At 37.8% G+C, this 461,373-nt stretch carries 454 protein-coding genes, 3 tRNA genes, 11 pseudogenes, 1 riboswitch and 1 other annotated feature (2 of these 470 only partly in view); of the genes and pseudogenes, 225 read left to right on the forward strand and 243 right to left on the reverse strand.

Features of this window, described 5'->3' with window-relative positions; all coding sequences use genetic code 11:
- The 8 genes from ANA_RS00725 to ANA_RS00760 all read right to left on the reverse strand — a co-directional run.
- Positions 1-1,067 carry the 5' portion of a glycosyltransferase family 61 protein gene (locus ANA_RS00725; protein ID WP_015078123.1) on the reverse strand. The gene continues 226 nt to the left of window position 1, outside the view, so the window shows 1,067 of its 1,293 coding nt (coding positions 1-1,067); its start codon is at positions 1,065-1,067; its stop codon lies off the left edge, out of view.
- A gap of 110 nt (positions 1,068-1,177) precedes the next feature.
- Positions 1,178-1,714, reverse strand: coding sequence for a D-glycero-beta-D-manno-heptose 1,7-bisphosphate 7-phosphatase (gmhB, locus tag ANA_RS00730; RefSeq protein ID WP_015078124.1), 537 nt, complete (start codon positions 1,712-1,714; stop codon positions 1,178-1,180).
- A gap of 94 nt (positions 1,715-1,808) precedes the next feature.
- Positions 1,809-3,713 carry a transketolase C-terminal domain-containing protein gene (locus tag ANA_RS00735; protein ID WP_041457491.1) on the reverse strand — a complete coding sequence of 635 codons (1,905 nt, stop codon included), beginning with the start codon at positions 3,711-3,713 and terminating at the stop codon, positions 1,809-1,811.
- Between the two features lie 284 nt (positions 3,714-3,997).
- A complete protein-coding gene (locus ANA_RS00740) occupies positions 3,998-4,741 on the reverse strand; it encodes an HAD-IIB family hydrolase (RefSeq protein WP_015078126.1) in 744 nt (247 codons plus the stop codon).
- A gap of 7 nt (positions 4,742-4,748) precedes the next feature.
- Entirely contained in the window at positions 4,749-6,212 is a 1,464-nt protein-coding gene (locus ANA_RS00745) for a glycoside hydrolase family 13 protein (RefSeq protein ID WP_015078127.1), read from the reverse strand.
- A 42-nt stretch (positions 6,213-6,254) separates the two neighbouring features.
- Positions 6,255-6,974, reverse strand: coding sequence for a glycosyltransferase domain-containing protein (locus tag ANA_RS00750; protein ID WP_015078128.1), 720 nt, complete (start codon positions 6,972-6,974; stop codon positions 6,255-6,257).
- A gap of 279 nt (positions 6,975-7,253) precedes the next feature.
- Positions 7,254-8,045, reverse strand: a complete 792-nt coding sequence (locus ANA_RS00755) for a hypothetical protein (protein ID WP_015078129.1) — start codon at positions 8,043-8,045, stop codon at positions 7,254-7,256.
- A gap of 5 nt (positions 8,046-8,050) precedes the next feature.
- A complete protein-coding gene (locus ANA_RS00760; protein WP_041457494.1) occupies positions 8,051-8,806 on the reverse strand; it encodes a sucrose-phosphate phosphatase in 756 nt (251 codons plus the stop codon).
- 573 nt (positions 8,807-9,379) lie between these two features.
- Between ANA_RS00760 and ANA_RS00765 the strand changes: the two genes are divergently transcribed.
- From ANA_RS00765 to ANA_RS00785, 5 genes are all read left to right on the forward strand, one after another.
- Complete coding sequence (locus ANA_RS00765; protein ID WP_015078131.1) at positions 9,380-10,027, forward strand: SIS domain-containing protein; 648 nt, start codon at positions 9,380-9,382, stop codon at positions 10,025-10,027.
- A gap of 225 nt (positions 10,028-10,252) precedes the next feature.
- Positions 10,253-11,803: a PfkB family carbohydrate kinase gene (locus tag ANA_RS00770; RefSeq protein WP_015078132.1), complete on the forward strand. Its 1,551-nt coding sequence runs from the start codon at positions 10,253-10,255 to the stop codon at positions 11,801-11,803.
- A 22-nt stretch (positions 11,804-11,825) separates the two neighbouring features.
- Positions 11,826-12,824, forward strand: coding sequence for an NAD-dependent epimerase/dehydratase family protein (locus ANA_RS00775; RefSeq protein ID WP_015078133.1), 999 nt, complete (start codon positions 11,826-11,828; stop codon positions 12,822-12,824).
- 121 nt (positions 12,825-12,945) lie between these two features.
- Entirely contained in the window at positions 12,946-13,182 is a 237-nt protein-coding gene (locus tag ANA_RS00780) for a hypothetical protein (protein ID WP_015078134.1), read from the forward strand.
- A gap of 62 nt (positions 13,183-13,244) precedes the next feature.
- Positions 13,245-13,607 (forward strand): DUF2281 domain-containing protein, encoded by a 363-nt coding sequence (locus ANA_RS00785; RefSeq protein WP_235081910.1) that lies wholly within the window; start codon positions 13,245-13,247, stop codon positions 13,605-13,607.
- Between the two features lie 213 nt (positions 13,608-13,820).
- Here the strand turns inward: ANA_RS00785 and ANA_RS00795 are convergent, their stop codons facing one another.
- The 4 genes from ANA_RS00795 to ANA_RS28060 form a co-directional block, all read right to left on the reverse strand.
- Positions 13,821-14,687: a protein kinase gene (locus ANA_RS00795; RefSeq protein WP_015078136.1), complete on the reverse strand. Its 867-nt coding sequence runs from the start codon at positions 14,685-14,687 to the stop codon at positions 13,821-13,823.
- A 5-nt stretch (positions 14,688-14,692) separates the two neighbouring features.
- Positions 14,693-15,112, reverse strand: a complete 420-nt coding sequence (locus ANA_RS00800) for an NUDIX hydrolase (RefSeq protein WP_015078137.1) — start codon at positions 15,110-15,112, stop codon at positions 14,693-14,695.
- A 360-nt stretch (positions 15,113-15,472) separates the two neighbouring features.
- Positions 15,473-16,837, reverse strand: a complete 1,365-nt coding sequence (gene gntT / locus ANA_RS00805) for a guanitoxin biosynthesis MATE family efflux transporter GntT (RefSeq protein WP_015078138.1) — start codon at positions 16,835-16,837, stop codon at positions 15,473-15,475.
- 214 nt (positions 16,838-17,051) lie between these two features.
- On the reverse strand, positions 17,052-17,177 hold the full coding sequence (locus tag ANA_RS28060; protein WP_256369513.1) for a hypothetical protein: 126 nt from the start codon (positions 17,175-17,177) through the stop codon (positions 17,052-17,054).
- Positions 17,178-17,883: 706 nt separating this feature from the next.
- Between ANA_RS28060 and ANA_RS00810 the strand changes: the two genes are divergently transcribed.
- The 4 genes from ANA_RS00810 (at position 17,884) to ANA_RS00825 (ending at position 22,679) form a co-directional block, all read left to right on the forward strand.
- Positions 17,884-19,080, forward strand: coding sequence for a 1-deoxy-D-xylulose-5-phosphate reductoisomerase (locus tag ANA_RS00810; protein ID WP_015078139.1), 1,197 nt, complete (start codon positions 17,884-17,886; stop codon positions 19,078-19,080).
- A 176-nt stretch (positions 19,081-19,256) separates the two neighbouring features.
- Entirely contained in the window at positions 19,257-19,844 is a 588-nt protein-coding gene (locus tag ANA_RS00815; RefSeq protein ID WP_015078140.1) for a biotin transporter BioY, read from the forward strand.
- Between the two features lie 97 nt (positions 19,845-19,941).
- Complete coding sequence (gene lspA, locus ANA_RS00820) at positions 19,942-20,403, forward strand: signal peptidase II (RefSeq protein WP_015078141.1); 462 nt, start codon at positions 19,942-19,944, stop codon at positions 20,401-20,403.
- Positions 20,404-20,411: 8 nt separating this feature from the next.
- On the forward strand, positions 20,412-22,679 hold the full coding sequence (locus tag ANA_RS00825; protein ID WP_015078142.1) for a transglycosylase domain-containing protein: 2,268 nt from the start codon (positions 20,412-20,414) through the stop codon (positions 22,677-22,679).
- Positions 22,680-22,868: 189 nt separating this feature from the next.
- Here ANA_RS00825 and ANA_RS00830 read toward each other — a convergent pair whose 3' ends face one another.
- The 3 genes from ANA_RS00830 to ANA_RS00840 form a co-directional block, all read right to left on the reverse strand.
- Positions 22,869-24,272 (reverse strand): DUF4335 domain-containing protein, encoded by a 1,404-nt coding sequence (locus ANA_RS00830; protein ID WP_015078143.1) that lies wholly within the window; start codon positions 24,270-24,272, stop codon positions 22,869-22,871.
- A gap of 126 nt (positions 24,273-24,398) precedes the next feature.
- Complete coding sequence (iscB, locus tag ANA_RS00835; RefSeq protein ID WP_015078144.1) at positions 24,399-25,673, reverse strand: RNA-guided endonuclease IscB; 1,275 nt, start codon at positions 25,671-25,673, stop codon at positions 24,399-24,401.
- Positions 25,674-26,007: 334 nt separating this feature from the next.
- Positions 26,008-26,634, reverse strand: coding sequence for a DUF3038 domain-containing protein (locus ANA_RS00840; RefSeq protein ID WP_015078145.1), 627 nt, complete (start codon positions 26,632-26,634; stop codon positions 26,008-26,010).
- Positions 26,635-26,886: 252 nt separating this feature from the next.
- Here ANA_RS00840 and ANA_RS00845 point away from each other — a divergent pair, with 252 nt between their 5' ends.
- The 3 genes from ANA_RS00845 (at position 26,887) to ANA_RS00855 (ending at position 28,836) form a co-directional block, all read left to right on the forward strand.
- Positions 26,887-27,405, forward strand: coding sequence for an adenine phosphoribosyltransferase (locus tag ANA_RS00845; RefSeq protein ID WP_015078147.1), 519 nt, complete (start codon positions 26,887-26,889; stop codon positions 27,403-27,405).
- A 37-nt stretch (positions 27,406-27,442) separates the two neighbouring features.
- Positions 27,443-28,489, forward strand: a complete 1,047-nt coding sequence (locus ANA_RS00850) for an ABC transporter permease (RefSeq protein ID WP_015078148.1) — start codon at positions 27,443-27,445, stop codon at positions 28,487-28,489.
- 74 nt (positions 28,490-28,563) lie between these two features.
- Positions 28,564-28,836 carry a hypothetical protein gene (locus ANA_RS00855; protein ID WP_015078149.1) on the forward strand — a complete coding sequence of 91 codons (273 nt, stop codon included), beginning with the start codon at positions 28,564-28,566 and terminating at the stop codon, positions 28,834-28,836.
- Between the two features lie 251 nt (positions 28,837-29,087).
- On the opposite strand, the gene ANA_RS00860 is transcribed toward ANA_RS00855, so the two are convergent.
- Positions 29,088-30,680, reverse strand: a complete 1,593-nt coding sequence (locus ANA_RS00860) for a S8 family serine peptidase (RefSeq protein WP_015078150.1) — start codon at positions 30,678-30,680, stop codon at positions 29,088-29,090.
- A 117-nt stretch (positions 30,681-30,797) separates the two neighbouring features.
- Here ANA_RS00860 and rpe point away from each other — a divergent pair, with 117 nt between their 5' ends.
- Complete coding sequence (rpe, locus tag ANA_RS00865; RefSeq protein WP_015078151.1) at positions 30,798-31,505, forward strand: ribulose-phosphate 3-epimerase; 708 nt, start codon at positions 30,798-30,800, stop codon at positions 31,503-31,505.
- 741 nt (positions 31,506-32,246) lie between these two features.
- Here rpe and ANA_RS27240 read toward each other — a convergent pair.
- The 4 genes from ANA_RS27240 to ANA_RS00880 form a co-directional block, all read right to left on the reverse strand.
- Positions 32,247-32,426 (reverse strand): hypothetical protein, encoded by a 180-nt coding sequence (locus ANA_RS27240; protein ID WP_015078152.1) that lies wholly within the window; start codon positions 32,424-32,426, stop codon positions 32,247-32,249.
- Positions 32,427-32,512: 86 nt separating this feature from the next.
- Positions 32,513-32,641 (reverse strand): hypothetical protein, encoded by a 129-nt coding sequence (locus ANA_RS28065; protein ID WP_015078153.1) that lies wholly within the window; start codon positions 32,639-32,641, stop codon positions 32,513-32,515.
- 20 nt (positions 32,642-32,661) lie between these two features.
- Positions 32,662-33,150 carry a hypothetical protein gene (locus ANA_RS27245; protein WP_051155159.1) on the reverse strand — a complete coding sequence of 163 codons (489 nt, stop codon included), beginning with the start codon at positions 33,148-33,150 and terminating at the stop codon, positions 32,662-32,664.
- 357 nt (positions 33,151-33,507) lie between these two features.
- Positions 33,508-33,792: a hypothetical protein gene (locus tag ANA_RS00880; protein WP_015078155.1), complete on the reverse strand. Its 285-nt coding sequence runs from the start codon at positions 33,790-33,792 to the stop codon at positions 33,508-33,510.
- A gap of 278 nt (positions 33,793-34,070) precedes the next feature.
- Between ANA_RS00880 and ANA_RS00885 the strand changes: the two genes are divergently transcribed.
- Complete coding sequence (locus ANA_RS00885; RefSeq protein ID WP_015078156.1) at positions 34,071-34,292, forward strand: hypothetical protein; 222 nt, start codon at positions 34,071-34,073, stop codon at positions 34,290-34,292.
- Positions 34,293-34,399: 107 nt separating this feature from the next.
- On the opposite strand, the gene ANA_RS00890 is transcribed toward ANA_RS00885, so the two are convergent.
- From ANA_RS00890 to aroA, 4 genes are all read right to left on the reverse strand, one after another.
- On the reverse strand, positions 34,400-34,636 hold the full coding sequence (locus tag ANA_RS00890; RefSeq protein ID WP_235081918.1) for a YgiT-type zinc finger protein: 237 nt from the start codon (positions 34,634-34,636) through the stop codon (positions 34,400-34,402).
- A complete protein-coding gene (locus tag ANA_RS00895) occupies positions 34,633-34,944 on the reverse strand; it encodes a DUF4258 domain-containing protein (RefSeq protein WP_015078158.1) in 312 nt (103 codons plus the stop codon). The genes ANA_RS00890 and ANA_RS00895 overlap by 4 nt, the downstream gene beginning before the upstream one ends.
- Before the next feature lie 39 nt (positions 34,945-34,983).
- Positions 34,984-35,346 (reverse strand): hypothetical protein, encoded by a 363-nt coding sequence (locus ANA_RS00900; protein ID WP_015078159.1) that lies wholly within the window; start codon positions 35,344-35,346, stop codon positions 34,984-34,986.
- A gap of 67 nt (positions 35,347-35,413) precedes the next feature.
- A complete protein-coding gene (aroA, locus tag ANA_RS00905; RefSeq protein ID WP_015078160.1) occupies positions 35,414-36,763 on the reverse strand; it encodes a 3-phosphoshikimate 1-carboxyvinyltransferase in 1,350 nt (449 codons plus the stop codon).
- Positions 36,764-37,102: 339 nt separating this feature from the next.
- Between aroA and ANA_RS00910 the strand changes: the two genes are divergently transcribed.
- Positions 37,103-37,615, forward strand: coding sequence for a hypothetical protein (locus ANA_RS00910; protein ID WP_015078161.1), 513 nt, complete (start codon positions 37,103-37,105; stop codon positions 37,613-37,615).
- A 143-nt stretch (positions 37,616-37,758) separates the two neighbouring features.
- Here ANA_RS00910 and ANA_RS00915 read toward each other — a convergent pair whose 3' ends face one another.
- Positions 37,759-38,334, reverse strand: coding sequence for a thioredoxin family protein (locus ANA_RS00915; protein WP_015078162.1), 576 nt, complete (start codon positions 38,332-38,334; stop codon positions 37,759-37,761).
- A gap of 243 nt (positions 38,335-38,577) precedes the next feature.
- Here ANA_RS00915 and ANA_RS00920 point away from each other — a divergent pair, with 243 nt between their 5' ends.
- Together ANA_RS00920 and ANA_RS00925 are read left to right on the forward strand one after the other, a co-directional pair.
- On the forward strand, positions 38,578-40,191 hold the full coding sequence (locus ANA_RS00920) for an ABC transporter substrate-binding protein (protein ID WP_015078163.1): 1,614 nt from the start codon (positions 38,578-38,580) through the stop codon (positions 40,189-40,191).
- A 208-nt stretch (positions 40,192-40,399) separates the two neighbouring features.
- Entirely contained in the window at positions 40,400-41,425 is a 1,026-nt protein-coding gene (locus tag ANA_RS00925) for an ABC transporter permease (RefSeq protein WP_015078164.1), read from the forward strand.
- A gap of 96 nt (positions 41,426-41,521) precedes the next feature.
- Here the strand turns inward: ANA_RS00925 and ANA_RS00930 are convergent, their stop codons facing one another.
- The gene (locus ANA_RS00930) at positions 41,522-42,637 is read right to left on the reverse strand and encodes an ABC transporter permease (protein WP_015078165.1); all 1,116 of its coding nucleotides are present in this window, start codon (positions 42,635-42,637) and stop codon (positions 41,522-41,524) included.
- Positions 42,638-42,722: 85 nt separating this feature from the next.
- Between ANA_RS00930 and ANA_RS00935 the strand changes: the two genes are divergently transcribed.
- The 3 genes from ANA_RS00935 to ANA_RS00945 all read left to right on the forward strand — a co-directional run bounded on the left by ANA_RS00935 (position 42,723) and on the right by ANA_RS00945 (position 45,603).
- Positions 42,723-43,889 (forward strand): aminotransferase class V-fold PLP-dependent enzyme, encoded by a 1,167-nt coding sequence (locus tag ANA_RS00935; RefSeq protein ID WP_015078166.1) that lies wholly within the window; start codon positions 42,723-42,725, stop codon positions 43,887-43,889.
- Positions 43,890-44,029: 140 nt separating this feature from the next.
- Positions 44,030-45,103 carry a hypothetical protein gene (locus ANA_RS00940; RefSeq protein ID WP_015078167.1) on the forward strand — a complete coding sequence of 358 codons (1,074 nt, stop codon included), beginning with the start codon at positions 44,030-44,032 and terminating at the stop codon, positions 45,101-45,103.
- Between the two features lie 86 nt (positions 45,104-45,189).
- Positions 45,190-45,603, forward strand: coding sequence for a secondary thiamine-phosphate synthase enzyme YjbQ (locus ANA_RS00945; RefSeq protein WP_015078168.1), 414 nt, complete (start codon positions 45,190-45,192; stop codon positions 45,601-45,603).
- A gap of 47 nt (positions 45,604-45,650) precedes the next feature.
- Here ANA_RS00945 and rppA read toward each other — a convergent pair whose 3' ends face one another.
- The gene (rppA, locus tag ANA_RS00950; RefSeq protein ID WP_015078169.1) at positions 45,651-46,343 is read right to left on the reverse strand and encodes a two-component system response regulator RppA; all 693 of its coding nucleotides are present in this window, start codon (positions 46,341-46,343) and stop codon (positions 45,651-45,653) included.
- Positions 46,344-46,418: 75 nt separating this feature from the next.
- Between rppA and hisG the strand changes: the two genes are divergently transcribed.
- Positions 46,419-47,063: an ATP phosphoribosyltransferase gene (gene hisG / locus ANA_RS00955; RefSeq protein WP_015078170.1), complete on the forward strand. Its 645-nt coding sequence runs from the start codon at positions 46,419-46,421 to the stop codon at positions 47,061-47,063.
- Positions 47,064-47,110: 47 nt separating this feature from the next.
- Here hisG and ANA_RS00960 read toward each other — a convergent pair whose 3' ends face one another.
- Positions 47,111-48,478, reverse strand: a complete 1,368-nt coding sequence (locus ANA_RS00960) for a cytochrome c biogenesis protein (protein ID WP_015078171.1) — start codon at positions 48,476-48,478, stop codon at positions 47,111-47,113.
- 3 nt (positions 48,479-48,481) lie between these two features.
- Positions 48,482-49,222, reverse strand: coding sequence for a cytochrome c biogenesis protein CcdA (locus ANA_RS00965; protein ID WP_015078172.1), 741 nt, complete (start codon positions 49,220-49,222; stop codon positions 48,482-48,484).
- A gap of 239 nt (positions 49,223-49,461) precedes the next feature.
- Between ANA_RS00965 and ANA_RS00970 the strand changes: the two genes are divergently transcribed.
- Positions 49,462-49,869 carry an NUDIX hydrolase gene (locus ANA_RS00970; protein WP_015078173.1) on the forward strand — a complete coding sequence of 136 codons (408 nt, stop codon included), beginning with the start codon at positions 49,462-49,464 and terminating at the stop codon, positions 49,867-49,869.
- 56 nt (positions 49,870-49,925) lie between these two features.
- Here the strand turns inward: ANA_RS00970 and ANA_RS00975 are convergent, their stop codons facing one another.
- Together ANA_RS00975 and psaK are read right to left on the reverse strand one after the other, a co-directional pair.
- Positions 49,926-50,420 carry an ureidoglycolate lyase gene (locus ANA_RS00975; RefSeq protein ID WP_015078174.1) on the reverse strand — a complete coding sequence of 165 codons (495 nt, stop codon included), beginning with the start codon at positions 50,418-50,420 and terminating at the stop codon, positions 49,926-49,928.
- Positions 50,421-51,211: 791 nt separating this feature from the next.
- Positions 51,212-51,472 carry a photosystem I reaction center subunit PsaK gene (gene psaK / locus ANA_RS00980; RefSeq protein WP_015078175.1) on the reverse strand — a complete coding sequence of 87 codons (261 nt, stop codon included), beginning with the start codon at positions 51,470-51,472 and terminating at the stop codon, positions 51,212-51,214.
- A gap of 227 nt (positions 51,473-51,699) precedes the next feature.
- On the opposite strand from psaK, the gene ANA_RS00985 reads away from it, so the two are divergent.
- Entirely contained in the window at positions 51,700-52,128 is a 429-nt protein-coding gene (locus tag ANA_RS00985) for a SufE family protein (protein WP_015078176.1), read from the forward strand.
- Positions 52,129-52,303: 175 nt separating this feature from the next.
- Here ANA_RS00985 and ANA_RS00990 read toward each other — a convergent pair whose 3' ends face one another.
- Both ANA_RS00990 and ANA_RS00995 read right to left on the reverse strand, forming a co-directional pair.
- Positions 52,304-52,624, reverse strand: a complete 321-nt coding sequence (locus tag ANA_RS00990) for a DUF2973 domain-containing protein (RefSeq protein ID WP_015078177.1) — start codon at positions 52,622-52,624, stop codon at positions 52,304-52,306.
- Positions 52,625-52,870: 246 nt separating this feature from the next.
- The gene (locus ANA_RS00995; RefSeq protein ID WP_015078178.1) at positions 52,871-53,185 is read right to left on the reverse strand and encodes a DUF2605 domain-containing protein; all 315 of its coding nucleotides are present in this window, start codon (positions 53,183-53,185) and stop codon (positions 52,871-52,873) included.
- Positions 53,186-53,343: 158 nt separating this feature from the next.
- On the opposite strand from ANA_RS00995, the gene ANA_RS01000 reads away from it, so the two are divergent.
- From ANA_RS01000 to ANA_RS01015, 4 genes are all read left to right on the forward strand, one after another.
- Positions 53,344-53,643, forward strand: a complete 300-nt coding sequence (locus ANA_RS01000) for a hypothetical protein (RefSeq protein WP_041457501.1) — start codon at positions 53,344-53,346, stop codon at positions 53,641-53,643.
- 91 nt (positions 53,644-53,734) lie between these two features.
- On the forward strand, positions 53,735-55,555 hold the full coding sequence (gene thrS / locus ANA_RS01005) for a threonine--tRNA ligase (protein WP_015078179.1): 1,821 nt from the start codon (positions 53,735-53,737) through the stop codon (positions 55,553-55,555).
- A 223-nt stretch (positions 55,556-55,778) separates the two neighbouring features.
- On the forward strand, positions 55,779-56,012 hold the full coding sequence (locus ANA_RS01010) for a hypothetical protein (protein ID WP_200863834.1): 234 nt from the start codon (positions 55,779-55,781) through the stop codon (positions 56,010-56,012).
- 2 nt (positions 56,013-56,014) lie between these two features.
- Positions 56,015-56,284, forward strand: a complete 270-nt coding sequence (locus tag ANA_RS01015) for a type II toxin-antitoxin system RelE family toxin (RefSeq protein ID WP_015078181.1) — start codon at positions 56,015-56,017, stop codon at positions 56,282-56,284.
- Between the two features lie 239 nt (positions 56,285-56,523).
- On the opposite strand, the gene ANA_RS01020 is transcribed toward ANA_RS01015, so the two are convergent.
- On the reverse strand, positions 56,524-58,116 hold the full coding sequence (locus ANA_RS01020) for an NACHT domain-containing protein (protein ID WP_015078182.1): 1,593 nt from the start codon (positions 58,114-58,116) through the stop codon (positions 56,524-56,526).
- Between the two features lie 167 nt (positions 58,117-58,283).
- Between ANA_RS01020 and ANA_RS28070 the strand changes: the two genes are divergently transcribed.
- From ANA_RS28070 to ANA_RS26905, 3 genes are all read left to right on the forward strand, one after another.
- A complete protein-coding gene (locus tag ANA_RS28070) occupies positions 58,284-58,409 on the forward strand; it encodes a hypothetical protein (protein ID WP_256369521.1) in 126 nt (41 codons plus the stop codon).
- Between the two features lie 91 nt (positions 58,410-58,500).
- Entirely contained in the window at positions 58,501-59,412 is a 912-nt protein-coding gene (locus ANA_RS26900; protein WP_083881402.1) for an IS1634 family transposase, read from the forward strand.
- Positions 59,413-59,760: 348 nt separating this feature from the next.
- On the forward strand, positions 59,761-60,141 hold the full coding sequence (locus ANA_RS26905; protein WP_200863835.1) for an IS1634 family transposase: 381 nt from the start codon (positions 59,761-59,763) through the stop codon (positions 60,139-60,141).
- Positions 60,142-60,538: 397 nt separating this feature from the next.
- On the opposite strand, the gene ANA_RS01035 is transcribed toward ANA_RS26905, so the two are convergent.
- The 7 genes and pseudogenes from ANA_RS01035 to ANA_RS01060 all read right to left on the reverse strand — a co-directional run bounded on the left by ANA_RS01035 (position 60,539) and on the right by ANA_RS01060 (position 67,596).
- Positions 60,539-61,168, reverse strand: a complete 630-nt coding sequence (locus ANA_RS01035) for a ribonuclease D (protein ID WP_015078183.1) — start codon at positions 61,166-61,168, stop codon at positions 60,539-60,541.
- 383 nt (positions 61,169-61,551) lie between these two features.
- Complete coding sequence (locus ANA_RS01040; protein ID WP_015078184.1) at positions 61,552-62,115, reverse strand: CAP domain-containing protein; 564 nt, start codon at positions 62,113-62,115, stop codon at positions 61,552-61,554.
- A gap of 356 nt (positions 62,116-62,471) precedes the next feature.
- On the reverse strand, positions 62,472-63,710 hold the full coding sequence (trpB, locus tag ANA_RS01045; protein ID WP_041457506.1) for a tryptophan synthase subunit beta: 1,239 nt from the start codon (positions 63,708-63,710) through the stop codon (positions 62,472-62,474).
- Between the two features lie 229 nt (positions 63,711-63,939).
- Positions 63,940-64,080, reverse strand: a pseudogene (locus ANA_RS23915) (DUF2887 domain-containing protein); the annotation flags it as partial.
- Between the two features lie 67 nt (positions 64,081-64,147).
- Positions 64,148-65,332, reverse strand: a complete 1,185-nt coding sequence (locus ANA_RS01050; RefSeq protein ID WP_015078186.1) for an McrC family protein — start codon at positions 65,330-65,332, stop codon at positions 64,148-64,150.
- Positions 65,329-67,086, reverse strand: a complete 1,758-nt coding sequence (locus ANA_RS23380) for an McrB family protein (protein WP_015078187.1) — start codon at positions 67,084-67,086, stop codon at positions 65,329-65,331. Before ANA_RS23380 ends, ANA_RS01050 begins: the two co-directional genes overlap by 4 nt.
- A 72-nt stretch (positions 67,087-67,158) precedes the next feature.
- The gene (locus tag ANA_RS01060) at positions 67,159-67,596 is read right to left on the reverse strand and encodes a GxxExxY protein (protein ID WP_015078188.1); all 438 of its coding nucleotides are present in this window, start codon (positions 67,594-67,596) and stop codon (positions 67,159-67,161) included.
- Positions 67,597-67,704: 108 nt separating this feature from the next.
- Here ANA_RS01060 and ANA_RS01065 point away from each other — a divergent pair, with 108 nt between their 5' ends.
- The 3 genes from ANA_RS01065 to ANA_RS01075 all read left to right on the forward strand — a co-directional run bounded on the left by ANA_RS01065 (position 67,705) and on the right by ANA_RS01075 (position 69,294).
- The gene (locus ANA_RS01065) at positions 67,705-68,055 is read left to right on the forward strand and encodes a translation initiation factor (RefSeq protein WP_015078189.1); all 351 of its coding nucleotides are present in this window, start codon (positions 67,705-67,707) and stop codon (positions 68,053-68,055) included.
- A 132-nt stretch (positions 68,056-68,187) separates the two neighbouring features.
- Positions 68,188-68,838: a methyltransferase family protein gene (locus ANA_RS01070; protein ID WP_015078190.1), complete on the forward strand. Its 651-nt coding sequence runs from the start codon at positions 68,188-68,190 to the stop codon at positions 68,836-68,838.
- A gap of 66 nt (positions 68,839-68,904) precedes the next feature.
- The gene (locus ANA_RS01075) at positions 68,905-69,294 is read left to right on the forward strand and encodes a hypothetical protein (RefSeq protein WP_015078191.1); all 390 of its coding nucleotides are present in this window, start codon (positions 68,905-68,907) and stop codon (positions 69,292-69,294) included.
- A 192-nt stretch (positions 69,295-69,486) separates the two neighbouring features.
- Here the strand turns inward: ANA_RS01075 and glgP are convergent, their stop codons facing one another.
- Entirely contained in the window at positions 69,487-72,051 is a 2,565-nt protein-coding gene (gene glgP / locus ANA_RS01080) for an alpha-glucan family phosphorylase (RefSeq protein WP_015078192.1), read from the reverse strand.
- A gap of 508 nt (positions 72,052-72,559) precedes the next feature.
- Between glgP and ANA_RS01085 the strand changes: the two genes are divergently transcribed.
- The 6 genes from ANA_RS01085 (at position 72,560) to ANA_RS01105 (ending at position 78,533) form a co-directional block, all read left to right on the forward strand.
- On the forward strand, positions 72,560-73,159 hold the full coding sequence (locus ANA_RS01085; protein ID WP_015078193.1) for a hypothetical protein: 600 nt from the start codon (positions 72,560-72,562) through the stop codon (positions 73,157-73,159).
- A 175-nt stretch (positions 73,160-73,334) separates the two neighbouring features.
- Positions 73,335-73,439: a DUF4351 domain-containing protein gene (locus ANA_RS23920; protein WP_235081921.1), complete on the forward strand. Its 105-nt coding sequence runs from the start codon at positions 73,335-73,337 to the stop codon at positions 73,437-73,439.
- A 99-nt stretch (positions 73,440-73,538) separates the two neighbouring features.
- The gene (locus tag ANA_RS01090; RefSeq protein WP_015078194.1) at positions 73,539-74,486 is read left to right on the forward strand and encodes a DUF4351 domain-containing protein; all 948 of its coding nucleotides are present in this window, start codon (positions 73,539-73,541) and stop codon (positions 74,484-74,486) included.
- A gap of 425 nt (positions 74,487-74,911) precedes the next feature.
- Positions 74,912-75,451, forward strand: a complete 540-nt coding sequence (locus ANA_RS01095; protein WP_148279004.1) for a hypothetical protein — start codon at positions 74,912-74,914, stop codon at positions 75,449-75,451.
- Between the two features lie 476 nt (positions 75,452-75,927).
- Positions 75,928-76,044 (forward strand): photosystem II reaction center protein I, encoded by a 117-nt coding sequence (locus ANA_RS23925; protein ID WP_083881405.1) that lies wholly within the window; start codon positions 75,928-75,930, stop codon positions 76,042-76,044.
- A gap of 98 nt (positions 76,045-76,142) precedes the next feature.
- Complete coding sequence (locus ANA_RS01105; protein WP_015078197.1) at positions 76,143-78,533, forward strand: DUF3769 domain-containing protein; 2,391 nt, start codon at positions 76,143-76,145, stop codon at positions 78,531-78,533.
- Positions 78,534-78,626: 93 nt separating this feature from the next.
- On the opposite strand, the gene ANA_RS01110 is transcribed toward ANA_RS01105, so the two are convergent.
- Positions 78,627-80,159, reverse strand: a complete 1,533-nt coding sequence (locus ANA_RS01110) for a SagB/ThcOx family dehydrogenase (protein ID WP_015078198.1) — start codon at positions 80,157-80,159, stop codon at positions 78,627-78,629.
- Between the two features lie 160 nt (positions 80,160-80,319).
- Between ANA_RS01110 and ANA_RS01115 the strand changes: the two genes are divergently transcribed.
- Together ANA_RS01115 and ANA_RS01120 are read left to right on the forward strand one after the other, a co-directional pair.
- Positions 80,320-81,159, forward strand: a complete 840-nt coding sequence (locus ANA_RS01115; protein ID WP_015078199.1) for an alpha/beta fold hydrolase — start codon at positions 80,320-80,322, stop codon at positions 81,157-81,159.
- Between the two features lie 137 nt (positions 81,160-81,296).
- The gene (locus ANA_RS01120; protein ID WP_015078200.1) at positions 81,297-83,003 is read left to right on the forward strand and encodes a serine/threonine-protein kinase; all 1,707 of its coding nucleotides are present in this window, start codon (positions 81,297-81,299) and stop codon (positions 83,001-83,003) included.
- Positions 83,004-83,258: 255 nt separating this feature from the next.
- On the opposite strand, the gene ANA_RS01125 is transcribed toward ANA_RS01120, so the two are convergent.
- The 5 genes from ANA_RS01125 to ANA_RS01145 form a co-directional block, all read right to left on the reverse strand.
- On the reverse strand, positions 83,259-84,047 hold the full coding sequence (locus tag ANA_RS01125) for an ABC transporter permease (RefSeq protein WP_015078201.1): 789 nt from the start codon (positions 84,045-84,047) through the stop codon (positions 83,259-83,261).
- Between the two features lie 5 nt (positions 84,048-84,052).
- Positions 84,053-85,036: an ABC transporter ATP-binding protein gene (locus tag ANA_RS01130; RefSeq protein ID WP_015078202.1), complete on the reverse strand. Its 984-nt coding sequence runs from the start codon at positions 85,034-85,036 to the stop codon at positions 84,053-84,055.
- A 48-nt stretch (positions 85,037-85,084) separates the two neighbouring features.
- A complete protein-coding gene (locus ANA_RS01135; protein ID WP_015078203.1) occupies positions 85,085-88,615 on the reverse strand; it encodes an AAA-like domain-containing protein in 3,531 nt (1,176 codons plus the stop codon).
- A gap of 14 nt (positions 88,616-88,629) precedes the next feature.
- Complete coding sequence (locus ANA_RS01140) at positions 88,630-90,264, reverse strand: AAA-like domain-containing protein (protein WP_015078204.1); 1,635 nt, start codon at positions 90,262-90,264, stop codon at positions 88,630-88,632.
- A gap of 338 nt (positions 90,265-90,602) precedes the next feature.
- Positions 90,603-91,667 carry a mannose-1-phosphate guanylyltransferase gene (locus ANA_RS01145; RefSeq protein ID WP_015078205.1) on the reverse strand — a complete coding sequence of 355 codons (1,065 nt, stop codon included), beginning with the start codon at positions 91,665-91,667 and terminating at the stop codon, positions 90,603-90,605.
- 426 nt (positions 91,668-92,093) lie between these two features.
- Between ANA_RS01145 and ANA_RS01150 the strand changes: the two genes are divergently transcribed.
- On the forward strand, positions 92,094-93,599 hold the full coding sequence (locus tag ANA_RS01150; RefSeq protein ID WP_041457517.1) for an LCP family protein: 1,506 nt from the start codon (positions 92,094-92,096) through the stop codon (positions 93,597-93,599).
- A gap of 95 nt (positions 93,600-93,694) precedes the next feature.
- Entirely contained in the window at positions 93,695-94,201 is a 507-nt protein-coding gene (locus tag ANA_RS01155; protein ID WP_015078207.1) for a pentapeptide repeat-containing protein, read from the forward strand.
- Here ANA_RS01155 and ANA_RS23930 read toward each other — a convergent pair.
- Positions 94,127-94,381: a hypothetical protein gene (locus ANA_RS23930; RefSeq protein ID WP_083881406.1), complete on the reverse strand. Its 255-nt coding sequence runs from the start codon at positions 94,379-94,381 to the stop codon at positions 94,127-94,129. The genes ANA_RS01155 and ANA_RS23930 overlap by 75 nt on opposite strands.
- Before the next feature lie 31 nt (positions 94,382-94,412).
- Between ANA_RS23930 and murJ the strand changes: the two genes are divergently transcribed.
- Together murJ and mgtE are read left to right on the forward strand one after the other, a co-directional pair.
- Positions 94,413-96,017: a murein biosynthesis integral membrane protein MurJ gene (gene murJ, locus ANA_RS01160; protein ID WP_015078208.1), complete on the forward strand. Its 1,605-nt coding sequence runs from the start codon at positions 94,413-94,415 to the stop codon at positions 96,015-96,017.
- Between the two features lie 384 nt (positions 96,018-96,401).
- Positions 96,402-97,751, forward strand: a complete 1,350-nt coding sequence (mgtE, locus tag ANA_RS01165) for a magnesium transporter (protein WP_015078209.1) — start codon at positions 96,402-96,404, stop codon at positions 97,749-97,751.
- Between the two features lie 68 nt (positions 97,752-97,819).
- Here the strand turns inward: mgtE and ANA_RS26910 are convergent, their stop codons facing one another.
- Entirely contained in the window at positions 97,820-98,050 is a 231-nt protein-coding gene (locus tag ANA_RS26910; RefSeq protein WP_200863836.1) for a hypothetical protein, read from the reverse strand.
- On the opposite strand from ANA_RS26910, the gene ANA_RS01175 reads away from it, so the two are divergent.
- The 5 genes from ANA_RS01175 to ANA_RS01195 all read left to right on the forward strand — a co-directional run bounded on the left by ANA_RS01175 (position 98,024) and on the right by ANA_RS01195 (position 104,196).
- Complete coding sequence (locus tag ANA_RS01175; protein WP_015078210.1) at positions 98,024-99,016, forward strand: aspartate carbamoyltransferase catalytic subunit; 993 nt, start codon at positions 98,024-98,026, stop codon at positions 99,014-99,016. The two genes, ANA_RS26910 and ANA_RS01175, sit on opposite strands and share 27 nt — an antisense overlap.
- A gap of 577 nt (positions 99,017-99,593) precedes the next feature.
- Positions 99,594-100,499, forward strand: a complete 906-nt coding sequence (locus tag ANA_RS01180; RefSeq protein WP_015078211.1) for a hypothetical protein — start codon at positions 99,594-99,596, stop codon at positions 100,497-100,499.
- An 80-nt stretch (positions 100,500-100,579) separates the two neighbouring features.
- On the forward strand, positions 100,580-101,572 hold the full coding sequence (locus ANA_RS01185) for a pentapeptide repeat-containing protein (RefSeq protein ID WP_015078212.1): 993 nt from the start codon (positions 100,580-100,582) through the stop codon (positions 101,570-101,572).
- A gap of 103 nt (positions 101,573-101,675) precedes the next feature.
- Entirely contained in the window at positions 101,676-102,461 is a 786-nt protein-coding gene (locus ANA_RS01190; RefSeq protein WP_015078213.1) for a hypothetical protein, read from the forward strand.
- 187 nt (positions 102,462-102,648) lie between these two features.
- Entirely contained in the window at positions 102,649-104,196 is a 1,548-nt protein-coding gene (locus ANA_RS01195; protein ID WP_015078214.1) for a bifunctional ADP-dependent NAD(P)H-hydrate dehydratase/NAD(P)H-hydrate epimerase, read from the forward strand.
- Between the two features lie 65 nt (positions 104,197-104,261).
- Here ANA_RS01195 and rplL read toward each other — a convergent pair whose 3' ends face one another.
- Together rplL and rplJ are read right to left on the reverse strand one after the other, a co-directional pair.
- A complete protein-coding gene (gene rplL / locus ANA_RS01200) occupies positions 104,262-104,648 on the reverse strand; it encodes a 50S ribosomal protein L7/L12 (protein WP_015078215.1) in 387 nt (128 codons plus the stop codon).
- 59 nt (positions 104,649-104,707) lie between these two features.
- Entirely contained in the window at positions 104,708-105,277 is a 570-nt protein-coding gene (gene rplJ, locus ANA_RS01205; protein ID WP_015078216.1) for a 50S ribosomal protein L10, read from the reverse strand.
- A gap of 16 nt (positions 105,278-105,293) precedes the next feature.
- Here rplJ and ANA_RS25510 point away from each other — a divergent pair, with 16 nt between their 5' ends.
- Positions 105,294-105,533, forward strand: coding sequence for a hypothetical protein (locus ANA_RS25510; protein WP_083881407.1), 240 nt, complete (start codon positions 105,294-105,296; stop codon positions 105,531-105,533).
- Positions 105,452-105,619: a sequence feature (ribosomal protein L10 leader region), on the reverse strand. Its footprint overlaps the gene before it by 82 nt.
- A gap of 54 nt (positions 105,620-105,673) precedes the next feature.
- Here the strand turns inward: ANA_RS25510 and rplA are convergent.
- The 6 genes from rplA to rplS form a co-directional block, all read right to left on the reverse strand.
- Complete coding sequence (gene rplA, locus ANA_RS01210; protein WP_015078217.1) at positions 105,674-106,390, reverse strand: 50S ribosomal protein L1; 717 nt, start codon at positions 106,388-106,390, stop codon at positions 105,674-105,676.
- Between the two features lie 150 nt (positions 106,391-106,540).
- Complete coding sequence (gene rplK / locus ANA_RS01215) at positions 106,541-106,966, reverse strand: 50S ribosomal protein L11 (RefSeq protein ID WP_015078218.1); 426 nt, start codon at positions 106,964-106,966, stop codon at positions 106,541-106,543.
- Positions 106,967-106,972: 6 nt separating this feature from the next.
- A complete protein-coding gene (gene nusG, locus ANA_RS01220) occupies positions 106,973-107,605 on the reverse strand; it encodes a transcription termination/antitermination protein NusG (RefSeq protein ID WP_015078219.1) in 633 nt (210 codons plus the stop codon).
- Complete coding sequence (secE, locus tag ANA_RS01225) at positions 107,605-107,826, reverse strand: preprotein translocase subunit SecE (RefSeq protein WP_015078220.1); 222 nt, start codon at positions 107,824-107,826, stop codon at positions 107,605-107,607. The genes nusG and secE overlap by 1 nt, the downstream gene beginning before the upstream one ends.
- 184 nt (positions 107,827-108,010) lie before the next feature.
- Positions 108,011-108,083, reverse strand: a tRNA-Trp gene (locus ANA_RS01230).
- Positions 108,084-108,233: 150 nt separating this feature from the next.
- Positions 108,234-108,596 (reverse strand): 50S ribosomal protein L19, encoded by a 363-nt coding sequence (gene rplS / locus ANA_RS01235; protein ID WP_015078221.1) that lies wholly within the window; start codon positions 108,594-108,596, stop codon positions 108,234-108,236.
- 92 nt (positions 108,597-108,688) lie between these two features.
- Between rplS and ANA_RS26360 the strand changes: the two genes are divergently transcribed.
- Positions 108,689-108,829 carry a hypothetical protein gene (locus tag ANA_RS26360; RefSeq protein ID WP_158310493.1) on the forward strand — a complete coding sequence of 47 codons (141 nt, stop codon included), beginning with the start codon at positions 108,689-108,691 and terminating at the stop codon, positions 108,827-108,829.
- 177 nt (positions 108,830-109,006) lie between these two features.
- Positions 109,007-110,743 carry a GTPase HflX gene (gene hflX, locus ANA_RS01240; RefSeq protein ID WP_015078222.1) on the forward strand — a complete coding sequence of 579 codons (1,737 nt, stop codon included), beginning with the start codon at positions 109,007-109,009 and terminating at the stop codon, positions 110,741-110,743.
- Positions 110,744-110,815: 72 nt separating this feature from the next.
- Here the strand turns inward: hflX and ANA_RS01245 are convergent, their stop codons facing one another.
- From ANA_RS01245 to ANA_RS01285, 9 genes are all read right to left on the reverse strand, one after another.
- The gene (locus ANA_RS01245) at positions 110,816-111,031 is read right to left on the reverse strand and encodes a hypothetical protein (RefSeq protein ID WP_015078223.1); all 216 of its coding nucleotides are present in this window, start codon (positions 111,029-111,031) and stop codon (positions 110,816-110,818) included.
- Between the two features lie 135 nt (positions 111,032-111,166).
- A complete protein-coding gene (locus tag ANA_RS01250) occupies positions 111,167-111,511 on the reverse strand; it encodes a type II toxin-antitoxin system PemK/MazF family toxin (protein ID WP_015078224.1) in 345 nt (114 codons plus the stop codon).
- Positions 111,504-111,854 carry a hypothetical protein gene (locus tag ANA_RS27250; RefSeq protein WP_015078225.1) on the reverse strand — a complete coding sequence of 117 codons (351 nt, stop codon included), beginning with the start codon at positions 111,852-111,854 and terminating at the stop codon, positions 111,504-111,506. The genes ANA_RS01250 and ANA_RS27250 overlap by 8 nt, the downstream gene beginning before the upstream one ends.
- 27 nt (positions 111,855-111,881) lie before the next feature.
- Positions 111,882-112,118 carry a translationally controlled tumor protein gene (locus ANA_RS01260; protein WP_015078226.1) on the reverse strand — a complete coding sequence of 79 codons (237 nt, stop codon included), beginning with the start codon at positions 112,116-112,118 and terminating at the stop codon, positions 111,882-111,884.
- A gap of 83 nt (positions 112,119-112,201) precedes the next feature.
- Positions 112,202-113,101, reverse strand: a complete 900-nt coding sequence (locus ANA_RS01265; protein ID WP_015078227.1) for a hypothetical protein — start codon at positions 113,099-113,101, stop codon at positions 112,202-112,204.
- A gap of 6 nt (positions 113,102-113,107) precedes the next feature.
- Positions 113,108-113,287 carry a PCP reductase family protein gene (locus tag ANA_RS01270; RefSeq protein ID WP_015078228.1) on the reverse strand — a complete coding sequence of 60 codons (180 nt, stop codon included), beginning with the start codon at positions 113,285-113,287 and terminating at the stop codon, positions 113,108-113,110.
- Between the two features lie 101 nt (positions 113,288-113,388).
- Complete coding sequence (gene thiC, locus ANA_RS01275; RefSeq protein WP_015078229.1) at positions 113,389-114,762, reverse strand: phosphomethylpyrimidine synthase; 1,374 nt, start codon at positions 114,760-114,762, stop codon at positions 113,389-113,391.
- A gap of 7 nt (positions 114,763-114,769) precedes the next feature.
- Positions 114,770-114,866: riboswitch (TPP riboswitch) on the reverse strand.
- Positions 114,867-115,093: 227 nt separating this feature from the next.
- Positions 115,094-115,567 carry a DUF2726 domain-containing protein gene (locus ANA_RS01280; protein ID WP_015078230.1) on the reverse strand — a complete coding sequence of 158 codons (474 nt, stop codon included), beginning with the start codon at positions 115,565-115,567 and terminating at the stop codon, positions 115,094-115,096.
- Positions 115,567-116,316, reverse strand: coding sequence for a hypothetical protein (locus ANA_RS01285; protein WP_015078231.1), 750 nt, complete (start codon positions 116,314-116,316; stop codon positions 115,567-115,569). The genes ANA_RS01280 and ANA_RS01285 overlap by 1 nt, the downstream gene beginning before the upstream one ends.
- Before the next feature lie 244 nt (positions 116,317-116,560).
- Between ANA_RS01285 and ANA_RS01290 the strand changes: the two genes are divergently transcribed.
- The 4 genes from ANA_RS01290 (at position 116,561) to pth (ending at position 118,770) form a co-directional block, all read left to right on the forward strand.
- Positions 116,561-116,986 carry a GxxExxY protein gene (locus tag ANA_RS01290; RefSeq protein WP_015078232.1) on the forward strand — a complete coding sequence of 142 codons (426 nt, stop codon included), beginning with the start codon at positions 116,561-116,563 and terminating at the stop codon, positions 116,984-116,986.
- 379 nt (positions 116,987-117,365) lie between these two features.
- Complete coding sequence (psbH, locus tag ANA_RS01295; RefSeq protein ID WP_015078233.1) at positions 117,366-117,569, forward strand: photosystem II reaction center phosphoprotein PsbH; 204 nt, start codon at positions 117,366-117,368, stop codon at positions 117,567-117,569.
- Positions 117,570-117,871: 302 nt separating this feature from the next.
- Positions 117,872-118,132 carry a TatA/E family twin arginine-targeting protein translocase gene (locus ANA_RS01300; protein ID WP_015078234.1) on the forward strand — a complete coding sequence of 87 codons (261 nt, stop codon included), beginning with the start codon at positions 117,872-117,874 and terminating at the stop codon, positions 118,130-118,132.
- On the forward strand, positions 118,129-118,770 hold the full coding sequence (gene pth, locus ANA_RS01305; RefSeq protein ID WP_015078235.1) for an aminoacyl-tRNA hydrolase: 642 nt from the start codon (positions 118,129-118,131) through the stop codon (positions 118,768-118,770). The genes ANA_RS01300 and pth overlap by 4 nt, the downstream gene beginning before the upstream one ends.
- Positions 118,771-118,851: 81 nt before the next feature.
- Here pth and trmB read toward each other — a convergent pair whose 3' ends face one another.
- Entirely contained in the window at positions 118,852-119,487 is a 636-nt protein-coding gene (gene trmB, locus ANA_RS01310) for a tRNA (guanosine(46)-N7)-methyltransferase TrmB (RefSeq protein ID WP_015078236.1), read from the reverse strand.
- 151 nt (positions 119,488-119,638) lie between these two features.
- Between trmB and ANA_RS01315 the strand changes: the two genes are divergently transcribed.
- The gene (locus ANA_RS01315) at positions 119,639-120,739 is read left to right on the forward strand and encodes a metallophosphoesterase family protein (protein ID WP_015078237.1); all 1,101 of its coding nucleotides are present in this window, start codon (positions 119,639-119,641) and stop codon (positions 120,737-120,739) included.
- Between the two features lie 76 nt (positions 120,740-120,815).
- On the opposite strand, the gene ANA_RS01320 is transcribed toward ANA_RS01315, so the two are convergent.
- Entirely contained in the window at positions 120,816-122,039 is a 1,224-nt protein-coding gene (locus ANA_RS01320) for an FIST signal transduction protein (RefSeq protein WP_015078238.1), read from the reverse strand.
- Positions 122,040-122,181: 142 nt separating this feature from the next.
- On the opposite strand from ANA_RS01320, the gene ANA_RS01325 reads away from it, so the two are divergent.
- From ANA_RS01325 to ANA_RS01330, 3 genes are all read left to right on the forward strand, one after another.
- Positions 122,182-124,098 carry a site-specific DNA-methyltransferase gene (locus tag ANA_RS01325; protein ID WP_015078239.1) on the forward strand — a complete coding sequence of 639 codons (1,917 nt, stop codon included), beginning with the start codon at positions 122,182-122,184 and terminating at the stop codon, positions 124,096-124,098.
- 182 nt (positions 124,099-124,280) lie between these two features.
- Positions 124,281-124,427, forward strand: a complete 147-nt coding sequence (locus ANA_RS28430; protein ID WP_371260396.1) for a restriction endonuclease — start codon at positions 124,281-124,283, stop codon at positions 124,425-124,427.
- Between the two features lie 531 nt (positions 124,428-124,958).
- Positions 124,959-125,861 (forward strand): cation diffusion facilitator family transporter, encoded by a 903-nt coding sequence (locus ANA_RS01330; RefSeq protein WP_015078240.1) that lies wholly within the window; start codon positions 124,959-124,961, stop codon positions 125,859-125,861.
- 17 nt (positions 125,862-125,878) lie between these two features.
- Here ANA_RS01330 and ANA_RS01335 read toward each other — a convergent pair whose 3' ends face one another.
- The 8 genes from ANA_RS01335 to ANA_RS01365 all read right to left on the reverse strand — a co-directional run bounded on the left by ANA_RS01335 (position 125,879) and on the right by ANA_RS01365 (position 131,494).
- The gene (locus tag ANA_RS01335) at positions 125,879-126,139 is read right to left on the reverse strand and encodes a chlororespiratory reduction protein 7 (protein WP_015078241.1); all 261 of its coding nucleotides are present in this window, start codon (positions 126,137-126,139) and stop codon (positions 125,879-125,881) included.
- 2 nt (positions 126,140-126,141) lie between these two features.
- A complete protein-coding gene (locus tag ANA_RS25515; protein WP_148279006.1) occupies positions 126,142-126,303 on the reverse strand; it encodes an alpha/beta hydrolase in 162 nt (53 codons plus the stop codon).
- 32 nt (positions 126,304-126,335) lie between these two features.
- Positions 126,336-126,479, reverse strand: coding sequence for a hypothetical protein (locus ANA_RS27255; protein ID WP_235081922.1), 144 nt, complete (start codon positions 126,477-126,479; stop codon positions 126,336-126,338).
- 11 nt (positions 126,480-126,490) lie between these two features.
- Positions 126,491-127,696 carry a histidine kinase gene (locus ANA_RS01340; protein ID WP_015078242.1) on the reverse strand — a complete coding sequence of 402 codons (1,206 nt, stop codon included), beginning with the start codon at positions 127,694-127,696 and terminating at the stop codon, positions 126,491-126,493.
- 636 nt (positions 127,697-128,332) lie between these two features.
- Positions 128,333-130,153 (reverse strand): AAA-like domain-containing protein, encoded by a 1,821-nt coding sequence (locus ANA_RS23385; RefSeq protein WP_015078244.1) that lies wholly within the window; start codon positions 130,151-130,153, stop codon positions 128,333-128,335.
- Between the two features lie 317 nt (positions 130,154-130,470).
- Positions 130,471-130,788: a type II toxin-antitoxin system RelE/ParE family toxin gene (locus ANA_RS01355; protein ID WP_015078245.1), complete on the reverse strand. Its 318-nt coding sequence runs from the start codon at positions 130,786-130,788 to the stop codon at positions 130,471-130,473.
- A complete protein-coding gene (locus tag ANA_RS01360; protein WP_015078246.1) occupies positions 130,785-131,051 on the reverse strand; it encodes a hypothetical protein in 267 nt (88 codons plus the stop codon). The genes ANA_RS01355 and ANA_RS01360 overlap by 4 nt, the downstream gene beginning before the upstream one ends.
- A gap of 212 nt (positions 131,052-131,263) precedes the next feature.
- Positions 131,264-131,494, reverse strand: coding sequence for an addiction module protein (locus ANA_RS01365; protein WP_015078247.1), 231 nt, complete (start codon positions 131,492-131,494; stop codon positions 131,264-131,266).
- A gap of 139 nt (positions 131,495-131,633) precedes the next feature.
- On the opposite strand from ANA_RS01365, the gene ANA_RS01370 reads away from it, so the two are divergent.
- Both ANA_RS01370 and ANA_RS01375 read left to right on the forward strand, forming a co-directional pair.
- Positions 131,634-131,927: a hypothetical protein gene (locus ANA_RS01370; RefSeq protein ID WP_015078248.1), complete on the forward strand. Its 294-nt coding sequence runs from the start codon at positions 131,634-131,636 to the stop codon at positions 131,925-131,927.
- Positions 131,924-132,226 (forward strand): type II toxin-antitoxin system RelE/ParE family toxin, encoded by a 303-nt coding sequence (locus ANA_RS01375; RefSeq protein WP_015078249.1) that lies wholly within the window; start codon positions 131,924-131,926, stop codon positions 132,224-132,226. The genes ANA_RS01370 and ANA_RS01375 overlap by 4 nt, the downstream gene beginning before the upstream one ends.
- Positions 132,227-132,340: 114 nt before the next feature.
- Here the strand turns inward: ANA_RS01375 and ANA_RS01380 are convergent, their stop codons facing one another.
- A complete protein-coding gene (locus ANA_RS01380) occupies positions 132,341-134,755 on the reverse strand; it encodes an AAA-like domain-containing protein (RefSeq protein WP_015078250.1) in 2,415 nt (804 codons plus the stop codon).
- A 193-nt stretch (positions 134,756-134,948) separates the two neighbouring features.
- Between ANA_RS01380 and ANA_RS01385 the strand changes: the two genes are divergently transcribed.
- Positions 134,949-136,277, forward strand: coding sequence for an S-layer homology domain-containing protein (locus ANA_RS01385; RefSeq protein WP_015078251.1), 1,329 nt, complete (start codon positions 134,949-134,951; stop codon positions 136,275-136,277).
- A gap of 71 nt (positions 136,278-136,348) precedes the next feature.
- Here ANA_RS01385 and ANA_RS01390 read toward each other — a convergent pair whose 3' ends face one another.
- Positions 136,349-137,083, reverse strand: coding sequence for a peptidoglycan-binding protein (locus ANA_RS01390; RefSeq protein ID WP_015078252.1), 735 nt, complete (start codon positions 137,081-137,083; stop codon positions 136,349-136,351).
- A gap of 435 nt (positions 137,084-137,518) precedes the next feature.
- Between ANA_RS01390 and ANA_RS01395 the strand changes: the two genes are divergently transcribed.
- The 3 genes from ANA_RS01395 to moaA all read left to right on the forward strand — a co-directional run bounded on the left by ANA_RS01395 (position 137,519) and on the right by moaA (position 140,731).
- Positions 137,519-138,937 carry a hypothetical protein gene (locus ANA_RS01395; RefSeq protein WP_015078253.1) on the forward strand — a complete coding sequence of 473 codons (1,419 nt, stop codon included), beginning with the start codon at positions 137,519-137,521 and terminating at the stop codon, positions 138,935-138,937.
- Positions 138,938-139,160: 223 nt separating this feature from the next.
- Positions 139,161-139,457 carry a hypothetical protein gene (locus ANA_RS01400; RefSeq protein WP_015078254.1) on the forward strand — a complete coding sequence of 99 codons (297 nt, stop codon included), beginning with the start codon at positions 139,161-139,163 and terminating at the stop codon, positions 139,455-139,457.
- A gap of 287 nt (positions 139,458-139,744) precedes the next feature.
- Positions 139,745-140,731: a GTP 3',8-cyclase MoaA gene (gene moaA, locus ANA_RS01405; protein ID WP_041458184.1), complete on the forward strand. Its 987-nt coding sequence runs from the start codon at positions 139,745-139,747 to the stop codon at positions 140,729-140,731.
- Between the two features lie 67 nt (positions 140,732-140,798).
- Here the strand turns inward: moaA and rpsD are convergent, their stop codons facing one another.
- The gene (gene rpsD, locus ANA_RS01410) at positions 140,799-141,407 is read right to left on the reverse strand and encodes a 30S ribosomal protein S4 (RefSeq protein WP_015078256.1); all 609 of its coding nucleotides are present in this window, start codon (positions 141,405-141,407) and stop codon (positions 140,799-140,801) included.
- A gap of 264 nt (positions 141,408-141,671) precedes the next feature.
- On the opposite strand from rpsD, the gene ANA_RS01415 reads away from it, so the two are divergent.
- Positions 141,672-142,223 carry a hypothetical protein gene (locus tag ANA_RS01415; RefSeq protein ID WP_015078257.1) on the forward strand — a complete coding sequence of 184 codons (552 nt, stop codon included), beginning with the start codon at positions 141,672-141,674 and terminating at the stop codon, positions 142,221-142,223.
- 96 nt (positions 142,224-142,319) lie between these two features.
- Here the strand turns inward: ANA_RS01415 and hetR are convergent, their stop codons facing one another.
- The 3 genes from hetR to ANA_RS01430 form a co-directional block, all read right to left on the reverse strand.
- Positions 142,320-143,219, reverse strand: coding sequence for a heterocyst differentiation master regulator HetR (hetR, locus tag ANA_RS01420; RefSeq protein WP_015078258.1), 900 nt, complete (start codon positions 143,217-143,219; stop codon positions 142,320-142,322).
- A 673-nt stretch (positions 143,220-143,892) separates the two neighbouring features.
- Positions 143,893-146,148: an EamA family transporter gene (locus ANA_RS01425; protein ID WP_015078259.1), complete on the reverse strand. Its 2,256-nt coding sequence runs from the start codon at positions 146,146-146,148 to the stop codon at positions 143,893-143,895.
- A gap of 375 nt (positions 146,149-146,523) precedes the next feature.
- Entirely contained in the window at positions 146,524-147,768 is a 1,245-nt protein-coding gene (locus ANA_RS01430) for an inorganic phosphate transporter (RefSeq protein ID WP_041458185.1), read from the reverse strand.
- Between the two features lie 129 nt (positions 147,769-147,897).
- Between ANA_RS01430 and ANA_RS01435 the strand changes: the two genes are divergently transcribed.
- Entirely contained in the window at positions 147,898-148,959 is a 1,062-nt protein-coding gene (locus ANA_RS01435; protein ID WP_015078261.1) for a class I SAM-dependent methyltransferase, read from the forward strand.
- Between the two features lie 516 nt (positions 148,960-149,475).
- On the opposite strand, the gene patX is transcribed toward ANA_RS01435, so the two are convergent.
- Both patX and ANA_RS01445 read right to left on the reverse strand, forming a co-directional pair.
- On the reverse strand, positions 149,476-149,712 hold the full coding sequence (gene patX / locus ANA_RS01440) for a heterocyst-inhibiting protein PatX (RefSeq protein ID WP_015078262.1): 237 nt from the start codon (positions 149,710-149,712) through the stop codon (positions 149,476-149,478).
- Between the two features lie 107 nt (positions 149,713-149,819).
- On the reverse strand, positions 149,820-151,562 hold the full coding sequence (locus ANA_RS01445; protein ID WP_015078263.1) for an FAD-dependent oxidoreductase: 1,743 nt from the start codon (positions 151,560-151,562) through the stop codon (positions 149,820-149,822).
- A 118-nt stretch (positions 151,563-151,680) separates the two neighbouring features.
- On the opposite strand from ANA_RS01445, the gene ANA_RS01450 reads away from it, so the two are divergent.
- A complete protein-coding gene (locus tag ANA_RS01450) occupies positions 151,681-153,003 on the forward strand; it encodes a serine/threonine-protein kinase (protein WP_015078264.1) in 1,323 nt (440 codons plus the stop codon).
- A 101-nt stretch (positions 153,004-153,104) separates the two neighbouring features.
- Positions 153,105-153,629: a COP23 domain-containing protein gene (locus ANA_RS01455; protein WP_015078265.1), complete on the forward strand. Its 525-nt coding sequence runs from the start codon at positions 153,105-153,107 to the stop codon at positions 153,627-153,629.
- A 430-nt stretch (positions 153,630-154,059) separates the two neighbouring features.
- Here the strand turns inward: ANA_RS01455 and ANA_RS01460 are convergent, their stop codons facing one another.
- From ANA_RS01460 to ANA_RS01475, 4 genes are all read right to left on the reverse strand, one after another.
- On the reverse strand, positions 154,060-154,437 hold the full coding sequence (locus ANA_RS01460; protein WP_041457529.1) for a hypothetical protein: 378 nt from the start codon (positions 154,435-154,437) through the stop codon (positions 154,060-154,062).
- Between the two features lie 102 nt (positions 154,438-154,539).
- Complete coding sequence (locus ANA_RS01465) at positions 154,540-155,067, reverse strand: hypothetical protein (RefSeq protein WP_015078267.1); 528 nt, start codon at positions 155,065-155,067, stop codon at positions 154,540-154,542.
- A gap of 109 nt (positions 155,068-155,176) precedes the next feature.
- Positions 155,177-155,476, reverse strand: a complete 300-nt coding sequence (locus ANA_RS01470; RefSeq protein ID WP_015078268.1) for a hypothetical protein — start codon at positions 155,474-155,476, stop codon at positions 155,177-155,179.
- Positions 155,477-155,565: 89 nt separating this feature from the next.
- Positions 155,566-155,922 carry a hypothetical protein gene (locus ANA_RS01475; RefSeq protein WP_015078269.1) on the reverse strand — a complete coding sequence of 119 codons (357 nt, stop codon included), beginning with the start codon at positions 155,920-155,922 and terminating at the stop codon, positions 155,566-155,568.
- 369 nt (positions 155,923-156,291) lie between these two features.
- On the opposite strand from ANA_RS01475, the gene ANA_RS01480 reads away from it, so the two are divergent.
- Complete coding sequence (locus ANA_RS01480; protein WP_027405009.1) at positions 156,292-157,251, forward strand: hypothetical protein; 960 nt, start codon at positions 156,292-156,294, stop codon at positions 157,249-157,251.
- A 126-nt stretch (positions 157,252-157,377) separates the two neighbouring features.
- On the opposite strand, the gene ANA_RS01485 is transcribed toward ANA_RS01480, so the two are convergent.
- The 3 genes from ANA_RS01485 to ANA_RS01495 all read right to left on the reverse strand — a co-directional run bounded on the left by ANA_RS01485 (position 157,378) and on the right by ANA_RS01495 (position 158,773).
- Positions 157,378-157,719 carry a hypothetical protein gene (locus ANA_RS01485; RefSeq protein WP_041457533.1) on the reverse strand — a complete coding sequence of 114 codons (342 nt, stop codon included), beginning with the start codon at positions 157,717-157,719 and terminating at the stop codon, positions 157,378-157,380.
- Positions 157,720-157,852: 133 nt separating this feature from the next.
- On the reverse strand, positions 157,853-158,239 hold the full coding sequence (locus tag ANA_RS01490) for a hypothetical protein (RefSeq protein WP_015078272.1): 387 nt from the start codon (positions 158,237-158,239) through the stop codon (positions 157,853-157,855).
- A 309-nt stretch (positions 158,240-158,548) separates the two neighbouring features.
- Positions 158,549-158,773: a hypothetical protein gene (locus ANA_RS01495; protein ID WP_148279008.1), complete on the reverse strand. Its 225-nt coding sequence runs from the start codon at positions 158,771-158,773 to the stop codon at positions 158,549-158,551.
- Between the two features lie 228 nt (positions 158,774-159,001).
- On the opposite strand from ANA_RS01495, the gene ANA_RS01500 reads away from it, so the two are divergent.
- The 9 genes and pseudogenes from ANA_RS01500 to ANA_RS01535 all read left to right on the forward strand — a co-directional run bounded on the left by ANA_RS01500 (position 159,002) and on the right by ANA_RS01535 (position 165,570).
- On the forward strand, positions 159,002-160,216 hold the full coding sequence (locus ANA_RS01500; RefSeq protein WP_015078274.1) for a hypothetical protein: 1,215 nt from the start codon (positions 159,002-159,004) through the stop codon (positions 160,214-160,216).
- An 84-nt stretch (positions 160,217-160,300) separates the two neighbouring features.
- Positions 160,301-161,641 carry an IS4-like element ISAsp3 family transposase gene (locus ANA_RS01505; RefSeq protein WP_015078275.1) on the forward strand — a complete coding sequence of 447 codons (1,341 nt, stop codon included), beginning with the start codon at positions 160,301-160,303 and terminating at the stop codon, positions 161,639-161,641.
- A gap of 148 nt (positions 161,642-161,789) precedes the next feature.
- On the forward strand, positions 161,790-163,835 hold the full coding sequence (locus ANA_RS01510; protein WP_015078276.1) for a tetratricopeptide repeat-containing S1 family peptidase: 2,046 nt from the start codon (positions 161,790-161,792) through the stop codon (positions 163,833-163,835).
- A gap of 116 nt (positions 163,836-163,951) precedes the next feature.
- Positions 163,952-164,101 carry a hypothetical protein gene (locus ANA_RS26365; RefSeq protein ID WP_158310494.1) on the forward strand — a complete coding sequence of 50 codons (150 nt, stop codon included), beginning with the start codon at positions 163,952-163,954 and terminating at the stop codon, positions 164,099-164,101.
- 11 nt (positions 164,102-164,112) lie between these two features.
- Positions 164,113-164,529, forward strand: a pseudogene (locus ANA_RS01515) (XisH family protein).
- Positions 164,517-164,870, forward strand: a complete 354-nt coding sequence (locus tag ANA_RS01520; RefSeq protein ID WP_015078277.1) for a XisI protein — start codon at positions 164,517-164,519, stop codon at positions 164,868-164,870. The pseudogene ANA_RS01515 and the gene ANA_RS01520 overlap by 13 nt, the downstream one beginning before the upstream one ends.
- An 87-nt stretch (positions 164,871-164,957) precedes the next feature.
- On the forward strand, positions 164,958-165,167 hold the full coding sequence (locus ANA_RS01525) for a type II toxin-antitoxin system HicB family antitoxin (protein WP_015078278.1): 210 nt from the start codon (positions 164,958-164,960) through the stop codon (positions 165,165-165,167).
- The gene (locus ANA_RS01530; RefSeq protein ID WP_015078279.1) at positions 165,160-165,387 is read left to right on the forward strand and encodes a type II toxin-antitoxin system HicA family toxin; all 228 of its coding nucleotides are present in this window, start codon (positions 165,160-165,162) and stop codon (positions 165,385-165,387) included. Before ANA_RS01525 ends, ANA_RS01530 begins: the two co-directional genes overlap by 8 nt.
- Positions 165,388-165,417: 30 nt before the next feature.
- Positions 165,418-165,570: a hypothetical protein gene (locus ANA_RS01535; protein ID WP_235081923.1), complete on the forward strand. Its 153-nt coding sequence runs from the start codon at positions 165,418-165,420 to the stop codon at positions 165,568-165,570.
- A 137-nt stretch (positions 165,571-165,707) separates the two neighbouring features.
- Here the strand turns inward: ANA_RS01535 and ANA_RS01540 are convergent, their stop codons facing one another.
- The 3 genes from ANA_RS01540 to ANA_RS01550 all read right to left on the reverse strand — a co-directional run bounded on the left by ANA_RS01540 (position 165,708) and on the right by ANA_RS01550 (position 169,606).
- On the reverse strand, positions 165,708-166,040 hold the full coding sequence (locus ANA_RS01540) for a HepT-like ribonuclease domain-containing protein (RefSeq protein WP_015078280.1): 333 nt from the start codon (positions 166,038-166,040) through the stop codon (positions 165,708-165,710).
- Complete coding sequence (locus tag ANA_RS01545; protein WP_015078281.1) at positions 166,037-166,327, reverse strand: nucleotidyltransferase family protein; 291 nt, start codon at positions 166,325-166,327, stop codon at positions 166,037-166,039. The genes ANA_RS01540 and ANA_RS01545 overlap by 4 nt, the downstream gene beginning before the upstream one ends.
- Positions 166,328-166,450: 123 nt before the next feature.
- A complete protein-coding gene (locus tag ANA_RS01550) occupies positions 166,451-169,606 on the reverse strand; it encodes an alpha-mannosidase (RefSeq protein ID WP_015078282.1) in 3,156 nt (1,051 codons plus the stop codon).
- A 100-nt stretch (positions 169,607-169,706) separates the two neighbouring features.
- Here ANA_RS01550 and ANA_RS01555 point away from each other — a divergent pair, with 100 nt between their 5' ends.
- Complete coding sequence (locus ANA_RS01555) at positions 169,707-171,011, forward strand: hypothetical protein (protein ID WP_015078283.1); 1,305 nt, start codon at positions 169,707-169,709, stop codon at positions 171,009-171,011.
- Between the two features lie 67 nt (positions 171,012-171,078).
- On the opposite strand, the gene xth is transcribed toward ANA_RS01555, so the two are convergent.
- Positions 171,079-171,861 (reverse strand): exodeoxyribonuclease III, encoded by a 783-nt coding sequence (xth, locus tag ANA_RS01560; protein ID WP_015078284.1) that lies wholly within the window; start codon positions 171,859-171,861, stop codon positions 171,079-171,081.
- A 375-nt stretch (positions 171,862-172,236) separates the two neighbouring features.
- Here xth and ANA_RS01565 point away from each other — a divergent pair, with 375 nt between their 5' ends.
- From ANA_RS01565 to ANA_RS01580, 4 genes are all read left to right on the forward strand, one after another.
- On the forward strand, positions 172,237-172,434 hold the full coding sequence (locus ANA_RS01565) for a hypothetical protein (RefSeq protein WP_015078285.1): 198 nt from the start codon (positions 172,237-172,239) through the stop codon (positions 172,432-172,434).
- Between the two features lie 173 nt (positions 172,435-172,607).
- The gene (locus ANA_RS01570; protein WP_015078286.1) at positions 172,608-173,630 is read left to right on the forward strand and encodes a zinc-dependent alcohol dehydrogenase; all 1,023 of its coding nucleotides are present in this window, start codon (positions 172,608-172,610) and stop codon (positions 173,628-173,630) included.
- Between the two features lie 187 nt (positions 173,631-173,817).
- A complete protein-coding gene (locus ANA_RS01575) occupies positions 173,818-174,015 on the forward strand; it encodes a hypothetical protein (protein WP_015078287.1) in 198 nt (65 codons plus the stop codon).
- An 86-nt stretch (positions 174,016-174,101) separates the two neighbouring features.
- Positions 174,102-174,944, forward strand: coding sequence for a DUF4351 domain-containing protein (locus ANA_RS01580; protein WP_015078288.1), 843 nt, complete (start codon positions 174,102-174,104; stop codon positions 174,942-174,944).
- A gap of 63 nt (positions 174,945-175,007) precedes the next feature.
- On the opposite strand, the gene ANA_RS01585 is transcribed toward ANA_RS01580, so the two are convergent.
- Positions 175,008-175,508, reverse strand: a complete 501-nt coding sequence (locus ANA_RS01585) for an acyl-CoA thioesterase (protein ID WP_015078289.1) — start codon at positions 175,506-175,508, stop codon at positions 175,008-175,010.
- 159 nt (positions 175,509-175,667) lie between these two features.
- Here ANA_RS01585 and ANA_RS01590 point away from each other — a divergent pair, with 159 nt between their 5' ends.
- Complete coding sequence (locus ANA_RS01590) at positions 175,668-177,140, forward strand: leucyl aminopeptidase (RefSeq protein WP_015078290.1); 1,473 nt, start codon at positions 175,668-175,670, stop codon at positions 177,138-177,140.
- An 80-nt stretch (positions 177,141-177,220) separates the two neighbouring features.
- Here ANA_RS01590 and gntT (ANA_RS01595) read toward each other — a convergent pair whose 3' ends face one another.
- Positions 177,221-178,582 (reverse strand): guanitoxin biosynthesis MATE family efflux transporter GntT, encoded by a 1,362-nt coding sequence (gene gntT / locus ANA_RS01595; RefSeq protein WP_015078291.1) that lies wholly within the window; start codon positions 178,580-178,582, stop codon positions 177,221-177,223.
- Positions 178,583-178,898: 316 nt separating this feature from the next.
- Here gntT (ANA_RS01595) and plsX point away from each other — a divergent pair, with 316 nt between their 5' ends.
- The 9 genes and pseudogenes from plsX to ANA_RS25525 all read left to right on the forward strand — a co-directional run.
- Positions 178,899-179,924 carry a phosphate acyltransferase PlsX gene (gene plsX, locus ANA_RS01600; RefSeq protein WP_015078292.1) on the forward strand — a complete coding sequence of 342 codons (1,026 nt, stop codon included), beginning with the start codon at positions 178,899-178,901 and terminating at the stop codon, positions 179,922-179,924.
- Positions 179,925-180,143: 219 nt separating this feature from the next.
- Positions 180,144-181,145 carry a beta-ketoacyl-ACP synthase III gene (locus ANA_RS01605; protein ID WP_015078293.1) on the forward strand — a complete coding sequence of 334 codons (1,002 nt, stop codon included), beginning with the start codon at positions 180,144-180,146 and terminating at the stop codon, positions 181,143-181,145.
- A 166-nt stretch (positions 181,146-181,311) separates the two neighbouring features.
- Complete coding sequence (fabD, locus tag ANA_RS01610) at positions 181,312-182,193, forward strand: ACP S-malonyltransferase (RefSeq protein ID WP_015078294.1); 882 nt, start codon at positions 181,312-181,314, stop codon at positions 182,191-182,193.
- Between the two features lie 608 nt (positions 182,194-182,801).
- On the forward strand, positions 182,802-183,668 hold the full coding sequence (locus tag ANA_RS01615; RefSeq protein ID WP_256369491.1) for an acyl-CoA desaturase: 867 nt from the start codon (positions 182,802-182,804) through the stop codon (positions 183,666-183,668).
- A 120-nt stretch (positions 183,669-183,788) separates the two neighbouring features.
- Positions 183,789-184,478, forward strand: coding sequence for a PspA/IM30 family protein (locus ANA_RS01620; RefSeq protein ID WP_235081924.1), 690 nt, complete (start codon positions 183,789-183,791; stop codon positions 184,476-184,478).
- A gap of 10 nt (positions 184,479-184,488) precedes the next feature.
- Positions 184,489-185,388 carry a phosphate ABC transporter substrate-binding protein gene (locus ANA_RS01625; RefSeq protein WP_015078297.1) on the forward strand — a complete coding sequence of 300 codons (900 nt, stop codon included), beginning with the start codon at positions 184,489-184,491 and terminating at the stop codon, positions 185,386-185,388.
- 101 nt (positions 185,389-185,489) lie between these two features.
- Positions 185,490-186,128: a lysophospholipid acyltransferase family protein gene (locus ANA_RS01630; protein ID WP_041458187.1), complete on the forward strand. Its 639-nt coding sequence runs from the start codon at positions 185,490-185,492 to the stop codon at positions 186,126-186,128.
- Positions 186,129-186,377: 249 nt separating this feature from the next.
- Positions 186,378-187,331: a DNA cytosine methyltransferase gene (locus ANA_RS01635; RefSeq protein ID WP_015078299.1), complete on the forward strand. Its 954-nt coding sequence runs from the start codon at positions 186,378-186,380 to the stop codon at positions 187,329-187,331.
- 36 nt (positions 187,332-187,367) lie between these two features.
- A pseudogene (locus ANA_RS25525) lies at positions 187,368-187,490 on the forward strand (1-acyl-sn-glycerol-3-phosphate acyltransferase); the annotation flags it as partial.
- A 107-nt stretch (positions 187,491-187,597) separates the two neighbouring features.
- On the opposite strand, the gene ANA_RS25530 reads toward ANA_RS25525, so the two are convergent.
- Complete coding sequence (locus ANA_RS25530; RefSeq protein ID WP_148279009.1) at positions 187,598-187,798, reverse strand: hypothetical protein; 201 nt, start codon at positions 187,796-187,798, stop codon at positions 187,598-187,600.
- 197 nt (positions 187,799-187,995) lie between these two features.
- On the opposite strand from ANA_RS25530, the gene ANA_RS01640 reads away from it, so the two are divergent.
- Positions 187,996-188,292 carry a DUF2288 domain-containing protein gene (locus ANA_RS01640; RefSeq protein WP_015078300.1) on the forward strand — a complete coding sequence of 99 codons (297 nt, stop codon included), beginning with the start codon at positions 187,996-187,998 and terminating at the stop codon, positions 188,290-188,292.
- A gap of 50 nt (positions 188,293-188,342) precedes the next feature.
- Here ANA_RS01640 and mnmE read toward each other — a convergent pair whose 3' ends face one another.
- Positions 188,343-189,737: a tRNA uridine-5-carboxymethylaminomethyl(34) synthesis GTPase MnmE gene (gene mnmE, locus ANA_RS01645; protein ID WP_015078301.1), complete on the reverse strand. Its 1,395-nt coding sequence runs from the start codon at positions 189,735-189,737 to the stop codon at positions 188,343-188,345.
- A gap of 133 nt (positions 189,738-189,870) precedes the next feature.
- On the opposite strand from mnmE, the gene ANA_RS01650 reads away from it, so the two are divergent.
- Positions 189,871-190,071, forward strand: coding sequence for a hypothetical protein (locus ANA_RS01650; RefSeq protein WP_015078302.1), 201 nt, complete (start codon positions 189,871-189,873; stop codon positions 190,069-190,071).
- Positions 190,072-190,384: 313 nt separating this feature from the next.
- Here the strand turns inward: ANA_RS01650 and ANA_RS01655 are convergent, their stop codons facing one another.
- The 10 genes from ANA_RS01655 to ANA_RS26370 form a co-directional block, all read right to left on the reverse strand.
- Positions 190,385-190,825 carry an ATP-binding protein gene (locus ANA_RS01655; RefSeq protein ID WP_015078303.1) on the reverse strand — a complete coding sequence of 147 codons (441 nt, stop codon included), beginning with the start codon at positions 190,823-190,825 and terminating at the stop codon, positions 190,385-190,387.
- A 3-nt stretch (positions 190,826-190,828) separates the two neighbouring features.
- Positions 190,829-192,481 (reverse strand): SpoIIE family protein phosphatase, encoded by a 1,653-nt coding sequence (locus tag ANA_RS01660; protein ID WP_015078304.1) that lies wholly within the window; start codon positions 192,479-192,481, stop codon positions 190,829-190,831.
- Positions 192,482-192,535: 54 nt separating this feature from the next.
- Positions 192,536-193,216, reverse strand: a complete 681-nt coding sequence (locus ANA_RS01665; RefSeq protein ID WP_015078305.1) for a response regulator — start codon at positions 193,214-193,216, stop codon at positions 192,536-192,538.
- A gap of 99 nt (positions 193,217-193,315) precedes the next feature.
- Positions 193,316-194,431 (reverse strand): LptF/LptG family permease, encoded by a 1,116-nt coding sequence (locus ANA_RS01670; protein WP_041457537.1) that lies wholly within the window; start codon positions 194,429-194,431, stop codon positions 193,316-193,318.
- 105 nt (positions 194,432-194,536) lie between these two features.
- Positions 194,537-195,265: an LPS export ABC transporter ATP-binding protein gene (gene lptB, locus ANA_RS01675; RefSeq protein ID WP_015078307.1), complete on the reverse strand. Its 729-nt coding sequence runs from the start codon at positions 195,263-195,265 to the stop codon at positions 194,537-194,539.
- A 27-nt stretch (positions 195,266-195,292) separates the two neighbouring features.
- The gene (locus ANA_RS01680; RefSeq protein WP_041457539.1) at positions 195,293-195,787 is read right to left on the reverse strand and encodes an LptA/OstA family protein; all 495 of its coding nucleotides are present in this window, start codon (positions 195,785-195,787) and stop codon (positions 195,293-195,295) included.
- Positions 195,788-196,231: 444 nt separating this feature from the next.
- On the reverse strand, positions 196,232-196,624 hold the full coding sequence (locus ANA_RS01685) for a DUF309 domain-containing protein (protein ID WP_015078309.1): 393 nt from the start codon (positions 196,622-196,624) through the stop codon (positions 196,232-196,234).
- Entirely contained in the window at positions 196,621-196,986 is a 366-nt protein-coding gene (locus tag ANA_RS01690; protein WP_015078310.1) for a ferredoxin thioredoxin reductase catalytic beta subunit, read from the reverse strand. The genes ANA_RS01685 and ANA_RS01690 overlap by 4 nt, the downstream gene beginning before the upstream one ends.
- Positions 196,987-197,036: 50 nt before the next feature.
- Entirely contained in the window at positions 197,037-198,212 is a 1,176-nt protein-coding gene (locus ANA_RS01695; protein WP_015078311.1) for a DUF58 domain-containing protein, read from the reverse strand.
- Between the two features lie 14 nt (positions 198,213-198,226).
- The gene (locus ANA_RS26370; RefSeq protein ID WP_015078312.1) at positions 198,227-198,403 is read right to left on the reverse strand and encodes a hypothetical protein; all 177 of its coding nucleotides are present in this window, start codon (positions 198,401-198,403) and stop codon (positions 198,227-198,229) included.
- A gap of 300 nt (positions 198,404-198,703) precedes the next feature.
- Between ANA_RS26370 and mtnA the strand changes: the two genes are divergently transcribed.
- The 5 genes from mtnA to ANA_RS01720 all read left to right on the forward strand — a co-directional run bounded on the left by mtnA (position 198,704) and on the right by ANA_RS01720 (position 206,246).
- A complete protein-coding gene (gene mtnA, locus ANA_RS01700) occupies positions 198,704-199,741 on the forward strand; it encodes an S-methyl-5-thioribose-1-phosphate isomerase (protein ID WP_015078313.1) in 1,038 nt (345 codons plus the stop codon).
- A gap of 207 nt (positions 199,742-199,948) precedes the next feature.
- Positions 199,949-200,689: a helix-turn-helix domain-containing protein gene (locus tag ANA_RS01705; RefSeq protein WP_015078314.1), complete on the forward strand. Its 741-nt coding sequence runs from the start codon at positions 199,949-199,951 to the stop codon at positions 200,687-200,689.
- Entirely contained in the window at positions 200,622-203,276 is a 2,655-nt protein-coding gene (locus tag ANA_RS01710) for a peptidase domain-containing ABC transporter (protein ID WP_148279010.1), read from the forward strand. Before ANA_RS01705 ends, ANA_RS01710 begins: the two co-directional genes overlap by 68 nt.
- Positions 203,277-203,548: 272 nt before the next feature.
- Positions 203,549-205,051, forward strand: a complete 1,503-nt coding sequence (locus tag ANA_RS01715) for an HlyD family efflux transporter periplasmic adaptor subunit (protein ID WP_015078316.1) — start codon at positions 203,549-203,551, stop codon at positions 205,049-205,051.
- 457 nt (positions 205,052-205,508) lie between these two features.
- Positions 205,509-206,246, forward strand: coding sequence for a peptidylprolyl isomerase (locus tag ANA_RS01720; RefSeq protein ID WP_015078317.1), 738 nt, complete (start codon positions 205,509-205,511; stop codon positions 206,244-206,246).
- 175 nt (positions 206,247-206,421) lie between these two features.
- On the opposite strand, the gene ANA_RS26375 is transcribed toward ANA_RS01720, so the two are convergent.
- The 10 genes and pseudogenes from ANA_RS26375 to ANA_RS01765 form a co-directional block, all read right to left on the reverse strand.
- Entirely contained in the window at positions 206,422-206,595 is a 174-nt protein-coding gene (locus tag ANA_RS26375) for a hypothetical protein (protein ID WP_158310495.1), read from the reverse strand.
- A 62-nt stretch (positions 206,596-206,657) separates the two neighbouring features.
- Positions 206,658-206,846, reverse strand: a complete 189-nt coding sequence (locus tag ANA_RS01725) for a hypothetical protein (protein WP_015078319.1) — start codon at positions 206,844-206,846, stop codon at positions 206,658-206,660.
- Positions 206,847-207,604: 758 nt separating this feature from the next.
- A pseudogene (locus ANA_RS01730) lies at positions 207,605-208,009 on the reverse strand (DUF4351 domain-containing protein); the annotation flags it as partial.
- Positions 208,010-208,311: 302 nt separating this feature from the next.
- On the reverse strand, positions 208,312-208,515 hold the full coding sequence (locus tag ANA_RS01735; protein WP_015078322.1) for a hypothetical protein: 204 nt from the start codon (positions 208,513-208,515) through the stop codon (positions 208,312-208,314).
- A gap of 16 nt (positions 208,516-208,531) precedes the next feature.
- Positions 208,532-209,791: a nif11-class peptide radical SAM maturase 3 gene (locus tag ANA_RS01740; protein ID WP_015078323.1), complete on the reverse strand. Its 1,260-nt coding sequence runs from the start codon at positions 209,789-209,791 to the stop codon at positions 208,532-208,534.
- 101 nt (positions 209,792-209,892) lie between these two features.
- Positions 209,893-210,240: a Nif11-like leader peptide family natural product precursor gene (locus tag ANA_RS01745; RefSeq protein WP_015078324.1), complete on the reverse strand. Its 348-nt coding sequence runs from the start codon at positions 210,238-210,240 to the stop codon at positions 209,893-209,895.
- Positions 210,241-210,399: 159 nt separating this feature from the next.
- Positions 210,400-210,834 carry a hypothetical protein gene (locus ANA_RS01750; protein ID WP_015078325.1) on the reverse strand — a complete coding sequence of 145 codons (435 nt, stop codon included), beginning with the start codon at positions 210,832-210,834 and terminating at the stop codon, positions 210,400-210,402.
- Positions 210,835-210,873: 39 nt separating this feature from the next.
- Positions 210,874-211,110, reverse strand: coding sequence for a hypothetical protein (locus ANA_RS01755; RefSeq protein ID WP_148279011.1), 237 nt, complete (start codon positions 211,108-211,110; stop codon positions 210,874-210,876).
- Between the two features lie 421 nt (positions 211,111-211,531).
- Positions 211,532-212,491 carry a DUF4351 domain-containing protein gene (locus ANA_RS01760; protein WP_015078328.1) on the reverse strand — a complete coding sequence of 320 codons (960 nt, stop codon included), beginning with the start codon at positions 212,489-212,491 and terminating at the stop codon, positions 211,532-211,534.
- A gap of 384 nt (positions 212,492-212,875) precedes the next feature.
- Positions 212,876-213,862, reverse strand: coding sequence for an ATP-grasp domain-containing protein (locus ANA_RS01765; protein ID WP_015078329.1), 987 nt, complete (start codon positions 213,860-213,862; stop codon positions 212,876-212,878).
- A 278-nt stretch (positions 213,863-214,140) separates the two neighbouring features.
- On the opposite strand from ANA_RS01765, the gene ANA_RS01770 reads away from it, so the two are divergent.
- Positions 214,141-214,398 carry a hypothetical protein gene (locus tag ANA_RS01770; RefSeq protein WP_015078330.1) on the forward strand — a complete coding sequence of 86 codons (258 nt, stop codon included), beginning with the start codon at positions 214,141-214,143 and terminating at the stop codon, positions 214,396-214,398.
- Between the two features lie 143 nt (positions 214,399-214,541).
- Here the strand turns inward: ANA_RS01770 and ANA_RS01775 are convergent, their stop codons facing one another.
- Positions 214,542-216,668: a M3 family metallopeptidase gene (locus ANA_RS01775; protein WP_015078331.1), complete on the reverse strand. Its 2,127-nt coding sequence runs from the start codon at positions 216,666-216,668 to the stop codon at positions 214,542-214,544.
- Between the two features lie 681 nt (positions 216,669-217,349).
- Between ANA_RS01775 and ANA_RS01780 the strand changes: the two genes are divergently transcribed.
- On the forward strand, positions 217,350-217,727 hold the full coding sequence (locus tag ANA_RS01780) for a DUF1823 family protein (protein WP_015078332.1): 378 nt from the start codon (positions 217,350-217,352) through the stop codon (positions 217,725-217,727).
- 312 nt (positions 217,728-218,039) lie between these two features.
- Complete coding sequence (locus tag ANA_RS01785; RefSeq protein WP_015078333.1) at positions 218,040-219,083, forward strand: 3-deoxy-7-phosphoheptulonate synthase; 1,044 nt, start codon at positions 218,040-218,042, stop codon at positions 219,081-219,083.
- Between the two features lie 472 nt (positions 219,084-219,555).
- On the opposite strand, the gene ANA_RS01790 is transcribed toward ANA_RS01785, so the two are convergent.
- Together ANA_RS01790 and ANA_RS01795 are read right to left on the reverse strand one after the other, a co-directional pair.
- Positions 219,556-219,629: transfer RNA gene (locus ANA_RS01790), tRNA-Arg, on the reverse strand.
- 33 nt (positions 219,630-219,662) lie between these two features.
- On the reverse strand, positions 219,663-220,760 hold the full coding sequence (locus ANA_RS01795) for a tocopherol cyclase family protein (protein WP_015078334.1): 1,098 nt from the start codon (positions 220,758-220,760) through the stop codon (positions 219,663-219,665).
- A gap of 681 nt (positions 220,761-221,441) precedes the next feature.
- Here ANA_RS01795 and ANA_RS01800 point away from each other — a divergent pair.
- The 13 genes and pseudogenes from ANA_RS01800 to ANA_RS25535 form a co-directional block, all read left to right on the forward strand.
- Complete coding sequence (locus ANA_RS01800) at positions 221,442-222,866, forward strand: sugar transferase (protein ID WP_041457541.1); 1,425 nt, start codon at positions 221,442-221,444, stop codon at positions 222,864-222,866.
- A complete protein-coding gene (gene galE, locus ANA_RS01805; protein ID WP_015078337.1) occupies positions 222,863-223,840 on the forward strand; it encodes a UDP-glucose 4-epimerase GalE in 978 nt (325 codons plus the stop codon). The genes ANA_RS01800 and galE overlap by 4 nt, the downstream gene beginning before the upstream one ends.
- A 258-nt stretch (positions 223,841-224,098) precedes the next feature.
- On the forward strand, positions 224,099-226,288 hold the full coding sequence (locus ANA_RS01810) for a GumC family protein (RefSeq protein WP_015078338.1): 2,190 nt from the start codon (positions 224,099-224,101) through the stop codon (positions 226,286-226,288).
- Positions 226,289-226,716: 428 nt separating this feature from the next.
- Complete coding sequence (locus tag ANA_RS01815) at positions 226,717-227,277, forward strand: Uma2 family endonuclease (RefSeq protein ID WP_015078339.1); 561 nt, start codon at positions 226,717-226,719, stop codon at positions 227,275-227,277.
- Between the two features lie 296 nt (positions 227,278-227,573).
- Complete coding sequence (locus ANA_RS01820) at positions 227,574-229,037, forward strand: lipopolysaccharide biosynthesis protein (protein WP_015078340.1); 1,464 nt, start codon at positions 227,574-227,576, stop codon at positions 229,035-229,037.
- Positions 229,038-229,106: 69 nt separating this feature from the next.
- Positions 229,107-229,895: a class I SAM-dependent methyltransferase gene (locus ANA_RS01825; RefSeq protein WP_158310496.1), complete on the forward strand. Its 789-nt coding sequence runs from the start codon at positions 229,107-229,109 to the stop codon at positions 229,893-229,895.
- Positions 229,896-230,043: 148 nt separating this feature from the next.
- On the forward strand, positions 230,044-230,991 hold the full coding sequence (locus ANA_RS23390) for a glycosyltransferase family 2 protein (protein ID WP_015078342.1): 948 nt from the start codon (positions 230,044-230,046) through the stop codon (positions 230,989-230,991).
- Positions 230,988-231,935, forward strand: coding sequence for a glycosyltransferase family 2 protein (locus ANA_RS01835; protein ID WP_015078343.1), 948 nt, complete (start codon positions 230,988-230,990; stop codon positions 231,933-231,935). The genes ANA_RS23390 and ANA_RS01835 overlap by 4 nt, the downstream gene beginning before the upstream one ends.
- Before the next feature lie 12 nt (positions 231,936-231,947).
- Positions 231,948-233,291: a hypothetical protein gene (locus tag ANA_RS01840; protein ID WP_015078344.1), complete on the forward strand. Its 1,344-nt coding sequence runs from the start codon at positions 231,948-231,950 to the stop codon at positions 233,289-233,291.
- Positions 233,292-233,602: 311 nt separating this feature from the next.
- The gene (locus ANA_RS01850; RefSeq protein WP_015078345.1) at positions 233,603-234,760 is read left to right on the forward strand and encodes a glycosyltransferase family 4 protein; all 1,158 of its coding nucleotides are present in this window, start codon (positions 233,603-233,605) and stop codon (positions 234,758-234,760) included.
- On the forward strand, positions 234,757-235,938 hold the full coding sequence (locus ANA_RS01855) for a glycosyltransferase (protein WP_015078346.1): 1,182 nt from the start codon (positions 234,757-234,759) through the stop codon (positions 235,936-235,938). The genes ANA_RS01850 and ANA_RS01855 overlap by 4 nt, the downstream gene beginning before the upstream one ends.
- Positions 235,939-235,949: 11 nt before the next feature.
- Positions 235,950-236,531 (forward strand): annotated as a pseudogene (locus ANA_RS01860) (ISKra4 family transposase); the annotation flags it as partial.
- A gap of 124 nt (positions 236,532-236,655) precedes the next feature.
- Positions 236,656-236,805 (forward strand): annotated as a pseudogene (locus ANA_RS25535) (GDP-mannose 4,6-dehydratase); the annotation flags it as partial.
- Between the two features lie 64 nt (positions 236,806-236,869).
- On the opposite strand, the gene ANA_RS27260 reads toward ANA_RS25535, so the two are convergent.
- The 4 genes from ANA_RS27260 to rpsF all read right to left on the reverse strand — a co-directional run bounded on the left by ANA_RS27260 (position 236,870) and on the right by rpsF (position 240,095).
- Complete coding sequence (locus ANA_RS27260) at positions 236,870-237,358, reverse strand: hypothetical protein (RefSeq protein ID WP_015078348.1); 489 nt, start codon at positions 237,356-237,358, stop codon at positions 236,870-236,872.
- Positions 237,355-238,464, reverse strand: a complete 1,110-nt coding sequence (locus ANA_RS01870) for an AAA family ATPase (protein ID WP_015078349.1) — start codon at positions 238,462-238,464, stop codon at positions 237,355-237,357. Before ANA_RS01870 ends, ANA_RS27260 begins: the two co-directional genes overlap by 4 nt.
- Positions 238,465-238,848: 384 nt before the next feature.
- Positions 238,849-239,409, reverse strand: coding sequence for an Npun_F5560 family protein (locus tag ANA_RS01875; protein WP_015078350.1), 561 nt, complete (start codon positions 239,407-239,409; stop codon positions 238,849-238,851).
- A gap of 362 nt (positions 239,410-239,771) precedes the next feature.
- Positions 239,772-240,095 carry a 30S ribosomal protein S6 gene (gene rpsF, locus ANA_RS01880; protein WP_015078351.1) on the reverse strand — a complete coding sequence of 108 codons (324 nt, stop codon included), beginning with the start codon at positions 240,093-240,095 and terminating at the stop codon, positions 239,772-239,774.
- Between the two features lie 289 nt (positions 240,096-240,384).
- On the opposite strand from rpsF, the gene ANA_RS01885 reads away from it, so the two are divergent.
- On the forward strand, positions 240,385-241,158 hold the full coding sequence (locus ANA_RS01885; protein WP_015078352.1) for a fumarylacetoacetate hydrolase family protein: 774 nt from the start codon (positions 240,385-240,387) through the stop codon (positions 241,156-241,158).
- Between the two features lie 3 nt (positions 241,159-241,161).
- Here the strand turns inward: ANA_RS01885 and ANA_RS01890 are convergent, their stop codons facing one another.
- Both ANA_RS01890 and ANA_RS01895 read right to left on the reverse strand, forming a co-directional pair.
- Entirely contained in the window at positions 241,162-241,638 is a 477-nt protein-coding gene (locus tag ANA_RS01890; RefSeq protein WP_015078353.1) for a Tic20 family protein, read from the reverse strand.
- Between the two features lie 463 nt (positions 241,639-242,101).
- Complete coding sequence (locus tag ANA_RS01895; RefSeq protein ID WP_015078354.1) at positions 242,102-242,299, reverse strand: hypothetical protein; 198 nt, start codon at positions 242,297-242,299, stop codon at positions 242,102-242,104.
- Between the two features lie 352 nt (positions 242,300-242,651).
- On the opposite strand from ANA_RS01895, the gene glyA reads away from it, so the two are divergent.
- Positions 242,652-243,935, forward strand: coding sequence for a serine hydroxymethyltransferase (gene glyA, locus ANA_RS01900; protein WP_015078355.1), 1,284 nt, complete (start codon positions 242,652-242,654; stop codon positions 243,933-243,935).
- A gap of 224 nt (positions 243,936-244,159) precedes the next feature.
- Here the strand turns inward: glyA and ANA_RS01905 are convergent, their stop codons facing one another.
- The gene (locus ANA_RS01905) at positions 244,160-245,692 is read right to left on the reverse strand and encodes a YifB family Mg chelatase-like AAA ATPase (protein ID WP_015078356.1); all 1,533 of its coding nucleotides are present in this window, start codon (positions 245,690-245,692) and stop codon (positions 244,160-244,162) included.
- A gap of 120 nt (positions 245,693-245,812) precedes the next feature.
- On the opposite strand from ANA_RS01905, the gene ANA_RS01910 reads away from it, so the two are divergent.
- Both ANA_RS01910 and ANA_RS01915 read left to right on the forward strand, forming a co-directional pair.
- Entirely contained in the window at positions 245,813-246,418 is a 606-nt protein-coding gene (locus ANA_RS01910) for a Uma2 family endonuclease (RefSeq protein WP_015078357.1), read from the forward strand.
- 40 nt (positions 246,419-246,458) lie between these two features.
- Positions 246,459-247,022 carry a Uma2 family endonuclease gene (locus tag ANA_RS01915; RefSeq protein ID WP_015078358.1) on the forward strand — a complete coding sequence of 188 codons (564 nt, stop codon included), beginning with the start codon at positions 246,459-246,461 and terminating at the stop codon, positions 247,020-247,022.
- A gap of 64 nt (positions 247,023-247,086) precedes the next feature.
- Here ANA_RS01915 and ANA_RS01920 read toward each other — a convergent pair whose 3' ends face one another.
- The gene (locus tag ANA_RS01920; protein WP_015078359.1) at positions 247,087-247,968 is read right to left on the reverse strand and encodes a hypothetical protein; all 882 of its coding nucleotides are present in this window, start codon (positions 247,966-247,968) and stop codon (positions 247,087-247,089) included.
- Positions 247,969-248,064: 96 nt separating this feature from the next.
- Here ANA_RS01920 and ANA_RS01925 point away from each other — a divergent pair, with 96 nt between their 5' ends.
- Positions 248,065-248,415, forward strand: coding sequence for a histidine triad nucleotide-binding protein (locus tag ANA_RS01925; protein ID WP_015078360.1), 351 nt, complete (start codon positions 248,065-248,067; stop codon positions 248,413-248,415).
- Between the two features lie 223 nt (positions 248,416-248,638).
- Complete coding sequence (psbA, locus tag ANA_RS01930) at positions 248,639-249,721, forward strand: photosystem II q(b) protein (protein ID WP_015078361.1); 1,083 nt, start codon at positions 248,639-248,641, stop codon at positions 249,719-249,721.
- A 54-nt stretch (positions 249,722-249,775) separates the two neighbouring features.
- On the opposite strand, the gene ANA_RS01935 is transcribed toward psbA, so the two are convergent.
- Positions 249,776-250,222 (reverse strand): SRPBCC family protein, encoded by a 447-nt coding sequence (locus ANA_RS01935; protein WP_015078362.1) that lies wholly within the window; start codon positions 250,220-250,222, stop codon positions 249,776-249,778.
- A 345-nt stretch (positions 250,223-250,567) separates the two neighbouring features.
- Here ANA_RS01935 and ANA_RS01940 point away from each other — a divergent pair, with 345 nt between their 5' ends.
- From ANA_RS01940 to ANA_RS01950, 3 genes are all read left to right on the forward strand, one after another.
- A complete protein-coding gene (locus ANA_RS01940; protein WP_015078363.1) occupies positions 250,568-250,900 on the forward strand; it encodes an RNA recognition motif domain-containing protein in 333 nt (110 codons plus the stop codon).
- A gap of 198 nt (positions 250,901-251,098) precedes the next feature.
- Positions 251,099-252,013 (forward strand): 3'-5' exonuclease, encoded by a 915-nt coding sequence (locus ANA_RS01945; protein WP_015078364.1) that lies wholly within the window; start codon positions 251,099-251,101, stop codon positions 252,011-252,013.
- Positions 252,014-252,318: 305 nt separating this feature from the next.
- Positions 252,319-253,161, forward strand: coding sequence for a tetratricopeptide repeat protein (locus ANA_RS01950; RefSeq protein WP_015078365.1), 843 nt, complete (start codon positions 252,319-252,321; stop codon positions 253,159-253,161).
- 220 nt (positions 253,162-253,381) lie between these two features.
- On the opposite strand, the gene ANA_RS01955 is transcribed toward ANA_RS01950, so the two are convergent.
- Both ANA_RS01955 and ANA_RS01960 read right to left on the reverse strand, forming a co-directional pair.
- Entirely contained in the window at positions 253,382-254,176 is a 795-nt protein-coding gene (locus ANA_RS01955) for an Rpn family recombination-promoting nuclease/putative transposase (protein ID WP_015078366.1), read from the reverse strand.
- 94 nt (positions 254,177-254,270) lie between these two features.
- On the reverse strand, positions 254,271-255,638 hold the full coding sequence (locus ANA_RS01960) for a hypothetical protein (protein WP_015078367.1): 1,368 nt from the start codon (positions 255,636-255,638) through the stop codon (positions 254,271-254,273).
- A gap of 399 nt (positions 255,639-256,037) precedes the next feature.
- On the opposite strand from ANA_RS01960, the gene ANA_RS01965 reads away from it, so the two are divergent.
- Positions 256,038-257,546, forward strand: a complete 1,509-nt coding sequence (locus ANA_RS01965; RefSeq protein WP_015078368.1) for a UbiD family decarboxylase — start codon at positions 256,038-256,040, stop codon at positions 257,544-257,546.
- Positions 257,547-257,719: 173 nt separating this feature from the next.
- Here the strand turns inward: ANA_RS01965 and petE are convergent, their stop codons facing one another.
- Together petE and ANA_RS01975 are read right to left on the reverse strand one after the other, a co-directional pair.
- On the reverse strand, positions 257,720-258,139 hold the full coding sequence (gene petE / locus ANA_RS01970; RefSeq protein ID WP_015078369.1) for a plastocyanin: 420 nt from the start codon (positions 258,137-258,139) through the stop codon (positions 257,720-257,722).
- A gap of 300 nt (positions 258,140-258,439) precedes the next feature.
- The gene (locus tag ANA_RS01975) at positions 258,440-259,033 is read right to left on the reverse strand and encodes a thylakoid membrane photosystem I accumulation factor (protein WP_015078370.1); all 594 of its coding nucleotides are present in this window, start codon (positions 259,031-259,033) and stop codon (positions 258,440-258,442) included.
- A 312-nt stretch (positions 259,034-259,345) separates the two neighbouring features.
- Between ANA_RS01975 and ANA_RS01980 the strand changes: the two genes are divergently transcribed.
- A complete protein-coding gene (locus tag ANA_RS01980) occupies positions 259,346-260,689 on the forward strand; it encodes a Mur ligase family protein (protein WP_015078371.1) in 1,344 nt (447 codons plus the stop codon).
- Here ANA_RS01980 and ANA_RS23970 read toward each other — a convergent pair.
- Complete coding sequence (locus ANA_RS23970; protein ID WP_083881412.1) at positions 260,583-260,801, reverse strand: hypothetical protein; 219 nt, start codon at positions 260,799-260,801, stop codon at positions 260,583-260,585. The genes ANA_RS01980 and ANA_RS23970 overlap by 107 nt on opposite strands.
- A 3-nt stretch (positions 260,802-260,804) precedes the next feature.
- On the opposite strand from ANA_RS23970, the gene ANA_RS01985 reads away from it, so the two are divergent.
- From ANA_RS01985 to ANA_RS26380, 3 genes are all read left to right on the forward strand, one after another.
- A complete protein-coding gene (locus ANA_RS01985; protein WP_015078372.1) occupies positions 260,805-261,077 on the forward strand; it encodes a hypothetical protein in 273 nt (90 codons plus the stop codon).
- 106 nt (positions 261,078-261,183) lie between these two features.
- Positions 261,184-262,182 carry a metal ABC transporter solute-binding protein, Zn/Mn family gene (locus ANA_RS01990; RefSeq protein ID WP_015078373.1) on the forward strand — a complete coding sequence of 333 codons (999 nt, stop codon included), beginning with the start codon at positions 261,184-261,186 and terminating at the stop codon, positions 262,180-262,182.
- A gap of 289 nt (positions 262,183-262,471) precedes the next feature.
- On the forward strand, positions 262,472-262,633 hold the full coding sequence (locus tag ANA_RS26380) for a hypothetical protein (protein WP_158310497.1): 162 nt from the start codon (positions 262,472-262,474) through the stop codon (positions 262,631-262,633).
- Between the two features lie 302 nt (positions 262,634-262,935).
- On the opposite strand, the gene ANA_RS01995 is transcribed toward ANA_RS26380, so the two are convergent.
- Positions 262,936-264,378 (reverse strand): phosphoglucomutase/phosphomannomutase family protein, encoded by a 1,443-nt coding sequence (locus ANA_RS01995; protein WP_015078374.1) that lies wholly within the window; start codon positions 264,376-264,378, stop codon positions 262,936-262,938.
- A 122-nt stretch (positions 264,379-264,500) separates the two neighbouring features.
- Here ANA_RS01995 and ANA_RS23975 point away from each other — a divergent pair, with 122 nt between their 5' ends.
- Positions 264,501-264,662: a hypothetical protein gene (locus ANA_RS23975; protein ID WP_235081926.1), complete on the forward strand. Its 162-nt coding sequence runs from the start codon at positions 264,501-264,503 to the stop codon at positions 264,660-264,662.
- On the opposite strand, the gene purN is transcribed toward ANA_RS23975, so the two are convergent.
- The 4 genes from purN to fraC all read right to left on the reverse strand — a co-directional run bounded on the left by purN (position 264,624) and on the right by fraC (position 267,750).
- Positions 264,624-265,274 (reverse strand): phosphoribosylglycinamide formyltransferase, encoded by a 651-nt coding sequence (gene purN / locus ANA_RS02000; protein WP_015078375.1) that lies wholly within the window; start codon positions 265,272-265,274, stop codon positions 264,624-264,626. The two genes, ANA_RS23975 and purN, sit on opposite strands and share 39 nt — an antisense overlap.
- A gap of 83 nt (positions 265,275-265,357) precedes the next feature.
- A complete protein-coding gene (locus ANA_RS02005; RefSeq protein ID WP_015078376.1) occupies positions 265,358-266,137 on the reverse strand; it encodes an ABC transporter permease in 780 nt (259 codons plus the stop codon).
- 20 nt (positions 266,138-266,157) lie between these two features.
- On the reverse strand, positions 266,158-267,168 hold the full coding sequence (gene fraD / locus ANA_RS02010) for a septal junction protein FraD (RefSeq protein ID WP_015078377.1): 1,011 nt from the start codon (positions 267,166-267,168) through the stop codon (positions 266,158-266,160).
- A gap of 36 nt (positions 267,169-267,204) precedes the next feature.
- The gene (gene fraC, locus ANA_RS02015) at positions 267,205-267,750 is read right to left on the reverse strand and encodes a filament integrity protein FraC (protein ID WP_015078378.1); all 546 of its coding nucleotides are present in this window, start codon (positions 267,748-267,750) and stop codon (positions 267,205-267,207) included.
- Between the two features lie 274 nt (positions 267,751-268,024).
- Between fraC and ANA_RS02020 the strand changes: the two genes are divergently transcribed.
- Positions 268,025-269,161 (forward strand): cob(I)yrinic acid a,c-diamide adenosyltransferase, encoded by a 1,137-nt coding sequence (locus ANA_RS02020; protein ID WP_015078379.1) that lies wholly within the window; start codon positions 268,025-268,027, stop codon positions 269,159-269,161.
- 89 nt (positions 269,162-269,250) lie between these two features.
- Here the strand turns inward: ANA_RS02020 and ANA_RS02025 are convergent, their stop codons facing one another.
- The 5 genes from ANA_RS02025 to der form a co-directional block, all read right to left on the reverse strand.
- Positions 269,251-270,087: a DUF4351 domain-containing protein gene (locus tag ANA_RS02025; protein WP_015078380.1), complete on the reverse strand. Its 837-nt coding sequence runs from the start codon at positions 270,085-270,087 to the stop codon at positions 269,251-269,253.
- Positions 270,088-270,273: 186 nt separating this feature from the next.
- Positions 270,274-271,005, reverse strand: a complete 732-nt coding sequence (locus ANA_RS02030) for a hypothetical protein (RefSeq protein WP_158310498.1) — start codon at positions 271,003-271,005, stop codon at positions 270,274-270,276.
- Positions 271,006-271,113: 108 nt separating this feature from the next.
- Positions 271,114-271,830, reverse strand: coding sequence for a Uma2 family endonuclease (locus ANA_RS02035; RefSeq protein ID WP_015078382.1), 717 nt, complete (start codon positions 271,828-271,830; stop codon positions 271,114-271,116).
- A 246-nt stretch (positions 271,831-272,076) separates the two neighbouring features.
- Positions 272,077-273,006 (reverse strand): energy-coupling factor transporter transmembrane component T family protein, encoded by a 930-nt coding sequence (locus ANA_RS02040; RefSeq protein WP_015078383.1) that lies wholly within the window; start codon positions 273,004-273,006, stop codon positions 272,077-272,079.
- A gap of 429 nt (positions 273,007-273,435) precedes the next feature.
- Complete coding sequence (gene der / locus ANA_RS02050) at positions 273,436-274,800, reverse strand: ribosome biogenesis GTPase Der (protein ID WP_015078384.1); 1,365 nt, start codon at positions 274,798-274,800, stop codon at positions 273,436-273,438.
- 450 nt (positions 274,801-275,250) lie between these two features.
- Between der and ANA_RS02055 the strand changes: the two genes are divergently transcribed.
- The 3 genes from ANA_RS02055 (at position 275,251) to ANA_RS25545 (ending at position 276,428) form a co-directional block, all read left to right on the forward strand.
- Positions 275,251-275,871: a hypothetical protein gene (locus tag ANA_RS02055; protein ID WP_015078385.1), complete on the forward strand. Its 621-nt coding sequence runs from the start codon at positions 275,251-275,253 to the stop codon at positions 275,869-275,871.
- Between the two features lie 80 nt (positions 275,872-275,951).
- A complete protein-coding gene (locus tag ANA_RS26810; RefSeq protein WP_041457552.1) occupies positions 275,952-276,131 on the forward strand; it encodes a hypothetical protein in 180 nt (59 codons plus the stop codon).
- 102 nt (positions 276,132-276,233) lie between these two features.
- Positions 276,234-276,428, forward strand: coding sequence for a hypothetical protein (locus ANA_RS25545; RefSeq protein WP_148279012.1), 195 nt, complete (start codon positions 276,234-276,236; stop codon positions 276,426-276,428).
- Here ANA_RS25545 and ANA_RS02065 read toward each other — a convergent pair.
- Positions 276,375-277,118, reverse strand: a complete 744-nt coding sequence (locus ANA_RS02065) for a response regulator transcription factor (RefSeq protein WP_015078386.1) — start codon at positions 277,116-277,118, stop codon at positions 276,375-276,377. The genes ANA_RS25545 and ANA_RS02065 overlap by 54 nt on opposite strands.
- A 219-nt stretch (positions 277,119-277,337) precedes the next feature.
- Between ANA_RS02065 and ANA_RS02070 the strand changes: the two genes are divergently transcribed.
- Both ANA_RS02070 and hetI read left to right on the forward strand, forming a co-directional pair.
- On the forward strand, positions 277,338-278,411 hold the full coding sequence (locus ANA_RS02070) for a YheT family hydrolase (RefSeq protein WP_015078387.1): 1,074 nt from the start codon (positions 277,338-277,340) through the stop codon (positions 278,409-278,411).
- A 12-nt stretch (positions 278,412-278,423) separates the two neighbouring features.
- Positions 278,424-279,140: a 4'-phosphopantetheinyl transferase HetI gene (gene hetI, locus ANA_RS02075; protein WP_015078388.1), complete on the forward strand. Its 717-nt coding sequence runs from the start codon at positions 278,424-278,426 to the stop codon at positions 279,138-279,140.
- An 80-nt stretch (positions 279,141-279,220) separates the two neighbouring features.
- On the opposite strand, the gene ANA_RS02080 is transcribed toward hetI, so the two are convergent.
- Entirely contained in the window at positions 279,221-279,442 is a 222-nt protein-coding gene (locus ANA_RS02080) for a ferredoxin-thioredoxin reductase variable chain (protein WP_015078389.1), read from the reverse strand.
- A gap of 298 nt (positions 279,443-279,740) precedes the next feature.
- Positions 279,741-281,669: a protein phosphatase 2C domain-containing protein gene (locus tag ANA_RS02085; RefSeq protein ID WP_015078390.1), complete on the reverse strand. Its 1,929-nt coding sequence runs from the start codon at positions 281,667-281,669 to the stop codon at positions 279,741-279,743.
- Positions 281,670-281,894: 225 nt separating this feature from the next.
- Here ANA_RS02085 and ANA_RS27265 point away from each other — a divergent pair.
- Positions 281,895-281,996 (forward strand): annotated as a pseudogene (locus ANA_RS27265) (NfeD family protein); the annotation flags it as partial.
- On the opposite strand, the gene ANA_RS02090 reads toward ANA_RS27265, so the two are convergent.
- Positions 281,983-282,420, reverse strand: a complete 438-nt coding sequence (locus tag ANA_RS02090; protein WP_015078391.1) for a Fur family transcriptional regulator — start codon at positions 282,418-282,420, stop codon at positions 281,983-281,985. The pseudogene ANA_RS27265 and the gene ANA_RS02090 overlap by 14 nt on opposite strands.
- A 126-nt stretch (positions 282,421-282,546) precedes the next feature.
- Between ANA_RS02090 and purS the strand changes: the two genes are divergently transcribed.
- Positions 282,547-282,825, forward strand: a complete 279-nt coding sequence (gene purS / locus ANA_RS02095) for a phosphoribosylformylglycinamidine synthase subunit PurS (protein WP_041457555.1) — start codon at positions 282,547-282,549, stop codon at positions 282,823-282,825.
- On the opposite strand, the gene ANA_RS28075 is transcribed toward purS, so the two are convergent.
- Positions 282,805-282,930, reverse strand: a complete 126-nt coding sequence (locus ANA_RS28075) for a hypothetical protein (RefSeq protein ID WP_256370264.1) — start codon at positions 282,928-282,930, stop codon at positions 282,805-282,807. The genes purS and ANA_RS28075 overlap by 21 nt on opposite strands.
- A 169-nt stretch (positions 282,931-283,099) precedes the next feature.
- Between ANA_RS28075 and purQ the strand changes: the two genes are divergently transcribed.
- Entirely contained in the window at positions 283,100-283,771 is a 672-nt protein-coding gene (gene purQ / locus ANA_RS02100; RefSeq protein WP_015078393.1) for a phosphoribosylformylglycinamidine synthase subunit PurQ, read from the forward strand.
- 93 nt (positions 283,772-283,864) lie between these two features.
- Here purQ and ANA_RS02105 read toward each other — a convergent pair whose 3' ends face one another.
- From ANA_RS02105 to ANA_RS02120, 4 genes are read right to left on the reverse strand one after another with little or no spacing between them, the layout of a single operon-like run.
- Positions 283,865-284,290, reverse strand: a complete 426-nt coding sequence (locus ANA_RS02105; RefSeq protein ID WP_015078394.1) for a helix-turn-helix domain-containing protein — start codon at positions 284,288-284,290, stop codon at positions 283,865-283,867.
- Positions 284,250-284,552, reverse strand: coding sequence for a type II toxin-antitoxin system HigB family toxin (locus ANA_RS02110; protein ID WP_015078395.1), 303 nt, complete (start codon positions 284,550-284,552; stop codon positions 284,250-284,252). Before ANA_RS02110 ends, ANA_RS02105 begins: the two co-directional genes overlap by 41 nt.
- A 9-nt stretch (positions 284,553-284,561) precedes the next feature.
- Entirely contained in the window at positions 284,562-285,017 is a 456-nt protein-coding gene (locus ANA_RS02115; protein ID WP_015078396.1) for a hypothetical protein, read from the reverse strand.
- Complete coding sequence (locus tag ANA_RS02120; RefSeq protein ID WP_015078397.1) at positions 285,014-285,340, reverse strand: hypothetical protein; 327 nt, start codon at positions 285,338-285,340, stop codon at positions 285,014-285,016. The genes ANA_RS02115 and ANA_RS02120 overlap by 4 nt, the downstream gene beginning before the upstream one ends.
- 175 nt (positions 285,341-285,515) lie before the next feature.
- Here ANA_RS02120 and ANA_RS23395 point away from each other — a divergent pair, with 175 nt between their 5' ends.
- Positions 285,516-285,821, forward strand: a complete 306-nt coding sequence (locus ANA_RS23395) for a hypothetical protein (protein ID WP_015078398.1) — start codon at positions 285,516-285,518, stop codon at positions 285,819-285,821.
- 152 nt (positions 285,822-285,973) lie between these two features.
- On the opposite strand, the gene ANA_RS23985 is transcribed toward ANA_RS23395, so the two are convergent.
- Entirely contained in the window at positions 285,974-286,105 is a 132-nt protein-coding gene (locus ANA_RS23985) for a WG repeat-containing protein (RefSeq protein WP_083881413.1), read from the reverse strand.
- Positions 286,106-286,230: 125 nt separating this feature from the next.
- The gene (locus ANA_RS02130; protein WP_015078400.1) at positions 286,231-287,631 is read right to left on the reverse strand and encodes a TldD/PmbA family protein; all 1,401 of its coding nucleotides are present in this window, start codon (positions 287,629-287,631) and stop codon (positions 286,231-286,233) included.
- Between the two features lie 692 nt (positions 287,632-288,323).
- On the opposite strand from ANA_RS02130, the gene ANA_RS02135 reads away from it, so the two are divergent.
- From ANA_RS02135 to ANA_RS02150, 4 genes are all read left to right on the forward strand, one after another.
- Positions 288,324-288,587 (forward strand): hypothetical protein, encoded by a 264-nt coding sequence (locus tag ANA_RS02135; RefSeq protein ID WP_015078401.1) that lies wholly within the window; start codon positions 288,324-288,326, stop codon positions 288,585-288,587.
- A gap of 140 nt (positions 288,588-288,727) precedes the next feature.
- Positions 288,728-288,985 carry a hypothetical protein gene (locus ANA_RS02140; protein ID WP_015078402.1) on the forward strand — a complete coding sequence of 86 codons (258 nt, stop codon included), beginning with the start codon at positions 288,728-288,730 and terminating at the stop codon, positions 288,983-288,985.
- Positions 288,986-289,103: 118 nt separating this feature from the next.
- A complete protein-coding gene (locus ANA_RS02145) occupies positions 289,104-289,412 on the forward strand; it encodes a DUF3181 family protein (protein WP_015078403.1) in 309 nt (102 codons plus the stop codon).
- A gap of 57 nt (positions 289,413-289,469) precedes the next feature.
- Entirely contained in the window at positions 289,470-289,694 is a 225-nt protein-coding gene (locus ANA_RS02150) for a hypothetical protein (RefSeq protein WP_015078404.1), read from the forward strand.
- Between the two features lie 53 nt (positions 289,695-289,747).
- On the opposite strand, the gene ANA_RS02155 is transcribed toward ANA_RS02150, so the two are convergent.
- The 5 genes from ANA_RS02155 to ANA_RS23990 form a co-directional block, all read right to left on the reverse strand.
- Positions 289,748-290,206 carry an ABA4-like family protein gene (locus tag ANA_RS02155; RefSeq protein ID WP_015078405.1) on the reverse strand — a complete coding sequence of 153 codons (459 nt, stop codon included), beginning with the start codon at positions 290,204-290,206 and terminating at the stop codon, positions 289,748-289,750.
- Position 290,207: 1 nt separating this feature from the next.
- Positions 290,208-291,257 carry a cobalamin biosynthesis protein CobW gene (cobW, locus tag ANA_RS02160; protein ID WP_015078406.1) on the reverse strand — a complete coding sequence of 350 codons (1,050 nt, stop codon included), beginning with the start codon at positions 291,255-291,257 and terminating at the stop codon, positions 290,208-290,210.
- Positions 291,258-291,376: 119 nt separating this feature from the next.
- Entirely contained in the window at positions 291,377-291,820 is a 444-nt protein-coding gene (locus tag ANA_RS02165; RefSeq protein ID WP_015078407.1) for a type II toxin-antitoxin system VapC family toxin, read from the reverse strand.
- Positions 291,813-292,067, reverse strand: coding sequence for a hypothetical protein (locus tag ANA_RS02170; RefSeq protein WP_015078408.1), 255 nt, complete (start codon positions 292,065-292,067; stop codon positions 291,813-291,815). Before ANA_RS02170 ends, ANA_RS02165 begins: the two co-directional genes overlap by 8 nt.
- A 170-nt stretch (positions 292,068-292,237) precedes the next feature.
- Positions 292,238-292,444 carry a DUF559 domain-containing protein gene (locus tag ANA_RS23990; protein ID WP_083881492.1) on the reverse strand — a complete coding sequence of 69 codons (207 nt, stop codon included), beginning with the start codon at positions 292,442-292,444 and terminating at the stop codon, positions 292,238-292,240.
- On the opposite strand from ANA_RS23990, the gene ANA_RS26385 reads away from it, so the two are divergent.
- Entirely contained in the window at positions 292,443-292,592 is a 150-nt protein-coding gene (locus ANA_RS26385; protein ID WP_158310499.1) for a hypothetical protein, read from the forward strand. The genes ANA_RS23990 and ANA_RS26385 overlap by 2 nt on opposite strands.
- A 223-nt stretch (positions 292,593-292,815) precedes the next feature.
- Here the strand turns inward: ANA_RS26385 and ANA_RS02175 are convergent, their stop codons facing one another.
- The 3 genes and pseudogenes from ANA_RS02175 to queC all read right to left on the reverse strand — a co-directional run bounded on the left by ANA_RS02175 (position 292,816) and on the right by queC (position 294,089).
- Positions 292,816-293,217 carry a type II toxin-antitoxin system HicB family antitoxin gene (locus ANA_RS02175; RefSeq protein WP_015078410.1) on the reverse strand — a complete coding sequence of 134 codons (402 nt, stop codon included), beginning with the start codon at positions 293,215-293,217 and terminating at the stop codon, positions 292,816-292,818.
- Between the two features lies 1 nt (position 293,218).
- Positions 293,219-293,347, reverse strand: a pseudogene (locus ANA_RS27270) (type II toxin-antitoxin system HicA family toxin); the annotation flags it as partial.
- Positions 293,348-293,405: 58 nt separating this feature from the next.
- Positions 293,406-294,089, reverse strand: a complete 684-nt coding sequence (gene queC / locus ANA_RS02180) for a 7-cyano-7-deazaguanine synthase QueC (RefSeq protein ID WP_015078411.1) — start codon at positions 294,087-294,089, stop codon at positions 293,406-293,408.
- Positions 294,090-294,665: 576 nt separating this feature from the next.
- On the opposite strand from queC, the gene ANA_RS02185 reads away from it, so the two are divergent.
- The 8 genes from ANA_RS02185 (at position 294,666) to ANA_RS02220 (ending at position 304,714) form a co-directional block, all read left to right on the forward strand.
- Positions 294,666-295,748, forward strand: a complete 1,083-nt coding sequence (locus ANA_RS02185; protein ID WP_041457566.1) for a Gfo/Idh/MocA family protein — start codon at positions 294,666-294,668, stop codon at positions 295,746-295,748.
- A gap of 363 nt (positions 295,749-296,111) precedes the next feature.
- Entirely contained in the window at positions 296,112-297,263 is a 1,152-nt protein-coding gene (locus tag ANA_RS02190; protein WP_015078413.1) for a ParM/StbA family protein, read from the forward strand.
- Positions 297,264-297,268: 5 nt separating this feature from the next.
- On the forward strand, positions 297,269-297,730 hold the full coding sequence (locus tag ANA_RS02195; protein ID WP_015078414.1) for a hypothetical protein: 462 nt from the start codon (positions 297,269-297,271) through the stop codon (positions 297,728-297,730).
- A 761-nt stretch (positions 297,731-298,491) separates the two neighbouring features.
- A complete protein-coding gene (locus ANA_RS02200) occupies positions 298,492-299,823 on the forward strand; it encodes a folate/biopterin family MFS transporter (RefSeq protein ID WP_015078415.1) in 1,332 nt (443 codons plus the stop codon).
- A gap of 23 nt (positions 299,824-299,846) precedes the next feature.
- Positions 299,847-301,328 (forward strand): carotenoid oxygenase family protein, encoded by a 1,482-nt coding sequence (locus tag ANA_RS02205; protein WP_015078416.1) that lies wholly within the window; start codon positions 299,847-299,849, stop codon positions 301,326-301,328.
- 183 nt (positions 301,329-301,511) lie between these two features.
- Positions 301,512-302,801, forward strand: coding sequence for a Glu/Leu/Phe/Val family dehydrogenase (locus ANA_RS02210; protein ID WP_015078417.1), 1,290 nt, complete (start codon positions 301,512-301,514; stop codon positions 302,799-302,801).
- A 120-nt stretch (positions 302,802-302,921) separates the two neighbouring features.
- Positions 302,922-304,025: an AAA family ATPase gene (locus ANA_RS02215; RefSeq protein WP_015078418.1), complete on the forward strand. Its 1,104-nt coding sequence runs from the start codon at positions 302,922-302,924 to the stop codon at positions 304,023-304,025.
- Positions 304,025-304,714: a DUF4276 family protein gene (locus ANA_RS02220; protein ID WP_015078419.1), complete on the forward strand. Its 690-nt coding sequence runs from the start codon at positions 304,025-304,027 to the stop codon at positions 304,712-304,714. The genes ANA_RS02215 and ANA_RS02220 overlap by 1 nt, the downstream gene beginning before the upstream one ends.
- 186 nt (positions 304,715-304,900) lie before the next feature.
- Here ANA_RS02220 and ANA_RS02225 read toward each other — a convergent pair whose 3' ends face one another.
- Positions 304,901-306,151, reverse strand: a complete 1,251-nt coding sequence (locus ANA_RS02225; protein WP_015078420.1) for a hypothetical protein — start codon at positions 306,149-306,151, stop codon at positions 304,901-304,903.
- A gap of 881 nt (positions 306,152-307,032) precedes the next feature.
- Between ANA_RS02225 and fmt the strand changes: the two genes are divergently transcribed.
- Positions 307,033-308,034, forward strand: coding sequence for a methionyl-tRNA formyltransferase (gene fmt / locus ANA_RS02230; protein WP_015078421.1), 1,002 nt, complete (start codon positions 307,033-307,035; stop codon positions 308,032-308,034).
- A 7-nt stretch (positions 308,035-308,041) separates the two neighbouring features.
- On the opposite strand, the gene ANA_RS27275 is transcribed toward fmt, so the two are convergent.
- From ANA_RS27275 to ANA_RS02235, 4 genes are read right to left on the reverse strand one after another with little or no spacing between them, the layout of a single operon-like run.
- A complete protein-coding gene (locus ANA_RS27275) occupies positions 308,042-308,209 on the reverse strand; it encodes a hypothetical protein (RefSeq protein WP_235081928.1) in 168 nt (55 codons plus the stop codon).
- Positions 308,154-308,297 carry a hypothetical protein gene (locus ANA_RS27280; RefSeq protein WP_235081929.1) on the reverse strand — a complete coding sequence of 48 codons (144 nt, stop codon included), beginning with the start codon at positions 308,295-308,297 and terminating at the stop codon, positions 308,154-308,156. The genes ANA_RS27275 and ANA_RS27280 overlap by 56 nt, the downstream gene beginning before the upstream one ends.
- Positions 308,242-308,379, reverse strand: a complete 138-nt coding sequence (locus ANA_RS27285; RefSeq protein ID WP_168654134.1) for a hypothetical protein — start codon at positions 308,377-308,379, stop codon at positions 308,242-308,244. The genes ANA_RS27280 and ANA_RS27285 overlap by 56 nt, the downstream gene beginning before the upstream one ends.
- Positions 308,369-308,719 (reverse strand): DUF6464 family protein, encoded by a 351-nt coding sequence (locus tag ANA_RS02235; protein WP_015078422.1) that lies wholly within the window; start codon positions 308,717-308,719, stop codon positions 308,369-308,371. Before ANA_RS02235 ends, ANA_RS27285 begins: the two co-directional genes overlap by 11 nt.
- Before the next feature lie 205 nt (positions 308,720-308,924).
- Here ANA_RS02235 and ANA_RS02240 point away from each other — a divergent pair, with 205 nt between their 5' ends.
- Both ANA_RS02240 and ANA_RS02245 read left to right on the forward strand, forming a co-directional pair.
- Positions 308,925-309,809 (forward strand): ABC transporter permease, encoded by an 885-nt coding sequence (locus ANA_RS02240; protein ID WP_015078423.1) that lies wholly within the window; start codon positions 308,925-308,927, stop codon positions 309,807-309,809.
- 21 nt (positions 309,810-309,830) lie between these two features.
- A complete protein-coding gene (locus ANA_RS02245) occupies positions 309,831-310,235 on the forward strand; it encodes a hypothetical protein (RefSeq protein ID WP_015078424.1) in 405 nt (134 codons plus the stop codon).
- Between the two features lie 175 nt (positions 310,236-310,410).
- Here ANA_RS02245 and ANA_RS02250 read toward each other — a convergent pair whose 3' ends face one another.
- Positions 310,411-310,848 carry a peroxiredoxin gene (locus ANA_RS02250; protein WP_015078425.1) on the reverse strand — a complete coding sequence of 146 codons (438 nt, stop codon included), beginning with the start codon at positions 310,846-310,848 and terminating at the stop codon, positions 310,411-310,413.
- A 148-nt stretch (positions 310,849-310,996) separates the two neighbouring features.
- Between ANA_RS02250 and ANA_RS02255 the strand changes: the two genes are divergently transcribed.
- The 4 genes from ANA_RS02255 (at position 310,997) to ANA_RS02275 (ending at position 316,868) form a co-directional block, all read left to right on the forward strand.
- Complete coding sequence (locus ANA_RS02255) at positions 310,997-311,401, forward strand: Npun_F0494 family protein (RefSeq protein ID WP_015078426.1); 405 nt, start codon at positions 310,997-310,999, stop codon at positions 311,399-311,401.
- 196 nt (positions 311,402-311,597) lie between these two features.
- Positions 311,598-313,070, forward strand: a complete 1,473-nt coding sequence (gene cobQ, locus ANA_RS02260; RefSeq protein WP_015078427.1) for a cobyric acid synthase CobQ — start codon at positions 311,598-311,600, stop codon at positions 313,068-313,070.
- Between the two features lie 632 nt (positions 313,071-313,702).
- The gene (locus tag ANA_RS27290; protein ID WP_015078428.1) at positions 313,703-314,689 is read left to right on the forward strand and encodes a pentapeptide repeat-containing protein; all 987 of its coding nucleotides are present in this window, start codon (positions 313,703-313,705) and stop codon (positions 314,687-314,689) included.
- Between the two features lie 106 nt (positions 314,690-314,795).
- Positions 314,796-316,868, forward strand: a complete 2,073-nt coding sequence (locus ANA_RS02275; protein ID WP_015078429.1) for a tryptophan-rich domain-containing protein — start codon at positions 314,796-314,798, stop codon at positions 316,866-316,868.
- 584 nt (positions 316,869-317,452) lie between these two features.
- On the opposite strand, the gene ftsH2 is transcribed toward ANA_RS02275, so the two are convergent.
- Positions 317,453-319,339, reverse strand: coding sequence for an ATP-dependent zinc metalloprotease FtsH2 (gene ftsH2, locus ANA_RS02280; protein ID WP_041457570.1), 1,887 nt, complete (start codon positions 319,337-319,339; stop codon positions 317,453-317,455).
- A gap of 467 nt (positions 319,340-319,806) precedes the next feature.
- On the opposite strand from ftsH2, the gene ANA_RS02285 reads away from it, so the two are divergent.
- On the forward strand, positions 319,807-320,025 hold the full coding sequence (locus tag ANA_RS02285) for a type II toxin-antitoxin system HicB family antitoxin (protein ID WP_015078431.1): 219 nt from the start codon (positions 319,807-319,809) through the stop codon (positions 320,023-320,025).
- Positions 320,026-320,388: 363 nt separating this feature from the next.
- On the opposite strand, the gene ANA_RS02290 is transcribed toward ANA_RS02285, so the two are convergent.
- The 7 genes from ANA_RS02290 to ANA_RS02320 form a co-directional block, all read right to left on the reverse strand.
- Positions 320,389-320,901 (reverse strand): hypothetical protein, encoded by a 513-nt coding sequence (locus ANA_RS02290; RefSeq protein ID WP_015078432.1) that lies wholly within the window; start codon positions 320,899-320,901, stop codon positions 320,389-320,391.
- A 654-nt stretch (positions 320,902-321,555) separates the two neighbouring features.
- A complete protein-coding gene (locus ANA_RS02295; protein ID WP_015078433.1) occupies positions 321,556-322,155 on the reverse strand; it encodes a Uma2 family endonuclease in 600 nt (199 codons plus the stop codon).
- 600 nt (positions 322,156-322,755) lie between these two features.
- Positions 322,756-323,238: a hypothetical protein gene (locus ANA_RS02300; protein ID WP_015078435.1), complete on the reverse strand. Its 483-nt coding sequence runs from the start codon at positions 323,236-323,238 to the stop codon at positions 322,756-322,758.
- 139 nt (positions 323,239-323,377) lie between these two features.
- Positions 323,378-324,823, reverse strand: coding sequence for a glutamate--tRNA ligase (gene gltX / locus ANA_RS02305; RefSeq protein ID WP_015078436.1), 1,446 nt, complete (start codon positions 324,821-324,823; stop codon positions 323,378-323,380).
- A gap of 98 nt (positions 324,824-324,921) precedes the next feature.
- Positions 324,922-324,995 (reverse strand) — tRNA-Asp (locus ANA_RS02310).
- Between the two features lie 225 nt (positions 324,996-325,220).
- Positions 325,221-326,402, reverse strand: a complete 1,182-nt coding sequence (locus tag ANA_RS02315) for an esterase-like activity of phytase family protein (RefSeq protein WP_015078437.1) — start codon at positions 326,400-326,402, stop codon at positions 325,221-325,223.
- Positions 326,403-326,424: 22 nt separating this feature from the next.
- Positions 326,425-327,885: a TM0106 family RecB-like putative nuclease gene (locus tag ANA_RS02320; protein ID WP_015078438.1), complete on the reverse strand. Its 1,461-nt coding sequence runs from the start codon at positions 327,883-327,885 to the stop codon at positions 326,425-326,427.
- 607 nt (positions 327,886-328,492) lie between these two features.
- On the opposite strand from ANA_RS02320, the gene acsF reads away from it, so the two are divergent.
- Positions 328,493-329,569, forward strand: coding sequence for a magnesium-protoporphyrin IX monomethyl ester (oxidative) cyclase (acsF, locus tag ANA_RS02325; protein WP_015078439.1), 1,077 nt, complete (start codon positions 328,493-328,495; stop codon positions 329,567-329,569).
- Between the two features lie 371 nt (positions 329,570-329,940).
- Here acsF and ANA_RS02335 read toward each other — a convergent pair whose 3' ends face one another.
- From ANA_RS02335 to ANA_RS02345, 3 genes are all read right to left on the reverse strand, one after another.
- Complete coding sequence (locus ANA_RS02335) at positions 329,941-330,519, reverse strand: TIGR04376 family protein (protein ID WP_015078441.1); 579 nt, start codon at positions 330,517-330,519, stop codon at positions 329,941-329,943.
- 108 nt (positions 330,520-330,627) lie between these two features.
- Positions 330,628-330,843, reverse strand: a complete 216-nt coding sequence (locus ANA_RS02340; RefSeq protein ID WP_015078442.1) for a hypothetical protein — start codon at positions 330,841-330,843, stop codon at positions 330,628-330,630.
- An 8-nt stretch (positions 330,844-330,851) separates the two neighbouring features.
- Entirely contained in the window at positions 330,852-331,688 is an 837-nt protein-coding gene (locus ANA_RS02345; protein WP_041458202.1) for a D-alanyl-D-alanine carboxypeptidase family protein, read from the reverse strand.
- 235 nt (positions 331,689-331,923) lie between these two features.
- On the opposite strand from ANA_RS02345, the gene ANA_RS02350 reads away from it, so the two are divergent.
- Together ANA_RS02350 and ANA_RS02355 are read left to right on the forward strand one after the other, a co-directional pair.
- The gene (locus tag ANA_RS02350; RefSeq protein ID WP_015078444.1) at positions 331,924-332,757 is read left to right on the forward strand and encodes a carbohydrate ABC transporter permease; all 834 of its coding nucleotides are present in this window, start codon (positions 331,924-331,926) and stop codon (positions 332,755-332,757) included.
- Between the two features lie 110 nt (positions 332,758-332,867).
- Positions 332,868-334,205 (forward strand): lipid-A-disaccharide synthase-related protein, encoded by a 1,338-nt coding sequence (locus tag ANA_RS02355; RefSeq protein WP_015078445.1) that lies wholly within the window; start codon positions 332,868-332,870, stop codon positions 334,203-334,205.
- On the opposite strand, the gene ANA_RS02360 is transcribed toward ANA_RS02355, so the two are convergent.
- Complete coding sequence (locus ANA_RS02360; protein WP_015078446.1) at positions 334,182-334,904, reverse strand: response regulator transcription factor; 723 nt, start codon at positions 334,902-334,904, stop codon at positions 334,182-334,184. The two genes, ANA_RS02355 and ANA_RS02360, sit on opposite strands and share 24 nt — an antisense overlap.
- Positions 334,905-336,265: 1,361 nt before the next feature.
- On the opposite strand from ANA_RS02360, the gene ANA_RS02365 reads away from it, so the two are divergent.
- From ANA_RS02365 to ANA_RS02380, 4 genes and pseudogenes are all read left to right on the forward strand, one after another.
- Positions 336,266-337,573: an ATP-binding response regulator gene (locus ANA_RS02365; RefSeq protein WP_015078447.1), complete on the forward strand. Its 1,308-nt coding sequence runs from the start codon at positions 336,266-336,268 to the stop codon at positions 337,571-337,573.
- An 18-nt stretch (positions 337,574-337,591) separates the two neighbouring features.
- Positions 337,592-338,446, forward strand: a pseudogene (locus ANA_RS02370) (response regulator); the annotation flags it as partial.
- An 8-nt stretch (positions 338,447-338,454) separates the two neighbouring features.
- Positions 338,455-339,498, forward strand: coding sequence for an aromatic amino acid transport family protein (locus ANA_RS02375; RefSeq protein ID WP_015078449.1), 1,044 nt, complete (start codon positions 338,455-338,457; stop codon positions 339,496-339,498).
- A 680-nt stretch (positions 339,499-340,178) separates the two neighbouring features.
- Positions 340,179-340,745 carry a Uma2 family endonuclease gene (locus tag ANA_RS02380; protein WP_015078450.1) on the forward strand — a complete coding sequence of 189 codons (567 nt, stop codon included), beginning with the start codon at positions 340,179-340,181 and terminating at the stop codon, positions 340,743-340,745.
- Positions 340,746-340,863: 118 nt separating this feature from the next.
- Here ANA_RS02380 and ANA_RS02385 read toward each other — a convergent pair whose 3' ends face one another.
- On the reverse strand, positions 340,864-341,136 hold the full coding sequence (locus tag ANA_RS02385; protein WP_041457575.1) for a TRADD-N-associated membrane domain-containing protein: 273 nt from the start codon (positions 341,134-341,136) through the stop codon (positions 340,864-340,866).
- 115 nt (positions 341,137-341,251) lie between these two features.
- Between ANA_RS02385 and ANA_RS02390 the strand changes: the two genes are divergently transcribed.
- The 3 genes from ANA_RS02390 (at position 341,252) to ANA_RS27300 (ending at position 346,379) form a co-directional block, all read left to right on the forward strand.
- The gene (locus ANA_RS02390; protein WP_015078451.1) at positions 341,252-342,472 is read left to right on the forward strand and encodes a hypothetical protein; all 1,221 of its coding nucleotides are present in this window, start codon (positions 341,252-341,254) and stop codon (positions 342,470-342,472) included.
- Positions 342,463-343,434 (forward strand): AAA family ATPase, encoded by a 972-nt coding sequence (locus ANA_RS02395; protein ID WP_015078452.1) that lies wholly within the window; start codon positions 342,463-342,465, stop codon positions 343,432-343,434. Before ANA_RS02390 ends, ANA_RS02395 begins: the two co-directional genes overlap by 10 nt.
- A 257-nt stretch (positions 343,435-343,691) precedes the next feature.
- Positions 343,692-346,379, forward strand: a complete 2,688-nt coding sequence (locus ANA_RS27300) for a VWA domain-containing protein (protein WP_015078453.1) — start codon at positions 343,692-343,694, stop codon at positions 346,377-346,379.
- Between the two features lie 841 nt (positions 346,380-347,220).
- Here ANA_RS27300 and ANA_RS02405 read toward each other — a convergent pair.
- The 4 genes from ANA_RS02405 to fdxB form a co-directional block, all read right to left on the reverse strand.
- On the reverse strand, positions 347,221-347,817 hold the full coding sequence (locus ANA_RS02405) for a cytochrome c oxidase subunit 3 (RefSeq protein ID WP_015078454.1): 597 nt from the start codon (positions 347,815-347,817) through the stop codon (positions 347,221-347,223).
- Positions 347,818-347,996: 179 nt separating this feature from the next.
- A complete protein-coding gene (gene ctaD / locus ANA_RS02410) occupies positions 347,997-349,670 on the reverse strand; it encodes a cytochrome c oxidase subunit I (protein WP_015078455.1) in 1,674 nt (557 codons plus the stop codon).
- A gap of 49 nt (positions 349,671-349,719) precedes the next feature.
- A complete protein-coding gene (coxB, locus tag ANA_RS02415) occupies positions 349,720-350,655 on the reverse strand; it encodes a cytochrome c oxidase subunit II (protein WP_015078456.1) in 936 nt (311 codons plus the stop codon).
- 431 nt (positions 350,656-351,086) lie between these two features.
- Positions 351,087-351,380, reverse strand: coding sequence for a ferredoxin III, nif-specific (gene fdxB / locus ANA_RS02420; protein ID WP_015078457.1), 294 nt, complete (start codon positions 351,378-351,380; stop codon positions 351,087-351,089).
- A gap of 821 nt (positions 351,381-352,201) precedes the next feature.
- On the opposite strand from fdxB, the gene ANA_RS02425 reads away from it, so the two are divergent.
- Positions 352,202-353,788 (forward strand): helix-turn-helix domain-containing protein, encoded by a 1,587-nt coding sequence (locus ANA_RS02425; protein ID WP_015078458.1) that lies wholly within the window; start codon positions 352,202-352,204, stop codon positions 353,786-353,788.
- A 314-nt stretch (positions 353,789-354,102) separates the two neighbouring features.
- The gene (locus ANA_RS02430) at positions 354,103-354,831 is read left to right on the forward strand and encodes a hypothetical protein (RefSeq protein WP_015078459.1); all 729 of its coding nucleotides are present in this window, start codon (positions 354,103-354,105) and stop codon (positions 354,829-354,831) included.
- 101 nt (positions 354,832-354,932) lie between these two features.
- On the opposite strand, the gene ANA_RS27305 is transcribed toward ANA_RS02430, so the two are convergent.
- Positions 354,933-355,103: a hypothetical protein gene (locus tag ANA_RS27305; RefSeq protein ID WP_235081931.1), complete on the reverse strand. Its 171-nt coding sequence runs from the start codon at positions 355,101-355,103 to the stop codon at positions 354,933-354,935.
- Entirely contained in the window at positions 355,048-355,191 is a 144-nt protein-coding gene (locus tag ANA_RS27310; RefSeq protein ID WP_235081933.1) for a hypothetical protein, read from the reverse strand. The genes ANA_RS27305 and ANA_RS27310 overlap by 56 nt, the downstream gene beginning before the upstream one ends.
- An 85-nt stretch (positions 355,192-355,276) precedes the next feature.
- Here ANA_RS27310 and proB point away from each other — a divergent pair, with 85 nt between their 5' ends.
- From proB to ANA_RS02445, 3 genes are all read left to right on the forward strand, one after another.
- The gene (gene proB, locus ANA_RS02435) at positions 355,277-356,386 is read left to right on the forward strand and encodes a glutamate 5-kinase (protein WP_015078460.1); all 1,110 of its coding nucleotides are present in this window, start codon (positions 355,277-355,279) and stop codon (positions 356,384-356,386) included.
- Positions 356,387-356,488: 102 nt separating this feature from the next.
- Positions 356,489-357,676: an FtsW/RodA/SpoVE family cell cycle protein gene (locus tag ANA_RS02440; RefSeq protein ID WP_041457580.1), complete on the forward strand. Its 1,188-nt coding sequence runs from the start codon at positions 356,489-356,491 to the stop codon at positions 357,674-357,676.
- A 348-nt stretch (positions 357,677-358,024) separates the two neighbouring features.
- Positions 358,025-359,041 carry a sulfate/molybdate ABC transporter ATP-binding protein gene (locus ANA_RS02445; RefSeq protein ID WP_015078462.1) on the forward strand — a complete coding sequence of 339 codons (1,017 nt, stop codon included), beginning with the start codon at positions 358,025-358,027 and terminating at the stop codon, positions 359,039-359,041.
- 78 nt (positions 359,042-359,119) lie between these two features.
- Here ANA_RS02445 and ANA_RS02450 read toward each other — a convergent pair whose 3' ends face one another.
- From ANA_RS02450 to gatA, 3 genes are all read right to left on the reverse strand, one after another.
- Entirely contained in the window at positions 359,120-360,115 is a 996-nt protein-coding gene (locus ANA_RS02450) for a protochlorophyllide reductase (protein WP_015078463.1), read from the reverse strand.
- A 211-nt stretch (positions 360,116-360,326) separates the two neighbouring features.
- Positions 360,327-361,331 (reverse strand): hypothetical protein, encoded by a 1,005-nt coding sequence (locus tag ANA_RS02455; protein ID WP_015078464.1) that lies wholly within the window; start codon positions 361,329-361,331, stop codon positions 360,327-360,329.
- Between the two features lie 109 nt (positions 361,332-361,440).
- Positions 361,441-362,901 (reverse strand): Asp-tRNA(Asn)/Glu-tRNA(Gln) amidotransferase subunit GatA, encoded by a 1,461-nt coding sequence (gene gatA, locus ANA_RS02460; RefSeq protein ID WP_015078465.1) that lies wholly within the window; start codon positions 362,899-362,901, stop codon positions 361,441-361,443.
- A 208-nt stretch (positions 362,902-363,109) separates the two neighbouring features.
- Here gatA and ANA_RS02465 point away from each other — a divergent pair, with 208 nt between their 5' ends.
- The 6 genes from ANA_RS02465 (at position 363,110) to ANA_RS02490 (ending at position 366,275) form a co-directional block, all read left to right on the forward strand.
- Positions 363,110-363,526 (forward strand): XisH family protein, encoded by a 417-nt coding sequence (locus tag ANA_RS02465; protein WP_041457582.1) that lies wholly within the window; start codon positions 363,110-363,112, stop codon positions 363,524-363,526.
- Positions 363,514-363,849: a XisI protein gene (locus tag ANA_RS02470; protein WP_015078467.1), complete on the forward strand. Its 336-nt coding sequence runs from the start codon at positions 363,514-363,516 to the stop codon at positions 363,847-363,849. Before ANA_RS02465 ends, ANA_RS02470 begins: the two co-directional genes overlap by 13 nt.
- A gap of 72 nt (positions 363,850-363,921) precedes the next feature.
- Positions 363,922-364,107: a hypothetical protein gene (locus ANA_RS02475; protein WP_041457583.1), complete on the forward strand. Its 186-nt coding sequence runs from the start codon at positions 363,922-363,924 to the stop codon at positions 364,105-364,107.
- Between the two features lie 121 nt (positions 364,108-364,228).
- The gene (locus tag ANA_RS02480) at positions 364,229-364,474 is read left to right on the forward strand and encodes a type II toxin-antitoxin system HicB family antitoxin (RefSeq protein WP_015078469.1); all 246 of its coding nucleotides are present in this window, start codon (positions 364,229-364,231) and stop codon (positions 364,472-364,474) included.
- Positions 364,471-364,683, forward strand: coding sequence for a type II toxin-antitoxin system HicA family toxin (locus ANA_RS02485; protein ID WP_015078470.1), 213 nt, complete (start codon positions 364,471-364,473; stop codon positions 364,681-364,683). The genes ANA_RS02480 and ANA_RS02485 overlap by 4 nt, the downstream gene beginning before the upstream one ends.
- A 230-nt stretch (positions 364,684-364,913) precedes the next feature.
- A complete protein-coding gene (locus ANA_RS02490; RefSeq protein ID WP_015078472.1) occupies positions 364,914-366,275 on the forward strand; it encodes a trans-splicing intein-formed DNA polymerase III subunit alpha C-terminal partner DnaE-C in 1,362 nt (453 codons plus the stop codon).
- Positions 366,276-366,724: 449 nt separating this feature from the next.
- Here the strand turns inward: ANA_RS02490 and ANA_RS02495 are convergent, their stop codons facing one another.
- The 4 genes from ANA_RS02495 to ANA_RS02510 all read right to left on the reverse strand — a co-directional run bounded on the left by ANA_RS02495 (position 366,725) and on the right by ANA_RS02510 (position 373,649).
- Positions 366,725-368,320 carry an HlyD family efflux transporter periplasmic adaptor subunit gene (locus ANA_RS02495; protein ID WP_015078473.1) on the reverse strand — a complete coding sequence of 532 codons (1,596 nt, stop codon included), beginning with the start codon at positions 368,318-368,320 and terminating at the stop codon, positions 366,725-366,727.
- A 140-nt stretch (positions 368,321-368,460) separates the two neighbouring features.
- Complete coding sequence (locus ANA_RS02500) at positions 368,461-371,454, reverse strand: peptidase domain-containing ABC transporter (RefSeq protein WP_015078474.1); 2,994 nt, start codon at positions 371,452-371,454, stop codon at positions 368,461-368,463.
- Between the two features lie 56 nt (positions 371,455-371,510).
- Complete coding sequence (locus ANA_RS02505; RefSeq protein WP_015078475.1) at positions 371,511-372,242, reverse strand: peptidylprolyl isomerase; 732 nt, start codon at positions 372,240-372,242, stop codon at positions 371,511-371,513.
- A gap of 639 nt (positions 372,243-372,881) precedes the next feature.
- On the reverse strand, positions 372,882-373,649 hold the full coding sequence (locus ANA_RS02510) for a COP23 domain-containing protein (protein WP_015078476.1): 768 nt from the start codon (positions 373,647-373,649) through the stop codon (positions 372,882-372,884).
- A gap of 746 nt (positions 373,650-374,395) precedes the next feature.
- On the opposite strand from ANA_RS02510, the gene ANA_RS02515 reads away from it, so the two are divergent.
- A complete protein-coding gene (locus tag ANA_RS02515) occupies positions 374,396-375,211 on the forward strand; it encodes a type 1 glutamine amidotransferase (RefSeq protein WP_015078477.1) in 816 nt (271 codons plus the stop codon).
- Between the two features lie 163 nt (positions 375,212-375,374).
- Positions 375,375-375,938, forward strand: a complete 564-nt coding sequence (locus ANA_RS02520; protein ID WP_015078478.1) for a GAF domain-containing protein — start codon at positions 375,375-375,377, stop codon at positions 375,936-375,938.
- A gap of 27 nt (positions 375,939-375,965) precedes the next feature.
- Here ANA_RS02520 and topA read toward each other — a convergent pair whose 3' ends face one another.
- The 3 genes from topA to ANA_RS02535 form a co-directional block, all read right to left on the reverse strand.
- The gene (topA, locus tag ANA_RS02525) at positions 375,966-378,152 is read right to left on the reverse strand and encodes a type I DNA topoisomerase (protein ID WP_015078479.1); all 2,187 of its coding nucleotides are present in this window, start codon (positions 378,150-378,152) and stop codon (positions 375,966-375,968) included.
- An 87-nt stretch (positions 378,153-378,239) separates the two neighbouring features.
- Positions 378,240-378,731, reverse strand: coding sequence for a DUF29 family protein (locus ANA_RS02530; protein ID WP_041457586.1), 492 nt, complete (start codon positions 378,729-378,731; stop codon positions 378,240-378,242).
- A gap of 181 nt (positions 378,732-378,912) precedes the next feature.
- A complete protein-coding gene (locus ANA_RS02535) occupies positions 378,913-382,209 on the reverse strand; it encodes an Eco57I restriction-modification methylase domain-containing protein (RefSeq protein ID WP_015078481.1) in 3,297 nt (1,098 codons plus the stop codon).
- A gap of 277 nt (positions 382,210-382,486) precedes the next feature.
- Here ANA_RS02535 and ANA_RS02540 point away from each other — a divergent pair, with 277 nt between their 5' ends.
- The 3 genes from ANA_RS02540 to ANA_RS02550 all read left to right on the forward strand — a co-directional run bounded on the left by ANA_RS02540 (position 382,487) and on the right by ANA_RS02550 (position 385,625).
- Positions 382,487-383,050, forward strand: a complete 564-nt coding sequence (locus ANA_RS02540; protein ID WP_041457588.1) for a Uma2 family endonuclease — start codon at positions 382,487-382,489, stop codon at positions 383,048-383,050.
- Positions 383,051-383,111: 61 nt separating this feature from the next.
- Positions 383,112-384,347 (forward strand): class I SAM-dependent methyltransferase, encoded by a 1,236-nt coding sequence (locus ANA_RS02545; RefSeq protein WP_015078483.1) that lies wholly within the window; start codon positions 383,112-383,114, stop codon positions 384,345-384,347.
- A gap of 399 nt (positions 384,348-384,746) precedes the next feature.
- Positions 384,747-385,625: an NAD(P)-dependent oxidoreductase gene (locus ANA_RS02550; RefSeq protein WP_015078484.1), complete on the forward strand. Its 879-nt coding sequence runs from the start codon at positions 384,747-384,749 to the stop codon at positions 385,623-385,625.
- Between the two features lie 47 nt (positions 385,626-385,672).
- On the opposite strand, the gene ANA_RS02555 is transcribed toward ANA_RS02550, so the two are convergent.
- Entirely contained in the window at positions 385,673-386,200 is a 528-nt protein-coding gene (locus ANA_RS02555) for a single-stranded DNA-binding protein (protein WP_015078485.1), read from the reverse strand.
- Positions 386,201-386,923: 723 nt separating this feature from the next.
- On the opposite strand from ANA_RS02555, the gene ANA_RS02560 reads away from it, so the two are divergent.
- Entirely contained in the window at positions 386,924-387,355 is a 432-nt protein-coding gene (locus tag ANA_RS02560; RefSeq protein ID WP_015078486.1) for a DUF6932 family protein, read from the forward strand.
- A 148-nt stretch (positions 387,356-387,503) separates the two neighbouring features.
- A complete protein-coding gene (locus tag ANA_RS02565) occupies positions 387,504-387,941 on the forward strand; it encodes a helix-turn-helix transcriptional regulator (RefSeq protein WP_015078487.1) in 438 nt (145 codons plus the stop codon).
- A gap of 7 nt (positions 387,942-387,948) precedes the next feature.
- On the opposite strand, the gene ANA_RS02570 is transcribed toward ANA_RS02565, so the two are convergent.
- The 5 genes from ANA_RS02570 to ANA_RS02590 form a co-directional block, all read right to left on the reverse strand.
- Positions 387,949-388,698 (reverse strand): DevA family ABC transporter ATP-binding protein, encoded by a 750-nt coding sequence (locus tag ANA_RS02570; protein ID WP_015078488.1) that lies wholly within the window; start codon positions 388,696-388,698, stop codon positions 387,949-387,951.
- A 38-nt stretch (positions 388,699-388,736) separates the two neighbouring features.
- Positions 388,737-389,918, reverse strand: a complete 1,182-nt coding sequence (gene devC, locus ANA_RS02575) for an ABC transporter permease DevC (RefSeq protein ID WP_015078489.1) — start codon at positions 389,916-389,918, stop codon at positions 388,737-388,739.
- 32 nt (positions 389,919-389,950) lie between these two features.
- Complete coding sequence (locus tag ANA_RS02580; RefSeq protein WP_015078490.1) at positions 389,951-391,240, reverse strand: ABC exporter membrane fusion protein; 1,290 nt, start codon at positions 391,238-391,240, stop codon at positions 389,951-389,953.
- Positions 391,241-391,286: 46 nt separating this feature from the next.
- Positions 391,287-391,880 carry a TetR/AcrR family transcriptional regulator gene (locus tag ANA_RS02585; protein WP_015078491.1) on the reverse strand — a complete coding sequence of 198 codons (594 nt, stop codon included), beginning with the start codon at positions 391,878-391,880 and terminating at the stop codon, positions 391,287-391,289.
- Positions 391,881-391,999: 119 nt separating this feature from the next.
- Positions 392,000-393,619, reverse strand: a complete 1,620-nt coding sequence (locus ANA_RS02590; protein ID WP_015078492.1) for an RluA family pseudouridine synthase — start codon at positions 393,617-393,619, stop codon at positions 392,000-392,002.
- A gap of 96 nt (positions 393,620-393,715) precedes the next feature.
- Here ANA_RS02590 and ANA_RS02595 point away from each other — a divergent pair, with 96 nt between their 5' ends.
- On the forward strand, positions 393,716-393,910 hold the full coding sequence (locus tag ANA_RS02595) for a hypothetical protein (RefSeq protein ID WP_041457591.1): 195 nt from the start codon (positions 393,716-393,718) through the stop codon (positions 393,908-393,910).
- A gap of 334 nt (positions 393,911-394,244) precedes the next feature.
- Here the strand turns inward: ANA_RS02595 and ANA_RS02605 are convergent, their stop codons facing one another.
- Positions 394,245-394,433 (reverse strand): hypothetical protein, encoded by a 189-nt coding sequence (locus ANA_RS02605; RefSeq protein ID WP_015078494.1) that lies wholly within the window; start codon positions 394,431-394,433, stop codon positions 394,245-394,247.
- Positions 394,434-394,928: 495 nt separating this feature from the next.
- Between ANA_RS02605 and ANA_RS02610 the strand changes: the two genes are divergently transcribed.
- Complete coding sequence (locus ANA_RS02610; protein WP_015078495.1) at positions 394,929-395,831, forward strand: DUF4351 domain-containing protein; 903 nt, start codon at positions 394,929-394,931, stop codon at positions 395,829-395,831.
- 56 nt (positions 395,832-395,887) lie between these two features.
- Here the strand turns inward: ANA_RS02610 and ANA_RS02615 are convergent, their stop codons facing one another.
- Together ANA_RS02615 and ANA_RS02620 are read right to left on the reverse strand one after the other, a co-directional pair.
- The gene (locus tag ANA_RS02615; RefSeq protein WP_015078496.1) at positions 395,888-397,039 is read right to left on the reverse strand and encodes an alanine--glyoxylate aminotransferase family protein; all 1,152 of its coding nucleotides are present in this window, start codon (positions 397,037-397,039) and stop codon (positions 395,888-395,890) included.
- Positions 397,040-397,209: 170 nt separating this feature from the next.
- Positions 397,210-398,493: an NB-ARC domain-containing protein gene (locus ANA_RS02620; RefSeq protein WP_015078497.1), complete on the reverse strand. Its 1,284-nt coding sequence runs from the start codon at positions 398,491-398,493 to the stop codon at positions 397,210-397,212.
- 403 nt (positions 398,494-398,896) lie between these two features.
- Here ANA_RS02620 and ANA_RS02625 point away from each other — a divergent pair, with 403 nt between their 5' ends.
- The 4 genes from ANA_RS02625 (at position 398,897) to ANA_RS02640 (ending at position 401,511) form a co-directional block, all read left to right on the forward strand.
- The gene (locus tag ANA_RS02625) at positions 398,897-399,145 is read left to right on the forward strand and encodes a hypothetical protein (RefSeq protein WP_015078498.1); all 249 of its coding nucleotides are present in this window, start codon (positions 398,897-398,899) and stop codon (positions 399,143-399,145) included.
- Positions 399,146-399,290: 145 nt separating this feature from the next.
- On the forward strand, positions 399,291-399,815 hold the full coding sequence (locus ANA_RS02630; RefSeq protein ID WP_015078499.1) for an N-acetylmuramoyl-L-alanine amidase family protein: 525 nt from the start codon (positions 399,291-399,293) through the stop codon (positions 399,813-399,815).
- A gap of 426 nt (positions 399,816-400,241) precedes the next feature.
- Positions 400,242-400,946, forward strand: a complete 705-nt coding sequence (locus ANA_RS02635; RefSeq protein WP_015078500.1) for a peptidoglycan-binding protein — start codon at positions 400,242-400,244, stop codon at positions 400,944-400,946.
- A 76-nt stretch (positions 400,947-401,022) separates the two neighbouring features.
- Positions 401,023-401,511: a hypothetical protein gene (locus ANA_RS02640; protein ID WP_015078501.1), complete on the forward strand. Its 489-nt coding sequence runs from the start codon at positions 401,023-401,025 to the stop codon at positions 401,509-401,511.
- Here the strand turns inward: ANA_RS02640 and ANA_RS02645 are convergent.
- The 5 genes from ANA_RS02645 to cruF all read right to left on the reverse strand — a co-directional run bounded on the left by ANA_RS02645 (position 401,492) and on the right by cruF (position 405,132).
- Positions 401,492-401,863: an HNH endonuclease gene (locus ANA_RS02645; RefSeq protein ID WP_015078502.1), complete on the reverse strand. Its 372-nt coding sequence runs from the start codon at positions 401,861-401,863 to the stop codon at positions 401,492-401,494. The two genes, ANA_RS02640 and ANA_RS02645, sit on opposite strands and share 20 nt — an antisense overlap.
- A gap of 9 nt (positions 401,864-401,872) precedes the next feature.
- On the reverse strand, positions 401,873-402,130 hold the full coding sequence (locus tag ANA_RS02650) for a hypothetical protein (protein WP_015078503.1): 258 nt from the start codon (positions 402,128-402,130) through the stop codon (positions 401,873-401,875).
- Positions 402,131-402,306: 176 nt separating this feature from the next.
- A complete protein-coding gene (locus tag ANA_RS02655; protein WP_015078504.1) occupies positions 402,307-402,540 on the reverse strand; it encodes a hypothetical protein in 234 nt (77 codons plus the stop codon).
- Positions 402,541-402,682: 142 nt separating this feature from the next.
- Positions 402,683-403,852 carry a 2'-O-glycosyltransferase CruG gene (cruG, locus tag ANA_RS02660; protein WP_015078505.1) on the reverse strand — a complete coding sequence of 390 codons (1,170 nt, stop codon included), beginning with the start codon at positions 403,850-403,852 and terminating at the stop codon, positions 402,683-402,685.
- A gap of 371 nt (positions 403,853-404,223) precedes the next feature.
- Positions 404,224-405,132, reverse strand: coding sequence for a gamma-carotene 1'-hydroxylase CruF (cruF, locus tag ANA_RS02665; RefSeq protein WP_015078506.1), 909 nt, complete (start codon positions 405,130-405,132; stop codon positions 404,224-404,226).
- Positions 405,133-405,410: 278 nt separating this feature from the next.
- Here cruF and ANA_RS02670 point away from each other — a divergent pair, with 278 nt between their 5' ends.
- On the forward strand, positions 405,411-405,836 hold the full coding sequence (locus ANA_RS02670) for a hypothetical protein (protein ID WP_015078507.1): 426 nt from the start codon (positions 405,411-405,413) through the stop codon (positions 405,834-405,836).
- 56 nt (positions 405,837-405,892) lie between these two features.
- On the opposite strand, the gene rpmA is transcribed toward ANA_RS02670, so the two are convergent.
- Both rpmA and rplU read right to left on the reverse strand, forming a co-directional pair.
- Positions 405,893-406,177: a 50S ribosomal protein L27 gene (rpmA, locus tag ANA_RS02675; RefSeq protein ID WP_015078508.1), complete on the reverse strand. Its 285-nt coding sequence runs from the start codon at positions 406,175-406,177 to the stop codon at positions 405,893-405,895.
- A gap of 138 nt (positions 406,178-406,315) precedes the next feature.
- Positions 406,316-406,735 carry a 50S ribosomal protein L21 gene (gene rplU / locus ANA_RS02680; RefSeq protein WP_015078509.1) on the reverse strand — a complete coding sequence of 140 codons (420 nt, stop codon included), beginning with the start codon at positions 406,733-406,735 and terminating at the stop codon, positions 406,316-406,318.
- 470 nt (positions 406,736-407,205) lie between these two features.
- Between rplU and ANA_RS02685 the strand changes: the two genes are divergently transcribed.
- The 4 genes from ANA_RS02685 to ANA_RS26925 all read left to right on the forward strand — a co-directional run bounded on the left by ANA_RS02685 (position 407,206) and on the right by ANA_RS26925 (position 410,562).
- Positions 407,206-408,294 carry a nucleotidyltransferase domain-containing protein gene (locus tag ANA_RS02685; RefSeq protein WP_015078510.1) on the forward strand — a complete coding sequence of 363 codons (1,089 nt, stop codon included), beginning with the start codon at positions 407,206-407,208 and terminating at the stop codon, positions 408,292-408,294.
- 419 nt (positions 408,295-408,713) lie between these two features.
- Positions 408,714-409,847, forward strand: a complete 1,134-nt coding sequence (locus tag ANA_RS02690; RefSeq protein ID WP_051155161.1) for a tetratricopeptide repeat protein — start codon at positions 408,714-408,716, stop codon at positions 409,845-409,847.
- Positions 409,848-409,940: 93 nt separating this feature from the next.
- Entirely contained in the window at positions 409,941-410,210 is a 270-nt protein-coding gene (locus ANA_RS02695) for a colicin E5-related ribonuclease (protein WP_015078512.1), read from the forward strand.
- A gap of 64 nt (positions 410,211-410,274) precedes the next feature.
- Positions 410,275-410,562, forward strand: coding sequence for a hypothetical protein (locus ANA_RS26925; RefSeq protein ID WP_015078513.1), 288 nt, complete (start codon positions 410,275-410,277; stop codon positions 410,560-410,562).
- 170 nt (positions 410,563-410,732) lie between these two features.
- On the opposite strand, the gene ANA_RS02705 is transcribed toward ANA_RS26925, so the two are convergent.
- Together ANA_RS02705 and ANA_RS02710 are read right to left on the reverse strand one after the other, a co-directional pair.
- The gene (locus tag ANA_RS02705) at positions 410,733-411,194 is read right to left on the reverse strand and encodes an anti-sigma factor family protein (RefSeq protein WP_015078514.1); all 462 of its coding nucleotides are present in this window, start codon (positions 411,192-411,194) and stop codon (positions 410,733-410,735) included.
- A gap of 116 nt (positions 411,195-411,310) precedes the next feature.
- Positions 411,311-411,967, reverse strand: a complete 657-nt coding sequence (locus ANA_RS02710; RefSeq protein WP_015078515.1) for a sigma-70 family RNA polymerase sigma factor — start codon at positions 411,965-411,967, stop codon at positions 411,311-411,313.
- A gap of 335 nt (positions 411,968-412,302) precedes the next feature.
- Between ANA_RS02710 and ANA_RS02715 the strand changes: the two genes are divergently transcribed.
- Positions 412,303-413,004: a L,D-transpeptidase gene (locus ANA_RS02715; protein ID WP_015078516.1), complete on the forward strand. Its 702-nt coding sequence runs from the start codon at positions 412,303-412,305 to the stop codon at positions 413,002-413,004.
- Between the two features lie 41 nt (positions 413,005-413,045).
- Here the strand turns inward: ANA_RS02715 and ANA_RS02720 are convergent, their stop codons facing one another.
- The 5 genes from ANA_RS02720 to ANA_RS02740 all read right to left on the reverse strand — a co-directional run bounded on the left by ANA_RS02720 (position 413,046) and on the right by ANA_RS02740 (position 418,106).
- Positions 413,046-413,582 carry a late competence development ComFB family protein gene (locus tag ANA_RS02720; RefSeq protein ID WP_015078517.1) on the reverse strand — a complete coding sequence of 179 codons (537 nt, stop codon included), beginning with the start codon at positions 413,580-413,582 and terminating at the stop codon, positions 413,046-413,048.
- A 304-nt stretch (positions 413,583-413,886) separates the two neighbouring features.
- The gene (locus ANA_RS02725; RefSeq protein ID WP_041457595.1) at positions 413,887-414,795 is read right to left on the reverse strand and encodes a M23 family metallopeptidase; all 909 of its coding nucleotides are present in this window, start codon (positions 414,793-414,795) and stop codon (positions 413,887-413,889) included.
- 265 nt (positions 414,796-415,060) lie between these two features.
- Entirely contained in the window at positions 415,061-416,752 is a 1,692-nt protein-coding gene (locus tag ANA_RS02730; RefSeq protein ID WP_015078519.1) for an NAD+ synthase, read from the reverse strand.
- A 47-nt stretch (positions 416,753-416,799) separates the two neighbouring features.
- Positions 416,800-417,546 carry an NUDIX hydrolase gene (locus ANA_RS02735; RefSeq protein WP_015078520.1) on the reverse strand — a complete coding sequence of 249 codons (747 nt, stop codon included), beginning with the start codon at positions 417,544-417,546 and terminating at the stop codon, positions 416,800-416,802.
- The gene (locus tag ANA_RS02740; RefSeq protein WP_015078521.1) at positions 417,516-418,106 is read right to left on the reverse strand and encodes a nicotinate-nucleotide adenylyltransferase; all 591 of its coding nucleotides are present in this window, start codon (positions 418,104-418,106) and stop codon (positions 417,516-417,518) included. The genes ANA_RS02735 and ANA_RS02740 overlap by 31 nt, the downstream gene beginning before the upstream one ends.
- Positions 418,107-418,690: 584 nt before the next feature.
- Between ANA_RS02740 and ANA_RS02745 the strand changes: the two genes are divergently transcribed.
- Both ANA_RS02745 and ANA_RS02750 read left to right on the forward strand, forming a co-directional pair.
- A complete protein-coding gene (locus ANA_RS02745; protein WP_015078522.1) occupies positions 418,691-418,978 on the forward strand; it encodes a hypothetical protein in 288 nt (95 codons plus the stop codon).
- Between the two features lie 2 nt (positions 418,979-418,980).
- On the forward strand, positions 418,981-419,397 hold the full coding sequence (locus ANA_RS02750; protein ID WP_015078523.1) for a type II toxin-antitoxin system VapC family toxin: 417 nt from the start codon (positions 418,981-418,983) through the stop codon (positions 419,395-419,397).
- A gap of 55 nt (positions 419,398-419,452) precedes the next feature.
- On the opposite strand, the gene ANA_RS02755 is transcribed toward ANA_RS02750, so the two are convergent.
- The 3 genes from ANA_RS02755 to ANA_RS02765 all read right to left on the reverse strand — a co-directional run bounded on the left by ANA_RS02755 (position 419,453) and on the right by ANA_RS02765 (position 423,337).
- A complete protein-coding gene (locus ANA_RS02755; protein WP_015078524.1) occupies positions 419,453-420,862 on the reverse strand; it encodes an aspartate ammonia-lyase in 1,410 nt (469 codons plus the stop codon).
- A gap of 129 nt (positions 420,863-420,991) precedes the next feature.
- The gene (ftsH, locus tag ANA_RS02760) at positions 420,992-422,905 is read right to left on the reverse strand and encodes an ATP-dependent zinc metalloprotease FtsH (RefSeq protein ID WP_015078525.1); all 1,914 of its coding nucleotides are present in this window, start codon (positions 422,903-422,905) and stop codon (positions 420,992-420,994) included.
- 216 nt (positions 422,906-423,121) lie between these two features.
- Positions 423,122-423,337: a hypothetical protein gene (locus tag ANA_RS02765; RefSeq protein ID WP_015078526.1), complete on the reverse strand. Its 216-nt coding sequence runs from the start codon at positions 423,335-423,337 to the stop codon at positions 423,122-423,124.
- 66 nt (positions 423,338-423,403) lie between these two features.
- Between ANA_RS02765 and ANA_RS02770 the strand changes: the two genes are divergently transcribed.
- Both ANA_RS02770 and aroC read left to right on the forward strand, forming a co-directional pair.
- Positions 423,404-424,768 carry an RNA-guided endonuclease InsQ/TnpB family protein gene (locus ANA_RS02770; protein WP_015078527.1) on the forward strand — a complete coding sequence of 455 codons (1,365 nt, stop codon included), beginning with the start codon at positions 423,404-423,406 and terminating at the stop codon, positions 424,766-424,768.
- 149 nt (positions 424,769-424,917) lie between these two features.
- Positions 424,918-426,006 carry a chorismate synthase gene (gene aroC / locus ANA_RS02775; protein WP_015078528.1) on the forward strand — a complete coding sequence of 363 codons (1,089 nt, stop codon included), beginning with the start codon at positions 424,918-424,920 and terminating at the stop codon, positions 426,004-426,006.
- A gap of 145 nt (positions 426,007-426,151) precedes the next feature.
- On the opposite strand, the gene prmC is transcribed toward aroC, so the two are convergent.
- The 3 genes from prmC to ANA_RS02790 all read right to left on the reverse strand — a co-directional run bounded on the left by prmC (position 426,152) and on the right by ANA_RS02790 (position 431,797).
- Positions 426,152-427,054, reverse strand: a complete 903-nt coding sequence (gene prmC / locus ANA_RS02780; protein WP_015078529.1) for a peptide chain release factor N(5)-glutamine methyltransferase — start codon at positions 427,052-427,054, stop codon at positions 426,152-426,154.
- Between the two features lie 9 nt (positions 427,055-427,063).
- Positions 427,064-427,864, reverse strand: a complete 801-nt coding sequence (locus tag ANA_RS02785) for a Tic22 family protein (RefSeq protein WP_015078530.1) — start codon at positions 427,862-427,864, stop codon at positions 427,064-427,066.
- A gap of 432 nt (positions 427,865-428,296) precedes the next feature.
- Positions 428,297-431,797, reverse strand: coding sequence for a hypothetical protein (locus ANA_RS02790; RefSeq protein WP_015078531.1), 3,501 nt, complete (start codon positions 431,795-431,797; stop codon positions 428,297-428,299).
- Between the two features lie 309 nt (positions 431,798-432,106).
- On the opposite strand from ANA_RS02790, the pseudogene ANA_RS02795 reads away from it, so the two are divergent.
- The 3 genes and pseudogenes from ANA_RS02795 to cobT form a co-directional block, all read left to right on the forward strand.
- A pseudogene (locus ANA_RS02795) lies at positions 432,107-432,358 on the forward strand (helix-turn-helix domain-containing protein); the annotation flags it as partial.
- Between the two features lie 158 nt (positions 432,359-432,516).
- Entirely contained in the window at positions 432,517-433,227 is a 711-nt protein-coding gene (locus tag ANA_RS02800; protein WP_041457600.1) for a DUF2232 domain-containing protein, read from the forward strand.
- A gap of 139 nt (positions 433,228-433,366) precedes the next feature.
- The gene (cobT, locus tag ANA_RS02805; protein ID WP_015078534.1) at positions 433,367-434,467 is read left to right on the forward strand and encodes a nicotinate mononucleotide-dependent phosphoribosyltransferase CobT; all 1,101 of its coding nucleotides are present in this window, start codon (positions 433,367-433,369) and stop codon (positions 434,465-434,467) included.
- Here cobT and ANA_RS02810 read toward each other — a convergent pair.
- Positions 434,464-434,811 (reverse strand): hypothetical protein, encoded by a 348-nt coding sequence (locus ANA_RS02810; protein ID WP_015078535.1) that lies wholly within the window; start codon positions 434,809-434,811, stop codon positions 434,464-434,466. The two genes, cobT and ANA_RS02810, sit on opposite strands and share 4 nt — an antisense overlap.
- A 241-nt stretch (positions 434,812-435,052) precedes the next feature.
- Here ANA_RS02810 and ANA_RS02815 point away from each other — a divergent pair, with 241 nt between their 5' ends.
- The 4 genes from ANA_RS02815 to ANA_RS02835 all read left to right on the forward strand — a co-directional run bounded on the left by ANA_RS02815 (position 435,053) and on the right by ANA_RS02835 (position 438,216).
- Positions 435,053-435,268: a hypothetical protein gene (locus tag ANA_RS02815; RefSeq protein WP_041457601.1), complete on the forward strand. Its 216-nt coding sequence runs from the start codon at positions 435,053-435,055 to the stop codon at positions 435,266-435,268.
- Between the two features lie 557 nt (positions 435,269-435,825).
- Complete coding sequence (locus ANA_RS02825) at positions 435,826-437,034, forward strand: NupC/NupG family nucleoside CNT transporter (protein ID WP_015078537.1); 1,209 nt, start codon at positions 435,826-435,828, stop codon at positions 437,032-437,034.
- Positions 437,035-437,096: 62 nt separating this feature from the next.
- A complete protein-coding gene (locus ANA_RS02830; protein WP_015078538.1) occupies positions 437,097-437,837 on the forward strand; it encodes a phytochelatin synthase family protein in 741 nt (246 codons plus the stop codon).
- A 151-nt stretch (positions 437,838-437,988) separates the two neighbouring features.
- Positions 437,989-438,216, forward strand: a complete 228-nt coding sequence (locus tag ANA_RS02835; protein ID WP_015078539.1) for a hypothetical protein — start codon at positions 437,989-437,991, stop codon at positions 438,214-438,216.
- Here the strand turns inward: ANA_RS02835 and ANA_RS02840 are convergent.
- The gene (locus tag ANA_RS02840; protein ID WP_015078540.1) at positions 438,211-439,371 is read right to left on the reverse strand and encodes an AI-2E family transporter; all 1,161 of its coding nucleotides are present in this window, start codon (positions 439,369-439,371) and stop codon (positions 438,211-438,213) included. The two genes, ANA_RS02835 and ANA_RS02840, sit on opposite strands and share 6 nt — an antisense overlap.
- Before the next feature lie 181 nt (positions 439,372-439,552).
- On the opposite strand from ANA_RS02840, the gene ANA_RS02845 reads away from it, so the two are divergent.
- Both ANA_RS02845 and ANA_RS02850 read left to right on the forward strand, forming a co-directional pair.
- Complete coding sequence (locus ANA_RS02845) at positions 439,553-439,915, forward strand: hypothetical protein (RefSeq protein ID WP_015078541.1); 363 nt, start codon at positions 439,553-439,555, stop codon at positions 439,913-439,915.
- Between the two features lie 250 nt (positions 439,916-440,165).
- The gene (locus ANA_RS02850; protein ID WP_015078542.1) at positions 440,166-441,590 is read left to right on the forward strand and encodes an LCP family protein; all 1,425 of its coding nucleotides are present in this window, start codon (positions 440,166-440,168) and stop codon (positions 441,588-441,590) included.
- A 147-nt stretch (positions 441,591-441,737) separates the two neighbouring features.
- On the opposite strand, the gene ANA_RS02855 is transcribed toward ANA_RS02850, so the two are convergent.
- The 4 genes and pseudogenes from ANA_RS02855 to ANA_RS02870 form a co-directional block, all read right to left on the reverse strand.
- The gene (locus ANA_RS02855) at positions 441,738-442,868 is read right to left on the reverse strand and encodes an extracellular solute-binding protein (protein WP_015078543.1); all 1,131 of its coding nucleotides are present in this window, start codon (positions 442,866-442,868) and stop codon (positions 441,738-441,740) included.
- A 315-nt stretch (positions 442,869-443,183) separates the two neighbouring features.
- On the reverse strand, positions 443,184-444,866 hold the full coding sequence (locus ANA_RS02860) for a serine/threonine-protein kinase (RefSeq protein WP_015078544.1): 1,683 nt from the start codon (positions 444,864-444,866) through the stop codon (positions 443,184-443,186).
- 204 nt (positions 444,867-445,070) lie between these two features.
- On the reverse strand, positions 445,071-447,452 hold the full coding sequence (locus tag ANA_RS23405) for a 7TM-DISM domain-containing protein (protein ID WP_015078545.1): 2,382 nt from the start codon (positions 447,450-447,452) through the stop codon (positions 445,071-445,073).
- Positions 447,453-447,466: 14 nt separating this feature from the next.
- Positions 447,467-449,072, reverse strand: a pseudogene (locus tag ANA_RS02870) (peptide ligase PGM1-related protein).
- A 283-nt stretch (positions 449,073-449,355) separates the two neighbouring features.
- On the opposite strand from ANA_RS02870, the gene ANA_RS02875 reads away from it, so the two are divergent.
- Together ANA_RS02875 and ANA_RS02880 are read left to right on the forward strand one after the other, a co-directional pair.
- Entirely contained in the window at positions 449,356-449,613 is a 258-nt protein-coding gene (locus ANA_RS02875) for a hypothetical protein (protein WP_015078546.1), read from the forward strand.
- Positions 449,614-449,948: 335 nt separating this feature from the next.
- The gene (locus ANA_RS02880) at positions 449,949-451,436 is read left to right on the forward strand and encodes a site-2 protease family protein (protein WP_015078547.1); all 1,488 of its coding nucleotides are present in this window, start codon (positions 449,949-449,951) and stop codon (positions 451,434-451,436) included.
- Positions 451,437-451,565: 129 nt separating this feature from the next.
- Here the strand turns inward: ANA_RS02880 and ANA_RS02885 are convergent, their stop codons facing one another.
- The 3 genes from ANA_RS02885 to ANA_RS02895 form a co-directional block, all read right to left on the reverse strand.
- Positions 451,566-452,783 (reverse strand): glycoside hydrolase family 10 protein, encoded by a 1,218-nt coding sequence (locus tag ANA_RS02885; protein WP_015078548.1) that lies wholly within the window; start codon positions 452,781-452,783, stop codon positions 451,566-451,568.
- A gap of 112 nt (positions 452,784-452,895) precedes the next feature.
- Positions 452,896-453,849 (reverse strand): DUF6414 family protein, encoded by a 954-nt coding sequence (locus ANA_RS02890; RefSeq protein ID WP_015078549.1) that lies wholly within the window; start codon positions 453,847-453,849, stop codon positions 452,896-452,898.
- The gene (locus tag ANA_RS02895; RefSeq protein WP_041457607.1) at positions 453,803-454,036 is read right to left on the reverse strand and encodes a hypothetical protein; all 234 of its coding nucleotides are present in this window, start codon (positions 454,034-454,036) and stop codon (positions 453,803-453,805) included. The genes ANA_RS02890 and ANA_RS02895 overlap by 47 nt, the downstream gene beginning before the upstream one ends.
- A gap of 303 nt (positions 454,037-454,339) precedes the next feature.
- On the opposite strand from ANA_RS02895, the gene ANA_RS02900 reads away from it, so the two are divergent.
- Entirely contained in the window at positions 454,340-454,600 is a 261-nt protein-coding gene (locus ANA_RS02900) for a type II toxin-antitoxin system Phd/YefM family antitoxin (protein WP_015078550.1), read from the forward strand.
- A gap of 10 nt (positions 454,601-454,610) precedes the next feature.
- Here the strand turns inward: ANA_RS02900 and coaBC are convergent, their stop codons facing one another.
- The 3 genes from coaBC to ANA_RS02915 form a co-directional block, all read right to left on the reverse strand.
- Positions 454,611-455,822, reverse strand: a complete 1,212-nt coding sequence (gene coaBC / locus ANA_RS02905; protein ID WP_015078551.1) for a bifunctional phosphopantothenoylcysteine decarboxylase/phosphopantothenate--cysteine ligase CoaBC — start codon at positions 455,820-455,822, stop codon at positions 454,611-454,613.
- A gap of 79 nt (positions 455,823-455,901) precedes the next feature.
- The gene (locus tag ANA_RS02910) at positions 455,902-456,114 is read right to left on the reverse strand and encodes a protein IsiD (RefSeq protein ID WP_015078552.1); all 213 of its coding nucleotides are present in this window, start codon (positions 456,112-456,114) and stop codon (positions 455,902-455,904) included.
- A gap of 139 nt (positions 456,115-456,253) precedes the next feature.
- Positions 456,254-456,886, reverse strand: a complete 633-nt coding sequence (locus ANA_RS02915) for an alpha/beta hydrolase (protein ID WP_015078553.1) — start codon at positions 456,884-456,886, stop codon at positions 456,254-456,256.
- A gap of 183 nt (positions 456,887-457,069) precedes the next feature.
- On the opposite strand from ANA_RS02915, the gene purH reads away from it, so the two are divergent.
- The 3 genes from purH (at position 457,070) to ANA_RS24025 (ending at position 459,093) form a co-directional block, all read left to right on the forward strand.
- Entirely contained in the window at positions 457,070-458,593 is a 1,524-nt protein-coding gene (gene purH / locus ANA_RS02920; protein WP_015078554.1) for a bifunctional phosphoribosylaminoimidazolecarboxamide formyltransferase/IMP cyclohydrolase, read from the forward strand.
- Positions 458,594-458,729: 136 nt separating this feature from the next.
- Positions 458,730-458,906, forward strand: coding sequence for a hypothetical protein (locus tag ANA_RS27315; RefSeq protein WP_235081934.1), 177 nt, complete (start codon positions 458,730-458,732; stop codon positions 458,904-458,906).
- Positions 458,893-459,093, forward strand: a complete 201-nt coding sequence (locus ANA_RS24025) for a hypothetical protein (RefSeq protein WP_083881414.1) — start codon at positions 458,893-458,895, stop codon at positions 459,091-459,093. The genes ANA_RS27315 and ANA_RS24025 overlap by 14 nt, the downstream gene beginning before the upstream one ends.
- 578 nt (positions 459,094-459,671) lie before the next feature.
- Here the strand turns inward: ANA_RS24025 and ANA_RS02925 are convergent.
- Positions 459,672-460,052 carry a hypothetical protein gene (locus tag ANA_RS02925; protein ID WP_015078555.1) on the reverse strand — a complete coding sequence of 127 codons (381 nt, stop codon included), beginning with the start codon at positions 460,050-460,052 and terminating at the stop codon, positions 459,672-459,674.
- Between the two features lie 870 nt (positions 460,053-460,922).
- Between ANA_RS02925 and ANA_RS02930 the strand changes: the two genes are divergently transcribed.
- Positions 460,923-461,373: the 5' portion of a YbjN domain-containing protein gene (locus ANA_RS02930; RefSeq protein ID WP_015078557.1), read on the forward strand. The gene runs 29 nt beyond the window's last position; only the first 451 of its 480 coding nucleotides appear in the window; its start codon is at positions 460,923-460,925; its stop codon lies off the right edge, out of view.

Raw genomic sequence — 461,373 nt, forward strand, 5'->3', positions numbered from 1 at the left:
AATTTAGCTTGAGCAAACAATTTTACTTGGTCAGCAAAATCTAAATCTTCTATAACATAAGGTACAAAATCCATTTTATCGAGAGTATTGCTTACTTCTTCTTCATTCAAAATGCGGCGAGCATTTGCTTTTTTACGAGAAATAAAAATATTGGGACTCAAAACCAGATTTGGATTTGCATAAGTATCTACGTTACTAAGAATACGTTCTCTTACCCAATGACAAGCTTTGATAGAAATACGTCCTCCTTCACGTCTTTTAGAGCAAATAACTAATTCATTAACTTTAGCTCTATATCCATTCCATTGGATATAATTTTCTAGACCATAACCCATCAATTCTAAAGAGCGAATTTTCCAACTAGGAATATCTTTATCAATTATTAAGACTGGTTTTTTACCTGTTTTTTGAGAATAATATTCAAGGACTTCTAATCTAGTTAAAGCCTCATAAATCCAATGAGCGTATAAATGACTCCAATAATTAACAAATGAACAAGCTAAATCAAAATGTTCTATATTAGCTATAGGGGTAATATATTGAGAATTGAAACCAGCCTTCATTGTAGAAATAGTAGTGTGTTCTAAGACATCTACTCTATCTAAAACTGTTTCTAAAATAATATTCTTATCCTCAGTAAAACCAATCCCATAAATTCCCAATAACTCAACGTTTTTAACAACCACAGCAAAAGGATTAGTAAATTCAAAGCTACCTTCTTTTTCTCTAAATGCTGCGGGAATTTCTTGATAACTTATAGCTGGTTCAATTTGAATAATTTCATCATATTTTAACTGATAAAGATTATTCTCTGCTTGACATTGCTGGAGTAAATCTACTCTAGTAATTAAATTGCTGTGTAGATAGTTAAATAAAATTGAATAAATCAATTTGAGAATAGGTAATTGTTCATATTCCGCTTCTAACTTAGGAATATTATTCTCCATTTTATCTTTCTCCATCTCCTCAGTCATCGTGATGAGATTTTCGTCAATGTATCTCAATAAAATAGGATATATGAGTTTAAATATTAGCAATTCTTGAACATAACGCCAAACTTTATTCATCTGCTTGTAAATCTCTTTGTTTTGTATGGGACAGCAAAATAATTTGCTGGTTTTTTAGTAAAAGTTTAGTAAAATTTAATGAATATTTAATAAACATATTCTCAAATTCATTAAATAAAAAACTTTAGTGCTTCCAGGTTATCCAACCGAGCAGAAACTTGTAATTCTTTAGGAATAAAAATTTCTGGACTGAGTAAATAAAATTTACCGATTCCTGCGGCTTTAGCAGCTTGCATATCCGATATTCTATCACCAATTAGGATTGAGCTTTGCAAGTCTATAGGATATTTCTGACAAGCTTGTTCAATCATTCCTGGTAACGGTTTACGACATCGGCAGTTTTGACGGTAATTAGATATAGTTGATTGGGGATGATGTGGGCAGTAAAACACATCCAGTATTGTTATATCTTGGTTATTAAATTGCTCATACATCCAGACAGTAAGACTTAAAAAATCTTGTTCAGAATAGTAACCACGAGCAATACCTGATTGATTTGTGATCACAATTAGCTTATAACCTAAATCTTGTAGTAGACGACAAGTAGCAAAAATGCCATCATTAAATTCAAACTGCTCACATCTAAAAACATAGTGATGATCAATATTAATTACTCCATCTCGATCAAGAAAAGCCACTTTGATCACTGGTAATTATTCTCCTTTAGATTCAGATCCCCGACTTCTGATATCATCTGATAATTTATGGTGATGATCACAGAAGAATTCGGGGATTTTTTTCTTATTTTAACATTTCCTCAACTTTGTTCATGATGCCAATAGTATCAATACCTTGATGGGGGAGTTGTTCCCAAATTCCGCTACAACCTTCTTGATGAGTTCCCATATAGGCATATTTGGGAGAAAACCCTCTTTCTAGTAACCATGAACCAAAACGGATACCTAAACCTGTACGCCGATTTAAGGATTCAACTACTAAAACAAAGGGTGTTGAACCAATTTTTGCCATGATTTCTTCATCTACTAGATTCAATGTGGATTTATTGATTAAACCGACATTAATTCCCTGTTTTTTCAGGATTTCTACTACTTCTAAGGCGCGGTAAAGTACCTCTCCAAAGCTAACGATATAGCCGGCTGTTCCTTCTCGTATTACGTCATCTTTTCCAGGAATAAATGTATAACCATCTGCAAATAAAGGTTTACTATTTGTATCCAGAATATCGGGTACTGGGGAACGGCTAGAAAAGAGAAATCTTAACCCTGGTTGATCAAATACAGTTTCCACACAAGCTTTCATTTGATGTCCGTCGGCGGGATAATAGAGACGGGTTTGATAAGCGTCTTCTAAACCGTTATCGGCAAACATATTATTTAACCCAAAATGGCAGGTGTTATCTCCTAATTCATCTATCCCACTATGGGAAAATTGACAAAGAACGTTGGATTTATTAAGCCGTGCCATTGTAATTTCAGAAATACACATTTCCAAAAAGGCACTATAAGTGCTGAAAATGCCTTGTTTTCCTGCTTCCATGCCAAATCCTGCCGCCGCAGAGAAGTTTCCTCTTTCCATGATGCCGCCATGATAGAAAATCTCTGGATAGGCTTGACTAATTTTATTGATACCACAGGATTCTCCTAAATCACTGTCAATACACATTACCTTTTCTCGCCGTTCTGTGGGTGTCATTTGACTGAGAAGAGAGACAACGGTAGCATCAAAAATATGGCGTGTTTTGCTGCTAGAACCCGTAAAAGAGTAGGTATGTGTGAGGGGAATAACTTTTTTGAGGTAATTGACGGCTGATGTATGTCCGCGAGTTTCTAAATAGGCGATCGCTAACTCTGGTGATAGGGCATCATGTCCTAAAGGTGTGCCTTCTACTCCAACAATACCGGGAGTCATAGGACGTTTATTAATTACTGCTACTGGTCCATTAATAGTGACAGCTTGACAGAGACGAGTATATAAATCATCTAAATCTTCCCCTGCTCCAGTTAATACAGTTAATCCATGTCCAGCTAAAGTTTGACCGACGTTATAACCCTTGAGATAATCTGTTGGATATCCGCTACAGGTGGAATTGTTATCATCAATAATTAATTTGATATTGAGATTTTTAGCCACAGCTAAACGGGCGGCTTCGGCATTATTTCCTTCTTGCTGTGAACCATCTGAACCCAAACAGAATACTACTTGATGAGGATGTGCGATCGCTACTCCATTCACATAAGCCCAGAGGTGTCCTAATCTTCCCGAACTAAATTTTACGCCAGGAGTGCGTCCTCGTTCTGGATGTGCAAGTAGTAATGAATAGGCTTCTCGATAATGCAGCAGATTTTCTGCATCAAGATCACCCTGTAAAGTTGCCATTAAATATTGTGTAGCAACGCGGTGTCCTGCTTCATCAAAGAAAATTGGCACAAATTTATCTGCTACTCCCCGAAAGAAAGCATCTAAAATCATCACTTCGGGAACTGTATCATAAGCTCCTCCTGTATGACCGCCCACACCTTTGGCTGCTGCTACAGCGGTAAAAAAAACAATAGTATCTCGACAAAGTTGAATATTAGCTTTCAGAATTTCTCTTTGTTCATTAGTCAAAGTTGAATTAGTCGGGTCTAACTTCAAAGACTTGTAAACATCCAAATCAATAGGAAAGCGAAGAGTTGTTAAAGTCATTTTTTTGTTCCTTTTGATTGTTGAAATTATATCTAGGGTAGGCATTGTACAAACAATACCTTGTCCACATTGAAAAAAGCCTTGATTCGTAGATGGGTTGCGCTGTCGTTTAAGCCAACAAAGCATAAAATGGCTAAGGTATTGATATAGGAATCCGGTTTGATTCTTGAATTTTCCTGCGTAGGAGGGCAAGAGGATTCCAGAATATTAAGGTGTACCGAGTTTTGTATGGCTACGCCACGCAAGCCATCAAAAATCAAATAGGAGTCCTATATATTTGACATTTAATCCTTGCCGTAAAATTTCAAACCATCCCAAATACCCATCACACCAGGATAAGGACTATGGTAAACATTATCCATTGTCTGAATTTTATCAACTAAGTTGGGATGAGAATTTCCCACAGCAATTCCCTTTAATCCTGTTTCAAATAGGGATAAATCATTGAGAGTATCTCCACAAGCTATGGTTTCATCTGCATTAAACTTTATTTCCTCCAAAAATTTCAAGAGAGTTGGTCCTTTAGAAACTCCTTTGGGCATGACATCAAAATAAAAATAGATATTATTATAAGATGAGATAATGCAATCAAATCCGGCATTGATTACTTTTTGGATGGTGTTAGGTTGCAATTTTTCAGAATCATAATAGTAAGATACACGATACTTAGGATTGACTGCCTGTAGTTTTAATCCTGGTTCATTTGCTAATAGGGTTTTAATTTTTTCGTTAGCATTATTCCATTGTTTAATTATCCAATATTGTACAGGATAAATTGGCTCAAATGTTTCACCATGTACAATAGTTGTTCCCACATCACCAATGATATAGTCAGGTTTAGGAATATGAGGATTTTCTATTAATAAGTTGCTGATCCAGTCCAGTTCTCTGCCGGTGACATATACTAAAAGTAGGCGATCGCGTTGTTTTTCAATATATTGATAAAATTCAGATTGTTGTTGTTGAGAACCACCTAAAAAAGTGCCGTCTAAATCAGTTGCTAAAAGTAGTGATTGTTGATATTTCATGACTTAATTAACCAATAATTAATCCGCTACGGGGTGGAAGTTTAAAGTTAATAAATTCGGCTTCTTTAGTCCAGTTTTCTTGACTGGAATGATATGTAAATAATGTTTGTTTGAGTTGATTTTGCCATGATGGTTGAATACTCGCCATTGCTATTTCATTACCAGCATTTACCGCAATTAATAAAATTTCTGTTTCTAACCTTCTAGCGAAAATATAAACTTGTCCTTGAGCGGACAAGGTATGATATTCACCTATTCTTAATGCTGGATGAGAAAGACGGAGTTTAATTAATTGACGATGATATTCAAGAATATCTTGATCCCACTGTTTTTTATCAGGAAATCCTTTACGACATTCTGGATCATAACCACCGTTTAAACCGACTTCATCGCCGTAATATATGCAAGGTGCGCCAGGAAAAGTAAATAATAGTAACGTTGCTAAATATAAACTGGGGCGATCGCCTCCAGCTACATCAATTAACCTAGCTGTATCATGATTATTAATACCATTAAGTTGAGTTAATTGAATTTCCCAAGGATAAAGTTGCAGTAATTGATTAATTTCCTCCCCATATTTAGCCGCATCCGCAGGTGGTGGTGGTGCATATTCAGCAAAATGACCTTTTACCTGGCGATCGCCGACAATAAAGGCAGTGGTAGCATTAAGAAAGGGTAAACTTGACACGCCATCAAATTGTGTGCCATCTAACCACTCAGTTGCATTCATAGGAATTTCTCCCACAATATAGGCTTCAGGATTAATTGCTTTGATTCTTTCCCGAAATTCTTGCCAAAATCCAGGAGTTTTGATGTAATCTGCCGAATCTAAACGCCAACCATCTGCACCACGTTTAATCCAATATTCACCTATACGCATAATATATTCGCGCACTCCTAAATTATTAGTGTTAAATTCGGGTAAAGCACGAAGATCACACCATGAAGCATAATTAGCAGGACGAGAATTATCATAAGGTGAGATAGGCCAACCTGTAATTTTAAACCAATCTAACCAAGGAGAATTTTGTCCATTTTCGAGAATATCATTGAAAAAATAAAAGCCTCTACTAGCATGATTAAAAGTTCCATCTAAGATAAGTTTAATCTTACGATGATGAGCTTCTTTAAGGAGATTGGTAAATGCTTCTTCACCGCCTAATAAGGGATCAATTTGATAATAATCAAGAGTATGATAACGATGATTACTGGCAGATGTAAAAATAGGATTAAGGTAAATTGCATTAATACCTAAATCTTGTAAATAATCTAGTTTTTCAATTATTCCCCAAAGATTTCCGCCTTTATAACCATGAAATGTAGGAGTAGTATTCCAGTCTTCTAAGGGTATATTAAGTAACCACTTTTGTTCAGTGGGAATACTTCGAGAAAAGCGATCAGGAAATATTTGATAAAAAACGGCGTTTTTAACCCAATCAGGTGTATTAATCTTCGTATAGAAACTTGTCATGATCTCTGAAACATTAACCTCATCATTGTTGTTGATTATTCTTTACCGCGATACAACATCACCCAGATCTTCTGCCAACCTGAGCAGAACATTATAATACTTTTTAGAGTATGGTATGTGAATTATTGCAGGATATGTGCCAGTTAATTTGTTTAAGACAAATCCATTGTGTATGTCATACAGTTCTGGTAAAATTTCCCATTCCCCTGCTGTACACCAAAAAATATCACAGCAATAATCTAAGGTTACTGTTTCAGGATTTTCAAAACAGTATTTTCCATACAATCTTTGATCACTACCGTTTTCATGAAAATTCGGATAAGAAAGAATATTATCAATCATCTCACAGACATATTTTTTGTATCCCATGAAAGTCCCTGCGTTCAGATATTTATAATCATAGGGAACTTTAATGCTATCGTAAAAATCTTTGTATTCTTCGTACTGATGAGAGTACCATTTCTCTGCTGCAAATAATATCTTATAACCACCTTGAATAAATTTTTCATATATACTGTTAGCATTCTGTACATACAGAACATCAAAAGCATCAGTAACAAGAACTATTGTGTCATCTTTCACATCCTTTAGTTCCTTCAAAATCAAAGGAAGTCTTAGAGAATTGGCTGACCATTCGAGACCTTCACCTAGCACCTTAACGTCTATATTTTGTTTTTTAGCAGATCTCAAAAAGAGTTGTACCTTAGAAAAAGACACAGAGTTACAACAAGTATAAAATGCGATATTTGGGCTTTTCTTCATTTTGTGACAACCTTACCTCTTACAAAAAAATATTGTGGTTTGCTGATTATAGCTTAGAGGGTGTTTGAAAAGTCTTAATTCATACTAATCCTGGCGACTAGAAGTCGCGGTTCATCTTGCACACAGACAAAACCCACGGAGGTGGGTTTGAAACCCTCGATTTTTCATTAGTCCACGCAGGTGGACTTTGCTTGTGTAGTAGTGAATTATATTCGCCCAAAACTTTTCAAACATCCTCTTACATTCCTCGTGTTTTACCAATGAGGAATGAGAATTTAATTATGGAGAAGAATATCGGTTAATCATTTCTCCTTTATTTTGTAACAATTTATCAATCAATTGTTCAAATAGTTTATCTGTCACCATGATGCCTTTATGAGATTGATTTCTAAAAGATAAACACAAGTTAGCCGCATAAATAGGAGATTTCAAGGCTTTTGTATATAACTCGATAATCTCAGTTTTATCTTCTACAATTGCGTGCATTAGAATAGGACTAAAAAGCCCCATATTTGGAAAAAGAGGTAATTCCATAATCTCATAAAGTCTGCTTAAAAATTTCGTACTAACTGCTAATCTGGATAACCTTCCGGTCTGATTTTTCAAGATTGATTTAGTCGCATATATATAAAAGTCCAAAAAACTATTTTTTTGAGTAAAATAAACTAAGGAATTAGTGACTTTTTCAGTACAAAATAAAGTTCCCTCGCCCAAATTTTGATCATCTTCTGTATCCAACCAAACTTCACGACAAACTAAATATTCTTCTGTCGTTTCAATGTTTAAATTATCGGGATCAAAAACTACTACATCAGCATCCATCCAAATAGTTTGCTCATATCCCTGTTCTAAAAATTTTTTCGCTATTTCTAATCTAGCTAAATCAGCAATAACGTTAATTTTACCTTGAGATTTATCTATATACCAATCGGGAACATAGTCAAAAAAGTTGTCTACTCTTCGGTAGTCAAAGCCTTTTAATTCTGCCCAATCTTTGACTGTTTGCATACAAGTTTCCAGCCAATTTGGTGTTTCATTTCCCCGATAGGATTGATAAACAATGGTTTTCATATCAATTATTCTCTGTAAAATTCAAAATATTTTAATCCTTCTAAAATGCCATTTGCAAAGTGACTTTTTGCCAGATAGCGATTCCCTGGTGGGGAATTTTCATGCCAATCTAATATTTTTGGTTGGGCATTACCAACGATAATAGCGGGACAAAGCATATTTTCAAACATAGATAGATCATTACCTGAATCTCCGCAAATAAGAGTTTGTTCATTAGTAAAACCTAACCGTTGTTGCAGAAAAAGAGCAGATGCAGCTTTATTTGCTAATGCTGGTAAGATATCTAAAAATGCACCCCCAAAGTTATCTATCATTTGTACTGCTAAACCATGATTTTGCCAAATAGCTTTTAATCGCGGAAGTGTTACTGATAATCCTTTAGTATTAGTATAATAACTAACCTTAAAGTCCGTTTGTTCTAAGGGAGATTGGGGGACTAGGCAAGGAAATCGGCTGGTTATTTCTATTACTTGTTCTCTATCCCAACCCAGGGAGATTTTGTTTTTCCACTCAGAATCGGGGGTTTCACTGCCTGGGTAGTAAATTTCTGTACCCGTTGCCAGGACGAGTATATCAGGTTCTAAGAGTTCTTTTTGAGCGATCAGTTGTTGATAGAGCGGGAGAGATCGCCCTGTGGTGTAACAGATAACTGTACCGTCAATACGGCGCTGTTTACTTAACCACTGATTTAATTTCTCTAAAGCTAGATCATCACCAACTAAAGTCTGATCTAAATCAGTCACAAATAAAAATTTTGCCACCTTTATTATTGTTATTAATATTTTAAACTGTACATTTAAGTAGGTGAAGACAATAAAACCAAACTGTGTAAAGAAACGTAAAATCGCCCAAAATCTCTTTACTCTTGCCTTTTGCCTTGCTATAACGACAATTTTCAACGCCAATCTACTTATTTAAAATTTACTCGTTGATTATACAAAAATATTACTACTTTATTGCTTTCTTAATATTCTTTAAAGATTTTCTGAAAATAATGTTAATTGGCATTAATTGAGTAAGTCATAAAAATTTATTCTTTAGATATTCTTTATATTTTCTTTAGATTTCAAAAATAGAAAAAATAGTATACATAAACAATACCTTTTCCAAATTAGAAAAAGTCTTGATTCGTAGGTTGGGTTGTGGAGCGTTAGCATTGCGAAGCAATAGAATGAAACCCAACAAATCGGTTGCGCTGTCGCTTAACCCAACCTTGTATCTTAGAGATATGTGAGAAGAAGTGGTACACCGTCCCAACCTGGGTCAGAAAAGACCGCTTTGTAGCAAGGCTCAGGTATACATAAAACAATGACATTAATTACTTGATAGTGTTTATGAATAAAGTACAGCAGCGACTTCATCCATTTTCTAATGATTACTTCCAGCAACTATCTACCCTGGGTGAGAAATTTCAAGTCACAGATCATCAAGGTAAATCTTTTGCTAATTCAGCAGGAATTGATATGGCTGCGGCTTTAGTAGAAAAGCAAAATCAGCAGTGTCGAAAAGTGATATTTATCGGTAATGGAGGAAGTGCAGCCGTAGCTAGTCATCAGGCTATTGACTACTGGCGTAATGGTAATATTCCCGCGATTTGCTTTAACGATGGTGCTTTGGTGACCTGTATTAGTAATGACTTTGGCTACGAACAAGTTTTTAGCAAACCCATTTCTACATTTGCTCAGTCTGGAGATGTTTTGTTTGCAATTAGTAGTTCTGGACAATCACAAAATATTCTTGCTGGTGTTTACCAAGCACTAAAAATGAATTGTCATGTGATTACACTTTCAGCCTTTCAACCTAACAACCCCTTACGTCAACTTGGACATCTAAATTTTTATGTTCCCACGATGTCCTATGGTTTTGCAGAAATCATGCACTTATGTATTTGTCACTGCATTATTGATGGCTTGGTAGAAGGTGCTTTACCTAGTGCAAATGTGAATAACTATCTCAGTTTAAATGAACTAAAAGTATCCTAAAATATTCATCCCATTTATACATAGAAGAAATTCTATCTGTGGTAAACAACAAGATTTAATGATTGCATATTAAATATATGTGACAAGAACTAGAATTGTAGACCTCTTTCTTCAAAAATTGTCAGATATCTAAACCTAGAATCATCAAGTAAATAATGATGTTCTAGTTCTGAATTGTTCGATTTTTCTGTGAACTTTTGTACCAAGATTAGCAATGAAATAAAGATGCAATTAGAAATATATAGAGAAAAAATTATTGACTTTGAAACTTGTGCAGAAGTATTCACTGTCTACCATCAAAAAGGACGGAAAATCGTTCTCTGTAATGGGGTATTTGACTTACTACATCCCGGACACATTGCTCATTTACAAGCGGCTAAAGCAATGGGAGACTTATTAGTAATTTCCCTAACTGCTACTCCTTATATTAACCGAGGACCAGGAAGACCAATATTTTCTGATGAGTTGCGTGTTAATTCTATAGCTGCTTTAGCTTGTGTTGATTATGTAATTTTAACTCCCGCCGTCACAGCTTTGGAAGTAATTGAGAAAGTGCGTCCTCATATTTACTGCAAGGGAGATGAATATGCGGAAACAGAGAAAGATGTAACCCACAATATTGATAAAGAAATCGCTCAAGTAAGAGCTTACGGAGGTGACATTCGCTATACTCAAGAAATTACTTTTAGCTCTACACGACTGATTAATAATTATCTTGATGTTATCCCTCCAGAATTAAAACGTTATGCCAATGATTTTAGTCAACAATATGCTTTTGAGGATATTAGAAATGCGATAGAAGCAATGCAGGATCTCAATGTTTTGGTGTTGGGGGATATTATTATTGATGAGTTTGTTCACTGTACAGTTCAGGGATTAACCTCAAAAGGAAGAGCGCCATCAACCCGCTTTGTGAAAAAAGAACAACATTTGGGGGGAGTTTTTGCGATCGCTAACCATCTCAGTAGTTTTGCCAAATCTGTCACCCTAGCTAGTACCATTGGTGATGAACCAGATGTACATCATTTGATTGCTAATCATGTTGATGGTACGCTGCATCTTAATTTACATTGTGTAGAAAAATATTCTACAGTAACAAAGTGTCGTTATATTGAACAACAAGGGAAAACCAAGGGTTATACCCAATTATTTGCGATTAATTCCATAGACGAAGAAGGACTAGCACCCCAAGAACGAGAAAAACTTTTAGATGCTTGGGAAAAACTGTTAAAAAACTGCGATTTAGTGGTTTTGGCGGATTATGGTCATGGATTAATTGATGCTGAAGCAATTGAATTAATTCAATCACAAGCACCATTTTTAGCCTTAAACTGTCAAACTAATAGTGCTAATTACGGTTATAACCTAATTAGTAAATATAAGCGAGCCGATACATTTTGTGTAGATGAACAGGAAATTCGTCTGGCATTTTCTAATCGTTATGGTAATCGAGAAGAGTTACTAAAACGGTTGCAATATCATTTAGGGGCGCAACAAGGTTGGTTAACTTTAGGATCTGCTGGTTCTTTGGGAATTAATACTCATGGAGAGATGGAAATTACTCCGGCCATGACACAACAAGTCAAAGATACCACCGGGGCTGGAGATGCCTTTTTTGCCCTAGCCAGTTTGAGTGCTAAGTTAGATTTGCCTGTGCAGTTAGGATCATTTTTAGGAAATTTGGCCGGAGCGATCGCTGCCAATGTTTTAGGAAATGAAAAGCCTGTAGACAAGGGACGCTTATTAAAGTTTGCTAAAACAATTTCCACATTTTAAAAGATAATTAAGGAGTAAATCAATGAATCCAATTCAACAAGTTTTAGTGACCGGTGGTGCTGGTTATGTAGGAGCTATTTTAGTTCCTAAACTTCTGCAAGCTGGATATGGAGTTAAGGTAATAGACTTGTATCTTTATGGCAAAGATGTATTAAATGCCGTTAAAGATCATCCTCATTTAGAAGAGATTGAAGGCGATATCCGCGATCGCCAACTTCTAGAAAAAATCATGCCAGGATGTGATGCTGTCATTCATTTAGCTTGTATTTCCAACGATCCCAGCTTTGAATTAGATCCAGACTTAGGCCGTTCGATTAATTATGATGCCTTTTTTGACTTAGTAGACGTTGCCAAAGATGCCGGAGTGAAGCGGTTTATTTATGCTTCTTCCTCCAGTGTTTACGGCATCAAAGAAATAGAAAATGTCACAGAAGACTTACCCTTAATGCCTTTAACAGACTATTCTCGTTATAAGGCTTTATGCGAAGAAGTCTTATTGAGTAAACGAGAACCAGGTTTTGTTACCTTAGTTTTGCGTCCTGCTACAGTCTGCGGTTATTCCCCCCGTCAGCGACTAGATTTAGTGGTGAATATTCTCACTAACCACGCAATTAATAATGGTAAAATTACAGTTTTTGGTGGTCAGCAAAAACGTCCCAATATCCATATTGAAGATATGACCGATCTGTATCTAAAATCTCTACAATGGTCAGATGAAGCGATTGACGGTAAAATATTTAACGCTGGCTATGAAAATCATACCTTGATGGAAATTGCCGAGATGACCCGTCAAGTAGTGGGAGAATCTGTAGAAATTATGACTACACCCACCGACGATCTGCGTTCATACCATATTTCTTCAGAAAAAATTAAGCAAGAACTGGGATTTGTCCCTGCACATACTATAAAGGAAGCGATCGAAGATTTAGCTTCAGCATTTAAAGCTAATCAGATTCCCAATTCTCTCACAGATACTCGTTACTATAACGTGAAAGTAATGAAAGAAATTAATTTCCGGTAAAACTTACCCCAAACAATCATCTGTAGGGAGGGAACAGGCCGTTTAACCCTACAGATAATGTGTAACGTTAAGGTTGGGAAAAGACCTGTTTTTAAGTATAAATCCTTCTACAAGAGATCGTATGTTAGCGATCAATGTAGAACCCGGTGTTGTCGCTTTTTATGAAGGAGAAAATACCTTTGATGAAGTACATAGAGGATTAATTGAAGAAGGATTTTGGCTATTAAGTCTCAACTTACAGAACCATTCTCGAATTAAGCAAAGCACCCGAAAAGCACTCTCTGATAAATTTGATCAGCAGCAGATTCCACCCATTCAATTTGATCAATTACCAGGGAGTCCTATAGTAGTGTGTTAATTCTGAATCCCTTATCCCATAAGACTTCATGCACAAAATGTGTCGCATATTTTTATGAGAAAGTGCCTGGAACAGATGCTTTCGGTGTAAACTACGGTAACACCAATAATTTCCCAGGAAATCGCTCCAAAACACACAAAATTAACATACTAGCTATGAACCCTATTTTGCAACAAATTCAACACCATGCTGCCGCTCTACCGATATCATCGCAAGCGGAGTTACTGAATTATGCTGTTTACTTAGAACAAAAAGCACGAGAAAAAACGCCTATCACTTCAAACCAAGCAAGGCGCGAAGGTTTGGCGCAAGCATTGACGCAGGCGGTGGCGTTAAATCCTTTTGCAGAAATTGCTGATCCAGTTGTTTGGCAGCGTGAACAACGTCAAGATCGCAATTTATTCGGGAGAGACAATGCTGATTGATAGCAATTTAATTATTTACGCCACTCAGCCGCCATATACGCAGTTGCGTAGCTGGTTGGTGAATTATGCCACGCATTATTCTGCGATTAGGGAACACCAAAAAATAAATTACCCAATTTTGTGGGATGGTCATCCTGCCCGTCCTTGATGATTAGCGGGCAATTCGTCCCGCACCACAAGAAATTTTTGGGTATTTTTTTAATTGGAAGTCCCTTAATCAGCTTCAGTAAACATCGCAATCAAGCGATTCGCTGGTTTAGCCATTGCCACATACAAACTTTTTGGTAAAGACCATTGATTACCGGGCTTATTGGGGTCAAGATAAAACTTGCATAAACCTTCAATAAATTGTTTCATTTTGGAGATTTCATAACCCCATGCTTTTAATGATGGTAAAACTTCCGTTTCTACTATTGTTAATAATTCATCTCGTTTGCTAGTTACTCTCATGGCATTAAAAATAGTCCATGCCATTTCTAATGCTTCCAGAGTACCATCATTACCTCCTTGATAAAACCATTCAATATCAAAATCAATCATTCGCACATTTCCCTGGGTATCAATCATTTCATTCCCAGTCCAGCGATCAGCATAAATAATTCCCTGTCTGTGAGCTAAATTCATTTCTTGTAGAACCTTCGGCAAAAATTTGACTTCTCCAGTTTCTAGAAATTCCAACAAAGTTTTCCCTGTTACATATTCAATCAGCATCCAATCTTGATCTGCATGGATTAATTTAGGAACTGGTAAGCCGACAGCTAATGCCCGTTTGATAAAATCAACTTCATCTCCAATATTTCTGAGTTTAAAAGAACCGCCATTTTGGATAAAGCCAGTGGCTTCATACATATACTGCATATAAGCATCACCAGCTTCAGTGGAAATATCCCGTCTGGCACGAAAAACGCAGCGATCTGTGGCTGTTGTAATCAATAAGATATGATTAAATAATCCTTCTGATTGGGGTTTTTCTATTGTTGCTGTTTTACCTCCAGGTAAATAAGCTAAAGCACTTTCCAATCCCTGAGCGATATTTGTTGGTAGTGTATTCTTTAAATTTTCTGCAATTGAATTTTTCATTAGCTTTAACCAATACTTAATTTTAAACTAATTGCTAAGAAATCAAAAAACTCAGCCAGAATTTGATCATAGTGAGAGGCAAATTCAAGCTGATTAATTTCCTCTCGACTAAAATAGGCTAATTTTTGTCCTTCGTGTAGGGTTATTTGAGAAATATCTAAATCCAGCCGAGTCCAAAAAATGTGTTCATCACATTCTTGCCAAAAATAAGACTTAAAGAATTTAATTTCGCCTAATTCCAGTTCCATTTCTTCAACTAATTCTCGGCGAATAGCTGCTTCTGCAGATTCATTTTTCTCTATATATCCTCCCAGGAATGCCCAAGTGTTAGGAAAAGGAATAGAGCTTTTATTATCTCGAAGTACAAGTAAAACTTGCTGCTGACTGTTGAGAATAATTATGTCAGCCCCTGGCGCTTCTCTCATTTTAACTCTAATTTAATAAACTTTAATTATTATATGATCAAGAACTAAAATTAGAAAAATAATCTTTATTCTTTAATGTTTTCATCAAAGGTCAAAAAGAAGGACAGCAAGTGGTAATTAACTCACTAATACCAAATTAAGATGAAACTGCATAGAATAAGATTTCAAGAATAATTGACCGCAGATAAACGCAGATGTAACCGCGTTAGCGGCTTCCCGTAGCTTGCGTGGCGTTCGCGGTAGCGTGCCGGAGGCATCAGCCATAGGGTATGCAGATAAATACGGATGAATTAATGGATTTCATGATTCTGTGCAGCCTTACATAAAATTGGTATAACTCACTTCCCTCTTTAAGCCGATTTAATTTTCAACAGTTGTCAGAGAAACTGCATTAACTTCAGTATCACTACTCAAAGATTTTGGTAAATACACTAGCATTGTCACCATTTTGGCAAACATAAATAATATAATGGATAGCCACAAAAGATAGTTGTTGTGAAAATACCAAGCTGCTATAGCTGATGGGATAAATCCCAAAGTAGCAGAGATCAAACTGACATTACGAACAATTTTCCCTTCTGCTAATCCTAAGAAATATCCTTCCAGCATTGAGGCAACAGAATTGAATATAAGTATGAAGCATAAACACCAAATATAGGTATCAATATGTTCAGTAATTTCCGTATGGTTGGTTAATATGCCAAAGACAGCCTGGGGAAAGAAAACACAAATTGTAGCTACAGTGAGTCCTATCAATAAGCTGCTGGCAACTGAAACTTTCAGCAAGGGTAACAATTTCTCTTTTGAATCTTTACCTTTCAAGTTTCCGCTTAAGGTTTCGGTAGCAAATCCCATTCCGTTAGTTAAGTAAACATTTAGATGTGTTATCTGTCCTAATAAAGAATTTTGGGTAAAGAGTATCGTTCCCATCATGGCACTCAGATTACTAAAAATAGTAAAGACAGACATCTCACTTATAGTTCTAATCAAGATATCTCTATTGAGAGCCAACATAGTTTTCAACTCTGAAAAATCCATGATTTGTGGGCTAACTGCGCGGATTTCTTGCCACTGAACTTTCCGACTAGCTAAGAGGATGCCGATAAACAACATTAAGTATTGGCTAGATGCTTGAGATACTCCAGCCCCTACACTATTCCAACCCCATTGAATAATAAATAAGTAGTTTAAAATTATATTGGCTGCATTGCCAATAACTGAAAGTACCACAACCTTACTATTCTCCTCTCGTCCCAGTAACCAACCAATGAGAACGAAGTTCAGTAAAACAGCAGGCGCTCCCCAAATGCGAGCATTGAAATAGTCAATGCCGGCAGCTTTAACATCAATATCAGCACTCAAGAGCGAAAAACCTACCTCTCGCAAAGGATACTGCAAAATTAACAGTACGATACCTAATCCCAAGGCGATTAAGCCATTGCGTAGTCCCACTAGCAGTGCAGCCTCTTGATCATCTGCTCCCACAGCTTGAGCGGTTAACCCAGTGGTTCCCATACGTAAGAACTCAAGAATCAAATAGACGAGGTTAAACAAGATATTAGCTATGCAAACCCCTGCTAAGGCATCAATTTCTTGCAGATGACCCAAAAAAGCTACACTGATTAAACCCGCTAGAGGAATCATCAGGTTTGAAAGAATATTAGCGATCGCAAGACGGTAGAAACGAGGGAGAAAGTCATACTGTTCTGTTCGTGTTAAGTTCATGAGTTAATTCAGTATTTAGCTTACTGGTTGGATTTTAGACCGAGTTGAGTCGAGATATAGACGAATTTGTTACCCGCTTGAGTTCCTCGATTCTTAAGTCCTCATCAGCAGTAGAATTGTCAACAAAGGTATTTTCTTGCCCATAATTAACACTTAGGAGTGCAGGTTCTGGTATTTCAGTATCCGGTATTAAATTATCAACAGAGCCACTTATCTACCCATTATTACTACCTTGAAGCAGTGGTTCTCCTGAAACTGGATCTAGCTGTGTGCCATTCCCAACAAACGCGCTCTGTAACGCGTTGTTAACAACTTCCTCTGCTGGTTCTGGTGTTACCATAGCTGGTGTGCCATCCTCAACAGAATCTATTTGCCCCCCGTTATTGCCATTTGGGGTTGATGTTTCTGGTAAAACAGGGGATTGTTAATCGCCAAAAGCCTGAAACGACGGATTTTCGTTCATGCACATCATGGTTAATTTGTACAGTGCGTAAGTCCTAGTAACAATCTTTTTCCCCATAAATCTGGTTTTCCATAAATCTGGTTAGTTGGGTTTCTGGTTTCATATCTAGCATACTGGAAATTGGTGTAGGAAAATCTATTTGGTATAAAGCTAGTTCCCATTCAAACTAACTTTTTGAGCATTCAAACTAAATAGACTGTTGAGGAACTGTAAGATCCACCAATTTGATAGCCTCTACAATTTCCCTGACAGGAGGACAAGATAGCTAGAAGGTAGATAAGGCAAGCTCCATAGCTCTTTGCCCTTTGATGTAATCCTTCAAACGATAGCGGCTAAATCGCATTAGTTCTTCTATACTTTTTTGGAACATTTGATGTACCCCACGTCAAAAATCTCAACTTACTGATGGGGATGTAGAAACCCCATCTTCAACGAAGTAAGATGGGGTAGTTTATGTAATGTTACGCATTTATGGCCAAAATAGCAAAAGTTTTGATTGGAGTTAATTGATTGTCGGAATTGCTCTTATCAACGAGTCCCAAGCCATTTATAGTTGAAATTATCTGTTAATGCTTAAAAAATTGTGAAAGCTATTACTTTACTGGGTTCTACTGGCTCAATTGGGACGCAAACCTTAGATATCGTCTCTGAACACCCCGATAAATTCCGCATCGTTGGATTGTCCGCTGGACGGAATGTGGAGCTATTCGCGGCGCAAATTCGCCAGTTTCGTCCCCAAATTGCCGCCATTTCTGCTGCTGAAAAGTTACCGGAACTCAAAGAAGCCATTAAAGACTTAAATCCTCAGCCCATTTTACTGGCTGGGGAAGCGGGAGTCATAGAAGTTGCTCGTTATGGCGATTCTCAAACAGTAGTTACTGGTATTGTTGGTTGTGCTGGCTTATTACCGACCATTGCAGCTATTGAAGCGGGGAAAGATATTGCTTTAGCCAATAAAGAAACTATCATTGCTGGCGCTCCTGTGGTGTTACCTTTGGTGAAAAAACACGGGGTGAAACTATTACCAGCAGATTCCGAACATTCTGCTATTTTTCAATGTTTGCAAGGTGTTCCTAAAGATGGTTTACGGAAAATATTACTTACTGCTTCCGGTGGTGCTTTTCGAGATTGGCCTGTGGAAAAGTTACCAGAGGTAAAGGTTGCTGATGCTATTAAACATCCTAACTGGTCAATGGGGCGAAAAATCACGGTAGATTCGGCAACTTTGATGAATAAGGGTTTAGAAGTAATTGAAGCTCATTATTTATTTGGAGTAGATTACGATAACATCGAAATTGTCATTCATCCTCAAAGTATTATTCACTCGTTAATAGAATTACAAGATACGTCTGTTTTAGCTCAACTTGGTTGGCCAGATATGCGTTTACCTTTGCTTTATGCTTTATCTTGGCCGGAGCGAATTTACACTAATTGGGAAAGATTGAATTTAGTTAAATCTGGTGATTTAACTTTCCGTGAACCAGATCATCACAAATATCCTTGTATGGGTTTGGCTTATGCTGCGGGTAAGGCTGGTGGTTCTATGCCGGCGGTGTTGAATGCGGCTAATGAACAAGCTGTGGCGTTATTTTTAGAAGAGAAAATTCACTATTTGGATATTGCTCGCTGTATTGAATTTGTCTGCGATCGCCATCAAAATGATAACACACAAAATCCCTCTTTAGATGACATTTTAAATGCTGATAAATGGGCTAGACAAGAAGTTTTCACAGCTATGAAAAAGGTAGCAACTCAACCACAGATAATTTCTGTTGGTTAAAAGTTAGCATAATCCTACACTGTACCGAATAGGATTAGTGTAGGATTATATTTTATCTATTTTCTTGGGTTACTCTAGAGATACACCTTATTGTTTATCAAAAAAATGCCAATATAGTTTTGTAGTTGTAATTTTTAGCTTTTCGTCTACCGTTAATTAACCCTTGCACCTAATAAATGTTTGCTGCGTCAAATCAACTGCTATGGTCTATGATAGGCTTGCTCCTCACAATGGGTGGTACTTTTCTAGAAGCCTATGGTATTACCGCACCTTGGAACTGGAGTCAGCACGGAATTGGGACCTTTTCATTAGGTGTCAGCTATCAAATTGGTGCAGTGCTGTTAGTAGGCTGTTTAGGAGGTCAAAATGCTGGTGCGCTCTCGCAAATTGCCTATTTAGTCATGGGATTAACCTTACTGCCAGTATTTGCCGAAGGCGGCGGTATCGGTTATGTTAAGCTATCTCAGTTTGGCTATTTGTTGGGTTTTATTCCCGGAGCTTGGATTTGTGGTTATTTAGCCTTTAAAGCTAGACCTCGGCTAGAAACTCTGGCTTTTAGTTGTTTTTGTGGCTTATTCACTGTTCACATCTGCGGTATTGCTTATTTAATTATTAGTTATATTCTGCCTTGGAAAGGAACAGAAAATTTATCCCTAATTCAAGCTATCCTCAAATACTCCTGCTTTGCACTACCAGGGCAACTAGTAGTTGTTTGTGCTGTCACCATAGTAGCTTATCTGCTACGACATATAATGTTTTATTAGTCATTGGCCATTGGTCATTGGTCATTGGTTATTGGTCATTGGTCAGTAGCAAAGAAGAACAACTGACAACTAACAAAGAACAACTGACAAATTTATTATGCGGATAAAAAATCGCTTCTTCTGGATTGCTGCTTTGATAGCATTTTTATTAGACCAATTGACAAAATACTGGGTAGTGCAAACCTTTAACCCAGGACAAACACTGCCCTTACTCCGGGGGATATTTCATTTCACTTATGTTACTAATACAGGTGCAGCTTTTAGTTTATTAAGTGGCAAGGTAGAGTGGTTACGGTGGCTATCTTTAGGTGTAAGTTTAGTATTAATGACCATTGCATTATCGGGACCATTGTTAAGTTTTTGGGAGCAATTGGGTTATGGTTTGATTTTAGGAGGAGCAATGGGCAATGGTATTGATAGATTTGCCTTAGGGTACGTCGTTGATTTTCTCGATTTTCGATTAATTAATTTTGCCGTATTTAATTTGGCTGATTCTTTTATTAGTATTGGCATTGTCTGTCTGTTAATTGCTTCATGGCAACAAACACCAAGTAATTAAAATTTTTTATGAGTTCCCCCCAACCTCCTCAAAAACCAACAACTCTACTTGGTCAAGTGACTCAAGCAGTAAGTACTATTCAAGCTAGAGTAAGTTCTTCCATAAAGCTCAAACCCAACGCTAAAGTACCAAAACTGTTAGTACATGATGCCGGGGCAAATACAAGGGAAGAACATAATCTGTTAGGCGATCGCCATATTCTCGGACGTAGTTCTAAATCTTGTGATTTCGTCGTCCGTAACCAAGTTGTCAGCGCAATTCACCTCTCACTCTCGCGGGATTCCACCCAAAACACTCCCGCTTTCACGATCAAGGATGAAAACTCCACCAACGGTATTTATCTGGGGAAAAGGCGGATAAATGCTCTAGAACTGCGTCATGGTGATGTTATTACCTTGGGACCCCCTGAACTAGCTGCTTCTGTGAGTGTGCAATACATAGACCCACCAGATTGGTATGTGAAAGCTGCTACTTGGACAGCCTATGGGATCGGTGGTGTTACAGTTTTGATTGCCTTGTCCATAGGTGTAGAATGGATGAAATTTTCTGTCAGACCCTTACCTACAGCGACTAAAGCCCCTGTGGTTGTTTATGCCCGTGATGGCTCAACCCCACTGCGTGAGCCGCGAAATATCGCTCACACAGACCTGAAAAAAATATCTGACTTTGGACCATATTTGGCCTCTGCTGTTGTAGCTTCCGAGGACAGTCGTTATTATTGGCACTTTGGGGTAGATCCCTTGGGTGTGTTGCGAGCCGTACTGATTAACAGTCGTAGCGGCGATGTCCAACAGGGAGCAAGTACAGTTACCCAGCAAGTAGCTCGGAGTTTATTCCGTGAATATGTAGGTAGTCAAGACTCTTTAGGACGGAAAGTAAAAGAAGCTGTCGTCTCCCTCAAGTTAGAAACTTTTTACAGTAAAGATGATATTTTACTAACTTACTTAAATCGAGTCTTTTTAGGCGCAGATACTTCCGGTTTTGAAGATGCAGCTAAATATTATTTCAACAAATCAGCCAAAGAATTAACTCTGGCCGAAGCAGCAACCTTAGTAGGGATTTTACCTGCTCCCAATGCCTTTGATTTTTGTGGCAGTGGTCCGCGGAAACTCGGAGCAGCCGATTATCGGAATCGAGTCATTAAGCGACTGCTGGAAATGGGTAAAATCACCCAAGAAGAAGCCAACCGCGCCCGTCGTTCTACCGTCCAAATTAGCCCTAAAGTTTGTGAAAGACAAGCCAAAACCATTGCGCCCTATTTTTATGATTACGTCTTTCAAGAACTGACATTAAGACTAGGTCCGGCAGCAGCAAGAGAAGGTAACTATATCATTGAAACCCAACTTGATCCAGCTATCCAAGCCAAAGCGGAAACAGAGTTAAAAAATTCCATCACCAAAGACGGCTCGAATTTTGGTTTTTCCCAAGGGGGAATGGTGACTCTCAACGCGAAAACTGGGGGTATTGTCGCGATGGTAGGAGGGACTGATTACAGAAAAAGCCAGTTCAATCGCTCTGTGCAAGCCCAACGTCAGCCAGGTTCTACGTTTAAAATTTTTGCTTACACTGCGGCCATGGAAAAAGGGATTTCCCCATATAGAAGTTATTCTTGTAGTCCTTTAACTTGGCAAGGTTTTACTTATAGACCCTGCCGGTCTGGCGCTGGTGGTAGTTTAGATATAGCAACTGGCTTGGCACTTTCAGAAAACCCCATTGCTTTGCGGGTAGCAAAAGAAATTGGCTTGAATAAAGTAGTAGATATGGCGCAGCGGTTGGGTGTGAAATCTGATCTGGAGGCAGTTCCAGGCTTGATATTAGGTCAAAGTGTCGTTAATGTTTTAGAAATGACCGGGGCATTTGGAGCAATTAGCAATCGTGGAGTGTGGAATCCTCCTCATGCTATTAGTAAAATTCGAGACAGTAGTGATTGTAAGGATCTTAAAGATCTACAAACCTGTCGGGTAATTTACTCTTTCGATACCGATCCAAATGGTAACAAACGAGTTATCAAAAAAGAAGTTGCCAATCAAATGACTACTTTGATGCGGGGAGTAATTACTAATGGTACAGGTCGTAGCGCCGCTATTGGTTTAGGGGAAGCAGGTAAAACCGGGACAACGAATAATAATGTTGATCTCTGGTTCATTGGTTTTATTCCCAGTCGTCAACTTGTCACCGGCATTTGGCTAGGAAATGATAATAATTCCCCTACATCTGGCAGCAGCGCCCAAGCGGCACAACTTTGGGGTAATTATATGGGGAAAATTACTAAATAATTAAAAATTAATAATTAAAAACTAAAAAATTGGATTCTTATTTTTTAATTTTTAATTTTGCATTTTTAATTACTTATATCCCTTCCAAGGTTTGACTATATGGGGAAAATTACTAAATAATTAAAAATTAATAATTAAAAATTAAAAAATTGGATTCTTATTTTTTAATTTTTAATTTTGCATTTTTAATTACTTATATCCCTTCCAAGGTTTGACTTCTAATTCACCTTTAGGGGTAAAGACTACTCGAAAATGAGCTAGTGCTTCTTTATTGTCGGGTGCAGCTACATTTGAGCCATAAACTGATTGGAACATCTGGGGTAAAGGTGTCTCCCGGAAGTAGTCAAAAGCAACTTGGTTGAGTGGTTCATAGTCAGCAATCACACCTTCTTTATTCACCGCTACTCGATATTTCAAGTTGCTGGCAAAGGTGGGAGTCACACTCCAATTTTGACGAATTGTACTATACAGCTTTTGATTTAGATCTGTGATTTTACTGGTGTCAGTAATTTTTTTGCCAGTTACTTCTGGTGTTTTGGCGTATCCTAGCCAGGGACTAATTTCTAAAAACCTTTTTTGGGTAAATACGACTTTGAATTGAGCAATAGGTTCATTCGGGACGCGATTAGCAGGATTATGGAGCAGTTTAGGTAGTGGTGTTTTATCTATTGCGTCACTAGCTTTCTGATTGACTGCTTTATAACCAACGATACTACCATCGGCGGCGACACCTAAACGATAGACTAAATCCTCTGGCAATTCTGAGCGATTTACCCAAGCTGGATGAATTTGGTTATAAACTTGGCGATTTAATGCCCGTAATTGAGATGGATCTTTTATTTCTGGAACTGTCTTTAAAAGTGTTTCTAAATCTTGAACTGCGGTAGGGGTTGCTGATGTTGTGGGTGTAGTTGTGGGTGTAGTTGTAGGGGTTACTGCTACTGTGGGCGTGGGAATAGAAGTGCTGGACTCAACCTCTGGGTTGACTTGAGGTGGACTGACTTGAGGTGCAGGAATTAAGCTAAAAGCCAATGCAGCTACGGCTAGACTGGATACGCCCATGGTAGCCGGGATTGCCTGTTTGAGTAAGGTTTGATTTGAACCACTATAACTGCGATTAACTGGGTGTAGTTCTAGGGATAATTCTGGTAAAGTCTGGCTGTCAGCAAAAAACTGATCTACGGCTTCAACTAAATCAAATAATTGGACTGTGTTCAGGACAATTTGAATGGGTTGTCCTTCGCTGGTGTTTCCCCCCATGTCTCCTGTGATTTCAGTGTGAACAGTTAATCTGTGGCTGTTGCTGTTAATTTTTTGTAATTCAACTAACTCTGAATTATGATTCTGAACTTGAGGGTTGGGGATATTGCTTAAAACTTCTTGGGCGTAGGCGCTGACTGCTCTAACTAAGCTTTCAAAAAATTCCCTGCCACCAACAATGGGTTGAGTATAACTAGATATATAGCATTCTGCATTCACTAATATAGATAGTTGGGGACGCAGTTCTTGAAAGTTAGCAGTCTGTGTCATGTCACTTAACCCCTCTAGGAGCAGGGTACAATTAGGCAAACTATATTTACGTTGGATATTCATAAAACCTCGTGGGAAGTGGGAAACTCAGTCCCTTTAGGGACCAGAGGGATAGTATGGCTAACGCCACGCTACGCTATCGACATGGCTCACCAGCCGCGACTCAAGGGATTTTAATCCCCGTCAATCTTAAAATGCGTAATCATAGCCATCTTTGCGGTGAATGATTTTGCAGTATTTATAACTAATACCCTGAACTAATTTTGATGCAGAAATATTGAAAGAACCTGTTGCTCTAACTGCAACACGACCAATATATTTACCGATTTTCTTCCCAGTAGTAACAATTGCTTTCACAATATCACCGGTCTGAAAACCTTTGACAAATTTAATTCTCGGCACATATCGAGATGGAAAACCAAACTTGTCAGTCCGACACATTTGACGAGTTCCATGCCCTGTTGCTTTGATTAGCAAAGGCTTGTTCGTTAAAATTTCCAATTCTCCAATTTGTCCAACACAAGCAGCATCTAGCCAATGAGTTTTAGGAAAGTTTAATCTAGTTCGGTTGAACTTAGTTTGACCACCAGAACCAGTGAAAACGGGTAAACCAGTTTCTTGAAGTCGGCTAAACAATGCCCAACGGGTAGAGTTCACAGCCGCCGCATCTTTTAAAGGTCGTTTTGCTTGTGCCAGAATACATTTGAGAAGATCCGGTTTCTTAGCCAGGAAGTCTTTAATATCCTGAGTGCCTTTTTTGATATTGCACTTCTCGCAAGCAAGACAAAGATTAGAAATCCGATTAGTGCCACCTCTGGCTTGAGGATGAATATGCTCAACTTGCAAGGGAACATTCTCAATCCCACAGTAAGCACATTTTCTCTGCCATTTCTCAAGTAGATACTCACGGACTTCGTACCCGGACAAAGTGCCTTGCTGATATTCAATACCTGATATTTCTGGATTGTCTATTTGTTGCAAGTCAAACCTGACAAGCTCTTGAGATATCCTTGTGATGGGAATAAACTTAATGAGTTTGTTAACCCAAGTTAAGGTAGTCTCAACTCGATGCTGCAAACTTGGAGCTAACCAATTTTCTGTCCTGGTTCTATTCAAAAATCTGGCTTGACGATAGCGAGTATGGCGGTTTCGTCTCCCCCTGCGGAGTGAGCGACGGGATTCTAGGGACGCTTTAATTGCACTTCCTCGATGAGAAAGTTCTGCACCAAAAATGATTTTTTCTCCCTGAACCAATGCTATGCCCGTAGTTTTGGAACCAGGATCTATTTTGAGTTCTATTGCTTGGTTAACAATATCTGAGCATGACTTGTTTAAGATGATAGTAAAGGGGTACATCCTAAATAAAGCAGCTTTTCCAGAATCTAATAATTTCCTTGCTACCGAGGGATGACAAGGGCTTAAAGGTTGTTTGTTTGTGTCGAGAACTAATGCGTAATTTGACATTTCTGCCTCTCTGATTGCTCAGGTGATGTTCGCTTTGACCTTGTTATCTGAGCTTTTTAGGCTTGCAACACTGTTTCAGTGACTTTAAAACTGTTTAATTACAAACGACAGAGCGGAAAACTAGTGAAGCAGCGCGGTCTTGGGGGTTTCCCCCATGAGCGACTGCTGAACCCCGAAGGGGCGTCGCATTCTCCGGTGTCTTGACTCAAATAACGGCTACCCTACCCTACGGGACGCTTCGCGAACGACTACGCTCAGGGTGGTCTGGTCAGTACAGCTTGCTTGATTACTCTTACAAGCTCAGTGGCTTTAGCCCTGAGTTACTGACTTCTATTTATTCTACCTCACCGTCAAAAAGAGAAATCCAGTACCGTTGCATTCCCGCTGTACCTGTACAAAATAGTAATTTTCCTAATAAGTCTATAGCTAGTTCATCTAATTTTTCATTAGAAGTTAATGCTAGGACACCGGAACGACGGGAATTCATCCGACTTTTAAAATGCGCTCTAAACCTTTCTAGGTAATTAGCTAATCTTAAATTTTGTTCTGGGGGAATCTGCTTCTCAGCCAATTGTTGATATATGGTTAGTAGTTGGCGGATCACAACTGTTAAGCGTCGAGAAATGTAGCAGGCAATAACTACTAACGCTTTGGCTTCTAAAATATCTAAAGGCCGGCGACTATGCGCTCTCCGCATGGGGTTAGATGCTCGCATCCGCCATAAGTTTACCCGATTTTTGATGATCCCTTGGAGGTCTAATTCTTCAGCAAAGGACAAAATGGCTTCAGAACCGCCTATTTCTAAGGCTTCAATGGCTAGTAACATCAAATCTATTTGCAATCTAGTTCTGGCTGGACATACCTGACCAGCGATCGCTGGATCTGGTAAAGTATCCAAAATCATGGGCATTCCCTGAGCTTTTGGGATGTTTAAAGATGTGACACTAGCAGAGACGTTCATTCTATCAAATACCTTATACGTTTCCAATAAACTGATTTACTTATCCGTCCACCGCTAATTGCTGGCGCGATATGGCAGTTCAATTATATACATTACTTAGTTTTTCTACCCAAATATTTGCATATACATTAAATTTTCAAATTCTTGGTGATCGTCAATGACATTATAGGGTAGGATTTGGCAGAGATTAGGAAAATTTTCGCTTCTTGCCCTTTGTTTCTTCATTGACCACTAACTACTTACGTAAATAATATGGATTTAAAATCTCTGATTCGTGATATACCGGATTTTCCTAAGCCGGGAATTTTATTTCGAGATGTCACTACTCTATTAAGCGACCCGGACGGATTGCGTTATACTATTGATTTTTTAGCACAAAAATGTTCTGAAATTGAACTTCAAGTAGATTATATTATTGGTATGGAGTCAAGAGGGTTCATTTTTGGTGCGCCTGTTGCTTATAAATTAGGTGCTGGTTTTATTCCTGTTCGGAAAAAAGGGAAATTACCGGCAGCGGTTCACTCAATTGAATATCAACTAGAGTATGGTACAGATACATTAGAAGTACATCAGGATGCTTTAGTGCCAGGTAGCAAAGTTTTAATTGTGGATGATTTGATTGCTACTGGTGGCACTGCCAGTGCAACAGCTAAGTTGGTACAAAAGATTGACTGTGAACTGATAGGGTTTGGGTTTATCATCGAACTAATGGATTTGCAAGGACGGAAACATTTACCTGATGTCCCTATTATCTCACTGGTTCAATATTAGAAAACATAATTGACAACTGACTAATGACTAATGACTAATGACAAATACAAAAATTTCCTTGGATATAAGTCGAGACTGGCTAATTAGGCGAGTTACGGATGAAACTTTTATTTATGTGATAAAACGGCTTTTACAGGCGCTATTGACGATTTTTTTAGCGTCTGCTTTGTCATTTTTTATTATGAAGTTGTCTCCGGGAGATTATGTAGATACCCTGCGGCAAAATCCGAAAATTTCACCAGAACGGATTGAAGAAATTAGGCGACAATTTGGTTTAGATAAATCTTGGCCACAACAGTTTGGATTTTGGTTAAAGCAAATTTTGACAAGGGGTGATTTTGGTACAAGTTTTGTTTATCAACGTTCTGTATCATCGCTGCTATGGGAACGAGTTCCAGCCACGTTGTTATTAGCGATCGCTTCTTTAATTATCACATGGGCGATCGCCATTCCTTTAGGTATTCTCGCTGCTGTGAAACAAAATCGCCGAACTGACCAAGTTTTACAGATAGTCAGTTATGCTGGTCAAGGTATTCCCAGTTTTATTACTGTCTTATTTCTACTATTCTTTGCTCAACTGACTACTCCACTTTTTCCGGTGGGTAATATGACCAGTATTAATCATGCAGACCTGACATGGTTAGGTAAAATTCTCGATATCGCTTGGCATTCAGTTTTACCACTAATTGCTTTAAGTATTACCAGTTTTGCGGGTTTGCAACGAATTATGCGTGGTCAATTATTGGATGTTTTACGCCAAGATTATATTCAAACTGCTCGCGCTAAAGGACTTCCAGAAAATCGGGTGATTTATGTTCATGCTTTGCGAAATGCTATTAATCCGTTAATTACTTTATTGGGTTTTGAATTAGCAGGTTTGTTAGGTGGTGCATTTATTACGGAGAATTTCTTTAACTGGCCGGGTTTAGGAAAGTTAACTTTACAAGCTGTTTTAGCTAAAGACCAATATTTGGTAATGGCGAGTTTAGTAATGAGTGCAGTATTATTGATTATTGGTAATTTAATTGCTGACTTAATTTTAAAAGCAGCAGATCCTCGAATTAAGTTAGAAGATTTGAATTAGTTAGTTGTCAGTGGTCAGTTGTTAGTGGTCAGTGGTCAGTGGTCAGTTGTTAGTTGTCAGTTGTTAGTTGTCAAATGGTTTATTATATTATTCGTTCAAGAACAGATGGTAAATATCTCACAGCCCGTGTTGATGATGCTACATCAGGATATTTATTATTATTTAAAGAAGATTTCGAGGCTTTGAGTTATCTCAATACTCATGCTGCTGATTTAGCCAGCCGGTTGACTGTAGAATCTCTTGCTAGTTCCCAAATAGGTAGTTTGATCAAACGTTGGAGTTTTGCTGGTGTAGGCATTGTTAATGATCCTTTATTACCAGAAGTTGAGTTTTTACAGCATATTTAAAGCATAAAAGATTTGGATTTAATGTAGGGGTAGCGCCCCCGTGCCTACCCCGGTATTTGGGGCAACCACAGGGGGTTGGCCCCCTACAAAATTAATTGGTTTAGGGATTTTTAAAATGTTCAATTAATTTTGCCCGACTACTTACAGCGGTTTCCGCTCTTATGAGGTACAAAGTTGAATCATGAAACTCTTGTAGTGCGGGCATCTTGCCCGCTAGATATGTACCTCATAACACCGGGAAGTGCTGTATATCACTTTTCACTTACAGTCCACCAGGCCAAAGCATAAGGTTGAGTAGATTCATTTACCTGCTTCTTAAATTGCACCCGAATTTTATAATTCCCACTAGTAGGAACTGGACAAAAAATATGTTCCACACTATCAACCTCACTCACAGAATCACAAACCACAACTTCATTATTTTTCCCATTTTCCTTAACTAAATAAACATCAAGATTATTTAATCCTTTATCTATAAATGTTTCCCCTATATCATATTCCTGATTATTATTTTTATCATTTAACTCCACCAAACGATCCCAAATTAAAGTAATAGCCACAAAACTATTTTGTTTCAAACCTTTTTGTAGAGCATATTCCCTAGAAGAATTAGCATTAACAATACCATAATCCCAACCAATAGGCGGAACAGTTGCATTAGGTTTCCATTCACCACCATTCAATTGTTGATAAGCTCGAAAGGCATTTAAATGACCTGCTCCCATTTGAGCATCTAGGGGAATTTTAGGATTTTTATAAGCGTCCGTTGCTAACCAATCTTGATTTTGTTTATCAATTAAAGTCCTCGTCATTCCCAACCGTAAACCATCACCACTGTCCTTTATTTTGTCCGCCGAATTGAGTAATATTGCTTTCATGACTTGATGACGACGAGCATCAATAGTCCAATTTTGTTGTTTAGTTCGTAATTGTCTATCCACAAATTCCTGTAATAATGCCACCGTAGCCGTAACTTGTGGGGCGGCAAAACTCGTACCTGTAGATTTATTTAACTTACCATCAGGATTAATTAAAGGAATATTAGTCCCAGGAGCAACTATATTAATTGCACTTCTCCCCCCAATATTAAATTCTTTCCCAGCTAAACGATTTTCTATACCTTGATTAATACTAGCCAAATTAGAAACGTGAACTTTATTAAAAATTCCCTCGCGTTCTGAGGAAAAAGCCACATTAATTGCGTTAAAATTATCTGTAGGAATGGGAATCCCGCCTTTGCCTTGATTGCCAGCAATTGAATATACAACATCATGAACCCGGCTAGACCAGTCAATACATAATGTTAGTAAAGCATTACCATCTAACATAGCTTCTGGTCGGGGATCACGTTCCAGAGGTTCACCAAAACTAAAATTAATCGCCCGCACATCACCACCGTTTTGTAATGCAATGTGTTGTGCTGATAAACACTCCTCCGGTTGACCGATTTTTTTTGTAGATCCGACAGCAGAAGAATATAGTCGAGCGTTTGGTGCGACACCAGGAAAAGCCTTATCTTGACTTACCATCACACCAGAAACATTATAGGCATGAGGATCAACACCAACATTTGATTTAGCCGGGACATTGCGTGAAAACACTGCAAATGGAGATACAGCCCGATTTTTAGATACGGCTTTATCCCAGCCAAACATCCCCGGACGACCAATTTCCACTTGACCAATAGCAATTTTCCGCCCAGTCAAATTATAAGGAGCTTGATGTAGTTTCAGCGCATTAATACCGTTAGCACCTAAAAAATTGCCAACCTTGACACCTGCAAAGACTGGTAAAGTCAAGCCAGAAAAACCTAAACTCCAAAAAAGTATCCAATTTTTGTGCATATTTTGAGGGAAGAGGGGGAAGTTTTCTGAAAAATTTGAGTTTTGAATTAATTTTTAATAATTTCTCCATATTTTGTTACGATACTTACAGACGAAGACGCTTAAAACCCACTAGCCATGACCCAAAATTCATCTCAAAAGCCTATAGTTATCGCTCCTTCTATCCTATCAGCAGATTTTAGCCGTCTGGGTGACGATATTCGCGCCGTAGACAAAGCGGGAGCAGATTGGATTCACGTTGATGTAATGGACGGACGTTTTGTTCCTAATATTACAATAGGTCCTCTGATTGTGGAGGCGATTCGTCCAGTTACCACCAAACCGCTGGATGTCCACTTGATGATTGTGGAACCAGAAAAGTATGTAGAAGGTTTTGCTAAAGCTGGCGCTGACATTATTTCCGTACACGCAGAACATAACGCTTCCCCTCACTTACACCGTACTCTGGGACAAATCAGAGAACTCGGTAAAAAAGCTGGAGTTGTCCTTAATCCGGGTACACCTTTGGAGTTAATTGAATATGTCCTAGAATTGTGCGATTTGGTGCTAATTATGAGCGTTAACCCCGGTTTTGGTGGTCAAAGCTTTATTCCTAGCGTAGTTCCTAAAATCCGCAAGTTGCGTCAAATGTGCGATGAACGCGGTTTAGATCCTTGGATTGAAGTTGACGGGGGACTAAAGGCTAATAATACTTGGCAAGTTTTGGAAGCTGGAGCTAATGCTATTGTAGCGGGTTCGGCTGTATTCAATGCTCCTGATTATGCTGAGGCAATTACCAATATCCGTAACAGTAAGCGTCCGAGTCCAGAATTAGCTGCTGTTTAATTTAATACTTGTGATTAAGTAAGACTCAGATCCCCGACTTCTTTGAGAAGTCGGGGATCTATTTTATTACAGCAAGCCCTAAATAAACCTAATTCATCTCCTTTACCACATTTTACTCCCTGATAAAACTTCGACATCCCTGGCTTAAATCCCACATTCCGCACCCACAACTGTCACACCTCAAGGAAACGGATGTATTTAGTACATAAGAACTAACTGCTGAGAGAATTTGTTGAAGCTAAATAGGAATGATTACTATTAAGTTAGAGATACAGTTAAATATTTACGACTAAGTATGAAATTATTGGTTCTGAGGTTATTTTGATAGAAAACTTAGTTAAAAATCATTGAAAGGTTTATCCTCAATTACGATGAAAAAACTCAAAAAATGTGTTGACTCAACAGAAAAATGAGAAAATACAAAACAGATACTTTTGTGGAGTTTCTGTTGTCATGTTTAATGTAAGTAGGTTGGCATTAAAAATTGTCGTTATGACAAGGGAACAGGGAACAGGGAACAGAGAAGAGGTTTTGGGAGATTTTACTTTTCGTTACATATTACTCTTCGAGAAGCCGCTTCGCGTCTACGGTTTTTTTCCGTTCACCTACTTAGACTAACAATAAAATTATATTATATTTTTTGCCAGAAACCACCCTTATTCTTTATTGCTTCTTATTGAGAATATATTTGAACCAACTTTCCTATCTAAAATTTATTTTTTTATAGATAAATGTATTTTTTTACTCCTTTTTCATCAATTTACCTCCGTAATCACCGTTTGTGACAGTCAAGGGTGCGGAATGTGGGTTAAATCCTTGGTTTTTAAGAATTTGTATTAATAACAACAATATTTCTAGTGTCAAATACTGCTGTTCACTCAAATGCTTTCGGAAAATTGTTTGATATGATTGTGGTAACATTTTTTGCTTTGGGGGCTTCCTTATCCCTATTTTTTTACCCCCTTATTTTCTCAAATTATTGCCATATCTCATCTTCAACCGCTTTGTCACCCGTTAAGATTAATTAATTCAGTATGATAACTAATACTTTTAGGCATTGTCTCGACTCCTGTAATGATTTTTGCCCCCATTTTATTGAGTTGTTGCGCCATGACGGTAATGCGATCGCTCTCCATCTGATGCTAACATTTTCGTATTAACAACAAGTTCTCACATATTCATGAAAAACAGGAGATAATTTAAACAAAATTCTATCTTCTTTTATTTTCGTGATTAAATACCGTTGTTGTAAGGATTGTAAACCATTATTAAAATCAACTGAGGATAAATTTAAACTTTGTCTTAATTCTTCTCTGGAAATAGGGTTTTCAAATTTACTTAGTTCTAATACTATTTCTTGTTCTTGGGGTGATAGGTGGTGAAATGTCTCTTGAAAATGAGACTGCATTTGATTGGTAATATGTAAAGTATTTTCAGCTAAAAAATCAGCAACTTGATCATCATAATTTTTATTGATTAGGATACTAATACTTTTTAAATAAATTAAATTACCTTCATATAATTTGATTAATTTTAACCAACTATCCTTATTTTTTAATCCGGTATTTTTGAGAATTTCTGGATTATCTAAACCTGATAATTCTAAAGATTTAATAGGATATAGTTCTTCATCTAAACATTCCATTTCTGGACATTGTTCTTGACTAATTAATAAGAGTTGGTCCTTGTCGTCCTATTCAAGAACAACAATTTAGACAAATTAATGATGGTAATGGTTATTATCGTTTTGAACTAAAAGCCACACCTCCTAGTGGAGTCAAACAGTGTTTTGACATAGATGGTACTAAAATCGGTATTAAGTAAGTCGGCCCAATAAAATCGATATATGTTTAGTTTTGTAAAAACCGTGAAACACCCTATTTATAAGGTATTCGTTAATTTATATTTCGTTACATAGATTGATTCTTTAACGCCGACCTACTTATTCCTAATGCTAATATGGCTAGAGTTGGTCCTTGTCGTTCTATTCAAGAACAACAATTTAAAATGAATCCACAATAAAACCCTGTCTTTGTAGGTTGGGTTGAGGAAACGAAACCCAACATTCAGAATCTATAGTTAAAGGAGTATCTTTTAAACATCCTGATGTTTCTTCAAAAAAATTAGCAGGCCAACCTTTTCCCTTTTGTTTATTGTCCTGTTGAAAATTATCACTAGGTTTTAAAATAATAGTAATGGTTAAATCAGTATTAATAATATTTACAGGAATATCTAAATGTAATATTCCATCTTGACCAACATGAGAATTTAAGGTTATTGTTTCCATAGCATTTAATTACATGGAGTCATTTTCACTAAGATATATCTAAATTATACATCAGATATTTAAAATTGCCAAATTAAACAAATACCGCAAACATTGGCTTATCATTTCACAATTTATTTGATAATTTCTGCTAAACTAAACAAAAATAGTTGTACAATAGACATCTCCGAAAATGAATGTAGAGACGTTCTATAGAACGTCTCTACAAGGGTTTCAAACCACGCACATTTAATTACCGGAGATGCCTAATTACAATAGTTTTATACTAAAAAACAAATATGCAACAACTAATCATTCAAATTGCTGATAAAGAAAAAGCACAGATGCTATTAAAACTTATTTCTGCTTTAGATTTTGTTAACTCTGTAGAAGTAATAGAAGATAACACAAATATATCTGATGATGAGCAAGATTTTTTTTCTTTGGCAGGAATCTGGGAAAATAGAAATATTACTACTGAGTCCATTCGTCAAGAAGCATGGAGACAAGAAACGAAATGATTTTATTTCTCCTTTAGCCAATCTAGCTTCATAATTTTCTAAATTAGAAAGATAATCATTGAAATCAGATTCAGTTTCATATGATACAAGAATATTCAAGTTATCAGTTAAGCAGAAAAAGCAAAAACATCAATCTCAATTTTTCTCTGAGATTTTTGATTACTATTCAACATTAAACGAATATTTTCAGCAGTTTCACTACTAAAGGTTATTTCTCCACAACGAGAACAAACCTTAGCTGGAATACCCTCCACTAAAATTAGTTTACCTTCGATTTCAAAAGTTTCATTAACTAATTCTTCAGTAAATTTATCTGAACCACAAATATGACAACTTTCCATCATAACCTCCTTTGGGAATAATCAATCCATTCAGTTTGATCAGGCTCATATAAAGTAATAATAGTTAAAATATCAGATTCTCGTCTTGATACCTGTAAATGTAAAGGACGATTATTAATTGTCAATCCTAAAATTAAACAGCTAGGAGAGTATTTATCATCTGGATAATCTTCAATAATAATTGCATTATCTCCTGTTTCCATTATTTCCGCGCGACTGATATTTCTTTCAACTAAACGTTTTAGTCCATGACGAGTAAATTCAAAATTTCCTGACTTAAGTTGTTCACGAATTTCATCTATAGATTTCATTAGTTATGGCGCGATCTGCTACAAGATGATAAAATTGATTCATTGACTCCATTGTTGTGCTAAGGATGCGGTTCTAGCAGTAGCAGCATTGAGTTCAAGATTAACAAGGTTATCTAACTCAATTTGTATTTCTGACGGAAGTTTCTGTTCTTGATCTCGTGCTATTCTCCAGATAGTCATTAGTTCGGATAAACGTTCTTGTTGATCTCTAGTGAAGAATTGATCAGGATGAAAGTTATCAATAATTAATAATGCCCGAAATTCAACTTCACCTAACTGTGTAGTCAAAGCATCTAAAGCTTGACCGGCAGTTTTGCCAACAGACTGTTTATCTCCAGCAATAGCACGATAAGACCTTTCACCACTGGCATTTGATATAGGTAAAATGGCAACTGTAGTCATAATGCTGATTAAGAATATTTGTTGTTTATCAATTATACCCCAGTCCTCTATTCCCTGTCCCTAAAAACTATTGACAAATTTCCCGTAATGTGCTTGTGAAATTGGGATAAGAAATAGCAGCAGCTTCAGCGCGGTGAATGGTGGTTGTACCGGTGGCGTTAAGGGCTGCGATCGCTAAACTCATGGCAATGCGATGATCTGTATGGCTATCTACTGCCGCACCGACTAAGGGAGTACCGCCGGTGATTTCCATCCCGTCGGGTAATTCGGTGATTTTTGCCCCCATTTTATTGAGTTGTTGTGCCATCACGGTAATGCGATCGCTCTCTTTGACCCTTAACTCCTCCGCATCTCTTATAATTGTTGTCCCCTCAGCAAAAGCCGCTGCAACTGCCAAAATGGGAATTTCATCAATTAACCTGGGAATAATATCACCAGCGATGGTACAGCTTTTTAAACCACCGGAACGGACGCGAATATCAGCCACAGGTTCTCCCGCTACTTCCCGTTGATTCTCTAGTTGAATATCTGCCCCCATGAGTTCTAAGGCTTCTAAAATGCCAGTACGGGTGGGATTCACACCGACATTTTCGACTACCAAATCTGAACCGGGAACGATCGCCCCAGCCACTAACCAAAAAGCCGCTGAACTGATATCACCAGGGACAATTACAGTTTGTCCGTAGAGTTTCGCCCCACCCGTAATTGTGACGCTATTGCGGTCTGGATCTATACTTAATTCTGCTCCATAAGCCCTTAACATTCGTTCACTGTGATCCCGTGATAAAGCGGGTTCAGTAACGGTGGTTTGTCCTTGGGTGTTTAAACCCGCGAGGAGAATGCAGGATTTAACTTGAGCCGAAGCAATGGGAGAATGATAATGAATGGGTTTTAGAGCCTGTCCTTGAATGGCTAGAGGTGCTAAAGTGTTGCCTTTGCGTCCCCAAATTTGCGCTCCCATTTGTTGCAGTGGTTTGACGACACGGGACATGGGACGCGATCGCAAAGAACTATCACCAGTCACCGTGAAAAATCGCCCTGGATGGGATGCTAACAATCCCAACATCAACCGCATCGTTGTCCCAGAATTACCCGCATCCAAGACGTTTATAGGCTCTTGAAAATTGCCTAAACCGATGCCTTTGACTTTGACTAATTCTGTGTTTAAGTCGGAAATTTCCGCACCTAAAGCCCGAAAACAAGCCGCAGTGCTACGGGGGTCTTCACCTAACAGCAGTCCTTGAATTTGAGTTTCACCTTCAGCGATCGCACCCAACATCAAAGCGCGATGAGAAATAGACTTATCTCCAGGAATTCGGATACGTCCCTGCAAAGACAATCCAGAGGCAGGGCGCTGAATAATTAAGTGATCAGAAGAGTTTGCTTGAGTTTCTAAATTAATAACAATAGCTGACATTAGGATACAATGACTTTTGAATAGAATAAAAGCTAAACAGCGACTTGTTTATCACTATTCACTTCCAATTTAGTATCCTACCGCTTTTTGGCAACTATAATCCTTCTTTCGGTAGATAGCAGGTGACAGGTAATACCATATTGAGTGGTTTAGATTAACAAATCAAAATATTTGCTAACGATGAAGCAGGTTTTACTATTTATTAGATATCTTGCTTAAATGTCTTGTGTTTTGTTGCTTTCACCAAAAACGTCAGCCGTAACGTTAAATAACAGGCAAAACTGGCAATTTAGAAAATCGCTCAACTTTTATTCTTTATTTGTAACCCCTCACACTCTCATGCTAACTCACCACCGCAAACCCGTATGTTTATCAATGATTTCCACGGACTTACCGATTTGGTCTGTGGTTGACACTGCTGGAACTTTAATCCAAAAGAATACAGATAAATTTCATTTACTATTAACTGCACCACCTCTGATTAGTTGTGAGGTAGGCAGTTATTTAAATCCAGAAGATACAATTTACCCAACTAAAAACAATTTTTCTCCTCCTAGCAGTCCCAGAATTTTATGGCTGGAAATTTCATCTCGGCGGTTAATTATGACAATGCAAGGTAATGCACAAGTCAGTTACCGCCACTTTTGGGAATTAGGTGTTTATGGCATTAGTCGTTTCTGGTTGCCAAATGAATCATTACAACCCCATCAACCTATCCGTTTGCGTAATTTTACCAAAAGTTTTACTCTTAGCGGGCATCCTTTTCCAGAGAATCTCCGTTTAGAATACGAATTGTGGACAGGAAAAATCCAATTAGGGTGTTATATTCTCAATTTGGAAATTCAGCATTAAAGGGAACAGGGAACAGGTAAGAGTTTTACCAATTACCAATTACCAATCACCAATCACCAATTACCAATCACCAATTACCAATCACCAATTACCAATTACCAATCACCAATTACCAATCACCAATCACCAATTACCAATTACCCTTAATAACTAGGATCATTACCTGATTTCCATTTGATATTGCAACCAATACTGGGCTTTTGTTCACTTATTACAGGTTGATTATTTAAGACTGCGGTAATAGCTGCTCTTAGATCTTTACCTGTAACAGGTTGATTATTACTAGGACGACTATCATCTAATTGTCCACGATAAACGAGTTTTCTATCGCTATCAAATAAAAAGAAATCTGGTGTACAAGCTGCTGTATATGCTTTTGCCGTTTCTTGGGTTTCGTCGTAACAGAAGGTAAAATCAAACCCCAGTTCTATAGCCATGTCTTTTAATGATTCTGGGGCATCATTGGGATAATTTTTAGCATCATTAGCACTAATGGCAATAATCCCTAAGTCACTATTATTGTAATCTTGATCTAATCTGGCTAATTCTTGTTGAATATGCTTAACAAATGGGCAGTGACGACAAATAAACATGATTAACAATGCTTTTTTATCGGCAAAATTATCAAGAGAAATTATTTTTCCAGATACTACTTCTGGTAGATGAAAATCTGGTGCTTTCGTGCCTAGAGGCAACATTGTGGAAGCTGTTAAAACCATAATTTTTTTAAATGTTTTGATCAGGGTTTTTTCTAATAATAGAATAATCCATCTTGATTTAGGAAAATTACCCAATTCAAATACATAACTTATTAAAAAATTTGAGTATATTATGAGTTATGTAATTAAGTTATGGGAAAAAGATCAATATTCCCTCTTCCCTGCTATAATGACTGACCGTTGATTGAAAATATTTTAATAATGATCACTTGGTGTTCCTTGCTAATTAAACAATGGGGTAGGATGACAAAACTCCTATCTTTGTTCTGTCTTTGTCTATTATTGGTTGTTAGTTGTACTCCTAAACAGCAAACAAATGCACCACAGCCTAATGCTATAAATGCTCCTGCGGGTGATGGTCGGATTACCGTAGGGACAACGGAAAAGCCAAGAACTCTTGATCCTGCTGATGCGTATGAATTGGGATCTTTGAGTTTAGTATTTAATATGAGCGATCGCCTGTACACTTACGAACCAGGTAGTACAGAAATTAAACCACAATTGGCCACAGCATTACCAAAAGTGAGTGCAGATGGTTTAACTTATACTATTCCTATTCGCCAAGGAGTAGTATTTCATGATGATACTCCCTTCAATGCCAAAGCAATGGAGTTTAGTCTGCAACGCTTTATCGAAAACAAAGGTAAACCATCCTTCCTACTTTCCGATACCGTAGCTTCAATTAAAGCCACAGGAGAGTATGAGTTAACAATTAAACTGAAGAAACCCTTTGCAGCTTTTCCTTCATTGTTAGCATTTTCTGGAGTCTGTGCGGTTTCACCAAAATCCTATGAAATTGGGGCGGGAAAATTTAAACCAAATATTTTTGTAGGAACTGGTGCTTATAAATTAGCCAAATATGGAACTGATTCCTTAAAGTTTGATGTATTTGATAAATATTGGGGAACAAAACCAGAAAACAAAGGTGTCAATGTCCAAATTCAAACCAGTCCAGTCAACTTATTTAATGCCTTTAAAACTGGTGCGATAGATGTGGCTTATCTATCCTTACAACCAGATCAAATTCAGAGTTTAGAAGCAAGTGCAAAAAAGGGAGATTGGCAAGCTATATCTGCTCAAGGTAGTGTAGTTACTTATCTGACTTTAAATCGCAATCAAAAACCTTTAGATCAAGTAGAGGTAAGACAAGCGATCGCATCATTAATTGATCGTAAATTATTAAATGATCGGGTATTATTATCACAGGCTGATCCGCTTTACAGCATGATTCCCACCACCTTCAATGTTTCCCAGCCATTGTTTCAAGATAAATATGGTGATGGTAAATTTGCAGAAGCCAAAAAATCCTTAGTCGCTGCTGGTTTCTCCCAAGAAAATCCAGCAAAAGTGCAAATTTGGTATCCTGCAAGTTCAATGACGCGCAGTTTAGTTGCACAAACCTTAAAATCCCTCGCTGATACTAAAATGGATGGTATTTTGCAATTTGAAGTTAAAACCGTAGAAGGTGCAACTTTCTATAAAGAAATTTCCAAAGGTTTATATCCCAGCACCTTAACTAATTGGTATCCAGACTTTTTAGATCCAGACAACTACGTGCAGCCATTTTTAGCCTGTGAACAAGGTTCAGTTGCTAAAGGTTGCGAAACAGGTGGTAGTCAAACTCAGGGGTCATTTTATTATAGTGAAGCTATGAATAAACTCATAGATCAACAACGCAAAGAACAAAATCCTGAAGCCCGGAAAAAAATATTTGCCGACATTCAAACCCAAGTATTAACTGATGTTCCCTACATCCCTTTATGGCAAAGCAAAGATTTTGTATTTGCTCAAAAAGGCGTAGCCAATGTCAATCTTGATCCTACCCAAAACCTAATTTACAAAACAATTAAAAAGTAGGTATTGGTAATTCCTTCCAGACTCCGGTTCTTCCTCGTTCCCAGACTCCGGCTGGGAATGCCATTCTCTCGTTCCCAGACTCCGGCTGGGAATGCCATTTAGAGGCTCTGCCTCTTGTTAATTAGATGAGGCAGAGCCTCAAGGCTGCATTCCTTGTCAGAGACAAGGAACGAGGTTTTTGTGAATTTTAAATTTTTAATTAATAAATATGTCTCGTTCTAAAGCATTACAGTATTACATTTTTTCCCGGTTGCTATTTGCACCATTGCAACTATTCACTATTATCACCATTGTTTTTCTTTTACTTAGAGCTACGCCAGGAGATCCCGCAGATGCTATTTTAGGAGGAAGAGCGCCAGAAAGTGCGAAAGAAGAATTAAGAAAACAACTTGGTTTGGACTTACCAATTTGGTTACAATATCTCAATTATTTAGGTAAATTACTGCAATTTGATTTAGGAACTTCTTTAACCAGTCGCGGGCAAAATGTAGGTGAAATAATTGGTCAATATTTTCCAGCAACCGTAGAATTAGCATTTGCGAGTATGGCTGTGGCGCTGATTGTTGGCGTTTTAGTGGGAACTATTTCCGCTTCTCGTCCGGGAACTGCTTTTGATATTGGGGGGCGGTTATTCGGGATTATTACCTATGCACTACCGATGTTTTGGGCAGGTATGTTATTACAATTAGTTTTCTCAGTTCAATTGGGTTGGTTTCCTAATTCTAATCGGTTTCCTCCTAATCTTCCTGCACCTACAAATATTACTGGTTTATATACAATTGATAGTTTATTAAGTGGGAATTTAAGTCAATTTTTTACAGCTTTACATCATTTAGCTTTACCAAGTTTAACTTTGGGAATTTTGCTGAGTGGAATTTTTGAGCGCATTGTCAGGGTTAATTTAAAACAAACCTTAAAGGCTGATTATGTAGAAGCGGCTAGAGCGCGGGGAATTTCTGAAAATAAGATTTTAGTTTCCCATGCTTTAAAGAATGCCTTAATTCCTGTAATTACAGTATTAGGATTAACATTTGCTTCCTTATTAGGTGGAGCAATTTTAACAGAGGTGACATTTTCCTGGCCAGGGTTAGCAAATCGTTTATATCAAGCTATTTCCGACCGCGATTATCCTACAGTTCAGGGGGTGTTAGTATTTTTCGGGGCAATTGTTGTGAGTGCGAGTATTTTGATTGATATTCTTAATGCTTATGTAGATCCGAGAATTAGATATTAGTTATGTAGGTTGGGTTGACGCAAGGAAACCCAACATTATTAAACATAAATTATTAAAACATTTGTTGGGTTGCGCTGTCGCTTAACCCACTCATAATCATCTTTGCACACTACGAGGATCAAGAGCATCACGCAAACCATCACCTAAGACGTTGAAAGACAAAACGGTGATAATAATTAGAATTGCTGGTGGTAGAATTAGCCAAGGTTGTAACACTAAAATAGAAGCATTACTAGCTAAAGAAAGCATATTTCCCCAAGAAGGATCTGGTTGTTGAATACCTAAACCAATTAAACTTAATACTGCTTCTGCTCCAATAAAACTAGGAATTGTTAAAGTAGCAGAAATAATAATGTAAGTTGCAGTTTGTGGTAAAACATGACGAACAATAATATAAATAGGATTACCACCCATTACCTTTGCTGCTTGCACAAATTCGAGTTCTTTGATTGATAATACCTGTCCGCGAATTATCCTCGCTAAACCTGCCCAACTAATTACAGAAGTAATCAAAATAATTAGTAAAAATCGCTGAGTGCTGGTTAATTTTGGACTCAAAATACTTGATAATGCTACTAATAAATAAATACTCGGAAAGGTCATCAAGACTTCTGCTAAACGCATGATGATACTATCAATTATTCCGCCAAAATAGCCGGAAATACCACCAATAAGCAATGCCAATGGATAGGTAATGATAATCCCGAAAATACCAATAAACATACTAATTCGACCACCATGTAACAAGCGACTAAATTGGTCACGTCCTTGTTCATCTGTTCCCAAAATATTCAATTTTGCGTCACCAATAACGCCAAACAAATGCCAATTTAAAGAAATACCCGGAATAATTGTGACTTCCTGCCATTTTGGAGGTAGGGAAATACTCAAATTAAATAATTGATATTTTGTCCCAGTCACAAATAATCGTAATGGTGAAGGTTTTGTCTGATCTATAATTATTTTTCTTTCCCCAGTTTCTAAGTTAGTATCGCCTTGTGTTGTAGGATATACGTGGGGTCCAATAAACTGCCCTGATTGAGATACCCAATGAATCTGAGTCGGTGGGAGTAGTGAACCATTGGTTTGTGAATCATAAGGGTTATAAGGAGCGATGAAATCAGCACCAATTACTGCTAAATACAAAGAGAAGAGGACAATTGCCCCAGTTCGTGCTAGAGGGTTTTTGTTGAGTCGTTGCCACCAATTCATAGTTTTTGATGTAAAAGTTAATGTTGATTAATTGTTGATAAAAGTATATATCAATAGATTAGATCAAAAACCGCAAACCTATTTTATGAATAACCTACATCATCATCGCTCACAATTTCCCGCTTTAAGTAATAAGCTTTATTTTAACTACGGAGGACAGGGTCCAATGCCTCAAGGGGCTATGGATGCTATTAGCCAATCTCAGGCACATATTCAAAGTATAGGTCCTTTTGGGAGTGATGCTTATGCTTGGATCGCACCGCAAATACAAGCCAGTCGGGAAGCTATTGCATCTACATTAAATGTACCAAGTAACACAATTACTCTCACAGGTAATGTCACGATAGGTTGTAATATTGCGATGTGGGGGATTGATTGGCACGCAGGTGATCATCTGCTTCTTTCCGACTGCGAACACCCTGGAGTAATTGCTACAGCCCAGGAAATTGCCCGCAGGTTTGGAGTAGAAGTTACCACTTGTCCCTTAATGGCTACTTTAAATGAAGGTGATCCTATCAGTATTATTGCTGAAAATCTCCGTCCCAAAACTCGCTTAGTAGTTTTAAGTCATGTTTTGTGGAATACTGGTCAAGTTTTACCTATTGATAAGATTGTCGAAGTATGCAGAAGTAATAATTCGCTGTTATTGATAGATGCGGCTCAATCAGTGGGTGTGATTCCTTTAGATTTAACTGCTTTGGGTGTAGATTTTTATGCCTTTACTGGTCACAAATGGTTATGTGGTCCTGCGGGTGTGGGTGGTTTATATGTGCGTCCTGAAACGAGGGAAAGTTTGCACCCTACCTTTATTGGTTTGAGTGGGATAATTACTAATAATCAAGCCCAACCGACGGGTTGGCAACCAGATGGACGCAGATATGAAGTATCCACTTTACCAACTTCATTATATGTGGGTTTAAAGCAAGCAATTACAATTCATGAACAATGGGGAACAGCACAGGAACGATATGAGCAAATTTGCCAAAATAGTAATTATCTCTGGCAAAAATTAAACTCTTTACCCAATGTCAAATGTTTAAAAAATTCACCTCCAGAAAGTGGATTGGTTTCTTTTCAAGTAACTAATCAACCTAGTTTTAAATTGGTGCAATCTCTAGAGTCTGAAAATATCTTAACACGAACAATTGCCAATCCTAATTGCATTCGGGTGAGTGTTCATTATCTAACTTTAGAGTCGGAAATTGACCAATTAATAGCAGCAATATCAAGTAGGTTGGGTTGTGAAACGTGAACGTATCCCTGCGGGACACTGCGTGAACGCGGAGTAATAGCTTTGGGGAAAACCCAACAAAACAAATGATTTTTAATGTTGGGTTTTCTTGCATCAACCTAACCTACACGAATACTTTTTAACCTTTTTCTTTTGAAATCATGGAACGACCAATTATATATATAGCAATTACCAATCACGGTTTTGGTCATGCTACCCGCACAGCTTCCATAGCTAACACTATCCAAAAGTTATGTCCTGAAGCGTTATTAATTCTAGTTACTACTGCACCTCGCTGGTTACTAGAATCTTATATAGAAGGTGATTTCATTTTACGTCCACGGGCGTTTGATTTAGGTGTTGTTCAAGTTGATAGTTTGACAATGGATAAATCAGCAACTTTGGAAAAACTACGAGAAATTAAAAAAAATCACAAATCCTTAATTGCTTCAGAAGTTAATTTTATTCGTCAAAATCGCGTTAATCTCATTTTGGCAGATATTCCTTTTCTCGCTGCCGGATTTGCTGAAGCTACAAATATCCCCTGTTGGATGATTAGTAATTTTGGTTGGGATTTTATCTATCGAGATTGGGGAGGAGAATTTACGGAAATGGCTGATTGGATTAGTGATTGGTATGGAAAATGCGACCTTTTATTTCGTCTTCCTTTCCATGAACCTATGTCAGCATTTACTAATATTACAGATGTAGGCTTAACTGGTGGTTCTCCCCATTTTTCTATTGATAAATTACGCACCAATTGGGGAATAAACACACCTCCAGAAAAAACAATTTTACTAACATTTGGGGGTTTAGGTTTACAAGCAATTCCCTATACAAATATCAACAAATTTTCCGATTGGCAATTTATTACTTTTGATGCTTCAGCCCCAGATTTACCTAACTTAATTAAAGTTACAAATCGTCAATACCGTCCTGTAGATTTTATGCCAATTTGTGGCAGAATTATTTCTAAACCTGGTTATGGGACATTTTCAGAAGCCACCCTTTTAGATGTACCAGTGGTAACTATACCTCGTGATGATTTTGCCGAAGCTGCTTTTATGTTAGCAGGAATTACTAATTACAATCATCATCAAATTCTCACAGTACCGGAATTTTTTCAAGGAGATTGGGATTTTCTTTATCAGTCACCCCAACCACCGAAGCAAACTAAAATCATTGATAAAAATGGCAATGAAACAATAGCTAAAGCTGTGATAGATTATTTGTAAGTATTCAGATCCCCTACTTCTACCATTGATTCATTATTTATTGATATCATTGAAAAATTAGTCGGGGATATTACACCATGAGGATTATGATCCACTACCAAAAACTATTAAGAGTTTCCACCCATGGAAAATCATTTCACAATATTACCGCCAAAATTGAAGCTATTGTTGCTGAATCTGGTATAGAAACTGGGCTTTGTAGTTTATTTTTACGTCACACCTCAGCTAGTTTAGTAATTCAAGAAAATGCTGATCCTGATGTATTAGTTGATTTAGCTAATTTCATGGCCAAAATAGTCCCAGAAGGAAACCATTACATTCATGATGCTGAAGGACCAGACGATATGCCAGGACATATCCGTACAGTTTTAACCCATACCTCCGAACAAATTCCCATTAATCGTGGTCATTTGGTATTAGGAACATGGCAAGGAATCTATGTTTGGGAACATCGTCAACAGAATAATGTGAGAGAGTTAGTAGTTCATATTTCTGGATAGATTTAGTATATCAATCAGAATTAAATTGTGATCATTTATGTCCTGGTTTATTCAATTCCAGTCGAACCAAAACGATAACCTTTACCATAAACAGTATGAATCATTGGTGTTTTACCCACTCCTTCTACCTTGCGACGCAACAGACGAATTAAAGCCGCAATCACATTACTATTAGGTTGTTCCTCATTTTGCCATAAATGCTGCAAAATTTGACCATGCGTCAGTAATTTTCCAGCATTTTCCATGAAGTATTGTAACAACTGACTTTCTTTTTGAGAGAGTTCTATGATTCTCCCATGACGATAAGCTATTTGATTTTCTATATCAAGTTCCAAATCGGCTACAACTAGCTTTCCTGTGGTGCTACTATAAGATTCTGTACCAGTACGACGTAACAAAGCCCGGACTCTTGCCAGTAATTCCCGCAATTCAAAAGGTTTGACTAAATAATCATCAGCGCCCGCGTCCAAACCTTGTACACGGTCATCCAGGGTATCTTTTGCCGTGAGAAATAGTACAGGAGTTGTTTTACCTTGACGGCGTAATTCCTGACAAATATCTAACCCTGTTTTTCCCGGTAACATCCAATCTAAAATCAGTAAATCATAACTGCCTATTTCTGCCAAATTACTGCCACTTGTCCCATCATAAGTAGCATCAACACTATAACCTTCACGGGTCAAGAGACGACTTAAAGGGTCAGTTAGCTCAACTTCATCATCAACTAATAAAATTTTCATTCTGTTGCTAATGGCAATATAGATATATTCTCAATATAGTGAACTGCAAACACATTAAGAATACCAAAAAAAAGAATGTTAACTGTTGCAATACCAAAAGGGGGACTACTTGAACCTAGTCTCCGCATATTACAATCTGTAGGATTAGATTTTAGTGCTTTCTTAGAATCAGGAAACCGCCAATTACAAATTACTGATGCTAGTGGACAAGCGAAAGCCTTATTAGTGCGAGCGCAAGATGTGCCTGTTTATGTAGAATATGGTCAAGCACAATTGGGAATTGTCGGCTACGATGTTCTCAGAGAAAAACAGCCCCAAGTTGCCCAATTAGTGGATTTGAAATTTGGATATTGTCGAATGTCTGTAGCTGTAAAAGCGGCTAGTTCCTACAAATCCCCGTTAGATTTACCGGCCCATGGTCGAGTTGCTTCTAAATATGTAAATTGTGCGCGAGAATATTTCCAAGGTTTGGATTTACCGATAGAAATTGTCCCTTTGTATGGTTCTGTGGAATTAGGTCCAATTACGGGAATGTCAGAAGCAATTGTTGATATAGTTTCGACGGGAAAGACTTTAAAGGAAAATGGTTTAATTGAGATTGCGACTTTGTATGAAAGTACAGCCCGGTTAATTGTTCACCCTTTAAGTTATCGGTTAAATACAGGTAATTTAGATAAATTAATTGCACAAATGCGGTCAGAAATGCTCACCACAGCTTAATTAAATCTTAGATACCCGACTTCTTAGAGAAGTCGGGTATCTTAATTTTAGGGCTTTTTGACGGCACTAAGTTGGTCTAAAATTTCCAAAACTTCTTGTTCAAATGCAACTTGAGCGCGGTTAGTTTTTCCACCAATATATAAAGTTTCGCCTGTTTGTAAAGCCCAAATTTGAGAATGGGAAAAATAACTCATCACCACACCTAACATTAATAAAGCAAAACCAGTATAAACAATAGGAATACCAGGATCAAATTTGATTTGTAAACCCGTGCTACCCATGACATCAAAAATTTGCAAATTTACCCCATTTACAGGGATAGACATTCCTGCCCGCACAGTATTAATTAATTTACCTTGAGCATCATAAATTAATACCATGCCTTGCAAATCTTTGGCTAATAGGGAAACACCTTCACTTAAATCTGGTTTAGTCGGAATCCAAGTTCCCCAAAGTCTACCCTTACCTTTGGTGTCTAATTGTGCCATTGGTAATTGGAAAATTGGGCTTTTATTTAATCTCACCCGAACGCTGGAAATTCCCCAATCTGTTTGATAGAAAACCACACCATGATAACGCAGCGGTTTGTTAACATAAATCTTCTCATGGTTAACTTCTTTGCCCTCATTATTCAGCACAGACATATCTGAATAAAATTGGTCAATTCCTCCCGTCGGTGTGTAATCAATCCAAAAGCGATTGACACGCACAGACCAATCTTTCAACACATCTTGAGAAGACCAAGCGCCAGCATCAACAATATTTTTTACCTGGAATGTATCGCCACTAGAAATCATTTCTTGAGCCATAAATCCCGTCATTGCTCCCCAAATTCCCCCCAGCAAAATAGCGACAATCCCAATGTGGACAATAATTGGTCCAAATTTACCAATTATACCTTTGCGGGCATAAAGAATATCATCTTTTTCCTGAAAAATCCGATAACTTTTTTGCTGCAAAATTGGCGTAATTGATGGCAAAGAAACACCCTCCAATTCAGCACTTAAAGCTAATTTTGTGAAGTTGCGAGGTTCTTCGTAATATTTCCACTTTTGAGCAGCTTTGAGGGCTGGTAATTGACGAGTAAAAGTACAAGCCGTTAAACTAGTTCCAAATAAAACTAATAAACTCAAAAACCACCAAGTTCTATATACATGATCTAACCCAACTACTTGAATAACTTTCCAAGAAAGGAAACCAAATAAAGCAGGATGTTCTGGATAATTAGATTGGTAAAAATCAGGCAATTGCCCCTGTTCGATTACCGTACCACTCACACTAAATAAGGCAATAATTAACAATAGAATAATTGCCAAACGTAAATCAGTTAATACAGGCAAAACTTCCCGACGGATAAAACGCCCCGGTATTAACCACCAACTTAATTCTGTGGATGTTGTCTGATCTGAAGTCATTGCTTAGAAACTACCAATAGGAATCCGAGAAAGTAAAGAAAAAACACCAAAGCCTACTAATAATACACCGCTAATAGGATTTATCCAACCAGACCAACGGCGCAATTCTAATAGTTTTTTAATGGCAGCAGTAAACGTACCTGCTAAAATTAATGGAGTTACATATCCGGCTGTATAAGCAAGTAGTAAAACCGCACCTAAAACTAAATCTTGAGTATTAGCAACCCAACCTAATAGACTAGCTAAAACTGGTGTGCTACAGGGGGAAGCAACTAACCCAAATGTTAAGCCGATAGAGTATGAACGGACTCCGGGAGGTAAGTCTTGAGAAATCCAATTTGTTTCATTCAAAGAAGGAAATTGGATGGGTAATGCTTCTAATAAGTTCAGTCCCATAATAATAGCGATAATACTGACAATAATTGGTAAACCAATTCCTATCTGTCCATAGACTTTACCAACTAAACCTGCGACGATGCCCATTCCTGCTAATGTAGTTGCTAATCCCAACGCAAACCAAGTTGATTGGGCTGCTGCTTGTAAGCGAGTTTTAGCTTCATAACCGCCAATATAGCCAATGGTAATGGGCAGCATAGACAGCATACAGGGCGTAAGGCTGGTCAGCAAGCCAGCCGCAAAAATAATGGCAATGCTGACGAAACTCAGGTGGGTGAGTTGGTTCGCAACAAGGGTGTTGGCAAATTGCTCAAGTTGATAAATTTGGGTTTCTAGAGTTTCTAGCATGAGGATATTTAAGTAGAAAATGCTTACTCTGCTTGAATTTTAACGTATTTTGGATCATGAAATCATAAAAGTAAGTACCGTGAGGTAAATCATACTCCGGATTTTTCAGGAAAGTTGTTGAATTTATAGTTAAGATTACTCAAAATCAGATTAATGATTTTGAAAGTTGCCTTAGTGGCACATTATTAACAAATACACATTGGAAATCAAAAATACTCATTCAGAAGGAATCTACCACCATGACTCGCAAAATCAACAAAGTTTTTCAACAATCTGGAGTTATTCCCTATCGAATCAACGATGGAAAAGTTGAAGTTTTATTAATTACTACTCGTAGCCGTCAAGGTTGGGTAATTCCTAAAGGGGGACTTTGTAAAGGTATGAGTCCCCATGATTCAGCAGCGAAGGAGGCATGGGAAGAAGCCGGAGTTGTCGGTAGAGTCACAACTGAAGAGTTAGGTAATTATAAATATCGAAAACGGGGGAATACCTATCAAGTAAATTTATTTTTATTACCTGTGGAAACAGTATTAGAAGATTGGCCAGAAGCTACCGCAAGGGAAAGAAAATGGTTAGAAGTTAACCAAGCTGCTGAATTAGTCAAGGAAACTTCACTAAAAAGAATTATTCAAACTTCATGGATATAGACACATATCCAAAATATCCAGATCCCTGACTTGTTTAAGAAGTCGGGGATCTTATTTTAAATCATCTCAAAGGCTAAATTATGACTTTTGAGAAAATTATGAGTGAAATGATCTACCACATTTGTATCACTCAATTCTAAATTGTAAAAATCTACAAAATCATGATCAAAATATGGGCCTGCGTGCCAAGTTCCCATATCTAATTTAATAAAACAATTTCCGGGAATCCGAAAAGCTGCAAGTTCTGATAACCCAGGTGCATTCGTATCATTATTAGCTGGACAAACTGCCATTAACCAGTCTTTACTATCCAATGAACCTAAACATTGAGTACATTTGACATGACGAGTAATTTGGTGAAATTTCCGTCCGTTTTTCTGCAACCGCATAATATAAAAATGAGGAATACCATTTTGTAAATTTAACTGGGCATCTTCTTGATCAAAATTTTTCCCATCTTTACTTGCATATATTACCTGTCCATAAGGTTGAAAATTTTCTGGTGTAATCAATTGAGATGGTAATTCTTGTATTTTTGATAATGTACTCATAAGATCACGCGGTAAGCGGGAAACTCAGTCCCTTTAGGGCTGGGTTACTGACAACTTCTTTATTTGATGGTTTACATACAATCTAACAACGCCTGTTTAAAGTTTGTCCACTTAAACCGGCTAAATCAAATGCTTTAGACAAACCATAATCGCCTATTTTAACTCCTGCCTAGGCAAAGTTAATTTCTATAGCTTGACACTCCCCGGTCTAAACCCGCATTTCTCACAAACAATGCGATTCCTACGGAGCGCTTCGCTATCGCAATCTATATAATCTTTATAGAGAGACGGTTTCGGGCATTTTTCATGGGGTTGATTTTTGATGCAGTGTGAAAACCCAGAATCCAGATTTTATAAGGGTTTGAGGATTTTGGTGAGAAATCCGGGTAAAGACGCGGAGATTCTATAGAGAGTTTCAGTCTATATCCCTCAGTTATCCCAGTTTCAGGCAGGGTTCCTTAAATATTTGGGTTCTTGCCCTGATTTCGTTTGCCCTGGCGGGCGAAATCATATCTGACAAGCGTAACTTTGCGAGAGTCCCTCGGTAGCTTTTTATGTCTTTAGTGACAATTTGATTCTATCACGAATATGGATGAAAATTTGAAATAATTTCAAATTTTCAAATTAACGTCAATGCAGGATAAAGGAAAGCCTCTAGCCTTCATCCCTTGTCTAAAGCCCAAATGTGGCTTCCTGAGTCAGCCACATTTTCAAGGGTTTTCGGCGTTCTTCCTTATAAAAAAAGGGAGAAGAAAAATAAATTCCTCTCCCTAATTTTTAATCAGTAAAATTTAGATTTTACCAATACTGTGTAGCCCTAAAATGATACCTGCTCCTAAAATATGCCCAAAGGAAGTAGTTGCTAGTACCGCAGGTAAACCAAAACCACCGAAAAATTGAGGTGCTGGTAATTCTGGTTTAGCATGAGGATGCTCAATCGTAAATTTGCCTACAGCAATAGCGAAAATATTGGCAACAATCATAATTATGCTAATATTAGGACTCCATTCTAGAGATGCGGTAGCTGTAGCTAGTAAGCTTGAAGTCAACATCTAATTTACTCCTGATATTTGCGGATGCTTGTCAATATCATCTAAATATTGATTAATAAAAATCTATATCATTGCTTACTTTGTAGCAAATTTTAACATTTGTTTTCATTTGACAATATGAACAAGTGCTATACTTAATAGCAATTTTTGATATTTGTTGTGATCCAAATGGTATCTAGAAGGGCTGGTAATTGCTAAGATAAGAGTAATTATTTCCTGGATTGATCATGTCCTCAACTCTTGATTCCTTACCACCTGCACTAAATAAAATTGTCCACCGCTTTCAACGCGCTACAGAACCAAAACGACGCTATGAGCAGTTAATTTGGTATGCTCAAAAGCTACAAGAGTTTCCTGAATCTGGTAAACTCCCAGAAAATAAAGTTCCCGGTTGTGTTTCTCAAGTGTATGTTACGGCATCATTAGAAGACGGTAAAGTCATATTTCAGGGTGATTCTGATTCCCAATTAACTAAGGGCTTATTAGCATTATTAATAGAAGGATTAAATGGATCAACACCTACAGAAATAATCCAACTTACTCCTGATTTTATTCAAGAAACTGGCTTAAATGTAAGTTTGACACCTTCCCGCGCTAATGGGTTTTACAATATTTTCAAAACAATGCAAAAAAAAGCTTTGGAATCTAAATTATAAAATTAGGAATTGGAGACTCGACAACTTTTTTAAGTTTGAGATTATTCTTTCTGCTTTTTGAATTCCTGACTCCGCTGAACCACATTGGCTAGGCAACCACAGGGGTTGCCCCTACAATTATAGAGGTTTAGTATTACCAAACCTCTATATAGTTCAAAATTTTGCAAATTATCAATTATGCTCCTTCTGAGCGATCAATTTTCTGACTAGGAGAGGATTCATAAAGAGCATCTAACTGTTCCCGTGCATCTTCAACATTAATTGAACGCATGACCAACAGCGGTTCTTTAATCATATTACCTGCACTATCTAACAATTCAGGATGGGGGACATACTGCCTTCTAGCTGCATAATAACCAAAGCCACCTGGTGATGATTGGTTATTAGAATAAGTTCGTTCTCTGTCAAAACTGAACATGATCAGATTGCGAATTAAATTACCAACAGCCATAAATGCCAAAACGGTGAAAGCTAAAATATAAAGTAGGTGTAGCATTGAATTTTCCTCCAGAACAGCAAAGGGTAAAAATGTTATCTATGTAAAACCTAAAACTCCGCAAATAAATAATTTACGGTAGGAAAGAATGTAAGATTCTTTACTTATGTGCTTATGTTATATGGTGCAATCCTTATATTGATATTAAGGTAACACGAGGCACATTATTTTTTTATGAAAAGAATGTTAAGAATTGTCTAATATTTTTACAATTTCCACTGGATTCAGATTTTGCCAACAGGTTGATTATTCCTTTGACTGACCTAAACGCATTCCCACACTCCAACATTCTGTAACTAATTGATGCCAAGGCATTACCGTTGCCATATCAAGTCCGACTTGTTGATCAGTTGCCTTAAACAACATTCTTGCCGTTTTGAGTTCATTTTGTGCATTTTTAACTCGTTTTAGTAAGTCAAATTGCTCTTGTTCACTCATGAATTGGATTTTCTCATTTTCCAGAATTTGACGATATCGCTCAAACCAATCTTGAAAATCCTCTAACAGCGGTTCTAAGACTGATTTTAGTAAATCAGCGTTTGGTAGATTTGAGTCCCCCATATATGAGAATCATATTTCTTAATTGTCTATTTATATTAACGTTATTTACGATCCTTAACAATCAGTTCATAACTTTTTACATAAAAAAACTTAAAAAATATGTAACTTGGTATCTGAAGCATGATTATATAAATTTGGCAATAGTTTTGTAAAGCTCCTTGGGAGTAAACCTGGATACCTCTAAAGGAAGAAGTCAGGAGTCACCGAGTCAGGAGTCACCGAGTCAGGAGTCAGGAGTCAGGAGTCAGGAGTCAGGAGTCAGGAGGAAAGAAGAAAGAAGAAAGAAGAAAGAAGAAAGAAGAAAGAAGAAAGAAGAAAGAAGAAAGAAGAAAGAAGAAAGAAGAAAGAAGAAAATTTTTCTATTCCCTGTTCCCTGTTCCCTGTTCTCTGACAACTCGATTGAATTTAATTTTGTCTTGTATGGCTTTTACCAGCAGCCTGTAGTTGGGCTAAATTAGGAAAAACCATAGCCAGTGGACTATTATTTATTTTGTAAAGATATTTTTCGTCAACTCTATTTTTAACACTTCGTCAAAAGTTTAATAGCCAATGTCCCCAAATCAAGAAACCCAACCAGTCGAAAAAATCTATTTACCCCGAACCAGCGAATCAGAAACACTAAAAAAGATTCGTCACACAGCTTCCCATATCATGGCTATGGCAGTACAAAAGCTGTTTCCCAAGGTGCAAGTCACAATTGGTCCTTGGATTGAAAATGGGTTTTATTATGACTTTGATAGTCCAGAACCCTTTAGCGATAAGGATTTAAAGACCATTCAAAAAGAAATGGTGAAGATTATTAATCGCAAATTACCATTAATTCGGGAAGAAGTCAGCCGCGAAGAAGCACAAAGCCGCATTGAAGCCATTAACGAACCCTATAAACTGGAAATTCTCGGAGATATCAAACAAGAACCCATCACAATTTACCATTTGGGAGAGCAATGGTGGGATTTGTGCGCTGGACCTCACCTCGAAAATACCAGCGAAATTAATCCCAAAGCTATAGAATTAGAAAGCGTTGCTGGTGCTTATTGGCGCGGAGATGAAAACAAAGCTCAATTACAGCGTATTTATGCCACAGCTTGGGAAACTCCCGAACAATTAGCAGAGTATAAACGCCGCAAAGAAGAAGCCCTGCGCCGTGATCATCGTAAACTGGGTAAAGAACTCGGATTATTTATCTTTTCCGATTTAGTCGGACCTGGTTTACCTTTGTGGACTCCCAAAGGGACTTTGTTAAGAACGATTTTAGAAGACTTCCTCAAAAAAGAACAATTAAAACGGGGTTATTTACCTGTAGTTACTCCCCATATTGCCAGAGTTGATTTATTTAAAACATCAGGACACTGGCAGAAATACAAGGAAGATATGTTTCCTTTAATGGCTGAAGATGAGGAAGCAAGAGCCATAGAACAGGGTTTTGTCCTCAAACCGATGAACTGCCCCTTCCACATCCAAATATACAAGAGTGAATTGCGCTCTTATCGGGAATTACCGATGCGCTTGGCAGAATTTGGTACAGTTTACCGTTATGAACAGTCGGGAGAATTGGGTGGTTTAACCAGGGTACGCGGTTTTACCGTTGATGATTCTCATTTGTTTGTCACTCCCGAACAGCTAGACAGTGAATTTCTCAATGTTGTAGATTTGATTTTGAGCGTTTTCAAAAGTCTGCAATTGAAGAATTTTAAAGCTAGATTGAGTTTCCGTGACCCAGCTAGTGATAAGTATATCGGTTCTGATGAAGCTTGGGATAAAGCGGAGGGGGCAATTCGTCGCGCTGTGCAACAATTGGGAATGGAGCATTTTGAAGGAATTGGGGAAGCGGCTTTTTATGGACCCAAGCTGGATTTTATCTTCAGTGATGCTTTAGAACGGGAATGGCAATTGGGAACTGTGCAGGTAGATTATAATTTACCAGAACGGTTTGATTTAGAATATGTGGCGGAAGATGGTTCGCGTCAACGTCCGGTAATGCTTCACCGCGCGCCCTTTGGTTCTTTGGAACGATTAATTGGAATTTTAATTGAAGAGTACGCGGGTGATTTTCCTCTGTGGTTAGCACCTGTACAAATCAGGTTATTACCTGTCGGTGATCTTCAGTTAGATTTTACCAAAGAGGTGGCTGCTAAGATGGTGGCGTTGGGTATTAGGGCAGAAGTGGATACCAGTGGCGATCGCTTGAGTAAGTTGATTCGCAACGCGGAAAAGGATAAAATCCCTGTCATGGCCGTGGTTGGTGCGAAGGAAGTCGAAACCAACAGTTTGAGTATTCGTACCCGCGCTTCTGGGGAGTTGGGAGTCATAATTCTAGATGAGGTTGTGGATAAAATCACAGAAGCAATTACTAACTTTAGTAACTTCTAAAAAAGTAGGGGTTTAGCAATGCTCATAGTGTCAACTTAACGTAAAACGGGCGGTTAGAAACCGCGTCTACACAGGCAAAACCACCTGCGTGGGTTTCAATCCTTGATTTTTCCTTAGTCCGCCCAGGCGGACTTTGTTTGTGTAGCCGTGAATTCCATTCGCCGGGGCTTAAGTTGACACCATTAAGCAATGCTAAACCCCTATATACGTTGCCATATCATGAATGTTGGAGTCACAAATGTTAAATCTTGAATATCTGACTAACGAAGAGGGTAATAAAATTGCAGTAGTCATTCCTATTGATATTTGGAGAAAATTACTACCTACAGAGGATACTTCTTTAGATGAACTAACTGAAGCAATAGAAGATTATTGTCTGAACAAAGCGATGGATGAATCTATGAATACACCATTGCTAGATCGTAATCAAGCCTTAGCTTATCTTGAGGAAGAATAATTTTGAAAGTACAATATCGTCAGACTTTTCTGAAAGATTTAAAACAATTGAAAAGTTCAGAATCATACCAACGCATCTACGAGCTTGCATTTACCACTTTAGAAAACATCAATTCTTTAGACGAGATTCTTGATATTAAAGCTATGAAAGGCTACCCTAATCGGTATCGGATACGTATTGGTAATTATCGTCTGGGAATAGAAGTTAACGGAGATTTGATAGAAGTAATGCGTGTTTTACATCGTCGGGAATTTTATCGCTATTTTCCTTAGAAATTGGTAGTAGCTTAAATTGAAAATGTATATCTTTGGTTGATTGAGAGTAAACAAATAAATTCTCCATCCTGTTAATCCTTTAATCCTGGATATCCTGATTCAGACAAAAAAATCTAGCTGGAAATTGCTAATCTGTTTTCTAAACAAACATTTACCGATAGGGTTGGATTTCTACAATGGGTAACAGTAAAGTATCTTCTATATACTGGCGCACATCACGGCTAACATAACAATCACTATTTTGCTAATAAACAGACTTCCCGCCAGCGTTTTTCAGTAAAATGGCTAGCCAGGCTTTGCAAAGCATTATCTGATGATTGTTGGACTAATACAAATTCTCTAGCTGTGAAATATTCATGAAATGTTAAATGGGAAAAAGAGTAAATACCTTTTGCCCTTTCTACTAATAAACCATGTTGAGCTTCAATTGATTTAATAATTTTTTCACTATCTAGCTGCAATTTTTCTGTATTTGTGCTTGCATCAGGCAAGTTACTAATATAGTCTGTAATGTAATATTCAGCTAATTTCTGTTTAAAAAAGTAGTTACTTTGGTCAAAAGTGGTTAAAGCAATTTTGCTTAATAAATCTTCTTTCCTCTGTACAGATAGCTTTTTGTAAACTTCGTCACGTTTAATACCCCGCTTGGTATCCCATTTTTTGAGTAGTGCATCTAAGCCTTCTTTATATAATTCAGAACGATTCGCAGGAAAATCCCCGGCTTCTTCAAATACTAAACAGAGTAAAGTTAGTAACAAGGGATTTGATGCTAGTTGCTTAATGGGGTAATTTTCTCTTAGACGTTGAATAAATTTGTCTGGCTTAACAGGTTTATTTTTAAACCAATTGGTCGCAAAATTATTAATTTGTTTATCATTGAACTCAGCAACTTCTACCTCTGTAAATTTCTCAAATGTGTATTCTCGTGCTGCAATGCGGCAAGTCATAACAAATCTATTTTGCGGAAAACGCTGTGCAAAATGCTGAATTTCTTTTAAAATACGCTTACTATCTTCTTCTCTGACTTCATCTAAACCATCCAGAAGAATTAGCAGTCTACCCTGCTGTAATAATGTCTCTGCTTCATTTTGAGAAGTAAAAAATTGATTACAAGTATCAAAAATGATAAAGTTTACTAAACTGTTTTGATAATTATCTTCTGCAAAGTCTTTGAGGGTAATAAACCTAGGTACAAGATGAGCAAGAAATTCACCTGCTATACATTGAATAGCTAAATACTTCAAAAATGTAGTTTTACCTGCTCCTGGCTTTCCCAAAATCATTAGCTTAGAATATTTCTGCACTACTTGTAGTCCAGGTACTCTCTCTATTTTAATTGCCTCCAATCCAAAGCGGTCAAAATCCTCTTGTGTATACTGTTGTGATAATTTTTCTAATTCCTCTATTGTTAATCGCTGCATTCCCGTGATGTTTTCCAAGATATTGACGCTAGTGTAGATTTCATTCAAGCCAATGGGCTGTGTCATATCTAGCACCCGCATTGTGCCGCAGCGTTCTTGAATGAGGGGTTTTATCTTTGCGCGTACTTCTTGGACGAGGTTATCTATATCAATGCTGTTTTCTTGCTTCGCTTCCGTTTCTGGTTCGTTGACTTGAGTAACTACCTCTTCCCAGTCCAGTTCTAAATAGTCGCAAATTTTGACAAAGATATTACGGTCAACAGGTTTCCCTGTAAAGAATTTACCAACTGGTTGACGAGTTACTCCCAATTCTTCAGCTAATGCCTTTTGAGTCAAGGAAAAGCGGATTAAAGCCTTTTTGGCTTTTTGGATACCTTTAGGAGAACAGGATAGAGAACGACCATTCATAGAAACTTTAAGCGCAGCAATTTTACTGATTTTAACCTGTCAAACAAGAAATTAATGCAATGTCATACACAAGTCACTCATAACTCAAGCATTGCTACAACCTGATTTCAAACACTCACCTGTCAATGTAGAGATGTAGTCAATGATTTGGGAATCGGTAAAGTTTTATGGATACTATTTTAATTATTGTATTAACCGCTTTATTAACTTGGGCTATCGAAAAATCTGCTGATGCGTTTCTAGTTCTGATTATCAAGTGGATAAAACCTGATGATAAAAACGAAGACAACTAGATTTTGATGTTTAAAGTAAGGTAACGTGAAGTGAAGTGGAGTAGGGGTTTAGCAATGCTAAACCCTTTCTTTTGGATATCTACTTGTGGTTATGAGTTGTGAAAATCATAGAGATAGAGATATAGTAAAATCAAGTTATATCTTTAGTCAAACAATAGGTATAACTCGTCAAAAAAAGCGTCAATTAGTAGAAAGTGTGAATAAAGCTTATGCAGATGATTCAGATGAATCAGAAAATATAATCTTAGAAAAAATGCGTCAACATCAAGGAAAATTGTATCAAGACCATTATATTTATTCCCCTGATTTTTTTCAAGATAAACCCATAGAACATTTAATAAAAGAAGGAATAAAAGCATCAGATTTAAATGATGATAAGATAGGTAGAGTAATGGACAAGCTCTACAAATATGGATTAACAAAAATATTCCTAATCATTGCCTTAGAAGTAGTCAAGAAATTTGGGATAGAAACTAAATATTCCCATTTAGATTCAAGCTCATTACATTTACATGGAGAGTATAAAAATTGCCTAAATAATGGAGAAAAAGAACAAGGAATAAACAAAGAAAATCCGATTAATATCACACAGGGCTATTCCCGTGACCACCGCCCAGACTTAAAACAATGTATATTAGATTTAATAGTAAGTAGTGATGGAGATATACCTTTATTTTTTAGAGGAGCATCAGGAAACGAATCAGATAAAGCCGTATTTGCTCATATCTTAGTAGAGTATTCCAAACAAATAGATTTTGACAGTATAATGGTCGCTGACAGTGCTTTATACAGTGAAAGTAATTTAAAATTAATGGTGAATATGAACTGGATAAGTCGAGTTCCATTATCCATTAAAAAAGCTAAAAACTTGCTAAAAGCACCGATAAGCAAAGAACTGAAACCAAGTGATATCAAAGGATATAGCTATCAAGAAGAGAAAGTATTTTACGGGGGAATAGAGCAAAGATGGCTTCGCCGTGAGCGTCAGCCGAACGGTTATTAATTGAAAGCACAGACAGAAAAAAAGCAGATTTAAAGAAATTAACCAAAAAAATCTCAGAAGAGTTTCTGAAAACTAATAAACAGCTAGTTAAGTTAGAAAAAGAAGATTTTTGTTCAAAATCTTTAGCAGAATTAAAAATTAAAGACCTGACGGCAAAATTAAAATATCATCAAATATCGGACATAGAAATTACCGAAAGATTAAATAAAGGACAAACAGTAGTTTATCAAATCAAAGGTAAATTAATAGAAAATCAGGAGTTAATCAAAAAACATGAAAATTCTTGTGGTCGATTTATTTTATTCTTCGAATATTTTAGACACAACCCAATTAAAACCTACAGAAATATTGAGAATATATAAAGAACAGCAATCAACAGAGCGAGGATTTAGATTTATCAAAGACCCGTTATTTTTTGCCGATAGTCTTTTTGTGAAGAATCCAGAAAGAGTAGAGACAATGATGATGTTAATGGCATTGTGCCTTTTGGTTTATAATCTGGGACAAAGACAATTACGAATCGCATTAAAAACACAAAAAGCTACTGTTAAAAATCAACTAAATAAACCCACAGAATCTCCCACATTAAGGTGGATATTTCAATGTTTCCAAGGGATTCACTTTCTTATTATACAAGGAGTCCATAGAATTCTTAATTTAACTGAGTCACATTGTCGCATCTTACAATTCCTACCTCATGCTTGTCAAAAATATTATTTATTATGTTAGTTGCCGAATCTATAATTCCCGATTCAACACTTCTGTGTTTGCATAACTGATTGAAAAATTCAAATTAAACTGTCTTACTAGCTTTTTAAACATAATAAAAAAGCTTGATTTTTCGTGCGTATAATTTATTTATTAGTGGCTGCTTAGTTTTTAAAAATTCTAGTTTTTCATTACTCGTAAATGTAGTTTTTGTATACTACTTTTTGAAGTGCGGAATGTGGGTTTGAGTATTCGTACCCGCGCTTCTGGGGAGTTGGGAGTCATAATTGTAGATGAGGTTGTGGATAAAATCACAGAAGCAATTACTAATTTTAGTAAATTCTAAGTAAATAATAGGCTGGGTAAATCCCAGCCCAAAAGTAAATTAACTCAAAATCAAATTATAAATTCAGATATTTCAATGTTCAAATAAGTCCTTGAATTGTAATAAATCTAAACTAACAATTGTTGATAAAACTTGAAAACATTCTTGGGCAACTTGCCAACGTTCTTCCCGTTGTAACATAGCCGTGAGCTTTTCTCGGACACTTAACAAATAACGGACATCATTAGCCGCATAACTTAATTGTGCATCAGATAAATTACTAGCATTACCCCAATCAGAACATTGGGAACTTTTATCTAACTCCACCTTTTCTAATTCTAAAACCACATCTTTTAGTCCGTGACGATTTGTATAAGTCCGGGCTAACTTACTAGCAATTTTAGTACAAAAAATCGGTTGCACAACAATATCTAAATTCTGCCGTAAAGTGGCAACATCAAACCTAGCAAAGTGAAAAACTTTAACAATATGGGTTGCTTCCATGAGAATTTGCAAATTTGGTGCTACTGTTTGTCCCCTAGAAATCCGAATAGCAGTAACTTGTCCTTCTGGGTTACAGAGTTGAATCAGACACAAGCGATCGCGCTGAGGTAAAAGTCCCATTGTTTCCGTATCAACAGCGATAGCTGGGGATTTTAAATACTCAGAAAGAGTTGCATCATTTAAATCGCCATCGCCAACTTGAAAATCTGGTAATGTCATGAACTGATCAAATATAAATTATCTTCATTTTGCCAGACAACAGGACTCTCGCTAAGAGGTTGTTTGAAAAGTATTATATGAAACCCATAATCTCCAAAAACCTAACCCCCCTTCCCCCCTTCCCTACAAGGGAATGGGGTTTTTAAAGCCTCTCCCCTGGTAGGGGAGAGGTTTGGAGAGGGGTCTGTTTCCACATTAAAAACTTTTAAAACATCCTCTTAGAAAGGGGGACTTTGAGAAATTTAGCCCCCCTTTTCAAGGGGGGTTGGGGGGATCTAGATAAGTTCTGATACTTTTCAAACATCCTCTAACGCCTCATTAAAAATGCTAAATTAAAAATTGAAAAATTAATTTATGCCCCTTCATCACAAAGGGCATAATTCTTAATTTTGTCCGCTGGTATTAGTGTTTAAAAATATTTGCGTTAAATAAACTTCTCCTTGTTCATTAGCAGCCACACCAACCCCAGTTAAATTATATTTACCCTGAAGATTTTTCAGATGACCAGGGCTTTTTAACCAGCCAGAAACCGCCTCATTGGCAGGGTTACTATATCCCGTATTATAAGCTACATTTTCAGCCGCACTACTGTATTTAAGAGGAATAGTCATTACCCGCTGTTCAAATCCTTGATGACTAAAAGGAACTTTACCACTAGCCATATTTTGACTGTGAATTCTGGCTTGCTGACTGATCTTTCCGTTTAAATTTAATTTTTTTAGCCCCCGTTTCGCCCGATATTGATTAATTTGAGTAAAAACAGCTAGTTCTAAATTAGTAGTTTGAACAGTAAGATTAGATATTTTTGCTTGACTTGTCACAAGTGATGAATGCTGATATCGGCCAGTTTGTTTAGCAGAACTATTATCTGGATTCGCAGCAGTCATATAGCCACTAGCAAGGACAAGCGTACTTAAAGCAATGCCAAAAGCAGTTTGTCGTAACATAGAGGTTTAAGTTAAGTAATGTATGGATTTATTGAATATATACCCTATCTTCTGATTATCAGAATACTTACCAGGATACTATTTGCTAATTATGAACTAAAAGATCATCAAATTTTCACAATTTAAATCAGTCTAGATATAGCAGCTTCCAGCATTCAGGAGTAAACCCCTTTGGATATAAGCCTCTCTAAAATTAGAATCTTACTCAAGTGCATACCGCTATAGTACCCCTGACTATCAAACTGGTAGATGTTATTTACACTACATTATTAATCAAAATGATTACTAATAAACAGTATCCAATGATAGATGTCATGGATACTATTTATTAGCAAGCCAGTGTTTTTTACAAGAATTTAGTGAATTAGGAACTTAGCGGCTGTTTGTACATCCTTGTCACCTCGTCCAGAACAGTTAATGATCACCTTGGGGCTACCAGCAAGTTGAGGACAGAGAGTTTCTAGGTAAGCGATCGCATGAGAAGTTTCCAAAGCTGGTATAATTCCCTCTAACTTCGATAGTCGTTGGAATGCGTCCAAAGCCTCAGCGTCCGTCACACTGTAATATTCAGCCCGGCCAATATCTTTCATATAACTGTGTTCAGGTCCCACACCAGGATAATCTAAACCAGCACTAATGGAATGGGGTTCAATAACTTGACCATCATCATCTTGTAAAAGATAACTCATAGAACCATGCAATACACCAACCTGGCCTTTTGTGAGAGTGGCCGCGTGTTTGCCAGTATTCACACCTTCACCAGCAGCTTCTACTCCAATTAACCGCACAGATGGTTCTTTGACAAATTCGTGAAATAGTCCCATAGCATTAGAACCACCACCCACACAAGCCACCAGGATATCAGGTAAACGTCCCCATTTTTCCAGAGCTTGAACGCGAGTTTCTTCACCAATCACCGCGTGAAAATCCCGAACCATCATCGGATAAGGATGGGGACCAGCCACAGAACCGAGGATGTAATGGGTAGTTTCTACATTCGTTACCCAGTCCCGGATGGCTTCAGAAGTGGCATCTTTCAGCGTTCCCGTACCCGCAGACACTGGACGAACTTCCGCACCCATCAGCCGCATTCTGAAGACGTTTAAAGATTGGCGTTCCATGTCGTGAACACCCATGTAAATAATACATTCCAAACCAAACCGAGCGCAAACCGTGGCTGTAGCTACGCCATGTTGTCCTGCACCGGTTTCGGCAATAATCCGCTTTTTACCCATGCGTTTAGCTAATAACACCTGACCGAGAGCATTATTAATTTTATGTGCGCCAGTATGATTTAAATCTTCCCGCTTTAAGTAAATTTGCGCCCCTGTACCATCAGGACGAGCATAATTAGCGGTAAGGCGTTCGGCAAAGTATAAAGGTGTAGCTCGTCCTACATAATCTTTTAATAAACCTTGTAATTCGGCTTGAAAACCAGGTTCATTGCGATATTGCTGATAAGCTGCTTCTAGTTCAGCTAACGCCGGCATAAGAGTTTCTGGAACGTACTTACCACCAAAGCGGCCAAAACGTCCTAGAATATCGGGGACTGAAGCAGTTTGTGAGAAATTCGGAGAGAGGGGTGTAGTAGTCACGGATTGGGTAAAATAAGAGAACAAAGTTAATTTTAATTCTAGACCTGTTGAGGGTGCCGATAAAGAGCATTATTCTCTCGTTCCCAGTCTCCAGACTGGGAATGCCATCTTAGAGGTTCTACCTCCTATAATAGAGGCAGAGCCTCTCAACTGCATTCCCACGCAGAGCATGGGAACGAGAGAATTCCCTTATTCCTGAGATTGCTCTTTTTGTAAAGCCTGAATTTGCTTCTAAACGAAAAGCTAGTTGTTTGACTTCACGAGATGTGAATTCATACGTACCCGCTTCTGTGGGAGGTTGGTTAATTAATTCAAAGAAGATGCTAGGAAATGCTTGAAATAAGCTATAGAAGATTGTATCTGTTTTCACGGTAATTGAGTAATTTAATCTAATTTTGGAAAACGAACCGCAGAGGCGCAGAGGACGCAGAGAGAATTTAAGAAAATAGTTTTGTTAAAAATTTATTTCCTGCATCTTCAATTTTATCATCAAGAGAAAAGGTGAGGTTACGAACTCTGATTTTTCCAAGATATTTATCAAGGGAATGATTTAATTCTGTTGGATAGACTAATACTGTTTCTGGACAATCTTTAGAAACTGCATAAGTTACTACTTGGGCTATATCTTTAGGAGAAGAATATTCGGGGTTTTTATATTTAGTATCGAGAATGTATTTAGGTGTTAAATCTGTTGTGTTATATAAAATTAAGTCAGTTTTAAAATATATTTTTTCTCCTATATTGATTCTCTCTTGAGTTTTTAAAGTGAAATTCTGGGGTAAATTTTTCTTTAACCATTCTGCAACAAACATTTCATAAAGATTTGCCATATTTATTAAAAAAGGTAAAGTTGTATTTTTACCCTTTTCATGATTTGGGCTAGTGTTATCTAAAAAGAATCGGCAAAATTGATGTAGAAGATGATAATCTTCATTTAAACGGTGATAAATTCTATCAATACAATCTTCTGAATTATAAGGTTGTAAAGATACCATTCCTTGCATTGCATGATAAGCTTTTCTCACTATCAATGATACTTTTTCTGTACAAAAACCGCTATGTCCAATATGAAAAAGCGTCCAAAATAAAATTTGATTATCTATAATATCAGCAGTGTGTTCTTGATATGCACATTGTAATTTTACATTCCAAGGTTTTTTAATTATTTGCTGTACATTTAATCTTCCGCGTACATAAGCCAATTGCTCAGTTTTGGGTACATAAGTCCGATATAATCCTTTACGACATCTTTCTATAATTTTATCTGCTAAAACATAAGCTAGATGATTGTAAAAATCTTCTATAGATTCACAATTCATTAACCCTTCAAATTTAAAAATCTCTAAATTATACGTATATTCCAACATTCCAAATAAATTCTTAATTGGTACTTTAGGATTGATTTTCAAAGCTACATCAGAATTTAAAGGAATATAACCTACATATCCTTGAGCCGTTATTTTCCATTGATAACGAGTTTTAGGACTGGGAAATTCTACATTTACTTTGCTGTTGTATTTCTCATATAAGATAATTCCAACCTCTTCAGGAATTTCCTCACGAGAAAAAGATTGAGTTTGATATTCGGTTATTTCCAGAATTTTAAAATTTGCTGGGTTCATATTGTTATCTGTTTCTCGATTTTATCCCAGCGAAACTCATCTACTTTTTCTAGGTTATTAAAAAAGTATTCTTCTAAATAAGGCTCAATTTCCATCTTCCAAATATCTTCTATATCTTCTCGTAGGTTAGGAGTCAAAAAGAAAGAAATACCAATTTCATAGTTTTTATCATTAATCGCTTGATTTAATTGTTTTAAAATATTAATTAAATCCATAACTGCAAAATTTGTATTGAGGTGATATTTGATTAACACATCATAATTAGGACGCAGTTCAATAAATGCAAAACGACGACGTAAAGCATGATCTATTTGAGCAATAGACCTATCTGCTGTATTCATTGTGCCAATAATACGGACATTTTCAGGAATACGAAATCTATTACCACCAGCGAGGGGAATTTCTTGATTACGGTATTCTAGCAAATACATTAATTCACCAAAAACCTGTGCTAAATTAGCGCGGTTGATTTCATCAATAATGAGAACACAAATATCTTGAAATGACTCGGCTTTTTTACAAAATTCTAAAAATCTACCGGGAACAAGTGGATATGTTAATTTACCATCTTCACTTTGAGGACGAATACCTTGAATAAAGTCTTCATAGGAATATGCTGGATGAAATTGGACTAATTCAGAGAAACCGTCACCTTCACTGATTAGATGTTTTGCGAGTTTTTCAGCTATGAAGGTTTTACCTGTTCCGGGTGAACCATAGAATATGGCTTGTTTTTTACGATTAGTTGCGCGTATCCAACGTTCTATGGTTGTCTCTTCAAAACAGATTTCTTCGCTACATTGATTTATATTATATTTTTTGTTTAATTTAGGATAAGAGAAATATTCAGCTAGTTTCCTGGCAGCAATTAGAACTTCTTCTTTAAGTTCATCTTTTATTTGATAGGACATATTATTTTTCTGACGAAATACTAGATTATAATCTTTATTTTCATCATCCCAATATTCAGAATGATGAAATTCAGATTCATCTATAAATTGATCTATTATTAATGTTTCTAATTGATACAATTTTCTATATTCCTTTTGATTTTTATAGTATAATTCATATATTTCTTCTAATTCATTAAGTCTCTTAATATCTTGTTGTTTTTCAAAAGCTTTTTCCGTTTTAAATCTATCAAAACTATATTCATAATCATCATATTCATTATCATCCGTATATTCCTCATTATTAAACTTCTGATTTAGAAGTAAATATTCAAAATTTGTAAATTCATATTCATAATTATCTATCAATAATTCATATATTTGTTCACGAAATTTTCTAACCAAAAAAATTAATGTTATATTATCATGACGAAAATCTTCAAAAAACTCATATATATTTTTATAATTTCCATAAGAGCTATAGTCAATATCTAAATTGTAATTTTTATTATATATAAAATTTAATATTTCATGTTGATTACTGATATTCAAATTAATTGATTTTAATATTTCATAAATCATTGCAAAAACTGATGGGTATCTTCTCTCAAATAACCATTCCCAATCATTATCCCAATCATTAAATCTAAATTGAAGGCAAAAACTAAGAATGGCTATAAATCTGAATAATACTTCGCATAATTCAATTTTATTTGAATAAGTTGCCATACCATGATCAATAATAACAGACCATACCTCCCAAATCAGTTCTAAAAATTGCCATTCATGATTTGTGTATATAGATGTTATGAGTCTAACTGTATATGATATATCACCCCAAGCAATAATTTGTTTTTTATTCATGCTAATTCTAGTGTCAAATTTTTGATAACAAACCACGAAGGCACGAAGAACACGAAGGAAGAGAAAGAAGAGTTAAGAGGAAAGAATAATGCGTTTAATGCCTTCTTTGAGGACGGGGACATTAAAATTGATGAGAAGACCAAGGGGACAATTAGTCATTTTTAAATAAGAAATAACTTGCGCTTCATGAATAGGGGCTAACTTTTCCACAGCCTTCAATTCAACAACTAGGGAATCACCAACCAGAAAATCCAATTCCCCCTCACCCATGGGATAACCTTTGTATTTTACTGCTACTAAATGTTTAGGTTTATAAGGTATCCCCCGCAAACGAAACTCCAAACCCAAAGCCTCTTGATATACCCTCTCCAAAAACCCCGCACCCAACATCCTATGCACCTCAATACCCGCCCCAATCACAGCATAAGCCAACCTCTCCACCTCATCACCCAACCTTCTCATCCTTCCTTCTTCCTCTTCCTTCGTGAACTTCGCTCCTTCGTGGTTCATTTCCTCTTACCTTCTTACACTCTATCATGTAGCAATTATATATCCAATTACCCCCGCTTAGGCTAAAATTGTTTACAATGAAAATCTATTTTTCCTGCATTAAATATTATGGCTAATCCCAAATCTGACAAAGGCTTTGTCTACCAAGAATTTGGTAACGGTAGTTCACCCGCACTGGAACGCGCTGTAGAACGGGGAATCCAAGACTTACCCCCCAATCAGCAAAATGTAAGAATCCAAGCTACTCGCGCTGGACGCAAAGGTAAAACTGTCACGGTTATTACTGGGTTTCAAACCAAACCTGAAACCTTAGCTACTTTATTAAAACAGTTAAAAGCCCAATGCGGTACAGGTGGAACTGTGAAAGATAACGAAATTGAAGTTCAGGGAGAACACAAACAGAAGATTTTAGAGATTTTGGTAAAATTGGGTTACAAAGCTAAAATCAGCGGTGGTTAAAATTATATTTTGGGTATTGTTCACGCAGTGTGGATAATTGCGAAGAAGTAATGATGTCAGAGAGGTAGATAAAACTGGACTATCTCTCTATCTCTTTCCCTAATTTTCAGCCCTTTAAAGAAAAATCAGGACATGAAAATCAAGTATCCTATTAATTTTCACAAAGGTCTAACATTCCTTATCATTTTAGGACTCATGGTTTTATACCATAATTTTACTATTGGAGCTTGGGTTTATCTTTCCCTGCATGGTACTTATGGTTTTCTTTGGTTACTAAAAGATCGCATATTTCCAGATAAGCAATGGGAGCAAGAAATTCCTGCTTCTCAAGGAATTCTTACCTTTGTTCTCCTTTGTTTGTACTGGGTAGCACCATTCATTCTCATTAGTAGTGGTACTGTTCCTCCTTTACCATTAGTCGCTGTTGCTATTTCTTTGAATATTGCGGGAGTGTTTTTACATTTTGCTAGTGATGCTCAAAAATACTATACACTCAAGTACAAAACTGGATTAATTACAGAAGGTTTTTTTGCTAAATGTCGTAATCCTAATTATTTAGGAGAAGTGTTGATTTATTTGGCTTTTTCTCTATTAACTCAACATTGGCTACCTTTCGTGATTCAGGGGTTATTTATAGCCATGATATTTGTTCCCAATATGCGGAAAAAAGATCAATCTTTATCTCGATATCCTGAGTTTGCGGAATACAAAGAAAATTCTGGCTTGTTCTTCCCTAAGTTGTTTAATTCCAGAAGTTCCCAGAAAGAAGAAACTACTGCATAACGTCAATAATTTCGCTCACGACTAAACACACAACCAGATCATATTAGGTTTACAAAGAAGAGAATTATGAACTACAAAGCTATCATTTTATCGGCAATTTTGGGAATTTCTACCCCTGCAATTATTGATATGGCTATTCCTAGTCAAGCAATGGCTGTACAAAAGTTTAATTATCCAGCCGGTGAATTTAGTGATAAAGAGTGGAAAGTGACTTTATCTTTTGACAATAATGTTTATTACTATAATGGCGAAAATCTCAAGAGTAATAATAACATTAACTTATCTGGTGCTGTTGCTTCCGGTACTAAACAACGTCAAGTTTATACTTGGAATAATAATGGCATGAAATACCAAGTTACCTGGAAACCAAGTGATCCGAATTTTATTCGTGTTCAAGTAACTCAACCTAATGGTAAATTGATTTTGAATCGGTTACTTAAAGCTGTTAAAAAGTAGAGATTTTTGATTACAGCAGTTTTCGGCGATTTAAACCACACTCTGATTACTTTCTTCCTTTGCGCCTTTCCTACTTTGCGCCTCTGCGCGAAACAAAAACTGTAGTTCATTGATCTGAAAATCGCTGTAAATATTACCCGAATTTAACAATTGTTGTAGAGACGTTTCATATAACGTCTCTACATTATTTGCTTATTCAGCCCAAGCGATTAATCTGGGTTCATAAGGACTAGAAAGGTATTGATTTCGAGGTAAGACACGCAAAGATAAACCTTGCAAACCAGAAGTGGTGTAGGTGATATTTGCGGTATAAACACTTGAATTATCTGTATCCTGTCCTTGGTAATCCATTACCACAGGTACAGCATTGACAATATCACCATTGGCATCAATAGAACCTTGATATAGCTCTACTTGCACATCATCATTACTCAAAGTTGCTAAATCTACCTTAGCTTTGACCGCTACAGTTTGATTAACTTCAATGTCTGATGCTGCGGATACGTCAATATCCTTGATTTTGATACTAAACCAGTGTTCACCTAATTTTGCTCTCCAAGCCGCTAATTCCTTAGCGGGAGCATAATTATCAACGGTGAGGGTATGATAGCGATCGCTCGCCGGGAAATAGGCTCTCATTGCATATTCTCTCACCATCCGGGCTGTATTAAAGAAAGGACAATTCAAGCGAATCGCATCTTTCATTTTTGCCACCCAAGGACGAGGTAAGCCATCACCATCACGATGATCATAGAATAGGGGAATAACTTCCTTCTCTAACAACTCATAGAGAGCGTTAGCTTCTATCTCATCTTGATAATTAGGATCATCATAGTTTTCACCATGTCCTATCGCCCAACCGGTGCGAACATAGTCCGCTTCATCCCACCAACCATCAAGAACACTCAAATTGGGTAAGCCATTCATAGCGGCTTTCATACCACTTGTCCCCGAAGCTTCTCTAGGACGACGGGGAGTATTTAACCAGATATCACAACCTGCTACCATTAAGCGGGCGATGTGAATATCGTAGTTAGGCACAAACACCACTTGTTTTTCTAAATGGTGTTCGCGGATAAAGTGGTTAATATCCCGAATTAATTCCTTACCAGGGATATCTTTGGGGTGGGCTTTCCCCGCAATCACAAACTGCACTTTGCGGTGTTTGTTAGCAAGTAGAATCTGCTTAATTCGTTCCAAATCACGCATCCATAAAGTAGCGCGTTTGTAGGTAGCAAAGCGACGGGCAAAGCCAATAGTGAGAACGTTAGGATCAAGCACTTCCTGGGCTTGGGCAATATCCGAAGCTGAAGCACCGCGATCGCGCAAATGTTTAACTAAATGTTCTCGAACATACAATACCATATCCAAACGGCAGCGTTCGTGATTCCGCCATAACTCTTCATCAGGAATTGCATCCATGCGTTCCCACAATTGGTTATCCGGTGGCGCTGATGACCAATTTGGACCAAGATAGCGATCGTATAGCTCTTGCGTAGATTTACTTACACAACTGCGGGCATGGACACCGTTAGTAATGGCAGCAATTGGTACGTCTTCCACTGGAACTTTTTGCCACAAACCTTGGAACATTTGCCGGGAAACAACACCGTGCAATTGTGCCACACCATTGGAGAACGTCGCCATTTTCAGGGCTAATACCGCCATACTGAAGGGACTGGACAAATCACCAGTATTTTCTCGTCCCAAGCCTAAAAATTGCTCTTTCGGTAAACCAAAGATATCTGCATAGTAACCCAGATAATGCAAGATCTTGTCGGGGGCAAATAAGTCAATCCCTGCGGGGACTGGAGTATGCGTAGTGAAGATATTACTAGAAGATACTACTTGTCTAGCTTCTCTGTAATTCAGTCCTTTTTCTTGAATGAGAGTGCGAATACGTTCTAAAGCAGAGAAGGCCGCATGACCTTCATTCATGTGGTAAGCAGTGACTTCATACCCCAAGGCTTTCAGCATTTGCACACCACCTATGCCCAGCATAATTTCTTGGTGGATACGCATATCTATATCACCACCATACAACTGATCGGTGATATCGTGGTCATAAGCCTTGTTAGGCTCAATATTAGTATCGAGCATATACAGGGCTACTGTCCCTACCTGGACACGCCACACCCGCGCATATACCTTGCGTCCAGGATAATCTACCGCAATCCGTAGTTCTGTACCATCGGGATTCCGTTCCAAATGCAAGGGCATATTATAGAAATCATTGATGAGGTAGCGTTCTTGCTGCCAACCATCAGCATTAAGATACTGGGCAAAGTAGCCTTGTTGATATAATAAGCCCACACCCACCAAAGGTAATCCTAAATCACTCGCAGATTTAAGGTGATCTCCTGCGAGTACACCCAAACCACCTGAATATACAGGTAAGCAATCTACTAACCCAAATTCAGCAGAAAAATAGGCGTAACATTCCTTCTGATGCTGATTTCTTTGTTTTTTATACCAAGTGTATTCCTGCAAATAATCTTCTAACTGCCGCGCTGCTCTGTCTACTTGCGCTAAAAAGCCTTCATCTTCAACAACTTCTAATAGTCGGCTTTGACTAATAGTTCCCAGCATCAATACTGGATTATGGTGGGTAGATTCCCATAAATCAGGATCTAAACGACGAAATAGGTCTTTGCTCTCTACATTCCAATCAAAATGGAGATTATACGCCAGTTTTCGTAAAGGTTCTAGTCTGGACGGTAGTGAAGGAGAAACGTTAAAGGTGCGAATTGGCTGCATGATATACTAAATAATTTACTAAACAATACCCCGATAACTGCCATAAAGTTATTGTTGACTGTTTTTACCTAATCTTGCCAACTCTTTATACTCTGTTTATGATGTTTTCATGACTTTGTTAAGAATTGAAAACTTTTTGATTTTTTCCGGCGATAATAGGTATTTGGGGGTTGACAATTGATTTTAAATTTGTTATCATGAATTTGATAAGGAAGAACTATCTTAAAATTACATTCAATAGACATAGACCGAGTTTAAAAATGCTTGACATCAAACCCTTGTAGTAGAGACGTTCCATGGAACGTCTCTACTTTTTTGGAGATGTCTATTGAATTGTGCAGAACCGCTTACCATCACGGAGGCGGTTGTTTTTTTTGGCATAAACAGACGAGATATGGGAGTTTTTGTGAAACTATGTTAAACCTTTGTAAAAAAAAAGACAAAGACTGTATCTATATTATACTGAGGCATAGCTTAAATTAAAACACGGATACAAGGATTTATCCTCATGAAACTATCTCAGATTTTGCCATTAGTTATTGTTGGTGGTGCTTTAGCCACTAGCCTTGTCGCATGGGAAAAGCCAGCACAAGCAATCCAAGTATTCAATTTCAGTTTTGACAATACTGTTGGTCCAGTTAATGGGACTGTATCAGGTACATTAGATTTGCCAAATGGTAATGGAACATTTGCGGCTACGTCTGTTAAAATAAATTCAGCCCCTGCTGCACTAGGATATACTCAACCTGTAGATGTGTTATCTTATTTTCCGTTTCCATCTTTGAATTCCTTTACAGTATTTAATGACACGATTACGTCAAGCAACTTTCTAGCGTATAATACCGCAGAGATGTTGGCTCTCAATGTCGTGCCAGGTAGTTTGGGTTCACTTTTATCTCCGGTTGGTACAGGTCAGGCGTTTTCAGGAGTAGTAGACATATACTCTACAACTCTCACATACACCCCCGCTACCCCCGTACCCTTTGACACAACACCGGGTGCTATGTTATCTACCATCCCTGTCTTAGCTTTAATGTACCGATGGAAACAATCCAGAAGTAGAATAGCATTAAGAACCACTGAAAAGCCTGCTGTAACAGTCTCATAAACTTTTTAACCTCCTTCTTTGCTGTTTTCCATACCTAACAGTTCAAGAAAACGGCAGAGAAAAATTAGTCTCATAGCAAAGGTATTTGTAGGGTGCCTTAGGCAAAGCCGTAACGCACCATTAATCAAGTTCAGGGTGCGTTACGCTGTCGGTAACGCACCCTATTTATCTATATTTGGTTCAAAAATTACCTGTTGAACAACTGGAGGAATTAGGAGAAGCCTTGTTAGATTTTACTTCAGTTACAGATTTACAAACTTGGTTACAATTTACTAATTAATATCACTTTATTTAGTTTAGGCGATCGCATTTCTAGTAGCGATCGCCATTACCCCAAAAATGTTAAATTAATATCTATGTATTAGCAAAAATCGAATAAATGACGAGATTTATACATGACCAATTCGCCAAAGATTATTTAGAAGAACTACTAAAACCTTATGGAAAAGTAGAAGCACCCAGTCATGTATCTGGAGAAGTACGAGAAATAGATGTATTATTTACACCATTTCTTGAACAAAAAGCGGATATAGCATCATTAGGGTTATTAGGTAAACTAGCCACCACACTAGCCATATTTGAACCATTTCGCAACCCAGCCTCAACAGAAGAAATATGTGATTGTCTATTAAAATCATTAGAAGTTAGAGGTGCATTAAAACGAGAAGCAAAACGTAATGCAACCAAAATAGCACAAAGTAATTTTCCTAAATTATGGATTCTCACACCCACAGCGTCTAAGAAACTGCTATCAGGATTTCATGGTACATTGGAATCAGATTCTTTACCAGGAATATACTATTTACCAGAGTCTTTCCGCGCAGCAATTATTGTCATTCATCAATTACCACCTATTCCAGAAACATTGTGGTTAAGACTTTTGGGCAGAGGAACGGTGCAAAAACGAGCAATTGATGAATTAGCAGCCTTACCATCAAATCAGCCTTATGTGAAAATCACATTAGAATTACTTTACAACCTGCAACAGAACTTGAGAATAAATCAAAGTCCAGAAATAGAAACAGAAGATAGGGAGTTGATTATGAGATTAGCACCACTTTACCAACAAGAGCGAGAACTCGCTAGACAAGAAGGACTACAAGAAGGACTACAACGAGGAGAACAACGAGGAGAACAACGAGGACTACAACAAGGAGAACAACTTCTGATTATCCGTCAGTTAAATCGCCGCATTGGTACAATGGACTCATCATTGATTCAACAAGTCCAAAAATTACCTGTCGAACAACTGGAGGAATTAGGAGAAGCCTTGTTAGATTTTACCTCAGTTACAGATTTACAAACTTGGTTACAATCTGTTAGCTAATCTTTTTCAAAAGACCGTTGATGATGTTTTCATGACTTTATGAAGAATTGAAAACTTTTTGATTTTTCCCGCCGAAAATTGGGATTAGGGGCTTGACAATTGATTTTGAATTTGTTATCATAGACTTGATAAGGAAGAACTATCTTCAAATTCTATTTAATAGACATAGGCCGAGTTTAAAGATGCTTGACATAAGACCCTTGTAGTAGAGACGTTCCATGGAACGTCTCTACTTTTTTGGGGATGTCCATTGAATTGTGCAGAACCGCTTACCATCATGGAGGCGGTTGTTTTTTGGCATAAACAGACGAGATATGAGAGTTTTCGATAAAATCTTGTAAAAGTTTGTAAAAAAAAAGACAATAACACCATTGCTACTATACTGAGATATAGGTCAAATTCAAACATGAATACAAAGATATATCATGATGAAACTATCTCAGATTCTGCCATTAGTTGTTGTTGGTGGTGCTTTAGCCACTAGCCTTGTCGCATGGGAAAAGCCAGCACAAGCTATCACATTTAATTGGGACGCATCGGGTTTAAATGTAAGCGGAAGTGGTCAAATTGAACTTGGAGATACAGCTGATCAGAATGGTTTCTACACAATTACTAACATATGGGGTATTATCAACTTCAATGATGGTTCTGCTGGACAAATTATAGGATTAACAGACCCAGTCCCAAAGATAAAACTCAATCCACCAGTCTTCCCTCCTATTAACTTTCAATACCAAAAAACACCAGTAGGCGATTTCCCAGATCCAAATAAATATGAAAATTACGCTTTTAATGAGCCCTTCACTGTAACCCCCGTACCATTCGACATCAGTCCAGGTGCTATATTACCCACCATCCCCATCTTAGCTTTAATGTACCTATGGAAACAATCGAGGAATAGAATGGCGTTAAAAACCATTAATAATCCTGATGTAACAGTTTCGACATATAGACAAGTAGGTTAACACAATAAAACCAAACTCTGTCAAGAAAAGTAGGCGTTGCTGAAACCAGGTATGAATTTAGGTGTAGAGACGAGAATCCCTACATGAGGAACGTCTCTACAAGGGTTTTGAAATCATCAAAAATCATTTTCATACCTCAAATCAGCAACGCCGAAAAGTAAAATGGTTGAAAACTTCTTCACCCTTGCAAGAGTGCTATAACGACAATTTTTAACACCAACCTACTTATTGTTATCAACCATTTTAATTTGTCGGTTGGGTTGAGGTACGAAACCCAACACAGTCCATAAGTATATTACATTTAATGTTGAGGTACGAAAACCAACACAGTCCATAAGTATATTACATTTAATATTGGGGTTTCACTTCGTTCTACCCAACCTGCGAGACTGCTGTTCTCTATTCTCTCGCCAAAGGTACAAGATATAGGTAAGATAAATTAGTTGCTATTTACCAAACCCCTGGGAGTTAGTTCTATGTTGAGTTTAAAAATCGCTGTTTATATTGTGGTCGGCTTCTTTGTCAGCCTTTTCATATTCGGGTTTTTGTCCAATGACCCAGCCCGCAACCCTGGCCGTCGGGACGCAGAATAAATATCCAACAAATCACCCCTAGTGGCTGGAAGGTAGAAAGAGGCTAATATGTAATTCAACCTTCCGGCTATTTTTTGCTTTTTGGTCAGCTTGAAAATATGTTTCATCCAGTATTGTCGCCTCAGCTACCTCCAAGTCTTGAATCTTTAAAACCTGTTGATCATCTCGCTTCTGCTACTGTTGTCAAGATTAAAACTGATAGACGAAAACTGATAATTGTCGGTAAAAATCAGGATAATAAGTATCAATTAAATATCAGCCTAGTCAAGAAAGATGTTGTTACGAAAGCTTCTTCATCTTCACCAGAAAACTTAGCGCCCCAGTCTTTACCCACCTATCCTCAAGTCAACGGTGAAGTTAGTCATAAAAATCAATTATTTCTTGATAAATCGGTAGTTTTAGCAGCCACACCAATTCCCCCAACTGAGTCCGGTAATGTGAATTTACAGGAATCTGGAGGAAAATTTGATCTGTCTGTTGGTGACAAGAAACCTGCGGCTGCACCAGTCCAAAATCTGATTGAATTCAAGCTGAGAAATCCCGAAAATCGAGAGTCAACACCGACTACTGTGGAATTTCCGCCGTCACCCCAACTCCCACAAGTAGAGAAGATTCCCGCGGGGAAAGGCAGAGTTGTGGAGGTAATTGCCGATCGCCAGGAGTATGATGAGCAAAGGCGAATTGTCACGGCTGATGGTAATGTCGTGGTCAGATTTGATGGAGCAGTGATTGATGCCGATAGTTTGCACATCAATTTGGATAATTTGATTGCGGTGGGGGAAGGTAATGTAGCTTTGACTAGAGGTAATCAGGTACTGCAAGGAAAACGTTTTACTTATAATTTTATTCAAGATAATGGGGAGTTGGAAAACGGTAAAGGTGAACTTTATATCCCCACCACAGGTACAGATTTTGCTTTTTCACCGTCGCTTCCTACAGATATTACAGCGGGTGGTGTACCTAGCCAGCCTTTAAGTAATCGGATTCGCGCTAATCAACCTATAGCGGGTGTAAATAGTCCTGGAGGAATACAATTTAATGCTAGTGGTCAGTCAGATGTGCGAAATGTACCTGCACAAGAATCTGGAGGTGTTGTCAAGCGGTTACGTTTTGAAGCCCAACGGATTGAATTTTATCCGCGAGGTTTTCAAGCGCAAGATGTCAGAATTACGAATGATCCTTTTTCACCACCGGAACTAGAAGTTAGGGCGGAACAGGTGACGGTGACGCGAGAAGCACCTTTAATAGACCGGATTGTTACCCAGCGTCAACAGTTGGTTTTTGATCAAAAAGTTGTTATCCCTATTCCTGTGAATCGTCGAACTATAGATCGACGACCACGCCAAGTAAATCCTACTATTGTCTCTCCTGGTTTTGATAATGGTAAACGGGGTGGTGTGTATGTAGAACGCAGTTTTGAACCGATTAATACTGATCAAAAACGCTGGACTATTATCCCCCAGTTCTATGTGCAAAGGGCGTTTAAAGATAGTGGGAATGTGGCCAGTTTATTTGGTGTCAAGAGCAAGCTGAATGCTGTTTTTGGTCCCAAAACTATTCTGGAAGGTACGGGAGAGTTAACTAGTTTTGATTTCGATCAGGTGGAAAATAGTTTACGCGGGAGTTTGCGGTTACGCCAAATATTGGGTAATGTCAATCCTTATACATTGAGTTTAGAATCTAGTTACCGCGATCGCTTGTATAATGGTAGTCTTGGCTATCAAACTGTACAAAGTAGTATCGGTGGAATTATCTCTTCTCCCGTTATTCCTTTAGGCAAAAGCGGCATCAATCTTAGCTATCAAGGTGGCGCTCAATATATAGATGCAAACACGGATCGTCAAGATTTACTCTCCCCAGTGCGGAAAAATGATCGGATTTCGCTGAGTCGTTTACAAGGAAGTGTGGCTTTGAGTGGTGGTATCAATTTGTGGCAAGGGAAACCATTGGCAGCTACAGCGACTGAGGGACTAAAATATACATCTAATCCTGTTGTACCGTATTTGCAAGCGATCGCAGGTATCACGGGAACTACTAGCTATTATGGTAGCAGCGATAACCAAAGCACTTTAACTGGGACTATGGGTTTAGTGGGACAGATTGGGAATTTTTCTCGCCCTTACTTAGATTATACCGCCTTTAATCTCACCTATTCCCAGGGAACTAACAGCGGTTTATCACCTTTTCTCTTTGACCGTTTAGTTGATAATAAAGTCCTGAATGCGGGTCTTTCTCAGCAACTTTATGGACCGTTCCGGCTAGGTTTGCAAACATCCATTAACCTCGATACAGGTAAAGCTACTAGCACTGATTATATTATGGAATATAGCCGTCGCACCTATGGTATTAGCCTGCGTTACAATCCTGTTCTCCAGTTAGGTGGCTTTAGTATTCGTATTAGTGACTTTAATTGGACAGGTGGTACAGATCCATTTTCTAATGGAGAAGTTAAACCCGTTGTTGGTGGTGTAGTCCGTCAGGATAATTGAAAATCAGGAGTTATGAGTCCATCATTTTTATCTTGACAAACTACTAGATCAACTAGATCCCCGACTTCTCCAAGAAGTCGGGGATCTAAACTCCTATCTAGGTTTTCCTAATGTCGTAATGTAGATAACTGCTTCATCCGTAGGGATACCCAATACTTCATTTACTTGGTCATCAAAAAAGCCAGCGATACCACTCACACCTAAGTTCAGACGAATAGCTGCTAAATTCAGCCTTTGTCCGAAAATACCTGCATCTAGGTGTAAATAACGGTAAACACGATCTCCATATTGAGCGATCGCATTTTTTAAATCAGCAGTATGAAATAATACTGCCCCTGCATCTCTCCCTAATTCCTGTTCCAAACAGAGAAAATATAACTCCCGACGGCAATTTTTAAAGCGAATTTGCCGTAATTCTTGGGCTTTAGGTGCGTAATAATAACAGCCTGGATCTAATCCTTGCACTCCAGAAACAACAACAAATGTTTCTATTAAATTCAAGTCAAAATAATCAGGTTGGGGATCTAAATTTTGGTCAATGTAATTTTGTGGTTGATAAGTAAAATCAAGTAAAGCTTTCAGTTCATCAAAACTCAAATCATCACCAGTATAAGCACGAGTAGAACGGCGTTTATAGATAGTATTTGATAATTCTGATAAATTTTCTCCCCAAAAAATTGGTGTAGTTCGAGTCGAAAATTTTTCACAAAAAGGAAAATTGTATTTGTCTTCTAAAGATTTTTCTGATTGCACAGTTGGTAAATTTAACTTACCACCGTTACTAGCTGGAATTTGGGTGTTTAAATGAAAATATTTCAGTAGTTCACCATCAGGAATAGATGGATAATTAGTTGCAGTTGTAGAGGGTAAAGCCGTGCGTCCTAATGGTAAATTTTGGCTCACATCTAACAAATCTGCCAAAGCTAAAATAGCAGTTGTTCCTTCTTGTTCATGATCAATATAAAGTAATTCATTAACAGCTTCATCAGCAAAACCGCCAATTAAATGAGAGCGATAATCGGCAATATTACAAGCTAATTGAATATTACTTAAAAGATGCCCAGTGTCGAGAAAAATTCGCCGATAAGCCCTGTCTTCATAACGCCAAGCGGAACGATAAAAGACCGCAGTGGTAATAATAGCTAATTGGGTATTTTCTAGGGAAGGATGCCAAAAACAAGCTGCTTGTAAAGTTTGCCAAACATCACTTTCCCAAAAGTGCATTAAAGAATGAGTTCGACATTGATAATTATAAAGTCCTGGTGGTAATAATGGCGTACCGCGAGAAACTAAATATACTTCAGCCGGATATAACCCTCCCGCACTGGGCGCAGAACGTAAGTATACTGTATTACCCAAAGAAGGCATTTTTGCCGTGAGTCCATAACTGTGAAATAATAGTTGAGAAAGCCGCCACCACCATTTGGTATCTTGTTTATTAGCAACAGTTGCCGCTGTTTCTTGCAGATAGGGTTTGAGGTCTATATCAGAGCCAATTTTGTACTCTTTGAACGGTACTGGTTGTTTATTCCAGTCTAAATTACGACCTTTACCAGCCAGGGTTTCTGGGTGGTACTTAGTCCGGTCGTGATAGTGTTGGGAAATGGATTGTTCTATTTCTGGCATAGTAATTTTAATATCCTTGTAGTCCTACTCTTGATTTTGACATTTATTAGTTCCATTAATTCGTGCTAATCAGTACAATCATCAAAATTAAAAATTAACCCCAAAAAAGTTATTTTTCTGTTAGAATCCCGAATCACCTATCCTGGAGAAGATTGACCAAATGATGCCTGTACGTCAAACTTTATCAACATCTGATATTCAACTTTCTTATTTAGAATGGAGTCAAGGTCAAGAACCATTACTGTTATTACATGGTATGGCTGATCATGCTTTGGTTTGGTCTAGTTTGGGAGATTATTTAGCAGCAGATTATCATATAGTTGCGCCAGATATGCGTGGTCATGGTGAAAGTAGTAAGCCAGAACAAGATTATACCTTTGCCAGTGCAATTTCCGATCTAGAAGCATTAATGGATAAACTAGGATGGTCTGCGGCTCATATTGTCAGTCATTCCTGGACAGGAAAATTAGCCGCTATTTGGGCTAGAGAGAACCCAGCTAGGTTAAAAAGTATCACATTAGTAGATCCCATTTTCATCTGGAAAATGCCTAGTTTCCTAAAAATCACATTTCCCCTGTTGTATCGTGTTTTACCCTTTCTGAAAAGCATGGGACCATTTGCAAGTTACGAGGAAGCTGAACAAAAAATTAAACAACTCAGTCAATATCAAAATTGGAGTTCTTTGCAACAGCAAGTTTTTCAAGCCGCAATTGAAGAAAAACCCAACGGTACTTGGGGTAGCAAATTTACCATAGCAGCCCGTGATGGCATTTTCGACGCAGTCATGGAAATACCAGGTTTTATTCACCCAGTTGACACACCTGCCCTCTTTATACAACCAGAAAAAGGTGTAAACCGCCAAAATTGGCAAATTCAACCTTACAAAACCAACCTTAAAAACTTAAATTTGTGTCAAGTTCCCGGAAATCATTGGCCATTTCTAACCAACCCCACAGAATTTAATCAAACAGTTGCCACTTTTTTAGCAGCACAAACATGAGATAATTTCTAACTTTCACCAATCACCAATTACCAATTACCAATTACCAATCACCAATCACCAATTACCAATCACCAATCACCAATCACCAATTACCAATCACCAATTACCAATCACCAATCACCAATCACCAAATTATGAGCCTTTGCATTAATCCAGTTTGTTCTCAACCTAATCATCCAGATAATGACGAAAACCGTTTTTGTCAAAGTTGTGGTTCTCAATTGGAATTGATAGGACGTTATCGAGTATTACGTTTATTAAGTGATAAAACTGGATTTGGCAAAATTTACGAAGCCTATCAACAAGACACCCCAAAAATCCTCAAAGTTCTCAAAGAAGAATTAACAAATGATAGTAAAGCCTTAGCACTATTTCAACAAGAAGCCAAGGTTTTACAACAACTAAATCATCCTGGTATTCCGCAAACAGAAGGTTATTTTCCCTATCAAACCAGAAATAATCTCATATTGCATTGTCTGGTGATGGAAAAAATTGTAGGACCTAATTTAGAACAATGGTTAAAACAACAACAAAACCGCCCCATTTCTGAAGCCCAAGCCATAGTCTGGTTAAAACAATTATTAGAAATTTTAGATTTAGTTCATAACCAACAATATTTACATAGAGATATTAAACCATCAAATATCATGATTCGTCCAGATGGACAATTAGTATTAATTGACTTTGGTACAGCCAGAGAAATTACCAGAACCTATTTAGCAAATAGTGGAGGAATGACAGCAATTTCATCATCAGGTTATAGTCCTCCAGAACAAATGCGAGGACAATCCATACCTTCATCAGATTTCTTTGCTTTAGGACGGACATTTGTATTTTTATTAACGGGATTTCCCCCCGAACAATTATATGATCCTCATTTAGATATCTTACAATGGCGACAGCATGGGAATCATGTTTCTCCATTATTATTAGACTTCATTGATTGGTTAATATCAACAGAAGTCACTAAACGTCCTAGCAATGCTGAAGAGATTTCTAGAAGATTAGCAGCAATTGAACATCAACTTACAGAAAATACATCCGCAACTGTGAATATTGGCGGGTTAGGAAAAACAGAAATAATTAATAAACCAACTACTAATAATACCGTTATTCCTCCACAAAGACAACCCGAAAAATTACCATTATTATCCTGGTTTGCAGCTTTAATAGTTTCCTTATTACTACTTTGGTGGGTATCATTAGCATTTAGAAATACTAAATTTGCGGCTTTACCTCCTGACTATGGACAAGCACCAGTTAAACAAGGCAAAGTTGATTATTTTCCCTATGAAGAAGGGAAAGATAGTCAAGGGAGAGTTGCAGAATTTAATATTGCGGTTTTATCAGTAGAATATAAATGGCAATTAGGCAGCACTTACCAAATTAAATATAATGATCAAACTATTACCCTTGATTCCTTAAAATCTAATTTAGAACAAGAAGGAATCCAGAAAATTATGGAAAATCCCAGCGAGATTATTTCTGTGGGAACAGCTTCTTGTGAAGGTAATATTACCGCCGAACAAAGTCGCGCTTTAGAACGTTCTCAACAAATTCAATTATTAGGAAAAAAGATATTTAGTAGTACACCCAGTGTTAAAGGTTATCGGTTATTAAATTTGGGACAATTTCAGAGAAAAGATTGTCAAGCCAACCAAGACTCAACAGCCTATCAACGCAGTATTATTATTATTGGGGTGAAAAAACAAGCCCAAGGGGTAATATTAGATGAAGCTTTAAGAGATAGATTAGAGAAAAAACCATTTGCTGATTTTAAATTAGAGGATTATTCTCTGGGTTCACCAGATAAATTTAAAACCATACCCAGTAATTTATAGTAGTTCCCGGTGTTATGAGGTACATATCTAGCGGGCAAGATGCCCGCACTACAAGAGTTTCATGATTCAACTTTGTACCTCATAAGAGCGGAAACCGCTGTAAAGCCTCTCCCCTACGAGGGGAGAGGTTTGGAGAGGGGTCTGTTTACACATTAAAAACTTTTAAAACATCCTTTAACAGCAAATACTTTTGATCAATTACGTGAACTTATCCAAAATATTTATGCTGCTGAAATACATTAAATTATGAATTATTTAAGCCCCCATACCTGAATACTGTTTTAAACCCCTCCGCCATAAAAAACGATTAGCGCCTAAAAATAGGAGAAACCAACCGGCAATTGATAAAAATCCTCTGGTTAAATCTACAGGTAGTCCTACCAAAATACTCGCTGGAAAATTAATCATGTAGGGAAAAGGTGTCCACATAACTATGTTTCTGACGTTTTCTGGAAAAACATCCAAAGGTGCTATCAAACCTGATAAAAATACAAAAAACAACAACCATAGATTTTCTAAAGCTGCGGCTTTTTCTGTCCAAAATGCAAATATAGCAAAGGTATATTGAATTATAAATCTTAAAGCAAAAGCCATAATTGCTGCTAGAATAAATAGCAATAAATTAGTTATACTAGGCAACCAAAAAGCTTGGGGATAGAGAACAAAAAAGAATATTGATAAAAACAATACAAAAGGCATTCGAGCGACTCTTTCACCAAGATGATTCGCAACATGATGCCAAACTGGATCTATAGGTTGTAATAATTTGGGGGAAAGTTTACCTTCTAAAACTTCTTTTTCAAAATCATAAATTACCCAAACAACACTAATTTGTCTAGCCAGAAAAACTGCAAAAAAGTATCGAGCAAAATCAACAGATTTAAAAGCAAATTTACCACTGTCAGCAGCTTGTATCCAAATACCCATCATAATAATTGGTAAAGAACCAGCTAAAACCCAGAATATTAATTCTGACCTATATTCCAGCATCTTCGCATAATTTACTGACAGCAAAGTTAAAGCTTTTTTAACAATTTTTTTCATAGTTATCAATGGTTAAATCCTTTTTGAAAAACTCTACCAATTACTTCTTCTACTGGTGGTTCTGTGACTGTTAAATCTACCACTTCCAAATCGGCTAAAATTTGGGAAACAGTGCGAGTCATGGCTGCTTGTGGCACAATAAATCTAACTGCTCTTCCTTCTAGCATTTGTACATCACCATAGGGCATAAGTTGTTCTAGTGATAATGGTTGAACTAACTCTACATAAATTTCTCGATAAGGGGCAAAACTTGCTAATAACCCATCTAATCTACCATCATACATTAATTTTCCTTCGTGAATTAATAACACCCGTTCACACAAAGCTGTAATATCAGCCATGTAATGACTCGTTAATAATATGGTTGCTTGATATAGCTGATTATATTCTTTTAAAAAGTTACGTACCCCTGCTTGAGCATTAACATCTAATCCTAAAGTTGGTTCATCTAAAAATAAAACTTGGGGACGGTGTAAAAGTGCTGCTAATAGTTCAGCCTTCATTCTTTCACCTAATGATAATTTTCGCACGGGTTGAGTTAATTTACCTGCTAAAGCCAGCATTTCTGTTAATTCCCCAACTCGACGCTGAAATTCTTTGTCAGAAATATTATAAACAGCAGCGTTAATTCTCAGAGAATCTAGGGCTGGTAAATCCCAAATTAATTGCTGTTTTTGTCCCATCACTAAAGTGATTTTTTGTAAAAATGCTTCTTGACGATTAAAGGGAATAAATCCACCAACTTTAACTGTACCTTGAGAGGGATGAATTAATCCTGTGAGCATTTTTAAGGTTGTAGTTTTACCTGCGCCATTGGGTCCCAAAAAACCGACAATTTCCCCAGGCTCAATGCTAAAAGAAACATCCTGAACAGCGTTAATATTGCGATAAGTCCGGCGAAAAAAGTGGCTAATTGTTCCCCCTATCCCTGGATCTTTAATCGCTACTGGATAGGATTTACTCAGGTTTTCTGCAATGATAATTGACATAAAAAATTTATTTCCTTCTGCCTGATAACGTTGATTTTCTCCCCTCTACTAATGATCGCACAAATGACGAGTAGAAAGCTTGTCCCCAGAAGAATTATTTTCTTCTGAATTTTCTAGTTCCTGATTATTTTGTAAATAATCTTTTACCCAGTTACAAGCATAATCTAATTCATTCGTGGCAAAGATTTGGGGTAAATTCCAGATAATGGCAGTGCGATCGCGGCTGGCGGAAACTAAGGTTTTACCATCGGCACTAAAGGTTAAGGAAGAGACAGCCCCAAGATGTCTAAACAGTGTAATTATTGGTTTTCCCTCCAGATTCACGAGGTGAATCGCATTCTCCCCATCTCCACTGCCAGCGGCAATTGTTTTGCCATCTGGGCTAAATGTCACCGTGTGGAACGTAAATTTTGAATTTACTAAGGTTCTTAAAAATTTGCCGTCACGTTGCCATAACTTGATGGTGCGATCATCGGAAATGGATGCTATCAACTGTCCATCTGGACTAAAGGTGGCATCAAAAACCGCCAGATTATGTCTTTGCAAAGTCTTTAAAAGTTTACCCTCTCGACTCCACAGGCGGATGGTTTTATCATAACTGCCAGTTGCCAATACTTGACCATCGGGACTAAACTCGACACTATTAATTGGCTCGCTGTGTGCTTTAATAGTTTTGTACAAGCGGAAACTAAACGGTTTTTTGTCATCTCGTTGCCAAAGCCACAGGGCTTGATCATAACCAACTGAAGCGAGAATTTTACTATCTGGACTAAGTGCTATATCTAGAATTACCCCAGTATGACCTGGAAGGGTATCTATCAGAGTGCCATCAATTTTCCAAATTTTGATCGTTTTATCCGTACTCCCAATTGCTAAATACTGACTATTAGGACTAAAAACAACGGAGGTTACTCCATTTCCATCCGCTTGAAGACTTCGGAATAATGTGCCATCAGATTTCCAAAGATTGATCATAGAATCCCAACCTGTGGTAGCGATAATTTTACCATTGGGACTAATGGCAACTTTTGCCAGATTCGATTGGTGATATCTTAAAACTGTGACTAGGGGATTTTGCAACTGCCAAAGTTTAACGCTATTATCCATACTGGCTGTGGCCAGAATTTTACTGTCAGGACTCCAAGCGATCGCCCAAACACCTTCTTTATGTCCTGACAGGGTAGCCAAATCCTTACCATCAAGACTATAAAGTTTTACCACTTTATCCCAACTGGCAGCAGCAAGGGTTTTATTGTCGGGACTAAATGCCATTGCGATGATTGAATATTCTGCTTCAATGTTTTTGAGTTTTTTGCCATCGAGACTCCAAAGCTCAATTTTTTTATTATTACCACCTGTAGCCAGCAATTTACCATCAGCAGAAATTGCCAAACCACGCACAGCATCTTGACCATGATTGAAATTAACTAACTTTTTGCCATCAAGACTCCAAAGAGTTGCTTTCCCATCAAAACTACCAGTCACTAATTTCTGACCATCGGGGGTAAACAAAACTTTAGAAATAGCAGATTCATGGGCTTTAATCATCCTGAATTTTTTGTCTGCTAACTGCCATATTCCCAAAGTACCGTTATTCATCCCAATTGTTAGTAGTCGTCCATCAGGACTAAAAGCTATACTTTTAACTTCTTCACCAACAGTGATAGTTGCTAATTTCTGGCCATTTAATGACCAGAGTTTGATAGTTTTATCAGCACTACCGGAGGCAATTATTTTCTCAGTAGGACTAAAAGCAACTGTCCAAACGGTGGAATTATGACCTTTAAATTTGCGGATTAATTTGCCATTTTGTTGCCATAACCAAACTTCATTCTGACTAGCAAGCGCTACCATCTGGCTATCAGGACTCCAAGCTAAATCCCAAACTAAACCAAGATTATGACCTGATAAGCGATTCCGTTCTTGCGCTCCATAACTAGCTTGACGGACAACATTATCAGTTAGGTGATCCAGTTCAGGATTATTAATATTTAATTTTTTTAATTTTCTTTTTGCTTTAATAGCATCCCTTACTGCTTCTAATTCTTGATGGGATTTAAAGTTCCCATTAGAAGAGGATATCAGGGCTTTAATTTCACTAATTTTTGCTAATCTTTCACTTTGAAGAGATTGACGATATAACCAGAAAGATATCCCCCCTAAGCTGACAGCAGTTAACAAAGCTGTACTAATTACTCCCAAGATGAGTTTTTGCAACCGAGCATTTTTTTGTTGTTCAAGCAGTTGAATTTCCATATTTTTGGATTTTTCTGCTACTAAAACAAGCTGTTGTTCTCGTCGTTCTAATTCTGCACTTTTAGCTAAAAATTGATTATCTAAATTTGTTAGACTTTTATCCCAAGCCCAAGCTTGAGCATCCGCTAATGCTTGTCCTCTTAGTAAGCGAGATTCATCAGCTTGTTGGGAAGTTACCCACGCATCAAAAGTCTGCGAGTAGGGACGTAAATTAGCTAATTGTTTTTCTACCCAATCTAAGTTAAATACTTCGGCATAAATACGGTTTTTAACAATTAATAATCCTACTTGTTTAACTACTAAACCTGATAGCAATAATTCTACTTGTTCTCGACTATCATCACTTTTTACTTCTACACCTTGCAAAATTTGCTGATAAATTCCTAATAATCTACTTACAAGCTGTTGATTATAAAGTAATCGATCTCGAATAGTTCTTAAATGTTCTGGTTCGTCTTGAGATTCCCAATTTTTAATAATATATTCATTGACAACATTATCTAACCAAAACTCTTCATAACCTTTAGCGAAATCTAGGTAATCACCACTTACTTGAAAATTAGTGATGAGATTACATAACTTTTGGGTTAAAAAAGGCTGCCCTCCTGTCCAATCTAAAATTTGTTTCATGACTGGGTACGGATTAGGTATGACTAACTCTAATCCTCTAATTAAAGAATCCACTTCTGCTATTTTAAATCCTTTTAAATCAATGGCTTGACCAATATTAAAAGGTGTTCTTTTCGCATCTTGAATTAAATCTGATGGAGTCGCAACTCCAAAAATTGCAAATGTCAACCGCTGATATTCTGGATCTATGGCTCTTTGATTATAGCAGTATCTAATTAATGCAAAAAAATCATCTACGGGAAAATCCAAACTGAGGATACTATCAATTTCATCTATAAAAATAATTAGCCTTTCTTCTGGAAATTGGGTTAATAATTCCGCAATAAACTGACTTAATTTATGGACTAAAGAAATATCATCTCCTGTTTGCCACCATGATTTTAAATTGAATTTTCCTAAAAGTTTAAATCCTCTACATAAATCGGCGATTATGCCCTTATACCATTGACTTGCAGTGATATTTTCACTACCAATATTCGTTATATCAATTGATGTACATTTAAATCCTTCTTGTTCTAAATGATGTTTAGTTCTCACTAACAGAGACGATTTACCCATTTGACGACAGTTAAGAACATAACAAAATTCACTCTTTTTTAAAGCGTTATATATTTCTATATCTGTTTGTCTTTCTACGTAACTAGGGGCATTATTTATGAGACTACCACCGACTTGATATGGATAAGTATTCATATTAGTGATATTTATTATTCATCATAGCCAAATTTAAATTTAGAACTCAAAATACTGCGATCGCGCCCTAATTTCTTAGCTTGATACATTGCTTGATCAGCCGCTTCAAAAAATTCTCTTAAAGAAAAATCTCCTGAAGGAATGATACAGGCAATTCCTAAGCTTATGGTTAAGCTAATCATGTTTGTTAATTGATTTTTTTTGGTTAATTCAGGAATTTTAATTCTCAATGATTTTACTGTTTCTCTGATTTCTTCAGCAATGAATATAGCTGCTTCTGCGTCAACTTGTGGCAAAATTAATACAAATTCTTCACCACCATAACGAGCAACTAAATGATCTGGATTTTTAATTACTGAATTAATTGCTTGAGCAATTTTATGTAAACAATTATCACCACTCTGATGTCCATAGGTGTCATTATGAAATTTAAAGTTATCCAAATCTGCTAATATTAAAGATAGAGGTTCTTGGATGTATGTCATTCTTTCCCATTCTATTTCCAAAGTTTCATCAAAACATTTACGATTAGCAACTTGAGTTAGTTTATCAATATTAACTAACAATTGCAATTTTTCATTTTCTTTTTTTAATTTATCCCACGGAATAGCATTACTTTCTATTAGTAAACTTTTTTGAAAAAATAAACGATACAGTTCGCAAAAAGGTTCATAATTATAGCCACTTAATTTAATTAACCCTAAACTATCTAATTTATAAACCAAATTGTCCGACAAAAATATATTGTTACCTGTAGAATTCACAACTTGATTATATGCTTGAGACAATTCTGCATCTTGTAGCAATATATTGAGTAAATTTCTTAAATATCCGCTGTAAATATATTTACCCTTTGTACAATTATCTAATAGTTCTGGTAAAGAAATTTTCTGCTGGTAGAGATCATATAAAGCCTGATGAATTAAATATGGCTGTCCTCCCACCCAATACATTAAGTTTTTCACAGCTTGACTATCACACCAATCCAATTCATACCGTCTAGCTAATTCTGTTACTTGCTCGACTGTAAATTCTGGTAATTTCAATGACAAACCAACATTAAAGGGAGATTGATTGATATTTAAAGGGATATAAACTTCAGTGGAGTGGAATAATACTAACCGAACCTTTTGCCAAATCGGAGTTTGTTGAGCTTGTTCATGCCAATTGCGGAGGAGAAGTAGAAAATCTTGGGCAATTTGTTGATATTGAAAAGCATAATCTACTTCATTCAAAATTAAAACCAATGGACTTTTAATTTGCTCTAATAAATAACTCTCGAAATAAATTGAAGCACTAACTTTACTACCAATTTCCTCATCCCAATAATCATCCAAATCCGATGCAAGTGACAACTGCCGAGCCACATTCATACAAAACCAGCGTAAAAAATTATTCAGGCTCAAAAAAGTTTGTCTATCTACTAGTTTAAAGTCTATAGTAACTACGGAATATTCATGTATTTGAGCTTGGTGAATTAGCTGTAACATTAAAGAACTTTTGCCCATGTGCCGAGGTGCTTTAATCCGAATTAAACTCCCTGGTTTGAGTAATTCTGCGTAAGCATCGCTTTCAATGGGAGTGCGTTCAATATAAAAGCAGGAATTGAATGGTAGTGGATCCCCTGGTAAAGTAATATTTTTCTTCATTCACTTGAGGGCAAAATATTTTGTTTCTGATCAGAAATAATAAAGTTTGATTGCGATCCCCAAAAAAAGAGGCTCAAATCTCTTAATTAACATATACTGTCACCAAATACTATCAAAAGTCTAGTTAAGTAGGTGAACGGAAAAAAACCGTAGACGCGAAGCGGCTTCTCGAAGAGTAATATGTAACGAAAAGTAAAGTTGTCCAAACCCTCTTCACTCTTGCCTCTGGTTACTGAGCGAAGTCGAAGTATTGCCTCAAGCCATAACGACAATTTTTAACGCCAACCTACTTATAATGAGTGACAGGACTTTGAGCCATCTACCAAGGGTTTTAACTTTTACAATAGGCCAGTAAAGCGGCTATCGGTTTGCAGAATTTTGAGGATCTGCTTAATTTCTTGGGTACGGTCTTTTTTAACTACTAGGGTAACATTGCGATCGCGCACAATTACCACATCTTCTAAACCAATAGTCACAATTACATCATCAGGATTGGAGGCATAAACGATTGCTCCTTGGGTATCTAAGCCCACATGAGTAGCAAGTTCTACATTAGGATTATCGGACTGCTTCAGTAAACGTTCAATAGCATTCCAATCACCCAGATCATCCCAACCAAATGCTACAGGCAAAACATAAGCTAGACTGGTTTTTTCCATCAGCGCGTAATCTATACTTTTCTTAGGTAACTGGGGATAAATATCAGGGCCATGTTGTTCTAAAGGTTTAATAATTTCTGGTGCATGGGTGCGTAATTCTTCTAGAACCACACCGGCTCGAAAAACGAACATACCACTATTCCAGCTAAACCGTCCCGTTGATAAAAAAGTTTCTGCCGTTTCTCGGTCGGGCTTTTCAGTAAATCTGTGAACATGATAGGCTGGCAAGTTATTAAAGCTACCTATTTTTTCACCTTGTTCAATATAACCATAGCCAGTTGAGGGGAAATTAGGTTTAATCCCCAAAGTCACAATTGCTGCTTTCTTAGCTGCCAAATCCATCGCAGCGGCTAAAGTTTCGGCAAATATCTCCTGGTCAGCAATCCAGTGGTCAGCCGGAAAAAAGCCAATAATAGCGTCTTCCCCGTAACGCTTTTTAATTTCTAAACTTGTCCAAGCAACAGCAGCAGCAGTGTCTCGACCCTCTGATTCAATGAGTAAATTTGCAACAGGCAAATCGGGAAGTTGTTCTCTGACCCCTTGAGCAATGGGACTAGACGTAATTACCCACAAGTTTTCCCAACCCCCAGCCAGAGTTAACAATCGATCAGCAGTTGCTTGTAGTAAGCTTCTAGAGCTACCATCAAGGCTTAAAAATTGTTTAGGTCGGTCTAGTCGGCTCAAAGGCCAAAAACGCTCACCTTTACCACCAGCCAGAATCACAGGAAAAAATAAATTATTCATGTTGGCATATACAGATAATTCAGAACAATATACAGCAGAGAACAGACAACAGGGAACACTTCGACAAGCTCAGTGCATCGCAGGCAACAGGGAACTGCTTTGAAAGTCTTTTGGTCTATGGCTTGTCCCCTAAATTTTGTCCCGGATAGCATTAGTCAGCTATTGGCTAACATTCACTGAAGCCTTATTTAGCTAAAATCTGCTTTAAGTCTACATTTATTGACGTTTGGATCATCTTCACTGATGAATTTTGGTGGTCAATTATGTTTCAATTATTACCTATTAAAACTATGAGGACAGCAACACCCAACAAAATCTCAGATTAGCTTTTCACAAAATCTCAAATTTGCGTAGTCAGTTTCATCTCGCAATATTTGTAGCTTGTATTAACATAACTTTAAGGAGTGGTTGAGTGGGGAGAAAATTGTGATTAAACAAGTTCAATGGTCAGAAAATCAGGTAGCACCTCAACAAGTACCAACCTCAGAACCGGAGGTGTTACAGCCACCAGTTCAATGGTCAGAAAATCAGGTAACACCTCAACAAGTACCAACCTCAGAACCGGAGGTGAAACCAAAACAATCAATTAACTCTTCTCGTCACGTCGTTGAATCCGTGGGAGCTATTCCCAACGAACTCTATGACCGCTTAGGTTTATCCGTCCCCCGCTGGTTACTGTGGGTATTAACCATTGTTTTAGGGGTAATTTTATCTGGATTACTAGCATCAAGTTTGGCACTATGGACTCCTCTATGGAGTAATCTCGACCAAGCGAAAGATGATGAATTCGGTGCGAATAAACAAGACCAAATCAAAGTACCGGGAGATTTATGGACTAAGCTTTCTCAGTACAAACTATCAAAACCCATGAACATTTTAATTATGGGTATTGAACCGGTTCCAGGGACTGTAGATGGTTCACCGGAAAGTTTTGCTGGTAAAAGCGATACCATGATGTTGGTGCGGCTAAATCCCAGTGATAAATCCATTCGCTTGCTGTCAATTCCCAGAGGGACAATGATAGCGATTCCCGAACAGGGATTAACTAAGGTATCTGAAGCTAACGCCAAAGGTGGTCCAGTTTTAGCCGCAAGAGTAGTTAGTCGGAGTTTAAATAATGCTCCCATAGATCGGTATATCCGCATTTCTACTAGCGGATTTCGGGAATTAGTTGAACAGTTGGGTGGAGTAGATGTATTTGTCCCCCAAACTATGAATTATCAAGATCAGGCTGGTGGCTTTGCCGTAAATTTAATCAGCGGTTGGCAAAGTCTCAATGGTGAACAAGCAGAACAGTTTGCCCGCTTTCGTGAAGAAGGTATGGGGGATTTACCAAGAGTCCAACGACAACAAGCACTGATAACTGCTTTAATGCAACGTCTCAACAGTCCCACTGTTTTACCCAGGTTGCCCCAATTAACTCGCTTAATGCGGAAGTATTTTGATACCAACCTCAAAATGGAAGAAATGATGGCATTGGCAAATTTTTCCGTCAATGTAGAACGGGATCATTTCCAAATGGCAATGTTACCTGGTACTTTTAGTAAACTCAGTCAAGACCCCAATAGCTATTGGTTAAATATGACTGGCCAACAAAGCTTATTAAATGATTTTGTTGGGGTAAATGTAACTGGGATTAAATCAGATACCAGACCCGTTTCTATCCAAAGAATTGCCGTTCAAAATACGACTAATCAACCCCAGCTAACGGAAAAGGTCATTACCTATCTTAAACAGAAAGGTTTTACTAATGTTTACCCAGTTCCAGACTGGCCAGATAGCCAACGTCAAACTCAGATTATTGTCCAAAAAGGCAACCGACAACCAGGAATTGACTTGCGACAAGTTTTAGGTTTAGGACAAATTGAAGTTTCCGGAAATGGTGATTTGGAATCTGACCTCACAATTCGCATTGGTAAAGATTGGAAATAGTTATTAGTCAGTGGTCAGTGGTCAGTGGTCAGTAGTCTAGAAAAAACGACTGACAACGAACAACTGACGACTGACAACCAACAATTAACAAATTTATGAACAAGATTTTGTTGAGATTTTTAAGTTTGATATTCATTTTTATTTTGGTGGGATTTTCGGTAATTATGAATCCCGAACCAGTTTTTGCTCAAGTTAATACCATTAATTACAATAATGCTAATTTAGAAAATCGGGACTTTTCTCATACTAATTTAGTTGGCGGAACTTTTGTCGCAGCCGAAATGCGGGGAACAAATTTTCAAGATGCAAATTTAACTAACGCCATTTTTACTAAAGGCGTTTTATTAAAAGCCAATTTAGAAAGTGCAAATTTAACGGGCGCTTTAGTTGATCGTGTTACCTTCGATAGTGCTAATCTAAGAAATGCCATTTTCGCAGAAGCAACTTTAACCCGCAGCCGTTTTTATGATGCTGATATCACTGGTGCTGATTTCACTGACGCATTAATTGACCGTTATCAAGTATCCTTACTCTGTCAAAGGGCTGATGGTGTGAATCCGGTAACTGGTATTTCTACCCGCGATAGTTTGGGTTGTAAATAGAAAATTGACAACTGACAACTGTACGGGCGAAGCATTTGCAGAACTATTTTTGGCAATGACCGATAATTTATCTTCCAAATGCTTCGCCCCTACTAACAACTGTACGGGCGAAGCATTTGCAGAACTATTTTTGGCAATGACCGATAATTTATCTTCCAAATGCTTCGCCCCTACTGACAACTGACAACTGACAACTGACCATTAAATATTCGTGACACAACAAGATCAAAAACCCTCTCGTTCCTTTGCTGGTATTGCTGGTATTGTTGCCGCAGCAACTTTAATTAGTAAAGTGTTTGGTTTAATTAGGCAGCAAATAATTGCGGCTGCTTTTGGTGTAGGTGCGGCAGCTACAGCTTATAGTTATGCCTACATTATTCCCGGTTTTCTTTTAATCCTACTTGGTGGTGTAAATGGACCTTTACATAGTGCCATTGTCAGTGTTTTAGCTAAACACAAAAAGGAGGAAGCTGCACCTATTGTAGAAACAATCACAACTCTAGTGGGTGGGTTGTTGATACTGGTGACATTTGCCCAGATTTTTTGTGCTGAGTATATTGTTGATTTAGTTGGTCATGGCTTAGAAGCAACTACAAGAGCGATCGCTATCCGTCAAATCCAAATTATGGCCCCTTTAGCCTTATTTGCTGGCTTAATTGGCATTGGATTTGGGACTTTAAATGCAGCTAATCAATATTGGTTACTATCTATTAGTCCTTTATTATCTAGTATTACTGTTATTATTGGTATTGCTATTTTAGCAGGACAATATGGTAAAGAAATTATTAATCCTGAATATGCTTTAATCGGTGGCATGGTATTAGCTTGGGGAACTTTGGCAGGAGGAATTCTGCAATGGTTAGTCCAGTCAATAGTGCAATGGCGCTTAGGATTAGGGAAATTACGCCTGAGATTTGATTTTAAATCTCCCGGTGTGCAAGAAGTAATTAAAATCATGACTCCAGCGACAATATCATCAGGAATGATGCCAATTAATGTCGCTACTGACCTTTATTTTGCTAGTCCTATTGTTGGTGCAGCCGCAGGTTTTAACTATGCTAATCTTTTAGTCCAAACTCCCTTGGGAATTATTTCTAATATTATTTTACTGCCTTTATTACCAACATTTGCTAAACTTTCTCACCCAGATAATTGGGGAGAACTAAAATTACGCATTCGGCAAGGACTTTTACTGACTGCCGTTACCATGTTACCTTTAGGGGCTTTGATGGTATCTCTATCTGTGCCAATTGTCCAGATAGTTTATCAACGGGGAGCATTTAAACAAGAAGCAACTCAGTTAGTATCTTCGCTATTAATTGCCTATGGAATCGGAATGTTTGTCTATTTAGGGCGTGATGTTTTGGTGAGGGTATTTTATGCTTTAGGTGATGGACAAACACCTTTTAAAATTAGTATATTTAATATTGTTCTCAATGCTGTATTAGATTTAATATTAGTTGAACGTTTTGGTGCGCCTGGATTAGTTTTAGCTACAGTTGGAGTTAATTGTAGTTCCATGTTGATGTTATTATTTTTGCTCAATCGCAAACTTAATGGCTTACCTTGGCAAGAATGGTGTGTACCAATTTTGGGTTTAACAGTTGGGAGTATTATATCGGGTTTAGCCAGTTTTGGAACTTTAATGACTTCTCAACAAATACTAGGTAAACAGGATTTAATTAGTTTACTCATAGAATTATCCATATCTGCTTTCGTGGGAATTGGTGTATTTGCGATAATTGCTTCTAGAATGAATATTCCCGAAGTGAATACTTTTGTAATGAAGATGCAACAAAAGTTTTTGAAGAAATAAGGAACTAGCAATCAAAAAAATATCCCAATCTGTATTATAGATGTAGGGGTTTAGCATTGCTAAAACCTTACTTATTTGCTACTCCCTAAATCAAACCCTAATCCACTCCCCAATTATTGGATAATTTATTTTTTGGGAGTTTTTATCCATAATTTGCTGTTACTACTTGTACAAGTGACAACTTATGCTTAAAATGTCACTTAGCATCTATCGTAAAGCTGAGTTTTGGGCTAAACTCATTTAGCGGTGCTATTTTTAGTTCCCACGTTGATATTTAATTTTACAAGAGGTTATGGACAAAAGTCCAACAGATGGCAGTATTACCCTCCTCTAAGCTGGTGAGGCAGTCTCCCAGCGCGGGGGAGACATTAGGAGATTTCTATTATGCTTACACAGGAAATTCGTAATTCCTTGGATATTGCTGACTTAAATCAGCTTAAATGTGATTTGAATTGTTTACAGCCGGTAGATGTGGGCGAGTATATCACCCAATTGCCCGAAAAACAAAGGGCGATCGCTTTTCGGTTACTCAACAAAGATCAAGCCATAGATGTCTTTGAATATTTACCCACAGAAGTACAGGAAGACCTGATTAACTCCCTCCACGATGCCCAGGTAGTAGACCTTGTTGAAGAAATGAGTCCTGATGAACGGGCATATTTATTTGATGAACTACCAGCAGGAGTAGTCAAACGCTTATTACAACAACTCAGTCCCGAACAAAGACAAGCCACAGCTACGATTCTTGGCTATCCAGAAGGGACTGCGGGGCGGGTAATGACAACGGAATATGTTCGCTTGCGACGAGGTTTAACTGTTGGTGAAGCCCTCAGTAAAATCCGCTTGCAAGATCAAGATAAGGAAACAATTTACTATGCCTATGTCACTGATGATAATCGCAAATTAGTTAGTGTTGTTTCTTTGCGTCAGCTATTATTTACCTTTCCCGATGTTTTAATTAAAGATATTGCCAGCGCCCACGTTGTTAAAGTCAGAACAGAAACCTCCCAGGAAGAAGTCGCCCGGATTATGCAGCGGTACGACTTAATCGCTATGCCTGTGGTTGATAGAGAAGATAGATTAGTCGGTATTATTACGATTGATGATGTCGTTGATATTTTAGAAGAAGAAGCTACAGAAGATATTCAAAAATTAGCAGGGGTCAGTGGTGATGAAGAGGCCTTATCTCCCGCACAAGTCACGATTCGGAAACGGTTGCCTTGGTTATTGGGGATTATGGGATTGTATATTGGTGCTGCCAGTGCGATCGCTCCTTTTCAAGAAGTTATCGCCGCTGTACCTGTCCTCGCCGTGATTATGCCCATATTTTCTAACACAGGTGGCACTGTAGGTATCCAAGCTCTGACTGTCACCATTCGCGGTTTAGGTGTAGGGGAAGTCACACCCGCAGATACGGGAAAAATTCTCCGCAAAGAACTTTTAGCCGGTTTAGGAACAGCCGTAGCTTTAGGGCTGACAATGGTGGCCCTTTCCCTGATTTGGGCTAAACCCCAAGAAAGATGGGTAGCTTTAATAGCCGGGGTAGTTATGGCCACTAATACAATGGTGGCTGTTACTTTAGGAACTTTGTTACCAATGGGTTTGAAGCATTTAAAACTAGATCCAGCTTTAATGAGTGGTCCATTAGTGACAACAATGCTAGATACCATCGGTTTTTTAACTTTCCTCAGTATAATATCTGTTGCTTTAAAGGTGTTTCATTTACAATCTTGAAACTGCTGGATAAACCGAAAACTTCAATAAATTAAGGGTTTTCAGTTTAGAAAGGTGAATTAGGTGCATCACTTTCCCAACTTTGAGACTTTTCTTACTTCCTTCTTCCTTCTTCCTTCTTCCTTCTTCCTTCTTCCTTCTTCCTTCTTCCTTCTTCCTTCTTTCTGACTCCTGACTCCTGACTCTTGACTCCTGACTCCTGACTCCTGACTCCTGACTCCTGACTCCTGACTCCTGACTCCTGACTCCTGACTCCTGACTCCTCTACTTATATGCCTACTACTTGGAATCGTCATCATATTCTCACACTTGCTGACTTCACAACGGCTGAATATAACGCCGTGTTACAAACTGCGGCTTCTTTTCAAGAGGTACTATCCCGACGGACAAAGAAAGTCCCCACTTTACAGGGACAGGTAGTAGCAAATTTATTTTTTGAACCTTCTACCCGCACGCGCAGTAGTTTTGAAATTGCGGCAAAAAGACTTAGTGCGGATACCCTCAACTTTGCCGCAGCTACATCTTCTATGACCAAAGGTGAAACAATTCTTGACACAGCAAAAACCTATTTGGCAATGGGAACTGATATTATGGTAGTCCGCCATAAGGATGCAGGAGTTCCGCAAGCGATCGCGCAAGAAATGGATCGTTTAGGTGTAAAAGTTAGCGTCCTCAATGCCGGTGATGGACAACATGAACATCCATCTCAAGGATTATTAGATCTATTTACAATTTGTAGTTTAATTGACCCTGCACAACCCAAAATTGAATCATTACAAGGTAAAAAAATTGCTATTGTTGGCGATATTTTACACTCTCGTGTAGCCCGTTCTAATATTTGGAGTTTAATCGCTAGTGGTGCAGAAGTACATCTGTCCGCACCTCCCACATTGTTACCTAAATTCTTTGCAGAATACTTAGGATGTACAGAAAACTCTAACCGATTATTTACCCATTGGCAATTAGAACCAGCTTTGGAAAATGCTGATTTTGTCATGACTTTGCGCTTACAAAAAGAACGCATGACCGCCCATTTATTCCCTAGTTTAAGAGAATATCATCAACTATTTGGCATTACTCGTGCTAAGTTAAAACTATGTAAACCTCAAGTTAAAGTATTGCATCCAGGTCCAGTAAATCGGGGTGTGGAAATTAGTTCTGATTTAATGGATGATCCTGAATTCAGCTTAATTCAATCTCAGGTAACTAGCGGTGTAGCAGTGCGGATGGCACTTTTATATTTTATCGGTAGTGGTAGGGCTTAATTAATAATCATGCAATTGCTATAGCATTATTAAATGTAGTAATTAGTTGCAAAGCATCCGCTCAAATAGAAGTAAAAAGCGAGGGTTTTAAACTGTTCGGCGATTTCTACCCATAACTAGCCTTATGTTACGGAACGTCCATATAATTAACTTAGTCAAGCAACGGAGTTAATTATATGGAAAACCAAGAAGTGACTATTTCAATAGGTGATACTGCTAAATAGCTTGGTGTGTCAGTAAAAACTGTTCGTAGATGAACTGATGCTGGTAAATTGCGATTTGAACGCAGTCCGTGCGGGCATACTTCGACAAGCTCAGTACAAGTCTTGCCCGCGTGAGCGAGACGCTCACACTACAGTCCATCATTTTTATCTTGACAGACTACTAGTTCAGCTATAATCTATTACTATTACTTAATACCTTGTCCAAATTAGAAAAATCCTTGATTTGTAGGTTGGGTTGAAGCATGAAACCCAACAAATGCGTTGGGTTGCGCTGTCGCTTAACCCAACCTACAAGAAATGGACAAGGTATTGATTACTACTATTGGATACCTGTACAGGAGATATACTGAATAATGGCTCTATCTAGTCTTAATGAAGTAGCAAAATATTTAGAACAGCATGAAAACTCACAACAAATTAAAAAATTAATATTCTTCGCTTGTAAAAATGAGTGGGAAAATAATCAAGATACGCTAAATAGATTTAAATTACCAGAATTAATCCAAGAATTATCTAGTTTAAATCCCACGATAGATTGCTTAACTTCGAGTTTATCTATTGCCGTCGGAAATCTTAGCAAACCAAAACAATACTCCATGATTGCCAGTATCATCATCAAAGAAATACAAAAATTATATCTAACCCCTGATCAAGAGACAGAATTAATATTTAAGCAACCTCATCAAGAACAAGAAACAGGATTAATATTAAATCAACCTAGTCAAAATATTCCTAAATTTTATAGTTCTGAAAAAAAATCATCAACTCCTCCAGCAAAAACTCCAAGCAGTTCAAAAAAATCTCAATATAATCAATTTGATTTACGACAAAATCTTATGAGATTTAGTAACCCATTGAGGATTAAAATAATTTTATTTTCTGCACTTTATAATAAATTTACCTTTAATGAACAAGACTGGTTGAGACTAAAATCCGAAGAACTTGATAGTTTATTGCGGAAATTATTTAATTCTTGTGCAACTATTGGAGAACTTGAATCTAAAATAAACAATACTGTGATCTCTTTAGGTACACCAGATAAAAATAATCAAGCATCTGGTGTAATCATCAGAGTTATGCGTGGTTTATATGGTGATATACCAGCCAAAACCAATTCAGATAAACTCCCTAACAGTTATCCATCTGCAAAAACTAAACCACCTGCTAATCCTAATTATCAACCTGCTCCAACTCAAGTTAATGATTTCTATGATGACGATGATAATAATACCTGTCAAATTACAGTACCGCCTACTTGAGATATACTTAATAATAAATAATTCAGACTATTTTTGATTTTGGAAAGAAAAATTTCTAACAACAATTGAGAGAAAAAATTATGGATGCGAAAGAACTTCTGAGACGATATGCAAATGGAGAAACAAATTTTAGCAACGCCAAATTAAATGGAGTAAATTTATTTGATGCAGATTTAATTGGCATAGGTTTAGATCAGGCAAATTTGTCTAATGCTATCCTAACTTTTAGCTATCTAAATCAGGCTCTTCTCAATAATGCGAATCTGAGTTTTACAAATCTCCGCGGTGCAAACCTAACCCAAGCAAAGTTGCAAAATGCCAACTTGCATGACGCTGATTTGCATGGTGCAACTTTGCAAGGTGCTGATCTGCGTAATGCCAACTTAACTTTAGCACATCTGTTAGATGCTAACTTAATGAGTTCCGACTTGCGTGGTGCTAACCTCACAGGTGCTAACCTCACAGGTGCTTGCCTCCGGGGTGCTAACCTGCGAGAAGAAAAAAGAACCTATTCTGCTTGTCTCCGGGGTGCTAACCTGCATAAAGTTGACTTACGGGGTGCTAATTTAACTGGTGCAGACTTAGCTAAGGCCAATCTGAGTGGAGCTAATTTAAGTGAGACTATGCTGCGTGGTGTGGATTTGAGTGGTGCTAATCTGAGTGGAGCAATTTTAGAAAATGCTACTTTAACTGAGACTAATTTACAGGGTGCTAATTTGAATGGTGCAAACCTCATAAATGCTAAACTGTCAAAATCAAATTTGACTGAAGCTGAATTAATAGGTGCTAACTTACATGATGCAATGATGTTCCAGGCTACACTGATTAAAGCCAAGCTGAACCGAGCCAACCTCAGTTTTGCTAGACTGAGCAAAGTTAATTTGAGTCGAGCTAATCTGTGTGAGGCTGATCTAACTGAAGCAGAATTAGTAGATGCTTGTCTTGCTATGACAGACTTTACCGATGCTAACTTAACCAAAGTAAATCTATTTAGAGCAGAAATTAGTACGACAAATCTCACAGGTGCAAATTTGTTTGAAGCGGTAATGCCCGACGGCACAATTGGCTACTAAAAATCAGGAAATTTATTAGTAATTTCGTCATTTCAATGCTCCCTTAAATTATTTTATCCCATTGGAATTAAACCAAATATCTTTGCAAAAACTGGTAACAAATATGCCTACTTTAAGAGTAAATTGTTTTACCTCTTTACCCATATTTTCCTTGCTGATAAGTGGAAGTTGGGTGTTCGTATGTGAATATAGTCCAGTTCAGGCTCAAACATCTAATAATATGCCAATATTCGCACAAGCAACATTGCCATATCTCCAGGAAATAGCCATTAACCAGCAGCCATTACCGCAGTTACAACCAGAAAAATTCTATCAATCTCAAGGGACACAATATAGTCAATATAACCAAAACTTTGACCGATATTTTGTTTATGTTGATAGCAATAATTATGAAATTTTGCAGCGAGTTCGGCAAATTGAACCTAATGCCTATATTCGCAATTACAAGGGACGTAAGGTGATCCAATCTGGCGTTTTCAATGGACAATCTAATGCTCAAAAACGGGTAAGAGAATTGGAATTTAATGGGATTTCTGGCGCGAAAATCGTTAATTCGGAAAATATAGAATTAACACCTAATTATTCGGTTCAACCAGTAATGTCTTATAATGCTCCCGGATATAATGATCAGAACTATCCAAATAACTATCAACAGGAAAAAAGAAATTCCTATTATGTAGTTATTCCTGGTAATGCTAATAGTTTACATTCTTTAGGTACAGAAATTCGCCAAAAAGTTAGCATCAATATTAATGTATTTAGGAGAACTCAACCACTAGGAACGCATATAGCTGTAGGACCATTTAGCGATCGCTTAGAAGCAGAACAATGGAACAGCTATTTGAAAAATTCAGGTTACGGCAATGCTAGAGTTTATTACGGAAAATAAGGTAATGGGTAATGGGTAATTGGTAATTGGTAATTGGTAATTGGTAATTGGTGAAAATATTTGTCTTTCAACTGACAACTAACAACTGTACGGGCGAAGCATTTGGAGAACTATTTTTGGCAATGACCGATAATTTATCTTCCAAATGCTTCGCCCCTACTAACAACTGACAACTAACAACTGACTAATGACTAAAGAACAATTTGTTGTTACCGCAGCCCAAATGCGGGATATTGAAGCCAGGATATTTACTGCCGGAATGCCTGTAGCAGCTTTAATGGAAAAGGTAGCGGGATTAATTTCCCACCGCTTACAGGCTATTATTTCCCCAGGGCAATGTGTAGGAATTTTAGTTGGTCCCGGTCATAATGGAGGAGATGGTTTAGTAGTAGCTCGTGAATTGCATTTTCGCGGTTATCAAGTTTGGATTTATCAACCTTTTTCCAAATTAAAAGAATTAACTTCCCAACATTTTCAATATGCACAAAATTTAGGAATTCCCTGTTATCAAGAAATTGCTGAATTACCAAGTTATGATTTTTTAATTGATGGTTTATTTGGGTTTGGGTTAGAAAGGAAAATTACTGATTCTATTGCTACTGCAATTAATTATTTTAATAGCAAAAATCAACCCATTATTAGTATTGATATTCCTTCGGGTTTACATACAGATACAGGAGAAGTTTTAGGAACAGCTATTCAGGCAAATTATACATTTTGCTTAGGTTTATGGAAACAAGGTTTATTACAAGAACAAGCATTACCTTATATTGGTAAAGCCGAATTAATTGACTTTGATATTCCCTTAGCAGATATTCATGCTGTTATCGGTAATATTCCCCAAATCAAACGCATTACTAAAACAACAGCATTATCAACCTTACCTTTACCTCGTCCTCTCATTACCCATAAATACAAACAAGGACATTTATTATTAATTTGTGGTTCTCAACGTTATGTCGGTGGAGCAATTTTAACAGGTTTAGGTGCGCGAGCTTCTGGTATAGGAATGTTATCAATCGCTGTCCCCGAATCTCTAAAAATGTTGTTAGTTTCCCATTTACCAGAAGCGTTAATTATTGGTTGTCCTGAAACGAAAACCGGAACAATTGCTAATTTACCATTAGTAGGGTGTGTTAGCGACAGCGTAACGCACCTTATAGATTTAAATTCATTTACCACAATTGCTTGCGGGCCGGGTTTAACTAAAGATAATATTTCTATTATTCCCGAAATAATTAAATGTGAATGTCCTCTAATTCTCGATGCTGATGCTTTAAATATTCTGGCACAATTAGGAACTATTCCCACATTGAAATCACGAAAATCAGCCACTGTAATTACACCCCACACGGGAGAATTTAAGCGTTTATTTCCCCATATTGATTACACAAATAGAATCAAAGCCGTACAAACAGCAGCACAAGAAAGTGGGGCTGTAGTCCTGCTAAAAGGGGCAAGAACAGCTATATCTAATTCTCAAGGTAGTAGTGTTTGGATAAATCCCGAAAGTACCCCAGCCCTAGCCCGTGGAGGCAGCGGTGATGTATTAACTGGGTTATTGGGTGGACTATTAGCGCAAATTATGAATAAAGAAATTTTTATAGAAGATATAGTCGCAACTGCGGCTTGGTGGCATTCCCAAGCAGGAATTTTAGCAGCACAAGCAAGAACAGAATTAGGAGTTGATGCTTTTACACTGACACAATATTTACTTCCGGTTTTAAAGCGATGATAATGGGGACTGGGGACTGGGTAAAAATTCTTCCCAATCACCAATCACCAATCACCAAATAACAATTACTTAACTGTTACCTTACCACCAGCTTCTTCAATCCGCTTCTTGATATCTTCAGCGGCTTCCTTAGTTACAGCTTCTTTAACTGCTTTAGGAGCGGCTTCTACCAAGTCCTTAGCTTCTTTCAGACCTAGACCTGTGATTTCACGAACGATCTTCAAGACAGCAATCTTCTTATCGGCAGGTACAGAATCCAAAATTGCATCAAATTCGGTCTTCTCTTCTACTACTTCAGCAACAGCACCGGGAGCAGCCATCATCATCATGCCACCACCAGTAGGAGCAGCACTAACACCAAAAGCTTCTTCAATTTGCTTAACTAATTCAGAAGCTTCTAATAAGGTCAAAGATTTCAATTGGTCTAAAATTTGTTCGGTTGCAGCAGACATGGATATAACTCCTAAAGAATTTTTGATTTGTTAGTTTTTTAGTTGTGAGTTGTCAGTGATTAATCTTCACTAACTACCGCTAACTCAGCAGCACTTTCAGAACTATCGCTATTTTCTTTTTCAGCGACAGCTTGCAAAGCGCGAGCCAAAGAACTGGGAACTTCGTTGATACCAACAGCCAGCTTGGTAGCCACACCATTGATAGCTCCAGCAATTTGAGCCATGAGTTGTTCCTTAGATGGCAAGTCTCCTAGAGCCTTGACATCAGCTTCACTCAGGACACGACCTTCCATGACACCACCACGAATTTCTGTTTTCTTGGTGGCTTTTTGGAATGCTTGGTAAGCTTTGATCGCAGATAAATCTTCTTTAACTAGCAGAAATGCCGAAGAACCGTTAAGTAATTCTGACATTGGCTGCCATTGTTCCTGATCCTTAATAGCAATGCCCATAAAGGTGTTTTTTGTCACCTTACAGATAGCACCACTAGGACGGAGTTGCCGACGCAAATCTGTGATTTCAGCAACTGTCAGCCCCTGATAATCAATTACCAGTGCTAAAGTTGATTCACTCAAAGAAACTTTAAGATCAGCAACTATTTCTTTTTTGTTTTCTAACGTTCTTCCCATACTTGTCTCACCTCCAATGTCAGTTGTCAGTGGTCAGTTGTTAGTTGTCGGTTGTCAGTTGTCAGTAGGGGCGAAGCATTTGCAAGATAAATTATCGGTCATTGCCAAAAATAGTTCTCCAAATGCTTCGCCCGTACAGTTGTCAGTTGTTAGTTGTCACCTTTTTGCTGACACACGGAAAAAACTTAACCCCAGCTATCTTAGCCAGGGTTTCAAAGTAGTATTTTTAAGGCCGCAGTTATCAAACTTTTCTTGATTAAACTTCAGGCGGTTAAAATTACAACCTCGGCAGGGTATTAAGCTATTAGCACCTGCTGTCTCCGGCTTTGCTTATTTAATTTTGGTCATTGGTAATTTCTGATTATCTTCATCTACTACCAATTACCCATTACCAAATTATGCAGCGTCAGTTATTTTTAACTCTCGTAAAGCACTAATGTCAATAGCAATTGACGGACCCATTGTCGAGGATATATACACTGACCGCCAATAACGACCCTTAGCGCCCGAAGGACGGTTACGGTCAATTGACTCTTGTAATGCCTTGAGATTGATTAATAAATCTTCAGGTGAAAAAGCAGTCTTACCAAACATAACATGGACAATCCCAGTTCGATCAGCCCGATATTCTAATTTACCAGCTTTGAATTCAGCGATCGCACTAGCAACATCAAATGTCACTGTTCCACCTTTAGGTGAGGGCATCAAACCCCGTGGACCTAGTAATTTACCCAGCTTTGCTACCTGTGGCATCACATCTGGTGTAGCAATCAGCTTGTCAAAGTCCATCATGCCTTTCTGAATATCTTCAATGAGTTCTTCAGAACCAGCTATATCAGCACCAGCATTAGTTGCTTCTGTGACTTTTTCCCCTCTGGCGATAACTGCTACCCGAATTATCTGTCCTGTGCCTTTAGGTAGTGCTACCGTTGTCCGCAACTGTTGGTCTGTATATTTAGGATCAATTCCTAAACGAATATGAGCTTCAGCAGCCTCAGCAAATTTAGCGGTTGCTGTTTCTTTTAACAGAGCTAATGCTTCTAAGGGTGTATAATCCCGATCTTCTACTTTTTCTAGCAACGCCTGTAAGCGGCGTGATACTTTTTTTGCCATTTTTTTCTCCTGGGGTAATCTCGAAGTCGTGCTTCTCCCCCGATATGATTTTGTTATTAGTCAGTTGTCAGTTGTCAGTTGTTATTTTTTTATCTACTGTCACCTGTCACCGTTTCGCTGACGCTCACGGCGAAGCCTGTTCTCTGTCACCTAATCTGTGATTGTTACGCCCATGTTTTTAGCAGTTCCTTCCACGATATTCATGGCTGCATCAATATCATTGGCGTTGAGATCAGGAAGCTTGGTTTGAGCAATTTCACGTAATTGCGTTCTGCTAATGCTACCAACTTTAGTTTTGTTGGGTTCACTTGAGCCTCTTTCAATCTTCGCTGCCTTGCGAATCAAAACTGATGCTGGTGGAGTTTTGAGTACAAATGTAAAACTTCTATCTTCATAAACAGAAATTTCTACAGGTATCACCATTCCAGCTTGGTCTGCTGTTTTGGCGTTGTACTCCTTGCAGAACATCATGATGTTAACACCATGTTGACCCAATGCAGGACCAACTGGCGGTGCTGGGTTGGCTTTCCCAGCATTCAGGGCCAATTTAATGACCGCTACTACTTTCTTCGCCATTTGTATTTAGCTCTGTTTTTTAACCTGATTAAATTCCAATTCTACTGGTGTATCTCGTCCAAAGATAGAAAGCAGAGCTTTTAGTTTACTCCGTTCTGGGGAAACTTCAATCACCTCGCCTTCAAAATCCTTAAATGGACCAGAAAGCACAACTATCTTATCACCTGTAGCCATATCAATTATGACTACTGGCTCTTGTTCCAAGGCTTGTTTGAATATGCGTTCAACTTCCGAAGGATTCAGGGGAACTGGCTTAACGTGACCACGGCCTCTACCGCTACCACGCTTCTGCTCTGCGCCCACAAAGTTAATCACGTGGGAGGTGTTTCTTACCACCTGCCATGTATCATCACTCATCGCCATTCGGACTAGCACATAACCAGGGAAAACCTTTTCTTCTGAAGGTAGACGTTTACCGTCCTTACGGATTTTCACCGTTGGGGTGTGGGGAATTTCCACCTGGACGATTCTATCAGCGACATCAAAAGTTTGGATACGTTGCTCTAAATTTGTCTTTACCCGTTTCTCACAGCCAGAGGCTACTTGCACTGCATACCAGCGGACTTCTTTGATCCCTGTTAAGAGTGTGTCATCTGACTGCAACTCGGAGTTGCGTGGTTCGTCTGTTGCAGAAGTCATCAGAACACCTGTTTTGCTGCCCAAGCGAACAATCCATCTACCAAATATATCAAAGAGGCGGAGAGTGTAACCATTAATAGTACAGCGGCTGATTCACTCACCAACTGTTTCCGACTGGGCCAAATTACTTTCTCAAGTTCTTCCTTTGTTCCTTGGAAAAAATTGTTTAAGTTAAACCCATTTTCGGTTTCTGGCATTTCTGCTTCATTTTTTTTGGCCACAGTCGTTATCCCCCCGTTTCTTAAATAGCCTAACCTTGTGATTTTTTTCAAGGTTTATAGCTTCGGCCTAAATTAACTGGCAACAGTCAAGCTATATTTCAAAAAAATTATACCCGAAATAATTGACGTTTTCTGCTGTTTTGGCAGTGGCGTTATTGCTTCGGGCAGTATTTTTCTTTTTTAGCGCGCCCTGGAGGACTTGAACCCCCGACATCAGGTTTTGGAGACCTGCGTTCTACCAACTGAACTAAGAGCGCACAAGCTTTTCTTGTTACAGTCATTGCGCTGAACTTTTTTTATTCTAACGCAATTTCGCTTCTGATTGTAACTTATTTTTTTTCTTTTGGCAAGTTAGCGGCAGATGCCGCTTGCAGACTGGGTTTTGTCTATTAATTCACCATTGGGAATTATAGAGGGCGGTCGAATCTTTGTTTAATGCGGGTTGCCTTACCGACGAGGGCGCGTAGATAATATAATTTAGCACGTCTAACCTTACCACGACGCAATACTTTAATGCTTTCAACCAGGGGAGAATGAAGCAAAAATACTCGTTCTACACCCACACCTTGGAAAACTTTACGAACTGTGATAGTTTCGTTGATGCCGCCATTGCGTCTAGCTATAACTACACCTTCGTAAGGTTGCACACGGAATTTAGTGCCTTCCTGAATTTTGATTCCTACCTTAACTGTGTCACCGACATAGATATCGGGTAAGTCAGATTTCATTTGCTCCGCTTCAATTGAGCGGATAATCTCTTGGGCGTTCATTACTTTTTATGTTTTTTGAAAAAACTCACAATCGTTAATTATAAATCTATAGTTGCCAAAGAGTCCAGCTATTTATTGGAGGAGTCAGGAGTATGGCTAACGCCACGCTTCGCTATCAGGAGTCAGGAGTTCAGGAGTCAGGAGTCAGGAGTCAGGAAGAAGAAAGAAGAAAGAAGAAAGAAGAAAGAAGAAAGAAGAAAGAAGAAAGAAGAAAATTACCTAATGACAACTAACAACTGACAACTGTACGGGCGAAGCATTTGGAGAACTATTTTTGGCAATGACCGATAATTTATCTTCCAAATGCTTCGCCCCTACTAACAACTGACAACTGACAACTGACCAATTGCTGTTGTAAAATAGACAGTGTCAGGATTCAGGGGGAACCAGGTAACTGGTCATAAACGCCTATAGAGACTATCTTTGGTAATGTTCAAGGTTTGAAGTCCAGCCAGCTAAAACAACTCCAGCGGCTGTACCACCAGCGGATATCAGGCGATCGCATTACGACTACTGATTTTGCTCAACGGCTGGCAGCCATTAGTACGGAAATTAATCAACCTATTTGTACTTATATCAATCGTCGTGGACAAGTAATTCGGGTTGGTGTAGGTACTCCGCGTCAAACGCAAATTCCGCCCTTAGAACTACCTCGCTATGGTGCAGAGCGTCTGAGCGGTATTCGTTGTTTATCTACCAATCTCAAGTCAGAACAACCGAGTGAGTCAGCCTTAACAGCCATGGCTTTACAAAGATTGGATGCTTTAGTAGTTTTTAATATTACTGGAGGAGGATTTACCAAGCGTGGCGGTGGTTCAACTGGATACGTAAAAGAAGCTTATCTGGCGCATCTGGTAGCTAATAACAGACAATTGGTTGTGACTCAATCCGCTGGTATCAGTATCGGAGATGCTGGTACATATTCCCACATCTCACCACCTCTAAGTTTAGATGCTTTGGCTGACCAGGATTTTCTGGACTTAGTGGCAAGTTTAGAAGAGGAATTTAGTCGGGAGTATGTAGCGCAAGAGGTAGACGCTGATCATGATCGGGTGGTAATTGTGGGGGTATTAACAGAAAATATCACGCCGCAACAATTCCAAGACATCATAGTGGAATTGACCCGATTAGTGGATACGGCTGGAGGTGTTGTTTTACAAACCTTACAACAAAAGCGATCGCGTATTCATCCCCAAACAGTGATTGGTGAAGGTAAAGTCCAAGAAGTGGCGATCGCTGTGCAAACTCTAGGTGCTAATTTGGTAGTATTTGATCGGGATCTTTCCCGTTCCCAAGTTCGCAATTTAGAAGCACAAATTGGTGTTAGGGTAGTTGACCGCACCGAAGTAATTTTAGATATTTTTGCCCAACGCGCTCAATCTGGTGCAGGTAAATTACAGGTGGAACTGGCACAGTTAGGGTATATGCTGCCACGACTCACGGGCAAGGGTGAGGGTATGTCCAGATTGGGCGGTGGTATTGGCACAAGGGGTCCCGGTGAAACCAAGCTAGAAACAGAACGCCGGGCTATTCAAAAGCGGATTTCTCGACTGCAACACGAAGTTAATCAATTACAAGCTCATCGTTGTCGGTTACGTCAACGACGACAACATCGAGAAGTTCCCTCAGTGGCTTTGGTGGGTTATACCAACGCTGGTAAATCCACTTTACTCAACGCCCTCACCAATTCGGAAGTATACACGGCTGACCAACTGTTTGCTACCCTTGACCCGACCACACGGCGATTAATAATTCCTCATGCAGAAACGGGCGCACCCCAGGAAACTTTGATGACGGATACTGTAGGGTTTATCCATGAGTTACCTGCATCTTTAATGGATGCTTTTCGGGCAACGTTGGAGGAGGTAACAGAAGCGGATGCTTTACTGCATTTAGTAGATTTATCTCATCCTGCTTGGTTGAATCACATTCGCGCAGTTCGGGATATACTCGCGCAAATGCCGATTACACCGGGTCCGGCGTTAGTGGCTTTTAATAAAATTGATCAAGTTAGTAGTGAAACACTGGCTTTGGCTAGAGAGGAGTTTCCTTTAGCAGTGTTTATTTCTGCTAGTCAGCGGTTAGGACTGGAAACTCTGCGTCAGCGTCTATCTCTATTGATTCAGTACGCTGTTGGTGATGATTGATAGTTTTTAGATCCCCGACTTCTTTCTCGTTCCCATACTCTGTATGGGAATGAATTTTAGAAGGCTCTGCTTTCAATGATAGCAGAGGCAATGCCAAGTTCCAGCATAATGTAGTAAATCACCTGCTTTTTTACCTCGCTTGATGGGGGAAATACGACGTAATGGGCGTTGATTTACGGTGCTTTTTTCCTGAATAGAGTCGAGAAAATCACTAACTAAGGAAAGCTGTTCTGGTGGTAGTTGGGATATCTGTTGTTCAATCTTTTGATGTAGTTCTAAATAAGTCATTTGTGCCTCGTTTTCATAGGAAGAATGGGGATGATTTTATTTTATCTCTTTATTTTACAGCGATTCCTTCGGTGCGCTTCGCTATCGCACTCCCAAAAATCACACAAGCACTAAATTATCAATTTGCTGCACAGACTACTCATCATCATCTTGAACATTTTCTTCGTCAAATCCCAGCCAAAATAGTAGAACCTGTTCTAATTTCAGCATTTGTTCTGGTGTTATGTTTCCCAATTTGCGTAAAAGCTTTGCATGAGGAATTGTGATGATATTTTGTACATCAAATACTCCTTCCCGAAGAAAATTTGTTTTGACTTGTACCTCAAATCTTGAACTGCGTGAACTTGTTGTGTGTGGAACAAGAGTAACTAATGCACGATCTTGATCTAGTACAGGAATACTGATTACTAAACATGGTCTAACTTTTGCCACATAACCTAAATCTACTAGCCAAACTTCACTACGTTTAGGACTACTCATAGGTCGCTTCTTCCTCATCTAAATCAAGAAAAAGTCCCTCAGCATTCATGACTAAATCTTCATCAGATAAGGGCGAAAAATCTAAATCAACTGTCCGCTTTAAAATCTCTAATACCAAATCTAACCGTTCTGAGTCTGTCAAGCGGTCGAATGTATTCAGAAGTTCTTGTACTAAAGCAGTCATAGCTTTTTTCCTATATATAGAAATATCATAACATGGGCTTGATATGACTATCTCCAAAATTACACTATAAGCGATACCTTCGGTGCGCTTCGCTATCGCTCTCTCCAAAATCACACCACAAGCGATACCTTCGGTCAGCTTCGCTATCGCATTTATCATGAAGTGACTCGATATACACTATCAGGACTAACGAAAAGCTTTTAGGAGAGTATTCACAACAGGCTTATACTCAGTCACGTACTCAGTCACGTCTTCACCTTCAGCACTCTTGTTACCTCCGAAGAGGCTATCATCAAATTTTTGATCACTGAGTTCTTCATATTTCCCATCAACAACCCAAACAAAACCATCATCTTCAATTTTGGCTGAGTAGTCATCTGAAAATACCTTCTTTCCCGTAAAAATACAGTTGAAAATATACATAGGCTTCGGTTTTTTATCTAGGTTTTCGGTGAATTTGGCTCATTATATCACACATTCCGCAGATATACAGCCATACCTTAAATTTATTGATCCTGTAATCTTTGCAACAATTCCTCACGGGATAAATTACCCAAAGAAAGAAGTAACTGAGTGCGTTCAGAAATAGGAAATTTAGCAATCTTTGCCACCACACCAGATAACTCAGCATCCAAACTACCAAAACGCCCTTCCAGAAGAGAAGTTATCAACAAAAGTTGTCCTTCCTGTTTTCCTTCTTGCTTCCAGTCTTCTATTTGTTGTAAATAAGCCGGTGATAAGTTCATAATTACTTCCTCTTCTTCCCTACTTAAATTATCTCTCAATTCTAAATTCTTGCGCCAGTCCGCTAAAATTTCTAACAAATTCTCTCGAAAAGGGTGATTTTCTGGTAACTCAGTTAACTCCTCAACTGCTCTTTTTTGTGTTCCTCCTTTCCCCAAAACTCTCAACCATAAAGTATCCTCATTTTCTGGTAATTGATGAATCACAACTATTGCTGTTTTCAGAATATTCGGCAGAAAATAAACACCTTTAACCCAATCTTCTACAATTTCAGTTGCACCTAAACCGGTAATCATCCGAGATGAAAAAGTTGGTGTTAAAATCCATAAAATCGGTAAATCTGATTCAGCAATATTTCTATTTTCGCGTTTTGCCTTCCTAACTACATCACCATGAACGGCATATAATTTAAGTAAACAACTGCGAATTTCTATTTCTGATGGTGGATTGCGAAAAGGCTCAAATAAACATTGAGTTTTAGCCATCTTCCCTAATAAACCTAAAGGGAGATTTTCCTGAGTTTGATCAGAAAATGGTTCAAACCAAACATCAATTTCTTGAACTTCACTTTTAACCTTTTCGCTTTTTTTAATCGTTCCTAGAGGTGTTAATAATTCCTCCAGATATTCCTTAGCGAATTGATCATGAGATTGTCGAGTCATTATATGTTAGCCAAATTTTTTATTAAATTGTTGCTTAACCTGTTCATAAATTTCAAGAGTAATTAGAGATATACTATTCTCTTGAGCATAGGTTTCAATCTTTTTGCGAGCAAACGGACGGACAAAGAAAGGAATTTCTTTGAGCTTAACTTCAGCTTCAGCAGTCCATTTAATTTGTTCACTCATAGATTTTTAGGAGTTTAATTTCAATATAAAGATTTGGATTGATGTACTAGGTTTTAGATCCCCGACTTCTTGAAGAAGTCGGGGATCTTGTTGTTCACTAATTAACCTTGCGCTACAGGTTCTTTAGCCAAAAACTTCTCCAATTCAGTCAAAGCATCAGCATCAACCTTAGTCTGCATAGGACAGAACTTAGGCCCACACATAGAACAAAACTCAGCAGTTTTATAGATATCTGCTGGTAAAGTTTCGTCGTGATATTCCTTCGCTCTTTCGGGGTCTAAAGATAACTCAAATTGACGATTCCAGTCGAAATTATAGCGAGCTTTAGAAAGTTCATCATCTCTATCTCTAGCACCTGGCCGATGTCTAGCAATATCCGCAGCATGAGCCGCAATTTTATACGCAATTAAGCCATTCCGCACATCTTCCGCATCAGGTAAACCTAAATGTTCTTTAGGTGTCACATAACACAACATCGCTGTACCGTACCAGCCCGCCATAGCTGCCCCAATAGCTGAGGTAATATGGTCATAACCAGGAGCAATATCAGTCACCAAAGGACCAAGAACATAGAAAGGTGCTTCCGAACACTCTTCCATTTGTTTGCGGACATTGAACTCAATTTGATCCATGGGAACGTGACCTGGACCTTCTACCATCACCTGCACATCATGTTCCCAAGCTTTGCGGGTGAGATTTCCTAGAGTTTTCAGTTCTGCCAACTGGGCTTCATCGGACGCATCATGGGTACATCCTGGGCGCAGGGAGTCGCCTAAACTGAAAGAAACATCATATCTTTTGAAAATCTCAATGATGTCGTTGAAATGGGTATACAGGGGGTTTTGTTTGTGGTGATGCAACATCCACCGCGCCAAAATTCCGCCACCGCGAGAGACAATACCTGTGAGACGGTTTCTGACTAAAGGTAAATGTTCAATCAAAATCCCCGCGTGGATGGTTTGATAGTCTACCCCTTGCTGGGCGTGTTTTTCGATGATGTGGAGAAAATCGTCAGCGGTGAGATTTTCGATAGTGCCGTGAACGCTTTCTAAAGCTTGGTAAACTGGAACTGTACCAATGGGAACAGGTGAAGCATTGATAATTGCGGTACGAATTTCATCTAAATTACCGCCACCTGTGGACAAATCCATCACAGTATCAGCACCGTATTTTACCGCCAGGTTGAGTTTATCAACTTCTTCCTGCAAGTTAGAAGAGTTGGGAGAAGCACCGATATTGGCGTTAACTTTACAACTAGAAGCGATACCAATGGCCATCGGTTCTAAGTTAGTATGATTAATATTCGCAGGGATAATCATCCGTCCCCGTGCCACTTCGGCGCGGATAAGTTCAGCAGGCAGCTTTTCCCGCTTCGCTACATAATCCATTTCTTCAGTAATCACACCCTGACGGGCGTAGTGCATTTGCGATACGTTAGCTTGTCCACGTCGCTTGGCTACCCATTCTGTCCGCATATTACAATCCTCAAATAAACAGCTTCCCTCCGCTGGTATTATCCAGACTCAGGTGTTAAGGGTTTGATCTCAGCTTGGTTTCCCAAGCACCCCTAGCATGGTGTAGATTGTAGCATTTTGGTGATGATTGGAGGGAGGGGGATGATAAATTGTGAAGATATGGGGAAAGGAGGATTTGTAGTTGGTTACACAAACCGCCTAGGGTTAAAACCCCAGGCTAATAGCGAAAGTCCGTTAAAACGGACTCATATCTTTTCTTTTTTCAGTCGTCTTGAGACGACTTTTATTATTAGCCTTGCACTTCAGTGCTAGGTGGGTAAGTTAGCAATTACTATGCTATAGCTAGAAGGTTAGAAAAATTAGATGGTTCGCAATAGTTTCTAATTAAGGCTTTGGCATTTTCGCGTTTTTCGCCTGTGAATAAATTAAATATTACTTCTTCCTGTTGAGAGTAAAGATGTAATAATCCAAAGTCTTTAATTCTTGAATAAATTAGGGGAACTCCTGCTAAGGTTAGTAAATGTAATTTTTTATTATCACGCTCTCTTGCCTCATGAGAATCATGATATGTAGATTGAAATTCTACAACTAAACAAGGTTTATAGTCTTTGTTTGTGATCAGAGCGTCTACACTGGAGCTAAAGAAGAAGTTTCTGAGTTTAATATCAAGGCTGCTACCTAATTCACAAAATTGGCATAAGCTTACCTGTGTATGAATTTTATAATTCTTATCTATGCAGGTTTGCAGAAACTCTAGCATTCTTTCTTCGTAAGGATTAACCAGTCGTTTGGGTTTTACAGACATTAGTTTTTCTCCATTAAGATCTTTACAAAGTGGTTAATAAATTCTTCTAATACTTCAATAGAAGTGATACATACCTGCGTCATATAAGGGAAAAGTTTATCTTCATAGAGAATTAGGTAACTACTACTTTCTCCCAAGGATTTGAGGTTAAATTCTTCTGATTCCATTGATATTGTTTCCCCAAAAGGTTCACCATTTAGATCAGTAATATCAGGATAAATAACATAAGGATTTAAACTAAAATTTCCTCTTACTTCACCATTTAAAATATTTGGATAATGAGATTGCATTACTTCCAAAAATATATCTTCTTTACTAGGCAAGATCCAAAATCTACCTAAAATATGTGTTGTAAAAACATAATCATTGCCCAAATCATCTGCTGGCACATTATATTCAGTAAAACAAGTAAGCTCCAAAATTTCTGATTTTAAAACATCTTGAGAAATTGAAATACATAAACCTTCCTTACGTTGCGATAAAACTAATTGATAACGTTTAGCACCTTTACCAGGATTTTTTAGTCGATAACCTATATATTGGGATGTTCTATTTTCATCAAACTTCTCATAAAAACCCAGTTTAGTCAGCATACTGATAGCTAAAGATAACAAATCTTCCCCACCTTCAATTACCTGAATATTAGTTGAAACCAAGCGAGGAACGCCGTTTTCAACCTCAAAGCGTTGGATGACATCGTAGATAATTTTTGACATTGCTTTTTTCCAAAAATCTTCTTTAAGGTTCATGGAAATATCTTAACCCCTATTTTCTAAAATTACAAGAGTCTTGGCTAAGATTTTTGGATTTCATGAAAAAGGCTAATTTTCCGGCTTTTTCTTCAGAACACAGTACACATTTCTTATTAGAGTGTAAGAAGAAGTTATAATGAATACGAACCACTCCAGGCACAGAGGACACGGAGGTAAGAGGTTTGGTAGAGGTGATAATTGGGTTAATTTGGTAATTAGTTGTTTTTGCAAGGATTATGTGATGAAAACGAACCGCAGAGGCGCAGAGGACGCAGAGGGAAGAGAGTTAGGAGAGGAGATGAGTTGGCTTACAGGGGAGGTTATTGGGGCTGCTATTGAGGTACACCGGGTTTTAGGTCCTGGGTTTTTGGAGGAAGTGTATAAGGAAGCACTGGTTGTTGAATTTATGATTCGGGGTATACATCATGAGGTTGAAAAGTCAATAAGCTTGACATATAAAGGACATGATGTAGGTAGAGGTAGATTAGATTTTTTAGTTGCAGACTGTTTAGTTGTAGAATTAAAAGCTGTGCAAACCCTAGCCCCCATTCACGAAGCTCAACTTCTCTCCTACCTCAAAATAACCAAGCGCACTTTAGGACTCCTCATCAACTTTAACGTTCCCCTCCTCAAAGACGGTATCAAACGCATAGCCCTCTCTCTCTAACTCTTCCCTCTGTGTACTCTGCGCCTCTGCGGTTCGTTAATTCCTCCATAACCGCATCAACACACCGAAAATCATGTATTTTTGTAAATGTGGCAAAAACCTCCAGCAATATCGCTAAACAAAGATCACAAACTGCGATAATTTAAGAACAGCTTTTGGATTCATCCATGTACCGTGAGACAACCGGGAACTTATCCACCACTGGATAAAAGCTTGGGTAATTATTCGTGACAAAGACATGAGTAAATGCGAACTGTTAAACCTGTGATTAGGTCAATCGAAAATAGGTAAGTTTAAACCAAGAATCCCCAGCCTGTAAAGGTTTGGGAATGTCTGAAAAAATTTAAAAAAGCTTTGGTAACTAATTCTTAGGTGAACTATGGCACAACGGACTAAGTTAGGAGATATTCTCAGACCCTTAAATGCTGAGTATGGTAAAGTGTCTCCAGGTTGGGGAACAACACCTTTAATGGGTGTGTTTATGGGTTTATTTTTGGTATTTCTGCTAATTATCCTGCAAGTTTATAACAAGTCTCTGTTAATTCAGGACGTGCTTGTTGATTGGCGCAGTTTAGGCGGCTAATGGCTATCCAGTCATCAAGCTGATAATTAGCATCTATCCTAATACTATTCGGTTAAGGAAATGTAGGTTGGGTTGAGCGACAGCAAAACCCAACATGATCGAGAATTTTGTTGGGTAACATACGTCAACCCAACCTACGATATAACGACTTTTTACCCTTAACCGAGCAGTATAAAACTTTACCTGGCTTGTCCCAGTTTTTTCATTATTCAAAAAAAATGCCTAAAAATAGCGATAAAATTAATCTAGATCCCAAAGCTATAAGGTAGTTGTGGCGGTTTTTCCGTATACAGGAGACAAGAATGAATATATTTGGTATCGGCTTACCAGAAATGGGTGTCATTATGGTAGTTGCATTATTAATCTTTGGACCGAAGAAGTTACCAGAAATTGGGCGCAGTTTGGGGAAAACGATTCGCAGTTTTCAAGAGGCCTCTAATGAATTTCAAAGCGAGTTCAAAAAAGAATCTGAACAATTAAAAGAAACTGTGCAAACAACCGCTGAATTAGAGCATAAACACATTGAAGCTGGAAAGACCCAGTCAGAAAACGTACAAGGATGAAAGATGAAGAAGTAAAACCAACGGCTGTGGTGATTCCCCAGCTAATTGTCGGACTGGGAAATCCAGAGCCTAAATATGACCAAACTCGTCATAATATTGGCTTTGCAGCTATAGATACCCTAGCTCGGGCTTGGCAAATTTCTCTAGCTGAAAATCGCAAGTTTCAAGGAGAATTTGGCGAAGGGAATGCAGCAGGTAAGGGGAAAATTCGCTTACTCAAACCCTTAACCTATATGAATCTTTCAGGACAAGCTATTCAAGCCGTAACCAATTGGTACAAAATACCGCCTGAATCAATCTTAATCATTTATGATGATCTAGATTTACCCTTGGGCAAAACTCGTCTGCGGTTGTCTGGATCTGCGGGTGGACATAATGGCATGAAAAGTATTATTTCTCATCTGAATACCCAAAATTTTCCTAGATTAAGAATTGGTATAGGTAAACCAAAGAACGCAATAGATGGGGATAATTCTCATACTGTTTCTCATGTTTTAGGGCGATTTTCTGCCACTGAGAATAAAGTCATGTCTCAAGTTTTAAACTTTGTCGTTGAGTGTGTTGAATTTAGTTTCAAACAGGGAATAGAAAAGTCCATGAATCTTTGCAATCAGTCATTGACACAAGACGGCACCTGACCCAGCTACAGCGAATGTCTGTTAGAGATGCGCCCCATTCCCGCTGACAAAATTCGGCATCGTTTCCCCCAGGATCTCGGATTATAGTTTTCTAAATAAAGCCCGATAAACTGGTTCACCTTTGTTTTGAGTGGCTATTTCCCGTTCTGTGGGGACAGGAAGGGGGTTTTCGGTTAACCATGTTGTTGTTCCTAGCTTTTCAAATGCAGGATGTTCATCAAAGCGATCGCACATTTCTACTGCTACAAATTCTATATCAGATTGCAGGAAAACAATACCACCAACTGTTAAATATTTTGCTAATTCTGTGACTAATTCTGGTTGCACTACCCGACGTTTTGCATGGCGATTTTTAAACCAAGGATCAGGAAATTGAATTGTAACTTTTTGCAACCTTCCTACAGGTAATGTTGATAATAAGGAAACTAGGGAATTATTCACATTTGCAAACAGATAATGCAAATTTGTTAATTCCATTTCGTCGCGGATTCTATTTGCTTCTACTACTAGCGGTTCTCGAATTTCTAAACCTAAAAAATTCCAATTTGGTTCTACCTGTGCCATTTTGAGGACAAATCTACCTCTAGCACAACCGATATCTAAATGTAGAGGTAGGTTTTGTTGGATATAAATCTTTTCCCATTCTGGAGAAGCGGCTGGGGTTTGGAACTTACTCGCAAGGGGGTTAACGTGCTGACGAACTCGAACAGGTGACAAAATTTACTCTCCTTAAAAAAAACAACAATTCTAAACAAATGTATATAAATATTATTAAGTCTAAATATTCCTACACAGGTATACACAGTGAGGGTTATACTTTAAGAATAAGAATTTTTGCAACTTTATTTTTAACATTTTCTTAAAATCAATGAAACTCAATTTTCGTTTTGCTATAGTTAGCGACTTACACATTGCGCTTCCTGAAACCATCTGGGATCATCCTAGTCGCTTTCATTTGGTGGAAGTGAGTATTCCAGCTTTTGATAGTGTATTAGCACATTTAACCCAATTAGATTTAGATTTTTTGTTGATCCCTGGAGACTTAACCCAACATGGTGAACCAGCAAATCACAATTGGTTACAAAACAGGCTATCTCAATTACCTTTTCCATCTTATGTGATTCCTGGTAATCATGATCTCCCTGTTTTAATGGCTAATGAACAATCAATTGGCTTTGCAGATTTTCCCTATTATTACCAACAATTTGGTTATGAAAATCCTCAACAACATTATTACAATCGGCAGATATTCCCAGGAGTGAGGTTAATCGGTCTTAATTCTAACTCATTTAATGATCAAGGTGAGCAAATAGGACGGTTAGATAGTCAACAATTCCAGTGGTTAGAACGGGAATTAGCAAGCATTAAAGATGAATTGGTTTTAGTAATGATCCATCACAATGTGGTTGAACATTTACCTAATCAATCAAATCATCCGATGGCAAATCGTTATATGCTGGAAAATGCAGCAGAACTGCGGACATTATTACAACGCTATGGAGTTAAGTTAGTATTTACAGGACATTTGCACGTTCAAGATATTGCTTATGCAGAAGGAATATATGATATTACCACGGGTTCTTTAGTCAGCTATCCTCATCCTTATCGAGTATTAGAATTTAACCGCGATGAATTGGGTAACGAATCCTTACAAGTTGTTTCTCATCGTGTGGAATCAGTGCCAGATTTTCCCAATTTACAAACATTATCACGGCAATGGATGGGCGATCGCTCTTATCCTTTTGTCCTCAAATTATTGACTTTACCACCTTTAAGTTTACCACTAGCACAGGCACAAATCCTAGCTCCCGGTTTACGGGATTTTTGGGCAACTATTGCCGATGGTGATGCTATGTTAGAATATCCACATTTTCCTATTCATGTCCGTCGTTATATCGAAGAATATAGTGCGGTTAATGATGGGAATACAGCTTTAATTGATAATCATAGTACGCTTTTAATTGGGTAAATTGTCTGAATCAGGATTTACAGGATTTAAGGATTTACAGGATGTAATTTTCTTATTTCTCGGCTATATTTAACCATTAGCTGTTATCACTGATTAAAGAACGACAAATAGCAAATACAGAAGTATAGCCATGCAAGAAAGTTCTGCCGCTGACTGGACCGATTTCACCACCGCAGAAAAAGCCACCCATTGGTAAATCATGGAGGTATCGGCTAAATAGTTGAGAATCAAAATTAGGTTTGCCATAAAGTCCTGTTCCTCGTCCTAAACAGGTGAACATTAAAGCGCCTACGGGAGATGGTTCGCTGGCATTTTGACTTTGATATTCTTGCAGTAAAATTTCTAAATCTTGGGCTGATGCTTCGGCATCTCTCAGATGAAATTGTAACCTTTGTCCGGCACGAATGCGATCGCCAATTGCGATCGCCCCAGCATTAGGATCTACTCCTAAAATATTGCGAATTAAAAAATCCCCTGAATGTAAATTTAGACGAAATTCATCCATTGCTAAACCTACAAATAAAGAATGTTGTGCTAAAGTTCGATCTTCTTCACTTAAACTACTAATTAAATTTCGCAATACCACCAATGGGACTTTTTCATCTAACTCAACAATAATATTCCGTTTCGCTTTGGTGACTTGCAACGGTTCACCAATGGGACGACATCCTTGGGCAACAATGGTATCTAAGACGATATTGCCACTTAAAGCGATGCCTACCGTACCTTCCCGATACAATTTATCATTACAAAATAAGCCCACACGACCATTCATAAAGCCGCTGCTGGCCTGTCCTCCCACCACCACAGAACCTGGATAAGCAAAATCTAACCCCTGCAACAAATCATTCGTTCCTGAAGCAAAGGGACTAGACAAGAGAATAAATTGAGGGACTACGGAAGGTGGCACACCTAGCAAATCAATCCAAGCCATGGGGGAACTATCGGAATCTGGCAATTCTTCGGCGACAATATGAAAAGGTCGGATTTCGACACCGGGAAGATGGGCTAAAGTCAGACTCAGGGCTGGTTCTGCTTCTATTTCTTCGGTTTCTCCTGCCTGTTTCTTGCCAATTACACCCCCAGCACTACAACCAATTAATACAGGTACAGAAAGCTTTTCCGCCAATAAAGGCAAAAGTCGGGAATACTCACTCATAAAGGCAGAAGAAATGAATACCAGCCCTAAATGTGCTGGTGCTGTTAAAGATGCCACCGCTTGTTCTACGACATCGTTAATAGCCGCTTCTAAGGAAGGACGGGTTGATAAGGCATTTGTCCACTGCATTTGATCTGCCATGAGTTTTCGGCTTATTTCTGTGTTGAGGTTAGTTGATTATTTTAACTAAGTTTGGTGATTGGTGATTGTTGACTTTCTGTTAAAATGTATTAAAGAATCTAGTTTCTTAGTAAAATTTGCAACATAAAAATACACACAGTCAATGAACAAAAGAGATATAGATAAAGTAGAAATAACTTCTGGTGATATCAAGGCTGAACAACTTGAGCAGCTTAAAGCCATTTTTCCAGAAGTGTTTACAGAAGGTGAGATAGATTTTGATAAGTTAAAGGCAACTTTAGTAAAGGCAACTTTAGGAAAAAATACAGATGATCGGCCAGAACGTTACTCTTTTACTTGGGCTGGTAAGCGTGAAGCTATTCAGATGTTACAAACACCAAGTAAAGCTACATTAAAACCAGATAGAAATGAATCAGTAGATTTTGATAATACTCAAAATTTGTTTATTGAAGGTGATAATTTAGAAGTTTTAAAGTTACTTCGCAAGTCCTATTCTGGACAAGTAAAGATGATTTATATTGACCCTCCCTACAATACGGGAAATGATTTTATTTATCCAGATAATTATACAGATCCTCTTGATAACTATTTAGAATTAACAGGCCAAAAAGATAGTGAAGGTAATTTACAAACGAGCAATCCTGAAACCAGTGGACGTTATCATTCTGCTTGGTTGTCTATGATGTATCCCCGTCTTTTTTTAGCACGGCAATTGTTAAGAGAAGATGGGGTAATTTTCGTAAGTATTGATGATCACGAAGTTCATAATTTGCGGTTGTTGATGAATGAAGTTTTTGGAGAAGAAAATTTTGTTGCTTGCGTGTGTTGGCAAAAAAAATATGCTCCAGCTAATGATACTGTTGATTTTTCAGCTACCCATGATTTTATATTAGTTTATAGTAAGCAGAGACAGTTTTTAGATAGTGGTAAAGCAATAGCACTTATTGGCAGAATGGAGAGAACAGAAGAACAAAATAAACTATACAAAAATCCAGATAATGATCCGCGAGGTTTATGGAAAGCTTCAGACTATTTATGTAATAAATCGGCTGAACAAAGACCCAATCTTTACTATCCAATAATTCATCCCAAAACAGCAGAAGAAATTTGGCCTAGTCGAACTGCGGTTTGGCGCTATAGCAAAGCTAGACACCAGCAAAATGTTCAAGATAATCGAGTCTGGTGGGGATTAAATCAGGAAAATAAAGTACCTGCATACAAAAGGTTTTTATCTGAAGTAGGTGGAATAATATCAGATACTTGGTGGCAACATAAAGATGTTGGACATAATGATGAAGCCAAAAAACAGATTAAATCTCTCTTTCCAGAAGCATCTCAATCTTTTGATACGCCAAAACCAACGCGGTTAATCAAACGTATAGTTGAATTATCTACAAATACAGATTCAACTGATATTATTCTTGATTTTTTTGCAGGTTCTGCTACCACAGCCCAGGCAGTATTAGAATTGAATCATGAAGATACGGGTGATCGTCGGTTTATTCTAGTTCAGTTACCACAAAAAACAGATAATCCACAGTTTCCTACAATTGTTGATCTTAGTAAAGAGCGTATTCGTCGCAGTATTCAGAAAATAAAAAATTCCGACAATGGTAAACTCCCATTGCAAAATCGGGAAACTCCAGAAGATTTAGGTTTTAAGGTTTTAAAATTATCTAAATCGAATTATCGTCAATCGGAAGAATTACCATCAGATACAGAACCGGAAGCATATATAGAACAATTAGAACTATTTAATGATCCTTTAGTTGATGGCTGGAAACCAGAAAATGTAAGATATGAAGTCATGCTCAAACAAGGTTATAGCTTGACATCTCGCATTGAGGAAGTTACAGAAATTGAATCTGCTACTATCTACAAAATAACTGACGAAGATAAAAGACAGCATTTTTATATTAGTCTTGATAATCAGTTTCACTTTGAAACAGCGAGAACGTTAAAATTAACTAAAAACGATTTATTAATTTGCCTTGACATGGCCATAGATGACACTACAGCAGCTAATTTAGTCCTACAATGTAGACTAAAAACTATTTAAAAGAGGTAGCAGATGGAATTTAGATTTGATGCTAATCAAGAATATCAAACTGATGCTATTGAAGCCGTTACTAATTTATTAGAAGGTCAACCCCGCATAGAATTAGACAATATGTAGCAACATTACAACAAGAAATTGAAGATGAGTATGGTAAAGAAGGTGTAGGGAAACCACTTCTTTACCTGATTCGTGAAACAAAAGGTACAACAAATTTAGATGAATTGCGACCTGATGAAAAACGTAAAATTATCTGTGGTGAAAAGCATTTTCATCAAGCATTAGGAGTAGATTACCGAGTGGTAACTAGCGTTAATGAGATTACGATCTAAATAAACCGGAAATGCAGGGCGATTATGAGGTAAAATTAGAAGAAATGGTTTGAAGGCAGAGCCTTATAGAATTCATTCCCATACAGAGTATGGGAACGAGAAAAACGTCTGAACTATGATTTGTAGGATTATTTTGATGAAAATGAGGGATTCATCATAAAAATCATCAAAATCACAAAAATCATAGTTTAGACATTAATTCTCGCGCTGCTTGGGGTGAAAAACTAACAGAAATAGAACCTTCTACCAGATTTGGTGTAAGAGGTGCAGAAGACATAACCTACTTATTAATAATTATTCGTAATTATTCACATTACCATATCCAGATCCCCGACTTCTCAAAGAAGTGGGGGATCTTTTGTTCCTTTTTGTTCAATAAAGAGATAAATTCTTAATAAGCAGTTTTTGACATATTTCCTGTATATTTATTCCTAGAAATAAATACCTATTGTTGTACAGTAATAGTTAAAGAAAACAAATTCTCTAGTCTTTTTTTCCACAAATCACACAAGATTAACAAAAGATTAATATATGATTTACGATAACCGCACGGAAGTAAGAAAAGTTTTAATTATTACCCTACTGCTTAACGTATTTGTCATGGGCTTAAAAGTCCTTGTGGGTCATTGGACAGGTTCTTTAAGTTTGCTGGCTGATGCTTTACATAGTGTGACTGATAGTGCCAATAATGTCTTAGGCTTAGTTGCTATTAAGTTTTCTTCACCATTGCCAGATCGGGAGCATCCTTATGGGCATAATAAATTTGAAGCACTAGGCGCTTTGGGGATAGCTGCATTTTTAGGAATAGCTTGTTTTGAAATTGTCCAAGGTGCATTAGAAAGAATCCTCAAAGGTGGCGAACCTGTAAAAGTATCACCTCCAGAATTGTGGTTATTACTGATTGTGTTAGGAATAAATATTTTTGTCGCCTTTTATGAACGGAATGTGGGAAAAAGAGTAGGTAGTTCCATTTTAATCGCTGATGCTACCCATACCATGAGTGATGTTTGGGTGACAATCTCCGTTATTGGTGGTTTAATTGGTGTGTGGCTGGGTTATCAGTGGTTAGATGTAGCACTAGCTTTCCCAGTAGCTTTACTGGTATTTTGGAGTGGTTGGTCAGTTCTAACCGAGAATTTGCCCTGGCTTGTGGATCAAATGGCCATAGCCCCGGAAACTATTCATACAATTGCAGTTTCTGTCCCCGGTGTAATTAACTGTCATGATATCGCTTCCCGCGGTGTCATTGGTCGTCAAGTGTTTATAGAAATGCACTTAATTGTTGATGCACCAGATGTAGAAACGGCTCACAATATCACAGAGGAAGTTGAAAAACAACTAGAACAACGTTTTCATCCCGTCAGGATTTTAATTCATGTTGAGCCACCTGCATATCAATCTGAGCGCATCACCTTTGAAGCCGAACAAACCTAATTTGGTAGCAAATAATTTTATTTTTCCAACCGCACCGCATACCACTGTAAATATTCTCCAGGCCCCACATCTAAATTACAACTTGTATCCAGCAAGTATTGTGCTTGTTCGCTAACAGACTCAAATTTTTGCACATCCAATGGTAAATCCGCGAATGCAATTTGTGATAAAGTTTTTTCCAGCTTGATTAATAATTCCGCCACTGTCAGAAATTGTTCTGGTTGATTTGTTTCCAAAACAACAAAATCGTCCTGCTGATACATTAATTGATTTGGCATTTTTAGTAATTAGTAATTTGGTAATTGGTAATTGGTAATTGGTAATTGGTAATTGGTAATTGGTAATTGGTAATTGGTAATTGGTAATTGGTGATAGTTTTACCACTGACAACTGACAACTGACAACTGACAACTGACAACTGACAACTGTACGGGCGAAGCATTTGGAGAACTATTTTTGGCAATGACCGATAATTTATCTTCCAAATGCTTCGCCCCTACTGACAACGAACAACGGACAACGGACAACGGACAACTGACAACGAACAACGGACAACGGACAACGGACAACTGACAACGAACAACTGACAACGAACAACGAACAACGAACAACTGACAACTGACAACTGACTAAGATGGATATACTGGCATTGTAAAATGAAACCATGCACCACCGTGGGGAGATGAATCTACCCAAATTTGACCGTAATGGGCGCGGATAATGCGTTGACATAAACAAAGACCAATTCCATATCCATCTGTACTTTGATCACGTTGGAGACGGAAAAGATTCTCAAAAATGCGATCGCGGTTTTCTTCGGGAATACCAGGGCCTGTATCACCAATCGTAAATTGCACTTTTTGGCTAGTGCGATGGAGTCCCGCTACAGTAATTATGCCACCAGCAGGTGTATATTTGATGGCGTTATCTAAAAGATTAACCAGGACTTGCCGAATGCGTTCAGGATCAGCATATACATAGGGTAAATCTTGGGGAATATCTGTTTCTACCGTTTGAGATTTAGCAATATAGCGATCGCTCAATTCCTCTAATACCTGTAAACAAATTTCCCCTAATTGTAACTTTTGTGGTACGATTGGCAATTCTGTATCGTCACCCCGCCCAGCTTGTAACAAATCAGCAATCATCCGATCAATGATCTTGGTTTGCGTCCGAGCCTGTTTTAATAAATGTATAGCCAAACCAGATTTCAGCCGTTGAAATCCCCCTGTATCTGGATTGTAATTAGATTGAAGAGTTTCAATAGCGATCGCCGCAGCCGTGAGAGGATTACGGAGATCATGTGCTAAAATCGCAATTACTCGGTCTTTAAATAGTAGCTGTTCTTGCAGTCTCTCCTTTTCCTGCTTCAGACGAAAAATTTCATCCCCTAGTTGAATTGCCTCGGCCGAAGTAGCAACAGAATGAATGGTAGATTTAGGCGAAATCACCTGACTCTTTTCATCCAAACATTCCTGTTTATCTGCCTGTAATTTCAAAAAAGTGCCAACAGCGTGTTGCCAACGCGGCCACCAAATTTTTAATTGGGGAATAATATTAGTACCAGCAATAGTTTGTTGAGGTTCGGGATGAATCTTAACTAGAGCAGGGGTTGCTACTAACTTAAAATGTTCCGCTAAATAGGGTTGTTGTCCAACATCAATAATTTGTAGTTCAAAACTATACCCAGCCTCTAATTCTTTTAAATAAACCCGAATTTGCTGCACTTCTTGACGAGACTGAGGCCGTCCATCAACAAATAGCAATAACTGGAGAGGAGCTTCAGCATAAATAGGCTGATCCTGGGAAACTTGCATGACATCTTGTTTCAGCACTGGTAACAACCTGGGGACGCTTTACATAGAGTAAAATGGACTAACGTTGCTTAATGGCCGTTGTTTTTCTAATTTAATATCTATTTTAGATTCTTCCTACTCCAATTCGATCTAGGTTTTTGGGTGGAAACGGATTTTTTCGGAATTTTGCTGCCATTTGCTCTTACTTTTACAGCTACTAGGCTTCTAGTCAGGAATTGTTGAACCTATCGTCACCTCCTTTAGCAATTATTTACAGAACCCAAAAAATAGCCCTAGTAGTTTGTCAAGATAAAAATGATGGACTGTAGTGTGAGCGTCTCGCTCACGCGGGGAAGATGCTCTAGTGTGAAAGCATTAAATCATCTCTAAGCCGTCCATCAATTCTTACAAACAGCCGCAGAGTTGCCTTATTCCCAGCTTACCACTTCAAACCATTGGCGAAAACTTTCTATCAATTCCTCAAAACCTATAGTCGCCGCTTTTGGCGTTGCAAAGCAATATTTTATTAACCACAAAAAGTATAAATTTAGACTATATTATCATTTACGTAACTGGCACATTGGTAGGGTGCGTCAGACCGCATAAATCCTGCAAATAAACAAATTATTGATATCTGACGCACCCTACAGTTGTATTGCATCCAACCGATAACCGCTATAGACGTTCTTGAAAATAAAGCCGATATAAATCACAAAGACATTGTACTTCATTTCCTTTAAATTCGATTAACCCCAAACTGCGTAATTTTAAAGCTTGCGTAGAATCTATTTGAATAGGAATATCACTATTAATTACTTGCTGCATTGCTGTTTTTAATAAGTCATCTTTTTCTAATTCTGAAAGATAGAAATTTAAAAACTTGCCATAAGGACTTTGATTAGTGGGGGCAATTTCCAGAAATTTTGATAAAGTGAAATTACCCTTAGCAATTTCACCAAGTGCAGTTGTTAATAAATAAGGATGACCATCAATCATTTCTTTTAATTGGTTTATTTCTGTATCTGAAAAACTTAAACTGTATTGTTTAACTAATTCCTTTATTTGTGTAGTGTTAAATTCCCCGATTTCCACAGATAAACCCACATTAAAAGGAGATTGATTAAGATTTATAGAAGTATCAACTTCTTGAGAATGGGCAATTACTAACCGTAAATTTTGCCAAATTTCTTCTGTTTTTGCCTTTTCGTGCCAAGCTCTTAATAAAGCAGAAAATTGTTGAGTAATTTCAGGATAAGGGAAAATTTCATCAATATTATCTAAACCTAATACTAAGGGACTATCAATAGCTGGTAAAATATATTTTTTTAAATAATTAGTGCAGTTATCTTGATTACCAAGACGACTACTCCAAGATTTCTCTACTTGGTCTTCTATTCCTAACTCTAAACTCAGAATTGCACAAAACCGCTGTAAAAAAGTTTTGAGGTCAGTCAGATTTTCCTGACTCCATAAATTAATAGAAACTGTCCGATATCCTTTTTGTTTAATATGATGGAAAATACGACTTATCAAATATGTTTTACCCATTTTGCGCGGAGATTTAATGCGGATTAATGCCCCTGGTTGTACAATATTTTGATAACAGTTATTTTCAATTTCTGGACGTTGGATATAAAAAGAAGAAATATTTATTGGATTATTTTCTGGTGGTTTAGGAATAGTTAACAACTGTTCTTTAATAAACCGACTCACACCTTTATAAACTAAATTATCCGGTGATTTTGGTTTAGTGATAGAAATATGATCATCATCTGTTGCGGTAGGTTGCACATCTTTAATGCCTGGATTAGCACTATCCGGGTCTACAACTAAAACTATTTTAGTCGGTTTTGTTTCATAATAAACTTTTGTAGTAATTGCCATTGCATCAACATTTTGCCGATACCATTCATTCAGTTGACGCAATTGAGGAAGATGGGATTTTAGTTCATCAACACTAACAGTAGTTCGTGCAAGAGTACCAATATTATTAATTAAATTAGCTAAATGAGATCCAGTATGAGGAGTGGATAAAAAAACAATACCTTTAGTTTGTTCAATAACTGATTGTCTATTAAAAGTTTGAGCATTTCTTAGCATTTCTTTGACTAATAAACCACCCATACTATGAGTAACAAATATAATTGGATATTTGCCAATATCATTAATTGTTAAATATTCTAATAAATTACTAGCACGGTCAAAAAGTGGCATTGTTGCACCTTTCCATTCAAAGGGTGCAGCATTATAACCAAAAGACCAAATTCCTAAATCTGGTCGTTCTTGTGCTAACCACATTAACCAGAAGTTATCATCATTTGCTAATTCTTGAGGATGCCAAGTTGACCTTGCGTGACCACCTAAACCGTGAACAAAAATTATATCTCCCTTGCGTTGGAGGTTTTCACATCCTGAGATTTTGATTAAACCTGTGATTTCTGTGGGTTTCGGTTGTGGGGTTTTACCGAATAATTTACCAAGAAAGCTGAAAACCATACTAATAAAGACAATTAGTTTATCAGTAATGAATTATATCTTACTTTTGGTATAAAACAAACAAAACCCAAGATTTTATCTACCATCCTTGCTAAGAGGTTGTTTGAAAAGTATTATATGAAACCCATAATTTCCAAAAACCTAACCCCCCTTCCCCCCTTCCCTACAAGGGAATGGGGTTTTTAAAGCCTCTCCCCTGGTAGGGGAGAGGTTTGGAGAGAGGTCTGTTTCCACATTAAAAACTTTTAAAACATCCTTGCTAAGGGATACTTCGTAAGTTTACTCACATATTCCCCAAAAGTGATCGTTGACAACAATCACTCAGATTCCTCACCTCGATAAGATTGGCGACTGTGGCGAACATGAAGAATTGCGACAACATCTTCCATGACTACAAACAAAACTCGATATTTTCTTTTTTTTCCGATCCATATTTGCCGAACCTCACAACCAATAACTTTGGATTCTGGTGCTTTGCTACAGCGATTAGGAAAGTTTTGTAATGATGCGATAGTATCTTGAAATTCATAGTACCAATTATTTGCCATTTCAGGACTCAGATTATCGCACATCCAACGATAGGAAGTTTCTATTTCTTGAAAGGCTGTAGGTTGAATAATAACTTGATAATTCATGAGCGAGGAGGAATGTTAAATTTGTCTTTTAGGGTTGCCAATGCCTCCTCGACAGGAATTCCTTGACCTTGCTCAAACTCATCTAGTCCTTTACGAATACCTACTATTGCTTCAAGGTAATCAATTCGCTCTAAGAGTTCTTGATATATGCTTGAGGGATGTTTTGAATCTGTTTTCAGTGATTGCAAAAAACTAAATAAATCCTCTAGGATTTCATTGGGGGTGTTGTCAATTTCTTGTAAGAGCAATTCTTTGATAGTCATTACTGTTAATCGCCAAATTTACATTTCTATTAGCTATTCTAAATCATTCATGAGAAATTGAACAAGCTCTCTACATTCTCTAGAAACGATATCTTCGGTTAGATTCGCTTATGCAGCATTGATAAAATTTTGTGCTAGTTCAATGTTATTTTCTGCATAAAATTTGACGGCTTCTGAGTATTCTGTTAAAGCCGCAGGATGAAAGTTATATTTCATTTTTCTAAAATTCGCCTGACTTGAGTTAAAGCTAATTCTCCAGGAATTAACTCAACGGTATGATTACGAATTTCATCCCGGCGTTTTTTCGCTTCTATATTCCATAGATTTTGGGTGTTTTCATCAATATCAGATTCTAGACTTTCCATGAGTCTTTCTACTAAAAATACTCTGGTAGCATTGGGTAAAGATAAGGCTTCTTGAATTAATTCTTCGACTGATAGCATAATGATTGATTCCAGTAAAAGGTAGCTGTCATCTAATGCCACGACCAAAGCGCGACTTCATACTAGGATACCGTTGTCATATTAGCACGAAATTGTGCTATAATTTTACTAGCTACCTAATTCTTAACATTATTGCCTTATGAACCAACCCATTCCTACAATTAATACACGACTGCTTGACTCTCTTTCTCAAATTATCCTTGCACTTTCTCAAGAAGAATATCAAATCTTAGTAGAAAAAATTCAACACTCTCGACTAACTGAACACCAGAAAACACAAAATATTGAATCCTTAAAACAGGATATAGCCGCAGGTATTCAACAACTCCAAAACGGTGAATACACAGAATACGATGAAAATAATTTATCTACTCTCATAACTTCAATTAAAGAACGAGGTCGGGAACGTTTACAAGGAGAAATATCTGAATGAATCACTTTCGGATTTCAAAACTAGCAGAAAAAGATTTAGAAGATATTTGGATTTATCTCGGTCAACAAAATGAAATATTAGCAGACCAAAAAATCGCACAAATTTTTGATAAATTTCCGATGTTAGCTCAATTTCCTAATATGGGAACGAAAAGAGACGAACTACAAACAGGAATTCGTAGTTTTCCTGTTAAGCCATATATTATATTCTATACTCAAGATTCTGCAAGTTTAGAAATTGTCAGAATTTTTCATCAATCTAGAGACATAAAAAATCAATTTTCAGAGCATGATATATAGGAATCGTACCTAACTCCATCATCTTTTCACTTTTGACTGAGACCTGACTTGGACGGTAAATACCTGCTATACAAATCTTAACAATGATCTGAAAGTCTCTGAAAGCCTTATCTGCTACAAGTAATCAACAAAAAATAAAAAAGTCACATAAAAGTCATTCAAGATATTTGAGCTATTCATAGATTCCCCACCACTATGCCACCACGGTATCGTACCATATAGCCTAAATGTATCTAAATCTTTCATTTCTAACCACCCTAATTCTTCATATTTTCTATAATGCGTCTTGTCTGTCCAACCTAATTTATCGGCAAAATTATGCCATGTTTCGCCAATTATAAATTCATCCCATTTCAATTCTTCCTCCTCGCAATCATAATCTAAAGAATTGCGTGTTTCCAGATATATTCTTCTTTGAACACTATAACCAAAATGCCCTTGAGAGTTCTTTACCCAGAGGTAATCTAATTGTTTTAAATCATTACAGTTAAAATTTTTAATATCGTTTAATTCTAAATAACCTTCTTTTTCTCTTTTAGCTAAAACAAGAATAAATTGCCAATTTTTCTGATCTGCTTCTTGCCATCTTTTCTCCTGCATTAAGTAATCTAGTTCGTTTAATAGATGTTTCTTTAATAATTCATAATAACCTGTATTTGAGTTATTTAATTCTTTTAGTTTAAAACAAAGATTAGCAACTATATCAACATTTACATTGTAGAGGATATTTAGGTCTAATTTAAACAAATCAATATCGAATCTTATATGGTATTTTAAAATCTCATATTTTTCTAATGCTATTTTATAGTAATCTGAGGATTTATTTTGATCTTCTTCTAGATTACCTTTAATATAATAAATATAAATTAAAGTAGCCAAATAGCTGGATTCATTGTGATTAAGTTTATTTTCTTTTGGTAATTTTTCAAAACTTTTATCAAAATCTTCTTTGAGTTTTTTGTATTTTTGTTCTTGACTTGAGAATTTATCTTGTGAATTATCTAATAAGTATTGATACCCTAAAACTATACAACCATTTAACACAGCACTTTTCATGTTTTGATTTTTAATTTTTTCTTGTAACACTAACCCAGCAACATTTAAAAATTGATTAGCTTCATTTACTTTATTATCTTGTTGAAGTTGAGAAGCAACTGCTGCTAACTCTCTGATTTTAGCAATTTCTTTCCTGACTATCTCTAACTGTCTATCTGCTTCTTGTTTAGCTTCAGCTTCAATTTTTATCGCTTTTTCTTCTTGTTCCTGGGTACGACTAGCTGCTAAAAATTCCTTATCTTCAAAACCTAAACTTTTATCCTTTACCCAAACTTCTGCTTCTGCTAAAGCTTCCCCTCGCAATAATCGAGATTTATCCTGTTTACCTGATAACAACCACTGTCGAAAATTCTCTGCATAAGGACGTAAACTAGCTAAAGTTTTTTCAATCCATAAACCATCAAAAATCGTCTGATAAATCTGATTATAAACTTTTAATTTACCATTCTTTTTAACAACAATTCCCGCTAACTGTAAATCACTTTGTTCAATACTATTATCAGTATCAATTCCTTGTGAATGCCAAATTTGTTGATATAAATCTAATAAATACGCTGCCTTATTTTCATCTCTTTTTAATATTCTATCTCGAATGGTTCTAAAATGTTCGGGTTCATCTTGAGCTTCCCAATTTTTAATTACTCTATTTTTAACTAAATTTTCCACAAAACTAGCTTCTTCTCCCGTCGGAATTTCATCTTTAGATTCACAAATAAAATTACAAACTTTCTGAGTTAAAAATGGCTGTCCTCCCGTCCAATCTAAAATCACTTTGAGTACAGTTTCAGGATTTTTAGTTTGGTGAGAAAATCCATCTATTAAAGGTAAGGCTTCTGTAAATTCAAAACCTGTTAATTCAATTCCCTTACCAATATTAAAAGGAGTCCGTTTTTTATCTTGAATTAATTCTGATGGTGTAGCAACTCCCAACAATACAAAGGTAATACGGTTATATTCAGAATTGTCAACTCTTTGATTAAAAAAGGCACGAATTAAAGCAAAGAAATCATCAACAGGAAAATCTAAACTGAGAATACTATCAATTTCATCAATAAAAATTACTATTTGTGTAGAAACTAATTTTAAGACTTTATCAATAAACTTACCAAAAACCTGCACGTTAGAAAGTCGTTTATTTTCTTCCCATAAAGCATCTAAATCAAATTTATTCTCTAACTTTAAACTTTCAGAAATATTATTAATAATGCCATTATACCATTGTTCAGAATTTAGCCCTGATGTGCCAATAGCAGTTAAATCAATAGCCACACAAGCAATTTCTTCAAGCTGTAATCTTTGCATAGTGCGAACTCGCAAACTTGATTTACCCATTTGTCGAGAGTTCAACACAAAACAAAACTCTCCCGCTTTCACGGCTTGATATAAATCCTCATCAGCTTTGCGTGTGACGTAGGTGGGTGCATTTGGAGGAAGACTACCACCAAATTGATATTGATAATTTTGGAAAGTCATGGTTTTATAATCAATGGATAATAGTAGAGATATTAGGCTAAAAACGCATCCCTTCTTCCAGCGAGAGAAAAAGAAACCAAAAACAGTCGGTTTTAACCGACTTGAACTGTAAGACAGGGAATTTACTCCCTGGCTGACTACCAAGCCCCAAAAATGCTAGTGTAGAAGGTGAAAATCAATTTGTGATTTCTTTGTGTTTTCCCGTAACTACCCCGCTGTATTCCTGAGTTTTGCTGTTTTACTATCCTTAACAGCCTGTGCTAACAGTCAATCTGCTAAAAACCTAGAACAATCATTAGCGGCTGACCCTCAGTTGCAAAATAATCCTGTTCCTTTTGGCAAACCTCAGAGTCAGCAAGTAACACCCAACCCCAACACATCAACAATTAAATTACCGGCTGATTTTCCCGCAGATATACCCATTTATCCCAACGCCAAACTAGAGGAAGTTACACCAGCTAATTCGGAAAATAAAATATCAATTCGGTGGCAAAGTGGAGATCCTAGTAATATAATCACCAGCTTTTACCGCCAGCAATTTCAGGCTAAAAACTGGCAAATTGTCCAACAGCCTCAAGATGATGTAGATGGGACTTTTTCCGCCAAACGCAATGATCTACTCATCAATGTCACAATTAAACCACAAACAGTTACCAAAGCTGAACCCAATCAACCGCAAACTGCTACTAAATTAGTAATTGAATATTCATCTAATTCTAAGGACACATCAACTAACCCAGTTATACCATCAGATAATTCTGAATTTATCGGTCCAGTATTACCTAATAGCAATAATAGCAACGTAGTCACTCAGCCAACCCTACAGCCAACCACCCAACCGGAAACCTTAACAACTCAGGAATTCAGTGATATTCAGAAAGCACCACCCGAATGGCGATCGCACATTCAAGATTTAGCTACATTAGGTATTTTATCCATTGAACCGAAAACAACCGAATTTCTTCCTGATAAAATTATCACCCGTCGGGAATATGCCCGCTGGTTAGTTGCAGCTAATAATGCCATGTATGCGAATAATCCAGCCAAACAAATTCGGTTAGCATCCTCCAGCACTCAACCAGCTTTTAGAGACATCTTAACCAAAGATCCCGATTTTCCAGTCATTCAAGGATTAGCCGAAGCAGGTTTAATTCCCAGTGCTTTGTCTGGAGATGCCACAGCCGTTTTATTTCGTCCTGATGCACCCTTGACGCGAGAACAATTAATTTTATGGAAAGTTCCTTTAGATACTCGCCAAGCCTTACCCGCAGCCAGTTTGGAAGCCGTTAAACAAACTTGGGGTTTTCAAGATGCAGGTGGTATTGAACCGAAAGCATTAAAAGCAGTTTTGGCTGATTTCCAGAACGCTGAACAATCAAATATTCGCCGAGTTTTTGGCTATACAACCTTATTTCAACCCAAAAAACCTGTAACTCGTGCTGAAGCTAGTGCAGCTTTATGGTATTTCGGTACTCAAGGTGAGGGAATATCAGCAACGGAAGCTTTAAAATTAAGAAGTTGAATTTTATTTTAGATCAAATAAACATTCGACAGGCCGAATAGCCTGTCATATTTACTTGCTAATTCTTGACTTTACTTTTCGGGTTTAGTCGTTGGTGTGGCTGTTGGTTTAGTCGTTGGTGTGGCCGTTGGTTTAACTGTAGGTGTAGCCGTTGGTTTAACTGTTGGTTTAACTGTTGGTTTAGCCGTTGGTTTAACTGTTGGTGTGGCTGTTGGTTTAGCCGTTGGTTTAGCCGTTGGTTTAGCCGTTGGTTTAGCCGTTGGTTTAGCCGTTGGTTTAGCCGTTGGTTTAGCCGTTGGTTTAGCCGTTGGTGTAGCTGTTGGTGTTGGTTTATCAATGATGTTCTTAACTTCTTCATTTAGTTTTTGGCGAAGTCGTAAATCAGCAATCCCAGTTTCTGAGAGTTGATGTTTTTTCTGATACTCCTTTACCAACTCTTCTAACTGGGGACTGTAGAATTGATCACGGGGAAGTAGAGTTTTTGGTTTAAGTACAGTATTCAAATTAGCTTGCAGAATTTCGACGATCTTCGCGGCTTGATCTTGGGTTTTGGGGCCTACTTTCCCGTCCACCTTTAACTTGTAGCCTGTTTGAAATTGATTGATAGCCTTTTTAGTTTCCTCATCAGTCAGAGGATCTTTGGTAACTTTAACGTTATAACCCAACCCCCGTAACACAGATCGGAATTCGTCCGGCGTATAGTTGCGCTGACGGGCTGCAAAAGCTATGTCTGAAGCTACAACACTAGCTACTACCATACAGGTTAAAGCTATAGTTACTCTAGATTTGTCGAAACTACACCACATCATAAAAACTCCTTGGGATTAAATCCTTGATATTAAGAGACTAACAGGTAATTTTGAAGTTTTTTTAACCTACCTTTGGGGGTTAAAGTCCCCTGCTTCTACAAGCAGCGGGTTTTGCGTCGGGGTAAAATCCCCGTTGCAAAACGTAATTCTAAATTCTAAATTCTAAATTCTGCATTCTTTTAACCTCTGGCTTCATAATTAATGATTAATTCTGATTAATTTGACTTTGATTGATTATTAATGGGTATAAGAAAAATTACTACTCGACATCTGCTAATAGTCTCAATTCTGAAAAATCTGTGTTGCTACTTGTTTATACCAACATACTTTAATTTTAGCAATATTTAGTGACTCCTCAACCTACCTAAAACTGGGTTTCAAACTGATGCTACTGTATTTCATAAACCCACAATTTACCACATATAAGAAACCATGAGTAAATTAAAAAATTACCAGCGAAAAAACCTATGGTTTGAAAGAGTAATGGCAATTACCGCCACTGCTAACTTAGTATTAGTTTTCTTTGATTTAAGTTACGTACCTTGGCGAGATTTTTACTTCCGCAGACTTCCTGAACTAACTCGCTTATACGATTCAATTAAAGGTATTGAACCTCATCGTGATACAAAAAAATATTTAGAAGCAGTAGCTAGATTGGAAGTACAGGTAACTCAAACAGGCTTAATCTCACCGCAAGTCAAAGCCAAATTAGCAGACCTTCGTTTTCTCAGCAAAGAAATGATTGAAACTAATCCTTTTGCCGGTGCGGGGAAAAGTGGAACTCTAGAAAAAATCAAAAACCGAATGCGGGAACGCGTCAGTAAAGAATCTGCAAAAGGTGCATTTAATACTTTTTGGAGTCAAGAGTATTTATCTAAACATGGTTGGAATCAGGAAATAGACTTTTTCAACCAGAAAATTCGTCCGGGAATTGCCAAAAACTATTATCGTAAAATTGGTGAAAATGGGGAATTCTTGAATAATTTTTGGATAATTGATTTACCATTTGTCGTTTTATTTGCTATAGAATTATTAGGACGTACTTTCTTCATCAAACGTAGATATAGTCATTTAAGTTGGTTAGAAGCAATTCTCTGGCGGTGGTATGATCTATTATTACTAATACCAATTTGGCAATGGTTACGAGTCATCCCAGTAACCATAAGACTAGATCAAGCCAAATTAGTTGATTTTTATGTAATTAGACGGCAAATTCATCAAGGTATTCTTGCCAATTTTGCCGAAGAAATTACAGAAATTGTTGTAGTTCAAGTAATTAATCAATTTCAAGGTTCAATTCAACGAGGTGAAATTACTCGTTGGTTATTAGAATCAGAAAATGTGCGTTCTTACATAGATATTAATAATATCAATGAAGTCGAAGCAATTACTGGATTGTTAATTAAAACTCTTGTTAATCAAGTATTACCAAAAATCCAACCAGAAGTAAATGCCATTTTGTGCCATAGTATTGAAATCGCTTGTCAGCAATTACCAGGCTATAGTAATATCCGCATCATACCAGGATTAGGTAAAGCCCAAACACAAATTAGTGAACAACTAGCTACCCAAATCACTAATAATATCTATGCTGCTTTAGCTAGTACCATCAAAGATCCTGTCGCGGCAAAACTTTCCACTCAGCTAATAGAAAAATTTACAACTTCATTCACTTCAGAAATTCAGAAAAAACAAGTTCTGGTAGAAATTCAAAGTTTGTTAAATGACTTTTTAGAAGAAGTTAAAATTAACTACATTCAACGTTTATCCCAAGAGGATATAGATAAAATTTTGGAAGAAACTAGAAAAATGCGAACGGAATCATCCAGCAGTTTATCTATTCGTCAATAAAACATTAGCCAATAGATAGATGAAAATTATCAGAATTTTTGCCAACCTGGAATCAATAGGCATCCCAAAGCATTTCTGATAGCTTGCGTGGCGTAGCCATACAATATTAAGTGTAGGGTGGGCATTGCCCACTAAAACCTGTCTAGATTGGTGTTTTCCACCCTAGGTATATTTCAAAAATCAAATAGGATTCCTATAGACATAGTTATCATTTATTAAAACCATGAATAAAATCATAGATGGGGATATTAATCAGATTGATATCAAATTATTTTTGGAAGAGATAATTCCCGCACAAGCAGAAACTTTATGTGGTGGTTATTGTCAATCATCACAGGATGATCGAGATGCGTACATGAATGATATTGCTGAGATTATCAATAATGCCAAAAAACAAACTCAAGGTGTAGATGATAAACGCAGTAATCAGAAGATTAATACCATAGATAAGTCCAAAAAAACTTACCTAAATGGAATAGAGATACCCCGCAAAGGAAAAACCGTAGTTATATCTTTTTGAAGTTAAAGTTAGGGTATCCCCTCAATCCCCCCGCTGCGGGGGGAAGAAAAGGATAAACTTTTGATATTGGAGGGGGTTGGGCTTGGGGTTCTTGTACCTCATAACACCGCAAAGTGCTGTAAAGCTTACAATCCTCAGATTTCTCAAGATATCCTAACAAATTCCTAAAATGCTTGTGCAATTTGCCTTTTAAATTTTGAGTTTTGTATCTCTTCCGGCAATCATAGGCTCTATAATAAAATGGTTTAATCTGTCACCTCTTCCCTAATATGACAACCAGCGCAACTATAAACAAAGTGGACTACCTCCGCATCAGTTTAATTGATCGCTGCAACTTTCGTTGTCAATACTGTATGCCAGAAGGCGCAGAACTGGACTATATTGTCAAACAGCAATTATTAACTGATGAAGAACTGCTTACCCTCATTCAAGAAGTATTTATCCCCGTCGGATTTACCCGCTTTCGCTTAACCGGTGGAGAACCTTTACTCCGTCCCCATATAGTTGATTTAGTCGCCAAAATTGCTCATCTTCCCCAAACCGAAGATTTATCAATGACTACAAACGGGTTTTTACTCGCTCCTATTGCCCAAAATCTCTATAATGCAGGTTTACGAAGAATTAATATTAGCTTAGATTCTCTAGATCCACATATATTTGCAGAAATTATCGGTAATCATGGACGTGGACGCTGGCAACAAGTATGGCAAGGTATTCAAATCGCGTATAATGTGGGATTTGACCCATTAAAATTAAATGTAGTCGTCATTCCCGGCGTTAATGACCATGAAATTTTAGATTTAGCAGCTTTAACCATTGATAAACAATGGCACGTCCGATTTATTGAATTTATGCCCATTGGCAACGGAGACTTATTTAGCGATCGCGGTTGGGTATCTTCCGCCGATTTACGTCAATCCATCCGTGGGCGTTGGGGCTTGACAGAATCCCAAGTTCGTGGTAATGGACCGGCTGATGTATTTCAAATTCCTGGGGCTAAAGGCACAATAGGATTTATTAGCCAAATGTCAGAATGTTTTTGCGATCGCTGTAACCGGATGCGTCTGAGCGCCGATGGTTGGCTACGTCCCTGCTTATTAAACGAAACAGGTCAAATTGATTTAAAAACCGCCTTACGTGCTGGTATTAGCACCACCGATTTACAAGCACAAGTCAGACAAATATTAAATATCAAATCAGAAATAAACTTTAAGCAACGCGACCCTGGTACTGTCGGCACGTACACCCGTACCATGTCGCAGATTGGCGGTTAGTCATTAGTCAGTTGTTCGTTGTTTAATAACCACTAACTACTGACCACTGACTACTGACTACTGACTACTACGCTTGACGTGAGTAGTATTCCACCACAAGTAGTTCATTAACTTGTAGAGCTACCCATTCCCGTTCAATCACACTATTGACCTTACCAGACAACTTAGTTTTATCAAACTCTAGATGACTAGGAAGGTTAGCTAAACCGGGATATTGCAAGTTAGCTTCCACCAACTTCTTAGAAGCTTCTCTGTTTCTCACAGCGACTTCTTCACCAGGACGGCACTGATAGCTGGCAATATCTACTGGTTTGCCATTAACAGTGACATGACCGTGATTTACCAATTGACGGGCGGCTGGAATTGTGGGAGCCATACCCATGCGGAAAACCGTATTATCCAGGCGCATTTCTAACAATTGCAGCAACACCTGTCCAGTAGAACCAGCAACTCGTCTGGCTTTACGAACATAACGGAGCATTTGTTTTTCAGTTAAACCGTAGTTCATGCGGAGCTTTTGCTTTTCCTCTAAACGGATAGCATACTCAGAGCGCTTCTTACGGTTTTGACCATGTTGTCCGGGGGGATAAGCACGTCTAGCACTCTTCCGAGTTAAGCCTGGTAATTCGCCTAAACGACGGACAATTCTGAGGCGGGGTCCTCTATATCGGGACATGAGTTTCCTTAATTTAATCCTTCTAAAATTTTATTCAGACCTACCATTATGGCATAGTTCCCAAAAGCATAGACATTTTATAGCTAAATTGCCTTTTATTTACCGCTAATATTCACAAGAAATCAATCCGTTGAATTCACCAATTTTCGGTGGATTTCTGGGGAAAAGCACCGACATTCCTGGATGGTAGAAGATTGGGACTAAGTTCTACGGTAGCATAACCTTGGTGGAATCGAAAACGGTTATCTTAAAAAGCGAAAAAAAATGAGTAACTTTGGGAACAAACAAACCAATTATTTCTTCAGAGGATTTACAGCATCATTGATAACTATAGGTGGATTACTAGCCAGTAGTTTACCTACTATGGCTGTTACCGATTCCTACGAAAATGACTATCGGGTTTGTGCTGCTCAACTTTTGAGCGTGGGTATCACAGCTAAACCGGCATCTCAAAGTTGTGCCGCTACACTCCAACCACGAGAGTTATCCTCATGTGTAGCAAAAATTCATAAGCTTACACAAATCACACCTGTGGATGCCCTTTCTTCCTGTCGTCAGGCTCGTATTCCACAGGATCTAGCAACCTGTGTAGTTAGCATTAGTAAAAGTTATCAGGGTTCAGAAAATTCAGCTACTTTAACATCCTGTGGTCGCAGTTTGTTACCAGTAACCTTTGCTGATTGTGTAGTTGGTTTACGTCGAGAAATTGATTTAAGTCCTACTCAAGCATTAAATACTTGTATTGATGCCAGTGAAGGATCTAGCGGTTTCGGCGCGGTGTCTACAAAGCCATTGGGTTCTAACTCCCAGCAATAGACTTTCGCTTTAGCCCCTCAACTCCCATGAGTAAATAGATTCATAACGGTAGGGCTGGTAAGTATGCCACCCTACCCAACATAAAAATTTTGTTTTCTATTCATCTTTATTACCAACAACCATTTGTAAGATCATCGGTATTCCGCCTTCTTGGTGATATTTATCTCCCCAAGAACGAATGATTTCGTCTAGTTCCTCCATTGCTGGCTCAATCCAATCCGGCGGAATATCCAGTTCTTCCACAGCCCGCATCGTGTTTGGTTTACGCTCTGCCCAATATTTCATCATCCGGAAATACCGAGCCGTATCCTCTACCATTGTGTACGTGCGCTCTTGATCATCGGCTGGAGCATAGAACGGACGAGTGAGAGCATAAAAGGGCATTCCCCAGGGACAATCAATGCGTGTTACCGTTCCTGAATACAATAGCCGACGCTTGATGTGTTCCGCTAATGCTTCACTCAATGGCATCTGATGATTAGCAGGTAATTCTTCCTGCGATCGCTTATGGAGAAAGTCAATTAACTCCATAAATTCAAATGAGGTAACTAACTTGGCATCAGGAAGATTGTCTGGCAGCTTTTGCTCAATTTGTTTTTTCTCTTCACCGGTCAAATTCGTACCGGGGACGCGGGATCTTCCCGGTATCCAAGGATATTTTTCCATCCAGACATAGGGAAGTTGAATCAGATAGCGCGGTTCTTGGGAACCCAGCATTTTGAGAAGTTTGCCTTCAGTTAAAGCCAGTCTTACTTCTTCAACAATGATTTTCACTCGTTTCGGCTCAAGGTGGTGCAAATGCCCAGTCATTCTCAGGTTTTGCCCCTGCTCTAGATAGGTCATGTAAATTGCACACTTGGCTGCTGTTGCGGCTGCATCTAGAAATGCTCCATGCCTGTGGCCACTTGTCCGCATGGCACTGAAGGCAAGATAAAGCATGATCTGATCCATCGCACTAGGTCCAAGACGCTTGATCAGATCGATGTCGTTGGTCATATTCTACAGACGGATAAATGGCTTGTTTACAGGTGTGATATTCAAATCAAACTACGAATTATACACCCAGTTGGATACAAATATTTTTAATCTAAACCTAAAATTACTGTTTGACTCGGGAATTTTTAGGTGATAAATGTTGGGGGTGTAAATTGGTAGTTTCTCTCGTCAGACTAACTAACCCCCTCCCCTGGTATGACTCGAAGACTTTAGATACTCAGGGTGTTGGGATACAGGGGTATAGAGTAAGCAGGAGGAACGGCAGATGATTTGCATTTTGTATCTATCAAACCATTATAACTGCCTATTTCTGAAATATCTAGATATTTTTCTAAGAATTTTTCTGGAAATTTATTGCGGAGAAGTTTTAATACCACTTATGGCTGGTTAAAAGAATGCAGAATTTAGAATTTAGAATTTAGAATTACGTTTTGCAACGGGGATTTTACCCCGACGCAAAACCCGCTGCTTGTAGAAGCAGGGGACTTTAACCCCCAAAGGTAAGTTAAAAAAATTTTACTGATAAAAATCCAGACAACTGAAAGTCACGACTCCCCCTACCTCCCCCACTCCCCTACCTCCCCCACTCCCCTACCTCCCCCACTCCCCTACCTCCCCCACTCCCCTACCTCCCCCACTCCCCTACCTCCCCCACTCCCCCTACCTCCCCCACTCATTCACTAGGTTGTAGCTGATTAGGTGTTTTTTTCAAGCTAATACTTGCTGCACCTACCGTAACCAAGATAACTCCGATCACTTGGGCAATATTTAGGGATTCTTGTAGCATTACCCCAGCAAAAATTACGGTTAAAATTGGGACTGTAGCTCCAATTAAAGAGGATACAGGAGTGCCTAGGTTACGAATGCCAAAATTATTGAATAAGTAACCGCACAAAGTCAAGACACCTAATATAAAAGCACTTAACACCAATTCCAGGATATTCGATGAGCTAATTGCTAAACCTAAATTACTGGGTAAAGGGATGATTAAGCAAATAAAACTTAATAACAACATGGTAGTGAAGTTAATTGAAGTCAAAGATACTGGATGTAGTTTGAGTTTAGTAGCGCATATTCTCGTCAGAATAACATAAATTGCAAATGCTATCCCGGACAGAATGGCCGTGGTGCTTCCTAGTGAGGTATTATTCACCCCTACAGACTGACTGCCTAAAACTAATAATTCACCACAAAAAATTGCTGCCATTGCCCCTGTTACCATTAAACTGGGACGTTCCTGAAATAGAACCCAGGATAGGAAGACACTCATAACTGGATAGATAAAGAAGAGGGCGATCGCTATTCCTGTTGTGACTTCACCGATAGCAATGTAAATAAATACCTGGGATAAAAATAATAAACAACCGCTAATTACTGACAAAAACAAGGACTGTTTAGTTTTGTTCTGAACAGGGGTTGCATTTGCCCGTAATGAAGCAAATAAATTTTCTAGCTCTTGCCAAATAGGAGGATGTAATATCGGCGATAAAAGTAACATTAATGGTACAACCACTAATAAACGTAGCATCAAAATTAAGAAAATATTCCCCAATGTGGGAAAGATTAACTGTTGGGTTGGCAATCCGCCCAAGGGGTTAGAAGCTGTAAAGAAAATTGCTTTAATTGCTACATTATAAAGAGACGAAACCACTGTAGACAAACAGATCAAGAGGAAACCTATTTGCAACTGTGACCAGTTGGGAGAGGTGCGGGATCTTTGTTGTCTAGGAGTTTCTGGTTGTCTAGGAGTTGCTGGTTGCTGAGGAGTTGCTGGTTGTTTAGGCGTTGTTTTTTGTTTAGATGTTGTTTCGCGCCTTAATTTTGGTGTTGGCGGTCGTCCTGTTGATAAATTAGGAGTTAAAACAGAAACTGGTTCAGGTTTTGTCTCTCCTAATGTTGGTGCTGTTAATACTTTAGAAGTCAAAACAGCACTAAGTTCAGAGTTTTTGTCTTCCAGTGATGTATCTGGATTTACGAAAGAACTGAGTTCAGGGCTTTGATTTTCCGGTATTGCTGGTAAATCTGGATTTACGAAAGAACTGAGTTCAGGGCTTTGATTTTCTGGTATTGCTGGTAAATCTGGATTTACGAAAGAACTGGGTTCGGGGCTTTTCTCTGTTGGTGAAGATAATATAACCGCATTGGCTGCTGATGTAGAATCACCCTGTGGGGATTGGTGAGGAATTAAAGTAACTGGTTCGACAATGATTTTTTGTGAGGATTTTTCCCCATTTCCATTTTGATGAGTTATGGCTTCACCACGCAGACTATCAGCTAGTTGTAAAACTGTGGGTGGGCCCCCTGTTATTACCTTGAGAGAGTTTGCATCTCGATTTTTTTCTACTTCACTGCGGAGACGATTTACAAATTCTGCTAATATTGCTTCCCCTTGCTGTTGTTGGCTATACATCCGTGACAACTGTTGGGAAAGATCACCTTGATAGTTTTTGAGTTCTTGTAATAGGGAATTAAAGGCAATAGTGACGTTATCATCCAGACTGTCTAGCATATTAGTGACATTCTGTCCGATTTCATTAACTGTATTATTATTTATTTGAGCATTTTGCAACGTGACTAGATCAGAGGGATTATATTCTACGGCTTGAGTAGCTAAAGTTTTTAGTGAGGATTGTAATTGGGAAGATATGTGTTTGGCTAAAACTTCTGCTAATTGACGGATTAATACTTGCTGTTCCGTAATTTGCCGTGATTGTTGTAACTGTTCTTTTTCCTCAATTAACTTTTGAATATCGGTAGATAGTCTGGTTTTTTCAATTTCTAAGCGTTTTACGTCTTCCTGTAACGACCTCAATAGATTTTGTTGAAGATTTTCTAAATCCTCAACTACATCCCATAGGGCATTTTCTGCGGCTCTGGATAGCTCACCTCTAATGCGTGGGTTTTCTGGTCGCTTCTCAAATCGCCCCATCAGTTTCTAGCCTCTAACACCTTGATGATTAAGTTGCTGCCCCGGATACCAGACCAACATCTGTATTAAGTTTCCTTGAGAAAAGACAGGAAACTGAACAATTTCACTGAACTTATAAATTTAATTAACTTATTACAAGATTATTATCTATCATTTTTTTCAGGAATGATAGTGATGAAAGTCTTACAAATGAATACCTAACTACAAGCATCAAATCAGTGCGGAATACCTATTGATTGATAGTTGCCATTGATTTTGCCTTTGGAACGAGGGGTCAGCCTATGGCCTTAACATAAGTCTTGTTGTTCTCGAAGAGCAAAAAGCTGTTAACTGGGTAGGAAGCCTATACTTACCCGCAAGGGAAGTGTAGGTAGTTCACTGCCAGAAAATTGCCATGAGGGTAAAAATAGTGGCACTCAGGGCGGCACTGATGGGGACTGTAATTAACCAGGCCGCAGCGATATTTTGGATAGTAGCAAATTTTATTGATTTAATGTTCTGTACCAGTCCAATACCCACAACTCCACCGACAAGGGCGTGGGAGGTGGAAACGGGTAAACCTAAGCGGGAAGCTATTAAGATGGTGATGGCTGTGGCCAGTTCGGCACAAAATCCGTTACTAGGTTCTAAGGAAATAATATTTTCGCCGATGGTAGCGATAACTTTTTTACCCCAAACTGCTAAACCTGCGACAATCCCCATCGCACCGAGAACTAGAATCCAGAGGGGAATGGTGAGTTGATCACTGGGGACTTTACCTTGTTGATTAATGTAGGAAATTACTGCTAGGGGGGCGATCGCATTACCAACATCATTAGAACCATGAGCAAAGGCCACGAAACAAGCACTCAAAACTTGAAATTTCGCAAATAAACCTTGAATTTTATTGTCAATTTGACTATTTGCCAATTGTCGCCAACTGATCAAAGTCAGGGACAATACGGCGATTCCCCCTGTAAATAGGGTAATGTCGTGAGCAGGAATATTAAATTTTCCCTCTGTGAGTAAGAACTGGCTCAGAGGTTGAGTGATTGTCGGAAGAACGATAATTCCAAATACACTCAATAGCAATGTACTTAACCAGGGAATCCATTCCTGTAACTGGGATAGGGGCTGGGGTTGGTTAAAAATCCAATGTTGAATCAGACTATAAAACCCAGCGGCGATCGCGCCACTAATTATTGGTGTTAAAATCCAGCCAATGGTAATTAAACCAATGGATGACCAATCTATTGCTTCTATTCCTAAAGCTACCCAACTAAAGCCAGCGATCGCTCCCACAATGGCATGAGACGAAGACACAGGTAAACCCCTAGCTGTAGCAATTTGTAGCCAGATCCCAGCCGTTAGCAGTACCGCTATCATTCCCATCACTAAAGTTTGTGGTGTCGTCACAAATAAGGCTGGATTAGCGATTTTCGTGCCAAGGGTAGATGTTACCTCTTGTCCAAACAAGACAGCACCCAGAAACTCTAACACCCCAGCAATAATGATTGCCTGTTTGAGCGTAATAGCCCCAGAACCCACAGAAGTTCCCATCGCATTAGCAACATCATTTGCACCCAAATTCCAGGCGACGTAGAAGGCTAGGAGGGCGACTGTCGTGGTTTGTATGTCCATAAAATAAACCATTCACACCTGTTAACAGGTAAAAATTGTGATGAATGATTTACATTTTCCATTTTTTTGGCTATAAAAATCTGGACGAGCTATAAAACTCGACACACTCAACAAAACTTAATTTTATCTATGTTTGATATTTTCACAAAATTAAGCTACCAAGCTCTGCAATCAGGGAAGAATTACTTTGCTTTTGCTCACAAAACCGTAAGTTCACAGATCAAAAACCTAATTTATCCATCACTTCAGCCCAATATCAGTCCTTTATCCCCGAAATTGCTCACACAACTTCAAGACAATATGAACCAGTTATTGGCAAGAGACTGGGAAGATAGTCAAGCAGGTGTGTATCCACAAAATTTATTATTTGATAATTCTTGGGACGATTTCTTCCGTTACTATCCATTAATATGCTTAGACTTACCAAACATCTGGGAACGCATTAAAAACCGAAAATATCAAGAATTTTCTCAAGAAATAGCCACAGACAACTATCCCAGCTACTATTTACAGAACTTCCATTACCAAACAGATGGCTATTTGAGTGAACTGTCCGCCAATTTATATGACTTACAGGTGGAAATTCTGTTTGGTGGCTCAACTGATGCCATGAGAAGACGCATCCTCTGTCCTCTCAAATCCCAACTAACAGCATTTGACCATATTCCCCAAGAACAACTCCGAGTCATAGATATTGCTTGTGGTACTGGACGAACACTGAAGTTAATCAGAGCAGCTTTACCCGACGTATCTTTATTTGGTATAGATTTATCCTCAGCCTATTTGCGGAAAGCCAACGAACTATTATCCCAAATTCCTGGAGAATTACCGCAACTCGTGCAAGGAAATGTCGAAGAGTTGCCTTATCGAGATAATTATTTTCATGGCACAACTTGTGTTTTTCTGTTTCATGAGTTACCAGCGGCAGTTCGTCAAACTGTAATTGAAGAGTGTTTTCGGGTCACAAAACCAGGAGGCGTTTTTATCATCTGTGATTCCATTCAAGAAAATGATCTACCGGAGATGGAATTAGTTGTCAAAAACTTCTCAGAGACTTTTCATGAACCTTATTACAATCATTACGTTACAGATAACCTGGTAGAGCGGTTAGAAAAAGCTGGATTTGAGCAAATAGAAACCCAAGTTCACTTCGTCAGTAAATATTGGATTGCTCACAAACCAAGTCACTAGAAATTCAGTATTCACAATGAAGGTTGATAACTAAGAAAAGTTTTCTTTTTCCTCACTTCCGGTAATTGTTCCCACCTACTAACGCCCAATGTGTACCGGGCGCGATTACCACAGGTGAGATTGGTACGTGTATTAGTGAATTGGTCACCAATACACGCCAAGGTTTGAGTAATTACCGGATGTTTTGATGAAATATTGAACAATTTTCGAGAGATGAAGTGCTGTAACTGTCTATGTTTTTAGCAGAGAAATTGCAATACTGATAGCTTGCGTGACGACGCAGTAGCCGTGGGACTGATCAAAGATATAGTGCTTGTAACTATCTATATCTGGTGTCAGTGAAAGGGAAATTTACAAACGATAGAATCAAACAAGTGTAGTGCTGTAACTGTCTATATCGTTTCGATTCAAGAAGTGGTATGCAGGATTTAAAAGATCCAATAATCCGGTAATATCATTTCTGGGTTGGCAGGTTTTACGCTTTGACGCTTCCATAACAGAACTGAAATTGCCAACTTATCCATCTAATCCTCTACGACCACTACCTCGGTGAGGATTGGGCTTTTCGGGTTGGTTGGGGCTAGGTTTGGAGTTATCAGCCAGGTTGAAACTCTGGTTTAACACCAAAGGTGAAAGCTGGTAATCGGACTTAGCCATTGACAGAGCGGAAAAACGAGTCTGTACTGCTTCGCAGTTAAAAGCTAAGGAGCCAAGGACCAGACTCGATACTAAAAGTGAAATGGCAGCACGCATAGTAGATGTCTATTTTAGAACTCTCTACTTCACTAATACTTAACTTTTATATGTCTGTCCGGAAAATTCGGGAAAAAGTATTGTAGTTTACTGAATAAATGTTCATTTTATACTTCTTCAAGATGCTCAACAAGTAACCAATTTCCAGAGAAATTTGGTCGCCCCCAAATCTTGAGTATTTTTTCTGGGGTCAAAGCTTGCAGTTGTTGGTCTATATCAGATTTCAACGTCACAAGCTGCCAATTTGTTGTAGTTAAATTGGTGTCATTTGTAATATTAAATTGGTAATTTTGCTCACCCAGTCGTCGGAATCTGCCTGTAAAGCAGTCGAGATCTAATTTATTATCTTCATCGACTAAAATACAAGGACAGTTACCATCGGCAGGATAAGCTTCTGGGTGGTCTAAATAATAAGTTTGCCAGTACAACCAATCGGGATGATTAGTTAATAAGTTAAACAAGGGAACAATTGGGCTAGGTGCATCGTCGTCTGTCAATAATGCAGCCTGCAAACTCTTCACTGGTAAATCCCTGGGTTGACATTCTAGCACAATACAAAGAGAAGCTGCCATACCTGCTGCTTGTCCAATTCCCATGACTATTGGTTGAAGTCTAGTAGTGCCGTTAGCGATGTGGGAAACGGAAATGTTTTTTTCACAAACTAGCAAACCATCTGTAGTAGCAGGAACCAGGGCGCGATAGGGGATAGTGAAGGGTGTTCCTGTCCATCTTCCACCCCAGCGGATAGATTTAGGTTGCAGTGAGAACTCTACACCAGGATAATGGTGATCGTTGGCATAGTTACCAACAGCGATAGCATCAGAAAATGGTAATGCGGTATTACTGTTGGCTAAAGGCAAAATATCCTGTTCACAAACGGTAGTTAAGCCTACTAGACGGCGACTTTCCCGATAATAGGGATGGAGGGCAAAGGCGGAGTTAGGATGGGGAAACAGGTTTTCTGCTAATCCGTAACGCCTACCAAACTGGGTTTGAATGAAATGGGCAAAATTCTGACTGTGCCAATAACATTCTTGCACAAATTCGCGCTTTTTCACTGAGTCTAGCAACCGATTGGCATTTTGGCAGTAATCGTTGCCCGCAATAGGCCAGTTAATCATAAATCGATCTGCTGGTAAGCGTCCATAGTTCAAAAATTTTTCTGGACTATAGTTATCCCAAGCTCCTGTAAACTGAGATGGATCATAGTTAGGGGCTGGAAGAATTGCTGGGGCGGTATTTTCGCCAAAGTCTTCCATGACTACTACCCAGGTTGGTGCTTGGACTGGATAAGTTTGGGTCAGGGAGTTAAAATTTGTTGGGGCGCTGGGTTCTCTCCATTCTGACTGTAATTCCCAACCCCAACGGTAAGGTATTTCTCCTAATGCTAATAAGTCTCCTAATTCTGTGCCGTCAAGGATAATTTTGGCGTTGACGGTGAAATCTGCAAAGCGGACACCTGTGATACAGTCTTGGGTTCGCAACACTGCTAATGGCACTTGTCCCGAAATCCACTGAAGATTCGGTAATTCTCGCACCCAGTCGGCAAATATTTCTGCACCTATCCGCGGATCATAACTGAAAAAGCTGACCCAACTATGATCTAATCCCCCTGGTTGTCTACGTTGCAATTCTTGTAAAAAAGCTCCCCATAAACCTGTTTGCAATGCTTGTAATTCGTTTCCGTCTGGTGCAGATACACCGGCAGAGGTTAGCATTCCTCCTAACCAGGGAAATTCACTCACAAGGATTGTTTTTACACCTCGTCGTGCTGCTTGGATAGCAGCCGCTGTTCCACCTGTGCCTCCACCAACTACTAGGACATCTGTTGTATAGGTTTGATTCATAATATTAAGTCAATTGGTTATTGGGTATGAGGAGACGTTTATCACAGATCATCCGGTTGTGATTCAGTATTAATTCTTGCTTTGCTGGTGTATATTATTCAATATTGAATTTAGATAATTTATGAATAATATCTTGCGAATAGGGACTTTGCTGAGAGAACGTTACAAAATTATCGATCTTTTGTCTCATCATACTGGTTTTGGCATTACCTATAAAGTTAAAGACTCTAATCATCCAAATCAACCAATTCGGATTTTAAAACAACTCAAAAAACCTACTGCATCTAAATTAGATATTGAAAACTTATCTATTTTACAACAGCAAGAAATATTAAATCAATATTGGCAAGAATATTTAAGGCTGTTCAGAATAGAAACGCAAGCATTAGGTAAACTTGGTGAGAAACATGAACAAATTCCCACAATTTATGAACGATTTTCAGAAGGTGGAGAAGAATTTTATGTACAAGAATATATTGAAGGAAATTCTTTAAGTCAAGACGTCAGACAAAATCAAAGATTATCAGAAGAAAAGACGATATCTTTATTAATTGAGATTCTAGAAGTCTTCGAGTACATTCAAAATAATCCTGGTTATGCAATTATTCATCGAGACATCAAACCAGATAATATTATTCGCAGAAGTAGTGATAATAAATTAGTTATCATTGATTTCGGTTTAGCGAAAGAAGTAACCGTTCCGGGAATAAAAGTAGGTTCAGTTATGGGAGGAACAAAAGGATATATTGCACCAGAAATATTATTGGGAATAGTATCTTTTGCTAGTGATATTTATTCTATTGGTATGATTGGAGTCTTTGCTATCACGGGAGAAGATCCCAGTTATACACCTTTACTAGCTGAAAATTGGCAAAAAAAAGCAAGTGTAAGTCATGAATTTGCTGATATTTTAAATAAAATGATTTGTGAGGATTATACAAAACGCTTTCAAAATGCCGAGGAAGGCTTACAAGCATTAATGGGAAATCAAGCACCCCCACCTCCAGCACCTCCAATTCCCTGGAAATTAATTCTTGGCACTATTTCAGGAATCATCCTGATTATTAGTGTAGTTATGGCTGTTATGTCCATATTACCCAAATCTAATGATCAACTAATAGCTGATGGTAAAGCCAAATCAGGACAACTAACATCATCAGATCAAAAAGAGTTATCCAATAATAAAACTTATGATGTTTATACTTTTAAAAGTGATCAAAGACAATATTTAACAGTGCAAATAATCAGCAATGATTTTCAACCACAACTCACGATGATGAAACCAGATGATAAATACTTTAATCCTGTATCTAATGTAGGAACAAAAGATAATGATTTCACCGCTTCTATTATGGTAGAAACGGGTACTTATCAATTTAAAATTACATCAACAAAAGCAGCAAGTGGTAATTATGTAATTAAAGCTTGGGTGACAGATAGGTAATTAGTGATAAAATCCCCATATTCATCCTGTACATCCTTAAATCCTGGACATCCTGATTCAGACAATAAAGATAATAATCCAGCACAAAGACAATCCCAATTATGAAAAGTTATCAGTGGCTATTATTTCCAAGTATACTCATTTTAAACCTCACATTCACAGCGTGTCAAAAATCTGAAAAGGTTGTTTTCTCCTGTGAAACAGACGGTAATGGAGAACCTGTTGCTAAGGTTAAATACCAAGACAAAACGCGAGATTTAATAGAGTGGAAACGCACGAATTTTGTAAAAGCTGGTTTTCCTCCTCAACGAAGATGTCAGGAAGTAACACCAAAATTACAAACTGCTTATGATAATGGAAGTTTGAAAGATTTAACTTGGGGTTATTCTGAAGCTGAAAATGACCCTCGCAAACTCTTAAAGTCTTTATGCACCAGCACAGGCAAAGATTGTCATACTTTGATTTTAACATTATTAGATACAGATGATGCTGATGTGGAATTAAAATCTTTTACTGCGGTGTTAAATGGTGATGCCTCCAAAGCGTATCTAACTTCTTCTTGTGCAGTAAAACCTCGTAGTAATTTAACTTGTACTGTTGATATATTCAAAGTGTTTAATAAATAAAGATAGGAACAAAGCCAATAAAGCCAATAAAGCCAGGGAATAAATTCCCTGTCTCAAAGCTAAAGTCGGTTAAAACCGACTGAATGGAAGGATTTTTTGGATTTTTTAGTCCGTTTTAACGGACTTGCGCTATTAGACTGGGAATTCATTCCCAGGCGGGTTATGAAGCAAATCGAAAATTAGCCAATAACCAAATTATCAAATACCAATCAATACTATTGCCAAAATAAGAGCCTTGATAATTTTTGGCAAAAACGGCAAAAATAATCATATATAAGCGTTTCGATGAAAAGGTAGTTTAGAATCTAAAACCCTTATCCTACCGTCAATACATTTAAAAAATCCTTGTCGGAAACCTTTAAGGAATTTTTAGGGGTGATTGTTTTTGCCAAGCAAGAGCGAGGAACGGGAGTTCATGGTTAAAGCATTATCATCTCACCCTCGTAATTTGACTAAGGTATTGATATACAGAATATGGTTTGCCTTTAACAAAGATACTATAATACCCGGTGATACCTTGAGCTTTACCTGCTCTGGTGATATCTGTACACCACTTAACATACAAGTTATTACCAACCGTGGCTAATTCTCGTTTAACTAACTCTTTTTGCTTGAGTTGTTCGCCGATTTCTTTAACTGCTGTGATGACTTCTGCACGGGTGTTAGACCACCAATGACAATCCTCACTAATAACTAAAACGTCATCAATATATATTTCATAAGCCCATACGTCTTGACGCATAGATTCACGATAATATTGACGAAGATTGCGAATACTGCCTTGGATTTCAGGGGCTTGATAAAACATGATGAATACCAAAAAACAACGCCCCCTTTCCGCGATAGCGCCCCCACAGATTAATAAACAATAACTCCAATCTTGTTAAACTGGAGTTATTTATTTTGGCAACTAAACTATTGGAAAGTAACCTTTCTCTTGATTCAACTGCCAGAGATTGATACTAAATCTTTCTGCACTCAAGATTTTAGTAACACCATGAAGTTTCTTACAATTAAACTCAATGATATCGCCATCATTAAGTTGATAATCTTTACCGTTATAATGAAATATACAACTACCAAGATTCACAGTTCTAGCGATCGCTCTAGAATAACTATGATCTCGATGTGGTATAATCAATCCGGTACTTTGAATATTACCAATCTTGCCACCGAAAGTTAACAAGCCGATATTAGTTCCGGGGTAAACTCGCTGACAGAAATTCCCAAGTCTATCATTATGATAAGCTTTAGTGATTGTACTTGGAGTTCTCAAATCACACTCATGAAATAACCAAAGGCGATATCTGCCTTGAGCGTAACTAGAAACATCACTGGTCATTAAATTCACACTTTCTCTACAAAAGCTTCTTAAATCAGCTAAAGTTTCGGATTTAACTTTACTAACTAATTTCAAATCACTGGGGTTAGGATTCATGAAATTCTCCAAATTACTCAACTTCCCTCAGCGATAGCGCCCCAACGACTAAACATCAAAAAAGTCCTGACAGTGGGAGTCAAGACTATTAAACTAAATGACTAAATGACTAAATGTGAGCTAAAATCTTACCAACTTCATCATATTCATCATTACGATGTGGTGGGTATTCTTCACTTTCATCGCCGGTGAAGTTCACATTCAGGAAATGATTTTTACCGTGATAGTAATTACCTACAAATAAATCACAATTATGATGATAGAATAGAAGTTGATGATTAGTTAAATAGGGTTGAATATTATCACGTTCAAAGCGAAGTTTTTCAGTGAGTTTATCAAAGTCAATACCCTTTTTCTTATTGGGTTCAGGTAAACGACTACCAAATTTACTGGGGATATTAATAGCCATAAATTCCTCATGTTAGATAATCAAAAACGGAAAGTGATAACATTAAAAAAAAGCCCTAATCCCCAAAGGAGACTAGGACTATAAACTAATTAGTATGGAATGTTATCTGGTTGATTACCTTCAACATAATCAACACTGGCAGGTTTGTTATCAAAACTAGCGGGTTCATTACCAATACCAGTAGCTCGATTACGTTTCTGATAATATCTATTCCTTTCAGCAAGTAAGTCATCTACGGTATAACCTAAACCTGCAATAAACTTATCAAACTTGGCTTGATCCATCTTATGAATGTCATGAGTTAACCATTCTGCTTCAAAGATTTTATAACCTTCCTCACCTTTAACACGATTATCAATCTTGTACTGTTCCCAAGCCAAAACTCGAATTCCATCCTTGAGTTGAGAAAGTTTCTTGTCAGCTTTGGAAAGAATGTTGATAGCCATAACAAAACCTCGAAAACAACGCCCCCTCTGCGCGATAGCGCCCCTACCGATAACTTCCGGGTAACTCAAGACTATGGCTTACGCCACGCTGCGCTATCAATGCCAATAGGGGGCTGATTACCTATGTTTACAATGCTGATAATATTGATAATACTTCGGGGTTCTCAAGTGAATGAGCAGTGAAGCGATAGCGAAGCGCTCCGTAGGAATCGCCAAACCATACTAAATTATCAACGCCAGGGGCATTATTAATTATACTAAATTTTGCAGTATATAAATCTCAGACAATATCATACTATTGACAACAAAATTAATGGTATCATAAAGAAGTTGGGGATTTATTATAAATCCCAAAAACCGGGGGCAAATATGACAGAAGCAACAGCGAACTATGATCAAACATGGAAAGAAGCTATAGGACAATATTTTGAATCATTTCTACAATTCTTTTATCCAAAAATATACGAACAAATTGACTGGAGTAAACCCCCTATTTCTTTAGATAAAGAACTAGAACAAATTACTGCATCTAGTCAAACAAAAAAACGTTATGCGGATAAATTGTTTCAAGTCTGGTTATTGAATAATGAAATAATTTGGATTTTGATTCATATAGAAGTCCAAAGTCAATATGATAAACAGTTTCCTCAAAGAATGTTTATCTATAATTATCGTTCATTTGATTTATTTAATAAACCAGTAATAAGTTTAGCAATATTAGGAGATGAAAACAAAAGTTGGCGACCAAATAGTTATGAATACGGTTTAGGGGATAGTGAAGTTAAAATCAAATTCAGTACAGTGAAACTGCTAGACTATCAATGGGAAGAACTAGCTGCAAGTAACAATCTGTTTGCTATAATAGTAATGGCACATCTGAAAACCAAAGTCACTACTAAGGACTTAACGCAAAGAGAACAATGGAAATGGAACTTAGTCAGACCATTGTATCAAAAAGGCTTAACTAAATTTGACATTATTAATTTAGTCAAGTTCATTGATAAAATGATGACGTTACCACCACCATTGCAATTAGAGTTTAACCATAAATTAGAACAACACGAAAAGGAGTTAAATATGCCTTTCCTCAGCACTATTGAAGAACTTGCAGAAGAAAGAGGACAAGTAAAAGGTGCTAAAGAAACCTGCCAACAAAACATTTTTGATTTACTAGAAAATCGCTTTGGTACTTTACCTGAAAAATTAATGGAAACTCTCAAAGAAATTAATGATTTAATGGCTTTAAAAAACCTACATTTAAAAACCATTAGCGTTAATTCACTGGATGAGTTTCAAACATTAATTAACGCAGTATTACAGCCAAAATAATGCTGTTATGTCCCTGATTTATGATTTTATCAAAAGTCAGGGATAAACAAACAGAATACTAATGTTCAAAAATTATTACTCTTAGTATCTAGCAATTGATTAAATGTAGACAATTGTTTGAATTAATTATTCAGGTAAACAAGAAATCACTTCCAAATCAAGTTCCTTACCTACAGATTCAATTTGTTTCCATACTTCAGCATTATCAACAAACAATCGTTTCACATAGAGTCTGAGTTTAGTATCAGGTAATGACAACATTCTCATCCCCAAATTCTCGGCATCCTGTTTAACGGTTCTCACAGATTCCAATAAATCATCACCATATTTTGTTGCTAAAGTCCCTTGCACACCCCATAATTGGGCATGACTTTCATCCTCAAAATCAACTTGGGCAATCCATTTGTTATCATCACCGGGATACATTTGATAAATACCAATTCCAGTGGTGAATAATTGTCCAATCATGATACAATCCCCTATATTATTGAACATTAAGCAATAGCATTACCGATAATCAATAACGCTATTTGCTATTTGTTATTGCTGGTTTCAATCCTCAATTACCTTAATTGGTAACTGTCACCTGCATTTTCAAACATTATCCAATTTCCCCATGAATCAACTCAACAACAGATTCAGCGAGTAACCCCCTCACCTTAATCTCCAGTGGAAATCTGCGGACTCGTTTTGATTGTCTGGGTGTACCGTCGTCTCCCTCGAAATACCCATTATTAGCAATTACCCAATCTCGGAATCTGGGGAAATCCACTTGTTTCAAACCAATGTAAGTGATAAAACTGGTGAATCCTGAGCTTTCATCGCTGGATTCTGGCCAATGAAACTTGTTCGAGTAAGTGCCGACAATGGTAATGCGATTCCTGCGGAGCGCTTCGCTATCGCTCAGTTCTACCACCTGATAATTCCCATGTGGACTAACTTGTAAAACCTTGCCTTCAATACCCGCAAAATTGATTTTATTCATCATTAAATTTCAAAAACACCAAGACTAAAAAGCGATAGCATCAATTGTTTTTTGTAATCTTCATTTAACTATATAAAATTAATTTTGCTCATATTCATGTTAGAATCAAACAATAGCTATATTTCAGTGAATAGATGATGAAGTGCTGGGAATAGATTGACTCATGCCTATTCCCTTTTTTCTACTAAGTAGGTGAACAGAAAAATTTAAAGGTATATAACGGTATGTAAAGTTGTCTCAATGCAAGATTCTGATTGAGTTTCAGCCATTTTACAAAACGCAATACCCCTCATTTTTATTTTGTTTACCTACTTAATCCTGTTCTGAATAACTGTCAAACCAAATTATTTCACTATCAGAAAACCCAATCATCCTAGCTAAACCGTCTTCACAGCTAACAATTAACTTACCTGAACCTGAAATATCAACGACTCCAGTAATTCGGGGTTCATTGAATAGCAGATTTAATTGTTCAACAGTAATTTCAATTGATTTTAAAGGGTTAATTCCTGTACGTTTAAAGAATGCAGTGGTCATGATATTAACTAATAACAACACCATCCCAAAGCGATAGCACCCAGTTCATCTTCTTATTCTGTATCTTCAACATAACCTAGATTATGGTGTTTAAAACTAATTTCAACTTAATGGTTCAGAATACAAAATGCTGAATATAGAAGAAAATATTCTTCATCTTTCTGAATCCTGAATTTTTACATCTCAAATATGGCAAAAAAATCAACTAGAATAGTAAATTAATAGACCATGACACCAGAAGAAGTTTTAAGTCAAATAACCAATGGAATTTGGGTAAACAAGGGTGGGTTACGAGTCCCCACAGAAGTTGTGCAAGCTTTATCAACTAAAGAAGATTGGTTTGATTCAATTCAGCCAGTGGTGTACTTGCAAAATAATTTACCTGATTTAAAAGCAATTATTAATTACTTTTCCGAACCAGAATTAGATGATGAAGTTGGTTATGCTTCTGCGGAAATCCTGCAATCTTGTTATGGTGTCAACAAGGTTTTTAACTCTAAAGTACACGGTAATCCAAATATTGTCGGACAACAAAAACTTGATGTAATTGGACAACGCCCAGCGAATATTGAAACTTATAAAGCGTCCGTAGAAGTTAATAATATACTGATTAATTGGAAGAATATTAATAATAGTGGTTACAATAATAATGAATCAATTTATGACAGAATTAAAAATGTAGAACAAGCTAATAAAAGTTGGTTTTCTCAACAAATTGAGGATTTAAAAACATTAATGCTCAATGCTTATGATAATTTATTATCACAATTTGAACAACAGCAAGAACCTGTACCACAGGAAGTAATAAATCATTTTATTGAAATTAGAGAGAAAACCGATAAGAAATTTTCATCGGCGATCGCTGATTTTCCCAAAGACAACCTCAACATTATCAATATATTTCAAGGACTCCTAGATAAACTCAAAAAACAACTTGAGGATGCCTTACAATCAATAAAAGAATTGATTTCAGATAAAAATGAATATAAAATGGCTAAGGCAGAAGCTAGACAAAAATACAAAGCTAAATCAGGGGTATTGAAGTTTTTGAAAAGCAAGCTTGTTAAACCAACAATTGGCGGTATCAAAAAACTATTTAGAAAAGCCGGAAAATTGTTATCTAATAAAAACCAAAGTAACTATAAAAAAGATTCACTTAAATCCCAATTTGGTGATATTTCTAGTGCTTATGGTGCAATTGTTCCTGTGGATGTACCAACAACTATAAACGCCATTGAAGTATTAAAAAAAATTACCGAAAGTATTCTGACAACATTTATTTTAAAGGGAGTAAAATTACCGGGGGTTTTGGTTGAAGCCTTAAAAAATACTACAGTTTCCATAATCTTAAAAAGATTAGATATTCCCGGAGGTGAAGCCATAAGATATATTACCGGAGGATTACTAAGAACAGTAAAACATTTATTACCAGCAATACTGTAGCCAAAAAAAGAGGATGAAGAGAGAGGGCTGATGTAGTAGAGTTATAGTCTTCCAAAACAAAAACTCGAAAACCACATACAGCCCATGTTTGATATCCTAACACTCCTGCAATGCCTGCTACCAGAAATAAAAGTGACGACTATGCGGCAATTGAGTCAGATCATCATGGCCATGTTAGCAATGAGCGGACGAGTAACGATGTTGGGAATTTCGCGTTGGACGCTTAGTGGTGGTAGTTATCGGACGGTAATCAGATTCTTTCGGACAGTCATACCGTGGGCAACGGTGTTCTGGGTGTTTTTTCGGCGGCATTTGTTTTGCCCAAATGATGTTTATTTGTTGGCAGGAGATGAAGTAGTAATAAGCAAAGCCGGGAAAAAAACCTATGGATTAGATAGGTTCTTCTCAAGTCTAACAAGCAAACCAATATCGGGGCTATCTTTCTTTACCTTATCATTAGTAAGTGTTCAACAAAGACACTCATTTCCGATTCAGATAGAACAGGTAATCAAGAGCGATGTAGAAAAAAGTATTGTCTCACCAATTCCAGAAGTAAAACCTCAAGAAAAACCTGGACGGGGACGACCAAAAGGGAGTAAGAACAAAAATAAACAGGAGGTGATTTTTACATCTGAACTACTAAGAATTCAGAAAATGATTAATGAGCTATTTAAGTTAATAGCTAACTTTATCCCCCTCACTTACTTGGTTGTAGATGGTCACTTTGGGAACAATAATGCTTTGCAAATGGCTAGACAGGTAAAGTTACACATAATTTCCAAATTACGCCACGATTCGGCGTTATACATACCTTACCAACATCCTGACCCTAATCATCGTTCTCGTCGTAAATACGGAGATAAGCTGGACTGGCGTAATATTGCTGGGGAATATTTACGTCAAAGCAGTATTGACGAAGATATCAAAACTGATATTTATCAAATGACTCTACTGCACAAAGAATTTGCTCAATCCTTGAATGTAGTGATTTTGGTAAAAACAAATATCAAGACGAATGCTGTTAGTCATGTGATTTTATTTTCCAGTGACTTAGATTTGTCTTATGAGAAAATAATCGACTACTATAGACTCCGCTTTCAAATCGAATTTAATTTTCGTGATGCCAAGCAGTTCTGGGGATTGGAAGATTTTATGAATCGGGGTCAAACTGCGGTGACTAATGCGGCCAATCTTTCTTTTTTTATGGTCAACTTATCTCATTATCTTTTAGCTCAATTCCGTCAAGATAATCCTGGTGCTGGAATTATTGATCTTAAGGCTTACTGTCGTGGTTTTCGATATGTTCGTGAAATGTTAAAAATGCTTCCGGAACAACCAGAGCCTATTTTATTAGCCCAGATTTTTGCCAAGCTTACCTCTCTTGGTCGTGTTCACAATGCTCCTACAGCCGTTGAACCCTCGTAATTTGGCTACAGTATTGACCAATGGAAGAATTTTTTAGTCCGTTTTAACGGACTTTCGCTATTAGACGGGGAATTGATTCCCCGACGGGTTATGAAACAAACGGAAAATTAACCAACAACAAAATTACCAAATACCAGGATTACCATCTATGAAATTACACAAATTATCCCATTTATTATTATTCTTTGTTCTCCTATTTCCCGCTTCTCCTATTATTATCACTGGTTGTAATTCTTCCTTGTTCGCACGCAAACCAGGGACTTTATCAGAATCAGAATTAAAAGATGTCTTAAAAGAAATTACTGTAAAAGTCCTAGTTGATGATAAAGAAGCAGCTTCAGGAACTATTATTAAAAAACAAAACGGCTTTTATACTGTTCTCACTAATTATCATGTGATAGAAAATGCTAAATCTGTGAAAGTTGTCACTCCAGATAATCAAATTTATCCCGTTGAATTTTCTAAGGTAGATAGACAAGATAATAAAAAAGATGATTTATATGATTTAGCTAAATTGACTTTTAGCAGTGAAACCACTTATTTAGTTGCTGGTTTAGGGGAAGAGAATATTAAACCAGGAGAAAAGGTTTTTGCTGGAGGATATGTTAAAGGTAATTTGCAAACTACCAAAGGTACAGCGAAATTATTTTTAAATCAGCCGTTAATTAAAGGACAACAAATAGCCTATGATAATGATATTCAACAGGGGATGAGTGGAGGAGCAATTATTAATGAAAAAGGTTATTTGGTGGGGATAAATAGTAAACTTGCTAACCCCGTTTTACAAACTGATTTTCGCTATTTACAAGGTGAACAACCTGATGAGAAAACTTTAAAGGAATGGGGTAATTATAGTTGGGGTATTGCGGTTAATTTAGTAGATGAAGCTGCACCTGATTTAGCTTTGTTTCCTGAGAGGGTAATTAGGAAAATTGGCGGTATTCCGGCTAAGGTTTTAGATATTGCTAAACAGTCTTCGGTGCAGATTAAACAGGCTAATGGTGGTATTGGTAGCGGGGTAATTATTGCTAAGGATAATGATATTTATTATGTGTTAACGGCTGCTCATGTGGTGGAAAATAAACAGGAGTATCAAGTTGTTGCACCTGATAAACAAGTATATAAGGTGGATAATCAGACTATTCGCACCAGACAGGGACTTGATATGGCTGTTTTACAGTTTCGTAGTTCTCAGGTTTATCAAGTTGCTACTTTGGGGGATTATAAATTGTCTGATAAAGCACAATATGTATTTCTTTATGGTTGGAAGGGGGAAGAATTAAATCATCCTTCATTATTTAGTGTGGGAACTATTGAAACAAATACAGATTTTTGGGCTAAACCGAGAGGGTATGAATTAGCATATAGCAATCAAGGGTATCCGGGTATGAGTGGCGGGGGGATTTGGGATACAGAGGGGAGATTAGTTGGTATTCATAATTTTGCTGAAAAGGATGTTTTAGGATATAGTTTGGGTTTGTCTATTGAAAGTTTTTTGTTCTATCAAAAGGATGGGTTATGGCAGTTACCCCAAGCTAAATTAACTGTAGCTAAAATTGAACCAAAATCATCTGATTTTAATTCAATTAATTTAGCATTCTTCCCAAATATTTCAGCACCTGACCCTGTGAATGGTAGTGGTAAAGATTGGCTGAATTATGGTATTCAATTATGGCGCATTGCTGATATAGATAATGTAATTGCAGCGATGGAAAATGCCATTGGCAAAGATCCAAATTCTTGGCAAGCTTTTTATAATGTTGCTTGGATTTGGCGAGGACAGAAAAAATATGATCAGGCTATTGCTGATTTTACCCAAGCTATTACCATTAATCCTCAATTTGCAGCAGCTTACTATAATCGTGGGGTTGCTTATAGTAAACAAGGAAAGACTGAGTTAGCTATTGCTGATTATACCCAAGCTATTATTATAAATTCTAAGTATGAAAATGCTTACTATAATCGAGGTAATGCTTATAGTAAACAAGGAAATTTAGATCAAGCCATCCAAGATTACACTCAAGCTATCACTATAAATCCCCTAAATAGAAAGGCTTATTATGGTCGAATCCTAACTTATATTCTCAAAGGTAATAAACAAGAAGCAATTAAAGATTTAGAAACTGCAAAACAACTATTTCAACAACAAGGTAATACACAAAATGCTCAAAAAACACAAGAATTATTGAATTAATTATAGCTACTATTATCTTTATTTTACCTTCTATTCTCCACCCATACATTAACCAACCCTAATCAAAAACAACCAAACTAACACCACAACCACTAGTACAGGTTGGCGCAAATAACATGACCATTAAAAGCTCCGAAAATTTGATTGACCACAAGGCTAAAAAATGGTTCATTCACTTACGCCGCAGGGTACTAGCTGCTTCTGCTAACCGAGAATCAAGAATTGCTAATTTCCCTTACCTGAAACTACAATTAGAGTATAATTAAATAATGCCAATATGCCAGCCAAAGATATCTACCATAACGAAGTCAAAAACGCATTGATAAAAGACCGTTAGACTATCACAGATAACCCTTATATTATCAAATACGAGGATGCCGAACTATACGCAGACCTAGCAGCAGAAAAACCAATTGCCGCAGAACGTCAAGGACAGAAAATAGTTGTGGAAATTAAAAGTTTTGTCAGCAAATCGCTGATGTATGATTTTCATAACGCCTTGGGACAATATATAGTATATCGGAATCTCATTCAACTTACAGCACCAGAATATAAACTCTATTTAGCTATTGATGATGTTGTCTATGAGAAATTTTTTCAACGAAAATCTGTACAAGCTGTAATTCAGGAAAATCACCTGCTGTTAATAGTTGTTAATACAGAAAAGGAGGAAATTCAGCAATGGATAAACTAGAACAATACCGGAATATTATCAAAAAAATATTGACTGAATATTACGAAATGAGTAATACTCAAATTTCAAAAAAATATGAATTTGAAGTTAGTGAACGTTTAGCTATTGATGAAAACAGAGATCAATATATTTGGTTTCGTTTTGGTTGGGATGACAAAAAGCAAATACAGCATATCATCATTTATCTTACCATTAAAAACGGCAAAGTTTGGGTAGAAGAAGATGCAACAGATTTATGTATAGTTGATGATTTACTATCAGCAGGAATACCGCAAAATGATATTGTTTTGGGTTTCCATCATCCCAGTAAAAGAGTTTTCACAGAGTTTGCTACGGCTTGAAATAACGAGAATATTGTAGGGGTTTAGCAATGCTAAACCCTTACCTTTTATGTTAAAATAAACATAGATGTAACCCTCATAAAAATTATGAAAAGTCGCAGTTTTACAGTCATAATCTACAAAGAAGATGATATGTATATCGCTGAATGTCCAGAAGTTGGTACTGTAGATCAAGGAGAAACTATAGAACAAGCAATAACAGGTTTAAAAGAAGCAACACGACTTTATTTAGAAGAATTTCCTTTACCAGAAACCTCTCCTAGATATGTGACTAGCATAGAGGTTACTTATGCCTAAATTACCACGAATTTCTAGTAAAGAAGCAATTCGGACATTAGAACGTATGGGTTTTTATCAAATTAGACAAACAGGTAGTCATGTAATCATGAAAAAACAAACAATTAATGGAGAAGTTGGTTGTGTTGTACCATTACATCCAGAATTAAAAGTAGGTACATTAAGCGGTGTTCTTAAACAAGCACAAATTACTCCTGAAGAATTTATAGAAAATCTATAAAAACTATATCTCTAGTTTAAACAAAGATTTATGAACAAAACACCAATGAATCAAGAAGATGATTTTGATGCTGGTGATTTATTACCAGAGTATAATTTCGATTATACAAAAGCTCGTCCTAATCGGTTTTCTACTACCTCAGAAAATAAAATTACTGTAATTCTTGATCCTGATGAAGAATAAAGTTTTTCAAACATCAGAAGATGTGAATCGTGCTTTACGTTGTTTGTTATCTGCTATTCCTGAAAAATAAAGCCATTACATTATTGAATATATTGACATTCTGTAGGGGTTTAGCAATGCTAAACCCCTACGAGATGTTATGGATTTTGCAAAATTGCTGTAACTTGTCTTTTCAAATTAGATAAATTTTGTTCAATAATTTGCCAAACTAAATTAAGATTTACCTTTAAATAATCATGAATTAAAACATCTCGTAAACCTGCCATTTGCTGCCAAGGAACATCAGAATATTGACTTCTCAACTCAGGTGATAATCTCTTTGTTGCTTCCCCAATGATTTCAAAATTGCGAATTACAGCATCTTGAATCATCTTGTTTTGCATAAATTCCTCTTTACCACCTTTCGTATATTCTTCTATTCGTTCAATACATTCTTTAATATTACTTAAATACAAACGCTCATCTTTCATAAAGGTACAGCCTCACTTAATACTTTATCTCTAATTAATTCATGTAAATTACCAGGTTCAGCAATATCCACTTTTCGTCCTAGCAATGCTGCTAAATCTTGCATTAAACCAATATAATCAAATAAACTACTTTGTGGTTTAAGTTCTACTAAAAAATCTATATCACTATCTGGTGTTGCTTCACCTCTAGCAACAGAACCAAAAACTCGCAGATTATAAGCACCATACTTAGTGGCAATTTTTAATATTTGTTCTCGAAATGGTAGCAATAATTCTTCAATTCCCATAAGTTATTTTTGAAAAAGATTAGCCCTTTCTATTTTATTAGATTGCATCAGTATTTGTCAATACAGAAAAGGAGGAAATTCAGCAATAAAACTTATGAAAATTCGCACCTTTACAGTAATTATTTACAAAGAAAATGGTAAACATTTATCTTTAGCTAAATCCTGAGAACAATTAATTAATGTGGCTTGAAATGTCACAATTTTCCAAGGTTGAATATTTTCTTCTAATTTAAGACAATTCTCTAATAAATCAACTGGTTCTCCTAAACTTAAAATCTGACTTTGTAAAGATAAATTCGCTGTTTTTCCATGACATTCATAAAAGCGAAGAATGAATTTCTCCGAATCATCTTCACTGGGTTTAAGTGCCATTAAAATCAAATTATCTGCTGATAAATATAGAAAACTTTGACTTTGACAACCATCTGAATTACATTGATAATTATCTGGATTTACTAATACTTCAAAAGGCACGTTTAACTCATAACCACGTTTTACAGTTTCTGCTTCTTCCCAACTGCCCAAATGAGGGTATAAACTATAGGTAAATTCGTGTATTCCTCTATCAGCTTGGGAGTCTGGCCAATGGGAACTTCTTAGCAAAGTCAGACGCAGTTGGCTAGGTTGGGCATCGTAACCATATTTACAATCATTGAGGAGACTAACTCCGTATTTTCCGACTTCTGTATCTGTGGTTAAATCTGCCCAATGTAAAGCGGGGACTTCCCATTTTGCCTTTTGGGCGGGGGTTTGGGGGTTTGTGGGACGACGAATAGCACCGCAGGGGATTTCGTAAGTGGCAAATTCGGCTTGGAGATTGAGAGGAAAGGCTGTTTTTACTAATACCTGATTTTCTTGCCAATTTACAGTATTAGTTATTTTCAAAATTGGTGAACCAAGTTCCAAAATGTAATCTTGACAAAATTCCGATTTTCCCAGTTGACGCACTACTCGCAACCGTTGGTGAATTTCTCCATATTCTTGCCATTGAATTGATTTTAATTCGGTTGGAGGTAGGGGTTTTGTGTTATAATTGGGATCTATATTCCAAGCATCCCAATATTGGCCGCTGTCGGTAAAAGCTTGAAGTTGATTTCCCGCACCGGTTAAAATTTCCCTTTGTTTAATTTTATCAAAGACGCTGGTTAGATCTCCGGTTTCGGGGTTAACTTGAATTTGCAGATATTCGTTTTCTAATATCCAGTTTTTGGGGAATATTTTCGGCTGGGGGGAAGAGGGAGAAATCCAGAAAATGCTGTAACCTATAGATGGGATGGTTGCGAAAAATAATAAAGTTGAATTTTCGCAGTTTTGGCATAAAATTTCTTTTCCTTGAATATCAGCAACTTTCCAGGTTGGATAATTTGGGGTGATGATTTTTGATAAGTCAACTGTAACAACTTCCGCACGTTCCCAGTTGAGAGAGTTAAAAATTATGACGGGAATACTTTCAGAATTGGGAGGTTGTGGTATATTGATTTTGGATGTGATTCCGATTAAGGACTCTTCTAATATTTTCGTTCCCATTTTTTCCACCGCTTCCCATTCGGGTATTGCGTCTTCATAAACTTGGGTAATGGAAGAACCGGGTAAAATATCGTGAAACTGGTTAAATAAAACTTTTTTCCACGCGGTTTCTATTTCTGTTTGCGGAAATTTCGCACCACAAAGGATATTTGCTAAAGTTGCGAATAACTCAGCACTATATAATAGATGTTCAGATTTACGATTCCAGCGTTTTTGGTCTGCGTGGGTAGTATAACATCCTCTGTGGAATTCTAAATAAAGTTCGTTTTCCCAAACTGGTAAATTTTGACTTTCAGATTTTATGAATTGAAGATATTTTTCCGAAGTTGTAAATTCTAACTTGGGGAAAATTGGGGAATGTTCCCAACGTCTTCCAGTCTCCAGCATATCACGAGTTGGACCACCACCATGATCACCAACACCAGGAAGCCAAAGGGAATCTTGTAAACCTGTTTGAGTTTTCCACTCACAAGCGTACTTGGCCATTTTAACAGGTTCGATGGTTTCGCCGATAGGTGCGGACATGAAACTTAATGTTTGACTACCATCGAGCGATCGCCACCAAAATAAGTCATAATCAAATTTAGTTGTATCATTCCAGCGGAGTTTTTGCGTCACAAAGAATTCAATTCCCGCATTTGCTAAAAATTGGGGTAATGTCGCACAAAAACCAAAGGTATCGGGAACCCAAACTACAGAAGATGTTTTTCCGAACTTCTGCAAAAAATACCTTTGTCCATATAATAACTGACGAACTATAGACTCACCAGCAATTAAATTTAAATCCGGTTCTACCCAAAAACCTCCCAAAACTTCCCATTTTCCGGCTTTAACTTGGTTTTGAATTTCTCTAAACAAGTCAGGACGATTTTCTTCTACCCAAGCATACAACGCCGGTGTGGTATGACAGAATATCAATTCGGGAAAATCTTTTTGGAGTTGTAAAACTGACTCAAAAGTATTTTGTGCTGCTTTCCAAGTTTCTGCTACAGGCCATAACCATGCTAAATCTAAATGGGCATGACCTAATAAATTGATTTTATATTTTTGGGCGTTGATAAATTCAGCTAAACCCACATAGGTTTCTCGCAAATTCACCAAATATGTTTTCCAATCTTGATTTTCTGCGTCTTTAAGATTTGTAACTTTCTCAACTTCCCTAGCTAGATTTGGAATTTTTTCTGGTGCGAAGTTTTGGATAAGAATTTCCGTAACTGCTAATTCATCAGCAATAAAACCAGCATCAGGATGATTGTAATCTGTTGATTCATAAATTGCAAGCGATCGCATCAACGCCCCATCACAATGTCCCGGACTCACCAACCGCAAAGCTATGGTAAACTCTTCCCCAGGAGTTACACTAGAACTGAGTAATACTCGCGGTGAAGAATCAAACAAATCTCCCGTCAATACTAACTTATCATTAACATATACTTCCGCTAAATCTGCCCACCATACCAAAGCCACGCGCAAAGACAAACCCGTTAACGGAAAGTTGTGTAAATTCTCAGGAACAGAAAATTTTTGTCCTAACCATAATACCTGTTTTCCCCCTTTCCAGAAAATATGATCTTTTTCATTTAGCTCAACAGGTTGCCAATCAGTTAAACTAAATGGGATAAAATCAGTAACTACCTCGTCAGTTTCCTGATATCTCCAGGTGGACTGGATATCAACTTGACAACAAGAACGCAAATTTTCAATTGCTGTGGATATAGATTTGGTATTTAATGAGGATACAGGGAGATTCATATTGCCAATAAAATAATATAAATAATTGACACTGACGAAAATTTACAACTTGCTGGGAGTTTCATAACCTCACCCTACAACTTACACATAATTACCTACCATGTCTTCCGATTCTTCAAACCGCTATCAAAGCAAACTCTTTAACTTTGTCTACCAGCATTCTCGACGGTTGACACAAAAATGGGAAAACACCGTCAAAAATTTGCAAGTTGCTACTGGGTTGGGTGTAGGTTCTCTACTTTATCCACTTTACCAATTATGGCAACAAAATGGCACAGCAAAACAATTACATTCATCAACTCCCCCCTCTAGTGACGCACCAATTCAAATTATATTAGATGTTGTCAAAAATCTTCCTCCTGGAGATGCTGATTTACCAACTTCCCCAAAAACAAATCCCTTCACATTTTTAGGATCTTTGTGGGAGAAAATTTTTCCCAAGCCGAATTTTCCAACTTCAGAAAATACTCTCCAACAGCATATACCCACGGTACAGGGAATTGCTATAGAATTACAAACCCGAAACTTAGTCTTAGTCAGTGCTGATAATCGGATTTTCGATGTTTTAACACCGCAGCAAAACGTCAAATTAGCAGATAGAATTAATAGCGAAATTAGCGAATATCGGTATTCTTTACAATTAATTGCTTACCAGCAAAAAGAATTATTGCCCAAAATTGATCATCTGCTGAATAAGCTAACTGACGAAGATTCTATCATAGCACGAAAATCTCTATTAAATCCCATTAAACTTTTTGGATTTCTCGATCAATTAATTGCTAATTTAGAAACTACGGCTTTAGTTCCTGTCCAAAAACATAGCCAGGAAATTGTCAATCATTTCCAAAATCAGGTTAATGGATTAGCAGTTAATCACGATGATTTAAAATCTCCGCAACTACAAATTTCTGATTTAATAGCAGCCGCGATAAATTACTTTTTTGGAGGTAGAAATAATTATCAAATTGACTCAAATTCTTCTCCAGAAAAACTCCAAAATAAATCTGATTTTAAAAAGGTTTTATCATCAAATAATCAGTTAGATTCTCGTGATTCTTTAGGAGATAATTGGTTGACATGGAATGATTTATTTGGTGAAACGAATACCAAACTTGAGGAATCAGTACAGCAACCTCAAGCAAAAAGAGAATTCTCTAAGATTCACCGCAAAATAGGTCAGCAAGCAACCGAACCCAAAAATGAGGAATTTCCAGAAATAGATAGTCAAACCAGCCAAGGATTTAATTTTAAGCCTGACTGGATTGATATTTCTGCCACATCATTAGGTTATGAAAAACACCCATTAGAACAAATTCTGGAATGGTTAGATCAGTCTATATTATGGATAGAACAGATATTCACAAATATGATTTATTTCTTTAGAGGTTTATTGTTAGGGAGATAATTGAAAAACAAGAAAAACTAGATCCCCGACTTCTTTGAGAAGTCGGGGATGTGAAATCTAAAATCTGTTAAAATTCCACAATTACTGGTGTATGATCACTAGGTTGAACTAACTTCCGGGGTTCAATATCAATAGTGCAACTTTGGGCGCGTTCATACAAAGTTGGTGTAAGATAATGATGATCTATTCGCCAACCTAAGTTACGCTTAAAAGCAGCAGTCCGATAATCCCACCAACTATAATTTTCTCCTGCGTTGTTAAATTTACGAAAAGCATCTCCAAAACCTAAACTGAGAACATCTCGTAACGCTTGACGTTCTAATGCAGATGCCATAATGTGATTATCTATCTTTACCTTATCATTAATATCTATATCTTCTAAGGCAATATTAAAATCACCACACATAGAAATAGCAGGATTTGATAATAGTAAAGTCTGTAAATATTCCTTGAGAATTTTTAACCAGCCTAACTTATATTCATACTTGTCGCTACCGATAGCTGAACCATTGGGAACATAAAGATTAACAATTCTTACTCCTTCAATTACACCAGAAATTACCCGTTTTTGTTCATCCCATGCTGATGCTATTTCTGGCAAAATAGCACCAAAACCCACATTTACATCTGTCAAAGGTTGACGACTAATTAAAGCCACACCATTATAAGATTTTTGCCCGGAAATATACGGATAATAGCCTAAATTTTCAAACGCAAGATTAGGAAAGTCCTTGTCTATGACTTTGGTTTCTTGTAAACACAAAACATCAACCGGATTTTCTGTTAACCAATTGATAACCTGTTCTAAACGTGTCCGCACAGAATTCACATTCCAAGTAGCAATTTTCATGAGTTAATTATTAAAACGACTGCAAAATAATGGTAAAGTAATTATCTCATGAAAATTATATATTTATGATCCCTAAGATAGATGAATAAGGACTATACTAGTTTATAGTTTGATAATGTTCTCACAGGTTTTCATTGGTTTGATCAAAGAATCAGCTTGGATAAATATCCCATAAAGCTGGTTAATTTAGCATTTATTGAGAGGTTTTTACCACCAATTTCTCTAAATCTGAGAATTGCGAATGGGGGAATAAAAAACTATAAAAAATGAATGTTACTAAATAAACCATAAATTTAGAATTTTGAATTGTTTAATGGTGATGTCGAGATCAATCATAACATTGCCAGGGTTTAATTTTTTTAAGGAGGACATTTTATGAGTATCATAGTTAACACCTGCCCCTGTTGTGGAGGTTCAATTCTGCGTCATGTCCGTCATCATGAGGTTTATTGGTTTTGTCTTTCCTGTAGACAAGAAGTACCAGTTTTAAATACAAGTAGTGGATCTAATCTACTATCTAAGTTGGAAACCCATAATCAAGAAGTTTTACCCCAAACGGCTTTGAGTTCTTGAATTTTTCAACATGGGGAATAGAAAACTCATCAGCATAAATTTAGGTAAAAGCAGGAATTGCTAATTTTCAATACAAAATATATGCCGATGTCATTAAGTATGGTATAAAAGCGTATTTAATAGGTTTTGATAGCGTGGTTTAAGCCATACTTCTTTTTTATGGGTGAAAAATTTTGTTAGCAGCACTACTCTACGGACAAGAAGATTTACGCCTAGAACAAGTTCCTGACCCGACTCCCGAAGCCGGCGAGGTGGTGATTCAGGTGGAAGCAGCCACTACTTGTGGGACAGATTTGAAGGTATGGCGACGTGGTGGCCATGCTAAAATGTTGACACCGCCGACACTGTTTGGTCATGAAGGTGCGGGACGGATTGTAGCTGTCGGCGCTGGGGTGACGAATTGGCGGGTAGGCGATCGCGTGGTAGCAAATAATTCTGCTCCCTGCATGAAATGTTTCTTTTGTCAACGCCAAGAATATTCTTTATGTCCCCATTTAACTTGGAATAATGGGACATTTGCGGAATATCTGAAAATTCCTGCTCCCATTGTTTGGCATAATTTATTACCAGTTCCTAAACATTTACCCTTAGTATTAGCGGCGATGACTGAACCTTTAGCTTGTGTCTTGCATGGTATCAGCCGTTCTGGTGTCAAACCCCATGATAAAGTAGTGGTTTTGGGTGATGGCGCAATTGGCTTGATGTTTGTGGCAGTATTAGCGAAATATACTGAGGTGATATTGTGGGGTGGGAATAATCAACGGTTAGAAATTGGTGAAAGGTTCGGTGCAGCAAAGACTTTTAATTATCATCAAGTTACGGCTATTGCCAACACAGTTAGGGAATTAACCGCTGGTTGGGGTGCAGATGTAGTTATAGAGGCTACTGGTGTACCGAGTGTTTGGGAAACGGCGATCGCTTGCGGTCGTCCTGGTGCAACTATCAATTTATTTGGTGGTTGTCCAAGAGATACCACAATTTCTGTCAATACCGAACAATTGCACTATAGTGAACTTACTCTCAAAGGCGTATTTCACAATACACCAGAATATGTGAAAGCAGCCTTATCGCTCATCGCTAGTGGTACAATTCCTTTTGACTTACTTATTAGTGAACACCGACCTTTACAGGATTTAGAACAGGTATTCATGGATATGAAGGCACGGAAAGTAATTAAAGTAGCGATGTATAACTAAAAAAATGGCTATTTCGTAATTCATGCTTCTAACTGGTTTCCATTTGGCGTAAAAGTTACACTTTACCAATATATTAGAAGCATCTAGCCCAGGAAGGTTGCAATTTTTCCCCAGAATAGTTTATTATCCTGATTTTACTGTTTAATTTGGGAAAAAACTCAGTATCAATTCCCTATTTCCTAATTTTATGATTATTACCTTATTAGTAGCTTGGATAGTTTTTATCATTCTCTGGAAACTAATTAAAACCACGATTAAAACGGCCATGATCTCTGCCGCTGTTGTCATGTTATTATACTTTGGTTTCGGTATTACTCCCCAAGATATTTGGCAGCAAATCAGCCAATTTGCTCAAACTTTCTCCCAAACGCCAGTGAAAAAGTGACAATTAAAAATTAAAAGCAACTCTTCCCAATTATCTACCGATGGAAGAAAATTTGCAAGGCTGAAATCTATTAAGCGGTGTAAATTGTGAGTTTTGATAATGTTTGTAAAATCTTAGCTGAAAAATATCCCCTTGATTTTGCCAACTGGTTGCTACCGGAAACAGTGGAAAAAATCAAAGTCTTAAAAACAGAACTCAGCATAGAACCAATTCGCGCAGATTCCGTTATATTGCTACAAACAAACAACAGAATCCTACATCTAGAATTTCAAACGAACACCAAATCAGAAACACCCATTCCATTAAGAATGTTAGATTATTTTGTCAGATTAGTTAGACAGTATAATCTACCTGTCACCCAAGTAGTGATTTTCTTACAAGAAACAAGTAATGAAATCGCTTTTACCGAAGCTTATCTTGATGAAATGACAAATCATCGCTATCGAGTCATCCGAATGTGGGAACAAGATTCAGATTTATTTCTCAATAATCCAGCATTACTTCCATTAGCACCATTAACAAAAACAAATTCCGCACCAGGGTTATTATCCCAAGTAGCCACAGAAATTGCTAAGATTACAAATGTGGCAGCCAGACAGAACACTGCTGCTTACACAGAGATTTTAGCAGGTTTGCGATTCGAGAAAAATCTAATTCGTCAATTATTGAGCGAGGATATTATGCAAGAATCTGTAATTTATCAGGATATTTTGCAAAAAGGTGAACTCAAAGGAGAAAAAATAGGAGAACAAAAAGAAGCTTTTCGTTTCTTGAATCGTCAATTAAATCGGCGGTTTGGTGAAATATCTTTACCAATAATTGAAAAGATGCGCTTATTATCCACTGAACAATTAGAAATATTAGGAGAAGAGTTTTTAGACTTTTCAGCAATATCTGATTTAGTCACTTGGTTAGATAGACAAAAGTAGATAATTTTGGGCAATTTCAACCTGGATATTGCCCTAAAAAATCTAATTTTTCATTTTTAATAATTACCCAATCTTCCGAGATCCAGAAATCTTCGCTAAAGCATCTTGAAACGCGGGTGGTAACTGCCGCATAATTTTCCCCTTTTCCCGATCTAAAGCCACTAACGTCACCTGAGCAGTAATGTATAAATCCTGACCATCAGGAGAAACAAGGGTATAGTCCCAGTTCATTCGCACTCCAGTCACCTCAGCCATCCGTGTTTTTACTAAGACTGACATCCCTAACTGCACCGACCGATGATAACGGATTGATAACTCCACCACAGGCAAATCACAACCTAACGCCACTAAATCAGCAAATTCAATGCCAATAGAACGCAAACATTCTACCCGTGCTTCTTCCATCCAGGTCAAATAAGTGCCGTGCCAAACAATACCTGCATAGTCCGTGTGGTGAGGTTGCGCCCTAACTGGATATTCAAACCAATTTTCAAATGCAACATTAGTTACACTCTCAATGGCACTCGTTGGTGGTAGTTGGGGTTGATTTGTATCTTTAGACATATTAATAATTTTTACAAGCAACAGATTTCTAAAAAACAGATAAAACTTGTAAACTGTTTCTAATTCTACCAGATTGTCAAGACGTTGCGTCAAACGCCCATGATTCAGAAAATTTGAGCAATACTGGTACATGACGGAAGATCAACAGAACTTACAAAAATGACGATTCAACCTACAAATACAGCATTATTAGATTGGACTGGTGATACTTTAGCCATTGGCTTATTTGAAGACGCAGTAGAGTTAACTGGTGATCTTGCCAGCTTAAATGATAAATGTGCGGGAATTGTCCAAGAAGTTATTGCCGAAGAAGAATTTACAGGTAAGGCAAATAGCATCATCGTCATTCGCTTAGGTGCGACTCATGCCGTGCGGAAGCTGATTTTGGTGGGTTTAGGGAAACCAGACGCGCTGAAATTAGAAAATTTACGCCGGGTTGCGGCTACTGTAGCCCGAACCGCCAAAAAGCAAAAAACCAAAACCCTGGGAATCAGTTTACCATTGTGGAACAATGATTCAGCCGCCACAGCCCAGGCATTGACTGAAGGCATAGAATTAGCACTTTACCAAGATATTCGCTTTAAATCTGAGCCAGAAGATAAAAATCCCCAGATCGAAACTATTGATTTACTTGGTTTAGCAGGACAAGAAGCTGCTATTGCCCGTGCTAATCAAATTGTTTCTGGTGTGATTTTGGCGAGACAGTTAGTAGCAGCCCCAGCTAACGCGGTTACATCTATTACTATGGCAGAAACTGCCCAAGCGATCGCTCACGAATACGGGTTAGAACTGGAAATTCTCGAACAGGAAGAATGTGAAAACCTCGGTATGGGCGCATTTTTGGGAGTTGCCCAAGCTTCTGATTTACCACCAAAATTCATTCACCTTATCTACAAACCAGCCACCACACCGAGACGAAAACTGGCAATTATCGGGAAAGGTGTAACTTTTGATTCCGGTGGTTTGAACATTAAAGGGGTTGGTAGCGGCATTGAAACCATGAAAATGGATATGGGTGGTGCAGCCGCAACTTTAGGTGCAGCCAAAGCCATTGGGCAGTTAAAACCAGATGTAGAAGTTCACTTTATCTCCGCCGTCACCGAAAACATGATTAGCGGTAAGGCTATGCACCCTGGAGACATCTTAACCGCATCAAATGGCAAAACCATCGAAGTTAATAACACCGATGCTGAAGGGCGGTTAACCTTGGCTGATGCCTTGGTTTATGCTGATAAATTGGGTGTGGATGCGATCGTTGATTTAGCTACTCTCACAGGTGCTTGTGTGGTAGCTTTGGGTGAAGATATCGCTGGTTTATTTACACCAGATGATGCGGTAGCTTCCCAACTGCAAACAGCCGCTGATAGTGCTGGTGAGAAAATTTGGCGGATGCCAATGGAAGACAAATATTTTGACGGACTTAAATCTGGTATTGCCGACATGAAAAATACCGGACCCCGTTATGGCGGTTCTATTACTGCGGCTTTGTTCCTCAAACAGTTTGTTAAAGATACCCCTTGGGCGCATTTAGATATTGCCGGACCAGTTTGGGCTGATAAGGAACATGGCTACAATGGTGCAGGGGCAACTGGTTTTGGTGTGAGAACACTGGTTAGCTGGGTTTTGAGTTAATTTAATTTCCTCTAATCTGGACAAGACAAGATCCCCGACTTCTCGAAGAAGTCGGGGATCTGAAAAAACAAATGGGAGTCTTATCTGGAAATTAATGGCTGATTTTCTAAACTTTTATCTTTAAATGTTTGGGGTACAGATACACCTAATAAAATCATATTACTTGTCATGTAAGACAATAAAGTAGACCACAATAAATGATTATTATGAAAATACCAAGCTGCAATTAGTAAGGGGATAAAACCCACTACAAAAGATAATAATACCGTATTACGTAAAGTTGCCCCTTCCTTTAAGCCAATAAAATAACCTTCTAGCATAAGAGTAATGGCAGTAATTACTAAAATAGGCACTAACCAAATGGTATATTGATTAATCTCTTGATTCACTTCTGTGTGATTAGTTAATAATCCAAATACCTGATCAGGAAAGAAAATAGATGTCCCGGCAAAACCTAATGCAATCACCACACTAGTCACTAAAGAAACTATTAATAAAGGGATGATCTGTTGAGTATTGTCTTTGCTTTTAAAATTCGCTGTCAGGGTTTGCATTGTTACTCCTACCCCTTGAATTGTAAACTGACTCAAAAGAGCAATTTGGAGTAATAAACCATTTTGCGCTAAAACAGTTGTTCCCATGGTTGCACTTAAATTAGTAAAAATAGAATAGACAGAAACTAATACTAAAAACCGAATCAAAATATTACCTTTTAACGCAAAAGTTTCCTTTAAAGCTACCCAATCAAATAATTCTTGAATGGCTGCTGGTACAGCTTGCCAAGGAATAGTAAAAAACATCCATATTAAACCCACGATTAAAGCTAAATACTGGCTTAATGCTGTTGCTAAACCTGCCCCTACACTTGCCCAACCCCATTTAGAAATCATCAAATAATCTAACAATACATTAGAACCATTACCGACAATTGACATTAATAGCATCACCCAATTCATTTCTCTACCTAAAAACCAACCAAATAAAACAAAATTGAGGAGGACAGCAGGTGCGCCCCAAATTCGCGCATAAAAATAATCAACTCCAGCAGATTCAATATCTGAAGAACCACTCAAAATGAAAAAACCAATTTTTTGTAAAGGATATTGCAATAAAACAATAATTAAACCCACTAGTAAAGCAATTAAACCACTCCGTAAACCAGCTAAAACTACTGCTTTATCATCATTTTGACCAACAGCTTGAGCAGTAATAGCATTGGTGCTAGAACGCATGAATTTTAAGACTCGATAAAGATAATCAAACAGAATAGTGGCTAAAATTACTCCTGCTAAATGTCGAATATCCGTTAAATGCCCTAAAAAAGCAATATCTACCAAACCAGCCAAAGGAACCATCATATTAGCAAGCACGCTGATGCTTGCCAGTCGGTAAAATCTGCCTAAAAAATTGTAGTTACTGGGGACTGTAAATGTAAATCTCATTTTTGTTGTTTGGTCTGCTATAATTTCAGTCTATTATCATCTAGAAAACGCCTTTATAGTAATTAGCAAGGGGTAGTTCATTCACATATTTTCCGGTGAACGGTAAAAGAGCATAAAAAAGCTTTAACCTTACCTTTCCCAGTCCTATTCAAAATACCTGTATGCTTAATTAGGTATCGTTATATTTCAATTAATGCAAGCTCCTGAATTCTCTTAGTTGCAGAAAAAATAGATTTTCTTATGCTTTTTTGAGAATTCTGAATTTTTAAGTATTGCAATCTGATAAAATTTGTAAGGTTTCTATAAGCTCTGAGCAATGGGATCGACTGGTGTAAGGATCGCAATTGACGCAATGGGGGGAGATCATGCACCCGCTGAAATCGTCGCCGGCGCACTGCGGGCGCGAGAGGAATTGGGTGTAAAAATATTACTGGTTGGAGATCCCCAACAAATCGAGGCTGTAATGCCGCCAAAGACAACTATGGCGGATTTGGAGATTGTTCCTGCCGAGGAAATGATCGCTATGGATGAAGATCCTCTCAACGCAGTTAGACGCAAGCGGAAATCTTCCATCAACATAGCGATGGATTTAGTTAAAAATCAACAAGCAGATGCTGTATTTTCTGCTGGACACTCTGGGGCAGCCATGGCCTCAGCTTTGCTACGCTTAGGAAGATTACCGGGAATTGACCGCCCAGCAATTGGCACAGTATTCCCCACCATCAAAGCAGGCAAGCCAGTAATGATCCTGGATGTCGGTGCTAATGTAGACTGTCGCCCTAAGTTTTTAGAGCAGTTTGCAGTCATGGGTTCAATTTACAGTCAGTATGTTTTGGGAACAGAAAATCCCAAAATAGGTTTATTGAATATTGGCGAAGAAGATACTAAAGGTAACGAAGTAGTTCTTCGCGCCCACCAATTGTTACGGGAAAATACTCAAATTAATTTCACTGGTAATGCTGAAGGGCGTGATGTATTGTCCGGTGAATTTGATGTGATTGTTTGCGACGGCTTTGTGGGTAATATTTTATTAAAATTTGCCGAAGCAGTTGGCGGAGTAATTCTGCAAATTCTCCGAGAAGAATTACCCCAAGGGATACACGGTCAAATCGGTACAGCGATTTTAAAACCCAACTTAAAACGCGTTAAACAGCGCATGGATCACGCTGAACATGGAGGCGCTTTGCTTTTGGGTGTCAGCGGTATTTGTTTTATTGGTCATGGCAGTTCCCAAGCACCATCTATTTTTAGTGCCATTCGCATGGCTAAAGAAGCCGTAGATAATCAGGTGTTAGAAAGACTTCAATCCCAATATCAAATTCTCCAAAATGAAAGTAGTTAACTATTACTTCTCAAAAGTAGAGATCCTCCGCTAACAGCCATTTGTCACTTGTCATCCAATTTTAGATTGCGGATTTTAGATTCATAATTACTTTTATAAATCTATTGTTCTTGATCTCAAATCTAAAATTGGGATTGTCATTGGTACTCGTTATTAATGCTTACAAACAAGACAACTGACAATTTACAAATGACAATTGACAATTGAGGAAAAAAAGAAGTGCAAAATTTTTTTAACGGTGGTATAGCAATTACAGGCAGTGGTTCAGCAGTCCCAGCAACTTGTTTACACAACCAAGAGTTAACTCAACTGGTAGAAACATCAGATGAGTGGATTGCCTCAAGAACAGGAATTCGTCAAAGACGGTTAGCGTTGCCCCCTGACTCACTGGCATCATTGGCCACTGCGGCTAGTCAACAGGCCATTGCTGCCGCCGGGATCACAGCAGCAGACATAGATTTAATTTTATTGGCCACCTCCACCCCTGATGACCTATTTGGCACTGCTTGCCGTGTTCAAGGCGAATTAGGTGCTACCAAAGCAGTCGCCTTTGACTTAACCGCCGCTTGTTCTGGTTTTGTCTTTGGTTTAGTTACAGCCGCACAATACATCAGAACAGGTGTTTATCAAAATGTACTCTTAATTGGGGCTGATATCCTCTCTCGGTGGGTAGATTGGCAAGATAGACGCAGTTGTGTGTTATTTGGTGATGGGGCTGGGGCAGTGGTATTACAGGCTAATAAGAGCGATCGCCTATTAGGATTTTGCCTCAAAAGCGATGGTTCTCAAAACAATTGTCTTAACCTTTCCTATAACGCCTCTACCACAGAACTGACACCAGATATTCATGTATCTACAGGCAAATATCACCCCATTACCATGAACGGCAAAGAAGTCTACCGCTTCGCTGTGCAAAAAGTTCCAGAAGTGATAGATAAAGCCCTATTTGCAGCTAATCTCAAAGTAGAAAATATAGATTGGCTAGTATTACATCAAGCAAATCAAAGAATTATCAATTCCGTTGCTGAACGCTTAGAGATTCCCGAACATAAAGTGATCAGTAATGTATCCGACTATGGTAACACCTCCGCCGCATCTATCCCCCTGGCGTTAGATGAAGCAGTGCGAGCCGGGAAAATCAAACCCAATGATATTATTGCTGCATCTGGTTTTGGTGCCGGTCTTTCCTGGGGTGCAGCCATTTTTAAATGGGGAAGATAAACAATTCAAAATTGAGAATTAAAAATTAAAAATCAGAAAATTAATAACAACGAACAACTGACAACTGTACGGGCGAAGCATTTGGAGAACTATTTTTGGCAATGACCGATAATTTATCTTCCAAATGCTTCGCCCCTACTGACAACTAACAACTAACAAAGAACAAATGACTAAAACTGCATGGGTGTTTCCCGGACAAGGTTCTCAATCGCTGGGAATGGGAATAGACTTGTTAAATCTACCATCTGCCAAAGAAAAATTTATTCAAGCTGAGGAAATTTTGGGCTGGTCTGTCACAGATATCTGCCAAAGTGATATTGAAACCTTATCACGGACACTTTATACCCAACCTAGTTTATATGTAATCGAAAGTATTATTGCTGATATTTTGCGGGAAAAAGGACAGCAACCAGACTTAGTTGCAGGTCATAGTTTAGGCGAATATATCGCCCTTTATGTGGCTGGTGTGTTTGAATGGTCTGCTGGGTTACATTTGGTAAAACGACGGGCAGAATTAATGGATAGTGCTGTTGGGGGAATGATGGCCGCACTAATGAACTTTGACCGAGAAGAATTAGAAAAAGTTATTAGCGAAACACCTAATGTAGTTTTAGCAAATGATAACAGTCCTGCCCAAGTTGTTATTTCTGGAACTCCCGAAGCTGTACAGGCTGTCATGTCACAAGTCAAAGCTAAACGCGCTATTCCCTTAAAGGTTTCGGGAGCATTTCATTCCCATTTAATGAAAACAGCAGCAACAGAATTTCAAGAAGTTCTCGATTCAGTAATTTTTCAGTCAGCAACCGTCCCAGTTTTGTCTAATGTAGATCCAATTCCAGCGGTAGCAGCGGAAACTTTAAAACAGCGTCTTTCTCAACAAATGACAGGTCCTGTGCGTTGGCGAGAAATTTCTTTACAATTACCAGAAAATGGCATTGAGAAAGTTGTGGAAATTGGTCCTGGGAACGTCTTAACAGGTTTGATTAAACGGACTGCAACTGGCTTGATTTTAGAGAACATTCGTAATGCTGGGGAGTTACCTGAATAGGTAATTGCACAAATTAATTCACAATTAAATAAGTCATTATGTAGATGAAATTGGCAACATAACCTTTCTATGATGTCTATTTTTATTGTCTCAAAATTTATTTGATGAACTTCATTAGGGTTTGCTGAATAAGTACCCAAAGCGAACTTAGATGCCACACAGTTCTAAAAATGGTGGTTTGGGAGATTGGTTTCCAAATTCACCCCCTGATTTTCCATAGAAATGCAAGGATTTTGAGGCTCTCAATGCCATAGCCTTGCACTTTTTTGTTCTCAAAATCCGCGAAACCCTTATTGAGAAGTGGTTCTAGCTTTACTCAGCAAGCCATCATTAATTTGTCAGGATAAAAGTACAGCACTTCCCGGTGTTATGAGCTACAAGAACCCCACTCCCAACCCCTCCCCGCCAGCGATGAGGGGGCTAAGATGTACCTCATAAGAGCGGAAACCGCTGTAACATAACCCCAAAAAATCAACCTTACACTTCCTTGAAGTTTCTAAAAAACTGGCTTAATAAATCTGCAAACAAAACTCAAAATATTTCATGAATATAATTCAAAAAAACACCGATATATGAAAAAATATCCTAGACTTTTAGCTTTTGGTTACATGGTGGGACCATTTTTAATAATAGTAACCCACTTAGGATCATTCCTTCCCTTATTCACCGGACTCTCATGGAGGAGTATTCTTTGGGCAGTTGCCCTATATGTTATTAGAATGATGAGTATTACAGCCATCTACCATCGGCTGATTATTCATAAATCTTATCAGGCACCGATGATCATCAAATGGATTGGTAGCATTATTGCCTGTTCTTCAGGACAAATGGGTCCTAACTGGTGGAAGGGTCATCATATTCAGGGACATCACAATAACTCTGATAAACCAGACGATAGCCACTCCCCCCATGCACCATTTACAGGTTTTAAAGGCTTCCTATGGTCGCAATGTGGATGGTTGTTATCTCGAAACTTTTTTCCGCCTAGTCTTCCTGCTGATTTGGAAGCAGATTGGGTACTTAAAACCATAGACCGGTTACACTTTATTCCCCTCATTCTTTTAGGGGTAATTTCTTTCTGGATAGGTGGACTGGAGTTTCTTGGTGCTTTCTTCTTGAGTACAATGATACTTTTCCATTGCGTTGCCTTTGTCAACTCTCTTTCTCATATATTTGGAGAAAAACCGTTTGTCAGCAATGACTACAGCCGGAATAACTGGTTTGTGGCACTACTTACCTTTGGTGAAGGGTGGCATAATATGCACCACGCATTTCAGTGGTCAGCCCGTCATGGTTTCTCTGTCAAGGAAGGTAAAGTTATCTACTTGATAGATCCCACTTATGAGTTTATTCGGCTTCTGGAAAGACTACACTTAAGTTCTCATCTGAAACTACCCTCTGAAGTAGAACTTCTAGAAGCGGCATACAGCGTCAGTACAGAGCCAGAAATGATGGTTGGTATAGTTAAAAAATAAATTTGTACACCAAGAAATTGCTTAAATGCTAATTTTTCGGCTATTTTTAAGGTACAAATATTACCATAACCATCCTTATTGCAATAACTTTCAGTTATGAAAAAAGCTGTCTATTGGATAATGGGCGAAAGGGCAGGGCGAACCATAGTTGGGACTTGGAACTGGTTATGGGGAATGCCTGTAGAGTCTGGTGGTAAAGTGGCTGTAGCAGTTGCTGAAGAATCCCTTCAGTCAATGCAAGAAGCCGTTCAGAAACTAGCGGGAGCAGTTGCGGCTCAAGAGGGCGCATATAAGACTGCTAAACGCAAATATGAGGCAAAAATTACAGAATCCAAAACTCTAGAGCAACAAGCTATGATTGCTCAACGTAGTGGTAATGAAGAAGCTGCGCGAATGGCCATGAGTAAGGCAATTCAAACAGAGCAAATTTTGCCCAAACTGGAGGAAATGGTTAAACAAGCAGAAACTGCGGTCAAAGCTTCTAAAGATAAACTTAACCGTGAGCGCATGAAGTTAGAAAGCTACAAAGCCGATATGCAGAATATGAAGGATATGTCAGAGGTAAATGAAGCTCTGGCTATGATTGCTAAAGTTAATAATGAATTTGATATTGGCTCGGCTAAAAGTGATTTTGAAAAGGCTAAGGGGGCTGTAGAGCGTCGAAATTTACAGACGGAGGCTTTGGTGGAATTATCGGAAAATCCTACCGAAAAACTCCAGGCTGAGATTGAAACTATGACATTAGATGACGAAGTTGCTCGTCGTTTGCACAGATTACAAGATTCCCAATCTAAACAATTACCAGAATAATTAGGAATTTATGAGTCAGAGAAGCGGTCCACCTCCTATTGTGTTTATTTTGCTATTTTTAGGGCTTTTGGGTGGTGGTTACTGGTGGTTTTTTATGCGTAATCCTGCCCCAAATCCGACAGCTACGCAGCCAGAAAGTAATTCTCCTGCTGGTGCGACCTCTGGGGCTTTTCCGTTACCAAAGACAGTGGCTAGTGGTACGACTGTCAAAATAGACGGTTCTACGAGTATGGTGACAATTAACCAAAATCTCAAAAATGGCTTTGAGAAACAGTTTTCCGGTACAAAAGTAGATGCTGTAGCGAATGGGACAGATAAGGGAATTCAGGATCTTTTAGCTGGTAAAGTTGATATTGCGGCAGCTTCTAGACCATTGACAGCACAGGAGCAAAGTCAGGGATTGAAGGCTGTTACTGTAACACAAGATGCGATCGCTCTGATAGTCGGTAAAGCCAATCCTTTCAACCGAGGATTAACCAGCAGTCAAGTTGCAGATATATTTCAGGGAAAAATTAATAATTGGTCAGCCGTAGGTGGTTCAGCCGCAACTATCCGCGTCATTAATCGTCCAGCAATTAGTGGCACACATCAAACTTTTAAAGAATTAGTCTTAAAAGGAGCTAATTTTGGGACTACACCCAATATTACGACCTTACCCCAAGATGCCACAACTCCCTTAGTTCAAGCTTTGAAAAAAGATGGTATCGGCTATGCGACTTTTGCTCAAGTTGCTAATCAGCAAACCGTGCGAGTCGTGGCTATTGAAGGCTTGACTCCAGAAGCGGCTAGTTATCCTTTCAAACGTTCACTGTATTATATCTATAAAGACCCTGCTAGTGCTGGAGTACAAGCATTTCTAGGTTATGCTAGTTCACCTCAAGGACAACAGGCTTTAACGGTAGGAAACTGATGTAGGCAAAATCAGCAGTTAGATTTGGGAGTTAGAGGTTAAAATAAGTTCTGACTCCTGAATTCTGACTTTTGGATTCTATTTTATTTATATTATCTTCTGTGACTAGAACTCGTGAACCCTTAATTAGTTTAGCACTGTATCACGCCTTTAAGTGGTCGGTAATTAGCCCTTTGCTGCACACATACTTTCGCGGCAAGATTTATGGTGCGGAAAATGTCCCCCAATCTGGAGCGGTCATAGTAGTTAGTAATCATGCTAGTTACTTCGACCCCCCCATAGTTTCTACTTCTGTGCGTCGTCCAGTTGCTTATATGGCTAAAGAAGAATTATTTAAAGTTCCTGTTTTATCACAAGCCATTAAATTATACGGTGCGTATCCTGTAAGTCGCGGTAGTGCTGACCGCAATGCTATCCGTTCCGCTTTAGAATATTTAGATAATGGTTGGGCTGTGGGTGTGTTTTTAGAAGGTACACGCACGCCAGATGGTCGCATTCATGACCCCAAAAGAGGTGCAGCCCTCCTCGCAGCCAAGGCCAAAGCTCCTTTTTTACCTGTGTGTTTATGGGGAAGTGAGAAGATTTTACAACCTGGTTCTCCTGTACCTCATTCAGTCCCTTTGACTCTGAGAATTGGCAAGTTAATTGATGCTCCTAGTTCTACTAAGAAGGAGGAATTGGAAAGAGTTACTCAAATGTGTGCGGACGCAATTAATGCCATGCACGATTTGGGCAGGTAAGAATTTATTATAGGGCAGGTAAGATGCCTACCCCACAAGAGTTTTCAGTATACATAATAAATGCGTTATTATCTAAGTATATTATCAAAAACATTCTAATGCAATTAGACATTCTGCACCAAATTGAGATGAAGCTGCATAGAATAAGATTTAAAAGATAATCAAACGCAGATAAACGCGGATAAACGCGGATAATTTTTATTCTGTGCAGCCTTACATAAAATTGGTATTACACGAATAAATATACAAATGAAATCCTCTTCCTTAAAAGTCATAGATTTATTCTCTGGTTGTGGTGGGTTATCAGTAGGATTTCAAAATAGTGGATTTGAGATTGTTGCTGCTTTTGAAAACTGGAAATCTGCCATAAATGTTTATCAGCAAAACTTTCATCATCCGATTTTTGAATATGATTTGAGTCAGGTAAATAATAATTATTCAATATTTAAACAATTTTTACCTGATGTAATTATTGGTGGTCCACCATGTCAAGATTTTTCTAGTGCTGGTAAGCGTAATGAAGATTTAGGGAGAGGAGATTTAAGTATTACATTTGCTGAAATAGTAGCTAATGTCTCTAGTCAATGGTTTGTTTTAGAAAATGTAGAATTGTTTAGAAAATCCCACAAATATCAAGAGTTTAAGCAAATTCTTAAATCTGCTGGTTATGGTTTAACAGAAAAAGTATTAGATGCTAGTTTATGCGGTGTACCACAGAAAAGAAAGAGATTCTTCTGTATAGGAGAACTTGGTGGTCAAGATGATAATCTCAAGACTTATCTAGAAGCTAATTTATCTAAAAAACCGACAACTATTAGAGATTATTTAGGGAATAGTTTAGGGATTGAATATTATTATCGTCATCCTAGAAGTTATCAAAGAAGGGCTATTTTTAGTATTGATGAACCAAGTCCGACTATTAGAGGTGTGAATAGACCAATACCTAAAACTTATCAACAACACCCCGGAGATGTTGCACCATTAACACCAGATTTGCGTCCATTAACTACTCGTGAAAGAAGTTATCTTCAAACTTTCCCTGATAATTTTATTTTTGCAGGTTCAAAAACAGATTTAGAACAGATGATTGGTAATGCTGTACCCGTTAAATTAGCAGAATATGTTGCTAAATGTCTGCTAATGTATATTGAAGATTATAATAAATACCACATATCTAATGTTATGATGCCACTGACTGTTTAAATAAAATTCATGACTTCTAAAAAATTGGTTTCTGAACCTTTAACTCTGAGAATTGGGAAGTTAATTGATGCTCCCATTTCTACTAAGAAAGAGGAATTGGAAAGGGTTACTCAAAGGTGTGCGAACGCAATTAATGAAATGCACGATTTCGGAGGGTAAAATTTTTTATATGGCAGACAAGACTTGTATTGAGCCTGCGATGCCCTGAGCCTGTCGAAGGGTCGAAGTATACCTACCCCATAAGGGTTTTAATCAATATTTGCAGGTTATTCTCTGAGGTCGGACTCAGGTAAATGACAGATTAGCTCGCACTCCAGTACCCATTGAGAAGTGCAACGAGGATAACTGTTTGGATCACAAGACCACACTAGTTTATGGTGACAGTTTTCACCTTCCTCATCGTTGGGATTAGTTTTATTATTGTCAGGATTGTCTCCTGTGGGAGTGTTGTTATTAGTTGTGTCCATATTTTAAGCTCCCTTTAACTTTTTTTTAATTTATTCTTAACTATTTTATATACCAACTTACGGGCAAAAAGTAAATTACTACCGTAGATTTTGTAATATTTATTTACATAGTTTCGCATCTTATAGGTATATCCCTGCACTAACTAGGGCTTGCTGATCAGGTAAAATGAAACTAATAATCAATAAAGTGGGGAATTATGTCGGAATTACGGGAAAAATTACAGCAAAATCTCGATGAAGCAGAATGGGAGTGGTTAATTCCCCATGTCCAAAAAGATGCGGTGATTTTGGTAGCGGAGAATTTAGACTTATTAGATGTGGGAGAAGCGATCGCTAGTGATAATATTCTTTCAGTGCAACATTGGATAGATGAACAATTATTAGCCAAACCGACAATAGATCAAGTGGGAGAATGGAATCTCAACCGTGAGAAGCGATTTAATGCTCTGATTGTTGAACCTTATGTGATCATCAAAGAAATCATCACGGTCTAAAATACTGCAATTTTGAGATATTATTAGGGGACTGCAAACAATAAATGATCTTATTTACCAATACAGAAGCGGCTAAAAATCCGATCTAAAACCGATTCTGTAACTTCTTCTCCGGTGATTTCTCCTAATGCTTGAATTGCTCCTCTTAAATCAATTGTCCAAAAATCTAAGGGTAATTTATCGGTGATTGTCATTTGCACTTGTGCTAAATCAATCTTGGCTTTTGTTAAAGCTGCTGCTTGTCTTTGATTAATTGCTAAATCCAGATCAGCGGCTTGAACTTTTCCCTGTTGAACTATTTCTAAAATCGCTGTTTCTAAATTATCAATTCCTTGATTTATGGCTGCGGCTGTGAGAATTTTGGATTTTGGATTTTGGATTTTGGATTGAAGATTTTCTTGTTCTGCTGATGAAATCAGGTCAATTTTATTAATGACTAAAATTACCGGACGGTGTTTTACTTGTTGATAGATTTCTTGATCTGCTGATGTCCAACCGGAGGCCGCATCAATGGTAAATAATACCAAATCAGCATCATTAGCGGCACGATGCGATCGCTCTACACCGATTTTTTCTACCTGATCTACTGTTTCCCGAATCCCCGCTGTATCTAATACTTGGACGGGGATTCCTCCCACAACCAATTGAGATTCTACCACGTCGCGGGTTGTTCCTGGTAAGTCGGTGACAATGGCGCGATCGCTCTGACTCCAAGCATTTAATAAACTCGATTTTCCCACGTTTGGTCGCCCCACTATCGCCACTTTTAGACCAGTTCGCAGTAATTCACCCTTGTCTTTTGTGGCTAATAATTTACTAATTTCCGCCGTCACTTGCTCAATATCTGCAATAATTCTTTGCTGATCTAAAGGTGGTAAATCTTCCTCAAAATCAATTCTGGCTTCAATTTCTGCCAAAATATCTAAACAATTAGCCCGTAATTTGCGGATAGGTTGGGCTAATTTACCTTGTAATCCAGCCAAAGCCGTTTGAGCAGCTTGAGGTGATTTTGCTCCCACTAAATCTGCTATACTTTCCGCTTGGGTTAAGTCTAATCTGCCATTTAAAAATGCTCTTAATGTAAATTCTCCCGGTTGAGCTAATCTTGCGCCATTTTCCAAGCATAGTTGTAATACCTGTTGTACAGCCATAATTCCCCCGTGACAATGGAATTCTACCACATCTTCACGGGTAAAAGACCGAGGGGCTTTCATTATTAATAATAAAGCTTCATCAACAATTTGCTTAGTTTGGGGTTGACGAATATAACCATAAATGATGCGATGGCTTGACCAAACTTGTCGCCCTGGGGCGTAAAATAGAGTGTGCGCGATCGCCATTGCCTGATCACCAGAAACCCGCACAATACCTACACTACCTTGCTGAGGGACAACAGCAGTAGCGATCGCCGCAATAGTTCCAGTATTAGCTAATAATTCCGACATGAGCCGTTTTTCTACAAATTTAGAAGTAGGAGGAAAGCGCAATCTTAAACCCCTACAGTACACTAGTTTAAGAAACAAATTAGGGCAAATTTATTTGCCAAGTGAAAACACCCAAATTAGAGAGGAATTAATTGTGGAGCAAAAAATTAACTGTGCTGAAGCCTGTGTTAACGGTTGCGTTTTAGGTGATAAATGTCCCAATATCGAGTTTAGAGAATCAACTTCAAAGTTTATTGAAGAAACTTCTTTAGACAAAATGCTAGAAATAGCTGAAGAAAGATTGCGGAAAAAAATCACAGAACCACCAACATGGGTATTTCCAGAAGATTCTTAATGAGATGAAATTTGGACAGGCAATATTCCCATTTCACCATCATTTTATTTAAATATGGTGTGTAAATTAGAGAATTTCCTGGTATTAGCAAATAATTTTCTGCAACTTATTTTGAATTGATTTCTTTACTTTACCTAGTAGTTTGTCAAGATAAAAATGATGGACTGTAGTGTGAGCGTCTCGCTCACGCGGGCTTTTCGGCCCGCACTACCAAAAACCCGTCAAAATAAATTTGACAGACTACTAGTGAAAACTTGGTAGAGCAAGTCATATCTTTGATTAAACAATCTCAGTGTATTTAGACCTGAGATTGTCAATCTCTTAAAACATCAGGCAATAGTTCTGTGAGAGTCGTTTCTAGCTTCAGACAATTAGCACCATTTACCTGTAATTTATACTCTACCTTATCCATCAACCGATTCATAATTAACCAACCATAACCACCTTCTTGTCTGTCAAGGGGGTTGGGTGGAAAATAAGTAGACAGATCAAAACCTTCCCCATGATCCCATATCTCTATTGATAAATCTCGGCCTTTCAGTTCTAAACGCAGTAAAATTGGTAAATTTAGCTTTTCTTTATGAGCATGACGAACAGCATTAGAGTATGCTTCTATCAAAACTAATCGTAACAGACTTGATTGTTTTGTCCAATCAACAGATTCCCCTAGATGCAATTGTAAACATCCCAATAACCAGTTTTCTACAATATTGATAAAACTCAGGTCACTAGGAACATGAAGTTCACTTTTCATAACCTATAAAATCTCCAAACAGAGTATAGTTTGATCATCTTCTTGGAGATCATTGTTGGCTTGAATAACAGCTAATAAATTATCCAGATTAAGTGATTGAGTTTGTTTTTTAATCAGTTGCCACAAACCTGCTTGATTGAGCATAGAACGATTAGTTGTGCGGGAATTGTCTAAATTTTCCCATCCAGTTGCTTCCGTGATTCCATCACTAGCCAGCAGTAATGTATCTCCGGGAGCAAGAATCAAACGGCCAGATTCTCCTTGCCATTTAGGTAATATTCCCAAGGGAATACTCCGAACTTTCAGATAATGGGGAGAATCATTAAAAATTGTTTTTTGTGACCACATAAAAGGATAAATATGCCCAGAATTAGCATAGACAAGTTCTCTTGTGCTTGGGTGATAACGGGCTAAAACCATCGTGATAAAATAATTACTGCTGATTAAGTCATCACTCAGAGCATAATTCAGATTCTGCATCATCACATTTGGCTCTACAGGTACTTCTTGAGATAGTTCCCGACGCAGCAGAGAAATCGTACTAGCCATAAACAAAGCCGCTGGCACGCCCTTACCAGAAACATCACCAACTGCTAACCACAAATCACCATTAGCATGGACAAATACCTCAAAAAAATCACCCCCAACCTCTTTTGCTGGATAGCAACAAGCTTGGATTTTTACACCTGTGATTTCCGGTAAGGTTTGCCGTAATATATTATGTTGAATTTGGCGAGCTACTTCCAACTCCAGGTGAATTTGTTGTTGTTTTTCTTGCAGACTTTGATAGAGTTTGGCTTGGGAAATTGCTAAAGCAGCTTGTTCGGACACATCTGTAATTAGTTGAATATCTTCTTGATGCCAAATCTGATCGCTTCCTAACTTACAAATAGCAACAATAGCTAGTAAATGTTGTTGATAAATGAGGGGAATAACCAAGTATTGATAAGGGATATCTTTATAAAAATTTTCTGTTATTTGATAATGTTGGGTTTGGAAAACTTCAGCAATTAACTCACTAGGTTCTGGAAGTAAATTACAGATTTCAGATTGAGGATTTTGATAGCAAAATGGCTGTTGTATTAATAAATCATCTTCTACTGGTTTGAGTAAACAATTATGAGCCGCAAATGTCTCTCCCATCGTGGCAACAACTTTTTGCAGCATATTGTTATAGTCTAAAGATTCTCTAATTGCCTTTGTCATAGCATTAAATAAAGATTCCCGTCGCAATGCCCGAGATAATTCTGCTACCCGTTTTTTAACTAAGCGATATGTGTCACTAGCTTGCTTAACTAATAATTGAAGTTGGTTGGGATTCCAAGGTTTAGTAATGTACTTAAATACGCGACCAGAGTTAATTGCATCTACTAAATCTTCCACATCAGTAAAACCAGTTAGCAAAATCCGAATTGTATCAGGAAAACGCTCAACCGTCAAACTTAATAATTCACTACCGTTGATGTCGGGCATTCTCTGGTCAGAGATAATCACAGCCATTTCACCTTCTTTTTCTAAGATAGCCAAGGCTTCACTGGCATTATTAGCTCTATAGACTTTAAAATCTTTCCAAAATGTGCGATAGAGTAAATCTAAGTTATCTAACTCATCATCTACCACCATGAGCTTGAGCTTATCTAACTTTTTATCAGTCATAATTTGACTCAACTTTCCACATCTTTGAATGGCAAGATGTCCTTAATTTAATAATTATGTAACTAAGCCAGAACGCAGAGCAATTACTGCTGCTTCTGTACGATCATTAGCACATAATTTATTCATAATATTGCTAATGTGTGTTTTCACAGTTCCAGTTACAATATAAAGTCTCTTGGCGATATCATCATTACTACAACCTTTGGTAATCAATTTTAACACTTCTAATTCTCTGTCTGAGAGAATACTAGAGTTAACAGGTGGTTTATTATCATTGGATTGGACAAAATGTGTCTTCTGCTGTGCCTTTTCTAAAATAATCCGAGCAATCATCGGATCAATCCAAGGATTACCATCAGCAGTTACCCGTATAGCTTCGAGTAAATTATCAAACCGGATATCTTTCATACAGTAGGAATCTGCACCAGCGCTAAAGGCTGCAAGTACAGATGCTTTATTATCAGATGACGTTAGAATTAATACCTTTGTATTTGATAATTGACGATGATTAGCGATCGCTTTAATTTCCTTGGTTAATTCAATCCCATCTTGATCTGGTAAACCTATATCCACAATTGCCACATCTGGCTGTAGCTTCTTTAACATTATTAGACCATGACGGGCATTACCAGCTTCTCCAACTACTTCAATTTCGTTTTTTTGTTGTAATGCTTTGCAAATAGAGAAGCGAGTGAGGTAATGATCTTCAATAACGACAATGCGAATTTTACTCATATCGAAATGCTGCTAGATATTAAATAATATATAGCCTTTTGTTGCTGAAATTATGACTAAAAAAACTTAATATCTAGATAACTGACTTATAAATTTACATTATCTCTGGGCTACTCGGATTAATAAAAATAAACCCGTTACTAATCCAAATAAATTGGGCAACCAAGCACCAATTATGGGAGAAAGTATACCAGCCTGTGCTAAAGCTCCAGAAACAGATAATAGTAAATAATAACTGAAAATCACAATCACACTAATACCAAAACTTGTCCCGCGTCCAGTGCGTTGAGGGATGCTACCCATAACTGAGCCAACTAAACCAAAAATAACGCAAACAAAGGGAAAGGCGATTTTTTGTTGAATTCGCACTCGGAGCTTGCGAATTTTCTGATCATTACCACCCAAACGTTCTATTTCTAGTTGTTCTAGGGCTTGAGAAATATTCATTTCGCCATAGTCTCGGCTATTTTCGGCTAAGGTTAAAGGAGTGCGCGGGAGTTGTAATTGCTGATGTTCAAAGCGTAAAATATTCCGATAAGATCGATCAGTTGCTACCAAATAGATAGTCCCATTGTAAAAATCCCAAACTTGTTTTTGACCGTTCCATTTAGCTGATTCGGAAACAACAATTTGATCAACTCCGCCGCGAGAACGATCTATAATTGTTAAACCTTTCATTTGCTTACCATCAAATTGGTCAGCATAAAATAAGCGAGAAAGTATTTTATTTTTACTACCATCTGCTTCTTTAAATTCTCGATATTCAGGATAGTAAATATTTTGTTGTTTAAAGGAAGGTTGGTCTGACTTGAGGGCTTGTGCTAGGGTAATAGTAGCCTTATAATTTGCCGCAGGGGCAATTTGCTCATTAAATATATAAGTCATGATCGTGACGGCAAAACTTAACACTACAGCCGTAAAAACCATCCGATAAACACTAACTCCACACCCACGTAAAGCAATTAATTCACTTTCGCTAGACAGGCGACTATAGGTCATTAAAGTAGCTAACAAAGTGGACATGGGAAAGGAGTAAACCATGACATAAGGTAGCTTTAATAAGAAAATCTCTAAAGCAATATTCAGCGGTAGCCCAGATTCTACAACTTTTCGTAATAATTCAAATAAACTATCAATTGCTAAAACTACAGAAGTAAATGCACCGACACCAAATAAAAATGGTGAAATTAATTGCATCGCCAAGTAGCGATCCATGATGGAAAATGAAAATAGGGAAATGAAATTAGAGAAGGGTTTAAACTGTTTATATATCATAATTTATGTTTCGCGCAAAGACGGGAAGGAGCAAAGGCGCAAAGTTTAAACTGCGAAATTATCACCTAAATAATATTGTCGTACTAAGGGGTTATTGTAGAGTTCATCAGCATTACCAAAAGCGAGAATTTGTCCTTCGCGCATGATGTAAGCCCGATCTGTAATGGCCAGGGTTTCGCGGACATTATGATCTGTAATTAAAATGCCCATACCGCGATCGCGTAATTGGCTGACAATCTCCTGAATTTCAGATACAGCAATGGGATCAACTCCAGCAAAAGGTTCATCTAAAAACAGAAATTTCGGTCCCTCTTTACCTGCGGCTAAAGCTCTTGCTAATTCTGTGCGTCGTCGTTCCCCACCAGAAAGTTGAATACCTTTACTAAGAGCTACCTTTTCTAAGCGAAATTCCTGCAATAAAGTATGTAGTCGTTGTCTCCATTCCCTCCTGGGAACTTGAGTTTGCTCAAATACTAGGAGAATATTATCTTGCACTGAAAGATGACGAAATACACTTGGTTCTTGAGCTAAATAACCAATACCCAATCTAGCCCTTTTGTGCATAGGAAAATTAGTAATATCAAAATTATCTAACCAAACTTTGCCATGATTGGGTTTTTCTAAACCTGTAGCAATATAAAATGTTGTCGTTTTCCCAGCCCCATTGGGACCTAGTAAACCGACAATTTCACCCTGGCTAACGGAAAGATTCACGCGATTCACAATTAATCGTTTACCGTAAGATTTGTGAATATTCTCTAAAACAATTTTCACTATGAGGTTTTATCTAGGTTGTAGATACTAATTAGAACGTTTTAGGGCTGGAGTTTTTGGTGCCGGTTTAGTAGTTTGTCTACTGGGATTGACATCCTCCACCATATATGTAGATTCTACCTGACGATTAGATTGGGGTAAGGCGATAAATTTACCTTCATCAATTAAATAAGTGACTTTTTCCGCGCGAATACTATTGCTACCTTGTTGCAAAATGTAAACATTCCCACTGAAATCAATCCGTTTTTCTTTACTAAAATATTGAGCTTGAGCAGATGTGGCTTGAATTTGACGAGCCGGATACACCATTTGCACATTACCACGGGCAGTAATTACTTGGGTTTTCGCGTCATATTCTTGAGTATCAGAGCGGATAGTCAGGGGACGATTCCCCCCAGATTGGGCTGTAGCTGGTGGCAATTGGGTAGGCAATCCTGCTACACCTAAAAGGGAAATTGGCAGTACCAAGGCCAATCCTAAGCGGCGGATCTGTGATTTTAGCAATTGATAAGGAGGTATCATAGTAATTAGGGAACGGGGAACGGGGAACGGGGAGATAAAAATCAAATATGAGTCCTATAGCAAAAATGGACGGTTTTTTAAACTTTAAGTTTCGCTTCCAGAACCTTTGCTCACAACTGGCAAAAATTTGTTAATTGTTACCGAATTATCAAGTCTGACACATCCACCAAAAATTAAGCAAATAAATCCCACAAATCATAGTTTAGACAATGATCCAGTTGGAAACACCCACCAAAAATTAAGCAAATAAATCCCACAAATCATCAAAATCCCATAAATCATAGTTTAGACAATGATCAAGTTGGAAACACCCACCAAAAATTAAGCAAATAAATCCCACAAATCATCAAAATCCCACAAATCATAGTTTAGACAATTATCAAGTCTGACACACTTACAAAAAATTAAGCAAATAAATCCCATAAATCATCAAAATCCCACAAATCATAGTTTAGACAGGGAAATACTGGGTAAAAGTCGAGCTTGATTTTCAGCCAATTTATTATTTGCCATTGGTTGTAGACTTTCTTGTTGTAGAGTCTTTAACAAATCCACACTTTCAGTAAATAATTCTTCCACATTAATACCGCCGTAGCTGGGTAGATAACGGCGAAGACGATTACTACCTTCACCTAAAAGAATCATTGCTCCTCTTAAATTATGATTACCCAGATGATACAGTCCCACGGCAATTTGGAGAATACCTTGATAAAAAGTTTTATCTGGTTCGATACTATCAATCCAGAGTGCTTCAAGAATGTCATGACAAGCGTAGAACTGTCCAGCATTGAACTGTTCTACACCTTGCCAAAACTCTTCAGACATGGTTTCGTTCATCCCATAGTATCCCGAACTTCTTTGATAGTCTCCATAGAGATTTCTTGTTTGTCGCAGGAAAACTCATTATCAGAGGTAAGGAATAGCATACAGTGACATTCTTTGCGTTCGCGCATGGGGACGCAAGGACAATTCCAAAAAGCGGCATTAACTTCGGCCTCCTTATCTTCGTAGTGACGACAAGGGCATAAAGGCGCACCGAGTTCATCTTTATGCTTGGCTAGTCCTTCGATCACAACTGCGGTAACAGAAGGTTCAGAACAGAAGTATGTTCCCGTCCGTTTGGCATATTGTTCGGAAAAATGCCGCATTGCTTCTAGGCTTTTATCGCTGGATTGTGAATTCACTTCTGATGTCACCATGGGCTGTGCTGTTGATAAATTTTAATGTTTCATTGCATTGTACATCAGGCTCAGTGCGAGAAATCGCCTGAAAATAAATTAAGAGCTTTTTGCAATTGGGGTTGTAGCTCTTGTTCGTTTTGGATAATGATACCGGGATATTCCCGATTAATGACAGTTTCTGCTGCTGAATCTGAATTTTGCCAGAGTACCCAACGACTACCCAGGGGTAAGGTGGATGTGGTAAAGGAGTTTTGTGTCAGCCAAATTAGGGGACAGTTATCCGGTGGTAAGCTGTTTTTTTCGATAGGGTTGGTGGCTGCTAAGGTTTCCAAAACTGCGATATTGCCTGTAATTAAACCTGTAGCTGATGTCCATAATTGTACTTGCAGTTGTTGCTGTTGGGCATAAAAATACAAGGAAGCAGCGGTAATTACGGCTTGTTCAAATAATTCTTGTTGCCACTGAAAGGAACTATCTATGGCAATAATAATTTCTTGTCCCCCGGTAATTACTTCTAATTCCCGCACTCGTAATTCTCCATAACGGGCGCTTGTCCGCCAATGAATTAATCGGGTAGGATCACCTATACGATAGGGACGCAGCGATCGCACTAATCCCGTTGTTGCCATTTGTAAAGGTTTACCACGAGGATCTCCCCGTTGGCTGTCATCTTGTCCGATTTCATCAATTAAAGGGCAGGTAGTCAGGGGTAAGACGGTGGGATAAACAATTGCCCTAGCTTCACACTGACGGGGACGACGACACCAAAACAAACCCCAAGGCGCACCCGTAGCTAATTCTACTGTATGCCAGCGGTAAAGGCCTCGCTGTTGGGTAGGGTGATAATATACCCAGCGATAACTATCCTGTGGTGGAATAGATTCAATACTTTGCTGGACTGGCTGACCAAAAATAAATGGGAGAATGTCTCTAACTTGTAATAAAGTCGCCGATTGTTCTCTCTGATTGTGAATTTCTATCTCAATTTTTAGGTCATCACCTGCGGTTACTGGTTCAATGGGACGACGTTTGACAATTATACCCGCAAGCGATCGCGGTGCAACAAAACCGGATACACCCAAAAGAGCAAAACTGACTCCACTAATCACATACAGCCAGCCAGCCATGGTATTAATCCCTGCACCCAAATAACACACAGAAATTCCCGCCAATACCCAACCACCATAAGCAGGTGCAGCAGCATGGGTTTCCAGCCAATTGTTGATTTTTTTGGTAATTTTCATCTTTCTTTTTTAACTTAATTTGGGAAAGAGGGAACAGGGAACAGGGAACAGGCAAAAGAGCATGAATTTGTTGAATAATGATTGATAATTACTATATCTAAAAGTTCCCTTTCATCCATTACCACTGACAACTGTACGGGCGAAGCATTTGGAGAACTATTTTTGGCAATGACCGATAATTTATCTTGCAAATGCTTCGCCCCTACTAACCACTAACAACTGTACGGGCGAAGCATTTGGAGAACTATTTTTGGCAATGACCGATAATTTATCTTGCAAATGCTTCGCCCCTACTAACCACTAACAACTGTACGGGCGAAGCATTTGGAGAACTATTTTTGGCAATGACCGATAATTTATCTTGCAAATGCTTCGCCCCTACTAACCACTAACAACTGTACGGGCGAAGCATTTGGAGAACTATTTTTGGCAATGACCGATAATTTATCTTGCAAATGCTTCGCCCCTACTGACAACTGACAACTAACAATATGGTTTATCCCGTTATTTGGCGCAATAATTCAGTATCACTCATTGATCAAACTCGCTTACCTAATGAATATACAGTGGTGGAGATTCACCGCAGTGAAGATATGGCACAAGCCATTACAACCATGATTGTGAGAGGTGCGCCGGCGATAGGAGTGGCTGCGGCCTATGGAATGTATTTAGGTGCAAGGGAAATTGAAACAAGCGAAATCCAAGAGTTTTTGACTAAACTGGAAACAGTCGCTAATTTGTTGCGTTCTACCCGTCCCACTGCGGTAAATTTGTTTTGGGCTATTGGTAGAATGATGAAAACGGCTTATGAAACCGTGGGAACAGTCGCCGAAATTAAACAAGTTCTTTTAGAAACTGCCCAAAAGATCAATGCCGAAGATCTACAAACCTGTCAAGCTATAGGTGATCATGGTTTGGCAGCATTACCGCAAACCCCAGACCAACTAATTATACTCACTCATTGCAACGCTGGGGCATTAGCCACTGCCGGTTATGGGACAGCATTAGGTGTAGTCCGTTCTGCGTGGAAAGAAGGACGTTTAGCCAGGGTATTTGCTGACGAAACCCGTCCCCGGTTACAAGGTGCAAAACTCACCGCGTGGGAATGTGTCCAAGAAGGCATTCCAGTGACAGTAATTACCGATAATATGGCTGCCCACTGCATGAAACAAGGTTTAATTGATGCTGTAGTTGTGGGTGCTGATAGAATTGCTGCTAATGGTGACACTGCCAATAAAATCGGAACTTATAGTTTAGCTATTGTCGCCAAAGCTCATAATATTCCTTTCTTTGTCGCTGCACCTTTATCTACAGTAGATTTTGAATTAATTGATGGTAGTCAAATTCCCATTGAAGAACGTCACCCAGCAGAAATATATCAAATAGGTGAAACTATCCTCACCCCTCCAGGAGTGGAATTTTATAACCCGGCTTTTGATGTCACACCTGCTGATTTAATTACCGCCATTATTACTGAAAATGGGGCTTTTCTGCCAGGTGATTTATTAAAGGCTAAAAAGATGCTTTAATTTTTGGCGTTGCAGATAGCCTACGTGGTGTAGCCATATTGGCGGATGATTTTTGGAGGTAGAGCCGAGAATCTCTACCCATGTAAGGTCTCTACAAAGGTATTAAACGGATGCAAAATTATTTTCATCCCTAAAATAAGGCCAAGCTCTCATTAAGAGGGAACTAGGATGCTTGCGGAGTTTGATTTTTACGAGATTGAACCATTTATGTATACATATCAATGGACAAGTAGTAATAAAGCGGGGAGCAATTCTTCAAGTAACTTGTTAACAGATTTTCAGCGACAAATGCTGTTAAAATCATTACAAGAACATCGCTCTCAATCCCAGCGGCAACGGATTCAAATTATGTTGTTAGCGGACCAAGGGATAACTCAAGCAGAAATTTGTCAAATTTTGGGGTGTTGTCCCGCAACCGCTAGACATTGGATACACATAGCTCGTCAGGGAATGGCGCATCAATGGCAAGATTGTCCGATTGGTCGCCCTAAATTAGTTAGTAATGAATACTTACAACGATTAAAAGAATTATTTTACAGTAATCCTCGTGATTATGGTCATGTTTCTCAACACTGGACATTGAATTGGTTACAGAAACATCTATGCGAAGAATTTGGCTTTGAAGTGAGCGATCGCCACTTTAAGCGACTTCTCAAACAAATGGGCTTATCCACTCGACCGAAACCCAGTCATGATGGACAAAATAGCCCAAAATCGGCTACAGAACCCAAAATATCAATTGCTGACCTCAAAAAAGCAAATACCACCGATTCCTCAGAAATTATACCTATTAATTTTCACAAAGCAGTAAAGGATTCAGACATTTATGGCGCACAATATATCCGCTCAATTAGTATCTCTGCAACAAATCAACAATACATTGGGGTATTCACTAACCGCAGAAGAATTTTATCACTATCTTCCCGAACTTCAGTCTATCAACCCTAAAGTCGGCAAATTCTGGACAGGAAAGAATGTTGAACCGGGCATTTACATTATCATTAGGGGCAAAGTCAGACTATTAGATGATAAAGACGAATTAATTGCTACCCTAGAAACTGGGGCATCTTTCGGTGAATTTACCTTGTTTCCCCAATCTAAATTTGAGCCTTATGCAGCCAGAGCTTCAGCAAATTTACAGTTATGCTTCTTGCCAGAAAAGTTACTATTGCCATTAATAGCCAAGTATCCCCAAATTCGAGAACATTTATGGGAGAAAGCATACTCACTCCTGAGAAACACAGATTATACACCCATAAAACCAAGCTCTCCAGAGAACGACAATTCAGATTCAACCCCCTATTTGACCTCAGAATCAAAAATTAATAAAGCCTATTTTCCGAGTCCCAGACAACGGGTGGGGCATTTATGGCAAAAGGTAATGGGGCGCTATCCATTCTTTGCTCAACAAAGTGGTTCTGACTGCGGAGCAGCTTGTTTAGTCATGGTGTCCCGGTATTGGGGGAAACGTTTTAGTGTAAATCGTCTCCGTGATATTGCCAATGTAGACCGCAATGGTGCATCTTTGCGAGGGTTATTAACAGCAGCAGAAAGTCTAGGTTTTGCTACTAGACCTGTCAAAGCTAGTTTAAAGCAGTTAGCAAAGCAAAAATTACCTGCTATTGTTCATTGGGAAGGCAAACATTACATAGTGGTCTACGAAATTACCCCTAAATATGTAATTGTGGCAGACCCTGCTATTGGTCAACGCACCCTCACCCATGAGGAATTTAACAGCGACTGGACTGGTTATACATTGTTGTTACAACCGACAGCAATGCTCAAAGAAACGAAAGAGACATCTACACCTTTTTGGCAATTTTTTGAGTTAATAAAACCCCATTCTGTAGTCATGTTGGAAGTATTTATCGCTTCCATATTCATCCAGATATTTGGCTTAATTACCCCCTTATTTACCCAATTAATTTTAGATCGGGTAGTGGTACAACGGTCAGAACTGACCCTGACAGCAGTAGGAATAGGATTGTTGATTTTTAGCCTTTTTCGGGTGGCTATGACTGGTTTAAGGCAATATCTTTTAGATCATATAGCTAATCGGATAGATTTAGCATTAATTGTCGGTTTTATTCGTCATACATTGCGTTTACCCCTGAGTTTTTTCGAGACTCGTTATGTGGGAGATATTATTTCTCGCGTGCAGGAAAACCGCAAAATTCAACGCTTTTTATCGGGTGAAGCATTATCAATTCTCCTAGATTTATTCACTGTCTTTATCTATCTAGGCTTGATGTTTTGGTACAGTTGGAAAATGGCATTATTAGCTTTAATAATTGTCCCACCTTTTGCCTTATTAGCCTTAATTGCCACACCCTTTTTACAAAGGATTTCCAGAGAAATATTCAATGCAGTTGCCAAGGAAAGTAGTTATTTAATAGAAGCTTTAACTGGTGTGCGAACGGTGAAAGCTACAGCAGTAGAACAAACAGTAAGATGGCATTGGGAAGAGTTATTAAATAAAGAGATAAAAACCAACTTTTCCGGGCAAGTTATCGGCAATAATTTACAAATTTTCAGTAACACAATTGAAGCAGTAGCTACCACAGCTTTATTATGGTTTGGGGCATATTTGGTAATTCATAATCAGTTAACTGTGGGACAACTAGTAGCATTTAATATGCTGCTGGGTAATATTATTCGCCCCTTCCAACGGTTAATTGTCTTATGGAATGAATTGCAAGAAGTTGTGATTGCAGTAGAAAGAATTAACGATGTTTTAGACACAGAACCAGAAGAGGATTTACAAAATCAATCACGGCAGAATTTACCACCAATTCAGGGGCATATTCGCTTTGAAAACGTCACATTTCGTTATCATCCAGAAAGCGATATTAATATATTAGAAAACCTCAGTTTTGAAATCAAACCCGGACAAATGGTAGCTTTAGTGGGACGCAGTGGCTCAGGAAAAACCACCATTTCTAAATTAGTTATCGGCTTATATCCCCCCACAGACGGTAAAGTTTTAATTGACGGACAAGATATTACCAGTCTTTCCTTGCGTTCTTTTCGACAACAAATTGGTGTAGTTGACCAAGACACATTTTTATTTGGTGGAACAATTCGAGAAAATATCAGTTTAGGACATCCAGGAATACCTTTATCAGAAGTAATTGCAGCAGCAGAAATGGCTGGTGCTGATGAATTTATCAAAAAATTACCAATGGGTTATGAAAGCCAAATTGGTGAAGGTGGAGGTTTATTATCTGGTGGACAAAGACAGAGAATAGCCATTGCTAGAGCATTATTAGGTAATCCGAAATTATTGGTTTTAGATGAGGCAACTTCTCATTTAGATACTGAATCAGAAAGGATAATTCAACAGAATTTTAACACAATTCTCAAAGGAAAAACTACTTTAGTAATTGCTCATCGTCTTTCCACCGTGCGAAATGCTGATTTAATTTTGGTACTAGATAGAGGTGTGTTAATTGAAAGTGGCAGTCATGAGGAATTAATGGCTAAAAAAGGACATTATTTCTATCTAAATCAACAGCAATTGCAAACACTAACGTAGGTTGGGTTGAGCCATAGCGAAACCCAACAATGATTTAATAATGATTATAGTTGGGTTTCGTTCCTCAACCCAACCTACCATAAATTCATACTAAGAAAAAGGTGCATTATGACAAATTCATGAGAATCTAAATCAACAGCAATTACATACAAACAATAACGTAGGTTGGGTTGAGCCATAGCGAAACCCAACAATGATTTAACAATGATTATAGTTGGGTTTCGTTCCTCAACCCAACCTACCATAAATTCATACTAAGAAAAAGGTGCATTATGACAAGTACATTAAATGGGAATATCACAAAATCTGATGAGATCTTATCACCAGAATTACCAGAAATTACCAATGAAGATTGGTCGGAAATTACTAAAGAATCACTTGATAGTTTACCACAGGTTTGGACGCGGGGACTATTATATCTTTTAGTCTTCATTGTCTCCATAGTTTTACCTTGGTCTTTGCTATCTAAAGTAGATGAAACTGGTACAGGAAGAGGACGTATTGAACCTAAAGATAAAACCGTGAAATTAGATGCGGCTGTAGGGGGAACAGTTGCGGAAATTCAAGTTAAAGAAGGTGAAACAGTCAAAGCCGGACAAACTCTATTATTATTAGAATCGGCATTAGTCAAATCAGAATTACGTCAAGTTCAAGATAAATTGGAAGGACAATTAAACCGAATTTCTCAGTTAAAATCCTCCAAAAATCAGTTAATTGTCTCCTTAGCAACCCAACAACAACAAAATCAATCTCAACAATTAGAGAAACAAGCACAAATTGATCAAGCGCAACAGAATATTAATACCCTAAAAAATGCCTATCAATTTCAGAAAGAAGAAAGATTATCTCAACTTAATCAAGCGCGACAAACCCTAACTAATAGTCAAACTACTAATCAATTAGCAGAGAGTAGTTTATTAAGTAGTCAGCGAGAAGTAAAACGCTATAGTCAACTCAGACAACAGGGAGTAATTCCAGAAATCAATTTAGTAGACAAGCAAGATATCGCTAAGGAAAAGCAAAAATTATATGCACAAAGTCAGTCAGATATTCAACAAGCTAAGTTACGTTTAGCAGAACAACAAAGTAGTTATGGGCGAAATTTGCGCCAAGCTCATGCCGATATTGAACAGGCTAAATTGCGACTGGGAGAACAACAAGGAAGCTATCAAACTTTAACCCTTTCTGGTCAGTCAGCAGTGTTAAAAATCGCCGAACAACAGAAAAGTTTAGACACAGATATTAGTTCTCTCAAATCAGATATTTCTCAAACTAAACGCCAAATTGATGCCTTAAAATTTCAGTTAGGACAGCGAGAAATTAAAGCTTCTGTGAATGGGATATTATTTCAACTACCAATTCAAAAACCCGGTTCAGTTGTGCAAGTAGGGACAATGGTTGCCGAAATTGCCCAAGATAATTCACCCTTAATAATTCGAGCGCAAATGGCAACTACAGACAGTGGTTTTTTGCGGTTAGGATTACCAGTAAAACTCAAATTTGATGCTTATCCGTTTCAGGATTATGGTATTATCTCAGGAGAGTTAATTAAAATTTCTCCTAATACGATAGAAATAGATACAGCCAATGGCAAAGTAGCCGCTTATAACTTAGAAATTTCTCTCAAAAAAAGTTGTATTCCCACTGCTAATAAATGTATTCCTTTGCGTCCAGGGGATACAGCAACCGCTGAGGTAATTGTCCGTCAGCGACGAATTATTGATTTTCTACTTGACCCATTTAAAAAATTGCAACAAGGAGGAGTGAAATTGTAGAAAATTTATCGAATTACCTCCCTTAGTCCTCCCTTGTTAAGCTACGGTGTACACAGATCTCTAGACAGGATGCTAAACGTTATCCGATCCCCCTAAATCCCCCTTAAAAAGGGGGACTTTGAAGAATTTAGCCCCCCTTTTTAAGGGGGGTTGGGGGGATCTAAACGTTGTGGGGCAACTCTAGAAGACTTGTGTGTACACCGTAGCCTTGTTAAGAGGGGAAACAATTAATTCAGTCCCCTCCCTTTAGTCTTTCCCCTCGTTCCCATACTCTGTATGGGAATGAATTACGGAAGGCTCTGCCTTCATTAATACTAAATCATGGAGGCAGAGCCTCTAAGTAGCATTCCCAGTCAGAGACTGGGAACGAGAAAAAATTCATCGAATTGTCCCCTCCCCTTAGCAAGGGGAGGGTTAGGGTGGGGTATAATTTATTTATGTATTTAAGGAGCAAATTATGTCCGAACCTATCACCATTACCCAATCGGATATTTTACAACAAATTAAATTATCCTGTAAAATACCTGAGTTAGTTGAGCAAATTGTCAACCGAAAAGTGATTATAACTGCTGCGGAAGAAGCAGGGATAAAAGTAGAAGTTGAAGAACTACAAAAAGCAGCGGATTTTCTGCGATTAACTAATGACCTGACCAGTGCTAATGACACTTGGAAATGGTTAGAAAAATATGGTTTATCTATAGATGATTTTGAAGATATAGTCTATACTGGTGTGGTTACTGCTAAGTTAAGCCAACATTTATTTTCTGATCAAATCGAACCTTTCTTCTTTGAAAATCAGCTAAATTATGCTGGTGTGGTCATGTATGAAGTTGTATTTAATGATGAAGATTTAGCAATAGAACTTTTTTATGCAGTCAAAGAAGGAGAAATGAGTTTTTATGATGTAGCTCACCAATATATTCAAGATATAGAATTACGTCGTAAGGGAGGATATTTAGGAATATTAAATCGTCGGGATTTAAAGCCAGAAATATCTGCTGCTGTCTTTGGTGCCAAACCCCCACAGGTAATTAAACCGATAATTACTTCTAAAGGGGTACATTTAATTTTTGTTGAGGAGATTATTCAGCCGGAATTGAATGATAAATTGCGTCAGCAAATTGTTAGCGATTTACTATTAAGTTGGATCAAAAAACAAGTTAATCAAACAGAGATTAATGTGAATTTCGAGTGATTTAATCACAAAAATGTTCTCGTTCCCATACTCTGTATGGGAATGAATTACAGAAGGCTCTGCCTTCATTGATACTAAGTCACGGAGGCAGAGCCTCTAGGTAGCATTCCCAGTCGGAGACTGGGAACGAGAAATTGGTTTTATGCTCTGAGATTACACTACTCAAATTCTGAGATTAAAACAGATCCACTACCCATTTAACGCCTTTAGTAACTACCCAAGCTACGTCATAAGCAAAGCTAGTTTCTGTTGTTGGTTTACCGCCAAAAATCGAATTAATAAAACTATCCTCTGTTAATTCTTGCAAGTAGTCTGAATTGATATCTAGAATGCTGATTCTACCTTTCATGATGTTAATTTTCTCCACACTAATAACAATTGATTTCTGCAAAACAAAAAGGCAACTTTTAATTAGTTTCCATTCCAAGCATCAGAAACACCTTTTTTAATATCGGACCAATTTTCTATAATATAACAAGCAACAGCAACAGCACCAGCAGCAACACGCCACCAAATACCACCTTGAATTAAATATTGTTCTTCAGCAGTCAGTTCAACAAAGTTTTCACTATGCAAGTCAGCAATTTGAATCTTAGCCATCTTTGTATTCTCCTTGGTTTTAAAAAATCAAAAAATGAAAAATGTTTTCGTTCCCATACTCTGTATGGGAATGAATTACGGAAGGCTCTGCCTTTATTGATACTAAGTCACGGAGGCAGAGCCTCTAGGTAGCATTCCCAGTCGGAGACTGGGAACGAGGATTGGTGCGTTACAGACTCATCCTAACCAATTCATTACCACCAGCACCGCGGCCACCACCAAGGACAGCAGCAACAGCCACCTTGAATTAAATATTGTTCGTCGCTAGTCAGTTGAACAATTTTTTTTACTTCCAGGTCGAGAATTTTAATCTTAGCCATCTTCATCTTCGTATTCTCCTTGGTTTTAAAAAGTCAAAAAATCTAGAAAAAACCGGAAACGTTGTACTTTTTCATTTCCCGACTACATCTTATTAAAAATAAAAACCTCTGTCTAGAGACTTAGACAAAATAAAAGTGACATAATTGTTTCAGTTTTGTCACCTTCAATAGCTTGATGATAACAGCATTTTCCGCACAAATATCCGTAAATTTGCCCTTTTAAGTTGAAAATATCACTAAAAAACGCACAATTACGGATTAAAAATAGCCAAAAAAAGTGACATAATTGCTGCAATTTTGTCACTTTTGCCTATTAACTTAAATACAAACAAATGCCCGACTTATTTAAGAAGTCAGGCATCTATGTTAATCAAGACCTATTTCATGTACTTTATTGCTAATCTACCTTACATATATTTGAAGATTTCAACAAGAGGATTAATTTAATTGCAACCAATTAAGTAAATCCGCCATACTGCTAAAATCTAGTAAAGCCTCGCTTAGATTTTCCAACTGATTAACAGAAAGAGATTGAATCCGCTGTGTTGTTTCCGGTGATAATTCACCCAATCGCCTTTTAAGCAGTTTTAAAATAACCAACCGTTCTCCTTCCTGTCTACCTTCTTCTATTCCCCGCTCGTAACCTATGCGCTCACCAGTGGTAATATATCTCATAGTTCGCTCCTGCTCGAATTTTTTATACTCCGACCACAATTGATTTTCCAATGGTTTTGGTAAAATCATCACCCAGTCTATAAAGCGATACAGGTTACGAATATCTTGCTCTTGTAAGCCTAAATCGTATAACCTGCGAATTAAACTGAATTTCCAGATTTTGCGTTTTTGGACTATCAAAATCAGCCCGTTTATTAGTAATATTGGTCATGAATTAATGGCAGATGATTATTTATCTTACCTCAAATTATTAGTTACTGAATAAAAGTTATATAATCTGAATTATAGATATAGCAATTCTCCGTGGTTTGTGAACGGATTTTTTGGAACGAACCACAGAGGACACAGAGGACTCAGAGGTAGAGAAAAAGGAGGTATTTATGTGTTGTTTAGGATGGGTATAGAAATAAAATAAACCTGAAAATCTCAAGATTCAGGTTTGTGGTAAAATTAAGGTGCTGTAAATTTAATCAGTTTTCACTCCTGACAATACCCGCTTCTTTCTCAATTCGGTCTAAGGCTCTTTTAGCCCTAAAAATAAGTCGCAAATAAGTAATCTGATTATCCCAACTCAAACGAGGTAATAAAGGTTGTAAAATATCTGAATCAGTTTCAGATTTTACAAAGGTATTTGAATCTTCTAAAGTGATAGAATCGGGAGAAATATTGTTCATGATTCTCAACAGAATTTTAGTGGGAATTAACTAAAGATTTGCCTAACTCTGCTTCTTTTTCCCACTCTTTTGGCCATTGAATTAACTCAGCAGTAAAATGCAGTGGGTCATTTTCTATCCAAGGGGTATTAATAGATTCCTCAATTAGTGCAAATTCGCCATTATCAAAGGGATTTCCATTAGCTTCACGTTGGAGAAAAACACGCTCTCTGATACCATTTTTTTCTTGAGTTAAGGCACGATGATGACAGTAAGGATTATTACCTCTTTTATCAAAGAAAACATGGGCAGTCCAACTACAACCACCACGACAAAGTTCCGCAAATTCACAAGTTTTGCAGAAACCCCATAGGTGTTCTGTTCCCTTGGGAGTACCAGCACCAAGATTAAATCTCAGTTCCTCTGTTTCTTCAATAATTGTCCGCAGTGAATGGTCGCGGATATTACCTCCTGTATAAGCTGTTGTCGGTAAAGATGGGCAACCTTTGATAGCACCGTCCGCTTCAATACCTAAAGCTGAGAGTCCGGCGCTACATCCCTGCCAAAATGACCACGCATCCCCCCCGCGCAATAATCGCTCATAGGGTCCGTAGTAGCCAATATTATTTCCCGGTTGCACCTGTACACCTTCCTGCTTGGCTCGTTTTGCAACACGAGCAATCATTGGATATACATCCAAAAGTTCATAAGGTTGTAATAAAATCTCGCTATTATCCGCTGCATTCCCCATAGGTACGGTTAATTGAATTTGCCAAGCGAAAATACCCGCGTCGCGGAGATGTTCGTAAATTTGGGGAAATTCTGGGGCTGAGAGCCGATTAATTTGAGTATTACAACCAAAGGGAATACCCGCTTCTTTGAGGTTACTCATGGTCTGAAATGCCCATTTCCATGAGCCTTGTTTACCCCGAATTCGGTCATGGGTAGCTTCTAAACCATCAACGGACACAGAAACTACTTGAATCCCTGCTGCTTTCATGCGGTGGGCTGTCTCTAAGGTGATACCATAACCCCCGGTGGTCATACCACAAATCATACCAGCTTTAGTAATTGCTTGGGCAATTTCTAACCAATCGGGACGAAGAAATGCTTCACCTCCAATAATAGTAACTTCTGTAATTCCTACTTCGGCCATTTGCTGGACTAGGTTAAGAGCTTCTGCTGTAGAAAGTTCATTTGTCCTGGTATGTCCAGCGCGAGAACCACAATGTTGACAAGCTAGATTACATTTAAGGGTAATTTCCCACACTGCATAGCTAATTCGGCGATAAGTCATGCAAATATCCTCAATCAATTTTGTGAGTAAAGGATGGATAAATTGGCTTTTTATCCATCCCTAAAAACTTAATTTTTCAGTTCAAAAATGGACATTTACCCTTAAAAAGTGTCACCAGTAACAACTCCATACATCAGCTGTACAGGTGGCCATTTTTGTCGTGGCCACACGACTCCATATAATGGTCGAATTATTGAAGTTCTTCCAGTTATTCCACCAAAAACGGCTGCTAATTCCTTTTCACCTAAATCTTGGATTTCATCTTCAGAATTAGTTGATTCTAAAAGTTGATAAGTATATTCTTCATATTCTTCTAAAGTAAAATCAAAGCCGGCTTCTTTAACTATTTGGCTACACTCTTCTTTATTCTCAGCAGCTTTGATTTGATCACGAAAAGCTTCATTATCTTCCAGATATTCATAGAAAGATTTGACATTTTCTAAAGACATATTTTTCTCCTTTCAGATATTTGCAAAATTCCCTAATTCACATCTTAAATTCATATCTTGCACCTTCTCAAAAAGGGCAGGCAGAAAATCCCCATACTAGCTAATAATCAGCTTTTTAGGATTCTATTTTCCCAATCAGATTATGGTGCAAGATATAAGTTAACAAGCGGTTGGTGTGGCTACTTGAATTGACAATTCAGAAGCATTGTAATTATCCGTAATTACTTGCGGACAACGCATACAAGCAGCCTTACCTTCCTGTTGCCACCAACGACAATCACGACGTATAGAACAGGGAGGTAATTCCTCTCCTACTGTCGGTAAATTTTCGACAATTCGTGTAGCTAAACCACAATTTTTCCCATCAAAATGTTGACAACCATTTGTGGCACAAGTTGAAGCTGTACGAAATACTTCCGCAGGTGTCACAGGACTAACTTTGGCTATTAATTCATCTGTGATAGGTTGAGGCTGTTTCAGATAGGCTACACGAGGTTCTGCTACTGTTCCACCAATGATACCAAAAACAAAACTTTCTCCGGGTTCTGGTCTAGCACTGGGGCAGAGTGTAGTTTTTTCAGCAATTTCCTTCATCCATTTAGCCTCCAAATAAGAGGATTTTTATGCCCAATTTTATCGTAGTGCGATTTTTCCTGTTATAATTCCTGTTATAATAGGAGGCTTAACCATGATTCCCAACAAAATGGGTGGTCTGATGAGTCTCCCAACAGTTGTGGTAATAGCTATACCACCAGAAACGTTTTTAGCTTCTTCGTTAGATACAGATGCTAAAGCTTCTTCACGACGCGCTACTGCATTATTAACAGCACTATCAATTAGGTCGTTGATTTCAAGACGATGATTATTCATGTTAACTTGCCTCAGAGGTCTGTAGGTGAATTAATTTGTTAGGGTTGTTATTCTTTATTCCCCCACTACATCCTATTAAAAATAAAAACCTCTGTCTAGAGACTTAGACAAAATAAAAGTGACATAATTGTTTCAGTTTTGTCACCTTCAATAGCTTGATGATAACAGCATTTTCCGCACAAATATCCGTAAATTTGCCCTTTTAGGTTGAGAATATCACTAAAAAATAGACAATTACGGATTAAAAATAGCCAAAAAAAGGGACATAATTGCTGCAATTTTGTCACTTTTGCCTATTAACTTAAATACAAACAAATGCCCGACTTATTTAAGAAGTCAGGCATCTATGTTAATCAAGACCTATTTCATGTACTTTATTGCTAATCTACCTTACATATATTTGAAGATTTCAACAAGAGGATTAATTTAATTGCAACCAATTAAGTAAATCCGCCATACTGATAAAATCTAGTAAAGCCTCGCTTAAATTTTCCAACTGATTAACAGAAAGAGATTGAATCCGCTGTGTTGTTTCCGGTGATAATTCACCCAATCGCCTTTTAAGCAGTTTTAAAATAACCAACCGTTCTCCTTCCTGTCTACCTTCTTCTATTCCCCGCTCGTAACCTATGCGCTCACCAGTGGTAATATATCTCATAGTTCGCTCCTGCTCGAATTTTTTATACTCCGACCACAATTGATTTTCCAATGGTTTTGGTAAAATCATCACCCAGTCTATAAAGCGATACAGGTTACGAATATCTTGCTCTTGTAAGCCTAAATCGTATAACCTGCGAATTAAACTGAATTTCCAGATTTTGCGTTTTTGGGGATATGAGCGCGTTTGCTGGGTTTTCAAATGCGCCATAACCACTGTTGCAAAAGGATTCTTACTATTTTCTAACTCTTGCCACCGTTGTTCATAATCTAACAGTTTAATGCTACCAAATTCAAAATTTAACTTTGTCTGGGGATAATTGTAACCGTAATTACTCGGTCGCCATTCACGGTTGGTGTCACATAAAATCGCCAAGCTGATTGCGGGTTGACCAAAACTGTCAAAAATGCGATAATTGTAGGTAAATATCCGTTGACCGAAATTATCTTCTTTTTTTCCCTGAATTTCTACATGGATTAATAACCACAATTGTTCACCCTGAATTTGCCAAACTTTGACTAATTGATCAGCATATCTCTTTCCTTGTTCGGCTTCACGGGTAATTTGTTGAAATTCTTTATCGAGAAATTCATAAGGACGTTCCCAGTTAATTAATGCGTAGGTTTCGGGAAAAAAGAATTGCATTGCTTGGGGAAAATATGCGGTGAGAATTTCTTTCCATGGACTATCAAAATCAGCCCGTTTATGAATAATATTGGTCATGAATTAATGGCAGATGATTATTTATCTTACCTCAAATTATTAGTTACTGAATAAAAGTTATATAATCTGAATTATAGATATAGCTATTCTCCCTGGTTTGTGAAGGGATTTTTTGGAACGAACCACAGAGGACACAGAGGACACAGAGGTAGAGAAAAGGAGGTATTTATGTCTTATTTAGGATACATAATTGCAGCAATTATGTCCCTTTTATTTTTTACTTTCAATATAAACAGATACCCGACTTCTTTAAGAAGTCGGGTATCTATATTAATCGAGGCTGATTTAATGTATTCTTTTGCCAACCCACCTACGCTTTAAATAGGGATTAATCTGATGGAAACTCCAGCAATTTTTCACTCCTATTGCTTTTTTCAGCCAGCCCTAACTATCATTCTCTAGGACTTGGAGAATTTTCAGATAAAACTCTTCCACCCTTTTTGCTGCTACTTCACCACTAGCAGCATAGTGATTTAGACCAGGAGAACCATTGACTTCAATGAGCGTATAATCTACCATCGGCATAGTTATATCATGGGTGAGTATATCCACCCCTGTTAATCTTAATCCCATATCTTTAGTAATGTTAATTGCTAATTTTTGAAAATCAGGATGAATCCTTTCAGAAAAATCTACTGCTTCACCTCCACTGGATAAATTAGCACTATCCAAAAGATAGATAATATTATTATGAGGAATCACACTATTCCAATCAATATTTTGCGTTTTTAATTTTTGGGAAATGCGAAAATCATCAAATTTAATCACATTTTTTCTCCCCATGTTCAAAAATTTTTCCTGTTTTTGTTGAAGTAACTCTAAAACATTAGATATACCATCACCAACAACAAATAAGGGAATTCTTTGATAAGCGGTAATCACCTCATCATCCAAAACAACAATTCTATAGTCATTACCACTATAAAACTTTTCTACAATCAATCCTGATTTAATTTCAAAGATTTTATGAGCTACATCATAATATTCTGCCTGATTATATACCTTAGTCACCAAAATGCCTTGACTAAGATTCAGAGGTTTAACAATTACTGGAAATCCGATTGATTGTGCATAATTAAATCCATCATGAATATTTCTAGGATGAGCTATTTTCGCACATAACTGATCAGTAAAAAATGTCTTACCCTCCGTTACTCGATATCCAAGCTGCTTGAGGAAAAAATTACTATAGGCTTTATCTTTGACTAACTCGGCTGAAGCAAGACCGTTAATATTCAATTTGGCATAACTAAAAACTGATCTTTTCCCGTTTTTAAAAGTAATATGCCCAACTAATTTATATTCTGGTTCAAGTAAAACCACAGCCCCTATTTGTAATGCTACTTTTTGGATGATTGATGTAATTGACATTTTTATTTTGCAAGATGATCTCAAATGATTGAAGCTTGGTATGGTTTATACCAATATTTCTTGTCTCTATTTAAGTTTAAATACTGAACTAATACAGTATATATTAGTCCGAATTAAATAAAAGCAAAGATTGTCAGAAAATAAGTTGTTGCACCAAGTATTGACAATTTTTAAAATATGTAATAACAAGGTGGCATCATCAATAAAAGACGCTAGTAAATCTTTGGTTAAGAGACATACTAACGCCCTTCACTCAAGTTCTTATGCATAAAATAATCATGCCACAAAATACGGATTACAAAAATAGCACTTCAGAAGATCTCACAATTCCTGCGGCAAGAGAAGATAACGCCTACAAAAAAAGGCTGAATGGTTGGGCTGTAGCCCGTATCGTTAGCGAACGGGAAAAAGTTATTGTTTCCCGGTTTCGCAGTCGTTCTGATGCCGAAGGCTATATTCAACACATCCGTCAGATGATTCCTGATACTGTTTTTGAACTTTTCTTTGATTGCCAACGGGAAGAAGTTGTCGTGTAAATTTACGGAATGGCTGACTGGTGCAAGGGAAAAATTATCTTCCCCAACCTCCCCAACCTCCCCAACCTCCCCAACCTCCCCAACCTCCCCTACTTCCCCTACCACCCCTACCACCCCTACCACCCCTACCACCCCTACCACCCCTACCACCCCTGCTTATCCGAACAGCATTGAGTCAGCAGCCCATTGTGCTTAAGTAAAGCCTTGGTACTGGGTTCTCGTCCCCGGAAGGTTTTAAAGACATCCATGGGATGCTGACTGCCACCTAGTGCTAAAACCGTATCTCGGTAACGTCTGCCAATGGCGTGGATTGCGGCTTCATCTTCTAAGCCCGCTTCTTCAAAAGCAGCAAAAACATCAGCACTGAGAACCTCAGCCCACTTATAACTATAGTATCCGGCTGCATAACCCCCTTCAAAAATATGACCGAAAGCACATAGAAACGCATCCTCCGGCAATGGTGGTAATACAGTTGTTAACTTAGCAATGCGGTGTCGCAGATCTGTCACGGTTTCCTGACTATTGGGAGAATAGCGGTAGTGTAATTCCAAATCAACACTACTAAAATCTAGTTGCCGCAACATAGTTGAACCGCTCATGTAATTACGTGCTGCCAACAATTTTTGGTAATAATGCTCTGGTAATGATTCCCCTGTTTGATAATGTTTAGCCATACCAAACAAGGTTTGGCGGTCATAGCACCAGTTTTCCATAAATTGGCTCGGTAATTCCACAGCGTCCCACTCAACATTATTAATACCTGCTGCTCCCAGATAATCCACCTTAGTCAGCATATGATGTAAGCCATGGCCAAATTCATGGAACAGTGTCTCCACCTCATCAAAAGCCATCAAACTCGGATTCCCATCCACAGGGGGAGTTTGGTTACAAATCAAATAAGCTACAGGGAGACGGATAGTAGTCAAATCATTTTCTGTAACTTTCCTCCGGTGAATGCAAGCATCCATCCAAGCCCCACCACGCTTTTCTGCGGGACGGCTGTAAGCATCTAAGTAAAAATAAGCAATAGGTTCACCATATTTATCAGCAATTTGGAAATAACGCACATCCTCATGCCATATTGGGGCTTGGCCATCAGCCGGTGTCACCGTCACCCCAAAAAGCCTTTTTACTAGCCCAAATAGCCCATCTAGGACTTGAGGGAGGGGAAAATAGGGCAGTAATTCTTCCGCAGTAAAAGCAAATTTTTCTTCCCGTTGCCGTTCAGCCCAAAAGCCAATATCCCAATGCTGCAAATTTTCGGCTTCTGCTGCTCCCTTGGCTTTAGCAAAGGCTTTGAGTTTTTCTAAATCTTTGACAGCAGCATGATAACTAGCTTGACGGAGTTCTTCTAATAGTTTTTCGACAGAGGCAACATCTTTGGCCATCTTACTAGCCAAACTCAGTTCAGCAAAAGTCTCAAAGCCAATTAATTGAGCTAGTTCTTTTCTTAACTCTAAAATACGGATAATCAAAGGATTATTATCTAATTCCCCAGAAGATGCCCTGGTAATATAAGCCTTATAGATTTTTTCCCGTAAATCCCGCCGGGTACTGTGCTGCATGAACGGGAAATAGCTAGGAAAATCTAAAGTAATATGCCACGGTCCATGTTCTGGTGTAGCATTTTCCTCTCCAGCCGCCCGCGCAGCTTGGGCTGCAAGACTCAACAAGCTACTTGGTAAGCCATCAATGTCATTGTGGGTGGTGAGAATTAAAATAAAGCCTTTAGTGGCATCTAGAACGTGATTAGCAAATCTAGTCGCTAGTTCTGCTAATTCCATTTGGATATTATTAAACCGTTCTCTGTCTTTTCCTTCTAAACCAACACCAGACAATTCTGCATCTCGAATTGCCGCTTTGATAATTCTCTGTTGGGCTGAATTTAAAGTTTCCCAGGTAGGACTATGGCGAATTGCTTTAAAAGCATTATAAATAGGTTTGCTTTGTCCCAGGATATTCATAAACTGAACTACTTGCGGCTGTACCTTTTCATAGGCAATACGTAGTTCTGGACTATTTTTTACACCCATTAAATGATTTAGGATTCCCCAACTCCAATTTAGCCGTTCTGTCAATTTTTCTAGAGGTTCTACTAAGCCGCTCCAAGTAGGCTCTATATTTGCCTCTAAGTCAGTTAATTGCTTTTCAAGTTCTCCTAACAGATAACTAAAAGCTGGTTCGACTTGCTCCGATTTAATAGCCGCAAATGCGGGTAAACCAGAGCTTTGAAGTAGGGGATTCTGATAAATAGTAGCAGTTGCACGCATGGTAATGAGCTAATAGCCGATGAATTAATTGGGAACAACGATTGATTTTTCTTTATATAACTAATAATTTAGCGTTACGACAAAATTTCGCATTGCTAGAATGGCAATCTTACTAAACAGAATACAGAAGTTAGGAGATTATGAGCAATTAAGTACGGTTTTATACAATAAATAATTGAATCTACCTCAATTCTTATGCCAGTTATACAAAAAAGTTCATTTTGATAGCGTAGCGTAGTGTGGCGTAAACCATCCTCCTGCAACTTTTAACAACTGAATTCCTGTTTGATAACTGAGATACATCATCCAGAAGCTAAAAGCAGAATTGTAGCAATTATTTTCAAAATAATGACTTTTATTTTGTCGAGTTTTGTGGTGATAATTCACCATAATCAATTTTGAATACTTAATAAAGTTATGAAATTTTGACTTTCTGTTTTGCTGACACTGCGCTAGTGTTGTTAAGTTCTGCTCATGTATTAGCAGAACTTAAAACTAAAACAATTGAGTACAAGCAAGGAAGTACAGTATTAGAAGGATGTCTTGCTTATAATGATGCTATTGAAGTTAAGCGTACCTTTACTAAGTAATATTTTGTGGGTTTGAACACTGATTATATCTGCAAGGGCTGGTAATTGGTAAAATTATCATCTGTTACCTGTTCCCTGTTTTCTCAAAATTATGTCTCATCTTCCCCCACTAAATACAGAAACAATTTGGGCAATCATTAATGATAAAATTGATGATGATACTGTAAAAAAATTATTATGGTATCACCTGGGTTATCGCTATAATCCCATTACAGACACATGGACTAATAGTGAAGTAGCACCAACCTGGAGAGATGAATATCCACAACCACCGGATTTTATTGATTCTCGGCCAGCAATTATGAAATTGACTCGTTCTATTCCTCCAGAAAATAAACAGGCTCTCAAAGAAAAACTCGGTTTTAAAGGTTACAAAATTGGTGAATTTGGTCCGCGACAAACTCGCAGAGCCACATCAGCAAATTGGTTATTAAGTTATATGTTAATAACCACTGGTAAAATTGAGTAAAGTTACTATATTTAGTAATTTTCCAAAAATATCCCCTGCTTCTCTAAGGTTGGGGACAGGAGCTTTTTATCTAAATTTCTGGATTAAATTATTGTTTTATGTCCAAATGTTATGGAAATAACACGGACTTATCTTGTATTTTTCTGAAAAACTGTGTATATTAATATATTCAACCCTTGCATAGAGTAATCTGATCTAAATTTGTGCAACTTGTTTTTTTAACAAACTACTTTAGGCTTAAAGAGAACAAGAAACGTTTTCACAGATATTTGAGAATTACTACCGTATAACACAAATCCAGAGATTTCTGCTATGATCCACAAATTAATTAACACTAACATTAAGAGTTCTCATGTTTTACCAACTCCTAATGAAGTGAAGGCAAAATTACCTTTAACGAAAACTGCTGAAAATACAATTTTAAAATTCAGACAAGAAATAGAACATATTCTAGATTTTCAAGACCGACGTAAATTCATTGTCGTCGGTCCTTGTTCAATTCATGATCCAAAAGCAGCCATAGAATATGGAGAAAACTTGCTAGGTCTAGCCGAAAAAGTTCAGGATAAACTGCTGCTAATTATGCGGGTTTATTTTGAAAAACCCCGAACTACAGTAGGCTGGAAAGGATTAATTAATGATCCAAAAATGGATGATTCTTTTCATGTAGAAGAAGGAATTTCAATTGCCAGGAACTTACTATTAAAGTTGACAGAGTTAGGATTACCAACTGCCACAGAAGCACTTGATCCCATCATCCCTCAATATATCAGTGAATTGGTATCTTGGTCAGCAATTGGCGCAAGAACCACCGAATCGCAAACACACCGAGAAATGGCCAGTGGTTTATCTATGCCGGTGGGATTTAAAAATGGTACAGACGGGAATATTCAAGTTGCAGTAAATGCGCTTAAATCAGCGAACACACCCCATCATTTCCTGGGTATCAATCAAAAAGGACAAGTGAGTGTATTTCAAACTAAAGGAAATGCTCATGGCCATGTAATCTTGCGTGGAGGAACTCAGCCTAATTTTGATGCAGAGAACATTAAACTAGTAGAAGAACAATTAAAAGCAGCCAACTTATCACCAAGAATAGTTGTTGATTGTAGTCATGGTAATACCAACAAAGATTATAGATTACAATCCATAGTCTTTGAAAATATTATTCAGCAAATAATAGATGGCAATAATTCCATCGTCGGCATGATGCTAGAATCGAACTTGTACGAAGGTAGCCAACCGATAACCGGAAAACGAGAAGACTTGCAATATGGTGTTTCCGTAACAGATAAATGTATCAATTGGCAAGAAACAGAAAGAATCATTTTAGCTGCTCACGCTAAATTGGCGTAAACCGACAGCATTTTTCATAAGACCTCGCGGTAAGTGGGAAACGAGCGTGTCTTTAGACCTGAGAGGGATGGTATGGCTAACGCCACGCTACGCTATCGACGCAGCTCACCAGCCACGACACGGGCAGTTCGACAAGTGTTACAGTGAGCTTGCCGAACTGCTCACTGACCACGGTTTTAACCGCTGTGGTTTTTGGTGCATCTTGACAGCCTCCATATTTTTCGCTAGGATAATCGCATTCTTGTGAAAAAGTAAGCACAATGCTTTAAGCGGAGTGTCTAGTGGCTGTTTGGCACAGCCTTTACGAGTAAAAATCTCTTAAGAATCTCAGCGGCTTTAGCCGCTGAGAGTGTCAAGTATTTACACCGTAAATAGATATACCTCTTCCTTTGCTCCTTTGCGTCTCTGCGCGAAACAAAAACAAAATGTAGTTGCGCTTTAATTTAAAGTGCAGCTACATGACAAATACAAATGGGATTGGTGCGGATCGAACGCACGGCCTAGCGCTTAGGAGGCGCTCGCTCTATCCAACTGAGCTACAACCCCAATAATGAACCAAATATTATCATAGCAGTATTTTTAGTGAGACTGCCAGTAATTATCCCAATCATCACCACCAACTTCTAAACCGCACAGATTACTACTGGCATTGAGGATAACTTGAGATTTGCTGCCATTAAGTTCTCGCAATTCTAAATTTAGCTCCCCTTGCATAGTATCCCGACAACAAAACTTTAAACCATTGCTTGTCGGTGCGCGGAGAGATGTACCTGGTAACTGGGTAGTTCCTGTCAGTTCAATTTCGTAATTTAGGTTTTTAGCTTGCATTTGCCATCTACCCCAGGGCTGAATTTGCCATTTTACTTCTGAATTCCAAGGAACAAATTCATAAAATTTGCCTTGGTGGTGGATACCAATCATCGCCACTGATTCCATCCACCATAATACACCACGTTTACCGCCACCGGCTGTTAAAGCTAAATCGGGTTGATTAATAAAAGAATTGCAATTTAGCCAAAACCATTTTTGGGGAAAAGCACCACCCCAATTTTTTTCTGCGTATGCTGGAGCATTTGTAAATTCATAAATTTTACCATGCCAATCAATCCAACCACTGGCTAAACCGTGAGCCATTAAAATTTGCCAGCCGGGTTCAAATATCTGCGAAAATGATAGCCAACCAGCGGTTGATTGCTGAAGACTATTTTGATTTCCCCATGCGTATACGGGTTTAATTTCGTATTCCCATCGGCAATAATTACCAGTGGCAGGATCTGTAATTATGCCTTGATTTAAGGTGGCTGTGGCTTGATAACCTTCTTGAATATGGTGTGTAAATTCACTGGGGATAAGATACAGGGGGGAAACTTGTAAGTTAGTTTTTCCCCAATGTCCTAATCCTAAAACATCCCGACTCGCCCAAAATTTATTCACATCGGGAAAGGTGCGACAAAGATATTCATCATTTATGCCCAGTATTTGGGCTGCACCGCCGCTGTAGGGCTGATTACCGCTGGGATCTTCGATAGAGTACATGAAGGCGATAGTTTGCTTAATTTCGGGCAGTGTGACGCGGTAATACCAGCCTTCAAAGAAACGACGATGGCTACAGTCCCAATGATAGCCGCTATGGGGAGTTTGAGTGAAATCGAGGAGGTTTTTAGGAATACTCGGCATAAGGTGTCTTTTTTGCTTACTTTTCAGTATGGGCAATGCGGAGATTTTGGATTAAGATGATTCAGGATGCGATCGCCATATCAAAGCAATCACTGAATTTAATCTTATGTCACATTCCGTAATCTCGCTGTTGCTATCCATAATTACTCGAAAAAATGCCCCCCCAAAAATAAAATCAAACATCTGTAGCCACAAAAGACATTTGATTAGCTGTCAATATTCCCATCTGCCAATAAACCCTACTTTCAAATGCGGGTTGGGTTGGTAAGTCTCCCATTAACTCAGCCTTGCTGTATCGTCTTTGTACCGCTTAGTCTCAACTTCAGCAGTGAGAAACTTTACATTTTAGTATCTGCTGTGATTAAATATTTAGTGTTGGGTATATCTATTTAGAATTCACCCACTAACTGTCGCAAAATCCCGCAGTCTATTTAAATTGTATCCATCCGGGAAGAATTGTGAAAGTATGGGGCTGAATATTTTACAAAGCAACAGCGCAACACAACGCTCATGTTATGTTTCATGGTGATTGCTCTGCAACGCAAAAGTAAACAACCTAACCTACAAATTAAGGCTTCTTACAATTTTGACAAGGTATTTATGAATTAAAGCTTTTTTTCAATTTGGCGAAGCTATTGTTTACAAGTTCATTTTTTTACAAGCAACTTCAAAAAAATACTTATGTTAGAGATAGGATTTGAGACTAATAGAGGCAGCAGCAGCATTCAGTTAGTAAAACTCCCACGATTTATATCTCTATTCCTGGTGGTGGGGGATGTCCTTGGCCTATTTGTCTGCTTGGGACTTACTTCTTACTGGACGTTAAATAATCCATTGACAGGATTTGACCCATTTGTCTGCGGATTTATCTTACTGGTTTTAACAGGGATGTATTTGTCAGATACATACCATCCAGAGAAAGAAATTGCAGGTTTACAAGCTCCAAATCGCATTCTCATCAGTAGTGGAATAATTACCCTCATCACTTCATTGGTAATTTATCTATCGGAGAGTTGGGAACAGGATTCAGGAGGGATGAGGGGTATATTGCTAGTTAATCTGGGAATATTTACAATCTGGGCAATCATATTAAGACTATTGGCATTCAATTGGTGGCGATCAAAGTCCCACCAGGGTCGTTGGTTAATGCTAGGATCTGGCAATCATGCGATAAAGTTTGCCCAAATGTTCTTAACACGGAATCCCTTGGGAAGATTAGTTATCCTGACTGAAAATGGCCAACAACTGCCTGAATTAGCAGAAATAGAACCCCAACTAAGTCATGAAGGCTGCCTCAGCGACCTATCTGATTGGAGTCAGCAACCCTTATTAGGGGTGGTAGTAGGGACAAAAATCAGTCTCTCTGATGTACAAGTGCAAAGTTTAATGCAACTACGACTCAAAGGCATCCCTGTTTACCAGTTGCCCGATATTTGGGAAACTTTATGCTACAAACTTCCCTCCTCTCTACTTGAAGATGAGTGGTTTGCTTTTAGTAGTGGCTTTAACCTGGTATTTTGTGGTTTTAGTCTCAAAATCAAGCGGTTTACAGATATAATGCTGACTGGAGTATTATCTGTGCTGCTACTGCCACTCATGGTCATTGTTGGTTTAATCATTAAGTTAGATAGTCCAGGTCCAATTTTCTATAGCCAATTACGAACAGGATTATACGGTAAACCATTTCGGGTTTACAAGTTCCGTTCCATGTCTCAGGATGCTGAAAAGAAGGGCGCACAATGGGCAATTCAACGAGATCCACGCATTACCAGGGTGGGATATTGGCTACGAGTTTTGCGAATTGACGAACTACCTCAGATTTGGAATGTGTTATCTGGAGAAATGAGCCTGATTGGTCCTCGTCCAGAGAGGCCAGAGTTTGATGTCAAGCTCAAAGAAGCAATTCCTTATTATGAAATGCGCTATTTAGTCAAACCAGGAATCACAGGTTGGGCGCAGGTACTTTATCCATACGGAGCTTCCCTGGAAGATGCCTATGAAAAGCTGGCTTACGACCTTTACTATATCAAGAACTATTCTTTATGGTTGGATATAGTCATAGTCTTAAAAACCATCAGAGTTGTTTTATTGGGTAAAGGCAGATGAATCAAAAAGTCTTGGTGACAGGAGGTGCAGGCTATATTGGTTCCCACGTCGTGCGTCAACTAGGCGAGGCTGGTTATAATATAGTCGTATATGACAATTGCTCTACGGGTTTACCCCAATCCGTACTCCATGGTGAGCTAATTATTGGCGATTTAGGAGATATAGACCGCCTTTACCAAGTCTTTGGCAAACATCAATTTAGTGCAGTCCTGCACTTTGCAGCTAGTCTAGTTGTACCAGAATCCGTTGCCTATCCCCTCGATTACTACGCAAATAATACACGGAATACTCTGAATTTGCTCCGGTGCTGTAGTGTCATGGGTGTTAACCAATTGATATTTTCTAGTACAGCCGCAGTTTACGGCGAACCCCAAGAAAATCCAGTCACCGAGTCTACTCCTACCCTACCAATTAATCCCTACGGACGCTCCAAACTGATAAGCGAATTCATGATTCAAGACTATGGACTAGCTTCTTGTCTGCGGTATGTAATTCTCCGCTATTTCAACGTCGCCGGAGCCGACCCCGGTGGCAGAATCGGACAAAACTCAAGCAATGCAACTCATTTGATTGCCAATGCCTGTAATGCCGCCCTGAAACGCCAATCAGAATTGAAGATCTTTGGCACTGATTTTCCCACCCCAGATGGTACAGGAATTCGAGATTATATCCATGTTGAAGACTTAGCCGCAGCCCATGTTGATGCGTTACGCTATCTGGAACGAGATGGAGAAAGTCAAGTTCTCAACTGTGGTTATGGAGAAGGTTATAGTGTCCGGCAAGTTGTGGAACGGGTCAAAGCTATTTCTGGTGTGGATTTTCCCGTAATTGAAGTAGCGCGTCGTCCCGGAGATCCAGCCTGTGTGACTGCTGATGCAGAGAAAATTAAGCAGGTATTGAACTGGCAACCCAAGTATAATAACCTAGACAATATCATCTACAGCTTTCTATCGTGGGAAAAAGGTAAGACATGAACTTCTTTGATTAAATTTCATAGCCTGTAATTTTGCAAACTCTTCAATTTATCGAATAGTGTGTAAAAAGGATTATTTACTACCTTGTCCATTTTCTGTTTTGTTGGATTTCGCTGTCGCTTAACCCAACCTACAAATCAAGACTTTTGGCGATTTGGACAAGGTATTGCCGGAAATGACTTAATTTTGTGCAAATACATGATCTACAATTTCTACAACACTTAAGTTCTAACTTAGTATATTTTTTTAAATTAATTTATGTCTATTAACCAAGAAGACCAAGATTCCTCTTTTGATATCCAACAATACTGGCTAACATTCAAAAGACATTGGCTGGTGACATCAATTGTCTTTGCCTCTGTCTTAGGAGTCACAGCCTTGCTCACTTACTCAGCAAAACCAATTTACGAATCCGAAGGCAAGCTGGTTTTCACCAAAAAAAGTGGGGCTTCCTCACTCGCAGGTCTCTCCCAATCTCTGGGAGAACTGGGCGGATTGACAAACCTCAGTAACCCAGTAGATACCGAATCTGAGATCATCCGCTCCTACCCCATTGTTATAAAAACTATTACCACACTGAATTTGACAAATGATCAAGGCAAACAGATTTCTTTGGAGAACTTTCTCAAAAAACTGAAGCTGAAGACTATCCGAGGAACGGATGTGATCCAGCTTTCTTACAGGAGTACTAATCCGCAAGAAGCAGCAGATGTGGTCAATTCTTTAATGAAATATTATCTGGAGAGTAATATTCGCACTAACCGCACCGAGGCCAGATCCGCGCGAGAATTTTTAGACAAGCAATTACCAGAGGTCGAGAAAAGAGTTACGAAGGCAGAAATGACCTTGCGTCGCTTTAAAGAAAACAACCGGGTGGTAGCTCTGGATGTAGAAGCCAAAACTGGTTTGGAATCTCTTGGAAAACTAGATGAGGCAATTACCCGCAGCCAAGGCGAATTAGCGGCAGCTTACACTCGATCTGTGGCTTTGCAGTATGAAATGAAGTCAACTACACAAGAGGCGGTTGATCTCAGTGCATTAAGTCAATCTCGTGGCGTACAGCAGGTACTCACAGAATACCAGAAAACACAATATGACCTAGCAACAGCGCGAACACTTTATACTAGTGATAATCCAAAAGTTGTGAATTTGGTATTGAAAGAGGCATCTCTTAAAAAGTTACTAGAAGAGCGAGTTACCCAAACCATTGGTAGTTCCAAGTCTCTCCCCCAACAGAATTTGCAGGTAGGAGAACTCAAACAGGCATTAACTCAAGATCTAGTCAAATCAGAGGTGGAAAGGTTAGCCTTAACAAACCAAATCGGAGAATTGCGAAAGGTATTTATAATTAATAGGCGACGTTTGGATAGCTTACCTCGACTGGAACAACAACAGCTACAGCTACAGCGACAGTTATCCGTGGCACAAATCACCTATCAAGAATTTCTGAAGCAATCTCAGTTAGTTCAGGTGCTAGAAAATCAGAATGTAGGTAATTCGCGGATTATCTCTGAGGCTTTAGTTCCTGAACGTCCCGTTTCTCCCAAGATTCCCCTCAACTTAGCACTAGGCGGATTTTTGGGAATCCTCTTAGGTGCGGGAACAGCGCTGCTGTTGGAATCTATGAATCAATCTCTCAAAAATGTTGAAGAAGCGAATCGGCTGTTGGGTTTTCCTTTGCTGGGGGCGATTCCCCAATATGGTGAAAAAAATCCAAAACATCGGCAGGAAGGTCGGCAAGAGTTGCCCTTGTTGGATAACCCCTATTCACCAGTCAGTACATCTTTTGAAATGCTCCAGACTAATTTAGGCTTTACCCTATCTGACAAAGAATTACGGGTAATTTTGCTCACTAGTTCAACCCCCGGAGAAGGTAAATCTTTTGTGGCAGCAAATTTAGCCCTAGCCGCAGCCCACGTAGGACGACGAGTGCTGTTAGTGGATGCCGATATGCGCCGTCCCCGTCAGCACCGCGTTTGGGAAATACCCAATTTATTGGGACTAAGCAATATCTTAGCAGGTCAGATGCAGTTAAAAAATGCTGTCCAGGAGGTATCTCCCCAGGTGAATATGTTGCCAGCCGGAAAAATTCCGCCTAACCCAGTCGCACTTTTGGATTCCCAGCGCATGGCTGACTTGATTGCAGAAGCAAGGAATGATTATGATTTTGTCATCATTGACACACCACCCTTGACTGCTGTTACTGATCCACTGATTGTTGGTAAGTATGTGGATGGATTATTGCTGGTTGTCCGTCCTGGCAAGGTGGAATATTCAGCGGTGAAGTCATCGAAATTATTACTTAATCATGGGAAAGTGCCTATTTTGGGAATGGTAGTGAATGGTATTAGTGAGGAAAGTAGTTATGGTGGGTATTATTATCAGAGAGGTTATTACGGTCAGAAAGTAGATAGTAAGGGGAAGTTTTCTCAGGCCAATCTGCGGTAAGACTTGACTTTATTTCCTGCTCATGTAATATTAACCTACTAAGATGTAGAGTTTTTTGGTTGGTGCAAATACAGTTTGCACCTCTAAGAGGGTGTTTGAAAAGTTTTAGGCTGTGATTTTAGGCACTTACAGATCCCCCCTAACCCCCCTTGCTAAGGGGGGAACTAGAGTCAAAGTCCCCCTTTTCAAGGGGGATTTAGGGGGATCTAAAAATATTTGATACACCATGAGTGACTTTTCAAACATCCTCTAAGAAATTAACTAAAATTATTCGTTTTTTAGGAGTTGAGCTTTGATGGTCTTTTGATCTCAGTTCCTCCCTCGCCACCTACTCGTAACTGGGAAGGCTGAAGTAGGGGAAAGCTATGTCTAAATTATGGTATAATTATCAAAACGATGTCGACTAAGGGCTACAATAATTATCCTTTATGACCATCAGCGCCATAAAATATCTCACATTGCAGGAGTTTCTGATGCTACCGGAAACAAAGCCAGCATCAGAGTTCTTGGGTAGGGAAATTATTCAAAAACCTACGCCGAAAGGAAGACACAGCCGACTGCAAGGGAAACTTAGTGGCGAAATTAATTTGGTGAGTGAATCTGAAAAAATTGCCTATGCTTTCCCTGAACTCAGGTGTAGCTTTGGTAATCGCTCAATTGTTCCTGATATAGCAGTTTTTACATGGGAACATATTCCTTTCCTTAGCAGTGGAGAAGTCCCAGATAGATTTGAAGTAGCTCCCGATTGGGTAATTGAGATTCTTTCTCCTGAACAGAAATCAAATAAAGTGATTGGCAATATCTTGTATTGTATGGAGCATGGGTGTAAATTAGGATGGTTTCTTGATCCTGATGATTTAAGTATTCTAGTATTTTTGTGCGATCGCCAACCAATACTGATGGAAAAAACCGATATTCTGCCTGTATTGGCAGGAATAGAGTTAAAATTAACTGTTGATGATGTATTTGGCTGGTTGAGAATGGCTTAACTAAGCAATACCTTGTTTTAGGAGTTGAGCTTTGATAGTCTTTTGATCTCAGTTCCTCCCTCGCCACCTAGTCGTAACTGGGAAGGCTGAAATAGGTGAAAGCTATGTCTATATGATATAACCACTCAATTGTAACCGCTCAATCAATAGGGACAGACTACCTGGCTGAGAACGGTTTTAAGTTAGTTGATACTTATAACTAAACGCGCTACCGTGAATTATTGGGCGGTTACACTTAAATTATTCAAAAAATCTATTGTTTAACGACACCAAATTACTGAAGTAAATTTACTAAATTGAAAAACAGCTTTTTAAAGAATGGATTCTATAATACTGCTGGCGGAATTATCCGAATTGGTTTGGCTATACTTACAATTCCTTTACTGATTCGCTTGATTGGAGTTGAGGAATATGGACTTTGGACTCTAGCTTCTAGTGTTATCGCAATTGTTGGTTTAGCTGAAGCTGGTCTTGCTACTGCAACCACTGTGTTTGTTTCTCAGGACTTAGGAAAGGAAGATAGTGATGGGTTATCACAAACTTTAACTGTGACAGTTGGAGCCATGCTGATATTGGCTACAATCGCAGCGTTCGCTCTTTGGTTTGGTGCTGAGGGTATTGTTAGTATATTTACTAAATTAGATAATACACAACAGTTGACAGGGGTAAAAGCTTTACAGATTGGTGGATTAGTATTGTGGTCGCGATTACTTCAACAGGTTTTAGTTGGTGTGGAGCAAGCATATCAGCGCTATGGTTTGATGAATCTGCTAAATACGATTCAGTCTGCACTAATTACACTGGGAATGTTAGTGATAGCTTACAGAGGAGGACGGACAATAGCATTGATGCAGTGGCAAGCTGTTGCTGCTGTAGCAGTTTTGTTAAGCCATGCCTGGGTGGTGCAATCATTACTTAAAACTGTAAATCTCCACCTGGCTTGGAGTAAAGATAAAGGACTTGCAGTAGGACGCTATAGCGTAATGATTTGGTTGAGTTCTTTGGGAAGCGCACTTTTTGCAAGAGGAGATCGTATAATTGTAGGAAGTTTGCTAGGGACTCAAAGTTTAGGGGTTTATGCGGCGATAACTGATATTACAACACAAATTAATGTACTTTCTTCATTACCTGTACAACCTTTAGTTCCTGCGGTCAGCCATTTAATCCAAAATTTAAATAATGAACAAACAAAACAAAACATTAAGCAAGCTATTCAGTTGAATGGTCTCGTTGCTCTTGGTTTAGGAGGTATATTAATAACACTTTCCCCATTGATATGTAGCTTAATTTTCACAAATGTAATAGATATTAAATACATATTTTTATTTTGTATTTCTACGGTAATTTATTCACTTTATTCTCTCAATGCTGTTGGTTACTATATCCTACTTGGCATAGGTGCAGCTAATATTTGTGCTATTGTAGTAGCAGCTAGTGGCTTTTTATCTCTCATAATGATTGCGTTGGGGGCATATAATTTTGGTTTAATCGGAGCAATCTGTGGAAATTTCCCTTATTTATTAACAAATCTTCTATTATTAATGGGAGTTAAACACTTTTGTATTCCTCAAAATACATTGATAAAATGGTTGAAGTTCCCTTTGCTGTTTTTTTGTATTGTCGTGTATTTACATTATTTTATACCTTATAGCAATGTATTAAGATTAGGATCTGCCATACTACAAAGCTGTATTTTATTCATTTGGTTCACCGCCAATAACAAAGGTTTTTTCGCAAAAAAAATACTTAATTTTAAGTGAGGTCTAATTATGCACTGCGTTTACTGTAATGGATATCTTAAGGAATTTAGTGTGCGAAACACTAAATCTATGAAACAGCATATGTTAAATTCTGACTTAAGGAATATGCTTCCATCAATGACTCATGGTAAATGTGTTAGTTGTGGTTCTATTATCGCTACTGATAATAGAATGAAAAGTGAAGAATTTTTACTAAGCATTTACAATAATCTTCCAAAAGATTATTGGCAAGAACTTCAATCAGAAAAAAGTAATAGTTTCTTTGTTGAATTGGGGAATCTACTCAATCCGAATCAAAATAGTGATATGTCTATCTGTGATGTTGGTTGCGGTGATGGTAAATTCTTAGATTGTATCAGCGAATGTTGGCAAAAATTTGGTGTAGAGCTAGGTAAAGCTAATGAACATATGATAAATCATAAAAAAATTACTTACTTTAATGGAACTTTAGATAGAAGCCCATTTAGGAAGCATTCAATGGATATCATTACTTACATAGATGTTTTTGAACATTTAGCTGATCCTAGAAAAGAGATAAAAATAGCAAAAGAATTTTTATCCCCAAATGGTAAGATAGTTATATATACAGGTAATGCTAATAGCATATACTCAAAAATGTCGGGAAAAAACTGGACATATCTTAATGTTGTTGGGCATATTGCAGTTGCTTCTGAAAAAGGTCTAATAAATGCTTTGAATTCATGCGGTTTTACTAAGATAGATGTATTAAACGTAAATCATCATTCTTCTGTGAGTTTTCCAAAGTGGCTATTTTATTTACTTGCTAGTAAGTTGTTAGGGAATCGAGGTAATATACCACTATTTAATGACCATATGATTATGATTGCAAGTATTTAAAATATTAAATTTTGAAGTATGGACATTTTAAAGTTCGTGGATTGGGGCTGCCCCTCTTGTTTTATTCGTTCTGCTATTTCTTCTGGACAATCGTATTGCTCTATGGTCGTAGCACTGACACTCTTGAATCTTTCTTTTTTATGACTTTATGGAAATCTCCAGCATCCCAGAATATTTGAAAAAAAAATCTTATCCTGAACGTATAGAAGGCGGATCGAGAAAGATTAATAGTAATCGCAAGGATGAAAATCACCAACATAATCAACCATTGGTGACGATTATAACCGTTGTGTTTAATGGAGAAGAATATATAGAATCTACAATTAAAAGTGTAATTAATCAAACACATGAAAACATAGAATATTTAGTGATAGATGGTGGAAGCAATGATGGCACTTTAGAAATACTTAAAAAGTATTCAGCCCATATTGATTACTGGCTTAGTGAACCAGATAATGGGATTTATGATGCTATGAATAAAGGTATAGCCTTGTCTTCTGGTGATATTATAGGGTTGCTTAATGCAGGTGATACATATCTACCAAATGCACTTTCATTGTTAGTTGAACAATTTGTTCCTAGCGATAATTTATCCATTTATTATGGTGATATTTACCTTGACTACATAGATGCGAATATTACTATAAAAACTCCTGCAAGTATTGATAGACTAAAATACTCAATGACTATTTGTCATCAAGCTATGTTCATTACGAAGCATACCTACTTAAATCAAGGACTATATAATCTTAATTACAAATATGCTTCAGATTACGCTTACGTATTATCTTTGTTACTGATTGGTGCTGAATTTCATTACATAGGTGGCGTAGTGGCATATTTTCAAACTGGAGGAGTTAGCGATAATAAAATTTTTAATTCGAGATTAGAGTGTATCAAAATTCATCGGAATTTGAAAAGCCCATTTTTCTATCGTGCATTAATTTTATACATTAAACAGTTATTTTCATACTATTTCTATAAAATAGTAGGATATTTTTTCGGAAAGCAAAAAGGCGCAGAGTTCAGAAAACAACGTTTAATAAATAAATATCAGACACACATACTACAAAATCAAGAGGTTAAATCTAAATGAATAAATTAATAAATACCCCAATTTTACTTTCGCTTATTGTCCCCGTGGTAAAGCCTGAATTGTTTTTAGAAAAACTATTTATTTCTCTTAGCAATTTGAAGCATGAACAAATCGAACTAGTCTTGATTAACCAATCAGGGAAGGAAATAGATATACTTAGGAAAATTCTTAATATTGAATTAGTTGAGTATGTACGAAATAGCGTAATTCCTGCTGCTGAAGCCAGAAATCTTGGAGCATCACTAGCATCCGGTGAATATCTCTTTTTTTTGGATGATGACGCTTTTATCTACTCCAACATAATATCCCTAGAAGAACTGATTATTAGTTTGTCAAATGGGCCAAATCTGCTGGTACCTCAACGAGGAGAGGTAATAGATGGCTGCTATATTTCTCATTGGCCACAGAATACATCGAAAATAACGTATAGAAATTTTTCAAGATTTATAATTGAATGGAACTTAATTATAAAAAAAGAGCTATTTTTGCAATTAGGCGGTTTCAATGATATGGGTCCTGGTTCACATCATGCATGTCAATGTGGGGAAGCTTTTGTTCTAACTTCAAAAATCATAGTGACTGGCCAATCAATCAAGCTATGTCCTAACATTAAAGTTGCACATCCTGGACTATTTGAAAAGGCTAAAAACACTAAAAATGCTCTTGGTTATGCTTATGCTACAGGATTTGCAATTGGAATTGGATTAAATTATTTTAATTTTATCGCTAAAATTTATTGGATTAATAGGGGAATTTTCTCTGCTTTTTATGAACTATTGAGACATAGTAAAAATCAAATTAAACTAGTTGAGAATGTTAATTTATTTATATATAGGTTAGCTATATTGAAATGTAAAATTTTGGGTTTAATTGATGCTGTTACTAAGAGTAAGCCCCGGTCTTTAATATGGTTAGATGCAGAAGCAAAAAAAATAATAAATTAGTGATAGTGAAAAATGAACGATTTTATATTCGATTGGATATGGTTGTATACACAAATTTTGTTACTAATTATTCTAATAATTCGAGAGCTTGTTCAAAATCATAACCGTAACTTATATGTTGTATTTATATCAGCAACAATGTTGACTTTGGTTCAAGGTCAAGCATGGTGGTTATTAAGTCAATTCCAAAATGGAGATTCGGATATTGTACATTTGTATCAGTTATTGAGCTTGGAAAGCACACGATTAGCAAATTTATATGCAGGTTTATGTACTATTAGCCTATTCATAACTTATACATGGATGGCAAGGCATAAATTTAAAAACAAAGGCTTTTTAAATTCAGAAGTAGTTGTTTTTTCAATCAAAAATACTAACTCCCTCGTGTCATACATAGTGATAGCCCTTTGGGTTACGGTCTTTGGTGGAATTTTAATACTTCTGCTAGGTGGGTTACAAGCAGCTATAGATAATCCAGGAAATTCTGTTGGAGGACAGACTTTCCTTCTAATTGGTGTTAGTTTGGGTAAAATGCCTTTACTATACAAATTATCTCTTAAACAAAGGCTGAATAGAGTTGATATCCTAACATTTGGCTTTACTTTCTTGCTGACCTTAATCAATTCCCGTTTTTTAGCAACTTTCATGCTTGTTCAAGTCCTATTAATATTCAACTACTGCTGGAAACAAATTCCACGCCGTTGGATTATTGCTAGTAGTTTTGTTTTCATATTTATCTTTATAATTTATGGACTGTATAGAGATAACAGTGCAATAAATTATAATTTAAGTTTATTTGAAAGGTTAGAAGAAATCTCGAGTCGTTTGAATCAGCAAGACAGTCCAATTGAATGGTTTTACCGTACCAATGTTGAGGTTTTTGCGGGCTTAGCAGGCATTTTAACTTATGAAAATAACGTAGGAGGTATTAACAGTGATTTCGGTTTATCTAATCTAAGCTTATTCACGCAATTTATTCCAAATATGATTCGCAATGACCCATATCTAGTAGGTCCGTTAACAGATTTCTTGAAGTCATTGTATCCATACCCTGAAGGTTCAGTTGTTCCATCAGGACTTGAAACTTTTTATGCTCATTTTGGTGTATTTGGACTAATACTTTTAGGCATATTGTTAGGATATTTATCCTACTTTTTGCATATGAAAATGCTTTATCAAAATGATGATACTTTGAAAGTATCTTTACTATCAGTACAATTAATTAATATAGTCCGAACTATGCTTTCTAATGTTCTATTTTTTGGATTAGCAGATTGGACTATGCTTTTCGCTTATAGACTGATATTAAATTTTGGAAAAAAGCAAGATAAGCGAGCAGATTACAAGAGTTATTAGGTTGTTTATTTGATGACAACGAAATTGTTCTTTTATACAAGGAATTGTAAAATGATTAAAAGCTTTGAATCAGACTGTCAATATATCATTAATTCAGCACATAATTTTGCAGTCAAAAATCCAGATTTTACAGGTTCTCTTTGGTTTCTGCTAAAGAGGTTTATCGATAAATTATGGTGGGTTATAGGCTATAAGCCTTAATTATGCTGGATTATTACTTTGCATCAACACCATAATTTATTTCAACATGAAATAGTCATTAACCCTACCTGCTATTTACGATTACGTCAAGACTGAAGGAGTACCTTTAATTGATTATTGGAATTGATACCCGCTTTGCACTCAAAAAGCGTAGGGGAATAGGCAACTATACCCTCAATTTATTGCAATCTTTAGCAAAAATAGATCAGGAAAATCAGTATTTTCTTTATACAGATCAACCTGATTCTGAAAATATTTTACCAAAAGCTGCAAATTTTGAAGTTAGAATCCTAGTCCCAGCCAATTATTTACTATGGGAACAGCTAGTTCTGCCAAGACAAGCAATTAAAGATGGTATAGACGTACTTCATTGCACTGCTAACACATCTCCAGTTTTTCTAAAAAAAAGTACAAAACTGATAGTCACTATTCATGATGTGATGTATCTGAAAGATTCCGTACTATTGCCAAAGTCAAATGTTGCTTATCAAAGACTAGGTAGGATATACAGAAGTGCTATTGTCAGCAAAACTATTAGAAATGCTACTAAAGTGATTACAGTTTCTAACTTTTCTAAAAGCGATATTCTGCATCACTTTCCCAGTCTTCAAACAAGCTCAATTATAACTACCTATGAAGCACCGGATGCTGCATTTAGGATACTTGACAGGGGAAACGCATCTAAAATTATCAAGAATAGTTTTAATCTATCTGGAAAGTATTTATTAACTTTAGGTGGTACAGATCCACGAAAAAACACAAAATTAGTTATTAGAGCTTTTTCAAAGCTAAAGCAAACGAAAAACATTGATGAAAAGTTAGTTATCGTAGGAATTCCGAACTGGAAGCAGTCTGAATTTTATGATCTTGTGTGTTTACTTGAATATGGAAATGATGTTATTTTTACTGACTATGTTACTCAGGAGGAATTAGTATGTCTCTATAATTGTGCAACATTATTTATCTATCCTTCTTTATACGAAGGCTTTGGTATCCCACCCTTAGAATCAATGGTTTGTGGTACTCCAGTTATTACCTCTAATACAACATCTATTCCTGAAATTGTTGGAGATGCCGCTTTGCAAGTAGACCCCACCAATCAAGAAGAACTTGAAACAGCAGTATATAAATTATTGATTGACAGTTCTTTAAGAAATAACTTAATTCAGCGTGGATTAGCAAGAGCAAAGCAATTTTCTTGGCAAAGAATGGCTGAAGAGACTCTAGATATCTATAAATCTATTATTGCTTATGATAATAACTCATGAAAATACTTTTTGTTACTCCGAGATTTCCTTACCCCTTGTTACAAGGAGACCAACTGATACTCTATCATCGTCTTCGTATCTTAAGTCAGCGACATGAAATTACATTGTTGACCCTTTATCATAGTTCGTGGGAACTAGAAAATATTGATCAGATACGTCCTTACTGTAAAGCAATATATACTGTTCCTCTTCCTAAATGGCAATCACTTATCAATGTAGGAAAAGGTTTATTTACTTCACAATTACCTCTTCAAGCTTGCTACTACTCTTCTAGTAGGTTTCAGCAACAGCTAGATTCAATTTTAGCAGCCAACAACTTTGATATAGTTCATGCTTTTATGATGAGGATAGCCCCTTATTTTCATCATATACACACCCCTAAAATTATAGAACTGATTGACTCGATGCAACTAAATTTAGAGCGTCGTGTAGTGTTGGAATCTTTTCCTCGACGCTGGATTTTTCAGGAGGAACTTCAACGAGTCATCCGCTACGAACGTGATTTGCCTAACTTATTTAATAAGTTAGTAGTTGTATCTGAAAAAGATGCACAACTAATTCCTAGTGACCGAGTGAAAGTTATCCCAAATGGGATAGATACTGATTTTTTTAGTCTACAACAACAATCTCCAATAGATCCAACTCTAATTTTCTCTGGAAATATGAGTTATGCACCTAATATTCATGCTGTTAAGTGGTTTGTTGAACTTTGTCTACCAATAATTCAACAAACAGTTCCTAATGTTTCTCTTATAATTGCTGGAGCAAAACCTTCTAGAGAAGTTCGCAGTTTAGCGCGAAAAGAAGGAGTTATAGTGACTGGTTTTGTAGAGTCTATGCCAGAAACTCTGAAACAGGCAAAGGTTGCGATCGCTCCTATGCAATCAGGATCAGGTATGCAAAACAAAATTTTGGAAGCAATGGCTTCTGGACTACCTGTAGTCACTACAACATTAGGACTTGGTTCTCTGAGTGCAAAACCTGACAAGGAAATTTTGATAGCAGATAGTCCAGAAGATTTTGCGAAAGCTACGATTACTCTGCTACAAAACTCTGATCTAGCTAGAGAGATTAGAAATCTTGCAAGACAATTTGTTGTGAATAAATATAGCTGGGAATTTTCAGCTAACCAAGTTGAAAACCTGTACAATCAGATAATCATTGATAGAGGCAGATAAACTGAAGTTTTCAAACTATCAAGAAAACAACAGCCGCGCAAGTACCCAAACGGCAAGTGGAAGAATTAGCGCAAACAATTGCCAGAGACTTTAATGAGTTCTATGAATACCAGCAATCACAATCACAGCAATTAGAACAGACAGGAGAAATCATCGTCATCAGTGCCGATGGCAAGGGTGTAATCATGGGTCGAGAAGATTTACGCCCCAGTACCCAAAAACGAGCAATTGCTAGTCAAAGGAAACTAGAAAAACGATTGACCAAAGGGGAAAAGCGTAACTCAAAGCGGATGGCAACGGTAGCTGCTGTTTATACTATCAAACCATTTATTCGTACCGCCGAACAAATTATCAACCCCAAGGAATTTCCCCAGAGCCAACGTCCTCGTCCTGAAGTCAAGCGCGTTTGGGCTTCTTTAGTCAAAGAACCGGAAACGGTGATTTCTGAGGCGTTTGATGAGGCATTGCACCGTGATCCAAATCAACAAAAACACTGGGTGGCATTAGTTGATGGCAATAAGACACAATTACGTCTTCTCAAACAATTGTCTCGAAAACACAATATTAAGCTGACAATTGTTCTTGATATTATAAGGAAGAACGCCGAAAACCCTTGAAAATGTGGCTGACTCAGGAAGCCACATTTGGGCCAAAGGTGTCTCTCAAGCTCGTTGCTCTACTACTCCACCACCAATACCAATGGTTGTTTGATCTCCTGCTTTTAACTTTGTTGGGTTAAACTGGCAAGATTACGTTGTTGTTGATCCTGCTTTTTACCGACCAGATGAATCAGTGCAATTAGTGGGTAATATTGATAAAATTCACAACCAATTAGGTTGGAAACCCCAATATTCCTTATTTTTTTAGAGGAAGATATTAAATTTCTCTTTTTTTAGGCTTTTTCTTAGCAGTGTAACTATTGTTTCTTGGTTTAATTTGGAAACAAAAATGGTTTAATAGATAAAATCATCCGTTCTAACTCAGGTTTATTATGTATGAGAAGACAATGTTCCCATAATTTATGATTGTTTTCCGCGCAATCTGTAGCCAGAGATTCTCCAATAGTCTCAAAATTCTTTTGAATATCCCTTTTAAGACTCTCTGGATTAGATTGTACACCTAAAACAAATACTCTATTTTTTATATCATCTGGAATATAACTTTCTACAAAATTTAATCTATCTTCACATTCATCAAAATCAATAATTAATAGGATGTTTCTCTGTGGATATTGTCGCATAGCTTTGATATGATCATTTGTGAATTTATCTACAGCTTTTTTCCAACCATCAGCAATTGGTAGGATTTGAATAGCCCGATTATTCACATTCAAATTTTGAATAAATCCATTAACAATCTGACGATTAGCATCATCTTCAGGTAAAATTAACAAATGTGGTTTATTCTTATTTATACTCATAATTCTATATCACCACAAATCAAAGAATTAATCAAATCGCCAGTAACAGGTATATCACTAAGCAATCTAATTAAAGTTGGTTCTAAGTGACTTTTTCTATCCAGAATAAAAGTGTTTTCATTGGAGAATTTTCTAATTGCTTCAGGATTATGAGAAGTTACTAAAATTTGGCCACTATCCTTAAATGAACGTCTCAGAGATGTGATAAAATGACCTACTTCTGAGATAGAGAGATAGTTGTCAGGTTCATCCCAAAAGCAAAAAACTGACCCATAGAATTTATTAGCTGCTAATACCACAGCACAAAGAAAAAAGCATTTTTCACCATCTGATAAATCTTGAAAGTTAACATTCAAGGTTGCATTATTTTCAGCAAATCTCACAATTAGACTTTTGAACTCTTTACCGATAAGTTCATTCAAGAAATCTTGAAAATCGGGCATAACTTCCCGTAAATATTTATCAACGTCTCTATAGGCCGCAGGATATCTACCAAGTAAACCAGAAAACCATTCCCCAATATTTGCACCATCTCTGTTTGGTTGTAAAGTTTCTCCGTGGGAATCTCCAGTCATTAAACTAGGAATTGGTGCTAGAATAATTATATGAGCCAGCCAATTTTTGAAAGTATGAAGTGGATCTGTTTCTGATTGCTCCTGAATAACTGGAAGGGCTACTAAATGCCAATCTACTAAAAACTGAGATTCACGATTTTGTGAACTACTATAAATAGTAACTTGTGCTTCTTTCCGAGAGTAAATTGGATTTCCTGCAACTAAAAGTTGTTCTTCAAAAACTCGCAATTCTTTAAATTTTTCTGGCAACTCTAAGGCCAGGACGTATTTATATAATTTCTCCTCAAGTAATACTTCTATTTCCAAGCGAATGGGAACATCATACCTGCCACGAGTAAAATCTTTAGACTTGACAAGTTGACCAACTCTATTTATGCCTCTACCAATAGATTGAAATACCTCTAATGCGGTTGCAATAGTTGATTTACCTGTGCCATTTTTTCCAATCAAGAGAGCAGATGACATCTCCTTCATTGTTAATTCAAAGTTTTCTAAACACCTGAAGTTGTGTACATATAGTCTTTGGAGCATAATCAAATAATTTCCCGGAATGGCAAGTGAAATAACTTTTTGGTGAGATATACCAATTATAGGTTCAGATACCTGACTTCGTAGAAAAATCAGGGTTTTAGCTTAACCATGAGTGGTTATCACTAACTTATTCTCAATGTCTGCAACAAGTCTATCTAGATATCCTCAATTTTCCAAATCCGACAAAGAAAAATGCACCTATTCTATTTTGAGACACCATCAGCCAAAACCTTGCACTTTTCGACAACAAAAAAACCTGAAACCCTTATCTGTTATTCCTTCTAATCTTATTCAGCAAGCCCTAACTAAAATCCGCAGTACCTCAAAAAAAGATAGGTACTGCGGAATAAAAATTTTGATTTATTTCAAATACAGTCACAAATTTTAGACATTTTGGGCAGCAGGTAAACTATCGGTTGCAACTTCCGAACGAGGAAAAGTAGGTAAATCAATACCGCCATGATTGGTGTAGCGGTTCTTGAGTGCTAAACGATAACTCACACTTTGCAATTCGGCTTGCAATTGGCGATTTTCTCGTTGTAGGATTGTTACCTTGTCTCGCACTGGTGTCATGCGTTCCTCAAACTTACGACGGTAAATTTGGGGTAATTCCTGTACTACCTGCTCCAACATTCGACTACGATCAGTTAGTTCTTGTAAAGACTGTCGTAATTGGTAAATCTCCGTATCACGATTCGTAATTTGTTCTTGGTAGAACGTCAACTGCTGTTCGACGGCTTGGATTTGATCTCTTAAAGCCTGCAATTGACTCAAATCTATCTCTGGCTCAGATTTTGGCGGTGTAAAGTTAGTATTACCCTTAACTAGCCGGAATAGTTCTTGAGATAACTGTTGAACTAATTGATCTCGCAGTTGCAAGTCTTGGCGCAACTGCGAGATTTCGGTGGACAGTTCTTGGATGTTTGGTATATCAGATTGGCTCACAGTCACTTAAAGCTCTTACTTAATATATATAGTTAATTTTTCACTTGCGCCGATTATATCACATAGGTCGCAGTTCGAGTGAAATAATTGAGCGATTTTTAGTAATTTCCTGATGTCGCAGTATGACGCAGGCCATACTGCTGAACTGCTAAGAGACTTCCAATTAAAGAAATATCCAAAATTTCTTGTAGTGCGGGCATACTTCGACCCTTCGACAGGCTCAGGGCATCGCAAGCTCAGTACAAGTCTTGCCCGCTAATAATACAAGAACGATACCACAAACTTGGACAGCGAAGCCCTGCTGCAAGCAGTTCATCTTTTTTGTGGAGTTATCTAACTAATAACCTCGGAAAACGCGGTTATTAAGCTGCTACAACTTCTTCTGGTTTTTCTTTGTGAACTTCTTGCTTGACTGTCATATAGCGAATCACTTCTTCACTCAATCGCATTGCGCGTTCCATGATAGCAATTACAGTTCCAGGACCTGTGTAGTTGAGTTGAACATAAACGCCATCACGATGCTTTTGAATTTCATAGGCCAGACGACGCTTACCACGGTTTTGAATTTCAATATTCTCAGCACCGTGTTCACGAATTAAGTTTTCGTATTTGGCGATTTGTTGTACTACTTGCTCATCTCCCAAGTCAGGACGCAAAATGTACATGGTTTCGTAAACTGTGGTCATGTTTTTTAATTCACCTTATGGACAATGGCTGAAGAGGTATTAATTTATACAAATATTGCTATGGGCGATACTTTAATTGATTAACATCTCAAGCAACAAGGAATTTTGACAATTTTTTAGTTATTCTACAGTAGCACAATTTTGAGCAGGATTTGTCCACTGGTTAATAGTTTGTTAATTAAGGTCATAAGATTTTCAATATTTATCATATAATCTTACAAGTTTTTAATGGCAATCATTAAGCACATTCTGCTGGAACAAAGTATATTCAAGGATATTTGTCAAAGTTATGGCGCAGCGATATGTGCGAGTTCAAAGTCAAGAAGGGAAAATTTACTATGGGTTACTCCAGCTTTCTCAGAATGTAGAAGTGCTGGATGCTCCACCTTGGTTGGATGGTCAACCTACGGATTTAATCCTGCCATCCAATTCTTACAAGATTCTAGCCCCCTGTGCGCCTTCAAAAATTGTGGGTGTAGGCAAGAATTATGCTGATCATGCGGCGGAAATGGGAACACCTGTACCCGCTGAACCGCTAATTTTTTTCAAACCGCCTACATCTGTGATTGCGTCAGAAAGAGAAATTAAGTATCCTCATCAGTCTCAACGGGTAGACTATGAAGGAGAATTGGCTTTGGTGATTGGCGATCGCACAAGTGATTGTACCCCAGCCCAAGCCCAAAGTAAAATTTGGGGTTATACCATTGCCAATGATGTTACAGCCAGGGATTTACAAAAAAAAGACCCCCAATGGACAAGAGCCAAAGGTTTTGATACTTTTTGTCCTTTGGGACCTTGGATTGTCCGAGAATTAAACCCAGGAGCGAGATTACAGACGTTTCTGAATGATAATCCCCATCCAGTCCAATCTACTTGTATTGATCAAATGGTATTTTCCCCAGATTTTTTGGTGTCTTATATCAGTCAAGTGATGACCTTATTACCTGGGGATATAATATTAACTGGTACACCAATGGGGGTAGGAGCTTTGCAAATAGGCGATCGCATCCGTGTAGAAATTGAAGGAATTGGTCGCCTAGAAAACACAGTTGTGGAGCGTTAACTGTTAGCGTACTTGCATATGTACTGCATCGGAAATCGCGGGAATTTCCGCATACTTACCCATTAATGACTGAGCAACGGAATAAACAACTGCTGCTACTATCCCCATGAAAATGGTTGTATAAAGTGTTTGCATAGCAAATCCACTACCAGGAACTAATTTCACAATATCGGTCAAGATGCTACATAAAAAGATCACAATATCGAGAATGATGGCTTGCATCGTGTTAAAACGAATAAAATGATTAATTTTCTCGTTTCTGACCACCAACAGCCACAAAGCAAAGAAAATAATCATTCCCGCATAACGGACACCATAGTAAATTCTTAATAGTGGCAACAGGGGCAAAAATATCAGTCCTAAAAGTGGAAAATCATTCATTAAAAACTGACCGAAAGCAAATACCTCAATCAAAGGCAGTAGATAAGGTAAACAGGCAAAAATTCGATCAGGGAAAGTTGTAGACCCGCGCCAAGACATTTTGTGTTCTCCTGTGGCTAAATTTTAACAGCTATTGAGCTTAGGATAACGCAGATGCTTGACCTTGCTGACAAATCACCAAATAGAACGAAAGGCACGGAAGCCACTTGGCAATAGATGCGTGGAGGAAGTGCCAACGGCGAATTTATTCGCCGTGACATGATAGAATTAATTAGCAAGTAGGAATAACCATCAACGCCAAGAAGTGTTTTATTAAGGAGAAACCCCTGATTTATCTCGTCTCGGCATAGCCGTAGCCTGGGTAAACAAGCAATGGTAAATCATGGAGCGTTTAACATTAAAAATTGATGGACTCACAAAAGCAGCAAAAAAATCAAAAGTAAGCGCAATTGCAATACCTGTCGTACTGGTAGTTGTCTTGAGCGTCTAGGAGGATAATTGACTATCCTTTTTAAGCAGGTCTTAAAGAATCTGCGTGTCTTTAGACCGCAGAGTATCAACATTATTCTACATTGGCGACACGAAAGCCCATGACACACTCGTATTGATCTGGCTGTTGTTCCGTAAACTTACTAATTGCTTGACCACAGCGCAGTTTACCTCCACCCCAGCGAGGTTGTCCACTACCATTTGCTAGTAAACAAGACTGACAGACCTTTTCAGAGCTAAGGATTTGATTGTCCATTACAATGACTAACATCTCAACCCCTCCTTGTTCCAAATAGAGTCAGGAATGTAATCTAATGTTGGGTTACACTGTCGCTTCACCCAACCTACAAAGAATTGTAAGTTAATAAATCCACGTTCCTAACTAGATAATCTAGGTTTATTGTATCTTATATATCTTAGATTTTTGTAAGTTTGAGTACAAAATAATACATAAATTCAGGCTACCACGTTGATGAAAGTCAGTAATTCTTAAATAATGACGTTCCCAGTTCTCAAAGCTTTTCAGTCTAAATCCTATAATAAACAAGTTGCCTGATTTCTAACTTTGGTAATAGGTTTAACCGCAATCTCGATTTTCGTCAACTGCCATAAGGATAATAAACGTGACAAAAACTAATTCAGACCTGTTAAAAAACTCTGATCCTGCTATTAATGAACTAATTAACCAAGAATTACAGCGTCAACGAGACCACTTGGAATTAATTGCGAGTGAAAACTTTACCTCCGCTGCTGTATTAGCTGCTCAAGGTTCAGTATTAACCAACAAATACGCTGAAGGATTACCAGGTAAACGCTATTATGGCGGTTGTGAGTTTGTTGACGAAATTGAACAAATAGCCATTGACCGGGCTAAACAGCTATTTGGTGCGGCTCATGCCAATGTTCAACCCCATTCCGGCGCACAGGCTAATTTTGCCGTCTTCCTAACCCTGCTGCAACCAGGGGACACAATTATGGGTATGGACTTATCCCATGGAGGACACCTTACCCACGGTTCACCAGTGAACGTTTCTGGTAAATGGTTCCAAGTCCGTCATTATGGCGTAAGTAAAGAAACTGAACAATTAGACTATGACCAAATTCGTGATTTAGCTATCAAAGAACGGCCTAAACTCTTGATTTGTGGTTATTCAGCCTATCCTCGGATTATTGACTTTCAAAAGTTCCGCAGTATTGCTGATGAAGTTGGCGCGTACTTACTCGCAGATATTGCTCACATTGCTGGTTTAGTGGCGACTGGTCATCATCCCAACCCCCTGCCTTATTGTGATGTTGTCACAACTACAACTCATAAAACCTTACGTGGACCTCGCGGCGGCTTGATTTTGACTCGTGATGCAGAATTGGGTAAAAAGCTGGATAAATCAGTTTTCCCCGGTACTCAAGGTGGACCACTAGAACACGTGATTGCTGGTAAAGCTGTGGCTTTTGGTGAAGCTCTTAAACCTGAGTTTACAACCTATTCTGGACAAGTAATTGAAAATGCTCGCGCTTTGGCTACGCAATTGCAAAACAGAGGATTCAAATTAGTGTCTAATGGCACGGATAATCACTTAATGTTAGTAGATTTACGTTCTATTGCCATGACTGGGAAGAAGGGAGATCAACTAGTCAGCACTGTTAATATTACCGCCAATAAGAATACAGTTCCTTTTGATACTGAATCACCTTTTGTTACCAGTGGTTTAAGATTGGGTTCTCCCGCTATGACTACTAGGGGTTTAGGTGTGGCAGAATTTACGGAAGTTGGCAATATTATTGCTGATCGTTTACTTTCTCCAGATGCGGATACAGTCACTAAAGATTGTTTGATGCGAGTGGCGGCATTGTGCGATCGCTTCCCATTATATCCTCACTTGGAAATTCCTGTACCAGCCCTAGCTTAATAAACTTTGGATTTTGGGTTATTGATACTGATCCAAAATCCAAAATTTGGTTTTTAAACCGACTATTTTTGCTTTATTTGTTCTATCGCACTGGACAGGGTAAGTAGGTGAACACAATAAAACCAATCTGTGTAAAGAAAAGTAAAATCGCCCAAACCCTCTTCACTCTTGCCTCTTGCCTCTTGCCTTGCCATAACGACAATTTTTAATGCTAACCTACTTAGTTATTGCATTCTATCAATTGTCCGATATTGAATTGCTTCGGCTACGTGCTGGGGTTTAAGGTTTTCATCTGCTGCTAAATCTGCTATAGTTCGTGCTACTTTAAGAATGCGATCGCTTGCTCTTGCTGATAACCCTAATTTCCTAATTGCTGCTTCTAATAAAGTCCGACTAGCATCATCTAAATTACACCATTTTTGTAAATGACGACTTTGCATTTGAGCATTACATTGTAAATCTTCTTCTTTTTGAAATCGAATCATAGCCAATTCTCGTGCTTTTTTCACTCTTTCTGCTACAGATTTTGACGCTTCTCCCGTTGGTTGTTGAGTAATTTCTTCGGGTTTCAAACGATTTACTGCTACTTGCAAATCAATTCTATCCATTAATGGTCCAGACAATTTCGCCCAATATTGTTCCCGTTGTCGAGGTGAACAAGTACATCCTTGAATTGTATCACCATAATAACCGCAAGGACAGGGATTTGTACTGGCTACTAATGTAAATTGTGCCGGAAAAGTGACAGATTGTTTAGTTCTAGAAATTGTCACAAAACCATCTTCCAAAGGTTGACGCAGAAACTCTAAAACATCTCTTTTAAATTCTGTTAATTCATCTAAAAAAAGTACACCTCTGTGAGATAATGAAATTTCGCCAGGACGAGGAAAAGTACCACCACCAACTAAAGATGGACCAGATGCAGAATGGTGGGGACTTCTAAAAGGTCTTTCTCTAACTAATGAACCTCGATTTTTCAACAATCCAGCCACAGAATGAATGCGTGTTACTTCCAAAGATTCAGGAAAACTTAAAGGTGGTAAAATTCCCGATAAACGCCTTGCTAACATCGTTTTTCCGCTTCCTGGTGGTCCAACGAAAATCAAATTGTGTCCTCCCGCAGCCGCAATTTCTAAAGCCCTGCGGGCGTGCGCTTGTCCTTTGACATCTTGCAAATCTGCTAAATTTAAAGATGTTTCTTGGGTAGTTTCTACTGCTTTATTTAACTGGACAGGTTGATATTTTTTAGGGTTATTTAATAAGTCCACTACATCAGCAATATCTTTACAACCATAAACCGTTAATCCTTCAACAACAGCGGCTTCTTGGGCATTATCAACAGGAACAACTAAACCTGTAATTCCCATCTTTTTTGCAGTTGCAGCAATAGGTAAAACACCAGCAACAGGACGCAAACTACCATCTAAAGAAACTTCCCCCAAAAATAAAAAATCTCCTAACAAATCGGCGTTAACTTGTTCAGAAGCTGCTAAAATTCCCACACTAATCGGTAAATCAAACGCGGGTCCCTCTTTTCGTAAGTCTGCGGGAGTTAGGTTAATGACAATCTTTCGGATGGGAAAAGCAAAACCCGCATTTTTTAAAGTTGCTTTTACCCGTTCTTTAGATTCTTGAATTGCGGAATCTGGTAAACCTAAAATCACAATTCCCGGTAAACCACCAGAAACATCAACTTCCACACCCACTTTTACAGCGTCAATCCCGATGATAGATGCACTCCAAACTCTAGCCAGCATTTTTTATATATCAATAAACCTTGATCATATCAAAGCAGATTTGTGGGTATATTAACAATGAGTGAAATCACCCAAGAGGATTGTTAATATAATAATAGCAGCTAAAGATGCAGGTGAATTATGGTTCAAGCATTAACAAAATTATTAACCTTTGCACAATTCATCCTTGAATACGGTAACAACCCCCGCTATGAACTTGCAGACGCAGAATTGATTGATATGGAACCAACTGGACCACATGAAGCCGTGGGTGGTAAACTGGCAACCAAACTGGGTATTGCTATTACTCATGCTGAACTTCCCTGGTTTATTCCTCGCACCTGTCTAATCCGTCCTTTTGCAGAAACAGCCACAGCCCGCCGTCCTGATATTGTAGTATTAGATGAAACTGTACTTTACGATGAACCTTTTTGGGAACATGAACCAGTGATTGCTTTAGGAAAATCTATTAAGTTAGTTGTGGAAGTTGTTAGCAGTAATTGGGAAACTGATTATGCGCGTAAGGTTGAAGAATATGCTTTATTAGGAATTCCTGAATATTGGATTGTTGATTATCGGGGATTAGGTGGAGTGGTTTTTATTGGTAAACCAAAACAACCTACATTTACAGTTTGTCAACTAATTGGAGAAGATTATAGTCAGCAAAAATATCGGTTAGGAGAATTTATTAAATCTCCTCTTTTACCCTCGCTGCAACTGCGGTTAGATGATGTGATGCCACGATAATTGATTTAGAATAATTACAATTCACTTAACTCAAACGATAATGGTTCAAACTCCCACTAAACTCCTAACCTTAGATGAATTTCTCAAACAGCCAGAAACCAAACCAGCCAGCGAATTTATAGACGGTAAAATTATCCAAAAACCTATGCCTCAAGGAAAACACAGCACGGTGCAACTTGATCTCGGTGCTGATATCAATATAGCTCTCAAACCCCAGCATATCGCTCGTGCTTATTCGGAACTGCGCTGTACCTTTGGGAGTAAATCTATTGTTCCTGATATCGCAGTTTTTACTTGGGAACGTATTCCCCGTGACGAAAATGGTAAAGTATCTAATACCTTTGCACTCGCACCAGACTGGACAATTGAAATTCTTTCTCCTGATCAAAGTCAAACTAAAGTTGTTCGCAATATCCTTCATTGTCTCACTCATGGGACTGAAATGGGGTGGTTGATTGACCCAGAAGAAGAATTAGTATTTGTTTATTTTAGCAATCGTACCATTGAAGTTTTTGAAGTTGCAAGCGATCGCCTACCTGTTCCCCATTTTGCAGAGTCCTTTAAGCTAACAATTGGTCAACTTTTTAGTTGGTTAAGCGAATAGCAAAACATGAGAAATTATCTGCATTTTTACCTTTTATACTCGTGATAGTTGAGATTTGAACTTGTTATGAGAAACTTTGGAGTATGTGTTTTAGTTCCTCTAAACTTTCAACGGTGAGAATCGAGCGTTGAATTGTTTTTAGTGTCTCAAGATCAGATATTTCTGATATTTTCTGCACGAATTTTAATCCTTCATTGCCAAATTTAACTTCTAAACATAACTCAATGCTAGAGAGTCTGTCTTTTCTTTCTCCTTGTTGTTCACCTTGTTGCATTCCTTGTTGCATTCCTTGTTGCAATATTTCTTGATACCAAGGTGATTCGCGTAAAACTGTCATATCCCACCTCATAATTTCTTGAACTAAGGAACTATCTAATACAAACGTAGCAAAAAAAGCAAGAACCGTTTCTAATTGATTTAATTGTTCATCAGCTTGCAATAAACGCAATGCTTCCCGAATTATAGATTCATCTTCACCACCTTTGAGAATCGGCACAAAAGGCAGTAGAGACGGTAAAGGTTGTTCTAAGGCAATTTTAACATCTACTTCCCACAGGTTAATTACACGGTAATCTTGACGCACTTCTAAACCAGCAAGATTAGATTCATATCGCGTGGGGATTTCAGCATCACCTGTTTTGAGAATGTTAATTAGTACAGGATATGTGGGTAATTTATATTTTTCCTCAGCTAATCCTGCATAAGCTCGCATCCTTCGCGGCATTTCTGGTTTATACCGCAATTGCAATTCATTGAGAACCATAAATTTCCCATATTCTTTACTTTCAGCACGGATAAGTACATCACTTTCCCTACTAATCCATTGAAATTCAGAATTGAGAATTTCCCCAGCAACCACATCCGGGATTTGCGTTACCCATTTTACCCAATTATTGGGCGCAAGACTAATTAAGCGTTTCGTACTAACATCCGCAGGTTTGGCCATAAAACTATAAATGCACTGACTACACAATAGCTTAACTTTTTATCGCCTGTTCCAGCGATCGCTTAAAATCTTGAGCAGATGAGTAAGTAAAACTGTATGAGTCAGAACACAGAAACGATTTTCAGTAAAATCATTCGTAAAGAAATCCCCGCGAATATTGTTTATGAAGACGATTTAGCACTAGCCTTTACAGATGTTAACCCTCAAGCACCAGTTCACATCCTTATTATACCCAAAAAACCCATAGTTAGCCTAGCTACCGCAGAACCTGAAGATCAAGCACTTTTAGGACATCTATTATTAACAGTCCAGAAAGTTGCAGCACAAGCAGGACTGGAAAACGGTTATCGCGTAGTTATGAATACTGGTGTTGATGGCGGACAAACGGTCTATCATCTTCATATACATATACTAGGCGGTCGTTCTATGTCCTGGCCTCCTGGTTGAATTTTACATCTGAAATAGTCCAGAACTCTTGTGGGGTGGGCATCCTGCTCGCCCAATTATCACAATAGCTGCTGTAAATCCCATGATATCAGAAAAACTAATGACTTTCATAACTAATACCTACTTTAAATAGCTTTACAAATCGAAACATAAAGCTTAATATAAATTCATGAGGTAGAAACACCTACCAAAACATACATAACTCAAACGCAATTATAAACACATGACAACTACCTTACAACAGCGCGAAAGTGCTAACGTATGGAATCGCTTCTGCGAATGGATCACCAGCACTGACAACCGTTTATATATCGGTTGGTTCGGAGTATTAATGATCCCTACCCTCCTCGCTGCAATTACTTGCTTTGTAATTGCATTTATCGCTGCTCCTCCCGTGGACATTGACGGTATCCGCGAACCAGTTGCAGGTTCTCTACTCTACGGAAACAACATCATCTCCGGTGCAGTAGTTCCTTCCTCCAACGCTATCGGTTTACACTTCTACCCTATTTGGGAATCTGCTTCTTTAGATGAGTGGTTGTATAACGGCGGTCCTTACCAGTTAGTAGTATTCCACTTCTTGATCGGCGTATTCTGCTACCTCGGTCGTGAATGGGAACTTTCTTACCGCTTAGGAATGCGTCCTTGGATTTGCCTAGCATTCTCCGCACCTGTAGCTGCTGCTACCGCAGTATTCCTAATCTACCCAATCGGTCAAGGTTCATTCTCAGACGGTATGCCTTTAGGTATCTCTGGAACATTCAACTTCATGATCGTGTTCCAAGCTGAACACAACATCTTGATGCACCCCTTCCATATGTTAGGTGTAGCTGGTGTCTTCGGTGGTTCTTTGTTCTCTGCAATGCACGGTTCACTCGTAACTTCTTCCTTGGTTAAAGAAACAACCGAAAACGAATCACAAAACTACGGTTATAAATTCGGTCAAGAAGAAGAAACCTATAACATCGTTGCTGCTCACGGTTACTTCGGTCGCTTGATTTTCCAATACGCTTCCTTCAACAACAGCCGTCAACTACACTTCTTACTCGCTGCTTGGCCTGTAATTGGTATCTGGTTCACAGCTTTGGGTGTTAGCACAATGGCTTTCAACTTGAACGGTTTCAACTTCAACCAATCTGTCATGGATTCTCAAGGTCGTGTCATCGCTACATGGGCTGACGTAATCAACCGCGCTAACTTAGGAATGGAAGTAATGCACGAGCGTAACGCTCACAACTTCCCTCTAGACTTGGCTGCTGCTGACGTTGCTCCTGTTGCTTTAAGCGCTCCTGCAATCAACGGTTAATAAGTTTAGTTAAATAGAAAACGCTCTCCAATCATGGGGGGCGTTTTTTTGTATTCATTTTTCACATTCGCGTTTAGTCACATAATGCCGATAGCGAAACATTGCTTCTAGCTGTGTTTGCACTAACCAACCACTGATAAATTCTATTCCATCACCGCCAGGCATAGAATAAGTAATATTATCGGTTAATTTAGTTTTGCCATTTTCTTCTGTAAACTCATGACGATGTACCCAGGACTCAAAAGGTCCAGATATCTGTTCATCGGTGAACAGACGATATTCTTCATAGTCTGTGTGCCGCGCTAACCAAGTTAAGGGTAAAATACCCAAAAAAAGCCGAAATTCTGTAATTGCACCTGCTGATAGTCCTCCTTCCCGTCTGACTATTTGTACAGGTTGCCAAGGTGGGGTGAGTATTTGGAGTATGTCTGGTCTTTCGTGGAATTTCCAAACTACTTCTATTGGTGCGTTAATAATTGAGGAATGTTTAAAGTGCAACATGAACAAAGAAACCTAAAATTGAGCCTTTAGATTCAGTCTTGATAATTTTATCAGAAAATAGGCTAAAACCCCCGAATTAACCCCTAAAAATCCTTCAACTAAGTATAACGAGAGAATGCCATAAAAAGCTGATGCTGCCATTGCTAATTAAGGTATAAAAAAAATATTTTATAAACTTTTTGAATTTACTGCCTAGATATCTATTTTCTATGCCATAATGGGAGTCGAGAAGTAATTCGGTGGACCTCGTTTGTTTTTAGTATTGATAGGCTTTTCCCCTTTGGTATTTACAGACTTTTCTCCGAAATCTAAATCTCTACACTCTTATGATTTTGGAGAAAATCTATGTCAATTTATGTAGGCAACCTCTCTTATGAAGTTACCCAAGAAGGTTTGAGCGAAATTTTTAAGGAGTATGGCAAGGTAAAACGTGTTCAGCTACCTACCGACCGGGAAACTGGTAAAGTTCGCGGTTTCGGTTTCGTGGAAATGGAATCAGATGAAGAAGAAGAAAAAGCCATTGAAGCCCTTGATGGTGCTGAATGGATGGGACGTGATTTAAAAGTGAACAAAGCTAAACCCAGAGAAGAACGTAGTTCTTTTGGTGGTGGAAACCGTAGCGGCGGTGGTGGCCGTAGCGGCGGCTATGGCGGTGGCGGCGGTGGAAACCGTTACTAATATCCATAGACCAAAGCTTAACAAATATCCGCCTCTAGGATAATTAGGTTGAATAAAAGTTCAGGAATTAATACCTGAGCTTTTTTTAATGGAAAATTTTCTATAAAAATAATGATGATGTAGCACTTGCCAGCATGATTAGTCATAAAATGTTACTTTGGGAAGCGATAACTAATTTACACTTCCTGACATTTACCAATGCCTTATCTTACTGCTGCGAGGGAAATTCGTTCCTTAATTACTGAATATACCACAGCTAAAACTTTGTGGATAGATACAGAAGTTGCTGATTATAAAACTCGTAATCCAAGATTATCACTGATTCAGGTGTTAGCTAATCCTGAAGATATGACTGGTAATAGTGTTTATTTATTAGATGTTCTCGATAAATCAGATGTAATTGCTGATTTTGTGGAGAGGATTATGGTTAATGATGCTATTGAAAAAGTTTTTCATAATGCTGGTTATGACGTGAAATATTTGGGAGCTAAAAAAGCCAAAAATATTACTTGTACTTTGGAAATGGCGAAGAAAATTCCCGTCTATTTACTACCATTACCTAATTATCAATTGAAAACCCTAGCTACTAAACTTTGTAATTTTCATGATATTAATAAACAAGAGCAAACGAGCGATTGGGGAAAAAGACCATTAACTGAAGAACAAATAGAATATGCTTATCTTGATTGTATTTATTTAGCTCAAGTACATTTACGATTATTAGAATTAGAGGCAAACTTAAAGATAGATCCAATTAGGGAAGATCTAAGTTTATTGACTGCTAGATATATAGAAATTGAACAGCAACAAAAAATACTCAAATCAGAATTTGAGCATTTACAAGAACGGGTAAAACAAGCGATGTTAGTCCAGAATATTTCTGAAACATCATCTTGTAAACTTACAAGTTATGAGCGAAAAACTATCAAGACTCAGTTTCAGGAATTGGTAGATTTGGTAGAAAATCAAGGTGTTGATTTAGATTTTACAATTACTTTAACCGAAGATATTCGCAAAAATTTGGGGGTAAATTTGGAAAAATTGACTGTAAATGTTGATATAAATACTTATTGGAAAATAACGCCTAAAAATCAAGAAGGTGAGGAATACTGAGAAACTCTGTGAACTAGTTTTGAGTCTATTTCCTGATACTGGTATGGAAATTTTTCTCAAATTGCTAACAAAATTAACAGAATTATCAACGGTAGTCTAGTAATAATACAAATATAGCTATCAGGGATTTTTTTAGTATTTAGTAATATGCGGTGATTGGCTGGATAAATTTATTTATTTCCGATAACTTCAGGGAATTTTATCATTTGAATTGAATATTAATCAAAAAGCGAGAGTATTTCCTAAGTAAGTAAGCAATTTAGTGAATGATTTACTCCAGGTATAATGGCGATTTATAGTAAATTATGAAATGGCAGTTATTGAGACACAAACACAGAGAAGTAAACAGAGCATTCACTATAGCGATGGTTACTATTTTTAGCGGGATTATTTGCGTTTCTTGTAGTAATAATCAAGATGTTTTGGTGACAGAAAGAGGAGCAAGTCCCCCAAATCCACAGATAGGGAGAACCTCTAAAGCTGGGGAATTTTATGTTCAGGGACAAACTCAACATCTTAAAGGTAATTACCAAGCGGCTATTGCTGCCTATAGTAAATCAATTAGTCTGAATCCTCAATATGCACCAGCATTTAAAGGTCGGGGTTTGGTTTATTTTGATACTGGTAATAAAGAGGGAGCGATCGCGGATTATAATCAGGCATTGGGTCTAAATTCTCAGGATGCGGAAGCGTACAATAATCGTGCTAATGCTTTTGTATCTATAGGAGACTACAGAAGAGCGATTGCGGATTATAATCAAGCAATTAGTATTGCGCCTAAATATGCCGAAGTTTACAATAATCGAGGTAACGCCCGTGCAAACCAAGGTGATAAGAATGCGGCGTTAGAGGACTACACTCAAGCAATTCGGATCAATAAAGAATATGCTGTAGCTTATAATAATCGTGGTAATGCTTACGCATCAAGAGGAGAACCACAAAAAGCAATATCGGATTATAATGAAGCAGTTCGCATTAATCCTAACTTCGGTGCTGCTTTCAATAATCGAGGTAATGCCTATGCTGCAATTGGTGATAAACGGGGAGCATTAAAAGATTTACAACGGGCAGCAGCGATTTTTGATAAGGAAGGAAATAAGGATTTATATCAACAAGCGATGAAAAATATTGAGGAATTGGGGAAGTAATTCATAGTATCTTATTTAAGTATTCCCCATCAAGAGGCAAAAATCTCAAATATCTACTGAATTTCACTCTGTTTTTGGCTTATGGTTAGGTTTGGCTGTAGCCTAGTTCGTAAATAGTTGAAACTAACGATTAAATTTTTATATTAAATATCCCCGACTTGTGCTAAAAATCAGAGATATTATTTTTATGAAAATTGAAACCAAAAACATCGAAGTTACTTTAGTTAGAAGTAGGATTTTTTATCTCTTTTTCTAAAGCTTGAACTTGTTCCAGAGATAATTCCGTAACTTCAGAAATTTGTTGTAAACTCATACCAATTCGCAACAAATTTAAAGCTAACTTTTTGGTTGCTTCTGCTATTCCTTCAGCTTTACCTTTAGCTTCACCTTCTTCGAGAATTTCTTGATATATCACTGATTCTCGCATAATCTCACTCCTGAAAATCTTCCTAATTACATCTTTTTTTAACACAAGACCGGCTAAAACTGCACTAGCAGCAGCTATATTCCCCTGTATCTTTTGATCTGTAATGGCTGCTACTGCTTCTCCTACTTGGCTTAATACCATTTTAGGATCTTTTGTCTGACTTAGCACTGCAAAAGGTAATAAACCTGGAACTGTCATAAATTGGGCTGTTGGTTGTTCCCAAAGTCTAATTATCTCAAATTGATGGTAAGTGTTGTTTAATTTAAAACTATTTTCACTTACTAAGTCAGAACTTGTTTTTCGCAGATAGATGACTACTTGACGCATTTCTTTTTGAGGAAACCGACGATATATCCTAACTCGATAATCTAACATCCTAAAGGGCATATCTTCATCAGTATCGGTTTGAAATTCTGTATGTAGAACTAATTGATCTGATTGTAATAATATTAATGAATCTGCTCTAATTGGATCATTTGATAATTCCGTGGGACTAAGTTCTGTTAATTTAATTGGTGAACCTAGCAACCATGTTGCTATGTCATCTTTGTAATTTTCGGCAATGAATTTACAGATATTGTCATACATGAGAGATTGTTGAAAATAGCAAGTCTTGATATTTTACCATATCAAACTCAAAAAATATTTAGGGTTTAGCATTGCTAAACCCCTACAAAATTAACTAACTAACTGCTAATGAATTTTTACTGTAATATTCGGTTTGCGGGTAGACGCTAATAATGGTATTTCCAACTTCAAAAAATGTCCCGGCTTGTTCATGTTTAGAAAATTGCAAATGGGGATATTTAGCAGCTAATTCATCAGCAGTCATGGCTTTAGCTGATATTTTATTTGGTAAAAGTCCTGTTGCACCAATGTAAAATACCATAGGGGAAATATTTTCTTGGTAAGTTTGCTCAACATAAGCTGCTAATTTTTGGTAAGCTGTCGTCATAGCTGTAATCAAATCTTCTCCATTGACAGATTTGCCAGCGTGTTGAGCATATAATAGCAACGCTAAACGATGATTACCAACTTTATGGAGAATTTCCCCTACTTTACCATTGATATTAATTCCCAGAAAGTCGTCAAAAATGGGTTTCATCAAATCATCAACTTTAGTCAGTTTCATTCTTGCAGAAATGGCTTTTTGTCGAAAAGCAATATTTTGATTTAAACCCATTTCTAAAGTTGGTTTAGGGAAAATCTCCCCAGTTTCTTGGTCATAAACCTCATATCTTCGCGCTAAAAATTGATTAGCAGCATATAATTTACTCAAATTGAGAATATCCTGATTACCAAACTCAATTTTATAACTGATATGAGAATCAATTGTATCTGGATATTCCTGAGTTTTAGGAAAATTCAGATAGAGATTTTTTGACAAATAATGTTGTTTTAATTCCTCTACCTGATTACTCACAAATACATCTGATTGATGGCGTAAATAAGCAGACAAAATACTCATGACAACTTTAATTTCTGCTAATTGAGTAAATAACCCATCAATACTAGCAAACTTGATATTAACAGGAACTAATGGTAAATTATCTAACTGAATTATATATTCAGAATTGAAATCAAACTTGTCAGCAATAATTACACCTTTAGCTTGCAATAAATCAAATACTTTCTTGTTGCTGATTTTGATATTTAAAGCAGAAACATGAACTTTTCCATCTTTAACAATGGTATATTTATTAAAATTATCCAAATCATGAGCCAGCAAACCCGCAACTTCAGTGATATGGATATTATCTTCAGATTTCACCAGCTTAACCTTCCGGCTTATCAACATATTAATAGTAGCCGTATTGCGATTTATAGCAAATACACCCATTTGCACAAAATCACCAGCATAAACATCCTCAGTTTCTAACCAAGGAGTAATCAAATCACCATTAATATCTCTCACCCCCCTCACCCGTTTAATACCAGTTCGGTGGTAATCTTCCTTTAACTTATGTAAATTCAAAATGATATTTTGACGATATGCCGATAAAATTTGGATAAGTTCTAACAGGGAAATCTGGTGATTTAACTTCGACATAAAACCCCCTAACTTTTATTAGGTAAAAACTCAATTTTCCTCTCCCCGTCTCCCTTAGAGGTTGTTTGAAAAGTATTATATGAAACCCATAATCTCCAAAAACCTAACCCCCCTCCCCCCCTTCCCTACAAGGGAATGGGGGTTTTAAAGCCTCTCCCCTGGTAGGGGAGAGGTTTGGAGAGGGGTCTGTTTACACATTAAAAACTTTTAAAACATCCTCTTAGGGTTCACCAGTCGCCTACGGAGGGAAACCCTTCTACAGCGCTGGTTCACTGCGACTCTGCGTGAGGAAAATCCATATTTCTCTTATTATAGTACATATATACTAAAAAGTCAAATTATCTGAATGAAGACTAAAATAACAATAGCTTTACACTTCTTAATAATTAAAACAAAACAATGGCGAGAGATTTACGGGGATTCATTAAAATTCTAGAAGAAAAAGGACAATTAAAGCGAATTTCGGCTTTAGTTGACCCAGATATGGAAATTGCAGAGATTTCCAACCGAATGCTGCAAAAAGGTGGTCCAGGCTTAATCTTTGAAAACGTCAAAGGTGCATCTTTCCCCGTTGCGGTAAATTTAATGGGGACAGTGGAAAGGATATGCTGGGCTATGAACATGGAAAAACCAGAGGAGTTGGAAACCCTGGGAAAGAAGCTGAGTATGCTTCAGCAACCCAAACCACCCAAAAAGATTTCCCAAGCCATAGATTTTGGTAAAGTGCTGTTTGACGTAATCAAAGCCAAACCGGGAAGGGACTTTTTTCCCCCTTGTCAACAAGTGGTAATTGAAGGGAATGATTTAGATTTAAATAAGTTACCTTTAATACGTCCTTATCCGGGAGATGCCGGAAAGATTATTACGCTAGGATTGGTAATTACTAAGGATTGTGAGACGGGGATCCCCAATGTCGGTGTGTATCGGTTACAGCTACAATCTAATAATACGATGACCGTACACTGGCTATCGGTGCGGGGTGGGGCAAGACACTTGCGGAAAGCAGCAGAACGTGGTAAAAAGTTAGAGATTGCGATCGCTCTGGGTGTTGATCCTTTAATCATTATGGCAGCAGCCACACCCATTCCTGTAGATTTATCAGAGTGGTTATTTGCTGGATTGTATGGCGGTTCGGGAGTCAACTTAGCCAAATGTAAAACCGTAGATTTGGAAGTTCCCGCAGATTCCGAGTTTGTTTTAGAAGGGACAATTACACCGGGGGAAGTTTTACCCGATGGACCCTTTGGCGACCACATGGGATATTATGGCGGTGTGGAAGATTCGCCTTTGGTGCGGTTTCAGTGCATGACACACCGCAGAGACCCAATTTATCTTACCACATTTAGCGGTTTGCCACCGAAAGAAGAAGCCATGATGGCGATCGCTCTTAATCGGATTTACACCCCCATTTTACGGCAACAGGTCTCAGAAATAGTTGATTTTTTCCTGCCAATGGAAGCGTTAAGTTACAAAGCCGCAATTATTTCCATAGATAAAGCCTATCCTGGACAAGCACGACGAGCAGCTTTAGCGTTTTGGAGTGCGTTACCACAATTTACCTACACTAAATTTGTGATTGTCGTTGATAAAGATATCAATGTTCGTGATCCTCGTCAAGTCGTTTGGGCAATAAGTTCTAAAGTTGATCCTACCAGAGATGTATTTATTTTACCAAATACTCCCTTTGATACTTTAGATTTTGCTAGTGAGAAATTAGGGTTAGGTGGGAGAATGGGCATAGATGCCACTACAAAAATTCCTCCAGAAACAGAACATGAATGGGGTGAACCATTAAAATCAGATATTGATATAGCTGCAATGGTAGAAAGACGCTGGCAAGAATACGGTTTAGCGGATTTACAATTAGGAGAAGTTGATCCGAATTTGTTTGGTTATGATATGAAGTAATACCCACACTTTCCCTTCTCTATCAGGAGGGGAGTATTTTTTTAAAATTGAAAATTTGGAGAACATAACCATTTTATCTACAATTATAAAAGTATTTTTATGTCTTTATTGTCTATCAAAAGGATTGCTTTTACCATCCCCATCTATTCACAGGGATGGTTAATAGCTATATATTAGCCTTCAACAGTGATTTTACCAACCATGCCAGCACCACGGTGGGGTTGGCAATAAAAGGTATAATCACCAGCAGGAGCGTCAGCAGGAAAAGTGGTTGTTTGTTTTTGTCCGGGATTTAGTAATAACTTTGTATGGGATAAAGCTGTCGCTAATGCTTTGTCATGAGCGGGGTTTTTAGCAGAATCAAATACAACGTTGTGGGGAGGAACTTTGTTGTTTATCCATTCAATAGTGTCACCAGGCTTAACAGTCAACTGCTTTGGTTGAAAAGCCAACAAGCCTTTATCACTACCTAGCTTAACTGTATATGTTTCCGCAGATGCAGTGGGGGTAAATACAGCAAAGCTACCGAAAATTACAATAACTGTTAATACAGCTAGGCTTAAGCGTCGCAAAGTTGCTGCGATAGATTTCATGGTTCTCTCCTGTGGAAGTATGTTTATTTTTCTGATCTCATTTTAAATACAATCAATGCCAAATATGACAACCTGTCATATATTTATTTTTCTAAATTTCCTAAAGGTTAGTTTAAATTACCAAAATAGGGTATGCAAATATCTGCGAGAATGACTGCGCTAAAGCAAAGAGTAACGCACTAGTTTCGGTCAAATCAGAATTGCAGGTTACTAAATTTGCGTTCCTTAGAGAGAGTTAGACGTTCCATAGAACCTCTCTACAAGGGTTCTAGGAAACGCACATTTAATTTTTGGAGATATCTATTGATCTTCTAACTGACTACTGAATTCTCTCGGTGAACGTCGTTTTAACTCGACTGACTCAGTGCGGGGTAATAAGTCAAATACTTCTCTCAATTTGTCGTCTATTTCCTCAAAAGGGACTTGACCTTTTTTATTGAAAACTACCTTACCCGACTGGTCAAAAACTACAACTTGAGGCACACTTCCTCCATAATAATATCCTGGTTCTGTGGGTTGATAGGTTTTGTCAGCTAAAAGAGTATCAACGCTGATAGGAATGATTTCTGTTGCGCGGCCATAGAATGCTTGCATTTCGGAAACAACCGGCGCATATTTTTTGCAATCGCTACTGTCATCAGTGTAGAATGTCACTATCGCTGGTTTATGTTCTGCTAATGTCTGAGCTAGTGTTTCTTTGGAAGGAACTAGAGAACCATTACCAGCATAAATTACAAAAATATTGCCATCATATCGGTCATCTTTAATACCTGCTAATGCTGGCTGCATACTAATTACGAATAGACAAACAAGCAGCAATAAGCATTTTGACACTAACTGGCGACCGTTAGTAATTATTTGAGTTTGTAAAAAAAGCCACTTTATGCTATTCATTAACAGAAACCTTGTCTTTGCTACTATTTTTTGTGAGTTTGTGCTGAACTGATGTTAACTGGTTTGGATAATAATCACACCCACGCACTATTTTTTAAGATAACCTTTACTGGTGTTTTCAGAGAAAAAATTATTTGTTAGTGAGACTATACTCATTTTGATGCTATCTTTTCTAATTAGTTAAACTTACACGAAATGAAGATGAAGTTCTATAGAATAAGATTTCTGGAATAATTGACCGCAGATAAACGCAGATAAACGCAGATAAATACGGATGAAATTCTTTTTGCAATTATAGGTTATTTATAAATCATGACTGTAGGTAAGAAAATAAAAGTTATAGATAGACTCCGCTTGGGTTTTGCGGTATCAATGGCCAAAAGTGTCACGTTTTTGGTGAGGTCACTGCGTCTTGGTGCTGCTAGTGTTTTACCCGGTTCGATTGCGCGACGGATAGAACCCCGAATTTTGGAGTTATTGAGTCAGCAAGTGAAAAATGGGATAATTCTCATTGCGGGAACAAATGGGAAGACGACTACTGCTTTACTATTATGCACCATTTTAGAACGGAAGGGCTTTCGGATTGCCCATAATTCTACAGGTGCAAATCTGGAAAATGGGTTAGCAACGGCTTTGATAGATAATGCGAATCTGCTAGGAAACCTGAATGTAGATTATGCAATTTTGGAAGTTGATGAAAATATAGTTCCCAAGGTTTTAAAACCGCTACAACCTCGAATTATTCTTTGTTTAAATCTGTTCCGTGACCAGTTGGATAGATATGGGGAAGTGGATAGTATTAGTAAGCGGTGGACTAAGGTGATTGCTACTTTACCAACAACAACTGTAGTTATTCCCAATGCTGATGATCCGACTTTATCCTATTTGGGTCAACAGTTACCCCAAAAGGTTTTATTCTTTGGTTTAAATGAACCTGAAAATTATTTAGAAGCTATTCCTCATGCTGTGGATTCTATTTATTGTCCTAGCTGTGGTCATGCTTTAGATTATCAAGGGGTTTATTTGTCCCATTTGGGAGATTTTACTTGTCCTAGTTGTGGTTTTACTAAAAGTCAACCCGCATTATTAAGCCAGGAATGGTCACAAATTCTTGTGGGTTTGTACAATAAATATAATACTTTAGCCGCAGCCACAGCAGCAAAAGAATTAGGAGTTGATGAAGTTAGTATTAGAGATGGAATTAATAATTTTCAAGCTGCTTTTGGTCGTGCAGAAGATTTGGTAATTGATGGTAAACGGGTAAGAATTTTATTATCAAAAAACCCTGTAGGAACAAATGAAACTATTCGCGTCGTCACTGAAAGTACCGATAAAACTACTTTATTGGTGTTGAATGACAGAACCCCAGATGGTACTGATGTATCATGGATTTGGGATGTGGATACAGAAAAGTTAGTAGCACGGGGTGGAACGTTGATTGTCAGTGGCGATCGCGTGTATGATATGGCTTTACGTCTGCGTTATAGTCAGGAATCTCTGGACAGTGACATCAATCTGATTGTAGAGTCAAATTTGCAGCAAGCGATCGCTACTGCTCTAGAGCATACACCAGTGAATGAAACTTTACACATTCTCCCCACCTATTCAGCCATGCTAGAAGTCCGAGAAGTATTGACTGGTAGAAAAATCCTCTAATAACTAACAACTGTACGGGCGAAGCATTTGGAGAACTATTTTTGGCAATGACCGATAATTTATCTTCCAAATGCTTCGCCCCTACTGACAACTGACAACTGACAACTGACAACTTATGAAAATAGTCAAACTGATTTTGCTGGCTTTTCCTATGTTTTTAGCATCTCTGCTATTGGTAGTTAACCCAGCACACGCTTCCAAATTCAAAGCTGCACCCGCTGTCCAAATGATTGTGGTGACATCTAATCAAGCAAATTTTGATATAGCTACACCGCAAATAAATAGCATCACACATTCTGTAATACAACAAATTGGTTGCAATTGCACTAATTGTGTTCAAGCTAATTTACAGAAATTACAAGGTAAGTTACCTATGGCTGGAATTTAATAAATTAGAACAATAAATGTTTTACAAGACACAGCAAGTCTGTGTCTTTATTACTTTATATAATTATTTCTGGACTTTTTAATATATTCATCAATTACAATCAATTATGTCAGCAAAAAAACTATCTACACATTTATTGAAAACTACCATTTTAGGTTTAATGGTGGGTTTATCTGGATGTGGAAATAAACCTATTAATACAACATATAATACCACTAATAAAAATATTAATAATAATTTACCGTTTGTCGTAGCAACTAATAGCGTAATTTGCGATTTAACAAAACAAGTTGCTGGAGATACAATTAATCTGATTTGTTTAATTCCTCCTGGGATAAATCCTATAAATTATAAACCCATTCCAGAAGATAATCAAGCCATTAAAAATGCTAATTTAGTATTGTATCATGGTGATAATTTTGAACCAGGTTTAATTAAAATTATTGAAGAGATTAAAAAACCTAAATTAAAAATTGCCGTTGCTAAAACTATGGGTGTAAATTCCATCCAAATTAGAAAAAACGGTAAGCAAATTATTGAACCTCATGTTTGGCATAATCCTATTAATACTATCAAAATGGTAGAAATAATTAATAGTAGTTTAGTTAAATTAGCACCAGAAAATAAAAATATTTATAATAGAAATACCAAAAAAGTAACTAAAGAAATTAATCAAATTAATAGTTGGATTAAAAGCAGATTAGCTAGTATTCCCGATAAAAATCGGAAATTAGTGACAACAAATTCAGCCATGATTTATTATGTCAAAGCTTATGATATTCCCTATTCAGTCAATTTAGGTAATGTCAAAAATACAGGAAAATTGACAGATCCAAAAGTCATGAATTTGGTTAGAGATATTCAAAAAGCTCAAGTACCAACAATTTTTGCAGATACAAATACCAATTCTAATTTACTCGCACCTGTAGCGACAGCAGCGAAAGTAAAGGTTTCTCAAAGACCACTTTATATTGACGGACTAGGTGAAGCAGGAAGTGACGGAGAAACCTATCAGAAAATGATGACTGCTAATACAAGAATAATTGTAGAAGGATTGGGAGGAACATATTTGAAATTTGAGCCGAAAAATTCTCGAAATAAATAGCTACTGGATTTCCATAGAAACAAAATATTTGCTACTTACGTCTAATCACTAAGCTGCTGTCATAAGTAATGCTACGCTTAGTTGCCAAATCTTCACAAAGAGGGGAAACTGGTAATTATAGTTTACGCGCAACTGTTCAACCATAGTAGGTTGGGTTGACGTATGTTACCCAACATTTGTAAACGACAAAGTTCTAACTGTGTTGGGTTTGGCTATCGCTCTACCCAACCTACATTTTGACTACATTTTTACAATCAATATCAACTTTTTAATTAAGGACTCAAAAATCATGAATCTACAATCATTCTGCACCGCATTGGGATTAACAGCTTTAACATTGAGCGTACAGTTGGAGAGCCAAATTATCAAAGTTCAGGAGGTCAAACGTATTTTAATGTGCGTAATTATTTGCAAAATGCACCCGTTGTTAATGTGGAAAAATAGGCGATAAAATAGCCTAGTACCGCAGGGCGGAAGTCAAAAGTCAAAAGTCAAAACTAATATTGTCGGGTTAAATTTGCATCAGTCTTCTAGTAACTATTCATCATAATTAGTGATTGAAAAAAAAGTAATTAAGAGAGGAAATTGATTAAAACCCGTTTCTAGATAAATCGCAATAAAGTCCCCAACCCATCACCAAAACCCGATAAAATACCCAAATAACATCTTACAAAATAGCCATTTATCCGGGGAATAAATTCCCCGTCTCATAGTTAAAGTCGGTTAAAACCGACTAGGAATTGAAGTTATTAATTAATTGGATTCAGCCCAATTTTTTGCCCAAGCTAGAGTTTTATGAACTTCTTCCAGAGTTGCGGCTTCACAATAAAGACGTAAAACTGGTTCAGTTCCGCTAAATCTAATCATTAACCAACTTTGATCAGCTAGACGGAATTTATAACCATCAATTGTTTGACAACCAATGACTTCTTTACCCGCAATTTCTGTCAAAGGTTGGGATTGCAACTGTTTTAATAGTCGCCCTCTAACTTCCATATTTGCTAAAGGTAAATCAATGCGATCATAGCTGGATGAAAAGTTCGTTTGTTGTTGTAAATAGCGATAATATTCACCTAAATCTAACCCTGATTCCACAACTGCTTCTAATACATAAAGTGCCGATAATAAAGCATCGCGTTCGGGAATATGGCTACCATAACCAATGCCACCGGATTCTTCACCACCTAGTAATACCTGGGTGGCTAACATTCGGTCAGCAATGTATTTATAACCTACTGCTGTTTCATGGATAGAAAGGTTGTGTAATGCGGCTACACGGGGCATTAAGTCCGAACCGCTGACAGTTTTGACGATTTCGCCCTGAAAGTTCCGCCGTAGGGTTAAATGGTCAATTAAAATGGGAATTAAGACTTGGGAACTGAGGAAATTAGCATCTTGATCTACTGCCGCAATGCGATCGCAATCTCCATCAAATACCAAACCCACAGTTAAACCGGTTTTATGGGTTTGCCGATGGGTTTTCATAACTGTAAATAGTCGGGAAAGATACTTTGGTAAAGGTTCAGGCGCACCACCTTCAAATAGAGGATCACGATCGCTATTAATTTCCTTAACTTGTTCCCCTAATAATCGGGCTAATCCCCCAGCCGCTGCCCCGTGCATGACATCCACAAATATTGTTAACTTGCCAGTTGCGATCGCTTCTTTGATTTTGTCAATATCAACTTTAGCCGCCAATGCTTGACAATAACTCGGCCAAGGATCAAAGGTTTCTTCCTTACCTGAAATCGCTGCTGGGGCAACTTCTTCTGATAATAAAGCCTCTATCTCTTGAGTAACTTCCGGTGGCACTGAACCTCCAAAAGCACTTTTAACTTTTAATCCTAAATATGCACCAGGATTATGACTAGCTGTCACAACTAATGCCCCTAACGCCTTGAGTTCTTTAGCCGCCCAACTGTAAGCTGGAGTTGGGGCAAAAGTTTCGCTAAACAGGACATCAAAACCCACTGCGGTGACGGCATTGGCAACCACACGGGCAAACTCTTCCGCCATAAATCGGCGGTCATAACCGACAATAATCGTCCTGCTACCTACTTCCGAAAAGTAAGTATTATGTAAAACTTTGGCTGCTACGGTTGCGACTAATGCCAGACGTTCAAAGGTAAACTCCTCACCTATCACACCCCTCCAACCATCTGTACCAAACTTGATTGGGTTAGTTACAACTGACATAAAAATATCCTAAATTTCTAATTCAGGATTCTAGCATTAGTCAGTTGTCAGTTGTCAGTTGTTAGTAGGGGCGAAGCATTTGGAAGATAAATTATCGGTCATTGCCAAAAATAGTTCTCCAAATGCTTCGCCCGTACAGTTGTCAGTGGTCAGTAGGGGCGAAGCATTTGGAAGATAAATTATCGGTCATTGCCAAAAATAGTTCTCCAAATGCTTCGCCCGTACAGTTGTCAGTTGTCAGTTGTCTATTTCCTTTGACTCAACAAAGAAATCGCCATTGGTAAAATCCGATGCTCTTGGATTTGAATTCTCGCGTGTAGTGTTTCTGATGTATCATCTGGTAAAACCGGAACAGCCGCTTGAATTAAAATTTCACCACTGTCAACTTCTAAAGAAACAAGATGTACAGTACAGCCCGTAATTTTGACTTTAGCAACCAAAGCCTGTTCTACAGCTTGCACTCCTTTAAAACTCGGTAATAAGCTGGGATGGATATTAATCATCCGATTAGGAAAAGCGTCAATTAAAACTTGTGTTACTAATCGCATCCATCCTGCCATAATCACAAATTCCACATCATACTGCTGTAATGTTTGGGCAACTTTATGATCAAACTTTTCCCGATTTTTATAGTCCCGATGATTTAACAATACAGATTCTACACCCCAATTTTCAGCCCTAATTGCTGCCTTTGCCCCAGGATTATTGTAAATTAGAACTTGAATTTGGGCGTTAATTTTACCATCGGCAATGGCTTGGGCAATTACTTCAAAGTTACTACCATTCCCAGAAGCCATAATTCCTAGTTTCAAAGGCTGATTCGAGGAAACTTGGTGATGATAAATATCAGGATAAATGAGACTATCAGTAGTATTTAGTGGGGAATCGTAAATCATAGACAATAATTATTTTCACAAAATTTTTGAAAGTCGAGATTTTCAGATCCCCGACTTCTTAGAGAAGTCGGGGATCTTGTTATTTAAAATTCTCGTCTTAAGAAAATAATAATGGCGATCGCTAACAACATAAAACTATAAAGCAAACCATATCCCGCATTGGTAATTAATGTAATTGGATCAGGTAGTGCTTGCAAACCGTAAACAGCATCATTTTTTAAATCTAATCTAGATAAATCTGGCAAAATTAGATATAAACTTTGGGTAATGCGTTCCATAGCGGGGTTCTGACTCAATTTACCTAATGCCACTAGATCTTGAGTAATATTCCCCATTAAATACACTGCAAATGTTAGGGCTGTGGCTATCAGTGAACTGGTAAAAATGCCCAAAGTAATGGCTACGGCAGTAATTAAACATAATTGAAAAAAGATGAATAGCGTAGCCAGAAAAATGCTAGTAACCGGATAGGATACTTGACCAAGTTGTAAGAATCCTAAATAAATTATTGTCATTGCGGTAATGAGGACAGCGATAACTGCTGATAACCCTAAATATTTACTAGCAATAAATTCACTGCGGCTGATGGGTTTGGCAATTAATACTAAGATAGTCCGTTTTTCGATTTCTTTGTTAACTAATCCTGTGCCGATAAATATAGCCACAATTAAACCAATGACGTTCATGGTTGCCAAACCAAAGTCTAAAAAGATTTTATCAAAAGCAGTGACAGTAAATTCGGGAATGGCACGGAAGGCAATACCCAGGATAATGGCATAAAAACCGATGATGTACAGAATGCGATCGCGGATCACTTCCTGAAATACATTCTTAGCCATGACGACAGTTCTCATTACATTCATAGTAATTGCTTGTTTCTTCCTTATTGTTGTGCTGGTGGAGAACCCATGATAAATTTACTTGTGCGATCGCAAGTCAGACGGGCAATGGTGTTTTTATTATCTGTTTGTTTACCAGAGTTAGATGGTTCTATCAAACAAGATTTTTTCCAGTAATATCCTTGAGAGTTGGCGCCAGGTCCCCCCCAAATTGTCAAAATATCTAGTCTATATCCAGATTTAATATTGACTACACGGGGTTCAACTCGCCATAATAGCCTTTCTTGAGATTGACCTAAATTACTATTAATCGTTCTTCTCCCCAAGTTTCCTAGTCGCGGTTTAGCTTCTAGTAACCATTTTTCCACTTCTGACCAAGGTTTATTGGCAATTTGTTGATTAACTAAAGGTTGTAATTTATTTAAGATCAAATCACCAGTTTTCGGCTTTTTGGCTGGTGGTTCTAATCTAATCACAAAAGCACTTTTTTGAAAATTATCTGCTCGTAAACTAGGATATTCTTTTAACCATTTATCTATGACAAAGTAAAACTGAAGCCAACAACTAATTAGCATACACCAAGCTAATAAAACTACAACTTTTTGACGATCTTGTAATTTAGGAAGTTTGGCTTTTGCTAATTTTCCACCTGTACCTTCAAAGAAATTAGGTATGGCTGTAACTATGGCAGCTATTGTTGGCCAAATAACTATCGTATTCGGTGTTAATACACCTTCTTTGTGTCCAAAAGCAAAGATACTCACTAAAAATCCCGTTGTTACTGCCCCCACTGGCATAAAAGTTCCCGGAACTCTTAAAGGATCATCGGTAGTATACCAAGCTGTTCCTGCTAATAAAAATAGCCAACCACAAAAGGCAATAATATCTTTGATATACCCTAGGGCAAAATATGATATTCCCCAAGAAAAAATACTCAAATAAATTAATGTTTGCCACGAGTATGCTTTAGCAGGTGTCAGAAATTTTTGCACTCCTGCAAATAAATCCTGAATATATTTAAATATGCCACGTATTTCCTTCAATAAAAAGTTCATGAGATTACCTCTAATTAATGCAATGATGAATATTGATCATTTTATCGAGAGCGAGCGAATTAGGATAATGAAGGTTATGGCAGTGTAACTGAGTGAATTGGCTATTAAGGTTGCAGTTATTAAATTAGTATTTTGCAACTTAGCCATATTCATATAACTGGCTCTTTGCTGTGAAGAAATGATTTCTGTTTCTGTTTTTTTTCCTCCTTCTCCCATAAAAATTATGAGGATCTTCATTAGTAAAAATTTCACTAAAAAAGTCGCTATGAAAATAGTAAATGACAATAAAACTATCATTGTGCCAATGCTAGGATCTTGAAGTTTATTAAAAAATACATAATTAATCAATTCTTTTTTGATAGCGATAGATAATATTGGTTCGACTGTGAAAAACACAATCCAGCCAATTACACTCGAGAAAACATTTAAGGCTATAGCATAAAAAATGCTGGTTCTTTTATCAAACTTCAGCCATCTATTCAGAATATAAGCTTCTAGGGGAATGGCAATTAGTAAGAATAATATCTCAAAAAATATCGCCCCAATGGGCAAAATTATAGGTAGTGATAATTCATCAGACATAATGGTAACAACAAGGAGATTTTAGGAGTTAGTTAGATCCCCGACTTCTTGAAGAAGTCGGGGATCTGGGGATTAGTTGTACAGAGTATAACTGAAAGAATACGGATAATCGGCAATTATCTCATTCTTCTGACATTTATGATCTGAGTGCGCCAAGATATTTAGATAATTATATTATACATTTATCAAACTGTAATACGCAGATAAAAAACCGCACATTCTAGACTCTAGTTTCGTTAAGATAAGGAATTGCCACTTTATAGCTTTTCAAAATATGACAAGGAACGGTATCGGTATTCGCACAGCGCAAGTGCGTTCTGAGCGGCTTACGGGTCAAATTCACGTCTATGATGGTATTGGGAAAGGTAAGTCCCAAGCAGCTTTAGGAGTGGTTTTGCGCTCGATTGGTTTGGGCATTAATACACCCAGTGATTCTAGCCGGGTTTTATTGCTGCGGTTTTTGAAGGGTCCAGAACGGGATTATGATGAAGATGGAGCGATAACTGCTTTACAGCGAGGGTTTCCCCATCTTATTGATCAGGTTCGCACAGGAAGAGCGGAGTTTTTTGGCCATGATCAAATTACACCTTTTGATCGAACTGAGGCTGCACGGGGCTGGGATGTAGCCAAAGGTGCGATCGCTTCCGGGTTGTATTCAGTAGTTGTTTTGGATGAAATTAACCCGGTTTTGGATTTGGGTTTGTTATCGGTGGAGGAAGTGGTAAACACGTTAAAATCTAAACCCCAAGAATTGGAAATCATTACGACTGGACGCGCTGCACCACAAGCATTGTTAGATATTGCGGATTTGCATTCGGAAATGAAACCCCACCACCACCCCACAGCCGCAGAACTCTTTATTGAAGGGATTGAAATTTATACAGGTGCAGGTAAGGGTAAATCTACCAGTGCTTTGGGTAAGGCTTTGCAAGCTATTGGGAGAGGTATCAATCATCCTGGTTCTACCCGTGTATTAATTATGCAGTGGCTCAAAGGTGGGAGTGGCTATACTGAGGATGCAGCTATAGCGGCTTTACAGCAATCTTATCCTGAAGTGGTAGATCATCAACGGTGTGGACGTGATGCCATTGTTTGGCGGAATTCTCGTCAAGATTTAGACTATATAGAAGCGGAGAGGGGTTGGGAAATTGCCAAAATTGCGATCGCTTCTGGTGTGTATAAAACTATTATCCTCGATGAACTCAATCCCACTGTGGATTTAGAATTGTTACCTGTTGATCCCATTGTTCAAGCTTTGTTACGTAAACCCCGTGATACGGAAGTGATTATTACTGGGCGCTGTCAAAATCAACCGGCTTATTTTGATTTGGCTAGTATTCACTCTGAGGTTTATTGTCATAAACACTACGCAAATCAAGGTGTGGAATTGAAACGGGGGGTTGATTTTTAAACCGATAATATCCCCGACTTCTTAAAGCAGTCGGGGATCTAGTTTTTAGTTTTTGTTTGGATTGAGAAAACCCAACCCAAAAATCACTATTAATGATGATCTTCTTGATTTAACCAAGTTACTAAATCAGCAATTTCGGAAATATTAAACAACGCTGCACCTAAATTTTCTAGATGTTCAACCGATAAGACTTTTACTCTTTCAAGTATTTCAGAATCAAGTTGTCCAAAGCGTTGATTAAGTAACATTAGACAAAATTTAACTGCCTCTTTTTGTTCTCCTTTTCCTTCTCCCTTCTGCAAAATATCCTGATAAATTACTGATTCTTGCATAATATCCTCACTTAACAATTGACGAATAAAATCTTTTTCAAACCGTAACCCGGCTAAAATCTCTGTGTAAGCTGCAATATCCTGTTTAGTCTCCCTATCTGCAATTTTAGCAACATTATTAGCAATTTGGGATAATAAACCTTGGGGTGAATTTGTCCGGGTTAATGGTGCTAATGGTAATAATGCCAGATTATGCAAAAATAATTCTGGTTCTTCTTCCCACATTCTGATCACACGATAACGGTGTCTGGTTGTTTCGTTAACATATTCTTCAGTAAAAACAATTGGATCATCTGTTTCTTGTAAGAAAATCACTACTTGGGTTACAGGAACTTGATATGTACGGATTAATCTCACTGAATAGTCTAACTCCCTAAAAGGAATGGGAGGTTTAGATTGTGGGTTGGTTTGAAATTCAATATGTAAAATGCGATTTTCTGTTTGTAGGAAGGTGACAAAATCAGCGCGAATTGGTTCTATACTCAATTCGGTTTTTAAGACTTTGATGGTTTTTGGTTCTTGGGGAAGTAACCATTTAGCAAAATCAAAGGGATATTTTTCTGCTAGTAGTTTACAAACGTTGTCAAAACTCATAGGGTTATAAAGTTAAATTGTCAAATTGTCAGAATCAGGATATCCAGGATTTAAGGATTTACAGGATGTTTGTTTGAGTTGTGTTTTTAGGGTTTGAGGATTTATAGGTAACGCTAGGTAAACAAGATTGAAATTTTCATAATTTTGTTAAGTAAATTTCTATTCCAAAGTTTCTTCTTTAGTATTTTAGAAATTCCTATTTTTAAAATTTAAAAAATGAGCAAATTTTTCTAAAAAATTATCAATCAATCGTATGTAATCATCCTCATTAATAGTTGAACCTTCTTCAATGCCTTTAAATACATTCTCAATACTTGTTTGAACTATATTACTAATATGTTCTTCACTTTGCTTCTGGTCTATGAAAAACCTCAATTCATCTAAGGCATTTTTGAATTTATTAATATTTTTTTGCTGAGATTCTTTAATTTCTGAAATGCTATTTTTGCATAAATCAATATTTATATTTGATTCTATTTTATCTCGCTCCATAACATCAAAAGAATATTCTTTACAAAAATCATTACCGATATAGTCATTGGATAGTAAAACTAAAAATTTAAATGTACTAAATAACTCAACATATCCATAAATTATTTTTTCTGTGGAACTTCCTTTAATAAAGAGTTGATGTAATATTTTAAAACTATCATTGGTAGTTGTAAATGTTCTATCAGGATAATAGTAAAAAACACAATTTTCTTGACTATCACCTAAAATGTAAGGTAGAAGATGTGAGATATTTTCTCTATTACCACCATTCTGCATATAGAAACTTATGATCATCTTACATATAGCTCGAAAAGTTGTATTATTTGCATTATACAAAATTTTACCGAAGATGGTTACAAATTCCGATCCTGTTTGAAGTTTTTCTACGGTTATATGCCTAATTCCCAACTGAAGAGTTAATGACATCTTTTAGATCATAAAATCATTGAGATTAATAACTTTATTAAATCCTGCAAATCCTTAAATCCTGTACTTCGACTTCGCTCAGTAACCGGATATCCTGATTCAGACAAATTAAATATCAGGTTCAACACCCAACTTTCTTAACTGTTCTATCAACCTTTCCTTTTGTTCTATTGGAGTCAAAACCCAATTACCAGAAATATCATACCAGCGTAACCAAGGCTGCTGAATATTATTATAAGTTCCCTCCCAAACTCCCAAACCTAATTCTATTTCTGGTATCCAAAAACGAGAATTTGATGATGATAAATCTATTTCCGCATAACGACCACCATCTAATTTAAACATTCTAAACTCATACTTGTAACGGTCAAAAATAGCATAATAGGGAATCCTTAAAATCTGTTCATAAACTTCCCATTTTGTAGGCGGTTTTTCCACATTCCGCAAAGTCTGTCCTAAATCTTCCTTTTCAGTTCCTGGTGATAGTAATTCAACTATAATAAAAGGAGTAATTCCCTCTTGCCAAATTACATAACTTAAACGTAAATCACCATTTTTATAAAGAGGAGAAACATCCACAGATACAAACCAATCTGGTCTTTTGTACCATGTGGGATGATGAGGATCATAATAGAGGTTCAGATCACTAGCGGTAAATATTTTGTTGCTAGGATAGGTAGGAGAATTAAAAGTTTCGTCTAATAAACGAGGTTGTAATAAATGAAATTGATCAGGCAAACCTTTCTCCTCTGGATCTTCACTTTTGAGATCATACATCGTTGGTAACACTTCTTGGGGTGAACGGGGTGGGTCTGTTTGATACATAGTAGTATTCCTGGAAAATATACTTTATTGTGTGTTTACAGTGTCTTTAAACCCACGCAGGTGGATTTATAATTTAGAGGAGCATGAATAATATGACCATAGACAATAATACTTTGGATTTAGTGACTGGAGGATTAGCAATGATTATTTTGGTAGGTGGGATGTTAATGATGTTTACTACCATTTTCAGCACTAAAAAATAATCAATTACCTCACCCAGTATTTCTGGGTGATCAATAATATCAGTTAAGAAACATCAGCACCAAAGGCTATTCTAATTACCCAAAATATCATTAAAGTGGCGATCGCTAACCAATCCCCTGTTATTAACTTTAACTCTTGCCATTTAACTCGATGTTCATTGGGACTAGTAAAACCCCTTACCATCATCGCATTTGCCATTTGTTCCGCCCTTAAAAGCAGATTTTCTAATAATCTCTCAGTCACAATTAACCAAACTTTTGCCCCTCCTTTTAATCCTAGCTTTTTCCAATTAATTGCCCTAGTCATTACCGAACGCACTAGGTTTTGGATTTCTTCTAAAACTAGGGGAATAAACCGCAAAGATAAAGTTAACGTCAGGGTAATTTCTGTAACGGGAATATTGAACCTTCTCAACGGCTGCATTAAACTTTCCATTCCCGAAGTAATTTCTTCTGGTGCAGTTGTGAGTAAATATAAATTAGTGCTGTAGATTAATGTAAAAACTATTGTACTCAAGCTAATTGCCAAATCCAAAGAACGGCGATTTACTTTCACAAATCCTTTATTAAATAGCACATAGCTATATTTTTTATGACTATCTGCTATTACTGGGGTAACTTGGGTCTTTTTCTCACTTATTGGTTGGGTGAGGATTTGTTCATTTGCAGGTAAGCGAGACTGATAACTTACACCTAATCCATCAGGACTAATGGAGGCAATGACTAATACCATAAATGATAATATCAACAACCAGCCCATTTGTTGTCGCCATACTCGCAGAGGAATTTTGGCAAATACAGTAAAAGTAATTAGCAGTAATACCAATAATACCCGCCAATAGTTATTAGCGACAATATAGCTACTCAGAAAGCTCAATAACCAAATTAACTTAACTCGCGGGTCGAGTTTATGTAACCAAGTTTGCGGTTCTTCTAAGTAAAGTCCGAGAGGAAGCGATCGCAATAAATCCATATTTTGTCAGTTGTCATTGGTCAGTTGTCAGTTGTCAGTAAGCCACCCAGAAATAAAACTCCGGTCTAATAGCTAAAGTACGTTAAAACGCACTCTGATTAACTCAAAATCAAAAATTATCCTATTTCTAGAATAAATAAACATAAAACAGTCGGTTTTAACCGACTTTAGCTTTTAGACAGGGAATTTATTCCCTGGCTTCCTTTTTGGCTTCCTTTTTGGCTTCCTTTTTGGCTTCCTTTTTGGCTTCCTTTTTGGCTTCCTTTTTGGCTTCCTTTTTGGCTTCCTTTTTGGCTTCCTTTTTGGCTTCCTTTTTGGCTTCCTTTTTGGCTTCCTTTTTGGCTTCCTTTTTGGCTTCCTTTTTGGCTTCCTTTTTGGCTTCCTTTTTGGCTTCCTACTTCCTAACTGACTCCTGACTCCTTACGTTTCCTATTTTACACGAGTAGCGCGGTTTGGACCGCCAATTTCCACGTCTCGAACTTTCTTACTGCGCCAAAATAGCCGAATGGGTGTACCTTGAAAGCCTAACTGTTTGCGGAATTGGCGTTCAATGTAACGGCGATAATTATCATTAAAGCGGGTATTGTCATTAACGAACAGCGCGATAGAAGGAGGCTGACTACTCACCTGAGTACCATAGTAGATCTTACCCTGACGACCGCCCCGTGAAGTCGGTGGTGAATGCCAACTGATAGCATCTTCTAGCACTTCATTAATTACTGATGTACTCACACGGCGTTTGTGTGCCTCAGCCGCTGTATTTACCAATTCTAAAATCTTTTCTACCCGTTGTCCCGTAACAGCACTAACATAAATGGTATCTGCCCATTCTGTAAAGTGTAAGCGTGATTCTAATTCTTTTGCATGATCATAAATGGTATACGAGTCTTTCTCAACAGCATCCCACTTGTTGACAACAATAACACAAGCGCGACCTTCTTCTAAGACGCGACCTGCTAATTTTTGATCCTGTTCAGTTACGCCATCTACCGCATCAATCACTAATAAAACCACATCAGAACGGCGAATAGCTTTGAAAGCGCGGTTAATACTGAAAAATTCTGTCCCGTATTCTATATGTTTCTTTTTGCGAATACCAGCAGTATCAATTAACCTATAGGTTTGATCACCTCGTTCAACTACTGTATCAATTGTATCTCTAGTTGTTCCAGAAATAGGACTGACAATAGCTCTATATTCACCAACAAACGCATTGAGTAGGCTGGATTTGCCTACATTTGGTCTACCAATAATGGCAACTTTAATTTCCTTATTTTCCTCTTCTTCTACTATCAGAGGAATGTGATTCATTAACTCATCCAGGATTTCCCCTGTCCCACTACCATGAATCGCGGAAATGGGGAAAGGTTCACCTAGTCCCAATTCCCAAAATTCAGCAGCTTGAATCACCCCTTGATCTGGAGATTCACATTTATTCACAGCCAGTAATACGGGTACTGGTTGTTGACGTAACCATTCAGAAATTTCTTCATCTGCGGGCATCAAACCAGCTTGTCCATCCACAACAAAAATAGCAGCACAAGCTTCTGAAAGTGCTGTTAACGCCTGTTGGCGAATCATGGGGAGAAATTCGGTGTCATCATTAAAAACCAAGCCACCTGTGTCCACTACCACAAATTCCCGATCATTCCAAAAAGCTGGACGATAGGTGCGATCGCGTGTTACCCCTGGTTCATCATGGACTATTGCCGTTTGATCTCCGGCAAGACGATTTACAAAGGTAGATTTGCCCACATTGGGGCGGCCGATAATTGCAACAATTGGCAATGGCATAAACTAGAGTTCTTTAGTGCTGAGTGTGTAGGTGTGCTGAGTTTTGTCTCTACGTTCTTCACCCAGCACTGTTTTAGAGAACTATTTATTGTACCATGGTTTTTGATAATTAGGAGTTTTTGAAAAAGTTGTCTGTCAGGGTAGGGAACTCTTAACTCTTAACTGGGAACAGTTTTGTTCTAAAAATCTGCAATTAGAAATAATTAAATTTGTCAATACTGTAGCCAAATTAGGATGGTTCAAAGGCTGTATAAGCATTGTGAGTACGACCAAGTGAGGTCAACTGCGATATTTAGAGAATTTTTTGTGTCAACATACGAGCTATGTAGACTGGTTCAGGAAGATTGTCTTTGCGAGCTAATTTTGTTATTTTGGGGTTACTATGTCTTTAAGTACGAAATTTTGTTATGAGATTCAATATTTATGGTCACATAGTATTAAACTTTGTTTGTGTTAACTATTTTATTTTTGAACACCATGTTCATCAACCAAAAAGTTTGTATAGCTATCGCTGGTGCTACCTTGGCTGGGATGATTGCTTCTGCTTCCCCTGCTGGTGCTGTTGTTTTTACCTATAATGGTTCAAAGTACGATGTAACTACGCACAGTTTCAATGGCAATGATGCTTTTTCCGGCACAAACGCTTTGAACAGTCCACTTAATGCGTTGTGGGGAAATAAATCTCTTGCTAATGGATTGGCTAGTGTTGTTGGTTGTCAATTAGGCGGTTGTTACGTGAATCCGACTGACATAAATGGGAATGATTGGGCAGGAGCGTACTTCGCTTATGCAACCCAGACTGAACACGTACCTGGAAAGACGAACACTATTCTAAGTTTAGCGTCAATACAGCCGAACAATTCAACCCAACTTCCATATATAGATGAAGTTCAACACTCCTACAACATAGGTAACTGGAATAATCCCAACCGATGGTTCGCTACAGCTGTGGCTGTGCCTGTGCCTTGGGATATTTCAGGGAGTGGTACTATTCTTGGTTCTATAACAGGAATTGGTCTTGGTGTAGGGTTAAAGCGATTAAAAAGCAAAAAAACATTAACAATAAGTTAAGTTGGCGTTAAAAATTCAATCTATATAACAATACCTTGTCCAAATCGAAAAAACTCTTGATTTGTAGGTTGGGTTGACGTATGTTACCCAACAAATGCGTCGGGTTGCGCTGTCGCTTAACCCAACCTACAAAAAATGGACTTTTTGTCAGTTGTCAGTTGTTAGTAGGGGCGAAGCATTTGGAAGATAAATTATCGGTCATTGCCAAAAATAGTTCTCCAAATGCTTCGCCCGTACAGTTGTCAGCATTTGGAAGATAAATTATCGGTCATTGCCAAAAATAGTTCTCCAAATGCTTCGCCCGTACAGTTGTCAGCATTTGGAAGATAAATTATCGGTCATTGCCAAAAATAGTTCTCCAAATGCTTCGCCCGTACAGTTGTCAGCATTTGGAAGATAAATTATCGGTCATTGCCAAAAATAGTTCTCCAAATGCTTCGCCCGTACAGTTGTCAGTGGTAATAATTCTTGCCTGTTCCCTGTTCCCTGTTCCCTGTTCCCTTTCACTCAACTATTGTAGCGATCGCTTCGTCAATTCCAGAAGATACACTAGGTAATTCCAGACAATATCCCGCACCGTAGACAGTCTTAATGTAGCGTGGATGACGAGGATCTGGTTCGAGTTTGGTTCTCAAATGACGAATATGCACGCGAATAGTCTCAATATCATCATCAGGATCATAACCCCAAACTTCTCTGAGGATTTCGCTGGGGGAAACGGTTTGTCCATGACGTTGTAGCAAGCAGTGGAGTAACTCAAATTCTAAATGAGTCAATTTCACTGTTGTTTTGAACCAGATAGCCTCAAATCTTTCGGGAACGAGAGTAATCGGTCCATAGTTGAGAATTTCGCTATGTTTTGCAGCTTGGGGAATCCTGTCCGTGCGTCTTAATAAAGCCCGTACCCGCGCTAATAACTCTTCTAGCTCAAAGGGTTTGGTGAGATAGTCATCCGCACCAGCATTAAAGCCTTCTACCTTGTTTTGAGTTTGGCTTAAAGCAGTTAACATCAATACAGGAATTTCGGAAGTGCGTTCATCCCGACGTAAGCGTTGACAAACTGTAAACCCATCTACTCTAGGTAACATCAGATCGAGCATAATTAAGTCTGGTTGTAGCTGGAGAGCCAGCGCCTGACCTTTGATACCATCTTCGGCTTGACTAACATCGTAGCCCGCCATTTCCAAGTTGACGGCAACAAGTTCTGAAATCGCTGGGTCATCGTCTATGACAAGAATCCTCGGCATTCTTAAAAATTATAACTACTTTATTTAAGGATAATTGACGTTTCCTCGACTACCAAAATTTCGCTTTGCTGATTCTGGGAAAAAGTTGAGGGATTGTGAGATCATGGAGCAAACTCTAGACAGTTGTTTTCCTTGATATATAAAAAGATTACCACCTCAATTATAAAAAATATGTTAAACCTAATATAAATATTAAAAGTAAATGATTGTAATATTTATATGTATAAATACGAGTATTTGCCGCCCTATTTTTTGCAAAATGGCGTGACCATGACGACTTATACAGCTTTATGGGCTAATCGTGATTGGGAGAGTAAAACTACTCACCCAGAACCAAAATACCAGGAAGTCATATTCACAGGTGGTCAAGGTGTGCCAATTTTTGGAAAAGTTGCTATTCCCCCAAATGCCCATGGTACGATTGTTGGCACTTATGGCATTACTGGAGAATTAGACCAACAATGGTTTTTAAGAATTTTGGGACGCAAGGCTTACGCCCAAGGCTATGCTGTGGTGTTATTTGATTGGCGGGCGCATGGTAAAACCGCAGAATTATCGCCAACATTGACTTCTGATGGTTTGTATGAAGGGGAAGATTTTGTCAGAATTGCGGAAACTGCGGCAAAAATGGGTTGTCCTTCGCCATTTTGGTTTACGGGCTATTCTTTGGGGGGACAATTGGCGTTGTGGGGAGTGAAAGCCGCAGCGGATTTAGCACCTAAAGACATTGATATTGCAGGTGGGGCGGTGATTTGTCCGAGTTTGGATTCGTTCCGTTCATTGACTTATTTGGTTACACACCCCTTTGGTAAATATATTGAATCTCGCATTGCTAAGGAATTGAAAAAACTGGCCTGGAAAATTCATGCTGTTTATCCTGAATCTATGCAACCAGAAGCTATTGCACGGGCTAATAGTATTTGGGGATTTGATGAAGAATTGGTGATTGAACGTTTGGGTTTTGCCACCGTCGCTGATTATTATCAAGCCAGCAGTGGGTTAGAATTATTACCTAAATTGTCCAAACCAACTTTAATTTTATATGCTGCTGATGACCCTTTATTTGATCCTGCCATTATTCCTGATTTAGAAGCCGCTGCTACGAAAAACCCTGACATAGATTTATTACTGACTCGCTACGGTGGCCATGTTGGTTATGTGAGTAGCAAAAAATGTCAAAATCAATATGAAGATCCTGATCAATGGTGGGCTTGGAATCGTGTTTTAGAGTGGATAGAAACAAGCCGTAGCCAAAAAATTGAAAATGGTTCTATGCAAAAAAGTAAAGTTTAATTATTAGCGATTGTGTTTAATTTTAATTGGCTACCTGCACCTAAAAAATTAGATTTGTTATTAAATGATGTGCATATTTGGCGCATTAATTTAAATTCATCAGAATCACAATTACAATTTTTTCGAGAAACTTTATCTAGTGATGAAATTGCTCGCGCCCAAAGGTTTTATTTTCCTGAACATCGGCAAAGATTTATTGCTGGACGTGGCACTCTCCGCGCCATTTTAGGGCAATATTTGGGTATTGATCCCAAACAAGTAGAATTTGAATATCAGCCCCGTGGTAAGCCTTTATTAGCGGCTAAATTTGCTGATCAAGGATTATTATTTAACTTATCTCATTCCCAAGATTTGGCTTTGTGTGGAGTAAGTTATCAAAATCAAATTGGTGTGGATTTAGAATATATTCGCACTATGTCTGATTTGGAAAGTCTGGCAAAACGGTTTTTTTCTTTTAAAGAATATGAACATCTGCGACTTATTTCTCCCCAAGAACAGCAACAAATATTTTTCCGTTATTGGACTTGCAAAGAAGCTTATTTAAAAGCCACAGGAGATGGTTTAGTACAGTTAGAAGAAATTGAAATATCTTTAACACCAAATCAACCAAGTCAATTACTTGTATCAGGAGATTGGAATTTAAGAGAATTAACACCAGCAGAAAATTTTGCGGCTGCGGTTGTAGTTGCAGGTAGCAATATTAATTTGCATTGCTGGGAATATTACTGAAAAAGAGTTCAGAAGTGAGAATCAATTATTGGGGATACTGAATTCTTTTTTATTCCTTCTTCTGACTTCTGACTCCTATTCTAGATACTTTCTATTTCAAAATCGCGTAAGTGGGCTTTAAATTTTTTGCCAAACTGCACTAAAAAAGGAAAGTTAGCACTCACGGGTCTACCCTGCCATTGGGTGACAATAGCCACTATTTCTCCTTCTGTACCTTTGATGTCAAAAGCCTGACCGCGATGTTCAGGATGATGATAAACTACTACTGATTCTTTCACTTGCACGCGATCGCCTACTTTCATAATATCTTATGTATCTAACTTTTTTTGTTCCCAAACCATCTCCACAGCTTTTTTGAATATAAAATCCAGCATGATTTAATGGCAAACTCAATTTTACAACACATCGCGCTATTCAGCCGTGGAACAAACTTGTATATTTCTTATTAAGATGATTGGTAATTGGTAATTGGTAATGGGTAATTGGTAATTGGTAATGGTAATACTCTTTTCCCTACCTCCCCTACCTCCCCTACCTCCCCTACTTCCCCTACCTCCCCTACTTCCCCTACTTCCCCTACCTCCCCTACCTACTCCCTACCTACTCCCTGCCTGGACAGAATTCTCGCACCTTTTGGGGAAGTTGCCGACAGACTTGTGAGAATGATTGGGGAGATAATTGCCACCAAGCAAATAAACCGACAGTGGTACTTCCCAGCAACAAAACTAATAATCTCGCAAATAGTCCCAAACCTTTGCTTCTAGATGGTTTTATCGGTGCTGTCTGTGCTTCTGTCAGACTTAAATCAAGCAGGGCTTGGGAACTTGCGGCTAAATCTGTTTCTATGGATGCTGTGATAATTAATGCTTCTGAATCGGGAACAGCTAAGGGTTGGGGAGGAATAATTTCTGCCGGAGGTGCGGGGATAATTGCCATTGAGGATGGTTTGGCCACACGACAAAGGGTCAATACTACAGATATATTATCTTGGCCATTCTTTTCATTGGCGAGTTTAATTAATTCCTGGGTAGCATCTGCTATGTCTAAATCGCCTGTAAGCACGGGAATTGCGTAGTCTTGCCAGGATTGTTCGACTAAATTGCGATCGCTTAAACCATCGGAACACAGCAATAAAATCCCATCTTCTTCTATGATAAATCGTTGAATCGAAAAGTTGAGAAATTCGGCTTCTTTTGTGCCTAGTGCTTGGGTCAGGGCTTTGGCTTCTGGGATTTGCAATGCTTGACGATATAAAGTTTTCCCTAAACCAACTTTTCGTTTTACCATATCATCATCTACAGTCAGAAGTTGACAATAATTCTGGGTTATCCAATAAACCCGACTATCACCAATATGGGCTAAATAAAGTTCGTGGGAATTTTCTAATTGTTCTCCTCTTTGGGGGATTTGCAATGACATGATTAAGGTTGTGGCCATGCGTTCTTTGCCCTGGCGTTTTTCCTCGTCATTGCGCGACCATATCACATTATTAACGACTCGCAAACAAGACTCTATTTGTTGATATAATAAATCCGGAGTTAATAGTTCTGTTTGTTGTCCTATCTCTGTTAATAAAGCCCGCATTTGCAATTTGAGAGACTGCAAAGCTAATTGACTCGCAACTTCACCACCTTCATGGCCACCAATACCATCACAAATAATTGCTAGTCGTGGTTGTAATTGATCATCTATATCTCTCGGATGACTGGGATAACAAGCATCTTCATTATGTTTAATAACAGTTCCAGGATCTGTTGCCCCGGCTATGGTTAAATATAAAGGTAAGTCGGCGGCTGTTGTTAGCAATAATTCATTGAGTTGAGTATTGATGATCTGTAAATCAATTTCTGGTTGACACATTAACTCAACTATGATGTTTAGTTTTTCGGCAATTGTGGTTTTGGCTATTGTCACCCAGTTCCGCCAAGAATTACCTAAATCTTGTAAAGTTGGTGGTTCTGTACTTTGATGCAGTTCTAATAACCGAATACACCAACCTTGCACACATAAATTATCTGCTAATAGTAAACTTTGGGCAACTCCTAATTTTGATAAATGTGTCCATAGTTGGAGAATTTGCCATAACCAGTAAACTTGTCTGACGGGAGATGCTTGTTCCCAGGAGTCGGTAATTTTCGGGTAAATGCAGCCTGTTTCATCTATGGGGGCATTTTCTAGCAGTAAAATATCACCATATATTTCTGCTAAGGAAGTAAACCCATAAGCTTGGGGAATATGTAAACGTTGTGAATATAAGCTGAGATAGGGAATAACGATATTTGGCAGTGGGGCAGGTATATGTGGTAGGGTTGCAGGTTTGGTATCTAGCCAAATTTGTGGGTTGATGACTTCATATCTGTCTGCTACTTTTGTTCCTGGGGGAATTTCTGCTACTTGGTTGCCAGTTGCCCGGAGATAGCGGTAAATTAGGGGAGTGTGACAGCGATCGCAAATAGTATCCCCCACAGAGTTAATTGGTTGATCACATTCTGAATTTGGGCAATTAATAATCCGTTGAGTAGAAAGCATAATTAAATTGATGATTAGTTTTTTATGTAAATATTCACTGTATTGATGTATCTAATCTCAAGTTAAGATGGAACTGCATGGAATCAGATTTTAAGAATATTTGAACGCAGATGAACGCAGATAAACGCAGATAAACGCAGATAAGGATGGATCAATAGATTTCATGATTCTTTGCAGTCTCTCATAAAATTAGTACGAGTAAATCTATTGTAAGGGAAAAGCGTTATGCCAAGTTTTACCTTAATTTGGCTGTTAGCAGGGTCGGTTCTGTGTTTAACGGAACTTTCTTTACCATCAGCTTTTGTTTCTTTCTTCATTCCTTCTTCCTTCCTTCCTTCATTCTGACTCCTGACTCCTGACTCGGTGACTCCTTGACTCGACATTTTGTACACAGTCCAAAAAACTCTAGAGTGTGATAAAACACTTTAAATTGATGGCTGGTTTGTAATTGGTTTTCGAGTTCATGGACAGGACATTGATGAATGGGAATGGAAATACCGCATTGTAGGCAGGTGAGATGGTGTTTATCCTGTTGTGTTAAGCTATATAAGGCTTCCCCATTTGCCAAAGTTCGCACTTGCACTAAGCCTTCTAATTTGAGAGCATCCAAGGAACGGTAAACTGTTGCTAAACCCATGCTTTGTTTGAGATTACGTAGTTCTACGTAAATATCCTGGGCAGAAATGCCTTGTTTAAGATTTTGTAACAGGTTTAAAATCCGTTCTTGACTACGAGTATGTATGGCTCTCATAAATGTTTGTTAAATTTGTATCTATGTAGGGGGAATTCATGAATTACTTCTACTCCTGATTATATTTTCACTCAGTTAGACCATAAAAGTTATAGGATAGCGATCGCAGCATTCAGCAAAAAGCCTGTGCAAATAAAATATATAGCTAAAATTTTCGTGACACTTAGGACTTCAGTTTTAGATCCTGCTGGTGTGGCTGTACAATCTGGCCTCAAACAAATGGGATACGACAACGTGGAACAGGTGAGAATTGGTAAGTACATTGAGTTAACTATTGTCGCACCTGATGAGATGAAAGCGCGTCGAGACTTAAATCAAATTTGTGATCAAATGTTATCAAATCCTGTCATCGAAAATTATCGCTTTGACTTGATTGAGGTAGAATCACAAACTGGCGTATTTTGAAATGGGTAATGGGTAATTGGTGATTGGTGATTGGTAATGGGTAAGAGGGAAAATTCTTGCCTTTTGCCTATTCCCTGACAACTGACAACTGTACGGGCGAAGCATTTGGAGAACTATTTTTGGCAATGACCGATAATTTATCTTCCAAATGCTTCGCCCCTACTGACAACTGACAACTGTACGGGCGAAGCATTTGGAGAACTATTTTTGGCAATGACCAATAATTTATCTTCCAAATGCTTCGCCCCTACTAACAACTGACAACTGACAAACAATGAAATTCGGTATTTTAGTTTTTCCAGGTTCTAATTGTGATCGTGACGTTGCCTATGTTACTAGAGATTTACTAGGACAACCAACGCGCATGGTTTGGCATCAAGAGACAGATATTAGTGATATAGATGTAGTGATTGTCCCCGGTGGCTTTAGTTATGGGGATTATTTGCGTTGTGGGGCGATCGCTCGCTTCTCTCCTGTGATGCAGCAAGTAATTGACCATGCACAACAAGGTAAATTTGTCTTGGGTATTTGCAATGGGTTTCAGGTATTAACTGAGGCTGGTTTATTACCTGGGGCATTGGCTAGAAATCAAGATTTGCACTTTATTTGCGATCGCTCTCCCTTGAAAGTTGAGCGTAATAATTTACCTTGGACTCAAGGTTATCTTGAAGGGGAAATCATCACTTTACCCATTGCCCACGGAGAGGGGCGATTTTACAGTGACGAAACCACTTTAGCAGAAATCGAAGCCAACGGACAAGTTTTATTTCGTTATCAAACAAATCCCAACGGTTCACTCAACAACATTGCGGGGATTTGTAATCTGCAAGGCAATGTTTTGGGGATGATGCCACATCCAGAACGAGCAGCAGATTCCGCGTTAGGGAATAGCGATGGTTTGCGTTTGTTTGAGGGGTTGTTGGGGAAGGTAGCGGCTTTGGTGTAATAGATTCCCGGCTTCTGAGTGGAGTCGGGGATTTTTATATTTACTATACTTGGTATCAAATTCTTTTATTATTATTAGTATTCATTACATCAACTAAACATTTTTTAAGAACACAGATGGAGAAACATGAAAGAAATTACTAAGTTTCTCGATTTGTTCAATAGTTAGAGGTTGTTCTCCTGACAAAATATCAGATATTATAGTTTCATCGGCAAAAATTGGCATTAAATCTTTGGGTTGTAAATTCAATTCTGTCATTAATACTTTTAATAGTTCTACTCCATAAATATCTGCTACAGGATAATTTTCTTCTTCATATTCAGATACTACTAATCCTAATAAATGCAGATAATCTCGTTCGTCAGGAGTTAGCCTTTCTTGATCTAATAAAGAATCAATAATATTTTGAGTTATGGCTAATTCTTCCTCTGAGGTAATTTTTCTGGGAGGAAAAGCAGTGATCAATTCTACATAAGTTTTAGGTGTACCAAGGGTCTTGTTTCCAATTTTGTTTGTCATATTCTGCATGGGTAAGGATATGGCGAATATACACTTCTTGATATTGATAGTCTACTAAAGCGATCAGTCGGTAATTGTTCCCACTAACGTTGAAAACGGTGAAGTTACCAACTAAATCCGCAGATGGGAATACTTGACGTAATTGAACAAAGTTTTCCCATTTGGCTTTATTAACAATTTTATACCATGTTTCTAGATTTGATTCAGATTTTGGATGCTGCTGCGAAAATTCTTTTAATCTCTTTTTGCTGATAATGTGCATATCTAGACGTTAAGCAATTTTTTGATAAACAACATTAATTTTAGGTTGAGATATTTCTGTTTCTTGAGTGTCAAATAAATTAGCATCAACTCGAATACAATTATTCAAAACATTAACAGGTAATAATTCTGTTACTCCTAAAATATCTACAGAATAACCATCCCTGATAAAAACAGTAATAATTTCTTGAGAACTTTTCACTAAGGTAGCTTCTAAATCTAGAATTTGTCCTTCTTCTTGCAAAAGTTGTAAAAAATCTGAAGAAGAAATAGTCGTATTCTCTTGATTATTTAAAATAGACGTTAAACGATTTCCTAATAATCCGGTAGCATCTATTTCAGTAATCAGCCATTGTGATTCAAGATAGGTTTTAGCTAAGTAATTGACAATGATATAAACGCGATTTTCTATTTTTTCCTCTGGTTGAATAACTAAGGTAAAAGCCGATTTTTGGAGGTTATTCATAGAATTTGTGGTTGTTTACTGCGAGTGGGAGTACCACCTGTTATATTAGCAAGCCAAAGATGTTGATGAGGCGGTGGTAAATGATCAGGGCGGAGTGTACCATTAGGATATGTCGGACTAGTAAAGTCAATATCTCGCACTGGTTGACCATTGGTATCAAATTCTCTAGCTTGATAAACTCTTTGATGGTATTGATCCCATCTTAATCTGGAATGGGCTGCTTGTGCTAAAGGATCGGCTACGGGTTCACCAAATCTAGGAGGTCTTTGACTTTGATAAACTGGTGTTCCATCCGCATATCTGGAATGGATTTTGTCAGACACTAATTAGAGGTTGTTTGAAAAGTATTAGATGAAACCGATAATCTCTAGAAACCTAACCCCCCTTCCCCCCTTCCCTACAAGGGAATGGGGGTTTCAAAGCCTCTCCCCGCGTCGGGGAGAGGTTTGGAGAGGGGTTTATTTATACATTAAAAACTTTTCAAACATCCTATAAATTATGACTAATGATACAATCAGAACAGTTATTTGGGTAAATTCTGCCAAAGAAGAGCTTCTAGAATTTCCTGAAGATGTAATTGATGAAGTTGGGTATATTCTCTATCGCGTGCAAACTAATCAAACTCATCCTAACAGGGTGTTTGAAAAGTCTAATTTATTACTTGCAAGGGCGACTAGAAGTCGCGGAACTACACAGACGAAACCCACCTATTCCTTCGGAACGCTACGCGAACGTGGGTTCAAAAGCCTTGATTTTTCGTTAGTCCACGCAGGTGGACTTTGTTTGTGTAGTAGCGATTTCTAATCGCCGGAAACTTTTCAAACATCCTCTTAGTTAATAAACTATCTTTCTTGTTTTATCTATTAAGGAACGCAAATTTAATAACCTGCAATTCTGATGTAACCTGGAATGGTGCGTTACGCTGTCGCTAACACTACTTTTGCACCTTATTTAATTCACATTCCTAAGTGTTCTTTGCCATTAATTGTTACTGCTGCTAAACCTTCTGAAAAACTTAAAGCATCATCAAATTTACAGGGAATAAGTAATTGACCACTATTATTAATAAATCCCCACTTACCATTCATTTTAAATACCCGACTGCTGGGAAAAGTCGAGTATCTCAAATGAATGATAATTTTTCGCGTTTTATGGGTTGAAGCTATTGACTTGCACCAAAAAATATGTTAAACTGAATCTTGATAAGGAAGAACTATTCTCCACTTTCCCCTCCCACCACCACATCCCGAATTCGTAAACTGGGACCACCGCAACCGACAGGTAAACCATTTTGTCCACCTTTACCACAACCCCCGGATTCATCCCAGTAAAAATCATCACCAATGGCTTCGATATCTGCGAGGGTTTGGAAAACATTACCGGAAAGGGTGACATCTTTCACAGGTTCAGCAATTTTGCCATTTCTAATCATCCAGGCTTCCCCAGCACTGAAAGTGAACATTTCCCCGTTCGTCATTCCCCCTAACCAATTTTGGGCAAAAACACCTTCTTTAATCCCCGTAAATAAATCTGCGACGGGAGTTTTACCCCGTTCAATCCAGGTATTTGTCATTCTCACAATGGGGGAATAGTGATAATTAAGACAACGGGCGTTTCCTGTGGGTTTCTCATCCAATTTACCAGCAGTTTCACGGGAATGCAGTCTCCCAACTAATACACCATCTTCAATTAACTGGGTAGTTGTCGCAGGTGTACCTTCATCATCGTAAAAATAACTACCGCGATGTCCTTGGGGTGCAGCACCATCAAATATTTGCAATTCTTTGGGGCCAAAACGTCGTCCTAGAGTCATGACTTCCAGAATATCAGGGTTTTCATAAGCCATATCTGCTTCAGAAAGATGTCCAAAGGCTTCATGCACAAACAAACCGCTGAGAATGGGATCAATAACTACGGTGTAAGTATTGCCCTTGACAGAAGGTAAAGATAAGGACGTAACTGCCCTTTCTGCTGCACCTTTAACTTGTTTGTCTAAATTAGTTAAGTCTTCGTAGGCTTTGCGAGAACCAGTGGTTTCTCTACCAGTTTGCACAGTGTCCCCATTCCTGGCTGTGGCTGCAAAGCGCATTTCCATATCTACCCAAGATTGATCAATGAAAGTTCCTTCAGAGGTGACAATAATGACTCTTTGGGTGCTGTCACTGTAATGAACTGAGGTAGTAGTAATTCGGTGATCAACTGTTTTCAGGAGGTCAGTATAGCGATCGCATAATTGTTTTTTCTGCTTTAGCGAAACCTGGCGAGGGTCAGTACCCAATAAAGGCAATCTACATACAGCCTGTACGGGATCAATGGCTGCAAGTATAGTCTCTTCATCACCCACTATCCGGGCTGCGGCAATGGCTTCTTCTATGCGGTCTTCAATGGTTGTTAATTTATTAAAACTACTTAATCCCCAACCACCTTTATAACAAGTGCGAACATGACCACCAATAGAAATTCCCTCGCTGAGAGTTTCCACTTTATCACCCCGCAAGACAATATCTGTTCCCTCGGCTTCTTCCAAGCGAATCATCAAATAATCCACACGGGAAGAGTAACGAGAAATTAAATCTGAGAGGAGATTTTGAACGTCAGTAAGTTTAGTTTTCATTTTATAAATCGCTATAAATTACATTTATTTTCTGATTGAAAAACATATTTTGGAGTTATCATAATCTTTACTTATCTATATGAATAGAAAAACCAACATAGAACCATCTTAAATCATAACAGCTTACTTGATCATTTTGAAAGAAGTTAAAATCTTTTACAGCACTTTCCGGTGTTATGAGGTACATATTCAGCGGGCAAGATGCCCGCACTACAAGAGTTTCATAATTCAAGTTTGTACCTCATTAGAGCGAAATCTGCTGTAATACTTATTTTACCTCCTAACTTATAAATTCCCTTGCCAATAAATTTTTAATAATTTTTGCAAAATCGTAACTATGGATACATCAAATTCTTGCAACCGTGGATAACATGATAAAAATATTCACATAGTAAAAAAACATCAAGAACCAAAAAACCATTGTTCTTGTTCATCTTTCTATTTTCATAAACAGCAGCCCACAGGAGTTTGCCTTCCTCAATAATTTACCTGACAAAAATAATCTTTACAGCCTTAAACATAGGGACAAAATAACTTTATCACAATTGCGGATGACATCACAAAAACCTGTCATACCAATTTGGGATTTTAGATTGGGAATAAAAAACACCTTTACAGCCACTTCCCACCATCCTAAATATCCGCAGTTAGCGTCCTTGTGATATTTCAACTAAACAATCAAGGAGTTCACTATGGTTCGACAAATGTGCTGGTTATCTAAGTCTAACGGCGATGATCAAAAGATTTTGTACTTACAAACTGCACCTGGACAACCTTGGCGGCCTTACACAGCTTTTCCGCAATTTTCAGTTCCAGATTATCGCGTCCCTCGTGGTTCTAAGGGTTGGGCAACTTATCAAAAACTCTTTAAAGCAGGTTGGACTTTAGTACCTAGTGCCAGAGGTAGCGAATTTGGTGATAGTTGCTATGCAGAGTCAACTGTGCAGAGTTCATAGCCCATATTACCATCTGGGGAACACCATCAATATTATCTCATCCCCAGATGGGTGAAATTATTTGTGTATCTGAGCAAGTCAGTCGCAAACACCTTACAATAAATAAGGTGCGTTAACTGCTGTTACAAACATTTATATTTATGCCTCCCCGTTGGCCTCGCAAACCAGATCGTAAAGATCCAGATTTCCGTAAACTAGATGATCGCATGAATTTCGCTGTTCATGTCGGTATTTGTGCAACTGTCACTTCTGGGTTGTGGTTTTTTCACATTTTGAAAACTACTGCCTGGGAATGGCTACCTGGAGTAACAATTGGTTGGGTAGGAGTATTGCTGCTGCATCTAATTTACATTGGTGCGATCGCTAATTACGACCCCACACCACCGAAATCTACCTAAAGAAAGAAAAACAAGCTAGGGAATTCTCACCTGTGGTAGTAGATCAAGTCTAGCTAATTGAGTGATAATATGAAATAAGCTAAGATATCCCGATGTTACTAACAAAGAGGCTATATTTATGGCTAAAACTAATACCACAGAATTACTAGAAACCCTAGCCGCAGAAATTGGTGAAAGTGTTTATATAGATATTGCCAAATGGCATCTATATCTATCTGATGCCAAACTGCATAATGTTGTGGCTGAAAAATTGTATCCTTTAATTACTTCTAAAAGCGTTAATGAAGATAAGGTAATTGCTGTTTTAGAATCTATTACTGTCAAAGTTGGTGGTGGTAGAAAGGAACTATCTTTAATTGATTTATTACCCTTGCAATGTCAAGTGACCTTAGTAGATATTGTCGAAAAATATCAACGGGAAATCTAATCTTTATTTTCTTCCCATTGGCAAATTTACACATTGAAATAATGGAGGTTGATCAAGATGTTTTTACAAATCAAAGATAGCCGCGATTTGGTGAAAATAGTTGATGTTCAAGAACTATTAGACCCCACTAGTAAGATTGTCCATGCCCAAGACCAAGAAGGACAAGAAGAACAGGAAACGGACATTTATCAAAAGGAAGAATTAGTATTTCCTTCTGGGGAAAAATTGCCCCGCTGTTGGTTAGATGCCAAATTTAGAGAAAGAGAAGCTGTAGCAGCTTGATATTAATTACAGTATTTCGTAGGGGTTTAGCAATGCTAAACCCCTACATTAATTTAATTAACAGCAGCTTTTTCTGTCACCCCTTCAGAACCTTTAGAAAAGGCTTTTGTAATCCAATAGGTGAAAATATGAGAAAGCACACCTAAAGGACCTGCAAATAAACACAAAGCTATCGAGTGAATTGTCCAAATTCCGGTTTTTTGTCCTTCCCAATAAATCCATCTACCGACAAATAAATCCATTACTAAAAAATGAATCCAACCTGTAGCAGCAGCAGTTTCATTACTAAAAAACCTGGCTATATCTGCTAGTTGAGGATTTGATAAAGCTGCGGCGTTTTCTGGAGTAATGCTAGTGACAAATAAATACAAATAAGCACCTGCTAAAACCACAAAAGGTAGATAAGATTCCATTACCTTGCGGGTAATTTTCCAATTTGGTAACAGAATCATCAAAGCCCAAAAAGGCAAAACAAACAAATTGGCAACGTTAAATAAATCTGTGATATTCATATTACAAAGCTACTAATTGAGATTCTATTGTTGAAGATTGTAAATTACGACCGATAAAAACTAAACTGGTTTGTTTTGCTTCTTCTGGTTTCCAAGGACGATCATAAAATTTATCAAATCTATTACCTACACCTTGCATAACTAACCGCATGAGTTTATTCTCAACAGCCACAAATCCTTTAATTCGGTAAATTTCTTGTTCCTGTGCCAGCTTTTCTAATATTGCTTGTAGCTTTTCTGGGTCAAAAGTCCGGTTTAAAATGACATGAGTTGAGTTAATTTCATCATCATGATCATGGTCTTCTTCGGTGTCATGGTGACTAGGACGAGAATCTAAATTATCTTCAACTGCGGCTGCAAATCCTAATAAGATAGATGGGTCTAATTTACCATAATCACTAGAGACAATTTTCACAACTCTCGGTAATTCATGCTTGACCAATTCTAGAACTTGTGCTTGGGTTTCACTATCAACTAAATCAGTTTTATTCAAAATCACTAAATCAGCACAAGCAAGTTGATCTTCAAACAATTCTTGTAATGGTGTTTCATGTTCTAGACTATCATCTTCTTGGCGTTGTGCGGCTATCGCATCTAAATCACTAGCAAATGTTCCCGCTGCAACCGCAGCACAATCTACCACTGTAATTACTGCATCTACTGTAGCAGCATTGCGGATTTCTTGCCAACGAAAGGCTTTAATTAAGGGTTTTGGTAATGCTAAACCAGAGGTTTCAATGATAATATAGTCAATACTATCTCGGCGTTTAATTAATTCCCGCATTGTCGGGTAAAATTCCTCTTGCACGGTGCAGCATAAACAGCCATTTGTGAGTTCAAATATATTAGTTTCTGGATTTTCTGCTGTTTCATCTTCGGGGCAAATTTGACAAGATTTCAATAATTCTCCATCTATCCCCAGTTCACCAAATTCGTTGACTAATACGGCTATCCGTCGTCCTTGGTTGTTTTGGAGTAAGTGACGGATAATGCTGGTTTTACCGCTTCCTAAGAAGCCTGTGATCACGGTAACGGGGATCTTTGTAGCCATGTTTTGTGTGTAGTTTTGAAATCAATTTTACCATATATTGTATAACCCAGATCCCCGACTTCTTAGAGAAGTCGGGGATCTAAACTTGTTAAGGGGTTAGGTATAGAACCAGATTTAGGTTAAGTGTGAGAGATAAAGTGTACCCAGTTTAAAGATAATTTAATACTGTTATATAAACGTTTATCTGCTGTGTAAAATTCTGCATTTAATAGCTTTGATAATGCTAGGTAATGAGCATCATAAGCAGCAGATAGTTTCAGAGTTTTTGCTAGAGTTAATGCCATTTCGTGAAGTTGGGGAAATTGAGAACTTCCATAAAGAACTATCCCCAAATTTAACGCATCTTGCAACGCTTTTTCTGTATCTTCAATGGTTAATAAATTTGCTTGATTCATGCGATGTAAAGCATTAGTGATTTCATAATAAAATAATGTAGGAGCAATAATAGTAGCAGAGTTTTGTTGCCAATTTTCCCATAGTTTGATAAATGGTGAATCCAGAGATTTACTATTAATTAAGTTAATGGTAAAACTGGCATCTACACAAATTAGATAATTATTCATGGACTTTCAATGAATTGATTAATTCTTCACATCTTTCTTCTCTCATTTCTGAAATAATATTAGTAATTGTATCTTGTAAAGATTGATTATTAAGTCTTTGGTTAAGTATTTCTCCTCTTTGAATGATGCTTTTTTTGATAATATTCCAATCAGGTTTAATTTGTAATTCTGTTTCTAATAATTGTTTCTCTTCTGGGGATAAACAATGAATAATTTCAACTAATTTTTTGACTAATTCCCTGTTCATAGTTGTAGTTATTGGTAAGGAATAATTGTTGATATTTATTTGATTATAACGTAAGTTGCTTGATTTAACCTCAATTTTACCACAAGATCCAGATCCCCGACTTCTGAGATCAATTTACATTTTATTGACAAGTTTAAAAAAGAAGTCGGGGATCTTCTTTATGCTTGCTTTTAAGAATATCCAATTTCTATCATTTTGAAAAATTCCTGGACTACTTCATCAGGATTGTTATAACATCTTTCAGCATCAAATCTTTCTACAACTTTGATACCGTTTTTCTTAAAAATGCGTTCTCTTTCTTGTTCTTCAACTCTGCGTTCTGCGGTGTGAAATGGTCCATCAACTTCTAAAACTCCCCATTTACCGTTATAACAAATGAGAAAATCAGCTTCTTTATTTTCTCTACCTTTAGGTGTGGTAAGTCTTGCTAAGGAGTTGGGTACAAATAAAACTCCAGTTCTGTCTAATGCTTCAGCAATTTTGATTTCCGTTTTTGAGCGAAAGCGTAGATTTTCCCAAGTGTGAATTGTTGAGTCTGAAGAAAATTTAACTCCTTGGTTATTAAAAGTATTATCATTTTCGGGAGTTTTTCGTAAAATTAAATCTGTATTTTCTATAATCTTTTCATATAAACTGGCAAATTCTCCAGGTGCATCGCATTTGGCGTTAACTAGCGATCGCTATGAGTATTCATCAAATTTTTTAAAGTGAACGTTTAACCAAAATTTTAACTTAGATCAAAAGATTTCTACTTAACATTTGCCATGCTTAAAGACTTAATAGCATTTCTTTCACTTAACAAAAACACAAGATATTGATTAAGACTAACTCCTTCTTTCTCTGCATTTTCTGTTAATCTCTCATGCAATGATCGAGGTATCCGTAGTAAAACTTTACCACTGTATTGAACTTGAGTTGAGGGTAAGGGAATTTCATCCCCATATTCATAGGCTGTTTCTATCCATAAACTACGTGCTTCTTCAATATTAAATAACGTTTCATCTGTTGTTTCTCCCTGAGTCATACATCCAGGAAGGTCTTTAATTTCTGCTACATATCCCCCATCAGGATCAGGGTAAAGTGTAACTGGATATTTCAAATTCAAGTAAAATTCTAGTGACTCACGTTCAGTTTTATTTTTCTTAGACATACTACTCCCCTAATCTGAGCAGTTTTACAATCTGCTTAATATAAATTCCTTTTACTTTTTGTCCCTCTTTTTTGGGTACAACTTGTATTCTTCCATCCTCATGACGGAAAGTGTGATGACTCCCATTAGATCGAACTTCTTCAGTTTTTGGAAATTATGGGTTTCATATAATACTTTTCAAACAACCTCTAACCAACTTCAGAATAATCAATAGGATCTTTTAAACCCAATTCTGCAAAAGCCGCTAATCGCAACTGACAAGAATCACAGACACCGCAAGCTGACTCACCACCAGCATAGCAAGACCAAGTGAGATCCCAAGGAACTCCTAATTGATTACCTAGTTGGATAATTTCTGTCTTCTTTAAATCAATTAACGGAGCAATAATTTTCATAGCTTCTCCCTCACGTCCTTGTTTTGTTCCCAAGCGGAAAACTTCCTGCATAGCTTCGATATAATCAGGACGACAATCTGGGTAGCCAGAATAATCTAGGATGTTAACGCCAATATATACTCTTTCTGCGGCGATCGCCTCAGCATAGCTCAAAGCAAAACTTAAAAAGATGGTATTCCGGGCTGGAACATAGGTTACAGGAATATTATCGGCCATTTCGGCCAGCGATCGCCCTGTAGGGAGATCAATCTTCTGATCTGTCAGTGCTGAACCACCCCATTGTCCCAAGTCAAAATTAACCACTTGATGTTGAATTACTCCAGCCGCTTTAGCAATCATCAAAGCAGAATTTAATTCTTTCCTATGCCGCTGTTGATAATCAAAAGAAATAGCGTAACATTCACAGCCATCAGCCTTTGCTTTGTAAAGAACTGTCGAAGAATCTAAACCACCAGACAACAGAATTACAGCTTTCATATTCAGAATAAGAAATGGGAGATCAATAAACAGGGGTAGAAGCGGGAAATTTGACCAATTACCCATTCCTTGATAAATTGCATCCAAAAGATGGGAAAATCAACAAAATGCCACAAACAAAAATTAAATATGTCCAAAAAGACTCTCAGGAATGAGAATATCAATTGTATAAATCGTCTAAAACATTATACTCTGAGTATTAACTATTTGATGACTTGTAATTTTACTTGTAGTAAGGGTGATTAATTTACCCCCTGTAAAAATCAGGTATTTATTGAACTTAGTTAATTTCCCAAATACGTACCTGAGAATTTCTACTAAGAAGTTATGAAATTTACACAGTCAACCCAAAAAAACACATAATTTTTATCATAGATGAATAAAACAGGATAATTAACAACTGCTGACCGAAAAGATTACCAGATGGCGGGAACTGAACCCAAACTTTGAAATTCTTCATAAAGATAATCACTATGTTACCATCTGGATGGTTTAAGACAAATCAAACCTGGCGTTTAAGTATAAAGGCCAACGACCGTAGCGTCTCTAAATTTGGTGGTTGAGGAGAGAACAATAGTGCAAGATAGCATATCAGTGTCAGAACCAAATCTATATTCACAGCGCAGTCAGCCGCATCACATCCGTATAGGTGTGATTGGGGTTGGCAACATGGGACAACATCATACCCGCGTCCTGAGTTCCATGAAAGATGTGGAACTAGTCGGCGTTTCCGATATTAACGTCGAACGTGGTTTAGAAACTGCCAGCAAATACAAAGTCCGGTTTTTTGAAGATTACTGCGACTTACTACCTCATGTAGATGCAATTTGTGTTGCTGTACCTACACGGCTTCACTATGCTGTGGGTATCAACTGTTTGTTAGCAGGAATCCATGTTTTAATTGAAAAACCCATAGCGGCTAGTATTTCTGAAGCAGAATCTCTAGTTAATGCTGCGGCCGAATCTCAGTGTATTTTGCAAGTTGGTCACATTGAGCGATTCAATCCCGCCTTTAGGGAACTCACCCAAGTCCTCAAAACCGAGGAAGTTTTGGCTTTAGAATCTCACCGCATGAGTCCTTATTCAGCGCGGGCGAATGATGTTTCCGTAGTCCTGGATTTAATGATCCATGACATTGATTTGCTGCTAGAATTAGCCGCCTCACCAGTAGTAAAATTGACTGCTAGTGGGACTCGTTCTTTAGACTCAGGTTATTTAGATTATGTAACTGCCACCTTGGGGTTTGCCAATGGTGTTGTTGCCACGCTTACAGCCAGCAAAGTTACTCATCGCAAAATTCGCCGCTTAGTTGCCCATTGTAAAAATTCATTTACAGAAGCAGATTTTCTCACTAATGAGATATTGGTACATCGGCAAACACCGATAAATCCTCTGATTGACCACCAAAAAGTCCTCTATAGACAAGATGGTTTAATCGAAAAGGTTTATACCAGTAATGTTCAGCCTCTCAGTGCAGAATTAGAGCATTTTGTCAACTGTGTCCGTGGTGGCAATCAGCCTTCTGTCGGTGGTGAACAAGCTCTCAAAGCTTTACGTTTGGCTAGTTTAATTGAGCAAATGGCTTTAGAAGAAAGAGTTTGGAATCCATTAGAGTGGTCTTCGGAATCCAGAGTTCAATCGTTGACATCAAGCATTTAGTTAGATGTAGCTAAAACTGGTAGTGGGGGAAATTAATGATTTTTTCTCCCACCATATCAGGAGTCAGAACTCAGGAGTATTGATAAAATAATCTTCTGCAACTAATTTTAGCAATTAAAGTAGGACTACTTGCTATAGTGTTGATTTGTTGGCAAATCAATTACAAGCGTAAAAACACCAAATCAGGAAGAAAAGCCGGACATCTACCGAAAACCGCCATCAAAAATGCTAAATCATCGAAAATTGACCATTGCCTGTTCTCAATTTTCACGTATTTCTAGTTACACTTAACCCAACCTAAAATTTTTTGGAGCTCACCTTTTTTGTAAGATGAGCATGATAACTTTTTAAAGAGGAGATTTCATGACAGACCAACCCCCCGTAGCCAATCCAATGAATGCCGCTGCCATTTCCATGAACCGTCAACCAGCAGCAGCGACACCCATGAATTCGGTAAATCCTGGAAGGCCAAGCAATATTACCGGTAAAACTATTCTGAGTGTGGATTTAGGTAGAACCTCTACAAAGACTTGTGTGAGCCGTGAACCCGCTAATGTGGCTTTCATTCCTGCCAATGTCAAGCAAACATCAATTGAGCAAATTCGCGGCGGTGTATTTGAGGCTAAGGCAACTGACCCACTGATGGATTTGTGGCTGGAGTATCAAGGTAGTGGTTATGCTGTAGGGCAATTAGCCGCCGATTTTGGGGCTAATCTTGGCGTTGGCCAATCTAAGGTAGAAGATGCTCTGGTCAAAGTATTATCATCTGCCGGGTACTTTAAACTCAGAGATGAAATTTTCGTTGTCCTGGGTTTGCCGTTCTTATCGTTGGAACAATTTGAAAAAGAAAAGGCACAGTTAACTAGCTTGGTAACTGGACCTCATGTATTGAATTTCCGAGGTGAATCCATAACTTTGAATATTAGCAAAGTCTGGGTAATGCCCGAAGGCTATGGTAGTTTGCTGTGGTCAGAAACTCAACCTAATAAAGGCACAGCAGTTCCCGATTTTACGAAAATATCTGTGGGGATTGTTGATATTGGCCACCAAACCATTGATATGATCATGGTGGATAATTTCCGCTTTGCCAGGGCTGCTTCTAAGAGTGAAGACTTTGGCATGAGCAAGTTTTATGAACTGGTAGCTGCGGAAGTACAGGGTGCTGATAGTCAATCTTTGGCACTGATTTCTGCGGTTAATAAGCCTAAAGGCGATCGCTTTTATCGTCCTAAAGGTGCTAGTAAACCTACCAATTTAGATGATTTTCTGCCTAACCTCAAAGAACAGTTTTCACGGGAAATTTGCTCTCGTGTGTTAGCGTGGTTGCCAGAGCGGGTAACTGATGTGATTATTACAGGTGGTGGTGGAGAATTTTTCTGGGAAGATGTCCAACGTCTGCTCAAAGAAGCTCAAATCAACGCTTACTTAGCTGCACCTTCTCGCCAGGCTAATGCTTTGGGGCAGTATATTTATGGAGAAGCGCAATTATCTGCTGCTGTTCGTGCTAGGTCATAAAACCGATGTTCCAATGGTCAAAAAAGGTAGTTAAATCCGTTACGTTCAATCCAGAAATTGCTGATGAGAGCTTGTTAGCGCAGGTGGAAAACTACTTAGAGACACAGCCAGATAAAACTTTCAGTGACCTGTGCAAAGAGGCTCTTTGGAACTTTTTGTGTGTCCCAGAACCTGTACAACTAACTTCTAAGATAGCAAATGTAACCACGGTTGAACAAAAAATCGGTGAGATCCAAAATCAAATAGCTGGTTTTGAAGAACGTTTTTTCGCTAAAGAGTCTCATCGTTTGGAGTCTATGGAAAGTCAAATGTTGCAACTTACTCAACAAGTAGCAAAGTTGACAATCATCCTGAATCAGGAACCACTTACTTGTATTCCTTCTGATAGCGTTAGCGTGGCGCCAGCCATACCTCAAGAAGTAGACCCTGTAATTAGTCGTATTGGTCAGTTTCTTGATGATTTCTAAGAAAAAACCAGGAAGAACCTAGTTTTTACTTCGAGAAAAATTCTTAACTAAACTACCATGAGTCCCACCCATAAGCCATTTCGGCATTATTGGTGGGATATTTTGTTTATTTGACCTTGACCACAAAGATGTAGATAAGTAGGTTAGCATTGAAAATCGTCGTTATGGCACTAGGCAAGAGGCAAGAGGATTTGGACGATTTTAATTTTCGTTACATATTACTCTTCGAGAAGCCGCTCCGCGTCTACGGTTTTTTTCCGTTCACCTACTTAGTTCTCGATAAAAGTAGTAAATAGAAATTTTTGGCATTGCTTACAAAGATTGGAAAACTTTCGTCGCATTTGTTGAAAAAATTCTCAGAGAATTTGCAGAAAACTATCTAATTAATTTTGTCTGATTACTTATCAATAATCATCAGTCACATCTGCGGAATGTCCTTTGGTAGATAAACTTAGAGGTTGTTTGAAAAGTATTATATGAAACCCATAATCTCCAAAAACCTAACCCCCCTCCCCCCACTCCCTACAAGGGAATAGGGGTTTTAAAGCCTCTCCCCTGGTAGGGGAGAGGTTTGGAGAGGGGTCTGTTTACACATTAAAAACTTTTAAAACATCCTCTTATACAAATTCTATAAATGTATCAAAAGTATTGCAATTCATTGAACATGGTTGTTCGCTTTTATTCATAATTAATAAAAACTTATCCCCAATTTAAAAATCCATGATATAAAAGTAAATAAAACTTAATTTTTATTCATCCAAATGCTAAATGACTCCCCTACCTTACCCAAATTCAAAGATCTACTAACCCAAAAAATTTTCTTAGGTAATAAACCTAGTGCTGAGTTAATAGCAATTCTTACCATCTATTTTGTTCAAGGCATCTTGGCATTATCCCGTTTAGCTGTTAGCTTTTTTCTCAAAGATGAATTGCTATTAAGTCCAGTGCAGATGTCAGCAATCGTGGGCATCAGTACCATACCTTGGATGACTAAGCCATTATATGGTTTTATCTCTGATAGTTTACCATTATTTGGCTACCATAGAAAGCCTTATATAGTCCTATCTGGAATTTTGGGAAGTGCGGCTTTGGTATGTTTAGGAACAACAGTTCATACTAGCACAACAGCCACAATTATGATTGTACTTTCTTCTCTCTCTGTAGCTATTAGTGATGTGATAGTTGATTCCATAGTAGTTGAAAGAGCTAGAAGTGAATCAGAAGCCAAAATAGGTTCTTTACAATCTCTTTGTTGGGGTAGTTCAGCTATAGGTGGCTTGTGTACAGCTTACCTTAGCGGCTTACTTTTAGAATATTTTACCAACCGTACAGTATTTTTAATAACAGCATTATTTCCGCTAATTATCTCATCTGTAGCTTGGTTAATTTCCGAAAAACCTATTAATAAAGATGATAAAAAAAGCAATAACACAAAATATCAATTAGGACAGATACGCCAAGCTATTACGCAGAAAGCAATTTGGCTACCAACAGCATTTATATTTGTTTGGCACGCTACACCAAATGCCGAATCAGCATTTTTCTATTTTACAACTAACGAACTACAATTTCAACCAGAATTTTTAGGGCGAGTTCGGTTAGTCACCAGTTTGGCTTCCTTAATTGGAGTTTGGGCTTTTCAACGTTACCTGAAAACTATCCCCTTTAGAATTATGTTTAGTTGGGGGATTTTTCTATCCACAGCTTTAGGAATGACAACTTTATTATTAGTAACTCATACCAACAGACTTTTAGGAATAGATGATCATTGGTTCAGTTTAGGTGATAGTTTAATTATTACTGTGATTGGGCAAGTTTTATTTATGCCTATATTAGTATTATCAACAAAACTTTGTCCTCCCGGCATAGAGGCCACATTCTTTGCTTTAATAATGTCTGTATTTAATTTAGGAGGAACAGTTTCTTACGCATTAGGATCAATCATGATGAAATGGTTGGGAATCACAGAACATCAATTTGATTCATTATGGTTGTTAATCATTATTACTAACTGTAGCTCACTTATCCCAATATTTTTTATTAACTGGCTACCAGATGCTAAAATTGAGATTGACCATAGTCAATCAATCTAGTTTTTCAGCATAGCAAACAAAAAATGCAAATATTAGAACCCCAAAATAGTCAAGTTTTAGAGAAATCCTACACCCTCAAAGACTGGCAAGGAGGATATGAATCTCTTACCGAAGAATATGACTATTGGATTGATGATATAGAAGGAGAAATTCCTCCAGAACTAGCAGGAACATTATTTAGGAACGGGGCTGGTTTATTAGATATCAACAAGCAAAGATTACATCATCCTTTTGATGGTGACGGAATGATTAGTCGCATTACATTTACCAATGGCCGCGCCCATTTTCGTAACCGATTTGTGCAAACAGCCGGTTATTTAGCAGAACAGAAAGCTGGTAAAATTCTTTATCGTGGTGTTTTTGGTACACAAAAACCTGGTGGTTGGTTAGCTAACATTTTTGATTTAAAAATTAAAAACATTGCTAATACAAATGTGATTTATTGGGGTAAAAAACTCTTAGCATTATGGGAAGCAGCCGAACCTTATTCACTTAATCCCCAAACCTTAGAAACATTAGGAAATGAATATTTTAACGGCGTTTTATCCAAAGGAGAAGCCTTTAGCGCCCACCCACGAATTGATCCAAATGGCACCTTAGTCAACTTTGCTATTAAACCGGGACTATCAACCACAATTACAATCTTTGAATTGAACACAAATGGGGAAATTACCAGCAAACAAAATCATAGCGTTCCTGGTTTTTGTTTTATTCATGATTTTGTAATTACAGAAAATTACTGTATCTTCTTTCAAAATCCTGTTGATTTTAACCCCATACCTTTTGCTTTGGGAATATCCAGCGCAGCCCAATGTATTAAATTTCAAAAAAATCAACCCACAAGAATTATTATTATCCCTCGCAAAACACAAACTAAAAATGTCAAAGTTTTAGAAACCCAAGCCGGTTTTATTTTCCATCATGTTAATGCTTTTGAACTGAGAAATGAAATTATCATTGATTCTATCTGCTATGAATCATTAACAGAAGTCGAACCCAATAGCGATTATCGAAAAACTGATTTTGATACAAATTCACCTCCCCAACTATGGCGATTTAATCTGAATTTATCAGAGAATAAAGTGCAAAATCAGTTAATAGATCCTCGTCCCACTGAATTTCCCACAATTCACCCGAATTACGTAGGTAAATCCTATCGTTATTTATATAGTGCTGCCGCTCATCAATCAACGGTGAACGCACCATTACAAGCCATTTTTAAGGTAGATTTAGAGTCAGGAAGAAAACAACTATGGAGTGCAGCACCGCGAGGTTTTATAGGGGAACCAATTTTTATTCCTCGTCCAAATTCCCAAACAGAAGATGATGGGTGGTTAATAGCGTTAGTTTATGATGCAGAACATCATCGTTTTGATGTAGTGATTTTAGATGCTGAAAATCTGGAAAAAGAGAAACCAGTTGCAAAACTACATCTGAAACATCATATTCCCTATGGTTTACATGGGAGTTTTACACAAGAGACATTTATCGAAAATTTGGGTTGAGTCCATTTTAACTAGTAACCCTCATATCCCCGACTTCTCGAAGAAGTTGGGGATATCGCGGAGTATCTTACAAAAAAATAAAACTGTAACAAAAACTACAAAATTGATATCTTTTCTCAAAAAGAGGGTAAGCTAACTATATCAATCCGGTTTACAAAGATACCGTGATGAGGAGTAAGAATTATGGTAACAACGTCTCTCCCACTTATGGAAACTCAATCTTCAGCCTACATTTGCCCTTATGATCAAGCTTGTAGCTATTTAGAATGGGCGGCTAAAGAATTAAAATTAGATCAAGGTATCGTAGAAATACTCAGTCATCCACGAAAAGTTGTTACAGTTTCCATTCCCATAAAAATGGATAATGGCGAAATCCGGGTTTTCCCAGGACATCGGGTACAACATTCGGATATTTTAGGACCCTATAAAGGTGGGATTCGTTACCATGAAGCGGTGACATTACGGGAAGTATCCGCCCTAGCAATGCTGATGACCTGGAAATGTGCATTGTTAGGTATTCCCTATGGTGGTGGCAAAGGGGGAATTCCCATAGACCCCAAAAAGTTCAGTGTGGGGGAATTAGAACGGATTAGTCGTCGTTATATTAGTGAATTAATTAAAGACATTGGACCATCCGTAGATATACCCGCACCAGACATGGGAACATCAGCGCGGGAAATGGCATGGATGATGGATACTTACTCTGTCAATGTTGGTCATTCTGTCCCCGGAGTAGTTACAGGTAAACCCTTATCTATTGGTGGTTCCCTGGGACGAGAAATGGCGACTGGACGCGGTGTGATGATTATTGTCCGTGAAGCACTTGCAGATCACGGTAAATCCCTCGTAGGAGTCAGGGTAGCAATTCAAGGCTTCGGTAATGTAGGTGGGGCAGCCGCCGAATTGCTACACCAAGAAGGAGCAAAAATTATCGCTGTTTCCAGTGCTAGTGGGGGTATCTTTGCCGAAAATGGTCTTGATATTTCCGCTGTCAAAGCCTACGCTGCGGCAAACCATCGCAGTGTGGTGGGATTTCCCCAAGGAACACCCATTAGTAATGCAGACTTATTAACTTTACCTTGCGACGTCCTGATTCCTGCCGCTTTGGAAAACCAAATTACCGCAGAAAATGTCCATCAAATCAAAGCCCAATTTGTCGCAGAAGCGGCTAATGGTCCAGTGACTTTGGAAGCTAACCGCGTTCTAGAATCCCAAGGTGTCAACGTGTTACCGGATATTTTAGCCAATGCTGGAGGTGTGGTGGTGAGTTATTTGGAATGGGTACAAGGTCTTTCTTACCTATTCTGGGACGAGGAACGAGTCAACCGGGAAATGGAACATTTGATGGTTCAGGCTTACCGCAAGGTGATTCATGAGTCGCAAGCACGGGGGGTAAATCTGCGGTTAGCTGCTTATACTTTGGGTGTAGGTAGAGTCGCGCAAGCTTTGAATGATCGGGGTTTGTATCCTTAGTTGTATTTGCAATTTAGTTTAATTGGGGTGTGTTATGGCTTTAGCCTAACGCACCTTTTTTTTAATCCCTGTACATCATCTACATATATAATCATTTTGTATAAATACTGATTGTTGATTATGCTACAACGAGTAATTATCAAGGGCTTCAAGTCCATTAAGACAATGGATCTTGAGTTGCGTCCCTTAAACATATTGATTGGAGCTAATGGAGCAGGTAAAAGTAATCTCATTTCCTTTTTTAAGATGCTGAATGAGATGATGGCCGGGCGACTTCAACAATATATCGGCATATCCGGTTACGCTCAATCCTTATTGCACTTTGGACCTAAGATAACACCGCAAATCGAGGCACAACTAGAGTTCAAGATTGACAATGGGAGTTTGGATATTATCTATACCATGTGTCTAGGTCATGCGGCAGGTGATACTTTGATATTTGCTGAAGAAACAGCGACGCGAAACGGCTTACACCTACCTCAACCTTCAACCACTTACTCGTTAGGTGCAGGACATCAGGAAACAAAAATCAACAAAGCAGCACAAGAAGGTACGCCAACAATTGCCAACGCTATCAAACATTTGCTCAATGGCTGTTGTGTTTACCACTTTCACGATACGTCATCTACCGCGCGAGTTCGTCAATCCTGTTATATTGATGACAACCGCTCGCTGGTGTCTGATGCTGGAAATCTAGCCGCATTACTTCTGAGATTTCGTGAATATCATAATACAGCCTATCAGCGTATTATTAAAACTATCCGTTTGATTGCCCCATTTTTTGATGATTTTGTTCTTGAGCCTAGAGCGAATAATGTTATTCTCAACTGGCAGGGAAAAGACTCAGATCAAGTATTTGGTCCACACCAGTTTTCAGATGGTACGTTGCGTGCTATATGCCTTACCACGTTGCTTTTGCAGCCAGAAGATGAACTCCCAAAACTAATTGTTGTTGATGAACCGGAACTTGGTCTTCATCCCTACGCGCTCAATGTTGTAGCTGCGATGTTTGCTAAGGCTTCCTATCATACACAAATTCTCATCAGCACCCAATCTACTTCTTTTTTAGATAACTTTAATCCTGAAGATGTAATTACAGTAGATAGAGTGGGTAAAGAATCGCAATTTAAGCGGTTAAATTCTGAAGAATTAGAAGCTTGGTTAGAAGAATATAGTTTAGGAGAAATTTGGGAGAAAAATATCATTGGTGGAGGTCCACACTAATGGTAAGACTCTATTTATTTGCAGAAGGACAAACAGAACAAACATTTGCTTCTATTATCCTGCAACCATATCTGACTCAATATCAAGTATTTATGCACCACCCTAGACTTATTGCTCATGGAAGAAAAAAGGGTAAAACTAATCGTGGTGGTAGTGGTTATGGTGATTATCAGCCAATGAAGAATGATATTTTGCGATCGCTTGCGGAGGATAAAAATACAGATGTTTTCTTTACAACGATGATTGATCTGTATGCAATTCATCATAATTTTCCGGGATTAGATGAAGCTGAAATCATGCGCCAAAATCCCACAAAGCGAGTCGAGTTTTTGGAGAAAAGCTTTGCTGATGATATTAATGATCCTCGATTCATACCGTACATTCAATTGCATGAATATGAGGCATATCTTTTTTCTGATCCTACTTGTTTTGAGTCCTGTTATGATAATTGCTCAGATAGGGTTGCAATTCTCAAGACTATTGCTGATAAACATGAAACTCCTGAGTTAATTAATGATAGCAGGGCAACAGCCCCCAGTAAACGTATTATTGCTCAATTTCCTGATTATGAAAGAGCAAAATCTACTTATGGTCCGCTATTGGCTGAATCAATTGGATTAGAAGTAATTCGGAATAAATGCCCTCATTTTAATTCATGGCTATTACGACTCGAATTATTGGGTAAATAAGGCATTGATACCCCGAACATTAATGGGGGTACATTTTTCTGTTCACGAAATGCGATCGCAGAATAAATTCTAATACAATTCATTGAATTGTATGAAGGATAAAAGCAATGAATCAGGGTAAAGCGCAATGCTAAACCCCTATCTAGAGAATCACAGGATTAAGCCATTTTGAGGGCAATTAATCAATTAGCGCGAAGCAACTTGTGGATCTGCCCAAATGCTACCTTTTTCACCAAAAGTCACAGCCTGATCACCTTCTGCCGAGATATCTACAGTTCTGCCATCATTAGCTACTTGTAACAAAGGCCAATTTTCTTCACCTAATTCACCAGCACGGAATAATACATTATTAGGCTGCTTTTTACTCCAACCTAACAAAATAGCTATTTTTTCGTGATCATCTTGTGATTGTACCGGACTAACCACATTGAGATGATCCTGTTGACGATTCCAAATTACAGCCTGATCTGTAGCATCTGCTGTATTAAAAATAGCCACAAACTTACGGGCGAGAAAGCGATCGCCTTTTTCAGACCAGCTAACAGGCACTAATACCCCAATTTTACCATCATTATCCCCTTGTGCTGACAAAATTGCCTGTCTTTTTAACAGGGGATCAATCACCACACTGGTTGATGTCATCACCCGTAACCGCTTAGTTTGTCTATCCTCCACAAACAACACGCTATTAACTCGGCTATTGTGCATTTCCGGTTTTACTTCCATTTGCACCCGACTATAAATCGCATATTTGCCATCAGGAGAAATCACCGGAATACTCCGATAGTAGCGAACACCAGAACCACCTTTAGCACCAATCGCTTCCTGAGTAGCCAGAATCCATTGCCAAGGTATCGGATGGGGACTACCTATAGGGTCAGTCTGTGCCATTTCCGACTCATTTGGCCGTTCACTAACAGGTATTTCTCCATTTTTAGGAGTAACTGTTGATATTGCTAATTCTTGAGATTGAGAATTCCCACTGACTGGAGAATTTAAATCAGTTTCTTCTTTGGCATCTTTTAATTTTTGAATTAAATTAGCTTGATTAATAGATGTCTTGCTTTGAAGTTGTGCAACATTAACTGATGGTACAGTTTTGCTAACAACATCATCCCCCAGTTGAGAATTTTCTCTTTCTGCCCCTGAAATAACTATATCTTTTGGTAATGACTGTATTCCTTCACCAACAAGTATTTTTCCTGTGTGAGAGTTAACTTGAGCAAATTGTAAATTTAACTGCCTCGTAGCAGCACTTTCTGCCAATTTTATCTGAGATTTGCTATTTTTCGCCCTACTATTTGCTACTTCTGATTGTTTCGCTAAGGTAGCATGAATAGACATTCCCAGGAAGGGTGAAATTACTATAACAATGGCAATGTACTTGAGAAATGGTTTAACACGGAACCATCCTGACACCAAAAGGGGTTTAAGCATGATGAGACTCTCTAGGGGCAGTTGCTAAGTGCGGGCAGTATCTATACAGGAATGAAAAAAAGCTATGACTATATGTTTACCAACAAACCAAAAGCTTCGACAAGATAATTGATTCAAATGTTGTATTGCTTTACAAAAGTTTTAGTATCACCATTTACCCCCTCATAATCTTTACATAATATCCAAAATAACGGGATTAAAGTTAACAGTAAATTACATCTGTTAATAACTGCCGTTATTATTGTTAGCATCAGTAACATCCATATTCAATTTAAGTGGAACATAGATGAATTTTTAATTGACTAAAGCTAGTAGCCAAGATTTAGAGATGCTCTTGCTCTTGAAAACATTCTTAGCTAAAGCCAGTCTAAAATAAGATACCCTGTTTATAGCCGGACCAACAGCGCGGGCTTTACCCAACTAAAACCTATCTATTGCTGGCAACTTGAGATTAACCGCTGCACAATCAACAATAAACAAAAACATTAAATTCATACACCCAACCTACAAACTGAAGTTTAGACTCGTAAATGCTGCGATTAAGCAAATACAGTTTATTTTTAACTTGGGTAATTATTGAATAATTTTGATTTCGTAGAGAAATAACTGACTGCAAAACACAGATAGACACACAAAAATCATCAATAGTAGATGCAAATGGCGATAGTTCAACTAATTACCGAAAGTATTATAATGTATTGAGGCTGTTTTCGCTGAACCAATAGTAAACACTATACCATCAAACTGCGAAAATTCCTTGCCCTTAATCAAAAATTCTCAACATAATTCTATTAATATTCAGATGTCGCAGTTGTCAGTGATGAGGAACACACTTACCATTGATTAATGACTCATGACTCGTAATTAATAATTAATAAGTAATGAAAATAGTATTTTTTGGCACTCCTGACTTTGCAGTTCCCACTTTGGAAAAACTCTTAGAAAACAAGGATTTTCACGTGATGTCCGTAGTCACTCAACCGGATAAACGTCGAGAACGAGGGAATAAATTGACACCTTCACCAGTAAAAGTCTTTGCTACAGATCATCATATTCCAGTATGGCAACCGGAAAGAGTTAAAAAAGATGTTGAAACCTTAACACAACTCAAGCAGATAGAAGCAGATATATTTGTGGTTATTGCTTATGGGCAAATTTTGTCTAAGAAGATATTAGATATGCCTAAGCTAGGTTGTATTAATGTACATGGTTCAATTTTACCTCAGTATCGAGGGGCTGCGCCAATTCAGTGGAGTATATATAACGGAGAAAAAGAAACGGGGATCACAACTATGCTCATGGATAGGGGCATGGATACAGGGGATATGCTTCTAAAAGCGACTATACCAATTCAATTACTAGATAATGCTCAGGTTTTAGCCGAAAAGTTGGCTATTACTGGTGCAGATTTACTCATAGAAACCTTATACAAACTAGAACGTCAAGAAGTTACACCGATTCCCCAAGATCATACCGCAGCTACTTACGCATCTTTGATTCAGAAGCCAGATTATAACTTGGACTGGGGACAAAGTGCCATCCAATTACATAATCAAATTCGCGGATTTTATCCTAACTGTACAGCAACTTTTCGCAACCAAGCATTGAAAATTACTGCTACTGTCCCCCTATATCCTGCGTATATTCACGAGTTACCAGAGCCATTACTAGAAAAAGTTCATAAAATACCCAATTTGTCAACCATATCAGGACAGCCTGGAGAGGTAGTTAATATTACTAAAGGACTAGGAGCAATTGTCCAAACAGGGGTAGGTTTATTGCTATTGCGAGAAGTACAGCTAACGGGTAAACGTCCCCAGTCAGGATGGGATTTTGTCAATGGGACTCGGTTAACTGTCGGTGAGGTAATGGGTAATGGGTAATAGGTAATTAACAACGAACAACTAACAACTGACAACGAACAACGAACAACTGACAACGAACAACTGACAACTGTACGGGCGAAGCATTTGGAGAACTATTTTTGGCAATGACCGATAATTTATCTTCCAAATGCTTCGCCCCTACTGACAACTGACAACTGTACGGGCGAAGCATTTAGAGAACTATTTTTGGCAATGACCGATAATTTATCTTCCAAATGCTTCGCCCCTACTGACAACGAACAACTGTACGGGCGAAGCATTTGGAGAACTATTTTTGGCAATGACCGATAATTTATCTTCCAAATGCTTCGCCCCTACTGACAACTGACAACTAACTTTCATAGAACCGGCAAGATTTACAAGGTCCTTCTGGATTAACTGCACAACGCATAATTTCTGAAAGAGCATTATAGTTACAGGTAGCATCACCTATAACCCAACGTCCTTCTACTAAACTTTTCTGTTCTGGTCTTTGGGCTTTTTGTACGTAAATAGCGATATTGTGTAAACTATAGCGTCCTCCTTTAAGCTGATATCTATGGCAACGCTCTAAAACTACGTAGGTTTTTTCGGCAAAATCAAGATAATTTCCCGGTTGGGGTGTCCAATCAAGTTGTAATTTACCAAGAGACTGACGCGGATGTGTCAAAATTACCTCTGTCGGTAAGGAATTTAGCTCCATGATCAGTTTATATTATGTGATTTATGTATAGAGTATAGTATCGCAGTATTTTGGCTTCGACAGTAACAGCATCAAAATGGCAATTTCTCTACTTTGATCTTGTTGGGGATTCGTTGTAATATAGGGTTAAGAATTATAAATATTTTTTGCTAACTAACAAGTTGCAGGAATGTTTATGATTGATGCCTTTTAATTTTTACATTCTATGAGTAATGATAAAGTAGCTGTGAATTGGCAACAATTAACCTCATCTCCTGTAGTTGCTGATACAACCTCCAATTTTTTCGCAGAAATTGTTCAAGAAACTTTTGCCTTAACTCGTCGTCTGTTTATTCAACTCCAACGCCGCCCTTCTAGCCTGATAGCCGGGATTATTCAGCCCGTCATGTGGTTAGTTTTATTTGGGGCATTATTCCAAAATGCACCCACAGGCTTATTTGGTAGTACGACAAATTACGGAAAATTTCTAGCAGCAGGTGTCATAGTCTTTACTGCTTTTGCTGGGGCTTTGAATGCTGGTTTACCTGTAATGTTCGATAGGGAATTTGGCTTTTTAAATCGGTTGCTAGTTGCACCTCTAGCCTCGCGCTTTTCAATTGTTTTTGCTTCTGCTATTTTTATTATTAGCCAAAGTTTACTACAAGCAGCGGTAATTGTGGCAGCAGCGGCATTTTTAGGGGCTGGCTTACCTGATTTTACAGGATTATGTGCGATCGCTCTCATTGTCTTTCTACTGGCTTTGGGTGTCACCGCTATTTCCTTGGGTTTAGCCTTTGCATTACCCGGACACATTGAACTTATCGCCGTAATTTTTGTCACTAACCTCCCATTATTATTTGCCAGCACAGCCTTAGCGCCTTTATCCTTTATGCCCGGTTGGTTACAGGTTATTGCTACCCTCAACCCTCTCAGTTATGCGATTGAACCGATTCGCTATTTATATCTACACAGCAGTTGGGGATTAAATGATATAGTAATGCACGCCTTTTGGGGTGATGTTACCTTTGGGGGAGCGTTATTAGTGTTACTAGGTTTTGCATTAGTGGCTTTACTGAGTATTCAACCCCAACTACGCCGGAGTCTTGCCTAAAAATATATAAGGAGAACTTTCATGAAAAGATCATTTTTACCAGTTCACAAAATTATTGTTGCCACTATTGCCGGGGTTAGCTTTGCTTCTATCCTAGTAGGAGAACCTACCTTAGCTGATACTAATCAACCCTTTGGTAGTTTGGAAAGCGATACCTTGGGTCAGCAAGGCTATCGCAGTAGTAATCCTTTATCTGGCAATGGCTCAGGTTTCGATATGATGAACATGATTCATCAAGCCAACTTTGGGACTATTCAATGGAATGCTGATGAACAAAATCAACAGCTAGACCTAGCCGCAGCCACATTTAAAGCTGCACAACAAAAACTTCTTCAGCCTCAACTAAAACAAAATCCAGGATCTTCTGCAATTATCCCTGGACAAAATCTACTTCCCTTACAGATTTTACCATCATCAGGTAAATAACACTTAAATGGGAAATAATGGGCGCAAGTCCTGCGCCCCTATGGAGTTATACTAAACACGGGTGAGATTTAAACTTTTGCCAAATGACAAAGAACCCAGATGTGTAGGGGTTTACCACTGCTAAACCCCTAGGTTTAGAATCAAACAGTCAAGCCGTTTTGAGTATACTTAATGATCAAAGTCCCAGTTTTGCTAAAACATCACTAGCTTGAGTAGTAGTGTTAACAGCAGCATCAACATCAATGATTTTGCCATTACCATCAATGATGTAGGTAACACGCTTGGCGTAACCACCACCATCAACATCATAAGCTGTAATGATGCTTTTCTGGGTATCAGCTAATAAAGGGAAATTCAGATTATATTTATTGGTGAATGCTTGATGAGAAACTTCATCATCAGCACTTACTCCCAAGACAACTACATCTTTGTCTTTGTATTCAGCTTGAGAATCACGGAAACTACAAGCTTGTTTGGTGCAGCCTGGTGTGTCATCTTTGGGGTAAAAGTAGAGAACTACTGTTTTACCAGCAAAATCAGATAATGAAATTGTATTGCCGTTAGTGTCTTTGGCGGTAAATGCAGGTGCGTCTGTACCAACTGATAGAGGCATAATTCACCTTGTCCTGTTTAAAAATCTTTATGCAATCAAGATTTTACAATAATTTACAATATTTAAATAACTTGCTTACGGAATATTCTGCCAAAGAGGTATTTATTTTCAAAGCATTGACAAAAAGCACAACTTAGAGTAATGAAAAATGTCTACTGTGGATTCCCCAAACCTTAAACCCTTAGTTTATACTAGTGAAGCCCTAGAAAGAGCCGAGCGATCGCTAATCTGTTCGCCCTTCAACCTCAATTTGTTTATAGCCATGACTAGCCAAAGTATCCAACTAGGTGCTATAGCAATGGAGAAAGGAAATCAGCAAAGTTACACCAAGCAACCCTTATCAGAATTGACCTGTGAAAACGCTTTAGCCTGGTTAATTGATGTAGGAGTATTGCGGCGAGAAGTTGATGGACAGGGCATTACAGACAGTTTTCGCCTAACTCCCTTGGGTCATCAATTGATTGTCAAGTTAAAAGATCAGAAATTGCGTCATCCTTCCCTGAGCGATCGCTACAATGATTTTATGACTCGTTGGTTACGTTTACCCTTTTGACAGTTTGACCTCGTTCCTAGCCTCCGGCTAGGAATGCCAATGCTGAGGCTCTGCCTCATGTCACTAGCGGCAGAGCCGCCATCTACATTCCCAGTCTCAGACTGGGAACGAGATAACGAGATATGCAAGTTTAAAAAAATAACAGCTTATTTACAGATACACTACCGAATCTCAACATACTAAAATATAATTAAAAATGAAAGCAATCATGGTAGTGGGAACAACATCCCACGCAGGGAAATCACTGATAACCACAGCTATTTGTCGGATTCTTTCCCGGCGCGGCTTGCGAGTATCCCCCTTTAAAGGTCAAAATATGGCTTTAAACGCCTATGTTACCGCCAGTGGCGGGGAAATAGGCTATGCTCAAGCAGTGCAAGCTTGGGCAGCGGGAGTAGTACCCTTGGTAGAAATGAATCCAATTTTACTTAAACCCCAGGGGGATATGACATCCCAAATCATTCTTAAAGGTAAAGCCATAGGTAAAGTTAGTGCCACAGATTACTACGAACAATATTTTGAACTCGGTTGGCAGACCATCAAAGAATGTTTACAATACCTATCTACAGAATTTGAAGCCCTAGTTTGTGAAGGTGCTGGTAGTCCCGCCGAAATTAATCTCAAACACCGGGATTTAACTAATATGCGGGTTGCTAAACATTTAAATGCACCTACTTTATTAGTAGTTGATATTGATAGAGGTGGAGCATTTGCTCATGTCGTCGGCACATTAGAACTATTAGATCCAGACGAACGCGCCTTAATTAAAGGAGTCGTCATTAATAAATTTCGAGGACAGCGCTCAATTCTCGAACCCGGAATTAAATGGTTAGAAGAACGGACAGGTATACCTGTGGTTGGTGTTATTCCCTATTTAGAACAAGTTTTCCCAGCGGAAGACTCCCTAGATTTACTAGAACGCAAACCAGCAAAAGCTAACTCTGAACTAAACATTGCGGTGATTCGTTTACCAAGAATTGCCAATTTCACCGATTTTGATCCCTTGGAATCAGAACCATCAGTAACGGTAAAATACTTGCATCCTAAGCAAGAGTTAGGACATCCAGATGCAGTAATTATCCCAGGGACAAAAACCACAATTGCTGATTTAATAGCTTTGCAAAAAAGCGGCATGGCAGAAGCAATTCAAAACTATGCAGCTTCTGGTGGCACGGTTTTAGGCATTTGTGGCGGTTTCCAAATGTTGGGGCAGTCTATAGCTGATCCAGAAGGAATGGAAGGACAATCTGGTAAATATCCAGGGTTAAATTTATTACCTATAAAGACAGTAATTACAGGACAAAAAGTCGCCCGTCAGCGTCAAGTTACTTCCAATTATCCCCAAGCGGGTTTACCTGTGACTGGGTTTGAAATTCACCAAGGGCGCTCGCGCATAGAAAACCCAGCAGATCAAAAATCCTGTCAACCCTTATTTGATGATGCTAATTTAGGGTTAGTAGATAGTTGTCAATCGGTTTGGGGAACTTATCTACATGGAATTTTTGATAATGGACCTTGGCGACGGGCTTGGGTAAATCGTCTCCGGCAACAACGGGGTTTGAAATCTTTACCCACAGGTGTGGCTAACTACAAAGAACAGCGAGAACAGATGTTAGATTCTTTAGCTACTCAAATTGAAGAACATTTAGATTTAATACCGTTTATATAGATTAAAATGCTTGTTAGTTCATCTGATTTGAGTTGAATCAATAGAAAGTTAAATAACCCCCATTTTATTGTTATAAATGGGGGGTTAATTTTTGATTCGTACTTAATTTTGGCAAGGGGAGATTTAATTTTTCAATTGCATATATGTCACATACGTGAGTCCAAATATGTGTTACAAAAAGATTATTTATAACTGAAAGATCACGTTTGTGTTTATAAATAACACATCTTACCATCATATACATAAATAGGGCTTGCTGAATAAACCGAAAACCTAGATAGATTAAGAGTTTCCCGGTTAAAAAAGTGAATTAGGTGCAAGGAATAAGGATTGAAACCATTAAAAACCTATCACTTTCTGAAATTTGAGACTATTCTTGTCTGCTTCTAATTCTTCCTCCTGACTCGGTGACTCGGTGACTCCTAGCCCTCACGAAAAGACTTTTTCAGCAAGCCCTAAGTAGAAATGTTTTGATCTAAGTTAAAATTTTGGTTAAACGTTCACTTTCAAAAATTTGATGAATACTAATAGCGATCGCTAGTTAACGCTAAATGCGATCGCTATTTTGATTAAACTTAATGAAATTAGGTTAAAATCCAAATATTGGCAATTTTAGGTATAAAAACTAGATTATGGCAAATCCAGAGCATTTAGCAATACTGAAGCAGGGGGTAGGGGTTTGGAATAAATGGATAGACGAAAATAGGAGGGATGTAATACCTGATCTGTATAAAGCGGATATGAGAGGTCATAACCTCAGAGGGGCTGAACTAGTTGGGGCTAACCTGAGTGAGGCTGACCTGAGAAAGGCTGATCTGATTGGTGCTGACCTGATTGGGGCTGAACTAGTTGGGGCTGATCTCAGATGGGCTAACCTCATAAAGACTGATCTGAGATGGGCTAATCTCAGTAACGCTGATCTTACTAATGCTGATCTTACTAATGCTGATTTACTTCAATCTCAAGTAATATCTACAAATTTTAATCAAGCAATTTTAACAGGTTCTTGTATCAAAGATTGGCAAATTAACAGTGAAACAAACCTGGATGGTGTAATTTGTGAATATATTTATCTTGAGGATATTTTTTATTTTGGAGAGTACGAATCCAAAAGACGACCTATAAATGGTAATTTTGCACCTGGAGAATTTGCCAGTTTATATAAAAAGATTCTGGAAAATACAGATTTAATTTTACGCAAAACTCCCGAAAATGATAATAATATTAATAACCAAGGCATTCAATTTTATTCAAACTCAACAATTCACACTTGGGAAAGACTACGCTTTCGCTCAAAAACAGAAATCAAAATTGCTGAAGCATTAGACAGAACTGAAGTTTTATTTGTACCCAACTCTTTAGCAAGACTCACCACACCCAAAGGTAGAGAAAATAAAGAAGCTGACTTCCTCATTTGTTATAAAGGTAAATGGGGAGTTTTAGAAGTTGATGGACCCTTTCACATAGCAGAACGCAGAGTTGAAGAACAAGAAAGAGAACGCATTTTCAAGATAAATGGTATCAAAGTTGTAGAAAGATTTGGTGCTAAAGAATGTTATGAAACTCCAGATAAAGTAGTTCAGAAATTTTTCTACCTGATGGAGATTGCATATTCTTAAAACTTCCTTCCTTCTTCCTTCCTTCTTCCTTTCTTCCTTCGTGTACTTCGTCCCTTCGTGGTTCATTTACTCTATATTCTTCCATCACAACGGAAATAGTGTAAAATTGAATTCAAAACCACACACAAAACATGGCTACAAAAATCCCCGTTACGGCAATTATAATACATCTGGCTATGCTTTTGGTGTGCAAGTAGTGGGTAACTATGCTTATGTTGCTGATTCTATTTCAGGACTACAAATCATAGACATCAGCAACCCCACAACCCCCACCCTCAAGGGCAATTATGATACTTCTGGCAATACTCTTGATGTGCAAGTAGTCGGTAACTACGCTTATGTGGCTGATGATAATGGTGGCTTAAAGATTATTGACGTGAGTGAATTTATTAACCTATACACCGCAATTGAATCAGCAGGTAATACCAAATTAGTCAAAGATTCAACAAACAAATACTTTACCCAAATCGGAACAAACACCCCAATCGCTATCAAAAATGGTGGACAACAAATCTACCAAGATATCTACGGTTCAGGATGGCAAACTATAGCCGCAGAAACCGTTAATGGAGATAACCAAGTTCTCTGGAAAAACGTTTCTGGAAACTATCTGCATATTTGGCATTTAGATAGTAACTGGAATTGGGTTTCTTCTGAAGGAAATTGGGGATTAAATTCTGCTGATGCTTTCACCCAAGAAACTAAATTTGGTATAGATGCTAATGGTGATGGTGTCATTGGCAATCCTTACACTGCAATTGAAGCAGTAGGTAATACCAAATTAGTCAAAGATTCAACATACAAATACTTTACCCAAATCGGAACAAATACCCCAATTGCCATTAAAAACGGTGGACAACAAATCTACCAAAATATCTACGCAGGATGGCAAACTATAGCCGCAGAAACCGTTAATGGAGATAATCAAGTTCTTTGGAAAAACGTTTCTGGAAACTATCTGCATATTTGGCATTTAGATAATAACTGGAATTGGGTTTCTTCTGAAGGAAATTGGGGATTAAATTCTGCTGATGCTTTCACCCAAGAAACTGTTTTTGGTATAGATGCTAATGGTGATGGTGTTATTGGCAATCCTTACACTGCAATTGAAGCAGTAGGTAATACCAAATTAGTCAAAGATTCAACAAACAAATACTTTACCCAAATCGGAACAAATACCCCAATTGCCATTAAAAATAGTGGACAACAAATCTCCCAAGATATCTACGCAGGATGGCAAACTATAGCCGCAGAAACCGTTAATGGAGATAATCAAGTTCTTTGGAAAAACGTTTCTGGAAACTATCTGCATATTTGGCATTTAGATAATAACTGGAATTGGGTTTCTTCTGAAGGAAATTGGGGATTGAATTCGGCGGAAGCTTTAACTCAAGAAACTAACTTTAGCATAGATGCTAATGGTGATGGTGTTATTGGTTACACCTCAATTGAATCAGCAGGTAATACCAAATTAGTCAAAGATTCCACCAATAAATACTTTACCCAAATCGGAACAAATACCCCAATTGCCATTAAAAACGGTGGACAACAAATCTACCAAAATATCTACGCAGGATGGCAAACTATAGCCGCAGAAACCGTTAATGGAGATAATCAAGTTCTTTGGAAAAACGTTTCTGGAAACTATCTGCATATTTGGCATTTAGATAATAACTGGAATTGGGTTTCTTCTGAAGGAAATTGGGGATTGAATTCGGCGGAAGCTTTAACTCAAGAAACTGTTTTTGGTATAGATGCTAATGGTGATGGTAAAATCGGTAGTCCTTCTAGTCTAACTCTGACAGGCACTAGTGGTAACCATATCCTCATCGGTGGTGCAAATAGTGATACCTTCAATGGTGGTTTAGGTAACGATACCCTGTATTTAGGTTTAAATGATAATGCTGTGGATAATGTTAACTATGCTTCTGGTGATGGTACAGACACAGTTTATCAATTTGTGCGTGGTGACGGTGGCGATAAACTGAATTTTACAGGTATTGCCAATCTTGATGTGGTTACATTGGGTGCAAATACAGAAGTCCGAATTGGTGATGGTATTGCTGCTAATACTGGTTTTGGCACAGGACAGTTATTGATTACTTTATCAAGTACAACTGGTTTGAATAACGCTGATGTGAATGTTAATTTGTTTGGTAGTAACTTCCTATTTAACTAGTTGGTAATTTATCTACCTAGTACATCACGGCGTAAATAAAGCAACCATATTCAATCGCCAAAAAGCCTACTGTATATTAGTTTTGACTTTTGACTTTTGACTTCCGCCCTGCGGTACTAGTGGTCTGTCAAGCTAAAAATTGTGAGATTGAGGGAAATTAGAGAGGCTATTAACTCTAAACCTCATCCATACAGCACTTTCCGGTGTTATGAGGTACATATCCAGCGGGCAAGATGCCCGCACTACAAGAGTTTCATAATTCAAGTTTGTACCTCATTAGAGCGAAATATGCTGTAAATAGAAAATTGACAGACCACTAGTTGGTTAAAACCGACTTTAGCTATAAGACAGGGAATTTATTCCCTGGCTTCCTTCCTCCCCATAAACATAATCACCCCATCATGTTTCGCCAAAAAGCGCAAAAACGCCAACCCAAAAAAGAGATTTATGGTATTGACAAACAATTTTAAAAATGTTATCATGAGGTTGATAAGGAAGAACTATCTTGCGATAATAATAAATAAAACGACAAGATCCCCGACTTCTTCAAGAAGTCGGGGATCTGATTGATGCAAAATCAACCCTTACAGCATAGGTGCAAACTGAGATTTATCAGGTACTTCCGCGTACTCAGCCACAATTTGCCTAAGTTCGTCACCATTAATGGTTTCTTTCTCAATCAACAAATCAACCAAACGATCTGCGAGACTGCGATGATCACGCATGATATTCTTAGCGTTGCTATAGCATTCTTCCACAATCATTCTCACTTGGGCATCAATGCGACAAGCGATCGCTTCGGAATACTCGGAACGGGTTGTCCAGTCACGACCGAGGAACACTTCACCCTGCTGGCTTTCCAGAGATAAAGGACCTAAATCAGACATTCCGAACCGTGTTACCATTTGTCGTGCCATTCCTGACAACTGCTGTAAATCTCCACCAGCGCCAGTTGTAACTTCTGCACGGCCAAAAATTACCTCTTCAGCAGCCCGACCACCTAAAGCCCCTGTAATTCTAGCCTTTAGCTGAGAACGGCTAATTAAACCTTGTTCTTCATTAGGCATAAACCAAGTTAAACCCTGGGCTTGTCCTCTGGGAATCAGAGTCACTTTTTGTACCGGGTCATGGTCTTTGAGTAAAGTCCCGACCAAAGCATGGCCGATTTCATGGTAAGCAATCAACCGCTTACTCTTGCTATCCACCAGGGGAGTACCTTCCATACCAGCAACTACCCGATCAACAGCATCATCAATTTCTAGTAAAGTGATGCCTTCCTTGCGTCTTCTCGCTGTGAGAATCGCGGCTTCATTGAGGAGGTTAGCTAAATCTGCACCGGTAAATCCAGGAGTCCGGCGAGCGATCGCTTCCAAAGATACGCTAGGATCTAATTTCTTATTTCTAGCATGAACTTGTAATACTTCCAAACGGCCTTTAATATCCGGTGCATCTACAGTTACTTGTCTATCAAAACGACCAGGACGTAATAAAGCGGCATCTAGGACATCAGGACGGTTAGTAGCAGCAATAATAATAATGCCAGTATTGCCTTCAAACCCATCCATTTCTGTTAATAATTGGTTGAGGGTTTGTTCCCGTTCATCATTCCCACCACCAATACCCGCACCCCGTTGACGACCCACCGCGTCAATTTCATCAATAAAGATAATACAAGGAGCGTTATCTTTCGCTTTCTTAAACAAGTCACGGACACGGGAAGCACCCACACCCACAAACATTTCCACAAATTCCGAACCGGAGATAGAGAAGAAAGGTACACCAGCTTCACCCGCAATGGCTTTTGCCAGTAAAGTTTTACCAGTTCCTGGAGGTCCAACCAATAGTACACCCTTGGGAATGCGAGCGCCCACAGCAGTAAATTTCTCAGGTTGTTTGAGGAAAGTAACAACTTCTTGTAATTCTTCCTTAGCTTCTTCAATTCCCGCTACATCGTCAAACTTCACCCCTGTTTTCGCTTCCATTTGGAAACGAGCGCGGGACTTGCCGAAATTCATCGCTTGTCCAGGACCACCGGGAAGATTATTAGAGCGCCGGAACAAAAAGAACAAGCCAGTAATCAATAAAACTGGGAAAATTAAATTACCCAAAAGTCCCCAGATTGCCCCATCATTGCGGATGGGATGGGCATCAAAACTGACTTGCTTTTCTTTGAGCTTTTGAATTAATTCAGGAGCATTCACGGGCAAATCTACCCGCCAGCGTTGGGTGCGATTTTCGATGTCTTGGTCATTAGCTTCGATAATTGCGGTTCTACCACCATCGTATAAATCCACATTGGTAACGCGGTCTGCATCCAAGTATTCCAAAAAGCGCCCATAGGTCATACGGGTATTGGCGGCATTTTTGCCTGTGTCCGCAGGAGCGCCTGCAAAAGCCCCTTGCCAGAAGAAAAAGCCGATTACCAAAGCCAGCACTGACCAAAGTGCTACGACTCTCCAGGAGAATTTCATCTTTAATTTGCCTTTAGATACTAATATGACTGCTTTTGTAACGGATGTTTATAAATCCATTTTGTAATTTGAGCCATAAAACGTCGGTTTGCTTATGGCAGATTCATGAAGTTTGTCTAGAATCTTAATTAAATTTAACCTAATTCTCATACTAATACCAATTAAAAATTAAAAATTAAAAGTTAAATATTCCCAAAATCAGACCCAGTAAGGATTTGGGGCTAATTTATATTTTGCTATCTCTATTACTAATTTTATGCCGGACTGCACAGGATCACCAAATTCATTTATATTATTCATGCTTCAAAGCTTAATACAACGCAGAGGTTACGAAAAATGAACCACTAAGAAGCGAAGAAGCGAAGGTAAGAGTTTTAGAGAGATTTTTCGTGCTGGGTGATAGTGTCATCGCTGATCTTGTAACTAATCATCGTTTAAAATCTAGTAGACTTCTTGTGAAAATTGTTATGAAAGCAGAGTTAACAGCCATCATTGAGAGAGCAACGGAAGGAGGATACTGGGCAATTTGTCCAGAAATTTCTGGTGCTAATGGTCAAGGTGAAACCATTGAGGAAGCGAAAGAAAACTTGAAACTTGCTATTCAATTGATTATTGAAGATCCTATGGCACATATCCGCAGGGGAATCACAGAAGATGCGATAGAAGAGACTATTTTAATTCCATGAAACGTAAAGAATTAGAAAAAAAGTTAAGATAAGCAGGTTGTTACCTAAAACGAGAAGGTGGTTCTGATTCTTTATGGATTAATCCTCAAACAGGTGTCATTGAGGCTGTACCAAGACATATAGAAATTAAGGAATTTTTAGCCCAGAAAATTCTTAAAAACTTAAATGCCGAATAAGTAGGTGAACACAATAAGGGACTTCCAATTAAAAAAATACCCAAAAATTTCTTGTGGTGCGGGACGAATTGCCCGCTAATCATCAAGGACGGGCAGGACTTGTACTGAGCCTGTCGAAGTATGCCCATCCCACAAAATTGGGTAATTTATTTTTTGGTGTTCCCTAGAGAATGCAGTAAATGGATGATTATTTAGCAACGGCCATAACCTGTTGGGGTTCTCTCTGGGTTTCTTCAACCTGGCAGCGATCGCTATTTTGATTAGTGCTACCATTGGCACTATTCTCAGTAGAAATATTGTCCGTAGTATTATCAGTAACTTTCACCTGAGCAAGTTGACTTTTTAGCTTAATTTTTAACGCATCGGTAAGGGGTAGAATATCAATTTCCCTGTAAAGGGCTTCTTCCGCTTCCGTTTTGCGACGCTCAACATAAACAGTAGTAAGAATCATCTCGATTCCGTAACCCGTCAAATTGTCTCCGATAACACCAATTGAACCCGCTAAAGCAGTGGCAAGAGTAACGGTTAGACCCGTACCCCCAAAAGAGGTGAATGCTACAGCAAGAATGATACTAGGAACACCGATAGAAGCTGTCTTTTTAGCGATCTCGTCGAAAGAAATTCCCATAGAGGAAAGTTGTTTTGAAATTTCTTCAGGAGAAATGCCAAAAGCACTCAGTTGTTTATTAAGTTCGTCCATAAAATAAAGACCTCTTAGATGACCGTAAATTGTTTAGTTAGAGTTTAATCGCCACCAATTGTAACAGAAGATCAGTTTTTTGATCCAGACTTAACTCAATCAGTGAAATATTAGTCTGTATCGTACAAACCGATACGAAAAACTTTCGAGTTGTACAGAGAAAATGCTATCTGTCCGTTCGCTCATTTTGAATAGAGAAAAAGAATTAAAACTTGGAAGGAAAAGGAAGACAGAGATTTTGTTTTTTACATAGAGAAAGAAGCATTGAAGCGGGAGAGGAGTAGGTTATTATCAGGGGAGTTGAGGGGAAGGGGAATGAAAAGATGGAAATAAGTTCAGAGCGAATAAATGACAAGGACTCCGGTTTGATTCTTGAATTTTCCTGCGTAGGAAGGCAAGAGGCAAGAGGATTTGAGAATATGAAGGTGTACCGAGTTTTGTTCAAAAATCAAATAGGAGTCCTATAGATGAATATTGTGCAGAGTATAAAGACCTGTTTAAAGAAGTAAGAAATTATGAATGTTTCAAATATTTACATTTAGGAATAATTTCAGCAATCAAGTTTTCAAACAACCTCTGAGATTATCAATTAATTCTTTAATTTTACTGGCAAAATCTAAACTGTCTAAATGCTGCATAGTTGAGAATCTATATCTAAAAAGATAATTCTTGAAATAACTCTATCAAAGGCAAATTAAAATTAGGAATAACATCTTCTCCATCAAGACTATCTTCCAATTGCAAAAGCTGGGATGGCTTAGGTTTGCGATAAACTAATACACATTCTTCATCTGGCAATATTACCCATGCTAAACGAGTGCCATTTTCAAAATATTCTACTAATTTATTATGAATTTCTTCAAAAGTATTATTAGGAGAAATAATTTCTACAGCTAAATCAGGAGCGCCATCAAAAAAACCTTTGGGTAATCGCTTTAAACCTGGCAATCTTTCCTTAGAAACAAAAGCAAGATCGGGTGATCTTTTGTTACCAGTTTTCATTTTAAAAGCAGTGCTAGAATCACAAGTTATTCCGAGTTTATGATCACGCACAAAGCCTGTTAAAAAATATCCAAGAGTTAGAGCTAAGTAGCCATGTTCTACACCTGAATTTGCGACTATAATTAGCTCTCCATTCACATATTCATAAAGATTATCATTTTCTTGCAATAACATAAATTGCTCATCTGTTAAAGCCTGATGATTAGCTAAAGGTTGAATTAATTCTAAATTTGTGATTGCAGCTTGTGTCATTAGATTTAACTCCCCAGATGAAACGCTATATCAATGATTATATACTTAATTAACAGATCCCCGACTTCTCACACTAATTTATAATTTATTGACATCATTATCCTCAAAACGGCTTAATCGTTCGATTCCATCGGTAGGGGTTTAGCACTGCTAAACCCCTACAAATCTAGGTTTTCCCTAATCTTGTAAATCGTATTTTCTCGTGCTTCAATTAGAGGATGTTTTAAAAGTTTTTAATGTGTAAACAGACCCCTCTCCAAACCTCTCCCCTACCAGGGGAGAGGCTTTAAAACCCCCATTCCCTTGTACGGAAGGGGGGGAGGGGGGTTAGGTTTTTGGAGATTATGGGTTTCATATAATACTTTTCAAACAACCTCTTAGGATTGCTATAATTATTTAAACATAATGCTGGGATACAGACTGGAAACATCAATTTTAGCAATGTGTTTGTGAAAATCTAGTACAGAAATTACCAATTTTTAACGCTAACCTACTTAGACATCTCCGAAAATATTGTAGAGCCGAGAATCCCTACCCAGGTCACTTCTCTACAAGGGTTTCAAGTCACACACATTTAATTCTCACAAGATGTCTAATCATTTACTTACCTTCCGTAATTTTCAAGGTATAAGGTAGGGATTCATTTTCCTTGTAAGAACCAATCCAAATTTGATAAGTACCTGGTAGCCATTCCCCAACAATACCGGGGTTTTTACCGTCAAAATCATCATTGCACCAAGTTCCACCGGGTCCTTTAACAATCATGGTGGTATCCGCAGGACTTTGGACTACTAATTTCAGGTAGTCAAATTTACTGGTGAGTTTCACAGTATGGTCTGGTGCTTCATCCATAAATCCTTTACATGGTCCTGTTGGTGGTGTTTCTGCTTTTCCTGCTATTTTGCTCCCCGGTATTGCACCACCACTCATTCCTCTCAATATCAAGGGATCTGAAGATAATGGATGTTGAATAGTCGCATCTCCAAAAATTGGCGCGGCTGTTTGAGCATGAGCCACTGGATTAAACCCGGCTGTAACGCAGAGTACAACTATGATTCCTGTAGGAAAAGCTGTTTTTGACATTGCAATTAGAGAAGATTCCTAGATATCTTATAAAGACATCAATCTTAGGTCTCAAGTTCCTTTGGAGAAAAGACTTGAGTACCGCAGGAGGAAATTCAAAATTCAAAATTAACGAGAACTCCTACCCATTACCCATGACTTAGGGTTTGCTGCTAATTGCTTGATTTAAACGGGCTTTATCTAAACCAATCTGATTTAACAGTAACCAAGACTGAATTAAATCTGGTCCATGTACATCCCCTGTTAACCCTGCTCTGAGCGATCGCATGACTAAGCCTTTTTTCACATTTTCCGATTTCACAACTTGCTTAATAATACTTTGGGCAATATCTGCTGACAACTCTGGCTGACTTTCTAAAGCTGTAATAATTGCTTGCAGTACAGTCTTGACACCCTCTTGCTGTAGTTGTTGACTGCCTTCTTCAGTCAATTCTACCCCATCAGTAAAAAATACTTTGGTCATCTCCACCGCATCCACCAATCGAGTCAAACTAGCAGCAATTAACCCCACTAGCTGCTCTAACCAAGTCCGTTCTCTCCCACCTGTAAATTGACAACCAGCTTTTTCCCAATAGGGAATAACTAAATCTGTCAGCTTATCAATTGGCATATTATGGAGATATTGGCTATTTAACCAATCCAATTTATCCCAGTCAAATTTAGCACCAGCTTTATTTACCCGCTCAAAGCAAAAATCCTTAGCTGCTGATTCTAAATCAAATATTTCTTGAGTAGAATCCGCTGGCGACCATCCCAGCAAAGTCATATAATTAACTAAACCTTCCGCAGTAAAGCCCATTTCCTGAAAGTCACAAATGGAAGTTACTCCATCCCGCTTCGATAATTTGCGCCCTTCTTGATTCAAAATCAAAGGTGTATGAGCAAATTCGGGAATCTTCGCCCCCAAAGCTTCATACAGCAGGATTTGTTTAGCAGTATTGGCGATATGGTCTTCACCACGAATGACATGAGTAATTTGCATATCAATGTCATCCACAACCACCACAAAATTATATAGTGGTTGACCTGTACCATCACTAGCAGCGCGAGCAATCACCATATCACCACCCAAATCGCTACCCCGCCAACTCATTTTCCCCCGGACTAAGTCATTCCAGACAATTTCCCGGCTATCGGCGATTTGGAAACGAATTACAGAAGAACGTCCTTGAGCTTCAAATTCAGCCCTTTGTTCTGGGGTGAGGTGACGGTGACGGTTATCATAGCGGGGTGCTTCTCCTCTGGCTTTTTGCCCTTCTCTCAAAGCGTCTAATTCTTCAGATGTGGTGTAGCAGCGGTAAGCTAATCCTTGATCTAGTAATTTTTGCACCGCTTCTTTGTAAAGATGAAGGCGTTGAGATTGGAAAAATGGACCTTCATCCCAATTCAATCCTAACCAGCGGAGTCCAGCTAGAATATTATCTGTGTATTCAGGACGCGATCGCTCTAAATCTGTATCTTCGATTCTTAAAATAAAATTGCCATCATGGTGACGAGCAAACAAATAGTTAAATACAGCAGTTCTCGCTGTACCAATATGTAGATTTCCCGTAGGACTCGGAGCTATGCGGACTCTGACGGTCACAGTTGATTCTCTCTTTTACAAATCATGATTACACCTACTGAAATTAAAGGTATGAGCATTTTTAATCAACTCGTTATTCAATATTCAGCATTTTAGAACGGGACTGACGGGGCTCGAACCCGCAACTTCCGCCGTGACAGGGCGGTGCTCTAACCAATTGAACTACAGTCCCTCGAGTTCGGTTTGAACTTGCACTCTCTCTATTATGCCTAGTCTTTTTCTATTTGTCAAGTAGTCTGAGAAAAAATATTTTTGCAGGGAATTTGCTCATGGAGAAAGAGAGGAATTTATTCCTCATTTGAGGGCTGAAGCCCTTACTACGAAATCATCTCCAGATTTTTTACATTACTTAATCTACTTTGATTTATTTTCGTCTACTTACTTAGAACCATTATTTTTAAAAGTTAGGTATTTTTAAGCGGCGTAATAATCTAGTCAATGGAGATTCGATTTTCAGCTTAAAGGCTAAAATTTGGGTTTGTTGTAGTCCATTAAAATTATTGTCGCTGATTAAAATTAGTGATGGTTGTCCGTCGGGTAATTTTGCACCCAAGGTCAATCCCTCAATATTATCTAATGATACATCTAAAGTTCGTAGATCTAACAGGAGTTTTTTCTCTACTGGCTTGATTTTATCAGGGTCAATTTTGGCAATGCTGTCAAAATTATGAATGTCTGTGGCGTTTTCTAAGGAAATCTCAAATACAAAAACTGTAAATCCCAAACCGGTGAAACTTCTTTCTATACTGAGAAAGTTTCCTTGATTATTGAGTGCTAGTAAATCTGGTAAGCCACTGGCAAATTTACCAGTAGGATTAAACAAAGATGTAACTGGTTCTGTTTGATAGAGAAATTCCCGTTCTGGCTGCTTGGTTAAGAGGTTATATTCTAAAATTCGAGAGGAAGTACCAACACCGGATTTAGCCGCTGGTCCATCTTGAATTAAGGCGTTTTCGGTGGCTGTAAATAAGAATTTTTGATTAGGTGTAATGGTGAGACTTTCAAAGGCTAAGTTGTTACGGATGCCTTTTTGCTTTTGGGAATCTGGTAAAAATTTATCTGGTATGGGTAGGGTACTAATTGTTTTTCCAGAAGCCAGCGCAAATTCTTTAATAAAGGGATTGATAAGTTTGTCTACATCACCTTCAGAGGAAACAAATATGGTATCTTGATTGGTGATAGCAATTCCTTCTGTATCAGTGGTATTGGGAGGGAATGGTTGATTGCTGGTATTTAATAAGTTTGTGACACCTACGGGAATAACATCGTTGTTGGTTAATTTACCTTTGCTGAGGTCAATTGTGAAAGTATAAAAACGAGGTGTTGCTTTTTGCCCTCTGTCATCTGATATTGCATAATATAGGTTATTTCTGACATCATAAGTTATTCCCGATAACCCACCAACTTCGGTTTTTTGGAAAATTAAACCTGTGGGTAATGTAGCTTGGCCAATAAATTCTATACTTTCGATTATTGAAGAGGCAGAAGCGAAATTATTAAACAGAAAACCAATCAGAATTAGTGGAATTATAAAGATGAGAATTAGGGATAGTTTCCGAGGTTTTGGGAGACGTGGCATAGAAGAACTGGAGTAAAATTTTTTATAAGGTAATATTACCCGATTCAGCCTCAAAAAAGCTAACTAGCCAATCTTTGACAGTACGGGTGGCGCGACAGTCATCTTCGTTGTAGTCTTGAATGATTGCTAATAAGGTGCGATCGCCTGTTTCTAACCACTTATCATACCAGTAAATACATTTAGCACCATTGGCTTGTTGTTCACGCCATTCAAATCCTAGCCAACGAGCAATAGTTTTTAAGGCATAACTATCTATTGGTAAAGCCACACTTTGAATTAATTGTTCATAGATATCAATAAACCGATTCAGGATGGGATGAATTTGGGCATAAGGTGTGCGATACAATTTACCAAGGCGTTTGACTGTATCTACTTCATAAGCACAAAAATGATAAATTGGGGCTTGAGGATATTGATTAACTAAATTCAGAAATTGTTGCCAAATTAGTGGTTCTTGTTCGGGTTGTTCCGCTAAAAAAGCATAAAATTGTTCGGTATTAGCGACTCTATCCACCACTAAAACACCTAAAAGATAATTTAAATTTAAATCTGGTTGGGCTTCAATATCAAAATAAAGTTCAATGGGGGCTGTAAAAGTTAGATATTCTAAAGAAAAGGAATTTGCAATAATTAATGGTTGTTTGGTGAATACAGATTGGGCTTGAATAACTAATTTAGCAGCTACATTACTATCAAATCCTGTCAAGTTTTCTAAAGTGCTAGGATGGGTCTGTGCCAGTGCTTCTAAAGTAGTAATAGCTAGATTTTGCAGTTGAGTATAGCGAATCGGTGTTACACCTGGTAACAGAGAAAGGTGTTCTTGATATCTCGCTTTGGCATGACAATAATTATACCAAGGACAAAGACTACATTTTTGCCGAGAAATAAAAATTTCTGGTGCTTCCACCGACTCAATAACTTGAATATATTCCTCTAAAATATTCAACATTTGTGGTGTCCATTTATCTAAATCCACCACATAAGTTTTATCTTTATCCCGCAATATCAGCCCGGCTTTACTGAGAATCACATCCTGAACCGTGGCTAAAACTTGGGCGTGAAAAGCAATAACTACTTGATATTCTTGCTTGGGACGTTTACCCAATTCAATATTAACTGGGACATAGTTCCAATTCCCAAACCGAGATTTTCCCGGCTGTTTGACCAGTAAATCTGGGCGACTCAGCAAAGTATATTTTTCACGGTAGCTAGTTAATATTACACCACGACGAATATAACTCACCCCTTGCTGCATCAGTTCTAGAGTTGATGCTGCTCCTGCTTCCCAATCCCGTGACAGATAATCAGGTTCATAGTAACTTAACTTTTTGACTATTCGCTGATGATGAGCAATTTTGTCCTGTTGTACCTTCAGGACTAACTCATTGGGAATCTCCCGCTGAAGATAATCACCGTGAACATCTAAAAAAGGTCGCCGCTCACAGCGTTGAAATTGTAGTAAAAGTTGAGCATTAATTAACATCCTTTTAAGCTAACAATAATTCAGAAATTACAGGACAGTTAAGAATTGCATTGTTCAGCCAAATACTGTAATCCTGATTGTGATTTTTCATGTTCAATAACAAAAACATTATGTCCCACCAGAGTAACCAGTACAGAATTTTCAACATTATAGTATAAAACATCACTGTTGGCGATATTTTCCCAGACTATATTACCAGCCCCAGCAATAATGGCTTGATAATTCGTTGGTATTGAACATACGAGGTTTTCAAACTATATGTTTAATATATTCAGGTTTTTTAGCTGGCACTGTAGGAAAGCGAAATTATAACTGACAAACAGTTATTTTCCCAGCTTACATGATTTTCCTGGGTTTTGGCTAATTTAACGTTTCGCTCCTCAAACACGGCATCAAACCCATTATCCTCATCAGACCTAAATCAAGTGGAAATCGTTTTTTGTGGATTTTTGCAACTATTAATCATTGATCTGCTGATTTTTGGGCTAGATATTGCTACACTGAATTTCATACAAAATTATAATTTTTGTTCCCTGCACCTTGTGAGAGCATAGAATCAGCTTTCTGGTGTCATCAAGAAAAGAAAGATAAAAGAGCAAATCAAAACATGGTAGAATCCCTCAGAAAACCAGGCTTTGACGAAATCCGTTCTGGAATTAAGTCCCCTGCTAAGGAAACCCTTTTAACACCAAGGTTTTACACAACCGATTTCGATGAAATGGCACGGATGGATCTTTCCGTCAATGAAGAGGAATTGGAAGCCATTATTGCAGAATTCCGCATTGACTACAACCGCCATCACTTTGTTCGGGATGCTCAGTTTGAAAAATCTTGGGACTCTATTGACGGAGAAACTCGCAAATTGTTCGTTGAATTTCTCGAACGTTCTTGTACAGCAGAGTTTTCCGGCTTCTTGTTATACAAAGAACTCGGTCGGCGCTTAAAGGATAAAAGCCCTCTTTTAGCTGAAGGCTTTAACCTGATGTCACGGGATGAAGCCCGTCACGCTGGGTTCTTGAACAAAGCTATGTCAGACTTTAATCTTTCTTTAGATTTAGGGTTTTTGACTAAGAGTCGTAGTTATACGTTCTTTAAGCCCAAATTCATCTTCTACGCGACCTATCTTTCTGAAAAGATTGGTTATTGGCGCTATATCACTATTTATCGTCATTTAGAAGCCCATCCTGAAGATCAAATTTATCCAATTTTTAACTTTTTTGAGAACTGGTGTCAGGATGAAAACCGTCACGGTGATTTTTTTGATGCGGTTATGAGAGCGCAGCCACAAATGTTGAATGACTGGAGAGCTAAACTATGGAGTCGCTTCTTCCTGTTGTCAGTATTTGCAACTATGTATCTCAATGATATTCAACGCAAGGATTTCTACGCTTCCTTGGGCTTGAATGCGCGTGAGTACGACATTCATGTAATTAAGAAGACCAATGAAACCGCTGGTAGAGTCTTCCCAGTTATGTTGGATGTTGAGAATCCAGTATTTTATGAGCGTTTAGATGTTTGCGTCCAGAATAACGAAAAATTGGCAGCAATTTCTAGCTCTAATACGCCTAAATTCCTGCAATTCTTCCAAAAACTTCCAATCTATCTATCTCATGGTTGGCAGTTATTACAATTGTATCTGATGAAGCCTATTGATGCGGCTTCTGCTCACGGTCAAGCTCGTTAATTTGAGTTTGATTTTTGTTTGAGGTGGTTTTGTCTTGGACAGAACCACTTTTTTTGTTTCTATTTTGTTTCGCGCAAAGACGCTAAGGAGCAAAGACGCAAAGGGAAGAGTCCTAAGTTTAAGTAAGGACTTGTTTGTAAGTTTACAACAATTCAATCTTTCCAAAAATAAATGGCAAATCCGTCAAGGGGCAAAATCTTTACTTGCTATTGGTTCTCTAATTGCTGATGAATATTGAGAGTTTGAACGGCGGTTAGATGGGAATTTTAAATTAGTTTGGTCAGAAAAACAAAACGGTGATATAGTAGGAGTCAGGATTAAAAGCACAAGTGAGTTGTGTTTTAAACAACTGACAACTGACATTCTCTCAATTATTTTCCCATCTTGCGTTTGAGTTTTTCTAATTCGTCTTGAGTTTCCCAATTGCGAAATGTATTTTCTAAGTCGTCAAAATTACTGTGAGAATTAGCAGCAGTATTCCAGCCAGGAGTTTCAGTTTTTAATCTTTGCTGGGTTTGTGCTTTGGTTCTGGCTGTTTGTGCTTCGGCTGCTTTTGTTTGTACTTCTTGACGACGTTGTTGAATTTTGCGAAGTAGTTCTTGGGACTGGTTAATGCGTTCTTTTAAACCTTGCATTTGTCCCCACATTTGATTTCCTTCTCGCAGTAGGGCTGCTTCTCGTTCTTGGGCTGGGGTGGCTAAGTCTTGTCTACCTGCGGCTTGGGCTTTTTGAATCCGAATATGCCATTTTTGGATTTCTTGGGCTGTGCTGAGAATTTCATCTTGCGATCGCTTCTCTTGCAATTGTAACTCGGCAATTAACTTTAATGTATCTTCTTCTTGTTCCCGCAGTTGTTCTAAAAGTGCTTCTAACTCTAAATGAGGGTTATTCCGCAAGAACTCTTCTAAACGACTTTCTAAAAACCGACTTAAATCATCAAATAAACTCACTGTTAAAACTCCAACTATCAGATATATGACTATTTTATAACAGAGAACAGGGAAATTTCCTTCTTTCTCCTAACAACTGACAACTGTACGGGCGAAGCATTTGGAGAACTATTTTTGGCAATGACCGATAATTTCTTCCAAATGCTTCGCCCCTACTAACAACTGTACGGGCGAAGCATTTGGAGAACTATTTTTGGCAATGACCGATAATTTATCTTCCAAATGCTTCGCCCCTACTAACAACTGTACGGGCGAAGCATTTGGAGAACTATTTTTGGCAATGACCGATAATTTATCTTCCAAATGCTTCGCCCCTACTAACAACTAACAAATTAAATTGGTGTTACCCAATATTTAATTCCTTGGATAGTTTTTTGTTGTAATCCAAATTTGGGTAAATCATCTTCACTCTGGCTTAAATAAGTCCAATGGGGAAGATCACTAACTACAGTTTGAAACCAACCATTTTCATTTAAAGCCTGTCTTTGGGTTGATGTTGATACTTGTAAATCAATTGCTAATCCCCACAGATGTTGTGACGTACCGGGGGGTGCAACTAAACCGAGAATTTTTGTTTCTTTTCCGGCTTTGACTCTTGCTAATGTTTCACTATTTGCGTATTTATTCCAAAATCTTAAATTAGTGGCAAAATTGCGAAGACAATCACCAGCATAACCTGATTTAAGGGGAATATTTTCTAAACTTTTCGCCTTATTTAAAGCTGCTGCTGCGGTTTTTTGTAAATAACATTCTTGAGTGCCATCTACTAAAGCTATACTCATTGTCTTCTGAAAAGATTTTGTTTCTGATTCGTTATCTAAAATCACTTTTTGTGGTAAATTAATTCCTGACTCTTGATTAATAAATACTGTTCCATAGGAACGTAGTAAAGTATATTCAAAAGTATCATCCTGGGGAATTGTGGGGATTTTTTGGGCAATTGTTGCTAAAAACCGTTGTTGATCATCTAATTTCTGATCGGGAATAAATGGTATATTTATAGATGACTTTGAATTGTCACAAGGTAAGCTGGAATTAGTTAAACATTCCTTGGCAATTTGGGGAGTTATTATTAACTGATCTCGAAAAACTTTATGGACAGAAACCAAGGTAACACTCACAAAAATAATTATAGTTACAAATGCTGCTATTTGCAGAATTGGTTTCATAAAAATATTACTTATTTTGAAAATTTCGATTTCATCATATCCCACAATTTCCTAGAATTTATGTTATTAAGACACAATGTCAGGACTCATATCCCCAACTTCTTCAAGAAGTCAGGGATCTGGTTTTTTGTCACTTGAGGTAAAATTAGTGTGTATAATTATAGGATAAAGTTTATTTGTTAGGTTACAAATAGTTATATTAACAACCTTTACACTTAATCATTTTTAACAAAATATGAAGTTAAAAAACTCCCGCATCCAAACTTTAATTATTTATAGCATACTCAGTGCGATCGCTATCGTGATGCTGTTTCCATTGTTATGGTTAATCAGCACAGCACTAAAATCACCAACGGAAAATATTTGGCAGTCACCACCCCAATTATTACCTAGTCAGCCAACACTAGAAAACTTCTCTAAAGTTTGGCAATTTTTACCATTCGCAACTTATTTATACAACAGTATCCTAGTATCAGTATTAACAGTTGGTTTAAATTTGTTGTTTTGTTCCTTAGCGGCTTATCCCTTGTCCAGACTATCATTTGTGGGCAGAAATGGGATTTTCATAGCCATTGTCTCCACAATTATGATTCCCTTCCAAATTGTCATGATTCCTTTATATATTTTGACAGTGCAACTAGGGTTGAGAAATAGTTACTTAGGAATAATTTTTCCTAGTTTGGCATCTGCCTTTGGTATATTTTTATTACGGCAGGCTCTAATAGGTGTGCCAAAGGAAATTGAAGAAGCGGCTCGTTTAGATGGTAGTTCTGAGTTAGGATTGTGGTGGCACATCATGCTACCTGCCATTCGTCCAGCGCTGATTACTTTGGCTATCTTTGTCTTTATTGGTGCTTGGAGTGACTTTTTGTGGCCTTTAATTGTCATCCAAGATGAAAGTTTATATACTTTACCCTTGGGGGTAGCTAAGTTAGCGGGAACATTTTCTTTAGATTGGCGGTTGGTAGCTGCTGGTTCAGTAATTTCTATTACTCCAGTGCTATTATTGTTTTTGTTTCTACAAAAATATATTGTTCCTACGGATACAGGGAGTGGAGTCAAGGGCTAAAAATGCCGATAAACAAAGAGCTTAAATTTAGATTTAGAGCGAATTATTATTCCTTGTCCTATTACATTGACAAGTGATACCTATGCCATTAAAGCGTATTTTAAAAATCAATGACCAATTCTCGTTTACAGTTATTAGTCTTAAGCAATGGTCACGGAGAAGATATCATTGCTGTTCGGATTATCCAGGCTCTACAACAATTATCTTCTCCACCAGATATTTTTGCTTTACCAATAGTAGGTGAAGGACGTGCTTATCAACAAATAGACATTTCTATGATTGGTAAGGTGCAGACTATGCCTTCTGGTGGTTTTATCTATATGGATAGCCGCGAATTAATGCGCGATCTGCGGGGTGGGTTGGTGCAGTTGACTCTTAATCAAATTCAATCTATCCGCAGTTGGGTAAGTTCACAAACCAAGTTAGGTAATCCCAAAGCTATTCTAGCGGTGGGGGATATTGTTCCCCTGTTGTTTGCAGCAGTGAGTGGTGCTAATTATGCCTTTGTAGGTACTGCTAAATCAGAATACTATGTGCGCGATGAAGCGGGATTATTACCGAGAAAATCAAAGTCCGCATGGTGGGAAAATTTTTCTGGTTCAATTTACCATCCTTGGGAAAGATGGTTGATGAGTCGTGGCCGTTGTCGGGCTGTGTTTCCTAGAGATGCTCTGACTACGGAAATTCTCAAAAAATGGCGAATTCCCGCTGTGGATGTGGGGAATCCCATGATGGATGGTTTGCAGAAGATTTTTACCGCACAACAGTTTTATCGTCCTGATGCTGAACTCGAAGAAGTGATTCGGCCTTTGATTGTGACTCTGTTACCCGGTTCTCGTGCGCCGGAAGCTTACAACAATTGGGAAATCATCATGATTGCTGTATCTGCGCTGACGGCTAGTTTACGACAACCAGATTCCATCTTTCGGGCTGCGGGGACGATGATTTTTTTAGGGGCGATCGCTCCTGGTTTAGATTGTAGTATTTTATCCCAAACTTTACACATTCAAGGTTGGCGACGGTGTGATCAATCTCCTTTAGCAATTTCTGACCCTGATAGCTTGACTTTTAACCAAAAAAATGCTTATTTTATCCTGACCCAACAAGCCTATAATGAATGCTTACATTTAGGTGATCTGGCGATCGCTATGGCTGGAACAGCAACAGAACAATTCATCGGTTTGGGAAAACCAGCGATCGCTATTTCTGGTCATGGACCTCAATACAACCCCGCTTTTGCAGAAGCTCAAAGTCGGCTTTTAGGAATATCTCTCACCCTCGTCAACCAACCATCACAAGTTCTCCCCGCTATCCAATCTCTACTCAAAAATCCTGACCTCTTACATGAGATTGCTGAAAATGGGTTGCAGCGCATGGGACGTGCAGGTGCAGCACAACGGATTGCAGAATGTTTGCAGGAAAAATTAAACTACCAACCCAGAACGTAAAGCCCGCACGGCTGCTTGGGTTCGATCATCAGCACAGAGTTTATTTAAGATATTGCGAACATGAGTTTTTACTGTACCTACAGTAATATATAATTTTTCGGCGATTTGGCCATTGCTGCAACCACCCACAATCAATTCTAAAATTTCCAGTTCCCTTTGGGTGAGGGGATAAGTTTCTAAAACTTGTTCATATTCTATTTCCAGAGCTTCGATTTTTACAGTTTTTGGCTTGTCCAATGATTGATGATCACCGGGGACACCTTGACGCATTTTTCGTAATACGACACTAGCGATCGCTGGATCAATCCAAGAATTACCATGAAAAGTTGCTTCTACAGCTTCAGTAAATTTATTAATACTTGTTTCCTTCATATAATAAGAATCTGCTCCCGCCGCAAAAGCCGCTAGAACTGCATCTTCAGTATTATTCATCGTCAAAATCAAAATTTTCGTCTGAAATTGTCCCGTTTCTGTCTGATAACGTCTAAATTTACGCGTTAGCTCAATTCCACTCATATCAGGTAAACCAATATCTATCACAGCCACATTTGGCTTGATTGTTTCTAAAAGTTTTAGTCCTTGAGTCGCATTGGCTGCCTCACCAATCACCTTAAAGCCGCTGTGTGACTGCAATTCAGTTTTGAGTCCCATGCGGGTTAAATCGTGATCTTCAATTAATAGAATACTAATCTCACTCATAAGAATACCCGGTAAGTGGGAAACTCAGCGGCTTTAGCCCTGAGAGGGATGGTATGGCTAACGCCACGCTACGCTATCGATATGGCTCACCAGCCACGGCACGGGCAGTTCGACAAGTGTTACAGTGAGCTTGTCGAACTGCTCACTGACCACGGTTTTAACCGCTTTGAATATTTTTTCATTACCGCCTTGGAGTTAAGAAATTCGGGGTACTTTTGTGGTGTACTTTCAACGGGACAATTACCGATTCAAATTTCCCAACTCTGTACGCATAATGTGTTGCTCCGAAGAGCCTCCCTTTCGGGGTGATGTTAGCTTCGTCAATGTTTTAAGAGCTTTTTAGACTTGCAACACTGTTTCAGTGACTTTAAAACTGTTTAATTGCAAATGACAGAGCAGGGAACTAGCTTCGCATTCCAGGGTGTCGTGACTCAAAAAACGTAGTCAGTGAAGACTTAGACTGGTCAGTACAGCTTGTAATAAATTACAAGCTCAGTCCCTTTAGGGCTGAGTTACTGACTATTACACCCATGATAATTAGACTACCTCTGAAGTAGTGCTAATAGACAGAAGGTTTTGTTTTTTAAGAATTGTATTCAATTTACCCAACCTTGAGCATATACGATCTGTGAACCATTAAACATCTACCAATAGGAATAATGAATAATTGATTTTTGAATTTCAATAGATGCAAAAATCTAGCTAAAGACATATAGATATTTTTCCCAAAACAAATGAGATTATTGAGACAAATCAGAAAAATTACAGTTACACCATGATCACCAAATTTACAATGGACTCAACACGGCAGTTCCGCAATGCGGAGGTCAAAAATCAAAAATTAAGTAGGTTAAAAAGCTGATTAAGTCAGCTTTGCAACTAAGTAGGTTAGCATTGAAAATCGTCGTTATGGCACTAGGCAAGAGGCAATACTTCGACTTCGCTCAGTAACCAGAGGCAAGAGTGAAGAGGGTTTGGGCGATTTTACTTTTCGTTACATATTACTCTTCGAGAAGCCGCTCCGCGTCTACGGTTTTTTTCCGTTCACCTACTTACCTGCTCTAAAAACCAATTCATCCGCAGGAGGTAAGTGATCCTTATTTAGCAATTATTCCTACTCTTTAAGTTTAAATACTTACGCTAATGGTACATAATGTTTCCATGCAACTCTCACTAATGGGTGAGGACAGTTAATGAATTAGTAATTTACAATGTTTTTAACTGGATAAAGTATTTTATTTTATTTGGGAATAAATCTGCTAATTCAGCAAAAAATCATGTTGATTATTTGTACAATCTAGAGACTGTAAAAACAGAAATGCTGAACATAAATCTGTATTTAACAGCAAAAAGAAAAACCGATGGAAGAACCGCTAAAAATTTTAGTTGTAGAAAATGATCAGGTAGACGGCTTAATAGTAAGTTTAGCTCTGACTAAAACAGGTATTAAGATGGAAATTGATGAAGTTAAGGATGGGAGTCAAGCCTTCTTTGCCCTAATCCATAATCACTATGATTGCATATTTCTCGACTATCACTTACCAAATCAAGACAGCTTAACATTAATTCATAAATTACAATCTTCAGGGATTAAAGTTCCTTTAGTAATTCTCATAGATTCAGGAGATGAAAAAATAGCCCAAGAGTGGATAAAATTAGGTGCTACCGAGTATTTTATTAAGTCTAAATTATCTCCAGAAACCATAGCTCAAATGTTACGCAGTGCAATTCGTATACACCATACGGAAATGCAGCTAAATTTAGCAAATCAACAGCTTAAAGAAAGTCGTGAACAGCTAATCTTACAGCAGAAAGAATTCACAGCACAGCAGCAGCATATTCAAGAACAAAACCTCAATATTTTGGAAGCATCCAGTTTAAAATCACTATTTTTAGCCACCATATCCCATGAACTAAGAACTCCCATGAATGCGATTATTGGATTTTCACAGATTCTATTACGTCCTAAATTTGGTGAATTGACAAATCAACAACTGGTCATGGTAGAGAAAATTCTCAATAATGGTAAAGAGTTACTGATCAAGATCAATGAAATTCTGGATTTTTCTCAGCTAGAATCTGGGAAATTAGCACTAAAGCCAGAAATATTGGATTTATCAGCAGTTGTTAGTAACGTAGTCACAGAAATCCGCCCCTTAGCTGAAGCCAAAAAGTTATCTTTGTTAGTGAAAACAGACTTAAAGAATACATCAGTATTTAATGATGCAGTCCGATTACGGCAAATTTTAACTAATTTACTGACCAATGCTGTTAAATTTACAGAATCTGGCAATATTTGGGTAGAAATTCGAGAAACACCTAAAAATCAAGTTACAATAACTGTTAAAGATACAGGAATTGGGATTGCTGCTCAAGATTTTCAAAACATTTTTGCAGCATTTCATCAAATTGATCAAGGTATCAGCCGTAAATATTCAGGGACAGGTTTGGGTTTGGCTATTATTGATTCACTAGTGGGGATAATGGGAGGAAAAATATGTGTTGAAAGTCAATTAGGAGTGGGTTCAACGTTTAAAATAGAATTACCCCGAAGAATCAATTTAGCAGCAGATTTAGGTAATGTAGTTTTTAGTTCTCATCAGCATCATTTTCATTCTGTATATTCCCCGAACAAAGCTTTAATGAATTATCCTCATATCAGGTTGTAGATTACCAAAAAGTTAACTATGTCTAATTTAAAAAAAGACCGAATTTTGTCTGTTGATGATGTCCAAGATAATCTCGATGTAGTGAGAACACTTTTAGAAAGTGAGGGATATCATGTTGATTCAGCTACCAATGGTCAAGCAGCTTTAGACAAAGTAGCAGAATTACCACCGGATTTGATTATTTTAGATGTGATGATGCCGGGAATAGATGGTTATGAAGTTACACTACGGATTCGGAATAATCCCGAAATCAACTATATTCCGATCTTACTCCTGACAGCTTATAACGAATCTAGCGTTGTTAAAGGTTTAGATGTTGGTGCTGATGATTTTATTTGTAAACCCTTTGAGACAGAAGAACTATTAGCAAGAGTGCGATCGCTGTTAAGATTAAAGCACAGTATTGACGAACAACGAAAAATGACACTACAGCGAGAAGACTTTGTTTCTCGTCTCACCCATGATTTACGTACTCCCCTAGTAGCCGCTGATCGAATGCTAAATTTATTTCTGCAAGAAGTCTTTGGTCAGATTCCTTCAGAAATGAAACAACCGATTCATGTGATGATTCGCAGTAATCAAAATCTTCTGGAAATGGTAAATACATTGCTAGAAGTTTACCGTTTTGAGGCTGGGAAAAAAACCCTCAACTTTGAATCATGTAACTTAACAACAATTGCGGCTGAAGTAGTCAGTGAACTAACTCCCCTAGCACAGGAGAAAAACTTAATTTTAAAATTGGATACCCATGAATTAAGCCCAACTGGAAATAATGGGGGCATAGTTAACGGCGATCGCTTAGAATTACGACGAGTGTTTAATAATTTAATTGGTAATGCGATCAAATTTACTGATACAGGTAGTATAGAAATTTAAATGTGATGAGAGTTGAGGGTATTTCTCATATAGGTTTATTAGCAATCATAGCCAAGATTCTCGGTAAACCAGGAGCGAGAATTGCCGGAATTGCCTATATATTTAACCACTATGCCCTCTTGGTGGCATATATGACTGAAGGTGGCAAAATTTTAATAACCACAGTTGATCAAGTTTGGGAATTAGAACATATTTCACCTCAGTGGGTAGGAACAGTAAGTTTTTTTCTAGTATTTGGTAGCCTAATGTATTGGGGTAAAGATAGATTAGTAGAAAAGATTAATGGTATATTTATTATTATTTTACTAATTGCTTTTTTTGGTTTATTAATATTAGGGGGAATGCAATTCCAAAACTCTCAACTTTTAGTCCAAAATTGGCAATCTATTGGTAATGCTGTTGCTGTTATCTATGTAGCAATGTTCTTTCATAGTATTGTTCCATTGGTTGTAACTCAATTGGAAGGAGACATTCCCAAAATTCGCCAATCTATGATTATTGGTTCAGTGATTCCCTTGTTCATGTTTCTAGCTTGGAATGCGGTTATTTTAGGCTGCATGACTCCAGATATTTTATCGCATAATCTCGAAAATGAGAAAGTATTTGATCCACTGGAAATTCTGCGAACTGGTCAATCAGGAGAATGGTTTGCTGTGTTATTATCAATTTTTTCTGAATTTGCAATTGTGACATCATTTATTGGGATTACTTATGGGTTAACAGACTTTTTTCAAGATATTTCCATCATTACCAAAAGCGAAATTTCTCGTTTACCTCTCTATTCCTTAGTGTTGCTTCCACCTCTGAGTTTAGGAACATTTAATCCTACCATCTTTTTTCATGCTCTAGAATATACTGGCGCATTTAGTGCTTCCATTTTAGGAGGAATTATGCCAGCATTAATGAGTTGGAAACAAAGTCAAACACCAGAATTTACTAATGGTAACTATCAAACCCTAGTTCCTGGGGGAAAAATAACATTAATATTGATTATGGTCGGGGCATTATTTTTAATATGTAGACAAATTTTGGTAATATATCAATTCTAAAAATGAATAATTTTCGGTTAATGAAAATTAGCAAATTTCTGAGTAAGCTGATAAAAAGTGAATAAAACCTCTCTTATCGGATAATGACAAGAGAGGATTTGGAGCTAAAGTCCGGTAGGGTAATCGGGCTACTTAATATTTAATATTTATTCGGCTTGAATCCAGTCCCCCCTAAGATATATAAAATGATGATTATCATCTGCAATTGGTATCATTTACGAATTTGCATAAAAAAATCCCTTGTTTGTATAGTGCAAACAAAGGGATATACTGTTAAAGTTCGTCAGGTGATCGGAATATTTAATTATTTAATATTTATTGGGTACGTCTTGATTCCTCCATTGGGTAGATAAAAATTTGTGATATGAAGATATTGTTGTATATTTTTAGACTATTAACATAAATACATTTATTCATATATCATATTCATGAAGAAATCATGAATTTATCGGCGTTGCTGAATTGAGGTATGAAATTCCCAAATTGAACCTTTAAAACTCAAACCTCAGTGCGTCTTTGCGCCTTTGCGTGAGACTAAAATTCATACCCTTAATCAGCAACGCCCTAATGTGAAGGTCTACAATTTTCTGGTAAGTGAATTACATTTAATTTCGTGCAGAGACGTAAAGAGAAATCAAGAGTGTTAAAATCTAACTAAGACAATAGATGGAGTAACTCTGATGCTACAAGTTAAACATCAATTTCAAAGCTTTGAAGAATATTTATCTTATGATGATGGTACAGAAAAACTTTATGAATTGTTTAATGGAGAGTTAATTGAAATGCCCCCAGAATCAGGAATCAATGTGCAAATTGCTACATTTTTATTAATTCAATTTGTCTCTCTCTTGGGTCATAAAAGAGTGCGGGGACATGGTTTGGAATTGGAAGTAAGAGGAGAACCGAGAAACCGTTATCCTGACCTGACTATTATTCGAGAAGAGCATATTCAACAATTAGCAAATCGGAACACTATTCGCCTATCAATGTTACCACCTTTATTAGTTGTGGAAGTTGTTAGTCCTGGGGAATTACAAAGAGATAGAGATTTTATTGCCAAACGTCTACAATATCAAGATTGTGGTATTCCTGAATATTGGATTATTGACCCCCAAACCCAAAGCATATTAGTTTTAGAATTAATTAATGAAATTTATCATGAGATTGGGATTTTCTCTGGTGATGATTTAGTTTTATCTCCACAATTTAATAGTCTAAATTTAAAAGTATCACAAATTTTTGCATAAGGATAAACAAGAACATCCTGTTAATCCTGGTATGGCTTGCGCCACGCTACGCTACCAGATAATATATTCGTAGGGATAAAGCGTAATTCTCAACCCCTACCAGCTTTTTCACGTCAATTTACTCTTCATCCATTTTAGCCATTAACGCTTTAATTTGCTTATCTAAGCGAGATTGATTATACTTGGCAAAGCTACCTACTGAAATCTGCGATAACACACCTGCAACTGTGGTTAATGAACCATCATGGATATTACCAGTAAATACTAAACCGATACCTACTGAGATGAGGATGAGATGAACCATTTTCGCAACCCACCAAGTGTAAAATACCACATTTTGCTGATCATTTAAGGTTTTAAGTTGTTTGTGGTGGTGGTAGTTTTTGAGCATAATCTTCTTTTTTCTGTTGTTTACTTACAAGTTCATATTGACTCTTGTACTAAAAAATGGCATACTCAGATCATGGTCAAATATGATCTGATCACAAGAAGATGGAAATTCAAACATGGAGCAACAAGAAAAAACACTAAGGGCTTCTTCGGATGGGATTGAAAAAATTAAGGCAGCAATGAAAAAAGAAGGATATACTCAAAATTCTGCCAAGACACCAATATATAAAGTTACTAAACAAGAATTAAAACGCTATATAATAGAAAAAATTATAATCACTCCAAATACAACGCAATTAAATAATCCAAACTTAACAGAGTTATCAGAAAAACATCTGCACATTTTTTCAACTCATTCAGACATAAATAAATCTAGTAGGGATATAGTAAGAATATATATTGATCAAGTAAGTGCGCCAATACAACTTGATAAATTTCTTAGAGATTTAGAAGATAAACAAGTGACTGCGTTCCAGTTAACTGATGCAAATTGGCGAACATTTTGTACTGGAAAAGATGCACGCAAAAGTAAACAAAAAGGGCAAGAAAAACTATTACCAGAATCAGTTTTCAATGCCTTTTGTAAAATTTTAGGTTTAAACCCAGATGAAATTGCTTATAAACCAGATAATACTATTGAATTAGAAGACAAATTAAAACTCTTTAATCATGAAAGGCAAATTAATTTACTAATTGAAAAAGTGCAAGACGGTAAAAATACTTTTTTAATTTCTAATGATTGTCTATATAGTCGTAGTTGGATGTTGCACCGATTAGAGAAAGCAATTGAAAGTTGTTTTCTTCAAACTAAAACTAAAATCAATAAATATTCAATTATCACTCTTAATAGTTCTAGTGAGAATATCCATACACAATTAAGTACAAGTATTACTAACTTCAAATCTATTTTTCATAAAAATGACATTTACAATAAACTTAAACAACAACATATTATTCTTGTAATTAATATTGATCATTATTGCTATGATATCGAAAATATCAACAAAATATATGATTTCCATCAAACTATGTATCAGGCAAAATCACCTGATAATGATGGGCATTTGTTAATGTTTTTATTAGCCACAGATAAAAATTTACAAAATCAATTACAAAATCAAAGCTATATTCATGAAAATATCATAGAATTACCAAACGCTGATTATCGTCCATATCATTTAATTAATCTATTGAATATGGAAGAATTAATGGCCAATGAAATAATTAATAAATGTCAAAATAATGCACAAGAATTACTTGTTGAGTTATATAAATATTTAAACATTGATAGAAATCTTACAACTTTAAAAATTTGGAGTAATTACCCATGGAATTAAAATACACCGGAAAAATACACCCTCCCTCTGGAGGTATTTGGAACGAACAAGTAAACCGCAAACTATACCCATACTATCCTGATAATGGATTAAAAGAAGCGGTAAAGTTAGCAATTCAACTCAATCGGCCTTTACTATTAGAAGGTGAACCTGGATGCGGAAAAAGTGAACTTGCGCGCGCTGTATTTTATGAATTTAGTCAAAGAGAAGGAGAAAATTGGCATTTCCGACTGTGGAATATTCAATCAACTAGCAAAGCGCAAGATGGCTTTTACACCTATGATTATATTGGCAGATTACAAGCTGCACAAATAGCAAAATTAGAAAAATTAAAGAGTACAAACCCTGAAGATTATTTAGAATATGGTCCATTAGGTCATGCTTTTTTAGAACATGGAAAAACAGATAATGTCAAATCTAGAAATATCGTCTTAATTGATGAAATTGATAAGGCTGATATAGACTTTCCCAATGATTTATTATTAGCTTTAGAAGACCAATGTTTTGAAATTAAAGATGTGCGTCCTCGACGGTGGTTAACAGCTAATAAAGATGCACCACCAATTATTTTTATCACTTCTAACCAAGAGAAAGAATTACCTAATGCTTTTCTCAGACGTTGTTTATATCATTATGTGGAATTTCCGAAAAAAGACGATTTGATAGAAATTATCAATGGCAGATTTTCAGCACCTCCTGAAACATTAATAAATGCTGCAATTGGTCGTTTTTTGGCTTTGCGAGAAGATATGAATGATAACAAAGAAGAAACAGATAAAAAAGTCAGTACCAGTGAATTAATTGATTGGTTTCAAGTCTTAAACCTTCATATTAGAAATGAGGAAAATGAGATTGATGATAAAAAATTAAATGATATTATCAAAGAACTTAAAAACAAGAAACTTCCCTATAATGGTACTTTATTAAAAAATCGCCAGGATAAACAAGAATATGGAAAATAATGTCTGAATCAGGTGGTTATCGAGCGAAGTCGAGATAATATCCAGGATTTAAGGATTTACAGGATAATCTTTACTTCGTTTATCTCGTTTACCTCGTTACCTCGTTCCCAGTCTCAGACTGGGAATGCTATCAAAGAGGCTCTGCCTCCTGTACTATACAATCAATAAAGGCAGAGCCTTTAAAATTCGTTCCCATACAGAGTATGGGAACGAGAAAACATCCTCTTAGTGAATAACTATGCTAAAATAGAAGCACTATGAAAAATCCATTATTACTAAATCTATTTCTGGAATTACGTGCCACTGGTTTACCTCTGACTATAGACCAGTATGATTTGGCATTGATGGCTTTGTCTAAGTCTGTTGACATAGTATTAAATGATAATAAACCAGCTATTAAAGGGGTTTTACAAACGGTTTGGGTAAAGTCTCGCAAACAACAGGCTTTATTTAATCAATGTTGGGACGAATTTAATCAGAAGTCTATTTATAAAAATGCAAGGATAGAGAGTCAATCTGATGCTTCTACATTAAAACGAGAAAGACAAAAACCAGAAATAGAAAAAATACCCCAACCTGCTTTAATTAATGATGAACCAGAATTACCACAACCAGCCGCAGAAATAGCACAATTTAATCCTGATTTGCCTGATGATCATGGAGTTGGTACTTCTGTAAAAACGAAACTCAAAGAAGTTTATTATTTACCTATTAGTCGTCAGGAATTACAAAGAAGTTGGCAGTTATTAATACAGAAATCAACTGGTAATATTCGCCAAATAGACATTCCTAATACAGTTATAGATATTACTAAACACGGATTTTTTACTCAAGCTGTTTTTACTTATCCTAAAACTAAATATCGGGAAGTTGTGCTATTAATTGATCAAGGTGGTTCAATGACTCCATTTCACCCATTTTGTCGTCAATTACAACAAATTTACCAAACTGCAAAAGTTTATTATTTTCATAATAGTCCTACTGATGAACTTTACCATGATCCGCAATGTTGGCAAGGTCAATCTATTACATCTATATTATCTAAATTTTCTCCACAACATACTCTAGTAATTATTATCAGTGATGCTGGTGCTGCGCGTGGCCGCACTGTACCCGATAGGTGGGAAGAAACTTATGATTTTATTACACAATTAATTCCTAAAACTAAAAAAATAGCTTGGTTAAATCCTTTACCCCCTTCCCGTTGGGTAGATAATACGGCTGAAGAAATAGCTAAAATAAATCCTTCAGTTCCTATGTTTGCTTTGGAGACTGGGGAGTTTCAAAGAATGGTGAAATGGTTATCAAGTCGAAACCTAACCCCCCACCCCCCTTCCCTCCCAGAGAAGGAGGAGGAAGAAAGAGGTTCTTCAGATGATTTATGGAATTATGGATTTGATGCTAAAGGTAGAATAGCGGTATTTGAAAAATTATTAGGAAACTCACATTTAAAATTTGCGTCTTATGCTGCTTTTCCTTTGGTTTTAACTCCAGATTTACTTTATTGTTTATACCGTAAATTCTTCTATCAAACATCAAATCTTCTTTGGTATGCGGTTGCTGATTTATTATTATCAGATTTATGTCAACAGGTTGATTTTGAATTATATGAAATGGAACGGGAAGTGAGAAATGAATTACTCAAAAGACTTCCTAGAAGAAACCGCAAACAAATATTAAAAGAACTTTCGGATTTTCTGATTCAATATATTAGCCGCCAAGTTAGTAACCAAAATCAAAATAATGACTTAAATCAAGTGCAACAATGGGCAGCTTTGAGTTATGTTGAAAAAGGTAGTCAAGCTGCAAAGGAATTAGCGCGAAAATTACAACAGGCTTATTTAAGCAATAATAAAGGTGAGTTGGTGCGGTTATCGTCGGTAATTGAAACTTTAGCTGAACCATTAAAAGAAAACTATCAACCTTTACTGAAAATAGCACAAGGTTATCGTGCTGTTGTTAGGGGTGATGATAAGGGAGTAGAAGCAAGTCGGAAAATATTCGAGTCAGAAACTATTGAGGTTGAGGGAGTAAAGTTAAAACGTCCAGAAATTAATTTTGGAAAAGTCCGGTTACAAAGTTTTGATTTTGATGTCATTACTGTTAACCGTCGTGGTGAAGAAACGAAACGAGAAACTCAACAAAATTATTATTTTCAAGAAAGTCTTCCAGGAAATATCACATTAGACATGGTTGCTATCCCCCGTGGTAAATTCCTCATGGGTTCACCGGAAGACGAACCAGGACGCTATGATGATGAAAGTCCCCAGCATGAGGTGACGGTACAACCTTTCTTTATGGGGAAATATCCTGTGACGCAAGCGCAGTGGAAAGCAGTCGCAACCAACTGTCCACAGGTAAACCGAGAACTTGAACCGAACCCGTCAAAGTTCAAAGAAAATAAACAAGAAAATAATTTACCTGTTGAACAGATTACGTGGTATGATGCAGTAGAGTTTTGTAAGAGACTATCTCAACTGACTGGTAGAAAATATCGTTTACCGAGTGAGGCTGAGTGGGAATACGCTTGCAGGGCTGGAACGACGACACCTTTTCACTTTGGGGAAACTATCACAGGTAAGTTAGCAAATTATAGTGCTACTACTATCTATGGTGAAGAACCTAAAGGTGAATATAGAGAAAGAACAACTCCGGTAGGTAGCTTTACAGCTAACGCCTTTGGGTTGTATGATATGCACGGGAATGTTTGGGAATGGTGTGATGATCATTGGCACGATGATTATGATAATGCTCCCACAGATGGATCGGCATGGATAGAATCCAATAACGTTGAAGAGGGCGCAGAACGGCTGCTGCGCGGTGGTTCTTGGTACAACTACCCTAGTTTTTGCCGTTCTGCGTATCGTTACGACTACTACCCAGATAGCAGAAACCACTACACCGTTGGGTTTCGGTTAGTAGTTTCCGGCGCAAGGACTCTTTAGTTCTTTACACTCTTGCCCTTTTGCACTTTACGCTTTTTTCTTTTCCCTTCTTCTTGTTGTCGCCTCTGGCGACTCGATTTTTTTGCTTTTAATTTTTGTAGTCTTGGCACGACTTACATATTATTATCTATGAGGTATGGGGATTTGTCAAGTATTTTTTGTCTGAATCAGGATTTTCTGGTTACTGAGCGATAGCCTGCGTGGCGTAGCCATAGTCGAAGTACAGGATTTGATATTACTTAGGAATATGAATTAAATAAAGTGCAAAAGTAGGGTGTGTTAGCGACAGCGTAACGCACCATTTCAGGTTAAGTCAGAATTGCAGGTTATTAAATTTGCGTTCCTTACCTATTTGCAGAAAATATCAAATATGTATGAGGTGAAAATAACGTCTTGTGTAGGGGTTTAGTAAAACCTGTAGCCCGCCTGGGAATGAATTCCCAGTCTAATAGCAGAAGTCATCTGAAGATGACTAAGCATTAGAGGATGTTTGAAAAGTATCAGAATTAATCGAGATCCCCCCAACCCCCCTTACAAAGGGGGGCTAAATTCCTCAAAGTCCCCCTTTTTAAGGGGGATTTAGGGGGATCTGCGGGTGTCAGATCCCACACGAAAAAGTTTTCAAACATCCTCTTAGGAAAATTTATTAGTCCGTTTTAACGGACTTGAGCTATGAGACAGGGAATTTATTCCCTGACGGGTGTGGAAGCAAACAGATAAGCCATTTTTAACTTAAGTTGACACCTATGAGCTTTTGCTTTACCCCTACATTTGTCATGAGGATTGGGATATTTTTTGAGTAGGAATTTTTTAAACTCCAGTAATTACTCATTACCCATTTTTACAAAATATTGAGCAGGTACACCAATGTGAAGAGAATGATCCAAATAATATCCACAAAGTGCCAATAAATTTCCGCCATTTCGATGCCTGTATGTTTAGTAGCAGAATAATGACCACGACGGAAAGAACGCCATAATACACCCAAAATTAATAACAATCCAATAAAGACGTGCAAACCGTGAAAGCCTGTCATTAAATAAAAGCAATTAGAGAAAACATTGGTAGTGAATCCATAACCTAAATTCATGTATTCATAAACTTGACCAGCTAGGAATACAGCCCCCATAATTGCGGTGATAAAATACCAAAACCGCATCCAACCCACACTATTTCTTTTAATTGCCATATCACCAAAGTGAATGACAAAACTACTAGAAACGAGGATGATCGTGTTAATGGCTGGGATAAATAATTCTACTTCTGTTCCTGCTGGTGGCCAAACTGCTGTAGTCCCTTTAAAAAACAAATAGGTGGCAAAAAATCCACCAAACATTAATGATTCAGAAGCGAGAAATGTGATTAATCCCCACACTCGTAAATCTGGATGTTCTTCATGCCCGTCGCTATGATGTTCAATTGGTGTAATTGCAGTCATATTATTATTCCTAGTATTTGGTTCTCAATTAGCTTCCTCACCCGTCTGGGAATAAATTCCCAGTCTCATAGCCCAAGTCCGTTAAAACGGACTAAAATTCCAATTTTCCAGTCGGGTTTAACCGACTTTTACTATTAGCCTTGTACTTGAGTACAAGGCGGATAAATTATGTTTGCGTTTCAACTGACGGGTTCTGTTAGCGATGATTTATCATGACCATAGTCATAAGGTCCATGAGTAACAACGGGTAGAACTTCCCAGTTTTCAATGATGGGTGGGGAAGAGGTTGTCCATTCTAAAGTTAAACTTTCCCAGGGGTTATCACCTGCGAGTTCACCGTTTTTCCAACTGAAAATGGCGTTTAAGGCGAAGGGAATGACAGAAATACCCAAAAGGATTGCGCCAATGGTGCAAAGCTGGTTTAAGCTGGTAAATTGGGGGTCATACATGGCAACTCGGCGGGGCATTCCTTGTAACCCTAGTTTGTGCATGGGTAGGAATGTGAGGTTTGTGCCAATAAAGGTCAGGACAAAATGAACTCGTCCCCAGGTTTCGTTCATCATTCTGCCGGTGATTTTGGGAAACCAGTGATAGATACCTGCGTAAATCCCAAAGACTGAACCACCAAATAAGACGTAGTGGAAATGACCGACTACATAATAGGTGTCGTGAACGTGAACGTCAAAGGGGGCTGTTCCCATGGTTACGCCGCTTAAACCGCCCATGACGAACATGGAAAGTAATCCAATGGCGAATAACATGGCGCTGGTGAAACGGATTTTTCCTCCCCAGAGAGTTGCTACCCAACCGAAGATTTTCACACCTGTGGGGACTGCAACTATGAGTGTGGAAATGGTGAAGAACATCCGCATCCAACCGGGTGTGCCACTGGTGAACATATGGTGAACCCAAACGAATAAACCAACGACACAAATGGCGACTGTGGAAAAGGCGATCGCTTTATAACCAAATATCGGTTTCCGGGCGTGGGTGGGAATAATTTCGGACATAATCCCGAAAATCGGCAGAATCATTAAATAAACCGCCGGATGGGAATAAAACCAAAATAAATGTTGGTAAATAACGACGTTGCCACCTGCATCTGGTTTGAAGAAGGATGTGCCGAAGTTAATATCAAATAACAGCAAAACTAAACCGGCTGCTAATACAGGAGTAGAGAAAAGGGCAAGGATAGAAGTTGCTAAAATTGCCCAACAAAACAGGGGAACTTGATCCCATTTCATGCTGGGAACTTTCATCATCAAAATGGTGATGACAAAGTTAAGTGAACCTAAAATTGAAGAAGTTCCTACCAAAACAATCGCTAAAATCCACATTGTTTGGGCGTTGTTGGCGGTAACTAGACTTAATGGTGGGTAAGCTGTCCAACCTGATTGAGAACCACCAAAGATAAAACTACCTAATAATAATAATCCGGCGGGGGGATTTAACCAAAAGGCGATCGCATTTAATTTAGGAAAAGCCATATCTCTAGCACCCATCATCAAGGGGACTAGATAGTTACCAAATCCACCAATTGCACTGGGAACAATCCACAAGAAAATCATGATTGTGCCATGATTTGTCATGAAGGCATTGTACAGATTTGGATCAAGAAAGTCCGAGTCCGGTGTGGCTAATTCGGCGCGAATGGCGATCGCCATTAACCCACCAATTAGATAGAATGCAAAGGCTGTCACCAAGTATTGAATCCCAATAACTTTGTGATCAGTATTAAATGTGAAATAATCTCGAACTTTCCAGGCTGGGGGATGAGAACTATGAGTAATCAGCCGGGTTGTTGATTCGCTTGCATCAGGTGGGGGATTAACTGGAAAATTTACTTGTGTCATATTTTTGTGAGTTGTCTTTTGTCAGTTTTCAGTTATTAGCTAATAATTACTAATGACTCATAACTAATGACTGAAGATTTGTTGGAGTTACTTCCAAATTTTGAATGTAGGGGTCAAGAAATTCTGACGGCGATAAATTCTCCAAATTCACAGCTATTATATGATTTATATCTTGATTTTCTGCAATCTGGTTTTCATTCATCCAAGCATCAAAATCTTGTTGTTCATGAACAATTACCTCTGTCCGCATTGAACCATGATAACCACCACACAATTCTGCACAAACTACCGGATAAGTACCAGTTTTTGTAGCTGTAAATCGCAGTTGTGTGGGAACTCCAGGAATAGCATCTTGTTTCAGACGAAATTGGGGAACCCAAAAAGAATGAATCACATCATCTGCGGATAAATTCAATTGCACATCAGCACCAACAGGAACGTGCAATTCTCCAGCAGAAATACCACTTACAGGGTAATTAAATAACCACGCAAACTGTATACCCTTAACATCTACAACCAAATCAGCCGGTTTATTTTTGGTTTGCGGATTTTCACCAATCCCAATATTAGCTATTTGACTAACATTCATAGCACCTGCTGACTCATGGTGAGGATGACTACCGACACCAAAACCACCCATTTGGTTATAAATATCAACACTATAAATACCTAAAACAATCACAATTACCGTAGGAATTGCCGTCCAAAAAATTTCTAAACTCAAGTTACCTTCTACAGGTGTACCATCAGAGTTATCTCCTTTGCGTCGTCTATAGATAACTAGAAACAGCAGAATCGTCCCTTCAACAATTAAGAAAAGAGCAACCGCAATTGTCAACATGAGATTGAAAAAACCATCTACCAAAGGTGCTTGTTGCGATGCTGCTTCCGGTAATAAATGATGATTTTGACCAACCCAGATACTGATAGGGGCTATGATCATCCCAGCTAACAGTGTCCACAGCGAAACAGGAACTTTTTGCATGAATGCTACCTGCTTTGTAAACATTAATAAAACAATAGTCAGTGAAGATAGACTTTGTTTGTGTAGCCACAGAATTATTTTCTGAGGATAAGACAATCTTTGATATTTTCACTATTACTGTTCTAGCTTGTAACTAATAAAAAATGGGTAAACTTCCATATTTTTTCATATTGATAACTACAAAATCCCCGAGTTCTTGAAGAAATCGAGGATTTGAGAGTTGATATTTTCATAAATCAAATAGCAGCTGAAAAAATAGTAGCAAGTATGATTTTTTTAGATGATAACAACTGAAGATTTACGTTTCTGTTTACTGCGAACTTTTTCATCAGTTGCGATCAATATCGAGATTCCCCTCTAATTACCTTGCTGATAAACTTGACAAAAATAACCAGTGTTTTGCAAAACATCACACCGTATTACCAAGAATGTTATTTATCTAGTGTGTCATGACTGTAACAATTCTTGGAACAAATCCGAGCGCAAGCTTCACAACCAATACAGTTTTCTGGATTAGCAATAACCATTACTTTCCGTTCAACTTCTTCTTCATCTTCATCTACTACAAATTCACCTTCTTCATTCAAAGCCATTAAAGCTAAAACTTTATGACCACAAATTTTCATACATCTGCCACAACCAATACATTTTTCTTTATCTATTTCTTGAGCAAATTTAGGAGTCCAAGCATTACCACCATAAGTCAATCCTGTTAATGTAGCCATGAATAAAACCTCAGCAATTTTAGCTAGATGTTAGTTAATCCTTGAATCTTCATACTAGCCTGAGATTTCATTTTTTCAATCACAAAAATTAACTTTTTGTCAAATTTTGATGACTTGCTAAATAATATTATTTATTTTTAATTAGTTCAAAATATTAAATGATATTACTTATTGATAAATTTGGGTAGTGTGCTTGGATAGAAAGCTTATTAGTCAAAGGTTTCTAGAATTGTGTTTAAATTTATTTTTTCAATAAAGCTTGATAAATTAGCCTAAAGATATCTTATGTAACAAGAATAATAATCAATTATCAAAGATTATTATTTGCTTAATTGACTTCCTATTTGCAAATATTTTCTAATTAGATAAAAATATTCTCCTGAGAGTATTAGTAAACACAAACTTTAAAAAATCATTTCCTCTATTTTTGAACCATTTTGTTTTCTATTCTTTATTACCAATTACCCATTCCCGCCTATAAGATGTTACTCAAAAACATTTAGGATAATTTATATAGCCCAAACCAAACATTATGACAGTAAATATTCAGGTAAATATTAAGAAATCCTCCCAAGCTCATCCCGAACAATCTTATTGAAATCTTTATGAAAATTATAGTTAATGAAGAAGCAATGAAGCCTAACTTTGCAAAATATAAATAGCTACAAAATCTGGCTTCATTAACCATATCAGTAATTAATCAGGCGAGAAAAATATCTTCTCGTTATAGAGGTAATTTGGTAGCAAGTTATGAATCAATTGGACACATTAAGGGGAGACTTGAGCCAAACATCTCAACGATTAAAGTAGGAACAGTTCCTATGCCACATATAATTCCTAACAACAGTTGCGTGGGATGTGACAACTGCCGACCCCTATGTCCTACGGGTGCAATCAAAATCGAAGATGATGAATATTGGGTTGATCCTGCCCTTTGTAATAATTGTGAGGGTTATTATTTACAACCACAATGTGTGATTGCTTGTCCAACAAATGCGCCTATACCTACACACGCAAAAAAAGGAAGATGCAAAGTTGAACCACGTGATGCGACTAGTCCAGATTTGTTTTCTAATGGTAAGAATAATCCCTTTGCGTCAGCAATAGTTATTTGGGAAGCTTGTAATTTACTAGCGCAACGAACATCTTTACAATGGGAAAAAAATGAGGAGGGTAATTTACATTACAGTCGCTCAGTTAATCAAGGACGAGGGACAATTTCCTTTCAGATCCAAGACCTATTTCCAGCTAATAACCGCGCTGATAATTTACAAGCAATTGATTATCTAGACATTCGTGCTGCTTGTATCCATCTCATTTTTGCTGCTCAAATCACAGCCCTAGATCAACCTTGGGAAGAAGAATTTACAATTGATGAACGACAAATTGAACAGTATTTGGGCTTAGAAAAACGTAAAGACCTCAGCAAAAGCACCAAACTTGGTTTAATTAAAAACATCGTTTATCAAACTTGTTCTCTCATGGTTTCTATTGACTGGCCGCAACAGGGTAGAGTTCCCAGTTTTTCTATTAAAGATAGTTATCTATGGAATTTGACAGATACTCAGCACCATTTTCAAGAAGATGATCAAGGTTGTAAATATTTAGTCGGACTGACATTTACAGTCAAAGCTGGGATTTGGACACAACATTTCTTCAACAGACAAGGATGCAAAGAACGCACCACATTTTATCAGTATGGCAGTCTTCCCAAAACCCTATTAACCACAGTTATGAGTCTGTGGCAACAACATGAAGGGGCTGTGAGACTTATGCTTTGGTTATTATTTAAAACCAAAATGGGTAGAGAACAACGGATTACTATTCCTACCTTGCTGCGCGTTGCTTATGGTGAGGAAAAAGTGACTCAAGCTTCTAGACACAGGGAAGAACGTAAACGTCTCCTTAAAGCCTATGAAAATGATTTAGAAGTTCTCAATCATTATGGAGTAAAGCCATTATTTGATCCTGTTACCTATCCCCCAGAAATTCAACCTTTGTGGGCAAAATTAGTTGATATTCCTGAAGATCCAGAGGAAGCTTTAGAATTTTGGATTAATGATGGTAGTGGTGAAAATCGTCTCACAGACAGCGGACCACGTGGTAAATGGAATTTGCTTCTGAATGCCCGAATTTTATCTTTTGAACTCCCTCCAGACTGGGAAAACCGCTCAGAATCAGATAAAAAACAACGTCGCACCACTAAACCCAAAAGTAATCATCAACAAACAGGTAATTTATTGGGGGAACAGGTGACAGAAGGACGTAAAAAAATGAACCTTTCCCAAAGGGAATTAGCAAAGCTGATGGAAAAAAGCCAAAGCTGGATTCGTGACGTGGAAAAAGGTCGTTTAAAAGCGAAACTAGACGATCAAATGCTTCTGAGACAATTGCTAGATATCTCTTAAAACAATTAAGCAATACCTCCGCTATTTTTTGTAGGTTGGGTTAAGCGATAGCGCAACCCAACACATTTGTTTGGTTATGACGGATGCCTATAATTCCCGTATAAATACGCACTATTTTCCTCGCAACGCGAACAACCCTAAATATTAATCAAGGCTTTTTTCAATTTGGCAAAGGTATTGCTTAAACTGTTACCAATGCTCACAACTTAGTTAATTAAACAAAATCAAGATGCAAATTTTGATTTTTCGTGTTAAATGATGAGTATTAAGGAAATTTGTCAAGATGATGGTGTCAATCTTAAATCTAGTGAGGAGTGAACGTGAGTAATATTATTTTTCGTAAAAGTTTTTTAACCTTACCAAGTCTTGCAGCTTTGGTAATTTTAGGGAGCGGACTTTCCGTAAATGCTCAGACAGTTGAGCCAGAAACAATTATTCTTCCCACCCACCAAACATCAATATTCACCGTTGCTACAGAAGAAATAGCCAGTGGAACAATCACACCCATACCAGGAACAGTAGAAACTTCATCAGTTATGCTCAATTCTGGTTCTACAGAAGCCAGTGAAAAAACACAACCATCTAATCGCATCGCACAAAGTCCAATTGGCATAGGTAGAGCCACTCGTGGTGGTAGTAGCTACATCGGTGTTGGTCTCAACGTTGGTGCTTCCGGTGGCTTTTCAGACCTAAGTGATGGTAACTTTACTGTCATTAGTAAAATTGGTGTTACCAAAACTCTATCAGTCAGACCATCAGTAATACTAGGATCAAACACAACATTTCTCGTCCCTATCACTTATGACTTGTCTTTTAAATCACCAGATCCATTTACAGAAGCTTTACCCATAGCTCCTTATCTTGGATTAGGTGCAGTCATTAAAACAGGCGATAAATCTGAAACTGCTTTGTTAGTCACTGGTGGTATAGACGTACCTCTCAATAGTAGATTAACCGCCACAGCCGCTGTCAATGCTGGGTTTTTTAGTAAAACTGATGTCGGGGTTTTGTTGGGAGTTGGTTATAACTTCCGTGGGTTTTAGAAGATAGGACTAAGCAGAAGTTTAGACCTGCTAGACCTCTGCTAACACCTGAATTCTACTCCGTAGCATCCATTAAGGAAAATTAGCAAACAAGCAACTAGTTACTTGCCTTCACAAGAGAGGGATTGGCGCTGTACAATTTTTTGGTAACAACCGACAACTGACAACTGTACGGGCGAAGCATTTGGAGAACTATTTTTGGCAATGACCGATAATTTATCTTCCAAATGCTTCGCCCCTACTGACAACTGACAACTGTACGGGCGAAGCATTTGGAGAACTATTTTTGGCAATGACCGATAATTTATCTTCCAAATGCTTCGTCCCTACTGACAACTGACAACTGTACGGGCGAAGCATTTGGAGAACTATTTTTGGCAATGACCGATAATTTATCTTCCAAATGCTTCGCCCCTACCAACAACTGACAACTGACAACTGACAAATGACCAAAACAATCGTTGTTAAAATCGGTACTTCTAGTCTCACTCAACCAGAAACCGGACAATTAGCCCTTTCTAGCATTGCTACTTTAGCGGAAACTCTTTGTGATTTGAGACGACAGGGACATCGAGTAATTTTAGTTTCCTCCGGTGCTGTGGGAGTAGGTTGTGCGCGGTTAGGTTTAACGGAACGTCCCAAAACTATAGCTTTAAAACAGGCTGTAGCAGCAGTTGGACAGGGTAGATTAATGCGTATATATGATGATTTATTTAGTATTTTGCAACAACCAATTGCTCAAGTATTATTAACAAGGGCAGATTTGGTACAGCGTAGCCGCTATCTTAATGCTAATAATACTTTTCAAGAATTACTAGCTTTGGGAGTAATTCCTATTGTTAATGAAAATGATACAGTAGCTGTGGAAGAATTAAAATTTGGAGATAATGATACCCTTTCTGCATTAGTAGCCAGTTTAGTAGAAGCAGATTGGCTGTTTTTATTAACAGATGTTGATAGATTATATTCAGCCGATCCTCGTTCTGTACCTGATGCTAAACCGATTAGTTTAGTTAGCAGTATGCAAGAACTGACAGATTTACAGATTCAAACTGGTGGACAGGGTTCTCAATGGGGGACTGGGGGGATGATGACTAAAATTTCTGCGGCCAGAATTGCGATCGCGGCTGGTATCCGCACAGTCATTACCCAAGGACAGTTTCCCCGGAACATTGAAAAAATTATCCAAGGGGAACTCATCGGTACACACTTTGCACCCCAACCAGAACCAACTTCAGCCCGCAAACGCTGGATAGCTTATGGTTTAATTCCTGGGGGAAAATTACATTTAGATGCGGGAGCGATCGCCGCTGTTGTCAAAGCCGGAAAATCCCTATTAGCAGCAGGAATTAGAGCCGTAGAGGGGGAATTTGACAATCAAGAAGCGGTGCAGTTATGTGATAGTAATGGTCAGGAAATTGCTAGAGGATTGGTGAATTATAATAGTGAGGAATTGCAGAAAATTTGCGGCCGACAGTCACGGGAAATACCAGCAATTTTAGGTTATGAGAAGGCAGATACTGTGATTCACCGAGATAATTTAGTTTTGATTTAAAGCAGGAGTCAGGAGAAGAAAGAAGAAAATTACCAATTACCAATTACCAATTACCAATTACCAATTACCAATTACCAATTACCAATTACCAATTACCAAATTGTGAATCTACTCCGTTTAATCCCAATTTTTGATAATTCCGTTTCTACTTGGGGACTAGAAGCCCGATTATTACGCTGGCTAACATTAACGTGGATGTTTATTGGCTTAATTATCCTCTTTTCCGCATCCTATCCCGTTGCTGATGAACGTCAAGGTGACGGTTTATATTATTTCAAACGGCAAATTCTTTGGGCTATAGCTTCTTTAATTATTTTCAACATCATTGTTAATTTGCCATTGCGGAAAATTTTGGGAGTATCTCATTGGTTTTTAATATTTTTCCTGATGTTAATTTTTCTGACCTTAGTACCAGGATTAGGAAAAAAAGCCTTTGATGCTGCTAGGTGGATATCCGTTGGACCAATTCCTATCCAACCATCAGAACTAATTAAACCTTTTTTAGTTTTACAAAGTGCGACACTTTTTGGAAAATGGGAAAAACTGCGTTGGGGAATTCGTTTATCTTGGCTGGGTGTTTTCGGTCTTGTCCTCTTAGGAATTCTTGCCCAACCTAACTTAAGTACAACAGCACTTTGCGGCATGACAATTTGGTTTATTGCCCTAGCAGCAGGAATACCATATAAATACTTGGGAGGAACAGCCTTTGGTGGGGTAATGTTAGCAATAATCAGTATTAGTATCAAAGAATATCAACGCAAACGCATTATGTCCTTTATGAATCCTTGGGCTGATGCCACAGGAGATGGTTATCAGTTAGTACAAAGTTTATTAGCTGTAGGTTCTGGTCAAACTTCGGGGGTTGGTTTTGGACTTTCTCAACAAAAGTTATTCTATTTACCAATTCAAGATACTGATTTTATCTTCGCCATTTTTTCGGAAGAATTTGGTTTTATTGGCGGTATTTTACTATTACTAATGTTAGCAATATTCGCTACTTTAGGATTAATTATTGCCCTCAAATCCAAGAATCTGACATCTCAATTAGTGGCAATTGGTGTAGTAGTTGTTATGGTTGGGCAATCATTATTACATATTGGCGTAACTACAGGCGCTTTACCAACTACAGGCTTACCTTTACCCATGTTTAGTTATGGTGGTAATTCAATGGTTGCCAGTTTGATATCTTCTGCTTTATTAATTCGCGTAGCGAGGGAAAGTAGTGAAGCCGACGTAGTTCCATTACGAAAAACACTATCTGAAAATCAGACAAGAAGACGATTTTTTTAGCTTAACCGATTAGTATTGGGATTACTCTAGTTTAGATTTAGTAAGAGGTTGTTTGAAAAGTATTATATCAAACCCGTAATCTCCAAAAACCTAACCCCCCTACCCCCCTTCCCTGCAAGGGAATGGGGGTTTTAAAGCCTCTCCCCTTGCAGGGGAGAGGTTTGGAGAGGGGTCAGTCTATACATTCAAAACTTTTCAAACATCCTCTAAGAGAGTTCCAAATAAAAAAATCTCAAATTTGTTAAGTTCATGAATTTTAATGATAACACTGCAAATATTTGTGATATAAATATAAAATACGGTATTCCTACTTAAAAACCGTAGATTATTTGCAGAGGTGTAGCACCAGTGGGTATAGTAGTTGAAAACGTCTCTAAACAATTTGGTAGTTTCCAAGCAGTTGAACAGGTAAATCTGGAAATTCAGAGTGGTTCTCTGGTGGCTTTACTTGGTCCATCTGGATCTGGTAAATCTACCCTATTGCGATTAATTTCTGGTTTAGAAACACCAGATACAGGTAAAATATTTCTGACAGGTAAAGATGCTACTGATCAAAGTGTACAAGAAAGAAATATTGGCTTTGTCTTTCAGCACTATGCCCTATTTAAACATTTAACTGTTCGCAAAAATATCGCCTTTGGCTTAGAAATTCGCAAAGCCCCCAAAAAGAAAATTCAGGGAAAAGTAGAACAGCTATTGGAATTAGTGCAATTAAGTGGATTAGGCGATCGCTATCCTTCACAGCTTTCCGGTGGACAAAGACAACGGGTAGCTTTAGCCAGAGCATTGGCCGTAGAACCCAATGTACTATTATTGGATGAACCCTTTGGCGCTCTTGATGCCAAAGTCCGCAAAGACCTACGAGCTTGGTTACGTCGTCTCCATGATGAGGTTCATGTTACCACAGTTTTCGTCACCCATGATCAAGAAGAGGCAATGGAAGTTTCTGATGAAATCGTGGTCATGAATAAAGGCAAAGTGGAACAAGTAGGAACACCCGCACAAATTTATGATCATCCCGCATCTGCATTTGTGATGAGTTTTATTGGTCCGGTGAATGTATTACCCAGTTCTGCCAAAATCTTTCAAAGTAGCGGTTTTGAATCAGCACATCCAGAAACATTTTTGCGTCCCCAAGATATCATCATTGAAAACGTTGCTAATGGAACAACAGTACCAGCTATAGTCAGCAGAATCATTCATTTAGGTTGGGAAATTCAAGTTGAATTAACCTTAGATGATGGACAAGCAATGACAGCCCATTTAACACGGGAACGGTTCGATGAACTAAAATTAGAACCCCAAGAAAAGGTTTATGTTAAACCTAAAGATGCTAAATCTTTTCCACTTTATTATTCAATTTAGGAAACAGGGCAGAGAGCAGGGAGCAGGGAGCAGGGGGAAATTTTTTCCCCTTACTACTGACCACTGACCACTGACCAATTAAATCAGAGATTTTGATTTTTCAGATGCTTTTCCTAATCCTACCAACTGGTAACTAAGATCCCACATCCGCTTGCCTTTTTCTTCGTCTCGTGCTTGGGGAGAAACTTTTTGCCCAAAAGATGCCCGATCTTTCTTTTGACGATTTCCCCAACTCCAATAAATCCCAGATTGTTTGTATTCAGGATCAGCTACTACCATAGCAACGCGCTCTCCTGATAATTCCTCGGTGACAAATCCTCCAGTAATATACCTTTGGAAAAGAGGGAAAATTTTCTGGAAGAGAGGATAGTGATTGCGGAATAAAGCCGTTGTCGCTACACAACCAGGATAGAGAGAACTGAAAGTAATCCCAGTGGACTCATGAAAACGGTTATGTAGTTCCCGCATGGTGAGAACGTTACATACTTTACTATCTTTGTAGGCTTTGACTGGTTCAAATTGCTTACCGTCAATCATTGTAATTGGATTTTGGAAACCCGCTGCAAAACCTTCAAAATTGCCTAAATCTGGACGAGGAGGAATTTTACCACCCAATTCATCTGGGTTGTGGGTAACAGTTCCCAAAATTACCAATCTTTTATCAGCGGCAGGTGATTTTTGTAAATCTGCCAGCATCAAATTACACATCAGAAAATGTCCGAGGTGATTTGTGGTAACGGTTAATTCAAATCCTTCGGGAGAAAATAACGGTTCTTTGATTAAAGGCATATAAATGGCAGCGTTGCAAACCAAAGCTTCCACGGTTTTGCCAGTCGCTCTGAAATTGTTGACAAACTGTCGAACGCTTTCTAAAGAGCCTAAATCAATTTGCATGAGTGTATAGCTATTTGCAGGCATTCCGACACTCTGGGCAGCTTTCTCGGCTTTGATTAAATCACGACAAGCCATAATAACGTGCCAGTTTCCTTTGTCAACGAGAGCCTTGGCTGCTTGCAAACCGACTCCAGAAGAAGCACCTGTGATGATTGCTGTTGACTTACGATTTTGTTCCATCTGTTGTCCTTTAACTATGCGTTGATTCAAAATCAGTTTATATGATTTTAATGATCTCATACTTTTGAAACTTATATAATAATGCTCAATGAGTAGTGAACAGAATGTAATCAATCATAGATAATAACGATAAATAAACACATTTTCAAAACCTAAATGCAGGGATTTAGCATTCCTAAACCCCTAATCCTCTCCTCTGACTGTACTATTGTTATGCGAATTTAGCTAATAACTCCTCACGAGATAATTGTAGAAGTAAAGGAGTAAATTCTTCTCTACTCATGGCAATTAGAGGATTGATAATTCTTTGTAGCTGAGAATCAATTTGACCAAAACGCACTTGCAGGATACTTTCAATCATAGCGCGTCGTTCTCTTTCTACCCCTGCTTGGAGTCCTTCTTGTCGTCCTTCCTGAAGTCCTACATGAATTCCTTCCTGAAGTCCTTCTTGTCGTCCTTCTTGTCGTCCTTCTTGTCGTCCTTCTTGTCGTCCTTGTTTTTTCAGTTCTTCTAATTGTTGCTGATAAATTTCCGATAATTTCATAATCAACTCCTGATCATCTTTATCAATATCTTGTTCTTGACGCTGACGAGCCGATAACACAGCAATTAGGTTATGTACTAATTGTATAATATCCGCGAGAAAAGGACTATCATTAGCCAGTGTTTCTAATTCTTCCACCGCTTGTCTTTGCACTTTTCCTTTTCCTAAAACCCTCAAAAACAGTGTTTCTGGTGTAATAGGGAGTTGGTGAATGGCAATAATGATGGTTTTGAATCCTTCTCCAAAAAAATAAATCCCTTTTCCCCAGTTTTCCTCATCCGTAGTCCCATTAAAACTGGCTAGGAGTTCTATTGATGCTGTCGGAGTAAAAATCCACAGCCGAGGTAATTCTGCTTCATTTATTCGCGTATTATTGCGGTTAGATTGCCGTTCTAAGTCAGCATGGATGTCAAATAATTTACCCATACAACTGCGAATTTCACTTTTGCTGACAGCATTGCGAAATGGTTCAAATATAGCATATTTTGTGGCCATTCGCCCTAGTAATCCGAGTCTTTCTAGGCTTTGTGTGGGTTGAGGTGAGGGGATAAATAAAACGTCAATTTGTCTAACTTCTGCGGTGATATCTTTGCTGGTTTCTACTTGTCCATAAGGTGTTAATAGTTCCGTGAGATATTGCTTGGCGAATTGGTCATGTATAAAGCGAGTCATTTAATTTGATTTTGACTAATACAGAAATATTAATTTAACATTCTTTGGATCATGATGATTCCTATTGAGAATATAGGGGTTGACGATGTAAACCCCTACAAGTGAAAAACTAAGCCATTTTAGGTTTTTGTAAATGCCAATTAGTTGATTGTTCATAGGCATAAGCTACTTGAAAAAGTTGCTCTTCTCCTAGCACTTTACCAACTATTTGCAGTCCAATGGGTAAACCTTTACTATCAAAACCGCAAGGTAAACTGATTCCTGGTAAACCAGCTAAATTAGCAGGAATAGTCATTAAATCATTTAAATACATACTCAAAGGATCAGTAGTTTTTTCTCCGGCTCGAAATGCGGTGGTAGGTGCAGTGGGAGAAATTAAAACATCTACTGTTTTAAAAGCTTTTTCAAAGTCTTGTTTAATGAGAGTGCGGACTTTTTGTGCTTTCAAATAATAGGCATCATAATAACCAGCGGAAAGGGCATAAGTACCAATCATAATCCGGCGTTTGACTTCCGCCCCAAAACCTTGAGAACGAGTTTTGGTATACATTGATAAAAGATTGTCCGCATCAGGGGAACGCAACCCATATTTAACGCCATCGTAACGCGCCAAGTTAGCTGATGCTTCCGAGGGGGCGATAATGTAGTAAGTTGGTAAACCATAGCGGAAACTGGGACAGGAAATCGGATGAATTTCTGCACCTAATTCTTGCAGTTGTTCAATGGCTTTGGTGACAGCGGCTTCTACTTCTGGATCTAAACCTTCACCAAAGGTTTCTGTAATCACACCAATTCTCAATTTCTTCCTAACTTTGAGATCCGGTTTTAAACTAGCCGCATAGTTAGGAATGGCAACTTTGAGACTGGTAGAGTCTTGAGGATCATAACCAGCGATCGCACTCAATAATATAGCCGCATCTTCCACACTCCGTCCAAATGGTCCAATTTGATCTAGAGAGGAAGCATAAGCCACCAAACCATAACGGGAAACTAACCCATAAGTAGGTTTCATACCCACAACACCGCAGAAGGACGCAGGTTGCCGAATTGAACCCCCTGTATCCGAACCCAGGGAAACCACACATTCATCGGCTGCTACGGCTGCTGCTGAACCACCGGAAGAACCACCAGGAACACGGGATAAATCCCAAGGATTAGCGGTAACTTGGTAAGCGGAGTTTTCAGTAGAACTCCCCATAGCAAACTCATCTAAGTTGGTTTTACCTACCATGACACCCCCAGCGTCAGCTAGTTTTTGGGTAACGGTTGACTCGTAAGGTGGGATAAAATTTTCCAAAATCCGGGAAGCGCAGGTGGTGACAATCCCCTTAGTACACAAATTGTCTTTAATCCCGATGGGAATCCCCGCTAAGATGCCAATTTCTTCTCCAGCAGCGACTTTTGCATCTACAGCTTGAGCTTGTTTTAAGGCTTGTTCTGTCGTGACTGTGAGGAAACTGTGCAGTTTGGGTTCTAACTCTTGAATCCGATTTAATGCTTCTTGGGTAATTTCAACGGCAGAACGTTCTTTACTAATTATCTGTTCGTGCAACTCGCGGATGGATGCCATAATTGTTCTCTTTATGATTCAAGTCATTGATTTTAGCATTTACAGGGCTGGGGTTTGGGGAATTTGCGTCTGAAGTTACAGGATATTTTTTGTCTCACGCAGAGGCGCAGAGGCGCAAAGAGAGTTTTGAGAATTTAGTTATACTAAAAATATTAGTTATGGTTGGATAATCAGTTTATACGGATGGTTGGGAAAAGCCAATTTTAATATGCCGGCAAAGGACATCTATCACAATGCTGTTAAAAATGCCTTAATTCAAGAAGGTTGGATAATTACAAATGACCCTCTACATTTAAAATGGGGTCAAAAAGATATGTATGTATATTTAGGAGCAAAACAACTTTTAGCGGCAGAACAAGGAACTAGAAAAATTGCCGTAGAAATTAAAAGTTTTGTCAGTCCTTCGGAAATGGCTGATCTTAAAGATGCTATTGGTGGATTTGTTTTATATCGTGCTGTTATGAATCGTCTAGAACCTGATAGAATATTATATTTAGGAGTGCGTGATACTGTATTCACAGATTTATTTGAAGAACCAATTGGTAAACTTTTAAGAGAAAGCGAAAATCTAAATTTACTTGTTTTTAATTCTGATACTGAGAGGATTACCCAATGGATACCTTAGATAATTATCGCCGGGTTATTAAAGAAGTGTTAATACCTTATACACAAATTCCTTACTCCTATGGAGTGATTGAATGTAAAACAGTTTTTGATGATGAAAATGATAGCTATTTATTAATAACTCTTGGTTGGCATGATCATAAAAGAATTCATGGTTGTCTGGTGCATCTTGATATTATTGATGGTAAAATATGGGTACAAAGAGATGATACAGAAGATGGTGTTACCTATGAATTAGAAGCAGCCGGAATTCCTAAAGATAAAATTGTTTTAGGTTTTCACCCGCAAAATGTTAGGCAACATACGGGATATGCTGTGAGATAAAGTGCTTTAGTAAAAAAGAAATTTGAATTAAAAAAACAGAAATACGTTGGAACAATTCGCTTTGATGATAACATGAATCCACCTCCTTGGACTAAAAATCTCTTTACAGAAGCAGATGCAATTTCTCTTCTTAATGGGAAAAAAGTTACTGCTATGCGGTTTATAAAGTTAAAAGAAAAAATTAAGACAACTTTTGAGTTAGGTAATCAAATTGCTTCCGCACTGAGTATGAGTATTTCTACCTCTGGCGAGGGTTAATAAACAACAATGAGATTGCCTATCTTGTAGCTTGAATTAAAGAAAGCAATCTGTGGAGGAATAGCGATCGCTAAATCCAACCTTAAATAAAATAGAATAAACTCAACTATACCATCACAATATGTTCTACAAAATTCCACTACTACTTACACCTCAACCAGAAGGAGGATTCACTGTAACTTCTCCACTATTACCAGAATTGATAACTGAGGGGGATTCTATGGATGAGGTTTTAGCCAATGTTAGAGATGCTTTTGAAGCAGTTCTGGAAACATATCAAGATTTAGGTAAAGAGCTTCCGCTTAACCTACAATCTGTAGACCAAAACTCACCAGCTTTAATAGAAACAATTATCTCCATCAGATGAACTATAGAGAAGTTGCGAAGAAATTATCTAAACTTGGATGTGAAGAAATCCCCAGACGTGGTGGAGGTTCACATAGAAAGTGGTTTAATGCAATTACTCAGAAAGCAACTGTAATTCCTGATTGGAGTGGCCGCGATCTAAAATTAGGAACGTTACGCGCAGCCATAAAACAACTAGGAATTGAGTGGGCTGACTTTGAAGAAGTATAACAAATTATAGCGACAAATTCTTCCATACTTATGAATGACAAACTCCAGACCGAAAAAGATAAGCTCCAGACAAGCACTAATATAGTGATAAATCAAGAAACAGAGAAGGAAGAGGTTCTCTGTCCCCATTGTCTACGCACTGCAACAAATGGTATTAAATGTAAAGGTATCTGTGTTGCCGATAATGACTATTAAGCTGTAAATAAACAAGTTTTGCAAAAATAAGTAATATGGTTAAAATAGTTTCTCGTACTTATGTCGGTCAAGCCAATGTTTATGATATTGGTGTGGAAAGTGACCATAATTTTGTGATTAAAAATGGTTTTATCGCTTCCAATTGTTTTAATAAATCCCACTCGACAGCTTACGCTTATGTAACTTACCAAACATCATATTTAAAAGCAAATTATCCATTGGAATATATGGCGGCATTGTTAACCGCTAACAGTGGGGATACAGACAAAGTGCGGAAGTATCTTGATAATTGCTCTAATATGGGGATTGTGATTGATGCACCTGATGTGAATCGTTCTGGTTTAGATTTTACCCCGGCAGGTGAGAAGATTTTATTTGGATTTTCGGCGGTGCGAAATGTGGGACAAAATGCGATCGCCTCAATTTTAGAAGCGAGGGAAGAATCAGGGGAATTAGTCCCATTTAAATCTTTGGCGGATTTTTGCGATCGCGTGGATTTACGTGCCATGAATCGGCGTACTTTAGAATCATTAATTAACTGCGGAGCTTTTGACAAAATTCAAGCTAATCGCAACCAATTAATTCATGATTTAGAATTAGTTTATGAGTGGGCGCAATCCCGTGCTAGAGACAAAGCTAGTGGACAGGGAAATATATTTGATTTATTAGGAGGTGGATTTGCAGGTAATAATAATCAACCCCAAAAGAATGCTTATGAATCTGCACCTAAAGCTCCTCCTGTCAATGATTTACCACCTCAAGAAAAATTGAGAATGGAAAAAGAATTATTAGGATTTTATCTCTCAGATCATCCTCTTAAATCCATCAGACAATCATCCTCCGTCCTTGCACCTATTAACCTGGCACAATTGGGAGAACAAAAAGATGATGCTATTCTTTGTGCAGTAGTAATGTTGAATAATGTGAAAAAGGTTGTCACCAAAAAAGGTGACTCTATGGCAATTTTGCAAGTTGAAGATTTATCTGGATCTTCGGAAGCTGTGGTTTTTCCTAAAACCTATGAGCGCATTAGTTCCGTTTTAGAAGTTGATGCCAGATTAATTATTTGGGGTAAAATAGATCGCCGTGATGATCAAGTTCAATTTATCCTAGAAGACGCGGAAACTGTCGAAACAGTAAAAATGATTCTAGTGGAACTGAGTCCAAAACAAGCCGGGACAATTGAAGAGCAACATCGTCTAAATACAATTCTCAAATCACAAGCTGGGGATAAGGATAAATCAAGAATACCTGTAATTGGTATTGTTCAAGCCGGAAGTCACCGGGAAATTGTCCGCTTTGGGAGACAGTTTTGGGTACAAGATTCAGGAACAGCAGTGCAAGCATTACAAAACGGTAAATTCCGCGCTGATATCAAACAACTAACCAGCGGTTAAAAGAATGCAGAATTTAGAATTTAGAATTTAGAATTACGTTTTGCAACGGGGATTTTACCCCGACGCAAAACCCGCTGCTTGTAGAAGCAGGGGACTTTAACCCCCAAAGGTAAGTTAAAGCATAATAGACATCTGGTGAGAATTAAATGTACGTGACTTGAAACCCTTGTAGAGACCTTCCATGGAACGTCTCTACGATCTTTTTCGGAGATGTCTAATATATCAGTTAGTTTTTCGTCACCTGAAAATCTGCTTTGTAGAATCTTTCCTAAATTAATCTATTTCTCTGCTTAATCTTAGAAAAATAGGAATTACGCAAAATTTGGCTGAAAACTCTCTTCTTGCGTAGCGATAATTTATGAATTACCGCTACTTGTGTTCTATTTTGTTTAATTCCTAAAAAACTAACATCTAATTAGGGCTTGCTGAATAATTAATTTCAACAATCCCTAACGAACCTCATTCAAACTCTCGATTTGCTTTGTAAACATCTCTGTAAACAAACTCATCACTGTCCGTTCTTCCCGGACTTTAATATTAGCAGTAATAGACATCCCCGACTGTAAGGATATCTTTCTCTCTTGATTGGTGAGACTTAATTGTTGTTTATCTAACTTGATTTTGGCTGGGAATCTATAAAATTGATGGTTTTGATCTGGAGGTAAAGCATCTGAACCGATATCAATTACTTTACCCTTAATATCACCAAATTCACTAAAGGGAAAGGAGTCAATTCTCACATCTACATTCATTCCTTTCCTCACAAAACCAATATCTTTATTGGTGATGAAAACTTCCGCTATTAGACTATCTTTAGGGACAATTTGCAGTAATTTTTGGGTAGAATTAGCAACAAAACCGGGATTTTTAGCTTGTAAATCAAAAACTACACCTCCCACTGGAGCGCGAAGTTCTTGATATTTAACATTTAATTGTGTTTGCGATATTTTGCTATTGACATCTGCTAAACGCTGTTCATTGTCTAAAATAATCTTCATGAATTGACTATCAATTTCCGCAATCCGTTGTTTGTTACTACCTATTTTCTCCAAAATAGTCTTATCAGAACTAGCAACTGTATTGGTTGATTGCTCTTTTCCTTTATCAATATCGAATTTTAGACGTTTTTCTTCTTCTTGTAATTGTGATATTTCCGCTTTGAGAGTTTGTACCTGTTGTTGTTGGTTAAGATATTGAAGTTTAGAAATACCACCTTCTTCAGCTAAGGTTTTAAGACTAACTAAAATCTGACTTTGAATTGCTAAACCATTTTTAGTATCTTGGAGTTTAAATTCTGTTTGAGAAAGTTGCTTTCTGGTTTTTTCAACTTCCAACTCTGCGGCTTTGGAACGAGATGCTAATTCTGTTTTAGCAACTGCTAGTAGTTGTTGTTCATCAATTCCTGTCCCTGCTGCTCCTGGTAAATTTCTTAATTGAGAACGTAATAATTCATTTTCTGCTACTAAGGAAGCGCGACTTTTGAGCAGAAAAGCTGATTCTCCCGGTAGTTTACTGCGTAAAAATGCTATTTCAGCATCTATTCCGGTACTTGCTCCCATTAAGCGCCGATAGATATTGTTTTCCTGAATTAAAGCCACACGAATTTTATTCAATGAATTTAATTCGGCTAGGGTAGCAATAGAATCAAAGGTTAATAATAAATCTCCTGTTTTTACCTGTTGTCCATCTTTTACATACAGTGACTTCACAACCCCATTAACAGGAGCTTGCACATCTTTAACTGTTCCTTCTGGTTTTAATTGTCCTGTTGCGGGAACTACTTGTTCAATTTTCGCTAAACAAGCCCAAATAATTCCAAAACACGCTAACCCCATGAGAGTAATCATGATGGTTCGTGACCAAATTGGGGATTGACGGAGAACTACAGATTGCTCGAAGTTATCAAAATTGAAGTCGGGTTTTGGCTGTTTGGGAGTGGGTTTGGGCGATGTTAATACTTGTGCATCTCTATGGGATGCTCTCCCATTTCCGTTACCCTTTCCATTGCCATTTCCGTTGGTGTAATTACCATTAATTTGAGTCATAATAAGTTTAGATTTTGGATTTTAGATTGAATATTTAGTGGTGCGTAATTTTATCTTTAATCAGTTATCAGTTGAATCTTATAGAAACAACTGACAACTGACAAAGAACAATTGACAACTGACAAAGAACAACTGACAAATTACAAGTTTACTTCCTGTTGTTGATAAAGATAGAAATAATGACCTTTAGCTGCCATAAGTTCTTGATGACTACCTTGTTCTATCACTCTACTATTATCCATGACGACGATAGTATCGGCATTACTAACAGTATTCAAACGGTGGGTAATGAAGAAGACTGTATTACCTTTAAAAGCGCGAGCTAAGTTCAGACCAATTTGCTTTTCTGTCGGATAATCTAGGGCGCTGGTGGCTTCATCTAAAACTAATATTTTAGGTCTTTGCAGGACAGAACGAGCGATCGCAATTCTCTGTCTTTGTCCACCAGAAAGGGCTGATCCTCGTTCCCCAACTCGTGTATTATAACCATTGGGCAAGGTCATAATAAATTCATGAGCAACAGCAATTTGAGCCGCTTCAATAATTTCCTCATCTGTAGCATCAGGATTAGTTAAAGCAATATTTTCTTTGACTGTGCCATCAAATAAGAGAGTATCTTGGGGAACTACGCCGATTTGCCGCCGTAGGGAATAAAGTTCTACTTTGGCAATGTCATAACCATCAACTAAAATTCTGCCAGATTCTGCATCATAAAGTCTGAGCAGTAATTTCATCATTGTACTTTTTCCTGAACCACTTTGCCCGACAATACCCACAAATTCACCTGCGGCAAATTCGACGCTGACATTGCTGAGTTGTAGTGGTCCACTGGCAGCAAATCGGAAGGAAACATTTTCAAATTTAACTGCACCAGTAACGGCAGGAAGAGGTATATTATTCTTATCTATTTCTCCTTCCTGTGGTGTGTCCACAATATCACTTAATCGTTCTAAAGATAAACCAGTTTCTTGGAAGTTTTGCCAGATTTGTGCCAAGCGTAAAATCGGGGTAGTAACGTAACTAGAAATAATCCGAAAGGCAATTAATTCTCCTAATGTTAATTCTCCTTTCAAAACTAAATAAGCTCCCACCCATAAAACTAATAAGCTACTAAGTTTACTCAGAAACTGACTGGTTGAATTCGCTAATGTGGAAGTGATCACAGTTTTAAAACCGGCAGCGACAAACTTGGCATATTTCTTTTGCCAAGAAAACCGGGAGCGTAATTCAATATTTTGGGCTTTAACTGTTTGAATACCTGACATAACCTCAACCAAATAAGATTGAGTTTCGGCATTACGTTCAGCTTTGGTTCTTAATTGTCTACTCACTGTGGGAGCAGCGATTAATGTCACTACCACAAATAGAGGAATTGTTCCTAAACCTACGAGAGTTAGTTGCCAACTGTAGAACAGCATGACAACTATATAAACAACGGAAAACAGGGCATCTAATACTACTGTTAAAGCCGTACCGGTGAGAAACTGACGGATATTTTCTAATTCATTAATTCTGGTGGATAGTTCACCAACTGGTCTTTTATCAAAATAGCGCAGTGGTAAGCGCAGCAAGTGGTCAATAATTTGTGACCCCAAACTCATATCAATGCGGTTGGTGGTATCTACAAATAAGTAAGTCCGCAAGGTGGTTAATACTGCTTCAAAAACACCCACTGCTAATAGTAATACTCCTAAAATATTCAGGGTACTAATACTATTTTGCACAATGACTTTATCAATAATTAGCTGAATAACTAGAGGATTAGCGAGGGCTGCCAGTTGGACGAAGAAGGAAGCAATAAATACTTCTATCAGCACCCGACGGTAACGCGATAAATAGGGAACAAACCAAGATAAACCAAAGCGTTCTTTCGGTGTTTCTTTGGTTGCACTCAGTAATAAAACTCTAACTTGTGGTTGAAGATTAGCGTCATCAGTTTCTAATTCTTCTACCAATTGACTAATTTGGCAGTTGATAATACCTTGAGATGGCAAACCCAAAACTACTGTTTTTCCATCTACTGCATAGAGAACAGCAAAACTGTCACGATAGCGAATTAATGCTGGGGTAGGAATCCGATTAATGGAAACAGCAGGAACATCAACTAGCTGGGATTTAAGTCCAATTAGTTCCGATAAATAAGCGCAAACTTGAAAAGATATACTCCCTTGACGCTTAATTTGGTCGGTTAAAATCCGCCGTACTACTTCTTTCCGAAAGGGCATTTCTAAATGCTTGGATAGCATTTGAAAACAAGCCAGACTAGAATCTAATTCTCCTTGTCCCCGGAAAAATGGATAGTTTTGATTTTTTAACGGCTGGTTTGATGTGGTGGGGGGAACAAATTCTGGTTCTTGGGCGTAGGGAATTTCCGAATCTACTCTGCTATCTGATATAGTTTCTAATGTTTCTGATTCGATGGAAATACCATCAAGTAGTGATAGATCTTGAGGATTAATGCCCAATAAACGAACAAGAATGTTGCCTTTAACTTCAATTACGTCGGTTTCTAGACGAGAACCAGGTGGGAAATTGGGCAGGGAACTACGACCACTCACAAACCAAATGCGATCGCTGTCTAATTCTCTTAAGGCGGTTTTTCCTGGTGATAAATAATGAATTTTTGCTTCTAACTGAGCCTGTTGGGTAATGTTTTTGAGGTTGTGATTTACTAAAGCTTTTTGTGCTACCTGGGAACTCAAAATATCAAAGATCTCAATTAGGTGACTTTGATTTTGACGAGCTTTAGCGAAGGCTGGATTGCGGTTGATAAATTGCAAATAATCTGCGGCTTTCCAGGTTAAACAGATTACTTCTGTGGAAGCTATGGCAGTTTCACAAGGAAGCTCACGTAACCAAGAAATTTCGCCAATTGTTGCCCCTGGTTGGAGTAATTTTAATGTAATTGGTAATTGGTTTTGGGGATTATATCCCAATAGTCTGACGTTACCCTGATGAAGAATGGCGATCCTTTCTGGTAGTTGTTCTTTACCAATAATTTTTTGTCCTACACGATAACGTAAAGGCTGGAGAATTTGTGATGATAAGAGGTTGTTAATTTCCTCTTTTGATAATTGATCAAATCCTTCAATACTAGCAATGAATTCTTCAAAGTTACTCTGAATATAAGTCATATTGATTGAGTTAGTTATTTCGCTTTGTATTGGCTAAAAGGTTGATATTTGGCGATTTATACGGTCTGAATTTGAAATTTTTGTTCTGTCATTTGTGTTTGTAACCACTGATTAAATCGTTCATTTAGTAACCGTTGTCTTGTGGAACGATCTAATTGGGCTGGGAGTATTTTTTCTAATCGGATAATTACTATCACATTATTAATTTGAGTTGGTGGTGATAGTTGTTGTGGTTGACTTTTGGCAAGGATATTTACCAATGTAGGATGGAGGGATTGTAAATCTATTGGTCCGACTAAGCCATCTGTTTGCGATTCGGGACCTTGAGCATATTCCCGCGCTAATTGGGCAAAGGATTGTTCACCCTCTTGAATACGAAAGTAAATTTCCTGAGCGATCCCAATTTCTGAGGTGGTAATTAGGGAATAAATCACCCTATCTAACTGGCTTTTACGTTGGAAAAAGTAGGAGTTTAAATCCCCTCCCCAAGTTTCCTCTTTAAACTTTTCTAGTTTTAATTGTCGTACCGCCATAATTTTCAACTTTTGGAAACTTTCGCTCTGTGGTTCTAGTCCCTGATATTGTTGGGCTAATTGTTCGCAGGCTAGTTGTTCTTCTTCTGGAGTACAGACAATTTCTGCGATCGCTTGATCAATGAATATTTCTTTCATTAATAGCGGTAATAGCTGATATTCCGATAATAATGATAAAACCTCTGTGGGCTGGAAGATGCGATCGCCTAATTGTAGAACTTGATTCATATTGCTTGTGATCAGGTTTGTTGTCATTGTTAATTTCTTTTGAAAAGATAATATAACTAGATTGTCACTAAGTTATATTTTGGTTAAATTATACAATTTATTGCAACTTTACTCTGGATTGGTTTCAGTGTAGTATTTAAATACTAATTATTTGCCAATTACCAAAAGTTGATTTTTTGAATTTAAGTAGGTTGGCGCTAAAAATTGTCGTTATGACAAGGTAACAGGGAAGAGGTTTTGGGTAACTTTACTTTTTGTTATATATTACTCTTCGAGAAGCCGCTCCGGGTCTACGGTTTTTTTCCGTTCACCTACTTAGTCACAGTGTTGATATTTGGATATTATCTTACCAAGTTACCATAAATTGATAAATTTGTCATATCAAACTTATTTACTAGGGAATGGGGCATAATGACGAATTAGCAACCTAAATTAGATAACCAGTCACCTCGGTTATTGCGGACTCTTCACTTACTAACTAATCTTCAAAAATCAATCCAGCCTGAGAAATAATTACAACACCTAATAAGTTAATACAGGACAAAATTATATAAAGGGTAAATTTAATTTCTCTAAAAAGGTAAATATAATCACAAAAATACTGTAAGGGCAAACCCCCCGTGGTTGCCCGGAATTGTGGTTGCCCAAAATCGGAGACAAACTTAGTTAACGAAATTTGCTAGGATTTAGACGGCTGGGAGCTTGGCGTGTGGTATTGGTATTACGTCTAATTTCTACTCCATTTCTCAGTTTTCCGCCTGTACCACCGTCTTTAGGATCAAGATAAGGTTTCAAATTAATGCCCTGTTTAGCAGAACTCACCTGATTTTTACCACCTAAAAGCGTTTGTCCCAGGCTATATAAGCTATCTCCATTACCTCTGTTACGATTGGTGTAGGTATTAACGGCATTAGTCTGTTGTCCACTATCAGCGGTAGTTAGGTTTTGGAATACACTATTGCGAATAGTATAGGGATCTTTACCACGGGGTACTGTCAAGACAATTCGACAATTGGGCTGAGATTCAGTGGTGACACAGATAATATTTTCGTTATTTTCTACAGCTATTTGTAATTCTTGTAATCCATCGGGGCGATATAATTCTAAACGGCTGGCGATCGTTTCACAACGTCTTTGAGCATCCCAATTCCCGCCTAAAGTTTGAGGTGCAGCCCAAGCAAAATATTGTCCAGGTTGACTTTGGGGCTGATACATGACCGTAGGTTGTCCATTCTTATATTGACAACTAAACCTTTTACTACTGTCAACTGTGGTGGAAGTTGGTATGGTGGTTGATGAGCCTGATGGAACTGTAGTAGATGAACCTGATGGAACTGTAGGCACAACAACTTGAGCAAAAGCTACAGTATTACCAAAAAAGACAGAACAACCAAGACTACTCAACAATAAAAACCGAAGTGATTGTAATGACATAAATATAACCTCTGTTAGAAACGGGTAAATAGTTGATATCTCTATTGACGGAGAATATATTTTTTTGATTCATTAACAATACCTGTTTTTTTATTTTTAATATACATAGCAGAAACCGCTACAAGCTACGAAGGATTATCAGCAGCTTACAGCGGTTTCTTGATTAGGTTGTAGTTCAATACAAAAATAATAGAAGTGGACTTGACAAGCAATCAATTAAATTCGATTTAAATCACGCTTCCGTTCTATAAAACTTACCCAAAATTACCAAAGTCTAGACACATCTGGACAGCGATAATCTTAGTGTTTATTTTCTGCTTCATCGCGGTCTTAGAATGACTTCTAAGAGGTTTGCCCGCTCCACAGACAATCTCGGTAGAACTTACCGTTTCTGACCGTAATTCCTAAAAGGAATCCTTATTTTCAATGGTTAGGCAATTTTGGCTGTGAGTTCCACACCTCCAATAACAATTTGGTGAGATTTAGGCGAAAAAACTTTGATAGGAAGCTACAAGAAAAAATTGATTGCCGGGACACTAGAGCAGGAGGCACAAACTCTAATGAAAAAGTTTGGATTTAAGGTTTGACTTTTAACCTTTTTGTACCATGCCCTTAATCTAGCACGAGTTTTTTGATTTATGTTATCTGTTTACTAAACTTGAAATTCATTAACATATTGCAACAATTCTGACTGGGCGCACGCCCTGCGCTCCTACTTTGGTGACTCCTGCTATATTAGAGGTTTTATGAGTTCTGCACCGATGGAAATTATTATTGGTTGGCTATATCCTAAGTTGATGAGTACCTACGGCGATCGCGGAAATGTGATCACTATTCAACGCCGCGCTCAATGGCGGGGGTATAATGTGATCGTATTACCCTTGGATCAAGACTCTACCGCTGAGGATATAAAATCAGTAGATGTGATTGTTGGTGGGGGCGCACAGGATCGTCAGCAAGAAATTGTCATGCGGGATCTACAAGGGGCAAAAGCGGAGGCAATGCGTGATAAAATCGAACATGGAACGCCGGGAGTTTTTACCTGTGGTTCTCCCCAATTGCTAGGAAATTATTATGAACCAGCCTTTGGACAAAGAATTGAAGGTTTGGGAATTTTAGATTTAGTTTCTATTCATCCTGGTGAAAATACGAAAAGATGTATTGGTAACTTAGTGATAGAAGTTACAGCTTCACGATTGGCACAGGAAATAGAAGCAATGACAGGGACAAAACCTTATTTAGTCGGGTTTGAAAATCACGGTGGCCGGACGACATTAGGGCAGGTGGAAGCTTTGGGGCGTGTGGTGTATGGTTTGGGGAATAATGGAGAAGATGGCACAGAAGGAGCGTTTTATCAAAATGCGATCGCTACCTATTCCCACGGGCCATTATTACCCAAAAATCCTTTCGTTGCTGATTGGTTAATTCAAACGGCGTTAAGGCTGAAATATCAACAGGAAATCAAACTTTCCCCGTTAGATGATACCTTGGCAATACAGGGACGGGAAGCAATGTTTAAACGCTTAAAAGTGAATTCACCCAGTGTAGCTGGAGTTAGTTAGAAAAATAGGTAATGGGTAATTACCAATCACCGATTACCAATTACCAATTACCAGCCTAATAAACTACATTATTTCTTTATTAAATAAGAATAATTTCCTGTACAATGTCTGATAAGTTACTATAGAAATCCGAAATTGTTTAGTTAGTCATTATTTTAAATCTGTGCAACTTCCTTTCGACTCCGCTCAAGGTAAACCTTCTTTCCCAGAATTTGAAAATCGCTCAAGTTACCACCCCAATCAGGGTTTGCGAAAATTACTTAATCGTCTTGTCATCAAAATGCAACGGGATGAACTGATCAGACAAACGACAAATCACCTGAGAGAATCACTTCAGGCTAATCGTGTAGTATTGTATTATTTCTATGAACAATGGCAAGGGCAGGTAACATTTGAATCATTGAGTGCTGATGAATATTCGATTCTTGGTTTTACCGGACCAAGCGATTGTTTTAACCATGAGTATGCTGCTTTGTACTTAGAAGGACGGGTTAGAGCGATCGCTGATATAGAATTAGAAGCAATTCAGGATTGTCACCGTGATTTCCTTCGCAGTATGCAAGTTCGCGCTAATTTGGTAGTACCAATTTTGATACCAAGAGGATTATGGGGACTATTAGTAGCACATCATTGTCAAAGTTCCCGTGATTGGACATTAACAGATATTGAACTAATGCAAACAGCAGCGCGAACTTTAGCCACAGACTCTAACATTTTAAAGAGTTAAAAATCAAATCCATTAATTCATCCGCGTTTATCTGCGTTCATCTGCGTTTAAATCATTTAAATTCCCAAATTTAGGACTCCACCATCCTTTAGCAGTATGAAAATAAGCCACATCCTTATGTTTGGTATCCTTCCATGAATCCTGACCAGAACACCGCAGCATAGTTTTATTTTGCCCATCTTTGAGGTAACTGTATTCCTCCAAAGGTTTCTTGCATACAGGACAGGGATATGCAGTGATTTTTGCTGAAGGTTTGGGAGCATTTTCATCTGCAGATGTTTTAGTTTTCGGTGCTTCCCACTTTTTGTGAAAATCACTCCAAAATAGCACAATGTTTTCGCAACCACTCACACATTTAAGAAAGTATTTCTTTTTAACTTTACTGCTGGGAATTTTGGCTAAACAGTTCTTACAATCAGGACAACGAGTTTTAGAAGTTTCATATTTACGCTCAAGAAAATTATTACTTTTAGCTGTAGTTGATGAATTAACAACCACAGTTTTAGCTTTGGAAAGTGCAGGAATAAAATAACTTTGATTCCAAGTAGTTAGGTAATGTTGCCAAGAGTTTTTTCCTTCAGAAATTGCATCTAAGGCATCTTCCATTTTAGCAGTAAATTCTGCTTCTAATAAATCTGGTAAAGCCTTTTGTAAAAATTCATCAACTTCTAAACCCAAGGCTGTGGGTTGAAGATTATCTTTTTTCAACTCCACATAATTGCGTTTCTTTAAAGTAGCAATTGTCGGAGCATAAGTGCTAGGACGACCAATGCCTTTACGTTCCATTAATTGGACAAGTTTGGGTTCGCTATATCTGGGTGGTGGTTGGGTTTGTTTTTGGTCATGTCCAGCTTTGGCTAAAGTTAGGATTTGTCCCTGTTGCAATAAGGGTAAAACGGCATCTTTGCTAAGATTCAGCCAATATTTTGCATAACCGTAAAATTCAATTACCTGCCCTCTAGCTTGCCATAAGATATTACCTGATTTCGTAATTACCAACGTTTTACGAAGTTGTGCTGGACGACATTGGGAAGCGATCGCTCTTTTCCAAATCATCACATATAGGTTAAACTCATCTTCAGGTAATTCTGCCCGTAATTGCACCGAAGGACGAAAAACATCTGTGGGACGAATGGCTTCATGTGCTTCCTGAGCCGTTTTACTACTACGCTGCTTGGCTACTTGTTGGGGGACATTCTCAGGGTCATTTTGTTCCAACCATTGACGAGCGCTCGCACAAAATTCAGGACTCAACATCACTGAATCGGTTCGCATATATGTAATTAATCCTGCCTCATATAGCTTTTGTGCCACCTGCATGGTTTTGTCAGGGGAAAATTTCAACTTTGAACCGGCAGCTTGTTGGAGGGTAGAGGTGGTAAATGGTGGAGGGGGTTGACGATAAACCAGTTTCCCTTCTAAGTGAATAATTTGATGAAGATGACGTTTTGCTTCCTCAACTAATCTGTTTGCTTCTGCTTCCGAAAGAACGCGCTGAGATTCGGGTTTTTCTGGGTTGTTACTAGCTGCATCATCATGAGTTTCTGTTTCTGGTTCTGATGTTTCTTTCTCAGTATTGTCCGTACCTTTGTAAAAAGCCCGAAATCCTTCTTGATAATCTACCCACACACTCCAATAATCTTGGGGGACAAAAGCCAGAATTTCTCTTTCGCGCTGACAAATGAGGTGTAATGTGGCGCTTTGAACTCTACCTACGCTTTTTGCTCCGTTATTTAATGCCCAAACCAGGGGACTACCTTTGTAACCTACCAGTTTATCAAGACAATCTCGACATAATCCGGCACCGATTAAATTAGTGTCAAGTTTTCGGGGGTGTGCGATCGCATTCCGCACTGCTGATGGTGTAATCTCAGTATAAACTACTCGTTTGGGGTCTTTTAATCCTAACGTTTCTTTAAGATGCCAAGCAATGGTTTCTCCTTCTCTGTCTGGGTCTGTAGCTAAAACAACTTCATCAACCTGTCTAACAGCCGCTTTTAATTGTTGAATTGTTTCCTTTGCACGTTGGTCACGGGGGATATAATTGCAGCGAACAGTATTACCATCCATTGTAAATCCTAGTGAATCATCACCCTCATTACTGAGTTCGCGGATATGTCCACAACTAGCGCGGACAATCCAATCTGCACCGAGAATTTGACTCAGTTTTTTAACTTTTCCGGGAGATTCAACCACTAGGAGACGTTTGGGCATAGCATTTATTTTTTATATCCGTTAATTCATCCGCGTTCATCTGCGTTTATCTGCGCTCAATTATTCTTAATATCTTATTCTTCGCACCTACTTACAATCATTCAGATAATCATCCATAATAGCTGGTAACTCCTTTGCTGAACAAGTATAAGTTAGGGATAAAAATGTAATAGCTTTCGTAATTATTTCTTTTCTATCTAGAATTTCTGATAATTGAGAACGAGTGTATTTACCATTCATTGTTTCTAGACTAGCATCAGCGATCGCATCTTCAATTACTTCTTCCTCAATTAAATTTTCCCATTCATCTTCATTCACATAATAGGATCTTTTATTTTCTTTAAGATTAATTTTTTGAATTTCCCTAATTGAATTACGAATAGAAGCCATCCAAGAATTTGTTAATCGCTGTTCTATTTTATTTTTAATCAAGTGAATCAGTAAAATCTTTAAATACGATTCTATATTTCGCAATATTGCTTGTTTACTCATTCCTTCTAATTCATCTACAATTGCTAAAGCATCTGTGTAATTTCCTTGTAAAATGCTGTTTCTGAGGTCTATTAATTCTTGAGTCATTTTCATTAACCTCCAGTATAATTTACATATTGATAATAACACATATTTTTCTGAAAAAGCACATTCAGGTAACTTTAAATTTAATGCTTAAATATCTATGCAATAAGAGTTTTAAGATAAAACTCGTTCAGAAATCAAATGGGATTCCTGTATTTTTATAATTGTCAAAATCAGGATATCTTTATTCTAACAATTGCGGCATTCTTGGTGGTGCTGTTTTCCACATTAAATCAATTTCTTCCGGTGTGAGTTGATACGCTTGATTAATTAAATCAGAAAGACGCTGTTCTAATTTTAAAGCTTCGTTTTTCCGGCTGTTAATTTCGGGAACATAATCATTATGTGCTTTACGCAAAGCTGTAAAAGCAGATATATCTAGAGGAGGTATAATTTTTTTTGCAGTTGTTTTCCTTACCATTCTTTTTCTCACTTCTTCTACAAAGTCTGGAAATTCCAAAGTAGCAAAATCTTCTAATTTATTGCCCAGTTTCTCAATTTTGTATTCTATTTGCAACCAGTCAAGAACATCTTTATAAACTTGTCCGTTGAGTTTGGTAATTTCAATTAACCGGGTGACAATTGCTTCTACTTCTGCGCGGATTTTTTCTGTGGGTTGTGCAATCGGAATATTTTCTGTATAAATGTTTTTCAGACGTAATACTTCATCTTTACCATGAATTGTATTTCTCCACAACCATGACCACATAAGAGGTGAATTGAGAACAGCAAGCAACCATAAATCAGAACAAGGTAAAGCAAAACAAGTCATGTCTATGAATACATTTTGTTTATCTAAACAAAATCGTGAATGAAAAGCTAAATCCTGCCAAATAATTTTAGGTTCTTCAAAAAGATGATAAGATGATGGTGATGCTTGTAATTGCCACCATAACTGTTTACCTGCTCTAGCCTCTAACTTATTTCTATAAATTTCTAAATGTTCTTTAATCACAGGATATTGTTCTATATCTATATCTTTATGAGCAAAAATTATCCAAACTTTATCCCATTCAGGAATCCATCTTTTAATATCTTGACCTCTCAATAATGGCTTGATGATTTCTGCACATTTTGGGTCAGCTTGAACTAATTTATTCTTAGTAGCATCATCTATGAAAAAAGCCTCATTAAAACCTGTTTTTATTCCACATATCGGTTTAACCCCAGCAAACTCCTTTAACGGAACTCCTACCCGTTGAATTTTCCGCATTAAATCATCAACCGCAGGAGGTTCTAAACTCCAAGCATTAGCAGTAAACCGCGACCAAGGAATAGTAAAACTGTTTTCTGGATTCTGCACATATTGAATGAGGTTAATATTTTTCAACTCCCCACGGGGAACAGCACAAATTAAAACCGATTTTTCCTCATTCTCTGTATTTGAAACTTCAGATTTCCTCGCAGCGATAATACAAGGAAAAGTATCAGCGTCTTCAAAAATTGGTGCGTGTCCAAAATCAATAATTTGTTCAAAGACACTTTCTTGAGAAAAGAACCGTCGCAAAGGTTCACCATAACCAGAACGTAACCATTTATTAGTGACAATATAAGAAATAATTCCTGCTGGTTTGAGCAGATTTAAACCCTTTTCATAGAAATAAATATAAATATCTGCAACTCCGTCATAAGTTTGATAATTTTCCTGTAAATAAGGTTTAAATGGTGATAATAACTCCTGACGAATATAAGGAGGATTTCCAATAACCACATCAAAACCACCTTCAGCAAATATCTGGGGAAATTCACTTTCCCAAATAAAAGGTAAATCTGTGATTTTTGCATCATTAATGATGGAATTACCGATTTTAATATTATCGTCCAAATAAGTTAAAGTTTTTCCCTGAGTTGCAGTTTTTAACCACAAAGATAACTTAGTAATTTCTACCGACTCTGGAGATAAATCAACCCCAAATAAATTATTACTGAGAATAGTTTTATCTAATTCCATATTTTCTGTAGTTTGATGTTTCAGAAATTGCAAATTATCATTAACTCGTTGATACTGACTTGCAAAATAATCAAAAGCTGCAATTAGAAACGCACCAGAACCACAAGCAGGATCAATAACTCGCGTTTTTACTAATACTTCGTCTCTGTAACTTTGCCAAAATTCAATTTCCCGTTTTTGATTTTCTGCTGTATCTGTAAATTCCCCTAATTTAAACTTTTCTCTTAATTCATCTTCACGGTTTTGTAAATATCCACCAATTGCAACTTCGACAATATATTGAGTAATATAAGCAGGAGTGTAAAATACGCCTAACTTTTTCCGTTTACCTTGTTTTCTATCAAATTCCTGTTTAGCAACATCAGCTTTTAATTCTTCTAAATCTGTAATTGACTGCTCAAAAATTCGTCCTAAAATATCTACAGAAACTTCTGAATCAAAATCAAAGCGTGTTAGTTTTTTAAGTTTAGTACATAAAGGATCGGGAATATCTAATTGTGCATCTAAAATTGGATCATATTGAAATAAACCACCATTATAACCGGGTATTGGTGGATCTTCATTACCTTGGTCAACCCAACGAAAAACGGCTTTATAATTTTCCCAAATTCGTCGCGGATTATAAGCATCTTTGCTATCATGAGCTTTAGCAATTGTCTTTTCTGGCAATAATCCTCTATCTTCACAAAAAGCAATAAATAAAATTCTGTCTAATGTTTTTTGTGCTTTCTCAATTAATACTTGATCACGGTTAGGAATATTCAACTTACTACCAAAACGAAACCGGAAATCTTTAACTATATTTAATCTAACTTGTTTATATTCTTCATAAAGTTTTTTAGTAATGTCCTCTTGTGCTTCCTCAGAAGTTACTAACAAAGTATCAATTTTAGATACATCTTTAATTGGTAAAAAGTTTTCCCGACAAAGCAAAAAATAAAATCTTTTAAATTCCTCTAAATTTGCCAAATCAACTAATAAAAACTTTTCATAATAAGCCGGAGTTTTATTGGTATGATATAATCGTAATTCTCGATAATTAGAAATAATAATCCAATGACAATCAGGTGTATAATTAGCATAGCGCCAACCCTGATCAACGGCGGATTCTTTTCTTCCTGGTGCGGGTCTATCTAAATCATCTTTTGTCCCTTTTAACTCAATTGGTGCAACAACTTTACCCTGTAATTTTACCTTTCCTTTGTTATTTTCTGTAGCGGTAAAAAAGCCCACAGCAGCATCAGCAGAACCCCCACCGTCAGCAATAGTTTGTTCTGCGTGAATTTCCCAAAGTTTGCCACCACCTGCAATAATGGAAGAATAACCTAAAACATCTTGAAAGATATCTTTGAGAAAATCACCATGCAAAGAAACTTCTTTTACTTGATTAAGAGTCCCTGAATTTAAAGCTTCAATCCATTTTTTAATAATTTTGTGCCGTTCTTCCAAATCTGACGGAAATTTAAAATTAACCAAGGCATTTTTTAACGTCTTTTTCTGAAATAAAGTTTTAGAAAATTGTTGATTCATAACTATAATTTATAAATGTAGATCATTTCATTTAGCTCCCCGACCTCTCAAATAAGTCGGGAATCTGGGTAACATATCAATTTAATGATATCATACAAGAGTAAAAAAGTTTCTAGTACATCACAAAAATCTTTACATCTAAAAAACCTTAACCCAAACCAACATCCTATACATCCTTAAATCCTGTACTTCGACTTCGCTCAGTAACCGGATATCCTGATTCTGACAATAATTAAAAAATGGTACAATATTAATAATCCACAAACCCGAAATGGTAATGCTTCAAACTCCTATCAAAACCTTAACCCTTGATGAATTTCTCAAATTGCCAGAAACCAAACCAGCAAGGGAATTTATTAACGGTGAAATCATTCAAAAACATAAGCCTCAAGGAAAACATAGCACAGTTCAAAGCGATTTTGTTTCTGCGGCTAATACGGTTCTCAAACCCCAGCGTATAGCCCGTGCATACTCTGAATTACGCTGTACCTTTGGCGGTAGATCCATTGTACCTGATATTGCCGTCTTCACTTGGAAACGCATTCCCCGTGATGAAAATGGTGAAGTTGCTAACACCTTTGCTATCCCTCCTGACTGGACAATTGAAATACTTTCTCCTGAACAAAGTCAAACTAAAGTTGTGCGGAATATCCTCCATTGTCTTAGTCATGGTACTCAAATGGGTTGGTTAATTGACCCCGCAGAAAAATTAGTTTTTGTCTATTTTAATGATCAACGGATTCTATTATTTGAATTAGAAACAGATAGCTTACCTGTTCCATCTTTTGCAGAATCATTTAATCTTACAGTAGGTCAACTTTTCGGTTGGCTAAATGAATAAATATTCGACATATTCTTTTATTTGAGTTAGAAGTATTAGTTAACAATCAACTACAAATTTTATGGATTCTCATTCCCCGTTATGTCAAATAATAGCCCATCGGATTATCACCAGTCCTCAAAAAAGAATTACCTTTGCGGAATACATGGATATGGTGTTATATCATCCAGAATATGGTTATTATTCCAGTGATGCTATCAAAATCGGATTTCGGGGCAGTGATTTTTTCACATCTGCCAGTTTAGGCGCTGATTTTGGGGAATTACTAGCAAAGCAATTTTACCAAATGTGGGAGATTCTAGATCAACCTATCCATTTTGATTTAGTAGAAATGGGAGCAGGACAAGGTATCTTAGCATCCCATATTCTCAATTATATACAGCAACAATACCCAGATTTTTTGGCAGCAGTCAAATATATTATTGTTGAAAAATCACAAAGTTTAAAACAAGAACAACAACAACGGTTACAAGATTTTTCTGTAGATTGGTGTAACTTAGAAGAAATTCCCTCCAAATCTATTAACGGCTGCTTCTTTTCCAATGAATTAGTAGATGCTTTTCCAGTCCACCAATTTACTTTAGCAGCAGGAGAATTGCGGGAAATTTATGTCACGATTGGGCAACAATCGGAGGAAGAAAATTCTGCTTTACCTTTCGACTCCGCTCAAGGTAAACCTCTATTTATGGAAATAATAGGAGAACCATCAACACCACAATTAGGAGAATATTTTAAGTTAGTGGAAATTGATTTAAGCCAAAATACTTATGAAAATGGCTATCGTAGTGAAATTAATTTAGCAGCTTTGAACTGGTTGGGTATAGTGGCAGACTGCTTGGAACGCGGGTATGTGCTAACAATTGATTATGGCTACCCCGCTCATCGTTATTATAACCCCAGGCGATCGCAGGGAACTCTCCAGTGCTACTACCAGCATCGTCATCATGATAATCCTTATATCAATATTGGGCAACAAGATATCACTGCCCATGTTGACTTTACAGCCTTATCATCTTGGGGTGAACGGTGCGGACTCAAAAACATGGGTTGGACTCAGCAAGGGCTATTTTTGATGGCATTGGGAATAGGTGAAAGGTTTAGCTTGAGCGAAGTCGAAAGGTTAGCTGCACTCTCCTCTCAACAGCAACCAATATCACAGTTGCTACAACACCGAGAAGGATTACACCAACTAATTAACCCGGGGGGATTAGGCAACTTTGGCGTTTTAGTCCAAAGCCAGGGACTAACTGAACAAGAAGCATCACAACCACTCCAGGGATTAGTCGTACCAGAGTAGAGATCAAAGAGAAAGGTTAAAAATCTCTTTAACAATCCTGTATTAGTCCTGATTGCACTAGCATAACAGAGATGACATTTAAGTCAAAAATCTACCCAAGAGAAATAATTATGAATGCTCATGATCTGTTAGTGCTAGTAACTCTACTTTCCCCCGGACTCTTACTTTCCGTCATCATTATGGTGACTTTTGCCGCTGGAGGCTAGTACCGCTTCGCGGAAGTCAAAAGTTAAAAGTCATAAAAGTCATAAGAGGAAAGAGAAAGAAAAAGGAAGAGGAAACGGAAAGAACTTTTTTTATTTATTCTTTCACTTTTCTTTCTCCTGACTCCTGACTCCTGACTCCTGACTCGGTGACTTCTTCTACTAACAACTGACCACTGACAAAGGAACGTAAAACATGAAGGTGGCATTTCTGGGAACTGGATTGATGGGACTACCGATGGCTCAAAGGTTATTAGCTACCGATATAGAACTAATTGCCTATAATCGCACCCCAGAAAAATTAGAACCGTTACGGAAAGCAGGGGCGCAAATTGTGACAAAACCCCGCGAAGCCATCCGTGCTGCTGACTGTATCGTGCTAATGCTTTCTAACGCCGCAGCTATTTATCATGTACTTCTGACCGATACTTCTTGGCATACTTTATCAGGACGCAGCATCATTCAAATGGGGACAATTAATCCCTTAGAAAGCCAAGAAATCAGAGATACAGTAGTTGCGGCTGGTGGTGAATATATAGAAGCACCTGTCCTCGGTAGTATTCCCGAAGCTCAAACTGGCAAATTAATTGTCATGGTAGGTGGAGAAGAGGAACAATATCAGCGTCATTTAAAGTTACTCCAACATTTTGGCGAAAATCCTGTATATATAGGCGCTGTGGGTTCGGCATCAAACCTCACCCTGGCGCTCAATCAACTGATTGCTTCTCTCACAACTAGCTTTGCTCTGAGTTTGGCATATATCCAGTTGCAAGGCATTGATGTTGATTTGTTTATGCAGGTTCTGCGCGAAAGTAAACTTTATGCGCCTACTTTTGATCAAAATTTGCGGCGGATGTTAGATGGCAATTACAATAACGCTAACTTGCCGACAAAACAACTGATCAAAGAAATAGATTTATTTATCTCGGAAGCGAAATCTTTGGGTTTGAATCTCAACAGCATTGAAGGTGTAAGGCAAATCTTACACGCAACTATGAAAATGTCCTATCCAGAAGATGATTATTCATCCGTATTTCCAGCAATTCGGGAATGGGGTGAAGTCAGTGGAGGTTGAAAAAGAATGTAGAGACATTCCATGGAACGTCTCTACAAGGATTATGACTAAAACGGGATGTCATCTGGATCGGGTTCTGGCGTAACTCCTACAGGGGATGGAGACTGCACAGGGGCGGGTTGGTATGTCGGTTGAGAGGGCGCTACCTGGGGCATTGGGGCTGATGTCGGATAGTTTGATTCATAATTAGTCTGGCTGTAGGTTGGTGGCGCTACAGGGGTTTCATTGACTGGTGTGGTTCTCGTGGCTGCTGGTGGTGAATTGGTATAAGTACCTTGTCCGATGGCGTGAATCCTTTGGACTGTTAATTCTGCGCGTTTTTCCTTAAATCCTTCGGGGCGATCAATTGTATTCATGCCTAAGCGCCCTTCAATAATAACGCGATCGCCCTGATGATAACTTTGGTGAATCTCTTTGGCTAAATTTCCCCAACCTACGACTTTTAAAGGATGCGTTGGATCTTCTGGTTTTGCTCCCGCGACATGAACGATCATTTCTGTAACTTCTAACCCATCTGGTGTGTGACGCAGTTGGGGATTATCGTAAATTTCTGCCATCAAAATACAACTGTTCATTGTCTTCTCCTGATTTTTAATACTTTTTCTCACGGTGAATTTCACCTCACGAGAAAAGTCAAGCATAATTAGTTAGGGCAATCATCACACGGATCATTGTTTTTCTATATTACACCTGACTAGAACGAGCATTATGTTTTGTCTGTATAGAACAATTGTACTATATTACGGTCTGGACTGTGATTTATATAATTAATTGGATTTATGTGATTGATAGTTCTGTTTGTTACAGGTATCGCAATTGGCTTTGATTGAAATATCTCATTCGATTAAGCCTGCTCTTTTGATGATGAGATATAGACACAACAAAATTGTTGTGCTATGATTAGTGATAGAAGAATCAACTACAAAATTACAGGCCGTTGCTGAATAATGGAATGATTTTATTGACTGCGGAACAAAATTTTAATGTTTCCAGCCCCTATCAGCCCACAAATATGCAACGCCAATTACGCCTTTACGTGAGTTGAAAAATCTTGTTGTTTTATAAGTTTTTCCAGGGTTTTCCAACACGATAATTTTGGAATTATTAACGAAATTACAAGAGTTTTAATACTAACTCACATAAGCCGTAAATTCTTCTATTAACACCGATAAATTAATCTAGAAATAAGTATCGAAGCTTTGTAAATCACAAGCTGATGTCTAATTCTATTTAAGTTTAATCGGTTAATTTAGTGAATTTATCGGAGGAATAAATTTATGGCAGGATAAAAACATAGTATGAGTTTGATATTCGATCAAAATGGCAATTTGCTACCAGGTATTCATTTGGCTACTTGGAATGAAATTGAAGAGCATCTAGCTCACAACACACGCCGAAGAAATCTTTTATCTGGACTCAAACAAGGGTGCGAGATATTAAAGCAGTGTGGTTGTCAGAGAATTTATATTGGTGGAAGTTTTGTAACTACTAAAAGACTTCCTAATGATTTTGATGTTTGCTGGGAAGACGATCAAGTAGATTTTAAACTCTTGCAAAAACTAGATTCAGTTTTACATCCTAGTAGCAGAAGGTCGGCACAAAAAAATAAATATGGTGGCGAGTTTTTAATTGCTAACATAAATATTGAAGATCCATTTACCACTTGTTTAGAATTTTTCCAGCAAGACCGTAATGGTAATATCAAAGGTATAGTAGCAGTTGATCTGTAAGGATAGGGTGCAAAATACTTTTTGCTGCTTTTGATTATTAAAATTCAAAATTAGCAATATAAAACAGTAAGATAAATTGGCATTATCTAATTAATTTTTATTATTAGGTAATGCCATTCTTGAACAAATGAGTTATGGGTTAAACATTATGATTTTCAATGAATGGCAGTACAGTATTACTAAAGCACAGATGAAGAAATTTGAGTTAGCAATGACTCAATATGCTAGTAAACCAGTTCCAGAAGATGAAAACCAAAAGCTACGCCATGAGGCTCGTATTGATTCACTACAAAGCCAAATTGAGGAGTTTACTGAAGAGATAGAAGAGTATGAAAATCTCAAAAACAATCAAGGTAAAATTGAGCGATTGCAATATGATAGTTTAGAAAAATTACCAGAAGCACTCATCAAAGCGCGGATTATTCGCGGACACACTCAAGAGAGTTTTGCCAAACTTTTAGGAGTTAAACCTCAACAGGTGCAACGTGATGAAGCAAATGGATATGCTAGTGCTAGTTTGACAAAACTTTTGAAAATTCAACACACTCTCAATTTAGAGATTCGGGAAGAAATTATCTTTAAATAAATAAGTGTTAATTTAGTTTAACTCCCATATCTACACCATCACTTTTCAATTGTCCATCTTCCATGTAAATAATCCGATCAGCTATATCGAGAATACGGTTATCATGGGTGACTAATAAGATAGTACAGTTTTGTTCTTTTGCTAGAACTTGCATTAATTCCACCACATCGCGTCCAGATTGTTTATCTAATGAAGCTGTCGGTTCATCTGCTAATACTATTTTGGGATGACTGACTAAAGCGCGGGCTATAGCTACCCGTTGTTTTTGTCCACCGGATAAATTCTCTGGATAGGAATTAATATGTTCTCCTAAACCGACGTGTTCTAACATCGCTGTAGCTGTAGCATTAATATCGCCATTGAGATGATTTTCATGTAACTCCAAAGACATTCGCACATTTTCTTTGGCTGTTAAAAAACTCATCAAATTATGTGCTTGAAAAATATAACCAATTTGGCGACGCAATTTAGTTAATTGCCCTTTTTTTGCACCAAAAATTTCCTGTCCTAATATTTGTAAACTGCCATTTTGGGAAGAACGTAAACCCCCCATTAATGATAATAGGGTAGTTTTGCCCGAACCAGATGGACCAGTCATAATGACAATTTCCCCCGCATTAATCTCTAAATTAATGTCGAATAATACTTGTTTTTGCAACGCACCTTTACCAAAATAATGATTAAGATTACCAACAGAAATAACCGTTTCTGAAGTAGAAATAACTTCAGAAGGAATAGTTGTAACTTCCAATGACATAGTTCCTTACCTTTGCGTGAGATATAAAAATTGTAACTTTAAAAAATATCCGCCGGATCAGCAGAACGGAGTTTTCGCATCGCTATTGCGCCAGAAACAGTACACATAATTACTGTTAAGAAAAAAACATTAATTGCCCGATCTACCTTCATATATATTGGTAAAAGAGTTGCGGCAAATGTAACTTGATATAACCCAAAAGATAGGAAAAATGCAGGTAAATAACCTAATGCAGCTAAGAATAATGCCTCTTGCAATAAAACTCGCAATAGATAATTATCGGTATAACCCATTGCTTTGAGAGTAGCGTATTCTGGTAAATGATCGGAAACATCAGAATACAGCACTTGATAAACAATGACAATACCAACAATAAAACCGACTATTACACCCAAACTAAAAATAAACCCAATCCCTGTCCCCTCAGCCCAATAAGTTTTTTCTTTTTGGGCAAATGTTTCGGGAGTACCAACTTCAACAAAGGGTTTTTGAGGATCTGGATTTAATCCTATTTGCAGTTGTTTCCTAACTTTTTCAATATCAGCACCAGGTTGAAGAGTAATTAAACCAACTTCAATTTGATCAGCTTTGCGAGTAGGAAATAATTGTAAAAAAGTAGAATCACTAGTGACGACATTACCATCAGCAGCAAAGGAAGCACCATTTTGAAATAAACCCTTAACACTGACATTCTTTCCGCTTAATTCGGCGTTAAATTTCCCAGTTTCTCGAAAAATCTTGCCAATCTCTCCATATTCTGGACGACTGGCTTCATCAAACAAAACTTGATTCAATTGTTTAAGATTATCTTTTTTGGCTTGAAGTTCAGGAAACTTTAAACCAGGTGTAGCCGGATCTACACCCCAAACTAAAATAGAGCGATTCATTTTTGTTTCAGGGTTGCGCCATTGTCCCGTACTAATGTAAATAGAACTAACTGATTTTACACCGTTATAACTTAATGTTTGATAAAGTCTTTCTCTAGAAAAGCTTTTGACTGAAAGTAGGGTTTGAAATTGAGGATTTATTAAGACTAAATCTGCTTGTAAATTGCGGTGAGGTTGAATAGCAGCATCAAATAATGCACTTTCAAAACCCATCTGAATAAATATCAGCATATCTGCGAAGGTAATTCCCGCAACTGCAACCACTAGCCGGGTTTTTTCCTTCATTAATTGTCGCCAAGCTAGGGGCGTTTTCCGAAAGATTTTATTAATCATGAGTTTTTTTATGCATCTTGATGAGAAATTAATTACAATTTAATTGCTGTTTGCACTTGCAAATTGGTTAAGCCAGAAACTTTTTTGCTATCTTCAGGATTGAGGCGAATTTTTACTTCGATAATGCGACTGTCTAAATTTTCTCCTGGTTGATCACTAAAAACATTTTGGCGTTTGACTTGTAAACCAATTTGTTGGACTACACCTTTTAATTCTCCAGTAAATCCTTGACTGGTAATTATGGCTTTTTGTCCTAATTTTATCTTACTAATATCAGTTTGATAAACTTCTGCTACTGCCATCATTGTGTTAGTTTGGGCAAAGTCAGCAACCCCTGGGTTATCAATTTTTTCACCGACACGGGCATGAATTTTAATAATTTGTCCCGTCATAGGAGCGCGAATATAAGCTGCTTCTAGTTCAGTTTTTGCACGTTGCAAATTAGCGATCGCACTTTCAACTTCTGTTCGTGCTAACTGCACATCTACAGGACGAATTTCGGCAATACTATTGAGTTTACCTTGAGTTTCACTAATTTGTTGATTGCTAGTATTATTAATGCGATTGAGGGCAACTTTAGCTTCTGCTAGTTGTTTATTAGCTGTAGTATTAATCCGGTTGAGAATAGCTTGGGATTCACTTAATGTCTGTTTAGCAGTTTCTACATTTAAACGTTTACTATCAATTACAGAATTAGAAATTGCCCCTTCAGAAAATAACTGTTGATAGCGTTGATATTCTGATTCTGCATTTTTGAGTTCTGCGGTTAGTTTATTAATAGTTGCTGTTTGGGCAATTCTATCACCTTCCCATTGGGCTGATATCCGAGCAATATTTTCCTGTTGGGATTGTTTATCTCCTGCATATTGTGCCTTAATTCTCTCCACAATTGCTGACTGTTCTTGAATTTCTCCTGATTTAGCCCCAGCTTTAATTTGTGCAAGTTTAGCTTTAGCAACTTCGACTTGTTTCATGCTTTGAATAACAGCATTTTTTAACAGATCACGAGATTGTAAAATGGCAATTACTTGACCGACTTTAACATTATCACCTTCTTTAACTAATAGTTGAGAAATGCGATCGCCATCCAATGCTAAAGGTGCAGATAACTTAATTATTTCTGTTTCTGGTTCTAATCTTCCTAAAGCAGTAACTATTTCAGCGATAGGAACAATTGGTTTTGATTCAGTTACAGAAGTTTTACCCATTTGTCCAAAGTTGGAAACTCCATAAATAATAATTCCTACTGGAATCGTAGTAGCCGCAACCATTAAACCAATCAAACCTGGACTTGGGGACTTGAACGACAGTTTGTAACTCATTTTCACTACCTCATCACAAAATAAATTTATCGGTATTTATTGGTGGTTAATTATTAATTTTAACCTCAGCTTTTTGCTGTAAATATGCTGTAATCATTTCTCCCAAAAGCTGGCATTGTTGAGGGAAATCAATGTTCTCATTACCCCATAATTTCTCCAAAACAACACCATTCACGAAACTTAAAACAAAAGATGCTAATACTACGTCCCTAACACCTAATAAATCACAGGCTACTTGTTGACATCGTTGATTTGCACGCTTAAAAACAGTGCTATTAGTTAGCATTATTTTTGAGTCTTGATGTTGACAAAAATCAACCCATACATAAGTCCATTTAATTAAATAATCCTCATTTTTAACAAGGTATTGACCCAAAGTTTCCATCAATTCTAATAAGTTATTTTTTCCTCCAAATTCTGTTAAAGCTGTAATGATATCCTGCTGACTAATTTCTTCCACCAATTGCTCAAACAAAGCTTGTTTGTTGGGAAAATAATGATATAGCGTACCTGTGGAAACCTTTAAACTCGCAGAAATCTGCCGCATAGTAATAGCTGAATAGCCTTTTGTAGCGAACAAATCAAAACATTTACCGAGTAATTCTTTCCGGTATTGTTCGTGATTAACAATTTTCGGCATAACATGGCTTGTTCCTCACTATGGGGGCTATCTGTTTTTATATCGAACGCTTGTTATATTAAATAATAAAATAAGTATATAGTATTTGTCAATATATCTTTACAAATTAGATGTCCTGATTAAAATGGTGTTTTTACCTGTAAGTGGAGGATTTTTTCTACATGAGGATGCTGAAACCTCAACTCTCTCGCGTGCAGATATAATCTATCAGTATCACTATGATAACCATAGAGTTTATCCCCCAAAATTGCCATTCCCAGTCCTCTTGTATCAGCAGCATGAACCCGTAATTGATGAGTCCGTCCAGTCAAAGGCACAAATTCAATACGGGTATAATCTCCTGCTCTGTTCATAACGCGGAAGTGAGTTAAACTAGGTTTACCTCGTGATAAATCCACTTCTTGATAAGGACGATGATCAGGATTTCCCCACAAAGGTAAATTAATTTCACCTTCATTAATAGCTAGAGAACCTGTCAGCAAAGCTTCATAAACTTTATGAATTTGTCTTTGTTGAAATTGTTGACTTAATTGAGAATGAGTAATTGGATCTTTAGCTATTAAGAGAATCCCGGAAGTATCTTGATCTAAACGATGTACCGCGATTATTTCTTGATTATATAGATGACGTAAACGACTAATTACACTATCTTGATTATGAAAATAACGACCGGGAACAGATAACAGTCCTGATGATTTATTCACAGCAATTAGCCATTCATCTTCATAAATTATTTCTACTTGATTTGGCTTTAATCCTGATAGCAAAAATCCCATTAATGGCTGACATCTTTCCAAGCAAGCACCATAAAATTCTCCAGAAACCTTATTTTCTATAGAAGAATTACCCCACCAAAATTCAGCCATTGCTAAAGGTTTTAATCCATGGGTTGCTGCATAATGTAATAATTTAGGAGCGCAACATTCTCCTGTTCCGGTTGGTGTTCCTGCTGGTAATAATTGCTGTAAAGATAGAGATTGTCCTTGAAAATTAGTTAAGCTATAAGCAGCGTGCATTTCTGTTTGTAATTGCCGAGATAGTTGTTTCCGCTGTTGTTTGAGTTCTGTAATCTTCCTATCTGCGGACGTTATAATTTGCTGTAAAGGCTGTAAAATTTCATTTTGATGGCGTTTAAGATTTCGGCGGTCAATTCCCTGCTGACGGCTTTCTGCTTCTAGTTTTTCCAAAGCAGTTGTGAGAGATTTATCTGTGAGAGTTTGATAAAATTCTTGACGTTGTTTGTGTCGTTGCTGTTTGCTATGATCATGATGTAAGCTCATAGTTTGTAACTGTTGGGTATATTCAACGGACAGAGTTTTATATTCTGCTCTTTCGGGAATTTGTTCAAGGGTAATAATTTCTTGTTTAATTGCTGCTAACTTTGCTAAAATCTGAGTTTCTAATAAAGCCACTTCCTCTCTACCAGGAATTGGTAACACCCAACCTGTAACCATACTATTACCATTTAATAAACCGGAAAATGCTTTAATAACTCTTTGTTCACCATTGGGTAATTCAACTAACAAAATACCATACATTTTTCCCTCATGGGAATAAAGATGATTTTGTTCAAGTTGCTGCATGAGACTATCAGCTATAGCTTCTGCTAAAGGTGTGCGGGGTAATCTCAATATTTCACCAGTTTGGGGACATTTTCCTTCATAGTAATAGTTAGGCTGTGCGGAATAAATGATAAAATTGGATTCGATAAAGTCTGAAAGCGGATGAAGAAGAATCATAAAATGTATATAGTATGATAAATTATTTGATAGTTAACAAATTTTTGTTTAAGTTGTTTGTTTTAATTGGGAAGCTTTTTTTGGTATGGATGTTAGATGTTAGTATATTTTACAATACCTTTGATTATTCTCACACCAGAAATTATCAATAATCCCGTCGGCAATTTTATCATTATTTTGGTATTTTTGTTTTTACCATTTTTTCTCATATATTTTTTTGTAGATGAGGATATGAAACTTTCCCGAAACCTGTGGGAACATCTTTGGGAAAATCCTGTGGAGGAAGTTTAGATAGGCTTTGGTTTGGACAATCTGTAGGTTGTGATCACAAAGTATTTGTTCCCATAGATAATTGTCAACACTCAGAATAAAAAATAAATGGTTATATTTAATTTAGCTTGTGTTAAAATAGTTATTTTTCAGAATTATACCAAATGCGTGATCCACAAAAGAACCACATTAAAATTGATCCGGCTACCCTGGTTTTAATCGGATCTGCTTTGATACTATTACCACTATTACTCGCTGGTTTTTTGGGGTAATTAGCTATCCGCAAAATTAAAAATTGGTTATTTCCATTGACTGAAAATAACCATAAACTAAGAGTAATTTGTTTTCGCAATATTTAAATATCAACATTGATATTTTCTATCTGTCTAGCTGCTTTCTCCCAAAGCTTTGCGGTTTCTTCATCATTCCAGTGAGTTCTCAGATTTTCCGCTTTTTTATGACATATCCGTTCTAGCATCTCTAAAATTGCAGCTAGTGTTAATTGCTCGACTAATCCTTCTAAAGCACTCATGTATTCTTTCATGACAGATACCCCTTTAATTTCTACTGGAAACTGAGGGAATTTTTTAAACTTCCTGAGTTCAAAATCAATACAAGAAGTATAAATTCTCGTCAATTAGTTGTGACTCTTCTATTATCTACCTCATCAGTTGAAGAATTTGCACTTCTTCTTGATTCTCTACATTTGCAGGAAGTAGAGTTGTAATCTACTTTTTGGAGTGAGTTAAGAATCTCTATTTTACCTAAAATTGTGAGATGCTGTACTAAGAGGTTGTTTGAAAAGTATTATATGAAACCCATAATCTCCAAAAACCTAACCCCCCTCCCCCCCTTCCCTACAAGGGAATGGGGGTTTTAAAGCCTCTCCCCTACCAGGGGAGAGGTTTGGAGAGGGGTCTGTTTACACATTAAAAACTTTTAAAACATCCTCTAAGCTGGGATTTCGTGATTTATAGAATTTTATACTTTACAAATACCCTTTGATACTTAAAACACAATATACTGATATAATTATTACATGACAAGATTCATTCATGATCAATTTGCTAAGGACTATTTAGAGGAACTTCTCAAAAACTATGGAGAAGTTCAAGCGCCGAGTCGTGTAGCGGGAGAAGTCAGAGAAATTGATGTTTACTTTTCTCCCTATCCTCAAGCAAATCCTAATTTACAACTTTTAGGTTTATTAGGTAAATTTGCATCTACTCCCGCGATTTTTGAACCTTATCGCAATCCGGCATCATCTGATGAGATTTGTGATTGTTTGTTAAAATTATTAGAAGTAAAGGGAGTGTTAAAAAGAGAAGCGAAACGCAATAAAACTAATCTTCAAGAATCAGAAATTCCGAAACTGTGGATACTTACTCCGACAGCATCACCAGAGATATTATCTGGCTTTAATACTACCTTAAAAACTGACTCTTTACCAGGAATATACTATTTAGGGGCAGCGTTACGTACAGCCATAGTAGTTATTCATCAACTACCACGGACGGAAGAAACTCTTTGGATTAGAATGTTAGGAAGAGGAAATGTTCAAAAACAAGCTATTGAGGAACTAGCAGAATTAACAGTAAACCACCCATTTAGGAGAATCACGCTAGAATTATTGTACAACCTGCAAAAACACCTGGGAGTCAATCAAGAAACCGAAGATAGGGAGATAATTATGAGATTAGCACCATTGTATCAACAGGATAGAGATTTAGCGGTTCAGGAAGGGAAAATTGAGGGGAAAATTGAAGGAGAAACTTTGTTAATTATCCGGCAATTAAATCGTCGTATTGGAGAAATTAATTCAGAATTAATTGCCAAGATTCAAAAATTATCACTTGAGAAATTAGAAATGTTGGGAGAAGAATTATTAGATTTCACCAAACTTGATGATTTAGAAAGCTGGTTAAATCAAAATCAAGAATAATGTAGTTGGGCTTGAGTTCTAAAATTATCTTAGGCTTTAGCCCAACTACAAACTAACTAATTATTAGAGATCATTGTTCCCAGAGCAGCTATCAACTTATCCACGCTTTCAGGACGACTATTAAAACCCATTAAACCTACACGCCAAACCTTGCCAGCAAGTTCACCCAAACCGCCGCCAATCTCAATATTATGCTCAACTAACAACTGCCTGGCCACAGATTTACCATTTACCCCTTCCGGAATACAAACAGTAGTTAAAGTTGGTAGCCTGTATTCCTTTTCAACGTGCATCTTTAAACCCATATCTTCCAATCCTTCCCACAGATACTCGACATTCTTTTGATGACGTTGCCAACAACTAGCTAAACCTTCTTCCGCCACTAAACGCAAAGCTTCCCGTAAACCATAATATAAATTAATCGGTGCAGTGTGGTGATATGTGCGTTCAGTCCCCCAATATTTCCCCAACAATGTCATATCTAAATACCAATTTGCCACTTTAGATTGACGCTTCTGCAACTTCTCCATTGCCCGCCCACTCATTGTAAACGGTGACGCACCTGGAGAACAACCCAAACCCTTTTGACTACAGCTATAAGCCAAATCAACGCCCCACTCATCCAAAAAGATGGGAACACCACCCAAACTGGTAACGGTATCCACTAACAACAAAGTTCCATGTTGACGACATAACTCACCCACACCTTCTAAGGGTTGACGAGCGCCGGTGGAAGTTTCTGCATGAACTAAAGCCAAAATTGCTGGTTTATGGGTGGCTACTGCGGCGCTGATTTCCTCTAAATTGAAAACTTGTCCCCAAGGTTTAGTAATAGTTCTGACATCTGCGCCATATCTGCCCGCCATATCTACCAAACGATTACCGAAATAACCAGCCACACCAATTAATACCACCTCACCCGGTTCTACAGAATTAGCTAGAGTGGCTTCCATTGCGGCTGTACCCGTGCCACTGACGGCGATAGTATGGGGGTTTTCTGTTTGCCATGTGTAACGCAACAGAGATTGAATTTCATCCATGAGGGTTAAAAAAGCCGGATCTAAATGTCCCACTGGTGTGGTATTCATCGCCTGTAATACCTCTGGATGGGCATTGGAGGGACCTGGACCCAATAGGAGACGGTGGGGAACATCTAGGGGTTCAAGTCCTAGACGCTGACTATCGTTGATGGAAATGGTGGATGTCATAAATTTATGTAAGATGAAATGAGAACTTAATCGCATGATATAGCGGTATGTGGTCAATGAGTATGCCGAAATGCGACTAATTAATTAAGCACCATATTTCTGCCCACGCCATTCGATTATATATTTTTATATATTTTGTTATTTTGTCAAAAAATAGAAATCTCTGTTCTCTATGATTCAAATTGACTGGTGACATATTCTCTCAGATTGTTTTGCACTGTAAATCCATCAGAGTTGCATTCAATGAGCGATCGCAATTTTAGGTTTGCTAGTGTTGCTAACAGGTTTTGGGAAGTGACAGGAGAAATGATCTTCCTTACTAATTCTGGCATGAATAGGGGTTGGCGGTGAATCGCTAAGGAATAGATCACGGTTTTTTCTAAATCTGATAAGCGTTGAAATTGTTGATCTAATAAATCGTAAATATCGCCAAAGACGGTGATACCCTGGGCTAAAAAAAGATCAATTTTGCTAGAAAATAGAAAATGAATAATGGTGATAACAATTTTCAGTATCAGGGGATTTCCGCCATAGTGATTATGTAATATTTGCCATTCTGCTTGAGTTTTGTCAATGCCTTCTGACTGGAAAATCTTGAGTCCGTCTTCAGGAAGCAACCCTCTCAGGATCAGTAATCTAACTGAATTAGCTTTTTTCTCTAGGACACTGAATGCGATCGGTGGTTCTCGACTGATGATAATTAAACAACTTTTGTGGGTAGACTCCCCAATTGTGCGAATCAGTTGTCCATAACCTTCAAACCCTGGCCGATAATATCCCCCTCCTCCCCATTGCAGAATAGATTCTAGATTATCCAGAACCAGCAAGCAACGAGTTTGATGGAGATACTGCATTAACTTTGATATTAATTGATCTGGAAATTTTGGTAAATCAACGGCTTGCTGGTGTGAGACGATGTGAATTAGATCAGTTAAGGTTTCTTCTACTGTTGGCGCGTGATAAAGCGATCTCCAGATGACATACTTAAATTCTGAGTTGGTGAAACCTGACATTAACTTGGCTATGAGGCTGGTTTTACCCATACCTCCCATTCCTAAGACCATGATTAATTGACAGCGATTGACCTGAATCCATTGCTTCAATGTTACCAGTTCGGCGGTGCGTCCATAGAAAACGGAGACATCGGGGGCTAAACTATAATCCCCATCAGGCTGAATTGGAGGCTGTAGAGGTGATTGATAATCATCAGCCTCTAGCACCAGATTAAATGCTTTGAAACATTTGACTAGAGACTTTTTATCAACTCTGACATTGCAGTTAAAAATTTTGCATAAGGTATGAGAGTCTAATTCAGTCTGATTACTGAGATTATCAAGGGTAAATCGCTTGCCGTTATTTTCAGCATATTCCTTTGTTTTTATGGCGTTCTCAAGTTTATTTAAACCTTGAATCGTGAGGATTGTCCCACGTTTACGTTTTCTTGGTAGATCCATAAGTGATAAATATAAATTTTTTTAAGCAAAGCCAAATAGGGCAAGAGAATTAACTCTAACCGCCGGAAAAATGACTGATTTCCGGGAAAACTGTATTAATCTGACAAGAGTATAAAGATACAACTAAGAGATTGAACAGAGTATAGCGATTGCTAAATGTGTTTATTAATACAGCATTTTGCAAAAAGGGGAAGTTTTAACAATTTGAAATAATTGTGCGGTCTATTTTGCTTACAATCTCAACGCTTGAAAGGATTGTGGTAGAGGGGTGTGAGCGATCGTTTGTCAGGATTTTTAAGTTCCTTGCTTAAGTTGGCAAACTTCCATTGCTTGAGAGGGATTGTAAAGTATACTCTCTTACCATGTTTCAAATACTGAAACTTTTACGCAAAAGCGAAATGACATGACATCAAAAACTCCCAGACCTCGCCGTAAAGTTTTAGGTGCAGCATTTACAGGTGCTTTAGTGACATTAACAGTTTTTGTTCTTAACACTTACGTAATTAGTGGACAGGATAAAAGAATTACCTCTGAAGCATCGGCAGCAGCAACAACTGTGCTTTCATCTCTTATTGCTTATCTAATTCCACCTGATCCCAATGAAACTACAGTTGATGAAGATGGAAACACAAAATCAGCACTTAAACAATGAGGAGTTGGTAATAAATATCCTAAAATTGAAATTGAAATTTATGAGACTTTTGAGATGATAAATGAATGCTAGACTATTTTAGTCAAATCATGTATTCGTTTGTGTGATTTTTGCAAAATCAACCCTAAAAAAAAGGAAATAAACAATGAAAGTATGTATTGATCCAGGACACGGTGGAACAGATCCAGGAGCAATTGGAAAAGATCCATTTGTATTGAATGAAAAAGACGTTAACTTGTCTATTTCTTTACTTTTAAAAAAAGAACTGGAAGCAAACGGACATACAGTTTTCTTAACAAGAGATACAGATATTTCTGTGTCGTTGGGCAGTAGAGCTTCCTTTGCAAATCAGAAGAATGTAGACATTTTTATTAGCATCCACTGTAATTCATACTCCAACAATAGTGCGGAAGGTATCGAAACATGGATATTCTCAGGTTCAAATGCAGGAAAAAACCTAGCGGAACCTGTACAACAAAGTTTGATCTCAACTTTTTCAACTCATAGGAATAGAGGAGTTAAAGAAGCAAATTTTCAAGTGTTAAGAGAGACAGAAATGCCAGCTATTTTAGTAGAGTGTGAATTTATTAGTAATCCCACACAACTACAATTTTTGTCAAATAATAACAATCAAAAGAAAATAGCACAAGCGATTGCATTAGGTATCTAAATTTAATGGCATAAATCTAAGATAAGTAGATTTTTGAACCTGAGTTAGAAGTATAAACTTCCGGCTTAGGTTAACGGTTTCATTAATGCGTGAGTAGGGGTTTAGCAGTGTTCATAGGTGTCAACTTAGGCTAAAAATTTCTTATCTGTTGGCTGACAAACCCGCCAGGGAATCAATTCCCTGTCTAATAGTTCAAGTCCGTTAAAACGGACTAATAACTTTTCCTAGTATTTAGTCATCTTTAGATGACTTTCGCTATTAGCAAGGAACTTGAGTTCCTTGTGGGATGTGGTTTTTGCGTTAAGTTGACACCAATGAGCAGTGCTAAACCCCTACATAAATCAAATCGGACTGCTATATTACCAATCTATAGAGTCTCTCTAAATAACACTAATTAGAAAACAACACATCTAAATAATTTTTCCTATGGCAACTGAACTCAAAACCTTTACTGGCTCTCAATTTATCGGCAAACCTGTCTTAGCAGATATCGAATTTATTCCCCATCTCGAAACAATTAATGATTTTGCCGCTACCAATGGACTAAAAATTTTTGTGACTAGCTCAAATCGTGTTTTGGGTATTCCTGTAGTGAATCCAAACTTTCCTCCTAGTAGAATGTCTAATCACTTTATTGGTCATGCTATTGACATGAATATCCAAATAGGAAGCACGCTATATAACAGTAATGCTCTGGGCAATTTTAGCTCACTACCTGCGGCAATTAAAGCATTTATTACGGCTATTCGTAACCATCCTGTTTTACGTTGGGGCGGAGATTTTGGTGATCCAGTGCATATTGATGATAACTTAAATAATACGAATCCTAGTCTTTGGAAACAAAAGCTTCCCATTATTCAATCAGAATTAACAGGATTAACTCAGCCTGGAATCAGAACAGGAAGTGGTCCTAGATTGCTTTTTTTAACCACTCCTTTAATGGAGGGAGATGATATCAAAGCAGTACAGAAAAAATTAATTAGCAAGGGTTTTGATTTAGGTAAAAATGGTGCAGATGGCTTATTTGGACAAGCAACTGTTAATGCTGTTCTTAAATTTCAAGATCAAGAAGATTTAGAACCAGTTGATGGCATTGTTGGCGATAAAACTAGAGAAGCACTTGGATTGTAAAAGTTGTAATTTAGAACAAAAAGAATGCCTTTTATTGCCAAAATGATTACAACAAATGAATGTGGAGTAAAACCTAATGAATAGGAATTTTATTGCCTGTAAAGCACAAGTTTTCAATCGCATTGTTACCCCAGACTCGTTTCTGAATGAATTGATTGACTGGGCTAACCAAGCTCCAGATGAGGTCTTTGAAAAGAATGACAAGAAAGATATTTACTCCAGCGTTGCACCAGAACTTGGACCTGGGAATACTCTTCTCCACCGCAAAGCAGTCATGCTGGAGGTACTGAGGGTATTAGGTGGTTTTGAGAGTTCATGGGACTGGAATGAAGGAAGGGACATCACAAATATTAATTCCAATACGGCTTGCACAGAAGAAGCTGGAATTTTTCAATGCTCAGGCAATTCGATGAATTTTGACCCTAGTTTGAAAAAGTTGCTCAAAAATGTTTCAGGTCAGACAGATTGCGATACATTTATCAAAGTCTCGAAAAGCAACCACAAATTTGCCATCGAATATTGCGCTAGACTTCTGCGGTTTACCATCAACCATCATGATCATTAAACCCTAAAATTCTAGCCGTCACTTGTCCTATATTTGTGAGAGATTCAATAGTAGAATTATTCAGTTTAAAATGTTCTCCCCAATTATCCCAACGAGGATGATAAAAACGCACAAATTCTTTTTTATCTATAATAATTGAACCGATATCACTGCCTTTAAAACGATTACAATAAACACAACAATAAGCTAGATTATCTATATTTGATGAGCCACCATGTTTGATACTAATAATATGATCAATGGCACATCCTAAAATAGTATCATGTTCAGCAATCAGGCAATATTCACATAAATTATCTGCTCTTTGAGCAACTAAACGGCGAAGTTCTAGATTTAAATAAGGACGCTCCATAATTGAATTTTAAGCCTTTTCGTGAATAAAATCATAAGCCCTAGCTTTTGCTAGTCTTAATAAATGTTCTAGAATCAAATAATGATCTAATTCTGATTTTTCCTCTGAAGAAATTCCATCAGTTTTTTCCCGAAAAATCAAATCAGATACTCTTTCTTTTACTGTTTCTGATACTTGAAATTCAACTAAACTTTGAGATGTTATGCCAGCAGCGAGAAAGTTGATTATCTCTTCATAAGCTGGATTAATGCTGATTGATGTTTCCATGATGATTAATTATCTCCTTTTTTAATGGGGGCGGACTACCTGTTGGGGAACGATTTTACGCCATTTGAGGCTTGTCATCGAAGGATTTACCCCGAATTATTGAGCGGTTACTAAAATTGTATGATATGAGACGAATTTTAAGAAAGACTTCAGTTGTTTTTGTGCATCACGATGCTTTAAGCCACTGAGAATTTCATAATAAGTAATGATGCTAATGTTACAGCAGATTTCGCTCTAATGAGGTACAAACTTGAATTATGAAACTCTTGTAGTGCGGGCATCTTGCCCGCTGGAGATGATTCTCCATTCAATCGCCAATAATGAATAAAATTATATAATTCTTCTAATTTATCTTCGGGAATGAGATTAATTTCTGTGATTACTTTGGTGCGGATGTTTAATAAATCCATAGAGCAAATAAATGTAGAGAATTGACAGATACACTAATTATATAGCCTGTGTTCTTTAAGAACCAAGATATTTTCTAATGATTGCGATCGCTCTCCCCAATCAGATAAAGAGCGATACCCTCGGTCAACACCCTAAATAGTATTAATCACCGTATTTTCTGCCGCGCCATTCTTTGGGAGTGTGAAATGCAGATAAAAAGATGCGTAGCACTGCTAAAGGGTCAGCCAAGGGTGAAAGCCAGAATAACCAACCACCTGTGGCATCTTGACGATCATAAGAGGGAGCGATCGCTAATAATAAAGCAAAACGAATCACCACCAAAAATATATTCAATCCTAACAACAACATCGCCGGCAATGAAAGCACCAAACTAGGAAGCAACAAATAACCCAATAAAATCAAAAGAGGTAAACCCTGCACCGCAGACAATAGCCATAAATCCCCCCAAATCTGAGCAGGAGAAGCAGCATCTTTCAAATCTAAGCTGCGTCCCCATTCATTCCAAGTTTCTAACGCCCCCTCATACATCCTCACCCTTAGCACCTTAGCACCATCTAAAAAGCCCACCTTAAAGCCTTGAGAGGCAATATTCCGCGCCAAAGTCACATCATCACAAAAAGAACCTTTAGCACTGCTATAGCCATCCACAGCCCTTAATACAGACCGACGACATAAAAAACACTGACCATTAGCCATGACCCGTTCCGGTTGTTCAGTATAAATACCCGTAGGATCAAATCTGTACAGTAACGTCATTAACAAAGCCGGTTGTAACCAGCATTCTCCCGGATACTTGAGAATAAACTGCGGTGATAAAGATACCAAATCATAACCTTGAGCGATCGCAGTTTTCACCAAACTCGCCACTAAACCAGGATGGGGTTGAATATCTGCATCCATGCCCAAAAACCATTCACTCCCCTCAGATGTGAATAAAAAGCCATTATGCAACGCCCAAGGACGACCAACCCAGCCAGGGGGTAAAGGGTCATCTGTGATCACCCAAAAGCGGGGGTCTGTTATTTGTGCGGTTTTCACCAAGTCGGGAGTACCATCTTGTGAGCGACTATCAACCACAATAATTTCCCGAACTTCGTAACTTTGGCGACTCAAACCCTCTAACAGCGGACTAATCCGTAATGCCTCATTTAGTGTCGGTACAACCACACTCACAGTTCCCAAAAGTTCTGGTGTCGGTTGTTGTGGTTCGAGGGCTGGATAACGTCCTGGACCTTTGAGCAACCGGGAAAGTAAAATGGCTGTTGCAGGTACTTGGATAAGTAGCAATAGAAGCGGAATAATATTTAGCAATTTTAACCCTGACTTTTTTCTATAAACTAGCTAGTTTAGATTTTCGCGCAATTTAGGCAAATTAACTTAACAGTATTGGAGTGATGCCAAAATTGACGCAATACTTTACGAGAAATAATGTGCTTGACACTCCCCGGTCTAAGAGGATGTTTTCAAAGTTTTTCATGTGTAAACAGACCCCTCTCCAAACCTCTCCCCGACCAGGGGAGAGGCTTTAAAACCCCCCTTCCCTACAAGGGAATGGGGGTTAGGTTTTTGGAGATTATGGGTTTCATATAATACTTTTCAAACAACCTCTTAGCTTTCTTTTTGTGTAATTGGGAAAGAGGTAATTGGCAGAATTTCTTCTCCTATTCCCTCTTCCCTCTTCCCTATTTGAAAGCAACCTTCACATTAGCAACAGCAACTTCTTGAGTAGCTGCTTCAATATTCACCGTTGCAGGTGTACTAGAACCTTTAGACCACAGCAGCACAGCCGGAGCTACACCCAGTGCCACACCTAGCAGTACAGGAATAGGAAACCCAGCGGCTAAACTCATGACTGTGGCAAAACCAAAGTTACCCAAATAAACCAATAAAGGTACATTTAGTTGGTAATGGTCTAACTTAACCGGGTTTTTGCTCCATAACAAAGCCGCTACAGTCATAAATAACGAACCAGTACCCATCCAACCCGCAAAGTTTTGATAAGGCATTCCAAAGAAAGCCCCCGGTTGGTGCCAATACCAGAAGGGAAGGGAAGTTTGACTCATGGCTGGGTCAAGCACAAAATCCCAAGAAGTGAGTAGTAAAGCCCCTAAACCAATAGCTCCCACGTGACGGAACAAGCTGGGTTTTTTATCTACTTCTAAACCCGCACGAGCCAACACATAAGAAACTAATCCCACATAAAACCAGGAAAGGGGAATTGTAAAAGGGACCAACCCGGAAATTTTATAACCCAGACCGCTCAAATAGCTATAGTAACCAAAGGGAAAGCCTGTGCTAGTTCCTAGTAATTCGCTAGTTAGGGAAATTGATAAAGATGGGATTAAAAATCCTAAAGCGCGTGCTAAACCTAAAGTTCGGTAAGCATAAAGGAACACTCCCAGCGCCCCCAAAATCATATATACCACACCACCACCCGCCATACTCCACTGCATGACGCTCTGTCCGACTTCTGATAAGCTAACAATTAGTTCAGCATTGGGAATAACAATCAATATCCCCAGCAGTCCAAATACCATAGAAACGATATGACCAATTAGGCATACGCGCTCGACGATAACAATTTGTCTCATGATCAATCCTTAATGATATGCCAGATGGCTATTCAACTGCTAACAGTTTACAAATATTTATGAACATATTTAACTAAATGTTGATCTTTATTCTCTTAAATTGGGAATTAGGGATGGAATTCAACATTTAGAAACCTGATGAGTTCAGTAAATCTGTGAAATAATCAATGAAACCGATACTGATTACATCAGTATAGAACGATTTGTAACTGAGTAAGGTACAGAACTTTTACATTTATCAACTGCTTAAAGCCCGTTTTATTCCTGACTCCTGCTATATGTCAATTTTGAAAAAGATACCTTGGTTTTCCTTAACACTTATATTACTGAGTTACAGTACATTGGGCTGGTTGATATTTGAAGAAAAGGCCCCGTGGTATGTACGGCTGATAACTGCGGTAACTATCCTGCTGTCCCTGATATTGCTCACTAACCCTTGGCTAAAACTAGATGATTATTCTCATATTTTCTTCAAGTCAAACGCTAGGACTTTTCTTGTGGCTATCTTAGCAGCTTTCCTATTTTTTCTAATGATTGCCTGGTTTCGGGTATTTCTTGATACTTTACTAATTTTGTCAGCGACCATCCTAGCCAAAATAGACTTTCAAACAGTTGGTTTAAAACCAGCACTAGCTTTTGGCTGTATATCTTTTTGCTCACTGTTAGGACTAGGAATAGGCGCACTTATCAATCACTACATTTAAAATTAGTCACTGGTCATTAATTAATTAATAACGAATGACCAATGACTAATAACGAATTAACCAGCTACAGCTTCTACGAGTTCTGCGGCTACTGCATAAACGCTAACTTTCTTCTGGCTTTTACCTCTTCTTTCAAAGGTAACTACACCGTCAATTAAAGCAAACAAGGTATCATCACTACCAATACCAACGTTGTTACCAGGGTGAACCTTAGTACCACGTTGACGGACTAGAATATTACCTGCGCGTACAGTTTGTCCACCATAACGTTTTACGCCTAGTCGTTGAGCATTCGAGTCACGACCGTTTCGCGTACTACCAGTTCCCTTCTTATGAGCCATGATTCCCTCTTTTCTATTTACTTTATTTATCCCAGGTTGCTAGTTATCCAGTTTAGGCTGGGAAAAAAGTAATTGGTAATTGGTAATTACTCTCTATCACCTTTTCCCCCTTGCCTAACTAGTAACTTAAACCTTTTTTTATGATTCTTCGGATGATTCGTCAGCGGTTTCTTCCACAAAGTCAGTATCAAGAACGGGAAGTTCAGGACTCGTTGGTGCTTCTTCGTAAGCTAAAACTTCGCCGTTGAGATTGATAGAATTAATCAAAAATCTGGTAATTTCCTGGCGATGTCCCCGTTTTTTGCGGGTTTTCTTTTTAGGTTTCATCTTATACACCAGGACTTTGCGACCTCTAAAGTGTCGCATAATTGTCCCTTCCACGGTTGCACCTTCTACTAAAGGTTGTCCAATGGAAACTGCGCCTTCGTGATGTACAAGTAATACTGCGTTGATGGTAACTTTTTCATCTGGTTCAGCGGTTAGTAGTTCAATGTCGTAAAAGCGACCTGCTTCTACTTTCATTTGTTTACCGCCAGTTTCAATAATCGCGTAAGTCATTAAATCGTCCTTGAGGTTGCCGTACAGGTAGCTGGCTATAATCTCCTGTAGAGACGCTATTATTTATAGCTTTGCCAGCTTTTGCAGTATGTCTACCTGATCCGAGCAGGAATTAGACAGACAATCTACTATATTACCTGATTGATGGTTAATCAGTCAACCTTTGAGAAAATATAATTTTATTTCTCGCTGATTTCCGAAAAGATAATTCTGGTGTTTGTAGTTAACCATGACACAGACGGAAAATTTTTTAACTAATCTGAGCAATTTAAATAGGGTTGCTCAGATTTTTTTACTATTCACTTTCAGATTTTTCATAAATAATTTAAGAAAATTGTAGGTTGGGTAGAGGGAGGTGAAACCCAACAAAATCGGGAGAACTTTAGTAGAAAAAGGTGATAACTGTTACGAATTATCAATTATAATTTAGTTAATACTGAAAATGAAAATTTAATTTTTATTAGATAAAGATGAAAAGAATTGAAGTTGAACAAAGAACTATTTTTGTGGGTTTAGCTGGTAGTCATGGTTATGGTTTAAATCGTCCTGAATCAGATTATGATTATCGTGGTGTATTTATTGCTCCTAAACGCTATTATTTAGGCTTTGATAGTATTGAACAAAAGGATTCTGGTTGGGATGAACCGGGGATATTTCCGTTTATAGATGGTAATGAAGATACGGTTATTTATGAATTAAGAAAGGTTATTCATTTATTAGCTGGTGCAAATCCCAATGTTTTAGAATTGCTGTGGTTAACGAATTATCCTTTTTTAACAAATGTCGGACAACATTTAATTAATCACCGTCATTTATTTTTGAGTAAAAAGGTAAAGCATACTTATTCTGGTTATGCTTTTGCTCAAATTAAGAAGATGGAAACTCATCGTAAATGGTTGTTAAATCCACCCACGAAAAAACCGCTTCCCTCGGATTTTGATATTACAGATGAAGTTCCGTTAAGTAAAGATGAGTTAAATGCTTTTTTGGAATATCTTTATCTTTTGATTAGGGGGAAAATTGAGTTTTTGGAAGAATCAGAACAGTTATATAAATTGCTGACTGGGGATATTGATTTTAAAGGTGTTTTGAAACAGTACACTTTAGCAGATGAAACTTTAGCATATACCCAAAATTTAACTCATAGCCGTAAAGATTTTATTCGCCTTTTGCAAAAAAGTCAAAGTTATCAAATTGCTTTAAGAGAATGGAAGGCTTATATATCTTGGCAGGAAAATAGAAATCCTGCTAGAGCCGAAATGGAAAAAAAATCAGGTTATGATTTAAAACATGGAATGCACTGTATTCGATTACTACGCAGTGGCTTGGAAATTTTGCAGCGGGGAGAAGTGACTGTAGATAGAAATTTAGCTGGTGATATTGATGATTTAAAGGCTATTTTGCGAGGTGATTATAGTTATGAGCAATTAATGAAAATGGCGGAAGATTTGGTTGCTCAAATGGATGTTTTTTATGATCAATCCAGTTTACCACATCGTCCTAATTTGGAGCAAATCAATGATTTGTGTATGGAGTTGGTGGAAATGCAAGGTTGGTAAAAAATCTGGAAATTGGAAAGATACCTGGGGTACGCTTCGTGGACGTGGCTAAATAAACAAAATTCAACTGCGTGGGTTATTTCATTAGTCCATGCAGGTTCGTTTAAATTGTACCAACATCTTTACGTAATTTTATATAAAAAAATCAAATTATTAGCCAAAAGTGGGAAATTGAGTCATATAATACATTTAATTTAGCAATACCTTGTCCAAATCGAAAAAAGTCTTGATTTGTAGGTTGGATTGAGGTACGAAACCCAACAAATGCGTCGGGTTGCGCTGTCGCTTAACCCGACCTACAAAAAATGGACAAGGTATTGATTTAGGAAACCCTCTTTATATCCCAATCAGATGACTACACGCCGGGGGAACAGGCAGGTGGTAAACCTAAATTTGCTAGTGATATTTATGCTGTGGGCATGATTGGTATTCAAGCTGTAACTGGATTAGTACCAGGACAATTTCAGGAAGACTCGAATACTGGGGAAATTATCTGGCGTAATTATGCCCAAGTTAGTGATGAGTTTGCAGAAGTTTTAACTAAGATGGTGCGTGACCATTTTAGTCAGCGTTATAAGAATGCAACTGAGGCGTTACAAGCACTAATTCCACCTGATAAAACTATTGTAATACCACCTCCACCCCCTAAAAAGTTTCCTACGAAAATTATGCTTGGTTTGGGTATGGCAGTGGCTATTAGTTTTGCTGGTGGTTATATTGTTAATCAGGTATTATCTTATCAAGCTGCTCTAACAGCAACAACAAAGAAAGCTGAGGAATTTTTAAAGCAAGGTAATGATAAACTTGATAAAAGAGATTCTCAAGGAGCTATTAATACTTTAACTGAAGCTATTCGTTTAGATCCTAAATTTGCTGAAGCCTATTCTCGTAGAGGAGTTGCTTACAGCAATATTGAAAACAACCAGAAGGCTATAGATGATTTACAAAAATCAGTAAAACTATTTGCTACACAAGGAAATAACTCTGCATCTAAACATGATCAGGGCAGAATTCGTGATTACTTGAAAGATTATCAAGGTGCGATCGCTTTATATAATGAATCAATTAATCTTGATCCTCATGATGCCAGAACCTACCAAAATAGGGGAATTGCCCATTACTCTTTAGGAGATAAACAAGCAGCCATAGCAGATTTTAACCAAGCTATCAAGATCAATCCTAACTTTGCCATTGCCTACCACCAGAGGGGAAATAGCCGTTCTGATTTAGGAGATAAACAAGCAGCAATAGCAGATTTTAATCAAGCTATTAAGATTAATCCTAACTTTGCCATTGCCTATAAAAACCGGGGATATATCCATTATGAATTAGGAGATAAGCAAGCAGCTATAGCTGATTACACCCAAGCTATCAAGATTAATCCTAAATATTCTAAAGCCTACCACGTTCTAGGATATATCCATTATGATTTAGGAGATAAGCAAGCGGCTATAGCTGACTTTCAGCAAGCAGTGAAACTTTACCAGCAACAGAAAGGGAATGAAGAATTGTTAAAAATAGCGCAAGATAGAATTAGAGAATTACAAAAATAGTGAAAGTATCTGTTCCATATCCCCTTATTACGCAATGTAATTATAATTAAAATATATCAACTAAACAAATATTAAAAAACAATTTCAATCAAGATGCCAAAATTAAATATTGGAAGAAAAATAAAACAACAAATGAGTAAAAGGGGTTGGACAGAAGAAATGCTGGAATTAGTTTACTTAAATCCTGGTAAAACGGAAAAAACAAGAGATAAAAGGTATAATATGGATGGTACAAGAAAAGATGATCCTGCTACTGTATATTACAGGAGTGATGGTGCATACATCGTCTGTAATGACATCACAGGTGATGTAGTTCAGGTAAGTGATATTAATGATCCTAACTGGATTGAAAAACAATACTAAATTAAATGTTGATTAATAAATATCAGGAATATTTTCACTAATAAGTAAATTCAGGAGTACAAACATGAAATTAATTGATAAATATCAAAAAACAGGATTTATTAAAGCTGGAGAATTGCTATTAACTCCTGCTAATGCACTGGAATTTATTAACGAAATTGCCGAAGGAAATATTTCCGTTTTAGGTGTAGATTTATGGTATTATATCAATAATCAAATATCCGAAGATCCTGGATCATTAGATTTAAGTGAAATTGATGATCCTCAACAAAGTGTATCTATAGCTAAACAATTTATTACCCATAATTTACCAAAAGGAACAGCTTTTGTTTCTTTGGTTTTGAGTGATTAAAATTAAAAGAATGCATTAGATAATTTAGAAGATTACTAGCAAAGAAATTAACCGACATCAAAAAACCTCTATAATCGCCATTACATAGAGGTTTACAAGCTAAACGGCTCATTTCCAGATTGGGCTTGGTTGTATTTTATGATATTACAAAAAGTTTACCCGCCAGGTAATTAATTGAGGTTATTAACTGGCTTTTGACCGGTAGCGACTGCTGTTTTGGGAATTTCAATGACTGGGTTATTTAAAGCCACCATTAAAGGCGAATCTGTGGCTGTTGGTGTTAATTCTGTTGGTTGTGTTGTGGCTATTTCTACCATTCTGGAATTACCTGGGAATAAACCAGATATTGTTCCCAGAATACAAGCCGCAGCGGCTGCACCACCTAACATCCAGTTCAAGCGGTAACGGCGATTAACACGCGTTAAAACTTGGTTAATCGTTACCTCTGATGACTGAGCAGTTGCGGGAACAGGGATGTCATGTAAACCCTTTCTAAGATTTAACAGTCTCTTATACAAGCACTTAATAGAAGTATCATTTGAAAGCCACTCTTCAACTTGCCTGCGTTCAGTAGCTGTGACTTCGCCATCCAGGTAAGCACTTAATAACTCGAAACAATCGCGCTTCTCCATATTTATAGTACCTGTTGATTCATTTTTGCTTCTCAATGGCAGAAAATATATATTTTCGTTGACAGTCCTTAATATTTCTTAAAATCTGCCATAAAATTGAGGAAACATGATGTAGATTATGTATCTAGATAGGTTTGCAATTGAGTTTGTAATCTTGATCTGGCCCTGGCTATTCTAGATTTCACCGTTCCCAGGGAAACTCCGGTAATTTCGGCGATTTCTTCATAGGCCAGTCCTTCAATTTCTCTCAAAACAATTGTAGTCCGAAAAACCTCTGGTAAATCAGCGATCGCTTCTCGCAACTGTTCATAAAATTCTCTGGTCGTCATTTCCTCATCTGGACTTGGGGTATCACCGGCAATTTCCCAATCCATTTCCCCGTCGGCTAACAATCGCGGAGCATCTAGGGATAGAGGACTGGCTACCCGTTTGCGTTTACGTAATTCATCATAAAACAAATTAGTGGCAATCCGACTTAACCAACCTCGGAACTTGGCAGGTTCTTGTAGTCGGTTAATATTTCGGTAGACACGAATCCAAACTTCCTGGGCTAAATCGGCTCTGTCAGACCAGTCAGGGGCTAGATGATATAAAACTCGATCAACTTGAGTCTGATAGCGGCGCAATAGTTCTGAAAAGGCAGCACGGTCTGGACGCAATCCGACTTGACAGCGTAAAATAAGGTCGTGGTTTGAGAGTTTGTCAACTTGCACCGATGCTGCTGGGTAGGTGGCATCAACTGTTGACCAAGATACACTAATGGATTGACTCATGGATCGGTCTAGCTTTAAATCACTCCTTCCTATTAGACTTGATCATTGGTCAAAAGTTCCTCAGTAAGGTGACGGATTTATAATCGGAACACGGAAATAAATATAGAAAGGAGTTTTCAGGGTTTTATTGGTCATAAGATTAGGGATGGGAAAGGAAGACAAAAGAAAACACGGATCAAATTTTTGTGAGGTTGGGAATAGTGATCAGATTGAAAACTGGCCACTAAATACTTGACTAGTAACTGGTAATAGGCAATAAATAATGGCTAATTGTCAATTGTTAATCAGTAAAATTCTCACCTCCAGCTAAATATGTCAGGGATAAATAATAGGCGATGGCAATGGCAAGAAATGAATCTGTAGCGAGTATGGTCATGTTTCTCTGTTTTGGTACAGCAATTTTATCTCTGGCTGTCCATTGGCAAACGATGAGAACAACAGGGCAGTTAAATCAATCTGCATCCACAGAGGTTTATCCGCAGGGTTCACCAGTGGAAATTGGGAGTAGTGCCATTGCGGCTTCTGTACCTACCTCTCCCCAAAAAGCTGCGGTGATTAACTTGGATTCTCCCTGGAAAACACAGAAATCAAGCCTGGATGCTGTTACAGATCCAGTTAATAATCCAAAGCCATCAGTACCGGACTTAAATGCAACTAAAGTAGTTGTAGATTTAAGCGATCGCCGTGTTTATGTTTCTCGATATGATGAGGTTATAGCTAGTTACCCAATCGCTATCGGTAAAAAGGGCTGGGAAACACCAACTGGCGATTTTAAAATTATCCACAAAGAACATCATCCTATCTGGCGACATCCAATTACAGGAGCTATCTTTGATGGTGGTACTGATAGTCCTTTGGGGGATAGATGGATTGGTTTTTGGTCAGACGGCCGGAATGAAATTGGCTTTCACGGGACACCAAATGTTGACTTGGTAGGAGCGGCGGTTTCTCATGGTTGTCTAAGAATGCGTAATTCTGACGTGAGAATGTTGTATAGCCAAGTAAATATCGGCACACAGGTATCAGTTCGTGAATAAAAATATTAAGTAATTGATAATTGTCAATTATCAATTATCAGTTATTGTGGCTCAAAATTAGCCGCATGGGTCTGAAGCAATGTACTAACTTGAGTTAAAACTTCATTGCCAGTGGTCTTGTTCAATGATTGACGTTCTGGGAAGAAATCTGGTGTATCTAAATACTTACAGATGGCTTCGCTAACTTGTTGGGATATTAAAGCATCAAGTTCTGTGTTAGCTCTTTCTCGTTGATATTTCGCGCCTTCTTCCGTCGTTGCATACAGAGGAGGCAGCCTGTTCAGAGCATAGGCGGTTATATCGCCCACATCTAGAGAAATTTCGCTGGTTACTTCAATTTCTGCTACTTTGGCAATGACGTTGCTGAGTACCAATTCTTCCATGACGTTGATAAATTGTTTGCGAGGTACTGCTACTACTTCACCGGTCAACAATGCCCCCATGAGGCGATCTAAAGCCATGTACTCTTCGATCAGCAGTTCTGAGGCGTTACCGCAAATCCGCCCAACTTCTGCTTCCATTGCTGGTGTCAAGTGACCATCTTGAAGAGCTTGTTCTACTATTTTTTCAATACTCATAAAACATTGTGGGTAGTATGGAAGGAACACAGGTTAAAAGTATATATTTTTTACTTAGAAATATATACTTTGCGATAGCCAAACTAAACAGATATGCTATCAATCACCCAGAATACAATAGCAGAATTAGTCTAGATTAGGGAATAAATCAGGGGTTGAAGTCCCCTATTACTGTGTTACTGAATTATTTATTTTACCAAATTATACCATTTGTATATAAGTATTTTGGGTTAAAAAAGTCACAATATCAATACCTTCGCCAAATTCAAAAAAGCCTATGGCAAAGGTATTGAAGATGAGAAACTTAATCAATTTGTTGAGATTTCCAAGGGATTGGATCAACAGATTGTCCGTTTACATACAAACCCCAGTGTAAGTGTGGTCCGGTAGATGCACCTGTTGAACCGACTGCACCAATTTTTTGCCCTGCTTGCACAAAATCACCTTCTTTGACATCAATCCGACTTAGGTGCATGAAAATACTGATAACACCTTGACCGTGATCAATGCCGACTACGTTACCATGAACGCGGAAGCCTTGGGATACTGTACCAACTAAAGCCACTTTCCCCGCCGCTGGGGTAACTACAGATGAACCTGTTGCTCCTGCATAGTCTTGTCCACGATGGTAGTAGTCATTGGCAAATTCGCCATTGTAGTAGCGACGGACACCATATTTAGTAGAGGTTCGCCCCGCGTTGGGGGTGAGAAACAGGCCATGCCAATATTTTTTCGGTGTTTGTAAGGCTTTTAATTCTTTTACTCGCTTGAGTTCGTATTCGGTAGCATTAACTCCAGCTTTTCCGGGTGGTAAGGTGATGCGTTGCACGGGAAATTTGCGATCGCGCACTTTTATTGATAAGTTTTGTTCTTGTCCATCTTGGGAAATTCTGATTGTTCTCACTCCAGCTTTCTCTAAGGGAGTTGTGGGAATAAAAGAACGGTATTGACGAGGGGCAATTTTAAAAGCTGGATATGTTGTTTCCCCAACTGTTACTGTGGGGTTACTAATCTTTTCTTGGGAATCTGCCTCAATTACTACGGAAATTGTATCCCCCAATTGGGGATTTTTAGGTAATACCTGTATTTCTAAAGCTTTTGCGGGTAAGCCTAAAGCTATGGGAACAGTGGCAATTATACCTATTAATATTTTGGTAGGGTTGATGATACTAAAATTTCGCAATTTATGCTGTGGATGAATAGTGTTAGTCATGGTAAGTAGGTTAGCATTGAAAATCGTCATTATGGCACTAGGCAAGAGGCAATACTTCGACTTCGCTCAGTAACCAGAGGCAAGAGGCAAGAGTGAAGAGGGTTTGGGCGATTTTACTTTTCTTTACATATTACTCTTCGAGAAGCCGCTTCGCGTCTACGGTTTTTTCCGTTCACCTACTTAGTTATAGGCCAATAAGCCGTTATTTAGGGATAATTTGGATAAGTGTGTGGAATTAATTGAGGTTAATACACATCAGTAAAAATTATGGAGAAGAAGTATTCCTCAAGGCTGACCAACTACTAGCAATAGGCATTCTCCAACCAGTCCCAAAAGCGCGGTCAGTAATTTTTAATCCCGGCGCTGCTTGTCGGCGTTTAAACTCCGCACGAGATAATAATTGTAATACTCTATCTACAATTGCCGGTTCATGACCTGCGCTAATAATTTCTGTTGCTGATTGATGTTGATGAATCAAACGGTCGAGAATATCATCTAAAATTTCATAAGGTGGAAGAGAATCTTGGTCAACTTGACCCGGTTTAAGTTCTGCGCTTGGTGCTTTCGTGAGAATATTTTCGGGAATAACTTCTTTTTGTTGATGAGAATTTAACCATTTGCAGATAGAATAAACGCGAGTTTTGGGAACATCAGCAATGACTGATAAACCACCATTCATATCACCATAAAGGGTGCAATAACCAACAGCAACTTCTGATTTGTTGCCAGTAGATAAAAGTAGATAGCCAAATTTATTAGAAATTGCCATTAATAAATTACCACGAATTCGAGATTGCAGGTTTTCTTCCGCAATCCCAAATTCTGTTCCTGCAAATAATTCATCTAGGGAATTATCAAAACTTGCCATTAATTCCCCAATAGGTAAAAGTTGAGTTTGAATATCTAAATTTGCTGCTAATTTTAAAGCATCACTAATAGAATGTTCCGAACTATAGGGAGAAGGCATTAACACACCAATCACATTTTCCTTTCCTAATGCCGCAGTCGCAATAGCCGCAACTAAAGCGGAATCAACTCCTCCACTTAAACCCAATAATACTTTAGAAAAGCGACATTTACCAACATAATCTTTTACTCCCAAAACCAAAGCATTCCAAATTTCCTCATCTTCAGATTCATCAACAGGAGAAATATCACCGAAATCTAAATCTTGTTTATTGCTATTAAATTCAACAGTCAAAAAGTCAGATACAAAACCTTTTGCACGACAAACAATTTCACCTTGTTTATTTAAAGCAAAACTGCGTCCGTCAAAAACTAAATCATCATTTCCACCAACTTGATTTGTATAAATAATCGGTTGCTGGAAATTAACTACACTATGTTTTAACATCGCTTCTCGCAGATGTTGTTTACCAACAGTGTAAGGTGAAGCGGATAAATTCACAATTAAATCTACTCCTAAATTTGCTAAATCAGCAATAGGATTAACTGCGTAACTCCGCTTACCCCAAAATTCCTCATCATTCCATAAATCTTCGCAAATTGTTACACCAATTTTCAGATGATCTAATATAAAATAATTAGCTTCTAGTCCTGGTTCAAAATAACGTTTTTCATCAAAAACATCATAAGTAGGTAATAGCCTTTTATGGAAAAATTGCTGAATTTTACCATTTTCTAATAAAGCAGTGCTATTAAATAAATTTTTTCCTCCAGAAATGTGCGCTTGGGAATTTTTAACAACAGTTCCTACTAATACAGCTAAATTTGCTGGTAAATCTTCAGCTAATTTTTGCAATGTGTTATCAATTACTTCTATAAAACTAGGATTAACTAATAAATCCCTCGGTGGATAACCACAAATTGATAATTCAGGTGTTAATAATAAACGAACATTTTCTGATGCTGCTTGTTGGGACATTTCCAGGATTTTTTGAGCATTTCCTGGTAAATCACCAATAATAGGATTAATTTGAGCGATAGCGATTTTCATAATTTATCTGCGTCTATTTGCGTTCATCTGCGTTCAATTATTATTCCTTAAATAAACACCAAAGGTTTATCTTTAAACGGTGCGAATGCTTCTTTATCAAACTTATACAAACTGGCAGGACGACCCGCACCTCGTGATACTTTAATGCCGGTATCTGATAAAAAACCTAACTTTAGTAACCGCGCTCGAAAATTAGAATAATCGGCAAAATTTTCCCCTAAAACTGTGGTGTATAGTTGATACAAATCGTTTAAGGTAAAAGTTTCTGGTAAGACTTCAAAAGCTACTGGACTATATTCTAATTTGTTTTTTAATCTTCCATGTCCATAGGTAATAATTTCATTGTGGTCAAATGCTAATTGTGGTAATTGTTTGACAGGATACCAAGCAATACCTGCGACTTTATCAGCAATTAATTCTGCTTCTTCAAATCTGACTAAGGCAAAATAACTAACTGATAAATAACGGACTCCATAGCTATCAATTTTTTCCCTGGGGTCACGATTTGGACCACCAAAAGTATAAAGTTGTGCTAAATAAAGATTATTTACCTTTATTTTCTCAGCCATAATCCGATAAGCAGCATCTTCTAAAGATTCTCCTTGACGAACTAAAGTGCCAGGAAGACTCCAATCATTTAAAAATGGTTCTTGCTGTCGCATAACCAAGAGAACTAACAACCGATTTTGAGCAGTATCTACAGAAAAAATCACATTATCAACACCAACTTTAAAATCAGCTAAAGGTTGTTGATTTATGGGGTTTAAAATCTTTTTTTGGTTACGTATTGGCATTCGTACAAATGCTGTTGATGAATGTAGGCAATGACGGGAGGTGTGAGAGTATTAATATCTCCTTGTTCACGAAAAGCGGTAGAGGAAACATCTAAACCAATCAAATTAGCAATGGCAATTTTTCCGCCAATTTGTTTAACTTTATCTAAACCAGAATCATCTATTATATATCCTGGTCTGGGAATTACGAGTAATTGCACTTGTTTTAATAAATCTTCAACATGATACCAGCGCGGTAATTGATTTACTAAATCAGCACCAATTACTAAAGTATATTCAATATTTTCTCCCCATTTTAATTTTGCTTTACCTACAGTTTCTAGAGTTTTCCAACTACTTAAATCTTGTTCTAAGGCAATATTTTGATTAGCAACATTAATATCTTTAATTAACAGTTCTAACATTGCTGCCCTGTGTGGTAAAGGTGTTTGTTGGGACTTCATGGGATTATCCGCAGCCCATACACCTACCCAATCATAACGTTCAGATAACCATTTGAGAATTATTAAATGTCCAGCAGTTGGAGGATCTGCACTTGTACCAAATAAGGCTATTTTCATGATTTTTGATTCTGCTTTTTTGCAATTTTTAGAGTAATTTAAACGAACCACAGAGACGCAGAGGGCGCAGAGGTAAGAGAAATTATATTAATTTATCACTTCGTTTTGTCATCTGAGATGCCCTTACCAAGAATGTCTCTTCACTTATGGTAGTATTCACTATAAATAATGTCAAGCCTTGGCTAATAAATAATGACAAATTCCTGAAAAGCCTATATTTACAAGGGAGTTAGGATATTTTTTACAATTAATTTATATTTCTTAATAGTACAGCCAGTCAATATCCAGGAGTTGGATAAGATTTTAAGAATAATTGACCGCAGATAAACGCAGATGAAAATGGATGAAAATGGATGAATTAATTAATGGATTTTATGATTCTGTGCAGCTTTACATATAATAAGTTTAAGGGTTTAACCCGAATTAGACTAACAAATAGTTTTTGTGTTTGTATGGGGAATAATTGCGTTATTATATAACAGTAGAAACTAAATTTATATAAGCATAGGAAAACCAAGAAGAAATTAATACCAATTTCTTTGAAAACAGATAAAAGTTATTTCGATAGAAGGATGATATCAATTATGGATTCTGTAAGTCTCACCCACGAACAATTATCTCAAGCTATTAATGAACTTCCACTGGCAGCACTTCCTGAATTAGCTGATTTTATTGAATCTTTACTTTTTAAGCTGAATTTAACTCCTGCGGCTATTAATAATGAACCAGAGGAGAGTAATTTTTTATTAAGTATTTCTGGTATAGGAGAGTCTAGTGAACCCAATTTATCAGACAAAGATACAGAAAACGGAGAAATGGAAATTGATCCAACTAGAGGTATTAAGGAATTTAATCATGAGGTAAATAAATAATCATGACGGCTATTTTAGATATAAGTTTCTTAGTGGCAACTGTTGATATTAAGGACGAAAATTATGGGCGTATCCTTGATGTTATAGTTGATTCGAAGGAAGTATTGGTTTTACCAACGACAGTTTTACCTGAAGTTTGTCATTTGCTTGCTTCTCGGTTAGGATATCCGACAACAAAACAGGTTTTAACTGAATTAGCTCATAGTAATGTCATTATTGAAGGGATTGATAAAACTGATTTAAAAAGGGTGACGGAGATTCTAGACCAATATACTGATAGTAAGTTAAACTTTGTGGATGCAACGATTGTTGCTATTGCGGAAAGGATGAATATTACTAAGATTTTTACTTTAAATAAACCTATTTTTAGTATTATTAGTCCACAACATTGTGCCGGTTTTGAGATATTTCCTGAATAGGCTATCAATCAGATACCCGACTTCTTTAAGAAGTCGGGGATCTTGTATTTTGTACTTATTTTAAAGGAACAATTGCACTCATTTGGTCTAAATCCAAGACTGTTGCTAATTCTGTTTCTGTCATTAAACCTTTTTCTAGAACTATTTGCCGGAGAGATTTACCTGTTTCTAAAGATTCCTTAGCTACAGCCGCAGCATTCAAATAACCAATATGGGTATTTAAGGCGGTGACTAATGCTAAACTACCTTCAGCATAGGCTAAACAACGTTCTTTGTTAGCAGTAATTCCTTGAATACAGCTTGTAGTTAAAGCCGAAATTGTGTTACCTAAGATCTCAATGCTGTGAATTAAATTATAGGCAATGAGGGGCATCATCACATTTAATTCTAATTGTCCAGCTTGGGCAGCAAAAGCGATCGCATTATCATATCCCATAACCTGAAAACATACCATTGATGTCATTTCTGCCATCACAGGATTATATTTTCCGGGCATAATTGAAGAACCAGGTTGGACTGGAGGAAGTTGAATTTCCTTAAATCCAGTTTTGGGACCAGAATCCATTAACCGCAAATCGTGGGATATTTTCACCAAATCCTGGGCTAAATTCCGCAAAGCCCCGGAAACATTCACAAAAGCCCCCATACTTTGCATAGCAGCCATTAAATGGGGTGCAGCTTCTAGGGGAAATTCCAACAATTGCGACAGGATATCCACAACTCTTTGCCGATATTCTGGGTGAGTATTCATACCTGTTCCCGCAGCGCTACCACCTAAACCCAATACCATTAAATCCCCAGCAGCAATGTAAAGACGGTTTTGATGTTCTGAGAGGATTTGCGCCCAAGCACCAAAATTATCCCCTAATCGCACAGGTACAGCGTCTTGGAGGTGGGTTCTGCCAGATTTGACGATATCTTGAAATTCTATAGCTTTTGCCTCTAAAGCCGAAATTGCCTGTTCTAAAGCTGGTTGCAAAGTGCGAGAAAGTGCCAATAAGCCACCAATGCGAATGGCTGTGGGGATAACATCATTGGTAGACTGTCCATAGTTTACATGATCATTGGGACTAACGAGTTTATAATTACCTTTTTGATCACCGAGAATTTCTAAAGCGCGATTTGCCAAAACTTCGTTAATATTCATATGGTGAGAAGTTCCTGCACCGGCTTGATAAACATCAACCACAAACTGATCTCGTAATTCACCTGCTAAGATTTCATCAGTGGCTTGAATAATCGCTTTACTGATATCTGCGGGAATACAATCTAATTCTCCGTTGACAATAGCGGTAGCTTTTTTAATATATAAACAAGCATTTATATAAGTAGGTAAAGGTTTAATCCCGCTAATGGGGAAATTTTCGATCGCCCGTTGGGTTTGAATACCATAATAAACGTTGTTGGCAATTTGGCGATCGCCCATTGAGTCTTTTTCAATGCGAAAATCTGAATTGTTAGTCATATAAGTCGAGAATGGGAACAAAAAGAACAGGGAACAAACTTGTTTTTAAATTCTATCCGTCTCAAGTCATTGATTTGTCACGGTTCTATGTTTATTCAGCCAGCCCTATGTATTTGTTAGCATTAGTTATCAAAAAAGTATCGGTACAGACACCTGCTCATTAGTAACTTTAACTTGAGTATGGTTAGCGACCATTGTGCGGAATAGATCACCTTCAATAGTTTCTTGTTCTATCAACAAATCAACTGCTCGTTCCAAAATTAACCGATTTTCTTGGATTATTTCCTTAGCCTGAATATAGCAGCGGTTAACAATTTCTCGAACTGCGGCATCAATTCTAGCAGCAATGTCTTCAGAATATTCTGATTTATTTCCCCAGTCACGCCCTAAAAATACATCATTGTTTTGATTTTCTAAGGAAACTGGACCCAAATCAGACATTCCAAATTTTGTGACCATTTGTCGAGCCAGACTGGTAACTTGTTGTAAGTCATTTCCCGCACCTGTGGTAACTTCCGCTTTCCCAAACACGATTTCTTCCGCTGCACGACCGCCTAAAGTTGCGGCAATGCGGGCTAAAATTTGGGAACGGGAAATTAAACCCTGTTCTTCATTGGGAGTAAACCAAGTTAAACCTAGTGCTTGTCCTCTGGGAATGAGAGTAACTTTTTGCACAGGATCATGACCTTTAACCAACGTACCTACTAAAGCGTGTCCGACTTCATGATAAGCAATCAGGCGTTTATTTTTGCTATCTACTAAAGCAGTTCCTTCCATACCCGCAACTACTCTATCTATCGCATTATCAACTTCTAAATCGGTAACAGCTTCTTTGCGTCTTCTGGCGGTGAGAATAGCAGCTTCGTTGAGTAAATTGGCTAAATCTGCACCTGTAAAACCAGGAGTGCGCCGAGCGATCGCTTCCAAAGATACACTAGGATCAATCTTCTTATTCTGAGCGTGGACTGTCAAAATTTCCTGTCTTCCCTTCAAATCGGGGACATCCACAATTACCTGTCTGTCAAAGCGTCCGGGACGTAATAAAGCCGAATCCAGGACATCTGGACGGTTGGTAGCAGCAATAATAATAATTCCCGTATTTCCTTCAAAACCATCCATTTCCGTTAATAGCTGGTTAAGAGTTTGTTCCCGTTCATCATTGCCACCACCAATACCCGCACCCCGTTGTCTACCTACTGCGTCAATTTCATCAATAAATATCAAACAAGGCGCATTATCTTTCGCTTTTTTGAACAAATCCCGGACACGGGAAGCACCCACCCCGACGAACATTTCTACAAATTCCGAACCAGACATACTGAAAAAAGGTACACCTGCTTCCCCCGCAATGGCTTTTGCGAGTAGGGTTTTCCCAGTTCCAGGTGGTCCAACTAACAGCACCCCTTTGGGAATTTTCGCCCCTACCGCTGTGAATTTTTCTGGAAGTTTCAAGAAAGTGACAACTTCTTCTAATTCTTCCTTTGCTTCCTTGACTCCCGCAACATCATTAAATGTTACCCCTGTTTTCGCTTCCATTTGAAACCGAGCGCGAGATTTACCAAAACTCATGGCTTGGTTAGAAGCATTTGCAGAACGGCGCAGGAACAATAGCATTAAAGCCACTAAGGGCAAAATCCACATCAGATTGATTAACAACCCCACAGCGGCTCTATTGCCAGCTGAGGAAACTTCACCAAACTCAACGTTTTTTTCTTTAAGTTTATTAATTAATTCGGGATTTTGATCTAAAAGGCGCACCTGTAAAGGTATGGTATCCGGCTTTTGTCCAGCTAAATAAACCTTAGCTATCTGTTCAGTTTGATCCAATTCTACCTTTCTAATTTCTCCTTTATCTGCCTTCTGAATCAATTGCCCATAGGTTAAAGAATTCCGCTCTGGCTTTTGCTGCGCTAAAACGGGACTACTACCAACTAGCCCCGGCAACATCATCAACCCAGCAGCTATGACTCCAGTTAAAACATGACGCTGAGACGAACTTGATAAACGCTGTTTCATTAAAGCATTTTTGTGCAAATTTTTCATAATAGTTATCCTTTATGGCTGTTTTTCTGGTGAAATTGTCAAATCTAGAAATTACAGTTTTCTGATCTAGTTTAACAGTTTTGCGTAATTCCCCACCCTCAATGTACTCATAGGGTGGGGATGTAAGCAAGTCAATAACGAAACATCCTGAAAATGTTTTTTACTGTAAGTAAAAGACTTTTGAGGATAGTTGAGTTATTGACAACTATATTTTATTTATTCCAAATTATCAATGTATTTCTCGACTAATTCGCGTATCCAGCCGCCATAAGTCTGTGACGGTGGTTTTATTTTGTCTATTTGTTCAGCTATCTCTTTCTTGAGAGTAACACTAACCTTGACTCTTGATGCTTCATACTTAGCCGTATAAGCCCTAGTTTTATCGGCATTTCGTTGTTGCCATTCTTGATGTTTTTTATCTATCATTTTCATTGACACTCTAAGCTCTTGGATTATATAATAGTAGTATATTATCAAAGAAGATGAAGGTAATAGTTAATGGCGTTACGTAGAGCAACTTTCAGGCTATATCCTAATAAACAAGTCAGTGAGATGTTGCACTACCACCGCAAACTTCATAAAGATTTGTATAATGCTGCTGTATCTAACCGCATTACTTCATATAAAAAGTTTGGTAAAACTGTTTCTTACTTTGAACAACAGAACTGTTTACCGGATTTCAAAGAAGTCTGGATAGAATATAAAGTAATTAATTCCCAAGCATTACAAGCCACATTAAAACGGGTTGATTTTGCTTTTGGAAGGTTTTTTAAGGGACTAGGAAAGTACCCTAGATTCAAGCCAATCCGTCATTATTCTGGTTGGACTTATCCATCTTTTACAGGCTGGAAAGTACATAGCACAGGGGATAACGGCTATTTAGAATTATCAAAGATTGGTCAAATCCAAATGCGTGGTAAGGCTAGACTTTGGGGGCATCCTAAAGCTTTAGATATCGTTAACCGCAATGGTCAATGGTATGCTTCCATCGTCTTAGAAATTGATGATACTTTGTTAAAGAATAGCCGCAAAACTGATAATGGTGTTATGGCAATTGATTTAGGTTGTAATGATGCAATTGCTTGGACAAATGGTGAAGAAAATGGTTTAGTGGCTGCACCTCGGTTTTTCCGAAAAGCAGAACAAAAAAATCAAGAGTTGGGTAAATCAAAACGTCGAAAACGTTCTCCCAATTTCAAAAAGAAAGTTAAGGCTTCTAGAAGGTGGAAGAAAGTTCAGAAGTTAGTTAGTAAACTTTCGAGAAAAGTTGCCAACCAAAGACAGAACTTTGTTCACCAAGAAACTACACGAATAATCAGCGGTAATAGCACGGTAGTTACTGAAAAATTAGAAGTCAAAAAAATGAGTGCCAAAGCTAAGAAAGGCGATGCCCTGAGCTTGTCGAAGGGTAAACGTAAAAAACAAAAGGCAGGACTAAATAAATCAATTCTTGATGTGGGAATGGGGATGATAAGGGACGCTCTAAAAGCGAAATTATCAGACATTGGTGGCTTATTTGTAGAAGTTCCTACAAAGAAGGTAAAACCATCTCAAACCTGTCCAAAATGCGGAAATCAAGAAAAGAAGAGTTTAGCCGCAAGAACTCATGTTTGCCATAACTGCGGATATACCCAACAGCGTGATATCGCCGCCGCAGAAGTAATGCTACTTTGGTACTCAAATAATCTACAGGGGTTAGGAACTAGCCTCTTAGACGTAGATGATTCTAGCTCTACTTCAAACACCAGCGAACGCAAGAATGCTGGAAGTATGAAGCAACTAGGTCGTGCGAAGCGTCAAAAATCTCAGGCTCCGCTAGGGGATGTAGAAACCCCTGGCTCAAACGAAGTTAGCAAGGGGTAGTTCATCTGCCAGACTCAATTATTAACAGGTGACAGGGGACAAGGTGAGAGTCTTTAAGATAACTGATTATCATGGGGAATTTTTGATTTTTCCCAGGATCGCCCAACTCCATGTAAAATACATATTCCGGTCTGTATTTCCTGAATATCATGGGCAGCACTTTTGGTCATCTTTTCCGTATTACTACTTTTGGCGAATCTCACGGCGGCGGTGTGGGAGTTATTATTGATGGTTGTCCCCCACAACTGGAAATTTCTGCCGAAGAAATTCAATTTGAGTTAGATAGAAGACGACCAGGACAAAGTAAAATTACGACTCCTCGCAAAGAAGCGGACACCTGTGAGATTTTATCTGGGGTGTTTGAGGGGAAAACTCTGGGAACACCAATTGCCATTTTAGTCAGAAATAAAAATACTCGTCCCCAAGATTATGATGAAATGGCGCAAAAATATCGCCCTTCTCATGCGGATGCTACTTATGATGCTAAATATGGATTCAGAAATTGGCAAGGTGGTGGTAGGTCGTCGGCGCGTGAGACAATAGGTAGAGTAGCCGCAGGGGCGATCGCTAAAAAGATTTTACATCAAGTGGCAAATGTGGAAGTTATTGCTTATGTCAAGCGAATTAAGGATTTAGAAGGTGTTGTTGATCCGAATACCGTCAGTTTAGCAGATGTCGAAAGCAATATTGTCCGTTGTCCAGATGGCGAAACTGCTAATACCATGATTTCATTAATTGAACAAACCGGTCGAGATGGTAATTCCATCGGTGGTGTGGTTGAATGTGTGGTGCGGAATGTTCCCAAGGGTTTAGGCGAACCTGTTTTTGATAAATTAGAAGCAGATTTAGCAAAAGCGGTAATGTCATTACCAGCAAGTAAAGGTTTTGAAATCGGTTCTGGTTTTGACGGAACTTTGTTAACAGGTTTTGAACATAACGACGAATTTTATATTGATGAAAGTGGCGAAATTAGAACAGTAACTAACCGTTCGGGCGGAATTCAAGGGGGAATTTCCAACGGTGAAAATATTATTATCCGAGTGGCTTTTAAGCCGACGGCTACTATTAGAAAGGAACAAAAAACCGTAACTAAGGAAGGTGAAGAAACTCTTTTATCTGGGAAGGGAAGACATGATCCTTGTGTTTTACCCCGCGCTGTGCCAATGGTTGATGCTATGGTGGCTTTGGTTTTATGTGATCATTTATTAAGGCATTATGGGCAGTGTAAGGTGTTGTAGGCAGTGAGAATTTTATGGGGTGTTTATCTGGAATCCTCCTATTTAATGGCAAAATATTCTTTTTTCCAAAATCTTTTTTTGTCTCACGCAAAGTCGCAAAGAGGAATGCAAGGAGGAGAAATAGGTGGTTGCCATAGAATATTTTTTATTTGCAATTACAAGCCACTGCAAAACGTTTAATTCCGGCTAAATCAGCATGAATGGAAATATTGATATAATTACCATTATTTTCCAACAATTCCCGCACCATTTCTGCCTGTCCTGCCATCATTTCAATTAACCACAGCCCACCAGGACGCAAATAATTAGGGGAAATATCAATTAAATGACGAATATAGTCTAAACCATCTGCACCACCATCTAAGGCTAAATGAGGTTCATGGTTGACTACTTCTGGTTGTAAGGTCAGTACGGTATTACTGGGGATATAGGGCGGATTTGATATCATGCCGCTAAACTGACCTTTGAGGGATTCTAGGGGTTGCCACCAAGAACCTTGATAAAATTGAATCCGTTCCCGAAAACCTAAATCTTCCGCGTTGGTTTGAGCAATGGCTAAAGCGGCTGGACTGACATCTACAGCATGAATGGTTGCGGTTGTGAATGCTTCAGCTAATCCTAGGGCGATCGCCCCACTACCCGTTCCCAGGTCCACCCATTGACCTGCTTTGGCTTCACCGTTAGCAGCAGTTACGGCCAAATCAATCAATATTTCTGTTTCTGGTCTGGGAATTAAGACCGCAGGGGAAACTGTGAGTTGAAACTTCCGCCAAGCTGTCGTCCCTGCAATATACTGAACCGGTAAACGGTCATCTAATCGCCTTTGCCACAATTGCTCTAATTCTGTTAAGGACAATTTTATGGGGATTTGCTGCCATGTTTTGAAAGACTCCAAACGCAGTGCCAAGCGGTCTAAATTAGCTATTGTTAATAATAGCCAATCTACCTCCATTGGGGATATGTCCGAGGCTATAGCTGTTTGAATTGCGGTTTTTCGCCATTGCCAAAGTTCTAATCCAGAAACTACCTGTAGCTGTTGTTCTACCATACGTAAACTTTACTTTTGCGAAGGTTTATTATTCGGTAGAGTCTTTATATATTCCCTTGACATCATATATTCCCTTGACTCCGGAGATGGAACTAACAAAACTTGTTTTAACCAGTCATCATTTTTACTTTGTAAAGTTTTAATTACTTCATCTACAGCTATAACTTGAATGTCCGCTGTCCGATATTTCGGCTTCACTTGGGTTAATAAACCTTGTGCATCTTGTTTACTTAAAAATAGAGGAATGAGTTGCTGTTTTTCGGCTGCGGTTTGAATTGGCACATAACCCTTATCAGCACCAAATCTTACTGCAAATACAGGTAAACCCGAAAATTTATCTACCTTTTGACCACTTTGCCGCAGCAAGTCTAAGGCTCCCTGAATATCTCGATCTACAGGTTTAAAATCAAATATAAGGCGATTAGGCTGATTTTTGGTTTCTCGAATTTGCTGATAAATACTTCCCAGCGGTACTGCTGTTACTTGCAGAGTTTTCACAACTTCATCTAGTTTGGGATTTTTGTCCTTGACCTGTTGTAACTTCTTAATAAACTCTTGAGCCTCTTGACGACTCATATAAACTCTTGTCAACAAATCCCCATCTTTTTGACCATTTTGATTATTAGATAGGGAACGGCTTAAAGGTATACCTTTACCATTAGTAACTAAATAGACAGGCACTCCGTCTAATTTAGCCTTTATTTCTTGTTCTGGTAATGCCAATGCTGGGATATGAGGGACAAGTACCACCCCCAAAAATGTACTGCCAGCCAAACCCAATGTTAAGCTCCAACGAACTAATAATTTCATGATCACTCCTCCCGTCAATAATTTTATTAATGCCAGCAACTAGACAAATTGTGAGATTTATGCACCAATAACCAGTTTCAGTTATATCAATACCTTGTCCAAATCGAAAAAAGTCTTGATTTGTAGGTTGGGTTGACGTATGTTACCCAACATGAGCGTCGGGTTGTGATGATATTATCATCTCTAGAAACTGAATATACGCACTAAAGTTAGTTTATTTTTATTTTTACTTTGCTACTCATTTCCATGATCCCACCCAAAAGCCTGAAAACCCTATTATATGTCTTCTCTAGGAAGAAAGAAGATCCTGATGTTTTGCCATTGAGTCCTCCATTTAGAGATGCTCTAATTGTATCTAACGTTCCCAAAAGGTCAGTTGTCAGGAGGAAAAAAAGAAAAAGTAAAATCCCCCCTGCCCCATGCTCCTCTGCCCTATACTTGACTATGTAAAAGGTAACTATATGGTTCTTCTAGGGATTGCACGGTACTAGATTTAATGGCATCTAAATAACGTAGTAATAACTGGACTTGTTGTAAATTGGGACGATAGGAGAGATTGCCTTGTTTTTCAAATAGTGGTGGAGAGTTTATGCCTGCTTTGAGGGAATCAATTGCTTTGTAGTCGAGATTTTCCTGGGAGTGATGGGTCAGCCAAAGGTAATCTGAAGCCGCAGGAATTAAGCCTGGTGGTAGTTCACCTTCCAAGAAAGCCAATAACCGCTGTTGACAGATACGGGTATTGATACCACGACTTTCAAATAATTGCAAGACTTCACCAAAGGTTAAAGAACGGTTGGGCAATAGTTTTAGCAATTCAGAGAATAGGAAATAATCTGTGTATTGTTGTTTAGGTATGTCTAAAACTTGGGGATGCAACGGTAACATAGTTAAACCTAATGCAACTCGACTGCAATTAGGAGCGCCGTTTTCACCAAGGTATAAGTCCTGAATAATTTTGGCATTAGGCAATTTTTGCCGTAACCAACGGTTAATAGTGCCGACGGAAGCCACACCACCGCTGAGGACAGCTTGATTAATAGCTTCGGTGGGAATACCACGGGCTACTAATAATTTGTTAAGCTCTCGATTGAGACGACGGACAAAGGGAACAAAGACTTGACTTTCTAAATCTCGGCGCTGTAATACCCAACGTTGGTCGGCGAATTCTAGGGTAAAGGTTTCTTGGTGCTGTAAAATTAACTTTAATGCCAATGCTGCATCTAATAAGGCTTGTCCCAGGAGAGAACTTTCTAGACGTTGCTGGAGACGAATCCGTGCTTGTGTATCTGGTTCTCCAACTTTGGGTAGTACCAGTCCTTCTAAACCCAAATTAGAGAATTGCATTTGGTCTAAACCGGGAATTGAGGGTTGCCAATGCCAAGGATTAGCATTCGCTTCTTCATGATGAAATTGCCCAGGTTGGCGAAGTTGGCGGGATTTTGGTGGTAATAGTAACTGACAAATAATATCCTGTTCAATGCCTTTACCAGAGTAGGCAAAATTGTGGAGCATGAAGTTTTTATGTACCAATTCTTCCAGATTTGCTGGTATATCTACCAAGGTCATTTCTACTAGGGTTGCCCCAATATTAATTGCTAAAGTGTTACCTACCAGGAGATAATTGCTAGTTTTTAAAGCCCGTAAACCCTGCTTTTCGCTGATTTGGATAGATTGACCATTGGCACTGTCTAATTCTGGCAGTAAACTGGCGATCGCTTCTTCCACAAAAAAGACTTGTTGAGGATGAGAGATAAGTTCGCTAGTCACAATCGCTTCTCGAACGTTAAAGCGATATTGTTCGGTCCAACTGGAAGGACAAGTACAGATGACACCAGCGATATTCTTAATTACCTTGGAAAAAGTTGGTATATTCATTCCCACAGCATTAGCAATTAAAGCTGGTGTGGTACTAGTTTGACTAGCTCTGAGAGTTGATAGTAGCTTAGAGAGCGATCGCACTACCCAAATCAATGGACCTGCGGAAAACTCATTTAATTGCAGCATTGGTTCCCATTTTTGTCGTTCTTGCTGGTAGGGAACTGCTATTTGTAAATAAGGCTTTAACTGTGCTGAATAAAGATGAGGGGAAGATTCTGATTGTCCATTTTTCACCTGATGAGAAGTTGAATTTGTCGGTAAATAAACTTCTGCTGGTAACCGGAATGATTGCTGAAAAGAAGCATCACCACTTTGATTTTCTGCTGACCAATAAATTGGATAAACTACCAATTTAGAGTGATTTAATAAAGCCGCAGAAATTCCTGTCGTGCCAATATCAATTCCTAAATACCAAGTCGTATTTAAATTATCCTCTGGGACAAGATGATTATTTTCATCATTGGGAATTGAGGGTTGAGGACTGGTAATTGGAGTTTGCTCACTGGTAATTAAAGCTTGAGAAAAATCTTCTTTTTCTGCTTCTATATATGTCTGAGTTGTCAAACTTAAATCTACTTCCTGACAGTTATCTAAAGCTACATCCTGATTTTCCGGTTCTATGTGGGAATTATCTGATTGATTGATAACTGTTATTGGTACTTGTTCATGAGTCGTATCTACTAACAAATCAGTCAGAACTGTAATTGTATCCACAGAATTTGGTTCTGCTAACGTAGTGCTGTCAGCTAGACTAGAAACTATCGAACTGTTAATTTCTAATGCTGATAAATCATGATTAACCACTTCAGAAGCAATGGATAAACTTTCATCTTCCTTCAGCAAAATATCAGGAGAAAATGAGAAACTTAGCGGTGAAGAAATTTCAGTATTAAAGAAACTGGCATAAAGTTCAGCTACTTCATCAGTATTTGTTAATTGTAAATCTTTTGCAGATTGTGTTGGCTCTTGTAACAACTCTGTATCCAGATCAATTGGCAATATTTCCGCAGCAGGAAGTTCTACAAGTACATCTTCTGAAGGTGTTAATTGTTCAACAACCGTGGACTCAGCTAATAATGGTGATGCCGCAGTCGGAAGTTCTGTAGATACATTTTCTGAAGGTGTTAATTGTTCAACAACAGAGGACTCAGTTAATAATGGTGATGCCGAAACTATTTCAGTGTTGACATCAGAAATAGAAGACTCATTAATCAAGACTTGTTGTTGTAAATATTGAGTCAAATTATTGAGAAACTTCGCCATCAATTGTTCACCTTGCATCCCCTCATTGTGCATTTTAGCTAATGCTTGGGATAAGGATTGATAATAGGCGTTAATATTCCGTTCTAGGGCTTCAAAAATAGTATTAACAGTTCCATCTAGAGACAGTAAGTGTTGATCTAAATTCCGAGCCAAATTTGCCAACTGTTCTACCCGTTCTGCTGATTCTAAAATAGGTTGAATGGCAGAAGTAATTGCTTCTAAATTCTGTAAATCAGGGTTAATTATTACCGCAGAATTTGATTTTAGATGTGGCACTAAACGACCCATGAGGACTTCTAAAAATTCAGAAATCATTTCGTCTTGGTTCGCTAACTGCTGACTTAATGAATGGTTTTGCAGTCGCTTTTGCTCTAGTTGCCTAATTTCCTGAATCAAATCGGCTCTTTCTGCTAACAGCCTGGATAATTCCGCTTGTAAAGGCTGAATTAAGACCATCAATTCTTGTTTGATTTGTCCTGTTTCAATACTACTAAGCTCTGGTTGATGCGAACCAGACTCAAATACAGATGGAACATTAACCTCTTGGTTAAATTGTGTCAAGAGAGATGAAAATTTTGGTGTGGGAAGTGGGTTTGTAGTTTCCGGTAGGACATCATCTTTTGATACTTCCTCCTCACTCAGTCGCACCAAGAAGTTATGCACTCGTTGTAAAACGTCTTTTTCCTGTTGTCCTTGGTTAGACAGGAACTTAGAAATGCCTTTAGCTGTGTGAGACAGTAAGTGATCAATATCTGCAATTAGTTGGTGAATTTCATCAATATGGGAAGTCACGTTAAATTACCTTAGTTAAAAATGTACAAAATTTTAGAAGATTCAGGTTTAGGTAGTTTTTAAGCGCAGAGCGCAGTCTACGCGATTGCGTGGTGTTATTCATGCACTCTCGTGAGGGATACAGGAAAATCAAATAATACTTCTAAGTAGGTTGGCGTTAAAAATTGTCGTTATGACAAGGGAACAGGGAACTCTTAACTGGGAACAGGGAACTTAAACATGAGTTTTTCCTGTTCCCTCTGAAATTTTTATAACATAGTTGGTGTAATCTCAGACAATCTCTATTAAAGGTGGTTGTAATTTAATGGGTTGCGACAAGTTAACAGAAAATTGCAGTTACGGGAATCAGATAGTCAGTCACGGGTGGCGGATACGTTGCTATTTTTGGCAGAGGGGCAAAGCAAACAAGAGAATACAGGCACGGAAATTCCTAATTTACCCCACCGCGAGTTAAGTAGTTTAAGCGGATTGGCACGGGAAACTGTGACAAGAGTGCTGAGAAAATTAGAAAAAAAGGGTTTGATTGTGAGAGATTATACTCAAAACGGCTTGATTGTTTGATTCTAAACGTAGGGGTTTAGCACTGCTAAACCCCTACACATCTGGGTTCTTTGTCATTTGGCAAAAGTTTAAATCTCACCCGTGTTTAGTATAAGATAGAATTCATATTCCCGATTGGTCAGCTTTGGAAAAAACCATCGTTTAATTTAGTTGCCTGCATGAGTATTGTTGATTTGCTCCCAGAAGAACCAGAGAAAGATTCATCTCCTGAATCTCTTCCCCAAATTCAATTACAGTACCAACCTCTTAAAGTTGAGAGTACCTTGAGGATGGTGGAAACGGCTTTTTTAGCAAGTACGGCGAGTTTAATTTGGTTTATTAATTTTTATTTTCCTTTGGGTCCTGTATTGCGGGTATTTTTTCCTATCCCTATTGCTTTGGTTTATTTACGTTGGGGTAAACGGGCAGCTTGGATGGCAGCAGTGACTTCTGGGTTGCTGTTGTCTGTGTTGATGGGTCCATTCCGCAGTTTGTTATTTGTCATGCCTTTTGGCTTGATGGGTGTGCTATTGGGGGTGACTTGGTATCGTCGTGTCCCCTGGATTGTTTCGATGACTTTAGGGACGTTATTGGGGACTATGGGGGTGTTTTTTCGGCTGTGGTTTTTGTCTGTGCTATCGGGGGAAGATTTGTGGGTTTATGTGATTAACCAAGTGACAGAAATTATTGAATGGATTTTTTTAAAGTTGGAATTGTTAATGACTCCCAATTTATTATTAATTCAATTAGGAGCGATCGCTTTCATTGTTCTTAATAATTTTATTTACTTGTTTATAGTCCATCTTACTGCTTTGTTACTTTTGGATCGCTTAGGAAATCCCATTCCCCGTCCACCTCATTGGTTGCAAGTGTTGATGGATTATGAGTAGTCCTAACTATGATTTTTTTGATTAATTTGATGAAGATGATTAATTGTAAAAGTCATAACTATGATTTTTTTGATTAATTTGATAAAGATGATTAATTAATCAGGAAAATCAGAAAAATCAGAAAAATCACAGTTTAGATATGATTAATATTTACACACAAGTTCCCCAGGGCAAAGCATGGCTTCATCGTTATCGGGGTAAATTACCGATATTTGCCTGTATTTTGGGATTTACAGAAACGGGTTTAATTCCTGGTATTTCTGCCGCTGGGTTGACTCCACAGGATCGCCAATATACAGCTTGTGCTGATGGAGAATTTCTCTATTACGGTGCTGAACATCAACCCAAGTACCCTCTCCCTCCTTTGACTTCCGGGGCTTCTCCTGTGCTGATTTCGCGGGCGGTGGTGGCTAATTTAAATATCCCTGTGTACTTGTTTAATGCGGGATTACCCCATACTCCACCTGTACCATTAATTGATTTGGGTGGTGCGCCGGCGAAGTGTTTAAGTCAGGGTGCAGCTATGGATATAGATACTGTCAAACATTTATTAGTACAAGGATTGCGTTGGGGTGATCAATTAAGTTCTGAATTAAGTTCTCATGGGTATTTAATTCTCAGCGAGTGCGTTGTCGGTGGCACAACAACAGCCTTGGCAATTTTAACTGGTTTGGGCATTGATGCTGTTGGTAAAGTTAATAGTAGCCATCCTGTGTGTAATCACGGACAGAAATGGGATTTGGTGCAAGCGGGATTGGCAAAAATGCCCCCGTCAGTTGATCCTTTAGAACTGGTGGCCGCAGTAGGTGATCCTATGCAGGTGGTAGTAGCAGGAATGGCGATCGCCGCGAGTCGGAGTTGTGGGGTATTATTGGGTGGAGGTACACAAATGTTAGCAGTTTATGCTTTAATTCAAGCGATCGCTTACACATATTCTTTATCTTGGCAACCCGCAGAAATTGTCATCGGCACAACCCGTTGGGTAGCAGAAGATCCCACAGGTGCAACAGTTGATTTAGCCCAAAGTTTACACAAAAATAGCATCCCTCCCTTGTTAGCTACACAATTGAGTTTTGCTAATTCTCGATATCCTCAACTTCAAGCTTATGAACGGGGTTTTGTCAAAGAAGGTATTGGTGCTGGTGCGGCTTGTATCGCTGCCTCTTTAAGTCAAAATTGGCAACAAAATCAATTATTAGCAGCTATTGAAGCCCAACTTGAAGAAATTAGCCGCAATTAATAAGCTCTCTGTCTGAGTAACTGTTCTTCCAAAGCAGCAATCCGATGATATGCAGCGGTTAACTGAGCTGTTAGCCGTTGAATTTGGATTTCTGGTGTTATTTGTTTATCTGTCGTCTGATAATTCATTTCTACAATACCATCTGACAAAATATCTTTATGCTTCAATTCTTTTAACTCAGGCACTGGCTGTTTCTTTTCTAGATAATGTTCTATGACTGGTAACTTATCTAAAGATGAATCTGACAAAGCTTGAGATAGCCGCATATCAAGCCTTTCAATCACTTCATAGATAGCATCAACTTTCTGGCTCAATGTGAGAATTTGTTTTTCTAAAGATTCCATTTAATACCTGCACCAAAAAATATTGTCTCTATGTTATTCACTTTACTGAGGATCTTCGATATACTTATGGATTATTTAACTTTTCATCTTGTTTCAATACCTTAGCCATTTTTTGCAGGTTGGGTTAAGTGACAGCGCAACCCAGCGCTCATGTTGGATTTCATGCTGATTGCTTGGCGTTCACGCAGTGTCCCGCAGGGATACGTTTACGTTCCACAACCCAACCTTGTATCTTAGAGGTATGTTAGAAGAAGTGGTAGATGATCCAGCAAAATTTTTACTGGCGGGTCATCGAGGTGGCGGTAAAACTACTGAACTGCGACGATTAGAACAAAAATTAGGAAATACACATACTGTTATTTGGATAGATACCCAAACAGCCCTAGATAGATATAACATTGGCTATGCTGAAGTTGTAGGTTTTGATTGGTTTGCAAATTGCACAGCAAGCTATTAAAGCAAAAACAGCCTGATAATCAAGTTATTGCTCATCAGTTTTTAACTCAGAGTTTGCAAATCTATCAAGATTTAGATTTACAGAAACAAGCTGGAGAGATAAGCATGATATTGGGTAATGTATAATTCATTACTTATGATTATCAATAGACATCTGGTGAGAATTAAACGTGCGTGGTTTGAAACCCTTGTAGAGATGTTCCATGGAACGTCTCTACAGTTCCCAAAACACAGATACCCCCAGTTCATTTTGTTGTGAACCAGAGGTATCTCATAATTGGTAGACTATAAATCTTTCGGTATACTGAAGTTGAAACCAATATACACTCTTTATTCCCATTTGCATAGTTCTGTAATAACAATTTATTTAAGTTTTGTATACTTTTAATTATTTCTTTATATTTAAGATTAATTAAGCCAGCAAATATCCTGTTTTTCTTCCCTTGCACTAGCAGCATTTTGGTGATAAATACCGCCTAAATCAGCTAATTCGGCACTTAATGATCGGAAATTAAGTTATTCTGAAGCTTATTTGCAAAAAATATGGAAACATTGAATATGGAACGCACTATTTCATTTTTAGGCATTTGTGTTTTCATCAGTATATGCTACGTCCTGTCCGTGAGTCGTCAAGCTGTGCGTTGGCGGACAGTCGCCTGGGGATTGGGGTTAGAATTTATTTTGGCTATAGTCATTCTCAAGACCCCTTGGGGTTTGAACTTATTTAAATCCTTGGGAAATATCGTTGGTAACTTTTTAGCTTTTTCTGATGTTGGTGCAAAATTCGTCTTTGGTGAAAACTTCAAAGATCATCTGTTTGCTTTTGAAATTCTCCCCACAATTATCTTTTTCTCATCATTTATCAGTATTCTTTATTACTATGGCATTTTGCAAAGAGTTGTCAATGCCCTAGCATGGTTGATGATGAAAACCATGAAAACATCAGGTTCTGAATCTTTGTCCTGTGCGGGAAATATCTTCTTGGGACCAACAGAAGCAGCACTCATGGTCAAACCTTACCTAGCAAACATGACAAAATCTGAATTGCACGCCGTCATGACTGGTGGTTTTGCTACCATTGCCGGGGGTGTACTAGGTGCTTATTTGTCCTTTGGAATTCCGCCAGAACATTTAATTGCGGCTTTTTTCATGACTTCCCCTGTTTCTCTAATAGTATCTAAAATCATGTATCCAGAAACAGAAGTATCGGAAACTACTGGAACAGTGAATATAGAGATCAAAAGTAATTATGTTAATGTTCTTGATGCTGCGACTTCTGGGGCAATTGATGGCGTAAAATTAGCGGTTAATGTTGGAGTCATAATAATTGCTTTTTTGAGTTTATTAGCCGCTGTCAATGCCAGTTTAAGTTGGTTGGGGAGTTTGGTAAGTTATCCGCAATTGTCCTTAGAATGGATGTTATCTTTTGTTATGTTTCCCGTCGCTTGGTTGATGGGTATACCTTGGGCCGACTGTGGACAAGTTGGGGCATTATTAGGTAAAAAGACGATTCTTAATGAATTTATCGCCTATTTGGATTTAGGAGAAATGATTAAGAAACAAGAAATTTCTCAACGTTCAGCAATTATTGCCACTTACGCTTTGTGTAATTTTGCTAATATTGGCTCAATTGGCATTACTATTGGGGGGATGACAGGAATAGCACCCAACCGCCAACAAGACTTAGCCCGTATGGGTGTAAGAACTATGATTGGTGGATTATTAGCGGGTTTTATCACTGCGGGAATTGCGGGGATTTTGATTTAATAATATAAAATGATGCCTTGCTGTTGTCCTAAAAATAATTTAAATCAGGTTGAAAATAAACTATGAAATTGGCAGCAATCAATCCTATCAAAACATCAATTAGAGTTATAATTTTAGGCATTTGTTTAGCGAAAGGAAATGTTTTTGCTCAAACATTATCACTTTCCCCTAACTTGATTGGTTTTGATACTCCTGAAGGTGAAACATTATTAATTGCTAGTAAATCAAAAAGTGATTTTTTCCCATTAAGTACACAATTTGTCACCCAAATTAATCAGGCATATTGTGGAGTTGCTAGTATGGTGATGGTGTTAAATAGCTTGAAAATTCCTGCACCAGAAGCACCACAATATAAACCATTTCGAGTATTTACCCAAGATAACTTTTTCAGTAATGAAAAAACTAGAAAAGTCGTAAATTCTGAAGTTGTTGCCCGTCAAGGTATGACTTTAGATCAGTTAGGAGGATTATTGGAAAGTTATGATGTGCAAGTTAAGGTGTATCATGCTGGTGGGATAAATTTAGCAGAGTTTCGCAAGTTAGCAGCAGAGAATGTAAAGCAACCAGGAAATTTTATTATTATTAACTATTTACGTCAGGAAATTGGTCAAGAACGAGGTGGACATATTTCGCCTTTAGCTGCATATAACGAGTTAACAGATAGATTTTTAATTATGGATGTTTCGCGCTATAAATATCCACCTGTTTGGGTGAAAACAGCAGATTTATGGAAGGCAATGAATACTGTTGATTCAACAGCAGCCAAGACGCGGGGGTTTGTATTTGTGAGTAAGAATAATTGATGTTTATCTACAGGGAACAGGGAACAGTTGTTACCAAAACTGTAACGATTGAGGATTTATGAATCTGTGGATGAGATAGTGAACAATTAGTAGATTAGCAACGTCTTTTGCAATAGACACCCGAAAATCTGGAGTAATTGAGGAAATAATTATGAATTCTATCACAACCAATTTTCTGCAACGACGTTATGGGGTAAGTTTGGGCAGACGTTATGTTTTAGCAGCCGCTAGTGTTATGCTATTAGGTGCGTTTGCTTATTCCTCGATAGATAACAGCAATAACGTTTTTACTAGATCTTATCTACCCAATACAGAACTAGGCTTTTTACCAGAAAGTCTAAAGACACGCTCGTTTCCCACTTACCGCGAGGTCTTATGAAACACTCAAGGAATTATTGGTTTCTACTTTTGGAGATGCTTCTGGTGTCATAGGTGTGGCTATATCATCCAGAGAAGAGTCTTCTGGATCAAGACTCAGTGCTGAGGGGCGAATAGCACTGATGATGCTTTTAATAACCACAGCGCAGGGGACAGCCACGATTACTCCTAAAAGTCCGCCAATTCTCGCTCCAGTTAAGACAGAAATTAAAATCCAAACGGGGTTTAAACCCGTAAAACTGCCTAAAATTCGGGGTGCAATCAGATTTTCGAGAATTTGCTGCACGATTACGGCAGCTATTAAGACCCTCACCCCCATAGAAACATCTTGGAGTGAAACCAAAGAAGTTGTCAAAGCGATACCCACAGAACCGCCAAAGGGGATAAGTGCCATGACTCCAATAGTTAACCCAAATAATAGACCAAAGGGAACTTTCAGCCATAAAAAGGTAGGAATCAGCGCGGAAGCCATGCAGGTTGATAAAATTAATTGGGTGATAAAAAAGTTTTGAAAGCTTAAACGGACTGTTTTGGAAAAGGGAGCGCGAAATTTAGAAGGTAGCCATTCTACTAAACTTTGCCAAAGTTCACCGCCATGCTGTAATAAATAAAACGTTAATACCATTGTTAGTAGGAAATCCAACAAACTGGTAACAGTGATCACGGCTAGATTTAGCACCTGTCCAGCTATGGACTGTAATTGTCCTTTGACGCGATCATTGATTTGTGCAGCTAAAGCATCTAAGTTAATGGGTAAACCTACACTTTCTGCCTTACCATTGAGTATCATTAATTGTGAACGTCCTGAATCAATTAAGTCTGGTAAACGCGCCACCAGTTGTTGGGCTTGAGTCAGGGCGAGAGGAAACAGGGTGACACCTAGAGCTAATAAAATGGATAATGCTAACAAAAATACGAGGATGGCTACTTGCTCTCGTTTTGCTCCGTGATTTTCCATCCAACTTACGGGATAGTTGAGTAAAAATGCTATTACCGAAGCTCCGACTAAAATAACGATCAGGGAGTGAAAATAATTGAAAATTGCGGCAATAGCCCAACCATTGAGAACTAATAATGGTGCAAGTAGCGCGATCGCTAAGTATCTCGCTATAGGTGTCAATGTTTGCCACCAATTGAGTAGCTTACGTGTTTGCATTTTTAGGTAATTACACTATAGAACTAAATTAATTTCTTCTTGACAAAGTATTAATCCCATGGAAGTTGGTCATCGGTAATTTAAATTGTTAGTTGCCCCTACCTAATTAACAACTTAGGTTATTATCTCTAACTTAATGACTATTATTCACCATCTCTAGTTTATGATCACATCAACCACTATGGATAACTTGCCAGCAAAAGATACAGATATCTCAAAAACACAACTTATTTTATATTTGATTCCCATTATCGGCTTTTTTCCCTCGCTGTGGACTCTCTACCAGCGTCAGGGTAGCCGGCAACAAGTTACTGCCAGCCGTTTATCTATTACCTTGGCCTTTATCTGGATGTTAGGTTATTTATTGTTAACTACTGGAGCAGTAACAGATTTTTTGACACTGCGCTTGTTAATTCTCAATAGTTTTCTGACTTCTGGTTACTTTTTAGTCAGTGTTTGGTTGATTTTCCGGGTCATTCAAGGCAAATCTTCCCGTTTACCAGGATTTAGCAACTTGGCAGAGCGACTATGGCATAAGTATTAAATAGCAAATCGGAAAATCATAGAAATTATCGCAGCCCGTTACAGATTGCCGGAAGTATAAATTTCAAATCAAAATCTCAAGATTAATAAAAAGGCTTTCACCCCTAACTCCTGGTTTGTGAATTCTGTTGTATATTCGGAGGTTTATTATAGCAAATTTGATGAGAAGTTAGCTATTATAGTCTGATTTGTTTGGGATGTATTGAGTCGGCAAATTTACTTTATTTAAAATCGTAGGTGAGAGGAAGTCTGTGACTAGTCAAAAAACATCAGCAGCACAACAAAAAGCCGCAAAAGCTAAATATAAGGGGAAAGGGCAAAATTCCCGCCCATCAAAATTAGGACGGTGGCTATGGTTTGCGGTGGGTATGGGTGGGATTGCCATAGTATCTGGACTTGCAGGGGCGTTGTTGGCGGTTTCTTGGGAAAGTACGCCTTTGCAACAAGCTCAACTCAGTCCCCAGGAGGAAGCGGTATTTGATGGGGATAGTATTTCTGGCAATGGGTTACAATTTTCCCAACTAACTCGTCCTGTTAATATCCTGCTAATGGGGATGAGCGTACTGCCTCCAGATGTCCAAAACCCCCCTTCTGACAGCAAAAATCTGAGTTATTTACCCCAAATTAATTCTTTTGACGGTCTTTCTGATGTCATGCTGTTGATCAAGTTTGATCCAGAGACAAAAAAAATAGTCATGCTTTCTGTGCCTAGAGATACCCGTGCAGAAATTGAAGGGTATGGAGTGAAAAAAATTAATGCGGCTAATGCAGAGGGTGGACCAGCGTTAACGGCGAAAACCGTTAGTAATCTTTTAGGTGGAGTAGGAATTGATCGCTATATTCGTATTAATGTTTTGGGCGTTAGTAAGCTAATTGAAGCTTTGGGGGGAGTGAATATTTATGTCCCCAAAAACATGAAATATCGGGATGATTCCCAGCATTTATACATTAATTTAAAAGCGGGTCAACAACATCTCAATGGTGAACAGGCATTGCAATTACTCCGCTATCGTCATGATGAACTGGGAGATATTGGTCGAATTCAGCGCCAGCAAATGGTGTTGCGGTCCTTAATTGAACAGACTCTGAACCCGACAACCATCACGAAATTACCAGACATTCTCAATGTTGTTAAGGAAAATATTGATACCAACTTATCTGTTGAGGAATTAGTAGCGCTGGTTGGCTTTGGCTCAAAAATCAATCGCTCGAATATGCAAATGTTAATGCTACCTGGACGCTTTAGCGACAATCATGAGTTTGATGCCAGCTACTGGGTTCCAGATGGGCGGAATATTGCGAAAGTAATGACGCAGCATTTTGGTTTAGAAGCGAAGACGGCAGAAATATCGTTTGCTGAACCTAGTCATCTGCGTGTAGCTATTCAGGATAGTACAGGGAACAATCGCTCTCAATTGCGTCCCCTAATTAGAACATTGGAAAAAGCTGGATATAAAAATATCTTTGTCTCCAAACCCTGGGGACAACCCCTGGATATAACTCACATTGTGGCACAACAAGGAGATGGAGATAGTGCCGAATCAGTCCGTAGTCTCTTGGGATTTGGGGAAGTACGCGTAGAAAGCACTGGTAATATCGGTTCAGATATTACTATCCAGATAGGAAAGGATTGGTTTCAAAACCAGGCTATTTTCCAAAACTCCACCAGTCCGTAAGCCCTATTGATTACAAACATCTTTACTGAACTTAAAATTTCACAAAAGTCAGCAGTTATGGATTAGAGTCCAAAGAGACAAAATCAGCAATTATCCTCAAGAATGAATCATTAAAAGCAAAGTTGGATTCCGTTCTTCTTGCCAAAATTATGATTGTTTGATCTTGATGAATAAATCTTCATACTCTTTCATAACTGCTGGAGGTAAGGGGAGTATAAATTCACTTTTGGCCAGAATTTCAGCATCAGTTAATAATAAATTCTGTAACTGTTTCTGAATATCCCCCAGAACCATAGCATTGTCCACAGGAGAATTGCTTTTAGTTAGTAAGGCAATTTGTTTAGAGGTATTGGGTTGTAAACAAAAATCTAACCATTGATATGCTAAACCATCATTACTAACACCTGTGGGACTTACCCATAAATCAGTCCAAATTGCTGTTCCTGATTGGGGAACAACTGCGGCAAATTTTTGATAACGACTGATTACCGGAATAATATCATGAGACCAACCAACTGCTAACCAAGTATCCCCAGTAATTAATGGTTCTAGATAGTTTTGAGAATCATAGAATTTGACTTGTTGATTTAATGCTTGTAATTCTGGTTTTAGTGCGGAAATTTGCTTGATATTTTCCGTGTTATAAGATTTTCCTAATTTCTTCAAAACTAAACCAATTACTTCTCTGGGATGATTAAGTAAAGAAATCCGATTTTGTAATTCACTTCGCCATAAATCACTCCAATCTGTTGGTTTCCAACCTAATTCTTGAAACTTTTCTTGATTATAAATAATTACTGTATTCCCCCACCGATAAGGAACACCCCAAATTTTACCTTCTTGATCACGCTTAATTAGTTGTTGCCATTTTTCATTTAAGTTAGCTAAATTTTTGATATTTGTTGTTGCTAATGGTTGAATTAGTTTTTGATCAATTGCTGCTTGTAACCAATAATCTCCCAAGGTAACTAAATTAGCAGTCGGTGATTTTTGATTTTGATTAAATGGTAAATAACGAGTCCATTCTTGCTGATTATTAGTTGGCGGTTGTTGCCAAGTCTGTAATAATTTAAATAACTCCTGAAGCTGATTCACTGGGGTAAATTTCAATTTTCCCCCTTGAGTTACAGTTTTCCGAAACTGATTAACTACCTGACCAGGAATAGAATTTTTTAATAGCTGTACATTTAAGGGGGGTTGCTGGTTTGTTCCGCATCCTGTGATCAATTGAGAAAGTGTTAAGGTACTTGTACCCAATAAAAAAGATCGTCTGTCCATTGATTTTACAGTTGGTGAATATAGCCATCCTCAATCATAGCTTGAGTTTGATGGGGCAATTTTACATATTGAGCTAAAATAGATAAATAAAAATTTACCGCTTGCATCAGCAAAAAAGACACGCAAGACTTGAAAAGTTAAATAATCCATAAGATACAAGGTTGGGTTGTGGAACGTAAACGTATCCCTGCGGGACACTGCGTGAAGGCCAAGCAATCAGCATGAAATCCAACATGAGCGCTGGGTTGCGCTGTCACTTAACCCAACCTACAGAGAATGGACAAGGTATTGTTACTAATACCGAATTTTTAATTGTTATCGCCAACCTAGCCAGCGTAAGCAAGGGACAACTAGGTAATAGCTTATACTCAAGGAAAAACTAATTAAGATACTCACTAAACTAAAAAAACCTATGGGTGAAAATACATCCAGCCCTTGTGGTTGGCTGGAAAAATGGAATAAATGCAGTCCCAATCCTAACCGCACGAAAATGGCTATCAAGTTGGCGCTACCTAAACCTGCAATCACAGCATAAGCGATTTGATGAGTGCGAAGACCTAAGCCGAGGGTTAAGAGGGGAAGTGAGATTAAAATCCATGTGACTAAGCTTTCCGCCGGATTTGGAGTGGTGATGAATTGACAAGCTATCCAGCCTAAACTGTAGCCAATTAAGCCCATTAAAGCTGTGATCAGAAACCGCCGCTTTTGTCCAAAACAGCCTGATAAGGTTAATCCCCAACCTGTTCCCAAACCTGCAAAACCATAAACTATACTTTCTGCGGCTATATAAGGTTGTTTTTGGACTAATGTTGGTAATGGATAGGTTAGTAATTCTAGCCAGCGATCGCCTAAACTGGTATGGTAAGCCAGGACAAAACCAATTATAGTCCCGATTCCCGCGCAGATACTTGTCAGAATCATCACCCAAATAGTCGCCAAACAAGCTAATAAAAATTTATATATTCCCTCAATTATAAATACAGTAGTATTACTTATGAATTGAGTAATATCAGTAATTGATGTTACGACAAAATGACCTGCGCTGATCAATAACCCCTTGTGTGGACGTAAAGAAGCAATCTTGATTAATCGCTTATGAATAATAGCTGCATCCGCTGGACGAAATTTCGGATCATCCTGTACCATCTCATCAAGCAAGTCCGCTAAATCTGATTTAATCTGTCGGTAATTACGCCAGCGTAATTTACCTGTCAGACTATCTTCTAAGTCTGGCGGATACTTACCTGTTAGTAGTTGAATTATAGTCCGTCCTAAAGCATAAAAATCTGCGGCTGGGCCAACATTACCACCGCGAATTTGTTCGTAAGGACTATAACCGGAGGAGTACAAGCGTGTAGATGTGGGATGCGATCGCAAAACTGAACCACTAAATTGTTTAGCGCCGCCAAAATCAATTAGCACCAATTTATCATCCTTCCCAGGGGTTGCGGGTGTAGAAGTACGCAACATTAAATTAGAAGGTTTTATATCTCGGTGAATAATTTGGCGTTGATGTAATTCCTGTAAAATCTGTACAGCTTGAATAAACCAACCTATTACCAAATCTTCGGAACAACCTTGAGGAGAATTTATTAATACTTCCTCTAAAGTGTAGCCATTGATTTTTTCCATCACCAAACATGGTAATTGATAGGGTTTAGGGTTAACCAAATTAATTTGAAAATATCCGTCAGCATCAACTGTAGGTACGCCAGAGTTACGGAAACTACTTAAAACTTCCGCTTCTTGCTTGAATAATTCCAGCGCCTTGGGTGAGGTTTCTACCAGCACCTTCAGCACTTTTTCTGTCTGTGTCTTTTCATCCCAAATTGTGTAAATTTGGGCAAATCCCCCCGCACCGAGAGGTTTAAGAGAGAAATAGCGATTTAACAGATGCAGCGGTGCGCCACAACTGTTACAGAATTTGTTTCCCCAGGGTTGAGGATAGGGACGTTGACAATGGGGATTTATGCAGTGAACCGAGAAGCAACCGTCCATTAAGGCTTTTAAAGATTAAAATATAAAAATCAATCAATTCTCACAACTACTAATTATCGGCTTTGGAGCATTTAAAATCAAGTTATTAACTATTTTCCAGAATGCTCAACCCATGTTTAATGTTAACACATGATTAGTATAGTGTATTTGTATTGTTAGCGTTAATGTTAATCATTGGAGTATAATTAAGCGGTAAATAAGTTTTTACTGTTCCCAGGGAATAATTACTGTAAATGTTGTTCCTTGTCCTACTTGACTATCTAAGATAATTTTGCCTTTGTGCAAATCTACACATTTTTTCACTATGGATAATCCCAAACCTGTGCCAGAAATCGAACCGACGTTAGAGGCTCTATAAAAAGATGTAAATAAATTAACCTGATCTTTTTCAGGAATACCGATGCCACTATCGGTGATTTTAAAGATCAGTTGGTCATTTTCTTTTGTTAAATTAAAATCAACTAAAGTTTTTCCAGGTGAGTATTTAATGGCATTAGTCAGTAAATTAGTCAGAATCTGATGCAAGAGTTTTTGATCAAAATTAACAATTAGAGAACTGTCTGCAACTCCTGCGCCTAAGTTCCAAGAAAAGTCAATGGTATGGTGCTGACAAGTAGTTTCTATTTTCTTTTTGAGATCATGACAGAAAGCAATTATATCACTTAATTCTGGGTTAAATTCTATTTTTTCAGCTTCGGTGCGGTTGATAGTGAGGACATCGTCTAGAAGTTGAATCATCCGAGTAATAGTTTCTTGGATAGTCTCTAGGTGTCCCTGTTTATTTTCTGAAGTGAGGCGATCGCCAAAGTTTTGTAAAATGCTTGTAGATGAGGAGATAATGGTTAGAGGTGTGCGAAACTCATGGGATGACATTGTCATAAAGCGCGATTTCATTTCGCTAATAGCCTTTTGTTTTTTTAGTGCCTCAATTATCTCATTTTTAGCTTGTTTAATTGGAGATATATCCCTAATAATAGATGCTAAATTAGTGGTTCTTGCTGTTAGCTGATCCTTGATTAATAAAAAATAAGCGATACTATAAATGATTGTTCCTGTTTTCAAGTTACAAAATTTTAATTCTCCTTCCCAACTTCCTATTTCTAATACAGTTGGCAAAATCTGTGATTCAAATAAATTTCGCTCCTCTGGACAAAGATAATCTAATATATTTACTTCTGAATCATAATTTTCACCAATTAAACCGATCATTTTCTTCGCCGCATCATTCATAAAAATTGTTTCTCCATTAAGATTAGTAATAGTAATAAATTCTGAACTATTTTCCACTATCATGGCTAGTTTTTGTTGTTCTGATGCTAGTTTGTTGCGTTCTTTTTTCAGTAAATTAATATGATCGCTTAAAGCTATGGCTAAAAAAAATAATAAGCCAATTACTTCAAGACGAATAAATGCTTCAGTCAATGGATTGACAGATAACCAACCAAGGTAGGTAGCACACAACATAGCTATACCTAATAAAAAGCAGCTAAATGCTAAAATAGCAAATCGAGCCGGAGTAAAACCTTTAGACCAGATGTAGAAACTAGCATAAATCATCACTATAGACATAATTATCAACAACAACATAATAATAATGATGCTATTACGAACAGGAAAATACCAATTAAATAAAGTATATCCCACACTAGTCCAGCGAAACCAATTCATGAGTTTGTAGAGTTGATAACTATAAACACGCACTTGCAAAAATGAGATAAAGAAGCTGGAACAGCCTACTAGAATAATGCATAGAAATATTAATAAAACAGGAATGTTATATCCAGGAAATTCTGGCCATAGATATTGGAAGGCCAAACCATATCTGATGAAAAACTGACCACTCACACCAATTATGAAAAGAATATAGTATTGGTAAACAACATCTTTTAATAAGCAAACCAGCAGTAAATTTATGATTACAAAACTCAATAAAATCCCATAAAATCCACCCAGTAATAGTTGCTGGGTAGAACTACTTTTATAGTAAGCAAGAGGTGTCCAGAGAATGACATCAATGGCTATAGTTCCCTGACTGGTATATCGCAAATAAATAGTCTTTTCTTCATCTACAGCTAAAGGGAGGATAAATATAAGCTTACGATCTGACAGTTCACGATTAGAAAAAGGCAGTAAGCGACCAATTTGTTTTTTAATCCAGGTATTTCCTTGAGGAATATATAATTCCACCTGATCCACATTATTAGGTGCGCCTTGAAGATACCATTCTGAGGTGACAGTGCTATGATTTTGTAACTTTACCTTAGCCCAAATTGCAGATTTAGAGAAGCCCATATTCGGGATATCTGTATGACTGGGGGTAAATTTTTGTGGCTGTTGACTAACATCTGCTATTGTTAACTGTTGGGTTGGATCTTGGAAAATTTCTACAGATTTTCCCAGTTTATATTGTTCTTGTTGGTCATGTAATACTACGGTATTGCTTGTTTCTAAGGGATTATTAGTGTTAGCAGGTTGGAACGTTCCCAACAACATTACCACTCCCATCAGTGATAATAAAAACCATAATACAACTATAAAATACTTAGGTAAGTTCAATTCCTTATACATTTGTGATATTTGTAACATAGCACCTCAAAATTTTAACAACTATATCCATCTCCAGTTAGAGGAAAATTGTCATCAGAAAACATAGCACGATTAGTATAATCACCGCTAGTTTCTTGATCAAGAACTTCAATAACTTTGTGATAAATATCTTCCGCTTCTTGGGGAGAATCACCAATACTTGTTAATCCCAATTTACCAAACTGGGAAAGGCAACCCATGAGATGAAATACCGTACCTGTTTCCGTGCCACTATCAAAATGTAGTCTATGGTGGGCGATAATATCCATTAAATCATTAGGTAATAATCCCTGATAACTAGCTTTTTGCAAATTGTCTGTGGCAATATAATATTTTGGTCTACCTTGTTGACTATAAAATAAACCCGTGGATAAATCATAACGACCATTAGTGAGGAATTTTAAAGTCATAAATGGGTGAGTTGTTCCCCCTTTACGAAGGTTAATTTCAATGGCTTGAATATCCCATTTACCATCACCTTTATCAACAGTCACAAAGTCAACTGCAAATCTTTTCCAAAGCTCCTTTCTCTGCTAATTTTTTGCCAACTCTTAAACCTAATTCCTGTAACTCACAGCGATAATTTGCATCCGCAGGAAAACGACAACCTATATAGATTTGTCCGTCTGGACCGCCTAAAATTTGGTCATGGGTAGAAATAATTTCTACCTCTCCATTGGGTGTAATTCTGCCTTGAACACTGGGAGAGTTTTTGATTTCTCCTTCGATAAAAGCTTCAACAATTGCCCCTAATTCGGGAATGCGCTGGGAAAAATTTGCCCAAGTTTCTTGTAAAGATTGAAAGCGTAAATTTAGAAAGCGATCGCTAATAGCTGCTACCCTGTGAATATGATCAGCTTTTCCCGGTGCAAAATCCATTATTTGTCTTAGATCTAAGAGTGCATTTCCCTCTCCTGAAAACCCTTCATTCAACTTAATTACCATTCTTTGTAATGTGGGTTGACGTTCCCACAAATCAGCCGCAGCATTGGCTAGATCGTTGGTATTTCTGACTAACTCACTACCGTCGGGAAGGGGGACATCACTTTCTTTGAAAATTTGTCTGCTGCCGCTTTTTGTTCCCCAAATTTGTAAATCTGGTGCAGCAGCATATAGAGGTACACCCAACTTTAGAGATAATTCCGATTCCCAAAAAGTAGAATTATAACAGACCATAAAAGCCTTATCTAACCGCAAAGCCTTGTGAATTCTTTCTAATAAGCGAGGACGTTCCAATATTTTTTGACTCAGAGGTTTTAAAGAAGAATCATAAGTAGAAAGTAATAATAACCGATGACGAGCATGAGAAAAAGGAATACCCGGAAGTAATTGCAGATAATAGTCAATAATGCTAGGATGAAGCGGCATTGAAGTCACATAAATCAACCTAGTGCGGGGATTTCGTAACCGCATTAACGAAAAAAGTAACCTTTCCTCATAATGCTCACAGCCTTCCACCTTGAGTAATTCCCGCTGATCTATACTCAAAGAAGGAATAATTAAAATATCCGCTTCACTATTATCGAATAACTCGCTAGTTTTCCAGCGATCGCGTAAAGTTAATTGTAAACTCCGAAATTTATCAACTTCCTGAAAATCATCAATATTTAGTGTCACCATATCCCCATACCCATACTACTTCCTTACCTAATATATACCCCAAGAGAGAGTGCAGATAAAGATTGTAAATGTATCGTTTTGTTAAATATAAAAATCTCCATCTCTTCATTCTCCACCTCTGCGACCTCTGCGCCTCTGCGGTTCGTTAAAAAAAATTACAGTTCACCACACAAACAAATGCCATATTAATTAATAAAAATTTCAGACTAAAGACAGATAAATAAATATTTAATAACTAATATAATTGCGAAATGGAAATAGATAAATATTAAAAAATCCACTTATGGCATCTCCAGAACCATTACATGATACAGAATTAGTAGATTGTGCTAGAGCAAACGCCAACCAGGGAATAGAAACCGCTGCGTGTCAGTGTGGTTATGGGGATGATATTAATACATTTGCTCAAGAATTACGCCAAGCTTGTGAAAAAATGAATTTGCAAGTTAAAGAACTCAAAGAATTGATTACCGATCAGGATATAATGTTAAAACTGGGTGCTGGAGAAATTATTGCCCCTGAAACAGCATCAGAACTTTGATACTGTCCTTTTGTAGCGAATTTTCAAATCATAAAAATTGCACTTTGTCAATTCTTTGACAAAAGAATATTACTTAAAGCCTGATAACTGCGTGTAGTGTCACCACAACATAGCGCAATTTGAGCAGAAAACAAATCAACTTATTTATTGATTTTATCCTCAAAAATGGTAAAATATATAGAAAAACAGACTTGTACTAGTACACAACGGCGTAAGTCAATCAACCATTAAAAATTTGACAAAAGCTTGTGTAATCTGCTTTTTTAATTTTTAATTTTTAATTTTTAATTCCGCACTGCGGTACTAGCTTCGGTCTCAATAGCAAAGGTTTAGAGATGTTGACTTCATCGGAAACTCCTATAATTGCAGCCATTGTGCTGATAGCGTCCGGCATTTTAGGCTGGGGCTTTTATCGCGCCAGACCTTTTGGTAAACTAGGCATCTTAGCCTGGTTACAATCCCTCGTTTTAATGACTCCCTGGCTTTTGTTCTTTGGATTATTTGCCGCTGGGATTTATATCAACATCGTTGGTATCTTATTCTTAGTGGTAGCTTCCGCTGGATTGTATATTTTCCTGGGTAGAAAATTACGGGACGCGGGACAAGATGCTATTCTCAAACAACGGGCAACAGAGCGACTCGCTGCCCAAACTGCAAGCGAAGGTGATAAAGACAGTTCAGTCGTAGTATCAGAACTACAATTAGCACCAACACCCATACCTGAAGCAGATTTAAGCCTAATTAGAGGCATTTTTGGCATTGACACATTTTTTGCCACCGAAACTATTCCCTACCAAGAAGGAGTAGTTTTTAAAGGCAACTTGCGCGGAGAACCAGAAGCCGTTCACAACCGACTGACGAAAACTTTACGAGAACGGTTAGATGATAAATATCGGCTGTTTTTGGTAGAAGATACTGACAGTAAACCTGTGATGATTGTTCTCCCTAGCCGCACAGACCCCCAACGCACCCAGTTAGCACAAAAAGCTTTTGCGGTGATCTTGTTGATAGCAACTATCGCTACCAGCTTAGAAGTGGGGGGTATATTACAGAATTTCGATTTATTCAGTAACCCCGAACGCTTTGCCGAAACCTTACCTATTGCCTTGGGTTTATTGGTAATTTTGATCTCTCACGAAGTGGGACATTGGTTATTAGCACGTCGTCACCAAGTTAAATTAAGTTGGCCATTCTTTTTACCAGCGGTGCAAATTGGTTCTTTTGGGGCAATTACTCGGTTTGAGTCCCTTGTCCCTAGCCGGAATGCTTTATTTGATATTGCTTTGGCTGGACCGGCTTTTGGGGGGATTACTTCCTTACTATTACTGGTAATAGGATTGCTACTGTCCCACCCAGGCAGTTTATTTCAATTACCCAATCAGTTTTTCCAAGGTTCAATTTTAGTCGGTAGCTTGGCACGAGTTGTCCTCGGTTCGGCTTTACAATCTCCGTTGGTGAATATTCATCCTTTGGTAATTGTTGGTTGGTTAGGATTAGTCATTACTGCTTTGAATTTAATGCCCGCTGGACAATTGGACGGGGGGAGAATTGTACAAGCGATTTATGGACGCAAAACCGCAGGGAGAACCACCTTTGCGACGATAGTTTTACTGGCTATCGTATCATTAGGTAATCCTTTGGCGATGTATTGGGCAATTGTGATTTTGTTTTTACAACGGGATTTAGAACGTCCTAGTTTGAATGAAATCAGTGAACCAGATGATGCTAGAGCGGCTTTATGCCTTTTGGCTTTGTTTTTAATGATTGCTACTCTTTTACCTTTGACTCCGGCTTTAGCTGGGCGTTTGGGTATCGGTAGTTAGGAATTTTGGCGTTGCATAGAATTATGTTTCGCGCAAAGGCGCAAAGGAGCGAAGGCGCAAAGTTTATGCTTTTAAATTTTTCACTTTCATCCTTTAATTCTGCAACGCCAGATTTTCTTTACCAATTTTCTACGGTTTCCAGTTTGCTAATAGGTTGGGGTAGTTTGTGGGTGTGGGGAATATTTTTTGCCATGTTTGTTGACGTTGTTGGGGTTTTTCTTGGCTCATGTTCCAGAGGGTTTCGTAGAAGAAGAAGGAAACGCCGGCAAATTTTTGCTCTCGTACTTTTTCTATTTGGGTTTTGATTTGTTCCATGGGAACTGTACGATTTTTTAACCCACTTAAAATGCCAATGCTGACGGGAATATGAGTTTGGGCTTGTTTGACTTCGGGATATTCTAATTCGCTGATAAAGACGTTTAAATCATTTCGATAAATCTGTAAAACTAAATCTTCAATTATTCCCATTCTTTCCCATTTTTGCCAATCTGCAAGGAAATATTCGTAGGAAAAACGCTGGGGATTGGGAGCAACGGAAACGATACAATCTTTTTTATTTGCTTTAATTGCTGTAAAGACTCGTTTCATAAAGTCGGTGATTTTGTTCGCTCTCCAATTTACCCATTCTGGATCTTTGAAGTCTGCGGGAGGAAGTTTACCTTGATGTTCTTTTTTGTATAATGCTGTGGTGTAGGCATCATATCCTAGTTCTGATGGTAATCCAAAATGATCATCAAATTGAATCCCATCAATGTCATAGTTTTTGACTATTTCTATAATTAAATCTTGGATAAATTGTTGCACTTCTGGACGAAAGGGATTTAACCAAACTCGGTTATGTGTTCCTTCTTTGACTATTTTTGTGCCATCTCTGCGGTTTGTCAACCAAGTAGGACGATTTTTAGCGAGGAGAGAATCAGCAGGTGCCATAAAGCCAAATTCAAACCAGGGAATTACTGTTAAATTTTGTTTATGTCCCTCGGTGACTATTTCTTTGAGCATATCTCGCTTTTGCAGTCCGGGGGTAGGGTCAACTGCTTTACCAATAACTTTGGCTGCGACTTTACTAGGATAAAGTGTATATCCCCAATTCCAGACGGCGGGATAAACGGTGTTAAAGTTGAGTTGTTGTAATGTTCGTAAACTTTGTTTTAGACGATTACTCTCAAATAAAACGTCACTATCAATATTTGTTAACCATACTCCCCGTAATTCTGTGGATTTAGGAATTTGAGCATTTAAGGGGAATGATAGCATGAAGAATGCAATCATACTCACGGCCATAATAGCTGCTAAAAATCCTAGTTTTTTAGTTTGACGTTCCCATTTTATCAATATTTTTTTCATTAGTTAAGTCTTTGAAAGTCGCGTAATTTTTACATTTATTAATTGTTGTTGGGTTGCGCTTTGCTTAACCCAACCTACAATTACAACTAGAAGATAAGCTGAATATAAATTTCTATTTAATTTCTGTATATATTGCTATTGGTTCTATTACTAAGTCAATTTCTCCTGTCCAAGCTTTCCATACTTCTGTCATATCTATTAATCCTGAAAGACCAGGAAAAGTAATTTTTTCTATTCCTCTTCTCGGTATAAATCCAACTATTGTCATTTCTACATCCCCTGGCATAATATATGCTGATCTAAGTTGATCTCTTGTTATCCGAAGGTGTTCTTGATTTATAGTTCCTATTAGATTTGAATTTCCTATATTAGTATTGACTGTAACAGAACCAATTGAAAATGCTTTGATTATCTCTAATCCAGCTTTTGTAGTTTTCAAATGATTTTCTTCTTCTTTTTTTTGTTGAGTATTCTGCTTAAAACCCTTCTTACTATTTTGGTCAGAATTTGGTAAAAAAAGATTTATTACATTATCATGACTAAATAATTCTATAATAGAATCCCAATCAATAAATCTACAAACTCCAGTTATTTTTATTAACGATGAATATTTTTCTAATTCCTCTATGTCTTTTATTTCTTTTAAAATTCCTTTATTTATTAATATTTCTTCAAATGTTAGATAGCCATAGTCATGTTCAACAATATCTTCAGTGGTAGAATATAAATATTCATCGGATGTAGTATTAACCCCTTTTTTATATCCATCTTTCTGGGTTGTTTTATCTACTGTTTTTCCACTAGCTCCACCTGCATAATTTTTGGGACCAATGCTTATTTCACCTTCTTTACCATCCTCTTGAATTCTTTCCTTATATTCTTCACCTGAACTTTGTGTAGATTTAGTACCTTCATTCTCTGTTAATCTTCTCAGTTGTACTAGACCTCCAAATAATTGAGAAGAATAAGAATGTAATTTTATTTTATCCAAATAAATAAAATGTTTTAAGCTTAAAATCTCATCTTCTTCTATTAAATTTTCTTTTAATTCGAGATCTTCTTGCATTAAAATCCTCCTGACATTTCTGTTGCTCTATTAATGATTCATTTTTCATTGCTTGAACAGCTTCATTAAAATCCAAATGATTTTCACCTTGTTTTTTCATCTCATTAACTATCGTTTGAGATGCCGTAGCTATATACTCAGCTAGTTCTTCTATATCAAGATTTCTATCAAGATCGGAATTGTTCATATTCCAGTAGTATTGACTGGACATCTCCATTATACACTATAGGACTAAATTTACTTCATTATGTACCCTAATTAAATCACTCGCACTTGTATAATGATTGACATTTATTAAATGATTTACTGAGCTTTTGATAAACAAAAATCTCTATAATCCTAACTTGCTGGGGATAAATACGACGGAAAATGGTCAAAGTTATCTCTTTTCCAGCCTGATAAAAGATAAATTTTTATTATCAATAACTTCAATAACCCAAAGTTTATATTATAGTGTACTTAGGTGTACACAATTTGTCAATTCACCATTATGGACATCCAATCTGTAGGTATTAAAGAATTTCGGGCTAATTTACATAAGTACACACAACAAGCATCTGAACCAATTGCAATTACTTCTCATGGAGTCCCAATAGGTTACTACATACCAACACAACCTACTCCTCAAAAACAAGATTTAATGGCTTTACAAGCAGCAGTCCAAAAAATCCAACAATTGCTGGAAACAAGAGGTATTAATGAAGATGAATTATTTGCAGATTTCCAGAATGCTAAAGAAAGTACAATATAATTTTATTCCATTAAACAACAAAATCAAACAAATAATGCGCCATTTCCAATTTAGAACAAGTCGGAATTTCTAACTCTCTCCCTTCTTTATCTAAAAACACCGCTTGATTATGATCACTCCCAAAACCACTGTCAACTTTATCAATAGGATTTGCGACAATTGCATCTAATTTCTTTCTTTGCAATTTCTCTTTCGCTGGAGTAATAATATCCCCAGTTTGTGCTGCAAAACCAATTAAATATTGATGAGGTTGTTTGCGATTTCCGATTTCAGCAACAATATCCGGTACTGCTGCCAGAGGTAAATTTTCAGGAAGCGATCGCTTGGGCAATTTTTCGCTACAATAATCTCTAGGCTTGACATCTGCAACTGCGGCTGACATGATAATTATATCTGCATTGCCTAAATGCTTGAACATTACCTGCTGCATTTCCTCCGCACTAACTACCGCAATTGCTTCTACTCCCAAAGGTACATCCCAATTCGCCGGACAATGGACTAATATTACCTTTGCGCCTCTGTGCAGTGCAGCCTGTGCCAAGGCTAAACCCATTTTACCAGTGGATGGATTGCCAATAAATCGCACCGGATCTAAATATTCTCGCGTTCCCCCAGCACTGATTAAAACCTGTTTTCCGGCTAAATCTCTCTTGCCTTGGGTGTGTAATAAAGATTGAATATAAACAAATATTTCTGCGGCTCCTGCCATTCTACCAGCACCAATGCGATCGCAAGCCAACAACCCAGAACCTGTTCCAATACCATAAAATCTGCTATCTGTCAATAGCTGCTGCAAATTTCTTTGTACTGCTACCTGTTGCCACATATCTGTATTCATGGCAGGTGCTAACAACACCGAACAGGTAGAAGCGAGAACCGTATTTGTTAGCAAATTATCTGCCATTCCATAAGCTAACTTAGCCAAAGTATTAGCAGTTAAAGGCGCAATTACAATTAAATCAGCCCATTCACCCAACTCAATATGCAAGGGACGGGCATAAATTGGCTGCCAAAAATTATCATCTGTATAAGCTTGATGACGGGATAAAGTAGATAAAGTTAAAGGAGTAATAAATTCTTGGGCAGATTTAGTGAGAATAACTCGCACTTCTAGCCCCGATTTGAACAGTGTAGATACCAATTCACAGACTTTATAGGCGGCTATACCACCGCCTACACAGATAAGAACCCGTTTAGATTTGAGATTTGTAGATGATGGCATTTTGGGGCAAAATTCCGATTACCTTTGATTTTAGCCCGTCCCACCCAATCTAAAATCCAAAATCCAAAATCTAAAATTCTTAGGCTTCGTCGTAAGCTTCTAAATCTAAGAGGTGGATATAGGCTTCAACTAACTCTGGACGCTGAAAAGCAATTGCTCGCAATAGATGCCAATCATTTAAACCCTCAAAAGCATTACTATAATTATCTAATTCCAGACGTGTAGCCAAATCTTTTACCTCTGTCGCTGTCATAGCAGAAATTTCTGTTTTGGAAATGCTTAGAGTTTTCATAATGCTTGCCCCTCCCTTTTGCAGCGCTTACATTCAGCTGAGGGTGGAGTTGATTCCACCTTTACTATCTTACTCATTAACGAGCATTAAATTTGTAAAAATTCTTGTGAATTTCACCGGAATTGTAAAAATTCTGTAACTAAAGCTGACCAATTGTGTTGACAACAAAAGTTCGTAGCACTTCTAGCATTTGGAAATTAATTTCATGTCCCATGGCAAATTCATGATATTCCACTGCTACACCTAGAGATTGTGCCACATCTCTCGACTTAATTGCCGCTTGGAGAGGAACAACTTCATCCTGTGTCCCGTGCATGATTAATGTCGGCGGAAAATTACCTTGATTCAGCATGGCCACACTAGGATGTAAATAGCCACTTATCACTACTAACCCTGCCAAGGGTAAGCTTAATCCTACATCTAAAGTCATCGCCCCACCTTGAGAAAATCCGCTCAAAATTGTGCGTGATAACGGTACACCTGTATTACTTTCTAAAGAGAGCAACCAATCTATCAGTAGTTGTTTACTTTCATTTAATCCATCATACATATTTTCCGTCCGCAGGTCATACCATGCCCTACCTGTATCAGCATAAGGATAAGGATAGGGGGCATTGGGGAGTAAAAATTCGTAATCAGGTAAATTGACATGAGGGATTAAAGATGCCACATCTTGGGCATTTGCACCCCAACCATGTAGAGTGACGATTAAAGCGTCTGGTGTTTGGTTTTTTGGTGGAGAAACCCTAATAAAATCTAATGTTGGAGTCATGGATAATTGAGATAAGAATTAAAGATAATTGTAGGTTGGGTGGAGCGATAGCGTTACCCAACATTTTGAGATTTTGTTGGGTTTCCTTTGTCAATACTCCCCAGCCTAATTATGATTCTGACCATCCTTTCGGTAGAATGTTCATCACAGAAAGCAATTTAGTCCAAAGGAATCTGGGGAATTATGGCGCGTTTAGCCCTGCTGAGTGTATCTAATAAAACTGGTGTAGGCGATTTAGCCCGGAGTTTAGTTGAAGAATTTGGCTTTGATATCATCAGCAGTGGGGGAACAGCCAAAACCCTGAAAGATGCTGGCATACCAGTTACAAAAGTTTCTGATTATACAGGTTCACCGGAAATTTTAGGCGGTCGGGTGAAAACTCTTCATCCTCGCATTCATGGCGGTATTTTAGCACGGCGGGATGTCGAACAAGATATAACAGATTTAGAAAATAATCAAATTCGACCCATTGATTTGGTAGTTGTGAATCTTTATCCTTTTGCGGAAACTATTGCTAAACCAGGAGTTACCCTAGCTGACGCAGTGGAACAAATTGATATTGGTGGCCCGGCAATGTTAAGGGCTTCATCCAAAAATTACGCCCATTTGACGGTATTATGTGATCCTGCCCAATATGGTGAGTATTTGCAAGAATTACGCCAAAATGGAGCAGCATCTTTAGAGTTTCGCCAAAAATGTGCGTTAAAGGGATTTTTGCACACTGCTAGTTATGATCATGCCATTGCTGCCTATTTAGCTGGCACACAAACCCAAGAATTTACTATTTCCGGTACACAACTCCAATCTTTGCGTTATGGGGAAAACCCTCACCAACCCGCAGCATGGTATCAAACAGGAAATGAAGCTACAGGTTGGGCTGCGGCCACCAAACTGCAAGGGAAGGAACTTAGCTACAATAATTTGGTAGATTTGGAAGCTGCACGGCGGATAATTGCTGAATTTACAGATAGTCCCGCAGCGACAATTATCAAACATACTAATCCCTGTGGAACTGCGGAAGCAGAAACTATTTTCGAGGCTTATCAAAAAGCTTTTAATGCTGATTCCACCTCTGCTTTTGGCGGAATTGTCGCTTTAAACCGTCCTATTGATGCAGCCACAGCGACGGAATTAACTAAGACATTCCTAGAGTGCGTGGTTGCTCCTGGTTGTGACGAAGCAGCCCAGGAAATTTTAACTAAAAAAGGTAATGTCCGAGTTTTGATTTTACCAGATTTATTGACTGGACCAAAAGAAACTGTGAAAGCAGTAGCAGGTGGGTTTTTAGTCCAATCTGCTGATGATATCATTGCCGATCCTAGTCAATGGCAAGTTGTCACGGAGCGTCAACCCACCCCCAGTGAGTTAGCGGAATTACTATTTGCCTGGAAAGTTTGCAAACACGTTAAATCCAATGCTATCGTGATTGCGAGCGATCGCACAACCTTGGGTATAGGGGCTGGACAAATGAACCGCGTTGGTTCGACAAAAATCGCTATCGAACAAGCTGGAGAAAAAGCCCAAGGAGCATTTCTCGCTAGTGACGGCTTCTTCCCCTTCGATGATACCGTCAGAGCCGCAGCAGCAGCCGGAATTACTGCCATTGTCCAACCAGGGGGAAGTCTCAAAGATAAAGACTCTATCAAAGCCGCTAATGAACTGGGTTTACTCATGGTTGTCACTGGTGTCAGGCACTTTTTACATTAGGTTAGTGGTCAGTGGTTAGTAGGGGCGAAGCATTTGGAAGATAAATTATCGGTCATTACAAAAAATAGTTCTCCAAATGCTTCGCCCGTACAGTTGTCAGTAGGGGCGAAGCATTTGGAAGATAAATTATCGGTCATTGCCAAAAAATAGTTCTGCAAATGCTTCGCCCGTACAGTGGTTAGCAGGGGCGAAGCATTTGGAAGATAAATTATCGGTCATTACAAAAAATAGTTCTCCAAATGCTTCGCCCGTACAGTTGTCAGTAGGGGCGAAGCATTTGGAAGATAAATTATCGGTCATTGCCAAAAAATAGTTCTGCAAATGCTTCGCCCGTACAGTGGTTAGCAGGGGCGAAGCATTTGGAAGATAAATTATCGGTCATTACAAAAAATAGTTCTGCAAATGCTTCGCCCGTACAGTTGTCATGGGGAAGAAAAATATTCTCTGTTCCCTCTTTCAAACAATTTCCAAAATTGTTGTCTCAGGTACTTGCCATTTGAAGAAAAGAGTGATAAGTTATATTTGTGTGTGAGGAGAAAATTTAAAAAGCGTCTGGGGTGGAAACACGGCAACACTCCCAGGCGCTTTTTAATGTCAAAAATTTTTCTATAGCCAATAATCAACAAAACAGTAGAGATACTGGAAACTAAATGCTCGCTATCTATGCAAAACAGAGAATTCCAGAAATGTTTCGGCAATGATCTAATATTTTGGCAATTTGGCAGATAACTATTTTAGTTTAGAGCTTTAATTGAATATCAACAGGGTAAATAAGAAAGCTGAAAAGTTATTGATGTCAGGATTTTCCCAGTGCTAGAGACTTCTAGACCAGATCAAAAGTGGTAGATGCGGTGCTGTCAAACTGACCATAAATATGGCGACATTCAAATTATAGCCACTGCTAACAGCTATTGGCTAAGGATCGCAAAGAAAATATAAATTAATCGAATTGACTGGTTGCCTAATGAATAAACGGAATGATTCAGTACAAAATTGCCATGATTGCCATGTCTGAGTACAAGTTAACTTGAAAATAGTTGGATTTTGAAAAAAGGATGAAAAATTAATATTTTAGGGCTTAATCACGAAGCATTTGGGAGATAATAGCATCAGCTTGTAATCTCTTGTAAGTCAAGTGAACTAGGTTAGCTTCATCTGATTGTCCACAAACATAGCAAGCTAGACTCAAGGCATCTAATAACATTAAAGTAGTAACGCCTTCCGCTGCTAAAGATGATATATACTGAGAAACGCCTTTAGCACAGGTTTCTGCTGGCATCAGTACCAGTAGCAACCGTAAACAATCGGCTGATGCCATCATTCCGTCTAATTCATGAGTCTGGGTGGCTAATTGAACAATTCCCAAAACGATTTGATTGGGGGAAATACCTTCCTTCATCAGTAGGCTAAAGAAGGAAGTTAAATGACATGGAGTGCTGTGATCAAGTTTAATATTCATAGTGCTTATTAAAATCAGTGTAACAATAATCGCAGATTTTTTGACTAATCCGGAAAAATCTCAAAAAAGTTTTCGGGTTTTTTTCGGGTTTTTACGTCACATTCTAGAACCTTTTAACAGATAGCACCCCAATTTGTCAACTTGAGTTTTGATCAATCGCTGTACATTCGGCAACTCACAATTTAACTGATCGTTTTGTATCCCTTGATGCTGTAAATCAGTAAATTGTTCCTCTGCCATCATTTTTACATCTTTTAACATCAAACTGGCGAGTAATTTTTGTGCTACCCCTAAATAAACTGTTTTTGATAGCCTATTTTAACTGAAATTGGTAGCTTATGTAACCGATAGTAGGCATTGAATGATGTAATATGGAAAAAATAGGGTTTTGTTTGTCTTTTATTAATGAGGCACAGTAGAGAGTTAGACAATAAATTCTAATATCTTTACTTGATGTTGACAGCCAATGAGGTTAAAGGTAACTTACATCTAATGGTTCTGGATGTAAACGCCTGAAACCGGGAAAAAATAATTAGGAAATTGACATATACAATGATAACTTGAGCCTATGTCATACTAATCAGTATGGCTGTGATCTTGATCAATACTTTCTCATCTTTTAATCAATACCTTCACCAAATTGGAAAAAGCTTTGATTTGTAGGTTAGGTTGTTCACAGTAGCGTGTCCGAGGCATCAACCATAATTCAATAAATGCGTTGAGTTGCGCTGTTTCTTAACCCAAGCTGCAAAAAATGGCGAATGTATGGCTGATATCTCGACTTTGAACAATAGACGAAGTAGATGCTGGCATTTTTGGTAGCATAATAGTAGATTAAAGCAGTAACTATATTTTTAGAGGAAAATCTGTATGGCAAGCTACCTAGAAGCCCAGTCTCCAGATGAGTTGTTGACTGAACTTATTGAAGACACCACAACCCCAAACCATGTGGAAGTAATTGAAAATGTGATTGATAGTCTAGCACAAGATCAAAGTGCAATGGTTAGTCATGCTGCCGAGGGTGGATATCTGTGGAAATTCCAATATGGCAGTATAGAAGTATTTGTGCAGTTGACGGGAATTACTGATGAAGATACAATCACGGTTTGGTCTGCGGTGCTGAAGTTACCCGCTAAAAATGAACCAAAATTGACACGATATTTGTTAGAGATGAATTGTGTGAGTACCTTTGAAGCCCGGTTCGGGATTATTGATAATCAGGTGGTTGTGATTTCTACACGCACTTTAGCGGAGTTGTCACCAGGGGAAGTTTCTCGGATCATTACTATCGTTGCTAGTATTGCTGATGATAATGATGAAT

The organism is Anabaena sp. 90, from assembly GCF_000312705.1.
Classification (GTDB): domain Bacteria; phylum Cyanobacteriota; class Cyanobacteriia; order Cyanobacteriales; family Nostocaceae; genus Dolichospermum; species Dolichospermum lemmermannii.

Bases quoted from the DNA above. Each gene is read 5' to 3' on its own strand.
- ANA_RS01640 (WP_015078300.1), top strand. From the start codon at position 187,996: ATGTCGGAATTACGGGAAAAATTACAGCAAAATCTCGATGAAGCAGAA.
- ANA_RS02695 (WP_015078512.1), top strand. From the start codon at position 409,941: ATGCCAAAATTAAATATTGGAAGAAAAATAAAACAACAAATGAGTAAA.
- nusG (WP_015078219.1), bottom strand. From the start codon at position 107,605: ATGACTTCTGCAACAGACGAACCACGCAACTCCGAGTTGCAGTCAGAT.
- ANA_RS26910 (WP_200863836.1), bottom strand. From the start codon at position 98,050: ATGATGACGATTCCAAGTAGTAGGCATATAAGTAGAGGAGTCAGGAGT.
- ANA_RS02345 (WP_041458202.1), bottom strand. From the start codon at position 331,688: ATGAAACCAATTCTGCAAATAGCAGCATTTGTAACTATAATTATTTTT.
- plsX (WP_015078292.1), top strand. From the start codon at position 178,899: ATGGGATCGACTGGTGTAAGGATCGCAATTGACGCAATGGGGGGAGAT.
- pth (WP_015078235.1), top strand. From the start codon at position 118,129: ATGAAAGATGAAGAAGTAAAACCAACGGCTGTGGTGATTCCCCAGCTA.
- ANA_RS01370 (WP_015078248.1), top strand. From the start codon at position 131,634: ATGAACCAACCCATTCCTACAATTAATACACGACTGCTTGACTCTCTT.
- ANA_RS00935 (WP_015078166.1), top strand. From the start codon at position 42,723: ATGAATAACCTACATCATCATCGCTCACAATTTCCCGCTTTAAGTAAT.
- iscB (WP_015078144.1), bottom strand. From the start codon at position 25,673: ATGTCAAATTACGCATTAGTTCTCGACACAAACAAACAACCTTTAAGC.
- ANA_RS02730 (WP_015078519.1), bottom strand. From the start codon at position 416,752: ATGAAAATCGCTATCGCTCAAATTAATCCTATTATTGGTGATTTACCA.
- ANA_RS02855 (WP_015078543.1), bottom strand. From the start codon at position 442,868: ATGGACAGACGATCTTTTTTATTGGGTACAAGTACCTTAACACTTTCT.
- ANA_RS01760 (WP_015078328.1), bottom strand. From the start codon at position 212,491: ATGACCAATATTATTCATAAACGGGCTGATTTTGATAGTCCATGGAAA.
- ANA_RS01625 (WP_015078297.1), top strand. From the start codon at position 184,489: ATGAGTCAGAGAAGCGGTCCACCTCCTATTGTGTTTATTTTGCTATTT.
- ANA_RS02480 (WP_015078469.1), top strand. From the start codon at position 364,229: ATGTTCTACAAAATTCCACTACTACTTACACCTCAACCAGAAGGAGGA.
- ANA_RS01800 (WP_041457541.1), top strand. From the start codon at position 221,442: ATGTTAGAGATAGGATTTGAGACTAATAGAGGCAGCAGCAGCATTCAG.
- ANA_RS02135 (WP_015078401.1), top strand. From the start codon at position 288,324: ATGGTTCGACAAATGTGCTGGTTATCTAAGTCTAACGGCGATGATCAA.
- ANA_RS01390 (WP_015078252.1), bottom strand. From the start codon at position 137,083: ATGTGGTGTAGTTTCGACAAATCTAGAGTAACTATAGCTTTAACCTGT.
- ANA_RS00890 (WP_235081918.1), bottom strand. From the start codon at position 34,636: ATGATGGAAAGTTGTCATATTTGTGGTTCAGATAAATTTACTGAAGAA.
- aroC (WP_015078528.1), top strand. From the start codon at position 424,918: ATGGGCAGCACTTTTGGTCATCTTTTCCGTATTACTACTTTTGGCGAA.
- ANA_RS26385 (WP_158310499.1), top strand. From the start codon at position 292,443: ATGAGAAAATCAGCTTCTTTATTTTCTCTACCTTTAGGTGTGGTAAGT.
- ANA_RS02725 (WP_041457595.1), bottom strand. From the start codon at position 414,795: ATGACTAACACTATTCATCCACAGCATAAATTGCGAAATTTTAGTATC.
- ANA_RS02610 (WP_015078495.1), top strand. From the start codon at position 394,929: ATGACAAGATTCATTCATGATCAATTTGCTAAGGACTATTTAGAGGAA.
- ANA_RS23385 (WP_015078244.1), bottom strand. From the start codon at position 130,153: ATGGTTTTCAGCTTTCTTGGTAAATTATTCGGTAAAACCCCACAACCG.
- ANA_RS01360 (WP_015078246.1), bottom strand. From the start codon at position 131,051: ATGACTATCAAAGAATTGCTCTTACAAGAAATTGACAACACCCCCAAT.
- ANA_RS02500 (WP_015078474.1), bottom strand. From the start codon at position 371,454: ATGACTTATATTCAGAGTAACTTTGAAGAATTCATTGCTAGTATTGAA.
- lspA (WP_015078141.1), top strand. From the start codon at position 19,942: ATGCGGATAAAAAATCGCTTCTTCTGGATTGCTGCTTTGATAGCATTT.
- ANA_RS01615 (WP_256369491.1), top strand. From the start codon at position 182,802: ATGGTGGGACCATTTTTAATAATAGTAACCCACTTAGGATCATTCCTT.
- ANA_RS26810 (WP_041457552.1), top strand. From the start codon at position 275,952: ATGTTACCCAACAAATGCGTCGGGTTGCGCTGTCGCTTAACCCAACCT.
- ANA_RS02540 (WP_041457588.1), top strand. From the start codon at position 382,487: ATGCTTCAAACTCCTATCAAAACCTTAACCCTTGATGAATTTCTCAAA.
- ANA_RS00765 (WP_015078131.1), top strand. From the start codon at position 9,380: ATGAATAAAGTACAGCAGCGACTTCATCCATTTTCTAATGATTACTTC.
- ANA_RS00815 (WP_015078140.1), top strand. From the start codon at position 19,257: ATGTTTGCTGCGTCAAATCAACTGCTATGGTCTATGATAGGCTTGCTC.
- ANA_RS01735 (WP_015078322.1), bottom strand. From the start codon at position 208,515: ATGAACAATATTTCTCCCGATTCTATCACTTTAGAAGATTCAAATACC.
- ANA_RS01775 (WP_015078331.1), bottom strand. From the start codon at position 216,668: ATGCGTGCAACTGCTACTATTTATCAGAATCCCCTACTTCAAAGCTCT.
- ANA_RS01955 (WP_015078366.1), bottom strand. From the start codon at position 254,176: ATGTATGACAATATCTGTAAATTCATTGCCGAAAATTACAAAGATGAC.
- ANA_RS02065 (WP_015078386.1), bottom strand. From the start codon at position 277,118: ATGCCGAGGATTCTTGTCATAGACGATGACCCAGCGATTTCAGAACTT.
- ANA_RS01035 (WP_015078183.1), bottom strand. From the start codon at position 61,168: ATGACATTACCAGATTTTCAAGTTGGCGATGGCGATTTAAATGATGCA.
- ANA_RS01965 (WP_015078368.1), top strand. From the start codon at position 256,038: ATGGCGAGAGATTTACGGGGATTCATTAAAATTCTAGAAGAAAAAGGA.
- ANA_RS00795 (WP_015078136.1), bottom strand. From the start codon at position 14,687: ATGAAAAATTCAATTGCAGAAAATTTAAAGAATACACTACCAACAAAT.
- ANA_RS02090 (WP_015078391.1), bottom strand. From the start codon at position 282,420: ATGAGAGCCATACATACTCGTAGTCAAGAACGGATTTTAAACCTGTTA.
- ANA_RS00960 (WP_015078171.1), bottom strand. From the start codon at position 48,478: ATGACTTCAGATCAGACAACATCCACAGAATTAAGTTGGTGGTTAATA.
- ANA_RS01895 (WP_015078354.1), bottom strand. From the start codon at position 242,299: ATGTTAGTCATTGTAATGGACAATCAAATCCTTAGCTCTGAAAAGGTC.
- rplA (WP_015078217.1), bottom strand. From the start codon at position 106,390: ATGGCAAAAAAAGTATCACGCCGCTTACAGGCGTTGCTAGAAAAAGTA.
- ANA_RS01355 (WP_015078245.1), bottom strand. From the start codon at position 130,788: ATGAATTATCAAGTTATTATTCAACCTACAGCCTTTCAAGAAATAGAA.
- purH (WP_015078554.1), top strand. From the start codon at position 457,070: ATGGCGCGTTTAGCCCTGCTGAGTGTATCTAATAAAACTGGTGTAGGC.
- ANA_RS01260 (WP_015078226.1), bottom strand. From the start codon at position 112,118: ATGTATATTTTCAACTGTATTTTTACGGGAAAGAAGGTATTTTCAGAT.
- ANA_RS02465 (WP_041457582.1), top strand. From the start codon at position 363,110: ATGCCGGCAAAGGACATCTATCACAATGCTGTTAAAAATGCCTTAATT.
- ANA_RS02605 (WP_015078494.1), bottom strand. From the start codon at position 394,433: ATGAAAGAATACATGAGTGCTTTAGAAGGATTAGTCGAGCAATTAACA.
- rpsF (WP_015078351.1), bottom strand. From the start codon at position 240,095: ATGACCACAGTTTACGAAACCATGTACATTTTGCGTCCTGACTTGGGA.
- purN (WP_015078375.1), bottom strand. From the start codon at position 265,274: ATGATTTACGATTCCCCACTAAATACTACTGATAGTCTCATTTATCCT.
- ANA_RS02590 (WP_015078492.1), bottom strand. From the start codon at position 393,619: ATGATTCTTCTTCATCCGCTTTCAGACTTTATCGAATCCAATTTTATC.
- ANA_RS01010 (WP_200863834.1), top strand. From the start codon at position 55,779: ATGTTGGAGTCACAAATGTTAAATCTTGAATATCTGACTAACGAAGAG.
- rpe (WP_015078151.1), top strand. From the start codon at position 30,798: ATGACCCAAAATTCATCTCAAAAGCCTATAGTTATCGCTCCTTCTATC.
- ANA_RS02495 (WP_015078473.1), bottom strand. From the start codon at position 368,320: ATGACTCAAATTAATGGTAATTACACCAACGGAAATGGCAATGGAAAG.
- ANA_RS26365 (WP_158310494.1), top strand. From the start codon at position 163,952: ATGACCATTAAAAGCTCCGAAAATTTGATTGACCACAAGGCTAAAAAA.
- ANA_RS02210 (WP_015078417.1), top strand. From the start codon at position 301,512: ATGGTAACAACGTCTCTCCCACTTATGGAAACTCAATCTTCAGCCTAC.
- ANA_RS23925 (WP_083881405.1), top strand. From the start codon at position 75,928: ATGTTGAGTTTAAAAATCGCTGTTTATATTGTGGTCGGCTTCTTTGTC.
- rplK (WP_015078218.1), bottom strand. From the start codon at position 106,966: ATGGCGAAGAAAGTAGTAGCGGTCATTAAATTGGCCCTGAATGCTGGG.
- ANA_RS02315 (WP_015078437.1), bottom strand. From the start codon at position 326,402: ATGCCACGTCTCCCAAAACCTCGGAAACTATCCCTAATTCTCATCTTT.
- ANA_RS23405 (WP_015078545.1), bottom strand. From the start codon at position 447,452: ATGTTACAAATATCACAAATGTATAAGGAATTGAACTTACCTAAGTAT.
- ANA_RS02840 (WP_015078540.1), bottom strand. From the start codon at position 439,371: ATGCAAACACGTAAGCTACTCAATTGGTGGCAAACATTGACACCTATA.
- ANA_RS27260 (WP_015078348.1), bottom strand. From the start codon at position 237,358: ATGAGTATAAATAAGAATAAACCACATTTGTTAATTTTACCTGAAGAT.
- queC (WP_015078411.1), bottom strand. From the start codon at position 294,089: ATGAAAGCTGTAATTCTGTTGTCTGGTGGTTTAGATTCTTCGACAGTT.
- rplU (WP_015078509.1), bottom strand. From the start codon at position 406,735: ATGACTTACGCGATTATTGAAACTGGCGGTAAACAAATGAAAGTAGAA.
- ANA_RS01140 (WP_015078204.1), bottom strand. From the start codon at position 90,264: ATGAAGAAAAATATTACTTTACCAGGGGATCCACTACCATTCAATTCC.
- ANA_RS01450 (WP_015078264.1), top strand. From the start codon at position 151,681: ATGAATAATATCTTGCGAATAGGGACTTTGCTGAGAGAACGTTACAAA.
- ANA_RS00860 (WP_015078150.1), bottom strand. From the start codon at position 30,680: ATGCACAAAAATTGGATACTTTTTTGGAGTTTAGGTTTTTCTGGCTTG.
- fmt (WP_015078421.1), top strand. From the start codon at position 307,033: ATGAAAATAGTATTTTTTGGCACTCCTGACTTTGCAGTTCCCACTTTG.
- ANA_RS23390 (WP_015078342.1), top strand. From the start codon at position 230,044: ATGGAAATCTCCAGCATCCCAGAATATTTGAAAAAAAAATCTTATCCT.
- ANA_RS02005 (WP_015078376.1), bottom strand. From the start codon at position 266,137: ATGAATGTAATGAGAACTGTCGTCATGGCTAAGAATGTATTTCAGGAA.
- ANA_RS01890 (WP_015078353.1), bottom strand. From the start codon at position 241,638: ATGTCTTGGCGCGGGTCTACAACTTTCCCTGATCGAATTTTTGCCTGT.
- ANA_RS01585 (WP_015078289.1), bottom strand. From the start codon at position 175,508: ATGTCTAAAGATACAAATCAACCCCAACTACCACCAACGAGTGCCATT.
- ANA_RS01870 (WP_015078349.1), bottom strand. From the start codon at position 238,464: ATGCTCCAAAGACTATATGTACACAACTTCAGGTGTTTAGAAAACTTT.
- ANA_RS01555 (WP_015078283.1), top strand. From the start codon at position 169,707: ATGTCTTCCGATTCTTCAAACCGCTATCAAAGCAAACTCTTTAACTTT.
- ANA_RS01590 (WP_015078290.1), top strand. From the start codon at position 175,668: ATGACGATTCAACCTACAAATACAGCATTATTAGATTGGACTGGTGAT.
- ANA_RS02085 (WP_015078390.1), bottom strand. From the start codon at position 281,669: ATGCTTTCTACTCAACGGATTATTAATTGCCCAAATTCAGAATGTGAT.
- acsF (WP_015078439.1), top strand. From the start codon at position 328,493: ATGGTAGAATCCCTCAGAAAACCAGGCTTTGACGAAATCCGTTCTGGA.
- aroA (WP_015078160.1), bottom strand. From the start codon at position 36,763: ATGTCAGCTATTGTTATTAATTTAGAAACTCAAGCAAACTCTTCTGAT.
- hisG (WP_015078170.1), top strand. From the start codon at position 46,419: ATGTTAACTGTTGCAATACCAAAAGGGGGACTACTTGAACCTAGTCTC.
- ANA_RS00965 (WP_015078172.1), bottom strand. From the start codon at position 49,222: ATGCTAGAAACTCTAGAAACCCAAATTTATCAACTTGAGCAATTTGCC.
- ftsH2 (WP_041457570.1), bottom strand. From the start codon at position 319,339: ATGAAATTCTCCTGGAGAGTCGTAGCACTTTGGTCAGTGCTGGCTTTG.
- ANA_RS02535 (WP_015078481.1), bottom strand. From the start codon at position 382,209: ATGAATCAACAATTTTCTAAAACTTTATTTCAGAAAAAGACGTTAAAA.
- ANA_RS02205 (WP_015078416.1), top strand. From the start codon at position 299,847: ATGCAAATATTAGAACCCCAAAATAGTCAAGTTTTAGAGAAATCCTAC.
- ANA_RS01530 (WP_015078279.1), top strand. From the start codon at position 165,160: ATGCCTAAATTACCACGAATTTCTAGTAAAGAAGCAATTCGGACATTA.
- ANA_RS02150 (WP_015078404.1), top strand. From the start codon at position 289,470: ATGTTTTTACAAATCAAAGATAGCCGCGATTTGGTGAAAATAGTTGAT.
- ANA_RS00775 (WP_015078133.1), top strand. From the start codon at position 11,826: ATGAATCCAATTCAACAAGTTTTAGTGACCGGTGGTGCTGGTTATGTA.
- ANA_RS02530 (WP_041457586.1), bottom strand. From the start codon at position 378,731: ATGACTCAAGAATTAATAGACCTCAGAAACAGCATTTTACAAGGAAAT.
- ANA_RS00895 (WP_015078158.1), bottom strand. From the start codon at position 34,944: ATGAAATCTATAGATGAAATTCGTGAACAACTTAAGTCAGGAAATTTT.
- ANA_RS01330 (WP_015078240.1), top strand. From the start codon at position 124,959: ATGATTTACGATAACCGCACGGAAGTAAGAAAAGTTTTAATTATTACC.
- ANA_RS01550 (WP_015078282.1), bottom strand. From the start codon at position 169,606: ATGAATCTCCCTGTATCCTCATTAAATACCAAATCTATATCCACAGCA.
- ANA_RS02505 (WP_015078475.1), bottom strand. From the start codon at position 372,242: ATGACAACAAACCTGATCACAAGCAATATGAATCAAGTTCTACAATTA.
- cobW (WP_015078406.1), bottom strand. From the start codon at position 291,257: ATGGCTACAAAGATCCCCGTTACCGTGATCACAGGCTTCTTAGGAAGC.
- ANA_RS01910 (WP_015078357.1), top strand. From the start codon at position 245,813: ATGGTTCAAGCATTAACAAAATTATTAACCTTTGCACAATTCATCCTT.
- ANA_RS01660 (WP_015078304.1), bottom strand. From the start codon at position 192,481: ATGACTGATAAAAAGTTAGATAAGCTCAAGCTCATGGTGGTAGATGAT.
- ANA_RS01040 (WP_015078184.1), bottom strand. From the start codon at position 62,115: ATGTTACGACAAACTGCTTTTGGCATTGCTTTAAGTACGCTTGTCCTT.
- ANA_RS02825 (WP_015078537.1), top strand. From the start codon at position 435,826: ATGGAACGCACTATTTCATTTTTAGGCATTTGTGTTTTCATCAGTATA.
- ANA_RS02545 (WP_015078483.1), top strand. From the start codon at position 383,112: ATGGATTCTCATTCCCCGTTATGTCAAATAATAGCCCATCGGATTATC.
- ANA_RS00970 (WP_015078173.1), top strand. From the start codon at position 49,462: ATGACTCGCAAAATCAACAAAGTTTTTCAACAATCTGGAGTTATTCCC.
- ANA_RS01720 (WP_015078317.1), top strand. From the start codon at position 205,509: ATGTCCGAACCTATCACCATTACCCAATCGGATATTTTACAACAAATT.
- ANA_RS02755 (WP_015078524.1), bottom strand. From the start codon at position 420,862: ATGACTAACAATTCAGATTTTCGCATTGAAAAAGACTCAATGGGCGAT.
- ANA_RS02860 (WP_015078544.1), bottom strand. From the start codon at position 444,866: ATGGACGGTTGCTTCTCGGTTCACTGCATAAATCCCCATTGTCAACGT.
- ANA_RS02735 (WP_015078520.1), bottom strand. From the start codon at position 417,546: ATGCCAATACGTAACCAAAAAAAGATTTTAAACCCCATAAATCAACAA.
- ANA_RS02035 (WP_015078382.1), bottom strand. From the start codon at position 271,830: ATGTATCAAACAGACCCACCCCGTTCACCCCAAGAAGTGTTACCAACG.
- coaBC (WP_015078551.1), bottom strand. From the start codon at position 455,822: ATGCCATCATCTACAAATCTCAAATCTAAACGGGTTCTTATCTGTGTA.
- ANA_RS01985 (WP_015078372.1), top strand. From the start codon at position 260,805: ATGAAAATAGTCAAACTGATTTTGCTGGCTTTTCCTATGTTTTTAGCA.
- ANA_RS01980 (WP_015078371.1), top strand. From the start codon at position 259,346: ATGACTGTAGGTAAGAAAATAAAAGTTATAGATAGACTCCGCTTGGGT.
- ANA_RS01745 (WP_015078324.1), bottom strand. From the start codon at position 210,240: ATGTCTTTAGAAAATGTCAAATCTTTCTATGAATATCTGGAAGATAAT.
- ANA_RS01635 (WP_015078299.1), top strand. From the start codon at position 186,378: ATGAAATCCTCTTCCTTAAAAGTCATAGATTTATTCTCTGGTTGTGGT.
- ANA_RS01655 (WP_015078303.1), bottom strand. From the start codon at position 190,825: ATGAAAAGTGAACTTCATGTTCCTAGTGACCTGAGTTTTATCAATATT.
- ANA_RS02390 (WP_015078451.1), top strand. From the start codon at position 341,252: ATGGAGCAACAAGAAAAAACACTAAGGGCTTCTTCGGATGGGATTGAA.
- rpmA (WP_015078508.1), bottom strand. From the start codon at position 406,177: ATGGCTCATAAGAAGGGAACTGGTAGTACGCGAAACGGTCGTGACTCG.
- ANA_RS02785 (WP_015078530.1), bottom strand. From the start codon at position 427,864: ATGAAATTATTAGTTCGTTGGAGCTTAACATTGGGTTTGGCTGGCAGT.
- ANA_RS02030 (WP_158310498.1), bottom strand. From the start codon at position 271,005: ATGTCATTAACTCTTCAGTTGGGAATTAGGCATATAACCGTAGAAAAA.
- ANA_RS01470 (WP_015078268.1), bottom strand. From the start codon at position 155,476: ATGGCTATTAATATCCCCAGTAAATTTGGTAGTCGTTTACCTGAACCC.
- ANA_RS27285 (WP_168654134.1), bottom strand. From the start codon at position 308,379: ATGAAAGTTAGTTGTCAGTTGTCAGTAGGGGCGAAGCATTTGGAAGAT.
- hetR (WP_015078258.1), bottom strand. From the start codon at position 143,219: ATGACCAACGACATCGATCTGATCAAGCGTCTTGGACCTAGTGCGATG.
- ANA_RS02645 (WP_015078502.1), bottom strand. From the start codon at position 401,863: ATGGAGCGTCCTTATTTAAATCTAGAACTTCGCCGTTTAGTTGCTCAA.
- ANA_RS23985 (WP_083881413.1), bottom strand. From the start codon at position 286,105: ATGAATGGTAAGTGGGGATTTATTAATAATAGTGGTCAATTACTTATT.
- ANA_RS02360 (WP_015078446.1), bottom strand. From the start codon at position 334,904: ATGAGTGAGATTAGTATTCTATTAATTGAAGATCACGATTTAACCCGC.
- ANA_RS02885 (WP_015078548.1), bottom strand. From the start codon at position 452,783: ATGAAAAAAATATTGATAAAATGGGAACGTCAAACTAAAAAACTAGGA.
- xth (WP_015078284.1), bottom strand. From the start codon at position 171,861: ATGAAAATTGCTACTTGGAATGTGAATTCTGTGCGGACACGTTTAGAA.
- ANA_RS01335 (WP_015078241.1), bottom strand. From the start codon at position 126,139: ATGCCAAATCAATTAATGTATCAGCAGGACGATTTTGTTGTTTTGGAA.
- ANA_RS00915 (WP_015078162.1), bottom strand. From the start codon at position 38,334: ATGGTTTTAACAGCTTCCACAATGTTGCCTCTAGGCACGAAAGCACCA.
- ANA_RS01380 (WP_015078250.1), bottom strand. From the start codon at position 134,755: ATGACTTTCCAAAATTATCAATATCAATTTGGTGGTAGTCTTCCTCCA.
- ANA_RS01155 (WP_015078207.1), top strand. From the start codon at position 93,695: ATGAACAAGATTTTGTTGAGATTTTTAAGTTTGATATTCATTTTTATT.
- ANA_RS26900 (WP_083881402.1), top strand. From the start codon at position 58,501: ATGAGTTGTGAAAATCATAGAGATAGAGATATAGTAAAATCAAGTTAT.
- ANA_RS02290 (WP_015078432.1), bottom strand. From the start codon at position 320,901: ATGGACGAACTTAATAAACAACTGAGTGCTTTTGGCATTTCTCCTGAA.
- ANA_RS27310 (WP_235081933.1), bottom strand. From the start codon at position 355,191: ATGCTTCGCCCGTACAGTTGTCAGTTGTCAGTAGGGACGAAGCATTTG.
- ANA_RS02770 (WP_015078527.1), top strand. From the start codon at position 423,404: ATGGCGTTACGTAGAGCAACTTTCAGGCTATATCCTAATAAACAAGTC.
- ANA_RS00755 (WP_015078129.1), bottom strand. From the start codon at position 8,045: ATGAAAACCATTGTTTATCAATCCTATCGGGGAAATGAAACACCAAAT.
- ANA_RS01250 (WP_015078224.1), bottom strand. From the start codon at position 111,511: ATGAGTAGTCCTAAACGTAGTGAAGTTTGGCTAGTAGATTTAGGTTAT.
- ANA_RS02615 (WP_015078496.1), bottom strand. From the start codon at position 397,039: ATGACATCCACCATTTCCATCAACGATAGTCAGCGTCTAGGACTTGAA.
- ANA_RS02710 (WP_015078515.1), bottom strand. From the start codon at position 411,967: ATGAGTCAATCCATTAGTGTATCTTGGTCAACAGTTGATGCCACCTAC.
- ANA_RS00995 (WP_015078178.1), bottom strand. From the start codon at position 53,185: ATGGGGGACTCAAATCTACCAAACGCTGATTTACTAAAATCAGTCTTA.
- ANA_RS02510 (WP_015078476.1), bottom strand. From the start codon at position 373,649: ATGTCATTACAATCACTTCGGTTTTTATTGTTGAGTAGTCTTGGTTGT.
- ANA_RS27240 (WP_015078152.1), bottom strand. From the start codon at position 32,426: ATGTTACCACAATCATATCAAACAATTTTCCGAAAGCATTTGAGTGAA.
- ANA_RS00985 (WP_015078176.1), top strand. From the start codon at position 51,700: ATGTCCTCAACTCTTGATTCCTTACCACCTGCACTAAATAAAATTGTC.
- ANA_RS01785 (WP_015078333.1), top strand. From the start codon at position 218,040: ATGATCCACAAATTAATTAACACTAACATTAAGAGTTCTCATGTTTTA.
- fraC (WP_015078378.1), bottom strand. From the start codon at position 267,750: ATGTCTGATGAATTATCACTACCTATAATTTTGCCCATTGGGGCGATA.
- ANA_RS01050 (WP_015078186.1), bottom strand. From the start codon at position 65,332: ATGAACCCAGCAAATTTTAAAATTCTGGAAATAACCGAATATCAAACT.
- ANA_RS02115 (WP_015078396.1), bottom strand. From the start codon at position 285,017: ATGAATAACCTCCAAAAATCGGCTTTTACCTTAGTTATTCAACCAGAG.
- ANA_RS01525 (WP_015078278.1), top strand. From the start codon at position 164,958: ATGAAAAGTCGCAGTTTTACAGTCATAATCTACAAAGAAGATGATATG.
- ANA_RS01810 (WP_015078338.1), top strand. From the start codon at position 224,099: ATGTCTATTAACCAAGAAGACCAAGATTCCTCTTTTGATATCCAACAA.
- ANA_RS00745 (WP_015078127.1), bottom strand. From the start codon at position 6,212: ATGACAAGTTTCTATACGAAGATTAATACACCTGATTGGGTTAAAAAC.
- purQ (WP_015078393.1), top strand. From the start codon at position 283,100: ATGAAATTCGGTATTTTAGTTTTTCCAGGTTCTAATTGTGATCGTGAC.
- ANA_RS02880 (WP_015078547.1), top strand. From the start codon at position 449,949: ATGTTGACTTCATCGGAAACTCCTATAATTGCAGCCATTGTGCTGATA.
- ANA_RS02320 (WP_015078438.1), bottom strand. From the start codon at position 327,885: ATGTTAATTAATGCTCAACTTTTACTACAATTTCAACGCTGTGAGCGG.
- ANA_RS01120 (WP_015078200.1), top strand. From the start codon at position 81,297: ATGAGCCTTTGCATTAATCCAGTTTGTTCTCAACCTAATCATCCAGAT.
- ANA_RS01115 (WP_015078199.1), top strand. From the start codon at position 80,320: ATGATGCCTGTACGTCAAACTTTATCAACATCTGATATTCAACTTTCT.
- ANA_RS00920 (WP_015078163.1), top strand. From the start codon at position 38,578: ATGACAAAACTCCTATCTTTGTTCTGTCTTTGTCTATTATTGGTTGTT.
- ANA_RS02655 (WP_015078504.1), bottom strand. From the start codon at position 402,540: ATGGATTTATTAAACATCCGCACCAAAGTAATCACAGAAATTAATCTC.
- ANA_RS02740 (WP_015078521.1), bottom strand. From the start codon at position 418,106: ATGAAAATAGCCTTATTTGGTACAAGTGCAGATCCTCCAACTGCTGGA.
- ANA_RS00930 (WP_015078165.1), bottom strand. From the start codon at position 42,637: ATGAATTGGTGGCAACGACTCAACAAAAACCCTCTAGCACGAACTGGG.
- ANA_RS02570 (WP_015078488.1), bottom strand. From the start codon at position 388,698: ATGTCATTGGAAGTTACAACTATTCCTTCTGAAGTTATTTCTACTTCA.
- gntT (WP_015078138.1), bottom strand. From the start codon at position 16,837: ATGAACTTAACACGAACAGAACAGTATGACTTTCTCCCTCGTTTCTAC.
- ANA_RS27275 (WP_235081928.1), bottom strand. From the start codon at position 308,209: ATGCTTCGCCCGTACAGTTGTCAGTTGTCAGTAGGGGCGAAGCATTTG.
- ANA_RS01460 (WP_041457529.1), bottom strand. From the start codon at position 154,437: ATGTTTTATCAAGCCCCTGAAATCCAAGGCAGTATTCGCAATCTTCGT.
- rppA (WP_015078169.1), bottom strand. From the start codon at position 46,343: ATGAAAATTTTATTAGTTGATGATGAAGTTGAGCTAACTGACCCTTTA.
- ANA_RS01465 (WP_015078267.1), bottom strand. From the start codon at position 155,067: ATGAATCCTAACCCCAGTGATTTGAAATTAGTTAGTAAAGTTAAATCC.
- ANA_RS02285 (WP_015078431.1), top strand. From the start codon at position 319,807: ATGAAAGCAGAGTTAACAGCCATCATTGAGAGAGCAACGGAAGGAGGA.
- ANA_RS01485 (WP_041457533.1), bottom strand. From the start codon at position 157,719: ATGATTGGACAATTATTCACCACTGGAATTGGTATTTATCAAATGTAT.
- ANA_RS25510 (WP_083881407.1), top strand. From the start codon at position 105,294: ATGTCAGTTGTCAGTGGTCAGTTGTTAGTTGTCGGTTGTCAGTTGTCA.
- ANA_RS26925 (WP_015078513.1), top strand. From the start codon at position 410,275: ATGAAATTAATTGATAAATATCAAAAAACAGGATTTATTAAAGCTGGA.
- ANA_RS02845 (WP_015078541.1), top strand. From the start codon at position 439,553: ATGGATAACTTGCCAGCAAAAGATACAGATATCTCAAAAACACAACTT.
- ANA_RS02070 (WP_015078387.1), top strand. From the start codon at position 277,338: ATGTATAAATACGAGTATTTGCCGCCCTATTTTTTGCAAAATGGCGTG.
- ANA_RS01915 (WP_015078358.1), top strand. From the start codon at position 246,459: ATGGTTCAAACTCCCACTAAACTCCTAACCTTAGATGAATTTCTCAAA.
- ANA_RS02890 (WP_015078549.1), bottom strand. From the start codon at position 453,849: ATGCAAGAAGATCTCGAATTAAAAGAAAATTTAATAGAAGAAGATGAG.
- ANA_RS01545 (WP_015078281.1), bottom strand. From the start codon at position 166,327: ATGGGAATTGAAGAATTATTGCTACCATTTCGAGAACAAATATTAAAA.
- ANA_RS02245 (WP_015078424.1), top strand. From the start codon at position 309,831: ATGAAAAGATCATTTTTACCAGTTCACAAAATTATTGTTGCCACTATT.
- ANA_RS02040 (WP_015078383.1), bottom strand. From the start codon at position 273,006: ATGGATTTATTGCGATCGCTTCCTCTCGGACTTTACTTAGAAGAACCG.
- ANA_RS01455 (WP_015078265.1), top strand. From the start codon at position 153,105: ATGAAAAGTTATCAGTGGCTATTATTTCCAAGTATACTCATTTTAAAC.
- thiC (WP_015078229.1), bottom strand. From the start codon at position 114,762: ATGCGGACAGAATGGGTAGCCAAGCGACGTGGACAAGCTAACGTATCG.
- ANA_RS02720 (WP_015078517.1), bottom strand. From the start codon at position 413,582: ATGAGTATTGAAAAAATAGTAGAACAAGCTCTTCAAGATGGTCACTTG.
- ANA_RS01490 (WP_015078272.1), bottom strand. From the start codon at position 158,239: ATGATGAATAAAATCAATTTTGCGGGTATTGAAGGCAAGGTTTTACAA.
- ANA_RS01400 (WP_015078254.1), top strand. From the start codon at position 139,161: ATGAATAAAATCATAGATGGGGATATTAATCAGATTGATATCAAATTA.
- ANA_RS01500 (WP_015078274.1), top strand. From the start codon at position 159,002: ATGACACCAGAAGAAGTTTTAAGTCAAATAACCAATGGAATTTGGGTA.
- ANA_RS01075 (WP_015078191.1), top strand. From the start codon at position 68,905: ATGAACTACAAAGCTATCATTTTATCGGCAATTTTGGGAATTTCTACC.
- rplL (WP_015078215.1), bottom strand. From the start codon at position 104,648: ATGTCTGCTGCAACCGAACAAATTTTAGACCAATTGAAATCTTTGACC.
- ANA_RS02875 (WP_015078546.1), top strand. From the start codon at position 449,356: ATGGCATCTCCAGAACCATTACATGATACAGAATTAGTAGATTGTGCT.
- ANA_RS02900 (WP_015078550.1), top strand. From the start codon at position 454,340: ATGGACATCCAATCTGTAGGTATTAAAGAATTTCGGGCTAATTTACAT.
- ANA_RS25530 (WP_148279009.1), bottom strand. From the start codon at position 187,798: ATGGACACAACTAATAACAACACTCCCACAGGAGACAATCCTGACAAT.
- ANA_RS02080 (WP_015078389.1), bottom strand. From the start codon at position 279,442: ATGAAAGTAGGCGATCGCGTGCAAGTGAAAGAATCAGTAGTAGTTTAT.
- fabD (WP_015078294.1), top strand. From the start codon at position 181,312: ATGACTAAAACTGCATGGGTGTTTCCCGGACAAGGTTCTCAATCGCTG.
- ANA_RS01415 (WP_015078257.1), top strand. From the start codon at position 141,672: ATGAGTAACTTTGGGAACAAACAAACCAATTATTTCTTCAGAGGATTT.
- ANA_RS01185 (WP_015078212.1), top strand. From the start codon at position 100,580: ATGGATGCGAAAGAACTTCTGAGACGATATGCAAATGGAGAAACAAAT.
- ANA_RS00880 (WP_015078155.1), bottom strand. From the start codon at position 33,792: ATGGAAACAATAACCTTAAATTCTCATGTTGGTCAAGATGGAATATTA.
- ANA_RS02915 (WP_015078553.1), bottom strand. From the start codon at position 456,886: ATGACTCCAACATTAGATTTTATTAGGGTTTCTCCACCAAAAAACCAA.
- ANA_RS01855 (WP_015078346.1), top strand. From the start codon at position 234,757: ATGAAAATACTTTTTGTTACTCCGAGATTTCCTTACCCCTTGTTACAA.
- gatA (WP_015078465.1), bottom strand. From the start codon at position 362,901: ATGGCATCCATCCGCGAGTTGCACGAACAGATAATTAGTAAAGAACGT.
- ANA_RS02380 (WP_015078450.1), top strand. From the start codon at position 340,179: ATGCTACAAGTTAAACATCAATTTCAAAGCTTTGAAGAATATTTATCT.
- rplJ (WP_015078216.1), bottom strand. From the start codon at position 105,277: ATGGGAAGAACGTTAGAAAACAAAAAAGAAATAGTTGCTGATCTTAAA.
- ANA_RS01995 (WP_015078374.1), bottom strand. From the start codon at position 264,378: ATGTCAGTTGTAACTAACCCAATCAAGTTTGGTACAGATGGTTGGAGG.
- ANA_RS01510 (WP_015078276.1), top strand. From the start codon at position 161,790: ATGAAATTACACAAATTATCCCATTTATTATTATTCTTTGTTCTCCTA.
- ANA_RS01725 (WP_015078319.1), bottom strand. From the start codon at position 206,846: ATGGCTAAGATTCAAATTGCTGACTTGCATAGTGAAAACTTTGTTGAA.
- ANA_RS02620 (WP_015078497.1), bottom strand. From the start codon at position 398,493: ATGGATCTACCAAGAAAACGTAAACGTGGGACAATCCTCACGATTCAA.
- ANA_RS01125 (WP_015078201.1), bottom strand. From the start codon at position 84,047: ATGAAAAAAATTGTTAAAAAAGCTTTAACTTTGCTGTCAGTAAATTAT.
- ANA_RS02565 (WP_015078487.1), top strand. From the start codon at position 387,504: ATGATTTTCAATGAATGGCAGTACAGTATTACTAAAGCACAGATGAAG.
- ANA_RS01765 (WP_015078329.1), bottom strand. From the start codon at position 213,862: ATGTCAATTACATCAATCATCCAAAAAGTAGCATTACAAATAGGGGCT.
- ANA_RS01905 (WP_015078356.1), bottom strand. From the start codon at position 245,692: ATGCTGGCTAGAGTTTGGAGTGCATCTATCATCGGGATTGACGCTGTA.
- ANA_RS01770 (WP_015078330.1), top strand. From the start codon at position 214,141: ATGCCACAAAATACGGATTACAAAAATAGCACTTCAGAAGATCTCACA.
- ANA_RS02300 (WP_015078435.1), bottom strand. From the start codon at position 323,238: ATGTCAAAAACAGCTTTTCCTACAGGAATCATAGTTGTACTCTGCGTT.
- ANA_RS01670 (WP_041457537.1), bottom strand. From the start codon at position 194,431: ATGGATCGCTACTTGGCGATGCAATTAATTTCACCATTTTTATTTGGT.
- ANA_RS02810 (WP_015078535.1), bottom strand. From the start codon at position 434,811: ATGGAATCTTTAGAAAAACAAATTCTCACATTGAGCCAGAAAGTTGAT.
- ANA_RS02140 (WP_015078402.1), top strand. From the start codon at position 288,728: ATGCCTCCCCGTTGGCCTCGCAAACCAGATCGTAAAGATCCAGATTTC.
- ANA_RS01320 (WP_015078238.1), bottom strand. From the start codon at position 122,039: ATGGCAGATCAAATGCAGTGGACAAATGCCTTATCAACCCGTCCTTCC.
- ANA_RS01540 (WP_015078280.1), bottom strand. From the start codon at position 166,040: ATGAAAGATGAGCGTTTGTATTTAAGTAATATTAAAGAATGTATTGAA.
- ANA_RS01495 (WP_148279008.1), bottom strand. From the start codon at position 158,773: ATGACCACTGCATTCTTTAAACGTACAGGAATTAACCCTTTAAAATCA.
- ftsH (WP_015078525.1), bottom strand. From the start codon at position 422,905: ATGAAAAATTTGCACAAAAATGCTTTAATGAAACAGCGTTTATCAAGT.
- ANA_RS01815 (WP_015078339.1), top strand. From the start codon at position 226,717: ATGACCATCAGCGCCATAAAATATCTCACATTGCAGGAGTTTCTGATG.
- proB (WP_015078460.1), top strand. From the start codon at position 355,277: ATGACCAAAACAATCGTTGTTAAAATCGGTACTTCTAGTCTCACTCAA.
- ANA_RS01780 (WP_015078332.1), top strand. From the start codon at position 217,350: ATGTCTCATCTTCCCCCACTAAATACAGAAACAATTTGGGCAATCATT.
- ANA_RS01285 (WP_015078231.1), bottom strand. From the start codon at position 116,316: ATGAACCTTAAAGAAGATTTTTGGAAAAAAGCAATGTCAAAAATTATC.
- ANA_RS00780 (WP_015078134.1), top strand. From the start codon at position 12,946: ATGTTAGCGATCAATGTAGAACCCGGTGTTGTCGCTTTTTATGAAGGA.
- ANA_RS02250 (WP_015078425.1), bottom strand. From the start codon at position 310,848: ATGCCTCTATCAGTTGGTACAGACGCACCTGCATTTACCGCCAAAGAC.
- ANA_RS02625 (WP_015078498.1), top strand. From the start codon at position 398,897: ATGACATCAAAAACTCCCAGACCTCGCCGTAAAGTTTTAGGTGCAGCA.
- ANA_RS01505 (WP_015078275.1), top strand. From the start codon at position 160,301: ATGTTTGATATCCTAACACTCCTGCAATGCCTGCTACCAGAAATAAAA.
- ANA_RS00885 (WP_015078156.1), top strand. From the start codon at position 34,071: ATGCAACAACTAATCATTCAAATTGCTGATAAAGAAAAAGCACAGATG.
- ANA_RS02350 (WP_015078444.1), top strand. From the start codon at position 331,924: ATGAAGTTAAAAAACTCCCGCATCCAAACTTTAATTATTTATAGCATA.
- ANA_RS02925 (WP_015078555.1), bottom strand. From the start codon at position 460,052: ATGAATATTAAACTTGATCACAGCACTCCATGTCATTTAACTTCCTTC.
- ANA_RS02145 (WP_015078403.1), top strand. From the start codon at position 289,104: ATGGCTAAAACTAATACCACAGAATTACTAGAAACCCTAGCCGCAGAA.
- ANA_RS00945 (WP_015078168.1), top strand. From the start codon at position 45,190: ATGATCCACTACCAAAAACTATTAAGAGTTTCCACCCATGGAAAATCA.
- ANA_RS01950 (WP_015078365.1), top strand. From the start codon at position 252,319: ATGAAATGGCAGTTATTGAGACACAAACACAGAGAAGTAAACAGAGCA.
- ctaD (WP_015078455.1), bottom strand. From the start codon at position 349,670: ATGACACAAGTAAATTTTCCAGTTAATCCCCCACCTGATGCAAGCGAA.
- ANA_RS02815 (WP_041457601.1), top strand. From the start codon at position 435,053: ATGTTAGAAGAAGTGGTAGATGATCCAGCAAAATTTTTACTGGCGGGT.
- ANA_RS00840 (WP_015078145.1), bottom strand. From the start codon at position 26,634: ATGAACGTCTCTGCTAGTGTCACATCTTTAAACATCCCAAAAGCTCAG.
- ANA_RS02555 (WP_015078485.1), bottom strand. From the start codon at position 386,200: ATGAACAGTTGTATTTTGATGGCAGAAATTTACGATAATCCCCAACTG.
- ANA_RS02450 (WP_015078463.1), bottom strand. From the start codon at position 360,115: ATGGAACAAAATCGTAAGTCAACAGCAATCATCACAGGTGCTTCTTCT.
- ANA_RS02765 (WP_015078526.1), bottom strand. From the start codon at position 423,337: ATGAAAATGATAGATAAAAAACATCAAGAATGGCAACAACGAAATGCC.
- fdxB (WP_015078457.1), bottom strand. From the start codon at position 351,380: ATGGCTACATTAACAGGATTGACTTATGGTGGTAATGCTTGGACTCCT.
- ANA_RS00855 (WP_015078149.1), top strand. From the start codon at position 28,564: ATGGTTTATTATATTATTCGTTCAAGAACAGATGGTAAATATCTCACA.
- ANA_RS02295 (WP_015078433.1), bottom strand. From the start codon at position 322,155: ATGACACAAGCTGCAATCACAAATTTAGAATTAATTCAACCTTTAGCT.
- ANA_RS02670 (WP_015078507.1), top strand. From the start codon at position 405,411: ATGTCAATTTTGAAAAAGATACCTTGGTTTTCCTTAACACTTATATTA.
- ANA_RS01565 (WP_015078285.1), top strand. From the start codon at position 172,237: ATGAGTATCATAGTTAACACCTGCCCCTGTTGTGGAGGTTCAATTCTG.
- ANA_RS01090 (WP_015078194.1), top strand. From the start codon at position 73,539: ATGACGAGATTTATACATGACCAATTCGCCAAAGATTATTTAGAAGAA.
- patX (WP_015078262.1), bottom strand. From the start codon at position 149,712: ATGCGTGCTGCCATTTCACTTTTAGTATCGAGTCTGGTCCTTGGCTCC.
- psbA (WP_015078361.1), top strand. From the start codon at position 248,639: ATGACAACTACCTTACAACAGCGCGAAAGTGCTAACGTATGGAATCGC.
- ANA_RS02550 (WP_015078484.1), top strand. From the start codon at position 384,747: ATGAAGGTGGCATTTCTGGGAACTGGATTGATGGGACTACCGATGGCT.
- coxB (WP_015078456.1), bottom strand. From the start codon at position 350,655: ATGCAAAAAGTTCCTGTTTCGCTGTGGACACTGTTAGCTGGGATGATC.
- ANA_RS02165 (WP_015078407.1), bottom strand. From the start codon at position 291,820: ATGAATAATTATCTAATTTGTGTAGATGCCAGTTTTACCATTAACTTA.
- ANA_RS02425 (WP_015078458.1), top strand. From the start codon at position 352,202: ATGCCACATATAATTCCTAACAACAGTTGCGTGGGATGTGACAACTGC.
- ANA_RS02910 (WP_015078552.1), bottom strand. From the start codon at position 456,114: ATGAAAACTCTAAGCATTTCCAAAACAGAAATTTCTGCTATGACAGCG.
- ANA_RS27250 (WP_015078225.1), bottom strand. From the start codon at position 111,854: ATGATAAATGCGATAGCGAAGCTGACCGAAGGTATCGCTTGTGGTGTG.
- ANA_RS02490 (WP_015078472.1), top strand. From the start codon at position 364,914: ATGGTTAAAATAGTTTCTCGTACTTATGTCGGTCAAGCCAATGTTTAT.
- ANA_RS01070 (WP_015078190.1), top strand. From the start codon at position 68,188: ATGAAAATCAAGTATCCTATTAATTTTCACAAAGGTCTAACATTCCTT.
- ANA_RS01315 (WP_015078237.1), top strand. From the start codon at position 119,639: ATGAAACTCAATTTTCGTTTTGCTATAGTTAGCGACTTACACATTGCG.
- gntT (WP_015078291.1), bottom strand. From the start codon at position 178,582: ATGAGATTTACATTTACAGTCCCCAGTAACTACAATTTTTTAGGCAGA.
- ANA_RS02355 (WP_015078445.1), top strand. From the start codon at position 332,868: ATGACCAATTCTCGTTTACAGTTATTAGTCTTAAGCAATGGTCACGGA.
- ANA_RS00770 (WP_015078132.1), top strand. From the start codon at position 10,253: ATGCAATTAGAAATATATAGAGAAAAAATTATTGACTTTGAAACTTGT.
- ANA_RS01430 (WP_041458185.1), bottom strand. From the start codon at position 147,768: ATGGACATACAAACCACGACAGTCGCCCTCCTAGCCTTCTACGTCGCC.
- ANA_RS01935 (WP_015078362.1), bottom strand. From the start codon at position 250,222: ATGTTGCACTTTAAACATTCCTCAATTATTAACGCACCAATAGAAGTA.
- ANA_RS28060 (WP_256369513.1), bottom strand. From the start codon at position 17,177: ATGGTAACACCAGAACCAGCAGAGGAAGTTGTTAACAACGCGTTACAG.
- ANA_RS01520 (WP_015078277.1), top strand. From the start codon at position 164,517: ATGGATAAACTAGAACAATACCGGAATATTATCAAAAAAATATTGACT.
- ANA_RS25545 (WP_148279012.1), top strand. From the start codon at position 276,234: ATGCTTCGCCCGTACAGTTGTCAGCATTTGGAAGATAAATTATCGGTC.
- ANA_RS23975 (WP_235081926.1), top strand. From the start codon at position 264,501: ATGCTTCGCCCGTACAGTTGTCAGTGGTCAGTAGGGGCGAAGCATTTG.
- ANA_RS02485 (WP_015078470.1), top strand. From the start codon at position 364,471: ATGAACTATAGAGAAGTTGCGAAGAAATTATCTAAACTTGGATGTGAA.
- ANA_RS26360 (WP_158310493.1), top strand. From the start codon at position 108,689: ATGGCTAACGCCACGCTTCGCTATCAGGAGTCAGGAGTTCAGGAGTCA.
- ANA_RS02220 (WP_015078419.1), top strand. From the start codon at position 304,025: ATGGTAAGACTCTATTTATTTGCAGAAGGACAAACAGAACAAACATTT.
- ANA_RS02705 (WP_015078514.1), bottom strand. From the start codon at position 411,194: ATGGAGAAGCGCGATTGTTTCGAGTTATTAAGTGCTTACCTGGATGGC.
- ANA_RS01680 (WP_041457539.1), bottom strand. From the start codon at position 195,787: ATGATACCTCCTTATCAATTGCTAAAATCACAGATCCGCCGCTTAGGA.
- ANA_RS02640 (WP_015078501.1), top strand. From the start codon at position 401,023: ATGAATAGGAATTTTATTGCCTGTAAAGCACAAGTTTTCAATCGCATT.
- ANA_RS26375 (WP_158310495.1), bottom strand. From the start codon at position 206,595: ATGAAAGGTAGAATCAGCATTCTAGATATCAATTCAGACTACTTGCAA.
- topA (WP_015078479.1), bottom strand. From the start codon at position 378,152: ATGCCCAAACGTCTCCTAGTGGTTGAATCTCCCGGAAAAGTTAAAAAA.
- ANA_RS02025 (WP_015078380.1), bottom strand. From the start codon at position 270,087: ATGAGTTTTGACAACGTTTGTAAACTACTAGCAGAAAAATATCCCTTT.
- ANA_RS00845 (WP_015078147.1), top strand. From the start codon at position 26,887: ATGGATTTAAAATCTCTGATTCGTGATATACCGGATTTTCCTAAGCCG.
- ANA_RS01020 (WP_015078182.1), bottom strand. From the start codon at position 58,116: ATGAATGGTCGTTCTCTATCCTGTTCTCCTAAAGGTATCCAAAAAGCC.
- ANA_RS01265 (WP_015078227.1), bottom strand. From the start codon at position 113,101: ATGACTCGACAATCTCATGATCAATTCGCTAAGGAATATCTGGAGGAA.
- ANA_RS01740 (WP_015078323.1), bottom strand. From the start codon at position 209,791: ATGACTTATCGCCGAATTAGCTATGCAGTGTGGGAAATTACCCTTAAA.
- mtnA (WP_015078313.1), top strand. From the start codon at position 198,704: ATGGTTTATCCCGTTATTTGGCGCAATAATTCAGTATCACTCATTGAT.
- cobQ (WP_015078427.1), top strand. From the start codon at position 311,598: ATGAAAGCAATCATGGTAGTGGGAACAACATCCCACGCAGGGAAATCA.
- devC (WP_015078489.1), bottom strand. From the start codon at position 389,918: ATGATTAATAAAATCTTTCGGAAAACGCCCCTAGCTTGGCGACAATTA.
- mgtE (WP_015078209.1), top strand. From the start codon at position 96,402: ATGCTTACACAGGAAATTCGTAATTCCTTGGATATTGCTGACTTAAAT.
- ANA_RS01475 (WP_015078269.1), bottom strand. From the start codon at position 155,922: ATGGCTATCAACATTCTTTCCAAAGCTGACAAGAAACTTTCTCAACTC.
- ANA_RS02385 (WP_041457575.1), bottom strand. From the start codon at position 341,136: ATGCTCAAAAACTACCACCACCACAAACAACTTAAAACCTTAAATGAT.
- ANA_RS00800 (WP_015078137.1), bottom strand. From the start codon at position 15,112: ATGAGAGAAGCGCCAGGGGCTGACATAATTATTCTCAACAGTCAGCAG.
- ANA_RS02470 (WP_015078467.1), top strand. From the start codon at position 363,514: ATGGATACCTTAGATAATTATCGCCGGGTTATTAAAGAAGTGTTAATA.
- ANA_RS01535 (WP_235081923.1), top strand. From the start codon at position 165,418: ATGAACAAAACACCAATGAATCAAGAAGATGATTTTGATGCTGGTGAT.
- ANA_RS01065 (WP_015078189.1), top strand. From the start codon at position 67,705: ATGGCTAATCCCAAATCTGACAAAGGCTTTGTCTACCAAGAATTTGGT.
- ANA_RS23380 (WP_015078187.1), bottom strand. From the start codon at position 67,086: ATGAATAAAAAACAAATTATTGCTTGGGGTGATATATCATATACAGTT.
- ANA_RS27300 (WP_015078453.1), top strand. From the start codon at position 343,692: ATGAAAAATCCATTATTACTAAATCTATTTCTGGAATTACGTGCCACT.
- ANA_RS01060 (WP_015078188.1), bottom strand. From the start codon at position 67,596: ATGAACCACGAAGGAGCGAAGTTCACGAAGGAAGAGGAAGAAGGAAGG.
- fraD (WP_015078377.1), bottom strand. From the start codon at position 267,168: ATGAACTTTTTATTGAAGGAAATACGTGGCATATTTAAATATATTCAG.
- ANA_RS01395 (WP_015078253.1), top strand. From the start codon at position 137,519: ATGAGTAAATTAAAAAATTACCAGCGAAAAAACCTATGGTTTGAAAGA.
- ANA_RS01375 (WP_015078249.1), top strand. From the start codon at position 131,924: ATGAATCACTTTCGGATTTCAAAACTAGCAGAAAAAGATTTAGAAGAT.
- ANA_RS00925 (WP_015078164.1), top strand. From the start codon at position 40,400: ATGTCTCGTTCTAAAGCATTACAGTATTACATTTTTTCCCGGTTGCTA.
- ANA_RS02375 (WP_015078449.1), top strand. From the start codon at position 338,455: ATGAGAGTTGAGGGTATTTCTCATATAGGTTTATTAGCAATCATAGCC.
- ANA_RS01105 (WP_015078197.1), top strand. From the start codon at position 76,143: ATGTTTCATCCAGTATTGTCGCCTCAGCTACCTCCAAGTCTTGAATCT.
- ANA_RS02630 (WP_015078499.1), top strand. From the start codon at position 399,291: ATGAAAGTATGTATTGATCCAGGACACGGTGGAACAGATCCAGGAGCA.
- ANA_RS02365 (WP_015078447.1), top strand. From the start codon at position 336,266: ATGGAAGAACCGCTAAAAATTTTAGTTGTAGAAAATGATCAGGTAGAC.
- ANA_RS00825 (WP_015078142.1), top strand. From the start codon at position 20,412: ATGAGTTCCCCCCAACCTCCTCAAAAACCAACAACTCTACTTGGTCAA.
- ANA_RS27245 (WP_051155159.1), bottom strand. From the start codon at position 33,150: ATGGAATGTTTAGATGAAGAACTATATCCTATTAAATCTTTAGAATTA.
- ANA_RS02595 (WP_041457591.1), top strand. From the start codon at position 393,716: ATGTTAGTATATTTTACAATACCTTTGATTATTCTCACACCAGAAATT.
- ANA_RS01825 (WP_158310496.1), top strand. From the start codon at position 229,107: ATGAAACAGCATATGTTAAATTCTGACTTAAGGAATATGCTTCCATCA.
- ANA_RS01925 (WP_015078360.1), top strand. From the start codon at position 248,065: ATGAGTCAGAACACAGAAACGATTTTCAGTAAAATCATTCGTAAAGAA.
- ANA_RS27280 (WP_235081929.1), bottom strand. From the start codon at position 308,297: ATGCTTCGCCCGTACAGTTGTTCGTTGTCAGTAGGGGCGAAGCATTTG.
- ANA_RS02175 (WP_015078410.1), bottom strand. From the start codon at position 293,217: ATGTCTAAGAAAAATAAAACTGAACGTGAGTCACTAGAATTTTACTTG.
- ANA_RS00910 (WP_015078161.1), top strand. From the start codon at position 37,103: ATGCTAACTCACCACCGCAAACCCGTATGTTTATCAATGATTTCCACG.
- ANA_RS01755 (WP_148279011.1), bottom strand. From the start codon at position 211,110: ATGAATAATCATCGTCTTGAAATCAACGACCTAATTGATAGTGCTGTT.
- cobT (WP_015078534.1), top strand. From the start codon at position 433,367: ATGATTAATATTTACACACAAGTTCCCCAGGGCAAAGCATGGCTTCAT.
- galE (WP_015078337.1), top strand. From the start codon at position 222,863: ATGAATCAAAAAGTCTTGGTGACAGGAGGTGCAGGCTATATTGGTTCC.
- ANA_RS02170 (WP_015078408.1), bottom strand. From the start codon at position 292,067: ATGAACAGGGAATTAGTCAAAAAATTAGTTGAAATTATTCATTGTTTA.
- ANA_RS25515 (WP_148279006.1), bottom strand. From the start codon at position 126,303: ATGCTTCGCCCGTACAGTTGTCAGTTGTCAGTTGTCAGTTGTCAGTTG.
- ANA_RS00940 (WP_015078167.1), top strand. From the start codon at position 44,030: ATGGAACGACCAATTATATATATAGCAATTACCAATCACGGTTTTGGT.
- ANA_RS00735 (WP_041457491.1), bottom strand. From the start codon at position 3,713: ATGACTTTAACAACTCTTCGCTTTCCTATTGATTTGGATGTTTACAAG.
- rplS (WP_015078221.1), bottom strand. From the start codon at position 108,596: ATGAACGCCCAAGAGATTATCCGCTCAATTGAAGCGGAGCAAATGAAA.
- ANA_RS02835 (WP_015078539.1), top strand. From the start codon at position 437,989: ATGAATTCTATCACAACCAATTTTCTGCAACGACGTTATGGGGTAAGT.
- ANA_RS01130 (WP_015078202.1), bottom strand. From the start codon at position 85,036: ATGTCAATTATCATTGCAGAAAACCTGAGTAAATCCTATCCAGTAGCG.
- ANA_RS28075 (WP_256370264.1), bottom strand. From the start codon at position 282,930: ATGCTTCGCCCGTACAGTTGTCAGTTGTCAGGGAATAGGCAAAAGGCA.
- ANA_RS02650 (WP_015078503.1), bottom strand. From the start codon at position 402,130: ATGGAAACATCAATCAGCATTAATCCAGCTTATGAAGAGATAATCAAC.
- ANA_RS02020 (WP_015078379.1), top strand. From the start codon at position 268,025: ATGACAAGGAACGGTATCGGTATTCGCACAGCGCAAGTGCGTTCTGAG.
- ANA_RS00900 (WP_015078159.1), bottom strand. From the start codon at position 35,346: ATGACTACAGTTGCCATTTTACCTATATCAAATGCCAGTGGTGAAAGG.
- ANA_RS01665 (WP_015078305.1), bottom strand. From the start codon at position 193,216: ATGAGTAAAATTCGCATTGTCGTTATTGAAGATCATTACCTCACTCGC.
- ANA_RS00975 (WP_015078174.1), bottom strand. From the start codon at position 50,420: ATGAGTACATTATCAAAAATACAAGAATTACCATCTCAATTGATTACA.
- glgP (WP_015078192.1), bottom strand. From the start codon at position 72,051: ATGCAGCCAATTCGCACCTTTAACGTTTCTCCTTCACTACCGTCCAGA.
- ANA_RS01425 (WP_015078259.1), bottom strand. From the start codon at position 146,148: ATGGGGCGATTTGAGAAGCGACCAGAAAACCCACGCATTAGAGGTGAG.
- ANA_RS26380 (WP_158310497.1), top strand. From the start codon at position 262,472: ATGAATCTACAATCATTCTGCACCGCATTGGGATTAACAGCTTTAACA.
- ANA_RS01940 (WP_015078363.1), top strand. From the start codon at position 250,568: ATGTCAATTTATGTAGGCAACCTCTCTTATGAAGTTACCCAAGAAGGT.
- ANA_RS00740 (WP_015078126.1), bottom strand. From the start codon at position 4,741: ATGAAATATCAACAATCACTACTTTTAGCAACTGATTTAGACGGCACT.
- ANA_RS01685 (WP_015078309.1), bottom strand. From the start codon at position 196,624: ATGAACGAAACCATGTCTGAAGAGTTTTGGCAAGGTGTAGAACAGTTC.
- ANA_RS01945 (WP_015078364.1), top strand. From the start codon at position 251,099: ATGCCTTATCTTACTGCTGCGAGGGAAATTCGTTCCTTAATTACTGAA.
- ANA_RS02215 (WP_015078418.1), top strand. From the start codon at position 302,922: ATGCTACAACGAGTAATTATCAAGGGCTTCAAGTCCATTAAGACAATG.
- ANA_RS02105 (WP_015078394.1), bottom strand. From the start codon at position 284,290: ATGACAAACAAAATTGGAAACAAGACCCTTGGTACACCTAAAACTTAT.
- ANA_RS28065 (WP_015078153.1), bottom strand. From the start codon at position 32,641: ATGGAGAGCGATCGCATTACCGTCATGGCGCAACAACTCAATAAAATG.
- ANA_RS01280 (WP_015078230.1), bottom strand. From the start codon at position 115,567: ATGTCTGTAAAACCCAAACGACTGGTTAATCCTTACGAAGAAAGAATG.
- ANA_RS01180 (WP_015078211.1), top strand. From the start codon at position 99,594: ATGGCTCTATCTAGTCTTAATGAAGTAGCAAAATATTTAGAACAGCAT.
- ANA_RS01365 (WP_015078247.1), bottom strand. From the start codon at position 131,494: ATGCTATCAGTCGAAGAATTAATTCAAGAAGCCTTATCTTTACCCAAT.
- ANA_RS01095 (WP_148279004.1), top strand. From the start codon at position 74,912: ATGATGAAACTATCTCAGATTCTGCCATTAGTTGTTGTTGGTGGTGCT.
- ANA_RS23395 (WP_015078398.1), top strand. From the start codon at position 285,516: ATGACTAATGATACAATCAGAACAGTTATTTGGGTAAATTCTGCCAAA.
- ANA_RS02515 (WP_015078477.1), top strand. From the start codon at position 374,396: ATGAGTTCTGCACCGATGGAAATTATTATTGGTTGGCTATATCCTAAG.
- ANA_RS00990 (WP_015078177.1), bottom strand. From the start codon at position 52,624: ATGCTACACCTACTTTATATTTTAGCTTTCACCGTTTTGGCATTTATG.
- ANA_RS01750 (WP_015078325.1), bottom strand. From the start codon at position 210,834: ATGAAGGAAATTGCTGAAAAAACTACACTCTGCCCCAGTGCTAGACCA.
- petE (WP_015078369.1), bottom strand. From the start codon at position 258,139: ATGAAATCTATCGCAGCAACTTTGCGACGCTTAAGCCTAGCTGTATTA.
- ANA_RS02580 (WP_015078490.1), bottom strand. From the start codon at position 391,240: ATGAGTTACAAACTGTCGTTCAAGTCCCCAAGTCCAGGTTTGATTGGT.
- ANA_RS02800 (WP_041457600.1), top strand. From the start codon at position 432,517: ATGAGTATTGTTGATTTGCTCCCAGAAGAACCAGAGAAAGATTCATCT.
- ANA_RS02130 (WP_015078400.1), bottom strand. From the start codon at position 287,631: ATGAAAACTAAACTTACTGACGTTCAAAATCTCCTCTCAGATTTAATT.
- ANA_RS01990 (WP_015078373.1), top strand. From the start codon at position 261,184: ATGTCAGCAAAAAAACTATCTACACATTTATTGAAAACTACCATTTTA.
- ANA_RS01300 (WP_015078234.1), top strand. From the start codon at position 117,872: ATGAATATATTTGGTATCGGCTTACCAGAAATGGGTGTCATTATGGTA.
- ANA_RS01690 (WP_015078310.1), bottom strand. From the start codon at position 196,986: ATGGTGACATCAGAAGTGAATTCACAATCCAGCGATAAAAGCCTAGAA.
- ANA_RS02155 (WP_015078405.1), bottom strand. From the start codon at position 290,206: ATGAATATCACAGATTTATTTAACGTTGCCAATTTGTTTGTTTTGCCT.
- ANA_RS02455 (WP_015078464.1), bottom strand. From the start codon at position 361,331: ATGACTCGCTTTATACATGACCAATTCGCCAAGCAATATCTCACGGAA.
- ANA_RS02895 (WP_041457607.1), bottom strand. From the start codon at position 454,036: ATGAACAATTCCGATCTTGATAGAAATCTTGATATAGAAGAACTAGCT.
- ANA_RS02715 (WP_015078516.1), top strand. From the start codon at position 412,303: ATGGCAATGGCAAGAAATGAATCTGTAGCGAGTATGGTCATGTTTCTC.
- ANA_RS01135 (WP_015078203.1), bottom strand. From the start codon at position 88,615: ATGAATACTTATCCATATCAAGTCGGTGGTAGTCTCATAAATAATGCC.
- ANA_RS01325 (WP_015078239.1), top strand. From the start codon at position 122,182: ATGAACAAAAGAGATATAGATAAAGTAGAAATAACTTCTGGTGATATC.
- ANA_RS01085 (WP_015078193.1), top strand. From the start codon at position 72,560: ATGAAACTATCTCAGATTTTGCCATTAGTTATTGTTGGTGGTGCTTTA.
- ANA_RS01290 (WP_015078232.1), top strand. From the start codon at position 116,561: ATGAAAACGAACCGCAGAGGCGCAGAGGACGCAGAGGGAAGAGAGTTA.
- ANA_RS02750 (WP_015078523.1), top strand. From the start codon at position 418,981: ATGACGGCTATTTTAGATATAAGTTTCTTAGTGGCAACTGTTGATATT.
- ANA_RS02685 (WP_015078510.1), top strand. From the start codon at position 407,206: ATGAAAAGAATTGAAGTTGAACAAAGAACTATTTTTGTGGGTTTAGCT.
- ANA_RS00850 (WP_015078148.1), top strand. From the start codon at position 27,443: ATGACAAATACAAAAATTTCCTTGGATATAAGTCGAGACTGGCTAATT.
- ANA_RS01960 (WP_015078367.1), bottom strand. From the start codon at position 255,638: ATGTCGAAGTTAAATCACCAGATTTCCCTGTTAGAACTTATCCAAATT.
- ANA_RS02830 (WP_015078538.1), top strand. From the start codon at position 437,097: ATGAAATTGGCAGCAATCAATCCTATCAAAACATCAATTAGAGTTATA.
- ANA_RS01145 (WP_015078205.1), bottom strand. From the start codon at position 91,667: ATGAATAATTTATTTTTTCCTGTGATTCTGGCTGGTGGTAAAGGTGAG.
- ANA_RS02635 (WP_015078500.1), top strand. From the start codon at position 400,242: ATGGCAACTGAACTCAAAACCTTTACTGGCTCTCAATTTATCGGCAAA.
- ANA_RS02475 (WP_041457583.1), top strand. From the start codon at position 363,922: ATGAATCCACCTCCTTGGACTAAAAATCTCTTTACAGAAGCAGATGCA.
- ANA_RS01480 (WP_027405009.1), top strand. From the start codon at position 156,292: ATGACAGAAGCAACAGCGAACTATGATCAAACATGGAAAGAAGCTATA.
- ANA_RS02110 (WP_015078395.1), bottom strand. From the start codon at position 284,552: ATGCACATTATCAGCAAAAAGAGATTAAAAGAATTTTCGCAGCAGCAT.
- ANA_RS00830 (WP_015078143.1), bottom strand. From the start codon at position 24,272: ATGAATATCCAACGTAAATATAGTTTGCCTAATTGTACCCTGCTCCTA.
- ANA_RS01705 (WP_015078314.1), top strand. From the start codon at position 199,949: ATGTATACATATCAATGGACAAGTAGTAATAAAGCGGGGAGCAATTCT.
- ANA_RS01110 (WP_015078198.1), bottom strand. From the start codon at position 80,159: ATGCCAGAAATAGAACAATCCATTTCCCAACACTATCACGACCGGACT.
- ANA_RS01620 (WP_235081924.1), top strand. From the start codon at position 183,789: ATGGGCGAAAGGGCAGGGCGAACCATAGTTGGGACTTGGAACTGGTTA.
- ANA_RS01975 (WP_015078370.1), bottom strand. From the start codon at position 259,033: ATGAATAGCATAAAGTGGCTTTTTTTACAAACTCAAATAATTACTAAC.
- cruF (WP_015078506.1), bottom strand. From the start codon at position 405,132: ATGAGACAAATTGTTATCGTCGAGCGCGTATGCCTAATTGGTCATATC.
- mnmE (WP_015078301.1), bottom strand. From the start codon at position 189,737: ATGTCGGAATTATTAGCTAATACTGGAACTATTGCGGCGATCGCTACT.
- psaK (WP_015078175.1), bottom strand. From the start codon at position 51,472: ATGTTGACTTCAAGCTTACTAGCTACAGCTACCGCATCTCTAGAATGG.
- ANA_RS01695 (WP_015078311.1), bottom strand. From the start codon at position 198,212: ATGAAAATTACCAAAAAAATCAACAATTGGCTGGAAACCCATGCTGCT.
- der (WP_015078384.1), bottom strand. From the start codon at position 274,800: ATGCCATTGCCAATTGTTGCAATTATCGGCCGCCCCAATGTGGGCAAA.
- ANA_RS02745 (WP_015078522.1), top strand. From the start codon at position 418,691: ATGGATTCTGTAAGTCTCACCCACGAACAATTATCTCAAGCTATTAAT.
- ANA_RS02255 (WP_015078426.1), top strand. From the start codon at position 310,997: ATGTCTACTGTGGATTCCCCAAACCTTAAACCCTTAGTTTATACTAGT.
- ANA_RS02225 (WP_015078420.1), bottom strand. From the start codon at position 306,151: ATGCTTAAACCCCTTTTGGTGTCAGGATGGTTCCGTGTTAAACCATTT.
- ANA_RS01195 (WP_015078214.1), top strand. From the start codon at position 102,649: ATGACTAAAGAACAATTTGTTGTTACCGCAGCCCAAATGCGGGATATT.
- ANA_RS28070 (WP_256369521.1), top strand. From the start codon at position 58,284: ATGGATACTATTTTAATTATTGTATTAACCGCTTTATTAACTTGGGCT.
- ANA_RS01245 (WP_015078223.1), bottom strand. From the start codon at position 111,031: ATGACTTATTTAGAACTACATCAAAAGATTGAACAACAGATATCCCAA.
- ANA_RS01835 (WP_015078343.1), top strand. From the start codon at position 230,988: ATGAATAAATTAATAAATACCCCAATTTTACTTTCGCTTATTGTCCCC.
- ANA_RS01795 (WP_015078334.1), bottom strand. From the start codon at position 220,760: ATGCCGAGTATTCCTAAAAACCTCCTCGATTTCACTCAAACTCCCCAT.
- thrS (WP_015078179.1), top strand. From the start codon at position 53,735: ATGTCCCCAAATCAAGAAACCCAACCAGTCGAAAAAATCTATTTACCC.
- ANA_RS02405 (WP_015078454.1), bottom strand. From the start codon at position 347,817: ATGACTGCAATTACACCAATTGAACATCATAGCGACGGGCATGAAGAA.
- ANA_RS02200 (WP_015078415.1), top strand. From the start codon at position 298,492: ATGCTAAATGACTCCCCTACCTTACCCAAATTCAAAGATCTACTAACC.
- ANA_RS27305 (WP_235081931.1), bottom strand. From the start codon at position 355,103: ATGCTTCGCCCGTACAGTTGTCAGTTGTCAGTAGGGGCGAAGCATTTG.
- ANA_RS01885 (WP_015078352.1), top strand. From the start codon at position 240,385: ATGGCGCAGCGATATGTGCGAGTTCAAAGTCAAGAAGGGAAAATTTAC.
- ANA_RS01270 (WP_015078228.1), bottom strand. From the start codon at position 113,287: ATGAGTGAACAAATTAAATGGACTGCTGAAGCTGAAGTTAAGCTCAAA.
- ANA_RS02585 (WP_015078491.1), bottom strand. From the start codon at position 391,880: ATGCCGAAAATTGTTAATCACGAACAATACCGGAAAGAATTACTCGGT.
- rpsD (WP_015078256.1), bottom strand. From the start codon at position 141,407: ATGTCCCGATATAGAGGACCCCGCCTCAGAATTGTCCGTCGTTTAGGC.
- ANA_RS01190 (WP_015078213.1), top strand. From the start codon at position 101,676: ATGCCTACTTTAAGAGTAAATTGTTTTACCTCTTTACCCATATTTTCC.
- ANA_RS01715 (WP_015078316.1), top strand. From the start codon at position 203,549: ATGACAAGTACATTAAATGGGAATATCACAAAATCTGATGAGATCTTA.
- ANA_RS02395 (WP_015078452.1), top strand. From the start codon at position 342,463: ATGGAATTAAAATACACCGGAAAAATACACCCTCCCTCTGGAGGTATT.
- ANA_RS01920 (WP_015078359.1), bottom strand. From the start codon at position 247,968: ATGGCCAAACCTGCGGATGTTAGTACGAAACGCTTAATTAGTCTTGCG.
- ANA_RS01575 (WP_015078287.1), top strand. From the start codon at position 173,818: ATGATTATTACCTTATTAGTAGCTTGGATAGTTTTTATCATTCTCTGG.
- psbH (WP_015078233.1), top strand. From the start codon at position 117,366: ATGGCACAACGGACTAAGTTAGGAGATATTCTCAGACCCTTAAATGCT.
- ANA_RS02560 (WP_015078486.1), top strand. From the start codon at position 386,924: ATGAGTTTGATATTCGATCAAAATGGCAATTTGCTACCAGGTATTCAT.
- ANA_RS02235 (WP_015078422.1), bottom strand. From the start codon at position 308,719: ATGGAGCTAAATTCCTTACCGACAGAGGTAATTTTGACACATCCGCGT.
- ANA_RS02690 (WP_051155161.1), top strand. From the start codon at position 408,714: ATGATTGGTATTCAAGCTGTAACTGGATTAGTACCAGGACAATTTCAG.
- ANA_RS01435 (WP_015078261.1), top strand. From the start codon at position 147,898: ATGTTTGATATTTTCACAAAATTAAGCTACCAAGCTCTGCAATCAGGG.
- ANA_RS02190 (WP_015078413.1), top strand. From the start codon at position 296,112: ATGACAGACCAACCCCCCGTAGCCAATCCAATGAATGCCGCTGCCATT.
- ANA_RS00750 (WP_015078128.1), bottom strand. From the start codon at position 6,974: ATGAAGAAAAGCCCAAATATCGCATTTTATACTTGTTGTAACTCTGTG.
- ANA_RS27290 (WP_015078428.1), top strand. From the start codon at position 313,703: ATGGCAAATCCAGAGCATTTAGCAATACTGAAGCAGGGGGTAGGGGTT.
- ANA_RS01840 (WP_015078344.1), top strand. From the start codon at position 231,948: ATGAACGATTTTATATTCGATTGGATATGGTTGTATACACAAATTTTG.
- prmC (WP_015078529.1), bottom strand. From the start codon at position 427,054: ATGGTAGAACAACAGCTACAGGTAGTTTCTGGATTAGAACTTTGGCAA.
- ANA_RS01175 (WP_015078210.1), top strand. From the start codon at position 98,024: ATGCCTACTACTTGGAATCGTCATCATATTCTCACACTTGCTGACTTC.
- ANA_RS02240 (WP_015078423.1), top strand. From the start codon at position 308,925: ATGAGTAATGATAAAGTAGCTGTGAATTGGCAACAATTAACCTCATCT.
- ANA_RS02195 (WP_015078414.1), top strand. From the start codon at position 297,269: ATGTTCCAATGGTCAAAAAAGGTAGTTAAATCCGTTACGTTCAATCCA.